The sequence below is a fragment of the Klebsiella pneumoniae subsp. pneumoniae HS11286 genome (assembly GCF_000240185.1).
Classification (GTDB): domain Bacteria; phylum Pseudomonadota; class Gammaproteobacteria; order Enterobacterales; family Enterobacteriaceae; genus Klebsiella; species Klebsiella pneumoniae.
The window spans coordinates 1,710,431-2,166,880 of the sequence record NC_016845.1 but is presented as its reverse complement, the minus strand read 5'-3'; the positions used below and the strand labels follow the sequence as shown (position 1 = coordinate 2,166,880).

469 protein-coding genes, 3 tRNA genes and 19 other annotated features (2 of these 491 only partly in view) are annotated in these 456,450 nt (G+C 57.4%); of the genes, 207 read left to right on the top strand and 265 right to left on the bottom strand.

The window, feature by feature from the left end; all coding sequences use genetic code 11:
• The 9 genes from KPHS_21170 to KPHS_21090 form a co-directional block, all read left to right on the top strand.
• Positions 1-56: the final stretch of an exodeoxyribonuclease III gene (locus tag KPHS_21170; protein ID YP_005226417.1), read on the top strand. 850 nt of this gene lie to the left of the window's left edge; only the last 56 of its 906 coding nucleotides appear in the window; its start codon lies beyond the left edge, outside the window; it ends in the stop codon at positions 54-56.
• Positions 57-269: 213 nt separating this feature from the next.
• Positions 270-524, top strand: coding sequence for a hypothetical protein (locus KPHS_21160; protein YP_005226416.1), 255 nt, complete (start codon positions 270-272; stop codon positions 522-524).
• Positions 270-925, top strand: a sequence feature (potential frameshift: common BLAST hit: gi|238900964|ref|YP_002926760.1| putative inner membrane protein). (Overlaps the previous gene by 255 nt.)
• Positions 563-925, top strand: a complete 363-nt coding sequence (locus KPHS_21150) for a TVP38/TMEM64 family protein (RefSeq protein YP_005226415.1) — start codon at positions 563-565, stop codon at positions 923-925. Its footprint overlaps the feature before it by 363 nt.
• Positions 912-1,622, top strand: coding sequence for a TVP38/TMEM64 family protein (locus KPHS_21140; protein ID YP_005226414.1), 711 nt, complete (start codon positions 912-914; stop codon positions 1,620-1,622). The genes KPHS_21150 and KPHS_21140 overlap by 14 nt, the downstream gene beginning before the upstream one ends.
• The gene (locus KPHS_21130) at positions 1,619-2,179 is read left to right on the top strand and encodes a carboxymuconolactone decarboxylase family protein (RefSeq protein ID YP_005226413.1); all 561 of its coding nucleotides are present in this window, start codon (positions 1,619-1,621) and stop codon (positions 2,177-2,179) included. The genes KPHS_21140 and KPHS_21130 overlap by 4 nt, the downstream gene beginning before the upstream one ends.
• Positions 2,180-2,181: 2 nt before the next feature.
• Positions 2,182-3,360 (top strand): ABC transporter substrate-binding protein, encoded by a 1,179-nt coding sequence (locus KPHS_21120; RefSeq protein ID YP_005226412.1) that lies wholly within the window; start codon positions 2,182-2,184, stop codon positions 3,358-3,360.
• Entirely contained in the window at positions 3,333-4,859 is a 1,527-nt protein-coding gene (locus KPHS_21110) for a putative ABC transporter permease (protein YP_005226411.1), read from the top strand. The genes KPHS_21120 and KPHS_21110 overlap by 28 nt, the downstream gene beginning before the upstream one ends.
• Positions 4,859-5,491 (top strand): ATPase, encoded by a 633-nt coding sequence (locus KPHS_21100; RefSeq protein YP_005226410.1) that lies wholly within the window; start codon positions 4,859-4,861, stop codon positions 5,489-5,491. Before KPHS_21110 ends, KPHS_21100 begins: the two co-directional genes overlap by 1 nt.
• A 93-nt stretch (positions 5,492-5,584) precedes the next feature.
• Positions 5,585-6,892, top strand: a complete 1,308-nt coding sequence (locus tag KPHS_21090) for a putative thiosulfate sulfur transferase (RefSeq protein YP_005226409.1) — start codon at positions 5,585-5,587, stop codon at positions 6,890-6,892.
• Between the two features lie 51 nt (positions 6,893-6,943).
• On the opposite strand, the gene KPHS_21080 is transcribed toward KPHS_21090, so the two are convergent.
• The gene (locus KPHS_21080) at positions 6,944-7,567 is read right to left on the bottom strand and encodes a putative cytochrome oxidase (RefSeq protein ID YP_005226408.1); all 624 of its coding nucleotides are present in this window, start codon (positions 7,565-7,567) and stop codon (positions 6,944-6,946) included.
• A gap of 86 nt (positions 7,568-7,653) precedes the next feature.
• On the opposite strand from KPHS_21080, the gene KPHS_21070 reads away from it, so the two are divergent.
• Positions 7,654-8,064: a pyrimidine (deoxy)nucleoside triphosphate pyrophosphohydrolase gene (locus KPHS_21070; RefSeq protein YP_005226407.1), complete on the top strand. Its 411-nt coding sequence runs from the start codon at positions 7,654-7,656 to the stop codon at positions 8,062-8,064.
• Between the two features lie 101 nt (positions 8,065-8,165).
• Here KPHS_21070 and KPHS_21060 read toward each other — a convergent pair whose 3' ends face one another.
• Complete coding sequence (locus KPHS_21060; protein YP_005226406.1) at positions 8,166-8,291, bottom strand: hypothetical protein; 126 nt, start codon at positions 8,289-8,291, stop codon at positions 8,166-8,168.
• Here KPHS_21060 and KPHS_21050 point away from each other — a divergent pair.
• On the top strand, positions 8,247-9,590 hold the full coding sequence (locus KPHS_21050; RefSeq protein YP_005226405.1) for a glutamate dehydrogenase: 1,344 nt from the start codon (positions 8,247-8,249) through the stop codon (positions 9,588-9,590). The genes KPHS_21060 and KPHS_21050 overlap by 45 nt on opposite strands.
• 43 nt (positions 9,591-9,633) lie before the next feature.
• On the opposite strand, the gene KPHS_21040 is transcribed toward KPHS_21050, so the two are convergent.
• The 4 genes from KPHS_21040 to KPHS_21010 form a co-directional block, all read right to left on the bottom strand.
• The gene (locus KPHS_21040) at positions 9,634-10,614 is read right to left on the bottom strand and encodes a zinc-containing alcohol dehydrogenase superfamily protein (RefSeq protein YP_005226404.1); all 981 of its coding nucleotides are present in this window, start codon (positions 10,612-10,614) and stop codon (positions 9,634-9,636) included.
• Positions 10,615-10,793: 179 nt separating this feature from the next.
• Entirely contained in the window at positions 10,794-11,651 is an 858-nt protein-coding gene (locus KPHS_21030) for a DNA topoisomerase III (protein ID YP_005226403.1), read from the bottom strand.
• Positions 10,794-12,741 (bottom strand) — a sequence feature (potential frameshift: common BLAST hit: gi|238894263|ref|YP_002918997.1| DNA topoisomerase III). (Overlaps the previous gene by 858 nt.)
• Complete coding sequence (locus tag KPHS_21020) at positions 11,617-12,741, bottom strand: DNA topoisomerase III (RefSeq protein ID YP_005226402.1); 1,125 nt, start codon at positions 12,739-12,741, stop codon at positions 11,617-11,619. (Overlaps the previous feature by 1,125 nt.) Before KPHS_21020 ends, KPHS_21030 begins: the two co-directional genes overlap by 35 nt.
• A gap of 4 nt (positions 12,742-12,745) precedes the next feature.
• Positions 12,746-13,789, bottom strand: a complete 1,044-nt coding sequence (locus KPHS_21010) for a selenophosphate synthetase (RefSeq protein YP_005226401.1) — start codon at positions 13,787-13,789, stop codon at positions 12,746-12,748.
• 225 nt (positions 13,790-14,014) lie between these two features.
• Between KPHS_21010 and KPHS_21000 the strand changes: the two genes are divergently transcribed.
• A complete protein-coding gene (locus KPHS_21000) occupies positions 14,015-14,761 on the top strand; it encodes a putative phosphoesterase, PA-phosphatase related protein (protein YP_005226400.1) in 747 nt (248 codons plus the stop codon).
• A 683-nt stretch (positions 14,762-15,444) separates the two neighbouring features.
• Here KPHS_21000 and KPHS_20990 read toward each other — a convergent pair.
• The 3 genes from KPHS_20990 to KPHS_20970 all read right to left on the bottom strand — a co-directional run bounded on the left by KPHS_20990 (position 15,445) and on the right by KPHS_20970 (position 17,496).
• Entirely contained in the window at positions 15,445-16,230 is a 786-nt protein-coding gene (locus tag KPHS_20990) for an IS3 family transposase (RefSeq protein YP_005226399.1), read from the bottom strand.
• 56 nt (positions 16,231-16,286) lie between these two features.
• The gene (locus tag KPHS_20980; protein YP_005226398.1) at positions 16,287-16,808 is read right to left on the bottom strand and encodes an IS3 family transposase; all 522 of its coding nucleotides are present in this window, start codon (positions 16,806-16,808) and stop codon (positions 16,287-16,289) included.
• Positions 16,809-16,944: 136 nt separating this feature from the next.
• Positions 16,945-17,496: an NAD(P)H nitroreductase gene (locus KPHS_20970; protein YP_005226397.1), complete on the bottom strand. Its 552-nt coding sequence runs from the start codon at positions 17,494-17,496 to the stop codon at positions 16,945-16,947.
• Positions 17,497-17,661: 165 nt separating this feature from the next.
• Here KPHS_20970 and KPHS_20960 point away from each other — a divergent pair, with 165 nt between their 5' ends.
• The 3 genes from KPHS_20960 to KPHS_20940 all read left to right on the top strand — a co-directional run bounded on the left by KPHS_20960 (position 17,662) and on the right by KPHS_20940 (position 21,324).
• Complete coding sequence (locus KPHS_20960; protein YP_005226396.1) at positions 17,662-19,515, top strand: signal peptide peptidase SppA; 1,854 nt, start codon at positions 17,662-17,664, stop codon at positions 19,513-19,515.
• Positions 19,516-19,653: 138 nt separating this feature from the next.
• Positions 19,654-20,673 (top strand): L-asparaginase I, encoded by a 1,020-nt coding sequence (locus tag KPHS_20950; RefSeq protein ID YP_005226395.1) that lies wholly within the window; start codon positions 19,654-19,656, stop codon positions 20,671-20,673.
• A 9-nt stretch (positions 20,674-20,682) separates the two neighbouring features.
• On the top strand, positions 20,683-21,324 hold the full coding sequence (locus tag KPHS_20940) for a nicotinamidase/pyrazinamidase (RefSeq protein YP_005226394.1): 642 nt from the start codon (positions 20,683-20,685) through the stop codon (positions 21,322-21,324).
• A gap of 37 nt (positions 21,325-21,361) precedes the next feature.
• On the opposite strand, the gene KPHS_20930 is transcribed toward KPHS_20940, so the two are convergent.
• From KPHS_20930 to KPHS_20850, 9 genes are all read right to left on the bottom strand, one after another.
• Positions 21,362-22,720 carry a metabolite transport protein gene (locus KPHS_20930; protein ID YP_005226393.1) on the bottom strand — a complete coding sequence of 453 codons (1,359 nt, stop codon included), beginning with the start codon at positions 22,718-22,720 and terminating at the stop codon, positions 21,362-21,364.
• A 141-nt stretch (positions 22,721-22,861) separates the two neighbouring features.
• Entirely contained in the window at positions 22,862-23,620 is a 759-nt protein-coding gene (locus KPHS_20920; protein ID YP_005226392.1) for a DeoR/GlpR transcriptional regulator, read from the bottom strand.
• Between the two features lie 137 nt (positions 23,621-23,757).
• The gene (locus KPHS_20910; RefSeq protein YP_005226391.1) at positions 23,758-24,741 is read right to left on the bottom strand and encodes a putative oxidoreductase; all 984 of its coding nucleotides are present in this window, start codon (positions 24,739-24,741) and stop codon (positions 23,758-23,760) included.
• Positions 24,742-24,750: 9 nt separating this feature from the next.
• On the bottom strand, positions 24,751-25,698 hold the full coding sequence (locus KPHS_20900) for a putative sugar kinase (RefSeq protein ID YP_005226390.1): 948 nt from the start codon (positions 25,696-25,698) through the stop codon (positions 24,751-24,753).
• A gap of 4 nt (positions 25,699-25,702) precedes the next feature.
• On the bottom strand, positions 25,703-26,539 hold the full coding sequence (locus KPHS_20890; RefSeq protein ID YP_005226389.1) for a putative aldolase: 837 nt from the start codon (positions 26,537-26,539) through the stop codon (positions 25,703-25,705).
• A gap of 24 nt (positions 26,540-26,563) precedes the next feature.
• Positions 26,564-27,607, bottom strand: a complete 1,044-nt coding sequence (locus tag KPHS_20880; RefSeq protein YP_005226388.1) for a putative oxidoreductase, Zn-dependent and NAD(P)-binding protein — start codon at positions 27,605-27,607, stop codon at positions 26,564-26,566.
• A 17-nt stretch (positions 27,608-27,624) separates the two neighbouring features.
• On the bottom strand, positions 27,625-28,932 hold the full coding sequence (locus KPHS_20870) for a metabolite transporter YdjK (RefSeq protein ID YP_005226387.1): 1,308 nt from the start codon (positions 28,930-28,932) through the stop codon (positions 27,625-27,627).
• A gap of 99 nt (positions 28,933-29,031) precedes the next feature.
• Positions 29,032-29,796 carry a putative oxidoreductase, Zn-dependent and NAD(P)-binding protein gene (locus KPHS_20860; RefSeq protein YP_005226386.1) on the bottom strand — a complete coding sequence of 255 codons (765 nt, stop codon included), beginning with the start codon at positions 29,794-29,796 and terminating at the stop codon, positions 29,032-29,034.
• The gene (locus KPHS_20850; RefSeq protein ID YP_005226385.1) at positions 29,772-30,107 is read right to left on the bottom strand and encodes a zinc-binding dehydrogenase family oxidoreductase; all 336 of its coding nucleotides are present in this window, start codon (positions 30,105-30,107) and stop codon (positions 29,772-29,774) included. The genes KPHS_20860 and KPHS_20850 overlap by 25 nt, the downstream gene beginning before the upstream one ends.
• Before the next feature lie 325 nt (positions 30,108-30,432).
• On the opposite strand from KPHS_20850, the gene KPHS_20840 reads away from it, so the two are divergent.
• Positions 30,433-31,686 carry a putative chitinase II gene (locus KPHS_20840; protein ID YP_005226384.1) on the top strand — a complete coding sequence of 418 codons (1,254 nt, stop codon included), beginning with the start codon at positions 30,433-30,435 and terminating at the stop codon, positions 31,684-31,686.
• A gap of 160 nt (positions 31,687-31,846) precedes the next feature.
• The gene (locus KPHS_20830; RefSeq protein YP_005226383.1) at positions 31,847-32,191 is read left to right on the top strand and encodes an HNH nuclease family protein; all 345 of its coding nucleotides are present in this window, start codon (positions 31,847-31,849) and stop codon (positions 32,189-32,191) included.
• Positions 32,192-32,285: 94 nt separating this feature from the next.
• On the opposite strand, the gene KPHS_20820 is transcribed toward KPHS_20830, so the two are convergent.
• Positions 32,286-32,564 (bottom strand): YeaC family protein, encoded by a 279-nt coding sequence (locus KPHS_20820; protein YP_005226382.1) that lies wholly within the window; start codon positions 32,562-32,564, stop codon positions 32,286-32,288.
• Between the two features lie 43 nt (positions 32,565-32,607).
• Complete coding sequence (locus KPHS_20810) at positions 32,608-33,021, bottom strand: methionine sulfoxide reductase B (protein YP_005226381.1); 414 nt, start codon at positions 33,019-33,021, stop codon at positions 32,608-32,610.
• A gap of 338 nt (positions 33,022-33,359) precedes the next feature.
• On the opposite strand from KPHS_20810, the gene KPHS_20800 reads away from it, so the two are divergent.
• Positions 33,360-34,355, top strand: a complete 996-nt coding sequence (locus KPHS_20800; RefSeq protein ID YP_005226380.1) for a glyceraldehyde-3-phosphate dehydrogenase — start codon at positions 33,360-33,362, stop codon at positions 34,353-34,355.
• A gap of 74 nt (positions 34,356-34,429) precedes the next feature.
• On the top strand, positions 34,430-35,314 hold the full coding sequence (locus tag KPHS_20790) for a D-hexose-6-phosphate mutarotase (protein ID YP_005226379.1): 885 nt from the start codon (positions 34,430-34,432) through the stop codon (positions 35,312-35,314).
• Positions 35,315-35,370: 56 nt separating this feature from the next.
• Here the strand turns inward: KPHS_20790 and KPHS_20780 are convergent, their stop codons facing one another.
• Both KPHS_20780 and KPHS_20770 read right to left on the bottom strand, forming a co-directional pair.
• Positions 35,371-36,186, bottom strand: coding sequence for a putative an aldehyde reductase (locus KPHS_20780; RefSeq protein YP_005226378.1), 816 nt, complete (start codon positions 36,184-36,186; stop codon positions 35,371-35,373).
• 129 nt (positions 36,187-36,315) lie between these two features.
• A complete protein-coding gene (locus KPHS_20770; RefSeq protein YP_005226377.1) occupies positions 36,316-37,062 on the bottom strand; it encodes a scaffolding protein for murein-synthesising holoenzyme in 747 nt (248 codons plus the stop codon).
• Positions 37,063-37,478: 416 nt separating this feature from the next.
• Between KPHS_20770 and KPHS_20760 the strand changes: the two genes are divergently transcribed.
• Together KPHS_20760 and KPHS_20750 are read left to right on the top strand one after the other, a co-directional pair.
• On the top strand, positions 37,479-39,413 hold the full coding sequence (locus KPHS_20760) for a protein kinase YeaG (RefSeq protein YP_005226376.1): 1,935 nt from the start codon (positions 37,479-37,481) through the stop codon (positions 39,411-39,413).
• 85 nt (positions 39,414-39,498) lie between these two features.
• Positions 39,499-40,782, top strand: coding sequence for a YeaH/YhbH family protein (locus KPHS_20750; protein YP_005226375.1), 1,284 nt, complete (start codon positions 39,499-39,501; stop codon positions 40,780-40,782).
• Between the two features lie 45 nt (positions 40,783-40,827).
• Here KPHS_20750 and KPHS_20740 read toward each other — a convergent pair whose 3' ends face one another.
• Positions 40,828-41,391, bottom strand: a complete 564-nt coding sequence (locus KPHS_20740) for a hypothetical protein (protein YP_005226374.1) — start codon at positions 41,389-41,391, stop codon at positions 40,828-40,830.
• Between the two features lie 158 nt (positions 41,392-41,549).
• Here KPHS_20740 and KPHS_20730 point away from each other — a divergent pair, with 158 nt between their 5' ends.
• Positions 41,550-42,032: a putative glutathione peroxidase gene (locus tag KPHS_20730; RefSeq protein ID YP_005226373.1), complete on the top strand. Its 483-nt coding sequence runs from the start codon at positions 41,550-41,552 to the stop codon at positions 42,030-42,032.
• Between the two features lie 121 nt (positions 42,033-42,153).
• Here the strand turns inward: KPHS_20730 and KPHS_20720 are convergent, their stop codons facing one another.
• Positions 42,154-42,465, bottom strand: a complete 312-nt coding sequence (locus tag KPHS_20720; protein YP_005226372.1) for a hypothetical protein — start codon at positions 42,463-42,465, stop codon at positions 42,154-42,156.
• A 67-nt stretch (positions 42,466-42,532) separates the two neighbouring features.
• Between KPHS_20720 and KPHS_20710 the strand changes: the two genes are divergently transcribed.
• Positions 42,533-42,652: a hypothetical protein gene (locus tag KPHS_20710; protein YP_005226371.1), complete on the top strand. Its 120-nt coding sequence runs from the start codon at positions 42,533-42,535 to the stop codon at positions 42,650-42,652.
• Positions 42,653-42,722: 70 nt separating this feature from the next.
• Here the strand turns inward: KPHS_20710 and KPHS_20700 are convergent, their stop codons facing one another.
• Entirely contained in the window at positions 42,723-43,604 is an 882-nt protein-coding gene (locus KPHS_20700) for a putative LysR-family transcriptional regulator (RefSeq protein ID YP_005226370.1), read from the bottom strand.
• Between the two features lie 175 nt (positions 43,605-43,779).
• On the opposite strand from KPHS_20700, the gene KPHS_20690 reads away from it, so the two are divergent.
• Positions 43,780-44,997 (top strand): sugar efflux transporter, encoded by a 1,218-nt coding sequence (locus KPHS_20690; RefSeq protein ID YP_005226369.1) that lies wholly within the window; start codon positions 43,780-43,782, stop codon positions 44,995-44,997.
• Here the strand turns inward: KPHS_20690 and KPHS_20680 are convergent.
• Positions 44,994-45,743: an oxidoreductase gene (locus KPHS_20680; RefSeq protein ID YP_005226368.1), complete on the bottom strand. Its 750-nt coding sequence runs from the start codon at positions 45,741-45,743 to the stop codon at positions 44,994-44,996. The two genes, KPHS_20690 and KPHS_20680, sit on opposite strands and share 4 nt — an antisense overlap.
• A gap of 166 nt (positions 45,744-45,909) precedes the next feature.
• Here KPHS_20680 and KPHS_20670 point away from each other — a divergent pair, with 166 nt between their 5' ends.
• Positions 45,910-46,815, top strand: coding sequence for a putative LysR-family transcriptional regulator (locus tag KPHS_20670; RefSeq protein ID YP_005226367.1), 906 nt, complete (start codon positions 45,910-45,912; stop codon positions 46,813-46,815).
• A 6-nt stretch (positions 46,816-46,821) separates the two neighbouring features.
• On the opposite strand, the gene KPHS_20660 is transcribed toward KPHS_20670, so the two are convergent.
• From KPHS_20660 to KPHS_20640, 3 genes are all read right to left on the bottom strand, one after another.
• Complete coding sequence (locus tag KPHS_20660; RefSeq protein YP_005226366.1) at positions 46,822-48,087, bottom strand: DNA polymerase V subunit UmuC; 1,266 nt, start codon at positions 48,085-48,087, stop codon at positions 46,822-46,824.
• Positions 48,088-48,089: 2 nt separating this feature from the next.
• Positions 48,090-48,509, bottom strand: a complete 420-nt coding sequence (locus KPHS_20650; RefSeq protein YP_005226365.1) for a DNA polymerase V subunit UmuD — start codon at positions 48,507-48,509, stop codon at positions 48,090-48,092.
• Between the two features lie 78 nt (positions 48,510-48,587).
• Positions 48,588-50,075 (bottom strand): putative reverse transcriptase/maturase, encoded by a 1,488-nt coding sequence (locus KPHS_20640; protein YP_005226364.1) that lies wholly within the window; start codon positions 50,073-50,075, stop codon positions 48,588-48,590.
• A gap of 614 nt (positions 50,076-50,689) precedes the next feature.
• Here KPHS_20640 and KPHS_20630 point away from each other — a divergent pair.
• Positions 50,690-50,932 carry a putative DinI-like protein gene (locus KPHS_20630; RefSeq protein YP_005226363.1) on the top strand — a complete coding sequence of 81 codons (243 nt, stop codon included), beginning with the start codon at positions 50,690-50,692 and terminating at the stop codon, positions 50,930-50,932.
• Positions 50,933-51,102: 170 nt separating this feature from the next.
• Here KPHS_20630 and KPHS_20620 read toward each other — a convergent pair whose 3' ends face one another.
• The gene (locus KPHS_20620) at positions 51,103-52,239 is read right to left on the bottom strand and encodes a putative glycosyl transferase (RefSeq protein YP_005226362.1); all 1,137 of its coding nucleotides are present in this window, start codon (positions 52,237-52,239) and stop codon (positions 51,103-51,105) included.
• On the opposite strand from KPHS_20620, the gene KPHS_20610 reads away from it, so the two are divergent.
• The 3 genes from KPHS_20610 to KPHS_20590 all read left to right on the top strand — a co-directional run bounded on the left by KPHS_20610 (position 52,234) and on the right by KPHS_20590 (position 53,548).
• Positions 52,234-52,389, top strand: a complete 156-nt coding sequence (locus tag KPHS_20610; RefSeq protein ID YP_005226361.1) for a hypothetical protein — start codon at positions 52,234-52,236, stop codon at positions 52,387-52,389. The two genes, KPHS_20620 and KPHS_20610, sit on opposite strands and share 6 nt — an antisense overlap.
• 95 nt (positions 52,390-52,484) lie before the next feature.
• On the top strand, positions 52,485-52,985 hold the full coding sequence (locus KPHS_20600) for a YbaK/prolyl-tRNA synthetase associated domain-containing protein (protein YP_005226360.1): 501 nt from the start codon (positions 52,485-52,487) through the stop codon (positions 52,983-52,985).
• A 116-nt stretch (positions 52,986-53,101) separates the two neighbouring features.
• On the top strand, positions 53,102-53,548 hold the full coding sequence (locus KPHS_20590; RefSeq protein YP_005226359.1) for a DUF441 domain-containing protein: 447 nt from the start codon (positions 53,102-53,104) through the stop codon (positions 53,546-53,548).
• Here KPHS_20590 and KPHS_20580 read toward each other — a convergent pair.
• Positions 53,532-54,326: a putative ARAC-type regulatory protein gene (locus KPHS_20580; RefSeq protein ID YP_005226358.1), complete on the bottom strand. Its 795-nt coding sequence runs from the start codon at positions 54,324-54,326 to the stop codon at positions 53,532-53,534. The genes KPHS_20590 and KPHS_20580 overlap by 17 nt on opposite strands.
• Before the next feature lie 107 nt (positions 54,327-54,433).
• Here KPHS_20580 and KPHS_20570 point away from each other — a divergent pair, with 107 nt between their 5' ends.
• Positions 54,434-55,609 (top strand): putative amino acid/amine transport protein, encoded by a 1,176-nt coding sequence (locus KPHS_20570; RefSeq protein YP_005226357.1) that lies wholly within the window; start codon positions 54,434-54,436, stop codon positions 55,607-55,609.
• A 31-nt stretch (positions 55,610-55,640) separates the two neighbouring features.
• On the opposite strand, the gene KPHS_20560 is transcribed toward KPHS_20570, so the two are convergent.
• Positions 55,641-56,333 carry a CTP synthase domain protein gene (locus KPHS_20560; protein ID YP_005226356.1) on the bottom strand — a complete coding sequence of 231 codons (693 nt, stop codon included), beginning with the start codon at positions 56,331-56,333 and terminating at the stop codon, positions 55,641-55,643.
• A gap of 145 nt (positions 56,334-56,478) precedes the next feature.
• Here KPHS_20560 and KPHS_20550 point away from each other — a divergent pair, with 145 nt between their 5' ends.
• Both KPHS_20550 and KPHS_20540 read left to right on the top strand, forming a co-directional pair.
• Complete coding sequence (locus KPHS_20550) at positions 56,479-56,988, top strand: DUF523 domain-containing protein (RefSeq protein ID YP_005226355.1); 510 nt, start codon at positions 56,479-56,481, stop codon at positions 56,986-56,988.
• Between the two features lie 3 nt (positions 56,989-56,991).
• On the top strand, positions 56,992-57,330 hold the full coding sequence (locus KPHS_20540; protein YP_005226354.1) for a DUF488 family protein: 339 nt from the start codon (positions 56,992-56,994) through the stop codon (positions 57,328-57,330).
• Here KPHS_20540 and KPHS_20530 read toward each other — a convergent pair.
• Positions 57,320-57,559 (bottom strand): DUF333 domain-containing protein, encoded by a 240-nt coding sequence (locus tag KPHS_20530; protein ID YP_005226353.1) that lies wholly within the window; start codon positions 57,557-57,559, stop codon positions 57,320-57,322. The two genes, KPHS_20540 and KPHS_20530, sit on opposite strands and share 11 nt — an antisense overlap.
• A gap of 300 nt (positions 57,560-57,859) precedes the next feature.
• Between KPHS_20530 and KPHS_20520 the strand changes: the two genes are divergently transcribed.
• The 3 genes from KPHS_20520 (at position 57,860) to KPHS_20500 (ending at position 59,349) form a co-directional block, all read left to right on the top strand.
• A complete protein-coding gene (locus tag KPHS_20520; RefSeq protein ID YP_005226352.1) occupies positions 57,860-58,873 on the top strand; it encodes a sensor domain-containing diguanylate cyclase in 1,014 nt (337 codons plus the stop codon).
• A 21-nt stretch (positions 58,874-58,894) separates the two neighbouring features.
• The gene (locus KPHS_20510; protein ID YP_005226351.1) at positions 58,895-59,032 is read left to right on the top strand and encodes a YoaK family small membrane protein; all 138 of its coding nucleotides are present in this window, start codon (positions 58,895-58,897) and stop codon (positions 59,030-59,032) included.
• Positions 59,033-59,223: 191 nt separating this feature from the next.
• On the top strand, positions 59,224-59,349 hold the full coding sequence (locus tag KPHS_20500) for a hypothetical protein (RefSeq protein ID YP_005226350.1): 126 nt from the start codon (positions 59,224-59,226) through the stop codon (positions 59,347-59,349).
• Between the two features lie 59 nt (positions 59,350-59,408).
• On the opposite strand, the gene KPHS_20490 is transcribed toward KPHS_20500, so the two are convergent.
• The 3 genes from KPHS_20490 to KPHS_20470 form a co-directional block, all read right to left on the bottom strand.
• Positions 59,409-59,672, bottom strand: coding sequence for a DUF2534 family protein (locus tag KPHS_20490; RefSeq protein ID YP_005226349.1), 264 nt, complete (start codon positions 59,670-59,672; stop codon positions 59,409-59,411).
• A gap of 130 nt (positions 59,673-59,802) precedes the next feature.
• Positions 59,803-60,441 carry a leucine export protein LeuE gene (locus KPHS_20480; protein YP_005226348.1) on the bottom strand — a complete coding sequence of 213 codons (639 nt, stop codon included), beginning with the start codon at positions 60,439-60,441 and terminating at the stop codon, positions 59,803-59,805.
• 89 nt (positions 60,442-60,530) lie between these two features.
• Positions 60,531-61,445, bottom strand: coding sequence for a lipid A biosynthesis acyltransferase (locus KPHS_20470; RefSeq protein YP_005226347.1), 915 nt, complete (start codon positions 61,443-61,445; stop codon positions 60,531-60,533).
• On the opposite strand from KPHS_20470, the gene KPHS_20460 reads away from it, so the two are divergent.
• On the top strand, positions 61,444-61,599 hold the full coding sequence (locus KPHS_20460) for a hypothetical protein (RefSeq protein ID YP_005226346.1): 156 nt from the start codon (positions 61,444-61,446) through the stop codon (positions 61,597-61,599). The two genes, KPHS_20470 and KPHS_20460, sit on opposite strands and share 2 nt — an antisense overlap.
• A 307-nt stretch (positions 61,600-61,906) precedes the next feature.
• Here the strand turns inward: KPHS_20460 and KPHS_20450 are convergent, their stop codons facing one another.
• Together KPHS_20450 and KPHS_20440 are read right to left on the bottom strand one after the other, a co-directional pair.
• The gene (locus tag KPHS_20450) at positions 61,907-62,026 is read right to left on the bottom strand and encodes a hypothetical protein (protein ID YP_005226345.1); all 120 of its coding nucleotides are present in this window, start codon (positions 62,024-62,026) and stop codon (positions 61,907-61,909) included.
• Positions 62,027-62,106: 80 nt separating this feature from the next.
• A complete protein-coding gene (locus tag KPHS_20440; protein YP_005226344.1) occupies positions 62,107-63,150 on the bottom strand; it encodes an L-asparaginase in 1,044 nt (347 codons plus the stop codon).
• Between the two features lie 302 nt (positions 63,151-63,452).
• Between KPHS_20440 and KPHS_20430 the strand changes: the two genes are divergently transcribed.
• Both KPHS_20430 and KPHS_20420 read left to right on the top strand, forming a co-directional pair.
• Complete coding sequence (locus KPHS_20430; protein YP_005226343.1) at positions 63,453-64,661, top strand: putativ metal-dependent phosphohydrolase, HD subdomai; 1,209 nt, start codon at positions 63,453-63,455, stop codon at positions 64,659-64,661.
• A 73-nt stretch (positions 64,662-64,734) separates the two neighbouring features.
• Complete coding sequence (locus tag KPHS_20420; protein YP_005226342.1) at positions 64,735-66,519, top strand: putative sensor kinase; 1,785 nt, start codon at positions 64,735-64,737, stop codon at positions 66,517-66,519.
• A 6-nt stretch (positions 66,520-66,525) separates the two neighbouring features.
• On the opposite strand, the gene KPHS_20410 is transcribed toward KPHS_20420, so the two are convergent.
• The gene (locus KPHS_20410; protein ID YP_005226341.1) at positions 66,526-67,416 is read right to left on the bottom strand and encodes a LysR family transcriptional regulator; all 891 of its coding nucleotides are present in this window, start codon (positions 67,414-67,416) and stop codon (positions 66,526-66,528) included.
• Positions 67,417-67,536: 120 nt separating this feature from the next.
• Here KPHS_20410 and KPHS_20400 point away from each other — a divergent pair, with 120 nt between their 5' ends.
• On the top strand, positions 67,537-69,045 hold the full coding sequence (locus KPHS_20400) for a putative carboxylyase-related protein (protein YP_005226340.1): 1,509 nt from the start codon (positions 67,537-67,539) through the stop codon (positions 69,043-69,045).
• Between the two features lie 33 nt (positions 69,046-69,078).
• On the top strand, positions 69,079-69,243 hold the full coding sequence (locus KPHS_20390; RefSeq protein ID YP_005226339.1) for a hypothetical protein: 165 nt from the start codon (positions 69,079-69,081) through the stop codon (positions 69,241-69,243).
• A 112-nt stretch (positions 69,244-69,355) separates the two neighbouring features.
• Here the strand turns inward: KPHS_20390 and KPHS_20380 are convergent, their stop codons facing one another.
• The 3 genes from KPHS_20380 to KPHS_20360 form a co-directional block, all read right to left on the bottom strand.
• Positions 69,356-70,042: an EAL domain-containing protein gene (locus KPHS_20380; protein YP_005226338.1), complete on the bottom strand. Its 687-nt coding sequence runs from the start codon at positions 70,040-70,042 to the stop codon at positions 69,356-69,358.
• A gap of 397 nt (positions 70,043-70,439) precedes the next feature.
• The gene (locus KPHS_20370) at positions 70,440-70,619 is read right to left on the bottom strand and encodes a hypothetical protein (protein ID YP_005226337.1); all 180 of its coding nucleotides are present in this window, start codon (positions 70,617-70,619) and stop codon (positions 70,440-70,442) included.
• Positions 70,620-70,658: 39 nt separating this feature from the next.
• Entirely contained in the window at positions 70,659-71,291 is a 633-nt protein-coding gene (locus KPHS_20360) for a DNA-binding protein (RefSeq protein ID YP_005226336.1), read from the bottom strand.
• A gap of 566 nt (positions 71,292-71,857) precedes the next feature.
• Between KPHS_20360 and KPHS_20350 the strand changes: the two genes are divergently transcribed.
• Complete coding sequence (locus KPHS_20350; protein YP_005226335.1) at positions 71,858-72,055, top strand: hypothetical protein; 198 nt, start codon at positions 71,858-71,860, stop codon at positions 72,053-72,055.
• Between the two features lie 115 nt (positions 72,056-72,170).
• On the opposite strand, the gene KPHS_20340 is transcribed toward KPHS_20350, so the two are convergent.
• From KPHS_20340 to KPHS_20290, 6 genes are all read right to left on the bottom strand, one after another.
• The gene (locus KPHS_20340) at positions 72,171-73,181 is read right to left on the bottom strand and encodes a cyanide-insensitive oxidase CioB (RefSeq protein YP_005226334.1); all 1,011 of its coding nucleotides are present in this window, start codon (positions 73,179-73,181) and stop codon (positions 72,171-72,173) included.
• An 82-nt stretch (positions 73,182-73,263) separates the two neighbouring features.
• Positions 73,264-74,583: a cytochrome oxidase bd-II subunit I gene (locus KPHS_20330; RefSeq protein ID YP_005226333.1), complete on the bottom strand. Its 1,320-nt coding sequence runs from the start codon at positions 74,581-74,583 to the stop codon at positions 73,264-73,266.
• A 55-nt stretch (positions 74,584-74,638) separates the two neighbouring features.
• Complete coding sequence (locus KPHS_20320; protein YP_005226332.1) at positions 74,639-75,526, bottom strand: manganese catalase family protein; 888 nt, start codon at positions 75,524-75,526, stop codon at positions 74,639-74,641.
• 16 nt (positions 75,527-75,542) lie between these two features.
• Entirely contained in the window at positions 75,543-76,049 is a 507-nt protein-coding gene (locus tag KPHS_20310) for a ferritin-like domain-containing protein (RefSeq protein ID YP_005226331.1), read from the bottom strand.
• A 26-nt stretch (positions 76,050-76,075) separates the two neighbouring features.
• Positions 76,076-76,570 carry a putative structural protein gene (locus KPHS_20300; RefSeq protein YP_005226330.1) on the bottom strand — a complete coding sequence of 165 codons (495 nt, stop codon included), beginning with the start codon at positions 76,568-76,570 and terminating at the stop codon, positions 76,076-76,078.
• A gap of 62 nt (positions 76,571-76,632) precedes the next feature.
• Entirely contained in the window at positions 76,633-76,833 is a 201-nt protein-coding gene (locus KPHS_20290) for a hypothetical protein (protein ID YP_005226329.1), read from the bottom strand.
• A gap of 232 nt (positions 76,834-77,065) precedes the next feature.
• Here KPHS_20290 and KPHS_20280 point away from each other — a divergent pair, with 232 nt between their 5' ends.
• The 7 genes from KPHS_20280 (at position 77,066) to KPHS_20220 (ending at position 80,856) form a co-directional block, all read left to right on the top strand.
• A complete protein-coding gene (locus KPHS_20280) occupies positions 77,066-77,218 on the top strand; it encodes a hypothetical protein (RefSeq protein ID YP_005226328.1) in 153 nt (50 codons plus the stop codon).
• Between the two features lie 249 nt (positions 77,219-77,467).
• Positions 77,468-78,661, top strand: coding sequence for a putative oxidoreductase (locus tag KPHS_20270; protein ID YP_005226327.1), 1,194 nt, complete (start codon positions 77,468-77,470; stop codon positions 78,659-78,661).
• A gap of 217 nt (positions 78,662-78,878) precedes the next feature.
• Complete coding sequence (locus KPHS_20260) at positions 78,879-79,001, top strand: DUF1272 domain-containing protein (RefSeq protein YP_005226326.1); 123 nt, start codon at positions 78,879-78,881, stop codon at positions 78,999-79,001.
• A gap of 141 nt (positions 79,002-79,142) precedes the next feature.
• Complete coding sequence (locus KPHS_20250; RefSeq protein YP_005226325.1) at positions 79,143-79,319, top strand: hypothetical protein; 177 nt, start codon at positions 79,143-79,145, stop codon at positions 79,317-79,319.
• Between the two features lie 118 nt (positions 79,320-79,437).
• Complete coding sequence (locus KPHS_20240) at positions 79,438-79,761, top strand: antibiotic biosynthesis monooxygenase (RefSeq protein YP_005226324.1); 324 nt, start codon at positions 79,438-79,440, stop codon at positions 79,759-79,761.
• Positions 79,754-80,146 carry an amino acid-binding protein gene (locus tag KPHS_20230; protein YP_005226323.1) on the top strand — a complete coding sequence of 131 codons (393 nt, stop codon included), beginning with the start codon at positions 79,754-79,756 and terminating at the stop codon, positions 80,144-80,146. The genes KPHS_20240 and KPHS_20230 overlap by 8 nt, the downstream gene beginning before the upstream one ends.
• The gene (locus KPHS_20220; protein ID YP_005226322.1) at positions 80,143-80,856 is read left to right on the top strand and encodes an ArsR family transcriptional regulator; all 714 of its coding nucleotides are present in this window, start codon (positions 80,143-80,145) and stop codon (positions 80,854-80,856) included. The genes KPHS_20230 and KPHS_20220 overlap by 4 nt, the downstream gene beginning before the upstream one ends.
• 272 nt (positions 80,857-81,128) lie before the next feature.
• On the opposite strand, the gene KPHS_20210 is transcribed toward KPHS_20220, so the two are convergent.
• Positions 81,129-82,379 carry an isocitrate dehydrogenase gene (locus KPHS_20210; protein ID YP_005226321.1) on the bottom strand — a complete coding sequence of 417 codons (1,251 nt, stop codon included), beginning with the start codon at positions 82,377-82,379 and terminating at the stop codon, positions 81,129-81,131.
• 240 nt (positions 82,380-82,619) lie between these two features.
• Here KPHS_20210 and KPHS_20200 point away from each other — a divergent pair, with 240 nt between their 5' ends.
• From KPHS_20200 to KPHS_20160, 5 genes are read left to right on the top strand one after another with little or no spacing between them, the layout of a single operon-like run.
• Complete coding sequence (locus KPHS_20200; protein ID YP_005226320.1) at positions 82,620-83,270, top strand: pseudouridine synthase; 651 nt, start codon at positions 82,620-82,622, stop codon at positions 83,268-83,270.
• Positions 83,271-83,286: 16 nt separating this feature from the next.
• Positions 83,287-83,745 (top strand): putative Nudix hydrolase, encoded by a 459-nt coding sequence (locus KPHS_20190; RefSeq protein YP_005226319.1) that lies wholly within the window; start codon positions 83,287-83,289, stop codon positions 83,743-83,745.
• 56 nt (positions 83,746-83,801) lie between these two features.
• Positions 83,802-84,908: a tRNA (5-methyl aminomethyl-2-thiouridylate)-methyltransferase gene (locus KPHS_20180; RefSeq protein ID YP_005226318.1), complete on the top strand. Its 1,107-nt coding sequence runs from the start codon at positions 83,802-83,804 to the stop codon at positions 84,906-84,908.
• A 54-nt stretch (positions 84,909-84,962) separates the two neighbouring features.
• Positions 84,963-85,604, top strand: a complete 642-nt coding sequence (locus tag KPHS_20170) for a high frequency lysogenization protein HflD (protein ID YP_005226317.1) — start codon at positions 84,963-84,965, stop codon at positions 85,602-85,604.
• Between the two features lie 3 nt (positions 85,605-85,607).
• The gene (locus KPHS_20160; RefSeq protein ID YP_005226316.1) at positions 85,608-86,978 is read left to right on the top strand and encodes an adenylosuccinate lyase; all 1,371 of its coding nucleotides are present in this window, start codon (positions 85,608-85,610) and stop codon (positions 86,976-86,978) included.
• Positions 86,979-87,032: 54 nt separating this feature from the next.
• Here the strand turns inward: KPHS_20160 and KPHS_20150 are convergent, their stop codons facing one another.
• Both KPHS_20150 and KPHS_20140 read right to left on the bottom strand, forming a co-directional pair.
• The gene (locus tag KPHS_20150) at positions 87,033-87,395 is read right to left on the bottom strand and encodes a cupin domain-containing protein (protein YP_005226315.1); all 363 of its coding nucleotides are present in this window, start codon (positions 87,393-87,395) and stop codon (positions 87,033-87,035) included.
• An 83-nt stretch (positions 87,396-87,478) separates the two neighbouring features.
• Positions 87,479-88,285, bottom strand: a complete 807-nt coding sequence (locus KPHS_20140; protein YP_005226314.1) for an AraC protein arabinose-binding/dimerization — start codon at positions 88,283-88,285, stop codon at positions 87,479-87,481.
• Positions 88,286-88,568: 283 nt separating this feature from the next.
• Here KPHS_20140 and KPHS_20130 point away from each other — a divergent pair, with 283 nt between their 5' ends.
• From KPHS_20130 to KPHS_20110, 3 genes are all read left to right on the top strand, one after another.
• Complete coding sequence (locus KPHS_20130; RefSeq protein YP_005226313.1) at positions 88,569-89,240, top strand: response regulator in two-component regulatory system with PhoQ; 672 nt, start codon at positions 88,569-88,571, stop codon at positions 89,238-89,240.
• The gene (locus tag KPHS_20120; protein ID YP_005226312.1) at positions 89,240-90,706 is read left to right on the top strand and encodes a sensor protein PhoQ; all 1,467 of its coding nucleotides are present in this window, start codon (positions 89,240-89,242) and stop codon (positions 90,704-90,706) included. The genes KPHS_20130 and KPHS_20120 overlap by 1 nt, the downstream gene beginning before the upstream one ends.
• A gap of 85 nt (positions 90,707-90,791) precedes the next feature.
• Complete coding sequence (locus KPHS_20110; RefSeq protein ID YP_005226311.1) at positions 90,792-91,913, top strand: cupin domain-containing protein; 1,122 nt, start codon at positions 90,792-90,794, stop codon at positions 91,911-91,913.
• A 139-nt stretch (positions 91,914-92,052) separates the two neighbouring features.
• Here KPHS_20110 and KPHS_20100 read toward each other — a convergent pair whose 3' ends face one another.
• Positions 92,053-93,285 (bottom strand): peptidase T, encoded by a 1,233-nt coding sequence (locus KPHS_20100; protein ID YP_005226310.1) that lies wholly within the window; start codon positions 93,283-93,285, stop codon positions 92,053-92,055.
• Between the two features lie 258 nt (positions 93,286-93,543).
• Here KPHS_20100 and KPHS_20090 point away from each other — a divergent pair, with 258 nt between their 5' ends.
• From KPHS_20090 to KPHS_20060, 4 genes are read left to right on the top strand one after another with little or no spacing between them, the layout of a single operon-like run.
• On the top strand, positions 93,544-94,680 hold the full coding sequence (locus KPHS_20090; RefSeq protein YP_005226309.1) for a putrescine/spermidine ABC transporter ATPase: 1,137 nt from the start codon (positions 93,544-93,546) through the stop codon (positions 94,678-94,680).
• Positions 94,664-95,521 carry a spermidine/putrescine ABC transporter membrane protein gene (locus KPHS_20080; protein ID YP_005226308.1) on the top strand — a complete coding sequence of 286 codons (858 nt, stop codon included), beginning with the start codon at positions 94,664-94,666 and terminating at the stop codon, positions 95,519-95,521. The genes KPHS_20090 and KPHS_20080 overlap by 17 nt, the downstream gene beginning before the upstream one ends.
• Complete coding sequence (locus KPHS_20070; protein ID YP_005226307.1) at positions 95,518-96,303, top strand: spermidine/putrescine ABC transporter membrane protein; 786 nt, start codon at positions 95,518-95,520, stop codon at positions 96,301-96,303. Before KPHS_20080 ends, KPHS_20070 begins: the two co-directional genes overlap by 4 nt.
• A complete protein-coding gene (locus KPHS_20060; protein ID YP_005226306.1) occupies positions 96,300-97,346 on the top strand; it encodes a spermidine/putrescine ABC transporter substrate-binding protein in 1,047 nt (348 codons plus the stop codon). Before KPHS_20070 ends, KPHS_20060 begins: the two co-directional genes overlap by 4 nt.
• Positions 97,347-97,391: 45 nt before the next feature.
• Here the strand turns inward: KPHS_20060 and KPHS_20050 are convergent, their stop codons facing one another.
• The 10 genes from KPHS_20050 to KPHS_19960 form a co-directional block, all read right to left on the bottom strand.
• Positions 97,392-99,116 (bottom strand): aldehyde dehydrogenase, encoded by a 1,725-nt coding sequence (locus tag KPHS_20050; protein ID YP_005226305.1) that lies wholly within the window; start codon positions 99,114-99,116, stop codon positions 97,392-97,394.
• Positions 99,113-100,408, bottom strand: a complete 1,296-nt coding sequence (locus KPHS_20040; RefSeq protein ID YP_005226304.1) for a crotonobetaine/carnitine-CoA ligase — start codon at positions 100,406-100,408, stop codon at positions 99,113-99,115. The genes KPHS_20050 and KPHS_20040 overlap by 4 nt, the downstream gene beginning before the upstream one ends.
• Positions 99,113-100,742 (bottom strand) — a sequence feature (potential frameshift: common BLAST hit: gi|238894165|ref|YP_002918899.1| crotonobetaine/carnitine-CoA ligase). Its footprint overlaps the gene before it by 1,296 nt.
• On the bottom strand, positions 100,389-100,742 hold the full coding sequence (locus KPHS_20030) for a crotonobetaine/carnitine-CoA ligase (protein ID YP_005226303.1): 354 nt from the start codon (positions 100,740-100,742) through the stop codon (positions 100,389-100,391). Its footprint overlaps the feature before it by 354 nt. Before KPHS_20030 ends, KPHS_20040 begins: the two co-directional genes overlap by 20 nt.
• Positions 100,743-100,993: 251 nt before the next feature.
• Entirely contained in the window at positions 100,994-101,338 is a 345-nt protein-coding gene (locus KPHS_20020; protein YP_005226302.1) for a hypothetical protein, read from the bottom strand.
• A gap of 90 nt (positions 101,339-101,428) precedes the next feature.
• The gene (locus KPHS_20010; RefSeq protein YP_005226301.1) at positions 101,429-102,160 is read right to left on the bottom strand and encodes an NAD-dependent deacetylase; all 732 of its coding nucleotides are present in this window, start codon (positions 102,158-102,160) and stop codon (positions 101,429-101,431) included.
• Positions 102,161-102,273: 113 nt separating this feature from the next.
• Entirely contained in the window at positions 102,274-103,185 is a 912-nt protein-coding gene (locus KPHS_20000) for an N-acetyl-D-glucosamine kinase (RefSeq protein YP_005226300.1), read from the bottom strand.
• Between the two features lie 48 nt (positions 103,186-103,233).
• Entirely contained in the window at positions 103,234-104,448 is a 1,215-nt protein-coding gene (locus KPHS_19990) for an outer membrane-specific lipoprotein transporter subunit LolE (RefSeq protein ID YP_005226299.1), read from the bottom strand.
• Between the two features lie 29 nt (positions 104,449-104,477).
• Positions 104,478-105,179 (bottom strand): ATPase, encoded by a 702-nt coding sequence (locus KPHS_19980; protein ID YP_005226298.1) that lies wholly within the window; start codon positions 105,177-105,179, stop codon positions 104,478-104,480.
• Positions 105,172-106,371 carry an outer membrane-specific lipoprotein transporter subunit LolC gene (locus KPHS_19970; RefSeq protein ID YP_005226297.1) on the bottom strand — a complete coding sequence of 400 codons (1,200 nt, stop codon included), beginning with the start codon at positions 106,369-106,371 and terminating at the stop codon, positions 105,172-105,174. The genes KPHS_19980 and KPHS_19970 overlap by 8 nt, the downstream gene beginning before the upstream one ends.
• A gap of 133 nt (positions 106,372-106,504) precedes the next feature.
• Positions 106,505-106,636: a hypothetical protein gene (locus KPHS_19960; RefSeq protein ID YP_005226296.1), complete on the bottom strand. Its 132-nt coding sequence runs from the start codon at positions 106,634-106,636 to the stop codon at positions 106,505-106,507.
• A 39-nt stretch (positions 106,637-106,675) separates the two neighbouring features.
• Here KPHS_19960 and KPHS_19950 point away from each other — a divergent pair, with 39 nt between their 5' ends.
• Together KPHS_19950 and KPHS_19940 are read left to right on the top strand one after the other, a co-directional pair.
• Positions 106,676-110,122: a transcription-repair coupling factor gene (locus KPHS_19950; protein ID YP_005226295.1), complete on the top strand. Its 3,447-nt coding sequence runs from the start codon at positions 106,676-106,678 to the stop codon at positions 110,120-110,122.
• A gap of 181 nt (positions 110,123-110,303) precedes the next feature.
• Positions 110,304-111,245 carry a L,D-transpeptidase family protein gene (locus tag KPHS_19940; protein ID YP_005226294.1) on the top strand — a complete coding sequence of 314 codons (942 nt, stop codon included), beginning with the start codon at positions 110,304-110,306 and terminating at the stop codon, positions 111,243-111,245.
• A gap of 128 nt (positions 111,246-111,373) precedes the next feature.
• Here KPHS_19940 and KPHS_19930 read toward each other — a convergent pair whose 3' ends face one another.
• Positions 111,374-111,631 (bottom strand): DUF1471 domain-containing protein, encoded by a 258-nt coding sequence (locus KPHS_19930; protein ID YP_005226293.1) that lies wholly within the window; start codon positions 111,629-111,631, stop codon positions 111,374-111,376.
• Between the two features lie 97 nt (positions 111,632-111,728).
• Between KPHS_19930 and KPHS_19920 the strand changes: the two genes are divergently transcribed.
• Together KPHS_19920 and KPHS_19910 are read left to right on the top strand one after the other, a co-directional pair.
• Positions 111,729-111,884, top strand: a complete 156-nt coding sequence (locus KPHS_19920) for a hypothetical protein (protein ID YP_005226292.1) — start codon at positions 111,729-111,731, stop codon at positions 111,882-111,884.
• A gap of 47 nt (positions 111,885-111,931) precedes the next feature.
• Complete coding sequence (locus KPHS_19910; RefSeq protein ID YP_005226291.1) at positions 111,932-112,516, top strand: putative TetR/AcrR family transcriptional regulator; 585 nt, start codon at positions 111,932-111,934, stop codon at positions 112,514-112,516.
• 52 nt (positions 112,517-112,568) lie between these two features.
• Here KPHS_19910 and KPHS_19900 read toward each other — a convergent pair whose 3' ends face one another.
• The 3 genes from KPHS_19900 to KPHS_19880 form a co-directional block, all read right to left on the bottom strand.
• Positions 112,569-112,691 (bottom strand): hypothetical protein, encoded by a 123-nt coding sequence (locus KPHS_19900; RefSeq protein YP_005226290.1) that lies wholly within the window; start codon positions 112,689-112,691, stop codon positions 112,569-112,571.
• Between the two features lie 174 nt (positions 112,692-112,865).
• A complete protein-coding gene (locus tag KPHS_19890; protein ID YP_005226289.1) occupies positions 112,866-112,988 on the bottom strand; it encodes a hypothetical protein in 123 nt (40 codons plus the stop codon).
• On the bottom strand, positions 112,969-114,231 hold the full coding sequence (locus tag KPHS_19880; protein ID YP_005226288.1) for a transposase: 1,263 nt from the start codon (positions 114,229-114,231) through the stop codon (positions 112,969-112,971). Before KPHS_19880 ends, KPHS_19890 begins: the two co-directional genes overlap by 20 nt.
• A 189-nt stretch (positions 114,232-114,420) precedes the next feature.
• On the opposite strand from KPHS_19880, the gene KPHS_19870 reads away from it, so the two are divergent.
• On the top strand, positions 114,421-116,610 hold the full coding sequence (locus tag KPHS_19870) for a putative TonB-dependent receptor (protein ID YP_005226287.1): 2,190 nt from the start codon (positions 114,421-114,423) through the stop codon (positions 116,608-116,610).
• Between the two features lie 57 nt (positions 116,611-116,667).
• Here KPHS_19870 and KPHS_19860 read toward each other — a convergent pair whose 3' ends face one another.
• The 22 genes from KPHS_19860 to KPHS_19650 form a co-directional block, all read right to left on the bottom strand.
• A complete protein-coding gene (locus KPHS_19860) occupies positions 116,668-117,207 on the bottom strand; it encodes a glycine zipper 2TM domain-containing protein (RefSeq protein YP_005226286.1) in 540 nt (179 codons plus the stop codon).
• 194 nt (positions 117,208-117,401) lie between these two features.
• Positions 117,402-118,706 carry a respiratory NADH dehydrogenase gene (locus tag KPHS_19850; RefSeq protein ID YP_005226285.1) on the bottom strand — a complete coding sequence of 435 codons (1,305 nt, stop codon included), beginning with the start codon at positions 118,704-118,706 and terminating at the stop codon, positions 117,402-117,404.
• Positions 118,707-118,951: 245 nt separating this feature from the next.
• Entirely contained in the window at positions 118,952-119,494 is a 543-nt protein-coding gene (locus KPHS_19840; RefSeq protein ID YP_005226284.1) for an alpha/beta hydrolase, read from the bottom strand.
• Between the two features lie 35 nt (positions 119,495-119,529).
• Positions 119,530-120,540, bottom strand: coding sequence for a beta-hexosaminidase (locus KPHS_19830; RefSeq protein YP_005226283.1), 1,011 nt, complete (start codon positions 120,538-120,540; stop codon positions 119,530-119,532).
• 23 nt (positions 120,541-120,563) lie between these two features.
• Positions 120,564-121,391, bottom strand: a complete 828-nt coding sequence (locus tag KPHS_19820) for a putative beta-glucosidase (protein ID YP_005226282.1) — start codon at positions 121,389-121,391, stop codon at positions 120,564-120,566.
• Positions 121,372-122,010 carry a putative fibronectin-binding protein gene (locus KPHS_19810; protein ID YP_005226281.1) on the bottom strand — a complete coding sequence of 213 codons (639 nt, stop codon included), beginning with the start codon at positions 122,008-122,010 and terminating at the stop codon, positions 121,372-121,374. Before KPHS_19810 ends, KPHS_19820 begins: the two co-directional genes overlap by 20 nt.
• A 20-nt stretch (positions 122,011-122,030) precedes the next feature.
• The gene (locus KPHS_19800; RefSeq protein YP_005226280.1) at positions 122,031-122,390 is read right to left on the bottom strand and encodes a YcfL family protein; all 360 of its coding nucleotides are present in this window, start codon (positions 122,388-122,390) and stop codon (positions 122,031-122,033) included.
• 19 nt (positions 122,391-122,409) lie between these two features.
• Positions 122,410-122,766: a purine nucleoside phosphoramidase gene (locus tag KPHS_19790; RefSeq protein YP_005226279.1), complete on the bottom strand. Its 357-nt coding sequence runs from the start codon at positions 122,764-122,766 to the stop codon at positions 122,410-122,412.
• Between the two features lie 261 nt (positions 122,767-123,027).
• A complete protein-coding gene (locus KPHS_19780; protein ID YP_005226278.1) occupies positions 123,028-124,461 on the bottom strand; it encodes a glucose-specific PTS system IIBC components in 1,434 nt (477 codons plus the stop codon).
• Positions 124,462-124,757: 296 nt separating this feature from the next.
• Positions 124,758-125,552: a putative hydrolase gene (locus KPHS_19770; RefSeq protein YP_005226277.1), complete on the bottom strand. Its 795-nt coding sequence runs from the start codon at positions 125,550-125,552 to the stop codon at positions 124,758-124,760.
• Between the two features lie 10 nt (positions 125,553-125,562).
• Positions 125,563-126,567 carry a DNA polymerase III subunit delta' gene (locus KPHS_19760; protein YP_005226276.1) on the bottom strand — a complete coding sequence of 335 codons (1,005 nt, stop codon included), beginning with the start codon at positions 126,565-126,567 and terminating at the stop codon, positions 125,563-125,565.
• A complete protein-coding gene (locus KPHS_19750) occupies positions 126,564-127,205 on the bottom strand; it encodes a thymidylate kinase (protein YP_005226275.1) in 642 nt (213 codons plus the stop codon). Before KPHS_19750 ends, KPHS_19760 begins: the two co-directional genes overlap by 4 nt.
• Positions 127,195-128,217 carry a putative thymidylate kinase gene (locus KPHS_19740; protein YP_005226274.1) on the bottom strand — a complete coding sequence of 341 codons (1,023 nt, stop codon included), beginning with the start codon at positions 128,215-128,217 and terminating at the stop codon, positions 127,195-127,197. Before KPHS_19740 ends, KPHS_19750 begins: the two co-directional genes overlap by 11 nt.
• 1 nt (position 128,218) lies before the next feature.
• A complete protein-coding gene (locus tag KPHS_19730) occupies positions 128,219-129,028 on the bottom strand; it encodes a 4-amino-4-deoxychorismate lyase (protein YP_005226273.1) in 810 nt (269 codons plus the stop codon).
• A 125-nt stretch (positions 129,029-129,153) separates the two neighbouring features.
• Positions 129,154-130,359 (bottom strand): 3-oxoacyl-(acyl carrier protein) synthase II, encoded by a 1,206-nt coding sequence (locus KPHS_19720; protein YP_005226272.1) that lies wholly within the window; start codon positions 130,357-130,359, stop codon positions 129,154-129,156.
• 125 nt (positions 130,360-130,484) lie between these two features.
• A complete protein-coding gene (locus tag KPHS_19710) occupies positions 130,485-130,721 on the bottom strand; it encodes an acyl carrier protein (RefSeq protein YP_005226271.1) in 237 nt (78 codons plus the stop codon).
• Between the two features lie 210 nt (positions 130,722-130,931).
• Positions 130,932-131,666, bottom strand: a complete 735-nt coding sequence (locus tag KPHS_19700; RefSeq protein YP_005226270.1) for a 3-ketoacyl-ACP reductase — start codon at positions 131,664-131,666, stop codon at positions 130,932-130,934.
• Between the two features lie 12 nt (positions 131,667-131,678).
• Positions 131,679-132,608, bottom strand: coding sequence for an acyl carrier protein S-malonyltransferase (locus KPHS_19690; protein ID YP_005226269.1), 930 nt, complete (start codon positions 132,606-132,608; stop codon positions 131,679-131,681).
• 15 nt (positions 132,609-132,623) lie between these two features.
• The gene (locus KPHS_19680; protein YP_005226268.1) at positions 132,624-133,577 is read right to left on the bottom strand and encodes a 3-oxoacyl-ACP synthase; all 954 of its coding nucleotides are present in this window, start codon (positions 133,575-133,577) and stop codon (positions 132,624-132,626) included.
• A gap of 53 nt (positions 133,578-133,630) precedes the next feature.
• Positions 133,631-134,470, bottom strand: a complete 840-nt coding sequence (locus KPHS_19670; RefSeq protein YP_005226267.1) for a fatty acid/phospholipid synthesis protein — start codon at positions 134,468-134,470, stop codon at positions 133,631-133,633.
• Between the two features lie 461 nt (positions 134,471-134,931).
• On the bottom strand, positions 134,932-135,105 hold the full coding sequence (locus KPHS_19660; RefSeq protein ID YP_005226266.1) for a 50S ribosomal protein L32: 174 nt from the start codon (positions 135,103-135,105) through the stop codon (positions 134,932-134,934).
• 16 nt (positions 135,106-135,121) lie between these two features.
• Entirely contained in the window at positions 135,122-135,643 is a 522-nt protein-coding gene (locus KPHS_19650) for a 23S rRNA accumulation protein YceD (RefSeq protein YP_005226265.1), read from the bottom strand.
• Positions 135,644-135,784: 141 nt separating this feature from the next.
• On the opposite strand from KPHS_19650, the gene KPHS_19640 reads away from it, so the two are divergent.
• Positions 135,785-136,369 (top strand): putative inhibitor of septum formation, encoded by a 585-nt coding sequence (locus tag KPHS_19640; protein YP_005226264.1) that lies wholly within the window; start codon positions 135,785-135,787, stop codon positions 136,367-136,369.
• A gap of 37 nt (positions 136,370-136,406) precedes the next feature.
• Here KPHS_19640 and KPHS_19630 read toward each other — a convergent pair whose 3' ends face one another.
• The gene (locus KPHS_19630; RefSeq protein ID YP_005226263.1) at positions 136,407-137,402 is read right to left on the bottom strand and encodes a 23S rRNA pseudouridylate synthase C; all 996 of its coding nucleotides are present in this window, start codon (positions 137,400-137,402) and stop codon (positions 136,407-136,409) included.
• A 657-nt stretch (positions 137,403-138,059) separates the two neighbouring features.
• Between KPHS_19630 and KPHS_19620 the strand changes: the two genes are divergently transcribed.
• Positions 138,060-141,044, top strand: coding sequence for an RNase E (locus tag KPHS_19620; RefSeq protein ID YP_005226262.1), 2,985 nt, complete (start codon positions 138,060-138,062; stop codon positions 141,042-141,044).
• Entirely contained in the window at positions 141,041-141,292 is a 252-nt protein-coding gene (locus tag KPHS_19610; protein ID YP_005226261.1) for a ribonuclease E, read from the top strand. The genes KPHS_19620 and KPHS_19610 overlap by 4 nt, the downstream gene beginning before the upstream one ends.
• Positions 141,293-141,330: 38 nt before the next feature.
• Here the strand turns inward: KPHS_19610 and KPHS_19600 are convergent, their stop codons facing one another.
• The gene (locus KPHS_19600) at positions 141,331-142,359 is read right to left on the bottom strand and encodes a putative LysR-family transcriptional regulator (protein YP_005226260.1); all 1,029 of its coding nucleotides are present in this window, start codon (positions 142,357-142,359) and stop codon (positions 141,331-141,333) included.
• A gap of 16 nt (positions 142,360-142,375) precedes the next feature.
• On the opposite strand from KPHS_19600, the gene KPHS_19590 reads away from it, so the two are divergent.
• The gene (locus KPHS_19590) at positions 142,376-143,590 is read left to right on the top strand and encodes a major facilitator superfamily permease (RefSeq protein ID YP_005226259.1); all 1,215 of its coding nucleotides are present in this window, start codon (positions 142,376-142,378) and stop codon (positions 143,588-143,590) included.
• Positions 143,591-143,642: 52 nt separating this feature from the next.
• Here the strand turns inward: KPHS_19590 and KPHS_19580 are convergent, their stop codons facing one another.
• The 4 genes from KPHS_19580 to KPHS_19550 all read right to left on the bottom strand — a co-directional run bounded on the left by KPHS_19580 (position 143,643) and on the right by KPHS_19550 (position 147,503).
• Positions 143,643-145,178 carry an integral membrane protein MviN gene (locus KPHS_19580; RefSeq protein YP_005226258.1) on the bottom strand — a complete coding sequence of 512 codons (1,536 nt, stop codon included), beginning with the start codon at positions 145,176-145,178 and terminating at the stop codon, positions 143,643-143,645.
• A 111-nt stretch (positions 145,179-145,289) separates the two neighbouring features.
• A complete protein-coding gene (locus KPHS_19570) occupies positions 145,290-146,201 on the bottom strand; it encodes a putative NAD(P)-binding virulence factor (protein ID YP_005226257.1) in 912 nt (303 codons plus the stop codon).
• 15 nt (positions 146,202-146,216) lie between these two features.
• Positions 146,217-146,870: a YceH family protein gene (locus tag KPHS_19560; RefSeq protein ID YP_005226256.1), complete on the bottom strand. Its 654-nt coding sequence runs from the start codon at positions 146,868-146,870 to the stop codon at positions 146,217-146,219.
• Between the two features lie 9 nt (positions 146,871-146,879).
• Positions 146,880-147,503 carry a ribosomal-protein-alanine acetyltransferase gene (locus KPHS_19550; protein YP_005226255.1) on the bottom strand — a complete coding sequence of 208 codons (624 nt, stop codon included), beginning with the start codon at positions 147,501-147,503 and terminating at the stop codon, positions 146,880-146,882.
• 190 nt (positions 147,504-147,693) lie between these two features.
• Here KPHS_19550 and KPHS_19540 point away from each other — a divergent pair, with 190 nt between their 5' ends.
• The 8 genes from KPHS_19540 (at position 147,694) to KPHS_19470 (ending at position 153,059) form a co-directional block, all read left to right on the top strand.
• Complete coding sequence (locus KPHS_19540) at positions 147,694-148,902, top strand: multidrug resistance protein MdtH (protein ID YP_005226254.1); 1,209 nt, start codon at positions 147,694-147,696, stop codon at positions 148,900-148,902.
• Positions 148,903-149,015: 113 nt separating this feature from the next.
• On the top strand, positions 149,016-149,576 hold the full coding sequence (locus tag KPHS_19530) for a YceB protein (protein YP_005226253.1): 561 nt from the start codon (positions 149,016-149,018) through the stop codon (positions 149,574-149,576).
• Positions 149,577-149,701: 125 nt separating this feature from the next.
• The gene (locus KPHS_19520; RefSeq protein YP_005226252.1) at positions 149,702-150,232 is read left to right on the top strand and encodes a dihydroorotase; all 531 of its coding nucleotides are present in this window, start codon (positions 149,702-149,704) and stop codon (positions 150,230-150,232) included.
• Positions 149,702-150,749 (top strand) — a sequence feature (potential frameshift: common BLAST hit: gi|152969628|ref|YP_001334737.1| dihydroorotase). (Overlaps the previous gene by 531 nt.)
• A complete protein-coding gene (locus tag KPHS_19510; protein ID YP_005226251.1) occupies positions 150,264-150,749 on the top strand; it encodes a dihydroorotase in 486 nt (161 codons plus the stop codon). It overlaps the preceding feature by 486 nt.
• A 72-nt stretch (positions 150,750-150,821) precedes the next feature.
• Positions 150,822-151,073, top strand: coding sequence for a DNA-damage-inducible protein I (locus tag KPHS_19500; RefSeq protein ID YP_005226250.1), 252 nt, complete (start codon positions 150,822-150,824; stop codon positions 151,071-151,073).
• 302 nt (positions 151,074-151,375) lie between these two features.
• Complete coding sequence (locus tag KPHS_19490; RefSeq protein YP_005226249.1) at positions 151,376-151,630, top strand: biofilm formation regulatory protein BssS; 255 nt, start codon at positions 151,376-151,378, stop codon at positions 151,628-151,630.
• Positions 151,631-151,755: 125 nt separating this feature from the next.
• A complete protein-coding gene (locus KPHS_19480; RefSeq protein ID YP_005226248.1) occupies positions 151,756-152,874 on the top strand; it encodes a putative sarcosine oxidase in 1,119 nt (372 codons plus the stop codon).
• Between the two features lie 71 nt (positions 152,875-152,945).
• Complete coding sequence (locus KPHS_19470; protein YP_005226247.1) at positions 152,946-153,059, top strand: DUF2770 family protein; 114 nt, start codon at positions 152,946-152,948, stop codon at positions 153,057-153,059.
• Here the strand turns inward: KPHS_19470 and KPHS_19460 are convergent.
• The gene (locus KPHS_19460) at positions 153,045-154,109 is read right to left on the bottom strand and encodes a rhodanese-related sulfurtransferase (RefSeq protein ID YP_005226246.1); all 1,065 of its coding nucleotides are present in this window, start codon (positions 154,107-154,109) and stop codon (positions 153,045-153,047) included. The genes KPHS_19470 and KPHS_19460 overlap by 15 nt on opposite strands.
• Positions 154,110-154,206: 97 nt before the next feature.
• A complete protein-coding gene (locus KPHS_19450; protein ID YP_005226245.1) occupies positions 154,207-154,323 on the bottom strand; it encodes a hypothetical protein in 117 nt (38 codons plus the stop codon).
• Between KPHS_19450 and KPHS_19440 the strand changes: the two genes are divergently transcribed.
• The 3 genes from KPHS_19440 (at position 154,315) to KPHS_19420 (ending at position 157,111) form a co-directional block, all read left to right on the top strand.
• The gene (locus KPHS_19440; protein YP_005226244.1) at positions 154,315-155,235 is read left to right on the top strand and encodes a lipid A biosynthesis lauroyl acyltransferase; all 921 of its coding nucleotides are present in this window, start codon (positions 154,315-154,317) and stop codon (positions 155,233-155,235) included. The genes KPHS_19450 and KPHS_19440 overlap by 9 nt on opposite strands.
• Positions 155,236-155,406: 171 nt before the next feature.
• On the top strand, positions 155,407-156,633 hold the full coding sequence (locus KPHS_19430) for a drug efflux system protein MdtG (RefSeq protein ID YP_005226243.1): 1,227 nt from the start codon (positions 155,407-155,409) through the stop codon (positions 156,631-156,633).
• 91 nt (positions 156,634-156,724) lie between these two features.
• On the top strand, positions 156,725-157,111 hold the full coding sequence (locus tag KPHS_19420; RefSeq protein YP_005226242.1) for a SecY/SecA suppressor protein: 387 nt from the start codon (positions 156,725-156,727) through the stop codon (positions 157,109-157,111).
• On the opposite strand, the gene KPHS_19410 is transcribed toward KPHS_19420, so the two are convergent.
• The 3 genes from KPHS_19410 to KPHS_19390 form a co-directional block, all read right to left on the bottom strand.
• Positions 157,112-157,339 (bottom strand): YceK/YidQ family lipoprotein, encoded by a 228-nt coding sequence (locus tag KPHS_19410; RefSeq protein ID YP_005226241.1) that lies wholly within the window; start codon positions 157,337-157,339, stop codon positions 157,112-157,114.
• Positions 157,340-157,405: 66 nt separating this feature from the next.
• Positions 157,406-159,934 carry a glucosyltransferase gene (locus tag KPHS_19400; RefSeq protein ID YP_005226240.1) on the bottom strand — a complete coding sequence of 843 codons (2,529 nt, stop codon included), beginning with the start codon at positions 159,932-159,934 and terminating at the stop codon, positions 157,406-157,408.
• Positions 159,927-161,480 carry a periplasmic glucan biosynthesis protein gene (locus KPHS_19390; protein ID YP_005226239.1) on the bottom strand — a complete coding sequence of 518 codons (1,554 nt, stop codon included), beginning with the start codon at positions 161,478-161,480 and terminating at the stop codon, positions 159,927-159,929. Before KPHS_19390 ends, KPHS_19400 begins: the two co-directional genes overlap by 8 nt.
• Before the next feature lie 251 nt (positions 161,481-161,731).
• Between KPHS_19390 and KPHS_19380 the strand changes: the two genes are divergently transcribed.
• On the top strand, positions 161,732-162,892 hold the full coding sequence (locus KPHS_19380; protein YP_005226238.1) for a glucans biosynthesis protein: 1,161 nt from the start codon (positions 161,732-161,734) through the stop codon (positions 162,890-162,892).
• A gap of 34 nt (positions 162,893-162,926) precedes the next feature.
• Here the strand turns inward: KPHS_19380 and KPHS_19370 are convergent, their stop codons facing one another.
• The 6 genes from KPHS_19370 to KPHS_19320 all read right to left on the bottom strand — a co-directional run bounded on the left by KPHS_19370 (position 162,927) and on the right by KPHS_19320 (position 167,189).
• Positions 162,927-163,520 carry a TetR/AcrR family transcriptional regulator gene (locus KPHS_19370; protein YP_005226237.1) on the bottom strand — a complete coding sequence of 198 codons (594 nt, stop codon included), beginning with the start codon at positions 163,518-163,520 and terminating at the stop codon, positions 162,927-162,929.
• A 66-nt stretch (positions 163,521-163,586) separates the two neighbouring features.
• Positions 163,587-164,114: an O-acetyl-ADP-ribose deacetylase gene (locus KPHS_19360; RefSeq protein ID YP_005226236.1), complete on the bottom strand. Its 528-nt coding sequence runs from the start codon at positions 164,112-164,114 to the stop codon at positions 163,587-163,589.
• A 147-nt stretch (positions 164,115-164,261) separates the two neighbouring features.
• A complete protein-coding gene (locus KPHS_19350) occupies positions 164,262-164,684 on the bottom strand; it encodes a putative transport protein (RefSeq protein ID YP_005226235.1) in 423 nt (140 codons plus the stop codon).
• A 166-nt stretch (positions 164,685-164,850) separates the two neighbouring features.
• Positions 164,851-165,402, bottom strand: coding sequence for a putative oxidoreductase (locus KPHS_19340; RefSeq protein YP_005226234.1), 552 nt, complete (start codon positions 165,400-165,402; stop codon positions 164,851-164,853).
• 22 nt (positions 165,403-165,424) lie between these two features.
• A complete protein-coding gene (locus KPHS_19330; protein YP_005226233.1) occupies positions 165,425-166,162 on the bottom strand; it encodes a phosphatase in 738 nt (245 codons plus the stop codon).
• An 88-nt stretch (positions 166,163-166,250) separates the two neighbouring features.
• A complete protein-coding gene (locus KPHS_19320; RefSeq protein ID YP_005226232.1) occupies positions 166,251-167,189 on the bottom strand; it encodes a 2-ketoacid reductase in 939 nt (312 codons plus the stop codon).
• A gap of 267 nt (positions 167,190-167,456) precedes the next feature.
• On the opposite strand from KPHS_19320, the gene KPHS_t00740 reads away from it, so the two are divergent.
• Positions 167,457-167,544 (top strand) — tRNA-Ser (locus KPHS_t00740).
• 639 nt (positions 167,545-168,183) lie between these two features.
• Here KPHS_t00740 and KPHS_19310 read toward each other — a convergent pair.
• Positions 168,184-169,089, bottom strand: a complete 906-nt coding sequence (locus KPHS_19310; protein YP_005226231.1) for a LysR family transcriptional regulator — start codon at positions 169,087-169,089, stop codon at positions 168,184-168,186.
• A gap of 114 nt (positions 169,090-169,203) precedes the next feature.
• Here KPHS_19310 and KPHS_19300 point away from each other — a divergent pair, with 114 nt between their 5' ends.
• From KPHS_19300 to KPHS_t00750, 3 genes are all read left to right on the top strand, one after another.
• A complete protein-coding gene (locus KPHS_19300) occupies positions 169,204-170,064 on the top strand; it encodes a putative cytoplasmic protein (protein ID YP_005226230.1) in 861 nt (286 codons plus the stop codon).
• 18 nt (positions 170,065-170,082) lie between these two features.
• Positions 170,083-170,760, top strand: coding sequence for a putative cysteine hydrolase (locus KPHS_19290; protein ID YP_005226229.1), 678 nt, complete (start codon positions 170,083-170,085; stop codon positions 170,758-170,760).
• A gap of 145 nt (positions 170,761-170,905) precedes the next feature.
• A tRNA-Ser gene (locus KPHS_t00750) sits at positions 170,906-170,993 on the top strand.
• A gap of 156 nt (positions 170,994-171,149) precedes the next feature.
• Here the strand turns inward: KPHS_t00750 and KPHS_19280 are convergent.
• From KPHS_19280 to KPHS_19230, 6 genes are all read right to left on the bottom strand, one after another.
• A complete protein-coding gene (locus KPHS_19280) occupies positions 171,150-171,794 on the bottom strand; it encodes a putative DsbA oxidoreductase (protein ID YP_005226228.1) in 645 nt (214 codons plus the stop codon).
• Positions 171,795-172,031: 237 nt separating this feature from the next.
• Positions 172,032-172,211, bottom strand: a complete 180-nt coding sequence (locus tag KPHS_19270; protein ID YP_005226227.1) for a PhoH family protein — start codon at positions 172,209-172,211, stop codon at positions 172,032-172,034.
• Positions 172,032-172,819, bottom strand: a sequence feature (potential frameshift: common BLAST hit: gi|288936184|ref|YP_003440243.1| PhoH family protein). Its footprint overlaps the gene before it by 180 nt.
• Positions 172,229-172,819 carry a PhoH family protein gene (locus KPHS_19260; RefSeq protein YP_005226226.1) on the bottom strand — a complete coding sequence of 197 codons (591 nt, stop codon included), beginning with the start codon at positions 172,817-172,819 and terminating at the stop codon, positions 172,229-172,231. (Overlaps the previous feature by 591 nt.)
• Positions 172,820-173,323: 504 nt before the next feature.
• The gene (locus tag KPHS_19250) at positions 173,324-174,607 is read right to left on the bottom strand and encodes a deferrochelatase/peroxidase EfeB (RefSeq protein YP_005226225.1); all 1,284 of its coding nucleotides are present in this window, start codon (positions 174,605-174,607) and stop codon (positions 173,324-173,326) included.
• A 4-nt stretch (positions 174,608-174,611) separates the two neighbouring features.
• The gene (locus KPHS_19240; protein YP_005226224.1) at positions 174,612-175,739 is read right to left on the bottom strand and encodes an iron uptake system protein EfeO; all 1,128 of its coding nucleotides are present in this window, start codon (positions 175,737-175,739) and stop codon (positions 174,612-174,614) included.
• A 51-nt stretch (positions 175,740-175,790) separates the two neighbouring features.
• Positions 175,791-176,621, bottom strand: coding sequence for an FTR1 family protein (locus KPHS_19230; RefSeq protein YP_005226223.1), 831 nt, complete (start codon positions 176,619-176,621; stop codon positions 175,791-175,793).
• 237 nt (positions 176,622-176,858) lie between these two features.
• Here KPHS_19230 and KPHS_19220 point away from each other — a divergent pair, with 237 nt between their 5' ends.
• Positions 176,859-178,076 carry a nucleoside permease NupC gene (locus tag KPHS_19220; RefSeq protein YP_005226222.1) on the top strand — a complete coding sequence of 406 codons (1,218 nt, stop codon included), beginning with the start codon at positions 176,859-176,861 and terminating at the stop codon, positions 178,074-178,076.
• 31 nt (positions 178,077-178,107) lie between these two features.
• Here KPHS_19220 and KPHS_19210 read toward each other — a convergent pair whose 3' ends face one another.
• A complete protein-coding gene (locus KPHS_19210; RefSeq protein ID YP_005226221.1) occupies positions 178,108-178,422 on the bottom strand; it encodes a choline dehydrogenase in 315 nt (104 codons plus the stop codon).
• Between KPHS_19210 and KPHS_19200 the strand changes: the two genes are divergently transcribed.
• A complete protein-coding gene (locus KPHS_19200; RefSeq protein ID YP_005226220.1) occupies positions 178,421-178,663 on the top strand; it encodes a hypothetical protein in 243 nt (80 codons plus the stop codon). The genes KPHS_19210 and KPHS_19200 overlap by 2 nt on opposite strands.
• A gap of 13 nt (positions 178,664-178,676) precedes the next feature.
• Here KPHS_19200 and KPHS_19190 read toward each other — a convergent pair whose 3' ends face one another.
• Positions 178,677-180,185, bottom strand: a complete 1,509-nt coding sequence (locus KPHS_19190; RefSeq protein YP_005226219.1) for a major sodium/proline symporter — start codon at positions 180,183-180,185, stop codon at positions 178,677-178,679.
• A 421-nt stretch (positions 180,186-180,606) separates the two neighbouring features.
• Between KPHS_19190 and KPHS_19180 the strand changes: the two genes are divergently transcribed.
• From KPHS_19180 to KPHS_19160, 3 genes are all read left to right on the top strand, one after another.
• Complete coding sequence (locus tag KPHS_19180; protein YP_005226218.1) at positions 180,607-183,567, top strand: proline dehydrogenase/delta-1-pyrroline-5-carboxylate dehydrogenase; 2,961 nt, start codon at positions 180,607-180,609, stop codon at positions 183,565-183,567.
• Positions 180,607-184,567, top strand: a sequence feature (potential frameshift: common BLAST hit: gi|152969597|ref|YP_001334706.1| trifunctional transcriptional regulator/proline). (Overlaps the previous gene by 2,961 nt.)
• The gene (locus KPHS_19170; protein ID YP_005226217.1) at positions 183,527-184,567 is read left to right on the top strand and encodes a trifunctional transcriptional regulator/proline dehydrogenase/pyrroline-5-carboxylate dehydrogenase; all 1,041 of its coding nucleotides are present in this window, start codon (positions 183,527-183,529) and stop codon (positions 184,565-184,567) included. It overlaps the preceding feature by 1,041 nt. The genes KPHS_19180 and KPHS_19170 overlap by 41 nt, the downstream gene beginning before the upstream one ends.
• A gap of 185 nt (positions 184,568-184,752) precedes the next feature.
• Positions 184,753-185,148 (top strand): DUF1311 domain-containing protein, encoded by a 396-nt coding sequence (locus KPHS_19160; protein ID YP_005226216.1) that lies wholly within the window; start codon positions 184,753-184,755, stop codon positions 185,146-185,148.
• Here the strand turns inward: KPHS_19160 and KPHS_19150 are convergent.
• Positions 185,145-185,783, bottom strand: a complete 639-nt coding sequence (locus KPHS_19150) for a transcriptional regulator (protein ID YP_005226215.1) — start codon at positions 185,781-185,783, stop codon at positions 185,145-185,147. The genes KPHS_19160 and KPHS_19150 overlap by 4 nt on opposite strands.
• A gap of 284 nt (positions 185,784-186,067) precedes the next feature.
• Between KPHS_19150 and KPHS_19140 the strand changes: the two genes are divergently transcribed.
• The 8 genes from KPHS_19140 (at position 186,068) to KPHS_19070 (ending at position 191,477) form a co-directional block, all read left to right on the top strand.
• The gene (locus tag KPHS_19140; RefSeq protein YP_005226214.1) at positions 186,068-187,159 is read left to right on the top strand and encodes a pyrimidine utilization protein A; all 1,092 of its coding nucleotides are present in this window, start codon (positions 186,068-186,070) and stop codon (positions 187,157-187,159) included.
• On the top strand, positions 187,159-187,869 hold the full coding sequence (locus tag KPHS_19130; RefSeq protein ID YP_005226213.1) for a pyrimidine utilization protein B: 711 nt from the start codon (positions 187,159-187,161) through the stop codon (positions 187,867-187,869). The genes KPHS_19140 and KPHS_19130 overlap by 1 nt, the downstream gene beginning before the upstream one ends.
• Positions 187,862-188,254 (top strand): pyrimidine utilization protein C, encoded by a 393-nt coding sequence (locus KPHS_19120; protein YP_005226212.1) that lies wholly within the window; start codon positions 187,862-187,864, stop codon positions 188,252-188,254. Before KPHS_19130 ends, KPHS_19120 begins: the two co-directional genes overlap by 8 nt.
• Complete coding sequence (locus tag KPHS_19110) at positions 188,251-188,517, top strand: putative hydrolase (RefSeq protein ID YP_005226211.1); 267 nt, start codon at positions 188,251-188,253, stop codon at positions 188,515-188,517. The genes KPHS_19120 and KPHS_19110 overlap by 4 nt, the downstream gene beginning before the upstream one ends.
• Positions 188,251-189,041, top strand: a sequence feature (potential frameshift: common BLAST hit: gi|238894074|ref|YP_002918808.1| putative hydrolase). Its footprint overlaps the gene before it by 267 nt.
• Positions 188,493-189,041, top strand: coding sequence for a putative hydrolase (locus tag KPHS_19100; protein ID YP_005226210.1), 549 nt, complete (start codon positions 188,493-188,495; stop codon positions 189,039-189,041). (Overlaps the previous feature by 549 nt.) Before KPHS_19110 ends, KPHS_19100 begins: the two co-directional genes overlap by 25 nt.
• Entirely contained in the window at positions 189,038-189,628 is a 591-nt protein-coding gene (locus tag KPHS_19090; RefSeq protein YP_005226209.1) for a malonic semialdehyde reductase, read from the top strand. The genes KPHS_19100 and KPHS_19090 overlap by 4 nt, the downstream gene beginning before the upstream one ends.
• Before the next feature lie 10 nt (positions 189,629-189,638).
• A complete protein-coding gene (locus KPHS_19080) occupies positions 189,639-190,133 on the top strand; it encodes a putative flavin:NADH reductase (protein YP_005226208.1) in 495 nt (164 codons plus the stop codon).
• A 21-nt stretch (positions 190,134-190,154) separates the two neighbouring features.
• Positions 190,155-191,477, top strand: a complete 1,323-nt coding sequence (locus KPHS_19070) for a putative transport protein (protein ID YP_005226207.1) — start codon at positions 190,155-190,157, stop codon at positions 191,475-191,477.
• Between the two features lie 406 nt (positions 191,478-191,883).
• Here KPHS_19070 and KPHS_19060 read toward each other — a convergent pair whose 3' ends face one another.
• Entirely contained in the window at positions 191,884-192,774 is an 891-nt protein-coding gene (locus tag KPHS_19060) for a DMT family transporter (protein ID YP_005226206.1), read from the bottom strand.
• A 470-nt stretch (positions 192,775-193,244) separates the two neighbouring features.
• Here KPHS_19060 and KPHS_19050 point away from each other — a divergent pair, with 470 nt between their 5' ends.
• The 3 genes from KPHS_19050 (at position 193,245) to KPHS_19030 (ending at position 194,438) form a co-directional block, all read left to right on the top strand.
• Positions 193,245-193,376 (top strand): hypothetical protein, encoded by a 132-nt coding sequence (locus tag KPHS_19050; RefSeq protein YP_005226205.1) that lies wholly within the window; start codon positions 193,245-193,247, stop codon positions 193,374-193,376.
• Positions 193,377-193,593: 217 nt separating this feature from the next.
• Positions 193,594-194,190 (top strand): TrpR binding protein, encoded by a 597-nt coding sequence (locus KPHS_19040; RefSeq protein YP_005226204.1) that lies wholly within the window; start codon positions 193,594-193,596, stop codon positions 194,188-194,190.
• Between the two features lie 20 nt (positions 194,191-194,210).
• Positions 194,211-194,438 (top strand): hypothetical protein, encoded by a 228-nt coding sequence (locus KPHS_19030; protein YP_005226203.1) that lies wholly within the window; start codon positions 194,211-194,213, stop codon positions 194,436-194,438.
• 68 nt (positions 194,439-194,506) lie between these two features.
• Here the strand turns inward: KPHS_19030 and KPHS_19020 are convergent, their stop codons facing one another.
• The gene (locus KPHS_19020; RefSeq protein YP_005226202.1) at positions 194,507-195,772 is read right to left on the bottom strand and encodes a glucose-1-phosphatase/inositol phosphatase; all 1,266 of its coding nucleotides are present in this window, start codon (positions 195,770-195,772) and stop codon (positions 194,507-194,509) included.
• Positions 195,773-195,906: 134 nt separating this feature from the next.
• On the opposite strand from KPHS_19020, the gene KPHS_19010 reads away from it, so the two are divergent.
• Together KPHS_19010 and KPHS_19000 are read left to right on the top strand one after the other, a co-directional pair.
• The gene (locus tag KPHS_19010; protein YP_005226201.1) at positions 195,907-196,356 is read left to right on the top strand and encodes a transcriptional regulator; all 450 of its coding nucleotides are present in this window, start codon (positions 195,907-195,909) and stop codon (positions 196,354-196,356) included.
• A 115-nt stretch (positions 196,357-196,471) separates the two neighbouring features.
• Positions 196,472-197,260: a putative short-chain dehydrogenase/reductase gene (locus KPHS_19000; protein ID YP_005226200.1), complete on the top strand. Its 789-nt coding sequence runs from the start codon at positions 196,472-196,474 to the stop codon at positions 197,258-197,260.
• A gap of 20 nt (positions 197,261-197,280) precedes the next feature.
• Here KPHS_19000 and KPHS_18990 read toward each other — a convergent pair whose 3' ends face one another.
• Positions 197,281-197,502, bottom strand: coding sequence for a hypothetical protein (locus KPHS_18990; protein ID YP_005226199.1), 222 nt, complete (start codon positions 197,500-197,502; stop codon positions 197,281-197,283).
• A 256-nt stretch (positions 197,503-197,758) separates the two neighbouring features.
• On the opposite strand from KPHS_18990, the gene KPHS_18980 reads away from it, so the two are divergent.
• Entirely contained in the window at positions 197,759-197,881 is a 123-nt protein-coding gene (locus KPHS_18980; RefSeq protein YP_005226198.1) for a small membrane protein, read from the top strand.
• A gap of 118 nt (positions 197,882-197,999) precedes the next feature.
• Here the strand turns inward: KPHS_18980 and KPHS_18970 are convergent, their stop codons facing one another.
• Together KPHS_18970 and KPHS_18960 are read right to left on the bottom strand one after the other, a co-directional pair.
• Entirely contained in the window at positions 198,000-199,391 is a 1,392-nt protein-coding gene (locus KPHS_18970; protein YP_005226197.1) for a putative amino acid/amine transport protein, read from the bottom strand.
• Positions 199,392-199,744: 353 nt separating this feature from the next.
• Complete coding sequence (locus tag KPHS_18960) at positions 199,745-201,166, bottom strand: putative glutamine synthetase (RefSeq protein ID YP_005226196.1); 1,422 nt, start codon at positions 201,164-201,166, stop codon at positions 199,745-199,747.
• A gap of 225 nt (positions 201,167-201,391) precedes the next feature.
• On the opposite strand from KPHS_18960, the gene KPHS_18950 reads away from it, so the two are divergent.
• From KPHS_18950 to KPHS_18910, 5 genes are all read left to right on the top strand, one after another.
• Positions 201,392-202,144 (top strand): gamma-glutamyl-gamma-aminobutyrate hydrolase, encoded by a 753-nt coding sequence (locus KPHS_18950; RefSeq protein ID YP_005226195.1) that lies wholly within the window; start codon positions 201,392-201,394, stop codon positions 202,142-202,144.
• 25 nt (positions 202,145-202,169) lie between these two features.
• A complete protein-coding gene (locus tag KPHS_18940; protein ID YP_005226194.1) occupies positions 202,170-202,562 on the top strand; it encodes an HTH-type transcriptional regulator PuuR in 393 nt (130 codons plus the stop codon).
• Positions 202,170-202,726 (top strand) — a sequence feature (potential frameshift: common BLAST hit: gi|336249665|ref|YP_004593375.1| DNA-binding transcriptional repressor PuuR). It overlaps the preceding gene by 393 nt.
• The gene (locus tag KPHS_18930; RefSeq protein ID YP_005226193.1) at positions 202,586-202,726 is read left to right on the top strand and encodes a DNA-binding transcriptional repressor PuuR; all 141 of its coding nucleotides are present in this window, start codon (positions 202,586-202,588) and stop codon (positions 202,724-202,726) included. It overlaps the preceding feature by 141 nt.
• 320 nt (positions 202,727-203,046) lie before the next feature.
• A complete protein-coding gene (locus KPHS_18920; RefSeq protein YP_005226192.1) occupies positions 203,047-204,534 on the top strand; it encodes a gamma-glutamyl-gamma-aminobutyraldehyde dehydrogenase in 1,488 nt (495 codons plus the stop codon).
• A 2-nt stretch (positions 204,535-204,536) separates the two neighbouring features.
• Complete coding sequence (locus KPHS_18910) at positions 204,537-205,817, top strand: oxidoreductase (RefSeq protein ID YP_005226191.1); 1,281 nt, start codon at positions 204,537-204,539, stop codon at positions 205,815-205,817.
• Here KPHS_18910 and KPHS_18900 read toward each other — a convergent pair.
• Positions 205,814-206,776, bottom strand: coding sequence for a putative LysR-family transcriptional regulator (locus KPHS_18900; RefSeq protein ID YP_005226190.1), 963 nt, complete (start codon positions 206,774-206,776; stop codon positions 205,814-205,816). The two genes, KPHS_18910 and KPHS_18900, sit on opposite strands and share 4 nt — an antisense overlap.
• A gap of 82 nt (positions 206,777-206,858) precedes the next feature.
• On the opposite strand from KPHS_18900, the gene KPHS_18890 reads away from it, so the two are divergent.
• The 6 genes from KPHS_18890 to KPHS_18840 all read left to right on the top strand — a co-directional run bounded on the left by KPHS_18890 (position 206,859) and on the right by KPHS_18840 (position 213,706).
• Positions 206,859-207,326: a putative tartrate dehydrogenase gene (locus KPHS_18890; protein YP_005226189.1), complete on the top strand. Its 468-nt coding sequence runs from the start codon at positions 206,859-206,861 to the stop codon at positions 207,324-207,326.
• Positions 206,859-207,943, top strand: a sequence feature (potential frameshift: common BLAST hit: gi|152969571|ref|YP_001334680.1| putative tartrate dehydrogenase). It overlaps the preceding gene by 468 nt.
• The gene (locus tag KPHS_18880; protein YP_005226188.1) at positions 207,320-207,943 is read left to right on the top strand and encodes a putative tartrate dehydrogenase; all 624 of its coding nucleotides are present in this window, start codon (positions 207,320-207,322) and stop codon (positions 207,941-207,943) included. It overlaps the preceding feature by 624 nt. The genes KPHS_18890 and KPHS_18880 overlap by 7 nt, the downstream gene beginning before the upstream one ends.
• Positions 207,944-208,447: 504 nt before the next feature.
• A complete protein-coding gene (locus KPHS_18870; protein ID YP_005226187.1) occupies positions 208,448-210,055 on the top strand; it encodes a BCCT family transporter in 1,608 nt (535 codons plus the stop codon).
• A 36-nt stretch (positions 210,056-210,091) separates the two neighbouring features.
• The gene (locus KPHS_18860; RefSeq protein ID YP_005226186.1) at positions 210,092-211,216 is read left to right on the top strand and encodes a putative di(mono)oxygenase subunit alpha; all 1,125 of its coding nucleotides are present in this window, start codon (positions 210,092-210,094) and stop codon (positions 211,214-211,216) included.
• Between the two features lie 18 nt (positions 211,217-211,234).
• Complete coding sequence (locus KPHS_18850) at positions 211,235-212,683, top strand: putative aldehyde dehydrogenase (protein ID YP_005226185.1); 1,449 nt, start codon at positions 211,235-211,237, stop codon at positions 212,681-212,683.
• A gap of 57 nt (positions 212,684-212,740) precedes the next feature.
• Entirely contained in the window at positions 212,741-213,706 is a 966-nt protein-coding gene (locus KPHS_18840) for a putative diogenase subunit beta (protein YP_005226184.1), read from the top strand.
• Between the two features lie 169 nt (positions 213,707-213,875).
• Here the strand turns inward: KPHS_18840 and KPHS_18830 are convergent, their stop codons facing one another.
• A complete protein-coding gene (locus KPHS_18830; RefSeq protein YP_005226183.1) occupies positions 213,876-214,064 on the bottom strand; it encodes an iron(III)-transport ATP-binding protein in 189 nt (62 codons plus the stop codon).
• 64 nt (positions 214,065-214,128) lie between these two features.
• On the opposite strand from KPHS_18830, the gene KPHS_18820 reads away from it, so the two are divergent.
• Together KPHS_18820 and KPHS_18810 are read left to right on the top strand one after the other, a co-directional pair.
• Positions 214,129-214,416, top strand: coding sequence for a hypothetical protein (locus KPHS_18820; protein ID YP_005226182.1), 288 nt, complete (start codon positions 214,129-214,131; stop codon positions 214,414-214,416).
• Positions 214,129-215,015: a sequence feature (potential frameshift: common BLAST hit: gi|288936234|ref|YP_003440293.1| diguanylate phosphodiesterase), on the top strand. It overlaps the preceding gene by 288 nt.
• Positions 214,395-215,015 (top strand): diguanylate phosphodiesterase, encoded by a 621-nt coding sequence (locus KPHS_18810; RefSeq protein YP_005226181.1) that lies wholly within the window; start codon positions 214,395-214,397, stop codon positions 215,013-215,015. Its footprint overlaps the feature before it by 621 nt. The genes KPHS_18820 and KPHS_18810 overlap by 22 nt, the downstream gene beginning before the upstream one ends.
• A gap of 149 nt (positions 215,016-215,164) precedes the next feature.
• On the opposite strand, the gene KPHS_t00360 is transcribed toward KPHS_18810, so the two are convergent.
• Positions 215,165-215,252: transfer RNA gene (locus tag KPHS_t00360), tRNA-Ser, on the bottom strand.
• Between the two features lie 119 nt (positions 215,253-215,371).
• On the bottom strand, positions 215,372-216,973 hold the full coding sequence (locus KPHS_18800; RefSeq protein ID YP_005226180.1) for a putative extracellular solute-binding protein: 1,602 nt from the start codon (positions 216,971-216,973) through the stop codon (positions 215,372-215,374).
• A 322-nt stretch (positions 216,974-217,295) separates the two neighbouring features.
• Here KPHS_18800 and KPHS_18790 point away from each other — a divergent pair, with 322 nt between their 5' ends.
• On the top strand, positions 217,296-217,955 hold the full coding sequence (locus KPHS_18790; RefSeq protein ID YP_005226179.1) for an FtsH protease modulator YccA: 660 nt from the start codon (positions 217,296-217,298) through the stop codon (positions 217,953-217,955).
• 88 nt (positions 217,956-218,043) lie between these two features.
• On the top strand, positions 218,044-218,373 hold the full coding sequence (locus tag KPHS_18780) for a sulfurtransferase TusE (RefSeq protein ID YP_005226178.1): 330 nt from the start codon (positions 218,044-218,046) through the stop codon (positions 218,371-218,373).
• Here KPHS_18780 and KPHS_18770 read toward each other — a convergent pair.
• The 3 genes from KPHS_18770 to KPHS_18750 are packed head-to-tail and all read right to left on the bottom strand — an operon-like array spanning position 218,370 to position 220,060.
• A complete protein-coding gene (locus KPHS_18770) occupies positions 218,370-218,651 on the bottom strand; it encodes an acylphosphatase (protein YP_005226177.1) in 282 nt (93 codons plus the stop codon). The genes KPHS_18780 and KPHS_18770 overlap by 4 nt on opposite strands.
• Before the next feature lie 48 nt (positions 218,652-218,699).
• Positions 218,700-219,488: an AraC family transcription regulator gene (locus KPHS_18760; RefSeq protein YP_005226176.1), complete on the bottom strand. Its 789-nt coding sequence runs from the start codon at positions 219,486-219,488 to the stop codon at positions 218,700-218,702.
• Between the two features lie 17 nt (positions 219,489-219,505).
• Positions 219,506-220,060 carry a putative outer membrane protein gene (locus KPHS_18750; protein ID YP_005226175.1) on the bottom strand — a complete coding sequence of 185 codons (555 nt, stop codon included), beginning with the start codon at positions 220,058-220,060 and terminating at the stop codon, positions 219,506-219,508.
• Between the two features lie 216 nt (positions 220,061-220,276).
• Here KPHS_18750 and KPHS_18740 point away from each other — a divergent pair, with 216 nt between their 5' ends.
• Both KPHS_18740 and KPHS_18730 read left to right on the top strand, forming a co-directional pair.
• On the top strand, positions 220,277-221,452 hold the full coding sequence (locus KPHS_18740; RefSeq protein ID YP_005226174.1) for a methyltransferase: 1,176 nt from the start codon (positions 220,277-220,279) through the stop codon (positions 221,450-221,452).
• Positions 221,453-221,511: 59 nt separating this feature from the next.
• Positions 221,512-221,829, top strand: coding sequence for a putative inner membrane protein (locus tag KPHS_18730; RefSeq protein ID YP_005226173.1), 318 nt, complete (start codon positions 221,512-221,514; stop codon positions 221,827-221,829).
• Between the two features lie 29 nt (positions 221,830-221,858).
• Here KPHS_18730 and KPHS_18720 read toward each other — a convergent pair whose 3' ends face one another.
• Positions 221,859-222,272 (bottom strand): putative CoA-binding protein, encoded by a 414-nt coding sequence (locus KPHS_18720; protein YP_005226172.1) that lies wholly within the window; start codon positions 222,270-222,272, stop codon positions 221,859-221,861.
• A gap of 139 nt (positions 222,273-222,411) precedes the next feature.
• On the opposite strand from KPHS_18720, the gene KPHS_18710 reads away from it, so the two are divergent.
• Complete coding sequence (locus tag KPHS_18710; RefSeq protein YP_005226171.1) at positions 222,412-222,885, top strand: methylglyoxal synthase; 474 nt, start codon at positions 222,412-222,414, stop codon at positions 222,883-222,885.
• Positions 222,886-222,896: 11 nt separating this feature from the next.
• Here KPHS_18710 and KPHS_18700 read toward each other — a convergent pair whose 3' ends face one another.
• On the bottom strand, positions 222,897-224,951 hold the full coding sequence (locus KPHS_18700; protein ID YP_005226170.1) for a DNA helicase IV: 2,055 nt from the start codon (positions 224,949-224,951) through the stop codon (positions 222,897-222,899).
• 401 nt (positions 224,952-225,352) lie between these two features.
• Between KPHS_18700 and KPHS_18690 the strand changes: the two genes are divergently transcribed.
• Together KPHS_18690 and KPHS_18680 are read left to right on the top strand one after the other, a co-directional pair.
• Positions 225,353-225,523: a hypothetical protein gene (locus tag KPHS_18690; protein ID YP_005226169.1), complete on the top strand. Its 171-nt coding sequence runs from the start codon at positions 225,353-225,355 to the stop codon at positions 225,521-225,523.
• A gap of 17 nt (positions 225,524-225,540) precedes the next feature.
• A complete protein-coding gene (locus KPHS_18680) occupies positions 225,541-227,676 on the top strand; it encodes a putative PET-family efflux transport protein (protein YP_005226168.1) in 2,136 nt (711 codons plus the stop codon).
• Positions 227,677-227,689: 13 nt separating this feature from the next.
• Here the strand turns inward: KPHS_18680 and KPHS_18670 are convergent, their stop codons facing one another.
• Complete coding sequence (locus KPHS_18670; protein YP_005226167.1) at positions 227,690-228,286, bottom strand: competence activator protein Sxy; 597 nt, start codon at positions 228,284-228,286, stop codon at positions 227,690-227,692.
• Positions 228,287-228,634: 348 nt separating this feature from the next.
• Between KPHS_18670 and KPHS_18660 the strand changes: the two genes are divergently transcribed.
• On the top strand, positions 228,635-229,144 hold the full coding sequence (locus KPHS_18660) for an SOS cell division inhibitor (protein ID YP_005226166.1): 510 nt from the start codon (positions 228,635-228,637) through the stop codon (positions 229,142-229,144).
• Between the two features lie 328 nt (positions 229,145-229,472).
• Positions 229,473-230,567: an outer membrane protein A gene (locus KPHS_18650; RefSeq protein ID YP_005226165.1), complete on the top strand. Its 1,095-nt coding sequence runs from the start codon at positions 229,473-229,475 to the stop codon at positions 230,565-230,567.
• Between the two features lie 131 nt (positions 230,568-230,698).
• On the opposite strand, the gene KPHS_18640 is transcribed toward KPHS_18650, so the two are convergent.
• Positions 230,699-231,151, bottom strand: a complete 453-nt coding sequence (locus KPHS_18640) for a macrodomain Ter protein MatP (RefSeq protein YP_005226164.1) — start codon at positions 231,149-231,151, stop codon at positions 230,699-230,701.
• A gap of 185 nt (positions 231,152-231,336) precedes the next feature.
• Here KPHS_18640 and KPHS_18630 point away from each other — a divergent pair, with 185 nt between their 5' ends.
• Together KPHS_18630 and KPHS_18620 are read left to right on the top strand one after the other, a co-directional pair.
• Entirely contained in the window at positions 231,337-233,094 is a 1,758-nt protein-coding gene (locus KPHS_18630) for a putative ATP-dependent protease (protein ID YP_005226163.1), read from the top strand.
• A 69-nt stretch (positions 233,095-233,163) separates the two neighbouring features.
• A complete protein-coding gene (locus KPHS_18620) occupies positions 233,164-233,682 on the top strand; it encodes a 3-hydroxydecanoyl-ACP dehydratase (RefSeq protein YP_005226162.1) in 519 nt (172 codons plus the stop codon).
• Between the two features lie 489 nt (positions 233,683-234,171).
• On the opposite strand, the gene KPHS_18610 is transcribed toward KPHS_18620, so the two are convergent.
• The 5 genes from KPHS_18610 to KPHS_18570 form a co-directional block, all read right to left on the bottom strand.
• Positions 234,172-234,735 carry a membrane integrity-associated transporter subunit PqiC gene (locus tag KPHS_18610; RefSeq protein ID YP_005226161.1) on the bottom strand — a complete coding sequence of 188 codons (564 nt, stop codon included), beginning with the start codon at positions 234,733-234,735 and terminating at the stop codon, positions 234,172-234,174.
• Positions 234,735-236,372 (bottom strand): paraquat-inducible protein B, encoded by a 1,638-nt coding sequence (locus KPHS_18600; protein ID YP_005226160.1) that lies wholly within the window; start codon positions 236,370-236,372, stop codon positions 234,735-234,737. The genes KPHS_18610 and KPHS_18600 overlap by 1 nt, the downstream gene beginning before the upstream one ends.
• Complete coding sequence (locus KPHS_18590) at positions 236,362-237,573, bottom strand: paraquat-inducible protein A (RefSeq protein ID YP_005226159.1); 1,212 nt, start codon at positions 237,571-237,573, stop codon at positions 236,362-236,364. The genes KPHS_18600 and KPHS_18590 overlap by 11 nt, the downstream gene beginning before the upstream one ends.
• A gap of 71 nt (positions 237,574-237,644) precedes the next feature.
• A complete protein-coding gene (locus KPHS_18580) occupies positions 237,645-239,552 on the bottom strand; it encodes an ABC transport system ATP-binding component (RefSeq protein ID YP_005226158.1) in 1,908 nt (635 codons plus the stop codon).
• A gap of 12 nt (positions 239,553-239,564) precedes the next feature.
• Entirely contained in the window at positions 239,565-241,670 is a 2,106-nt protein-coding gene (locus tag KPHS_18570) for a 23S rRNA m(2)G2445 methyltransferase (RefSeq protein ID YP_005226157.1), read from the bottom strand.
• A gap of 99 nt (positions 241,671-241,769) precedes the next feature.
• Here KPHS_18570 and KPHS_18560 point away from each other — a divergent pair, with 99 nt between their 5' ends.
• Entirely contained in the window at positions 241,770-242,879 is a 1,110-nt protein-coding gene (locus KPHS_18560; protein ID YP_005226156.1) for a putative Fe-S protein, read from the top strand.
• On the opposite strand, the gene KPHS_18550 is transcribed toward KPHS_18560, so the two are convergent.
• Complete coding sequence (locus KPHS_18550; protein YP_005226155.1) at positions 242,876-243,418, bottom strand: cell division protein ZapC; 543 nt, start codon at positions 243,416-243,418, stop codon at positions 242,876-242,878. The two genes, KPHS_18560 and KPHS_18550, sit on opposite strands and share 4 nt — an antisense overlap.
• 169 nt (positions 243,419-243,587) lie before the next feature.
• On the bottom strand, positions 243,588-244,598 hold the full coding sequence (locus KPHS_18540; protein ID YP_005226154.1) for a dihydroorotate oxidase: 1,011 nt from the start codon (positions 244,596-244,598) through the stop codon (positions 243,588-243,590).
• Positions 244,599-244,847: 249 nt separating this feature from the next.
• Between KPHS_18540 and KPHS_18530 the strand changes: the two genes are divergently transcribed.
• From KPHS_18530 to KPHS_18490, 5 genes are read left to right on the top strand one after another with little or no spacing between them, the layout of a single operon-like run.
• Positions 244,848-245,423 (top strand): NAD(P)H-dependent FMN reductase, encoded by a 576-nt coding sequence (locus KPHS_18530; RefSeq protein ID YP_005226153.1) that lies wholly within the window; start codon positions 244,848-244,850, stop codon positions 245,421-245,423.
• On the top strand, positions 245,416-246,414 hold the full coding sequence (locus tag KPHS_18520) for an aliphatic sulfonate ABC transporter substrate-binding protein (RefSeq protein ID YP_005226152.1): 999 nt from the start codon (positions 245,416-245,418) through the stop codon (positions 246,412-246,414). The genes KPHS_18530 and KPHS_18520 overlap by 8 nt, the downstream gene beginning before the upstream one ends.
• Entirely contained in the window at positions 246,386-247,519 is a 1,134-nt protein-coding gene (locus KPHS_18510) for an alkanesulfonate monooxygenase (protein ID YP_005226151.1), read from the top strand. The genes KPHS_18520 and KPHS_18510 overlap by 29 nt, the downstream gene beginning before the upstream one ends.
• Before the next feature lie 10 nt (positions 247,520-247,529).
• Positions 247,530-248,321, top strand: a complete 792-nt coding sequence (locus tag KPHS_18500) for an alkanesulfonate transporter permease (protein YP_005226150.1) — start codon at positions 247,530-247,532, stop codon at positions 248,319-248,321.
• A complete protein-coding gene (locus KPHS_18490) occupies positions 248,318-249,091 on the top strand; it encodes an aliphatic sulfonates transport ATP-binding subunit (RefSeq protein ID YP_005226149.1) in 774 nt (257 codons plus the stop codon). Before KPHS_18500 ends, KPHS_18490 begins: the two co-directional genes overlap by 4 nt.
• Before the next feature lie 204 nt (positions 249,092-249,295).
• Here the strand turns inward: KPHS_18490 and KPHS_18480 are convergent, their stop codons facing one another.
• Together KPHS_18480 and KPHS_18470 are read right to left on the bottom strand one after the other, a co-directional pair.
• Positions 249,296-251,911, bottom strand: a complete 2,616-nt coding sequence (locus tag KPHS_18480) for an aminopeptidase N (RefSeq protein ID YP_005226148.1) — start codon at positions 251,909-251,911, stop codon at positions 249,296-249,298.
• A 214-nt stretch (positions 251,912-252,125) separates the two neighbouring features.
• The gene (locus KPHS_18470) at positions 252,126-252,239 is read right to left on the bottom strand and encodes a hypothetical protein (protein ID YP_005226147.1); all 114 of its coding nucleotides are present in this window, start codon (positions 252,237-252,239) and stop codon (positions 252,126-252,128) included.
• Here KPHS_18470 and KPHS_18460 point away from each other — a divergent pair.
• Positions 252,238-253,440 (top strand): nicotinate phosphoribosyltransferase, encoded by a 1,203-nt coding sequence (locus KPHS_18460; protein ID YP_005226146.1) that lies wholly within the window; start codon positions 252,238-252,240, stop codon positions 253,438-253,440. The two genes, KPHS_18470 and KPHS_18460, sit on opposite strands and share 2 nt — an antisense overlap.
• A 42-nt stretch (positions 253,441-253,482) precedes the next feature.
• Here the strand turns inward: KPHS_18460 and KPHS_18450 are convergent, their stop codons facing one another.
• The 4 genes from KPHS_18450 to KPHS_18420 form a co-directional block, all read right to left on the bottom strand.
• Entirely contained in the window at positions 253,483-254,649 is a 1,167-nt protein-coding gene (locus KPHS_18450) for a putative peptidase (RefSeq protein YP_005226145.1), read from the bottom strand.
• Between the two features lie 18 nt (positions 254,650-254,667).
• Positions 254,668-255,906, bottom strand: a complete 1,239-nt coding sequence (locus KPHS_18440) for an allantoate amidohydrolase (protein ID YP_005226144.1) — start codon at positions 255,904-255,906, stop codon at positions 254,668-254,670.
• A gap of 24 nt (positions 255,907-255,930) precedes the next feature.
• The gene (locus tag KPHS_18430) at positions 255,931-257,220 is read right to left on the bottom strand and encodes a putative transmembrane amino acid transporter protein (protein ID YP_005226143.1); all 1,290 of its coding nucleotides are present in this window, start codon (positions 257,218-257,220) and stop codon (positions 255,931-255,933) included.
• A gap of 122 nt (positions 257,221-257,342) precedes the next feature.
• Complete coding sequence (locus KPHS_18420; protein ID YP_005226142.1) at positions 257,343-258,494, bottom strand: diaminopropionate ammonia-lyase; 1,152 nt, start codon at positions 258,492-258,494, stop codon at positions 257,343-257,345.
• A 368-nt stretch (positions 258,495-258,862) separates the two neighbouring features.
• Between KPHS_18420 and KPHS_18410 the strand changes: the two genes are divergently transcribed.
• From KPHS_18410 to KPHS_18360, 6 genes are all read left to right on the top strand, one after another.
• The gene (locus KPHS_18410; RefSeq protein YP_005226141.1) at positions 258,863-259,423 is read left to right on the top strand and encodes a regulator for leucine (or lrp) regulon and high-affinity branched-chain amino acid transport system; all 561 of its coding nucleotides are present in this window, start codon (positions 258,863-258,865) and stop codon (positions 259,421-259,423) included.
• A gap of 155 nt (positions 259,424-259,578) precedes the next feature.
• Positions 259,579-259,995 carry an asparaginyl-tRNA synthetase gene (locus tag KPHS_18400; protein ID YP_005226140.1) on the top strand — a complete coding sequence of 139 codons (417 nt, stop codon included), beginning with the start codon at positions 259,579-259,581 and terminating at the stop codon, positions 259,993-259,995.
• Positions 259,579-260,903 (top strand) — a sequence feature (potential frameshift: common BLAST hit: gi|238893987|ref|YP_002918721.1| asparaginyl-tRNA synthetase). Its footprint overlaps the gene before it by 417 nt.
• A complete protein-coding gene (locus KPHS_18390) occupies positions 260,028-260,903 on the top strand; it encodes an asparaginyl-tRNA synthetase (RefSeq protein ID YP_005226139.1) in 876 nt (291 codons plus the stop codon). It overlaps the preceding feature by 876 nt.
• 591 nt (positions 260,904-261,494) lie before the next feature.
• Positions 261,495-261,929, top strand: coding sequence for an OmpK35 protein (locus tag KPHS_18380; RefSeq protein ID YP_005226138.1), 435 nt, complete (start codon positions 261,495-261,497; stop codon positions 261,927-261,929).
• Positions 261,495-262,573, top strand: a sequence feature (potential frameshift: common BLAST hit: gi|238893985|ref|YP_002918719.1| outer membrane protein 1A/OmpK35 porin). It overlaps the preceding gene by 435 nt.
• Complete coding sequence (locus KPHS_18370) at positions 261,890-262,573, top strand: outer membrane protein 1A/OmpK35 porin (RefSeq protein ID YP_005226137.1); 684 nt, start codon at positions 261,890-261,892, stop codon at positions 262,571-262,573. (Overlaps the previous feature by 684 nt.) The genes KPHS_18380 and KPHS_18370 overlap by 40 nt, the downstream gene beginning before the upstream one ends.
• 187 nt (positions 262,574-262,760) lie before the next feature.
• A complete protein-coding gene (locus KPHS_18360; RefSeq protein YP_005226136.1) occupies positions 262,761-263,951 on the top strand; it encodes an aromatic amino acid aminotransferase in 1,191 nt (396 codons plus the stop codon).
• Between the two features lie 68 nt (positions 263,952-264,019).
• On the opposite strand, the gene KPHS_18350 is transcribed toward KPHS_18360, so the two are convergent.
• The 8 genes from KPHS_18350 to KPHS_18280 all read right to left on the bottom strand — a co-directional run bounded on the left by KPHS_18350 (position 264,020) and on the right by KPHS_18280 (position 274,774).
• A complete protein-coding gene (locus KPHS_18350; RefSeq protein YP_005226135.1) occupies positions 264,020-264,667 on the bottom strand; it encodes an MBL fold metallo-hydrolase in 648 nt (215 codons plus the stop codon).
• A gap of 13 nt (positions 264,668-264,680) precedes the next feature.
• Positions 264,681-265,316: a YcbK family protein gene (locus KPHS_18340; RefSeq protein YP_005226134.1), complete on the bottom strand. Its 636-nt coding sequence runs from the start codon at positions 265,314-265,316 to the stop codon at positions 264,681-264,683.
• A 218-nt stretch (positions 265,317-265,534) separates the two neighbouring features.
• Positions 265,535-267,325 (bottom strand): putative amidase, encoded by a 1,791-nt coding sequence (locus KPHS_18330; RefSeq protein ID YP_005226133.1) that lies wholly within the window; start codon positions 267,323-267,325, stop codon positions 265,535-265,537.
• A 200-nt stretch (positions 267,326-267,525) separates the two neighbouring features.
• The gene (locus KPHS_18320) at positions 267,526-271,974 is read right to left on the bottom strand and encodes a condesin subunit B (protein ID YP_005226132.1); all 4,449 of its coding nucleotides are present in this window, start codon (positions 271,972-271,974) and stop codon (positions 267,526-267,528) included.
• Positions 271,974-272,678, bottom strand: a complete 705-nt coding sequence (locus KPHS_18310; protein YP_005226131.1) for a condesin subunit E — start codon at positions 272,676-272,678, stop codon at positions 271,974-271,976. Before KPHS_18310 ends, KPHS_18320 begins: the two co-directional genes overlap by 1 nt.
• Positions 272,659-273,741 carry a chromosome segregation and condensation protein MukF gene (locus KPHS_18300; RefSeq protein ID YP_005226130.1) on the bottom strand — a complete coding sequence of 361 codons (1,083 nt, stop codon included), beginning with the start codon at positions 273,739-273,741 and terminating at the stop codon, positions 272,659-272,661. Before KPHS_18300 ends, KPHS_18310 begins: the two co-directional genes overlap by 20 nt.
• Positions 272,659-273,980 (bottom strand) — a sequence feature (potential frameshift: common BLAST hit: gi|238893978|ref|YP_002918712.1| condesin subunit F). (Overlaps the previous gene by 1,083 nt.)
• Positions 273,720-273,980: a condesin subunit F gene (locus KPHS_18290; protein YP_005226129.1), complete on the bottom strand. Its 261-nt coding sequence runs from the start codon at positions 273,978-273,980 to the stop codon at positions 273,720-273,722. (Overlaps the previous feature by 261 nt.) Before KPHS_18290 ends, KPHS_18300 begins: the two co-directional genes overlap by 22 nt.
• Positions 273,977-274,774: a putative metallothionein SmtA gene (locus KPHS_18280; protein YP_005226128.1), complete on the bottom strand. Its 798-nt coding sequence runs from the start codon at positions 274,772-274,774 to the stop codon at positions 273,977-273,979. The genes KPHS_18290 and KPHS_18280 overlap by 4 nt, the downstream gene beginning before the upstream one ends.
• 121 nt (positions 274,775-274,895) lie before the next feature.
• Between KPHS_18280 and KPHS_18270 the strand changes: the two genes are divergently transcribed.
• A complete protein-coding gene (locus KPHS_18270; protein ID YP_005226127.1) occupies positions 274,896-275,675 on the top strand; it encodes an envelope biogenesis factor ElyC in 780 nt (259 codons plus the stop codon).
• On the opposite strand, the gene KPHS_18260 is transcribed toward KPHS_18270, so the two are convergent.
• The 13 genes from KPHS_18260 to KPHS_18140 all read right to left on the bottom strand — a co-directional run bounded on the left by KPHS_18260 (position 275,652) and on the right by KPHS_18140 (position 290,618).
• A complete protein-coding gene (locus tag KPHS_18260) occupies positions 275,652-276,545 on the bottom strand; it encodes a chromosome partition protein MukF (RefSeq protein ID YP_005226126.1) in 894 nt (297 codons plus the stop codon). The genes KPHS_18270 and KPHS_18260 overlap by 24 nt on opposite strands.
• 137 nt (positions 276,546-276,682) lie before the next feature.
• Complete coding sequence (locus KPHS_18250; RefSeq protein ID YP_005226125.1) at positions 276,683-277,420, bottom strand: 3-deoxy-manno-octulosonate cytidylyltransferase; 738 nt, start codon at positions 277,418-277,420, stop codon at positions 276,683-276,685.
• Positions 277,421-277,425: 5 nt separating this feature from the next.
• A complete protein-coding gene (locus KPHS_18240; RefSeq protein ID YP_005226124.1) occupies positions 277,426-277,608 on the bottom strand; it encodes a protein YcaR in 183 nt (60 codons plus the stop codon).
• A gap of 63 nt (positions 277,609-277,671) precedes the next feature.
• Positions 277,672-278,901, bottom strand: a complete 1,230-nt coding sequence (locus KPHS_18230) for a winged helix-turn-helix domain-containing protein (RefSeq protein YP_005226123.1) — start codon at positions 278,899-278,901, stop codon at positions 277,672-277,674.
• A gap of 54 nt (positions 278,902-278,955) precedes the next feature.
• Positions 278,956-279,936 (bottom strand): tetraacyldisaccharide 4'-kinase, encoded by a 981-nt coding sequence (locus KPHS_18220; protein YP_005226122.1) that lies wholly within the window; start codon positions 279,934-279,936, stop codon positions 278,956-278,958.
• Positions 279,933-281,681, bottom strand: coding sequence for a lipid transporter ATP-binding protein/permease (locus KPHS_18210; protein ID YP_005226121.1), 1,749 nt, complete (start codon positions 281,679-281,681; stop codon positions 279,933-279,935). The genes KPHS_18220 and KPHS_18210 overlap by 4 nt, the downstream gene beginning before the upstream one ends.
• 36 nt (positions 281,682-281,717) lie before the next feature.
• Entirely contained in the window at positions 281,718-283,982 is a 2,265-nt protein-coding gene (locus tag KPHS_18200; RefSeq protein YP_005226120.1) for a putative recombination protein with metallo-hydrolase domain, read from the bottom strand.
• 205 nt (positions 283,983-284,187) lie between these two features.
• Positions 284,188-284,475 carry an integration host factor subunit beta gene (locus KPHS_18190; protein ID YP_005226119.1) on the bottom strand — a complete coding sequence of 96 codons (288 nt, stop codon included), beginning with the start codon at positions 284,473-284,475 and terminating at the stop codon, positions 284,188-284,190.
• A 151-nt stretch (positions 284,476-284,626) separates the two neighbouring features.
• Positions 284,627-286,300: a 30S ribosomal protein S1 gene (locus KPHS_18180; protein ID YP_005226118.1), complete on the bottom strand. Its 1,674-nt coding sequence runs from the start codon at positions 286,298-286,300 to the stop codon at positions 284,627-284,629.
• A 133-nt stretch (positions 286,301-286,433) separates the two neighbouring features.
• A complete protein-coding gene (locus KPHS_18170; RefSeq protein ID YP_005226117.1) occupies positions 286,434-287,162 on the bottom strand; it encodes a cytidylate kinase in 729 nt (242 codons plus the stop codon).
• Between the two features lie 129 nt (positions 287,163-287,291).
• Positions 287,292-288,575: a 3-phosphoshikimate 1-carboxyvinyltransferase gene (locus tag KPHS_18160; protein ID YP_005226116.1), complete on the bottom strand. Its 1,284-nt coding sequence runs from the start codon at positions 288,573-288,575 to the stop codon at positions 287,292-287,294.
• Between the two features lie 73 nt (positions 288,576-288,648).
• Positions 288,649-289,737 (bottom strand): phosphoserine transaminase, encoded by a 1,089-nt coding sequence (locus KPHS_18150; RefSeq protein ID YP_005226115.1) that lies wholly within the window; start codon positions 289,735-289,737, stop codon positions 288,649-288,651.
• A gap of 188 nt (positions 289,738-289,925) precedes the next feature.
• A complete protein-coding gene (locus tag KPHS_18140; RefSeq protein YP_005226114.1) occupies positions 289,926-290,618 on the bottom strand; it encodes a DUF421 domain-containing protein in 693 nt (230 codons plus the stop codon).
• A gap of 115 nt (positions 290,619-290,733) precedes the next feature.
• Between KPHS_18140 and KPHS_18130 the strand changes: the two genes are divergently transcribed.
• The 4 genes from KPHS_18130 to KPHS_18100 all read left to right on the top strand — a co-directional run bounded on the left by KPHS_18130 (position 290,734) and on the right by KPHS_18100 (position 297,002).
• Complete coding sequence (locus tag KPHS_18130) at positions 290,734-292,494, top strand: 30S ribosomal protein S12 methylthiotransferase accessory protein YcaO (RefSeq protein ID YP_005226113.1); 1,761 nt, start codon at positions 290,734-290,736, stop codon at positions 292,492-292,494.
• A gap of 384 nt (positions 292,495-292,878) precedes the next feature.
• Complete coding sequence (locus KPHS_18120; protein ID YP_005226112.1) at positions 292,879-293,736, top strand: putative formate transporter; 858 nt, start codon at positions 292,879-292,881, stop codon at positions 293,734-293,736.
• A gap of 51 nt (positions 293,737-293,787) precedes the next feature.
• A complete protein-coding gene (locus tag KPHS_18110) occupies positions 293,788-296,070 on the top strand; it encodes a formate acetyltransferase 1 (RefSeq protein ID YP_005226111.1) in 2,283 nt (760 codons plus the stop codon).
• A gap of 191 nt (positions 296,071-296,261) precedes the next feature.
• On the top strand, positions 296,262-297,002 hold the full coding sequence (locus KPHS_18100; protein YP_005226110.1) for a pyruvate formate lyase-activating enzyme 1: 741 nt from the start codon (positions 296,262-296,264) through the stop codon (positions 297,000-297,002).
• A 162-nt stretch (positions 297,003-297,164) separates the two neighbouring features.
• On the opposite strand, the gene KPHS_18090 is transcribed toward KPHS_18100, so the two are convergent.
• The 11 genes from KPHS_18090 to KPHS_17990 form a co-directional block, all read right to left on the bottom strand.
• Positions 297,165-298,313, bottom strand: a complete 1,149-nt coding sequence (locus KPHS_18090; protein YP_005226109.1) for an MFS family transporter — start codon at positions 298,311-298,313, stop codon at positions 297,165-297,167.
• Between the two features lie 116 nt (positions 298,314-298,429).
• The gene (locus tag KPHS_18080; RefSeq protein YP_005226108.1) at positions 298,430-298,576 is read right to left on the bottom strand and encodes a hypothetical protein; all 147 of its coding nucleotides are present in this window, start codon (positions 298,574-298,576) and stop codon (positions 298,430-298,432) included.
• Between the two features lie 11 nt (positions 298,577-298,587).
• Positions 298,588-299,451, bottom strand: coding sequence for an anaerobic dimethyl sulfoxide reductase subunit C (locus KPHS_18070; protein ID YP_005226107.1), 864 nt, complete (start codon positions 299,449-299,451; stop codon positions 298,588-298,590).
• A 1-nt stretch (position 299,452) separates the two neighbouring features.
• A complete protein-coding gene (locus tag KPHS_18060; RefSeq protein ID YP_005226106.1) occupies positions 299,453-300,070 on the bottom strand; it encodes an anaerobic dimethyl sulfoxide reductase subunit B in 618 nt (205 codons plus the stop codon).
• Positions 300,071-300,080: 10 nt separating this feature from the next.
• The gene (locus KPHS_18050; RefSeq protein YP_005226105.1) at positions 300,081-302,519 is read right to left on the bottom strand and encodes an anaerobic dimethyl sulfoxide reductase subunit A; all 2,439 of its coding nucleotides are present in this window, start codon (positions 302,517-302,519) and stop codon (positions 300,081-300,083) included.
• A gap of 200 nt (positions 302,520-302,719) precedes the next feature.
• Positions 302,720-304,012 (bottom strand): seryl-tRNA synthetase, encoded by a 1,293-nt coding sequence (locus KPHS_18040; protein YP_005226104.1) that lies wholly within the window; start codon positions 304,010-304,012, stop codon positions 302,720-302,722.
• A gap of 90 nt (positions 304,013-304,102) precedes the next feature.
• The gene (locus KPHS_18030; protein ID YP_005226103.1) at positions 304,103-305,446 is read right to left on the bottom strand and encodes a recombination factor protein RarA; all 1,344 of its coding nucleotides are present in this window, start codon (positions 305,444-305,446) and stop codon (positions 304,103-304,105) included.
• An 8-nt stretch (positions 305,447-305,454) separates the two neighbouring features.
• The gene (locus KPHS_18020; RefSeq protein ID YP_005226102.1) at positions 305,455-306,066 is read right to left on the bottom strand and encodes an outer-membrane lipoprotein carrier protein; all 612 of its coding nucleotides are present in this window, start codon (positions 306,064-306,066) and stop codon (positions 305,455-305,457) included.
• Between the two features lie 122 nt (positions 306,067-306,188).
• Positions 306,189-310,463 (bottom strand): cell division protein, encoded by a 4,275-nt coding sequence (locus tag KPHS_18010; RefSeq protein YP_005226101.1) that lies wholly within the window; start codon positions 310,461-310,463, stop codon positions 306,189-306,191.
• A gap of 135 nt (positions 310,464-310,598) precedes the next feature.
• On the bottom strand, positions 310,599-311,093 hold the full coding sequence (locus KPHS_18000) for a leucine-responsive transcriptional regulator (RefSeq protein ID YP_005226100.1): 495 nt from the start codon (positions 311,091-311,093) through the stop codon (positions 310,599-310,601).
• A 283-nt stretch (positions 311,094-311,376) separates the two neighbouring features.
• Positions 311,377-311,508, bottom strand: coding sequence for a hypothetical protein (locus KPHS_17990; RefSeq protein ID YP_005226099.1), 132 nt, complete (start codon positions 311,506-311,508; stop codon positions 311,377-311,379).
• A 117-nt stretch (positions 311,509-311,625) separates the two neighbouring features.
• On the opposite strand from KPHS_17990, the gene KPHS_17980 reads away from it, so the two are divergent.
• From KPHS_17980 to KPHS_17940, 5 genes are all read left to right on the top strand, one after another.
• Positions 311,626-312,594: a thioredoxin reductase gene (locus KPHS_17980; RefSeq protein ID YP_005226098.1), complete on the top strand. Its 969-nt coding sequence runs from the start codon at positions 311,626-311,628 to the stop codon at positions 312,592-312,594.
• 114 nt (positions 312,595-312,708) lie between these two features.
• Complete coding sequence (locus tag KPHS_17970) at positions 312,709-314,475, top strand: cysteine/glutathione ABC transporter membrane/ATP-binding protein (protein YP_005226097.1); 1,767 nt, start codon at positions 312,709-312,711, stop codon at positions 314,473-314,475.
• Positions 314,476-316,197 (top strand): cytochrome-related transport system ATP-binding component, encoded by a 1,722-nt coding sequence (locus KPHS_17960; protein ID YP_005226096.1) that lies wholly within the window; start codon positions 314,476-314,478, stop codon positions 316,195-316,197. It abuts the gene before it with no gap.
• Between the two features lie 26 nt (positions 316,198-316,223).
• Positions 316,224-316,943, top strand: a complete 720-nt coding sequence (locus KPHS_17950) for a leucyltransferase (RefSeq protein YP_005226095.1) — start codon at positions 316,224-316,226, stop codon at positions 316,941-316,943.
• A gap of 353 nt (positions 316,944-317,296) precedes the next feature.
• Positions 317,297-317,515, top strand: coding sequence for a translation initiation factor IF-1 (locus tag KPHS_17940; RefSeq protein YP_005226094.1), 219 nt, complete (start codon positions 317,297-317,299; stop codon positions 317,513-317,515).
• A 120-nt stretch (positions 317,516-317,635) separates the two neighbouring features.
• Here KPHS_17940 and KPHS_17930 read toward each other — a convergent pair whose 3' ends face one another.
• Both KPHS_17930 and KPHS_17920 read right to left on the bottom strand, forming a co-directional pair.
• On the bottom strand, positions 317,636-319,915 hold the full coding sequence (locus tag KPHS_17930; protein ID YP_005226093.1) for an ATP-dependent Clp protease ATP-binding subunit: 2,280 nt from the start codon (positions 319,913-319,915) through the stop codon (positions 317,636-317,638).
• Between the two features lie 30 nt (positions 319,916-319,945).
• A complete protein-coding gene (locus KPHS_17920; protein ID YP_005226092.1) occupies positions 319,946-320,263 on the bottom strand; it encodes an ATP-dependent Clp protease adaptor protein ClpS in 318 nt (105 codons plus the stop codon).
• A gap of 325 nt (positions 320,264-320,588) precedes the next feature.
• Between KPHS_17920 and KPHS_17910 the strand changes: the two genes are divergently transcribed.
• Positions 320,589-320,810 (top strand): DNA replication inhibitor, encoded by a 222-nt coding sequence (locus tag KPHS_17910; protein ID YP_005226091.1) that lies wholly within the window; start codon positions 320,589-320,591, stop codon positions 320,808-320,810.
• Positions 320,811-320,886: 76 nt separating this feature from the next.
• On the opposite strand, the gene KPHS_17900 is transcribed toward KPHS_17910, so the two are convergent.
• From KPHS_17900 to KPHS_17870, 4 genes are all read right to left on the bottom strand, one after another.
• On the bottom strand, positions 320,887-322,827 hold the full coding sequence (locus tag KPHS_17900; RefSeq protein ID YP_005226090.1) for an ABC-type macrolide transport system efflux carrier: 1,941 nt from the start codon (positions 322,825-322,827) through the stop codon (positions 320,887-320,889).
• Positions 322,824-323,939 (bottom strand): macrolide transporter subunit MacA, encoded by a 1,116-nt coding sequence (locus KPHS_17890; protein ID YP_005226089.1) that lies wholly within the window; start codon positions 323,937-323,939, stop codon positions 322,824-322,826. Before KPHS_17890 ends, KPHS_17900 begins: the two co-directional genes overlap by 4 nt.
• Before the next feature lie 146 nt (positions 323,940-324,085).
• Positions 324,086-325,417 (bottom strand): ATP-dependent endonuclease, encoded by a 1,332-nt coding sequence (locus tag KPHS_17880; RefSeq protein YP_005226088.1) that lies wholly within the window; start codon positions 325,415-325,417, stop codon positions 324,086-324,088.
• Positions 324,086-325,745: a sequence feature (potential frameshift: common BLAST hit: gi|238893939|ref|YP_002918673.1| putative ATP-dependent endonuclease), on the bottom strand. It overlaps the preceding gene by 1,332 nt.
• Positions 325,431-325,745 carry a DUF2813 domain-containing protein gene (locus KPHS_17870; protein YP_005226087.1) on the bottom strand — a complete coding sequence of 105 codons (315 nt, stop codon included), beginning with the start codon at positions 325,743-325,745 and terminating at the stop codon, positions 325,431-325,433. Its footprint overlaps the feature before it by 315 nt.
• A 419-nt stretch (positions 325,746-326,164) precedes the next feature.
• Between KPHS_17870 and KPHS_17860 the strand changes: the two genes are divergently transcribed.
• The 4 genes from KPHS_17860 (at position 326,165) to KPHS_17830 (ending at position 330,650) form a co-directional block, all read left to right on the top strand.
• On the top strand, positions 326,165-326,860 hold the full coding sequence (locus KPHS_17860) for an aquaporin Z (RefSeq protein YP_005226086.1): 696 nt from the start codon (positions 326,165-326,167) through the stop codon (positions 326,858-326,860).
• 115 nt (positions 326,861-326,975) lie between these two features.
• The gene (locus KPHS_17850) at positions 326,976-327,875 is read left to right on the top strand and encodes a putative surface protein (RefSeq protein YP_005226085.1); all 900 of its coding nucleotides are present in this window, start codon (positions 326,976-326,978) and stop codon (positions 327,873-327,875) included.
• 110 nt (positions 327,876-327,985) lie between these two features.
• Positions 327,986-329,671, top strand: coding sequence for a prismane protein (locus tag KPHS_17840; RefSeq protein ID YP_005226084.1), 1,686 nt, complete (start codon positions 327,986-327,988; stop codon positions 329,669-329,671).
• 10 nt (positions 329,672-329,681) lie between these two features.
• Positions 329,682-330,650: an NADH oxidoreductase for HCP gene (locus tag KPHS_17830; protein YP_005226083.1), complete on the top strand. Its 969-nt coding sequence runs from the start codon at positions 329,682-329,684 to the stop codon at positions 330,648-330,650.
• A gap of 211 nt (positions 330,651-330,861) precedes the next feature.
• On the opposite strand, the gene KPHS_17820 is transcribed toward KPHS_17830, so the two are convergent.
• On the bottom strand, positions 330,862-331,296 hold the full coding sequence (locus KPHS_17820) for a DoxX family protein (RefSeq protein ID YP_005226082.1): 435 nt from the start codon (positions 331,294-331,296) through the stop codon (positions 330,862-330,864).
• Between the two features lie 151 nt (positions 331,297-331,447).
• Here KPHS_17820 and KPHS_17810 point away from each other — a divergent pair, with 151 nt between their 5' ends.
• The 4 genes from KPHS_17810 (at position 331,448) to KPHS_17780 (ending at position 336,760) form a co-directional block, all read left to right on the top strand.
• Entirely contained in the window at positions 331,448-333,166 is a 1,719-nt protein-coding gene (locus tag KPHS_17810) for a pyruvate dehydrogenase (protein YP_005226081.1), read from the top strand.
• A 38-nt stretch (positions 333,167-333,204) separates the two neighbouring features.
• Positions 333,205-334,206: an L-allo-threonine aldolase gene (locus KPHS_17800; protein ID YP_005226080.1), complete on the top strand. Its 1,002-nt coding sequence runs from the start codon at positions 333,205-333,207 to the stop codon at positions 334,204-334,206.
• A 10-nt stretch (positions 334,207-334,216) separates the two neighbouring features.
• Complete coding sequence (locus tag KPHS_17790) at positions 334,217-335,659, top strand: putative nucleoside-diphosphate-sugar epimerase (RefSeq protein ID YP_005226079.1); 1,443 nt, start codon at positions 334,217-334,219, stop codon at positions 335,657-335,659.
• Between the two features lie 87 nt (positions 335,660-335,746).
• Positions 335,747-336,760, top strand: a complete 1,014-nt coding sequence (locus KPHS_17780) for a putative dehydrogenase, NAD(P)-binding protein (RefSeq protein YP_005226078.1) — start codon at positions 335,747-335,749, stop codon at positions 336,758-336,760.
• Here KPHS_17780 and KPHS_17770 read toward each other — a convergent pair.
• The gene (locus tag KPHS_17770; protein YP_005226077.1) at positions 336,757-337,587 is read right to left on the bottom strand and encodes an N-acetylmuramoyl-L-alanine amidase; all 831 of its coding nucleotides are present in this window, start codon (positions 337,585-337,587) and stop codon (positions 336,757-336,759) included. The two genes, KPHS_17780 and KPHS_17770, sit on opposite strands and share 4 nt — an antisense overlap.
• A 31-nt stretch (positions 337,588-337,618) precedes the next feature.
• The gene (locus KPHS_17760) at positions 337,619-338,758 is read right to left on the bottom strand and encodes a GGDEF domain-containing protein (RefSeq protein ID YP_005226076.1); all 1,140 of its coding nucleotides are present in this window, start codon (positions 338,756-338,758) and stop codon (positions 337,619-337,621) included.
• 877 nt (positions 338,759-339,635) lie between these two features.
• Between KPHS_17760 and KPHS_17750 the strand changes: the two genes are divergently transcribed.
• From KPHS_17750 to KPHS_17700, 6 genes are all read left to right on the top strand, one after another.
• Positions 339,636-340,151 carry a putative lipoprotein gene (locus KPHS_17750; RefSeq protein YP_005226075.1) on the top strand — a complete coding sequence of 172 codons (516 nt, stop codon included), beginning with the start codon at positions 339,636-339,638 and terminating at the stop codon, positions 340,149-340,151.
• 160 nt (positions 340,152-340,311) lie between these two features.
• Positions 340,312-341,106: an arginine transport system ATP-binding protein gene (locus KPHS_17740; RefSeq protein ID YP_005226074.1), complete on the top strand. Its 795-nt coding sequence runs from the start codon at positions 340,312-340,314 to the stop codon at positions 341,104-341,106.
• Between the two features lie 20 nt (positions 341,107-341,126).
• Entirely contained in the window at positions 341,127-341,858 is a 732-nt protein-coding gene (locus KPHS_17730) for an arginine ABC transporter periplasmic substrate-binding protein ArtI (protein ID YP_005226073.1), read from the top strand.
• Between the two features lie 6 nt (positions 341,859-341,864).
• Positions 341,865-342,581 (top strand): arginine transporter permease subunit ArtQ, encoded by a 717-nt coding sequence (locus tag KPHS_17720; protein ID YP_005226072.1) that lies wholly within the window; start codon positions 341,865-341,867, stop codon positions 342,579-342,581.
• Positions 342,581-343,249 carry an arginine ABC transporter, permease protein ArtM gene (locus KPHS_17710; protein ID YP_005226071.1) on the top strand — a complete coding sequence of 223 codons (669 nt, stop codon included), beginning with the start codon at positions 342,581-342,583 and terminating at the stop codon, positions 343,247-343,249. Before KPHS_17720 ends, KPHS_17710 begins: the two co-directional genes overlap by 1 nt.
• Positions 343,250-343,432: 183 nt before the next feature.
• Positions 343,433-344,164, top strand: a complete 732-nt coding sequence (locus KPHS_17700) for an arginine 3rd transport system periplasmic binding protein (RefSeq protein YP_005226070.1) — start codon at positions 343,433-343,435, stop codon at positions 344,162-344,164.
• A gap of 42 nt (positions 344,165-344,206) precedes the next feature.
• Here the strand turns inward: KPHS_17700 and KPHS_17690 are convergent, their stop codons facing one another.
• The 13 genes from KPHS_17690 to KPHS_17570 all read right to left on the bottom strand — a co-directional run bounded on the left by KPHS_17690 (position 344,207) and on the right by KPHS_17570 (position 355,329).
• Positions 344,207-345,679: a putative signal transduction histidine kinase gene (locus tag KPHS_17690; protein ID YP_005226069.1), complete on the bottom strand. Its 1,473-nt coding sequence runs from the start codon at positions 345,677-345,679 to the stop codon at positions 344,207-344,209.
• Complete coding sequence (locus KPHS_17680; RefSeq protein YP_005226068.1) at positions 345,676-346,392, bottom strand: putative positive response regulator; 717 nt, start codon at positions 346,390-346,392, stop codon at positions 345,676-345,678. The genes KPHS_17690 and KPHS_17680 overlap by 4 nt, the downstream gene beginning before the upstream one ends.
• Positions 346,393-346,470: 78 nt before the next feature.
• Positions 346,471-347,598 carry a 23S rRNA (uracil-5-)-methyltransferase gene (locus KPHS_17670; RefSeq protein ID YP_005226067.1) on the bottom strand — a complete coding sequence of 376 codons (1,128 nt, stop codon included), beginning with the start codon at positions 347,596-347,598 and terminating at the stop codon, positions 346,471-346,473.
• A gap of 41 nt (positions 347,599-347,639) precedes the next feature.
• Positions 347,640-348,128 carry a DUF2593 family protein gene (locus tag KPHS_17660; protein YP_005226066.1) on the bottom strand — a complete coding sequence of 163 codons (489 nt, stop codon included), beginning with the start codon at positions 348,126-348,128 and terminating at the stop codon, positions 347,640-347,642.
• Positions 348,129-348,185: 57 nt separating this feature from the next.
• A complete protein-coding gene (locus tag KPHS_17650) occupies positions 348,186-349,031 on the bottom strand; it encodes a spermidine/putrescine transport system permease component (RefSeq protein ID YP_005226065.1) in 846 nt (281 codons plus the stop codon).
• Complete coding sequence (locus tag KPHS_17640; RefSeq protein ID YP_005226064.1) at positions 349,028-349,981, bottom strand: putrescine ABC transporter membrane protein; 954 nt, start codon at positions 349,979-349,981, stop codon at positions 349,028-349,030. Before KPHS_17640 ends, KPHS_17650 begins: the two co-directional genes overlap by 4 nt.
• A gap of 10 nt (positions 349,982-349,991) precedes the next feature.
• Positions 349,992-351,158: a putrescine ABC transporter ATP-binding protein gene (locus KPHS_17630; protein YP_005226063.1), complete on the bottom strand. Its 1,167-nt coding sequence runs from the start codon at positions 351,156-351,158 to the stop codon at positions 349,992-349,994.
• Between the two features lie 130 nt (positions 351,159-351,288).
• Positions 351,289-352,401, bottom strand: coding sequence for a spermidine/putrescine transport system periplasmic substrate-binding component (locus KPHS_17620; protein ID YP_005226062.1), 1,113 nt, complete (start codon positions 352,399-352,401; stop codon positions 351,289-351,291).
• A 348-nt stretch (positions 352,402-352,749) separates the two neighbouring features.
• Positions 352,750-353,229: a putative sensory transduction regulator gene (locus KPHS_17610; protein ID YP_005226061.1), complete on the bottom strand. Its 480-nt coding sequence runs from the start codon at positions 353,227-353,229 to the stop codon at positions 352,750-352,752.
• Between the two features lie 88 nt (positions 353,230-353,317).
• Entirely contained in the window at positions 353,318-354,220 is a 903-nt protein-coding gene (locus KPHS_17600) for a ribosomal protein S6 modification protein (protein ID YP_005226060.1), read from the bottom strand.
• Between the two features lie 114 nt (positions 354,221-354,334).
• Entirely contained in the window at positions 354,335-354,664 is a 330-nt protein-coding gene (locus tag KPHS_17590; protein ID YP_005226059.1) for an oxygen-insensitive NADPH nitroreductase, read from the bottom strand.
• Positions 354,335-355,058 (bottom strand) — a sequence feature (potential frameshift: common BLAST hit: gi|288936348|ref|YP_003440407.1| nitroreductase). Its footprint overlaps the gene before it by 330 nt.
• Complete coding sequence (locus KPHS_17580) at positions 354,900-355,058, bottom strand: oxygen-insensitive NADPH nitroreductase (RefSeq protein ID YP_005226058.1); 159 nt, start codon at positions 355,056-355,058, stop codon at positions 354,900-354,902. Its footprint overlaps the feature before it by 159 nt.
• Entirely contained in the window at positions 355,042-355,329 is a 288-nt protein-coding gene (locus tag KPHS_17570; protein YP_005226057.1) for a YbjC family protein, read from the bottom strand. The genes KPHS_17580 and KPHS_17570 overlap by 17 nt, the downstream gene beginning before the upstream one ends.
• 202 nt (positions 355,330-355,531) lie before the next feature.
• On the opposite strand from KPHS_17570, the gene KPHS_17560 reads away from it, so the two are divergent.
• Positions 355,532-355,795, top strand: a complete 264-nt coding sequence (locus KPHS_17560; RefSeq protein YP_005226056.1) for a glutaredoxin — start codon at positions 355,532-355,534, stop codon at positions 355,793-355,795.
• Between the two features lie 6 nt (positions 355,796-355,801).
• Here the strand turns inward: KPHS_17560 and KPHS_17550 are convergent, their stop codons facing one another.
• On the bottom strand, positions 355,802-356,185 hold the full coding sequence (locus KPHS_17550) for a membrane protein (RefSeq protein ID YP_005226055.1): 384 nt from the start codon (positions 356,183-356,185) through the stop codon (positions 355,802-355,804).
• Positions 356,186-356,451: 266 nt separating this feature from the next.
• On the opposite strand from KPHS_17550, the gene KPHS_17540 reads away from it, so the two are divergent.
• Both KPHS_17540 and KPHS_17530 read left to right on the top strand, forming a co-directional pair.
• A complete protein-coding gene (locus KPHS_17540) occupies positions 356,452-356,676 on the top strand; it encodes a permease (protein YP_005226054.1) in 225 nt (74 codons plus the stop codon).
• Positions 356,452-358,136, top strand: a sequence feature (potential frameshift: common BLAST hit: gi|288936352|ref|YP_003440411.1| YidE/YbjL protein). (Overlaps the previous gene by 225 nt.)
• Complete coding sequence (locus tag KPHS_17530) at positions 356,730-358,136, top strand: putative transport protein (RefSeq protein YP_005226053.1); 1,407 nt, start codon at positions 356,730-356,732, stop codon at positions 358,134-358,136. (Overlaps the previous feature by 1,407 nt.)
• Here KPHS_17530 and KPHS_17520 read toward each other — a convergent pair.
• The 19 genes from KPHS_17520 to KPHS_17330 form a co-directional block, all read right to left on the bottom strand.
• Positions 358,128-358,250 carry a hypothetical protein gene (locus KPHS_17520; protein ID YP_005226052.1) on the bottom strand — a complete coding sequence of 41 codons (123 nt, stop codon included), beginning with the start codon at positions 358,248-358,250 and terminating at the stop codon, positions 358,128-358,130. The two genes, KPHS_17530 and KPHS_17520, sit on opposite strands and share 9 nt — an antisense overlap.
• A 105-nt stretch (positions 358,251-358,355) precedes the next feature.
• The gene (locus KPHS_17510) at positions 358,356-358,511 is read right to left on the bottom strand and encodes a prophage P2 Ogr protein (RefSeq protein YP_005226051.1); all 156 of its coding nucleotides are present in this window, start codon (positions 358,509-358,511) and stop codon (positions 358,356-358,358) included.
• Positions 358,512-358,665: 154 nt separating this feature from the next.
• Complete coding sequence (locus KPHS_17500; RefSeq protein ID YP_005226050.1) at positions 358,666-359,766, bottom strand: Late control gene D protein (GpD); 1,101 nt, start codon at positions 359,764-359,766, stop codon at positions 358,666-358,668.
• The gene (locus KPHS_17490; RefSeq protein ID YP_005226049.1) at positions 359,763-360,248 is read right to left on the bottom strand and encodes a putative bacteriophage tail protein; all 486 of its coding nucleotides are present in this window, start codon (positions 360,246-360,248) and stop codon (positions 359,763-359,765) included. The genes KPHS_17500 and KPHS_17490 overlap by 4 nt, the downstream gene beginning before the upstream one ends.
• The gene (locus KPHS_17480) at positions 360,245-362,638 is read right to left on the bottom strand and encodes a phage tail tape measure protein, family (protein YP_005226048.1); all 2,394 of its coding nucleotides are present in this window, start codon (positions 362,636-362,638) and stop codon (positions 360,245-360,247) included. The genes KPHS_17490 and KPHS_17480 overlap by 4 nt, the downstream gene beginning before the upstream one ends.
• 112 nt (positions 362,639-362,750) lie before the next feature.
• Positions 362,751-362,873 carry a hypothetical protein gene (locus KPHS_17470; protein ID YP_005226047.1) on the bottom strand — a complete coding sequence of 41 codons (123 nt, stop codon included), beginning with the start codon at positions 362,871-362,873 and terminating at the stop codon, positions 362,751-362,753.
• Complete coding sequence (locus tag KPHS_17460; protein ID YP_005226046.1) at positions 362,866-362,985, bottom strand: GpE family phage tail protein; 120 nt, start codon at positions 362,983-362,985, stop codon at positions 362,866-362,868. The genes KPHS_17470 and KPHS_17460 overlap by 8 nt, the downstream gene beginning before the upstream one ends.
• Before the next feature lie 14 nt (positions 362,986-362,999).
• Positions 363,000-363,299: a phage tail protein E gene (locus tag KPHS_17450; RefSeq protein ID YP_005226045.1), complete on the bottom strand. Its 300-nt coding sequence runs from the start codon at positions 363,297-363,299 to the stop codon at positions 363,000-363,002.
• A 52-nt stretch (positions 363,300-363,351) separates the two neighbouring features.
• Positions 363,352-363,867 (bottom strand): phage major tail tube protein, encoded by a 516-nt coding sequence (locus KPHS_17440; RefSeq protein ID YP_005226044.1) that lies wholly within the window; start codon positions 363,865-363,867, stop codon positions 363,352-363,354.
• Positions 363,868-363,876: 9 nt separating this feature from the next.
• On the bottom strand, positions 363,877-365,049 hold the full coding sequence (locus KPHS_17430; protein ID YP_005226043.1) for a phage tail sheath protein: 1,173 nt from the start codon (positions 365,047-365,049) through the stop codon (positions 363,877-363,879).
• A gap of 138 nt (positions 365,050-365,187) precedes the next feature.
• Complete coding sequence (locus KPHS_17420) at positions 365,188-366,264, bottom strand: phage tail protein (protein YP_005226042.1); 1,077 nt, start codon at positions 366,262-366,264, stop codon at positions 365,188-365,190.
• Positions 366,265-366,293: 29 nt separating this feature from the next.
• Positions 366,294-366,455 (bottom strand): hypothetical protein, encoded by a 162-nt coding sequence (locus KPHS_17410; RefSeq protein ID YP_005226041.1) that lies wholly within the window; start codon positions 366,453-366,455, stop codon positions 366,294-366,296.
• Between the two features lie 38 nt (positions 366,456-366,493).
• Positions 366,494-367,225 carry a hypothetical protein gene (locus KPHS_17400; RefSeq protein ID YP_005226040.1) on the bottom strand — a complete coding sequence of 244 codons (732 nt, stop codon included), beginning with the start codon at positions 367,223-367,225 and terminating at the stop codon, positions 366,494-366,496.
• Positions 367,226-367,228: 3 nt separating this feature from the next.
• A complete protein-coding gene (locus KPHS_17390) occupies positions 367,229-370,180 on the bottom strand; it encodes a hypothetical protein (protein YP_005226039.1) in 2,952 nt (983 codons plus the stop codon).
• A 1-nt stretch (position 370,181) separates the two neighbouring features.
• The gene (locus KPHS_17380; RefSeq protein ID YP_005226038.1) at positions 370,182-370,781 is read right to left on the bottom strand and encodes a tail protein I; all 600 of its coding nucleotides are present in this window, start codon (positions 370,779-370,781) and stop codon (positions 370,182-370,184) included.
• Entirely contained in the window at positions 370,774-371,682 is a 909-nt protein-coding gene (locus KPHS_17370) for a baseplate assembly protein J (RefSeq protein YP_005226037.1), read from the bottom strand. The genes KPHS_17380 and KPHS_17370 overlap by 8 nt, the downstream gene beginning before the upstream one ends.
• On the bottom strand, positions 371,669-372,031 hold the full coding sequence (locus KPHS_17360) for a baseplate assembly protein W (protein ID YP_005226036.1): 363 nt from the start codon (positions 372,029-372,031) through the stop codon (positions 371,669-371,671). Before KPHS_17360 ends, KPHS_17370 begins: the two co-directional genes overlap by 14 nt.
• Positions 372,028-372,600, bottom strand: coding sequence for a baseplate assembly protein V (locus tag KPHS_17350; protein YP_005226035.1), 573 nt, complete (start codon positions 372,598-372,600; stop codon positions 372,028-372,030). The genes KPHS_17360 and KPHS_17350 overlap by 4 nt, the downstream gene beginning before the upstream one ends.
• 114 nt (positions 372,601-372,714) lie before the next feature.
• Positions 372,715-372,879, bottom strand: a complete 165-nt coding sequence (locus tag KPHS_17330; RefSeq protein ID YP_005226034.1) for a hypothetical protein — start codon at positions 372,877-372,879, stop codon at positions 372,715-372,717.
• Here KPHS_17330 and KPHS_17340 point away from each other — a divergent pair.
• A complete protein-coding gene (locus tag KPHS_17340) occupies positions 372,878-373,387 on the top strand; it encodes a hypothetical protein (protein YP_005226033.1) in 510 nt (169 codons plus the stop codon). The two genes, KPHS_17330 and KPHS_17340, sit on opposite strands and share 2 nt — an antisense overlap.
• Here KPHS_17340 and KPHS_17320 read toward each other — a convergent pair.
• The 12 genes from KPHS_17320 to KPHS_17210 form a co-directional block, all read right to left on the bottom strand.
• The gene (locus tag KPHS_17320; protein ID YP_005226032.1) at positions 373,384-373,788 is read right to left on the bottom strand and encodes a phage virion morphogenesis protein; all 405 of its coding nucleotides are present in this window, start codon (positions 373,786-373,788) and stop codon (positions 373,384-373,386) included. The genes KPHS_17340 and KPHS_17320 overlap by 4 nt on opposite strands.
• Before the next feature lie 34 nt (positions 373,789-373,822).
• Positions 373,823-374,254: a P2 phage tail completion protein R gene (locus KPHS_17310; protein ID YP_005226031.1), complete on the bottom strand. Its 432-nt coding sequence runs from the start codon at positions 374,252-374,254 to the stop codon at positions 373,823-373,825.
• Positions 374,217-374,363 carry a hypothetical protein gene (locus tag KPHS_17300; RefSeq protein YP_005226030.1) on the bottom strand — a complete coding sequence of 49 codons (147 nt, stop codon included), beginning with the start codon at positions 374,361-374,363 and terminating at the stop codon, positions 374,217-374,219. The genes KPHS_17310 and KPHS_17300 overlap by 38 nt, the downstream gene beginning before the upstream one ends.
• Positions 374,350-374,778 carry a LysB family phage lysis regulatory protein gene (locus KPHS_17290; protein YP_005226029.1) on the bottom strand — a complete coding sequence of 143 codons (429 nt, stop codon included), beginning with the start codon at positions 374,776-374,778 and terminating at the stop codon, positions 374,350-374,352. The genes KPHS_17300 and KPHS_17290 overlap by 14 nt, the downstream gene beginning before the upstream one ends.
• Positions 374,775-375,158, bottom strand: a complete 384-nt coding sequence (locus KPHS_17280) for a hypothetical protein (RefSeq protein ID YP_005226028.1) — start codon at positions 375,156-375,158, stop codon at positions 374,775-374,777. Before KPHS_17280 ends, KPHS_17290 begins: the two co-directional genes overlap by 4 nt.
• A 4-nt stretch (positions 375,159-375,162) precedes the next feature.
• A complete protein-coding gene (locus tag KPHS_17270) occupies positions 375,163-375,672 on the bottom strand; it encodes a lysozyme (RefSeq protein YP_005226027.1) in 510 nt (169 codons plus the stop codon).
• Entirely contained in the window at positions 375,653-375,868 is a 216-nt protein-coding gene (locus KPHS_17260) for a hypothetical protein (RefSeq protein ID YP_005226026.1), read from the bottom strand. The genes KPHS_17270 and KPHS_17260 overlap by 20 nt, the downstream gene beginning before the upstream one ends.
• A gap of 3 nt (positions 375,869-375,871) precedes the next feature.
• Positions 375,872-376,075 carry a tail protein X gene (locus KPHS_17250; protein ID YP_005226025.1) on the bottom strand — a complete coding sequence of 68 codons (204 nt, stop codon included), beginning with the start codon at positions 376,073-376,075 and terminating at the stop codon, positions 375,872-375,874.
• Positions 376,075-376,539: a Head completion/stabilization protein (GpL) gene (locus KPHS_17240; protein YP_005226024.1), complete on the bottom strand. Its 465-nt coding sequence runs from the start codon at positions 376,537-376,539 to the stop codon at positions 376,075-376,077. The genes KPHS_17250 and KPHS_17240 overlap by 1 nt, the downstream gene beginning before the upstream one ends.
• A 95-nt stretch (positions 376,540-376,634) precedes the next feature.
• The gene (locus KPHS_17230) at positions 376,635-377,285 is read right to left on the bottom strand and encodes a terminase, endonuclease subunit (RefSeq protein YP_005226023.1); all 651 of its coding nucleotides are present in this window, start codon (positions 377,283-377,285) and stop codon (positions 376,635-376,637) included.
• A 3-nt stretch (positions 377,286-377,288) separates the two neighbouring features.
• A complete protein-coding gene (locus tag KPHS_17220) occupies positions 377,289-378,347 on the bottom strand; it encodes a minor capsid protein H1 and H2, major capsid protein N* (protein YP_005226022.1) in 1,059 nt (352 codons plus the stop codon).
• Positions 378,348-378,363: 16 nt separating this feature from the next.
• Positions 378,364-379,197, bottom strand: coding sequence for a Presumed capsid scaffolding protein (GpO) (locus KPHS_17210; protein YP_005226021.1), 834 nt, complete (start codon positions 379,195-379,197; stop codon positions 378,364-378,366).
• Between the two features lie 142 nt (positions 379,198-379,339).
• On the opposite strand from KPHS_17210, the gene KPHS_17200 reads away from it, so the two are divergent.
• Together KPHS_17200 and KPHS_17190 are read left to right on the top strand one after the other, a co-directional pair.
• On the top strand, positions 379,340-381,106 hold the full coding sequence (locus KPHS_17200) for a terminase, ATPase subunit (RefSeq protein YP_005226020.1): 1,767 nt from the start codon (positions 379,340-379,342) through the stop codon (positions 381,104-381,106).
• Entirely contained in the window at positions 381,106-382,131 is a 1,026-nt protein-coding gene (locus tag KPHS_17190; protein YP_005226019.1) for a putative phage portal protein, read from the top strand. Before KPHS_17200 ends, KPHS_17190 begins: the two co-directional genes overlap by 1 nt.
• A 61-nt stretch (positions 382,132-382,192) precedes the next feature.
• On the opposite strand, the gene KPHS_17180 is transcribed toward KPHS_17190, so the two are convergent.
• From KPHS_17180 to KPHS_17140, 5 genes are all read right to left on the bottom strand, one after another.
• Positions 382,193-383,935 (bottom strand): AIPR family protein, encoded by a 1,743-nt coding sequence (locus tag KPHS_17180; protein YP_005226018.1) that lies wholly within the window; start codon positions 383,933-383,935, stop codon positions 382,193-382,195.
• A 275-nt stretch (positions 383,936-384,210) separates the two neighbouring features.
• Positions 384,211-384,441, bottom strand: a complete 231-nt coding sequence (locus KPHS_17170; protein ID YP_005226017.1) for a hypothetical protein — start codon at positions 384,439-384,441, stop codon at positions 384,211-384,213.
• A gap of 561 nt (positions 384,442-385,002) precedes the next feature.
• Positions 385,003-385,236: a putative DinI-like damage-inducible protein gene (locus KPHS_17160; RefSeq protein ID YP_005226016.1), complete on the bottom strand. Its 234-nt coding sequence runs from the start codon at positions 385,234-385,236 to the stop codon at positions 385,003-385,005.
• Between the two features lie 10 nt (positions 385,237-385,246).
• Positions 385,247-385,435, bottom strand: a complete 189-nt coding sequence (locus tag KPHS_17150) for a hypothetical protein (protein YP_005226015.1) — start codon at positions 385,433-385,435, stop codon at positions 385,247-385,249.
• A gap of 100 nt (positions 385,436-385,535) precedes the next feature.
• The gene (locus KPHS_17140; RefSeq protein YP_005226014.1) at positions 385,536-387,023 is read right to left on the bottom strand and encodes a putative reverse transcriptase/maturase; all 1,488 of its coding nucleotides are present in this window, start codon (positions 387,021-387,023) and stop codon (positions 385,536-385,538) included.
• Between the two features lie 487 nt (positions 387,024-387,510).
• Here KPHS_17140 and KPHS_17130 point away from each other — a divergent pair, with 487 nt between their 5' ends.
• Complete coding sequence (locus tag KPHS_17130) at positions 387,511-388,491, top strand: integrase family protein (RefSeq protein YP_005226013.1); 981 nt, start codon at positions 387,511-387,513, stop codon at positions 388,489-388,491.
• 122 nt (positions 388,492-388,613) lie between these two features.
• On the opposite strand, the gene KPHS_17120 is transcribed toward KPHS_17130, so the two are convergent.
• A complete protein-coding gene (locus KPHS_17120; RefSeq protein YP_005226012.1) occupies positions 388,614-389,177 on the bottom strand; it encodes a putative DEOR-type transcriptional regulator in 564 nt (187 codons plus the stop codon).
• Between the two features lie 82 nt (positions 389,178-389,259).
• Between KPHS_17120 and KPHS_17110 the strand changes: the two genes are divergently transcribed.
• A complete protein-coding gene (locus tag KPHS_17110; RefSeq protein ID YP_005226011.1) occupies positions 389,260-390,462 on the top strand; it encodes a putative DEOR-type transcriptional regulator in 1,203 nt (400 codons plus the stop codon).
• A complete protein-coding gene (locus KPHS_17100; RefSeq protein ID YP_005226010.1) occupies positions 390,462-391,274 on the top strand; it encodes a putative hydrolase in 813 nt (270 codons plus the stop codon). The genes KPHS_17110 and KPHS_17100 overlap by 1 nt, the downstream gene beginning before the upstream one ends.
• A gap of 37 nt (positions 391,275-391,311) precedes the next feature.
• Here the strand turns inward: KPHS_17100 and KPHS_17090 are convergent, their stop codons facing one another.
• Entirely contained in the window at positions 391,312-392,544 is a 1,233-nt protein-coding gene (locus KPHS_17090) for a major facilitator superfamily protein (protein ID YP_005226009.1), read from the bottom strand.
• 327 nt (positions 392,545-392,871) lie between these two features.
• On the opposite strand from KPHS_17090, the gene KPHS_17080 reads away from it, so the two are divergent.
• Both KPHS_17080 and KPHS_17070 read left to right on the top strand, forming a co-directional pair.
• Positions 392,872-393,465: an undecaprenyl pyrophosphate phosphatase gene (locus tag KPHS_17080; RefSeq protein YP_005226008.1), complete on the top strand. Its 594-nt coding sequence runs from the start codon at positions 392,872-392,874 to the stop codon at positions 393,463-393,465.
• A gap of 101 nt (positions 393,466-393,566) precedes the next feature.
• Entirely contained in the window at positions 393,567-394,325 is a 759-nt protein-coding gene (locus KPHS_17070; protein ID YP_005226007.1) for a DNA-binding transcriptional repressor DeoR, read from the top strand.
• Positions 394,326-394,363: 38 nt separating this feature from the next.
• On the opposite strand, the gene KPHS_17060 is transcribed toward KPHS_17070, so the two are convergent.
• Together KPHS_17060 and KPHS_17050 are read right to left on the bottom strand one after the other, a co-directional pair.
• A complete protein-coding gene (locus KPHS_17060) occupies positions 394,364-395,566 on the bottom strand; it encodes a D-alanyl-D-alanine carboxypeptidase (protein YP_005226006.1) in 1,203 nt (400 codons plus the stop codon).
• A 652-nt stretch (positions 395,567-396,218) separates the two neighbouring features.
• Positions 396,219-396,347: a hypothetical protein gene (locus KPHS_17050; RefSeq protein ID YP_005226005.1), complete on the bottom strand. Its 129-nt coding sequence runs from the start codon at positions 396,345-396,347 to the stop codon at positions 396,219-396,221.
• 1,533 nt (positions 396,348-397,880) lie between these two features.
• Here KPHS_17050 and KPHS_17040 point away from each other — a divergent pair.
• A complete protein-coding gene (locus tag KPHS_17040) occupies positions 397,881-398,507 on the top strand; it encodes a putative glutathione S-transferase (protein ID YP_005226004.1) in 627 nt (208 codons plus the stop codon).
• 2 nt (positions 398,508-398,509) lie between these two features.
• On the opposite strand, the gene KPHS_17030 is transcribed toward KPHS_17040, so the two are convergent.
• Both KPHS_17030 and KPHS_17020 read right to left on the bottom strand, forming a co-directional pair.
• On the bottom strand, positions 398,510-399,619 hold the full coding sequence (locus KPHS_17030; protein YP_005226003.1) for a putative dehydrogenase: 1,110 nt from the start codon (positions 399,617-399,619) through the stop codon (positions 398,510-398,512).
• Between the two features lie 115 nt (positions 399,620-399,734).
• A complete protein-coding gene (locus KPHS_17020; RefSeq protein ID YP_005226002.1) occupies positions 399,735-400,118 on the bottom strand; it encodes a biofilm formation regulatory protein BssR in 384 nt (127 codons plus the stop codon).
• Between the two features lie 378 nt (positions 400,119-400,496).
• On the opposite strand from KPHS_17020, the gene KPHS_17010 reads away from it, so the two are divergent.
• Both KPHS_17010 and KPHS_17000 read left to right on the top strand, forming a co-directional pair.
• A complete protein-coding gene (locus tag KPHS_17010; protein YP_005226001.1) occupies positions 400,497-401,738 on the top strand; it encodes a putative proton/sugar symporter, LacY in 1,242 nt (413 codons plus the stop codon).
• 232 nt (positions 401,739-401,970) lie between these two features.
• Positions 401,971-403,296 carry a 30S ribosomal protein S12 methylthiotransferase RimO gene (locus KPHS_17000; protein ID YP_005226000.1) on the top strand — a complete coding sequence of 442 codons (1,326 nt, stop codon included), beginning with the start codon at positions 401,971-401,973 and terminating at the stop codon, positions 403,294-403,296.
• 521 nt (positions 403,297-403,817) lie between these two features.
• On the opposite strand, the gene KPHS_16990 is transcribed toward KPHS_17000, so the two are convergent.
• Genes KPHS_16990 through KPHS_16950 form a run of 5 tightly spaced genes read right to left on the bottom strand, consistent with a single transcriptional unit; the run spans position 403,818 to position 410,090 of the window.
• A complete protein-coding gene (locus KPHS_16990) occupies positions 403,818-404,729 on the bottom strand; it encodes a putative ABC transporter permease (protein YP_005225999.1) in 912 nt (303 codons plus the stop codon).
• Between the two features lies 1 nt (position 404,730).
• Complete coding sequence (locus KPHS_16980; RefSeq protein ID YP_005225998.1) at positions 404,731-405,651, bottom strand: peptide ABC transporter membrane protein; 921 nt, start codon at positions 405,649-405,651, stop codon at positions 404,731-404,733.
• A 46-nt stretch (positions 405,652-405,697) separates the two neighbouring features.
• Entirely contained in the window at positions 405,698-407,239 is a 1,542-nt protein-coding gene (locus KPHS_16970) for a peptide ABC transporter substrate-binding protein (RefSeq protein YP_005225997.1), read from the bottom strand.
• Positions 407,240-407,271: 32 nt separating this feature from the next.
• Positions 407,272-409,131 (bottom strand): glutathione transporter ATP-binding protein, encoded by a 1,860-nt coding sequence (locus KPHS_16960; RefSeq protein YP_005225996.1) that lies wholly within the window; start codon positions 409,129-409,131, stop codon positions 407,272-407,274.
• Between the two features lie 17 nt (positions 409,132-409,148).
• Complete coding sequence (locus KPHS_16950) at positions 409,149-410,090, bottom strand: L-asparaginase (RefSeq protein ID YP_005225995.1); 942 nt, start codon at positions 410,088-410,090, stop codon at positions 409,149-409,151.
• Positions 410,091-410,325: 235 nt separating this feature from the next.
• Here KPHS_16950 and KPHS_16940 point away from each other — a divergent pair, with 235 nt between their 5' ends.
• The 6 genes from KPHS_16940 (at position 410,326) to KPHS_16890 (ending at position 418,204) form a co-directional block, all read left to right on the top strand.
• Positions 410,326-411,561, top strand: a complete 1,236-nt coding sequence (locus KPHS_16940) for a molybdopterin biosynthesis protein (protein YP_005225994.1) — start codon at positions 410,326-410,328, stop codon at positions 411,559-411,561.
• A complete protein-coding gene (locus tag KPHS_16930; RefSeq protein ID YP_005225993.1) occupies positions 411,561-412,316 on the top strand; it encodes a molybdopterin biosynthesis protein MoeB in 756 nt (251 codons plus the stop codon). Before KPHS_16940 ends, KPHS_16930 begins: the two co-directional genes overlap by 1 nt.
• A 154-nt stretch (positions 412,317-412,470) precedes the next feature.
• The gene (locus KPHS_16920; RefSeq protein YP_005225992.1) at positions 412,471-413,370 is read left to right on the top strand and encodes a putative pyruvate formate lyase activating enzyme; all 900 of its coding nucleotides are present in this window, start codon (positions 412,471-412,473) and stop codon (positions 413,368-413,370) included.
• Between the two features lie 4 nt (positions 413,371-413,374).
• A complete protein-coding gene (locus KPHS_16910; RefSeq protein YP_005225991.1) occupies positions 413,375-415,807 on the top strand; it encodes a putative formate acetyltransferase 3 in 2,433 nt (810 codons plus the stop codon).
• A 176-nt stretch (positions 415,808-415,983) separates the two neighbouring features.
• Positions 415,984-416,799, top strand: a complete 816-nt coding sequence (locus KPHS_16900; RefSeq protein ID YP_005225990.1) for an HAD family hydrolase — start codon at positions 415,984-415,986, stop codon at positions 416,797-416,799.
• Positions 416,800-416,938: 139 nt separating this feature from the next.
• A complete protein-coding gene (locus tag KPHS_16890; protein YP_005225989.1) occupies positions 416,939-418,204 on the top strand; it encodes a DUF1479 domain-containing protein in 1,266 nt (421 codons plus the stop codon).
• Here KPHS_16890 and KPHS_16880 read toward each other — a convergent pair.
• Complete coding sequence (locus tag KPHS_16880) at positions 418,201-419,331, bottom strand: putative periplasmic binding protein/LacI transcriptional regulator (protein YP_005225988.1); 1,131 nt, start codon at positions 419,329-419,331, stop codon at positions 418,201-418,203. The two genes, KPHS_16890 and KPHS_16880, sit on opposite strands and share 4 nt — an antisense overlap.
• Before the next feature lie 242 nt (positions 419,332-419,573).
• Between KPHS_16880 and KPHS_16870 the strand changes: the two genes are divergently transcribed.
• Positions 419,574-420,875, top strand: coding sequence for a putative general substrate transporter (locus KPHS_16870; protein ID YP_005225987.1), 1,302 nt, complete (start codon positions 419,574-419,576; stop codon positions 420,873-420,875).
• 15 nt (positions 420,876-420,890) lie between these two features.
• Complete coding sequence (locus KPHS_16860) at positions 420,891-423,254, top strand: putative alpha-xylosidase (protein ID YP_005225986.1); 2,364 nt, start codon at positions 420,891-420,893, stop codon at positions 423,252-423,254.
• A gap of 532 nt (positions 423,255-423,786) precedes the next feature.
• On the opposite strand, the gene KPHS_16850 is transcribed toward KPHS_16860, so the two are convergent.
• Complete coding sequence (locus tag KPHS_16850; protein ID YP_005225985.1) at positions 423,787-425,355, bottom strand: putative transport system ATP-binding component; 1,569 nt, start codon at positions 425,353-425,355, stop codon at positions 423,787-423,789.
• 72 nt (positions 425,356-425,427) lie between these two features.
• Between KPHS_16850 and KPHS_16840 the strand changes: the two genes are divergently transcribed.
• Together KPHS_16840 and KPHS_16830 are read left to right on the top strand one after the other, a co-directional pair.
• The gene (locus KPHS_16840; protein ID YP_005225984.1) at positions 425,428-426,342 is read left to right on the top strand and encodes an anaerobic C4-dicarboxylate transporter; all 915 of its coding nucleotides are present in this window, start codon (positions 425,428-425,430) and stop codon (positions 426,340-426,342) included.
• A 298-nt stretch (positions 426,343-426,640) separates the two neighbouring features.
• Entirely contained in the window at positions 426,641-427,456 is an 816-nt protein-coding gene (locus KPHS_16830; RefSeq protein ID YP_005225983.1) for a L,D-transpeptidase, read from the top strand.
• Between the two features lie 145 nt (positions 427,457-427,601).
• On the opposite strand, the gene KPHS_16820 is transcribed toward KPHS_16830, so the two are convergent.
• From KPHS_16820 to KPHS_16790, 4 genes are all read right to left on the bottom strand, one after another.
• Complete coding sequence (locus KPHS_16820; RefSeq protein ID YP_005225982.1) at positions 427,602-428,318, bottom strand: putative transcriptional regulator; 717 nt, start codon at positions 428,316-428,318, stop codon at positions 427,602-427,604.
• A gap of 68 nt (positions 428,319-428,386) precedes the next feature.
• Positions 428,387-429,763, bottom strand: coding sequence for a putative family 1 glycoside hydrolase (locus KPHS_16810; protein YP_005225981.1), 1,377 nt, complete (start codon positions 429,761-429,763; stop codon positions 428,387-428,389).
• A gap of 169 nt (positions 429,764-429,932) precedes the next feature.
• Positions 429,933-431,045 carry a putative transport protein gene (locus KPHS_16800; RefSeq protein ID YP_005225980.1) on the bottom strand — a complete coding sequence of 371 codons (1,113 nt, stop codon included), beginning with the start codon at positions 431,043-431,045 and terminating at the stop codon, positions 429,933-429,935.
• A complete protein-coding gene (locus KPHS_16790) occupies positions 431,042-431,515 on the bottom strand; it encodes a transcriptional regulator MntR (RefSeq protein YP_005225979.1) in 474 nt (157 codons plus the stop codon). Before KPHS_16790 ends, KPHS_16800 begins: the two co-directional genes overlap by 4 nt.
• 185 nt (positions 431,516-431,700) lie before the next feature.
• Between KPHS_16790 and KPHS_16780 the strand changes: the two genes are divergently transcribed.
• Entirely contained in the window at positions 431,701-431,826 is a 126-nt protein-coding gene (locus KPHS_16780; RefSeq protein ID YP_005225978.1) for a manganase accumulation protein MntS, read from the top strand.
• A gap of 267 nt (positions 431,827-432,093) precedes the next feature.
• Positions 432,094-433,674 (top strand): phosphoethanolamine transferase, encoded by a 1,581-nt coding sequence (locus KPHS_16770; RefSeq protein YP_005225977.1) that lies wholly within the window; start codon positions 432,094-432,096, stop codon positions 433,672-433,674.
• Positions 433,675-433,764: 90 nt separating this feature from the next.
• On the opposite strand, the gene KPHS_16760 is transcribed toward KPHS_16770, so the two are convergent.
• Complete coding sequence (locus KPHS_16760; RefSeq protein YP_005225976.1) at positions 433,765-434,277, bottom strand: outer membrane protein X; 513 nt, start codon at positions 434,275-434,277, stop codon at positions 433,765-433,767.
• A gap of 207 nt (positions 434,278-434,484) precedes the next feature.
• Complete coding sequence (locus KPHS_16750) at positions 434,485-434,610, bottom strand: hypothetical protein (RefSeq protein ID YP_005225975.1); 126 nt, start codon at positions 434,608-434,610, stop codon at positions 434,485-434,487.
• A gap of 18 nt (positions 434,611-434,628) precedes the next feature.
• On the opposite strand from KPHS_16750, the gene KPHS_16740 reads away from it, so the two are divergent.
• The 6 genes from KPHS_16740 to KPHS_16690 all read left to right on the top strand — a co-directional run bounded on the left by KPHS_16740 (position 434,629) and on the right by KPHS_16690 (position 441,223).
• Positions 434,629-435,516 (top strand): threonine and homoserine efflux system, encoded by an 888-nt coding sequence (locus KPHS_16740; RefSeq protein ID YP_005225974.1) that lies wholly within the window; start codon positions 434,629-434,631, stop codon positions 435,514-435,516.
• Between the two features lie 237 nt (positions 435,517-435,753).
• Positions 435,754-436,257 (top strand): DNA starvation/stationary phase protection protein Dps, encoded by a 504-nt coding sequence (locus tag KPHS_16730; RefSeq protein ID YP_005225973.1) that lies wholly within the window; start codon positions 435,754-435,756, stop codon positions 436,255-436,257.
• Positions 436,258-436,665: 408 nt separating this feature from the next.
• Positions 436,666-437,412, top strand: a complete 747-nt coding sequence (locus KPHS_16720; RefSeq protein YP_005225972.1) for a glutamine ABC transporter periplasmic protein — start codon at positions 436,666-436,668, stop codon at positions 437,410-437,412.
• 125 nt (positions 437,413-437,537) lie between these two features.
• Positions 437,538-438,197: a glutamine ABC transporter permease gene (locus KPHS_16710; protein ID YP_005225971.1), complete on the top strand. Its 660-nt coding sequence runs from the start codon at positions 437,538-437,540 to the stop codon at positions 438,195-438,197.
• Positions 438,194-438,916, top strand: coding sequence for a glutamine ABC transporter ATP-binding protein (locus tag KPHS_16700; RefSeq protein ID YP_005225970.1), 723 nt, complete (start codon positions 438,194-438,196; stop codon positions 438,914-438,916). Before KPHS_16710 ends, KPHS_16700 begins: the two co-directional genes overlap by 4 nt.
• Positions 438,917-439,027: 111 nt before the next feature.
• Positions 439,028-441,223 (top strand): mechanosensitive channel protein, encoded by a 2,196-nt coding sequence (locus KPHS_16690; protein ID YP_005225969.1) that lies wholly within the window; start codon positions 439,028-439,030, stop codon positions 441,221-441,223.
• Between the two features lie 2 nt (positions 441,224-441,225).
• Here the strand turns inward: KPHS_16690 and KPHS_16680 are convergent, their stop codons facing one another.
• Both KPHS_16680 and KPHS_16670 read right to left on the bottom strand, forming a co-directional pair.
• Positions 441,226-441,435, bottom strand: coding sequence for an RlmF-related methyltransferase (locus tag KPHS_16680; RefSeq protein ID YP_005225968.1), 210 nt, complete (start codon positions 441,433-441,435; stop codon positions 441,226-441,228).
• Positions 441,226-442,139, bottom strand: a sequence feature (potential frameshift: common BLAST hit: gi|152969393|ref|YP_001334502.1| putative SAM-dependent methyltransferase). (Overlaps the previous gene by 210 nt.)
• Positions 441,450-442,139: a putative SAM-dependent methyltransferase gene (locus tag KPHS_16670; RefSeq protein YP_005225967.1), complete on the bottom strand. Its 690-nt coding sequence runs from the start codon at positions 442,137-442,139 to the stop codon at positions 441,450-441,452. It overlaps the preceding feature by 690 nt.
• 96 nt (positions 442,140-442,235) lie before the next feature.
• Here KPHS_16670 and KPHS_16660 point away from each other — a divergent pair, with 96 nt between their 5' ends.
• The 4 genes from KPHS_16660 (at position 442,236) to KPHS_16630 (ending at position 444,083) form a co-directional block, all read left to right on the top strand.
• Positions 442,236-442,850, top strand: a complete 615-nt coding sequence (locus tag KPHS_16660; protein ID YP_005225966.1) for a flavin reductase family protein — start codon at positions 442,236-442,238, stop codon at positions 442,848-442,850.
• Between the two features lie 139 nt (positions 442,851-442,989).
• Positions 442,990-443,250 carry a DUF1471 domain-containing protein gene (locus tag KPHS_16650; protein YP_005225965.1) on the top strand — a complete coding sequence of 87 codons (261 nt, stop codon included), beginning with the start codon at positions 442,990-442,992 and terminating at the stop codon, positions 443,248-443,250.
• 20 nt (positions 443,251-443,270) lie between these two features.
• Entirely contained in the window at positions 443,271-443,537 is a 267-nt protein-coding gene (locus KPHS_16640) for a DksA/TraR family C4-type zinc finger protein (protein ID YP_005225964.1), read from the top strand.
• Positions 443,538-443,822: 285 nt separating this feature from the next.
• The gene (locus KPHS_16630) at positions 443,823-444,083 is read left to right on the top strand and encodes a DUF1471 domain-containing protein (RefSeq protein ID YP_005225963.1); all 261 of its coding nucleotides are present in this window, start codon (positions 443,823-443,825) and stop codon (positions 444,081-444,083) included.
• A gap of 109 nt (positions 444,084-444,192) precedes the next feature.
• Here the strand turns inward: KPHS_16630 and KPHS_16620 are convergent, their stop codons facing one another.
• From KPHS_16620 to KPHS_16540, 9 genes are all read right to left on the bottom strand, one after another.
• Entirely contained in the window at positions 444,193-445,161 is a 969-nt protein-coding gene (locus KPHS_16620; protein ID YP_005225962.1) for a DNA-binding protein YbiB, read from the bottom strand.
• A gap of 29 nt (positions 445,162-445,190) precedes the next feature.
• Positions 445,191-447,359, bottom strand: coding sequence for an ATP-dependent DNA helicase DinG (locus tag KPHS_16610; RefSeq protein ID YP_005225961.1), 2,169 nt, complete (start codon positions 447,357-447,359; stop codon positions 445,191-445,193).
• Positions 447,360-447,546: 187 nt separating this feature from the next.
• On the bottom strand, positions 447,547-448,902 hold the full coding sequence (locus KPHS_16600; protein YP_005225960.1) for an ATP-dependent RNA helicase RhlE: 1,356 nt from the start codon (positions 448,900-448,902) through the stop codon (positions 447,547-447,549).
• Between the two features lie 214 nt (positions 448,903-449,116).
• The gene (locus KPHS_16590) at positions 449,117-449,902 is read right to left on the bottom strand and encodes a putative transketolase (protein YP_005225959.1); all 786 of its coding nucleotides are present in this window, start codon (positions 449,900-449,902) and stop codon (positions 449,117-449,119) included.
• Positions 449,117-450,108, bottom strand: a sequence feature (potential frameshift: common BLAST hit: gi|238893852|ref|YP_002918586.1| putative transketolase). It overlaps the preceding gene by 786 nt.
• Entirely contained in the window at positions 449,878-450,108 is a 231-nt protein-coding gene (locus KPHS_16580; RefSeq protein ID YP_005225958.1) for a putative transketolase, read from the bottom strand. (Overlaps the previous feature by 231 nt.) Before KPHS_16580 ends, KPHS_16590 begins: the two co-directional genes overlap by 25 nt.
• Positions 450,108-450,953 (bottom strand): putative transketolase, encoded by an 846-nt coding sequence (locus KPHS_16570; RefSeq protein ID YP_005225957.1) that lies wholly within the window; start codon positions 450,951-450,953, stop codon positions 450,108-450,110. Before KPHS_16570 ends, KPHS_16580 begins: the two co-directional genes overlap by 1 nt.
• Before the next feature lie 13 nt (positions 450,954-450,966).
• Positions 450,967-451,716 (bottom strand): putative short-chain dehydrogenase/reductase SDR, encoded by a 750-nt coding sequence (locus tag KPHS_16560; RefSeq protein YP_005225956.1) that lies wholly within the window; start codon positions 451,714-451,716, stop codon positions 450,967-450,969.
• A 50-nt stretch (positions 451,717-451,766) separates the two neighbouring features.
• Complete coding sequence (locus KPHS_16550) at positions 451,767-453,098, bottom strand: putative general substrate transporter (protein YP_005225955.1); 1,332 nt, start codon at positions 453,096-453,098, stop codon at positions 451,767-451,769.
• Positions 453,099-453,385: 287 nt separating this feature from the next.
• Positions 453,386-453,523 carry a hypothetical protein gene (locus KPHS_16540; RefSeq protein YP_005225954.1) on the bottom strand — a complete coding sequence of 46 codons (138 nt, stop codon included), beginning with the start codon at positions 453,521-453,523 and terminating at the stop codon, positions 453,386-453,388.
• Here KPHS_16540 and KPHS_16530 point away from each other — a divergent pair.
• The 5 genes from KPHS_16530 to KPHS_16490 form a co-directional block, all read left to right on the top strand.
• Positions 453,515-454,438 (top strand): transcriptional regulator LysR, encoded by a 924-nt coding sequence (locus tag KPHS_16530; RefSeq protein ID YP_005225953.1) that lies wholly within the window; start codon positions 453,515-453,517, stop codon positions 454,436-454,438. The genes KPHS_16540 and KPHS_16530 overlap by 9 nt on opposite strands.
• A gap of 73 nt (positions 454,439-454,511) precedes the next feature.
• Positions 454,512-454,814 carry a putative DNA-binding transcriptional regulator gene (locus KPHS_16520; RefSeq protein YP_005225952.1) on the top strand — a complete coding sequence of 101 codons (303 nt, stop codon included), beginning with the start codon at positions 454,512-454,514 and terminating at the stop codon, positions 454,812-454,814.
• Positions 454,512-455,170 (top strand) — a sequence feature (potential frameshift: common BLAST hit: gi|238893846|ref|YP_002918580.1| putative DNA-binding transcriptional regulator). Its footprint overlaps the gene before it by 303 nt.
• Positions 454,811-455,170: a putative DNA-binding transcriptional regulator gene (locus KPHS_16510; protein YP_005225951.1), complete on the top strand. Its 360-nt coding sequence runs from the start codon at positions 454,811-454,813 to the stop codon at positions 455,168-455,170. It overlaps the preceding feature by 360 nt. The genes KPHS_16520 and KPHS_16510 overlap by 4 nt, the downstream gene beginning before the upstream one ends.
• A complete protein-coding gene (locus KPHS_16500) occupies positions 455,170-456,165 on the top strand; it encodes a secretion protein HlyD (protein YP_005225950.1) in 996 nt (331 codons plus the stop codon). The genes KPHS_16510 and KPHS_16500 overlap by 1 nt, the downstream gene beginning before the upstream one ends.
• Positions 456,158-456,450, top strand: partial view of a putative ABC-type transport system ATP-binding component gene (locus tag KPHS_16490; RefSeq protein YP_005225949.1) — the start only. 1,447 nt of this gene lie beyond the right edge of the window; only the first 293 of its 1,740 coding nucleotides appear in the window; it begins with the start codon at positions 456,158-456,160; the stop codon falls past the right edge of the window. Before KPHS_16500 ends, KPHS_16490 begins: the two co-directional genes overlap by 8 nt.

The window sequence follows — 456,450 nt, the reverse complement described above, 5'->3', positions numbered from 1 at the left end:
GCGGGATGGAAAAACCGTCCGACCACGCGCCGGTGTGGGCCACCTTCCGGCCATAATTCACGCCCTTCTCTCGCCTCCCGCTGTGCGGGGGGCAGAATTTCCTGAGCAAAATCAACAAAGCGACGGTAAACCATTGTGACGGTCGTCGGAACAGGATACTGTCGCGCGCACTTTTTGATGTCCACTGCGTCCAGACTGTACAGGAGCACCTCTCATGCAAAAGAAGCCGTCATCCGGCCATTGGTAAAGGGCTGGGACTTCTCGCGCTGGTGGCCACGCTGGCCGTTATCAGCCACCGCGTCGGTCTCCACGATCTGCTGACTCATCTGCATCTGCTTCAGGACACCCTCCGCCATCAGGGCGCCTGGGGATATCTGGTCTATGCTGCGCTGTTTATCATTGCCACCCTGTGTCTGATCCCCGGCAGCCTGCTGGTGATCGCCGGCGGGATGCTCTTCGGCCCGCTAACAGGCTCCCTGCTCTCGTTTGCCGCCGCCACCCTCGCCTCTTCGCTGTCGTTTTAATCGCCCGCTGGCTTGGGCGCGATCTGCTGCAGCGCTATGTGGGCCATACCACCGTCTTTCAGGCGATTGAGCGCGGTATCGCCCGCAGTGGCTGCGATTTCCTGATCCTCACCCGCCTGGTGCCGCTCTTTCCCTACAATATTCAGAATTACGCCTACGGCCTGACGGCGATCCGCTTCTGGCCCTTTACCCTGATCTCGGCCGTGACCACCCTGCCGGGTCTGGTCATCTATTCGGTGATGGCCAGCGAACTGGCCCGCGAGGGGGTGACCCTCGCCTTCGCGCTAAAACTGAGCCTCGCCGGCGGGCTGCTGTTTGCCCTGGTGCAGATAGGCAAACGGTTTGCCCGCGCCCGTCGCGTGGCGGCGTGCAGTGAGGAGGTGCGCCATGACCCAACCTGATCGCCGTCACCTGCGCCGCGCCCGGCTGGCCCTTGCCGTCGTGGTCGCCGCCGCTCTGGCCGCCTGGCTGTGGTTCCCTGGCGGGCGTACCTTTCTGCAGCAGAGTCTGACGGCGTTAGCCTCCCTGGATCCGCAGCAGGTCAGAGGGTTTATCGCCGCCTGGGGGCCGCAGGCCGCGCTGGTCTCATTTGCGCTGATGATCCTCCAGGCGATCGTCGCTCCGCTGCCGGCTTTCCTGATTACCCTGGCGAACGCCGCCCTGTTCGGCGCCTTCTGGGGCGGGGCGCTGTCGTGGTTCAGCGCTATGGTCGGGGCCGGGCTCTGCTTCTGCATCGCCAGAGCGCTGGGGCGCGAAGTGGTGGAGAAACTCACCGGCCGCGCGGTGCTGCGCAGTGCCGACGGCTATTTCACCCGCTTTGGCCCGCAGACGATCCTGGTCTGCCGCCTGCTGCCGTTTGTCCCGTTTGACCCGGTCAGCTATGCCGCCGGACTAACCTCGCTGCGCTTCTGGCCCTTTATGCTGGCCACCGGCGTGGGCCAGCTCCCGGCGACTATCGTTTATTCCTGGGCCGGGAGTCTGCTCACCGGGGGCACCTTCTGGCTGGCCACCGGGCTTTCGCTGCTTTTTGCCCTGGCGGTGGTCATCTCTATCGCCAAAAATATTTACCGTGAACGTCATAAGAGATCGTCGCCATGAGCTTACCCCCGCTGGATTCTGTCCCCCTGATCCTTCGTCCGCAGGTGTGGCTGCACCGCCGGCATTACGGCCAGGTGCTGAGCCCCATTCGCTGGTGGGGTCGGATCCCGTGGCTGTTTTACCTGGTTTCGCTGTTCGTGGGCTATATTGAACGCCGCCGCTCGCCGCTGGATCCTGTGCTGCGCTCGCTGGTCAGCGCCCGCATCGCCCAGCTGTGCCACTGCGAATTCTGTATCGATATCACCAGCATGATCCTCGCGGCGCGGAGCGGTAGCCAGGACAAGCTGCTGGCGGTCGCCGACTGGCGCAGCAGTACGCTGTTCAGCGAAAAAGAGCGCCTGGCGCTGGCCTATGCCGAAGCCGCCACCCAGACGCCGCCGGCGTTGGATGATGCCCTGCGTAGCGCGATGGCCGCGCATTTTGACGCCCGGGCGCTCACCGAGCTGACCGCCCTGATCGGCCTGCAAAATTTATCAGCGCGGTTCAATGCCGCGATGGCGATCCCGGCTCAGGGGTTGTGCCAGATACCCACCTCTTCCTCGCAGAATAAGGAGTAACGATGCGCCGTTTGCGTGATTACAGCCTCTGTCTGTGCCTGCTGCTGCTCTGGCCGCTGGCGGTTAATGCCGACGACAGCTGGCGGCAGATTCAGACGGAAGCCCACGGACAGACCGTCTGGTTTAACGCCTGGGGCGGCGACCCGGCCGTCAATCGCTATCTGGCGTGGGTCAGCGAAGAGGTCAAACGCTATTACGCAATCGACCTGCGTATTGTGCCTGTCGCCGACGCCGCCGACGCAGTGAAACGCATCCAGACCGAGGCGCAGGCCGGTCGTCGCCAGGGCGGGTCAGTGGATCTGCTGTGGATCAACGGCGAAAACTTTCGCACGCTTAAACAGGCCAACCTGCTGCTCACCGGCTGGGCCGAATCGCTGCCCAACTGGCGCTATGTCGATCTGCAAAAGCCGGTACGGGAAGATTTTTCAGTCGCCACCGAGGGCGCGGAGTCGCCGTGGGGCAGCGCCCAGCTGACGTTTATCGCCCGCCGCGGGCAAACGCCGCAGCCGCCCACCAGCCCGCAGGCGCTGCTGGCCTTCGCCAGAGCCCATCCGGGCAGCGTAACCTACCCGCGGCCGCCGGACTTCACCGGTACCGCCCTGCTGGAGCAACTGCTGATCGCGCTCACCGACCAGCCAGCCGCCCTGCGCCAGCCGCCGCAGCCAACGACCTTCGCGGCGGTCACCGCCCCGCTGTGGCGCTATCTCGATGCGCTGCACCCGGCCCTGTGGCGGGCGGGCAAGGATTTCCCGGCGTCGCCGGCGCGGATGGACGCCATGCTCAACCAGGGCACCCTCCGCCTGTCGCTGACGTTTAACCCCCTGCACGCCCGGCAGAAAGCCGCCAGCGGCGAATTACCGACGGACAGCTACAGCTTCGGCTTTACCGCGGGGACCCTCGGCAACGTCCATTTCGTTACCATCCCGGCTAACGCCCGCGCTGTCGCTGGCGCCAAAGTAGTGGCCAATTTCCTGCTCTCCCCTGAGGCGCAATTGCGCAAGGCCGATGCCGCCGTCTGGGGCGATCCGAGCGTACTGGATCCGCAGCGTCTGCCTGACGGCCAGCGCCAGGCGCTGGCGGCAGCCCTGCCGCAGGATCTGCCGCCGGTGCTTGCCGAGCCTCACGCGGCATGGGTTGACGCGCTGGAGCAGGAATGGCTGCGCCGCTACGGTACCCACTGATCCTGCTGGCCTGGGGGGCGATGGCGGCGATCTATCTGCCGCTGCTCCCCGCCGCCGGGGAACTGGTGGGCGCTGCGCGCTCCCCGGCCAACTGGCGGGCGCTGTTCGCCGACCCGCAGCTGAGCCAGGCGCTGGCCGCCACCCTCGTCTCCACGCTGTTATCCGTCGGCGGCGCGCTGCTGATCGCCCTGACCATCGTCGCCGCCCTCTGGCCTTCGGCCCGCTGGCGGCGGCTGGCTTCCCGTCTGCCGCTGCTGCTGGCGGTGCCCCATCTCGCCCTGGCGACGGCGGCGCTGCTGCTGTTCGCCGAAGGGGGTTGGCTCTGGCAGCGGCTGCCGTTTCTGACGCCGCCGGTTGACCGGTACGGCATCGGGCTTGGCCTGACGATGGCCCTGAAAGAGAGCGCCTTTGTGCTGTGGGTGATCTATGGCCTGCTGGGAGAGAAACGCCTCGCCGACCAGGCGACCGCCCTGAAGAGCCTCGGCTACGGCCGCTGGCAGTGCCTGCGTTGGCTGGTGCTGCCCGCCCTGCTGCCCGCCCTCGGCATGGTGCTGCTGGCCACCACCGCCTGGAGCCTGTCGGCGGTAGACGTCGCCCTGGTGCTGGGGCCCGGCAATCCGCCCACCCTCGCCGTGCTGGCGTGGCAATGGTTAAGCCAGGGCGATGAGCTGCAGCAGGCCAAAGGGGCGCTGGCCAGCCTGCTGCTGATGGCGATCCTCGGCGGGCTGGCGCTGGTCGCCTGGGGCGGATGGCGGCTACAGCGCCAGTACCAGCCCGATCTGCGCGGTGTTCGTCACCCGCATCCTCATGCCCTGCCCGGCCGCCTGCTGGCGGCGCTGCTGCCGCTGAGCGGTCTGCTGGGCGCGCTATTGCTGGCGGGGCTGGCGCCGCCGCAGATGGATGCTCTGGGCAACAGCCTTGGGCTGGCGCTGGCGGCCTGCGCCCTCGGCGCGGCTGTCTGCCTGCTGTGGCTGGCCTGCGGCCCGGCGCGAGGCGATGGCTGGGTCTGGCTACCGCTGGTCCTGCCGGCCCTGCCGCTGGCCGACGGCCAGTACCGGTTGGCGCTGTATGCCTGGCTTGACGGTGACTGGTGGACCGTCCTGTGGGGCCATCTGCTGTGGGTGGTGCCCTGGATGCTGTTTATTTTGCGCCCGGCCTGGCGCCAGCGCGATCCGCGGCTGACGGTTGTCGCCCGCACGCTCGGCTGGGGATCCACGCGTATTTTCTGGTTGCTGACCCTGCCTTCGCTAACTCGCCCACTGCTGACCGCCCTGGCGGTGGGCTTCTCAGTGAGCATCGCGCAGTATCTGCCAACGCTATGGCTGGGGGCTGGCCGAATTCCGACGCTCACCAGCCAGGCGGTGGCGCTCAGCAGCGGCGGCGAGGCGCAGACGCTCGCCGCTCAGGCGCTGTGGCAATTACTGCTGCCGGCGGTATGCTTTACCCTGACCGCTCTGCTGGCCTGGCTGGCAGGCCGCTATCGACGAGGACTTCGCTAGTGCTAACCGTAAACCATCTGACCCTGAGCGTGAGACGCCAGCCGCTGCTGCAGGAGGTCGCCTTTTCGGTAGCCCCGGGGGAGGTGCTGACGCTGATGGGCCCCTCCGGTAGCGGGAAATCAACGCTGTTTGCCTGGATGATTGGCGCCCTGTCCGGCGATTTTCGCGCCCGAGGCGAGCTGTGGCTCAACGAACGGCGTTGCGATACGCTGCCGACAGAGCATCGGCGCATCGGCATTCTGTTTCAGGACCCGTTACTGTTCGACCATTTCAGCGTCGGGCAAAATTTACAGCTGGCGCTGCCGGAGAACGTGCGCGGCGAGGCGCGAAAAACCGCGGTGGAGGAAGCGCTTAGCCGCGCCGGGCTGGCGGGCTTCGCCCCGCGCGATCCGGCCACGCTCTCCGGCGGGCAGCGGGCGCGGGTGAGCCTGCTGCGCGCCCTGCTGGCGCGCCCCGAGGCATTGCTGCTTGATGAGCCCTTCAGCCGCCTGGATGCCAGCCTGCGCGCCGGGTTCCGCCGCTGGGTCTTTGAAGAACTGGCCCGCCAGGCCATTCCGGCGATCCTGGTGACCCACGATCGCGAGGACTGCCCGCCGACGGGGCGCTGCCTGGCGATGGAGCGCTGGCAATGAAGGACAATAGCGTGCAAACCTGCGTTACCGCAAAGAAATCGGCGCCTGGCGAGTGGAGAATACGCCCTCCACTTTTTACCGTCGGGCATTTCGATGAAACGTGTTTCTCAATTGACCGCACTCGCCCTGCTCATGGGGCTTGCTGCTTCCACTACCTGCGCCGCTGAAACCATGCCAGCGCTCACTCTCTCCCACCTGCAACAGCAGCACGGCGTGGCCATCGACACCCGGCTGAGCGCTTATTACAACGGCTGGCCGCAGCGCGCCAACGGCCCGGAAGGCCATGAGCCGCAGGCCCTCAATCTTTCCGCCCGCTGGCTCGGCGCCATGAGCGACGATCAGCTGCGCGCCTGGGCTAAGCAGCACCAGCTCCAGTCCGATACCCCCATCGCGCTGTACGGCAGCCCGGAGGATAACGTCAGCGTCGCGGCGCGGCTGAAACAAACGGGTTTCACCCGGCTCAGCACCCTGAGCGATGCGCTGAGCCAGACCGACCGTCTGCAAAAGCTGCCGCACTTTGAACAGCTGGTCTACCCCCAGTGGCTGCACGACCTACAGCAAGGGAAAGCGGTCGCCGCCGCCCCGGCAGGCGACTGGAAAGTGTTTGAAGCCGCCTGGGGAGCGCCGAAGCTCTATCTGCTGAGCCATATCCCTGGCGCGGGCTATATCGATACCAATGAGGTGGAGAGCGAACCGCTGTGGAATAAAGTGTCCGACGCGCAGCTGAAGGCGATGCTGGCGAAGCACGGCATCCGGCATGACACCACGGTGATCCTCTATGGTCGCGACGTCTACGCCGCAGCGCGGGTGGCGCAGATCATGCTGTACGCCGGGGTCAAAGACGTGCGCCTGCTTGACGGCGGCTGGCAGACCTGGTCCGACGCCGGGCTGCCGGTAGAGCGCGGTATGCCACCGGCGCAGCAGCCGGCGCCTGATTTCGGCGCGCCGATCCCCGGCCAGCCGCAGCTGATGCTGGATACCGAACAAGCCCGCGGGCTGCTGCATCGTCAGGACGCCTCGCTGGTCAGCGTCCGCTCGTGGCCGGAGTTTATCGGCACCACCAGCGGCTACAGCTATATCAATCCGAAGGGCGACATCGCTGGCGCCCGCTGGGGCCACGCCGGGAGCGACTCCACGCACATGGAGGATTTCCATAACCCGGACGGCACCATGCGCAGCGCCGACGATATCGCTGCCCTGTGGCGCCAGTGGAACATTCTGCCGAGCCAGCAAGTGGCATTCTATTGCGGGACCGGCTGGCGGGCCTCGGAAACCTTTATGTATGCCCGCGCCATGGGCTGGCCGCACGTCGCGGTGTACGACGGCGGCTGGTACGAATGGAGCAGCAACCCGCACAATCCGGTGGCCCGCGGAGAGCGCGGCCCGGAAAGCAGTCAGTAACTCGCCCCGCCTCAGCGCGTCGCCCTTTGTCGGCGACGCGCGATACCCCGTTTACGCTGTGGTCGTTACCCGCTTTAAGGTCTGGTAGCCACTGCAGATGCGCGTCGCCGTCGTCAGCCAGCACAGCGCGCCAAACAGCCACGCCAGCCAGGCGAAATGCGCCGGAAACAGGCAGCCGAGGACAAACAACAGGATGGTCTCCGTCCCCTCCGTCAGTCCCCCGAGATAGTACAGCGATTTATGGGCGTAGCCGGGATTGGCGATCTGGTGCCTGGCCGCCAGGGCGGCAAAAGCGAGAAAGCTGCTGCCGGTGCCGATAAAGGCAAACAGCAGCCAGCCGCCCGCCAGGGCATTGTTCAGCGGATCCGCCAGAATAAAGCCGAACGGCACCAGGGCGTAAAAGAGAAAATCCAGCGCAATATCGAGAAAGCCGCCCGCATCCGTGAGCCCGCGCCGCCGCGCCAGAGCGCCGTCCAGGCCATCCAGCAGGCGGTTAAGGAGAATGGCCGCCAGCGCCGCGCCATACCACCCCAGCGCCAGAAAGGGCAGAGCCAGCACGCCGATGGCAAAACCGACCAGCGTCAGCCCGTCCGGTGAGATGCCGGGGCGGTCAAGGGCGCCGGCGACAGCGTTTAGCAGGGGTTTAAGGCGCGGATGCAGGTGGCTATCAAGCACGAAGGTCTCCAGCAGGGTTGGCGGTTGTCAGTTACGGTCTATGGCGGTGATAATAGGCCATATTCGTCTTATTAACCTTGATGCTTATGCTAAAAATGATTGATGTTGTCGCCGCCATTATTGAACAGGATGGCCAGATTCTGCTGGCGCAGCGTCCGCCCCACGCCGACCAGCCGGGGATGTGGGAGTTCGCCGGCGGCAAAGTGGAGCCGGGTGAAAGCCAGCCGCAGGCGCTGGTCCGCGAACTGCAGGAGGAGATGGGCATCATCGCCCGCCCGGCTTGCTATATCGCTAGCCATCAGCGGGAGGTCTCCGGCCGCCGGATCCATCTTCACGCCTGGTGGGTGCCGCACTTTCAGGGCACGCCGCTGGCCCACTATCACACTCAGCTGCGCTGGTGCCTTCCCACAGAAGCGCTGGCCCTCGATCTCGCCCCGGCCGATATTCCTCTGCTGCACGCCTTTATCGCCCAGCGCCCCACCCTTTCCGTCCGCTGATCCGCCCGCCGCCTCGTCATCGCTTTTAGTTATGACGAGCGGGCAATTATAAATTTTGTTGTCGGCTCAATTTTTCCTTGCTTGCCTAAGGATTAGCGGTGTTATAGTCGGAAAATCGGTTTTTTCAAGGACCGAATCATAATAAATACATGCAACCACAACCATAAGGGGAACTGATATCTATGGATCAGACGTGCACTCTGGAAGGCTTTCTCACCCGCGTTCAACAGCGCGATCCTCATCAAACCGAATTTGCTCAAGCCGTCCGGGAGGTGATGACCACCCTGTGGCCTTTCCTTGAGGAAAATCCGCGCTATCGTCAGCTTGCTTTGCTGGAACGTCTGGTGGAACCGGAGCGCGTGATCCAGTTCCGCGTGGTGTGGGTGGACGACCGCAATCAGGTCCAGGTCAACCGCGCGTGGCGCGTGCAGTTCAACTCGGCCATCGGCCCGTATAAAGGCGGGATGCGTTTTCACCCGTCGGTTAACCTGTCGATTCTCAAATTCCTTGGCTTCGAGCAGACCTTCAAAAACGCCCTGACCACTCTGCCGATGGGCGGCGGGAAAGGCGGCAGCGATTTCGATCCTAAAGGCAAGAGCGATGGCGAAGTGATGCGTTTCTGCCAGGCGCTGATGACCGAACTCTATCGCCACCTTGGCCCGGATACCGACGTACCGGCGGGCGATATCGGCGTCGGCGGTCGCGAAGTCGGCTTTATGGCAGGAATGATGCGCAAGCTCTCCAACAACAGCGCCTGCGTCTTCACCGGTAAAGGACTCTCCTTTGGCGGCAGCTTGATCCGTCCGGAAGCCACTGGTTACGGCCTGATCTACTTCACCGAAGCGATGCTCAAACGTCACGGCCTCGGCTTCGAAGGCGCTCGCGTGGCGGTCTCCGGCTCCGGCAACGTCGCGCAATACGCCATTGAGAAAGCGATGGAGCTTGGCGCGCGGGTGGTGACGGCCTCCGACTCCAACGGCACCGTCGTTGACGAAGCGGGCTTCACCAAAGAAAAACTGACCCGCCTGATCGACATTAAAGAGCGTGCCCACGGCCGCGTGGCCGATTACGCCCGCGAATTTGGCCTCACCTATCTTGAAGGCCAGCAGCCGTGGTCAGTGCCGGTGGATATTGCCCTGCCTTGCGCGACCCAGAACGAACTGGACGTCGATGCCGCCCGCCAGCTGATTGCCAATGGCGTCAAGGCCGTGGCGGAAGGCGCCAACATGCCGACCACCATCGCCGCAACCGACCTGTTCCTGGAAGCTGGCGTGCTGTTTGCCCCGGGCAAAGCGGCCAACGCCGGCGGCGTGGCGACTTCCGGTCTGGAGATGGCGCAGAACGCCGCGCGCATGGGCTGGAAAGCGGAAAAAGTGGATGCCCGCCTGCATCACATCATGCTGGATATCCACCACGCTTGCGTGCAGTACGGCGGCGAAGCGAAGCAGACCAACTACGTGCGCGGCGCGAATATCGCCGGTTTCGTGAAGGTTGCGGATGCTATGCTGGCCCAGGGCGTGATTTAACCTCCCCTAACTCCATCCCGGCGGCAGCCCGCCGGGATGCGTCTCACGACGTCATCGTGATCACAACTTTCCCCAGATGCTGACCACTGTCCAGACAGGCATGGGCCTCGGCAATCTCCGCCATCGGGTAGCTGGCGTAGATCAGCGGCTTGCATTTCCCTGCCTCTAGCAGCGGCCAGACGTGGCGGCGCAGCGCCTCGGCAATCTGTTGTTTCTCCGCCGCCGTCCGGCCGCGCATGGTCGAGCCGGTGACGGTGGCTCGCTTGAGCATCAGAGTCTGAATATCAACCTCATGAGCGATTCGCCCGCCCATAAAGCCGATGATGACCAGTCGTCCATCCTTTTTCAGTAGCCCAAGGTTGCGGTTAAAGTAAGGGCCGCCAACAATATCCAGAATGACGTCCACCCCTTCATCGTTGGTCAGCTGGCCGATTTTCTCGGCAAAATCATCGGTTTTGTAGTTAATCGCCGTAGCATAGGGACGTAGCGCAGCAATTTTTTCGTCCTGGCCGACGGTGGCATAGACGGTCATCCCCAGCGCGTGGCACAGCAGGACCGCGGTGGTGCCAATCCCGCTGGCGCCGCCGTGGACCAGAATGCTTTCGCCAGGCTGCAGCTTACCCAGCTGGAAGACGTTCGCCCAGACGGTGAAGAAGGTTTCCGGAATGGCGGCCGCTTCGCTAAAGCTGAGGCCCGCCGGGATCGGCAACGTCTGGCCTGCCGGCACGGCGCAGTATTCGGCATAGCCGCCGCCGTTGGTCAGCGCGCAAACGCGATCGCCGGGCGTAAACGCTGTGACCTGCGCGCCGACCTTAACAACCACGCCCGCCACCTCGAGGCCGGGCACGGGGGTGACGCCCTCAGGCATCGGATACAGACCCTGGCGCTGCAGAATATCCGGCCGGTTGACGCCCGCCGCCTTCACCTCAATGAGCACCTCATGCTCCCCGATGGTGGGGATCTCCCCTTCGCGGATCTGCAATACCTCCGGGCCGCCCGGTTGGCTGATAGCAATATATTTCACGGGTCCTCCTTATCGCCTGTGAGAGAAATGGGGCATCGGCATCAGGAAAAGCGCAGCGGGCATCCCCTGCTCAGGGGCCCCGCGTCCAGGCTCTTCCCGGCTGTTTAGTGTAGACCATTGGCCTGACTGGCGGAGAAGCGGTGGCCGTGGGGTAACGCATCCTCGCGACCACCGGCGGGTTACTGCGGCGGCGGCGCGGTATCGTCTGCCGCTTTTTTGCCTTTCGGCTTCCCTTTACCTTTGCTGAACGACTTCTTCGCCCCGCCCGGCGCCACCAGGCCGCGGAACTGACGCACCGGCGTGCTGCGCGCCTGATCGATCAGTTGATACAGCGTCCCCACCAGCGGCTGCATAAAGTCCTGATAGCGGCACTGTTTCTCGCTGATCTGCGTCAACACCGACTCCCAGTGGGCGGTCATGTCCGGTCGCCCGGCCATCTCCGGCAGGGAATGAATGAGCGCCCTGCCGGCCTCCGAGGAGTGGATATAGCGCCCCTTTTTGCTCAGGAAACCACGCTTGAACAGCAGCTCGATAATCCCTGCGCGGGTCGCTTCCGTGCCGAGGCCGTCGGTGGCGCGGAGGATCTTCTTCAGATCTTTATCCTGCACGAAGCGGGCAATCCCGGTCATCGCCGACAGCAGCGTGGCGTCGGTAAAGTGGCGCGGCGGCTGGGTCTGACGCTCCACCACCTCGCCCCTCTCGCACAGCAGTTCATCGCCTTTGGCCACCACCGGCAGCGGCGTGCCGTCGTTCTCTTCATCGCGCTCTTTGCTGCCAAGCAGCGTCCGCCAGCCCGCCTCGGCCAGAAAACGCGCCTTGGCGACAAACTTGCCGTTGGCGATCTCAAGATCAATCTGGCATTTGCGGAACACTGCGTCAGGGCAGAACTGCATCAGATACTGGCGGGCGATCAGGGTGTACACCTTCGCTTCGTTATCGGTGAGCTTCACCTGGCTGCTGCGGACGGTTGGGATAATCGCATGGTGCGCGTCGACCTTTTTATCATCCCAGCAGCGGTTGCGGATCTCCGGATCCACTACCGGCTGCGGCAGCAGGTCCGCCGCATGGACGGCAATCGCATTCAACACCGCATGGCGGCCAGCGAAGTGCTCTTCCGGCAGATAGCGGCTGTCCGAACGCGGATAGGTGATGAGTTTTGTGGGTTTCGTACAGCTTCTGGCAGATATCCAGCACGTTCTGCGCGCTGAAGCCGAAACGTTTGGCCGCCTCAATCTGCAGCGCCGACAGCGAGAACGGCAGCGGCGCGGGTTCGGAATCGCGCTTATCGTTATAGCCGGTCACGATTGCCGGCTGGCCTTCGATGCGCTTAACCACATGCTCGGCCAGCGGACGATGCAGCAGGCGCCCTTCTTCATCCTGGTAAGGTTCGCAGGCTTCGCTCGGCACCCAGGTGGCGACAAAACGCTCCTCCTGCGGCGTGACGATATGCGCCTTCACGTCGAAGAAATCTTTGGCGACGAAATTTTCAATCTCTTCATCGCGACGGACCACCAGGCCAAGTACCGGGGTCTGCACCCGCCCCACCGAGAGCACCCCCTGATAGCCGGCGTTGCGCCCCAGCAGGGTGTAGGCGCGGGTCATATTGATGCCGTACAGCCAGTCGGCGCGGGCCCGCGCCAGCGCCGACACGCAGAGCGGCACGAACTCGCTGTTGGCGCGCAGACGGTTGATCGCCCGCTCCACCGCCTGCGGGTTGAGATCGTTAATCAGACAGCGCTGCACCTGCTGACGCTTCTCCGGCGCCAGCTGCAGGTAGTCGAGTACTTCGTCCACCAGCAGCTGCCCTTCTCTGTCCGGGTCGCCGGCGTGGATAACCTCCTCGGCGTCGCCGAGCAGGCGCTTGATGACATTCAGCTGTTTGGTGACCGAGGGCTTTGGCTGCAGCTGCCATTTCTCCGGCACAATCGGCAGATCGTTGAGATTCCACCGGGCATAGCGGCTGTCGTAGATGTCCGGCTGCGCCTGCTCCAGCAGGTGGCCGATACACCAGGTGACCACCTGCCCGTTGCCGCACTCAATATAGCCATCGCCTTTGCGGTGCGGTTTAGGCAACACATCGGCGATAGCCCGACCGAGACTCGGTTTTTCTGCAATAAACAACCGCATCGAATCAACGGATCTCGATCATGGGTCGCCCGCCGCGGGCGGTCACCAGCTCGCCGATGGCGGCCAGCTTAATGCCGAACTCCGCCGCGGCGGCCTGAACTTCCGCCTCCGCCTCCGGGGTCACCGCCAGCAGCAGACCGCCGGAGGTCTGCGGATCGCACAGCAGATCCCGCCACTCCGTCGGCATCTCGCCCATGAGATGGCCGTAGCTGGCAAAGTTGCGCCCGGTGCCGCCCGGCACCGCGCCGGCGGCGATATAGTCCTCCACCCCCGGCAGTTTTGGGATATCGGCATAGCGCAGCTGCGCCTGCACGCCGGCCCCGCGGCACACCTCGCTGAGGTGGCCGAGCAGGCCAAAGCCGGTGACGTCGGTCATCGCCTTCACCCCGTCGATGGTGGCAAACGCGGCGCCGGCGAGGTTCATCTGGCACATGGTCTCCGTCGCTAACCCTTGATGCTCTGGCTTGAGCAGCGATTTTTTCTCTGCAGTGGTCAGTACGCCGATCCCCAGCGGTTTAGTAAGATACAGTTTGCAACCCGCCTGGGCGGTGCTGTTTTTCTTGATGCGCTCGGTGGGCACCACGCCGGTGACCGCCAGACCGAAGATCGGCTCCGGGGCGTCAATGGAGTGGCCGCCCGCCAGCGCGATCCCCGCCTGCTGGCAGGCAAAGCGCCCGCCCTCCACCACTTCGCGAGCGATTTCCGGCGCCAGGGTGTTGATCGGCCAGCCGAGGATGGCAATCGCCATAATCGGTTTCCCGCCCATAGCGAAAATATCGCTGATGGCGTTGGTAGCGGCGATGCGGCCAAAGTCGAACGGGTTATCGACAATCGGCATAAAGAAATCGGTGGTGCTGACGATCGAGGTGCCATTACCGAGATCGTAAACGGCGGCATCATCGCTGGTTTCGTTGCCGACAAGCAGGTTTGGGTCGACAAACTTCGCCTGCTCGCTATGCAGGATAGTTTCCAGCACTTTCGGGGAAATTTTACAACCACAACCGGCTCCGTGGCTGTATTGCGTTAAACGAATGGCTTGCTCGCTCATGGACATCTCCTGTCATTGCAATCCCGCTATGTTAGCGCCCAAACGCCAGGGTGGTAAGTACGACAGTCTGAAATCGCGTATGGTTGCTCATTAAGCAGACAAAAAGCCGTTTTTGCGAGACACGGCAATTTTTTCCCGACCATTTTCACTTTTACTTAAAGATGACAGAAATGTGACAGCACAGGACTGTCTTCTCTGGAATGATTATGACGTAAGGAAATTCTAATGAAAAAGCGTGTTCTTGCCCTTTGCCTGGCCAGTTTCTTCTCCGTTAACGCCTTTGCTCTGGTTCCCCCCGGGAACGATGTCACCACCAAGCCCGATCTCTACTATCTGACCAATGCCCAGGCCATCGACAGCCTGGCGCTGTTGCCACCACCGCCGGCGGTGGGCAGTATCGCATTTTTAAACGATCAGGCGATGTATGAGCAAGGACGTCTGCTGCGCAATACCGAGCGCGGGAAGCTGGCGGCAGAGGATGCCAACCTCAGCGCGGGCGGCGTGGCCAACGCCTTCTCCAGCGCCTTTGGTTCGCCGATCACCGAGAAAGACGCGCCGCAGCTTCACAAACTGCTGACCAATATGATTGAAGACGCCGGCGACCTGGCGACCCGCAGCGCGAAAGAGAAATACATGCGCATTCGCCCGTTTGCGTTCTATGGCGTCTCCACCTGCAATACCACCGAACAGGACAAGCTGGCGAAAAACGGCTCTTACCCGTCCGGGCATACCTCTATCGGCTGGGCCACCGCCCTGGTGCTGGCGGAGATCAACCCGCAGCGGCAAAACGAAATTTTGAAGCGCGGCTATGAGCTCGGCGAGAGCCGGGTGATCTGCGGCTATCACTGGCAGAGCGATGTCGATGCGGCGCGCATCGTCGGCTCCGCGGTGGTCGCTACGCTGCACACCAACCCGGCCTTCCAGCAGCAGTTGCAGAAAGCCAAAGATGAATTCGCGAAAAGGCAGAAGTAACGTCATCGCCGTTGCATTCCCGGATGCGGCGCCTGGCGCGCCTTGTCCGGGCTACAAAAACCGCGATTGATTCGAATGGTAGGGGTTGTAGGCCGGGTCAGGCGCGAGCCGCCACCCGGCATAGATGCGGCTCCGAGCCTGCTGCCATCGCCCGGCGGCGCTGCGCTTGCGCGGCCAGCCGGACGGTTCCCTCTCCCTCCGGGAGAGGGCCAGGGTGAGGGGAAGCACTGCAGTGTGGTTGTTTATGTTATCTGTGGCTTCAGCGTAGTTTGCGCTCCCGGTTAATCGTCTGCGTTATGTCACTCATGGCGCCGGGAGCGCACAGGGGGCGGCCAGTCACCGTCGCCCCCTGTACCCCCGGGCTCTGGCCAGCAAAATCGCCGCTGCGCGGTCCCTTCGACTTATCCCTGCAGGCTTCGGGTCGGGCCGAGGCAGCGTCCCTGCAAAACACGGCCCTCAGCCCGCATCCATGCGGGCTGCCCCGGCCTGCCGGGAACGTCTCAGCGATTTTGAGGCCGTCAGCACCGGCAGTTTCAGCAAGAAAAGTGAATAAATTAACGACAGGTCGTACGAACGTAGGCCGGGTAAGGCGCAGCCGCCACCCGGCACAAAATCGGCTCCGTGCCCGCTGTCCTTGCCCGGCGGCGCTGCTGGACTGACCCCATAAAGTTGGATGGTTCATATTAAGCGGCTCTCAGAGCCTGGGTTCGGTACTCTACCGGACTCAGGCCTTTTAATTTCAGGCTTATCCGCTCGTTGTTGTAGTAATGGATATAGTCCTCTACGGCTTTTCTTAGCGCACTGACACTCCTGAACTCCCTCAGATAAAAACACTCCGATTTCAGGGTCCCGAAGAAGTTTTCCATCACTGCATTATCCAGGCAGTTTCCTTTACGCGACATACTCTGCGTCATCCCATGCGCCTTTAAACGTTCCTGATAGCTCCTCATCCTGTAATGCCAGCCCTGATCCGAGTGCAGCAGCGGAGCATCTCCCGGTCTGAGCTTCGGGAACGCACCGTCCAGCATCGTATTCACCATCTCCATCACCGGCCTTTCCGACAGGCTGTAGGCGATAACCTCCCGGTTAAACAGATCGAGAACTGACGACAGGTAAAGCTTTTTTCCCTGTACCGGGAACTCTGTCACATCTGTTACCCATTTTTCGTTGGCTTTTGACGCACCGAAGTTCCGGCTCAGGATATTGGGCGCGGCCTCGCCCGTTCTCCCTTTCCAGGCACGATATTTTTTCGCCCTTATCACAGACCGGAGTGACAGTTCTGCCATCAGCCGCTGCACTGTTTTATGGTTTATCCGCAGCCCCTGTTTTCTCAGTGCGAGCGTGATCCTGCGGTAGCCATAACGACCTTTGTGATAGTGGTATATCTTCCTGATGTTCTCTTTAAGACCCGCATACCTGTCCCCTTGCTTCAGTGCATTCATATTGTAATACCACGTGCTACGGGACATACCGGCCGCCCGCAGAAGGTCCCGCAGAGCGTGTTCATGCCTTAGTTCACTGATTATCAGGGCTTTTTGCCATTTTTTTCGCTCTGAACCAAGGCTTTCAACTTTTTTAGATAGGCATTCTCTGCCCGCAGATAACGCAGTTCGGCCCTGAGTTCTTCGGGGGAGAGTTTTTCCAGCTCTTTATCTGTTAGTGGTGGGATATTTTTTGGCTTTGTCATTTTTCCGGGCCGTCCGCATTGTATGTTTAAAAGACCTTCCGCTCCGGCATCGTTGTACACGTCGAGCCAGCGCCGGACAAGTATTTCTGCGGAGAGATTAAACCGGGCAGCCGCTTCACGCATCGTCAGGCGGTCACTGATAACCGCCCGGACGACCACGAGTTTAAATTCATCGGAATAATGATTATTTTTTGCAGTCAGGCCTTCTGCACCGTGGAACTGCCATGCCCTGACCCAGCGACGGACAGATGTTCTTTCAATACCAAAAAGGTCGGCTGTACTCTGTTCTCCGTCTTTACCGGACAAATAATGATTAACCACAGCCAGTTTTGTTTCAGGGGAATACTTTGGTTTAGCCATAAAATTGCACCTTACTCAGTTGGGTGTCCAACTTTTGGGGTGCAGTCCATGCGCTTGCGCGGGCCTACAGACAGTCAGAGCCGGATGCGTTGGCCGGGTAAGGCGCCAGCCGCCACCCGGCATAATAAGCACCGACTCAGAATCGCGTCACAAACGGCGCGGTATCCGGCAGGGCAATGGTGGTTGAGGCTTTTAGCTGCGGCGTCCCCAGATAGAGGAAGCCGACAATTTTATCCTGTTCGCGGCACTCGAAGCCGGCCCGCACCACCGGACTCTCGGTCAATGCTCCGCTGCGCCAGATACCGTTGAATCCCTGAGCCAGGGCCGCCATCTGCATCACCATCACCGCGCAGCCAGCGGACATCTCCTGCTCCCAGCGCGGCACCTTAGGGTGGTCTTCACAGCGCGCGACCACGGTAATAATCAGCGGCGCGCGGAACGGCGCATTGCGGGCTTTCTCAATTCCCTTCTCATCCTGGCCGGCCTCTCTGGCCCCTTTTTCCAGCAACTGGCTGAAGCGCTCGCGGCCGTCATCGGCGATAATAAAGAAGCGCCACGGCTGCAGGGTGCCATGATCCGGGGCGCGCAGCCCGGCGCGCAGAATGTTTTCCAGCTGTTCGCCCGCCGGGGCAGGTTCCGCCAGGCGGGAAGCGCTCCGGCGATTAAGCAGTAGATCGAGAGCATCCATCTGTATAACTCCTGTGATGTCATTTTTCATAAAATTAACATGCACAAGGATTTTGTTACAGCGCGGTCGGTGATTCCTGCTGACAACCGACGGCTCACTCTTTAGGATAGCCAGACGCGGCGGCCCCTGCGGCCTGCCCTTTTTAGATAACGTTAGGGAGAAGACATGCGAACCCTTTGGCGACTGATTGCCAGCTTTTTTAAATGGACGTGGCGGATACTCAACTTTATTCGCAAACTGGCCCTCAATGCGATCTTCCTGGTGCTGGTGCTGGTGTGTATCGGCATCTGGAGCCAGTTCAGCAGCACCACCAGCGAACATGCCGCGCGCGGCGCGCTGTTGCTGGATATTACCGGCGTGGTGGTGGATAAACCATCCGCCAGCAGCAAGCTCGGCGTGATTGGCCGCCAGCTGTTTGGCGCCAGCTCGGACCGTCTGCAGGAGAATTCCCTGTTCGATATCGTGCAGACCATTCGCCAGGCGAAGGATGACCGCAATATCACCGGTATTGTACTGGATTTGAAAAACTTCGTCGGCGGCGACCAGCCATCCATGCAGTACATCGGCAAAGCGCTGCGCGAATTCCGCGATAGCGGCAAACCGGTGTATGCCGTCGGCAGCAGCTACAGCCAGGGCCAGTACTACCTGGCGAGCTTCGCCAACAAAATCTGGCTCTCGCCGCAGGGCGAGGTAGACCTGCACGGCTTCGCTACCAACGGGCTATATTACAAATCGCTGCTGGATAAGCTGAAGGTCTCCACCCATGTCTTCCGCGTCGGCACCTATAAATCCGCCGTCGAGCCATTCATCCGCGATGATATGTCCCCTGCCGCCCGCGAAGCGGATAGCCGCTGGATTGGCGAACTGTGGCAGAACTACCTCAACACCATTGCCGCCAACCGCCAGATCACCGCCCAGCAGCTCTTCCCGGGCGCCCAGGGCATCATCGATGGCCTGCGTAAGGTGGGCGGCGATACGGCGAAATATGCGCTGGACAATAAGCTGGTGGATGAGCTGGCGACCTCCACGGAAGTGGAAAAGGCGCTGACCAAACAGTTTGGCTGGAGCAAAGCGGATAACAATTACCGGGCGATCAGCTATTACGACTACAACGTGAAGACGCCGTCTGACCAGGGTTCCGCCATCGCGGTAATCTTCGCCAACGGCGCCATCATGGACGGTGAAGAGACCCCGGGCAACGTCGGCGGCGATACCACCGCAGCGCAAATTCGCGATGCGCGCCTCGATCCGAAAATTAAGGCCATCGTTCTGCGCGTAAACAGCCCGGGCGGCAGCGTAACCGCTTCGGAAATCATTCGTGAAGAGCTGGCGGCAGCCAAAGCCGCCGGTAAACCGGTAGTGGTCTCGATGGGCGGCATGGCGGCGTCCGGCGGCTACTGGATCTCCACCCCAGCGGATTACATCGTGGCGAACCCAAGCACCCTCACCGGCTCCATTGGCATCTTTGGGGTGATCAACACCGTGGAAAATACCCTCGGGTCGATTGGCGTCCACACCGACGGCGTCGCCACGTCGCCGCTGGCGGATGTCTCCAGCACCAAAGCGCTGCCGCCGGAAGTGCAGCAGCTGATGCAGTTGAGCATTGAGAATGGCTATCAGCGCTTTATCACCCTGGTGGCTAACGCCCGTAAGAGCACGCCGGAGAAAATCGACCAGATCGCCCAGGGCCACGTCTGGACCGGGGAAGATGCCAAAGCCAACGGCCTGGTCGACAGCCTCGGCGACTTCGACGACGCGGTGGCCAAAGCCGCCGAGCTGGCGAAGCTGAAAACCTGGCACCTCAACTACTATCAGGAAGAGCCGACCTTCTTCTCGATGGTGCTGGATAGCCTGACCGGCTCGGTACGCGCCTCGCTGCCGGCGGCCATTCAGGCCTGGCTGCCTGCGCCGGTCGCCGCGGCGGCCGAGACGGTGAAAGCGGAGAGCGACAAGCTGGCGGCGTTTAACGACCCGCAGAATCGCTATGCCTTCTGCCTGACCTGCGCTAACATCCGTTAATACGCAGCGGCTGCCCCGTCTCCCGGGGCAGCCTTTTTCCCTCTCCTGCCAACACTGCCACAAAGCCCGCGACCGACGCTGTATTTTTTCCTGCGTCTCTTTATACTGCGCCTGTCTACGACCAACCTAAGCGATGCTATGCAAAAAAAATCGATTTACGTTGCCTACACCGGTGGGACCATCGGTATGCAGCGCTCTGAACACGGCTATGTACCCGTTTCCGGCCATCTGCAGCGTCAGCTGGCGCTGATGCCGGAGTTCCATCGTCCGGAGATGCCGGACTTCACGATCCATGAATACCATCCGCTGATGGATTCATCCGATATGACCCCCGAGGACTGGCAGCACATCGCCGACGATATCCGCAGCCATTATGAGGAGTATGATGGCTTTGTGATCCTCCACGGAACCGACACCATGGCGTTTACCGCCTCGGCGCTGTCGTTCATGCTGGAAAACCTTGGCAAGCCGGTCATTGTGACAGGGTCACAAATTCCGCTGGCCGAGCTGCGTTCCGATGGTCAGATTAACCTGCTCAACGCCCTGTACGTCGCCGCCAACTATCCGATTAACGAAGTGGCGCTGTTCTTCAACAATCGACTGTTCCGCGGCAACCGCACCACCAAAGCCCATGCCGACGGCTTCGACGCTTTCGCCTCGCCAAACCTTGCCCCGCTGCTGGAGGCCGGGATCCATATTCGCCGTCTCGGTACTCCGCCGGCGCCGCAGGGCAGCGGAGATCTTATCGTGCACCCCATCACTCCGCAGCCGATTGGCGTGGTGACGATTTACCCCGGCATCTCCGCCGACGTGGTGCGTAATTTTCTGCGCCAACCGGTGAAAGCGCTGATCCTCCGCTCCTATGGCGTCGGCAATGCCCCACAGAATGGCGAGTTTATTCAGGTGCTGGCGGAAGCCAGCCAGCGCGGTATTGTGGTGGTCAATCTGACGCAGTGCATGTCCGGAAAGGTGAACATGGGCGGCTATGCCACCGGCAACGCCCTCGCCCAGGCGGGGGTCATCAGTGGTTTCGATATGACGGTGGAAGCGACGCTGACCAAGCTACACTATCTGCTTAGCCAGCAGCTGGACGTTGACGCCATTCGCGCGGCGATGCAGCAAAATCTGCGTGGCGAACTCACCCCCGACGAGGCTTAAGGAGGACGTATGGCACATCGAGCGCTGTTACTGGTTGATTTGCAGAACGACTTTTGCGCCGGCGGCGCGCTGGCGGTTCCTGAAGGCGACAGTACCGTCGACGTAGCCAATGCGCTTATCGACTGGAGCCTGGCGCGCGGCGAGCCCATCGTCGCCAGCCAGGACTGGCATCCGGCGGATCACGGCAGTTTCGCCAGCCAGCACCAGGTGGAACCCTACACCGAGGGCGAGCTGGACGGCCTGGCGCAAACTTTCTGGCCGGATCACTGCGTGCAGCACAGCGAAGGCGCGGCGCTGCATCCTCTGCTCAAGCAGCAGGCGATCGCCGCTGTGTTCCACAAAGGGCAAAACCGGAGCATCGACAGCTATAGCGCTTTCTTTGACAACGGTCACCGGCAGAAAACCGAACTGGACGGCTGGCTGCGTGGTCAGGGGATCGTGGAGCTGACCGTTCTCGGCCTCGCCACCGATTACTGCGTTAAGTTCACCGTGCTGGATGCCCTGGCGCTGGGCTACGCGGTCAACGTCATCACCGACGGCTGTCGCGGCGTAAATCTGCAGCCGCAGGACAGCAGCCAGGCGTTTATGGAGATGGCCGCCGCGGGCGCCACGCTCTATACCCTCGACGACTGGCGGGAAACCCACGCGTAACCTGTGCCGACAGGCATTCTTCCTGTCGGCGCTTTTCTCAGGCCAGCGTTGAAATCTCCTCCAACGAGATCTTGCGCGTTTCGATGCCAAAGCAGAACAGGATTAGCGCGCAGAGCACCAGCATTACCCCGAGCACCATAAAAACCGTAATCGCCCCGGAGCGGGTCAACAGGACCGCGACACCGTAGGGGGTAAAGACGGCAACAATCCGCCCTACCGCGTTGACAAAGCCTGAACCGCGCAACCGGAGATGCGTTGGCCACAACTCAGGCACGTACACCGCCGAGGCAAAGCAGACGTACATGTACAGGAAAAAAATCATCACCAGGCCATAGCTTAAGATGGCCCACTCTGCGGTTTGAATCGAATAGAAGTAGCCGAGAAGCGCAATAATAATCAGCAACGATGAGCCAAACAATCGCCGCGGAAAACGGTCGATAATCAGCGCGGCTATAAATATACCCACCGGCGCGCCAATCATAATAATCGCGGTCATCAAGATTGACTTTGTCACGTCGATCCCCGAATTAACAAAAATTGTCGGGATCCACACCGTAATAGTATAGAGCGAAATGTTCATCGCGATGAGCACCGTAATTGCCACCAGCGTTCGCCGCAGCATGTGGCCTTTAAACAACAACCAGAAAGAGCCGCTTTCCACACCCACCTCCGCCCTATGTTCCGCGCTTTGCCAGGCCGGTAAGATAATGTTTTTCTCTTTCTCGATTTGCGACTCTACCTGCTGGAGGTGCTTTTCAGCCGCGCTTCGCTGCCCTTTACCCGCCAGCCAGCGCGGAGACTCAATAAAATATCTTCCCGACAGATACCAGGCAAGCAGCATAGCCGCGCCGCCGAGCAGAAACATTATCCGCCAGCTTAAAAAAGCAATCACCACTATGCCAATAGCCGCCGATAGCATGGGCGACCAGTTACCGACAAAAGAGAGCCGGGCGGACCATTTTCCGCGCACTGCGGGTGGAATAAACTCGGTAAATGAAGCATAACCTATCATTATTAACGCCCCCATTCCGCAGCCCATCAGACAGCGGCAAAAGATAAGCCAGTACATGTTAGGCACAAAGGTTGCCACACAAGCCGAAATCCCGACGATCAGCAAATTCAGGCGAAATGCCTTACGTCGCCCGAGATAATCGCCTATAAAACCGCCGGTTAGCGAACCTATAAAATAGCCAAACATCAGCGCTGAGGTAAATGCCGCATTGAGGTAATTATTTGACCAGCCGTTGCTGACTAACTTTGCCAGCACCACGTTGCCAGAATAGCTGAGAAAACCGGTGATTAATAAACTAAAACTGATGATACCAAAAATACGAAAATGAAATCGCGATAAAGGTAAGCGGTCTAATCTTGCGCCGATAGGGTCACATTGTTCCATCAGGATGCCTCAATTTCAGCTAAAATATAAAATATGGCGACAGCGGCAGAGTCACTTTTGCCGCGCCATCCATCATCATTAAATTTTTATGGCATTACCCAAGCGCAAACTAAAATAATATTAATCGGAATAGCAATAAAGCTAATAAACGAGTTGAATATTATTCTCTTTACAAAATGCTATCCATTCCGCACCTGGTGCCTTATTGGTTATAAGGTAATTAATATGGCTAAAATCTACCAACTGGACAAAAGCTTTACGATCGAACTTAGAGTGATCGACCAACAGCGCCACTTCCGTCGCCTGGCGAATCATCGTTTTCTTGATTTCCGCTTCTGCTTCGTTGGAGTCAAGCGCTCCGTTCTTCATATCCAGCCCTTTACAGCTCATTACCATAATATCAACGTGATAACGACTGATAATTTCCTTAGTGATTCTTCCCTGCAGCGACAGCGTATTTTTATTCAGTTCACCGCCGGTAGAAACAACGTTAATTTCCGACTGCGCCAGTTCGTGAAAAGCTTCCGCCGAGTTGGTTAACAGCGTGAGATCGTTTCTTTCCTTCAGCAGTTTTAATAACTCCATCGCCGTACTGCTGGAATCAGCAGCCATAGTGGTTTTATTCTTAATAAATGGTAATGCATTACGGGCAATGGTCTGTTTCTCTTCAAAGAAAGACTTTGCGCGTTTATAAAAATGAATGTTATCGGATAATGCGGTGGTGTTTAATACCGCACCGCCATACGTACGGGTCAGAAAACCCTCATCTTCGAGCTTTTCAAGATCGCGGCGAATAGTTTCCTCCGTGACCTGAAAAATTGAGCTTAAATGAGAAACCACCACTTTCTTATCATTAGCCACCATTTGCTTGATGGCCTGAATCCTGTCTTTTGCCGCCACGATAACACCTCTGTTTCCTGCAACGTAATAATAAGACCGTAGTATCTCACAGGCTATGTTTATTTTCAAAAGAACCTGTCTGAATCACAGATTTTAATACTCTATTACACAGAAACAGAGGCCAGGCCGTTCTCCCGTTACTTCGTATCCAGCGCTACTGCCATTTCACGCATTAATAGTGAATCCTCATCAGTCAAGGCGATAGTTAATGCATCAGTATTCTCGCGAACTTGCTCTGGTGACGTTGCGCCACTCAGCAAGGTGATTAAGTCGCTCTGTTTTAAAATCCACGCCAGCGCCAGCGCGGGGATCGTGCAGTGGTATTTTGCACACAGCGGCCGCCACTCCTCGAGCATATCCATTACCCGCAGCATATTTTCCCGCTGGAACCAGACTTTGTTAGCCCGCGCGCCGCCGGGAACATAATCCCGGCCGATAGTCCCGGTCAACAGCCCCTGCTCAAGCGGTGAATAGACCTGCACAATGATGCCATTCTGCCGGCATAACGGCAGCAGTTCACCTTCCAGCGCCCGGTCAAGGATGCTGTACTTGGCCTGGATGATATCCAGCTCACCGTGTTTGAGATACTCCCTGATATGCCCGGCATCGACGTTCGCCGCACCGATAGAACGAATTTTCCCCTCTTTTTTCAGTGCGTTCAGCGTATCTACAGTTTCCGCAATCGGCGTAAAACAGGGCTCTACGGACTGCCAGTGGGTCATATAGATATCAATGGTGTCGATACCCAGCCTTTGCAGGCTGGCTTCCACCTCTTCGCGAATCGACTCAGGCGTGAGATTTTTGTACAGCTGACGATCGCCAACTTTGTTAAACAGGCTGCCCGTCCGCTCCCAGACGATGCCACATTTGGTTTCGACAACGATATCGTTACGCGGCAGCTTTTTCAGCGCCTGCCCGACAATCACTTCACTGTTGCCAAAATTGTATCCCGGCGCGGTATCAATCAGATTAATGCCGCAGCGATGCGCCTCGACAATGGTATCGATGCAAACCTGCAAATCGAGATCGCCGTTCCATGCCGGACCGCCGCCAATAGCCCATGTCCCTAATCCCATGCGGGAAAGTTTAATATCCGTACTGCCTAAAGGAATCATTTTCATCTGCCGCTATTACCCTTCGTATTCGTCGAGAAGTTGTTCAACCAGCTTTCTGTTTTTCACGCCCGTTGTGGCACCCACGCTCAGTACCGATATTGCGGCCGTTGCGTTAGCAAACAACGCGCACTCGCGCAGCGGCTTGCCTTCAAGCAGCGCGGAGATAAATCCCGAGGCAAAATTATCCCCCGCGCCGATGGTGTCGATGGCGGTAATTCCCGACACCGCAGGGACCTCCATTTTCATATCGGCACGCTTGATAAAGCAGCCTCTCTTGCCGGTCTTGATCACTACCGTTTTCACGCCGCAGTCGAGGAAGCTGTCGGCAATTTCATCCAGCGTCTCTTTCCCGGTGAGAAGTCTCGCCTCTTCAAAGTTGGGAAACAGATAATCCACGTAGCTCAGCGCATGGCGAATATCTTCCAGCGTTTCGTTAAGGCGGGGCTTAATCATATCGGCGCAAATAATTAACCGATACGCTTTCGCCTGCGTAAAAATCTCCGTTAACGCTTTACCATCGAGCAGCGGGCTATTAAAAATACTCGCCAGCGACAGCACCTTTGCCTGCGAGAAGCGGTCTAAATCAACATCGTTAATATTTAGTTTCCACAGGCTGCCGTTGCGATTGGTGACAAAAGTACGTTCACCATCGGCGGTGACTAAACCCACATTAATGGAAGTATCAATATCGGCATCCTGCTTCAGGCTCTGAATATCAATATTCTCCCGCCGACAGTGATCGACAATAAAATGTCCTGGCGCGTCATCGCCCACGCGGCTAATTAACGCCGTGCGATGACCGAGACGAGAAATAATTGTCGCTTCATTAATCGCATCCCCTCCCGTGGTCATGGCAATGCGTTCTAATGGGTAAGAGTCAACATCAAAGATATTTTTACTCACCGGTTGAAGGGGAATATCAACAATAGCTGCCCCGATACAAATAACCTCGATATTCTCCATATTGTCATTCCGCTTTACCGTCAGAGCCAAACAGTTTGATTTTCTCCATAGCGCGCACTTTAACCGCTTTGCGGACCTCGCGCTCAACGTGCAGGAAAGGCTGATTCTGATTCTCCTGCACCGCCGCCATTGCCGCCTGACACAGTTCGGTATGGATATTGATTTTCGAAATGCCTAATGAAATAGCTTTTTTGATATCCGCATCGCTAATACCGGACGCGCCGTGCAGCACCAGCGGAACGGATACCGCCTCGCGTACGCGTTTAACCACCTCAAAATTCAGTTTGGGTTCTGAGGTATAAACCCCATGCTGGTTACCAATTGCCACCGCCAAAGAGTCGCAGCCGGTACGTTCGACGAACTCCGCCGCCTGGCTCGGGTCAGTATAGTGGTAGCCCGCCAACGCTTCTTCATAAACCGTTTCATTCCCCACGTGGCCTAACTCCGCTTCAACCGGAATGCCCAGAGGGTGGAAGAAGTCCACCGCCTCTTTAGTCAGGCGAATATTTTCTTCGAAATCAAAGGCGGAGGCATCGCGCATCAGCGAATTCATACCATGGACCCAGGCGTTGTGGATAATCTCCATGCTACGCCCGTGATCCCAATGGGTAATAACCGGCACCGAGGCTTTTTTAGCCATCGATACCATCATATGCGAAAAATCTTCAAACGAGGTATTACCCACAAAACCGGTACCGAAAGAGATAATTACCGGCGATTTAGACTCTTCTGCCGCATCAATGACCCCCATTAACATTTCCGCATTCCAAACATTAAAGTGGGCAATCGCGTAATGTTTATTCTGGGCATCGCTTTCCCAATATTTAATATCGGCCAGCATGGTTGCTTCTCCCTTTTCAATAAATTAATGGTTAACTTTAATAACGCCTTTGATAATTTCGCGTTTGTTGTTAACGGACTCGTCAAACGCGCGCTGAACATCTTCATAATCATAAATATGCGTCACCATCGACTTGACATCGAAACGCCCGGAGGAAATGGCTTCAATGGTGACCGGATAGCGGTTGGCATAGCGGAAAACGGTCTGAATTGAGACTTCACGGTTAATTTTGAGAAAATTAATCGCCGAATCTCCGGGAACCGTACCAACGATCATGATTTTCCCGCCGCGCATCACCAGATACGGAGCCTGCTTCACGGTGATCGCCGAGCCGGCCGTTTCAAAAACAATGTCTGCCCCGATATCGCCGGAGAATTGCTGACAGCGGGCGACGGTGTCCTCTTTCGCACCGTTGATGACGGTCGTCGCCCCAAGCTTCCCGGCCATGGCCAGACGCTTTTCCAGAACATCGACAACGGCGATGTCGGTTGCCCCTAAACACTTACAGGCTTGCAGGGTCATTAAGCCAATACAGCCGGCCCCCAGGATGACGATTTTCTTGCCAGGCTTCACGTCAGCCAGCATTGCGGCATGCATCCCTACCGCCGCAGGCTCTACCAGCGCGCCTTCCATGGTGCCCATGTTATCGGGTAGCTTGTAAGTGAAGCTTTCCGGATGGCATAGATAGTGGGTTAGCGCGCCGCGATAGTTAGGCTGCGTGGCCATAAAGTCGACATCAGGGCAGATGTTGTATTTCCCCTCCAGACAGTAGCGGCAGTGGCCGCACGGCACGCCGGGTTCAATGTTCACCCGGTCGCCCGGTTTAAATTTACTGACGCGACTTCCCACCGCCACCACCGTACCGGCACATTCATGCCCGAGACCAATTTCCTGGTTTGGGTCTTTCGGCGGAATAAAAGGGCCCGATTCAAACCCGTGAACATCTGAACCGCAAATACCAACGTATTCAACTTTGATCAGCACTTCATGCTCTTTGGGTACCGGGATATCGGCGGCAATAATTTTCATCGTACCCGGGGTTTTTAATATCGCTTTTGAATTTTTCATTTTATTTCCCGTCAATATTATTTGCTGGTAACTGCATCAATACCGAGACTTTCGACAGAGACGCCTTTGGTTTCAATTCCGATGGTCGCAATGGCAATGGCGACAATAATGGAGACGGTTCCCAGCAGAACAAATACCCCCGTCACGCCATAACCGTTAAGCAATACCGCGACCGCATAAGGAGCGGCGATACCGCTGATACGCCCAACCGCATTCGCCAGACCGGAACCGCGAAGCTTCGCTTCTGTCGGCCATATTTCCGGAACATAGACTGCCGAGGCGTAGCAAACGTACATATACACAAACGTAATCAGAAAGAAGCCAATTAACGTAATTAATAGCATGCTGGTTTGCAGAGAATAGATATATCCCAGCCCGGCAATTAATACCAACAGCCCCACCCCCATAGTTTTTCTGGGTATTTTATCCATGACCAGCATGGCGATAAAAATCCCAAACGGCGCGCCAAACATACTCATCGTGTTTAAGACAATCGAGTCTTTAAGATTAATGCCCTGGGTCATAAATATCGTCGGCAGCCAGTTAATTAAGGTATACTGGACAACGTTCATGGCGATCAGGACAAAGGAACCTAAAATAACGCGTTTCAGCAACACACCTGTTAATAAGGCCGAATAAGGAACTGCGCGCGGGGCTTTGCCGTCATCTTCAATTACCACAGGCGGTAGCGGCTTGCCGGTCTGCAGAACAACCCCTTCTTCAATGGCACGCATTACCTTTTCAGCTTCGGCGTAGCGCCCGCGGGACTCAAGCCAACGAGGCGACTCCGGGAAACGACGCCAGGCAATAATAGTCGCCATTAGCGACAGTACGGCCGGGATCAATAACTGTACTCGCCAGTTCCATTCTGCGCTAATTAACGGCGTCAATCCCATGGCGATGAGCGAACAGAGCGGATAAGACCAGTTGCCGATAAACGAGACCCGGCTTGACCAGGTGCCGCGATTTCTGCCAGGCATATATTCGGTGAACCCGGCAAACAGGGTCACCAGGAGCGCCCCTAATCCAACCCCCATGACAAAACGGCAGGCGATCAGGAAGGTCATATTCGGTGAAAACGCCCCAACGACCATGGCAATAATATGAATCGCTTCATACAGAATAAATGCGTTTTTACGCCCGATTTTATCGCCAATGATCCCACCACCGAGCGCGCCGAGAAACATTCCCGCAGTCGTAATGGCGGAAAACGTAGCGGTGGTGGAATTATCGGTCCAGCCAAGTTCTTTTAACTGCGCGAGAATTAATCCGCCTACGGCATTACTCCAGCAGACCAGTAATCCGAAGGCGACTATGGCAAACATTGACGAATGCCAGCGACAATCTGGCAGTCGATCCAGCCTCGCGCCACAATGCGGTTTTGCTATATGTTCCATCCGGGAACCTTCCTTTAATAAATGGGCTTATTCATCAAAGTCGTAGGTCATGATGACCTTAATCGCGGTTTTATCGACCATAGCGTCAAACCCTTCGCGCCATTGCGACAGGCCGATACGGTGAGTGATCATCGGTTTGACTTTGATCGCACCGCTGGCCAGCAAGCGGATAGCATTACGCCAGGAGGTGGAGTCGTAGGCCATATGACCAATGATGCTTTTGTTCCACGCGGTAATGTCGTTGATGGAGAAATCGAGAGGTTTGAAACCCATGCCCACGCGAACCACTTCCCCGTTGGGGCGCAGCATTTCGATAGATTGTTTGAGGGCAATATTAGCGCCGGAGCATTCGATAACCAGGCCCAGGTTGTCTTTACCGCAGATTTCCTGGCAACGCGTGACCACATCTTCGGTCGAACCGTTGACGACCGCTGTCGCCCCCAGCTCTTTGGCAATAGGGAAGCGTACCGCGACATCCTCTTCCAGTCCGACCATGACAATGTTCACTGCCCCCATGATGCGCGCCATTTGCACGGAAAAGAGCCCTAATGGACCGGTACCAAAAACCACGACGTCCTGGCCAGGTAGAAATTTGGATTGTTGAGCAATAGATTTGTAAGCGTTACAGATAGGATCCAGCACCGCGGCTTCTTCATAATCAACGCCCTGCGGGATCTCCCACAGTGCATGGCGGTGAATTTTGAGAATCTCACCTGGCACCAGGCAATATTTCGAAAATCCGCCCCCCCAGGTGTTGTTATCAAGTCCTAAATTAACTTTTCTGTACAACACAGAAAATCACCTTGTTCGCAGGCCGGACATACACCGCACACGTGCCCACTGTTGTCAGAAACCACCCGCTGACCGACTTTCCAGTCCTTGACTTTGTCGCCGATGCGGACAATTTGTCCGGCAAATTCATGGCCGCGGATGGAGTTAAATTGATCCGATCCGCTATCAACATTGTAATGCTTCATGTCAGCGCCGCAGATAGCCGCCGCTTTGATTTCAATCACGATGTCATCCGGGCCGCAAATCGGCTCCGGTACATCAATCATCTTATAGCCGCCAAAGGCCTTACCAAATCTTGCCAGTGCTTTCATTGCGTCTTCCTTTGTTGATTTGTGGTTTTGCTTCAATGGTCGTCATACTTAACCACACAATCTTCAAGGTCAACATTAAATCTTTAAAACGCAGATATAGATCTGCATTTCACAACTCAGATCACAAATACAGCAAATTTCATTATGAGAAAATGAAGGAATGACAATGACTGACCACTAAAGGATGCCTTCTGCCGCCTCGCTATCGTCCATAAATTGAACTCTCTCGCAGTTTCAACAGGTTATTGCTGCTAGTCTGGCAAGGCTGTTTTTTCGCCACGCCCTTTCCGTGGCGTGGTTATTTTTATGTCAAAGAGGAACCACTATGAAACGTTTGCCCTTGCTGGCAGCTTTGCCCTTGCTTTGCGCTTCCGCGCTCTCTGCCCAACCGCTGATGTCCGTCGGCTATTTTAACGGCGGCGGCGATGTCACCGCCGGGCCGGGCGGTGATATCGATAAGCTGGACGTCCGGCAGATCACCCATCTCAACTACTCGTTTGGCCTTATCTATAACGATGAAAAAGACGAGACCAATGCGGCCCTGAAGGATCCTGCTCATCTGCACGAGATCTGGCTGTCGCCGAAGGTGCAGGCGGATCTGCAAAAGCTCCCCGCCCTGCGTAAACAGAATCCGGACCTCAAAGTCCTGCTGTCGGTCGGCGGCTGGGGCGCGCGTGGTTTCTCCGGCGCGGCGGCGACCGCAGAAAGTCGCGCCGTCTTTATTCGTTCCGCGCAGAAAATCATCCAGCAATATGGTCTGGACGGCATTGACCTCGACTGGGAGTTTCCGGTCAACGGCGCCTGGGGACTGGTGGCCAGCCAGCCGGCTGACCGCGACAACTTCACTGCCCTGCTGAAATCGCTGCGTGAGGCAGTCGGTGAGCAAAAGCTGGTGACTATCGCCGTAGGCGCCAATGCCGAGAGCCCGAAAAGCTGGGTGGACGTCAAAGCGGTGGCCCCGGTGCTGAACTACATCAACCTGATGACCTACGACATGGCCTACGGCACGCAGTACTTCAACTCGAATCTGTATGACTCCAGCCACTGGCCGACGGTCGCCGCAGCGGATAAATACAGCGCCGATTTTGTGGTCAACAATTACCTGGCCGCCGGGCTTAAACCCAGCCAGATGAACCTCGGGATTGGTTTTTATGGCCGGGTACCGAAACGGGCGGTCGAGCCGGGGATTGACTGGACGAAAGCGGATGCGCAAAACAATCCGGTCACCCAGCCCTATTTTGGGCCGCAACAGATCGCGCTGTTTGCCTCGCTGGGCTATGACCTGAGCAAAGACACCTACGTGAAATACAATGATATCGTGGGCAAACTGCTCAACGATCCGCAAAAGCGTTTTACCGAGCACTGGGACGATGAGGCGAAGGTTCCGTGGCTGTCGGTGCAGTCCGCGGAGGGCAAGCCGCTGTTCGCCCTCTCCTATGAGAACCCGCGCTCGGTAGCCATTAAGGCGGACTATATCAAGGCGAAGGGCCTCGCCGGGGCCATGTTCTGGGAATATGGCGCCGATGACCAGAATCAGCTGGCCCGTCAGCTGGCGGAATCGCTGGGGATCAAACACTAATCATGGCTGTTCCGCCGCATCGTCGGCACCGAGAGGCGTGACGCAGGCAGCATCGCCTGCAATGCAGGTATATCGCGCCGCCCGGGATAGGTTATGATGCCTGTTATCCGCTGCGCCAGGGGTTGGCGCAGCTTAACCGTTTGACAGGAGGCAGGGGGCCATGGCCTATATCCCCAAAAATTACGCACGTCTGGAAGTGGGTTACCGCGAAAAGGCGCTCAAGCTTTTTCCCTGGGTGTGCGGACGCTGCTCACGGGAGTTTGTCTACTCCAATCTGCGCGAGCTGACGGTGCACCACATCGATCACGACCACTCCAATAACCCGGAAGATGGCAGCAACTGGGAGATGTTGTGCCTGTACTGTCACGATCACGAACATTCCAAGTACACCGAAGCCGATCAGTATGGCTCCACGGTGGTGGCAGGGGAAGATGCGCAAAAGAGCGTCGGCGAGGCCACCTACAACCCGTTTGCCGATCTGAAAGCGATGATGAACAAAAAGTAAGCGAAGCGGCTGACCGCCGGACGCGGTCATTCGACATGACGCCATCCGGCGCGCGGTTACCCGACGCCGGAACGTCTCACCGCCGGCCGGCGGTTTATTGCAGTTTAACGGTGGCGATCGGCTTCGGCACGATGCCAAAATCCTCTTTCAGCTGCTGTTTGCTCTTCATTACCATCTGCCCGCTGGTGTCGATGGTCATGTGCTGGGCGTCGGTGTTATACCGGGCCTGCCAGAGCATCACCAGCTGCAGGCTATTTTCCTTCTGCTCCGGCGTCAGCGCGACGCCATCCGGCCATTTTCCCAGCTCTACCGCCGTCGCCAGACGCTGATACACTTCCGGCGTCATACTGTCGATAATTTGCTCAATATCCATCTTCCGCTCACCTCCGCCTGGAATAATTTGCTGAATCGTTTCTTCAACCCTTGATTTGCTCGCCATTTTGCTCATCGGTGAAGCTCAGCGATGCCGAGTTGACACAATAGCGCTCGCCGGTCGGCTGCGGACCATCCGGAAACACGTGGCCGAGATGGGCATCACAGTTTCCGCAACGGATCTCAATGCGCTGCATGCCGTGCGAATTGTCGGTCAGATAGCGAATGGCCTCCGCGCTTACCGGCTCGTAGAAGCTCGGCCAGCCGCAGCCGGAGTCGTATTTAGTCTGGGAGTTAAACAGCGGCGCATCGCACACCAGGCAGTGGTACACGCCATTTTTCTTGTTGTGCAACAGCCGTCCGGTGAAAGGCGGTTCGGTGCCATGATGCTGCGTCACGTAAAACTGCATTTCGCTCAAGCCATTTTTCAGCTCTTCCGGGGTGGGTTTATTCGCCATGGGCTTACATCTCGCTTTGCAATGGACTACTTTCGCTCCAATTCTAACAAAACATTAACAATGAAGCGTACACTTTTGTTCTAAACTTATCCGGTGCCCACAGGCAGCCAGATAATTGTGACTTAAATCACGTTTTTATCTTAAATGCCCTTTAAAATTCCGCGCGCAGCCCCCATATGGAATTGGGCTCAAAGGGAAAGTGAGGCAAATCAATCGCGCAAAGGTCTGCTCAGGATTGATTTGTCGCAATGATTGACACGATTCCGCTTGACGCTGCGTAAGGTTTTTGTAATTTTACAGGCAACCTTTTATTCACTAACAAATAGCTGGTGGAATATATGACTATCAAAGTAGGTATCAACGGTTTTGGCCGTATCGGTCGCATTGTTTTCCGTGCTGCTCAGAAACGTTCTGACATCGAGATCGTTGCAATCAACGACCTGTTAGACGCAGAGTACATGGCTTACATGCTGAAGTATGACTCCACTCACGGTCGTTTCGACGGTACCGTTGAAGTGAAAGACGGTCATCTGGTCGTTAACGGTAAAAAAATCCGTGTTACCGCTGAACGTGACCCGGCTAACCTGAAGTGGGACGAAGTTGGTGTTGACGTTGTTGCTGAAGCAACCGGTATCTTCCTGACCGACGAAACCGCTCGTAAACACATCACCGCTGGCGCGAAAAAAGTCGTTCTGACTGGCCCGTCCAAAGACAACACTCCGATGTTCGTTCGCGGCGCTAACTTCGACGCTTACGCTGGCCAGGACATCGTTTCCAACGCTTCCTGCACCACTAACTGCCTGGCGCCGCTGGCTAAAGTTATCAACGACAACTTCGGTATCGTTGAAGGCCTGATGACCACCGTCCACGCTACCACCGCTACTCAGAAAACCGTTGATGGCCCGTCTCACAAAGACTGGCGCGGCGGCCGCGGCGCAGCTCAGAACATCATCCCGTCCTCTACCGGCGCTGCTAAAGCAGTAGGTAAAGTACTGCCAGAACTGAACGGCAAACTGACCGGTATGGCGTTCCGCGTTCCAACTCCGAACGTATCTGTTGTTGACCTGACCGTTCGTCTGGAAAAAGCAGCGTCCTACGAAGAAATCAAGAAAGCCATCAAAGCCGCTTCTGAAGGCGCTATGAAAGGCGTTCTGGGTTACACCGAAGACGACGTTGTTTCTACCGACTTCAACGGCGAAGTTTGCACTTCCGTGTTCGATGCTAAAGCGGGTATCGCACTGAACGACAACTTCGTGAAACTGGTTTCCTGGTACGACAACGAAACCGGCTACTCCAACAAAGTTCTGGATCTGATTGCCCACATCTCCAAATAAGTTGAGATGAAAAAGTAATCTGTAAGAGCGACTTCGGTCGCTCTTTTTTTTGTCTGCAGAGATAGGATTGCACAATGATAAATAAAATTTTTGCTCTCCCGGTGAATGAAACCATTTCTCCCGTGATCTCCCGTCGCCAGCTGGATGACCTGGAGCTGATTGTCATCGACCATCCGCAGGTGAAAGCCTCTGTGGCGCTGCAGGGGGCGCACCTGCTCTCCTGGAAACCCGCCGGTGAAGAAGAAGTTCTGTGGCTGAGCAACAACACCCCGTTTAAACAGGGCGTCGCCCTGCGCGGCGGCGTGCCGATTTGCTGGCCCTGGTTTGGTCCTTCTGCGCAGCAAGGTCTGCCGTCGCACGGCTTTGCCCGCAATCTGCCATGGACCCTGGAAGGTCATGACGAAGACGACAGCGGCGTAATGTTGACCTTTGCGCTCCAGCACAGCGCTGAAACCATGAAGCTCTGGCCGCACGAGTTCACCCTCTATGCCCGCTTTAAGCTGGGCAAGACCTGTGAAATCGAGCTGGAAGCCCACGGTGAATTCGAGACCACCTCTGCCCTGCACAGCTATTTCAACGTCGGCGATATCGCGGCGGTGAAGGTGAGCGGTCTTGGCGAGCGCTATATCGATAAAGTGAACAATGCCGAAGAAGGCGTTCTGAGCAACGGCGTGCAGACCTTCCCTGACCGCACCGATCGCGTCTATCTCAACGCCGACAGCTGCAGCGTGATCCATGACGACGCGCTAAACCGCACTATCGACGTGGTGCATCATCATCAGCACAATGTGGTGGCCTGGAACCCGGGCCCGGCGCTGTCCGTCAGCATGGGCGATATGCCGGACGATGGCTACAAAACCTTCGTTTGCGTCGAAACCTGCTGCGTAACCCAGCCGCAGAAAGCCAGCGAAGAGACGCCCTCTCGCCTGGCGCAAACCATCAGCGTGAAAAAACGCTAATAGCAAAAGCCCCGTTGGTAACGGGGCTTTTGTTTTTCTTTGCCGTGAACGATGGGTTAAACCATATCCAGCCGGGTTTTTCGCTGCGGCGGCGGATAGAGGCGGTCCAGCTGCGCGAGTTCTTCCCCACTGAGGACGACGTCGAGCGCTGCGGCATTCTGCACCACATGCTCAATACTGGCCGCTTTCGGGATCGCCAGCACTCCCGGATGACGAATCACCCAGGCGAGCAGCAGTTGCGCTACCGTAATCCCCCGCGCGTTAGCCATATTAATGATATCGCTATGCTGAAAAAGTCCATCGCGTAAGCGCCCCGCCTGCGCCAGCGGGCAGTAGGCCATCACCGGCAGACTGTGCTGCTGGCACCAGGGCAGGAGATCGTATTCAATGCCCCGCGATGCGAGATGGTAGAGCACCTGGTTGGTTGCACAGTGCTCGCCATCCGCCGTCCGCCACAGCGCCTGCATATCCTCGGTGTCCAGATTAGAGACGCCCCAGCGGCGGATCTTGCCCTCAGCCACCAGCTTCTCCATCGCCTCAACCGTCTCCTGCAGCGGGATATCCCCGCGCCAGTGCAGGAGATACATATCGAGATAGTCGGTCTGCAGCCGGCGCAGGCTGTTTTCACAGGCGCGGTGCATCGCCGCTTTGCCGGCATGCCAGGGATAGACTTTGGAGACCAGCACTACCCGGTCGCGCAGACCGCGGATCGCCTGGCCCACCACTTCCTCCGCCCCGCCGTCGGCGTACATTTCCGCCGTATCGATCACCGTCAGTCCATGGTCGATGCCCGCACGCAGTGCAGCCACTTCCTGCTGACGCTGCGCCGCATGTTCGCCCATATACCAGGTGCCCAGCCCGATGGCCGGCACTGCCGCCTGCTCGCCGAAGCGTACTGTTTTTTCACCATGTTCTCCTCCTTAACCGTATGCACCACCATAAAGCAAAACAGGGCGCAAGGCCCTGTTTTGATGCATGAAGCGCACTGTAAGAATGCACAATCAGAAGGTGTAGGTGATCCCGGTGGAGATCAGACCGCTCCAGGATTTATCCACCATCGGACTGTCGGTAATTTCATCCGACAGACGCGTGTAGCGCGCCACGCCGTAAACGCTCCAGTCACCGAGGAAGCGATAGTTAGCCGACAGTTCCAGATACGGGTTCCAGCTACTGTCCGGGTCATAGCTGCGCATGCCGCTGCGGCGCGACTCGTGCCGGGAGACACCATAGTAATATTCGTTCTGATTGTCGCTGTTCCACTCCACGCCAATACCCGGCGTCAGCGTCAGGTTACCGTTGGTGTAACGGTACAGCCAGGCGAGATCCCAGTTAATACCGTTGCTGTTATCCAGCGTATCGCCGGCAATCGTCGTGCGCAGGAAGCCATAGGGCGTGTTGTGGACATAAGAAAGACCGGCCATCACGGTCGATTTACGTTTATCCAGTCGACGCATCTGCTCGCTGTCGCTGTCGCCCGGCTTGAAGTACATTGGCGACCAGTAGGCCGTAATCGACAGTTTATCGTTGGTGTCATTCCACAGGTAGTAACCCCCGCCCAGACCGTGGAACCAGAAGTTTTCGCTCTCATAACTAATGACCGGCACCGGATAGACATCCGCATCATATTGCTTATACGGATGCTCAACGACCCCTACGCCAGCCCCAAGAGTGAACTTCCCGTCGGCATGCGCCGCGCTGGCGGACGTCGCTATCAGCACGCCGAGTGCCAGAAGTTTGATTTTAGTCACAATCCATATTCCCGTTGTCAAATAATCAGCCCGTGCAGTGTACCGTCGTAGGTCTCATGCCTCAAATTCTTTACCCGATATGACACAAATCGTTCACTTTGCCACCCTTCTCTTACCATCCGGTGACAGCCCGATGACAACTTTACGTCCCAACGAATCAAAAAGCGTCATGTTCAGGATGAGTTATTGATATGTCATTGAAATTGATTTTCTGCGCCATGCAAGATTTCTAAATGCATCTACGCTTAAATTTAGAAGGTGTAATTGCCGGGCACATTCACGCTACCCCACCCGCAACCTGGCATAAGGGTTGCTGGATACCAGGAGAGCGATGTTCAGCTTATGTCTTCCGGGGGCCCCCACTATTCATATGAACGGCTCTCAACCTGTGCTAAAAAACGAAAGGACGGCATGCCATGAATATATTCGATCACTATCGCCAGCGCTACGAAGCTGCCAAGGACGAAGAGTTCACACTGCAGGAGTTTCTTACCATCTGCCGGCAAGATCGCAGTGCCTATGCCAATGCGGCAGAACGTCTGTTGATGGCCATTGGTGAACCCGTCATGGTTGATACGGCTCTCGAGCCGCGGCTATCCCGTCTCTTTTCAAACCGGGTTATCGCACGCTATCCGGCATTTGAAGAGTTTTACGGTATGGAAGACGCCATTGAGCAGATCGTTTCCTACCTCAAGCATGCCGCCCAGGGGCTGGAAGAGAAGAAACAGATCCTCTATCTGCTGGGGCCGGTGGGCGGTGGTAAATCGTCGCTGGCTGAACGGCTGAAAGCGCTGATGCAGCGCGTGCCCATCTATGTGCTGAGCGCCAACGGCGAACGCAGTCCGGTCAACGATCACCCGCTGTGCCTGTTCAATCCACAGGAAGATGCGCAGATCCTCCAGAAAGAGTACGGCATCCCGACCCGCTATCTCGGCACCATTATGTCGCCGTGGGCGGCCAAGCGCCTGCACGAGTTTGGCGGCGATATCACGAAATTCCGCGTGGTTAAAGTCTGGCCATCGATTCTCGAGCAGGTTGCCATCGCCAAAACCGAACCGGGTGATGAAAACAACCAGGATATTTCAGCGCTGGTCGGTAAGGTGGATATCCGTAAGCTGGAACACTATGCGCAGAACGACCCGGACGCCTACGGCTACTCCGGTGCGCTGTGCCGCGCCAACCAGGGGATTATGGAGTTCGTCGAGATGTTTAAAGCGCCGATTAAGGTGCTGCATCCGCTGCTGACCGCCACCCAGGAAGGTAACTATAACGGCACCGAAGGGATCTCCGCCCTGCCGTTTAACGGGATCATCCTTGCTCACTCCAACGAATCGGAATGGGTGACCTTCCGTAATAACAAGAACAATGAGGCCTTCCTCGACCGCGTCTATATCGTCAAGGTGCCTTATTGCCTGCGTATCTCCGAAGAGATCCGCATCTATGAAAAACTGCTCAACAACAGTGAGCTGACCCATGCGCCCTGCGCCCCGGGCACCCTGGAAACCCTGGCGCGCTTTTCGATTCTGTCGCGCCTGAAAGAGCCGGAGAACTCGAGCATCTACTCGAAGATGCGGGTCTATGACGGCGAAAGTCTGAAAGATACCGACCCGAAAGCGAAGTCCTATCAGGAGTATCGCGATTACGCCGGGGTTGATGAAGGGATGAACGGGCTCTCCACCCGCTTTGCCTTTAAGATCCTGTCTCGGGTATTTAACTTCGACCACGTCGAGGTGGCCGCTAACCCGGTGCATCTGTTCTATGTGCTGGAGCAGCAGATTGAGCGCGAACAGTTCCCACAGGAGCAGGCCGAGCGCTATCTGGAATTCCTCAAAGGCTATCTGATCCCGAAATACGCCGAGTTTATCGGCAAAGAGATCCAGACCGCTTATCTGGAATCCTACTCCGAGTATGGACAGAACATTTTCGATCGCTATGTCACCTACGCTGACTTCTGGATCCAGGATCAGGAATACCGCGATCCGGACACCGGGCAGCTGTTTGACCGTGAATCGTTGAATGCCGAGCTGGAGAAAATTGAGAAGCCAGCCGGGATTAGCAACCCGAAAGACTTCCGTAACGAAATCGTCAACTTTGTGCTGCGTGCCAGAGCCAACAACAGCGGACGTAATCCGAACTGGACCAGCTATGAGAAACTGCGCACGGTTATTGAGAAGAAAATGTTCTCCAATACCGAAGAGCTGTTGCCGGTCATTTCGTTTAATGCCAAAACCTCAACCGATGAGCAGAAAAAACATGACGACTTTGTCGACCGCATGATGGAGAAAGGCTACACCCGCAAACAGGTTCGCCTGCTGTGCGAGTGGTACCTGCGGGTTCGTAAATCGTCCTGATGCGTCCAACCCGGCGGCACGCCGCCGGGTCAACTGCAGCTGAATGATGATAAGTAAAGTTGGCTAATGCAGTACAGGAGGGCATATGACCTGGTTCATAGACCGACGCCTGAACGGGAAAAACAAAAGCGCCGTCAACCGCCAGCGCTTTTTGCGCCGTTATAAGGCGCAGATTAAACAGTCGATCTCCGAGGCCATCAACAAGCGCTCGGTGACCGATATTGAGAGCGGAGAATCCGTCTCGATCCCGACGGACGATATCAACGAGCCGATGTTTCATCAGGGTCGCGGCGGCCTGCGCAACCGCGTCCACCCGGGCAACGACCATTTTGTGCAAAACGACCGCATTGAGCGCCCGCAAGGCGGTGGTGGCGGCGGCGGTAGCGGTCAGGGGCAAGCCAGCGCCGATGGTGAAGGAAAGGATGAGTTTGTCTTCCAGATCTCGAAAGATGAATACCTGGATCTGTTATTTGAAGATCTGGCCCTGCCGAACCTGAAGAAAAACCAGCACCGGCAGCTGAATGAGTTTAAAACCCATCGCGCGGGTTTTACCTCCAATGGGGTGCCAGCCAACATCAGCGTGGTACGTTCACTGCAGAACTCGCTGGCCCGCCGTACGGCGATGACCGCCGGCAAGCGTCGTGAACTGCGCGCCCTGGAGGAGGATCTGGAAGCCATCAGCCGCAGCGAACCGGTGCAACTGCTGGAGGAGGAGCGCCTGCGCAAAGAGATTGCCGAACTGCGGGCTAAAATAGAGCGGGTGCCGTTTATCGACACCTTTGATTTACGCTACAAAAATTACGAAAAACGGCCGGAGCCTTCCAGCCAGGCGGTGATGTTCTGTCTGATGGACGTCTCAGGCTCGATGGACCAGGCCACCAAAGACATGGCCAAGCGCTTTTATATCCTGCTGTATCTGTTCCTCAGCCGGACTTATAAAAATGTCGACGTGGTCTATATCCGCCACCATACCCAGGCAAAAGAGGTGGATGAGCACGAATTCTTCTATTCTCAGGAAACCGGCGGCACCATTGTCTCCAGCGCCCTGAAGCTGATGGATGAAGTAGTGCAGGCCCGCTATGACCCGGCGCAGTGGAACATCTACGCCGCCCAGGCGTCGGATGGCGACAACTGGGCCGATGACTCCCCGCTGTGCCACGAACTGCTGGCGAAGAAAATTCTGCCGGTGGTGCGTTATTACAGCTATATCGAAATTACCCGCCGGGCGCATCAGACCCTGTGGCGCGAGTATGAACACCTGCAGGCGACCTTTGATAATTTCGCCATGCAGCATATTCGCGACCAGGAGGATATCTACCCGGTATTCCGCGAACTGTTTCATAAGCAGTCATCTAAAAGTGAAGCTTAATTAAATACTCAGCCAGTGAGTCGAGTGACTTGCTGGCTGTTTTCCTCAGACACAAGGCCCGGTGGCACATCCATACATCATGTAAAACGGAAACAACGGGGCCAGGGCAACGGCGCCAAGCGAGCTAATCGTTTTGGTCTTATCATTGATTGATACCACAACGGGGTGCGCTAACTGGTAGGCGGCGGCCAGATCTGACGCGTCCGATGCAGTCCAAAATCCTGTCGCTTTAAACAACACCCCGAGGCGATCGTTATCAATTTGCACCGCATGATACTGATTCACCAGCTCGCTATGCTGCCCGGCATCCAGTTTGCGCTGATCCATCACCACCAGATATTCCGCCGTCACCTCATGTTGTTCCACGACAAAGTTAACCCGCACGCCGGAAGCCTGTTGGTGAAAGCGTTCATAAAAGGTCTTATAACGCTGATATTCCTGAGGCACACCGTCACGGACAAAGCGGTAACTGTATTTCGCTGAGCTGGCGACAATACCGGACTCTGTGGGTTTCATCGCCACAATGGTATCCCGAGGCGGCAAGTTTGGCGTGCTGGTACATCCTGCGAGTATCGCCACCACCACCAGCGATAAGACATATTTCATCATTTTCAGCCGTTCCTGTTCGCGATTTTCTCTATGACATCTGGCGTTTTTTTAACACTCCAGGTACAAATCCCTAACCCTGTGTATCATAACTGCCTAATCTGCTTCAAACATTCGCGCGATCGTCAGCGTTGAACTGTTTCTACTCTCAGGAGCCTGCTATGACCCCTTTTTATCAATTGACGGCTACCCGCCTGCGCGGCCAGCCCCTCTCCATGGCTGACTATGCTGGCAAGGTGGTTCTGGTGGTGAATACGGCCAGCCATTGTGGCTTCACACCGCAATACGCTGGCCTGGAAGCGCTCTACAAAAAGTACGCGGCTCAGGGGCTGGTAGTGCTTGGTTTCCCGTGCAACCAGTTTGGTAAGCAGGAACCCGGCGGTGCGGATGAAATCGAGCAGACTTGTCACGTTAACTACGGCGTGAGCTTCCCGATGTTTGAGAAAGTGGACGTCAACGGCCCCGCCGCACACCCGCTGTTTCGTTATCTGAAACAAGCGTTGCCCGGCGTGCTCGGCGGACGGATCAAGTGGAATTTCACCAAGTTCCTCATCGGTCGCGACGGCACACCCCTCACGCGTTTTGCGCCGTTCACGACGCCGGAGAAAATGGAAGCCTCCATTGTCGCGGCCCTCACGCGCTGAGTGTTCCCGTCATGCCACGTTCACCCAGCGGCGGCTGGCTGTCCATACAAGGTAGACGTCGCTCTCGCGCAGCCAGCAACCGCCTGCTGCTGGCCAATCTTCCACCTGCCCGGTCATCAGCCTACAGCGGCGACACGGCCTCGACTTCATGCTGAAACACATAGGGGTCGGAGAGGAGTTCGAATGCGTCGTCGTCCGGATAGGTGACCGCGACGTGATAGTCTTCGCCAGCGAAGGCTTTGACCGCCGCGAGATCCTGCCAGTAAGTGGCAAGAAAGAAATGCGCCCATTCGCCCTGGTTTTCCTGACGCACCAGCGCCCCCCGGTTGCCGGCGATGCTCTGAGCGTGTTCCACGCCGGTCCGCTCGAGGTGGCGGGCAAACCCCTCAGCATGTTGCAATGGCACACAGCCGTGCCAGGTCCTGACAATCATTTGCATTCTCCTGTGGTGATAAACGTCTCACCCTAACATCGACAGGCATTTCTGGGGGAGCGCAACAATGCCGCGCTGGCAACAACACAAAATTATTTTGCCGGACGGGGATATCCTCTCACTCTGCAGTATTTCCGACTGCGGGGCAGCATTGGGCCGAATATTGCGCGGCGAGTATCACTGTTAGCTGGCGCGGAAAAAATCGTGGCTCGTCAGCCTCGGGCAGTCTTATCGATACACGCCCAAGCCGCGCCCCTTCAGGGCATCGCCAGCCGATCTTGATGGTCCGCAAAGAGAGCGATGAGATGGTCGGCGAGAACCCGCACGCGTCTGGATCCGGCCAGGTCAGAATGCATCACCAGCCAGAGGGTCTGATCCGCGCCGATCTCCGGCTGCAGGCACTGCAGGCCGCTGGCCCGCGCCATAAAGTGCGGCAGGACGCCCAATCCGAGGCCCGCGGATATTGCGGAAACCTGGGCCACGAGCGTATTGGCTTCGACTTTACACGGCCGGCCGCGCAGGGTGCGCGTGATCCATTGGGCGGCCGGCAGGTGCTGGTGAGTTTCCGGCCAACCCACAAAGTCCGCCTCGCTCAGCGACAGGCCGTCCGCGCCGACCAGACAGTCGGCGGCGCCATAGACGCCAAACCCCACCGTCCCCAGCCGCTTTAACGTCAGATGCCCGGCCTCAGGCTTGACCATGCGGATCGCCAGATCGGCATCCCGACGGTGCAGGTTCACCGGCTGCACACCGCTCAGCACCTCCACCCGCAGCTCGGGATAATGGTCCAGGAGCCCTTTCAGGGAGGGCAGAATAAAATGCGTGGCCAGGTTATCCGAGGTGGCCAGACGGACAACCCCGGCGACATGCCCCTGCAGTTGCGCCGCTTCGCCGAACGCCAGGCCAGCGTATTCCAGCGCCTCCGCCCGCGCGAGCAGGGCTTCGCCATCGTCGGTCAGGCGGTAGCCGCTCTGATGGCGGCTGAAGAGCGGAACGTTCAACGCCTGCTCCAGCCGATCCAGCCGGCGGGACACGGTGGCAATTCCCATGTTCATCTTGTCGGCGGCGCCGCTCAGCGTTCCCGCCCGGGCGATGGCGAGGAAGATGCGCGCATCATCCCAATGAAATTCTGCTGTCATCTCTTTTCCATTTATGGAAAACGGCTCTCCGTTTTCTGCTCTTTTTTATCAATTTTGCAGGGATGATACTGCACGCCACTCGCGGAGACAACCAGGCCATCCGATCGCCTGCTCTCTCCTCACCTGAACGTCCGTGCACCGCGCGGAACGCTCCTTTCCTAAGGATACGCCTGATATGAAAGAGATTGCTTTACCCCTCCACCCGGCGCCGGCGCGCGTCTGGATTGCCGTCGTTGCGCTCGGGATCTGCGCCTTTTCGATCGTCACCAGCGAACTGGCGCCGGTGGGCATGCTCAGCGCCCTGGCGGCGGATTTTCACCAGACGGAATCCGGCGTGGGCCTCGCCGTCACCGCCTATGGCTGGGTAGGCGCCCTGGCGGCTCTGCTTTCCGGCGCAATGCCGGCGCGTATTTCCCGCAAGGCGCTGCTGGTCGGGCTGATGCTGATCCTCGCGTTTTCCTGCCTCGCCGCAACCCGGTCTTATTCGATGTTCGCCCTGATGAGCGCCCGCATGATTGGCGCCCTGGCGCATGGCGCCTTCTGGGCCTTAATTGGCATTGTCGCCGCGCAGCTGGTGCCGCCGCACCGGCTGGGGCTGGCCACGGCGATCATTTTTGGCGGCGTGTCAGCGGCAAGCGTAGTGGGGGTGCCGCTGGCGAGCTTTATCGCCACCCTGGCGGGCTGGCGACTCGCGTTTATGTCGATGGCCTTGCTGTCACTAGCCGCCGCTGCGGTGCTGTGCTCGACGCTGCCCCCGCTGGCCGCCCCAGCCCCCGTCAGGCTGCGTGTTTATCGCGATATCTTCCGCAATCCGCTGCTCGGTGGCCTGTATGGCGCCACGGCCTGCATCATTACCGCTCACTTTGCCGCCTTCACCTACATTGAATCGCTGCTGATAAATCTGCAGGGAGTCCCGGCGACCGCCCTCTCCGGCCTGCTGCTGCTGTCAGGGGTTTCCGGGCTGCTGGGTAACGTTATCGCGGGTAAGCTTATCGATCGTCATCTGAAGGGGCTGATTTTCGCTGCGCTGCTGCTGAGCGGGGGCGCGCTGGCGCTCCTTGGCGCCGCCCGTCTTGCGCCACTGCCGTTCTGTTTTAGCGGGCTACTGTTAGCCCTGTGGGGCGCCGGCATCGCGATTGTGTTCGTAGGCTTACAGACCTGGCTGCTGCGCAGCGCGGGCGCGGTCGCCCAGCCGGCGTCAGCCATTTATGTGGCCATTTTTAATGCCGCCATCGGCACCGGGGCGTTTGTCGGCGGCCAGTTGATCGCCTCAGCTGGCCTGTCGGGAATGGTGTGGCTGGCGGCGGGGATCATGGTGGGCAGTACGCTGCTGATCGCCCTGCTGAAAGCGCCTCTGCCCGGTCAGATCGGTGCGGCGACGGCAGGCGCTTAGATTTGCGCCAGCCCGCCGTCGACATAGATCTCCGCGGCGTTAATAAAGCTCGACTCATCCGACGCTAAAAATACCACCGTCCGGCCAATCTCCTCCGGCTCGCCCAGCCGCCCGAGCGGTACGCCGGCCGCCAGAGCATCGAACAAGCCCTGGCGGTCCGCCTCCGCCACCAGCCCTCCCAGACCCGGGGTACGTACCGGCCCCGGGCTGACCACATTGATGCGGATCCCGCGGTCGCTAACCTCCAGCGCCCAGGAGCGCGCCAGGCTGCGTACCGCGGCCTTACTGGCGCTATAGATGCTGAAGTTAGCCGTCCCTTTTACCGCCGCCGTAGAGCCGGTCAAAATCACCGAGGCGCCATCGGCGAGCAGCGGCAGCGCTTTTTGCACGGTGAACACCACCCCGCGCACGTTGGTGGCGAAAATCCGGTCGACGTGCGCTTCGGTGATGGCGCTCAGCGGCAGCATGTCTCCGCCGCCGGCATTGGCGAACAGCACATCCAGCCGGCCGGACTCTTCGGCAATGGTCGCAAATACCGCGTCAAGGTCGCTTAATACGGCGGCGTCGGCGCGGATCCCGCGGGCGGCGGGCCCGATGAATCTTACCGCCGCATCCAGCTCCTCCTGACGGCGGCCGGTGATGTACACCTTCGCGCCCTGCTCCGCCAGTGCTTTCGCCGACGCCAGGCCAATCCCGGCGCTGCCGCCGGTGACTAACGCCACTTTATCCGCAAGTTTTTTGCTCATGGTGCATTTCCTTGGTTAGAGTATAAACAGGCCAGGCTCGCGAACGCGCCCCGCCGGGTATGGAAAGCACTGTAATCGTCCCGGCGAGGCGGAAAAATGGCCTAATCTGAAAAACACTCTTCCCCTCGGTGGATAATGACCTCCAGTAACCAGGATAAAGCGAATAATGGACCGGTTTTCAGCTCTCAAAGCCTTCACTCGCGTTGTCGAAGCCGGCAGCTTTACCCGCGCCGCGGACTCGCTGAATATGCCCAACGCCACCCTCAGCAAAACCATTCAGCAACTGGAAGCGCATCTTGGGGTTTCCCTCCTGCAGCGCACCACGCGGCGTATTACCGTGACGCCGGAAGGACGGGAGTACTATGAAAAAGCCCGCTGTCTGCTGGAAGACCTGGAAGAGATCGACGCGTCTTTCAATACCGCCCGCAATAAGCCGAAGGGCCATCTACGGATCGCCATCGGCGGGTCGACCGCGTGCGATGTGCTGATCCCGCTGCTGGCGGACTTTATGACCTCCTGGCCGGATATCCGTATCGATTTGCAGGTGGCCGATAAGCCCGCGGACCTCATCAGCGGCAATATTGACTGCGCCATCCGCGGCGGTCCGATGGAAGACTCGACGCTGATCGCCCGTAAAATCGGCGAGGCGACGCTGGTCACCTGCGCCACCCCGGGCTATCTTCAGCGCTACGGCACCCCCGCCTCGCCGGATGAACTACATCATGGCCACCGGCTCATCAGCTATCTGTCGCCGGCCAGCGGCAGAGCGTTTCCGTTTCGCTTTACGCGTCACGGCGTCAGCACCGAGCTGAAGACAGAGCCCCATCTCGGCATCAATGAGAGCAACGCGCATATTGCCGCCGGCGAGGCGGGCTTAGGCATTGTGCAGACCTTTACCTATTCGCTGAAACCGGCGCTGGCGAGCGGCGAACTGGTGGAGATCCTCAGCGCCTGGCGCCCGGCCCCCTATCCTTTTCACGTTGTCTATGCCCGGCACCGGCACGTCCCGCCCCGGCTCCGCGTCTTTATTGACTGGCTGGCGGCGGTTTTTCCGGCCGCGGTGCAGGGATAGCGCGCGTTATCTGACGCGGAGCAGGTCGCCGTATCGCGTGGTGTAGCGCGGCGAGAGCATCTCTCGCTTCATCTGCCACTGCTGCTGGATCCCCTGGCCGGCAAAATAGAGCGCCCCCCTGCCGTTTTTCGCATTCAGCTGATCGAGAACCTGCATCAGTCTGGCGCTGTTGTGCCGCGGAGCAAGCTCGTCGAACAGATTCAGCTGGGCGACGCCCTGGCTGTAGAAATCGCCGAGCATCACGCCGGCCTTCTGATAGCGATGCCCCGCTTTCCAGATGGCATCCAGACAGCTCGTCGCCGCGGCGATAATATCCCGGGAGTCCTGGGTCGGCGTCAGCAGCTTTAGCGAGGCGCTGTTGCCGTAATAGGGTTCATTCAGCGCGAAGGGGCTGGTTTTGACAAAGGCGGAGACGAACCGGCAGTACTGATGCTCACCGCGCAGCTTTTCTGCTGCCCGCGCGGCATAGCTGCAGATCGCCTGGCGCATATCCTCATAGGCCGTAATCCGATCCCCGAACGAGCGGCTGCAGATAATTTCCTGCTTAGCGGGGGCAAACTCCTCCAGCGCCAGGCAAGGCTCGCCGCGCAGCTCCCGTACCGTTCGTTCGAGCACCACCGTGAAGTGCTTGCGGATAAAGCGGATATCGCTCTCCGCCAGCTGGAGTACCGTGCCGATCCCCATCGCTTCAAGCTTTTTGCCGATCCGCCGCCCGATGCCCCAGACCTCGCTCACCGGCAGCAGCGCCATCAGCTTTCGCTGCCGCTGCGGGCAGGACAAGTCCACTACCCCGCCCGTCTGCCGCGGCCACTGCTTCGCCGCGTGGTTGGCCAGCTTCGCCAGGGTTTTGGTCTGGGCGATGCCAACGCCCAGCGTCAGATGGGTACGCTGCAGTACCGTGGCGCGGATTTCGCGGCCAAAATCGGTCAGATCTCTGCAATGACGCACACCGCTGACATCGCAAAAGGCCTCATCGATACTGTAAATTTCGCAGCGCGGGGTGAGCTCTTCCAGGGTGGCCATCACCCGGCTGGACATGTCGGCATACAGCTCATAATTACTGCTAAACGCCACGACGCCGTGGCGAAGAAACGCAGCCTTCTGCTTAAAGTAGGGTTCGCCCATTTTCACAAACGGCTTCGCCTCCGCCGAGCGGGCGATCACGCAGCCGTCGTTATTCGACAGCACCACCACCGGCCGCCCCTTCAGGTCTGGCCGGAAGGCGGTCTGACAGCTGGCATAGAAGGCGTTCACATCACAATGCGCGAACATGATCAGCCCGCCGCCTTGATGATGTAGGTTACGACGCCGAAAATATCGAGCGTCTCCTCGCGGCCGACCACGATGGGCGAATAGGCCGGGTTCATCGGGTTAAGCTGCACCCGCGGCAGAAGCTGCAGCTTCTTTACCGTAAACTCGCCGCCGACGGCGGCAATCACGATATCGCCATGCTCCGCTTTACGCGCGCTGTCCACCACCAGCAAATCGCCTTCGTCAATGCCGGCATCGATCATGCTGTCGCCAGCGGCTTTGACAAAATAGGTCGCGCTGGGATGCTGCACCAGCAGCTCGTTGAGGTCGATTCGCTTCTCAACATAGTCCTGAGCCGGGCTGGGAAAGCCGCACTGCACCAGGTCGGCAAAAAAGGGAAAGGAGACAATCTGACGTAGCTCAACCGGCGTGTAAACGTTCATTTTTCAACCCACCACACAATGTCGCGGTAGGGATACCCGTTACCGGATACCCCCCGCACAGATCCCGGCGTGCGCGATTTACGCACCGGGCTCCTGCCTCGGGTGTCTGGCGGTGAACCGCTCCACAGGCCATGGATGAAGAACCCGAACCCTTGGTAGCCATGCGGCTGCCAGTTTGTTTGCTTTCGTCCAGGTCGTATCATCCTTCTGGCTCCTGCGCCTGAGCGCCCGGCGCCAGAGGTTTGTTACGTGTGTCCTGAACTTCTGCATGGTGGGGAAGTTGCCCGGTACCGAGTGATAGTTCAGGTATCCCTGAACCACTCTCCTGAGCCATTTTCCCTGTTCGGGGATTGAGTAATGCCAGCGCCTTCGCAGACCGTCTTTGATGGCTTTCAGAGTTGCCGTCATCCGATCCCGGCGGGTCTTTCGTATCAGCATGAACCTGCCGTTGCGATCTTTCCCGCTGATGTGCGTGAACCCGAGGAAGTTGAACGTTTCTGGTTTGCCTTTTCCCCTGATGGCACGGTTTTCGGCAGCGAAGCGGCCGAACTCCATCAGACGGGTTTTCTCCGGGTGAACCGTGAGTCCGAACTCCCTCAGTCTGCGCTGCATGGCTATACGGAAGCGCCGGGCATCGTATCGTTTGTCGAACCCGATGACGATGTCATCGGCGTATCTGACCATTACCACATTGCCTGTGGCATAGCGACGTCGCCACTGATGCGCCCACAGATCGAAGACGTAGTGGAGGTATATGTTTGCCAGCAGCGGTGAGATGACCGCACCCTGTGGGGTGCCTTCCTCCGTTGCTCGCCATTGACCCTCCTCCGACGTCCCGGCTGTGAGCCACTTACGTATGAGCCTGATTACCCTCCGGTCGCCGATCCGATGCTCTGTGAACCTGATCAGCCATTCGTGGCTCACCCTGTCGAAGAACTGACTGATGTCGGCATCCAGTACCCAGTTTACGTTAGTGCGTACCAGCCCTGTGGCCAGTGCGTCCAGTGCATCGTGCTGGCTTCGCCCGGGTCTGAACCCGTATGAGAACCCCATAAAGTCGTTTTCATAGACTGCGTTCAGGATTTTCACCAGCGCATACTGGACGATCTTGTCCTCCAGCGAGGCGATGCCGAGCGGGCGTTGTTTTCCATCCGCTTTTGGGATGTAGTGACGCCTGCCGGGCTGCGCCCTGTAGCTGCCCTGATGTAGCCTCCGGTGCAGATCTGTTATGTTGTTCTTCATGTTTCCGGCGTAGTCCATCCACCTGATGCCATCCACTCCGGCGGCCGCTTTCCTGCTCAGGGAGAGGAATGCGGCTTCCAGTGCTTCGACTGTCAGCAGGTGGAACAATGCTGTAAACCGTTCTTTCTTCCGCTGCTTCGCAGCTTCCCGCACGCGTGACAGCCTCTGTGACATGCTTTCCCGGCTCTGTGTCCGGCGCATGTGTGGCTGTTCCGCGTTCCCCTTGGCCCCGCTCCTTCGCTCCACTGACTCCGCTCCTTTCGGGTTGTTCGCCTGCTTCGCCGCTACTATGAGCGAGTCCGACTTCTCCTCTCCGTACATCACCGGCTATGACTCCTCGTCTTCCCGGTGCGGGCCATCTCCGACACTGGCAGATGGTCAGAGGGGAGATCTCCCGGTTCCCGCGTAGAGATCGTATTGACATGCCAGGGTCTCAGACCCCGCCGGGTCCATGTGGCACTCGCAGTATCGCACCCTATGATGTTGCCTTCCGTTAACAGTACAACGTCGGCACCCGGTAATTTAATATACATTTCGTGGCTCAATGGCTGGCCTGTCAACACCCCTGTCAACGCTTCGCCCCATACCTCGCGGTATGCAACGCATGACTCGGGGACCTTGTGGATTGCTGGTCCTTCAATGGTCGGGGACTTTCACCCCTTGATCTCTAACCGGTCTCCCGGCGCACACTGAATATATATACAGTAGTTTTGCCAATTTTACCGGTCAATATCGGCTCCAGCTATCAATCGCCAGCACTGAAATAACTCCTTGATGTCAATAGGGGTCTTCTTCAGCGCCAGCGAACCGTTTGCTGCTTTTGCGCGCAGTCCGCCCGCCGCGCGAGGTGGTAGATGCGCAGCGCCGCGGCATTCGCTTGACACTGTACATTAATACAGTAAAACTATCGCCCGCGATCAGCATACAGAGGACAGAAGATGTTTGTGGAACTGATTTATGACAAGCGCAATTTTGCCGGGCTGCCGGGCGCCAGAGAGGCCATTCTTAACGAGCTGACCAAACGCATGCAGCGCATTTTCCCGGAGGCGGAAGTGCGGGTGAAGCCGATGATGACGCTGCCGGCGATCAACACCGACGCCAGCAAGCATGAAAAAGAGCTGATCAGCCGCACGGTGCAGGAGATGTTTGAAGAGGCGGATATGTGGCTCACTGAAGAGTGATCCCGCCCGTCAGTCGCGGCGACCACCTCTTTAAGAGCTTTCCCGGATGTGGCAGAGCCGCGGGCAACAGTACAATAGCGGCGGTTGCAGACTGGCAATGCAACCTTCGCTCACCTGCTGGCTCTTGCATACGGCCAGCAGGTGAGCCCTACCTGTCTCCCCTCATCGCCTCACAGCGTCTCCGGTAGCGCCGCTATAATTCTATCCACTAGCCCGCGATGCTGATGGACCTTCCCGCATTTAACAATGATCTGCCTGGCGTTGTCATAGCCCGGGGCCCACAGCCGGTTATTAAGCAGAACGTCCTTATAGACCGCGATCAGCGGTTTGTTCCACGCCGCCGCCATGTGCACCACCGAGGTGTCCGGGGAGATAATCAGCTCCGCCTGGGCGATCAGCGCCATCGCATGGTGTAACGTGTTAAATGGGTTAATCACCACCTCCGGCGGCAGCGGGATGCGGATCTCGCGCCGGTGATCGAGCAGAATAGCCGCGCTCCCCGGATGGCGGGCCAGCAGTTTGTCGAGCAGTTCCGCCAGCTGCGTCTGCGAGAGACTGCGGTCGGCATGGCCGGCAAAAATATTAATCACCACCGCTTTTCCGCTTAGCGACGCCAGATACTGCGCCACCTCCTGCATAATCGGCCCGGGCACCGCCAGGTCGTAAGCGTCCAGCCCGCGGGTGTCCAGTTGGAGATAATCGGCGATCAGCTCGAACGTTTTCGTCACGTGCCAGCGCTGGCAGTCAAAATCAAAAGAGTGGGAGTAGTGCTTAATCGATGGCCATTTATTAAACCCGAGCACTGATTTGGCTTTTATTTGTCGGAAAAGCCGCAGGCGATGCACGGGAATATCGAACAGCGAAGGGTCAATAATAATATCGTACTTATTATTAGCCAGTTCATTAATAACGTCGCGAGGAACGTTATGATTAAATTTACGCAAAAAATCGGCGGACGTGACCGGGTCAGCTTCATAAATATGGCGGATCCGCGGGTTATAACGCATCACCTGGCTGTTAGAGGTCGTCAGCAAAAAATCAACGATATAGCCTGACTGATGCAGGCATTTCACCAGCGCGGAATCCACCACTACATCGCCGACCGCCCCCTCATTGCGCATCAACAGGACGGTTTTCGCAGACGACAAATCTACCGGCTGACGGCGTCGGCGATCCCAGAGCGCTTTCGCCACCCCCACCCGCAGGGCATTACGTACTTTCTTAGTAAAGTAATTCCGCCGTCTGTTGAGCTCCCTTATTTTATTAAATTTCTTGCGTGGGGAACCCTGCATGGTTGCATCGTGCATCATCCTAACCTCATTACGGCAATTATTAATATTCTGTGTCGTCCGATAGAGACTGAGCGAAATAAAAAAAGTTCGATTGAAAATGAAAATCATTCTTTTTTTATTTACAAAACTCATCTGCGCCTGCGGGATTGCACCACAGCACTGTGAAGTAATAATGAGCGAATGGTGAATTTCCCGGCCCACCGTTGGCAGGCCGGCGCAACAGCGCTAAGCTGGCTGCTTTATGATGTCAGGAGGACGCTATGCTTGAAGCAGTAGAAGGTAATATCCACCAACGGCTGTGCGCGCTGCTCGACGAGCACCGGGCCCGCTACCGGGTGATGGCGCACGAGGCGGTCGGTCAGTGCGAAGCCGTCTCGGCAATCCGCGGCACCGCGCTTGGCCAGGGCGCGAAAGCGTTAGTCTGTAAAGTGAAAGGAAACGGCGTCAACCAGCATGTGCTGGCGATCCTCGCCGCCGATCGGCAGGCCGACCTCGCCAGCCTGGCCCGGCATATCGGCGGCAGCAAAGCCTCGCTGGCCAGCCCGGCGGAGGTGGAGGCCCTCACCGCCTGCGTGTTCGGCGCCATTCCCCCCTTCAGTTTCCATCCGGCGCTGCGGCTGGTGGCGGACCCGCTGCTGTTTGAACGCTTTCCACAAATCGCCTTTAACGCCGGGCGCCTGGACCGGTCGATCATTCTCGACACCGAAGACTATTTACATATCGCCCGACCAGAGATCGCGACCTTTCGCCGTCTTAGCTAACCGGGCATCCGCCCAGATTTCCGCCGCATGGCGTAAAAATCCTGTTTATTCACGCCACGATGCGTAGAGTAAGCGGGATATTTTTGGCATTCTTATTTTGGCAAGGACCTCTGTACATGTTTGATACCACCCTGTTGATCCTGCTGGGTCTGGCGGCGCTCGGCTTTATCAGTCATAACACCACCGTGGCGATCTCCATCCTCGTGCTGATTATCGTGCGCGTCACGCCGCTGAACGCCTTCTTTCCCTGGGTTGAGAAACAGGGACTGACCGTCGGGATCATTATTCTGACCATCGGCGTGATGGCGCCTATCGCCAGCGGCACGCTGCCGCCCTCGACGCTGATCCACTCCTTTATGAACTGGAAATCGCTGCTGGCGATTGCGGTCGGGGTGTTTGTTTCGTGGCTCGGCGGGCGCGGCGTCTCCCTGATGGGCTCCCAGCCGCATCTGGTGGCCGGGCTGCTGGTCGGTACAGTACTCGGCGTCGCCCTGTTTCGCGGCGTCCCGGTCGGGCCGCTGATTGCCGCCGGGATCATCTCATTGTTTATTGGGAAGTCGTAGCCAGGCTACCGTGATAGCGGCCCGGTGTCTGCCCGAGCCCTTTTTTAAACATGGTGATGAAGGCGGTGGTGGAATCGTAGCCCAGCGCCTGAGCCGTCTGCTGCACCGTCTGCCCGCGGATCAGCAGCTGCAGCGCGAGGATCAGCTGCAGCTGATGGCGCCAGCGGCGAAAGCTCAGCCCCGTTTCGCGCACGACCAGGCGGGCCAGATTCCGCTCGCTCATCGCAAACACCGCCGCCCACTGGCTCAGGGTCTGCCAGCGCGCCGGATCCTCAGCCATCATCGTCACCATTTGACGAATTTTCGGGTGGTTTGATACCGGCAGCTGCAGGTGCTCCTGCGGCTGGCGGGGCAGCTCATCAAACAGAACCTGCACCAGCCGGGCCGTGGCGGGGGCGGCCAGGGACTCTCCGCCGCGCTCCGCCAGAGTAAGGATCAGCTCTCGCACCAGCGGGGAAATCTTTAGCGTACAGCAGCGATCCGGCATCGGCGCGGCGCCCGGCTCGATGAACAGGAAGCATACCTGGGCGCCGGGGGTAGCGCGGTTACTGTGGGACAGCTGCCCCGGAACCCACACCGCATACTGCGGCGGCACCATCCACATTGCGTTCTCCACCTCGCAGGTCAAGGCGCCGTGCAGGGCAAGGATCAGCTGCCCCTTACGGTGGGAATGCGCCGGAATATACTGCTCCGCCTCCACCACCCGGATACGAAAGGCAATGGCCGATTCGTGGCCACTGTCCGGTTCATAGCCATCCAGCCCCAGTCCAATCATCATATTGTCCGATATTAGCGATAATCTGTCATTTTAGCTTGATTTAAACGAGGGACAAAGCCGCTATCGTAACCCCCCTCGTTAGTTACCTTGAGAATGATATGTCTTCTGTGATCTCCTCTACCGGCCGCCGCCCCGCGCTGCTGATTGCCGGTATCCTGCTCATCGCCACCACCCTGCGCGTGGTCTTTACCGGCGCGGCGCCGCTGCTGGACGCGATTCGTAGCGACTATGGCCTGACCACCGCGCAGACCGGGCTGCTCACTACCCTGCCGCTGCTGGCCTTTGGCCTTGTCTCGCCGCTGGCGGCAGGGGTTGCCCGCCGGTTCGGCATGGAACGCAGCCTGCTGCTGGCGATGCTGCTGATCTGCGCCGGCATTGCCCTGCGCTCCCTGCCCTCCGCTGCGCTGCTGTTTATCGGCACGGCGGTGATCGGCTGCGGCATTGCGCTGGGTAACGTGCTGCTGCCCGGGCTGATTAAACGGGATTTCTCGCAGCATGTCGCGCGGATGACCGGCGCCTATTCCCTGACGATGGGCGGCGCGGCGGCGCTTGGTTCGGCGCTGGTGGTCCCCGTGGCGATGGCCGGATTCGGCTGGCGCGGGGCGCTGCTGCTGCTGATGGTCTTCCCGCTACTGGCGCTCCTCAGCTGGCTGCCGCAGTCCCGGTGCCGGGCGGAGACGCCATTGACCGGCTCAGGCGCTATGCATAACCGGGGGATCTGGCGGTCGGCGCTGGCCTGGCAGGTGACGCTGTTCCTCGGCATCAACTCGCTGGTCTATTACGTGATTATCGGCTGGCTGCCGTCGATTCTGCAGAGTATGGGCTATAGCGAAGCGCAGGCCGGCTCGCTGCATGGCCTGCTGCAGCTGGCGACCGCCGCGCCCGGCCTGGCGATACCGCTGATCCTGCATCGGCTGCGCGACCAGCGCGGGATCGCGGTGCTGGTCGCCCTGATGTGCGCCATCAGCGCCGCCGGGCTGTGGCTGTTGCCTGAGCTGGCGATCGGCTGGACGCTGCTGTTCGGCTTTGGCTCCGGAGCCACTATGATCCTCGGCCTGACGTTTATCGGCCTGCGCGCCAGCTCGGCGCATCAGGCCGCGGCGCTGTCAGGGATGGCGCAGAGCGTCGGCTATCTGCTGGCCGCCTGCGGGCCGCCGCTGATGGGCAGGATCCATGATGCCAATGGCGACTGGCATATTCCGCTGCTGGCGGTGGCGCTGATTTCGCTGGTGATGGCGGTCTGCGGCGCGCTCGCCGGACGTGACCGGGAAATTCACCCCTGAAGATGACCGGCAGCGCCCGCTGCCGGTGGAATTATTGTGCCGCGGCGCGGAGAAACGCCTGCACCAGCGGCGCGGGACGCCCGTCCAGCGCGTGACGCTCATGCTGGAACAAGGTGGCGACAAAAAACGGGTGCGTCACCAGCTCGACGGCGCGGATCTCACCCTCTTCATCCCAGCCGGTGACGCGCAGATCGCCCTGCTCCAGCTCCGCCGCAAACGCGCTGCTCACGCCGTACCGGCAGTGGTAGCCCTCTTCAATGCTCTCCCGGCCATAGGCGCGGGCAATCAGCGTATTCGCCCGCAGCTCGACGACGGCAGAGGTCTCCACCAGCGAGCAGCTGAGGGGAGCAATCACCATCCGCCCTTCGCTGTCGGTTTCCGCATGTCCGGCGTCCTGCCAGCCGAGCACGTTGCGGGCGTATTCAATCACCGCGTGCTGAAAGCCGCCGCAGGTGCCGAGGAAAGGAATGCTGTTTTCCCGGGCATAGCGGATCGCGGTAAACGCGCCTTCCGGGTGACGATACGGGCTGCCGGGAACGACCCAGATGGCATCGTACTCCGCCAGCGCCTCGCCGGAGGCGATCGACGGGGTGGCGAGCCAGTCATATTTCACCGGCTGCTCCAGCACGGCGGCGGCATCGTCTATCGCCAGGGGAATGGCCTGATGGGCAACAATATCGGGGTGATAATCGCCGACAAGGGCGAGGCGTAAAGGAGTTTTCATAGCAGGTTCCTTATGTCTGGACGAGACGGACAGCACAAGGCACGTCAGAATAGCGATCCCGCCTGTGGAACACAATCCTTATTTTCACCCCACCGCCGTGGCCGACGGGTGAGGTATACTGGAAAAAGCGCGTAAGGGAGAGAGAATGAAAAATAAGCTTTTGGTCAGCGCCTGCCTGATGGGATTCCAGGTGCGGTATAACGGTAGCGAGAAGGCACAGCTGGCGGCGACGCTGTCCCGCTGGCAGCAGGCGGGGCGGCTGGTGATCCACTGCCCGGAGCTGGCGGCCGGTCTGCCTACGCCCCGACTGCCGGCGGAGATCCTCGGCGGTACCGGCGGCGATGTGCTTGCCGGACGGGCGCGGATCGTGGAAAGCGACGGCCGCGACGTCACCGAACATTATCAGCTGGCCGCCTGGCTGGCGCTCAGCGCCGCCCGGGAAGCGGGCTGTCAGGCAGCGTTACTCACCGACGGCAGCCCTACCTGCGGCAGCCAGTTTGTCTATGACGGTTCCTTTCGCGGACGGCGCAAAGCGGGCGCCGGCGTGGCCGCCGACCTACTCCGCGCCCACGGCATCACGGTATTTTCCGACGGGCAAATCCCGCAGTTGCTCGCCTGGATGGCACAGAAGGAGCAGGATGATGATTCAGTGTAACGGGTGTATGACCCGCAGGAAAGCAGCGACGGCTATCGGGTGCTGGTCGACCGTCTCTGGCCGCGGGGGATTAAAAAAGAGGCGCTGGCCTGTGATGAGTGGTGTAAGGAGTTAACGCCTTCCGCTGAGCTGCGCAAAGCCTTTCACGGCGAGGCGATCGATTTCGCCCACTTCAGCCAGCGCTATCGTCAGGAGCTCGACGCCCATCGCGAAACGGGCCTGCGGCTGGCGGCGCTGGCGCAACGCCAGCCGCTGACGCTGCTGTACGCTGCGAAGAACACCGAGCAGAATCATGCCCGGGTGTTGGCCGCCTGGCTGGCGGCCCTGCCGGTTACGATTTAGCCGGATGATCCCGGCGCCACAGCGCCCACTCGTCGAGGGTTTCGCCGCTGGGTAGTTTGCACTGAGTGCTGACGCCCTGCGGCGTTTGCACCGGCACCCGGGTGCCGCCGGATTGCTGACAGTATACCGCCGCGGGGTTGGGCATGCCGATGGTTTTCGTCGGCGCAGTGGGCTGCGGCTGGGTACAGCCGGCCAGCGCCAGGGGCAAAATAGCCAGTAGCTTTTTCATTGTTCCTCCCTTTCCTGAATGCCCGGGGATTTTAGCCTGAATCTCCACGTTTTCTCCATCTTGCCTGCACTTTTCCCCCGTAGAGTAGCCCTGTTCTCGAACTGACCAGAGAACAGATCATTCCATAATCAATGAGTTTTTCCCCGTCGCCCCCGACGGGGCTTTTTTTCCCACCGCGTGGACAAGTATTCCCCAGACAGATGTGATAAATTTAAAAATATCACTGTTTATTTGACGCTGATGTCCGTTTGCAGCCCAATATGCTGGGGTGACGTTTGGCGTGCTGGAGCTGTATTATTCATGTCAGATTTTATTCTTGCCCGGGTGTCGCAAACCCTCGCTGCGGAACAATCCCTGGAAACCCTGGTGCGCCAGCTGCTGGAGATGCTGGAGGCGGTGACGCGAATGGAGTCCACCTACCTCACCCGCATTGATACCAACGCCCAGCGGCAGCAGATCATGTTCGCCCACAACAGCAGCGAAATGCAGATCCCGGAAGGATTTTCCGTCCCCTGGGATGAATCCCTGTGCAAACGCGCCCTTGAGGATCAGTGTACGTTTAGCAATGACGTTGCCAACCGCTGGCACTCCTGCATCGCCGCCCAGGAGCTGGGAATCGCTACTTTTTTAAGCATTCCCGTCCGCCTGGCCGACGGCTCTCTGTTCGGCACCCTCTGCGCCACCAGCCGGCAACAACAGCCTTATAACCTCGAAGGCGAACAGGTCATGGGCCTGTTTGCGAAGCTCATTTCCCACTACGTGGAAAAAGACACCCTGGTGCAACAGCTGCAGGCGGCAAACGTCGCGCTGGAGCTGCACTCGTCTACCGATGAGCTCACCCAGCTTCCCAATCGCCGCGCGCTGTTTAAGCAGCTGGCGTTACGCTTTGCCTCCGCCCGCGCCCAGCAGCAGCAGGTCTCGCTTATTTTTATCGATCTCGATGGTTTCAAAGCCATTAACGATCGGTTCGGCCATCCGTGCGGCGACAGCTTTCTGGTGCAGGTCGGCAAACGACTCACCGCTGTCGCGCGCCGGGAAGATATCGTTGGCCGCCTTGGCGGCGATGAGTTTTTGATCGTCGGTAGCGCCCAGCAGCCTGCCGCACAGCAGGCGTATGTCACGTCTCTGCGTCAGGCTCTGTGCGGCGTCTACTTCCTCGGCGAACAGCGTATCGACTATGAGGGCGCTAGCTTCGGGGTGGTCACCTGCGATCCGCAGAGTATCGATGTTGAAGCGGCCTTACGCACTGCCGATGAGGCGATGTACCAGGATAAGAAGTCCCGCCGCCAGGAGAATTTCATTCATATTGACTAAAGTACCGCGATATCCAGTATCATGCAGGGCATCATTCGTGGGCACAGGGACACAATCATGAAATTGGGTATTCTTTTCCCGGTGGCGATCTTTATCATCGCCGTCGTCTTTCTCGGCTGGTTTTTTGTCGGCGGCTATGCGGCGCCGGGTGGGGCATAATGAAAAAAAGCACCATTATCATGCTGGTTGTCGCCATCGTGGCGGTGGCCGGCACCCAGTTAGGCTGGTGGTGATCGCCGCGGCGATATTGCGGATTTATCCTATCCCATCAATAAGTTAACCCTTTACACTCACGTTATCCGCCGCGGCATTCTCGGCCCCGGGGAATAAGAATAGCGGGAGAAGTAAGGATGAAAAAACCGATCGTGTTACCGTTGATTATTGCGCTGTGCACGCTGTTATCGGGATGCATTATTGACGATGGATATCACCCCCATCGCCACCACCACCATCATCACTATCATGACGACGACTAATGCTTCACGCTGTTGATAAGCCGATAAGACCGGGCGAACCGCGGTTCGCCCGTTGACGCTTAATCCTGACGATCGGCGCCGAGGAAAATAAAGCCGAGGGGGATAGCGAAGAGCGCGGTAAAGACAATGCTGTAAACCGTCACCATCGCCCCCTGCAGGAAGAACATGGACGTCGTCCACTCTGAGTACGGCATATTGTACTCGCTCACCACGCCCCCGAAGGTCGCCCGCCCCACTACCGCCAGCGCGATAGCAAACACCACCGCGAGCGACAGACAGTATTTTTTGCAGTTTTTATTGCTGAGGAGTTTTTGCAGAATCATCGGGGCTTCCTTTTTGCTGAGCGATAAACGGCTGTATATGTAACACCAATGCAATAAAAAATGAAGGGTTTTTGTTACAGGGCAGAATAAGAGACGGCGGGCCGGTCAGCGGGTAACCGGCCCGTGGGGATCAGGACTGCAGGGTAGCCAGGCGCGCGGCGAACCCGACGAAAACCAGACCAATCAGGCTGTTGCCAAGTTTAGCCAGCTTCTTGCGGGTTTTGACGTAGCGGGTGACAAACGAGCCGGAGAGGATCAAAAAGCTCATATAGCAGAAGCTAATCACCTCGAGGGTCAGCGCCAGGATAAAGAACGCCACGCCGGGGGTTTTGGCGTTGACATCGATAAACTGCACGAAAAACGACACATAGAACAGAATCGCTTTCGGATTGGTCAGGCTCAGGGTCAGAGAGCGCTTGAGGATCGCGCTCGCCGGCTCCGCGCTGGCGTCGGACTGGCCGTCGCGCTGGGTCAGCACCGCATAGAGCATTTTGCCCCCGAGCCACAGCAGGTAAATTGCCCCGAGGTAGCGCACGACGTTAAACAACACCGGCGTGGTTTTAATCAGCGTCGCCACCCCGGCGAATGCCAGAAACATCAGCACTGCGTCGCCAATAAAGACGCCCGCCGCCGCCAGATAGCCTTTCTTCACCCCGTGGGCAATGCCCGTTTTCAGCACGAAAAACGTATTAGGGCCAGGAACGAGGATGATAAACACCGCCCCGACCAGATAGGTTAAATAATTCAGAACACCAAACTCAGCGAACACTCTGCACTCCTTCGCGCACGACTAAAACATGATCCGGCTCACGTTACCCCAACTGTCGGGATTTTGAAAGCGCAGCCTGTGCGGGAAGGTTAATAGACGGAAGGTTCGCCCAGCGGGCGGGTTTTAAAACGACGGTGTACCCACAGATACTGCTCGGGAGCGCGCAGGATCTCGCGCTCAATAACCTTGTTGATATAGCCGGCGGCGATCTGCTTATCCTCACCCGGATAGTCATTCATCACCTCGCTGATATGCAGGCTATAGCCCCGGCGATCCAGCTTACGTACCATGCTGATGCTCAACATTTTCGCGCCCGATAAGCGGGACAGGACATAGGTGCCGTTGGTGGTCGCCGCCTGCGGGACGGAGAAAAAAGGTGCAAAGACGCTGCCCTTGGGACCGTAATCCTGATCGGGCGCGAACCACACCGCTTCACCGGATTTTAAGGCATGCACCAGACCGGTCAGGTTGTTGCGATCGATCATCGCTTTGTTCGAACGCAGGCGACCGCGGGTTTGCACCCACTCCATCAGCGGGCTGTTGTGCGGCCGGTAGGTGGCCATCATTGGCCGACACAGCCCCATCGCGCGGCCGCCCAGCTCCAGCGACATAAAGTGCACGCCGACGACCATTACCCCTTTCCCACCGCTAAGCGCGTGATTAAGGTTGGCGAACCCCTCGACATCAAACCATTTTTTGACCCGCTCGTCGCTCCAGAACCAGGCCATGCCGGTTTCGATAAGCCCCATTCCCAGCGACATAAAGTTTTGATCGATCAGCGTCTCGCGCGCCGCTGGCGACATGTCCGGGAAGCAGAGTTCGATATTACGCCGGGCGATATGTTCGCGGCGTTTAAGAAAGCGACGGGAAAGGCGACCAGCGCTGGTGCCGATAAAATGCAGCAGCGGATAAGGCAGTTGCACGATTAACCAGAGGATGCCGAGCCCGAACCAGGTCAGCCAGTTACGCGGGTGTAAAAGTTGTTTATTAAATACGCAGGCCATGATTTTTCCTGTAAACATTAATTATGTGGTAACGCTTAAGGAAAACAGAATCCATTTATCATCATTAGGCGGTACGTACAGCAAGTTCGACAATACTAATCCGCTGAAATTCCCTCCGGCAAGTAAAAAACAGCAAGCTGACAAAAAAACATAATTGCGGCACATATGTTACTAAATGTAAACTTAAATCTTGAACCACGCTTAATATATTCATCATGCATATCATTTTCACGCTAATCATCAGCTTTACTAACGAAAACAACCGAAAGCTGCCGCAGTGCGGCCCTGGCCGCCGGTGGCAGGCGTCCGCTGAGCCGCGCGATCGGCGGCCTGACCGCGTTGGGATGCATCGTAGTCTGTCAAAGCGAGTATTAAACGCGTCCCACTGCGAAATGCATCTTTTTTAATCCGTCAGCATAAGAAAGATTAAAACGACTTTAAGACAACAATTAAGAATAGACTTATTTAAACCTGCTTTTAAAATAAGCGCGGTGCATTGAAATACTGTGCCCGCCGGACAATAAAAAATATTTCTTTACGCCTCGTGGGAAACACAGGTGGAGTGAATGATGGGTAATCATTCGCCATCGATTTGCATGGAAGCCAGGTCATTGAGAAGAAAGCACGGCGAGGGTGTGAACAACGCCCTCGCCGCAGAGGATCAGTAGGTATGGAAATATTGCTGAATCAGCTGCGGATCTTTAGTCTGCGTCAGCGCGGTCATCAGCAGTATACGCGCTTTTGCCGGGTTGAGGGAGTCGGCCACCAGCCCGGGCTGGCTGTCATCCGGCGGTACGACGCCGCTGCCGGTACGGGAGGCTCGCACCACCACGATGCCCGCCTGCTGCGCTTTTTTGATACCGGCGGCGCTACGTACCGACACCGACCCCGCCCCGGTTCCGGCGTAGATAATACCGTCGGCATGATGGGCGATCGCCGCATCGTACATATACTCCGGATCGTCCTGGTAACCATAAATAATCACCACCTTCGGCAGAACCTTCAGCTGACGCACATCGAACACCGAGCGCAGCGTGTGAATTTTATCCACCCGCGTCTCGAACTGGGGTTTTCCGCCCACCACGACACCAAGATAGCCCTCCTCGGGCGCCCGGAAGGTATCCAGCGAAGTGGCATTAGTTTTGGTGACAAAGCGCGCCGCGCCGATGCGGTCGTTAAGCACCACCATTACCCCGCGTCCCCGGGCATCAGGATCGGCAGCGACCGTGACCGCTTCCAGCAGGTTCATCGGCCCGTCGGCGCTGATCGCCGTCGCCGGGCGCATCGCCGCGGTAAAGACCACCGGCTTGTTGCTTTTCACCGTCAGATTGAGGAAATACGGGGTTTCATCCAGCGTGTCCGTACCATGGGTGATCACCACGCCATCGACATCGTCCCGGGCCAATAGCGCATTTACCCGCTTCGAGAGCTGGAGAATAATATCGCTGGTCATATTCTCACTGCCAATATTGGCCACCTGCTCGCCCTCGACGTGAGCGATTTTACTCATTTCCGGCACGGCGTTAATCAGCGTCTGCACCCCAATCGCCCCGGCTTTATAGCCGGTTGTTTGGGTATTGCTGGCCGCCGAACCAGCAATCGTTCCGCCGGTGGCTAAAATAACAATATGCGGAAGACGCGTCTCGCTAAACGCCAGGCTGCTCATCGTCAATAACGCAATGGCAAGTAATGCTCTAAAATTCATACAGGTCACTCCCTTCATAGACATTAATCAAACTTACGCTTGCTTAATGCAAAGGGCTTGCCAGAATTCATTTCTTTTCTGGGGGGGAAATGGTTAACTATCAGACAATAATAAGGTTCTTAGGACGATATCGCCCAACTCTGGTGCACCACTGGATCTGAAACGGGCAGAGCTATGAACCAAAACATTCTGAGGATTTACCTGTTCAGCAACACACAACACGCATTGCGATCAGATTATCGACACTTCCGTCACCGGCGAGAGCATTTTTGCCCGCCAGGTCACGCGAACGGAGAACAGAGATGCGTATTGCCCTGAAGTCGGCCCTGATGCTGACCACCAGAGTCATCCAGATCATTAACCCTGAAGTGCACCGGCATATGCAACGAACGGCCTTAATCGCCCTGACGCTGGCGCAAAGGCTGGAACTGCCTGACGAACGGCAGCAGACCATTTTTTGCGCCGCGCTGCTGCACGATATCGGCGTGCTGGGGGATAAACGCACCATTCATTCGCTGGATGCTATCGATAATATCCACGACCCGCATCAGCGCCAGGGTGTGGCGATGCTGGAGGGATTAGCGACCTTCCAGCCCATCGTTCCCTTTATTCGCGATCACCATTTTAGCCCGAACCACCGGGGCTCCCGCGAACAGCACATTGTCTATTTCGCTGATGCCTTTGAACGGCTGCTGCCGGCCGATAGCCACGTTGCCGCCTGGCCCACGCGGGCGGTGGTGGAACAGTTCGTCGCTTTGCATCGGGAGATCGATCCGCCGCTCTGCGATATCCTGTGCGAGGTCGCTGAAAATGCGAACTTCTGGCAGCACCTTCACCCCGGCCATATTCAGCGGCTGCTGGAGATTATTGGCCCCATCAACACGCGCTATCTGGATATTCACGGTCTGAAGGATGTCTGCCTGCTGATTGCCAAAATCGTCGACACCTACAGCAGCTTTACCGCCACCCATAGCATCATGGTGGGGGAAATCGCCCGCCAGCTTGCCCGCTGGATGCAGCTGCCGGAGCCCACCTGCCAGCAAATACAGATAGCCGGCTATCTACACGATATTGGCAAGGTCTATATCCCACTCTCCATTCTCGAAAAAGAGGGCGAGCTGGATGATGAGGAGCTGAGTCAGGTGCGGGAGCACAGCTACATGACCGGCGAACTTCTCAGCGACTATAGCGAGCTCGGCGACATCATTAACTGGGCCTCGAATCATCATGAAAAAATGGACGGCAGCGGCTACCCTCTGCATCTCGAAAAGGAGCACCTGACCCTCGCCGACCGGATTATCTCCATCGCCGATATTTTCACCGCGCTGACCGAAGATCGCCCTTATCGTAAAGGGATGGCCTGGCAGGAAGCCTTACAGATTATGGAAGCGGATGTTATAAATGGCGCTCTGGATAGCGATGTCTTCCTCGTTTTGCGCCACCATGCGGAAACGCTACACGCCATCATTCTTCAGACCCTTGCCCCTCTGCATAGCGAGCGCCGCCTCTGAAGCGGGCCGCCGTCGTGGCGGGGGCGGAGTTCTATAATCAAAACAGCTTCATCTGCATGCAAGGAAATTCACGGTGAGAATCGCCACCATCACTAACTGGGCTTACGGGATCACCGTTGGCCTGACGCTGGCTTCCGGGAGCGCTATGCTCATGGCCTCCAGCGCCGACCGCGTCGAACGCCAGGCGGTACAGCAGCGCCAGGTCTTTGATACCCTCTCCGACGAGGTGGAAAACGACGCCTGGGCGCTGTCTGACCTCGCCCGGCTGTACGTGATAAAGCCTTCACCGGAGACGCTTACGCAATATCAGCAGCTGCAGCAGACCGACAAGAGCATAGAGCAGCGGCTGGGCGGCCTGAAAGATAACGGCGCCAGCCGCGAGGAGCTGGCGCTGCTCCAGGATGGCCTGCGGATCGCCGATGAGCTACAGGATGAACAGCAGGCGGCCCTGGCGCATGTCGCTCGCGGCGATGCGCCAGCGGCCATCGCGGTGCTGTACGGCACCGCGTACGAGACTGAACTGGAGCGCATGCAGACGCAGATCGATCGCTTCCGCCAGATGCTTGAGCATCGCGCCGCCGTCGCTATCGACCAGGCCACCGAGCGCTCGCGGATCTGGCGTACGCTGTCGGAAATCATGGTCGGCCTGACCGCCCTGATGTTTTTGTTCGTCCTCGGCTTCATTCTCAAACGCCGGGTGCTCTACCCGGTGGTTCGCCTGAGCGACGTGGTCCAGCGTCTCGCCTCCCAGGATTATGCGGTGGAGACGCCGCACTTTACCCAGGTGGATGAGATTGGTGACATGGCTCAGGCGATCCGCATTTTTCGCGAGAACGGCCTGGCCCGTCAGCGGCTGGAGCAGCAGCGCGACGCCGACTGGGCGATCCGCGAGCTGCTGGCGCGTATGACTCAGCGGCTGCAGGGCTGTGAAACCATTGAGGATGTGATTAAGGTGGCGGAGCGGTTTGCGCCGAATATCGCCCCGACGATCCCCGGTAAACTGTATGTTCTGGATACCGACCCCTGGCAGATGCGCTGCGTAGCGCAGTGGCTGTCGCCCGCCGGTGAGACGACGCCCTTTTCTCCCGACGACTGCTGGGCGATACGGCGGGGACTCAGCCATCCGCCGGTGCAGGGCGAGCCCGATATCACCTGCTATCATTTGCCGGAGACGCACGCCGGCCAGTCGCTCTGCGTACCGCTCATCGCCCAGGGCGAAGCCATTGGCCTGCTGACTTTCCAGAACGTCACCGCCAGTGACGCTCCTTCCCGGGCCTATCTCGAGCTGATGGCGGAAGCGTTGGGCCTGGCGCTGGCCAATCAGCGTTTGCGCAGCGCCCTGCTGGAAAAAGCGCTGTTCGATTCCCTGACCGGCCTGCGTAACCGCCATCATCTTGACGAAGCGCTGCATTCGCAGATGGCGCTGGCGGTCCATACCCATACTCCGCTGAGCTGTCTGATGATCGACATCGATCATTTTAAAACCATCAATGATCGCTATGGCCATGAGGCTGGGGATCTGGTGATTAAGAGCGTTGCGACCATTGTGCAGCGCGCGGTGCGCGATATCGGCATGGCTTTCCGCTACGGGGGCGAGGAGTTTTTAGTGCTGCTCCCCGGGATTGACGAAGCCGGGGCGCACCAGTGCGCCAGCGAGATCTACACCCAGGTGCGCAATATGACGCTGCGCGATGGTCTGACCGAGATAGGCCAGGTGGATGTGTCGATTGGCATCGCCAGCTACCCGCAGCACACCCAAAGCGATAGTCTGCTGCGCGCGGCGGATGCCGCGCTGTACCGGGCGAAAGAGCTGGGCCGCTCAAGGATTGTCAGCTTTGGCCGCCTGAAGACCAGCTAACCGGGACTATCGCTCAGCGGTATTAAGCAGCGAGATAACTTTCCTTACCACCGCCGAACGAATATGGCGGTGGTAAACCATGCTCAGCTCACTCTCCGCCAGCCGATCCTGGAGATCGATATACACCACGTTATCAAGGCGTAAGGCCCGCGCCGAGAGCGGAACCAACGCCACTCCCACCCCGGCGGAGACCAGGCTAATCATCGAGGTAACGTCGTTAATCCGCTGCGCCACCTGCGGCGTAAAGCCCGCGACGCGACAGGCATCCATAAAAACCTGCTCCAGTCCGGTGCCCTGCGGATCGTCAAGCGAGATCCAGTTGTCAGTGCGCAATGAGGCCAGATTAAGCGCGCCCACGCCGGCCAGCGGATGCTGTTGATAGAGCGCCAGGCAGAGCTTTTCACGTACAAACGGCCTGACCACCAGCGCGTCCGGCGGCGAGGCCAGCGGCGCGCGGATGATGGCGATATCCAGACGCAGATCCAACAGCGCTTCGTAGAGCATTTGCACATCCCCCTGCACCAGCGACAGCTCAATCCCCGGCCAGTCGGCGCGCAGCCGGCGCAGGAGCCCCGGCAGTTTACTGTCGTACATCGCGCTGGAGACATACCCCAAATGCAGCCTCCCCTGCTCGCCCCGCGCGGTGCGCTGGGCGTCCAGCACCGCCTGATCGGCCATTTCCAGCGCCAGCCGCGTCTTGTGTAAAAAGGCCTCGCCCGCGGCGGTCAGAGTCAGACGGCGGTTAGCGCGGGAAAAGAGCACCACGCCCAGGCGCTGCTCAAGCTGCTTAATCTGCTGACTGAGGGCGGGCTGGGCGATATGTAACCGCTCCGCCGCCCGGTGCATATGCAACTCTTCGGCAACGACCACAAAATGGCGTAACGCTCGCAAGGACATGGTCGGACTCCTCCCTACAAATTGATAAGAAAAAGCTTATCAATAAAGCATAAATGATGCAATTGATAACCATTAGCCTGCGAAGCATACTGTGCGCATCGATACGCTAAGGAGAACATCATGACCGCACCGATTCAGGATCTGCGCGACGCCATCGCGCTGCTGCAACAGCATGACAATCAGTATCTCGAAACCGATCATCCGGTTGACCCTAACGCCGAGCTGGCCGGTGTTTATCGCCATATCGGCGCGGGCGGCACCGTGAAGCGCCCCACTCGCATCGGGCCGGCGATGATGTTTAACAATATTAAGGGTTATCCACACTCGCGCATTCTGGTGGGTATGCACGCCAGCCGCCAGCGGGCCGCGCTGCTGCTGGGCTGCGAAGCCTCGCAGCTGGCCCTTGAAGTGGGTAAGGCGGTGAAAAAACCGGTCGCGCCGGTGGTCGTCCCGGCCAGCAGCGCCCCCTGCCAGGAACAGATCTTTCTGGCCGACGATCCGGATTTTGATTTGCGCACCCTGCTTCCGGCGCCCACCAACACCCCTATCGACGCCGGCCCCTTCTTCTGCCTGGGCCTGGCGCTGGCCAGCGATCCCGACGACGCCTCGCTGACCGACGTCACCATCCACCGCTTGTGCGTTCAGGGCCGGGATGAGCTGTCGATGTTTCTTGCCGCCGGCCGCCATATCGAAGTGTTTCGCCAGAAGGCCGAGGCCGCCGGCAAACCACTGCCGATAACCATCAATATGGGTCTCGATCCGGCCATCTATATTGGCGCCTGCTTCGAAGCCCCTACCACGCCGTTCGGCTATAACGAGCTGGGCGTCGCCGGCGCGCTGCGTCAACGTCCGGTGGAGCTGGTTCAGGGCGTCAGCGTCCCGGAGAAAGCCATCGCCCGCGCCGAGATCGTTATCGAAGGTGAGCTGTTGCCTGGCGTGCGCGTCAGAGAGGATCAGCACACCAATAGCGGCCACGCGATGCCGGAATTTCCTGGCTACTGCGGCGGCGCTAATCCGTCGCTGCCGGTAATCAAAGTCAAAGCAGTGACCATGCGAAACAATGCGATTCTGCAGACCCTGGTGGGACCGGGGGAAGAGCATACCACCCTCGCCGGCCTGCCAACGGAAGCCAGTATCTGGAATGCCGTCGAGGCCGCCATTCCGGGCTTTTTACAAAATGTCTACGCCCACACCGCGGGTGGCGGTAAGTTCCTCGGGATCCTGCAGGTGAAAAAACGTCAACCCGCCGATGAAGGCCGGCAGGGGCAGGCCGCGCTGCTGGCGCTGGCGACCTATTCCGAGCTAAAAAATATTATTCTGGTTGATGAAGATGTCGACATCTTTGACAGCGACGATATCCTGTGGGCGATGACCACCCGCATGCAGGGGGACGTCAGCATTACGACAATCCCCGGCATTCGCGGTCACCAGCTGGATCCGTCCCAGACGCCGGAATACAGCCCGTCGATCCGTGGAAATGGCATCAGCTGCAAGACCATTTTTGACTGCACGGTCCCCTGGGCGCTGAAATCGCACTTTGAGCGCGCGCCGTTTGCCGACGTCGATCCGCGCCCGTTTGCACCGGAGTATTTCGCCCGGCTGGAAAAAAACCAGGGTAGCGCAAAATAAGCAATAGCCGCCGGTAAACGGCGGCATTTTTCCATGCCGCGCGATCCTGAGCGGATGGCGCAGGCAGGATTAATTGATCGCAGCGGCGAGATCTTTTTTCACCAGCTCGCGCAGCTCAGAGGTCAGCTCCTGGCTTACGTCGAAATGGCGATCGGGGCGTTACGCATGGGGGTATTTACAGGGAATGATCCTTCATAAAAAAGAGAGGCGCTTATCACTGCGCTAATAAAGACTATCTGTAGCAAAGGGGGTATTTAAAACTGGATAATAAAAGAATAGCAGGTAACCGAAACCAGCCCCCGGTCGACCCTCAACCGCAAAGAAAAATATATTCTTCCTTCCAGTAGCGGCCCTGACCTATGATGTCCCCGGCAGAAGTGATTAACCGTTTTTGCTTTTCGGTTTCGATACCCTCAACGATCACATGGCCGGTCAGGGTATGAATAGACTGCAACAGACCGGGCAAAGCGGGGTCGTTTTCTTTATCCCAGAAGTAATCCTTATCCACTTTGACGCAATCGAAGCGGAATCTCTCCAGCAGCGGGAAGGAGGTTCGCCCGCGACCAAAATCATCCAGCCAGACCGGACAAAGCGCCGCCAGCGTGCTTAGCGCCGTCAGCTCGCGGCCGGCGATAAACTCATGAAAATTCTCATTTATCTCCAAAGCAATATGCTTACACGAGCGCAGAAAATCGCAGAGATAGCGGTCCGTCAGAATAAAATGGCTTAATAAATCATCGATATTGAGCGAGATCGGCTTATTATCGACCAGGGAAAAATCAAATACGGAAAGCAACTCGATTTGTCGGGTAAATAGTGCAAGCTTATCGCTTTCGGTAAGCGTGGAGAAAGAAAACGCGGGCGCTGAGGCGTTATTTCGTGCGGGTGCTATAATATCTTTAGTGAGCAATTCCCACGAGTGGCAGCTGCCATCATCGCTAATAGCGGGCTCCAGTACGAAGCGATAGGAGGTATTTTTCGCGTTTTCTTCAACCATTTAAAAAATACCAAAAATAAGAAAGGGTTAAAGCATGTCATATATTTCCCGCCAACAAAAATAGTTTAAAATGATCGATAAGAAACATTCGATAGCTAAAAACTATCAACATATAATTTATTGATCGGTAAAGTGAATTAATATAAATTAGCCACCGCTGTCGCATGCGTTTAGACAACAATTAAAATATTGTTTCAAACCAGCCAGTTACATGACGAGCCGCATCCAGTCGTAGCCACATTACGCTTTTCCCCGGCGGCAAAAAAAAGCGTGGTGTAATAAAAATCAAAAATACAAGCCGCCAGTTTTCGTCCTCTCGTATGCCAAAAGATGAATAATCTCTGGCCCAACGCAACCGCTTGCCGATAATAAAAACGCTGCCCCGGTCAACGAAACGTCATACTTTACCGCTACCTTGCTGGCAGAACAGGCGCAGCGGATAAAGGGCAGTGAAAAGAAAATACATGGTTCCACTGGCGCTAATGCTCCTCATGCTCATCGCCAGCGCATGGCTGGAACCGGCCCCGCGGCCTGTCGCCAGAGGGCTGTGCGTCTGGTTCGACGGGGCAATGGTCAACTGTCTGCAGAGGCAACGGCTGGGCGAAAGGTTGCCGACTCACTCGCTGGCCAGGCGGTAAACGGGCACTCGTCGGGTGGTATTGAACAAATTGTCGCTGACCTCCACCTCCGTCGTGACAATCGCCATACCGGACCGGCGCAACTGCGCGATGTCCGCCGCCACTCGCTGACTGCCGAACCAGAACAGGGCGTCGAGAGCGGTGACCGGCAGGCCGGCGTTCAGCGCCTGGCGGAGCCGCTCCCGGGCCGGCTTTATCTCCCGGGCAATCTGCTGGTACGGGGCCGCCGTCAGCCCCGTTGCATCGACGCGACGAATGCGGTTTGCCAGGCGGTAATGAAAGGCTTCCGGGACAGCCTGTAAATCCTGTTTCAAACTATAGACGCAGCCGTAACGTTTGCCGTTGAAAACGGCGGCTTTACGGCTAAGCTGCAACGTCTCGCGAACATCGGCGATTAGCTGCGGCGCGCGCACCAGCAGCAGGCGAAAAGGCAGCTCGAAGCTGGTGACATAGTCGACGTTCAGTAACGCAATGCGCAGGCGCTCCTCTGCCCCGGCCCGCAGCTGACGACACTCCAGGTATACTTCGCGCCACTGCTCCCGGAGCCGTGGCGTCTCACCGGCTTCGGTAAACTGGTATTTTTCAATATCGTAATCAATTCTCCCGGCCACCGCGCATTCCTTTCTGAATCAGTCCGCGGGTTATATTATCATCCTCCGACGCCGTCCCCTATGCCCAACGCCGCTGTCGTTGTCGATTATTTACGATAAAGATAACGGGTGATGATCACATCAAGAACAAACAGCAGGAAGATAACGCTGCTTAACCATAATAAGCCTGCGAATAAATCAAGTAATTGCATCGTTGTTCCCTCGCCGTTGGCCCTAAAAAAGACGCTCCATCACCATAAAGTAGTTAACAACCACCTTAACAGCCACAGAATAAAATTATTTAGCACGATGCCATCCCGAGCCCGGACAGATTCATTTTATTGTCATTAATTTGTCATCAAAAAATGTCTATCATCAACCGGCGCCGCAGGGTCGTCTCTGCCGTCATGGTATGGCGGACAACGCGTCGCCACGCGGTTTAACAACACGGAATAACCTCGCCCTACCTCATTCTTACTGTCATTGCATAATTTTATATCAGGCACGTTTGTCATCCTGCTGAATAATCCGTAAAAGCGCCGTAAGCAATAAAACCCCTGCAGATTGGTTTACCATGGAGAAATAAGATGCCTAGCGAAAAAGCCCGCAGCCTTGACCATTTCTATGAATTACTGGCGACAGGACAACACCCGAAGATTGAGCTCGATTTTGATGTCGCCGCGGACGATTTTTTTAAAATCGCCACCGAGTTTGGCGATATTGGCGCGAGGATCACCCGGGTTAACGAACGATTTATTATTAAGATCAAGCCACCGAAGGCATAAACACCCGGCCCGAGTCGTTGCAGCAGATCACCGGTTTGTGCGCATCCCTCTCGGTCATCCCTGACCGGACGGCGCGACGCGCCGGCAAATCCTCACCTGCCGGCGCGAATCAGGCTCAGTGATAGCCCTCGCTGCCGGAGACTTTGCCGCGAAAGACGTAGTAGCTCCAGGCGGTATACATCAGGATCACCGGGATAATGAGCAGCGCGCCCGGCAGCATAAATACCTGGCTGGACGGCGGCGCAGCGGCATCCCACAGAGAGATATGCGGTGGGATAATGTTCGGCCAGACGCTGATCCCCAGCCCGCTGAAGCCGAGGAAAATCAGGCCCAGCGTCAGGATAAATGGGCGGGCATGGCTGGCGGGGCGCGCGCTCAGGCGCCAGATCCACAGGCTCAGAGCCAACACCAGAATCGGCACCGGCACGAACCAGAAGAAATTGGGCAGCGTAAACCAGCGTTCCGCCACGTAGCGCCAGCCCAACGGCGTCCAGACGCTGACCACCGCGATCACCGCCATCAGCGCCAGCAGTACCTTGCGGGTCAGCTCGCGCATCCGCTGCTGCAGCGCGCCTTCGCTTTTCATAATCAACCACGTGGTGCCCAGCAGCAGATAGGCCACCACCAGCCCCAGACCGCAGAACAGATTGAAAGGGGTAAGCCAGTCCAGCGTCGAACCGGCGAAGCGGCGGTCAGCCACCGCAAAGCCGTTGATAAACGCGCCGACGACAATCCCCTGGCTGAAGGTCGCCAACAGCGAGCCGCCGGCAAAGGCATAGTCCCAGAAGATGCGATGCGAGGGAACCGCTTTAAAACGAAATTCAAAGGCCACGCCGCGAAAAATCAGGCCGATGAGCATCGCCGTCAGCGGGATAACCAGCGCATCGGTGATCACCGCATAGGCCAGCGGAAAGGCGCCGAACAGCCCTGCCCCGCCGAGCACCAGCCAGGTTTCGTTACCATCCCAGACGGGGGCGACGCTGTTGACCATCACATCGCGCTCTTCGCCATCATGCACCACGCTGAACAGCATCCCAATACCTAAATCGAAACCATCCATCACGATATACATCAGCGTGGCGAAGACAATGATGACAAACCAAATCACCGAGATATCGATGCTCATGATGCGTTCTCCTCATCACGCACCGGCTCAGCCGCTGAGAGCGGACGCGCCGGGGTGCCTGCGGTTTGCGAGGTCAGCTCCGTCACCGGCTGCGGCCCTTTTTGATAAGCCGGAAAATGTAGTAATACCCCACGCCAAACACGGCGCAGTAAACCACGATAAATACCAGCAGGCTGATGGCCATCTGCAGGGTGCTGTGCAACGACACCGCATCCCGCGTGCGCAACAACCCGTATATCACCCACGGCTGGCGGCCCATCTCGGTGGTCACCCACCCGGCGACCAGGGCAATAAGACCGGCGGGCCCCATACAGAGCGCAAACCACTGGAAGGGACGCGAGTGGTACAGCCGCCGCCGATAGCGCAGCCAGGCGCTGCAGATCCCTAAGGCGATCATCAACACGCCCATCCCGACCATGATGCGAAACGACCAGAAGACGGCGGGCGAATAGGGTCGGTCCTCTTTCGGGAAGTCTTTCAGGGCCGGCACCTGCTTATGCAGGCTGTGGGTAAGGATCAGGCTACCGAGAGCGGGGATCTCCAGACCATAGCGGGTCCGCTCCTGCTCCATGTCCGGCAGGCCAAACAGCAGCAGCGGCGTGGCCTCGCCGGGGCGATTTTCCCAGTGCCCTTCGATGGCCGCGATCTTCGCCGGCTGATGCTCAAGGGTGTTAAGACCATGCATATCCCCCACCACCGCCTGGATCGGCGCCACCAGCAGCGCCATCCACATCGCCATCGACAGCATTTTGCGGATGGCCGGCGAGTCGTTGCCGCGCAGAAGATGCCACGCGGCAGAGGCCCCGACGAACATGGCGCTGCTGAGAAACGCGGCTATCGCCATATGGAACAAGCGATACGGAAAAGAGGGGTTAAAGATAATCGCCAGCCAGTCCTGCGGGATGAGATGGCCATTTTCGATGATAAAACCCTGCGGCGTCTGCATCCAGCTATTGGAGGCAAGGATCCAGAAGGTAGAAACCAACGTGCCAAGCGCCACCATGCAGGTGGTAATAAAATGCAGCGCTGGCGGCACTTTATTCCAGCCAAACAGCATCACCCCGAGGAATCCCGCTTCAAGGAAGAAGGCGGTCAGCACTTCGTACAGCAGCAGCGGGCCGGTAATACTGCCAGCGAACTGGGAAAATCCGCTCCAGTTGGTGCCGAACTGATAGGACATGACTAATCCGGAGACTACGCCCATGCCAAAATTGACGGCAAAGATTTTCAGCCAGAAATTGTAGAGTGAACGCCAGACATTATCCCGGGTTCGCAGCCACATCCCCTCAAGCACCACAAGGTAGCTGGCAAGGCCGATGGTGATGGCCGGAAAGAGGATATGGAAGGATACGGTAAAGGCGAATTGCAATCGGGCCAGATGAAACGCGTCGAATTCAAACATATTCCACACCCATCATTGTGAATCGCCCCGGCCGCAGCCGGGGCTCATGCGAACATCACTTAGCTGATGATGAAGTGTTTTGCTTCCCGGCGCCGAGTTCGGCGCCGGTCAAAGGATCGCCCTGCGGGTCAGACTGCGTTCGCTTCAGCATCGCTTTGCACAGCGCTTCCTGCTCTGGCGTCAGGCCGACAGAAGCACTGCCATCTCCGCCATCTACGGCCGGCTGTGGATCCTTGACATAATCGAAGTGTTTGTCACTGTTCCAGCTGCCGCGTACTTCTCCACCTTCAGACATATTGTAGTAGGTGTTAGCGTACTCGCTAATGGGCGGCAGTTTGCCCGGTGGATAGTTGTTGCGAATCGACTGCAGGGCCTTCTCAAAAGAGAGCTGATGCGCCGCTTCGCGGGTCATCAGGAAGGCCAGCGCGTCTTTCACGCCAGGATCGTCGGTCACGTTGATCAGGCGTTCATAGACGATCTTCGCCCTCGCCTCCGCCGCGACATTCGACCGCAGGTCGGCGGTGGGTTCGCCGATAGTATCAATGTAGGCCGCCGTCCACGGCACGCCCGCCGAGTTGGTCAGCGGGGTACCGCCGCCGTACAGCAGGGATGTAATATGGCTGTCATTGCCGTTGGCGGTGAGCGAACGATAGAGTTCCGCCTCGCTCTCGGTGCCCTCCGCCAGGGCTCCTTTGGCGCCTTTATTCAGCATGCCGACCAAAGTGCCAATGATCTCCAGATGGCTCAACTCCTCTGTCGCGATATCCATCAGCATATCTTTGCGGCCGGGATCGTCATCGCTTAATCCCTGGGTGAAATAACGACACGCGGCGGCCAGCTCGCCCTGAGGGCCGCCAAACTGTTCGAGCAGTAAATTCGCGAGCCCCGGATTCGGTTCAGCAACGCGTACGGTATACTGCAGTTGTTTCACATGACGAAACATAGGCCTGCCTCCTGGGTTATTTTTTCGCTTCTACGCCGTCAGCATCTGAACGCAGGAGAAACTGCTCCGTGGTCTGAGGAATATGTTTAATCAGCCAGTCGGCCATTTCCCGCTCTTCCGCCAGGATGGCTTCAATGGCTGGGATGGAGGCGGTATCGCCCGCTTTTTCAGCGGCCGCCAGCAGAGAGGTATAGCAGGCGATTTCAAACTGCTCGAAAACGTACCCGCTGATCGAGCCTTTGACGATTTCATCGGAAGGAAACATCCCGCCGATGGACTGGCCGAGAGCCGCCATTTTACTCATCGAATCTTTAATCACCGAGCGCGAAATCTCATTGCGGTCGAGGATCTCTTCCAGCACGGTAATTTGCCGTTTGGTCTCGTTAACATGCTGTTCGATTCTGGCACGGAGATCCGGATAATTATCGATACGGCCAGCCATTGATTCCAGCATGGACTCTGCCTGTTTTTCCATGGCATGCGCATCTCGTAGCCAGTCATGGTAATGTTCAACGTGATTCATCGTGATTTCCTCGTGTCAGGGAGAGTTTATTTTTCCGCTTTCATATTAATATTACCTACCGCCAGATCGGTTAATTTCACATCGGTTTGTTTTTCTTCTTCCAGGGTTTCGGCAAGCAGTTTGGCTGCTTTTTTATAGCCCAACTGCTCTGCCAGGGTGACCAGAGTACCGTAACTGGCAATTTCGTAATGCTCGACCTTTTGCGCAGCGGCAATTAATGCAGCATCACGTACCTCATTTTTTTCCGTGCTCTCAACGACTTCATTAGCTTCTTCGATTAATCCTTCCATGGCCACGCATTTCATGCGTTTGATTTTCAGGTTGGATTCCTGTTCAATAATCTGGTCGATACGTTCGATCTGGCCCTGGGTTTCTTCAAGATGAGCATTGAACGCCGCGCTGAGTTTTTCACTGGACGCCGCTCTGGCTAGTTTAGCCAGCCCGCGGGTTAATTGTTTCTCTGCGCTGTAGGTATCTGAGAGCAGGTGAATAAATACATCTTCAATGCTTTTCATATTCATAGAAATACCTTCTGGAGTCAGAAAATAACTGCGAGTCTGTGACAGACTCGCAGGAGATACTTTCACTTCAGGGTGCAAGGAAAAGGATAATCAGGAATTATCGGACTTGCGGCCACCGCCGTGGCTATTCTGTCCGCCTTTTTTACCCGCTTCGGACGCACGCTGCGGATCATTTTTAAAGTTCCCGCCGCTGTGCTGACCACCTTTACGACCTGCTTCAGAAGCTTTTTCACGGTCTTCAGCAAAATTACCGGAACCACCACGATGCTCTGCCATATTTCACCTCATGTATATCGGTTATGTCAGTACGATACGAAAATATTCCGTATCACTCGTCGTTCGATATTTAAATCTAGCGGATAATGCTGGTTAGTCAAATTATTATTCCGTTTTTTCGACACCTTTTAGCAGTAATTCGGAATAATTCTACAAGACACCTCAAAAATAACCAGACGGCACCTTGCCGCTAACTCACTGTGTTCAGGGAAATAATGTATGCAGATCACCTCTGCGGCAAATAATTATCTATACCGGAGGATTACTACCGTTGGGTTATATAACGAAGCGGCAGCATTGCCCTTTGCCAGACGGAAATTCAGAATTTTTCCTGGTTTTACGGATAAAAAAAGCCGCTGGGGAAGCGGCTAGCAAACAAAATGGAGCGAATATCATGCCCGATTAATACTGGCACACATAAGGGCAATAGGCAAATAACTCGAACAGACCAGCCGGGAAATAAGCGAAGCGTGGAATATATTCAGCTCCTGGAATATCACGCAGTTCCATTATTAGTACTCTACGCTTTATTTTTTACGATGATTTATCGGTGACGATAGCAGCCGTTCACCAGGCCGAAGAACCGCATGCTGTCAACCTTTCTCTCGAGGAGAATATTCTATGAAAGCACTCACTTATCACGGCCCGCATCATGTCAGCGTCGACACCATGCCTGACCCGGCTCTTGAGGCAGCGGACGATATTATTCTGCGCGTCACCGCGACAGCGATTTGCGGTTCCGATCTGCATCTGTACCGCGGAAAGATCCCCGGCACGCACCATGGTGATATTTTCGGCCATGAATTTATGGGGGAAGTGGTGGAAGCCGGTTCCGAGGTCACCGCGGTCCGCAAAGGCGACCGGGTGGTTATCCCGTTTGTCATCGCCTGCGGAGACTGCTTCTTTTGTCGCTTGCAGCAGTATGCCGCCTGCGAAAGCACCAATAGCGGCCAGGGCGCGACGCTCAATCGAAAAGGCATTTCGCCACCGGCGGCGCTGTTTGGCTATAGCGATTTGTACGGCGGGATCCCGGGCGGCCAGGCGGAATATGTACGGGTCCCCAAAGCCAATACCGGACCGTTTAAAGTGCCAGACACCTTACCCGATGAAAAGGTGCTGTTTCTGTCAGATATTCTGCCCACCGCCTGGCAGGCGGTTAAAAACGCCGAGGTCAAACCCGGCAGTAGCGTGGCTATTTTTGGCGCCGGCCCGGTAGGCCTGCTCTGCGCCTCCTGCGCCAGGCTCAATGGCGCAGAACAGATATTTATCATCGATCATAACGATTACCGACTCGATTTCGCGCAACAACGCTATGGCGCGATCCCGATAAACTTTGACCACCATGACGATCCTGCGCAGTGGATTATCGATAACACGCCGGGCCATCGCGGCGTCGACGCGGTGATCGACGCCGTGGGCTTCGAGGCGAAAGGTAGCCTTACGGAAACCGTCCTCAGCACCCTGAAAATCGAGGGGAGCAGCGGAAAAGCCCTGCGCCAGTGCATCGCCGCCGTGCGCCGCGGCGGCATCGTCAGCGTACCCGGGGTTTACGCCGGTTTCATCCACGGCTTTATGTTTGGCGATGCCTTTGATAAAGGACTGACCTTCAGGATGGGACAAACCCACGTCCACGCCTGGTTGCCGGATCTGCTGGCGCTTATTGAGCAAGGGCTGCTTACCCCGGAGGAGATTGTCACTCACCATATGCCGCTGGAGGAGGCCGCGCGCGGCTATCAGATCTTTGAGAAACGTGAAGAGGCGTGCCGCAAAGTGATCCTCGTACCGGGAATGCAGCCCGGGAAAGCGACCCTCTGAGAAGGCGATTACCGCGCAAGGAAATTCTCGGCGGACCGATCGCGGCATGATATAAACATAGCGTGCTTTGGCCCGCCGTCGCTGATATAGCCGTTCACCAGAGGAGAAGTTGATGCTCGAGTTACGTCCGAATTGCGAATGCTGTGATAAAGATCTGCCGCCAGACTCACCCGAGGCGTTTATCTGTTCGTTCGAGTGCACCTTTTGCCGGGACTGCATGACGACGCGACTGAACGGACATTGCCCGAACTGCGGCGGCGAACTGGTGCGGCGCCCTGTGCGTCCCGAAGAGGCGCTGCGGCGCCACCCCGCCTCCACCCTGCGCCGCCATGCACAGTAGGCGAGACGCAGGTCTCCCGGCTAAGGCCCGAGGAGAGCACGGAGCCTGAAGGCGTGACCGGTGGCAGACAACGTGCTCTTTCGATTATCGCCCGGCGGCGCTTCGCTAGTCCGGGCGAGCGTTTCCGGGTTCATATTCTGCATGTCAGTAAAACGACTTTCCCGCCCGTACTGCCCGTCGGCGATCGCTTTCATCGATAGCCGCAGCCCTCAGGGTTTATCCCCCCACATCGCGATTTCACTAAAACTCAGCCAGCCCTGTGCGCTCAGGCTGCCGTATCGCATGGCTGGCGTTCTTTTTTATTCACCATCGCAATAACGCTGGAAGCATTTCCGTTGCAATCGTTGATCTCCTGCCAGGCATATTTCGCTGCACACCGAAGCTTCCTGCTCTGGCCGTCAGTAGACTGCCGGGAAATTCACCATGGAGCAGACTTATGATTGCGGTACTTTTTGAGGCCGACGCCTTACCACAAGCACAGGAAAGATATCTTCAGCTGGCGGCCGGGCTGACGCCTTTGCTTTCAGACACGCCGGGGTTTATTGCCATTGAGCGCTTTCAGAGCCTGAGTACGCCCGGCAAAATCCTCTCGCTATCCTGGTGGGAAGATGAAGCCTCGGTGGCCAACTGGCAGCAAAATGAGCGGCATCTGGCTGCCCAGCGCGAAGGCAAAGCATCGATTTTTTCATATTACAGAATACGCGTAGCCCGCGTGTTCCGGGATTACGCATCGGATCGGGGAGCACAGTCAGATGTATGACATTCACGTGATTCTCAGCAACTCGCCGGGCTCGCTTGGCGCAATGGGTATGGCGCTGGGTAACAACGGCGTGGGGCTCGAAGGCGGCGGCGTATTCACCACGCCTGATGCCGGACATGCGCATTTTCTGGTGGAAGACGGTGAGACAGCCCGCAGGGTGCTGACCGAGGCCGGCTTTACGGTCAGCAATGTATGCCGTCCTCTGATACGAAAGTTACCTCAGGAACGTCCTGGGGAACTGGGAGACATCGCAGACACCCTGGCCCATAATGGTATTAATATTCTGGTACAGTACAGCGACCACCGTAACCGGCTCATTCTCCTTACCGATGATGACGCCCGGGCAGCGGAAGTGACCAAAAAATGGGCCATACTTTCTGAATGAATCTCCTGAAACCGCAGCAAGACAGTGAGCCAGAGGAGGCGCTGGAAACCGCTATGGCGATGGTGGCCTCAGCCCTCTCTGACTCGTCAAGGGTCAGTATTCTCTGCGCGCTGATGGACGGGCGCGCATGGACGGCAACCGAACTCAGTACGGTCGCCGAGGTGTCCGCCTCCACCACCAGCGGCCATCTTGCCCGGCTGCTCAGCAACGGACTGGTGGTGTGTCTCGCGCAGGGGCGCCACCGCTATTACCGCCTGGCGGGCTCGCATATTGCCGGGCTGCTGGAAAACCTGATGGGCGTCTCTATGCAAGCGCATAAGACGCTTCTCCCCAGCACGCCGGTTAATCTTCGCTACGCCCGGACCTGCTACGATCATCTGGCGGGCGAGCTGGCGGTCAATATTTATGAATTTATGCTGAGGGAAAAATGGCTGGCGGCAGATGGCCTGGCCCTGACGTCAGCCGGTAAAACCCAGCTTGAACGCCTTGGCGCAGTGTTTAACGCCCGCCCACGGCGTAAGCCTTGCTGCCCCTGTCTCGACTGGAGCGAAAGACGTTTTCATCTGGGCGGCGACGCCGGCTCGGCGCTAATGACGCTGTTCCTGCAAAAAGGATGGATAACGCGCGCGCCGGGATATCGGGAAGTACAAGTGACGGATAGCGGCAGAGCGGCGCTGTCCCGGCTGTTTAATCTGAAAGTGCGCGGATAGCCTGAGTTTAGGCTACAGCACATTTTCGCCGAACGGCCCCGGTTTAAGCCGGTCGGGCCATCAGTATGACGCCTGGCGTGCAATCCGTTTTCATGCGAGCTCTTACGGCAAATGGATCTCTCCCTGTCATGAGGTATATAGCTTTGTTGAACGTTGCGCTGCGGGACATTCGCCATCGCCTAATGCTTCAAGCGTCCGGCAGAATAATTGCCTGAAGGCGAAAAAAAACGAGAGCCCATCGGCTCCCGCTTTTACTTAATCCACTAACGGGATTACATATTCGCGATAATCGCGTCGCCAAACTCGCTACATTTCAGCAGTTTAGCGCCTTCCATCAGACGTTCGAAGTCATAGGTCACGGTCTTGGCGGCGATAGCGCCTTCCATGCCTTTGACGATCAGGTCTGCGGCTTCGAACCACTGCATGTGGCGCAGCATCATCTCTGCGGACAGGATGATGGAGCCCGGGTTCACTTTGTCCTGGCCGGCATACTTCGGCGCAGTACCGTGAGTCGCTTCGAACAGCGCGCACTCGTCACCGATGTTGGCGCCCGGGGCGATACCGATACCGCCAACCTGCGCCGCCAGGGCGTCAGAGATATAGTCGCCGTTCAGGTTCATACAGGCGATAACGTCGTATTCCGCCGGACGCAGCAGGATCTGCTGCAGGAACGCATCGGCGATCACGTCTTTCACCACGATCTCTTTGCCGGTGTTCGGGTTCTTGATTTTCACCCACGGACCGCCGTCGATCAGCTCGCCGCCGAACTCTTCGCGAGCCAGCTGGTAGCCCCAGTCTTTGAACGCGCCTTCGGTGAACTTCATGATGTTGCCTTTGTGCACCAGAGTGACGGAATCACGATCGTTGGTGATCGCGTATTCAATCGCGGCGCGCACCAGGCGTTTGGTGCCTTCTTCAGAGCACGGCTTGATGCCGATGCCGCAATGTTCCGGGAAGCGAATTTTCTTCACGCCCATCTCATCGCGCAGGAATTTGATCACTTTGTCTGCTTCCGCAGAGTCGGCTTTCCACTCGATACCCGCATAGATATCTTCTGAGTTTTCACGGAAGATAACCATGTCGGTCAGTTCCGGGTGTTTAACCGGGCTCGGGGTGCCCTGGTAGTAACGTACCGGACGCAGGCAGACGTAAAGATCCAGCTCCTGGCGCAGCGCCACGTTCAGAGAACGAATGCCGCCGCCGACTGGGGTGGTCAGAGGACCTTTGATAGCAACGCGGTAGTCACGAATCAGATCGAGGGTTTCAGCTGGCAGCCAGACGTCCTGGCCATAGACGTGGGTTGATTTCTCACCGGTGTAAACTTCCATCCAGGAAATTTTACGCTCGCCCTTATAGGCTTTCTCAACGGCGGCATCAACCACTTTCAGCATCGCTGGGGTAACGTCAACGCCGATACCGTCACCTTCAATGAACGGGATAATCGGATTGTGAGGGACGTTCAGTTTGCCGTTTTGCAGGGTGATTTTTTGACCTTCCGCCGGAACTACTACTTTGCTTTCCATTAACCTCTCCTTCGAGCGCTTCTGGTTCTGCTCTTCCCTCTTCACGCGAGCCTGGTGTTGGCTGAGTCGGCCAGCTTCGGCGTACCGGGTCTTCCCGCTAACCGGAGCTATCGCGTCCGTGTCGCCTTCCTGCCTGTAGTGCGAATCGGTTTGAGCAATTTTTTGTTAATAATTTGTAATGAGCATGTCAATACTACCTGAATGTTTGCGTCCATGAAAGGCATTCGTAATTAGGCTATAATGCGGCAATTGATAAAGCCTGAAAATACCATGCAGAAAACTTCATTTAGAAAACATCGCGTTGAGCGATTCAGCACACAACAAGTCACCAGACAACGTAAAGAACGCCAGCCAAAAACTGTGATCTTGTTCAATAAACCCTATGATGTGTTGCCGCAATTTACCGATGAAGCCGGGCGCAGCACGCTAAAAGATTTTATTCCGGTGGCGGGCGTCTACGCCGCAGGTCGGCTCGATCGCGACAGCGAAGGCCTGCTGGTGCTGACCAACGACGGCGCGCTGCAGGCGAAGCTGACCCAGCCGGGTAAGCGCACCGGCAAGATCTACTATGTTCAGGTGGAAGGCGAACCCACGCCCGAGGCGCTGACCGCCTTGCGCGACGGCGTCACCCTTAACGACGGCCCCACCCTGCCTGCCGGCGTAGAACTTGTCGAGGAACCCGTCTGGCTGTGGCCGCGCAACCCGCCGATTCGTGAGCGCAAATCGATTCCCACCCGCTGGTTGAAAATCACGCTCTACGAGGGACGCAACCGCCAGGTGCGCCGGATGACCGCCCACGTCGGCTTCCCCACCCTGCGGCTGATCCGCTACGCCATGGGCGGCTATACCCTCGACGGACTGGCCAACGGCGACTGGCGCAAAGCCGAATAACTGAAAAGGAAAAGCGATGTTTAAACCTCATGTCACCGTTGCCTGCGTGGTTCACGCCCAGGATAAATTTCTCATCGTCGAAGAAACCATTAACGGCAAAGCGCTGTGGAACCAGCCGGCGGGCCATCTCGAGGCCAATGAAACGCTGCTGCAGGCCGCCGAACGTGAACTGTGGGAAGAGACCGGCATTCGCGCCACGCCGCAGCACTTCATCCGCATGCATCAGTGGCTGGCTCCCGATAACACGCCGTTTCTGCGCTTCCTGTTCGCCATCGAACTTAGCGATCTGTGCGCCACTGAACCACACGACAGCGATATCGATCGCTGCCTGTGGCTCAGTGCTGAGGAAATTCTTAACGCGCCGAACCTGCGCTCGCCGCTGGTTGCCGAAAGCATTCGCTGCTACCTGCAGGACCCGCGGCAGCCGCTGTCGCTGATTGGCGCATTTAACTGGCCGTTCACAGGGGGTGAATGAACGGTGAGCGCGTGCTAGAATACGCCGCCTCGAAGTTCAATGTAGCGAGTATTTCCATGTCAGAAAGCCAGAAAAAAGTGATCGTCGGCATGTCCGGCGGCGTCGACTCCTCGGTCTCCGCGTACCTGCTGCTGCAGCAAGGGTATAAGGTGGAAGGCCTGTTCATGAAGAACTGGGAGGAAGACGACGGCGAGGAATACTGCACCGCCGCCGCCGACCTTGCCGATGCGCAAGCGGTCTGCGATAAGCTGGGCATTGAACTGCACACCGTTAACTTTGCCGCCGAATATTGGGATAACGTCTTTGAGCTCTTCCTGGAAGAGTACAAAGCCGGCCGCACGCCGAACCCGGATATTCTGTGCAATAAAGAGATCAAATTTAAAGCCTTCCTCGAGTTTGCTGCCGAAGACCTCGGCGCCGACTACATCGCCACCGGGCACTATGTGCGCCGCGCCGATGTCGACGGTAAAAGCCAGCTGCTGCGCGGCCTCGACGGCAACAAAGATCAGAGCTACTTCCTCTACACCCTTAGCCACGAGCAGATTGCCCAGAGCCTGTTCCCGGTGGGTGAGCTGGAAAAACCGCAGGTGCGTAAGATCGCCGAAGAGCTGGATCTGATCACCGCGAAGAAAAAAGATTCCACCGGCATCTGCTTTATCGGCGAGCGTAAATTCCGCGATTTCCTTGGCCGCTATCTGCCGGCGCAGCCGGGCAAAATCCTCACCGTCGACGGCGAGGAGATCGGTACTCATCAGGGGCTGATGTACCACACCCTGGGCCAGCGTAAAGGGCTGGGTATCGGCGGCACCAAAGAGGGTAGCGAAGATCCATGGTACGTGGTCGATAAAGACGTTGAGAATAATATTCTTATCGTCGCCCAGGGCCATGACCACCCGCGCCTGATGTCCGTCGGTCTGATTGCCCAACAGCTGCACTGGGTAAACCGTGAACCGCTGCAGGGCACCCTGCGCTGCACGGTGAAAACCCGCTATCGCCAGACCGATATCCCCTGCACCGTTACCGCGCTGGATGAAGACCGTATCGAAGTCCGCTTCGATGAGCCGGTCGCGGCGGTGACCCCGGGCCAGTCCGCAGTGTTCTATTTAGGGGAAGTGTGCCTCGGCGGCGGAATTATTGAACAACGACTGCCTCTGCAGTCCTGAACGCGCGTTATTTCCGCCGGGACGAACCGCCCTGGCGGCTGACAAGGAGTATGTGTGGCGAAGAATTACTATGACATCACCCTGGCGCTGGCTGGCGTTTGCCAGGCGGCGCGACTGGTTCAGCAACTGGCGCATCAGGGACATTGCGACAGCGATGCCCTGCATGTGTCGCTGAACAGCATCATCGACCTCGATCCTGAGTCGACGCTGGCGGTGTTCGGTGGCAGTGAAGCCAATCTTCGCCTCGGTCTTGAAACGCTGCTAGGGGTGCTCAATACCAGCAGCCGTCAGGGCCTCAATGCTGAACTGACGCGCTATACCCTGAGCCTGATGGTGCTGGAGCGCAAGCTCGCCGCCAGTAAAGGGGCGATGGACACGCTCGGCAACCGCATCGCCGGCCTGCACCGTCAGCTGGAACACTTTGACCTGCAGTCCGAAACGCTGCTCAGCGCCATGGCGGGCATCTATGTCGATGTGATAAGCCCGCTGGGGCCGCGTATTCAGGTGACCGGCTCCCCTGCCGTGCTGCAAAGCCCGCAGGTGCAGGCGAAAGTTCGCTCAGCGCTGCTGGCGGGTATTCGCGCCGCGGTGCTCTGGCATCAGGTGGGCGGCGGACGTCTGCAGCTTATGTTTTCCCGTAATCGTCTGGTTAACCAGGCAAAGCAAATTCTTGCTCATTTAACCCCGGAGTTGTGATCTATGGAATTATCCTCACTGACCGCCGTTTCCCCTGTAGACGGCCGCTACGGCGATAAAGTCAGCGCGCTGCGCGGTATCTTCAGCGAATTCGGTTTGCTGAAATTCCGCGTTCAGGTGGAAGTACGTTGGCTGCAAAAACTGGCCGCCCACGCAGCGATCAAGGAAGTTCCTGCTTTTGCTGCCGACGCAAACGGTTTCCTTGATAAAATCGTCGCCGATTTCAGCGTTGAAGACGCGGAGCGCATCAAAACCATCGAGCGCACCACTAACCACGACGTGAAAGCGGTAGAGTATTTCCTGAAAGAAAAAGTCGCTGACATCGCCGAGCTGCACGCGGTATCAGAGTTTATTCACTTCGCCTGTACGTCTGAAGACATTAATAACCTCTCCCACGCGCTGATGCTGAAAACCGCCCGCGACGAAGTGGTTCTGCCTTACTGGCGCAAGCTGATTGACGCGGTAAAAGATCTGGCGACCCAGTACCGCGATGTGCCGCTGCTCTCCCGTACCCACGGCCAGCCGGCAACGCCGTCCACCATGGGTAAAGAGATGGCGAACGTCGCCTACCGTATGGAGCGGCAGTATCGTCAGCTGAACCAGGTGGAAATCCTCGGTAAAATCAACGGCGCGGTGGGTAACTACAACGCCCACATCGCCGCCTACCCGGAAGTCGACTGGCATCAGTTCAGCGAAGAGTTCGTTACCTCGCTGGGTATTCAGTGGAACCCGTACACCACGCAGATCGAGCCGCATGACTATATCGCTGAGCTGTTTGACTGCATCGCGCGCTTCAACACCATTCTGATCGACTTCGATCGCGACGTGTGGGGCTACATCGCGCTCAACCACTTCAAACAGAAGACCATCGCCGGGGAAATCGGCTCCTCCACCATGCCGCACAAGGTGAACCCGATTGACTTCGAAAACTCCGAAGGCAATCTCGGCCTGGCCAATGCGGTCATGCAGCACCTGGCCAGCAAACTGCCGGTTTCCCGCTGGCAGCGCGACCTGACCGACTCCACCGTTCTGCGTAACCTCGGCGTGGGCATCGGCTATGCGCTGATCGCCTATCAGTCCACCCTCAAAGGGATCAGCAAGCTGGAGCTGAACCAGGATCGCCTGCTGGACGAACTGGATCACAACTGGGAAGTACTGGCTGAGCCGATCCAGACCGTGATGCGTCGTTACGGTATCGAAAAACCGTACGAGAAGCTGAAAGAGCTGACCCGCGGCAAACGCGTGGACGCGGAAGGGATGAAGCAGTTTATTGACAGCCTCGCCCTGCCGGAAGAGGAAAAAGTGCGTCTCAAAGCGATGACCCCGGCCAACTATATCGGTCGGGCAACCACCATGGTTGACGAGCTGAAGTAATCGCCCTGCCCCTCTTTCCGCCGGAAAGAGGGGCGTTTTATCGCCGGAAAGGGATCAGATCCAAACGTCGTTCACCGCCGTCCGCTCGCCGCCCTCGTGGCCGGTATTCAACACCCCGCGCGGCTCAATCAGCATCAGCTTCGCTTCCGTCTCCGCCGAGGTCTTATGTTCCACCCCGCGCGGCACGACGATCATCTCCCCGGCCTTCACCAGCACATGCCCGTCGCGGAAGTCCACGCGCAATACCCCCTCCACCACCATCAATGTCTCATCGGTTTCCAGGTGGCTGTGCCAGATAAAGTCGCCGGCGATGCGCACGACCTTGAACTGATAGTCGTTCATTTCAGCCACCACTTTGGGCTGCCATTGTTCGCTGAACAGGGAAAATTTCTGAGCAAGATTAACGAGTTGATACATGGGCTGTCTCCTTGTGATAAAGGCAGTCAGCATAGTTCGCCTCGCCGCGGTCACGCTTGAACGATTGTGCAACCTGAACCGCGCTAGCCGCGGATCGCCCGCAGCCAGCGGCCCGGAGAGAGACCAAAGCGGCTGATAAACTGGCGCGTCATGTGGCTCTGATCGGCAAAGCCCGCGTCGGCGGCAATATCCACCAGACGTTCCCCGGCGCGCATCCGCTGGCGGCAAAAATCGAGCCGGCGCATCATGACGTAGCGCCACGGGCTGGTGCCGTACAGCGTTCTGAAATCCCGGCTCAGGCTCCAGCGGTCCCGGCCGCTGACCTGCGACAGGGTGTCGAGGGTCATATCCTGCATAAAACAGGCATGGATATACTCCCGGGCCCTCTCCGCCGCCTGATAATCAAACGCCTGGCGACGGGAACGTTGGCCGCCGACAACGGCCAGGGTCTGCGCCAGGTCGTACAGGGCGTCCTCTTCCTCCAGCGGCTCAAAGGTGTCCGTGACCGCTTTTAATAACGGCAGCGCGGCGCACCGCAGGCGCGGATCCGCCGACAGGCCGCCGGGAATAAACGGTAGTGGCCTGCCGCCGAGTATCTTCTGGATCAGCGCCGGTTCGATATAAACCATACGGTAGTGAAACCCCGCCTCGGTGCCCGCCTCGCCATCGTGTATTTCGTCCGGATGAAGCACCATCGTTCCGCCGGGCAGGCTGTGCTGGAGTCCGCCGCGATAGTGAAAGCTCTGCACGCCGGCGATCGTCTGGCCGATGGCGTAGGTATCATGCCGGTGCGGTTCGTAGCCGTGGCCGCCGAAGAAGGCTTCGATGCGTTCCGTCCGGCTGGGCGATTGCGCCAGCCTGACCCAGTCCGCGCTCTGCTGCTGAGACATAATGGATAACCTGCGACGTTCTTGAGGGGTTATTCCAGTACTATTACACAAAAAATTAACATCACCAACCCGCTCGCCGTTCGCATCCTGCCGCTGGGCGTTTACTGAAATTACGCATAGAATGAAGGAGTTCCATGCAGTATGCGCAAAGGGCGCCGCCGAATGCTGGCCAGCCCGGGGGCACCAGGGGCCCTTTTTATAAAAAGCTTTATTTAACAGCCGTTTATATTTTGCGTATATAATGAGCGTCAGACTACTATCGAAAATGCTAGGGAGAACAGCCATGCGCGTACTCGTGGTTGAGGATAATGCCCTGCTGCGTCACCACCTCAAAGTTCAGCTGCAGGAGCTGGGCCATCAGGTCGATGCGGCGGAAGATGCCAGGGAAGCGGACTACTATCTGGGCGAACATCTCCCGGATATCGCCATCGTCGATCTCGGCCTGCCGGATGAAGACGGTTTATCACTGATCCGCCGCTGGCGCAGCCACGACGTGTCGCTGCCGGTGCTGGTGCTGACCGCCCGCGAAGGATGGCAGGATAAAGTGGAAGTGCTGAGCGCCGGGGCGGATGATTACGTCACCAAGCCTTTCCATATTGAAGAGGTTGCCGCCCGCATGCAGGCGCTGCTGCGCCGTAACAGCGGTCTGGCCTCGCAGGTGATCTCCCTGCCGCCGTTCCAGGTCGACCTCTCCCGGCGCGAGCTGTCGGTGAATGACCAGCCGATCAAGCTGACCGCCTTTGAATACACCATTATGGAAACCCTGATCCGTAACCGCGGCAAAGTGGTCAGCAAAGATTCGCTGATGCTCCAGCTTTACCCGGATGCCGAACTGCGAGAAAGCCACACCATCGACGTGCTGATGGGTCGGCTGCGCAAGAAAATTCAGGCTGAATACCCACAGGACGTCATCACCACGGTGCGCGGCCAGGGCTATCTGTTCGAATTGCGCTGATGAAGGGACTGTTGCGGCATATCTTCCCGCTGTCATTACGGGTTCGCTTCCTGCTGGCGACCGCCGGGGTGGTGCTGGTGCTCTCCCTGGCCTACGGCATGGTGGCCCTGGTGGGCTATAGCGTTAGCTTCGATAAAACCACCTTTCGCCTGCTGCGCGGCGAGAGCAATCTCTTTTATATGCTGGCGAGATGGGAAAACGGCGCTATTGACGTCGACATCCCGGAAAACCTGAATATGGAAAGCCCGACGGTGACCCTTATCTACGATGAGCAGGGCAAACTGCTGTGGGCGCAGCGTGATGTTCCATGGCTGGCGAAACGCATTCAACCGGAATGGCTGAAACGCAATGGCTTCCATGAGATTGAAGCCGATGTCGACAGCAGCAGTATGCTGTTGCGCAATAACCATGAGATTCAGGAACAGCTGGACGCTATCCGCGAACAGGGCGACGACTCTGAGATGACCCACTCGGTGGCGATCAACCTCTACCCGGCCACCAGCAAAATGCCTCAGCTCAGCATTGTGGTGGTCGACACCATTCCGGTGGAGCTCAAGCGCAGCTATATGGTGTGGAGCTGGTTTGTCTATGTGCTGGCCGCCAACCTGCTGCTGGTGATCCCCCTGCTGTGGGTCGCCGCCTGGTGGAGCCTGCGGCCCATTGAGTCGCTGGCCAAAGAGGTGCGCGAACTGGAGGAACATCACCGCGAAAAGCTCAATCCCAACACCACTCGCGAGCTGACCCGGCTGGTCAGCAACCTCAACCGCCTGGTTCGCAGCGAGCGCGAACGCTATGACAAATACCGCACTACCCTCACCGATCTCACTCACAGTCTGAAAACGCCGCTGGCGGTGATGCAGAGTACACTGCGCTCGCTGCGCGGCGAGAAGATCAGCGTCGACGAGGCGGAGCCGGTGATGCTGGAGCAGATAAGCCGCATCTCGCAGCAGATTGGTTATTACCTGCATCGCGCCAGCATGCGCAGCGGCGGCACCCTCTTGAGCCGGGAATTACACCCGATCGCCCCCCTGCTTGACAGCCTGACTTCCGCTCTCAACAAGGTCTATCAGCGCAAAGGGGTCAATATCTCGCTCGACATCTCGCCGGAGATCACTTTTGTCGGCGAGCAGAACGATTTTATGGAAGTGATGGGTAACGTTCTTGATAACGCCTGTAAGTATTGCCTGGAGTTCGTGGAAGTTTCCGTGCGCCAGACCACCGACAGCCATCTGCACATCCTGGTGGAAGACGATGGGCCGGGGATCCCGCAGAGCCAGCGCCGGGCCGTTTTCGACCGCGGCCAGCGGGCTGATACCCTGCGTCCCGGCCAGGGGGTAGGGCTCTCCGTTGCGCGTGAAATTGTCGAACAATATGATGGAGAGATCATCGCCGGGGAAAGCCTGCTCGGCGGCGCCTGCATGGAGGTGGTGTTTGGCCGCCAGCAGATGGAAGATAAACAGAGTTAATCGTTGAGATTTTTCACGGCGCCTGCATCGCCAGGGCGCCGCATCCGTTATAATCCCTGTCAGACACCTGCAGTGGAATATCAATATGGATTATCAATTAACGCTTAACTGGCCCGACTTTATCGAACGCTACTGGCAAAAACGGCCGGTGGTATTGAAGCGCGGCTTCGCCAATTTTATCGACCCCCTAAGCCCGGACGAACTGGCAGGACTGGCCATGGAGAGCGAGGTCGATAGCCGCCTTGTCAGCCATCAGGATGGAAAATGGCAGGTCAGTCACGGTCCTTTCGAAAGCTACGATCACCTGAGCGAAAACAACTGGTCCCTGCTGGTGCAGGCGGTTAACCACTGGCATGAACCGTCCGCAGCGCTGATGCATCCGTTCCGTGCCCTGCCGGACTGGCGTATCGACGACCTGATGATCTCCTTCTCGGTGCCGGGAGGCGGCGTCGGCCCGCATCTGGATCAGTATGATGTGTTTATCATTCAGGGCACCGGCCGTCGGCGCTGGCGCGTTGGGGAAAAGGTGCCGATGAAACAGCACTGCCCGCATCCGGACCTGCTGCAGGTTGACCCCTTCGAGGCGATCATCGATGAAGAGATGGAGCCGGGCGATATTCTCTATATTCCGCCGGGATTCCCGCATGAGGGTTATTCGCTGGAAAACTCGCTTAACTATTCGGTCGGCTATCGCGCGCCGAATGCCCGCGAGCTGTTTAGCGGCTTTGCCGACTATGTCCTCCAGCGCGAACTGGGCAGCCAGCGCTACGCCGATCCGGACGTGCCGTCCCGCGACCATCCGGCGGATATTTTACCGACCGAACTCGACCGCCTGCGCGAGATGATGCTGGGTCTGATTAACCAACCGGAGCACTTTAAGCAGTGGTTCGGCGAGTTTATCACCCAGTCGCGTCATGAGCTCGACGTCGCGCCGCCGGAGCCGCCGTATCAGCCAGATGAGATTTACGATGCCCTGCAGCAGGGCGATACCCTGGAACGCCTGGGCGGCCTGCGGGTGCTGCGCATTGACGGCGAGGTATTCGTTAACGGCGAGAAGATCGACTCCCCGCACCGTCCGGCGCTGGACGCCTTAGCCACCCATCTGACGCTGCGCGCCGACCATTTTGGCGATGCGCTGGAAGATCCTTCTTTCCTCGCCATGCTGGCAGCGCTGGTCAACAGCGGCTATTGGTTCTTTGGCGACTGAGCCATCATCCTGCCCGGCGGCGCCGCGCTTGCCGGGCCTACGGGTTCCGCGCTCACCGGCTGGACCGTAGGCCGGATAAGGCGAAGCCGCCATCCGGCATCTTGTCCGACACGCGGCCTTACCGGGCCGCCTGAGAAGATTAATGCCCTTTGCGTGCCGCCGTCAGCTCGGCGATACGCACGATCACCTGCACCGCTTTCTCCATTCCTTCCAGGGTGACAAACTCATGTTTGCCGTGATAGTTGTAGCCACCGGTAAACAGGTTTGGGCACGGCAGTCCCATAAATGAGAGCTGCGCGCCGTCGGTGCCGCCGCGGATCGGCTTCATCTGCGGTTCAATATCGCAGTCCACCATCGCCTGGCGGGCAATATCGACCACGTGCGGATGGGCGATCACCTGCTCATGCATGTTGTAATAACTGTCCTCGATCACCAGCTCAATATAACAGTCCGGGTGCAGTCCCTTGCCGACCTTTTTGGCGATCTCCATCATCTTGCGCTTGCGCGCCTCGAAGTGCTTACGGTCAAAATCGCGGATGATGTAATGCATCTCGGCCCGATCGACGCTGCCTTTCATGCTGGTGAGGTGATAAAAACCTTCATAGCCTTCAGTGGTCTCCGGCGCTTCATCGGCCGGTACTTCGGCATGAATGCGCGCGGCCAGCGACAGCGCGTTGACCATCACCCCTTTCGCGGTGCCGGGGTGCACGTTATTACCGACAATTTTTATCGTCACCGAGGCGGCGTTGAAGTTTTCAAACTCCAGTTCGCCGACCCCGCCGCCGTCGACGGTATAGGCCCAGCGGGCGTCAAAGGCCTCGACGTCGAAATGCTTCGCCCCTTTACCCACCTCTTCATCAGGGGTGAAGGCCACGCGGATATCGCCATGAGGAATATTTTTCGCCTGCAGGGTCGCCAGCGCGGTCATAATTTCGGCAATGCCGGCTTTGTCGTCCGCCCCGAGCAGCGTTTTCCCGTCGGTGGTGATCAGCGTCTGTCCCAAAAGCTGATGCAGAACCGGGAACATCACCGGGGAGAGCACCTCATCGCCGATACCCAGCGCGATATCGCCGCCGCGATAGTTTTCAACAATCTGCGGATTAACGTTTTTACCACTGAAATCCGGGGAGGTGTCGACGTGGGAGATAAAACCGATGGCCGGGATATCGCCCTCAACGTTAGCGGGCAAAGTTCCCATTACCGTCCCTTTTTCACTCAGCGTTACCTTGACCAGTCCCATTTCTTCCAGCTGCGCCTGCAACAGGCGTAACAGCTTCCACTGCCCTTCCGTGCTGGGGACCTGACGAACGCCAGGCTTTGACTGCGTGTCCAAAGAAACGTACTGCAAAAAACGCTCAAGCAATTTATCCATGTAGCCACCCTCTTCTTTTGTGACAACATTATTCATAAGCCAGAAAAGACAAATATTGCGTCAGGTCATTTTTAGCCCGTAAAGCGAAATTTAATAACGGAACCGACGTTATGGTGTAAAGGTAGACTATGCGGGTGTATCAAGGATTGGCGATTACCCTCGTTTGCCGTAGAATGCTGGCCCTTATTAAAAACGTGCAACCCCAAAGGTGGTTAATCACAAACCCCGCAGCGGCCGGAAATTTGCCGTTGCGTCTACATGGGACAGAGTCAAAAATTGAATATACAACCGCGTTCGCGTTCGCCGCTGGTGCATCTGGCGGGAATTCGCAAGAGCTTTGATGGTAAAACGGTCATCGACAACCTTAACCTGACCATCAACAATGGTGAGTTTCTCACTCTGCTTGGCCCCTCTGGCTGCGGTAAAACCACCGTTCTGCGCCTTATTGCCGGCCTGGAAAACGTCGACAGCGGACGGATCCATCTCGAAGATCACGATATCACTCATGTTCCGGCGGAAAACCGCCACGTCAATACCGTATTCCAAAGCTACGCCCTGTTTCCGCATATGACGGTGTTCGAGAACGTCGCCTTTGGCCTGCGGATGCAGAAAACCCCGGCGGCGGAAATCACCCCACGGGTGATGGATGCCTTAAAGATGGTGCAGCTGGAGGCGTTTGCCCAGCGCAAACCACACCAGCTCTCCGGCGGCCAGCAGCAGCGCGTGGCCATCGCCCGCGCGGTGGTCAACAAACCGCGTCTGCTGCTGCTCGATGAGTCTCTTTCGGCACTGGATTACAAGCTGCGCAAGCAGATGCAGAACGAATTGAAAGCGCTGCAGCGTAAGCTCGGGATCACCTTCGTCTTCGTCACCCACGATCAGGAAGAGGCTCTGACCATGTCCGATCGCATCGTGGTGATGCGTGATGGCAAAATCGAACAGGACGGCACCCCGCGAGAGATCTACGAAGAGCCGAAGAACCTGTTTGTCGCCAGCTTTATCGGCGAGATCAATATCTTTGACGCCACGGTAATTGAACGTCTCGACGAACAGCGCGTGCGCGCCAGCGTTGAAGGACGGGAATGCAACATCACCGTCAATTTTGCCGTGGAGGCCGGCCAGCGTCTGCATGTCCTGCTGCGCCCGGAAGATCTGCGCGTCGACGAGATCCACCATAACAGCGACGCCGATGGCCTGATCGGCTATGTCCGCGAGCGCAACTATAAAGGCATGACTCTGGAGTCGGTGGTGGAACTGGAGAACGGCAAAATGGTGATGGTCAGCGAGTTCTTTAACGAAGACGACCCGGATTTCGACCACTCTCTTGACCAGAAAATGTCTATCAATTGGGTGGAAAGCTGGGAGGTGGTGCTGGCCGATGAAGAACACCAGTAAATTCCAGAATGTGGTGATCGCCACTATCGTCGGTTGGCTGGTGCTGTTTGTCTTCCTGCCCAACCTGATGATCATCGCCACCAGCTTTTTGACCCGCGACGATGCCAACTTCGTCAAACTGGTCTTCACGCTGGATAACTATTCGCGGCTACTGGATCCGCTCTATTATGACGTTCTGCTGCATTCGCTAAACATGGCGCTACTGGCGACCCTCGCCTGCCTGGCGCTGGGCTATCCGTTTGCGTGGTTCCTCGCCCGGCTGCCGCAGAAGGTACGGCCCCTGCTGCTGTTCCTGCTGATCGTCCCTTTTTGGACCAACTCGTTGATCCGCATCTACGGGCTGAAGATTTTCCTCAGCACTAAAGGTTACCTGAACGAGTTTCTGCTGTGGCTGGGGGTGATCGACACCCCGATACGCATTATGTTCACCCCCTCGGCGGTGATCATCGGCCTGGTGTACATCCTGCTGCCGTTTATGGTGATGCCGCTCTACTCCAGCATTGAGAAACTGGATCGCCCGCTGCTGGAAGCGGCGAAAGATCTCGGCGCCAGCAAGCTGCAGACCTTTATTCGCATTATCATCCCGCTGACTATGCCGGGGATCATCGCCGGCTGTCTGCTGGTGATGCTGCCGGCGATGGGGTTGTTCTACGTTTCCGACCTGATGGGCGGCGCCAAGAACCTGCTGATCGGCAACGTGATCAAAAGCCAGTTCCTCAATATCCGCGACTGGCCGTTCGGCGCGGCAACCAGCATTACCTTAACCCTGGTGATGGGCCTGATGCTGTTGATTTACTGGCGCGCGGCGCGCCTGCTGAATAAAAAGGTGGAGCTGGAATGATCGGTCGACTGCTGCGCGGCGGCTTTATGACCGCCATCTACGCGTATCTCTACATCCCTATTATTATTCTGATCGTTAACTCGTTTAACCGGTCGCGCTTCGGCATCAACTGGCAGGGGTTCACCACCGACTGGTATAGCCTGCTGATGAACAACGATAGCCTGCTGCAGGCCGCCCAGCACTCGCTGACCATGGCGGTGCTGTCGGCGACCTTCGCCACCCTTATCGGCTCGCTGACCGCCGTGGCGCTGTACCGTTACCGCTTTCGCGGCAAACCGTTTGTCAGCGGCATGCTGTTTGTGGTGATGATGTCGCCAGATATTGTGATGGCCATCTCTCTGCTGGTGCTGTTTATGCTGATCGGCGTCCAGCTTGGTTTCTGGTCGCTGCTGTTTTCGCATATCACCTTCTGCCTGCCGTTTGTGGTGGTCACCGTTTACTCCCGCCTGAAAGGCTTTGACGTGCGGATGCTGGAGGCGGCGAAAGATCTGGGCGCCAGCGAGATGACCATCCTGCGCAAAATTATCCTGCCGCTGGCCCTGCCGGCGGTAGCCGCTGGGTGGTTGCTGAGCTTCACCCTGTCGATGGATGACGTGGTAGTCTCCTCGTTCGTGACCGGTCCGGGGTATGAAATCCTGCCACTGAAGATCTATTCGATGGTCAAGGTTGGCGTTTCGCCAGAGGTGAACGCCCTGGCCACGATTTTGTTGGTTCTGTCGCTGGTGATGGTCATCGCCAGTCAGTTAATTGCACGTGATAAAACTCAGGGGACGTTAAAATGAAAAAATGGTCACGCCACCTGCTCGCGGCGAGCGCTCTGGCAATCGGCATGGGCGCTGCGCACGCGGACGATAGCAAAACGCTCTATTTCTATAACTGGACCGAGTATGTGCCGCCGGGCCTGCTGGAGCAGTTCACCAAAGAGACCGGCATCAAGGTTATCTATTCGACCTACGAGTCGAACGAAACCATGTACGCCAAGCTCAAAACCTATAAAGACGGCGCGTACGACCTGGTCGTCCCGTCGACCTACTTTGTCGACAAGATGCGCAAAGAAGGCATGCTGCAGAAGATCGATAAGAGCAAGCTGACTAACTTCAGCAACCTCGATCCGCAGATGCTGAATAAACCGTTCGATCCGAATAACGACTACTCCATCCCCTATATCTGGGGGGCGACGGCCATCGGCGTCAACAGCGAGGCGATTGACCCGAAAACTATCACCAGCTGGGCCGACCTGTGGAAGCCGGAATACAAAAGCAGCCTGCTGCTGACCGACGACGCGCGCGAAGTGTTCCAGATGGCGCTGCGTAAGCTGGGCTATTCCGGCAACACCACCGACCCGAAAGAGATTGAAGCCGCCTATAACGAGCTGAAAAAGCTGATGCCCAACGTCGCAGCGTTTAACTCTGATAACCCGGCGAACCCGTATATGGAAGGCGAAGTGAACCTCGGGATGGTATGGAACGGCTCGGCTTACGTCGCCCGCCAGGCAGGTACTCCGCTGGAAGTGATCTGGCCGAAAGAGGGCGGCATCTTCTGGATGGACAGCCTGTCGATCCCGGCGAACGCCAAAAACGTCGACGGCGCGCTGAAGCTGATTAACTTCCTGCTGCGCCCGGATGTCGCCAAACAGGTCGCTGAAACCATCGGTTATCCGACGCCGAACCTTGCGGCGCGCAAGATGCTCAGCCCGGCAGTGGCCAACGATAAATCGCTCTATCCGGACGCCGCAACCATTGAGAAAGGCGAATGGCAGAATGACGTCGGCAGCGCCAGCGCCATTTATGAAGAGTATTACCAGAAGCTGAAAGCGGGCCGTTAATCCCGCAGGGCGGAACCGCGGTTCCGCCTTTTTTTTGCTCTCACCTTAGCCCCGCAGCGCGCGCCAGAGGAGCGCCGGCAATTTGCGCCAGCGCGGCCGATGGTAAAAATCCACCAGCCGCTGCGCCACCGCTTCCTGCCCCCGGTGGGTGATGAACCAGGGCGGCAGGGGCATCAGCGTCAGTTCGCCATGCCAAAGACTACGCGGAAACGGCCGAAACGGCGCCTCAATCACCGTGCGCTCGGTTTTCTCCAGCATAAAGCTGTTATGCACCTTGCCCCGCCCGCTCTGAATATCGTCGAGCGTGTGGCCGGGAAACGCCCCCCACGGGCAAGGGGCTAACAGGAAGGCCACCCCGCTCCAGCAGTTGATCGCCACCGTGCCGTAGCGCAGCTCGGCAATCAGCGCATTAAAACGCTTACGTCCAATCGCTTTGCGGGTGCGCGGGTGGATCACAATATTGGCCCCCAGCGTGCCCTGCAGCCGCTGATTCGCATAGCCGATCGCCTGGCGCAGAAAGCTTTCCGCACTATCGGCCTCAAGACGGGTGACCGACAGCCCCGGGCCAAAGACCTCCTGCTGGCAGAACCCGGGATGATCGTCGGTATTCGCCACAATCAACGGTAGCGCGTCACCGCGGGCTATCTCCAGCGGCTGACGGGCGCGCAGGCGAAAGTCGGTCAGCCGGTTTTCAGCGCCGGGGTAGTAGTCCGGGCGGGTATTCGCGGCGATCAGTCGGTACAGCTGATTCAGCAAGGCCGTCGCAGGCTCCCAGCCTTGCTGCAGGATCAGCACCTGGCTGGCCACGCAGTTAAACCCGCCGTTGTTCATCTTCTGCGTCGCCAGCTGCTGCGCCTGAAAAGCGATGTCCGCCTCGCTCCACGGCCCGGGTACGATAATGGTGGGGCTGACGCCGCCCAGCTCCGAGGTCACCCGACGCGGGTTCAGCGGCGTCCCGGCGGCCCGACGCTGGCGAGCCGTCTCACCCTCGCCCCAGACGATGACGTCATGGGTCTCGCGGGAGCCAGTGATATGGATCTCATCGACAGCGGGATGGGTAGTCAGCCACGCTCCCGCCCGGGCGTCGCCGGTGACGATGCGGAGCGCATCCATGGCAATCACCGGCGCCAGGGCCTGGGCCAGCAGATCGTGCAGATAATCATTCACCGGATTGAGCTTCAGCAGGCAGACCTGATTCTCAATAAACAGCTTGTGTAGCACATCCAGTGGCGCAATCGAGGCCACATTGCCGGCGCCAAGCACCAGCGCCAGCTTGCCCTGCCGCGCGGCAGGCGGGATGTCGTATGCCCGCGCCGCATAGCGGTCGAGATGGGCCCGGGTGACGCCTGGCTGCATCCATATCTCAGCGCGAACACCAGACAGAAGCAGCCGATCCCAGAGCGTGCCGGGCACCACCCGCAGCGCCAGGCGGCCGTCCGCCAGCGTCCGCAGTGGGATCCGCCGCAGAAAGGTCTTCTCCTCCAGTTGCTCCAGGGTGGCGATAAGCCCGTTGCAGCCGACCATTTGCGCGCAGGGGCCCGCCAGCCACTCCTCCCCCGCCAGCGGATCGCCCGCCGGCAACCCTTTGGCCGCCGCTGCCGCGGCCACCCACGCCGGGGCAATGCCGGCCAGGGCATCCTTGATCTGGCGCAGGAGCGCCAGACGACGGTTCACTGAGGTTTCCGCCCAGCGCTGGCGCGCCGCCGACAAGGCGTGCAGGGCCGCATCATACTGAGAACAGGTCGTCAGACCGGGTCGCGCATGGCTCATTTTCCCTCACTCATTAAAATCTCTCCGTAGGCCTGGCGCAGCTGATTTTTGAGCACCTTACCCGTGGCGCTGACCGGCAGCGCATCGACAAATATCACCCGGTCCGGGATCTGCCATTTAGGCACCCGCTTCTCAAACCAGCTCAGCAGATCGGTCTCCTCCACTTCGCCCCCTTCCGCACGGACGCACAGCAGCACCGGCCGCTCGTCCCAGCGCGGATGGCGGGCGGCGATGGCCGCTGCGCTGCGCACCCCCGGATGCGCGATGGCGATATTCTCCAGCTCAACGGTGGAGATCCACTCGCCACCGGACTTGATAATATCCTTTGCCCGATCGCTGATCACCAGATAACCATTGGCGTCGAGCGTACCGATATCACCGGTATCAAACCAGCCTGCCGCGGTCAGGGCGCTCGCGTCCTGACCATAGTATTGCTCTACCACCCAGTGCCCTCTGACCTGCAGATACCCCTGGCTTTGACCATCCCGGGGCAACGGTTCGCCATCCACGTCCACCACCTGCAGTTCGATGCCGAAAATGGGCCGCCCCTGACCGGCGCACTGCTTTTGCTGCTCCTGTGCCGGGAGCGCGTCATGTTTGCTCAACGGTGTGTTGATGGTGCCGATGGGCGATGTTTCGGTCATTCCCCAGGCGTGGGTCAGTGCAATGCCGTAATCACGCTGAAAGGCCTCGGCCATCGACGGCGGCAGCGCGGAGCCGCCGACCAGCGCACGTTTAAATTCAGGCAGCCGGACCTCTGTCCGGCGCATCGCCGCCAGCAAGCCGGCCCAGATCACCGGCACGCCAAACCCCACCGTCACCTTCTCGGCGGCCAGCAGCTGCAGCAGGCTGTCGCCATCGAGGTGCGGCCCCGGCAGCACCAGCCGCGCGCCGACCATGGCGGCGATAAACGGCGTCCCCCACGCGTTGACATGGAACATCGGCACCACCGGCAACAGGCTGTCCTTCGCCGATATGCCGGCGGCGTCCGGCTGGTTGCCGCTCAGGGCGTGCAGGACCAGCGAACGATGGGTGTTCAATACCCCTTTCGGCCGGCCGGTGGTTCCCGAGGTGTAACAGAGCGAAGCCGGAGTCAGTTCATTGAGCTGCGGCCAGCGATAGTCTGCCATCCCCTGCTGCAACAGATCGTCATAAAACAGCAATGAGGGCAGCTGGCTGAGCGCCGCTTCGCTGCGGGACTCCATCAGCACGACGTGTTTCACCGTCGGCAGCTGCGGCAGCAGCTGCGCTACCAGCGGCAAAAAGGTCTGGTCAAAAAAACAGCACTTCATCGGCAGCGTCGTTGAGGATATACCGCAGATGGTCAACCGACAGCCGCGGATTGACGGTGTGCGTCACCCAGCCGCCGGAGGAGACGGCAAAATAGATCTCCAGATGGCGGCGGTTGTTCCATGCCAGCGTGGCGCAGCGGGCGCCCGGCGGCAGCCCCAGCGACGCCAGCGCCGATGCCAGCCGCTGAGCACGGCTGGCCACCTCCCCCCAGCAGCTGCGCTCCTTCTCACCGCCAGTACTCACCGAGACAATCTCGGTCTCGCTGTGATACTGCGCCGCATGGCCGAGCAGCGCGGCAGTGGTGAGATCCTGATAAATCATCGGTGACGGCATGGCGGGGTCTCCTTTACAGACGTCCGGCGGAATCGAGGGGCGCGGCGCGATCGTGCGGGCGCCTATTGAATCTGGTCTACATTTGCCGGTCTGCACAAAAAAACGTACAGAAATCAGCGGTCACGCACAAAATAGAGTGGGAAATGGTTCAGAAAGGAAAAGACAAACTCATGACCGGAAGATCATTACTCAGAGAGCGTATCGCCCGACTCCGGGCCGGGCGATAGCGTGCGTGGCGCAGCGGAAAACGATCAGCGTTGACCGCCGTCGTGCTGGCCTTTGCCCTTCCCTTTTTCGGCTCGCCGCTGCACAAAATCTTCAATGATGCCGACAACCCAGTTGAGAGGTTTCCACAGCACCACCAGCAGCAGCAACGGACCGTATATTCGCACACCGCCCGTCGCGACCTGACCGGTCAACAGCAGAGCTAAGATATCCAGCAGCAGGCACAACGCGCTGCCAGTGCCGAGGAACAGACATAGCAGGAAGAGGATCGGTCGGCTATCGGCGTGTAGCGGTAAAGCGCGCTGGCTCCAGACGCCAACGATAATGGCCGCGATCAACATGATCGCTTCGATAACCAGCGGATTATGCATGGTCTGACTCCTGTCATGACGTGACATCCTTGTCAGCAGCGCTGCCGGCGGCCGTGGGCTGCGCCCTGGCTACCGGCAGGCGGCTTCAGTTTACAGCGCGTTTTCCTGTAGCAGCTTATCGATAAAGGCGGGTACCACTTCGCTTGCCAGCCCGTAGTGCTTCTCGGCAAACTCGCTGCCCACCTGGCTGGGCTCCAGGTTCAGTTCAACGGTATGGGCGCCGTGCAGTCGCGCCTCGTGCACAAAGCCAGCCGCCGGATAGACATGGCCGGAGGTGCCGATGGCGATAAAAATATCTGCGTCGGCCAGCGCGCTGTAGATCTCATCCATCCCCAGCGGCATTTCGCCAAACCAGACCACGTGCGGGCGCAGCGCCGCCGGGAACTGGCAGCAGTGGCACTTGTCCTCGGCGGTGACGTCGCCGGTCCACTCCAGCACCTGGCCGCTCCACGAACAGCGCACCTTTAGCAGCTCGCCGTGCATATGGATCACCCGGCGGTTGCCGGCGCGCTCGTGCAGATTATCAATATTCTGGGTGACCAGCAGAAAATGGTCGCCCAGCAGATCCTCCAGACGCGCCAGCGCCAGATGCGCCGCGTTCGGCGCGATTTCCGGACTCTGCAGCTGACGACGACGGGCGTTGTAGAACGCCTGCACCAGCGCCGGATCGCGGGCGAAGCCTTCCGGCGTCGCCACATCTTCCACCCGATGCTCTTCCCACAGGCCATCGGCCGCGCGGAAGGTTTTGATCCCCGACTCTGCCGAGATGCCCGCGCCGGTTAACACCACCACTCTCGGTTTTGCCATCGCTTCAGGCTTCATCCTGTCCTCCCTAAAGAAAATCCGCTGACGCAGACGGTCACGCAACCGACGTTTATTGCGACGAAAACGGCTCAATCGATGTAAACGGCGCGACTGCATAGCTACCTCTGTGATTAATGGGTCAGGTGAAGGAAGGCCGCACCGCGCATTCCCCCGGCATCGCCGTGGCGCGCGCGCTCAATGCGCGGAACCCTGGCGACCGGCAGAAGATGGCGCGGCAATCGTTGCGCCAGCCCTTCGCTAAGGGCCGTAAAGTTAGATAATCCACCGCCGAGCACCAGCAAATCCGGGTCGACAATGGTCAGTATATTCCCCAGACACACCGCCAGCAGATCGAGATAGCGCTCAACGTGCGCCTGCGCGCGCGGATCGTGCTGCTGCCACTGCGCCACAATCTCCGGCGAGGAGAGCGGTTGCTGATAAAAATGTTCGTACAGCCAGGCGAAACCGCGACCGGAGAGATAATTTTCAATACAGCCCAGCTGGCCGCAGCCGCAGCGCAGCAGCGGAAAATCGCGCCCAACCACCTCCAGGGCATCCACCGGCAGGCGAATATGACCGAACTCGCCGGTGATATAGCTATGTCCGGTAATCGATTTACCGTTCAACACCAGGCCGCCGCCCACGCCGGTGCCGAGGATCAATCCCATCACCAGCGGGTATTGCGTAAACTCATCGTCCCACGCTTCCGACAGCGCGAAACAGTTGGCGTCATTATCGAGACGCACCTCGCGCCCCAGCCGCGCGCTGAGGTCAGCGCGCAGCGGCCGGCCGCTGGCGGCTGGCACGTTAGCGGCATACAGCGTGCCGTCCGCCGTTTCCGGCATTCCCGGAATACCGATCCCGACCGAACCCTGCTGGTCGAAGCGATCATCGGCCTCGCGGACCAGCGCCTCTACCGCCTGGAGAAAATCCTCATAACTACTTTTCGGCGTGGCGACGCGTTTTTCCCACTGCAGTCGCCGCTCCTGATTAAATACGCCCAGCGCTATCTTGCTGCCGCCAATGTCAAATCCATAATACATTTCAGCAATTCCTCTTTTGTCGTCAGCCAGGCCGACGATGACGATAAATTACTGGCCACTCAGCACCCTCGCCGGGTCGATGCGGCTGGCGCGGCGGGCGGGATACCAGCTGGCCAGCAAACTCAGCAACAGTGCTGTCACCAGCACATAAAAGACGTCCAGCCAGTGCAATTCTGACGGCAGGAAGTCAATAAAATAGATGTCGCCGGAGAGGAATTTATGCCCAATCAGGTATTCGATGCCGTTGATGATCGACGTCAGGTTCAACGCGCAGATCACGCCGATCACCACCCCAAACAGGCTGCCTACCGATCCGGCTAATAAACCATACCACACGAAAATCGCGCGAATTAAGCCGTCTTTTGCGCCAAGCGTGCGCAGCACCGCAATATCGCCGCTTTTGTCTTTGACCGCCATCACCAGCGTCGAGACGATGTTAAAGCAGGCCACGCCGATCACCAGCACCATCGCCAGGTACATAATGGCGCGGATCATCTGGATGTCGCGATACATATAGCCATAGGTGCCGATCCAGCTCTTGATGTAGACGTAGCTATTGGTCACCTCGCCGGCGTCGCGTACCAGCTTGTTAGCATGGAAAACGTCGGTGACCTTGATGGCGATGCCGGTCACGCTGCTGCCCATCTCCAGATACTGCTGCGCATCCTGCATCGGGATCATGGCAAAACTATGATCGAGCTGGCCGCTCAGCTGTAAAATTCCGGTCACATGCAGCCTGACGCGTTTTGGCTGCAGCAGCTGATGGTCGGCGTCGGCATTAGGGATCATGATCGACACCCAGTCCCCCTGCTTCACGTGCAGGGCATCGGCGACTCCTTTACCCAGAATCACCTGCTGTTCGCCAGCCTTGAATCCGGCCCACGCGTTATTCTGCACAAAGGTAGGCAGCGCGCTGAGCTGGCTCTCCTGCTGCGGGTCGACGCCTTTCACCTGGATGGCGCGCATATTGCTGCCGCTCTCCACCAGACCGGTGAAGTTAATATAGGGCGCTGCCGCGACAATCCCCTTCACCTTCTGCACCTTCGCCAGCGCTTCCTGCCAGTTATTCCACGGCTGATTCACGGGTTCGATCTCGCCATGCGGTACCACCGCCAGCACGCGGTTATTCAGCTCGCGCTCAAAGCCGTTCATCGCGCTGAGGCCGACGATCAGCACCGCCACCCCCAGCGCAATGCCGATGGTGGAGATCACCGAGATCAGCGACACCATGCCGCCGCGCCGCCGGCCGCGGCTGAAACGCAATGCAATCAGTAACGATAACGGAGACGCCATTACTCGGCCCCCATCAGGGTCAGGTCGGCGGTCAGACGGCCATCGCGCATCTCCAGCTGGCGGCTCATGCGCTTCGCCAGCTGCAGGTCGTGGGTCACCACCAGAAACGCGGTGCGCTGCGCGACGTTCAGTTCGCCCAGCAGCTGGAAGATGCTGTCGGCGTTGCGAGCGTCGAGGTTACCGGTTGGCTCGTCCGCCAGCACCAGCCGCGGTTTATTCACCAGCGCGCGGGCAATCGCCACCCGCTGGCGCTCGCCGCCGGAGAGCTCCGACGGACGGTGATGGCTGCGGTGTTCAAGCCCGACCGCCTGCAGCATCGCTTTCGCCTGGCGTTCAATATCCGCCGGCTTCTTTTTGCCAATCAGCAGCGGCATCGCCACGTTTTCCAGTGCGCTAAAGTCCGGCAGCAGATGGTGGAACTGATAGATAAAGCCCAGCTCGCGGTTACGCAGGTCGGCGCGCGCGGCGGTGGATAGCTTGCTCATCGGCTGACCGGAGAAAATCACGTCGCCAGAGGTGGGCGTATCCAGGCCGCCGAGCAGATGCAGCAGCGTACTTTTGCCAGAGCCGGAGGTGCCGACGATAGCCATCATCTCGCCTTCACCAATGCTGAAGCTGACATTGTGCAGGACATCGGTTTGCACATTGCCTTCCTGATAGCGTTTGCACAGGTTGTCGCATTGCAGCAGGATCTTATTCATAACGTAAAGCCTCAGCGGGTTGGGTGGCGGCAGCGCGCCAGGAAGGGTACAACGTAGACAACAGGGCCAGCACCATCGCCACCAGGGCGATAACAATGACCTGCAGCGGCTCAATCGCCACCGGCAGCGCCGCGCCGTCAAGGAAGGCGCCGATGATCGGCATTAAATTATTCAGCTGGCTGGCCAACAGGGCGCCAAGCACCGCTCCCAGCAGCGCGCCGACGATCCCGGCGCTGGCCCCCTGCACCATAAAGACGGCCATAATCTGCCGCGGCGTCAGCCCCTGGGTCTGGAGGATCGCCACTTCGCCCTGCTTCTCCATCACCATCATCCCCAGCGAGGTAATAATGTTGAAGGCCGCGACGGCGACGATCAGGCTCAGCAGCAGGCCCATCATATTTTTCTCCATGCGCACCGCCTGGAACAGTTCGCCCTTGCGCTCGCGCCAGTCCTGCCACTGAGTTCCCGGCGGCAGCGTCTGCTGACTCAGGGTGTCGACCTGCAGCGGTTGATCCAGCCACAGGCGCCAGCCGGTGATATTCCCCAGCGGATAGCGCATCAGACGGGAGGCGTCGTCGATGTTGGTCAGCATCTGATAGCCATCGACTTCGCTGTTGGCGGCGAAGGTGCCGATGACCGTGAACAGACGCTGGCTCGGCACGCGGCCCATCGGCGTAAACTGACTCGCGGAAGGAACCATCACGCGAATTTTATCGCCGCGATTAACCCCCAGCTGGCCCGCCAGCTGCTCGCCGAGAATAACGTTATATTTGCCCGCCTGCAGATCGCTCTGTTTGACGTTCACCAGGTATGGAGTCAGAGGATCGTTCTGCGCCGGATCAATGCCCAGCATAACCCCGACCGCCACGCTGCGCGCGCTCTGCAGCACCACGTCGCCGGTGGTGATCGGCGCTACGCGGGTTACCCCATTAAGTTTCGCTTCGCGCTCCGGCAGTTGCTGAGGGTTCACCGAACCCTGTTTGGCGCTAAGAATGGCCTGTGGCATCAGCCCCAGGATGTTGTTTTGCAGCTCGCGTTCAAAGCCGTTCATCACCGACAGGACCGTCACCAGCGCCATTACGCCAAGCGTAATACCGATAGTTGAGAGCCAGGAGACGAAACGACCGAAGCGGTCGGCTGCGCGCCCGCGCATATAGCGTAGGCCGATAAAGAGTGCGGCAGGTTGGTACATGTCATCCATCTGGTTGCTGATAGCCGATGCCCGAGTATATAAGCGATTAGGGGCAGCGTAAACGACTGATACATGACGACTTTATTAGCAATAAACCTAAAAACCAAGTAAATACAAACGGATAGATAAGTACTTACTTATTTATCTTTACGCTTATCGACAGCGCTGACCTTTCTTCACCCAACACGCGATGGCAATTCGGGTTGGCGAATCCAGACCAATCGCGGATAATCTCACTATTGAATATCAGCGAGTTGCCCTCCATATCGGCAGAGCGAATCCCTAAGAGATCATGAAACCGTCTATGCCTGAACAATATCGATACTCATTGCCGGTCAAAGCCGGCGATCAGCGCCAGCTTGGCGAGTTGACCGGCGCAGCCTGCGCCACTTTGGTGGCGGAGATGGCCGAACGCCACAACGGCCCGGTGGTGCTGGTGGCGCCTGACATGCAAAACGCGCTGCGTCTGAACGACGAGATCAGGCAGTTTACCGACAGCATGGTGATGGGGCTGGCGGACTGGGAAACGCTCCCTTACGACAGCTTCTCGCCGCATCAGGACATCATCTCCTCCCGTCTTGCCACCCTTTACCAGTTACCCACCATGCAGCGCGGCGTACTGATCGTCCCGGTCAGCACCCTGATGCAGCGCGTCTGTCCGCACAGCTTCCTTCACGGCCACGCGCTGGTGATGAAAAAGGGCCAGCGCCTGTCGCGCGATGCGCTGCGCGATCAGCTGGAGGGGGCCGGCTACCGCCATGTCGATCAGGTGATGGAGCACGGCGAATATACTACCCGCGGCGCGTTGCTCGACCTGTTCCCGATGGGTAGCGATCAGCCCTACCGCCTTGATTTCTTTGACGATGAAATCGACAGCCTGCGCCTGTTCGACGTTGACAGCCAGCGCACGCTGGAGGAAGTGGCGGCCATTAACCTGCTGCCGGCGCACGAGTTCCCCACCGACCAGACCGCTATTGAGCTGTTCCGCAGCCAGTGGCGCGACCGCTTTGAGGTGAAGCGCGATGCCGAGCACATCTATCAGCAGGTCAGTAAAGGGACGCTACCTGCCGGTATCGAATACTGGCAACCGCTGTTCTTCAGCGAGCCGCTGCCGCCGTTATTCAGCTATTTCCCGGCCAGCACGCTGATCGTCAACACCGGCGATCTCGAGGCCAGCGCGGAACGATTCCAGAATGAAGCCCGCGCCCGCTTTGAAAACCGCGGCGTCGACCCGATGCGCCCGCTCCTGCCGCCTGAGCTGCTGTGGCTGCGCAGCGATGAGCTATTCAGCGAACTGAAAAAATGGCCGCGCGTGCAGCTGAAAACCGAACGTCTGGCGGACAAAGCGGCGAATACTAATCTGGGCTACCAGACGCTGCCGGACCTCGCCGTCCAGGCGCAGAACAAAGCGCCGCTGGATAATCTGCGCCGCTTCCTCGAGTCCTTTACCGGTCCGGTGATCTTCTCGGTGGAAAGCGAAGGCCGCCGTGAAGCGCTGAGCGAAATGCTGGCGCGGATTAAAGTTGCGCCAAAACATGTGCTGCGTCTGGAGGAAGCCACCGGCAACGGCCGCTATCTGATGATTGGCGCCGCCGAGCACGGGTTTATCGACAGCCAGCGCGGCCTGGCGCTGATTTGCGAGAGCGACCTGCTCGGCGAGCGGGTGGCGCGCCGTCGTCAGGATTCGCGACGCACCATTAACCCTGACACTCTGATTCGCAACCTCGCCGAACTGCATATCGGCCAGCCGGTCGTTCACCTGGAACACGGCGTGGGCCGCTACGCGGGCATGACTACCCTGGAAGCCGGCGGCATCACCGGCGAATATCTGATGCTGACCTACGCCAACGATGCCAAGCTATACGTTCCGGTATCGTCCCTGCATCTTATCAGCCGCTACGCCGGCGGGGCGGAAGAAAACGCCCCCCTGCACAAGCTGGGCGGCGATGCCTGGACCCGGGCGCGACAAAAAGCGGCTGAGAAAGTACGCGACGTGGCGGCCGAGCTGCTGGATATCTATGCCCAGCGCGCGGCGAAGGCGGGTTTTGCCTTTAAACACGACCGCGAACAGTATCAGCTGTTCTGCGACGGCTTCCCATTTGAAACCACGCCGGATCAGGCGCAGGCGATCAACGCCGTCCTCAGCGATATGTGCCAGCCGCTGGCCATGGACCGCCTGGTATGCGGCGATGTGGGCTTCGGCAAGACCGAAGTGGCCATGCGCGCCGCCTTCCTCGCCGTGGAGAACCACAAGCAGGTGGCGGTGCTGGTGCCGACCACCCTGCTGGCTCAGCAGCACTATGACAATTTCCGCGATCGTTTCGCCAACTGGCCGGTACGCATCGAAATGCTCTCCCGCTTCCGCAGCGCTAAAGAGCAGGCGCAGATCCTCGAGCAGGCCGCGGAAGGCAAAATCGATATCTTGATCGGCACCCACAAGCTGCTGCAGAGCGAGGTGAAGCTGCGCGATCTCGGGCTGCTGATCGTCGACGAAGAGCACCGGTTTGGCGTGCGGCATAAAGAGCGCATCAAAGCGATGCGCGCCGATGTCGATATTCTGACCCTCACCGCCACGCCGATCCCGCGGACGCTGAACATGGCGATGAGCGGGATGCGCGATCTGTCGATCATCGCCACGCCGCCGGCGCGCCGCCTGGCGGTGAAGACCTTCGTTCGCGAATATGACGCCCTGGTGGTGCGCGAGGCGATCCTGCGCGAAACGCTGCGCGGCGGCCAGGTCTACTATCTGTTTAATGACGTTGAGAACATCCAGAAAGCCGCCGACAAGCTGGCGGAGCTGGTGCCGGAGGCGCGGATCGCCATCGGTCACGGTCAGATGAGGGAGCGCGAACTGGAGCGGGTGATGAATGACTTCCATCACCAACGCTTCAATGTGCTGGTGTGCACCACCATCATCGAAACCGGGATCGACATTCCCACCGCCAACACCATCATCATCGAACGCGCCGACCATTTTGGCCTCGCCCAGCTGCACCAACTGCGCGGCCGCGTTGGCCGTTCGCATCACCAGGCCTATGCCTGGCTGCTGACGCCGCATCCGAAAGCGATGACCACCGATGCGCAAAAGCGCCTCGAGGCCATTGCGTCGCTGGAGGATCTCGGCGCCGGCTTTGCGCTGGCAACCCACGATCTGGAGATTCGCGGGGCCGGGGAACTGCTTGGGGAAGATCAGAGCGGTCAGATGGAAACCATCGGTTTCTCCCTGTATATGGAGCTGCTGGAGAACGCAGTCGATGCGCTGAAAGCCGGGCGTGAACCCTCGCTGGAAGATCTCACCAGTCAGCAGACGGAGGTTGAACTGCGCATGCCTTCCCTGCTGCCTGATGATTTCATCCCTGACGTCAATACGCGCCTGTCATTCTATAAGCGCATTGCCAGCGCCAAAAACGAACAGGATCTGGAGGAGATCAAAGTCGAGCTGATCGATCGTTTTGGCCGCCTGCCCGATGCCGTCCGCAACCTGCTGGATATCGCCCGTCTGCGTCAGCAGGCGCAAAAGTTAGGGATCCGCAAGCTGGAAAGCAACGAAAAAGGCGGCGTGATCGAATTTAACGAGAAAAACAACGTCAATCCGGTGTGGCTGATCGGCCTGCTGCAGAAGCAGCCCCAGCACTTCCGCCTGGACGGTCCCACGCGCCTGAAGTTCATGCAGGACCTGGAGGAGCGTAAAACGCGGATGGACTGGGTTCGCCAGTTTATGCGCCAGCTGGAAGAGAACGCCGTCGCCTGACTGGCAGGAGATACGGCCCCACTGCCGTATCTCCCTTCCCACATACCTCGCAATCTTTACAAACATTTTGCAATCCGCCTGGATTTCCCCACACAGACTCACGCCATAATCTCATCTGCTTTTCGTATAAAAATAACCACTTACATATTTTGGAGTTATGGTAATGAGAAACCGTTTCCCCGTGACGCTTTGGCTGACGCTAGTCGCGTTAGTCGCCGCGCTGGCCCTCCCCGCGCGCGCTAACACCTGGCCCCTTCCCCCGCCGGGCAGCCGGCTGGTGGGTCAGAATCAGTTTCATGTGGTACAGGATGACGGCGGTTCGCTGGAAGCGATTGCCAAGAAGTACAATGTCGGCTTCCTGGCCCTGCTGCAGGCCAATCCCGGGGTTGACCCCTATGTTCCGCGCGCCGGCAGCGTGCTGACCATCCCCCTGCAGACGCTGCTGCCCGATGCGCCGCGCGAAGGGCTGGTGATAAACCTCGCCGAACTGCGCCTCTACTATTACCCGCCGGGCAAAAATGAAGTGACCGTCTACCCAATCGGCATCGGCCAGCTGGGCGGAACCACCATCACACCGACGATGGTCACAACCGTGTCCGACAAACGGGCCAATCCGACCTGGACACCTACCGCCAACATTCGCGCGCGCTACAAGGCTATGGGGATTGAGCTGCCGGCGGTAGTGCCTGCTGGTCCTGACAATCCGATGGGCCATCACGCCATCCGCCTCGCCGCCTATGGCGGAGTCTATCTCCTGCACGGCACCAATGCCGATTTCGGCATCGGTATGCGCGTCAGTTCCGGCTGCATTCGTCTGCGCGATAACGATATCAAGGCGCTGTACAACACTATCTCGCCGGGCACGAAGGTGAACATTATCAACACGCCGATCAAGGCGTCGGTTGAGCCGGATGGCCGCCGTCTGGTTGAGGTCCATCAGCCGCTGTCTGAGCATATCGATGACGACCCGCAGACCCTGCCCATTACGCTTAATGCGGCCATGACTGCGTTCAAACAGGCGCCGCAGACCGACGGGACGGTGATGGAGCGCGCGATGAATTATCGCTCGGGCATGCCGATTGACGTCACCCGTCATGCTGAGCCTGGACCGCAGTCGCTGTAGTCTTACGCTGCATAAAACAAAAAACCCGCCTGATGGCGGGTTTTTTGTTGGCAAGGGTCAAACAGGGGTACAACAGGGTCTTACTCATCGCCGTCCGGTGAAGGGGGCCGGGCAGCGACGCATCGGGCTTACTTGTAGATAACGGCGGTACCGTGAAGGGTATTCGGACCGGTTACCGAAGTAATACGGTATGAAGTGGCGCCCATCTCATCCGCTTTCTGCGCCAGCTGGTCTTCCAGCGAGCCCAGGTTAGTCCCGGCAGAAGCAGAGATGGTGCCTACTTTATGCTGTCCTGCAGGGGTGGACTGCACCTCTACAGCGGCAAAGCTGGCGAAAGAAAGGGAACTTAAAACGGCGGCAATAGCCAGAGTATTAACGGTTTTCATGATTATTATACCTGTGCAGATGAATTTTATAGTAGGGTCGCAAGCATTAACTTAACGATCGATAGGTAAATAATAATGTGATCTATATCACACGTCAATGCATTTTTATAACGATCGTTTAACTATTTATAAAATGCTTAAATTTCATACATATATGAATTATTTATTTTTAAACCGACAGCGCTGGCCCCGGCGATCGTTTATTTTTATAATGGCCTTTCACCAAACCAACATAGGTACAACGGCACCATGACAACTGACGTTCAAAGTTGCGCCAAAAAAAGCCGTGGCCGACCGAAGGTGTTCGACAGGGATGCGGCGCTGGACAAAGCCATGACACTCTTCTGGCAGCACGGCTATGAGGCGACCTCGCTCGCCGATCTGGTCGAGGCGACAGGAGCAAAAGCCCCCACCCTGTATGCGGAATTTGTGAATAAAGAAGGCCTATTCCGCGCAGTGTTGGATCGTTACATTTCGCGCTTTGCCGCGAAGCACGAAGCCGTGCTGTTTGCCGAGGGAAAATCCGTCGATCGCGCGTTGCGTGACTACTTCACGGCGGTCGCCACCTGCTTTACCAGCAAAGAGACGCCGGCCGGCTGCTTTATCATCAATACCTCCCCCGCGTTGGCCGCCTCCTCGACGGATATCGCCAATACCATCAAATCCCGCCATGCGATGCAGGAGCAGGCGCTAACCCAGTTTCTGCAGCAGCGGCAGGCGCAGGGCGAACTGCCCGCGGGCCGCGATGTCGCGCAGCTGGCGCAATTTCTTAACTGCGTTCTGCAGGGGATGTCGATTAGCGCCCGGGAAGGCGCGGATTTCGACAAGCTGATGCAAATCACCGATACCACTCTCCGTCTCTGGCCGCAGGTCCTCGAGTCCTGATGCGCCCTGCTTCCGGCGGTATTCTGCCGCCGGATCCGCTCTCCTGTTGGCTTTATCCCCACAAAATAGATTGATTTTTATTATCTTTTCTCGCGCAAGATAAACGCAAATGATATTGATTGCGATATTCATTATGTGCAAAATCCTTTTTTGAGTTTTTCCAGATGTTTCGCATTGTAACGAATACCGGCCGACGCCGGCCCATAACAACGACAAAGCAACTTGCTCATAAAAGGAATGGATATCCTAAATTCCACGTGTGTTTTTTATTAGCTTCAAAAATCACTATTTCACGAAGAATTTAGACTGCTTCTCACACATTGTAACATTATTTACAACCACCTTTCAATCATTTTTGATAAATCATTGATTTCATCTTTGCTGCAATGATACTTAATAAACTCTGCAAGTTATCCACAGAGCAACACTCAATTTTATTGATGATATTCTTATTATACCAGACATTTTTCATACACTCCCTTGTACGGATAGTTTTCCGACAACTTCATGATTACATATCTTGCGGTTTTGATTATTTTTGCTGCAAGAAATACATACTTCAAACGAAAGGTCTTTATTTGCTGTCTGTATTCTGAAGAGTCCAAGGAATCAAACTTGAACAACAAAAATAGGTTATATGAAAGCATCATCATTTGAAACACGGCTTCATTCGCCCAAAATGACTTTAGCAAGAGATGACCCACCGCCATGTCGTATTTGGCTTCTTTGATATAGTTTTCAGCATTACCACGCTTTTCATAGTATATAACTACTTTTTCAGAAAGCAAGGTAGTATTTGTTACAAAGAAAAAGTAGTCGTATTCGGAACCTTCTAAAAGTGATAATTGTGCTCTTTCTTTTTCTGGTTTCAGTACGCGAGATACGACAAATCTTCTGTCTTTTTCCCATTTAACTAATTTTGTATACAGTTCTGTAGTTTCTCTACCTTCTTCTCCTTTAACGAATACAATTGATGAATTCGTTGCTTGTGAGGTGAGTGTAGAATAACTTTTGGCTTTAATTAAATATTTGCATCCAAGAGATTCTATCGTTTCGATAATTTTTTCATCAAAGTAGCCACTATCCATTCGAAATAAAATTTCTAAATCGTCTGATTTGATGTTAGCAACAATTTCTTTGATCATTTCCGCAGCACCGTTTGCAGTGTAAGTATTGCCACTTCTTACAAATCCGGTAACATATGCTTTTAATTCGTCGCAAAATGCAAATTGGATATTGTAGCATCGGTTTCCCAGTTTCTTAGGATTATATCCTTTTGACGCACCTTCTTGATGACCTTCTACGTTAATTACACTACTATCAATATCAATCGTAATGGATGTCAATTTACTTTTAGTGAGCAGTTTTTTAAAGACTTTAAAATTAATGTCTCTAAACATTTGGGTTGTCTTGAAGTTGAAGTTTCCTAGAAACCGTGACACTGTTTCAGGTTCTTTTACGGAAATATCAAACTCGTTGACGAGGGGATCATTTTGAAGTAGCTTTAGACGTTCTAACTTATCAATGCCAATGAAGTGACCGCAGAGCATGGTCTTTATATGATTCATCTTGATTTTATTTGTTGAGTCATTATCAAATACGAGGTCATTTTCAATAAAATCAAAAATCCCATTGCTTTTTGCATTCTCAAGGAGCAGAAAAAGACCTGCATTTGATGTTAGATTCTTAGCTTTGAAATCAATTTTATTAATCATAATTAGAACCCCTTTTTACTACTTTTCTTACTATTATTTTACCATATATCGAGTCATAAAAGCTGATAATTTAACATATTTTTGAGCACTTTTCTTTCACCCAATGGGTGAAAGCTGAATTTCGAAGGAATGCATATTTATCAAGGCTTTGATTATGCTTTTTGAAGTACTGACGTAGAATCTAGGGATATGAAAAAGCGCCTCTGGGTGCTCCACCCTCTGCTGCTGGCCAGCACGCTGCCTGCGCTGGCGGCTCAGTCTGATGAAGACAGCATCATCGTTAGCGCAAACCGCACCCATCGCACCGTGGCCGAAATGGCCCAAACCACCTGGGTCATTGAGGGCCAGGAGATTGAGCAGCAGGTCCAGGGCGGGAAAGAGTTCAAAGACGTGCTGGCGCAGCTGATCCCCGGCATCGACGTCAGCAGCCAGGGGCGGACCAACTATGGGATGAACATGCGCGGGCGCGCGATCGTCGTGCTGATTGACGGCGTCCGACTCAACTCCTCACGCACCGACAGCCGCCAGCTCGACGCCATCGATCCATTCAACATCGAACATATCGAAGTGATCTCCGGAGCGACCTCGCTGTACGGCGGGGGCAGTACCGGCGGGCTTATCAACATCGTTACCAAAAAGGGGCAGCAGGATCGTCAGGTCGATCTTGAGGTGGGCAGCAAGAGCGGTTTTGCGAACAGCAACGATCATGATGAGCGCGTCGCGGCGGCCGTCAGCGGCGGAACAGACCACGCATCCGGCCGCTTGTCGGTAGCCTATCAGCGTTTCGGCGGCTGGTACGACGGCAATAACGATGCGCTGATCCTCGATAATACCCAAACGGGGCTCCAGCACTCTGACCGCCTCGACGTGATGGGGACGGGGACGATTGAGATCGATGATAACCGCCAGCTGCAGCTGGTCACCCAGTATTATAAAAGCCAGGGCGATGATGACTACGGTCTGTGGCTCGGGAAGAACATGTCCGCGGTCACCAGCGGCGGCAAAGCGTATACCACCGACGGGCTCAATTCCGACCGTATCCCCGGCACCGAACGCCATCTGATCAGCCTCCAGTACTCCGATGCCGACTTTTTCGGCCAGAATCTGGTGAGCCAGGTGTACTATCGCGATGAGTCCCTCACCTTCTATCCGTTCCCGACGCTCACGAAAGGTCAGGTCAGTAGCTTCTCCTCGTCGCAGCAGGATACCGATCAGTATGGGGCCAAGCTGACCCTCAACAGCCAACCGCTGGCGGGGTGGGATCTCACCTGGGGTCTCGACGCCGATCATGAGACCTTTAATGCCAACCAAATGTTCTTCGATCTGCCACAATCGATGGCCTCCGGCGGGTTGCACAACGAATCGATCTACACAACCGGCCGCTACCCGGGATACAGTATTTCCAATGTCGCGCCATTCCTGCAGTCCAGCTACGATCTGAACGATATCTTTACCGTCAGCGGCGGGGTACGCTACCAGTGGACCGAAAACCGGGTCGACGACTTTGTCGGCTACGCCCAGCAGCAGGATATCGCCAACGGCAAAGCGCGCTCCGCCGACGCCATCAAAGGCGGCAAAACCGATTATGACAATTTCCTGTTTAACGCCGGGATCGTGGCCCACCTGACCGAGCGTCAACAAACCTGGTTTAACTTCTCGCAGGGTGTCGAGCTACCGGACCCTGGTAAATACTATGGCATCGGTAAATATGGCGCTGCGGTGAATGGTCATCTGCCGCTGATCTCCAGCGTCAACGTCGATGACTCGCCGCTGCAGGGGATCAAAGTTAACTCGTACGAGCTGGGCTGGCGCTACACTGGCGATAACCTGCGCACCCAGCTGGCGGCGTACTACTCGACCTCGGATAAGACCATTGTCGTCAACCGCACCGACATGACCATCGACGTTCAGTCCGACAAACGGCGTATTTACGGCGTTGAGGGGGCGGTCGACTACTTTATTCCGGATAGCGACTGGAGCGTCGGCGGTAACTTCAACGTGCTGAAATCCCAGGTGCAGACCGACGGCCGCTGGCAAAAATGGGACGTCACCCTCGCCTCGCCGTCTAAAGCCACCGCCTGGGTGGGCTGGGCGCCGGATCCGTGGAGCCTGCGCGTGCAGAGTCAGCAGGTATTTGACCTCAGCGATGCCGCCGGTAACAAGCTGGAAGGCTATAACACCGTCGATTTTATCGGTAGTTACGCGCTGCCGGTGGGGAAACTGACCTTCAGTATCGAAAACCTGCTTAACGAAGACTATGTCACTATCTGGGGCCAGCGCGCGCCGCTGCTCTACAGCCCAACCTACGGCAGTTCATCGCTGTATGAGTACAAAGGTCGTGGCCGCACCTTTGGTCTGAACTATGCCTTAACCTTCTGATAAAAAAAGCCCCTCAGCCTGAGCGATTGAGGGGCTAATCACTACACAAATCTGTTTTTAGATTTTATTGTTCAGGACCAGCTGGCCGTTGTTGTCCAGCGGGATCTGGCTGCCGGGATCGTGATCCATGCGGATTTTCCCCTGCTGATCGCCTATCTTATAGGTCACATCGTAGCCGAGCATTTTATCGGATTTATCATACACCGTTTTGCAGCGCTGCTGGGTGGTGGTGTAGGTATCGTTGTCCTGCATCGCGCCCTGGATCTGGTTGCCTGCATAGCCGCCGCCCAGCGCACCTACAACCGTCGCCACGCTGCGTCCGTGACCGCCGCCAAACTGGTGGCCAATCACCCCGCCCGCCACCGCGCCCAGCACCGAACCGGCGATGCGGTTTTCATCCTGTACCGGACGACGATGAGTCACCGTGACATTGCGGCATTCCTGACGCGGCGTTTTCACGGTTTCTTTAATCGGTGTACTGGAGACCACTTGCGCATACTGCGGGCCGCGATCCAACACGTTGAGACCAGCGACAGCTGCAACGCCCAGCGCGGCAGCCACGCCTATCCCTATACCCGCCAACATAGATTTATTCACGGGAGTTCCTCCTTTGTTGCTGTTGATACAATTTTGCAACCGGAGCCGGGAGGGCGCAAATCAGATAGCGGATGAAAAGTGCGAGAATTCGCTGCAAATCAAAGGGATTCAGAGGATTCCGAGCGGGATCTCTGCGGTTCCAGCAGAAGAGCCCGGAGGCGCCCTCAGAGCGCGCCTCCGGGTCGCGACAGCGATTAGTGCAGCTTCAGGCGCGGGCGAATGATGCGGTTGATGCGCCCGACCAGCATCATCAGGCCGGTCTTGAAGTAACCATGCAGAGCAATCTGGTGCATACGGTACAGGGAGATGTACACGAAGCGCGCAATGCGCCCTTCCACCATCATCGAACCGCGCATCAGGTTACCCATCAGGCTGCCGACGGTGGAGTAATTTGACAGCGACACCAGCGAGCCATGGTCTTTATAGGTGTATGCCTTCAGCGGTTTGCCTTTCATCTGCGCCAGGATGTTGTTCAGCGCGCAGGTAGCCATCTGGTGCGCCGCCTGGGCCCGCGGAGGCACAAAGCCGCCTTCCGGACGGGCGCAGGAGGCGCAGTCGCCGATGGCGAAAATATCCGCATCGCGGGTAGTCTGCAGCGTCGGCTCGACCACCAGCTGATTGATACGGTTGGTTTCGAGGCCGCCGATCTCTTTCATGAAATCTGGCGCTTTGATCCCCGCCGCCCAGACCATTAGATCCGCCTCAATATATTCGCCATCTTTAGTGTGCAGGCCGCCCGCATCCGCGCTGGTGACCATGGTCTGCGTCAGAACCCGTACGCCCAGCTTAGTCAGCTCATTATGCGCTGCCCCGGAAATGCGCGGCGGCAGCGCAGGCAGAATGCGCTCGCCCGCCTCGACCAGCGTGACGTTCAGCGCTTCGTTGGTCAACCCTTTGTAGCCGTAGCTGTGCAGCTGTTTCACCGCATTGTGCAACTCAGCGGAGAGCTCCACGCCGGTGGCGCCGCCGCCGACGATGGCGATATTTACTTTACCGTTAGCGCCGAGGTTAGCAGAGTATTTAAGGAACAGGTTGAGCATTTCCTGATGGAAGCGACGCGCCTGGTGCGGGTTGTCGAGGAAAATGCAGTTCTCTTTTACGCCAGGGGTATTAAAGTCATTCGAGGTACTGCCCAACGCCATGACCAGCGTGTCGTACGGCAGTTTACGCTCAGCCACCAGCAGCTCGCCTTTTTCATTGCGCAGCTCGCCGAGGGTGATGGTTTTCCCTTCGCGGTTGATATCAACCACCGAGCCCAGCTGGAACTGGAAACCGTGGTTGCGGGCATGGGCCAGATAGCTCAGCGCATCAACGCCTTCATCCAGAGAACCGGTGGCCACTTCGTGCAGCAGCGGCTTCCACAGATGGCTGTGGTTACGGTCCACCAGGGTGATTTTCGCTTTCTTATGGCGCCCTAACTTTCTCCCCAGCTGAGTTGCCAGTTCCAGTCCGCCAGCGCCGCCACCCACAATTACGATTTTTTTCAATGGCGTAGTCATGTGTACCCCTAAAATTATTAACCAATTGTTAAATAAAAGTTATTGAAATAGCCTTTATTTAACAACAAGTTACGTTAATGAAACCATTCAGCACTGTCGAGAATACCATGAACGGTGCATTGGTCATACCAAAATTGATGTGCATCAAGTTTTGTCGCGTATTTTTTCAGCGAAACCAATAAGTGTAGACATGAAAAAACCCGCGTGGTGAACCCGACGCGGGTTTGGGAACAAGGGAAAAGCAGTTAGCCGAGGGTTTTAAACGCTTTCAGCCGCTGCAGATGCGGCGAGATATTTTTAAACTTATGGGTCTGCTCTTCATCCCAGATAATTTCATAATAGTGGTGCAGGAGATCGGCGGAACGCTGGCTGTCCAACGCCTCGTCCTGGCGGGAAAGCACCACCAGGCAGCGATCGCGGTTCTTCTCGCGGAAGTTGGTCACGCACTTGGTGGCGATGTCGGCATACTCTTCCGGTCGGTCGATTTTGCCTTCCATGTTCTCATGCGGAAACAGGTTTGGATTGAACACCGCCTGGCGGATATCGCACAGAAAACCAATCCGCTCCGCCCAGTAGCCGCCAAGGCCGACGCCGCAGATCAGCGGCCGGTCATCGGCAGTGAGCTGCAGCATTTTATCGACCTCTTTCAGCAAATGCTGCATATCGTGCTTGGGATGCCGCGTGCTGTAGCTAATCAACCGCACGTCCGGGTCGATAAACTGCAGCTGCATCACCTTCTCATGGTTACCGGGGCTGTTCGAGTCAAAACCGTGTAAATAGATAATCATCGCATCCTCACCAGACAACAACGCCCCGTAGAGCGTTACGCGGACTTCGCCTCTTGCCAGTGCGCATGAAGCTGCTCCAGCTGGGCACTCACCGTTTTCCAACGGGCTGAATCCCTTAACTCCTGACGGGAAAAGGAACCTTTATGATACAATTTCGTAACACGCTCTGCTTTGATCGGCGACAGGTTATCCAGCACACTGACCGCGCCTTTACGATTATTGCAGACGAGGATCATATCGCAACCGGCGTCGAGCGATGCCTGACCGCGTTCGGCATAGCTGCCCATGATCGCCGCCCCTTCCATCGACAGATCGTCGGAGAAAATCACCCCGTCAAAGCCCAGTTCGCCGCGCAGCACCGTTTTCAGCCAGTACGCCGAGCCGCTGGCCGGACGCGGATCGAGCTCCGGGTAAATCACATGCGCCGGCATAATGGCGTCCAGACGCTGCTCGGCGATAAGGCTTTTGAACACCGCCATATCATGGTCGCGGATAACCGATGCCGCCCGCGGATCGAACGGCGTCTCTTTGTGCGAATCGGCAGTCACCGCCCCGTGTCCCGGGAAGTGTTTGCCGGTGGTTTTCATGCCCGCGGCGTGCATCCCGTCAATGAAGTGACGCGCCATCGTCAGCGCTTTCTGCGGATCTTCATGATAAGAACGTTCGCCGATTGCGGCGCTGATATGGCCGACGTCCAGCACTGGCGCAAAACTAATATCGATATCCATGGCGATCATTTCGCTGGCCATCAGCCAGCCGGCTTCGGCGGCCAGTTTGCCCCCCTCTTCCATCCCCAACAGCGCGGCGAAAGACTGGGCCGCCGGTAAACGGGTAAACCCTTCGCGGAAACGCTGAACCCGCCCCCCTTCCTGATCGACCGCCACCACCAGATGGTTCCGGGAGGCGTCGCGGATCTGGCGCACCAGCTCGCGCAGCTGCGCCGGATCGTGATAATTTCGGGTAAAGAGGATCAACCCTCCCACCAGCGGATGCGCCAGAATCTCTCGCTCTTCCGCATCCAGCTCATACCCTTCGACATCCAACATCACTGGGCCCACACTGACCTCTCTTATCCTTTACGTTCGTTGTCTAACTGACACCATATTTCATCTGCCAGCGTGATAAATTGCCGGTCCCCGCTCTGCCGCCAGCGCATTTCATACCAGCCCGCCATCAGCAGCAGTACCCACGGGCGCCAGAGTGCAACCTGCCGCCAAAGCAGCTGCGCGTCGATGGCCGCCCGCCGGGCATACGCTTCTACCAGCCGACGGCGCTCGCCAGGCGTGATCCACACCGCGGCCAGCTCCAGCGCGATATCGCCATCGCCGGCATATTCCCAGTCGATCAGCCTCAGGCCGGACTCATTATGAATAATATTGCCGGCATGGACGTCCATGTGCAGCGGCGCCAGCCGCAGGGGACGGGGCTCGCCCTGGCGGCGCAGCCGCTGATGCCAGCGCAGCCACCGCGGCTTGCGCCGCGCCGGATCGCACCTCTGCCAGTACTGGGCCAGCAGTGGTGTGAGGCTAACCCGCCAGCCAAACCGCGGTTGCTGATGCAAATCATACAATAAGCCTGACAGCTGCGGGGAGGCCGGTAACTCGCTTTTCACCTCCCCTGTGCAATACTCCACCACCATCCAGCAGGGTGAGTAAAACAGCGGGGTTGGCGCCAGCCTGGCAGGCAGTCGGCGGAGTGCGTGATACTGACGGCGAAAATGGTAAGTGGCGGCAGACGGATCGTGCGGCTGACGCAGCACGTGCCGCCGGTCGCCGTCGCTGATAATCACACTGCCGCCGCTGAGGCCACTCTGGCTCAGCGAGGCGACAGGATGATAATGGGGAAAGAAGCGCGACAAGAGCTCGTCGCGCGTTAGCTTATTGTTGCTGAACAGCACCTTTACCTGACCAGATTATCTCACCGGTTTGCACCAGCATGAGCTGCATTTTCAGCTCAGGCGCGTTGACGTTGCCGGTGGCATTGGAGTAAAGCACATACTGCGCGCCCACGTTGCGGGCGATGCCCATGGCTTTGCTGCGGCTGCCGAGGCTGTCCTGCGGCGACAGGCCCAGCTGCTGCTTGGCGACCGCCAGCTGCTGCGCCGATACCAGGGTAAATTTGCCGTTACCGGCCAGCGCACTACGTAGCGCAGTGGTGGCTTCTCCAGCATTCAGCGAACCGTTGGTGCGGTTGTTCACGCTGTCAACCAGCAGAATACTGCCGGCATTGACCCCACTCGCCTGCAGCATCTGCCCCACCAGCGGCTGAACCGCGCCGTTCCAGTCATAATGACGCACGCGCGGCGCCGGCTGACCCGACTGCTGATCCTGATGCTCAATCGGCCCAGGCTGCGCCGGGACAGAGGGCACCGCCGGTACGGTCGGCACCGTGGGCTGCGGCTGCGCAGGCTGCTGCGGCTGCGGTTTGGCCTCTTCTACCGGCGCGGGCTGCTCCCGCAACCCCGCACAGCCTGCGAGGAATATCGCCAGTGCTGTGATTAACGCATAGCGACACATTTCATCATTATAATTACCCCTTACAGATAAAGATAAAGGCGGGCCTTATGCGCCCCCAGGATATTGGCGCTGCCATATAACGTGACCGAGGAGCGGGCCGGTACCACGATGGTGCGCGGCGCGTCCAGCGGATGCATCTCCAGCCCTCGGGCGTCATACCAGAAAAAACGATAGTGCACGGTAACCGGCTGCTGGCGCTCGTTATATAGCGTTGAGGAGGCGGTAGCCTGAATCTCTGTCGCCACGACGGCAGGCTCGCTGGCGCTGATCCCCGCCGCCAGCACGCTCGACTCCATCACCAGCGCCTGCTGGTCAGAAACCGGGATCTCCGGGTGTGAACTACACCCGGCGAGTAGCCCCGCCGCCAGACACGCGCCCAAAAGGGTCCTGAGCATGACGTTAGCCTTTGTGCGCCAGCATCGGGCCAAGCGGACGACCGCCCAGCAGATGCATATGGATATGGTACACTTCCTGGCCGCCGTGGCGGTTGCAGTTGACGATCAACCGATAGCCATCGTCGGCAAGACCTTCATCGCGGGCGATCTTCGCCGCGACGGTCATCATCCGGCCCAGCGCCAGCTCATGTTCAGCGGTGACGTCATTTACGGTAGGAATCAGAACATTCGGGACAATCAGAATATGGGTGGGCGCCTGCGGGGAGATGTCGCGAAAAGCGGTCACAAGCTCATCCTGATAGACAATATCCGACGGGATCTCCCGGCGAATGATTTTGCTGAAAATCGTTTCTTCTGCCATGACTGATTCCTTATAAGTTTTATCCCGTGCGCTGGCCTGCTTCTGCAGATAAACGCGGACGCACAGGTTCCGCTAAGAGTATGAGCGACATTCTCCCTCTCTTTCAACCTGAAAGCTCCTTTTCTTATTCAACTATAGACTTAGCTGCTGAGGGAATAAGCATATGGCGGACTGTTTTCAGGGTTATCGCTTGTGGGGCACCGACTTTAGCGCATAAAAAAGGCAGCCAGTTGGCTGCCTTAGTCTCCCCGATACTACGTCTTAACTGTTACGGATGTACTCATCCATTTCAGTTTTCAGGTTATCGGACTTGGTACCGAAGATGGCCTGTACGCCAGAACCTGCCACTACCACGCCAGCGGCGCCCAGTTTTTTCAGGCCAGCCTGGTCAACTTTCGCTACATCCGCCACGCTAACACGCAGACGAGTAATACATGCGTCGAGGTTGGTGATGTTCTCTTTACCGCCGAAAGCGGCGACCAGAGCCGGAGCCATCTCGCTGGTGGCGCCAGCTTTGCTCTCTTCGGTGGTGTCTTCACGACCCGGTGTTTTCAGATCCAGGGCTTTAATCAGCACACGGAAAATGACGTAGTACACGATCGCATAGCAGATACCAACAATCGGGAACAGCCACAGTTTGCTGCTGTTACCGGACAGCACGATAAAGTCGATCAGGCCGTGAGAGAACGAGGTACCGTCACGCATACCCAGCAGGATACAGATCGGGAACGCCAGGCCCGCCAGAATGGCATGGATAACGTACAGGATCGGCGCCACGAACATGAACGAGAACTCGATCGGCTCGGTGATACCGGTCAGGAACGAGGTCAGCGCGGCGGAGATCATGATACCGCCCACTTTGGCGCGGTTTTCCGGTTTAGCAGAGTGCCAAATCGCGATAGCCGCTGCCGGCAGACCATACATTTTGAACAGGAAGCCGCCAGACAGTTTGCCCGCCGTCGGGTCGCCTGCCATGTAGCGCGGGATATCGCCGTGGAACACCTGACCAGCCGCGTTGGTGTATTCGCCGATCTGCATCTGGAAAGGAACGTTCCAGATGTGATGCAGACCAAACGGCACCAGGCAACGTTCGATGAAACCGTAGATACCAAACGCCACCACTGGGTTCTGATAAGCAGCCCACTGGGAGAAGGTTTGGATCGCGGAGCCGATCGGCGGCCAAATGAAGGAGAGGATCACGCCGGTGAAGATAGCGGCCAGACCAGAGATAATCGGCACAAAACGCTTGCCCGCAAAGAAGCCGAGATATTCTGGCAGCTTGATGCGATAGAAGCGGTTGAACATGTAGGCGGCGATAGCACCGGAGATAATACCGCCAAGCACGCCGGTATCAGCAAGGTGTTTTGCCGCAATCTCGTCAGCAGGTAAATGCAGCACCAGCGGCGCAACAACCGCCATGGTTTTCACCATGATGCCGTAAGCCACGACTGCAGCCAGTGCGGATACACCGTCGTTATTGGTGAAGCCGAGGGCCACACCGATAGCGAAGATCAGCGGCATATTGGCGAAAACTGAACCGCCTGCTTCTGCCATAACGTGGGAGACCACGGCTGGCAGCCAGCTGAAGTTAGCGGAACCGACGCCCAGCAGGATACCTGCGATAGGCAGTACGGATACCGGCAGCATCAGCGATTTACCGACCTTCTGCAGGTTAGCAAATGCATTCTTAAACATAATTGAGAGTGCTCCTGAGTATTTGGTACTTTTTTACGCTTTCACGCATTGGCCCGGGGGGAGAACCGTGCCGTGGACAGGACATCTAAGCGCCCTTTATTTATTACACAGAGTAAAATAATTAACGGGATGATTGTTTGACGGCTATCACGTTTCAATCAGCCTTCCGGTAAAAATTTACATCAACTTACATAAATTGTATCCAGATGTTGCTAAAAAACCTTCACCGCCACTTTTGTGGCGGTGAACTTTACTCGCTTTGGCTATTAATTACGAGCCTTAAAATAATAAGCAGATCAAGCAGGTTGCAAACGGGCGGGGTCGATGTGGAACAGGGTGGCAAAATTGTCGGTGGTCTGCTGAGCCAGATGCTCAAGCGACACCCCCTTCAGTACCGCCATATACTCGGCAACGTCACGGACCAGCGCCGGCTGGTTCTCTTTGCCGCGGTGGGGGACCGGCGCCAGGTACGGCGAATCGGTTTCAACCAGCAGGCGATCCAGCGGCACGTAGCGCGCCGCATCACGCAGCTGCTCGGCGTTACGAAAAGTGACGATACCGGAAAACGAGATATAGAACCCCATATCGAGCAGCTTGCCCGCTGTCTCCCTGTCCTCAGTGAAACAGTGTAGTACGCCACCGCAATCCGTCACCTTTTCTTCGCGCAAAATAGCCAGAGTATCGGCACGCGCGTCACGGGTATGGACGATCACCGGCTTATTGAGCTCACGGCCGATACGAATGTGGTCGCGGAACGAGCTTTGCTGTTGGGCTTTAGTTTCCGGGGTATAAAAATAATCCAGACCGGTCTCCCCCATCGCCACGACGCCCTCTTCCGCTGCCAGCGCGCGCAGGGTCTCTACCTCCCAGGGCTCGTCCTGGTTTAATGGGTGTACGCCACAGGAGAAGACGACGTTGTCACGCGTCCCCACCAGTTCGCGCATACTGCGGTAGCCAGGCAGCGTCGTGGCGACGGCGAGGCAATATTTCACATCGCGTGCGGCCGCTTTTGCCAGCACGTCGTCGACGTTTTTGTGTAGAGTTTGATAATCCAGACCATCAAGATGGCAGTGGGAGTCGACTAAAAACATAATGTCTCACTCAGAGGTGGGAGACGGGTAAACCCGTCCCGGGTTGCAGGTAATGTTCCCAGCGCAGCAGGCGCTCGGTAAGCAGCAGTTCGCGGTTGACACCGACAACGTTGAGCAATTGCTCGCGGCAGGTACAGACGTCATGGGCAATCGCCTGCAGCCGGGCGGCGGGCAGGCTGTGCGCCAGCTGCTCCAGCAGCGGCCAGACGTCAGGGTTACTCACCAGGGTAATCCCCTGCTGTCGTTTTTGCGCATCGACCAGCAGCGACGCCAGCCAGTGCAGGCGAACTGCCGCCTGTTCATGATTGAGTATCGGCAGCAGCGCCAGCCAGTCACCGCTCGCCAGGGTAGCCGCCAGCGCCTGACACAACTGCTGCCGCGCCGTCCACAGCGGTTCCTGTAACAGTTCGAGCGCCGCAGCCGGCGCGCTGGCGCACAGGCGTAACGCGGTCAACAATGACTCCTGCGGCAGGCTCACCTCACGCTCCAGCCAGGCCAGAGCATAAGGCTCAGACGGCGGCGCCAGATGATGCAGGCGACAGCGGCTGCGCAGAGTGGTCAGCAGACGCGCCGGCTCCTCGCAGGCGAGGAAGAACCAGGTATTCTCCGGGGGCTCCTCCAGCGTTTTCAGCAACGCGTTGGCGGCGGCATCGGTCAGCAAGGCAGCATCGCTAATCCAGACCACTTTTGCCCCACCAAGGCGCGCATGTTCATAGAGCTTTTCATTGACATCGCGCACCGCGTCAATACCCAGCGCGCTCTTGCCCTTCTCGGGGCTGAGCGCATAGTAATCGGGGTGCGTGCCGGCCTGCATCAGCTGACAGCTATGGCAGTGGCCGCAGCTTTTATGTCCTTCGGGCTGGCGGCACATCAGGAAGCGGCACAGCGCGTAAATCAACGCCTCGCCGCCCATCCCGTTCAGGGACTGTAACAGTAAGGCGTGGTGGCCTCGTCCGGCCTGATAGCTACCGACCAGTTGCTCGAACGAGGGGCGCAGCCACGGATACCATTTCATGCCGCTTGCTCCGCCATCCACTGGGCGATCGTGGCGCGAATGTCGCGCGCCACGGCATCCAGCGGCTGAGTTGCGTCAACCGTGCGGATAGAAGGATCGGCGGCGGCCAGCTCAAGATAGCGCGCGCGGGTACGGTTGAAAAAGTTCATGGACTCCTGCTCAATGCGATCCAGCTCGCCGCGGGCCCGGGCGCGCTGCAGCCCCACTTCCGGCGTGACGTCGAGATACAGCGTCAGATTGGGGCGAAAATCACCGAGTACCGCGTCGCGCAGCGTCGCCAGCATCGTGCGGTCAATTCCCCGGCCGCCGCCCTGATAGGCCTGCGTCGACAGATCGTGACGATCGCCGATCACCCACTGGCCGCGGGCCAGCGCGGGCTTAATCACGGTCTCCACCAACTGGACGCGCGCCGCGTAAAACATCAGCACTTCCGCTTTATCGTTAATGACTTCATCGCCCGTGGACTGGATATCCAGCACCAGGCTACGCAGTTTTTCGGCAAGGATTGTGCCCCCCGGCTCGCGGGTAAACACCATATCGTGAATACCCGCCGACTGCAGCGTCTCCACCACCAGTTGACGTGCGGTGGTCTTCCCGGCGCCCTCCAGCCCCTCGATGACGATATAGTTACTGCGCATTTTTTTCCTTAAGTACTTTCAGATAATCCTGCACCGCACGGTTATGACTGACCAGGTTTGTGGTAAACGTATGGCCCCCCTTCCCGTCGGCGACGAAATAAAGATATGGCGTTTTCGCCGGATGGGCGGCCGCCTTCAGCGAGGCCTCGCCCGGCACCGCGATAGGGCCCGGCGGCAAACCGCTGATGGTATAAGTATTGTATGCGGTCGGCGTCTCGAGATCCTTACGCGTTAACTTACCAGTATATCCTGCGCCCATCCCGTAGATTACGGTCGGATCGGTCTGCAAGCGCATACCGATGCGCAGGCGGTTGATAAATACCGACGCGACGCGGTCGCGCTCTTCCGCCACCGCGGTCTCTTTTTCAATAATCGAGGCCATGGTCAACAGCTGGTTCTGATCGGCATAGGGCAGATTCTCCATCCGTCCTTCCCAGACCTTCGCCACTTCGGCGACCATTTTCTGATGCGCGCGCTTGAGGATGGCGATATCGCTGGTGTTGGCGGTGTACATCCAGGTATCCGGCCAGAACCAGCCCTCTACCCAGTCGGCATGCTCAAGACCTAATGCCTTAGCCACCGTCGCGTAGCTATCGTCTTCAAGCGTGTGCTTCACGTACGGGGCATCGCGCAGCTGGCGCAGGTAGTCGCTGACGCGCATGCCTTCGACAAAGCGCAGCGGAAACTGCGCCTCTTTGCCGCTGGCCAGCAGCTGCAACATCTCGCGCACCGTCATTTGCGGCGTGAAGCGATAGGTCCCGGCCTTGAAGTGAGACAGCTCAGGTTCCACCCGCAGCAGCCACTGGAAAACGCGCGGGCGATTGATCACCTTCTCGCGATAGAGATCCTGGCCCAGCGCCAGCCGGCCGGTGCCGGCTTCGAGGGTAAAGATGGTCTCTTCCTTAATCAGCAGCTTGCTGTCCGCCAGCTGGCGTACCTTCCACATGCCTGCCGCCGCGGCGATGCCCAACAGCACGACCAGCAACAGGATAAAACGTAACATTTTCTTCATACTAACCAGACAGCTCACACAAAGGGGCTAAAAAATGGTAAAGCTCACGCGAGGACCAGGTGGTCTCCTCCCAGCGGCGAACCGGCACCAGCGGCATCAGCGCATTGCAGATCAGCACTTCATCGGCCTCCCGCAACGTCTCGGGACGCGCTGTCACTTCGACAACGCGAAACGTCGATGGTGCCAGCTGCGCGATACAGCGCTGCCGCATAATGCCGTTAACCCCGGCATAATCGAGTCGCGGAGTAAATACATCACGTCCCTGACGCCAGAATAAATTCGCGGCACAGCATTCCGTAAGCCACCCGTCACTGTCAAGGACCAGCGCCTCATCGGCGTCCGTCTGCTCAAGATGAGAGCGGATCAGCACCTGCTCAAGGCGATTAAGGTGCTTCAGGCCGGCAAGCCAGGAGTTGCGCCCCAGGGGCACCGGACTCTGGGTCAGAGTAATGCCCTCCTCCCGCCAGCGCGCATAATGCGCCGGGAATGGAGAGAAGCTGAGAATGCGAGTGGGCGACACGCAGCCTGCCGTACTGTATCCCCTTCCCCCAACGCCGCGGGTGAGAGTCACCTTGAGCACGCCCTGCGCGTGCGGCCGAGCCAGACGCTGCATCTCTTCGCTCAGCGTCAGCCAGTCGTTAAATGGGATATGTAATTTTTCACAGGTTGTCTGTAAACGCTGCAGATGGGCGTCCAGTAGCGCAACCTGCCCTTGCTGGATGCGGGCGGTGGTAAAACAGCCGTCGCCAAACTGGGTGGCGCGATCGTTCGCTGCCAACGTGTCCTGTACAACGCCGTTTATCAAGAACATAAAGGACTCCTTTTCACTGGTCGGTCAGTGTGTCAGGACCCAGAGCAGAGAACAAGCGGAGAAAGCTGAATAAAAAAGGCCCGACGAACGGGCCTTTTGTTAAAGCAGTACCGGGGCAAGCCCTGTCACACTTTTTTGAAGATCAGCGAACCGTTAGTGCCGCCAAAGCCGAAGGAGTTGCACAGGGTGTACTCCATACCGGAAACCTGACGCGCTTCGTGTGGAACGAAGTCGAGGTCGCAGCCTTCATCCGGGTTGTCGAGGTTGATCGTCGGCGGAACCGCCTGATCGCGCAGCGCCAGGATAGAATAAATCGACTCTACCGCCCCTGCCGCACCCAGCAGATGCCCGGTCATGGATTTGGTAGAGCTCACCAGTACGCGGCTCGCCGCATCACCGAAGACAGACTTAACCGCCTGCGCTTCCGCTTTATCGCCGGCCGGCGTCGAGGTGCCGTGGGCGTTGACGTAGCCGATCTGGCCCGGTTCGATGCCCGCATCGCGAATAGCATTCACCATTGCCAGCGCGGCGCCCGCGCCATCTTCCGGCGGTGACGTCATGTGGTAAGCATCGCTGCTCATGCCGAAGCCAACGATCTCGGCGTAGATTTTGGCGCCGCGTTTTTTGGCATGCTCGTACTCTTCCAGCACCACCATACCCGCGCCGTCGCCCAGCACGAAGCCGTCACGATCTTTATCCCACGGACGGCTCGCCGCCTGCGGGTTGTCATTGCGCGTGGAGAGCGCACGCGCCGCGCCGAAGCCGCCCACGCCAAGCGGGGTACTGGCTTTTTCCGCGCCGCCTGCCACCATCGCATCGGCATCGCCATAGGCGATGATGCGCGCGGCCTGGCCGATGTTGTGCACGCCTGAAGTACACGCGGTCGCGATAGAGATACTTGGCCCACGCAGACCAAACATGATGGTCAGATGTCCGGCCACCATGTTAACAATTGTGGAAGGAACGAAGAATGGGCTGATCTTGCGCGGTCCGCCGTTAACCAGCGAACTGTGGTTTTCTTCGATCAAGCCGAGACCGCCGATACCGGAGCCGATAGCGGCGCCAATACGGGTTGCATTCTCTTCCGTCACTTCAAGGCCAGAATCCTGCATGGCCTGAACGCCAGCGACAATTCCATATTGAATGAAGGCATCCATCTTGCGCTGTTCTTTGCGCGAGATAATGTCATCACAGTTAAAATCCTTTACTAAGCCAGCAAATTTCGTTGCATAGGCGCTAGTATCGAAATGGTCGATCAGGCTGATGCCACTCTGACCGGCAAGGAGAGCTTTCCAGGTAGACTCTACGGTATTGCCGACAGGAGACAACATGCCCAGTCCGGTCACAACTACACGACGCTTAGACACGTTTGTCCTCCAGGGAGGGAAAATAGATTCTTGTGGGACAAAAAAAAGATAAAACTCAGGCGGTCGAATGACCGCCTGGAGATGTTCACTTACGCCTGGTGGCCGTTGATGTAATCAATGGCAGCCTGAACGGTGGTGATTTTCTCAGCTTCTTCGTCCGGAATCTCAGTATCAAACTCTTCTTCCAGAGCCATTACCAGCTCAACGGTGTCAAGAGAATCAGCGCCCAGGTCTTCAACGAAGGAAGCATTGTTGGTAACTTCTTCCTGCTTAACGCCCAGCTGCTCGCCGATAATTTTCTTAACGCGTTCTTCGATAGTGCTCATACTCTTAAATTTCCTATCAAAACTCGCTTTCGCGATGGTTTTCGTAGTGTATAAAATGTTGAAAAATTTGCAACTAAATCCCGGCAGGTCTTACCACGATTTTGCGCTATTTTGAGGCCGTTTGCCCTAAGAACGCAAATCTTTTCGCACAAAACCGCACAGAGAACCGTGCGAAGTGCGCGGTTCCTGAACGTTTTGCACAAATCTCGGTCAGACCATGTACATTCCGCCGTTGACGTGCAGCGTTTCACCAGTGATGTAACTTGCTTCGTCAGAGGCTAAAAATGCAACCGCGCTGGCGATTTCATTTGGGGTGCCAAGGCGCCCCGCAGGAACTGCCGCCAGCGTACCCGCACGCTGCTCATCGGTCAGCGCACGCGTCATGTCCGTTTCAATAAAGCCCGGAGCAACAACGTTTACAGTAATACCGCGGGACGCAACTTCACGCGCCAGTGATTTACTGAAGCCGATCAGACCCGCTTTCGCCGCGGCGTAGTTGGCCTGACCCGCATTTCCCATGGTACCAACCACAGAACCGATAGTGATAATACGTCCATGACGCTTTTTCATCATAGCGCGCATTACCGCTTTTGACAGACGGAAAACCGATGACAGGTTGGTTTCGATAATATCGTTCCACTCGTCATCTTTCATGCGCATTAACAGATTGTCGCGAGTGATCCCGGCATTATTCACCAGGATATCCACTTCGCCAAACTCTGCGCGCACATTTTCCAGAACAGATTCAATAGATGCCGGGTCGGTCACATTCAACATCAGACCTTTACCATTGGCGCCTAAATAGTCGCTGATCGCCTGCGCGCCGCTTTCGCTGGTCGCAGTACCGATAACTTTCGCGCCACGGGCGACGAGCGTTTCAGCGATAGCACGGCCAATACCGCGGCTTGCACCGGTAACCAGCGCGATTTTTCCTTCAAAACTCATGGTTTTCCTCTTTTATTGCTCAAGCGCCGCAGACATCGCCGCCGGCTCGTTAAGCGCGGAAGCGGTCAGGGTGTCAACAATACGTTTGGTCAGGCCGGTGAGGACTTTACCCGGGCCAACCTCATACAGATGCGATACGCCCTCGGCAGCCATAAACTCAACGGTTTTGGTCCACTGCACCGGGCTGTACAGCTGGCGCACCAGCGCGTCGCGAATGGCGTCCGGCGCGGTTTCGCACTTCACGTCGACGTTATTCACCACCGGAATCGTCGGCGCGTTGAAGGTGATTTTCTGCAGCTCTACCGCCAGTTTTTCTGCGGCTGGCTTCATCAGCGCGCAGTGGGACGGCACGCTCACCGGCAGCGGCAGCGCGCGTTTGGCGCCGGCGGCTTTACAGGCGGCGCCAGCGCGTTCAACGGCCTCTTTGTGCCCGGCGATAACCACCTGGCCCGGAGAATTGTAGTTCACCGGAGAGACCACCTGCCCTTCGGCAGACTCTTCACAGGCTTTGGCGATAGCGGCGTCGTCCAGACCGATAATCGCGGACATGGCGCCGGTACCTTCCGGTACGGCTTCCTGCATGAATTTACCACGCAGCTCAACCAGGCGAACGGCATCAGCGAAACCGATAACGCCCGCGCATACCAGCGCGGAGTATTCGCCGAGGCTGTGACCCGCCAGCAGCGCTGGCGCTTTGCCGCCCTGCTGTTGCCAGACGCGGTACAGCGCCACGGAGGCGGCGAGCAGCGCCGGTTGAGTCTGCCAGGTCTTATTCAGTTCTTCTGCCGGGCCCTGTTGCGTCAGCGCCCACAGATCGTAACCCAACGCTGCGGAAGCTTCACCGAAGGTCTCTTCAATGACCGGCCAGGCGGCAGCCATTTCGGCCAGCATGCCTACGGCCTGAGAGCCCTGCCCCGGGAACACAAATGCGAATTGCGTCATGTTTAAATCCTTATACTAAAAACGAACCAGCGCGGAACCCCAGGTGAAACCGCCACCAAAGGCTTCCAGCAAAATCAGCTGACCGCGCTGAATACGGCCATCGCGGACGGCCTCATCCAGCGCGCAAGGGACTGACGCCGCGGAGGTGTTGCCATGGCGGTCGAGGGTCACAACGACGTTATCCATCGACATACCCAGTTTCTTCGCCGTCGCGCTGATAATACGCAGGTTAGCCTGATGCGGCACCAGCCAGTCCAGCGCTGAACGTTCAAGATTATTCGCTGCCAGCGTCTCATCAACGATGTGCGCCAGCTCGGTGACCGCCACTTTGAAGACTTCGTTGCCGGCCATCGTCAGATAGATCGGGTTTTCCGGATCGACGCGATCGGCGTTCGGCAGGGTCAGCAGTTCGCCATAGCTGCCGTCGGCATGCAGATGCGTCGAGATAATGCCCGGCTCTTCGGAGGCGCCCAGTACAACCGCGCCGGCGCCGTCGCCGAAAATAATAATCGTTCCGCGATCCGCCGGATCGCAGGTGCGCGCCAGCACATCGGCGCCAACAACCAGCGCATAATCTACCGCGCCGTTCTTCACATACTGATCGGCGACGCTTAGCGCATAGGTGAAACCGGCGCAGGCGGCGGCGACATCAAACGCCGGGCAACCCTTAACGCCCAGCATTGACTGGATCTGGCATGCAGAACTCGGAAACGCGTGCGTGCCGGAGGTGGTCGCAACGATAATCAGACCAATTTGCTCCGCGGACACGCCCGCCATCGCCAGCGCCTGCTTTGCGGCTTCAAAGCCCATCGTAGCAACTGTTTCATGCGCTGCGGCAATACGACGCTCACGGATACCTGTGCGGGTGACAATCCACTCGTCAGAGGTTTCTACCATTTTTTCCAGGTCGGCGTTTGTACGCACTTGCTCGGGCAGATAGCTGCCGGTACCAATAATCTTCGTATACATGTACGCTCAGTCACTCTTGGGTGATATACCCGCCTCGTTCAACCGCCGCGGCGTCAATCGTGGCCATTCGTCCCGCTTTGCTGTCGGGCGTTCACGTCACTGTCGCTTTCCGGCAGCTCGAAACCAGCTGGGTATAAAGATTCCAGGCGCGCGGCGATCCGCTGAGGGATCTGCCGCTGCACCGCCTGCACTGCCTGCTCTATCGCGACGCTAAAGGCGCGTTGATTGGCAGCACCATGACTCTTGATCACGGAACCGCGCAATCCTAACAGACAGGCGCCATTATACTGGTCGGGGTTGAGGTGACTGAATCGCCTCGCCAGGCTTTTTTGTAACCAACGTTTTAGTAACAGCAGCCACCACGACCGTTTTTTGCCCTCTCCCTGAGATTTCAGCAGTGAAAGGAACATTCTGACAACACCTTCCATGGTTTTTAATGTGACGTTGCCCGTGAATCCATCACAAACCAGCACATCGGTTTTTCCGGTCAACAGTTCATTGGCTTCAAGATAGCCGATGTAGTTGAGGGAAGGCAGCGTTTTGAGCACTGCGGCAGCATCGCGGATGCTGCCGAGGCCTTTCATCTCTTCTTCGCCGATGTTCAACAAAGCGACGCGGGGGTTGGCAATGCCGACCACTTCTTCCGCCAGCACCGCGCCCATTACCGCGAACTGCACCAGCATCGTGCTGTCGCAATCGACGTTGGCGCCGAGATCCAGCACCACGGTTTTGCCCTTCTGCTGGTGCGGTAAAACCGTCACCAGCGCCGGCCGCTCAATACCTTCGATCGGTTTGAGCAGCAGTTTCGCCAGACCCATCAGCGCGCCGGTGTTGCCAGCGCTGACGCAGGCTTGCGCCCGCCCTTCTTTCACAAGCTCCAGCGCCACGCGCATTGAGCTTCCGCGACTGCTGCGGATAGCCTGTGCGGGTCGCGCATCACTGGCAATAACTGACTGCGCAGGAATGATCTGCAGACGCGAACGTTGTTCGAAATCAGCTTTGGCGAGTAATGGCGTGATGGCGTCGGGATCGCCGACTAAAAGAAGTGTGAGTTGCGAATTAGAGTTCAGTGCCTGCAGTGCTGCAGGCACCGTCACGGATGGGCCGAAATCGCCCCCCATGACATCTAACGCCAGGGTTAGACGTGTCAAGGTATCGTCGCTGCCCGGTTCGGTGATTCCCCAGTTGCCCGGGGAGTCCTCACTAAGCTTCATCACGCTGGCACCCGCGAATATTCACGCTGCAGACGCAACAATCCGGGCATAAATGCCCCCAGCGACCGGGTTAACCGAGTTTCCAGGGACGCAAACGCCCGCCTTGGCCTGCAACGGGAAATCCTGCGAGTATCGCGTGATTACTTAGCGATAACCTTGCGACCGCGGTAGAAACCGTCGGCAGTGATGTGGTGACGCAGGTGTTTCTCACCAGAAGTTTTGTCTACAGACAGGCTGGTGACTGCGGTCAGCGCGTCATGGGAACGACGCATGCCACGTTTGGAACGGGTTGGTTTATTCTGTTGTACGGCCATGGACCTTACTCCTCAATTACTTACGCTTTAAGCTGGCTAATACGGCAAATGGGTTTGGTTTTTGTGCCTCTTCAGGCAGTTCGCCAAAGACCATGTCCGCGTCGGACACTTCACAGTGTTCAGAATCATGCACCGGAACTACGGGCAGGGAGAGGATAATTTCATCCTCGACCATTGCCTGCAGGTCGATTTCACCGAATTCGTTAACCTCAATCGGCTCATACGCTTCCGGTAGTGCTTCGGCCTGTTCGTCATTTCTGACGGGGCTAAAACAATACGTGGTGTGGACGTGATGGGAGAACGGTTTCCCGCAACGCTGGCATTCGAGAGTTACCGTTACCTTTGCATCGCCAGTAATAACGGCGAGACGCTGGTTATCGATAGCGAACGACATGCTGCATTCCACATCGCTGTCCACGCTGACTACAGAATCGGTTACACGTTCAACCTGATCGCGGGCATAGATGCCTTCGTAATCAAGGCGTTTTTGAGCCGTGCGTACCGGATCAAGAGTCAGGGGTAATTTTACCTTTTGCATAGGGCGCGCATATTAACTTTGTAATGTCATAGAGTCAAAGAAAAAGGCAGCCTCAGGTTGCCTTTTGCCATTTATTCGCACACATTGCGGCGCATAGTTTAAGATGATGCTCTGCGAAGCGCTATATGTGGATGAAAAAATATGTCTGATCTTATCCTCGCGTCAACCTCTCCCTGGCGGCGCATGCTGCTGGAAAAACTGGGTTTACCGTTTGAATGTGCCGCGCCTGACGTCGACGAAACGCCCCGGCCTGATGAATCCGCACGTCAGCTTGTCACCCGACTGGCGCAGGCCAAAGCGCAAAGTCTGGCCACACGCTTCCCTAATCACCTTATTATAGGCTCCGATCAGGTTTGCGTACTGGACGGTGAAATCACCGGCAAACCGCACACCGAGGAAAATGCCCGCAGGCAGTTAAGAAAGGCCAGCGGGTCAATCATTACCTTTTATACCGGACTGGCGCTGTACAACTCTGCCAGCGGCCATCTGCAAACCGAATGCGAACCCTTTGACGTTCACTTTCGCCATCTCAGTGATAAAGAGATAGAAGGCTATGTGCGCAAAGAGAACCCGCTGCAGTGCGCCGGGAGTTTCAAGAGCGAAGGATTAGGCATTACGCTGTTCGAACGGCTGGAAGGCCGCGACCCGAACACCCTGGTCGGTTTACCCTTAATCGCGCTCTGTCAGATGTTGCGCCGTGAAAACTACAACCCGCTGTTAGGCTGAGGCAAAAAAAACGGCGGAACTGATTCCGCCGTTGCGCTTATTTGCTCTTCCGTAGCACCTGTAAACAGTGCTTCAGCTGGTTGTCCAGCGGCGCCTCAACGCGCATCACCTCCCCGCTCCCCGGGTGGGTAAACTTCAGCGCCGCCGCGTGCAGGAACAGGCGGTTTAAGCCGGTAGCGGACAGCTGCTTGTCGAACTCGCGGTCGCCATAGCGGTCGTCAAAAGCGATAGGATGGCCGGCATACTGGGTATGAACGCGGATCTGATGCGTGCGGCCGGTGACCGGGCTGCAGCGCACCAGCGTGGCGAATTCGTAACGCTCTTCCACTTTAAAACGCGTCTCCGACGGCTTGCCTTCCTGACTCACGCGAACGATGCGCTCCCCGCTCTGCAGAATATTCTTCAACAGCGGGGCCTGGACCACTTTGGTATGCGACTGCCACTGGCCGCGCACCAGCGCCAGATAATCTTTCTGCATGCCTTTATCGCGCAGTTGCTCGTGCAGCGAACGCAGCGCTGAGCGCTTTTTCGCCACCAGCAGCACGCCGGAGGTATCCCGGTCGAGACGATGCACCAGCTCAAGGAAGCGCGCCTCCGGGCGCAGGGCGCGCAGCCCTTCAATCACGCCGAAGCTTAGGCCGCTGCCGCCGTGTACCGCGGTACCAGAAGGCTTATTGAGCACCAGAATATGATCGTCTTCATAGAGGATCACCTCAGAGAGCGCGGCCACTTTCTGCAGGTGCGGCGATACCGCCTCTTCTTCACGCTCCGCCACGCGCACCGGCGGGATACGGACTTCATCGCCCGCTTCCAGCTTATACTCCGGCTTCACGCGCTTTTTGTTTACCCGCACCTCGCCTTTACGCAGGATGCGATAAATCATGCTTTTCGGTACGCCTTTCAATTGCGTACGCAAAAAGTTGTCGATACGTTGCCCCGCTTCATCAGCAGCAATGGCAACCATTTTTACGGTTGGGGTCTCAGTTTTCATGGTGCGCGATTCTAAATAGCCGGACGCATTAGCGCCACTCATTTTTATATGCTTATATTTATCATTATCCTGTTTTCACGGTTTACCTGACCGCCATTTTGTTTGTTATTAGAACAATCTGTATGGGCAGGTGATAAAACTGTGAGTAACCGGGTGATAAAAGGTGAAAGTCAACTTGCTATAACAAGGTTAGCAATGGAATAATGAGACCGTTTTCCGTATTGCATCTTGTTAGAACAAGACATTAGCGGAATGACCAATTTTGTCTGACCGATCGCCCACGCAGCAATGGCGTAAGACGTTGTGATCTTTCAGACAGTTAGCGGGCTGCGGGTTGCAGTCCTTACCGGTACAGGCTCTATGGATTTCAAGTCGCAGGAAGGCGTCAACTCCGGGACTCCCGGGAGCTCATCTGGATCGCCAGATCGAGGTGAGCAGGTTAAGCCACCATGCCTGCAACGCGAAAGACGACGAGTATAAATGGAATATTCTCTGGTGATACATCCCAGGCTGTTCCCCTGAATAATTGCGCTGTGTTTCCGTTTGAAACATAGGCGACCGACACTCTGCGCCTCTTAAGCGCGCGACAACCGTGAGGTTGGCGACGTGAACCAGACACGAGGCCATCGGTTTTCCCCCGGAAAGGCATTACTCTGCCCGCAGCTTAGTCGTCAATGTAAGAATAATGAGTAAGTTACGATGAAAAGAATGTTAATCAACGCAACTCAGCAGGAAGAGTTGCGCGTCGCCCTTGTTGATGGGCAGCGCCTGTACGACCTGGATATCGAAAGCCCCGGGCACGAACAGAAAAAAGCGAACATCTACAAAGGCAAAATCACCCGCATTGAACCCAGCCTTGAAGCCGCGTTTGTTGATTACGGCGCCGAGCGTCATGGTTTCCTCCCCCTCAAAGAAATCGCCCGCGAATACTTCCCCGCCAACTACAATGCGCATGGTCGTCCTAATATCAAAGACGTACTGCGGGAAGGTCAGGAAGTTATCGTGCAGATTGATAAAGAAGAACGCGGCAACAAAGGCGCTGCGCTCACCACCTTTATCAGCCTGGCGGGCAGCTATCTGGTACTGATGCCGAACAACCCGCGCGCCGGGGGAATTTCCCGCCGTATCGAGGGCGACGACCGTACCGAACTGAAAGAAGCGCTGGCGAGCCTGGAGCTTCCGGACGGCATGGGCCTGATCGTTCGCACCGCTGGCGTCGGCAAATCCGCCGAAGCCCTGCAGTGGGACCTGAGCTTCCGCCTGAAGCACTGGGAAGCGATTCAGAAAGCCGCGGAAAGCCGTCCGGCGCCGTTCCTGATCCACCAGGAAAGCAACGTCATTGTCCGCGCCTTCCGTGACTACCTGCGCCAGGACATCGGCGAAATCCTGATCGATAACCCGAAAGTGCTTGAGCTGGCGCGCCAGCATATCGCCGCGCTGGGTCGTCCGGATTTCAGCAGCAAAATCAAACTGTACACCGGTGAAATCCCGCTGTTCAGCCATTATCAGATCGAATCGCAAATTGAGTCCGCCTTCCAGCGCGAAGTGCGCCTGCCTTCCGGCGGGTCTATCGTTATCGATAGCACCGAAGCGCTGACCGCGATCGATATCAACTCCGCCCGCGCCACCCGCGGCGGCGATATCGAAGAGACAGCCTTCAATACCAACCTCGAAGCGGCTGACGAAATTGCCCGCCAGCTGCGTCTGCGCGACCTCGGCGGCCTGATCGTTATCGACTTCATCGATATGACCCCGGTTCGCCACCAGCGCGCCGTGGAGAATCGTCTGCGCGAAGCCGTCCGTCAGGACCGGGCGCGCATTCAGATCAGCCATATTTCGCGCTTCGGCCTGCTGGAGATGTCCCGTCAGCGCCTGAGCCCGTCGCTGGGCGAGTCCAGTCACCACGTCTGCCCGCGCTGCTCCGGCACCGGCACCGTGCGTGATAACGAATCGCTGTCGCTCTCTATTCTGCGTCTGATCGAAGAAGAAGCGCTGAAAGAGAATACCAAAGAAGTCCACGCCATTGTTCCGGTACCGATCGCCTCCTATCTGCTGAACGAAAAACGTGCCGCAGTGAGCGCTATCGAATCCCGTCAGGGCGATGTGCGCGTTATTATCGTGCCAAACGACGAAATGCAAACGCCGCACTACTCCGTCCTGCGCGTGCGCAAAGGTGAAGAAACCTCAACGCTGAGCTATCTGCTGCCGAAGCTGCATGAAGAAGAGATGGCGCTGCCAGGCGACGATGAGCCGGCGGAGCGGAAACGTCCGGAACAGCCGGCCCTGGCCGCTTTTGTCATGCCAGATGCGCCGCCAGCCCCGATGCTCGAAGAGCCTGCCGCCGCGCCTGTCGCCGCAGCGGCACCGGTCGCGGCCGCCGCACCGGCGCAGCCTGGCCTGCTCTCACGCTTCTTCAGCGCGCTGAAGAATATCTTCTCTGGCGCCGAAGAGGCCAAACCGGCTGAAGTTCAGATCGAGAAGAAAGCGGAAGAAAAACCGGAGCGTCAGCAGGAGCGTCGTAAACCGCGCGCCAACAACCGCCGCGACCGCAACGACCGCCGTGATAACCGCGACAATCGTGACAACCGCGATAACCGTGACAATCGCGACACCCGTGCGGACAATGCCGAGGGCCGTGAACCGCGCGAATCGCGTGAAGAGAATCGTCGCAACCGTCGCGAGAAGCCGTCGCAGAACGTGGAAGCCCGTGATGTTCGCCAAACCTCAGGCGACGACGCGGAGAAAGCGAAATCCCGTGACGAGCAGCAGCCGCGCCGCGAACGCACCCGCCGCCGCAATGACGACAAACGTCAGGCGCAGCAGGAAGCCAAAGCGCAGACTCGCGAAGAGCCGGTTGTGCAGGAGACGGAGCAGGAAGAGCGTGTACAAACTCTGCCGCGTCGTAAACCGCGCCAGCTGGCACAGAAAGTGCGCGTTGAGTCCGCTGTCGTCGAGCCAGTTGCCGAGATCGTGCCAGAAGCCGTAGTGGCTGAAGTTATCGCTCCGCACAGCGAGCCGGTGAAAGCCGAGCTGCCGGCAGGGGTGGAGAGCGTTGCGGACCAGGACGAAAATGGCGAATCCCGTGAAGCGAACGGTATGCCGCGTCGCTCACGTCGCTCCCCGCGTCACCTGCGCGTCAGCGGTCAGCGTCGTCGTCGCTATCGTGACGAACGCTATCCGACCCAGTCGCCTATGCCGCTGACCGTAGCCTGCGCATCGCCGGAGATGGCTTCCGGTAAAGTCTGGATCCGCTACCCGGTGGTTCGTCCGCAGGATCAGCAGCCGGAAGAGGTTCAGGTTCAGGACGCCAGCGTCGCGAAAACTGTCGAGGCCGTAGCGGCCCCGGTTGCCGTCGTTGAAACCGTTACCGCTGCGCCGGTCACCGTCGAGCCGGCTACCATGGAACCAGTAACCGCTGAGCCGGTAGTCGTCGAGCCGGTAGCGGCCGCCGAGCCGCTGGTCGTTGATGCTGCGGAAGTTGTCGCGCCAGCAGCCGTCGAGCCAGCGCCTCAGGAGCCGGTCACCGAAGCACCGGCTGTCGAAGCGCCTCAGGCTATCGCGCCAGTGACGCTCGACCCCGAGCCGGTGGTGGTAGAGCCTGAAGCGCTGGAACGACGCCTGTCGTTGCAGCGCCAGTTGAAACCATCGCCCCGGTCGCAGAAACCGTGGAGCAAGCGCCAGTGATCGAAGCGGCCCCTGCCGAACCGGTCAAAGCCGAGCCCCCGGTGAGCAAGCCGGTCGTAGTGGCGGGTCATCGCCATGCCACCGCGCCAATGACCCGTGCGCCAGCTCCGGACTATGTCCCGGAAGCACCGCGTCACAGCACCTGGGTGCGCCCGCCGTTCGCCTTTGAAGGTAAAGGCGCCGCCGGTGGTCATAGCGCGACCCATAAAGCCACCGCTGAACCGACTCGCCCACAGCCCGTCGAGTAAGCGTGCTTAATAAAAAAACCGGCCTTTGGCCGGTTTTTTTATGCGCTTTGCGGACGCTGCATCCCGGCGAGATCCGGCATGATCTCCCGCATCAGGTCGAGGAACTTACGCAGGCGTGTCGGGTAATAGCGCGCCCAGGGATAAACCAGATGAACCGGCAGCGAGGCGGGTCGCCACTGCGGGAACAGCTCAATCAGCCGTCCGGCGGCAATATCCTCCACGACCGTCCAGCTGGACACCATCGCCACCCCCAGCCCCGCCAGCGCGGTGTTGCGCGCGACGTAAAGACTGTCAGTGCTCAGACAGGGAGTAATCGCTGTAGAGACAATCTGCCCGCTTGCCTGATGCCTGAGCCGTACCTCATGCTGATAAAAGGTATTAATGGCGATCCATGGCAGGCCCGATAACGCCTCCAGCGAGGTTAACGGCGGATACTTCGCCAGCAGCTCAGGAGAAGCCACTACGCAGCGCGGCACTTCCGCCAGCAGTACGGATACCGTTGCTGGATCCACCTCCGCCCCCACGCGAATAGCGCAGTCGATATTATCGCTGAGGAAGTCGACGGTATTATCGTTTAGCATCCACTCCACCGACAGCTGCGGATGGCGCTGTAGAAATGCCACCAGCGGCGCCAGCAGCTGCTGCTGGCCAAACGCGTGGGGCGCCCGCACTCGCAGAACGCCCACCGGCCGATCGTCGGCAATACGCAGGTCATCCTCCAGCGCCAGCCAGGCGTCCACCACCTGACGGGCGTGACGATAACAGCGTTCGCCATCGTCAGTGAGCTTCATCGCATGGGTGGTGCGCAGGATCAGCTTAACCCCCAGCAGCCCTTCAAGGGACTGCAGGCGGCGGCTGACGGTCGCCTGGGTAGTGTCCATCTGCCCTGCGGCGGCGGAGAGCGATCCGGCCTCTACGATGCGGATATAGGTGCGCATCAGCTCAATGCGGTCTATACGCTCTTGTCTTTTCATTTTCCTTTTGCCTATACGTGCTACGTATAACCGTTTTACCACCAGCCCGGCTACCGCGCCAGTCGCGTTCAGGGAAAAATAGCCCCATCGCATCTATGAGGCATTGAACATGACACCGACTTCCCTTTCCACCCGCGACGCAGGCTGGATTATCTTCATTCTCGCACTCGGCGCCGGCTTTAGCGTCGCCTCTATTTACTACGCGCAGCCGCTGCTGCCGTTGATGGGCGCCAATCTCCACCTGACTGTAGAAGGTATGGGTCTGGTCCCTACCCTGACGCAGGCGGGTTATGCGCTCGGCATTCTGTTCCTGCTCCCGCTCGGCGACCGCCACGATCGCCGCCGGCTGATCCTGGTGAAAAGCGCGCTGCTGGCGCTCCTGCTGCTCCTGTGCAGCCTCACCGGCCAGCTCAGCTCACTGCTGGTGGTCAGTCTGCTGATCGGTATGGCGGCGACCATGGCGCAGGATATCGTCCCGGCGGCGGCGATCCTCGCCCCGGCGGGCAAGCAGGGAAAAATGGTGGGCACCGTGATGACCGGGCTGCTGCTGGGGATCCTGCTCTCCCGGACGGTCAGCGGCGTGGTGGGCGCCGTATTCGGCTGGCGGGTGATGTATCAGGCGGCGGCGGTCAGCGTCGCGCTGATTGGCCTGGTAATGTGGCGCGTCCTGCCGCGCTTCGCTGTGCACTCGACGCTGAGCTATCCGCAGCTGATGGCCTCGATGGCGCATCTGTGGCAGCGTTACCCGGCATTACGCCGCGCCGCGCTAGCTCAGGGCGCGCTCTCCATCGCCTTTAGCGCCTTCTGGTCGACGCTGGCGGTGATGCTCTCCGAACACTATCACATGGGCAGCGCAGTAGCGGGCGGTTTCGGTATCGCCGGGGCCGCCGGGGCGCTGGCCGCGCCGCTTGCCGGCGGTCTGGCCGATAAATTTGGCGCCGGTAAGGTGACACAGATGGGTGCGGCGCTGGTCACCCTCTCCTTTGCCCTGATGTTTGTGCTGCCGCTGCTGCCAGTGCACGCTCAGTTGGCGCTGATTGCCCTGTCGGCGATTGGCTTTGACCTTGGCCTGCAGTCAAGCCTGGTGGCGCATCAGAACCTGGTATATGGCCTTGAGCCACAGGCCCGCGGCCGCCTCAACGCCCTGCTATTCACCGTGGTGTTTATCGGGATGTCGCTGGGATCGGTGCTGGGCAGTAAGCTGTACGTGCTGGCCGGCTGGAACGGAGTGGTCACGCTGGCAGTGATCACTGGCGCGCTAGCCCTGGCGATCCGCCTGCTGGAGAATGCCCGCATCCTCGCTGCCGAACGCAGCGCATCATAAAAAACCCCGCTTCGCCTGAGGCGAAGCGGGGTTTTTCTACCCTCACAACCGCTTACGCCGTGCGACGGACAAACTCTTTCACGCGGAAGCCCAGCACCAGCAGCGTGGCGAAATAGGCTACCACCCCGGCGATAACCACCGCCAGCAAACGCATCAGACGGAACGGCATCGTCCCCAGCGACCACTCAGGCATGAGATGCATGACGCCCAGCAGCGCCGCGGCCATAACCAGCACTGCAATAATCAGACGCAGCAGGAAGGCCAACCAGCCCGGCTGCGGGGTGAAAATTTTCTGTTTACGCAGCTGCCAGTAGAGCAGCGCGGCGTTCAGGCAGGCCGCCAGGCCGATGGACAGCGACAGACCCGCATGCTTCAGCGGGCCGATAAACGCCAGGTTCATTACCTGAGTCATAATCAGGGTGATAATAGCAATCTTGACCGGGGTCTTGATGTCCTGACGGGAATAAAAGCCCGGCGCCAGCACTTTCACCACGATAAGGCCCATCAGCCCCACGGAATAGGCCACCAGCGCGCGCTGGGTCATCGCCGCGTCAAAGGCGCTGAATTTGCCGTACTGGAACAGAGCCACGGTCAGCGGTTTGGCGAGGATCCCCAGCGCCACCGCGCTCGGCAGCGCCAGCAGAAAACAGAGACGCAGTCCCCAGTCCATCAGCCGGCAATACTCGTCATGGTTACCGCTGGCGAAGCTTTTTGACAGCGATGGCAGCAGGATAGTGCCGAGCGCCACGCCCAGCACGCCGGAGGGAAACTCCATCAGGCGGTCGGCATAATACATCCACGACACCGAGCCCGACACGAGGAATGAGGCGAAAATGGTATTGATAATAAGGGAGATCTGGCTTACCGACACGCCAAGGATCGCCGGCCCCATCTGCTTCACCACCCGCATCGCGCCGGCATCTTTCAGATTAATTCGCGGCAGGACCAGCATGCCAATCTTCTTCAGATGCGGCAGCTGGTAAGCCAGCTGCAGCACGCCGCCGACCGTCACCGCCCAGGCCAGCGCCAGCACCGGCGGATGGAAATACGGCGCGGCAAACAGCGCAAAACCAATCATACTGACGTTGAGGAACGTCGGCGCAAAGGCCGGCACCGAGAAGCGGTTCCAGGTATTGAGGATCGCCCCCACCAGCGAAGCCAGGGAGATCAGCAAAATATAGGGAAAGGTAATACGCAGCAGCTGGGTGGTTAGCGCAAACTTATCGGCGGTATCGGCAAAGCCGGGCGCAGTAATGGTGATTACCCACGGCGCCGCCAGCATCCCGATAACGGTAACGATAGCCAGGGCCAGGGTCAGCAGCCCGGAGACGTATGAGACAAACACGCGGGTGGCATCTTCGCCCTGCTTGCTTTTATATTCGGCAAGGATCGGCACAAACGCCTGTGAGAAGGCGCCTTCGGCAAAAATACGCCGCAGCAGGTTAGGCAGTTTGAAGGCGACAAAAAAGGCATCGGTCGCCATCCCGGCGCCAAAAATACGCGCCACAATCGCATCGCGGGCAAAGCCCAGCACGCGCGAAAACATGGTCATCGAACTGACTGCCGCCAGTGATTTTAAAAGGTTCATTACGCTGTTATTCCAAACCCTGGAGTAAAACGCCCGCAAATGCGGGCGCTGGAAAGTGGCGATAGTCTACCGGGTTCAACATGAATTACTACTGTCAGTTGTTACAATGGATTATTCGCTAATGGCGTCGCGCCACAGTTTCTCAACGATCCGCTGAGCCAGCAGCGCCTGTTCGCCTGCAGTTTCAGGAACTGTCTGATTTTGCACGCATTCGATAAAATGGCGCGCGCAGCCGACAAAGCCGCGCTGCTCAAGGGTGGTTTGCCAGCCGGCAACCGGGCGCTGGACCACGCCATGACCGCACTCCTCCTGCCATTCGCGCATCTCGCTGACGGCATATAACCCGCCATCCGTGACCGCCTGCACCCACTCGCGCTGGCTGCCTGCGCGACGATGCATGCTGGTGGTGACCTGCAGCCGGGGCGAACTGAACTGATGTTCGGCATAGAGCATTTCGCCCTGCGGGGTGATCTTCAGCGCGCCGCCGCGCAGACGTGCCTGACCGTCGGCCAGCCATAGCGCGGTATCCACCACATGCAGATAGTCATCAAGCAGCGTAAAGCGCAGATCGTTGCCGACGCTATCGCTACGATGCTTATCCATCCGCAGCGAGGCCGCCTCGCCCAGCCGCCCCTTCAGCTCCCGATAGAGCGGCGCGAAGCGGCGATTAAAACCGACCATCAACGTCAGTCGACGTCGCGCCGCCAGCTCGACCAGCGTCTCCGCCTCACTCAGCTTGTCCGCCAATGGTTTATCCACACAAACATGAACCCCGGCATTCAGTAAGTGATTCACTACTTCATAATGTGAAGCCGTCGAGGTATGGACAAAGACCGCATCGCACTGTGCCGCCAGGGCATCGAGGGAATCAGCGTATGGCATCCGCCAGGTTTCGCAGATCCGCAGCGCCTTCTCTTTACCCGGCGACCAGGCCGCCTGCAGCGTCCAGCTTTCCGCCGCCCCCAGCACCGGCAGCCACGCTTTCTGCGCAATGCTGCCTAAGCCGACCACCCCAATGCGCAATCTTGTCCCCACGTTTTAGTCTCCCAGATGGTGTAACAGCGAATCGAGGCGCGCTTTCAGCTCCGCCACCTCGCCCTCCAGCGCTTCAACCCTGGCGCGCAGATCGCCGTCATCGTCCAGCGGCGCGAGAGCTTCCACTGTGGTGATCAGCGTGTCCATATCGTCGCAAAACAGATGCATATAGCGGCTTTCCCGTTTTCCCGGCTCCCGGGGCAGCCGGGCGACGAAGGGGCCATCTTCGCGCGTCGCCAGCCCTTCCAGCACGCTTTCCACTTCCGCCATATCGCTGAACTCATACATCCGCTGCGCCCGGCTGCGTAGTTCGCCCGGCGCCTGAGCACCGCGCAGCAGCAGCGTCGTGACCACCGCGACCTCGCCGGCGCTAAGCTTCAGATCGCCAAATTCAGAGTTGCAAAAGCGCTGTTCATACTTGGTGACGCGATTACCGAATCCGCTGACCGTGCGCAGATAGTGCCGTTTCACAAGCGTATCCAGCAGGGCCTGGACCTCGCTTTCGCTCAGCGACATCACTGGCTCGCGGTTGGTTTTCTGATTGCAGGCGGTCACCACAGCATTTACCGACAGCGGATACTGCTCGGGGGTGGTGACCTGCTTTTCCAGCAGGCAGCCAATGACGCGCGCTTCATGCGCAGTTAACTGATATTTCATCCTCTCTCCTTAACGTCCCGCAGACCAGTCCGGCGTCGTTAGCGCCGTCAGTACATGGTCACGCCACTGCCCGTCAATCAGCAGATAATCTTTGGCGTAACCCTCTTTTTCAAACCCCAACCGCGCCAGCAGCGCGCCGCTGCGCTGATTATGCGGCATGTAGTTGGCCATAATGCGATGAATATGCTGCGTGCGCTGCATATAGCGAATCGCCGACGTCAGCGCTTCAAACATCAGCCCCTGCCCCTGCCACTTCTCGCCAATGGAATAGCCAAGATAACAGGCATGGAAAGATCCGCGCACCACGTTGGAGAAATTCGCCACACCGATGATCTCTTTTTCCTCAGGGTCGAGCAGCGCGAAATAAAAAGCTGACCCCTGCTTATGAAACTCAGCGATCATCGACAGACGCGCCTGCCATCCGGAGGGATAGCAGTGGCTGTCGTCACGAACCGGCTCCCAGGGTTTTAAGAACGCTTTATTTTCGGCGTAATAATCGGCCAGACGCCAGGCGTCACGATCGTGAACCAGGCGCACCACCAGCCGGTCCGTCGTCAAACGCACCTTCGGCACGTTACTGCGATAGCCAAACATTTCCTTTTTCAGTCCCCCTGACTTCACTCTTGCTTTCATCACTATACCTTTCCTGCACGATAGTGTGAAAACAGCAACATACCATTTTCTGCGCCATCTCCTCTTTTCGATGAATAGGCTCAATCGATCTTGCTTTTTGATAAAAAAATATTGTCGCAAGGGTGCTGGGAAAAGCAGCAGATTGCCCGCAGAATATCCTCGCTTATCTCTATTTTTCCCTGGAGGGGAAATGTCCCGCGTCTCGCAGGCAAGGAGCCTGGGTAAATATTTCCTGTTAGTCGATAACATGCTGGTCGTGCTGGGCTTTTTTGTCGTTTTTCCGCTGATTTCCATCCGCTTTGTCGATCAGATGGGCTGGGCAGCGCTGATGGTCGGCATTGCGCTCGGCCTGCGCCAGCTGGTACAGCAGGGATTAGGCATCTTTGGCGGCGCCATCGCCGACCGCTTCGGCGCGAAACCGATGATCGTCACCGGTATGCTGATGCGTGCCGGCGGTTTCGCGGCGATGGCCGTCGCCCATGAGCCGTGGGTGCTGTGGTTCTCGTGCATACTCTCCGGACTCGGCGGTACACTGTTCGATCCGCCGCGGGCGGCGCTGGTGGTTAAGCTGGTGCGTCCGCATCAGCGCGGCCGCTTTTTCTCCATCCTGATGATGCAGGATAGCGCCGGCGCGGTGATTGGCGCGCTGCTGGGCAGCTGGCTGCTGCAGTATGATTTTCGCCTGGTGTGCAGCGCCGGCGCCGCGCTGTTTATCGCCTGCGCCGCGTTTAACGCCTGGTATCTGCCGGCATGGAAGCTCTCGACGGTGAAAACGCCGATTCGCGAGGGTCTGGGCCGGGTGCTGCGGGACAAACGCTTCGTCACCTATGTCCTGACGCTGACCGGCTATTATATGCTGGCGGTGCAGGTGATGCTGATGCTGCCGATCATGGTGAATGACATCGCCGGCTCGCCGGCCGCCGTGAAATGGATGTACGCCATCGAAGCCACCATTTCGCTCACCCTGCTCTATCCTATTGCCCGTTGGAGCGAAAAACGCTTCCGCCTTGAGCACCGGCTGATGGCCGGTCTGCTGGTGATGACCCTGGCCATGCTCCCCATCGGGATGACCAGCAGTTTACAGCAGCTGTTTACCCTGATTTGCCTGTTTTACATCGGCTCTATCATTGCCGAACCCGCCCGCGAGACGCTGGGCGCTTCGCTGGCGGACGCCCGGGCGCGTGGCAGCTATATGGGTTTCAGCCGTCTGGGGCTCGCCTTCGGCGGCGCGCTGGGTTACGCGGGCGGCGGCTGGCTGTTTGATGCCGGGAAAGCCGTCGGCCAGCCCGAACTGCCGTGGCTGATGCTCGGCGCCATCGGGGTTATCACCTTCCTGGCGCTATGGTGGCAATTCAGTCCGAAACGCTCTGCCTCCGGTATGCTGGAGCCGCGCACCTGATGCGCGCGGCGGCGGTTTCTCCTGCTTTCAGCCTATTCTGCTGGCGCGATGGGTGCTGACAGGTCATGATGCTTTGTGTCAGGATGAAGGAAGGTATGAGCTTGAGGAACCCCATGAAAAAGATATTGATCGCCGCCGCGCTAATTGTCAGCGGCCTGCTGAGTGGCTGTAATCAGCTGACCCAATACACGGTAAGCGAGCAGGAGATTAACCAGGCCCTGCAGAAGCGAAACCATTTCGCCAAAGATATTGGTCTGAAAGGCGTTGCCGACGCCCATATCGAACTGCAGAACCTGACCAGCGCTATCGGGCGCGAGGAGCCGGGCAAAGTCACCCTGAGTGGGATCGCCAACGTCGATCTTAACTCCCTGTTCGGCACGCAGAAAGCGACGATCGATCTGAAGCTCAAAGCGCTGCCAACCTTTGACCGAGAGAAAGGCGCCATCTTCCTGCAGGAAATGGAAGTGGTCGATGCCAAAGTGGCGCCGGAGAAGCTGCAGTCGGTTATTCAGGCCCTGCTCCCCTACCTGAATCAGTCTCTGCGCAGCTACTTCAGCCAGCAGCCGGCTTATGTCCTGCGTGAGGACGCCAGCACCGGCGAAGCGCTGGCGAAGAAATACGCCAAAGGTATAGAGGTGAAGCCAGGCGAGATTGTCATCCCCTTTACCAATTAATCTCCAGGGCGCTACGGCGCCCTGAATTTTTTACGGAAATGAGTGCAAAGGAAAACGTTTACGCTTATCCTTAGTGCCCGGCAAAAAACAGCCCTGATGACTGAACCTATTAGCCGGAGCCTTCCATGACAGCACAATCCCAGGTATTGAAAATCCGCCGCCCAGACGACTGGCATATCCATCTGCGCGATGACGATATGCTGAAAACCGTCGTGCCTTATACCAGTGAGTTTTATGGCCGGGCGATCGTGATGCCGAATCTGGTGCCGCCTGTCACCACCGTCGCGGCGGCTATCGCTTACCGCCAGCGCATTATGGACGCCGTGCCGGCCGGGCATGATTTTACCCCGCTGATGACCTGCTATCTGACAGACTCTCTCGACCCAGCGGAGCTGGAACGCGGCTTTAACGAAGGGGTGTTCACCGCCGCCAAGCTCTACCCGGCCAATGCCACTACTAACTCCAGCCACGGCGTCACCAGCACCGACGCCATTATGCCAGTGCTGGAGCGGATGGAAAAGCTGGGGATGCCGTTGCTCGTTCACGGCGAAGTCACTCACGCCGAGATTGATATTTTCGATCGCGAAGCGCGCTTTATTGAGACGGTGATGGAGCCCCTGCGCCAGCGCCTGCCCGGCCTGAAAGTGGTTTTTTGAACATATCACCACCAAAGACGCCGCCGAGTACGTGCGTGACGGTAACGAACTGCTGGCTGCTACCATCACCCCGCAGCATCTGATGTTCAACCGCAACCATATGCTGGTGGGCGGCATTCGCCCTCACCTGTACTGTCTGCCGGTACTTAAACGCAATATTCATCAGCAGGCTCTGCGGGAGCTGGTCGCCAGCGGCTTCAGCCGCGCCTTCCTCGGCACCGACTCCGCACCGCACGCCCGCCACCGTAAGGAAGCCAGCTGTGGCTGCGCCGGCTGCTTTAACGCCCCGACCGCCCTCGGCAGCTACGCCACGGTGTTTGAAGAAATGAACGCTCTGCAGCACTTTGAGGCTTTCTGCTCGCTGAACGGCCCGCGCTTCTACGGTCTGCCGGTCAATGAGAGCTACGTTGAACTGGTGCGTGAAGAGACGACCGTTGTGGACAGCATTGCCCTGCCTAATGACGCCCTGGTGCCCTTCCTGGCGGGTGAAACCGTTCGCTGGACCGTGAAGAAATAAAAACGCAGCCCCCTGTTGTCAACGCCAACCGGATACTGTATAAATAACCAGTATCAAACGCAGGGGGCAATTATGCGCATTGAAGTGTCTATCGCCAAAACGACCGCCTTACCTAACGGCGCGCTGGAAGCGCTGAATAACGAACTCTCTCGCCGTATCGCCGAGCAATTCCCGGCCATCGATAGCCAGGTGAGCGTCCGCTACGCCACCGGTAATCAGCTCTCGGTGTTTGGCGCCCTGAAAGAAGACAAAGACCGGATAAGCGAAATCCTGCAGGAAACATGGGAAAGCGCGGACGACTGGTTTGTCCACGATCTCTCCTGAAGCATGGCGGGATCCAGTTACTCTGGTTTGCTCCCTCATTGTGCTTTTTTTGCCGGGTCGCCCCGGCTTTTTTTATCCCCTCTTCTGTTCAGAATAGTCCTGATTATTCTGCTCAATATCGACTAAAGTGGCCATTTTACGCGCTTATCTTGAGTAAAAAAGCGGCAAAAGAAGAAAATCATGCTGCCTTTCATTTAATTTCTCGAGTTTATTCTTGATCCCTGATATAATTAACTTGCTTCAAAAAATATGCATTAAACCTCGAGAATTGTTGTCTTTTAACATATGAATAAGGGGTTATGATGGAAAAAAATAATGAAGTCATTCAGACCCATCCCCTCGTTGGATGGGACATCAGCACCGTTGATAGCTACGATGCGCTGATGTTGCGCCTGCACTACCAGAACCCCACTCAAGAAAACAGTAATGATGCTGAGATCGGCCAGACGCTATGGCTAACGACGGACGTCGCACGTCAGTTTATTTCAATCCTGGAAGCAGGCATTGCGAAGATTGAATCTGGCGAATACCAGGAAAACGAGTATCGCCGACATTAACGCGGCTTGCGAATGACTTAACATTAAACTTAACAGGCACCTGCGGGTGCCTGAATTATTTTCGGGCTTGTATAAGCACAGGGAGTTAATTACCCTGCTAACAAGGCAATTACCCGGAACTCACCATGCAATACGATCTTATCATTATTGGCAGCGGCTCCGTCGGCGCCGCCGCTGGCTATTATGCGCGCCGTGCCGGACTCAATGTTCTGATGACCGATGCCCATCAACCTCCCCACCAGGAAGGCAGCCATCACGGCAGCAGCCGTCTTATCCGTCACGCCTATGGCGAAGGTGAGAAATATGTTCCGCTGGTGCTGCGTGCCCAGCAGCTATGGGATGAACTGGCAGAGATCAGTGGCGAAGCCGTGTTTGAACGCACCGGCGTCATTAACCTCGGCCCCGCCAGCTCCGCTTTTCTCGCCAACGTCGCCGCCAGCGCCCGTGCGTTCCAGCTTGAGGTGGAAGAGCTGGATGCCCAGGCCGTGATGCAGCGCTGGCCGGAGATACGCCTCCCCGATGACTATCGGGCGATTTTCGAACCCGCTTCCGGCGTACTGCGCAGCGAACTGGCCGTCGAAACCTGGATCCGTCTGGCGCGGGAAGCAGGCTGCGCGCAGCTATTCAACTGTCCGGTCTCGGCTATTCATCACCATGCTGACGGGATCACCATCGATACCCTCGACGGTGAATATCATGGTAAAAAACTGCTGGTCAGCGCCGGCACCTGGGTCACCCGCCTGCTTCCGGACCTCCCTATCCAGCCGGTACGCAAGGTGTTCGCCTGGTACCAGGCCGATGGCCGTTACAGCAGCAAGAATCACTTCCCGGCCTTCACCGGCGAGTTGCCCAACGGCGATCAATATTACGGTTTCCCGGCGGAAGATAATGAACTGAAAATTGGCAAGCATAACGGCGGCCAGCCGATCTCCACCCCGCAGGAGCGGGTAGCGTTTGGCGCTGTCGCCAGCGATGGTTCCGAATCCTTCCCGTTTTTGCGTAACGTCCTGCCTGGCATCGGCGGCTGCCTGCACGGCGCCTCCTGTACCTACGACAATACCGTCGATGAGGACTTTATTATCGATACGTTGCCAGGCAGGCCAGACACGCTGCTGATCACCGGGCTGAGCGGCCACGGCTTTAAGTTTGCGCCGGTGCTGGGCGAAATTGCCAGTCAGTTTGCTCAGGGCGAAGCATCGAGCTTCAATCTGGCCCCCTTTTCTCTGGCGCGCTTTAACGCGTAATGGAATGCGGCACTTTTGCCGTTGGGTAAAGAAACGGCCTCTGCTGAGGCCGTTAGTGATTGAGAGCGGTTATGCGTCGCCTGTTTAATATGCTGGTCAACAACGTGCGCGAGCATTTTATGATCTACCTGGCGCTCTGGCTGCTGCTGGCGATCATCGATCTCGTCTGGTTATGGTTTTTCTGACGGCTCCGGGTCGAGGATCCCGAGTTTGGTATTCAGCCGGCCACGGGATTTATTAAAGATTTTGTTGCCGTTTTCACGCCCGGCGCGCAGCTTACGCTGCTCCTCTTCCGGTAGCTTATGCTCTTCCATGCAGGCTTCGCTACAGCAGCCGGCAAACTTCTCGGCGCAGCTCGGGCACTGGATAAACAGCAGATGGCAGCCATCGTTCAGGCAGTTAGTATGGGTATCGCACGGCGCGCCGCACTGATGACAGTGCGCGATAACGTCATTGGAGATCCGCTCGCCCATCCGCTCATCAAAGACAAAGTTTTTACCAATGAAACGCACCGGCAGCCCCTGCTCGCGGGCGCGACGGGCGTACTCGATGATGCCACCCTCGATGTGCCAGACCTTATTGAAGCCGTTATGCTTCATCCAGGCGCTGGCTTTTTCACAGCGAATGCCGCCGGTGCAATACATGACAATTTTCTTGTCTTTATGGTCCTGCATCATTTCCACTGCTTTCGGCAGCTGGTCGCGGAAGGTATCCGCCGGGATCTCCAGCGCGTTTTCGAAATGGCCCACCTCATATTCATAGTGGTTGCGCATATCGATAAACACGGCATCCGGATCGTCAAGCATCGCGTTGACTTCCGCCGCCTTGAGATACTCCCCCACGTTGGAGGCGTCAAACGAGGGATCGTCGATGCCGTCGGCGACGATACGATCGCGAACTTTCAGGCGCAGCACCCAGAAAGACTTACCATCGTCCTCCACGGCGATATTGAAACGCAGCCCCGCCAGCGCCGGATCGAAGCCATAGAGAAACTCACGCAGAGCCTCAACGTTGCTTTGCGGCACGCTGATTTGCGCGTTGATCCCTTCCCGGGCCAGATAGATGCGGCCAAAAACCTTCAGCTGGGTTAAGGCAACCCACAGCGCATCGCGGGTCGCCTGCGGGTCGACAATAGTGAAATATTTATAGAACGAGATCGTCGTGCGCGGCTCGGTTTCAGCCAGCATTTGCGCCTTTAACGTCTCATTTGAAATGCGGTTGTGTAACACTGGCATGGTGTACCTGCTCGACATAGAAATGAGGAAATAAACGGCGGGCATGATATAGCAAAGCTGTTTAATTTACATCCCTACATTTTACGCTACATTTCTCTCACCCGGTCGCGCCCCGCTTAACAAAACGAGCTGACTGCCGCCGCCTTTGGCTGGCCGGTAAAAAAATGCGATAATATAAGACGTTGCTCACTGATACGGGTATGAAATGACTCATTTGCCTAAATTTTCTCCGGCGCTGTTGCATCCGCGCTATTGGCTGCTGTGGCTGGGTATCGGCCTGCTGTGGCTGGTTGTCCAACTGCCCTACCCGCTGATCTACCGCCTCGGGAACGCCATCGGCCGGCTGGCCATGCGCTTTATGAAGCGCCGGGCGAAAATCGCCTATCGCAACCTTGAGCTCTGCTTCCCCGAGAAAAGCGAGCAGGAACGCCACCGAATGGTGGTGATGAACTTTGAATCGGTGGGCATGGGGCTGATGGAGACGGGGATGGCCTGGTTCTGGCCGGTTCGTCGTATCGCCCGCTGGACCGATACCATCGGCTTTGAGCATATCCGCGATGTGCAGGCGCAGCAGCGCGGCATTCTGCTGATCGGTATTCATTTCCTCACTCTCGAGATGGGTGCGCGGATGTTCGGTATGAACGAGCCGGGGATTGGCGTCTATCGCCCCAACGACAACCCGGTGATCGACTGGCTGCAGACCTGGGGCCGCTTGCGCTCCAATAAGGATATGATTGACCGTAAGGATCTGAAAGGCATGATCCGGGCACTGAAAAAAGGCGAAGTGGTGTGGTACGCACCGGATCACGATTACGGCCCGACCGCCAGCGTCTTTGCCCCACTGTTTGCGGTCGACCAAGCGGCGACCACCTCCGGCACCTGGATGCTGGCGAAAATGTCCAAAGCCTGCGTCGTGCCCTTCGTCCCGCGCCGCAAACCGGACGGTAAAGGTTATGAACTGATTATCCTGCCGCCAGAGTGTTCCCCGCCGCTGGACGACGCGGAAACCACCGCCGCGTGGATGAACAAGATCGTTGAGCAGTGCATCATGATGGCCCCGGAACAGTATATGTGGCTCCATCGTCGCTTCAAAACCCGCCCCGAAGGCATGCCCTCCCGCTACTGATCCCTTTTCCCGGCCGCGCTCATCCCGGCCGGGAAGCTTCGCCGCTCAGGCTTTAGGCTCTCCTTTAGCTTTAAAAGCTCTCCTCCATTGCGGCATCTATTTCTCAGGCGCATAATTAGCAGGCTCATATTTTCTCTTAATTTGACCTGCCGCGCAGGCCAGTGGAACCCTATGTCGTCTGCTGAAACCCCCATTAACTGGAAACGAAACCTGACCGTGACCTGGCTTGGCTGCTTTTTAACCGGCGCCGCCTTCAGCCTGGTCATGCCCTTTCTGCCACTCTACGTCGAACAGCTCGGCGTCACCGGGCATAGCGCCCTGAACATGTGGTCCGGGCTGGTCTTTAGTATTACCTTTCTTTTCTCCGCCATCGCCTCGCCGTTCTGGGGGGGGCTTGCTGATCGCAAGGGGAGAAAAATCATGCTGCTGCGTTCCGCCCTCGGGATGGCCATCGTGATGATGCTGATGGGAATGGCGCAGAATATCTGGCAGTTTCTGCTGCTGCGCGCACTGCTCGGCCTGCTGGGCGGTTTTATTCCTAACGCCAACGCCCTGATCGCCACCCAGATCCCGCGCCATAAAAGCGGCTGGGCGCTGGGGACACTGTCTACCGGCGCGGTAAGCGGCGCCCTGCTCGGCCCGCTGGCAGGTGGCTTCCTGGCCGACCACTGGGGATTGCGCACCGTCTTCTTTATGACCGCGGCGGTACTATTTATCTGTTTCTTGTTTACCCTGTTTTTAATCCGCGAAAATTTTGTGCCGATCGCCAGGAAAGAGATGCTCAGTGCCAGAGAGGTGTTCTCCTCGCTGCAGAATCCCAAACTGGTGCTCAGCCTGTTTGTGACCTCGCTGATAATCCAGGTGGCCACCGGTTCCATTGCGCCGATCCTGACGCTTTATGTACGCGATCTCGCGGGCAACGTCAGTAACATCGCCTTTATCAGCGGAATGATCGCCTCGGTGCCGGGTATTGCCGCGCTGATGAGCGCCCCGCGGCTGGGCAAACTGGGGGATCGCATCGGGCCGGAAAAAATCCTCATCGTGGCGCTGATTATCTCGGTGCTACTCCTGATCCCGATGTCGTTCGTTCAGACCCCGCTGCAGTTAGGTATCCTGCGATTCCTGCTCGGCGCCGCGGACGGCGCGCTGCTGCCGGCGGTGCAAACCCTGCTAGTGTACAACTCCACCAGCCAGATCTCCGGGCGAATCTTCAGCTATAACCAGTCGTTCCGCGATATTGGCAACGTTACCGGCCCCCTGATTGGCGCGTCGGTTTCCGCTAACTATGGCTTCCGCGCCGTATTTCTGGTCACCGCAGGGGTGGTATTGTTTAATGCGATCTACTCCACCCTCAGCCTGCGTCGGCCAGCCGCGGATACTTCGCATTCAGTAAATTAACGTCGAGGGGGGCTCTGTCCCTTGACGCCGTGCGTACCGCCTTCTATAGATTGAATCGTGTTCAATTCATATTCTTCTCAGGAGATTCGCTATGCCAAAGGATTCGATGTTCTACGCCACGCTTGAAGAAGCTATTGATGCAGCACGTGAAGAATTTCTCGCCAACAACCCTGACAGCGATGAAGAGAGCGCCAACGTTGAGCAGCTCAACATTCAAAAGTATGTGCTGCAGGATGGCGATATCGCCTGGCAGGCCGAATTTTTTGCTGACGAAGAGGAACAAGGCGAATGCCTCCCGATGCTCAGCGGCGAAGCCGCGCAGAGCGTCTTCGACGGGGATTATGATGAGATAGAGCTGCGTCAGGAGTGGCTGGAGGAAAATACGCTCCACGAATGGGATGAAGGCGAATTTCAGCTCGAGCCCTCGCTGGACACCGAAGAGGGGCAGACGGCAGCCGACGAGTGGGACGAGCGTTAATCAGTTATAGGGGCCGTGGCTGGCGTCCAGAGGCAGCAGAAGCGTATCAAATACCAGCGAGAACGGCAGGTCGAGAATGGTGAGATAGCGCCATGCCGAATCGCGAACATCCCACTGTACGCCCGGGTAATATTGATTGCCATGCCCCTGCCCGGGCACCGTACGGCTGATAATGCTGCCGCAGCCGCTGAGCAGCAGCGCCATGGCAATGATCGGTAGTATTCGCATCCACATCCTCGTATTTCAGATAAAAAAATACCGGCATCGCTGCCGGTATTTTCCTTAACGTACGGCTTATTTCGTTTTCAGCGCCAGCGGGTTAAGCGCCAACTGCTGATAGGCGTTCACCCATGAAGAGTATTTCTCCGGCGCGGCCCATACGCGATAGTGCAGACGTGACATGGTTACCGGGTCGCTCAACAGCACCAGTCGACGATCGCGGTTCAGCTTATCCGGCGTTTCATTCAGCGCCTGCTCGACATGGCGCTCGCGGGCGATCTCCAGGATATGCCCCTGACGGTGGCGCGCAGTGGCCATTGCGGTGGCGAGGGCGTTAAACGACGGATTAAACACCGCGTGCATAAAGCCATCGTCCAGCGAACGCTGACGGTTCATCGTCAGGTACGCATCGGTATCCTTGAGCACCTGCGGCGGCGAATACTCTTCCGGGATCAGGAACAGCTTCCAGCGCTTGGTGCGCAGGCCCACTGTCGCCCGGCTGGAAATCGCCGATACGAACGGGGAGAGGATCAGCGAGACGACGATCGGCGCTAGCCAGAACAGGAAGCGCAGATCCAGCCATGCCATCCCGACCGCCCACACCAGCCCCAGCAGCAGCTGCGAGCCGTGGCGCATAAAGGCTTCCCCCCACGGCGTGGAGTCATCATCACGCTGCGGCGAATTCCATACCACCTCCCAGCCGAGGAAGGCGCTGACCACGAAGACGGTGTGGAACAGCATACGGACCGGCGCCAGCAGGACCGAGAACAGGACCTCCAGCAGCAGTGAAAGCGTGACGCGGATAAATCCGCCGTACTCTTTCGGCCCTTTACACCACACCAGAATAATACTCAGCAGCTTCGGCAGGAACAGCAGCACCATGGTCGAGGCGAACAGCGCGATGGCCAGCTCAGGCCGCCACTGCGGCCACACCGGGAACAGCTGACGCGGCTGCAGGAAGTACTGCGGTTCGGTCAGGGCATGCACCACCTGCAACGCCGTCGACAGGGCAAGGAACATAAACCACAGCGGCGCCGACAGGTAGGACATCACGCCGGTAAGGAACACCGCCCGGTGAACCGGGTGCATCCCTCTGACAAGGAACAGGCGGAAGTTCATCAGGTTGCCCTGACACCAGCGACGGTCGCGTTTCAGCTCGTCCAGCAGGTTCGGCGGCAGCTCCTCATAGGAGCCCGGCAGATCGTAGGCAATCCACACCCCCCAGCCGGCACGGCGCATCAGCGCGGCTTCGACGAAGTCGTGCGACAGGATCGACCCGGCAAAGTTGCCCTCGCCCGGCAGCGGCGCCAGCGCGCAGTGCTCAATGAACGGCTTCACGCGGATTATGGCGTTGTGGCCCCAGTAGTGGGACTCCCCCAACTGCCAGAAGTGCAGACCCGCCGTAAACAGCGGACCGTACACCCGGGTGGCAAACTGCTGGCAACGCGCATACAGCGTATCCATGCCCGAGGCGCGCGGGGAAGACTGGATGATCCCGGCATTCGGGTTCGCTTCCATCAGGCGCACCAGGCTGCTCAGACACTCACCGGTCATCACCGAGTCAGCGTCCAGCACAACCATATAGCTATACTGGCTGCCCCAGCGGCGGCAGAAGTCATCGATGTTGCCGCTCTTACGCTTCACTCGACGACGACGGCGGCGGTAGAAGATCTGCCCTTCGCCCTGCACTTCGGCAATCAGCTCCATCCACGCCTTTTGCTCAGCAACACAGATATCGGGGTTATAGCTATCGCTGAGGATATAGACGTCGAAATGAGCGGCGTTACCGGTCGCTTTCACCGACTCCCAGGTCGCCCGCAGGCCGGCGAAAACGCGGTCAACGTCTTCGTTACAGATCGGCATTATCAGCGCCGTACGGTGCGCCGGGTTCAACGGTTCGTCACCGACCGTCGAGGCGGAAATACTGTACTTATCGCGGCCGATCAATAGCTGCAGGAAGCCCATTAACGCGGTCCAGAAGCCGGCGGAAACCCAGCAGAACAGCACCGCGAAGAGGATCAGAATACCGCTCTGCAACACGTACGGCAGCAGCTGCATGAACGAGATCCACAGGTTCTGCCCCACCATGTCGGCCGGGTTGATCAGCGCCCAGCCCTGATAAGGCAGAATGGTTTTCATATACCAGGTGGCTACCACGGTCTGCGACAGCGTCAGCAGCAGCAGGATATAGCGACGAATGGTGCCGACGGTACGCCATTTTTGCTCACTCTCGCGCTCTTCTTGCGTCAGACGGGAGAGATAGCGCGGCGTGACATCGCGTCCGCGCAGACGGTCCCAGAAGCGGCCGACCGGGTTGGTACGCCACGGGTCCGGGATCATTGAGGAGCGCTTGGCTTTAGGCATCGCATGCAGCTGAGTACGGCCTTCATCGTCCTTCACCAGCTGATCGCCAGACAGCGAATCCGGCCAGCTATGCGCCAGCCGTGCCTTGACCGACCCCAGCGGGGAGTCGTCTTCGCGGGCGAAGGTCTGATGGTCGTCATCCAGGGCCTGATGAACGGCCTGCAGGCTGGTGTCCGGCAGCGCCGATTTCTCGGCGTCCGACAGCGGCAATGCGTCAATGTACTTTGTTATCTTATTCATTGGCAGGCAGCTGATAGCTCCAGGTTTCGCTCAACGTGTCATCACCGTTAACCAGCGCGGCGCGCATTTCCGTCGTTTTCTTCGGATCTTTCACCTTCAAACGCAGGATCATTCGCCAGCCTTTGGTCACCGGATTGTAACGCACGGTATTTTCAACGATTTCAGCGTTATCGCCGGTACTCGCCTGGGCGGCGACCGGGGTATCCGCCGGCAGTTTTTTCATATCGGCGCCGGTGAAGTCGACAATGAAAGCAATGGTGCCGTCCGGCTGGCGGATCAGGTTCGACTGCTTCACGTCGCCGGTAGAGCGGCGGGTCTGCATAACGTAAGCGTTATCCGGCGCATGCAGCTTGTCTTCATCGCGGCTGAAGGTGATGGTGTACTTGAAGTTCATCTCCTTGCCCGGCTCCGGCAGCTGATCCGGCGTCCAGTAAGTCACGATGTTATCGTTGGTTTCATCGTTGGTCGGGATTTCAACCAGTTCGATTTTCCCTTTGCCCCACTCCCCTTTCGGGGTGATCCAGGCGCTCGGACGCAGGTCATAACGATCGTCGAGATCCTCGAAGCGCGAGAACTGACGGCCGCGCTGCAGCAGGCCGAACCCTTGCGGGTTTTCCATCGCATAGCTGCTAACGGCAAGGTGTTTCGGGTTGTTCAGCGGACGCCAGATCCACTCGCCGTTACCGGCCAGGATCGACAGACCATTGGAGTCGTGTAGCGCCGGACGATAGTTAAGCGCCGGAGAAGGCTGGTTGGAACCGAACAGGAACATGCTGGTCAGCGGCGCCACGCCCAGTTTGCCCACTTTGTCACGCAGGTAAACTTTGGACTGGACATCTACCACGGTGTCGCGTCCCGGCATGATGACAAAGCGATAAGCGCCGGTTGCCCGCGGGGAGTCCAGCAGCGCATAGATAGTCAGACGTTTGTCGGTGGCTTTAGGACGCTCGATCCAGAACTCGCGAAAACGCGGGAACTCTTCGCCGGACGGCAGCGCGGTATCGATAGCCAGGCCGCGCGCGGACAGGCCGTAAACCTGACCCTGACCCAGCACGCGGAAGTAGCTGGCACCGAGCATGCTGACGATCTCATCGTTCTTATCTTTGCTATTGATCGGATACAGTACTTTGAAGCCGGCGAAACCGAGGTCTTTCACCGTGTCTTTATCGTGCTGAACGTTACCAAAGTTAAAATAGTCCGGGCTATATTTAATTTTGCGCACGCTGGTGGCCGTCACTTCATTGATGGTGACCGGCGTGTCGAAGTACATACCCTGATGGTAAAATTCAAGCTTGAATGGGGTTTTCTGGTTATTCCAGTAAGCTTTATCGTGATTAAACTGAATTTGCTGGTAATCCGCGTATTTCATGTCGCGGAAAGCGGAGGGCAGGTTACTCTTCGGCGCTTCATAGCCTTTCCCGGCTAACGTTTTGGCCTCTTTTGCAACGTCATCAATGCTAAATGCCCATGCAGATGAAGTACACAGGGACAACATTACGGCTGCGCTTAACCAACGCATTTTCATCATCTGTGGTTTATGTTTCATATAAGTAAGCACTTCCCCCTTTGTGTGCTTAAATCGATCCGATCTATTTTAATGGAAACTCAGGCAATCCGACAACATAATCCCTGCTTTGTTCAGCGTAGCGGCGCAGGGAATAAACAGTTCGCTATCCCGTTTGCACTTTGCGTGCTTATCCTGGAGACAGGTACCCCGAGTTCATGTAGGGTTGCTGATAATGTAAGCGTTATCATCTTGAGTGATAAGACGAATTATCTGAGATTGTCGTGAATCGTATGAATAATACTCCGGTACAGCGTGAATATTTCTTCGACAGCATCCGCGCCTGGCTGATGCTGCTGGGGATCCCTTTCCACATTTCGCTGATCTATTCCAGCCACAGCTGGCATGTCAACAGCGCTGAGCCCTCGTGGTGGTTGACGCTGTTTAATGACTTCATCCATGCCTTCCGGATGCAGGTCTTTTTCGTCATCTCCGGCTATTTCTCCTACATGCTGTTCCTGCGCTACCCGTTGAAAAAGTGGTGGAAAGTGCGCGTCGAACGGGTCGGTATTCCGATGCTGACCGCTATCCCACTGCTGACGCTGCCGCAGTTTATTATGCTGCAGTACGTCAACGGCAAGGCGGAAAACTGGCACACCCTTTCCGGGTACGACAAATTTAACACCCTGGCGTGGGAGCTTATTTCCCACCTGTGGTTTTTACTGGTGCTGGTGGTGCTGACCTCGCTGGGCGTGGTGCTGTTTAAATGGCTGACGCGCCGCCCGGCAGGGGGCGCCTCAGCCTTTGGTGACACTGTCACTATGGGCCAGCTAACGATGATTTTCCTTGCGCTGGGGGTGCTTTACGCGCTGATCCGCCGATCGCTGTTCCTGATTTACCCGCCGCTGCTTAGCAATGGTCTGTTTAACTTTGTGGTGATGCAGACGCTGTTCTATCTTCCCTTCTTTGTGCTGGGGGCGCAGACCTTTATTAATCCGCGTCTGAAGGCGATGTTTACCACCCCGTCACCATGGTGCTGCGCAGCGGCGCTGCTGGGATTTATCGCCTACCGGCTGAACCAGCAGTACGGCTCCGGCGACGGCTGGATGTATGAAACGGAATCGGTGATCACCATGGTGCTTGGGCTGTGGATGGTCAATGTGGTCTTTTCGCTCGGCCATCGCCTGCTGAACTTCCAGTCGGCGCGCGTAACCTATTTCGTCAATGCTTCGCTGTTTATTTACCTGGTGCACCATCCGCTGACGCTGCTGTACGGGGCGTGGATCACCCCGGTCATTAAGTCCAATACCTTAGGCTTTATTGGCGGGTTAGTTTTTGTGGTGGGTATTGCCCTGATCCTGTATGAAATTCACCTGCGCATTCCGCTGCTGCGTTTCCTGTTCTCCGGTAAACCGATGAACAAACCGGCCAAAACCCCAGCCTCGGCCAGCTAACCACTAGCCTGTGCGGCACGCCAGGCGTGCCGTATTATGCCTGCTCGTCAAAAAGCCGGTCGAAAATCATATTGTACAGGGCTTCTAAATCTGCCTTATCGACCGGGGTGGAGGCGCTCAGCTCACAGCGGTAAGCTGCCCCCTCTGTCAGAACGGCGATGAGCTCTGATGCGGCATTGCGTCGCGCATCGCTGAGCCCGGGATGGTTGCGCTGCGACAGGCGACCGCCCTCCTCTTTCAACCGCCGATCGGCCTGCATCAGGATCTCACGCAAGCGTGGGTTACGCGAGGCCTCGGCATTGATCTCCATCAGCAGATAATTATCGCTTTTGGTGGCTGCCGACGTCGGGATCCTGCCGGCCAAAACCGCCGCTTTACGCGCCAGATTGTGGTTCTCATCGATCATCTCCCCGACTCTGGCGTTGACGATTTCGCTAACAATCGCTTCGATGATCGCTTCCTTGCTGGCAAAAATGCGATATAGCTGACCCACGCTCAGGCCCGCTTCCCGGGCGATATCGGCGACGGAAGCGCCGTGCAGCCCCTTTTCAGCGAAACATTTTTGCGCGGCGACAACGATCTCCGCGCGGCGCGCCTGCTGTTTCTGCTGGACTTTTCCTTCTGACACCCTGCTCCCTCCTGCTACCCATCATTCCCGTCAAGACTGGCGGTTATCATAGCCTATTCTGTTGAATCAGGGGTATGACGCCAGCAGGCGGCGATAGATAGCCGCCGTTTCCTCGTCAAAACAGACGAACAGGACGCGCTCAAGAGGATTATAGCGAGTGAGAAACGCGGTGACGGTGCGCACGGCGATCGCCGCCGCTTCCTCTCTCGGATAGCCATACACGCCGGTGCTTATCGCCGGAAACGCAATGGAGCGATAGTTGTTTGCCGAGGCCAACTGCAGACTGTTTTTGTAAGCATCGGCCAGGGTTTGCGCCTCCATGCGGTCGCCGCCGTGCCAGACCGGGCCCACGGTGTGGATCACCGCGCTGGCCGGCAGATTGCCGGCAATAGTAATTACCGCATGCCCGGGAGGGCATTCGCCCTGCTGCTGCAGCACCTGCTTGCAAGCCGCCAGCAGCGCGGGACCGGCCGCCCGGTGGATGGCCCCGTCTACTCCGCCACCACCCAGCAGCGAGGGATTTGCCGCATTAACAATCACATCGACATCAAGTGTCGTAATATCGCCGAGAATTACCTCAGGTTTAACAGCCATTTCTCCTCCTGTCGGCATAGCGTGTGGATACGGCTTTCTGCCGATACTAGGGCATTCTCGCCTGCGGGAGCAAGATTATCGCTTTGTCCGGTGACGAGAAGATAAAAAACAGGACCCGTAAGGTCCTGTTTTTAGTCGTCCCGCCGATCAGGCGTTGTCGTTGGCGAACGATTTATGCTTATCCGCACGGGCCGCCAGCCACAGGCCACTATTTTTCATGGCATAGCCAAAGACCAGACCCAGCGCCAGGGAAGGGATCACCAGACGCCAGTCGCCGTCTGCCGCGAAGGTCGCGCAGGCGCCGATAAAGGTGCCCGGGACAAACGACAGTAGCGTCCGTCGCGCCTGAATGCACATCAGGAAGGCGACCACACCGGTCATCATATAGCTGAGGATCTGCACCTGTGGCGCCAGCGCGCTACCGTGGATAATCACTAACGCCCAGGCCACGCCGCTCATCACCGTGCAGGACGAGATGGCCAGCCCTTTCAAGCCGCCCTGCGGGCAGGCGAAATAGGCCGTACAGCCGAGGAATCCGGCCCAGCTCAGCAGGCCGAGAGCGACCGCCACCCACCCCCAAATCCCGGAGAGGATGCCTGTCGTTAATGCGATTGCGAAGAGTATGTTCATGGCGCGTATCCTAGCAGATACGCGCCGGAAGAATGCGATCTAAAACACAGTATATGAATGAAATTTCTTTCAGTTTCATTCAAACAGTGATTTACATCACATATTATTACTCATCTTCTTCCTGAAGCTCGTCCCACATCGCGGCGATGGCGTCGCGGGTCAACGGCGCCATGGTGCGCCAGAACGGCGTGTGCGCATGGGCTTCGACTTTCCCCAGCATCGTCCCGCACCACGGCAGGATATAGTCGGCAAACAGGAGCTCCAGCGTCTCGCTCTGGTCTTCTGCGGCATGATCCTCCAGCCAGGAGGCGGCCAGCAGCAGCGAGCCGAGATGATCCGCCGGACCTTCCCCTGTCGGGATGCCGTGTTCGCTCAGAAAAGCCCAAACTTCCGCTTCCGAGGAACCCTCCACCCACGCGCTACGGTACGGCGGGACGCTGCAGGCTTCACCGACGAACAGCGCATTATAGTCCGTCGCCAGGGATTGCATTTCACAGCTTTTCTGCAGACGCGCCAGCAGCTCGTCCTGCTCAAGCGGCCAGCTGGCGGCCAGTTTGCCCTCGCGGATCAGGGTAAACAGCGGCACCAGCAGCGGGTCCTGCGGTTGACGGTAATACAGTGAACCCAGCACGCGGCAGAGGATTGAAAACTCGTTCATTCAGTTATTCCAGTTATACAAATTAAAGGTCAGCAAATTCCGGGATCGCCGGCATGCCCCGCGACTCGAGGAAGTTAAGCAGGCGACACGGAGAAACGTTGAGGATCCTCTCCTCCGGGAAATCGACCGCATCAAGGATCTTGCGGCATTCGGTAAATTCCCCAAGGGTAAAGGCGGTGTGAGAGTCCGAGCCCAGCGCCACCCATCCCCCGGCATCACGCACTGCGGCGGCGATGGCCCGGCAGTTGTCTTCACTGCCCACGCGCGATGATACGAACGAGGAGTTATTAATCTCCAGCGCCACCTGGTAGCGAGCCGCCGCTTCGGCAATCGCCGGGATATCCACCGGGAATTTCGGATTACCCGGATGGCTAATCATATGCACTTTACCGCTGGCCATCGCGGCTATCATCGCCTGTGTATGGGTGTCACGATCCTGCGGCGGAAACACCGGCTCATGAAATCCGGCGATGATCAGATCGAGAGAAGTCAACATCGGTCCGGAACAGTCGATCTCGCCTTCAATATTTTTAATATTCGACTCAATACCGCGCAGGATCCCCACCCCGTCTACCAGGCGGGGCCAGATGCGCATATTAACGAAGTGCCAGTAGTGCGGAGCATCCGCCATGTCCGGGCCGTGGTCGGTGATGGCGAAGAGTTTGATCCCTTTACGCTTTGCTTCCGCAATATAATCGTGCAGGGTGCTGTAGGCATGGGTGCTGGCGACGGTATGCATGTGCAGGTCAACGGGATACATCACATTCTCCTCTTCTGTTTGCCGCAAGAATAGCAGGAAACCGGGCTATTGATTAGCAAAAACCCCGCCGTGGCGGGGTTCTCTCGTCTTAATAACCGCGCTGGCGGTCGACCTGACCGCTTACCGGCTCCCCTCGCTCAAGCCGGCTAATGGTCTCCGCAATGTAGGTGATAGCTTCCATTGGACGGGTCACTGCCGCCACATGGGGGGTCATGGCCACCCGCGGATGCGCCCATAGCGGGCTCTCCTGCGGCAGCGGTTCGCGACTGAAGACATCGAGCATCGCCCCTTTGAGCTTACCGCTGTTCAGCGCCGCCAGCAGATCCTCTTCAACGACATGCACGCCGCGAGCAAGGTTGAGGACATAGCTCTCATCAGGCAACTGCGCCAGCAGCGTCTGGTTAATAATGCCGGCGGTTTCGGCGGTATTCGGCAGCAGGTTGATCAGCACGCGAGTGCCCTGCAGGAATTCGCCCAGCTCGGCCTGGCCGGCGAAGCTCTGCACCTGCGGCCAGGATTTGCGGCTACGGCTCCAGACGCGAAGCGGGAACCCCCAGGGTTGCAGACTTTCCGCAACCTTCGCCCCCAGCACGCCGGCGCCCATAATCCCGACGGTGAATTCGTCGGCGCGGTACTCGGGCAGCGGCTGCCAGCGGGAAGCCAGCTTCAGCGCCTGATAGTCATCAAAGCGGCGGAACCAGTGGAGCACCTGGCTCACGGCATACTCCTGCATCTGCCGTCCCATACCGGTATCTTCGAGACGAAACAGCGGAATCGACAGCGGCAGCATATCCGGATGGTCGCGCAGCTTGCTGAGAATAGAGTCCACCCCTGCCCCGAGGGCGAACACGGCCTTCAGCGCCCGGCCCTGCAGCATCTCTACCGGCGGATGCCAGACCAGGGCATAGTCCGCCGGCCGGTTATCGCCCGCTTTCCACTCGCGCACCCGCGCGCCGGGTAACTGCTTTTCCAGCTCACAGATCCAGTATTGGGTATCAAAGGTCGGATGGTAAAAAATAATCTCCATAGGGGCTCCTGATAGCAGACGCCTTTGGCCGATTAACGCTGGCGTCTTATTTTACTCATTGTTTTCTATTGGTTTGCCAGCATAACAAATTTCCCCCGAGCGAAAAGGGAAAAGCTACTGGCGACAAAAAAACGGATTTCGCACGTTTAAGGAGCAAGTTGCTCGAAGTTTGTCTAAACGCGCTTTTTTTGCAAAAAGTTGATTGACGGGCGATACGTATTTCCCTACATTAGCGCCCGTTCCCGACAACAACGGGAAAGACAATATGGTGAGGTGTCCGAGTGGCTGAAGGAGCACGCCTGGAAAGTGTGTATACGGCAACGTATCGGGGGTTCGAATCCCCCCCTCACCGCCATATTCGAGATGAGAGCCTGTACGAAAGTACGGGCTCTTTTCTTTTATATTCTCCACAGGGGGGGATGAGAACCCCCGACCGGGGTTCGACAACTGGCGCAGCCAGTTGGACAGACCGCGCACGCAGTAAGCGGGCTGCCCCGCAGGGGCGAGCGAAGCGAGTCAATCCCCCCCTCACCGCCATATTCGAGATGAGAGCCTGTACGAAAGTACGGGCTCTTTTCTTTTATATTCTCCACAGGGGGGGATGAGAACCCCCGACCGGGGTTCGACAACTGGCGCAGCCAGTTGGACAGACCGCGCACGCAGTAAGCGGGCTGCCCCGCAGGGGCGAGCGAAGCGAGTCAATCCCCCCCTCACCGCCATATTCGAGATGAGAGCCTGTACGAAAGTACGGGCTCTTTTCTTTTATATTCTCCACAGGGGGGGATGAGAACCCCCGACCGGGGTTCGACAACTGGCGCAGCCAGTTGGACAGACCGCGAGCCTGCGAGCGGGCTGCCCCGCAGGGGCGAGCGAAGCGAGTCAATCCCCCCCTCACCGCCATATTCAAGATGAGAGCCTGTACGCAAGCACGGGCTCTTTTCTTTTATATTCTCTGCCGGGGGGGGGAGCCCCTCGAGAAAAGCCAATCCCGAAGCTAATCCTCCTCCATCCGCTGATACTCTTCGCTGAGGTAGTCCACCAGCGCCCTGACGGAGGGCAGCAGCCCGCGCCGTGAGGCAAATACCGCATGGATCGCTTCCCGCCGCGGCTGCCACTCGTCCAGAACCACCTCTAATTCACCTGACGCCAGCTGATCGCGCACCATTAATAAAGGAAGCTGCACCACGCCTACGCCGGCCATCGCCGCCTCGCGCAGCGCCAGCATATCGGTGGTCACCATTCGCGGCGTGAAATACACTTCCGCTCTCGCTCCCCCGGGCCCGGTGAGCTGCCATTTATGCTGATGCTTGTTCGCACCCAGGCTGAGGCCCGGCCAGGCGCTCAGCTCGGACGGCGCCTGCGGACGTCCGAGCCGGGAAATGAGATCCGGGCTGGCTACCAGCCGGTGCCCGCGGTCCGCCAGCACGCGCATCACCAGGTCGCTATCCTCGATGGGCCGGGGACGGACGCGGATCGCCACATCAACGCCCTCCCCGACCACATCCACCCGGCGGTTGGTCGCCTCAAGATGCAGCGTTACCCCAGGATAGCGCGCCATAAATCGCGCCAGCATCGGTCCGATATGGACATGCAGCAAGGTGACCGGACAGGTGATCCTGACGCTACCGCGCGGCTCGGCGCGCAGCGTCTCGACCGCCTGCTGCGCCGCCTCGGCCTCAATCAGCATCGCTTTGCAATGCTGATAAAAGGTCTGCCCGACCTCGGTGACCGCGAACTGACGGGTGGTTCGCTGAATCAAACGCACGCCCAACCGCTCCTCGAGTTGCGCAATGCGACGGCTGAGTTTGGATTTCGGCTGGTCAAGCGCTCGCCCAGCCGCGGCGAAACCGCCATGGTCTACCACCTGGACAAACCAGGCGAAGTCATTGAGATCCTGCATCCTTCCTCCATTGTTCCATTTTTGGAACAGTATAGGTCATTTTTGCACACTACCGCATACGTCGTCCCGGATATAAGCTTATTCACATCAGATACCGATACACAGGAGAAAGCCATGAAACAGATCACAGGAGTCTACACCGCGCCTGCGCAGCATTGGGTAGGCGACGGCTTCCCGGTTCGCTCGATGTTTTCCTATCAGACGCACGGCCAGCAGCTGAGCCCCTTCTTACTGCTCGACTATGCCGGGCCGTACACCTTCCCGGCGGGCAGCGAAAAACGCGGCGTCGGTGAGCATCCGCATCGCGGATTTGAAACCGTCACCATCGTCTACGCCGGTGAAGTAGAGCATCGCGACTCCACCGGACGCGGCGGGGTGATTGGTCCAGGCGACGTGCAGTGGATGACGGCGGGCGCCGGGATCCTGCACGAAGAGTTCCACTCGGAGGCCTTCACCCGCAGCGGCGGCGAGCTGAAGATGATCCAGCTGTGGGTCAACCTGCCCGCGAAAGACAAAATGGCGACCCCCGGCTACCAGAGCATTACCGCCGGGACGATCCCCACCGTGGCGCTGGCGAACGGCGCCGGACAGGTTCGGGTTATTGCCGGCCAGTATGACGACGTCAGCGGCCCGGCCCATACCTTCTCACCGCTTAACGTGTGGGATCTGCAGCTGAATCAGGGGCACGACCTCACGCTGCGCCAACCGGAGGGCTGGAGTACCGCGCTGGTGGTGCTGGAAGGGGAAGTGATCATTAACGGTTCCGAATCTGCTCGCGAAGGCCAGCTGGCCGTCCTGAGCCAGGCAGGTGACGCAGTGCATCTGGAGGCGACCGCCCCGGCAAAAGTTCTGCTGATGGCCGGAGAACCGCTACAGGAGCCGATTGTGGGCTATGGCCCGTTTGTCATGAATAACAAAACGCAGATCGCAGAAGCTGTACGCGATTTTAACAGCGGCCGCTTTGGCCAAATCTAACTGATTGAGGTGAATACTATGTCTACTCCCGCTAACTTTAACGGTGCTCGTCCGGTGATTGATGTTAACGATACCGCAATGCTGTTGATTGACCATCAGAGCGGTCTGTTCCAGACCGTCGGCGATATGCCGATGCCAGAGCTGCGCGCTCGCGCCGCCGCGCTGGCCAAGATGGCGTCGCTTGCCGGGATCCCGGTGATCACGACCGCCTCCGTGCCGCAGGGGCCGAACGGTCCGCTGATCCCGGAGATTCATGAAAACGCGCCGCATGCGAAATACATCGCCCGTAAAGGTGAGATTAACGCCTGGGATAACCCGGAATTCGTCGCCGCGGTGAAAGCGACCGGCCGTAAAACGCTGATTATCGCCGGGACCATCACCAGCGTCTGCATGGCCTTCCCGGCTATCGCCGCTGTCGCCGACGGTTATAAAGTGTTTGCCGTGATTGACGCTTCCGGCACCTACAGCAAAATGGCGCAGGAGATCACCCTGGCTCGCGTGGTACAGGCCGGCGTAGTGCCAATGGATACCGCCGCCGTCGCCTCTGAGCTGCAGCGCACCTGGAATCGCCCGGACGCCGCAGAATGGGCGGAGGTGTACACCAAAGTCTTCCCGGCCTACCAGCTGCTGATCGAAAGCTACAGCAAAGCGCAGGACGTCGTGAAGAATAACGAACAGCTGGATTCCCAGCGCTAAAACGCCCGCCCCGCTGAGCCGCAGCGGGGCATTGTTCATTGCGTGAGCGAACGGCAAAGAAAGAAGAAAATATGCTTGACCGTTTTAACGCAACTCCCTATAGTAGCGCCCCGTTGCCCACCCAAGGTGAGCAGCAAGACAATATGGTGAGGTGTCCGAGTGGCTGAAGGAGCACGCCTGGAAAGTGTGTATACGGCAACGTATCGGGGGTTCGAATCCCCCCCTCACCGCCATATTTTAAGAAGAGCTCGTACGCAAGTACGGGCTTTTTTTTTCGCTATGTGGCACCCGCCGGGGGGGATGAGAACCCCCGACCGGGGTTCGACGAGTGGCAACGCCACCCGGACAGAACGAAAAAGACAAACCTAATGATACTTTCTCACTTCGTGTTACAGGGGCTTGTTAAGCAAAAATAAAACCAGATTAGCCATATCCTCTGCATAGGTATCATAGTCATCTTGCGCGAGTGATGTATTGTTAATATGATATTTTCCTGAAACATAAAAAGAAGGCGTACCATGCACTTTCATTTTTTCGACCAGATTATCCTGTCTGGCAATTAAAGCTTTTACCATAAAGTTACTTTGCATTTCGGCATATTTCTCTGACGTAATGCCAAGTTGATTAAACACCATAACAATATCAGCTGCCGTTTTAATATCACGCTTAACCTGTAAACCCTCAAACAATAACTTTTCCACCTTGCCATCTACCCCAGCATATTGTGCTACGGCCCATGCTTCTGTTAATGCTGGTCCTAAAGGCCCCATCTGGCTGACATGGTATTTTTCCAGTTTCATATCGTCGGGCAGGCGCTTTCTGATAGCTGTATCAACATTGATGCGCTCTGCAAACGCATAACAAGGTCCGCAGTAGAAGGAAAAAAACTCAACCAGTGGCGGCGGTTGCTTAACAGTAGAATGAATAACAGTGAAGTTTTTCCCTGCCTGATAATCTTTACTATAAGCAGCGGATGACAACCCCACCATCAAAATAGTAATTAATAACTTGATAACTTTCCCATGTAAGACCATTGTGCTTCCCTTACAAGTATCCATACAATTAAATGAGTAAAACGGCGTAAGACGAAAGAAATTATTAGAAAGGCGCTTATGTATAGCAAAGCAGATATTCTTGTATTACAGAGAAGAAATTCTATCACATACAGCGATGGATCCCTCAAAACAGAAATTTTATCCGCACTTCAGACTGTCGCAAGGATCAAAACAACAAAGCCCGGGCTAGCCCGGGCCTTGCTCACAGTATGACGATTAATAATAGGCTTTCAGCGTCCGCTGGCAGAGAGCCGAGCGCACGCAGTCATCGGTGGTGAAACGCACGATGCCGATCATCTCGTCTTCCTCAAAACGCGCCAGCGCATCGCTCAGGCCAGATCTCACGCCAGAGGGCAAGTCGCACTGGGTGATATCGCCATTGACGATGACCGTCACGTTCTCCCCGAGGCGGGTTAAAACATCTTCATTTGCGCTGCGGTCACGTTCTGGGCCTCGTCCAGAATCACCACCGCATTTTCAAAGGTACGTCCGCGCATATAGGCGAACGGCGCGATTTCCACCTTGCCGATTTCCGGACGCAGGCAGTACTGCATAAAGGAAGCCCCCAGCCTTTTCACCAGCACATCGTAAACCGGTCGGAAATAGGGAGCGAACTTCTCGGCGATATCTCCCGGTAAGAAGCCGAGATCTTCGTCGGCCTGCAGAACGGGACGGGTAACAATAATTCTGTCCACATCCTTATGGATCAGGGCTTCAGCTGCCTTCGCCGCACTGATCCAGGTCTTGCCGCATCCAGCTTCGCCGGTAGCGAAAATCAGCTGCTTATTGTCGATGGCATTCAAATAATGCGCCTGAGCCTCATTGCGCGCCTCAATTGGGGAAGTATCACGGCTGTCCCGCGCCATGCCAATTGCTTCTACGCCACTCATTTGCACAAGCGATGTGACCGATTCTTCTTCACGCTGCTTATGGCTGCGTGAATCCCGTCTCAGCACACGTTTTGCTTCACGACGAGCTTTGATCACTGCTTTTTGTCTTCCCATGGATAGCACCTTGCGTTGTTGGTTTACATCACACGCGTCAACATCGACGCGACTATGCGCACGAACGATTGAGGTTTGGCTTCCTTGTAAGCCATTGCTTGCCGGTAGAACTGACAACGAGTCGCGGCTACGCGCACCGCGTACCCTGCCAAGGTTGTAATAATGCGAAGCGGAGAGAGAAAGAGTAAGAAAATCGCTGCCGGAAGCGGGGCTTCCGTGCTGAAGAGTACGGTCTGAGGTTTTACGTTGTCCGGTACGGGACCTTACCATTCGCGATCTCCATAGTGAAACGTCACACTGCCGGGAACTACCGCGTATGTAATAAGTACATCAAAAAAGATTCTTAATGCAACTTATTTTTCACAATGACGCAACAAATAGTTCTTAAGCAAGTGTAGGAGACTATCGGTCATTTGTATTACAGAAATATAACACATGGCAGGAAATATAAGAAAAATGAGAAAAACAGCAGAAAACGCCCTGCCCTTACGGGCAGGGTCGGTATCAGGCCTGCAGCAGCGACTCTCCCAGATAGTGTTTATCATCCACTACGCCGGGTAAAACAAAGAAGTAGCCCCCGCCGATCGGTTTGACATACTCCTCCAGCGCCTCGCCGTTAAGTCGTTTCTGCACCGTCAGAAAACCCTTTTCCAGATCGTGCTGATAGCAAACGAATAACAGCCCCATATCCAGTTGTCCGGCGTTAGTAACCCCCAGCGAATAGCTGTAGCCGCGGCGCATCATCAGGCTGGACTGGGTTTCCGGCGTGCGGGGATTGGCCAGACGAATATGGCTATCCAGCGCAATGACTTCGCCGTTAGGATCTTTACTGTAATCCGGGGTATCGTGTTCGTTTTTCATCCCCAGCGGCGCACCGGTGTGCTTGTCGCGACCAAAGATCGTCTGCTGCTCCTTGAGCGGCGTCCGATCCCAGAACTCCACGTGAAACTGGATAATTCGCGCCGCCTGATAGCTGCCGCCCACGGTCCAGGCCGGCTCGTCCTGATCGGCTGTCACCCACACTACCTTATCCATCAACGCGCTGTCGTGGCTCGCCGGGTTAGCGGTGCCGTCCTTAAACCCCAACAGGTTGATGGGGGTCTCTTTGCCTTTGCTGCGCGCCGCGCTGTCGGAGATAAACCCTTCCCGCTTCCAGCGCACGCTCAGCAGATCCGGCGTATGTTTGATGACATCACGCAGGGCGTGGATCACCGTATCCTGAGTATTGGCGCAGATCTGCAGCAGCAGGTCGCCATGGCACAGCGCGGCATCCAGCGAATCGTTGGGGAAGCGGGTCATCGGCTGCAGCTTTTTCGGTGCTTTATCCGCCAGGCCAAAGCGCTCATCAAATAGCGAATGGCCGACCGAGACGGTGATGGTCAGGTTATCTGGCGCAATCCACGGCCCCAGGATGCCGGAATCCATCGGCGGCAGCCGCGGATTCGGCGTGTCCGGCGCCGGGCCGCCCTGGGTTAAAAAGGCGATACGCTGGGTCAGCAGTCGAAACAGCCGCTCGAGGTCGGCTTTATCAGCCGCCAGCACATCGAAGGCCACCAGCATCATCGAAGCCTGCTGCGGCGTCAGAATGCCCGCCTGATGCCGGCCATAGAATGGCTGCTTTTCCTGGCGCGCGTCGGGTGTGAGCGTCCCCGGGGAACTTTCCGCTTTTGCCGCATGCGCTACCGGGCAGCCGCCGGTGATGGCCAGCGCGCCGCCAAGCGCGCCGATCCCTTTCAGTAAGCGACGACGTGACGGCTCGTTCACGTCGTGGGGTTTCTGCTGTGCCATCGACTTAGTCCAGCCCCAGGATCCCGCGCAGCTGAGCCAGATCTTCCGCCAGGGTGGTGATCGGCCCTTTCAGCGCATTACGGTCGGCGGTGGTCAGCTTATCGTAGGTTTCGAAACCGTCTTTGGTGCGATATTTGCTGAGGATGCTGTCCACTTTCTTAAAGTTGGCGTCCACTTTCGCCAGCAGCGCGCTGTTCTCTTTTTGCAGCTGCGGGCGCAGCAGGTCGACAATTTTCTGCGCGCCGTCAATGTTGGCCTGGAAGTCCCACAGATCGGTATGGCTGTAGCGATCTTCTTCACCGCTGATCTTGCTGGCCGCGACTTCCTCAATTAATCCTGCCGCGCCGCCCACGACTTTTGACGGCGGGAACGCCAGCTCGCTGATACGCTTTTGCAGCTCCAGCACATCGCTGTTCAGCTGATCGGCATATTTTTCCATCCCTTTGACGCTGTTATCGCCAAACAGCGCTTTTTCCAGACGGTGGAAACCGGTAAATTTCGGATCTTCCGCTTTTTTCTCGAAGTCGTCTTCGCGGGCGTCGATGCTGCCGTCAAGGTCAGAGAACAGCTCGGCAATGGGCTCGATGCGCTCGTAATGCTGACGCGTCGGGGCGTACAGCGCTTTCGCTTTTTCGATATCGCCGGCTTTCACCGCGTCGGTAAAGGCTTTGGTGCCGCTAACCAGCTGCGCGGTTTCCGCCGTCACATAGGCTTTATAGGCGGTGATCGCGTCGCCGAGGCTCAGCACCGCATCCGCTTTCGCCGCGTCTTTGGTGGCGGCGCCGGTGACGATCAGTTTGCCTTTCGGGTTGGTGAGCAGGCCACAGGTCATGTCATATTCGCCCGGCTGCAGGTTCGCGGTGAGCTTCTGAGTAAAGCCCGGCGCGATGTTTTCGCGCTCTTCCACCACCATCACCCCTTTCAGAATCTCCCACTCCAGCGCTTTCTGGCTGTGGTTCTGAATAATAAACTGGGTTTTACCCGCGTTAACGGTCACCTGCATCGGCTCGCACTGCTTGTCGTTGACGGTGACTTTGACCTGCGGGATATCCGCAGCCTGTGCACCGAATGCAGAGCTGAGCAGCGCGGCCACGGTCACCCGCAGCGCATTACGGCGAAAATGAATCATCATGATCATCCCTTTCGGTAAGTAGAGTGTCGCTTATAAGCTCGCAGCGCCCGGTCAGGCAGCCCGCGAGGCAGTGGTATTATTCCGCGGCGGCAGGGCAAACAGCACCAGCGCCGGGATCAGATAAAGCAGATAGACAGCCACTTCGCTGACGCTCGGCGTCTCCTGATAACCGAAGATCCCTTCCAGCAGCGTGCCGAACAGCGTATGCGTCGACAGCACGTTGCTCAGATCGAAGGCGGTATCCTGGAACAGGTTCCACAGGCCCGCCTCGTGGAAGGCGCGGATCGCCCCCGCGGCCAGGCCAGCAGCCACCAGCAGAATAAACAGGCTGGTCCATTTGAAGAACACGCCAAGGTTAAGGCGGATACCGCCCCAGTAGATCAGGAAGCCCAGCACGATAGCGGTGGCCAGACCCAGCAGCGCCCCCAGCGGCGGCCAGATACCGACATCCTGCTGGAATGCCGCCAGCAGAAAGAAGACCGACTCCAGCCCCTCACGGGCGACCGCGAAAAAGACCATCATCACCAGCGCCCAGCCGTGGTGATTACCGCGCTGCAGCGCCTTGTCCACGGCCTGCTCCAGCTGCTGCTTGACGTTGCGTGAGACATTGCGCATCCAGAAGACCATCCACGTCAGGATCACCACCGCAATGACCGCGACGATCCCTTCGAACAGCTCCTGTTCACGCTGAGGAAATTCACCGGTGGTTTCGTTGATAAAGATGCCTAAGCCAAGACATAGCGCCGCCGCGAGGATCACGCCAATCCACATCACGCCAATCCAGTTGCCGCGCTGGGTGCGTTTCAGATAGCTGGCGATCAGGCTGACAATCAGCGCCGCCTCCAGGCCTTCGCGTAACATAATGAGAAATGGGACAAACATGCCAATACCCTTAAATGTAAAACACCGTCAACGAATGCAAAAACAGGTAATATTTATGATAGTGATTATCATTACAATGCTCAGAAACACAAGCGAAATGTGCAGAGAATGATGATCAGTTGTAAATAAATCGCTGACAAATAATGACTTATGAAAATATTCGCCTGTTATGAAGGGAAAGAATAAGCAAAGGATTTTTTACGCCAGATATTTACCCGCCGTAGCGGCTATGGCTAAATGGCGGCCTTATTGACTTGCGAAAAGAACAACATGACTGCATTTTTTCATTTCCTGCTGGCGCTGGCGGTGATCCTCGCCCTGGCCTGGCTTGTCAGCTACGACAGACAAAAAATTCGTATTCGTTATATTCTCCAGTTGATTATTATCGAAATAGCGCTCGCTTTCTTTTTCCTGCACGCCGAAAGCGGCCTGTGGCTGGTAAAAAATATTTCCGGCTTTTTTGCTTCGCTGTTAGGCTTTGCCGCCGAAGGGACCAATTTCGTCTTTGGCGGCATGAGCGAAAAAGGCTTAGCCTTTATTTTCCTGGGCGTCCTGTGTCCGATTGTGTTTATTTCCGCGCTGATTGGTATTCTCCAGCACTGGCGGATCCTGCCGATTTTTATTCGCGTGATTGGCACCCTGCTGTCGAAAGTAAACGGCATGGGTAAGCTGGAATCTTTCAACGCCGTCAGCTCGCTGATCCTCGGCCAGTCGGAGAACTTCATTGCCTACAAGGGCGTACTGGGCGACCTCTCCTCACGGCGACTGTTCACTATGGCGGCGACGGCCATGTCGACCGTATCGCTGTCGATTGTCGGCGCCTATATGACCATGCTGGACGCCAAATATGTCGTCGCAGCGCTGATCCTCAATATGTTCAGCACCTTTATCGTGCTGTCGGTAATTAACCCGACGCGGCCGGGCAGCGAGCAGGAAATAAAACTCGAGAAGCTGCATGAATCGCAGAGTTTCTTTGAAATGCTCGGGGAATATATTCTGGCCGGCTTTAAAGTGGCGATGATTATTCTGGCGATGCTGATCGGTTTTATCGCCCTGATCAGCGCCATTAACGCGCTATTCGCCACCCTGTTTGGTCTCAGCTTCCAGCAGATCCTCGGCTACGTCTTTTATCCGCTGGCGTGGCTTATCGGCATCCCGCTGAGCGATGCGCTAAACGCCGGCAGCATCATGGCCACCAAACTGGTCGCTAACGAATTTGTGGCGATGATTGAGCTGCAAAAGATTGCCGCCAGCATGACCCCTCGCGGGCTCGGCATTCTCTCGGTATTCCTGGTTTCGTTTGCCAACTTTGCCTCGATCGGCATTATCGCCGGGGCGATCAAAGGCCTGAATGAACCGCAGGGCAATATCGTCTCCCGCTTCGGCCTGCGGCTGGTGTATAGCGCCACGCTGGTGAGCCTGCTTTCCGCCAGCTTCGCCGGGCTGGTGCTGTAAAACAAACGGCGGGGCTGCCCCCGCCGTTTACTCAGAACTGCACGCAGACCGGCTGGTCGACACGCATCACCGACTCCTGTGCGAAGCGTGATTTATAGCCCTGGCGCAGAGCCTCAATACCCGCCTCGCTCTGCGCGTCATGCCCATGGATCACCATCAGCGCCTTGCTCTGCTCCCGCACCACCTGACCATTCTGGCCAAGCCACTGGCCGTGGGCATCAAACACCGTCAGCCCGTCGCGAAAGCGCGGCGTGACGTCACGGTCGACAAACTGTTGCCACTCTTCAGCGGTGATGTCTTTCCCCGCCGGGCGGCTCAGACCGAAGTAAAGCGTGGTTTGCACCATGGACTTATCCGCCGGGCAGACGCCGGGCTTCGGCGCGCTGGTCGATGAACTTCCACCCGCCACGCAGCCGCTGAGTAACCCTGCCAGCACCAGCGCCATTGCACCCTGTCTGAACGTCATCTTTGCTATCCTCATTGTTATTAGTCAGGAAATATCAGCGGATTTTCAGATAATTAGCAAGGGTTATAATATTCCGGCACGGCACCAGGCAATAAAAAGCCCGCCAGCGGCGGGCTCGTGAGCATTAGATGATCTTACTCAGCCGTGGCGCGTACCGGCGGCGGCGTATGGTAGTGGGCATCCGCTTCGGCAAAGCGCTGCTGCATGCTGGCCGACGGCGCTTTATCCAGCAGGCTAAAGACCACAATCCCGATGCTGCCGAAGACAAAGCCCGGAATGATTTCATACAGGCCCAGCCAGCCAAACTGCTTCCAGACGATCACGGTCAGGGCGCCAATCACCATCCCGGCCAGCGCGCCGTTACGGGTCATGCGCGACCACATTACCGAGAACAGGACCACCGGGCCAAAGGCGGCGCCGAAGCCAGCCCAGGCGTAGCTCACCAGACCCAGCACGCGGTTTTCCGGATTGGCCGCCAGGGCAATGGCCACCAGGGCAACCACCAGCACCATCATACGGCCCACCCACACCAGCTCTTTCTGACCGGCGTTTTTACGCAGGAAGGCTTTATACAGGTCTTCGGTAATTGCGCTCGAGCAGACCAGCAGCTGACAGCTCAGGGTGGACATCACCGCCGCCAGAATCGCCGACAGCAGGATCCCGGCAATCCACGGGTTAAACAGGATTTGCGCCAGTTCGATAAACACGCGCTCGGCGTTCTGGTTAACCGCGCCCGCCAGGCTCGGGTTGTTATTGAAGTAGGCGATGCCAAAGAAGCCGACGGCCACCGCCCCGCCGAGGCAGAGGATCATCCAGGTCATACTAATGCGACGTGCGTGAACGATGCTGTGGTGCGAATCCGCCGCCATAAAGCGCGCCAGAATATGCGGCTGACCGAAATAACCCAGCCCCCAGCCCATCAGCGAGATAATCGCCACGAAGTTCAGCCCTTTCAGCATGTCGATATTTTCGATGCTCTTCTGCTTAATCACTTCCAGCGAATCGCCAAAGCCGCCGACGGAAATAATCACGATCACCGGGGTGAGGATCAGCGCGAAAATCATCAGGCTGGCCTGCACGGTATCGGTCCAGCTAACCGCGAGGAAGCCGCCGACGAAGGTATAGATAATCGTCGCCGCCGCCCCGGCCCACAGTGCGGTTTCATAACTCATGCCGAAGGTGCTTTCAAACAGACGCGCCCCCGCGACAATTCCTGAAGCGCAATAGATGGTAAAGAACAGCAGAATAACCAGCGCCGAAATAATTCTCAGCACCCGGCTTTTATCTTCAAAACGGCCGGTAAAATAATCGGGCAGCGTCAGGGCGTTATTATTCACCTCGGTATGCACGCGCAGGCGACCGGCCACCAGCTTCCAGTTAATCCACGCCCCCAGCGTTAAGCCAATGGCGATCCAGCTTTCGGAAATCCCGGAGAGGAAAATCGCCCCTGGCAGGCCCATCAGCAGCCAGCCGCTCATATCCGACGCCCCTGCGGAAAGCGCGGTCACAAATGGCCCCAGACTCCTTCCCCCGAGAATATAATCATCGAAGTTTTTGGTCGAACGCCAGGCAATAAACCCTATCAATACCATACCAAAAATATAAACAATAAATGTCACCAGCATCGGTGTGCTAATAGCCATGCAAAGTCTCCAGAATTTTTATCGACAGCGTCCAACTTCGTCGTTTTTTTCCACTACCGGAACGGGGTAATGGCGCATTGTTTAATTGGGCGACCGTATCCTGACGGAAGCTTCGGTTTTTCACAAACGATTTAACACAGCATTTACACGAAAAACCGACGGCGCAAAACGTCAATTTGTTAGAGGTTGCACTCTCTCACGTTTTTAAAGGTTGCACCAAACAAAAGTGTTAACTCACGCATACAAATACCCTATGAGCCCGGGGTTAAATTTCTGCTATTTTAGGGGTTATTTTTAACAAATTAGCCATTTCACGGCTTCCGTCACAAGCCACAATTAACAAGGTTGCACAAAGTTGCAACATAGTGGATATTTCCATGCAACCGCATAAGCCTAACGATAAATGACAGGAGTTTTGAGCATGGGCACCACCACCATGGGTGTTAAGCTTGACGACGCAACCCGCGAGCGCATTAAATCCGCCGCGAGCCGTATTGACCGCACGCCGCACTGGCTGATTAAGCAGGCCATCTTTAATTATCTGGAAAAACTGGAGAACGACGAGACGCTGCCTGAGCTGCCGGCCCTGCTCTCCGGGGCCGCCAACGAAAGCGATGACGCCAGCGAACCAACGGAAGAGCCCTATCAGCCGTTCCTCGAATTCGCCGAGCAGATCCTGCCGCAGTCGGTGAGCCGCGCGGCGATCACCGCCGCCTGGCGACGTCCGGAAACCGACGCGGTACCGATGCTGCTGGAGCAGGCCCGTCTGCCGCAGCCGCTGGGCGAACAGGCGCACAAGCTGGCGTATCAGCTGGCGGAAAAACTGCGCAACCAGAAAACCGCCAGCGGCCGCGCCGGCATGGTGCAGAGCCTGCTGCAGGAGTTCTCCCTCTCTTCACAGGAAGGGGTGGCGCTGATGTGCCTGGCGGAAGCCCTGCTGCGTATTCCGGATAAAGCCACCCGCGATGCGCTGATCCGCGACAAAATCAGCAACGGCAACTGGCAGTCGCACATCGGCCGCAGCCCGTCGCTGTTCGTCAACGCCGCCACCTGGGGGCTGCTGTTCACCGGAAAACTGGTGTCGACCCATAACGAGACCAGCCTCTCCCGCTCCCTGAACCGCATCATCGGCAAGAGCGGCGAACCGCTGATCCGCAAAGGCGTGGATATGGCGATGCGCCTGATGGGCGAGCAGTTCGTCACCGGGGAAACCATCGCCGAAGCGCTGGCCAACGCCCGCAAGCTGGAAGAAAAAGGGTTCCGCTACTCCTACGATATGCTCGGCGAAGCCGCCCTGACCGCCGCTGACGCCCAGGCCTATATGGTTTCTTATCAGCAGGCGATCCATGCCATCGGCAAAGCCTCCAACGGCCGCGGCATTTATGAAGGTCCGGGTATCTCCATTAAGCTCTCCGCGCTGCACCCGCGCTACAGCCGCGCGCAGTATGACCGGGTGATGGAAGAGCTTTACCCGCGGCTGAAATCGCTGACCCTGCTGGCGCGCCAGTATGACATCGGCATCAATATTGACGCCGAAGAGGCAGACCGTCTGGAGATCTCCCTCGACCTGCTGGAAAAACTGTGCTTCGAGCCGGAACTGGCCGGCTGGAACGGGATTGGCTTCGTGATTCAGGCCTACCAGAAGCGCTGTCCGTTTGTCATTGATTACCTGATTGACCTCGCCACCCGCAGCCGCCGTCGCCTGATGATCCGTCTGGTGAAAGGCGCCTACTGGGATAGCGAAATTAAACGCGCGCAGATGGAAGGTCTCGAAGGCTATCCGGTATACACCCGCAAGGTTTACACCGACGTCTCCTACCTCGCCTGCGCGAAGAAGCTGCTGGCGGTGCCGAACCTGATTTACCCGCAGTTCGCCACCCATAACGCTCATACTCTGGCGGCTATCTACCAGCTGGCGGGCCAGAACTACTACCCGGGCCAGTATGAGTTCCAGTGCCTGCACGGCATGGGCGAACCGCTGTACGAGCAGGTGGTGGGCAAGGTCGCCGACGGCAAACTGAACCGGCCGTGCCGCATCTACGCCCCGGTGGGCACCCACGAGACGCTGCTGGCGTATCTGGTGCGTCGTCTGCTGGAGAACGGCGCCAATACCTCTTTCGTCAACCGTATCGCGGACAATACCCTGCCGCTGGACGAGCTGGTGGCCGACCCGGTCAGCGCGGTAGAAAAACTGGCGCAGCAGGAAGGCCAGGCCGGCCTGCCGCATCCGAAAATCCCGCTGCCGCGCGATCTCTACGGCAGCGGCCGGAGCAACTCCGCCGGTCTCGATCTGGCGAACGAGCACCGTCTGGCCTCCCTCTCCTCTTCCCTGCTCAACAGCGCGCTGCATAAATGGCAGGCATTGCCGATGCTGGAGCAGCCGGTGGCCGAAGGCGAGATGCAGCCGGTGGTTAACCCGGCAGAGCCGAAAGATATCGTCGGCTACGTCCGCGAAGCCAGCGACGCTGAAGTGCAGCAGGCGCTGACCAGCGCTATCAACAATGCGCCGATCTGGTTCGCCACTCCGCCGCAGGAGCGCGCCGCCATTCTTGAGCGCGCCGCGGTGCTGATGGAAAGCCAAATGCCGACCCTGATGGGGATCCTGGTGCGCGAGGCGGGTAAAACCTTCAGCAACGCCATCGCTGAAGTGCGCGAAGCCGTTGACTTCCTGCACTATTACGCCGGCCAGGTGCGCGACGATTTCGATAATGAAACTCACCGCCCGCTGGGTCCGGTGGTCTGTATCAGCCCGTGGAACTTCCCGCTGGCGATCTTCACCGGCCAGATTGCCGCCGCGCTGGCGGCCGGCAACAGCGTGCTGGCGAAACCTGCCGAGCAGACGCCGCTTATCGCCGCCCAGGGCGTGGCGATTCTGCTGGAAGCCGGCGTGCCGCCGGGCGTTATTCAACTGCTGCCGGGCCGCGGGGAGACCGTGGGCGCCGCGCTAACCTCCGATGAGCGCGTGCGCGGCGTGATGTTCACCGGCTCCACCGAAGTGGCCACCCTGCTGCAGCGCAATATCGCCAGCCGCCTCGATCCCCAGGGCCGCCCGACGCCGCTGATCGCCGAAACCGGCGGGATGAACGCGATGATCGTCGATTCGTCGGCGCTCACCGAGCAGGTAGTGATCGACGTGCTGGCTCCGCGTCGACAGCGCCGGCCAGCGCTGCTCCGCCCTGCGCGTGCTTTGCCTGCAGGAAGAGGTCGCCGATCACACCTTAACCATGCTGCGCGGCGCCATGAGCGAGTGCCGGATGGGCAATCCGGGGCGCCTGACCACCGATATCGGTCCGGTTATCGATGCGGAAGCGAAAGAGAATATCGAACGCCATATTCAGGCGATGCGCGCCAAAGGCCGCACCGTCTACCAGGCGGTGCGTGAGAATAGCGAAGACGCCCGCGAATGGCGTCACGGGACCTTCGTGCCGCCGACGCTTATCGAGCTCGACAGCTTCGACGAGCTGAAAAAAGAGGTCTTCGGCCCGGTACTGCACGTGGTGCGCTATAACCGTAACGAGCTGGACAAACTGGTCGAGCAGATTAACGCCTCTGGCTACGGCCTGACCCTCGGCGTGCATACCCGTATCGACGAAACCATCGCCCAGGTCACCGGCAGCGCCAAGGTGGGCAACCTGTACGTCAACCGCAATATGGTTGGCGCGGTGGTCGGCGTTCAGCCGTTCGGCGGCGAAGGGTTGTCCGGTACCGGTCCGAAAGCCGGCGGTCCGCTGTATCTGTACCGTCTGCTCTCCAGCCGTCCGCAGGACGCGGTTGGCGTGACCTTCGCCCGCCAGGATGCAGAGCGTCCGCTGGACGCCCAGCTGAAAACGCTGCTGGAAAAACCGCTGCAGGCGCTGCAGCAGTGGGCCGCGGGCCGTCCTGAGCTGCAGGCGCTGTGCCAGCAGTACAGCGAGCAGGCGCAAAGCGGCACTCAACGCCTGCTGCCGGGGCCAACCGGCGAGCGCAACACCCTGACGCTGATGCCGCGCGAGCGCGTGCTGTGCGTAGCGGATAACGAACAGGATGCGCTGATCCAGCTGGCGGCTGTGCTGGCGGTGGGTTGTGAAGTACTGTGGCCGGACAGCGCCCTGCAGCGCGATCTGGCGAAGAAACTGCCGCGGGAGGTCAGCGAGCGCATTCGCTTTGCCAAAGCGGAGCAGTTGCCTGGCCAGGCCTTCGACGCGGTTATCTACCACGGCGATTCCGACCAGCTGCGCGAGCTGTGCGAGCAGGTGGCGGCGCGCGATGGGGCGATTGTCTCCGTGCAGGGCTTCGCCCGCGGCGAAACCAATCTGCTGCTGGAGCGGCTGTATATCGAGCGTTCGCTGAGCGTTAACACCGCGGCGGCAGGCGGTAACGCCAGCCTGATGACCATCGGCTAAAACGGGCTCCCCGGTGGCGCTGCGCTTACCGGGGCTACCTACCACCGCCAAAGGGTAGCCCGGATAAGGCGCGGTGCGCCGCCATCCGGGCAATCAGTCTGCGCTGCGATCAGCTAATGACAGCTGACGTCAGCTGTGTTTAATTAAGGCTCCCGGACGGGAGCCTTTTTTATGGGAGCAGAACAATGAAACGCACGTTATTTGCCGTGATGGCCCTGCTGGCCAGCGGCGCGGCGCTGGCGGACGAGTGCAGCAGCGCCAACACCCAAACCGAAATGAATCAGTGCGCGGCTGCGCAGTATCAGGCGGCCGATAAAAAACTGAACGACACATGGCAGCAGGCCCTGCAGCGGGCGGTGGGTAAACAACAAACATTACTGAAGCAGGCGCAGCAGGCATGGATCGCCTTACGCGACGCCGACTGCGCCTTTCTCGCGTCCGGCGCCGAAGGCGGCAGCATGCAGCCAATGCTGGTCAGCCAGTGCATGACCGATAAGAGCGTGGAGCGGGAGTCTTTCCTCGCCTCGCTGCTACAGTGCGAGGATGGCGATCAAAGCTGCCCGCTGCCGCCCGCCAATTAACGGACGCGAATGCCTTCGATAATCATCCGCTGGACATTATCGACCGTTTGTTCAAAAAAGGCCGCATCCTGCAGCGTGGCGCCGGTGACCGCCTCCACCTGGGTGGCGAAGTCGGCGTAATGCTGGGTGGTAGCCCAGATCATAAAGATTAAATGCTGTGGATCGACCGGCGCCAGCTTGCCGCGGTCGATCCAGCCGGAGACTATCGCCGATTTCTCATCGACCAGCGCTTTCAGATCCCCGGTCAGTTCGCCCATCAGCAGCGGCGCCCCCTGCAGCATCTCGAGGCAGAAGAGCTTCGAGGCCTGGGGGTGATCGCGGGACACTTCCAGCTTCAGGCGAATATATTCGCGGATCGCCACCAGCGGGCTGATATCCTCACGAAAGGCCTTCAGCGGCGCCAGCCAGATGGCGAGGATCTGCTGCAGGACTGCCACATACAGCGCCTCTTTCGAAGGGTAGTAATAGAGCAGATTGGTTTTCGATACCCCGGCGCGTTCAGCCACCTGCTCCAGCCGCGTACCGTGAATACCAAATTGCGAAAATGCCTCCAGCGCGGCGGCCAGGATGGCCTCCTTTTTGGCGCTGACCGCTTGTGAACGTTTGCCGCTTTTCTTCACCGCGCCCTGTGCCATACATCCTCTCCTTCAGTTGACGCCACCAGCATAGCAAAAGCCCTGCGCCGACACGACCCCATGCACCCTGATTGCGCATGACTGCCGTTTTTTCGTGCACTGATTTTGACCATCCAGTCCACTTTTTTACCGTCCTTTTCAGCAACTCAAAAGTAACACATTAATAACATTAGCATTTATAAAACTGGCATCGCCTTTGCTTTACCTTTTCTGCGAGGTGGTCCAGGGAGAGGCAGGATGCCGCACCATCGCAACCCATCTTCCATGACTGCAGAGAGGTAGGTATGAAAATTGGTGTTTTCGTTCCCATTGGCAACAACGGCTGGCTGATCTCCACCCATGCCCCGCAGTATATGCCGACCTTTGAACTGAATAAGGCCATCGTGCAGAAGGCCGAGCACTACCATTTCGACTTCGCGCTCTCCATGATCAAACTGCGCGGCTTCGGCGGGAAAACTGAATTCTGGGATCACAACCTGGAGTCCTTCACCCTGATGGCCGGCCTGGCCGCGGTGACCTCGAAGATCCAGATCTACGCCACCGCCGCCACCCTGACGCTGCCGCCGGCGATTGTCGCCCGGATGGCCTCCACTATCGACTCCATCTCCGGCGGCCGGTTTGGCGTCAATCTGGTGACCGGCTGGCAAAAACCGGAATATGACCAGATGGGCATGTGGCCGGGAGATGACTATTTCGCCAGCCGCTATGACTATCTCACCGAATACGTCCAGGTGCTCCGTGACCTGTGGGGCACCGGGCGCAGCGATTTCAAAGGTGACTACTTCACCATGAACGACTGCCGGGTCAGCCCGCGCCCGTCGCAGCCGATGAAGGTGATCTGCGCCGGGCAGAGCGATGCCGGGATGGCCTTCTCCGCCCAGCATGCGGACTACAACTTTTGCTTTGGCAAAGGAGTCAACACGCCAACGGCCTTTGCCCCGACCGCCGCACGCATGATGCAGGCGGCGGAAAAAACCGGCCGCGACGTGGGATCCTATGTGCTGTTCATGGTGATCGCCGACGAAACCGACGAGGCGGCGCGCGCCAAATGGGAACATTACAAAGGGGGCGCCGATGAAGAAGCGCTGGCGTGGCTCACCGAGCAGAGTCAGAAAGATACCCGCTCCGGCAGCGATACCAACGTGCGCCAGATGGCCGACCCCACCTCGGCGGTCAACATTAACATGGGCACCCTGGTCGGATCGTATGCCAGCGTCGCCCGTATGCTTGATGAAGTAGCGAGCGTGCCCGGCACCGACGGCGTGCTGCTGACTTTTGATGATTTTCTTGCCGGCATTGACGCCTTTGGCGAACGCATTCAGCCGCTGATGCGCTGCCGGAACCACATTGCTTCTGTTACCCGTGAGGTGGCCTGATGATTACCCTTCCCGCTCGCCCGGAATCCCTGACCTTCGCGCCGCAGCAGAGCGCGCTGATTGTGGTCGATATGCAGAACGCCTACGCCAGCCAGGGCGGTTATCTGGATCTCGCCGGCTTTGACGTCTCCGCTACCCGGCCGGTTATCGACAATATTAATACCGCCGTCGCCGCCGCTCGCGCCGCGGGTATGTTGATTATCTGGTTCCAGAATGGCTGGGATGATCAGTATGTTGAAGCTGGCGGCCCGGGCTCGCCGAACTATCACAAATCCAACGCGCTGAAAACGATGCGTCAGCGTCCGGAGCTGCAGGGCAAGCTGCTGGCGAAAGGCGGCTGGGATTATCAGCTGGTGGACGAGCTGACGCCGCAGGAAGGCGATATCGTGTTGCCGAAACCGCGCTACAGCGGCTTCTTTAACACCCCGCTCGACAGCATTTTGCGCAGCCGCGGCATACGCCACCTGGTGTTCACCGGGATCGCCACCAACGTCTGCGTCGAATCGACGCTGCGCGATGGCTTCTTTCTCGAATACTTCGGCATCGTGCTGGAGGATGCCACCCATCAGGCCGGCCCGGCCTTCGCCCAGCAGGCGGCGCTGTTCAATATTGAAACCTTTTTCGGCTGGATCAGCGACGTCGAGAGCTTCTGCCACGCGCTGTCCCCCGCCGCCCCGCTGCCTTTAGCCAAGGAGAAACGTTATGCCTAAACAGGTGATTATTCCGCCAGGCACCACCGCGCCGATTGCCCCCTTTGTTCCGGGGACGCTCGCCGACGGGGTGGTCTACGTCTCGGGCACCCTGCCGTTTGATAAGCAAAACAATGTGGTGCACATCGGCGACCCAAAGGCGCAAACCCGCCACGTGCTGGAGACCATCAGGAGCGTTATCGAAACGGCGGGCGGGAGTATGGCGGATGTGACTTTCAACAGCATCTTTATCACCGACTGGACAAATTACGCCGCGATTAACGAGGTCTATGCCGAGTTCTTCCCCGGCGATAAACCGGCGCGCTTCTGCATTCAGTGCGGACTGGTGAAGCCCGATGCGCTGGTGGAAATCGCCAGCGTCGCCCATATCGGTACCCCGACATGATGAGGCTCAATATTGCTCCTGCTCCGTGGCCCGGCGCGCCGGTGGTGGTCCTCAGCGCCGGTCTGGGCGGGGGCGGCGGCTACTGGCTGGCGCAGCGCGCGGCGCTGGAGGAACAGTATCAGCTGGTGAGTTATGACCATAACGGGACCGGGGAGAACGCCGGTCCGCTGCCCGCCGGCTACAGGCCGGGGAGCTGTTCAGCGCTCTGCAGGCGGCGGGGATCGCCCGCTTCGCGCTGGTGGGCCACGCCCTGGGGGCGCTGATTGGCCTGCAGCTGGCGCTCGATCGCCCCGAGGCGGTGAGCGCCCTGGCGCTGGTCAACGGCTGGCTGTCGCTGTCGCCGCATACCCGCCGCTGCTTCCAGGTGCGCGAGCGTCTGCTGCATGCCGGCGGCGCGCAGGCGTGGGTCGAAGCGCAGCCGCTATTTCTCTACCCGGCGGAATGGATGGCCGCGCGCCTGCCGCGCCTCGAAGCGGAAGATGCGCTTGCCATCAGCCATTTTCAGGGCAAAGAGAATCTGCTGAAGCGGCTGCAGGCCCTGAAGCAGGCTGATTTTTCACGCCGTGCGTCGGCCATCGCCTGCCCGACGCTGATTATCAGCGCCGCTGACGACCTGCTGGTCCCCGCCTCCTGCTCCCGCGTGCTGCAGACGGCGATCCCCGGCAGCCAGCTCGTGGAAATGCCGTGGGGCGGCCATGCCTGTAACGTCACCGACGCCGATACCTTTAATACCATTTTACGCGACGGGCTGTCCGCTATGCTGCCGGTCACCAGGGAGACCCGATGAACGACGCAATAAACCACACGGCCTGCGAGACGCTGTTTACCCAGGCCCGGACCCACAACGGCTGGCTGGATAAGCCAGTGAGCGATGCGCAGCTGCAGGCCGTCTGGGACCTGATGAAAATGGGGCCGACTTCCGCCAACTGTTCGCCAGCGCGCATCGTGTTCGTGCGCAGCGCGGAAGGCAAAGAGAAACTTCGCCCGACGCTCTCCAGCGGCAATCTGCAGAAAACCATGCAGGCGCCGGTGACCGCCATCGTGGCGTGGGATAGCGCCTTCTACGACCGGCTGCCGACCCTGTTTCCCCACGGTGACGCCCGCAGCTGGTTTACCTCCAGCCCGCAGCTGGCGGAAGAGACCGCGTTTCGCAACAGCTCCCTGCAGGCGGCGTATCTGATTTTTGCCTGCCGGGCGCTGGGCCTCGACACCGGGCCAATGTCCGGTTTTGACCGGGAAAAAGTCGACGCGGCATTTTTTGCCGACAACGGCTGGAAAAGCAACCTGCTGGTGAACATCGGCTATGGCGACCCCGGCAAGCTGTACGGCCGCCTGCCGCGCCTGTCCTTTGATGAAGCCTGCCTGCTGGCATAAGGAGTTTACGATGGAGTTAACGGACAAAGCGAGTTTCCGTGACGCCATGGCCCACGTCGGCGCCGCGGTTAACATTATTACCACCGATGGCCCGGCGGGCCGGGCGGGATTCACCGCCAGCGCGGTCTGCAGCGTTACCGACACGCCGCCGACCCTGCTGGTCTGCCTGAACCGCTCGGCTTCGGTGTGGCCGGTGTTCAGCGAACACCACACGCTATGCGTCAATACCCTGGCGGCCGGACAGGAGACCCTGTCGACGCTGTTTGGCGGTAAAACGGCAATGGACGAGCGTTTTGCCGCCGCCGACTGGCAGACCGGCGCCACAGGCTGTCCGCGGCTGGAGGCGGCTCTGGTCAGCTTTGACTGCCGCATCGACCAGCGCGTCAGCGTCGGGACGCACGACATTCTGTTTTGTCACGTCGTGGCCATTACCCGTCACCCGGAGCCCCGGGGACTGATGTGGTTTGACCGCGGCTATCACACGCTTATGCGACCAGCTTGTTAACCTTTAACCCGGGATATCATCATGGCACTCTTCGATTTTCCTCGCTGGAAGCTGACCTCTCCTGCCGCCGAATCCGGCGTTGTCGCCCCCGATGAACGCTTGTCGGCCGGGCAAACGCTGGTGATGGGCGTGCAGCACGCCGTTGCGATGTTCGGCGCGACGGTGCTGATGCCGTTGTTGATGGGGCTCGACCCGAACCTGTCTATTCTGATGTCGGGCGTCGGCACCCTGCTGTTCTTTGTCGTCACCGGCGGACGGGTGCCGAGCTATCTCGGCTCCAGCGCCGCTTTTGTCGGGGTGGTGATCGCCATTACCGGCTTTAACGGCCAGGGGCTGAACCCTCATCTGAGCGTCGCCCTTGGCGGGATCATCGCCTGCGGGCTGGTCTACACCCTGATTGGTCTGGTGGTGATGAAGATCGGCACCCGCTGGATCGAGCGCCTGATGCCGCCGGTGGTGACCGGCGCGGTGGTGATGGCTATCGGCCTGAACCTGGCGCCGATTGCCGTGCGCAGCGTCTCCGCCAGCGCCTTCGACAGCTGGATGGCGGTGTTGACCGTGCTCTGCATCGGCATAGTGGCGGTATTTACCCGCGGGATGCTGCAGCGACTGCTGATCCTGGTCGGCCTGATCGTCGCCTGCGCGCTGTACGCCCTGCTGGCTAACGGCCTGGGCCTTGGCAAACCGCTGGACTTCTCCCCCCTCGCCCAGGCGACGTGGTTCGGGCTGCCGCACTTTACCACCCCATCCTTTAACGGCCAGGCGATGATGTTGATTGCGCCGGTCGCGGTGATCCTGGTGGCCGAGAACCTCGGGCACCTGAAGGCCGTCGCCGGGATGACCGGGCGCAATATGGACCCGTACATGGGGCGCGCCTTCGTCGGCGACGGGCTGGCGACCATGCTCTCCGGTTCGGTGGGCGGCAGCGGGGTCACCACCTATGCGGAGAACATCGGCGTCATGGCGGTGACCAAGGTCTACTCAACGCTGGTGTTTGTCGCCGCGGCGCTGATTGCCATGCTGTTGGGTTTCTCGCCGAAGTTCGGCGCATTAATCCACACCATTCCCGGGCCGGTAATCGGCGGCGCCTCGATCGTGGTCTTTGGCTTAATTGCCGTCGCCGGGGCGCGGATCTGGGTGCAAAACCGGGTGGATCTGAGTCAAAACAGCAATTTGATCATGGTGTCGGTGACCCTGGTGCTGGGCGCCGGCGATTTCGCGCTGTCGCTGGGCGGCTTTACGCTGGGCGGGATTGGCACGGCCACCTTCGGGGCGATCCTGCTGCACGCGCTGCTTCATCGCGGGACGCGCGAGGCGAAGGAGGCCAGGGTAACGCCGGTGTAAGCCACATTAGCGCGGCGTTGGCGCAGGGAGCGGTGTGGGCCTGGGTGGTGTGTTCCTGTAGGCCGGATAAGGCATTTATGCCGCCATCCGGCACCACCACGGGCACGGAACCTGACCGCCCGGCGGCGCTGCGCTTGCGCGGGCCTGGAGACTGCCACGGCCTTCCGGGAATGTCTCAGCGATTTTGAGGCCGTCAGCACCGGCAGTTTCAGCAACAATGGTGAATAAATTAACGGCAGGTCGTACGAACGTAGGCCGGGTAAGGCGCAGCCGCCACCCGGCATAAAAGCGACGCCGTGCCTGATGCCATCGCCCGGCGGCGCTGCGCTGGCACGGGCCTGGAGACAATCAGAGCCGGACGAGTACCAGCCAGGATAAGCGCCGCTGTCGGGTCAGAAGGAAAATATTATGGCTCGCGGCGATCGGCCAGGTCAGCGAGCGGCTGCGCATCGTCGTTTGTGGAAACCTGCGGCGGCGACTTGCGCTTCCACTTCAGCTCGCTCACCAGCACTCCCGCGAGGATCAAAACGCAGCCGAGCAGGGCCAGCAGCGGCAGACGCTCACCGGCCAGCCGGCCAAAAATACCGGCCCATACCGGTTCACCGGTATAAATAAGGGTGGCCCGCGTCGGCGAGACGCTGCGCTGCGCCCAGTTCATGGTCACCTGAATGATCGCGCTGAAAATCCCCAGCCCCAGCGCGACGCCGAGCAGGGCCGGCGTCAACGACGGCACCGATTCACCCGCCGGCTTCATGGCGGCGAAAGCCACCAGCGACGCGGTCGCCAGCTGCACCACCGTCACCCGGCGGACATCGACTTTTCCGGCCCAGGCGCTGATAAGGATAATCTCCGCCGCGATCGCCACCGCGCTTGCCAGAGTGATCATCTCCCCCACGCCAAGCGCCAGCAGATTATTTTCCGGCCCGGCCAGCAGAATTAAACCAATAAAGGCCAGCACAATCCCCACGCAGGACATCACCCCCGGCATACGTCCCAGACACAGCCACTGCAGCAGCGGCACCAGCGGTACATACATCGCGGTGATAAAGGCAGATTTACTGCTGGAGATGGTCTGTAGTCCCCAGGTCTGCAGGCCATACCCCAGCGCAATCGCCACGCCAATCGCTACCCCGGCCTTCACTTCCAGCCACGTCAGACCGCGCAGAGTGCGCAGCGAAAGCAGGCCCACCGCCAGCGCGGCGGTCGCAAAACGCAAACCGACAAAAAACAGCGGCCCGCTAAGGCTCACCGCGTACTGTACGGCAAGGAACGTCCCTCCCCAGAACATGGTGATCATGATAAGGAGCGCTTCCTGGCGGCTAACGGAGAATTTTAACGAAGACATAAGACAGCCATGACGATTAACGGGCGACCAGTGTGCAATCCGCCCGGCGGGAGCGCAACCACCGACAGATAAAAAACCGCCGGCAGATGCCGGCGGCGAGGGCGATGCGGTTGGGTCGGGGAGATTAACACCGCATCAAAGAGAACAGTGCGAGTCGCGCGTTAACTTTCACGACTACCATGACTGTTTTTACCCCCTTTTTTGCCAGCCTCTGAGGCGCGCTGAGGGTCATTTTTAAAATTCCCCCCGCTATGCTGGCCACCTTTACGTCCTGCTTCTGATGCTCTTTCACGGTCTTCAGCAAAGTTGCCGGAACCGCCACGATGGTTTGCCATTACTGACCTCCATTAGGTTAGACATCATAGTGCATTACGCGGGAGCGGCAACGCCGCTGTCCTGCCGCGTATCTATAAGGTTAGTGAATGACTGCGGCTGACGGCGGCGAATGTAACATCCAGAAACAAAGCCGGGCGAAAAAAGCTTCCTCGCGCCGCCAACAGCTCCTAACCGACTCTGCTGGCGAAGAAAAAATAGTCAGCAAAAATGTATCCTGATGCTACATCCTCGCCGCAGCGGCCAAAATAGCAGACGCAACGCTTCCTCCTTCAATTCCCTTTCAGGCCGCGCGGTGCAAGGAAAAGTAAATAACGCTTTGTCATTTTGTTATAAATCAAACAAATGCCCGTTGGATTTGCACTCTCCGGCGGAGGCTTTATCTTTAAAGGTACCAGCTATTTTGCTGGCTTATAATGCAACCGAGGAGTGATGGAAATGGCTAAAATTCTGGTGCTTTATTATTCCATGTATGGACACATTGAAACCATGGCTCACGCCGTCGCCGATGGGGCGAACCGGGTGGACGGCGTTGAGGTGGTTGTGAAGCGCGTGCCGGAAACCATGCAGGCTGAAGCATTCGCCAAAGCAGGCGGGAAAACGCAAAACGCGCCCGTCGCCACGCCGCAGGAGCTGGCAGAGTATGACGCCATCATCTTTGGTACCCCGACGCGCTTCGGCAACATGTCCGGTCAGATGCGTACTTTCCTCGATCAAACCGGCGGTCTGTGGGCGTCCGGCGCTCTGTATGGCAAAATCGCCAGCGTATTTAGCTCAACCGGTACCGGCGGCGGCCAGGAACAAACCATTACCTCGACCTGGACGACGCTGGCCCACCACGGCATGATCATCGTCCCGATCGGCTATGGCGCCCAGGAGCTATTCGATATTTCCCAGGTACGCGGCGGTACCCCTTATGGCGCAACCACCATCGCCGGCGGCGACGGCTCGCGGCAGCCGAGCGAGGAAGAGTTAGCCATCGCCCGCTATCAGGGTGAACATGTCGCCAAACTGGCCGTTAAACTGCACGGCTAATCTTCTGCAGGAGGAGCACTATGCCAACTCAAGAAGCAAAAGCACATCGCGTCGGCGAATGGGCAAGTTTACGTAACACCTCGCCGGAAATTGCCGAGGCGATTTTCGAAGTCGCCCACTACGATGAAAAACTGGCGGAGCAAATCTGGGAGGAAGGCAGCGACGAAGTGCTGGCGCTGGCCTTTGCCAAAACCGATAAAGACAGCCTGTTCTGGGGCGAACAGACGATTGAGCGTAAAAACGTCTAGGAGGTTTATCCCCACCTGGGCTCACCCTAACCTGCTAAAAAAAACCCGGAGTGCTCCGGGTTTTTTCGTTATTTCGCCGCCTCGTTGATCACCTTTTTAAAGGTCTCCAGCGGGCAGAATCCCTGGTCATCAACCGGACAGCCGTTAAGCGCCAGAGTGATCCGCTGCGGCGGGGCCTGCAGGGTTAACGCGTCGGCGTTACGCAGTTGCTCGGTACTTTGATAGACATACTCAATCTTCATCAGATCGCGATTGCCGGCGCTGTCATGCCAGCGCTGAAACAGCAGTTTGCCGCCGATAGGAGTGCGCTCATACTGGCCGGGCAGTTGATAGGGCTTAAAGTCCAGGGCGGTGAGCAGCGAAGCGATATTCGAGTCGTGTCCCACCAGCAGCGTGACTTTCGCCTTGCTGGCTCCCTCGCCCACCAGCGCGTTATCGATATATTTAACCAGCGGTTTGGCGACGTTTTGCGCCACCGCCACCGAGGTAAACAGACTATCCTGATAGCCATTTTTCAGCTTCGACAGCACTTGCCACTGCTTATCGCTGGCGATCTCCCCCCACGCCACCTGATCTTTCGGGAAGCCTTCATAATATTGCAGGGTGAAGGCGTCTACCAGCGAGTTGCCCACCTTCAACGGTCCGGACACTCCCGGCTCCTGCTGATAACCGGCGCTAAAGGTATCTTTACCCTCGCTCAGGGAACAGACCTTCTTCTCTTTGCAGGAGGGTGAGTTGCGGTAATCGATCATCGTCTCCAGCAGCTTGTAGCTCTCGGTCAACTGCATTCCCTGGCGCTCTTTTTCCATCGCCTGCAGCGCTTTCTCGCGAAACGCCGGGGAGTCGTCGGTAATAACCGGGTTGAAGGTCGGGTCCATGGTGCCCATCTGAGGCTGGTGATGCACCGGGATGCCGCAGCCCGGGAACGCGCCGGTGATAAAGAACTGCGCGGTGGCGACGGTGCGCTGCAGGCTGTTAGCGTAGGCATAAACCGCGTTTTCCGGCGGGCACTCGCCGCTGGTCACCAGCTTCTGCTGCGCCAGCCATTCGCGCATATAGTGGCCCATATACACCTCCAGCACACCGCCTTTGGTGGTCAGCTGGCCGCCCGGCACATCCCACTGCGGCCAGGCCTTGGCGGTGGACTGCTCCAGCACGCTGCCGTTATTGGCCAACGGCGCACGCAGGTTGTGACGACTCATGATCAGCACCTGCTGCAGCTGATACCCCTCCGGGGCGGCCGTGTCCTGCGCCTGAGCGCCAGCGGATAACATCACCGCGCCGGCAACGGCGGCGGCAAGTAGACGTTTTTTCATCCCTTCATCCTTAGTCATTTATTATCATCGCGTTAATTGTGCCGGATTTATGACATTTTTCCTGGTAATCGCTCGCAAACTTAGACCGTAGCCGAAAATTTCCCCTGCCAGGCAAAGAGTTTTATAATGAAACAATTAACCTGGAGGCTTTCGTGAAACGTACCCGTCTGGAAAACAGCTGTTGCCCTATCGCCCGCTCCCTCGACGTTATCGGCGACTGGTGGTCGCTGCTGATCGTCCGCGATGCTCTGCGCGGGGTGCGCCGTTTTAGCGAATTCCAGAAAAACCTCGGTATCGCCAAAAACATGCTCGCCGGGCGGCTGAAAATGCTGGTGGATGAAGGCATCCTGCGCCTGCAGCCGGCCTCCGACGGCAGCGCCTGGCAGGAGTATGTCCTGACCGATAAGGGCCGTGCCCTGCAGACGGTGCTGGTCGCCCTCTCCCAGTGGGCAGACGACTATCTGTTCGATCCTGACGAACCGGCGACCCGGCTCATTGACCGCCAGCAGCGCCAGCCCCTGCGTAAGCTGGTCCTGCAGGCGGCAGATGGCCGTGAGCTGGCCCCGGCGGACATCACCATCGCTATCCCGCTGAACAACTAAACGCTGCCCGCGACAAGCAAAAATGAAAAAGTCCTGGCAAAATGGTTGCATTATTAAACCTAATATCTCATGCTGAATTTGGTTTAATAATGCAACCTTTTACGAGGCATTTCTCATGACCCAACCATCGCACACAGCTTTTATCACCGGCGCGTCCTCAGGTATCGGCGCGATCTATGCCGAACGACTCGCCGCCCGCGGCTACAACCTGATCCTCGCCGCCCGTCGTGAAGACCGTCTGCAGGCGCTCGCCGACCAGCTGCAGGCGCGCTACGCCATCCAGGCAAGCATCCTCAAAGCCGATCTTAGCGAAGAGCACGGGATTGCCGCCGTAGAGCAGCGTCTGCAGCAGGATCCCGCCATCGACCTGTTCATTAACAACGCCGGCACCGCGAAATTGGCGGGTTTTCTCGCCAGTACGCCACGCGAGCACCAGGCGATTCATACGCTCAACACCACCGCGCTGCTGCGTCTGAGCTATGCCGCGCTGGCCGCTTTCACCCCACGACGCCGGGGGACGCTGATCAATATTGCCTCTATCCTCGCGCTGCATACGCTGCCGGGCAGCGCAGTCTACAGCGCCAGCAAAGCCTGGGTGTTGAGCTTCACCCGCGGCCTGCAGGAGGAGTTTGCCGACAGCGGCGTGCGTATTCAGGCGGTATTGCCGGCGGCGACCGCTACCGATCTGTGGCCGACCTCCGGCGTGGCGCTGGACGCTCTGCCCAGCGGCACGGTAATGACCACCGAGGATCTGGTTGACGCCGCTCTCAGGGGGCTGGAGATGGGGGAACAGGTCACCTTACCACCGGTTCATGACCTGGGACTGTGGGAGACTTTTGAGCAGTCCAGACTGGCGCTGTTTACCAGTGCGCGAACCGGACAGCCTGCGCCGCGGTATCGATAAGCGGCACCGTGCGGCGGGCGCTACTCCGGTAGCGGAACCGCCGTCAGGGTACAGATCGCCTCGTGCTCGCCGCCGCGGCGATCGGTAATCACCACCTTATCGCCCGCCTTTTTGCCTTCACACGGCTTGAGGACCTGCTCCACGATCCGCTCGCGGCTCGCCTGACGTTCACTTTCAGCCTGACTGGCGAAGGCAGACAGCGCCAACGCTACGCCCAGCAGGCTGAGGGTTTTCTTATACATGACTGACTCTCAGATCGTTCTTATTCGCGGTCAGCGTAACTCGCTATAGGCCGCACTTCTGTAAAATCACTTAACGGAGTGTTACGCCATTTCAGGTGAAACCCAGGCGGTCACATCCCTGCGGGAAATATTTTATCACAACCCCGCCGCCGGATATTCTCGCGATGAGGCGTCATCTTTCAGACATATCCCGATGTTATCTTCACACAGAGCCCTGTATCTTTTTCCCTTTCCAAACAGAATATTAGGTTGGTCTATGTCGGGTCTTATTCTCTTTATCGTCGCGGTGGCGCTGCTGGGCGTCGCCATCTACAGCCTGGTGTCGTACCTCAAAGAGCGGCGCGCCAGTCAGTTACCTGTCCATAAAAAGAAGAAATAATACCTTCCGTTCCCCACCGTTTTCTGCTGATTTCTTTACCGTCCTGTACTGTCCCTTACCGAAGCCAACACGAAGGCAGGCCTGCGGGCCTGCCTTCGTTCAGTTTATGCCTCAGAACCTATGACTCCCAGGCCTGCTCCGCTTTAGCGGCATCAAACTGCGGCGGCGGTTTGCGGAAGCGTCGGGTCAGATAAGTCAGGTACAGCAGACCAAGCGCCGCCCACACCAGGCCGAGCGTCAGGGAGGTGGCCTCGAGATTGATCCACAATACCCCGACCGTCAACGCCCCGACCATCGGCAGCAGCAGATAATGCAGTCGATCCTTCCAGGTTTTGTTGTACCCCTTGCGCCGCCAGAAGTGGTTGAACACCGACAGGTTAACGAAGGTGAAGGCCACCAGCGCGCCGAAATTAATCAACGCGGTGGCGGTCACCAGGTCGAAGAACAGCGCCGACAGTGCAACGATGCCCACCATAATCACGTTCAGCGCCGGGGTACGCCATTTCGGATGCACATAGCCAAAAATGCGCTCCGGGAAGACGTTGTCGCGGCCCATCACGTACAGCAGACGGGAGACGCTGGCATGGGAGGCCAGGCCGGACGCCAGGGTGTTAACAAAGGTGGTGCACAGGAAAATCGACTGGAACAGCTTGCCGCCCACGTACAGCGCAATCTCCGGCAGCGCGGCATCGGGGTCTTTAAAGCGATGAATATCCGGGAAGAACAGCTGCATAAAGAACGACGCGACGATAAAGATAATGCCGCCGTACATCGCGGTGAGAAAAATTGCCTTCGGGATCACTCGCGCGGCGTCAGGGGTCTCTTCCGACAGGGTGGTCACCGCGTCGAAGCCGAGAAACGAGAAGCAGACAATGGTCGCGCCGGTAATAATCGGGATCAGATGCGCATTCTGGCTGATAAACGGCTGCAGCGACCAGACGGTACCCACCCCCTCGCCTTTATGCAGCCCCTGCACCACCAGAATGACAAACACCACCATGATCGAAATCTGCACCAGCACGAACAGGGTATTGAAGTTGGCCACCAGGTTAACGCTTTTCAGGTTCGCGGCGGTCAGAATAGAGACAAAGGTCACTACCCACACCCACGGCGGCACTTCGGGGAACAAGGCCGAGAGATAGATCTTCGCCAGCAGGACGTTGATCATCGGCAGAAACAGATAATCCAGCAGCGACGACCAACCGACCATAAAGCCGACGTGCGGACTGATGGATTTTTGCGCGTAGGTATAGGCGGAACCGGCCTCCGGAAACTGACGCACCAGTTTGCCGTAGCTGATGGCGGTGAACAGCACGCCAGCCAGCGCCAGCAGATAAGACGCCGGAACGTGGCCATTGCTGATGCCCGAGACGATGCCGAAGGTATCAAACACCGTCATTGGCGTCAGATAGGCCAGCCCCATCATCACCACTTGCCAGAGTTTGAGGGATTTACGCAGACGCGGTCTGCCCGCCTGAGCGGCGTTATGTGCCGGAGGATTAATAGCCATCGCCCATACCCCTCTTGCTGTTAACAGTTTGCGGGCCCAACGTCCGCGTGACAAACCTGCTTAGCAAAGGGGTAAGGCATAGATAAAAGGGTAAGACGGACCGGTAAGCGGTAGCTGGCTGGCATCCAATGCGGCCTGAGCGGCCTCCCTCTCCCTGCGGATATTTGAACATCTGCATCATCTCATTTCCTCGTCACACACTGTGTCGTTAACTGAAGCCCCGTTGCCGCCTGCGCTCCTTAACGCGACATCCGGGAAATGGCTGGGCTCCCAGCAAAAACGTCGGCCAGGCTCCGCTCAGGCCGTATGATGCTACTGATTACCAAACTTATGGGCCCCTCGCGGGGCGACCATCAGGCGTTTTTCAACATCCACTCAATTTCGGTTTCTGTGATAAGACGCTCAAACTGCAGTAATTCATCATGCTTACAGGCATGGAAAACATGGCAGAAACGCTCGCCGAGGCGCTCACGCAAGTGATCGTTCTGCATAAACTCCCACAGCGCATCGCTCTGGCGGATCGGGAACGGCAGGCCCTCTTGTTCCAGACCGTTACCTTCCACCTCTTCCTGTAAAGGCAGCTGGGGGTTATCCAGCCCGTGCAGAATGCCGGCAAAAATCGCCGCCATCACCAGATACGGGTTGGCGTCCGCCCCCGCGACGCGATACTCCACGCGGTGGTTCTGCCGCTCGCCGCACGGAATACGCAGCGCGACGGTGCGGTTGTTATGCCCCCACGAAGCCTGCGTCGGGACGTACATCCCCGGCTGGAAGCGGCGATACGAGTTCACGTTCGGCGCCAGCAGCGCCATCGAGGCCGGCATCAGATCGATCATCCCGGCCAGCGCGCGTTTGAGCAGCGCAGAGTCTTCCCCATCGCCGTCCACCAGCACGTTTTCCCCTTTATTGTTCAGCATGCTGATGTGGATATGCATCCCACTGCCGGCATGCTCTTCATAAGGCTTCGCCATAAAAGTGGCGTGCATCTTATGCTTCTCCGCCATCAAACGCACGAGACGTTTTAACGCCAGCGCATCATCGCAGGCGTCCAGCACGTTATCGGTATGGTGAAGGTTGATTTCAAACTGGCCCGGCGAGGCTTCCGCCACCGCGCCATCGGCGGGGATCAGCTGCAGTTTGGCCAGCTCGTCGATGTCGTTGAGCACGTCAGCGAAGTGGTTAAGGTTATCGACCGAATAGACCTGGCTTTGGGTGTTGCGATCGTCGGTGCCCGGCGCACACGGCGGCTGCAGGTAGCCTTCGGCATCGCGTTTGCGGTCCAGTAAATAGAACTCCAGCTCTACCGCTACCACGGGGAACAGCCCGCGCTGGCGCAACTGCTGCCAGAGGCGGTTGAGTACGTTCCGCGGCTCAACGTCAAAGGGAGCGCCATCTTCATCAACCATGGTTAGCTGTACCTGGGCTATCGATTGTGGGTCAGCCGCCGAAGGGGTTAAGGTGCCGGGTACCGGGATGCAGCTGCGATCCGGCTCGCCCATCTCCTGGCCCAGACCGGCCTCTTCCACCACATTGCCGAGAATATCCATCGCAAACACCGAGGCCGGGAAATAACAGCCTTTCTCCAGTTTGCTCAGGCCGGCAACCGGGATGCGCTTGCCGCGGAAGCAGCCGTTCAGGTCAGTGAGGAGGACATCGACATACTGGGTATCAGGGTAGGTTTCGAGGTAGCGCTTCACTTCTTTCGCGAACGCGCTAACCCGTCTCTCTTCCGTTTGCTGAACAAAATTCTCAACTTCTACGATATTGGTTTCCATGATTCACCGCCGTTGGTTGGGTTTCGGTCCTGCACTCAGACCGTTAAATATAATGTCCACCCCATCGACTGTGTATGCAAATAAATTGTTTGTCAAATGTTAAATTAAGTTTGCAAAGGGCTATTTCCACTGCTAGATTGAGAAAATATTGAACGATATGGCCGTTAAACCCGCTATAGCGGTCATAATTTAGTCCACTTTGTGAGGGCGATCATGGAAAATATAATGTACAAGCCAGTTATTGGCGTCGTGATGTGTAGAAACAGGCTTAAGGGTCACCAGACCCAGACCTTGCAAGAAAAGTACCTGAATGCAATTGTTAACGCCGGCGGACTGCCGATTGCCCTGCCGCATGCGCTGGCGGAGCCGGAGCTACTGAACGTGGTCGTTGATAAACTGGACGGGATCTACCTGCCAGGCAGCCCCAGCAACGTGCAGCCGCACCTTTATGGTGAAAACGGCGATGAGCCTGACGCCGACCCCGGGCGTGATCTTCTGAGCATGGCGCTGATTAACGCCGCGCTCGAAAGGCGCATCCCCATTTTCGCCATCTGTCGTGGACTGCAGGAACTGGTTGTCGCCACCGGCGGGACTCTGTATCGTCGTCTGTTCGAGCAGCCTGAGCTCCTTGAACATCGCGAAGATCCTGAACTGCCCGTCGAGCAGCAGTATGCGCCGTCCCATCAGGTTGAGGTTCAGGAAGGAGGATTGCTGTCGCAATTGATACCGGGCTGCAACACGTTTTGGGTAAACTCGCTACATGGGCAAGGGGCAAAAACCCTCAGTCCGCAGCTGCGAGTGGAGGCGCGAGCGCCGGATGGACTGGTGGAAGCGGTCAGCGTGAACGATCATCCTTTCGCGCTGGGCGTACAGTGGCATCCAGAATGGAACAGTAGCGAATACGCCCTGTCGCGTATGTTGTTTGATGGTTTTATCACCGCCTGTCAGGGCCATCATGCTGAAAAGCGGCGGCGCTGACCACTACCGTTAAGGAAATGCAAATATGAGCGATGACGGACTGGCGCCAGGGAAACGTCTGTCAGAGATCCGCCAACAGCTGGGTCTCTCACAGCGTCGTGCCGCCGAACTGTCTGGGTTAACACATAGTGCCATCAGCACCATAGAGCAGGATAAAGTCAGTCCTGCCATCAGTACGCTGCAAAAGCTGCTGAAAGTCTATGGGCTGTCGCTCTCGGAATTCTTTTCTGAACCCGAAAAGCCGGACGAACCCCAGGTGGTCATTAATCAGGATGACCTGATTGAGATGGGAAGTCAGGGCGTTTCCATGAAGCTGGTTCATAACGGAAATCCGAACCGTACGCTGGCGATGATTTTGAAACTTACCAGCCTGGAACCACGACCGGGGAGAGGATTAAGCATCAGGGTGAGGAGATAGGCACCATACTGGAAGGTGAGATCGTGCTGACCATTAACGGTCAGTCGTACCACCTGGTGGCTGGACAGAGCTATGCCATTAATACCGGCATTCCGCACAGCTTCAGCAACACCTCGGCAGGCATCTGCCGCATCATCAGTGCCCACACCCCCACCACATTCTGATTATTTCGCCTGAACGAAGTTCAGGCTTACTTCAGGCCTGTCGCGACGGAAAATCTATTTTCGTCGCGGCGAAGAACTCGTAGTAATAACGTCTGCGCCGTACGGAATATTATTTCCTGTTGGCCCTGAAATAATTAACGCCAGTGAATGGCGACTCGCTCCTGAATAATTCGGGTTGCAAACAACCCGTCAAAAATCAGGAGAATAAAACGGTATTCAACTCCGGGGATACGCTATGCCCTGCGCCCGGCGCAGTGCCCCCGTGCAGCCTGAAAACGCCGCACTGATTAATTTGCCGATAATGTTTTTAAGGAGTCATGATGAATTTTCAGCACCTGGCTTACTGGCAGGAAAAAGCGAAAAACCTGGCCATTGAAACGCGCTTATTTATTAACGGCGAATATTGCGCCGCGGCCGATAATACCACCTTTGAGACTATCGACCCCGCCGCGCAGCAGACATTAGCCCAGGTCGCCCGCGGTAAAAAAGCCGACGTCGAACGGGCGGTGAAAGCCGCGCGCCAGGCTTTTGATAACGGCGACTGGTCGCAGGCCTCCCCCGCACAGCGTAAAGCGATCCTCACTCGCTTTGCTAATCTGATGGAGGCCCATCGTGAAGAGCTGGCGCTGCTGGAAACGCTGGATACCGGCAAGCCGATTCGCCACAGCCTGCGCGACGATATTCCCGGCGCCGCCCGCGCCATTCGCTGGTATGCCGAAGCGCTGGATAAAGTCTATGGCGAAGTGGCCCCCACCGGCAGCAACGAGCTGGCGATGATCGTTCGCGAACCAATTGGCGTGATCGCCGCGGTGGTGCCGTGGAACTTCCCGCTGCTGCTGGCCTACTGGAAACTCGGCCCGGCGCTGGCGGCAGGCAATAGCGTAATCCTCAAACCCTCGGAAAAATCGCCGCTTACCGCCCTGCGTCTGGCCGGGCTGGCGAAAGAGGCCGGCCTGCCGGACGGCGTGTTGAACGTGGTCAGCGGCTTTGGCCACGAGGCCGGGCAGGCGCTGGCCCTGCATCCTGATGTTGAAGTCATCACCTTCACCGGCTCCACCCGCACCGGCAAGCAGCTGCTGAAAGACGCCGGCGACAGCAATATGAAGCGCGTGTGGCTGGAAGCGGGCGGCAAGAGCGCCAACATTGTCTTCGCCGATTGCCCGGATCTGCAACAAGCGGTTCGCGCCACCGCCGGCGGCATCTTCTACAACCAGGGACAGGTGTGCATCGCCGGGACCCGTCTGCTGCTCGAGGAGAGCATCGCTGACGAGTTCCTGGCGCGGCTGAAAGCTGAGGCGCAACACTGGCAGCCGGGCAACCCGCTCGATCCGGACACCACCATGGGCATGCTGATTGACAATACCCATGCCGACAACGTGCATAGCTTTATTCGCGGCGGCGAAAGCCAAAGCACCCTGTTCCTCGACGGACGGAAAAACCCGTGGCCTGCCGCCGTTGGCCCGACCATTTTCGTTGACGTCGACCCGGCATCAACCCTCAGCCGGGAAGAGATCTTCGGCCCGGTGCTGGTGGTGACCCGCTTCAAAAGCGAAGAAGAGGCGCTAAAGCTCGCCAATGACAGCGACTACGGCTTGGGCGCCGCGGTGTGGACCCGCGATCTCTCCCGCGCCCACCGCATGAGCCGCCGCCTGAAGGCCGGCTCGGTCTTCGTCAACAACTATAACGATGGTGATATGACCGTTCCGTTCGGCGGCTACAAGCAGAGCGGCAACGGGCGCGATAAATCGCTGCACGCGCTGGAAAAATTCACCGAACTGAAAACCATCTGGATTGCCCTGGAGTCTTGATCATGACTGAACATACCACTAGCTACTATGCCGCCAGCGCCAACAAGTATGAACCGTTCCCGACGCTGGAGGGATCCATCAACTGTGACGTCTGCGTCGTCGGCGGCGGCTACACCGGCCTCTCGTCTGCCCTGCATCTGGCCGAAATGGGCTACGACGTGGTGGTGCTGGAAGGGGCGCGCATCGGCTTCGGCGCCAGCGGCCGCAACGGCGGTCAGCTGGTCAACTCCTATAGCCGCGATATCGACGTCATTGAAAAGAACTACGGCCCGGATGCGGCAAAAATGCTCGGCAGCATGATGTTCGAAGGCGGCGATATCATCCGCGAACGCATCCAGCGGTATCAGATCCAGTGCGATTACCGCCCGGGCGGCCTGTTCGTGGCGATGAACCATAAACAGCTGGAAACCCTGGAAGAGCAGAAAGCCAACTGGGAGCGCTACGGCAACACCCAGCTGGAGCTGCTGGACAGAGAGGCCATTCGTCGCGAAGTGGACAGCGACCGCTACGTCGGCGCCCTGCTCGACCACAGCGGCGGCCATATTCACCCGCTGAACCTTGCCATCGGCGAAGCGGATGCCATTCGCCTGAACGGCGGCCGGGTGTATGAGCAGTCGCCGGTCACCCGCATCCAGCACACCAGCCCGGCGGTGGTCAGCACCGCGCGCGGCCAGGTCACCGCGCGCTACGTGATCGTCGCCGGCAACGCCTATCTCGGCGATAAACTGGAGCCGGAGCTGGCGAAACGCAGCATGCCGTGCGGCACCCAGGTGGTCACTACCGCTCCGCTGTCGGAAGAGGTCGCCCGCTCGCTGATCCCGAAAAACTACTGTGTGGAAGACTGTAACTACCTGCTGGACTACTACCGTCTGACCGGCGACAACCGTCTGCTGTACGGCGGCGGCGTGGTCTACGGCGCGCGCGATCCGGACGACGTGGAGCGGCTGATTATGCCGAAACTGCTGAAAACCTTCCCGCAGCTGCAGGGGGTGAAGATTGACTACCGCTGGACGGGCAACTTCCTGCTAACCCTGTCGCGGATGCCGCAGTTCGGGCGTCTCGATAACAATATTTACTACATGCAGGGCTACAGCGGCCACGGCGTGACCTGTACCCACCTTGCCGGACGCTTGATTTCAGAGCTGCTGCGCGGCGACGCCGAGCGTTTCGACGCCTTCGCCAAACTGCCGCACTACCCGTTCCCGGGCGGCCGCAGCCTGCGCATTCCTTTTACCGCCATGGGCGCCGCCTACTACAGCCTGCGCGACCGCCTTGGGGTTTAATCGCCTCTGCCGACGGCGCTGGCCGTCGGCTCATGCTGCGGATAGTGCAGCTGAAAGTAGTGGCGCAGAAACTCCACGGTGGTGCGGATTTTGGCCGACGTCGCCAGCCGGGAGACGTAAACCGCCCAGACGTTGGCCGGCTGCCAGTAGTCCGGCAGCACCTGCACCAGATGTCCGCTGGCGATATTCTCCCGGACGTCCCACCACGAACGGAGCGCAATCCCCTGCCCGTCCAGACACCACTGATGCACAATTTCACCATGGTTGGAGGAGAGCGGCCCGGTTACCTTGATGGCGTGCTGGCCCTCTTTGCTATGCAATTGCCAGACGCCGAACGGATGATCGCGCTCTTTAATCACCAGGCAGGGTAACGCGGCCAGATCGCTCAGCTGTTTCGGCGGCGCATGGCGGGCAAGGAACTGCGGCGAGGCGCAGAGTACGCGGTGATTGGCCGCCAGCTGGCGGGCAATCAGATTCGGTGCGATATCGTCGCCGACGCGAATATCGAGATCCACCCCTTCATTGACTAAATCCACCAGCCGGTCCTGGACATCGAAACGCAGCTCCAGCTGCGGGTACTGGAGAGCCAGCGCCGACAGCGCCGGGGCGACAACCCGACGGCCAAAGCCGAAGCTACTGATAATACGCAGCGTTCCCTGCGGCACCTGGCGCACGTCGGAAAGCTCATCCATCATCTCATCGACATCCTGCAAAATGCGCTGCGCCCATTCATAGATCCGCTCCCCCTCTTCGGTAATGGTGACCCGACGGGTGGTCCGGTGCAGCAACATCACATTCAGGGTTTGCTCCAGCAGCGAAACCCGCTTGCTGACGAACGCCGGCGATACGCCAAGCTCCTCGGCGGCGGCGGCGAACCCGGCCCGGCGAGCGACCAGCATAAAGACGCGTAAATCATTTAGCAGCGGCAGATTATTCATGATCTGTGTTTTATGTTTCACCAGTTAGCGTGATTAATTATGAACCAGTCAATTATAGGATAGGCAGGTGGTCAAACATCATCGTTAAAAAGTGAGAACCGGAATGAAAAAAACCTGTCGTATTGCCGCCATCCCGGGTGACGGAATTGGCAAAGAAGTTCTGCCTGAAGGGATTCGCGTGCTGCAAGCCGCCGCACAGCGTTGGGATCTGTCGCTGAGCTTCGAGCAGATGGAGTGGGCAAGCTGCGAATATTACGCCCATTATGGCAAGATGATGCCGGACGACTGGCGCGAGCAGCTGCAGGGCTTCGATGCTATCTACTTCGGCGCCGTCGGCTGGCCGGATACCGTTCCCGACCACATTTCGCTGTGGGGGTCGCTGCTGAAGTTCCGCCGCGAGTTCGATCAATACGTCAACCTGCGCCCGGTGCGCCTGTTCCCCGGCGTCCCCTGCCCGCTGGCGGGTAAAAGGCCGGCGATATTGATTTTTACGTGGTGCGCGAAAATACCGAAGGCGAATATTCCGCCCTTGGCGGCCGCGCCAATGAAGGCACCGAGCATGAAGTGGTGATTCAGGAGTCGGTCTTTACCCGCCGCGGCGTGGACCGGATCCTGCGCTACGCCTTCGAACTGGCGAAAAGCCGCCCACGCAAAACGCTGACCTCCGCAACCAAATCCAACGGTCTGGCGATCAGCATGCCCTACTGGGATGAGCGGGTGGAAGAGATGGCCAAAAACTATCCCGAAATTCGCTGGGACAAGCAGCATATCGATATCCTGTGTGCCCGCTTCGTGCTGCAGCCGGAGCGTTTTGACGTGGTGGTCGGCTCCAACCTGTTCGGCGATATTCTCTCCGATCTCGGCCCGGCCTGTACCGGCACTATCGGCATTGCGCCGTCGGCCAATCTCAATCCGGAGCGCAATTTCCCGTCGCTGTTCGAACCGGTTCACGGGTCGGCGCCGGATATTTACGGTAAAAATATCGCCAACCCGATCGCCACCGTTTGGGCCGGGGCGATGATGCTCGATTTCCTCGGCAACGGCGATGAGCGCTACCACACCGCTCACGATGGCATTCTGGCGGCGATTGAGCAGACGATCGCCTGCGGACCGAAAACTCCGGACATGAAAGGCAGTGCCTCAACGCAGCAGGTTAGCGAGGCTATCTGCAAGGCCATTTTGGCGTAATTACCCCGCCGCTCCCCGGTGGCGCTGCGCTTACCGGGGCTACAATCGCACGATAATGTAGTGTGTAGGCCGGGTAAGGCACAGCCGCCACCCGGCAAAAAAAACGGCACAGCAAGTAGCCCGGGTAAGGCGCAGCCGCTACCCGGCAAAAAACGGCACAGCAAGTAGCCCGGGTAAGGCGCAGCCGCTACCCGGGAAAACCCGCGCGCCTGGTCCGCCAACGCCCCTCTCTTTTCGCTATGCAGAATCCCCCACGATTGACAAGTGAACCGCATCACAGCGGTGAACTTTATTAATTCCTGAAAGGACAGAACCTGCGCCAATTCACCTTTTATTATTTCCGTTTCGTGTTTTATTGCTTCACGAAACGGCCAATTGTTTAATTCATGTAACGAAGAAATAATCCAATTGTTAATAGCATCTTGCTACGAACCCTGACCCTACAGCGTGATAACAACGACAGGCTAAAGCCACCGACGGGCAATCATGCCCAGGAGATCACTCATGTTGAGCAACGTAAAGAAAAAAGATGTGCCGCTGATTGCCATCAGCCTGGCGGCCATTGTTTTCATCGCCGCTACATTAAGTCTCTTCCCCCAGCAAACCGCGCAGGCGGCTGATTCGATTTTTAACGGCGTGACCCGCCTGCTGGGTTCCACGGTACAGGTACTGGTGCTGCTGGCGCTGGGACTGGTGTTGTATCTGGCCACCAGCAAATACGGCAATATCCGTCTCGGCGAAGGTAAAGTCGAATACAGTACCCTCTCATGGCTGTTTATGTTTATCTGCGCCGGTCTCGGCTCCTCCACGCTGTACTGGGGCGTTGCCGAATGGGCTTATTACTACCAGACCCCGGGCCTTAACATTGCCCCGCAATCGCCGAAAGCGCTGGAATACAGCATCCCTTACTCTTTCTTCCACTGGGGCGTAAGCGCCTGGGCAACCTATACCCTCGCCTCGCTGATCATGGCCTATCACTTCCACGTGCGGAAAAATAAAGGCCTCAGCCTCTCCGGGATCGTTTCGGCGATCACCGGCGTTAATCCGCAAGGTTTCTGGGGCCGTCTGGTCGATCTGATGTTCCTGATCGCTACCGTCGGCGCGTTAACCATTTCGCTGGTAGTCACCGCCGCCACCTTCACCCGCGGCCTGTCAGCGCTGACCGGACTGCCGGATAACTTCACCATGCAGGCATTTGTGATCCTGCTCTCCGGCGGTATTTTCTGCATGAGTTCGTGGATTGGCATCAACAACGGCCTGCAGCGCCTGAGCAAAATGGTCGGCTGGGGGGCGTTTCTGCTGCCGTTGGTGGTATTACTGGTTGGCCCGACCGAATTCATCACCAATAACATCATTAACGCCGTCGGCCTGACGACCCAAAACTTCCTGCAGATGAGCCTGTTTACCGACCCGCTCGGCGACGGCGCCTTTACCCGCAACTGGACCGTCTTCTACTGGCTGTGGTGGATCTCCTACACCCCAGGCGTGGCGATGTTCGTCACCCGCGTCTCCCGCGGGCGCAAAATCAAAGAGGTGATCTGGGGACTGCTCCTCGGTAGCACCGCCGGCTGCTGGTTTTTCTTCGGGGTGATGGAAAGCTACGCCATGCACCAGTTCGTTAACGGCGTGATTAACGTACCACAGGTGATGCAGACTCTCGGCGGCGAAACCGCCGTCCAGCAGGTCCTGATGTCGCTGCCGGCAGGTAAGCTGTTCCTCGCCGCCTATCTGTTCGTGATGATTGTTTTCCTCGCCTCGCACATGGATGCGGTGGCCTACACCATGGCGGCGACCAGTACCCGCAACCTGCGCGAAGGCGACGATCCGGATCGCGGCATGCGCCTGTTCTGGTGCGTGGTGATCACCCTCATCCCGCTGTCGATTCTGTTTACCGGCGCTTCGCTTGAGACCATGAAAACTACCGTGGTGCTGACCGCCCTACCGTTCCTGGCCATTTTACTGATTAAAACCGGCGGCTTCGTGCGCTGGTTAAAACAGGACTACGCCCACGTTCCGGTCCATCAGATAGAAACCCATACCCCCGAGCCCATTATTAAAGCCGAGACGCTGCCGGTTGGCGCGGTACTCAAAGGCGACGGCCAGTCGCTGTAAAACCTCTTACTGACAATAATCACAAGGAGACCCTACATGAGCAATTTGAGCCCTGACTTCACCCTGCCGATTAACTTTTGCGCTAATCCGCAGGATGCCTGGACCATTCCGGCCCGTTTTTATACCGACAGCCAGGCGTTTGAGCACGAGAAAGAGCGCATCTTCGCCAATAGCTGGATTTGCGTCGCCCACGGCAGCGAGGTCGCCCGGCCGAACGATTACATTACCCGGGAGATCATCGGCGAAAATATCGTTATAGTCCGCGGCCGCGACAACATTCTGCGCGCCTTCTATAACGTCTGCCCACACCGCGGCCACCAGCTACTGAGCGGCGAGGGCAAAGCCAAAAACGTGATTACCTGCCCCTATCACGCCTGGGCCTTCAAGCTGGACGGCAATCTCGCCCACGCCCGCAACTGCGAAAACGTGGCGAATTTCGATAGCGAAAAGGCAACGCTAGTGCCGGTTCGCCTGGAAGAGTATGCCGGCTTTGTGTTTATCAATATGAATCCGGAAGCGGAGAGTGTGGAAACGCAGCTACCGGGGCTGCAGGACAAAGTGCTGGAAGCCTGTCCGGACGTGCATGATCTGAAACTGGCGGCGCGCTTTACCACCCTCACCCCGGCGAACTGGAAAAATATCGTCGATAACTATCTGGAATGTTACCACTGCGGTCCGGCGCACCCGGGCTTCTCGGATTCCGTCCAGGTTGACCGCTACTGGCACACCATGCACGGCAAATGGACGCTGCAGTATGGCTTCGCCAAACCGTCCGAGCAGTCGTTTAAATTCGAAGAGGGTACCGACGCCGCGTTTCACGGTTTCTGGCTGTGGCCGTGCACCATGTTCAACGTCACGCCGATCAAGGGCATGATGACCGTTATCTATGAATTCCCGGTGGATGAAGAGACCACTCTGCAGAATTACGACATCTATTTCACCAACGAAGAGCTGACTGACGATCAGAAAGCGCTGATTGAGTGGTATCGCGACGTGTTCCGCCCGGAAGATTTACGCCTGGTGGAAAGCGTGCAGAAGGGGCTGAAGTCCCGCGGCTATCGCGGCCAGGGGCGCATTATGGCGGATAACAGCGGCAGCGGTATCTCCGAGCACGGGATCGCGCATTTCCACAATCTGGTCGCCCAGGTGTTCCAGCCGTAATCGTTGAAGGAGCTTGCTATGTCTGTGTTTCACTCAGATCTGTTTCGCCAGCAGGCGCTGATTGCCGGAAGCTGGCGCGACGCCGCCGACGGCACGACGCTTGCCGTCAGCAATCCTTCCACCGGCGCGACGCTCGGCCAGATCCCCAATATGGGGCGTGCGGAAGCGCAACAGGCAGTGGATGCCGCCGCGGCCGCGCTGCCGAACTGGCGCGCGTTCACCGCCGCCCAGCGCGCCGCGCTATTGAAAAACTGGCACCGCCTGATCCTCGAAAACAAGACCGCGCTGGCGCAGATCATGACCGCCGAGCAGGGCAAGCCGCTGGCGGAAGCGGAAGGCGAAATCGCCTATGCCGCCTCGTTTATCGAGTGGTTTGCCGAACAAGGGAAACGCGCCAACGGCGAGATAATCCCCTCCCCCGGCGCCGATAAACGCCTGATGGTGATCCGCCAGGGGGTAGGCGTCTGCGCGGCGATCACCCCGTGGAACTTCCCGGCGGCGATGATCACCCGGAAGGCCGGCCCGGCGCTGGCCGCGGGTTGTACGATGGTGATTAAGCCGGCTAACGAAACGCCGTTTACCGCGCTGGCGATGGCGGAGCTGGCGAATCAGGCCGGGATCCCGCAGGGCGTCATTAACGTCGTTACCGGCCAGTCGCGAGAAATTGGCGCGGTGTTCACCGGCGATGAGCGGGTGCGTAAGCTCTCCTTTACCGGTTCGACCGAAGTTGGCCGCGTGCTGATGCGCCAGTGCGCGGAATCCATCAAAAAGCTCTCCTTAGAGCTCGGCGGTAACGCGCCGTTTATCGTCTTTGACGACGCCGATATCGATAAAGCGGTCGAGGGCGCGCTGATCGCCAAGTTCCGCAACGCCGGACAAACCTGCGTCTGCGTCAACCGCTTCTATATTCATCGCGCCATCTACGACCAATTCTGCGATAAATTCGTCGCTCGCGTCGCCGCCCTGAAAGTGGGCGATGGCAGCGAGTCCGATGTACAGATTGGCCCGCTGATCAACGCCGACGCCGGGCGCAAAGTGCAGTCCCTGCTCGACGACGCCCTGAGCCGCGGCGCCACGCTGTTAACTGGCGGTAAAGCGCATCCGCTGGGCGGTAATTTCTTCACCCCTACGGTGATCGGCGACGTACAGCCGGGGTCATTGCTGCTGCAGGAAGAGATTTTCGGCCCGGTGGCCGCTTTGGTGAAATTTGACGATGAGCAGCAGGTCATCGAGCAGGCGAATAACACCATCTACGGCCTCGCCTCCTATTTTTACAGCAACGATGCCGCCCGTATCTGGCGCGTCTCCGAGCAGCTGGAATACGGCATGGTCGGTATCAATACCGGGCTGATTTCCAACGAAGTCGCACCGTTTGGCGGGGTAAAGCAGTCCGGTCTTGGCCGCGAAGGGTCGGAACACGGAATCGAAGATTACCTGGAGATGAAGTATCTCTGCCAGGGGTTGTAAATGTGCTCTCCCGGCGATGGCGCTAGCCACGCCGGGATTTTTTGATGGAGTTCAGCGATGTCTGATTATCAAATGTTTGAGGCGGTCGTTCGCGATGTTGAACAGATCACCCCTCTTGTGAAGCGTTTTACGCTGGTGTCGCCGACCGGCGCCCCGCTGCCGGCATTCAGCGGCGGCAGCCATATTATCGTCCAGATGCAGGATGGCGAGCAGCGCTACAGTAACGCCTATTCGCTAATGAGCTCGCCGCTGGATACCACCAGCTGGCAGATTGCGGTGCGTCTTGAGTCGCCTTCCAAAGGCGGCTCGCGTTTTATGCACCAGCGGGTGCGCCCGGGCGATACCCTGACGGTGTCCACGCCCAACAATCTGTTCGCCATCGAACCACAGGCGCGAAAACATCTGCTGATCGCCGGCGGCATCGGCATTACGCCATTCTTATCGCATATTCCGGAACTGGAACAGCGGCAGGCCGACTGGCAGCTGCATTACTGTTTTCACGACGCCGACAGTAATGCTTTCGCCGATGCGCTCAGCGCAGCGCCGTGGCGCGATCGGGTCAATGTTCATGTATCAGCGCTCGGCAGCCGTCTCGACCTACCGCGCCTGTTCGCCGACCTCGAGCCAGGAACCCACGTGTATACCTGCGGCCCAGCGGCGCTTAACGAGGCGGTGAAAGCCGCCGCCGAACGCCATCAGGTGCCCGCCAGCCAGCTGCACTTTGAGCAGTTTATCCTTGAGGATAAAAGCGGAGAGGCATTTACCCTGGTGCTGGCGCGTTCCGGACGCGAATTTACCGTGCCGCAGGATATGACCATTTTGCAGGTGATCGAGAATAACAAAGCGGCGAAGGTCGAATGCCTGTGCCGAGAAGGGGTGTGCGGCACCTGCGAAACGATGATTCTGGAGGGGGAAGCCGACCACCGCGATCAGTATTACAGCGAGGAAGAGAAAGCCAGCCAGCAGAGTATGCTGATCTGCTGCTCGCGCGCCAAAGGCGGCCGGTTAGTGCTGGATTTGTAAAGCGCACACCGGCAAAACGGCGGTGAGATGGACTGACCCCGCGGAATTGTTCCAACGTACTACCACTCCATGGCGACGAGGTCAGTGGCGCGGATACTATCGGCTTCATCCTCCGCCTGATTAGCTTTCTGTGCGGCACCGGCGATAGCCGGCGCCGCCTGCTCAGGGATTAGCCGCTAAATACCCGCGCCTTGCCGCTGACCGTCAGTCGCACCATCGCGCCGGGCTGCCACGCGGCCTGGCTGACGGTGCGATCGCCAAGAAACAACGCCGTCTCTTCATCCACCGGCTGCGAGTGATTGCCTTTTCCCTGGCGCTGATGGTATTTCTTGCTGGCGTGTTCGTCATTAACTGGCAACCGGGTCCTGACACTTAGCCCTGAGTCTTTGCCTGATGACCCTCTGTTACTGCTCCCGGCCAGAATGATGGTCAATAAGCGGCCGGTGCTGATCTATCAGACGCGCTTAGCGCCGATCAGGGTGATTGTCACGATCAGCGACATCCATCTGCGCGATGCGCTATATAGCGATACCGATGACAACGGGCTGGCACTCTGGGTGCAGAACCAAATGATTGCCAGATATGGCGATGTTAAGCCGCTGGCTGCGGACCCACACCAGGAGGTATTTACCTCGCCCGCTGGCAAAACAGCACGACGCCAGCGCGCTCGCCCGCGGAATTTATTCCGTTGGCCGAACGTACCGGCTTAATTATTCCCCTAACCCGCAGCCTGATGGCGCAGGTCAACGCGCAGATGAGACCACTCTTTAGTAAACTACCGGATGGGTTTCATATTGGCCTGAATATCAGCGTGTCACATATTAACGCGCCGACGTTTATCGATGACTGCCTGCACTATCAGCGCGGCTTTGAGGGTAAAGCGGTGAAGCTGATGCTGGAGATCACGGAGCAGGAGCCGCTGTTGCTCAACGGGGCGGTTGTGGACAAGCTCAATACGTTACACTCCCGCGGGTTTTCCATCGCGCTGGACGACTTTGGCACCGGCTATTCCGGGCTTTCCTGTCTCCACGAGCTGATTTTCGACTATATCAAAATCGATCAGAGTTTTGTCGGCCGGGTAACCGGGGAGGCGCCGGCAAGCAAGCTGCTGGACTGCGTGATAGAGATGGCGCGGACGCTGTCACTGCGCATCATTGCCGAGGGCGTCGAAACCGAGGCCCAACGGGATTATCTTAATCGCCAGAATATTCATCTGCTGCAGGGCTACTATTTCTGGAAGCCAATGCCCTACGTCGCGCTGGTCATGCTCCTGCTGAGCAAACCGAAGGCGCGGATTGTCGAAGAATAAGCGGGCGTTGTGAAAATTCCTGCCATGCGACGGGCTATGTATCCGTCAGCGCTGTGGGAATGAAAACGTCGTCGGTCGCTGTCCGGGTCATGCACGACCGACCGGACAAAGCAAGAAGGGGTTACCTTTCGGTAACCCCTTCTTTTATATGGCGGAAGCGCAGAGATTCGAACTCTGGAACCCTTTCGGGTCGCCGGTTTTCAAGACCGGTGCCTTCAACCGCTCGGCCACACTTCCGGTGTGAGGCGCACTATAAACACCTCGGCGGATGCTGTAAAGCATCATTTTGATCAACCGCCTTAAAAACAAACAATTTTGTGTTATTCGTCTGAATTTCAGGCAGTTTGCACAGAAAATCAACGCCCATCGCCGCTGGCGGATGGGTGTTTTTTAATGTACATGTCTTTGGTGTAGTAATACCCCAGCTTATCCGGCGTGAAGCCCCCTACCCAAGGTTTCACCAGATGGGTACGTACATAGTGATAGACCGGAATGGCGGGAACATCCTGCGCCAGCAGATCTTCCGCCTGCTGATAGTATTTGCCCCGGGTCGCCACGTCGGAGGCTTTCGCCGCATTGCGCAGGGCCTCATCGTAAGCAGGGTTGCTGTACTGACTGGTGTTCTCGCTATCCCCGGTACGGAAAGTATTGAGGAAGGTGGCGGCATCGTCGTAGTCGGCAATCCACGCGTAGCGGACGGCGTCGAAGTTATGCGTATGCATGGTATCCAGCATCGTCTTCCACTCCTGGTTCTGTAGCTTCGCCTCGACGCCGAGGTTTTTCTTCCACATAGAGCTGGCGGCAATGGCGATACGCTGGTGCGACTCAGAGGTGTTATAGAGCAGGGTAAAGACCAGCGGATGGCTTTCATCATACCCCGCCTGCGCCAGCAGTTTTTTCGCCTCGGCAATCCGTTTCTCACGCGGCCAGCTGGCGTAGTCCGGGTTATGCAGCGTCACGCCGCCGATATCCGGCTGACCGATCAGCCAGGCCGGGCGCTGGCCCTGGCCAAGCACTTTTCCGGCAATGATATCTTTATCAAGCGCCATATTCAGCGCGCGACGCACACGGGCGTCGTTAAACGGCGGCCGGGTAGTATTGAATTCGTAGTAATAGGTCGCCAGCTGCGGCGAAACGTCCAGCTGGTCGCCCATGGTTTTCTGCAACTGCGCAAACTGATTGATCGGCACCGTATAGACAATATCAATCTCCCCTGCTTTGTAGCGGTTGACATCGGCGGCCTCCGAAGAGATTGGCAGGTAAGTCACTTTATTAATAACGGTATGCGCATTATCCCAGTACTTTGCATTACGTTCAGCCACCAGCCGCTCATTCACCACCCATTGGGACAGCTTATACGGGCCGCTGGTGACGATATGCTCTGGTCGGGTCCATTTATCGGCATACCGCTCCACCAGCACTTTGTCGATCGGTACCAGCGAAGGGTGCGCCAGCATCGCCAGGAAGGCGGCATTCGGCTGGGTCAGAGTGACCTGTAGCGTGGTGTCGTTCAGCGCTTTCACCCCCAACGTCTCGGGTCCCTTTTGCCCGAGGGCAATCTCGCGGGCGTTGGCGATATGCATATTGCCAGGGTAGCTCGCGTAGGGGGAGGCTGTTGCCGGCGAGACCAGTCGTTGCCAGCTCCAGACGATATCCTGCGCTGTAATGGCCGTGCTGTCGGACCAGGTCAGACCGGGGCGTAAATGAAAGGTCCATAACAGGTTGTCTTTGTTTTCCCAGCGTTCCGCCAGTCGCGGCTGGATCGCTCCCGCTGGCGACACGTTAACCAGCCCTTCAAAGAGATCGCTAATGATATTGAATTCAACATCGCTCTCGACTTTATGCGGATCGAGTGACGCCGGTTCACTGCCGTTATTTCTGACCAGCTCCTGCTTTTCCGCCAGCTGGGTGCCCGGCGGCACCTGCGCCGCCAGCGCCCCGCCGCTCATAGCCAGCATACTGACAGCCAGGAGTGTTCGGGTGATGTGATTTTTTTTGTGTAATGTCATTTCCCTTTGCCTTTGACGTACGGGGTAATCCCCCTCTTCCACACTTAGTCGCAGAACTGCAATAAGGCAATATTTTTCAGTGACCTATAAGATTTCGATCGGCTCAGCGACGCGAAAAGCGAAAATATATCGCTTTTCCCTATCTATATAGAATTTTATGCCAGGCAAAAAGCGGTAAAAAACTAAGTAAAGATGGGTAAAAGCATTAGGGCTTCACGCTTGTTTTTCTTATTCTTTATCCCTAATTACATCTGTCATAAGAGAGTGACTCATGGATCGCATAATTACATCATCGCGTGACCGTTCCTCGCTGCTCAGCACGCACAAGGTTCTGCGTAACACCTACTTCCTGCTCAGCCTGACGCTGGCGTTTTCCGCTATCACCGCCACCGCCAGCACAGTGCTGATGCTACCTTCGCCGGGTCTCATTTTGACCCTCGTGGGGATGTACGGTCTGATGTTCCTGACCTACAAAACGGCGAATAAACCCACCGGGATTATTTCCGCCTTCGCCTTCACCGGGTTCCTCGGCTATATCCTTGGGCCGATGCTGAACGCGTATCTTTCTGCCGGCATGGGCGATTTAATCGGCCTGGCGCTGGGCGGCACGGCGCTGGTCTTCTTCTGCTGCTCGGCCTATGTGCTGACGACGCGTAAAGACATGTCATTCCTTGGCGGGATGCTGATGGCCGGCGTGGTGGTCGTCCTGATTGGTATGGTCGCTAACCTGTTCCTGCAGCTGCCGGCGCTGCACCTGGCGATTAGCGCGGTGTTCATCCTGATCTCTTCGGGCGCCATCCTGTTCGAGACCAGCAACATTATCCGCGGCGGTGAAACCAACTATATCCGCGCGACGGTCAGTCTGTATGTCTCGCTGTACAACATCTTTGTCAGCCTGCTGAGCATCCTGGGCTTCGCCAGCCGGGACTAACCGCTTCCCTGCTTAACAGAGGCCTCGCTTATGCGGGGCCTTTTTTTTTGCTACACTGCGGCCAGTTTCAGGCGGTATGTGAAAAATCATGTTTATTTTTGAAGGCAACGAAATTGAAACGGATAGCGAAGGCTATCTGAAAGATACCACCCAGTGGAGCGAGGCGATGGCGGAAGTCATTGCCGCGCAGGAAGGGATAACGCTCGCCGTTGAACACTGGGAAGTAGTGCGCTTTGTGCGCGAGTTTTACCTTGAATTTAACACCTCTCCGGCGATCCGTATGCTGGTCAAGGCGATGGCCAACAAGTTTGGCGAAGAGAAAGGCAACAGCCGCTATCTCTATCGCCTGTTCCCGAAAGGACCCGCCAAACAGGCGACCAAAATCGCCGGCTTGCCGAAGCCGGTGAAGTGCATCTAATAGAGGATCGCGAATTTGTCCCAGCTGCGGGTGGGTTGATGGGGCTCGGTTAACACTCGGTCAACCCGCGCGCTGCGCGGCCCCCCGGCTTTCAGCCAGGCGATGAGTTTTTCCACCTGCTCCGCCTCGCCGCAGGCAAGCACTTCCACCCCGCCGTCATCCAGATTACGGGCATAACCGGTCACCCCCAGCTGCAGCGCTTCCCGCTGCGTGGAATAGCGAAATCCCACGCCCTGAACCGAACCGTAAACCCATGCCATTGTGCAGATACTGGCCATAATCATCTCCTTTTCGCTCACGCTATACGCTGAGGATAGCAAATTCGCTCAGCGTACATGCTTCGGCAGTAAACCATAATGCTGACGGAAGCGCGCGGTAAAGCGCGATCCCGACTGATATCCGCTGTTCTGCGCAATTTCGCCTATTGGCCGCGAGGTGGTCTGCAGCTGCCCCAGGGCGTGGGCCATCCGCACCTCCTCGACGATCTGGCGAAAACTCTGCGATTCCTGCTGCAGCCGACGGCGCAGCGTGGACTCGCCGAGAAAGAGCATTTTCGCCACCCGCGACACGCTCCATGCCTGCGCCGGCGACAGCATAATCAGCTGCCGCACCTGCGCCGACAGATCCTGCTGCCGCTCGACGAGCAGCGGGCCCGCATAGCCAGCCTCATACAGGGCCAGCAGCAGTCCCATGGTCTGGTGCTGCTGCAGCGCGACGGACAATCCCTCCCGCACCGCCTGCAGAACGCTTTGCCACATAAACGCCAGCTCTGTCGTCACCGGTGCGCAGAGCGAGGTCAGGCGCCCTGGCGGTGGTTCGCTGAGATAACGAGTCTTAAACCTCGTCAGCAACTCGGGCGTCAGCGATAGCAGATCGGAGCAAAAGAGGCCATTCTCCGGCTGGTTAATCACCTCCAGTTCCACGTCAGCTGGCAAAACAATCAGCTGTTGCGGAGTCGCCAGCACCCGGCTCTCCCCTTGCACAATCACTTTGCTGCCGCGTTTCACCCGACAGAGCGCCGGGGAGAACAGCCGCACGCGATGCAGTCTGCATAGCCGTCGGGTGGTGATCTCCGCCGCGGTTAAGGCGTTATGCTGAAAGTGGATACTCTCCATCAGACCAACCTTTTATTTTAACGCCCGGCCATCGCCGTCAACTGTGCGCTGGCGAGAGCATGGCTATGTAACAGATAGCCGACCAGCGCCCCGCTGGCCCCGGCATCCACCGGCAGCGTGGGGACATCCAGCGCCCATACCGTAAAGCGATAGCGGTGCGGTTTATCTCCCGCCGGCGGACAGGCGCCGCCGAAGCCGGCATAGCCAAAATCGTTGCGGCCCTGGACCGCTCCGCCCGGCAGTGTAGCGCTGTTTTTATCTCCCGCGCCAGCGGGCAGCGAAAAGACGCTGCTGGCGATATTGACCACCGTCCAGTGCCACCAGCCGCTGCCGGTAGGCGCATCGGGATCCTGGACGGTGACCGCGAAGCTGCGCGTGCCCGCCGGGGCGTTTTTCCATGCCAGCTGCGGAGAGACATTGCCTCCGGTACAGCCGAAACCGGCAAACCAGTGCTGCTGGGCCAGCGGCTGCCCGTCACGCATATCATTGCTGCTTACGCTAAACGGCGCGGCCATCGCGCCGCTGCTCACAGCCGCTACCATCGCCACAGCCATGCGGATACCTGTTTTCATCGTCTGCTCCTCGTTGGGGTGAGAAAACAGGGTATGAGAGTCCGCACCAGCTGAATGTGCCGAAGCGCCTGCATTTTGTGCCGAAACGCTCACCTGTGCCTGCCGGGCGAAAGATGCTTGCGTGCGCCAGGTGTGCTAATCTACGCGCCATTTTCGGTGCCGACATTCCCGTTGCTTAAAGGTAGCCCCATGACAGATTCCCTATTCCCCCGCTTAGTGTTAGCCAAAGGACGCGAGAAATCCCTGCTGCGTCGCCATCCGTGGATATTCTCCGGCGGCGTCGCCCGCATGGAAGGTAAAGCCCGCAGCGGTGAAACCATCGATATCGTTGACCATCAGGGAAAATGGCTGGCCCGCGGCGCTTACTCGCCGTCGTCGCAGATCCGCGCCCGCGTGTGGACCTTCGACCGCAATGAAGCCATCGATAGCGCCTTCTTTGAACGCCGTCTGCAGCAGGCGCAAACCTGGCGTGCCTGGCTGGCCGAGCGCGATGGCCTCGACAGCTACCGCCTGATCGCCGGCGAGTCCGATGGCCTGCCGGGCGTCACTATCGACCGCTTTGGCAACTTTTTCGTGCTGCAGCTGCTCAGCGCAGGCGCCGAATACCAGCGCGCCGCCATCATCAGCGCCCTGCAGAACCTGTTCCCGGACTGCGCCATTTACGATCGCAGCGATGTCGCCGTGCGTAAAAAAGAGGGACTGGAGCTGGCCCAGGGGCCGGTGGTGGGCGAACTGCCCCCGGCGCTGCTGCCGATCACCGAGCACGGCATGAAGCTGTTGGTCGATATCCAGGGCGGGCACAAGACCGGCTACTACCTCGACCAGCGCGACAGCCGCCTGGCCACCCGCCGCTATGTCGCGGATAAACGGGTGCTGAACTGCTTCTCCTACACCGGCGGCTTTGCGGTGTCGGCGCTGATGGGCGGCTGCCGCCAGGTCACCAGCGTGGATACCTCTCAGGAGGCGCTCGACGTTGCCCGCCAGAACGTGGAGATCAACGGACTGGATCTGTCCAAAGCGGAGTTTGTGCGCGACGACGTGTTCAAACTGCTGCGTAAATACCGCGATCAGGGAGAGAAATTCGACGTGATCGTGATGGATCCGCCGAAGTTCGTGGAAAATAAAAGCCAGCTGATGGGCGCCTGCCGCGGCTATAAAGATATCAATATGCTGGCGATCCAGCTGCTGAACCCCGGCGGCGTGCTGCTGACATTCTCCTGCTCCGGGCTGATGACCACCGATTTATTTCAGAAAATCATCGCCGATGCCGCAATTGATGCCGGGCGTGATGTACAATTTATAGAACAGTTCCGTCAGGCTGCCGACCACCCGGTGATCGCAACCTACCCGGAAGGGCTGTATCTGAAGGGGTTTGCCTGTCGCGTCATGTAACTTGAAAAACGAAACATGAGCCTCATATAGGGAGTATTCATGTTTCCCAGGAGGTGCCTATGATAGCCAGCAAATTCGGTATCGGCCAACAGGTCCGCCATACGCTCTTGGGCTACCTGGGCGTCATCGTCGATGTCGATCCCGAGTATTCGCTCGCGGAGCCGGAAGAGGATGAAATTGCCGCCAATGACGAACTGCGCGCGGCGCCCTGGTACCATGTGGTGATGGAAGATGATGATGGCCAGCCGATTCACACCTATCTGGCAGAAGCGCAGCTGAGCAGCGAAACCCGCGACGAACACCCGGAACAGCCGTCCCTTGACGAACTGGCCAAAACGATTCGTCAGCAGCTGCAGGCTCCGCGCCTTCGCAACTAAAACAAAACCCCGCCAGGCGGGGTTTTTTGTTATTTTGCTAATCCCAGTCGCGGTAGCTCAATGGCCGGGCAACGATCCATCACCACGTTCAATCCGGCTTCCCTGGCCAGCACCGCAGCCTGCTCATTGATCACCCCCAGCTGCAGCCATAGCGTTTTCGCGCCGATGGCTATCGCCTCCTGCGCTACACCCCACGCCGCTTCTGAATTACGGAAGACATCAACCATGTCGACCTTTTCCGGAACGTCGGCGAGCGTCGCATACCCCTGTTGTCCCAGCAGCGTCTTGCCCGCCACCTTCGGCGAAACCGGGATAACGTGATACCCCTGATCCAGCAGATACTTCATGACCCGGTAGCTCGGACGGTCAGGCTTGTCGCTGGCTCCGACCAGCGCAATCGTCCGTGTCGAGGTCAGGATGCCAGCAATATCATTCTCTTTCATGGTTTCCTCCTGCTATTTCACTTAAGTGTATGCTAATCCGCAGCAGGGGGCCATCCAGCCTAACCCACAGATTCAGCAAAATTTTCATCCCCGATGCTTGCAGCGACAGCCACATTCAGTAATCTGTTTGCAGGTCAAAATGTGGAATGAAAATATGGAACTGACAACACGTACCCTGCCTGCGCAAAAACATATCGCGCTGGTGGCTCACGATCACTGCAAAGATATGCTGATGAAATGGGTTGCTCGCCATCAGGCGCTGCTGGCGCAACATATTTTGTATGCTACCGGCACTACCGGTAATCTCGTCTCCCGGGCTACCGGCCTGGAGGTTAATGCCATGCTGAGCGGTCCGATGGGCGGCGACCAGCAGGTGGGTGCCCTCATTTCAGAAGGCAAAATCGACGTGCTGATCTTCTTCTGGGATCCGCTGAACGCCGTTCCCCACGACCCGGATGTCAAAGCGTTGCTGCGCCTGGCCACCGTCTGGAACATTCCGGTCGCCACTAACGTCTCCACCGCTGACTTTATTATCCAGTCGCCGCACTTCGGTCAACCGCTCGATATTCTGATCCCGGATTATCCACGCTATCTTGCCGAGCGCCTGAAATAATCGAGCCGCGATTACGGCTTCCTGGCCACGGGCACATCCAGCGCCTGCAGGATCTCGACAAACGGCGAAGGTTGCGCCTTGTTAAATAACAGCCATACCCGGTGACGAGCGCGGGTGAGCGCCACGTACAACAGTCTACGCTCCTCCGCATCCGGAAAATCTTCCGGCTGCGGCAGGAGCGCCTGCTCCATAATCGACTCGCGCGCCGGGGCCGGAAACGCATCCTCCCCATCCTGTAGTCCCAACACAATGACAAAGTCAGCCTGCTGACCTTTGCTGGCATGAATCGTCATAAAATCAAGCTGCAGGTGCGGCCAGCGCGTCGCCGCTTTGTTGAGCGCCTCAGGCTTCAGATGGTGATAACGGGCAAGCAGCAGGATGCGCTGCTCGGGCTTAACGTAACCGCTCAGCTTATCCAGAAGATCGTCCAGCTTGTCGTCGGCTAACAGCGTGACGGCCTTTTTATCACCTGCCATAAGGCTGTTCAGCGGTTTGCTTAACTGATGCGGATTTTGCTGGATAAAGCCATTGGCTATTTCGCCGATACGCCCGTTAAAGCGATAGGTGGTATCCAGCGCACAGCAATCCCCTTCGCCAAAGTAGTGGTTGAATGCGGTGGTCAGAGAAAGCTGCGCCCCGCTGAACCGATAGATCGCCTGCCAGTCATCCCCGACGGCAAAGAGCGTGGTTTGGCTATTCTGCCGGCGTAACGCGGCCAACAGCGAGGCTCGCTGCGGCGAAATATCTTGAAATTCATCCACCAGAATGTGTTTCCATGGGCTGACGAAGCGGCCTTTATCGAGAATATTGACCGCCTGATGGATCAGGCCGGAAAAATCGACCGCATTCTCGGCCTTGAGCGCCGCTTTCCAGTCTTTCATCAGAGGCGACATCAGCTTCACCCGTTTACTGAACAGGTCGCGTACCGCTTCCGGCGCCCCGGCAATCATCTCCGCCTGGGAGCCGCCGTGCATGCGCATCAGGCTCACCCAGCGGTCAAGCCGGCTGGCCATCCGCCGCTGCACCTTTTTGTCCTGCCAGAAGTCCCCCTCCGGCAGTTGCCAGCCCATCTCTTCTTCCAGCCACAGGCGCCAACCTTTCGCCTGCGCTTTTTTCTCCTGGCACTGCTTTTGCCAGCTTTTCAGCAGCAATGCGTGGCGGGCCGCAGTATCGCTTTCCAGCTTACTGATAGTGGGCACTTTTTTGCTGCCCTGCTGAATAATATGCAACGCCAGCGAATGGAAAGTACGCGCGGTAATATCATCTGATGCCAGACGCTCGCGGATCCGCTCATCCATTTCCTGCGCCGCCTGGCGGCCGAATGCCAGCAGCAAAATTTGATCTGCCGCGGCTTCTCCCCGCGCCAGCAGCCAGCCCGCTCGCGCCACCAGTACCGAGGTTTTACCGCTGCCCGCTCCCGCCAGCACCAGCAGGGAGCGCTCGCCGTTCACTACCGCACGCGCTTGTGACGCATTGAGCGGGGACGACTCAACGCTATCAAAAAATTCGCGATATTGCTCCAGCATCGCCTCGGTAAAGGCCTGGTTATGGGCCAGACGCGTCGCTTCAATATCGCCTAACCAGCGCTGACACTCCCGCCACAGCTCCCGGCAGTTATCAAAGGCATCAAGCCGACTGGTGGGCATCGGCAAACCAGTCAACGCATGGCGTATATTATCCTGAACATCCGCCACCTGCTGACGGGTTAGCCACTTGCCTTCTGCGCGAGTGTGCTCGATCGTCGCCAGCTGCTGCTTCAGCACGCCGGCGGCGATATCGCTCATCTCCGTGCTCCACTGCTGCCAGAGCGTATGTAAATGATGATAAAAGCGCTGCGTTTCGCTCCACTCGGTACCGTGCAAACGCACGACTTTCGCGTCCGGTAGCACAAACTCCAGTTCGCCCCAGACCAGACCGCGCTTACAATGCACTGACAATAACTGATTGAAAGGTATAAGATACTCATGACGATCGCCGGAAACTTTTACCCCGGCGTTCAGTAGCTGCACCCGATCATAAGGGTGCTGAGCCATGCGTTTGCCCAATGTTGTCGCTTTAAGTTCCATATAATGTCGATTTTCAATCAGGGTGGATTGTTTTTCAGTTTAACCGCCCCGGACCAGGTGCTCCAGCGCAAAAAAACGTTACAATCATCAGGTCTTATTATCCACCGGGCAAAACCGAGGCTTTATGCGTACCATTCTGAATATTTTGAACTTTATCCTTGGCGGTTTCGCCACCACTCTAGGCTGGCTACTCGCCACCCTGGTCAGCATCATTCTGATCGTCACGCTGCCGCTGACTCGTTCCTGCTGGGAAATCACTCGCCTTTCGTTATTTCCCTACGGTAACGAGGCGATTCATGTTGACGAGCTCGAGCCGGGGCGCAAAAACGGTCTACTGAACGCCGGCGGTACCGTTCTGAACATTCTGTGGTTCATTTTTTTTCGGCTGGTGGCTCTGCCTGATGCACATTTTCAGCGGTATAGCTCAGTGCCTGACTATCATAGGCATCCCGGTGGGGATCGCGAATTTCAAAATCGCCGCCATCGCCCTCTGGCCGGTGGGTCGCCGGGTCGTTTCTGTGGAAACCGCGCGTGCTGCGCGTGAAGCCAATGCGCGTCGTCGCTTTCAGTAACAGAACGGAACACGGACATGATTAGCCCCCTGCTACGCCGCTACACCTGGAACAGCGCCTGGCTTTATAACGTACGAATTTTTATCGCGCTCTGCGGCACAACGCTGTTTCCCTGGTGGATCGGCGAAGTCAAACTGACCATCCCCCTCACCCTCGGCGTCGTGGCTGCGGCTCTGACCGACCTTGACGACCGTCTGGCTGGCCGTCTGCGTAATCTTGCCATTACTCTGGTTTGCTTTTTTATCGCCTCCGCCTCCGTGGAGCTGCTGTTTCCGTGGCCGCCGCTGTTTGCCCTTGGTTTAACCGTGTCTACCATCGGCTTTATTTTGCTTGGCGGCCTCGGTCAGCGCTATGCGACCATTGCCTTCGGCGCCCTGCTTATCGCCATCTACACCATGCTCGGCGTCACGCTGTACGATCATTGGTATCTGCAGCCGTTGTTCCTGCTGGCGGGGGCAGTGTGGTACAACCTGCTGACGCTGTCCGGGCACCTGATCTTTCCGATTCGTCCATTGCAGGACAACCTGGCGCGTAGCTATGAGCAGCTGGCCCGCTATCTTGAGCTCAAATCCCGGCTGTTTGATCCTGACCTTGAGGATGAGAGCCAGGCGCCGCTGTACGATCTGGCGCTCGCTAATGGCCAGCTGGTAGCTACGCTTAACCAAACCAAGGTCTCGCTGCTAACCCGACTGCGAGGCGATCGGGGCCAGCGCGGCACCCGCCGCACCCTGCAGTACTACTTTGTGGCCCAGGATATTCATGAACGCGCCAGCTCATCGCATATTCAGTATCAAACCCTACGCGATCAATTTCGCTATAGCGATGTGATGTTCCGTTTCCAGCGAATGCTTTCGATGCAGGCGCAGGCCTGCCAGAAACTGTCGCGGGCGATTCTGTTACGCGAACCCTATCAGCATGATGCCCATTTTGAACGGGCGTTCATGCATCTCGATGCGGCACTTGAGCGCGTGCGCGCCGGCGGCGCATCCGACGAGCAGCTCAACGCCCTAGGGTATTTACTGAATAACCTGCGCGCTATCGATGCTCAGCTGGCCACCATTGAATCGGTGCAAACCACCGCGCCTGCCGGGAGTAATACCGAGACGCTGCTGGCCGACGACAGACTTGGCGGTCTGAGCGATATCTGGCTGCGCCTGCAGCGCAATATGTCGCCAGAGTCGGCCCTTTTCCGCCACGCAGTACGTATGTCGTTGGTGCTCTGCGCCGGCTATGCCTTTATCCAGTTTACCGGGCTCCAGCATGGCTACTGGATCCTGCTAACCAGCCTGTTCGTCTGTCAGCCGAACTATAACGCCACCCGCCATCGCCTGGCGCTAAGGATTATCGGCACGCTGGTTGGGGTGGCGATCGGCCTGCCGGTCCTGCTGCTGGTTCCCTCTGTTGAAGGGCAACTGCTGTTGATCGTCCTGACCGGCGTGCTGTTTTTTGCCTTCCGTAACGTGCAGTACGCCCATGCCACGATGTTTATTACGCTGCTGGTGCTGCTGTGCTTTAACCTGCTTGGCGAGGGCTTTGAAGTCGCGCTGCCGCGTATCATTGATACGCTGATCGGCTGCGCCATCGCCTGGGCAGCGGTCAGCTTCATCTGGCCGGACTGGAAATTCCGCAACCTGCCGCGGGTGCTGGACCGGGCAATGAACGCGAACTGCCGCTATCTGGACGCGATTCTGGAGCAGTATCATCAGGGCCGCGACAACCGGCTGGCCTACCGTGTCGCGCGTCGTGACGCCTACAACCGTGATGCTGAGCTGGCCTCCGTCGTCTCGAACTTATCGACTGAACCACGCGCGGATGCCACCCAGCGAGAAACCGCCTTTCGTCTGCTATGCCTCAACCACACGTTCACCAGCTATATCTCCGCTCTTGGCGCGCATCGGGAAAAACTGTCCACGCCGGAAATCCTCGCCCTGCTGGATGATGCAGTCTGTTATGTGGATGATGCCTTGCATCATACCCCCGCGGATGAACAGCGGGTGCAACAGGCTTTGAACAGCCTGCAAAGCCGGATCCATCATCTGGAACCGCGCGCGGACAGTAAGGAACCCTTGGTCTTACAGCAGATTGGCCTGCTGCTGGCGCTGCTGCCTGAAATCTGCCGCCTGCAGCAACGGGTCCACGCCCAAACCGAATAACAAGGCTTTTCCGCTACCGGGTAGCCGCCCATTCGAGAAGCTCCTGACGCCGTGGCGTCGGGAGCGCGGCGGCATGTACCCCGGCAATCGCCCCCTCCAGCGCCAGCAATACGCTCAGCGATAAAGAAGCATTATTTACGCGTAGCCTCAGCCATGCCTCCTGCGCACCAACTTCCCGCAACGTCCTAACGTCCGGTATGCCCGCGTGAATCAGCTGCAATTCCATATGAAAGCTGATATTGGGTAAATCCTTCAGGCGGCCCGACGCCCGTCGGTAGTTCTTTTCGCGCTGCGCACTCTGCCACGACAGTAGCGATAGCCGAAAAAGCTGCTGCTCATCGCGCCATAAAGTGTCGTCAATTTGATAATACTTCAGCGGCACTATGCGGCCGTGTCGGCGCAGCGTTAACAGAGGATTACGATGTTCCACCCGATAAGCAGCGCTCTGCTCGCAGGCCTTCAGATAAATGTTCCCCTCGGCCACCATCGCAAACACCGTATCATCAATAGCCAGGCTGTAGCCGCCAAAGAGCGGACGAGTATGCAGTTGACCCAGCGGTGAGACGCAGGCCTGAAATTGCGGGAGCCGCGGACAAACTAGTTTTCTCATGATCATTCCTTTGTTAATCATGTAATTAAACTTAAGTTGTTAACGGATCCGCTAAGAGAAAACATAAGGGACTTCCCGGGCAGCAGCAAGATGATTTTCGCCGACTTTTTCACCAGAATGCGGTTTTGCGAGACGCTTTCAGAAAATCGCAAGCGTTGCAGCAATCGACAGGGAGAAATGAAACCATTAGCGCGCGTTAAGGATTGGATAATGCAGGGGCTTCTCTTGACAGATACGGAACCACGAGAAGCGATTAAATTCCCGGCAGCAAAATGGCAAATTGCGGTTGATCTTTTCCCCTGGCGAAGATACTGTATATGCATACAGTAACTAAAGGCGGGATAGACTATGTTTACTTCAGCTCACGCAAACCGTTCAGCACAGGCTTCTGCTCCGGCAGGCCACTACGCTCATCGTTCTGGCGAACAGAACACCAATGGGCTGATCAGTGAAATTGTCTATCGTGAAGATCAACCCATGATGACGCAGTTATTGCTGCTACCTTTATTACAGCAGCTGGGTCAACAGTCGCGCTGGCAGCTGTGGCTCACGCCGCAACAAAAGCTCAGCCGCGAATGGGTTCAGTCCGCCGGTCTGCCGCTGTCCAAGGTCATGCAAATTAGCCAGCTCTCTCCCAGCCATACCATAGACTCAATGATCCGTGCCCTGCGCACGGGTAATTATAGTGTGGTTATCTGCTGGCTGGCGGAGGAGTTAACCGCTGACGAACACGAACGTCTCGTTAACGCTGCCCAGGTAGGGTCCGCGATGGGATTCATCATGCGCCCGGTGCGAAATCAGGGCACGCTCGGCAGACAACTCAGCGGGCTAAAAATTCACTCAAATTTGTATCATTGAGTGAAATTAGGATTATTCCTGGAATTTTTTTTACCGCTGGGAAAGGTACAGCGTTTTTTATGGTCTTTTTCGCGGAATGCCTGCCACACGGGGATTTCTGTCTTTTTTTCGTGTACGAAAATCAACCATATTTGTTAAATATTGTGTACACAACCCTTTTTTTTCATATGCCTGACAGAGTTCACACTTGTAAGTTTCGAACTAAGTTGTAGACTTTACATCGCCAGGGGTGATCGGCTTACGCTGCATGTATCAGCATAGTTAACAACAAGTCACGCCCCCGGTGAAGGATTTAACCGTGAGGTCTTTTGTAACTTCATGGCGAATTTTGGATGATAATGAGGCGCAAAAAATGAAAAAGACAGCTATCGCGATTGCAGTGGCACTGGCTGGCTTCGCTACCGTAGCGCAGGCCGCTCCGAAAGATAACACCTGGTATGCAGGTGGTAAACTGGGTTGGTCCCAGTATCACGACACCGGTTTCTACGGTAACGGTTTCCAGAACAACAACGGTCCGACCCGTAACGATCAGCTTGGTGCTGGTGCGTTTGGTGGTTACCAGGTTAACCCGTACCTCGGTTTCGAAATGGGTTATGACTGGCTGGGCCGTATGGCATATAAAGGCAGCGTTGACAACGGTGCTTTCAAAGCTCAGGGCGTTCAGCTGACCGCTAAACTGGGTTACCCGATCACTGACGATCTGGACATCTACACCCGTCTGGGCGGCATGGTTTGGCGCGCTGACTCCAAAGGCAACTACGCTTCTACCGGCGTTTCCCGTAGCGAACACGACACTGGCGTTTCCCCAGTATTTGCTGGCGGCGTAGAGTGGGCTGTTACTCGTGACATCGCTACCCGTCTGGAATACCAGTGGGTTAACAACATCGGCGACGCGGGCACTGTGGGTACCCGTCCTGATAACGGCATGCTGAGCCTGGGCGTTTCCTACCGCTTCGGTCAGGAAGATGCTGCACCGGTTGTTGCTCCGGCTCCGGCTCCGGCTCCGGAAGTGGCTACCAAGCACTTCACCCTGAAGTCTGACGTTCTGTTCAACTTCAACAAAGCTACCCTGAAACCGGAAGGTCAGCAGGCTCTGGATCAGCTGTACACTCAGCTGAGCAACATGGATCCGAAAGACGGTTCCGCTGTTGTTCTGGGCTACACCGACCGCATCGGTTCCGAAGCTTACAACCAGCAGCTGTCTGAGAAACGTGCTCAGTCCGTTGTTGACTACCTGGTTGCTAAAGGCATCCCGGCTGGCAAAATCTCCGCTCGCGGCATGGGTGAATCCAACCCGGTTACTGGCAACACCTGTGACAACGTGAAAGCTCGCGCTGCCCTGATCGATTGCCTGGCTCCGGATCGTCGTGTAGAGATCGAAGTTAAAGGCTACAAAGAAGTTGTAACTCAGCCGGCGGCTTAAGTTATAACCGATAAAAAAACCCGCTTCGGCGGGTTTTTTTATTGCCCTCTCGCCCACTTCAGCGGCTGAGAGCTGTGAAGCAGCCCCCGGCCAGGGCAACCACCGGCAGGCGGGTCGACGATCCTACCTGGCTATTCTTTCCCTAACAGTACCTGCAGATCGTGCTTCAGGCTCGACATTTTGCTGGCATATTTCTCTTTGTGCTCGGCATCTTCAATCAGCTGGACGATGGTTTCAGACAAGGTTTTGCCCCGCCGCTGCGCCAGGCCAGCAAGACGCTGCCAAACGACAAACTCAAGGTCGATAGACTTCTTACGCGTATGCTGATGCTCAGCGTTAAAATGGCGTTTCCGTCGCGCGCGGATAGTCTGCTTCATGCGGTTCATCAGCGCCGGATTCATATGCTGCTCAATCCAGGCATGCACCAGCACAGGTTCATTCTCGAGCGTCAGCAAGTCATCTACCGCAGCTTGCGCAGCGCTGGCCTCAATGTAGCGGGTAATCAGCTCACCTTCCCGGTGCTTCTTTACCAGATATTTCCATTTCCAGCCGCTTTCAAGATTTTCCAGTTGTTGATATTTCATTGCGATCTCAATGTGACCGTGTAACTCATTTCAGGATATCAGTTTTTTTCTGATGTGCTGAATATAAATCATTATTCGTGAAGTCTGCGACCGGGTAATCATCAGGGTAACCATAATCCTCCGTGTGCTCGGTCGCGGCATCAGGTATAATTGCGCGCTTTACATCTAACTAAAAAACAGCGACTTTGACCATTACGAAACTGACCCGAACCGACCTTGCGCCTGATCTGGAAGCTTACCAGGCGCTGTTTGCTCAAGCTGAACTTTCCCATCCGGCCCCCTCCCTCTCGGGCGATCTGCAGCCGCGTTTGTTCTATGGGCTTGAGCAGCTGCTGTACACGCCGGCAGTCTCCTCCTTCATGCTGGTGAAAGCCCCTGAAGAGCCGGAATATCTGCAATGGCTGGCGGCTGAAACCCGGACTCTGCACGAGCCTGCCGCACCGCTTTACGGCGTCCGCTATGAGGTAACCGACGCTCAGGTGACGCTCGCACCGGCGCAGGGCGCTGAGGATAATTTCGCCAGCACTGCCCCGGTCGTGATGGCCGATTGGGTAGAAGCGGAACAGCTGTTTGGCTGCGTACGCCAGTTTAACGGTGCAATCACCCTCGAGCCTGGGCTGGTCCATCAGGCCAACGGCGGCGTGCTTGTGCTTTCGCTACGTACACTGCTGGCGCAACCGCTGCTGTGGGTGCGTCTGAAAAATATGGTGACTCGTCAGCGCTTTGACTGGCTTTCTATGGATGAATCGCGTCCGCTGCCGGTCAGCATTCCCTCTATGCCGCTGAGTCTGAAAATCATCCTGGTGGGCGAACGCGAATCGCTGGCCGATTTCCAGGAAATGGAGCCGGAGCTGGCTGCGCAGGCGATCTATAGCGAGTATGAAGACACTTTGCAGTTTGCTGACGCCGACACGCTAAAGGCCTGGTGCCAGTGGGTATGGCAGAATGCGCAGCAGCTGGAGCTGCCGGGCCCGGCAGCCGATGCCTGGCCTCTGCTGATCGATGAGGGAACGCGCTATACCGGCGATCAGGAGACCCTGCCGCTCAGTCCGCTATGGATAACCCGCCAGCTGCGGGAGGCTGCCGCCTTCTGCGAAGGCGAAGAGATTACCGGCGAAGCGATGCAGACCATGCTGGCGCGCCGGGTATGGCGTGAAGGCTACCTGGCGGAGCGTATGCAGGATGAAATCCTGCAGGAACAGATCCTGATTGAAACCGAAGGCGAATGCGTCGGGCAGATCAACGCCCTCTCGGTGATCGAATTCCCCGGTCATCCACGCGCGTTCGGTGAACCTTCACGCATCAGCTGCGTCGTGCACATTGGCGATGGCGAATTTATCGACGTCGAACGTAAAGCCGAGCTGGGCGGTAACATTCATGCGAAAGGCATGATGATCATGCAGGCTTTTCTGATGTCCGAGCTGGAGCTGGAGCAGCAGCTTCCCTTCACTGCTTCGCTGACCTTTGAGCAGTCCTACAGTGAAGTGGATGGCGACAGCGCCTCCATGGCGGAACTCTGCGCCTTAATCAGCGCCCTGGCCAACGTACCGATAAATCAGAGCATCGCGATCACCGGCTCCGTCGACCAGTTTGGTCGCGTGCAGCCGGTCGGCGGCCTGAACGAGAAAATTGAAGGCTTCTTCACTATCTGTCAGCAGCGCGGTTTAACCGGCAAACAGGGAGTGATTATCCCTGCCGCCAACGTTCGTCATCTCAGCCTGAGCCACGAGCTACGTCAGGCCGTTGCCGACAACCAGTTTGCTATCTGGGCCATTGACGATATTACCGAAGCGCTGCCGATGTTGACCCAGCTGATGTGGGACGGTGAAGGACAGACGCTGCGACAAACCATTCAGGAGCGGATAGCGCAGGCGACCCAGCAAGAGACTCGCCATCGTTTTCCGTGGCCGCTACGCTGGTTAGGTGGGACAAGTTCTAACTGATCGGACTTGTTCAGCTTACACGTGTTAGCTATCCTGCGTCCCGAACTTAAAATAAGGCTTACTGAAAACATGGTAGATAAACGCGAATCCTATACAAAAGAAGATCTTCTTGCCTCTGGTCGTGGTGAACTGTTCGGCGCGAAAGGCCCGCAGTTACCGGCACCAAACATGCTGATGATGGACCGCGTCATCAAAATGACCGAAACCGGTGGTAACTACGATAAAGGTTATGTTGAGGCAGAACTCGACATCAATCCTGACCTGTGGTTCTTCGGTTGCCACTTTATCGGCGATCCGGTGATGCCGGGCTGCCTGGGCCTGGATGCTATGTGGCAGCTGGTCGGGTTCTATCTTGGCTGGCTGGGCGGCGAAGGCAAAGGCCGCGCGCTGGGCGTTGGCGAAGTGAAATTCACCGGTCAGGTTCTGCCGACCGCGAAAAAAGTCACCTACCGCATCCACTTCAAGCGCATTGTTAACCGTCGTCTGATTATGGGACTTGCGGATGGTGAAGTGCTGGTTGACGATCGTCTGATCTACACCGCGAACGATCTGAAAGTGGGTCTGTTCCAGGATACTTCCGCTTTCTGATAACATTCAGTAGCGATTAAAAGGCGAAGCCCCCGCTATGCGGAGGCTTCTTTTTTAAAGAGACAGTGTCAGGCCGTTAGTACCCTGTCCTCCATGGCTTCTCGCCAGCCTCCCAGCCACCATGAGCGTTGATTCAGGCTCTGGTATGGACACATTTCTTTCGATCTTCCCGCGATACCCGCCTGATATCCGCGTTGGTGTGCCCGTTCCAGGCGATCTCGTTTTTGTCTCTTCATGCCTCGTTTCCCTCATTCTTTGATCTGGTGGAAAAGAAAACAGTGGTCGCAAATTGTGCAGCCACGGGTTACGAATACCGCGAAAAGAAGGCAACGTCAATGCGCAAAATTCACGCCAGTGTCATATTTGTGACCTATATAAGAGTTCATTTTTTGTTCGCTCGGCGCAGCCGCCGGTAACGAACTGACCTGGCAAAAAAAATGCCGCGCGGCCCAGGTGAACCGCGCGGCAGGTCATTATGATGAATTTTACTTATGGCAGACGATTAAGCTCGCTGGCAATGGCAGCCGCCTCCTGGCTCCACGCCTGCGCCAGGGTCTTGACCATCGCGTCATAACCATCCTGTTCCTGCCTGAGGACGATGTTAAACGGGCGCTTAATCAGCTGTCCCTGATGCTTCAGCAGCCACTCACCGCTAACGATAACCCGCCCGTCATAGCGACCATGAAAGCCATTGACCGCAACGTTGAGGGTATCCTGCTCGCTCCCCAGCGGCTGGGACGACACTACCCAGCCGGGCAACTGCTGGCTGAGATTTGCCACCAGCGTAGTGCGCAGCTGCTGATCCAGCGGACTGGCCCACAGATTATTATTGGCGATCACATACTGCACGTCGGTGGTCTGATAGACCACCCCGTTACCCGCCAGATAATCCGGGATGCTGACCTGCTCTACCCACAGCAGACGTGCCCCCTGACTGGCGGCGCTCTGCGCGCCGCCCTGCACAACCGGTAGCTGATAGTATGTCTTGCTTTCCCCGCCGCTACTGCACGCCGTCAGTACGCATACGGCTGCCGCCAGTAACCATTTTTTCATTATTTCGCTCCCTTCGGCTGTGGATCTTTTTTATCCTTCGCCTCAAATACCAGCGCATTGCTCTTATCATTTAGCGTTTTCAGAACCGGCTGCAGCTCACGCAGCACCTGATCCAGACGCTGCATATCGGCCACCATCTTATTGTAGGCCGCAGAGCCAGGCTGGAAGCCCTGCATGCTACGGTTCAGCTCACGCAGCGTCGTCTGCATATCGGCGGGCAGCTGCTGCATTGACTGGCTGGAGGTGATCTTATTCAGATTATCCAGCGTGGTCTGCACGTGCTGCATCGTCTTCTCGCTCTGCGCCAGGGTACTGGTCGCCTGCTCCAGCAGCGGATTAATCGGCAGGTTATTAATCTTATCCAGCGCATCCATCAGACGCTGCTGGATCTGTGCCAGTCCACCGCTGATGGTCGGGATAATCGGATAGCCGTTAAACTCCTGTATTTTCCCGCGCGGGGGCGCCTTCGGATAGAAGTCGAGATCGATATACAGCGCGCCGGTCACCAGGTTACCGGTTTTCAGCGAGCCGCGCAGTCCGCGGTTGATCAGATCGTCAATGTGGGCGCGAATATTCGGATCGCCGCCAAGCTGATTAATCAGCCGTTGCGGTTCAACCCGCACTTCCACTGGAATACGATAGTCATCGTTCAAACGCTGCTTCAGCCCCGGAATAAAGAACGGCACTTTGCCGACGGTGCCCAGACGGATACCGCGGAACTCCACCGGCGCGCCCGGCTGCAGGCCGCGAACCGAGTCTTTGAAGAACATGACGTAATCGATATGCTCGGTAAAGACTGAATCCTGGATGCTCTTCTGATCGTCAAACAGATGGTATTCCGTTTTATTCGCCACCGGCTCGCCGAGGTCCAGTCCTTCAGGAATATCGAAGCTCACCCCGCCGCCAAACAGCGTCGACAGCGAGCCCATCTCGACGCGCATCCCCGCCGAGGTCAAATCTACAGCGATCCCGCTGTCTTTCCAGAAACGAACGTTGGTGGTCACCAGGCGATCGTTCGGCGCATTGATGAACAGCTGGTAAGTTATACGACGTTTCTGCGTATCGAAGGTGCTGGTTTCCACTGACCCCACGCGATAGCCGCGGAACAACACCGGATCGCCCGGCGACAGCTGGCCCGCCTTGCTGCTTTCCAGCAGAATACGGATCCCCTTGGCATCCGGCGAGGCCAGCGGCGGAGAATCCAGTAGCGGATACTGCGCTGGCACCGAACCTTTCGTTCCCGGCTGAAGCTCAATATAGGCCCCGGACAACAATGTCCCAAGACCGCTGATCCCCTCGCGGCCAACCTGCGGCTTTACCACCCAGAAGACGGAATCGTTGTGCAGCAGCTTCTGCATCCCGGAATTGAGGCGGGCTTTGATTTCCACGTGGGTGAGATCGTCGGTCAACGTCGCGCTCTCCACCACCCCAACGTCTACGCTGCGGCTCTTGATCCGGGTTTTTCCCCCTTCAATCCCTTCCGCATTGGTGGTGATCAGCGTGACCTCAGGCCCCTGATGGCTGTAATGATAAAACAGGATCCATGCCCCGATCAGCGCAGTGACGATAGGGAAGATCCACACCGGTGACCAGTTCTTCACCTTCTGCACTTTCGCTTCTCCGCTCTTATTTTCCATGTTGTTGTATTTCCTCATGGCTTGAATCTGGCTCACGATCCCACAGTAAACGGGGATCAAATGTCATGGCTGAAAACATGGTCATCACCACCACCAGCGCAAACATGACCGCGCCGATGGCTGGATAGATATTCATTAACCCTCCCATGCGGACCAGCGCAGAGAGCACGGCGATGACAAAAACGTCAATCATTGACCAGCGGCCAACAAATTCCACCACCTCATAGATCAGATGCATGCGCTCCGAATCTCGCGCGCCGTTGCCGTTGGCGTTCCAGCACAACCAGGCGATAGCGATCATCTTCAGCGTCGGCACCATAATACTGGCGATAAAGATCACCAGCGCCACCGGATAAGAACCTTCGCTCCACAGTAAAATCACCCCGGCCATAATGGTCGATGGCATTTTATCGCCCAGCAGATCGGTGATCATGATCGGCATAATGTTGGCAGGGAGATAAAGGATAAATGACGTCACCAGCAGCGCCAGCGTCCACTGCAGGCTATTTTTGCGCCGCGCCGTTCCTTTACTGTTACAGCGCGGGCAGGCGGTCTGATCGACCGGCAACACCGCCGTACAGCAGGCACAGGAGCGCAGCCCCTGACGGATACCGGTCACCCCGACCTTCAGCGGCTGGGTAATGGCCGGCATGGGGGCAATATCATCCCATAGCCAGCGGCGGTCGACGCACTGAAAAGTACGTAACTGCAGCAGGCAAAACATACACCAGGGAACAAAGCTCAGACCGATGCCGATATCACCGTAGGCCATCAGCTTGACGAAGCTCACCAGCACGCCGGCAAGAAAGATCTCCGCCATGCCCCAGGTTTTCAGTTGAAAGAGAATTCGCGCAAGGAACGTCTTCAGGCCGGCAGGCATTCTGACCCGATTAACCAGCAGCAAAATGGTGACCAGGCAAAACGCCGGCACTAATTGAACAAAGAGTAAAAAGAAAGTCCCGAGACTGGCGTAATCCTCGGTAAACAGTACGTTGGGAATTTCCAGCAGCTCTATTTCGCTACTGATGCCGCCCACTTTCATATAGATAAAAGGGAACAGGTTGGCCAGCAGCAGCATAAACAGCGCGACCAGCGCATACGCCGTGGGACGCTGGCGAGGCGCGTCCCACGTGGTGGTTAACGTTGTACCGCAGCGCGGGCAGGCGGCTTTCTGGCGATGCTCAAGCTGCGGCAAAGCCACCAGCAAATCACATTGGGGACATAGAATATGTCGCGCAGCATGATGATGATCGCACATGACAACTCCTCGGCTCAGGCGCCGTTCTTTAATCCTTCGAGATATTCCCAGCGTTCAAAGGCCGCTTCCAGCGCCTGCTCCGCTTCGGCCAGCTGCGCCAGCACCTGCTGCGTGCGATCGTGCGGTTGCCCGAAGAAATCGGGATCGGCAACCTGATCCTGCAGCGTCTGCAGTTCGGCCTCGAGAGCCTCCAGCTTCTGCGGCAGTTGTTCCAGCTCGCGCTGCAGGTTATAGCTTAGTTTGTTCCCGCCGCGTTTGACAGTTTCTGCTTTTGGCTGAGCGACTTCCGTCGTTTTTTTAACGACCGTCTGCTTTTGCGCCAAAGACTGGGCCTGCTGACCGCGGGCGTCGTGATAGCCGCCGACGTACTGGCCAATACGACCGCCGCCTTCGAAGATCCAGCACTCGGTCACGGTATTGTCGACAAACTGACGATCGTGGCTCACCAGCATCACGGTCCCCTGATAGCCATCGATCAGCTCTTCCAGCAGCTCCAGCGTTTCAACATCGAGGTCGTTAGTCGGTTCATCAAGGATCAGCAGATTGCTGGGTTTCAGGAACAGCCGGGCCAGCAGCAGGCGGTTACGTTCCCCTCCGGAAAGCGCACGTACCGGGGTCATCGCTCGTTTTGGATGGAACAGGAAGTCCTGTAGATAACCCAGCACATGGCGTGGTTTACCGTTAACCATTACCTCCTGTTTGCCTTCCGCCAGGTTGTCCATCACCGTTTTATCCGGATCCAACTCCGCGCGGTGCTGGTCGAAGTAGGCGACCTCCAGCTTGGTGCCAACATGGATCCGCCCGCTGTCGGCCTGCAGCTGGCCGAGCATCAGCTTCAGCAACGTGGTTTTCCCGCAGCCGTTGGGGCCGATCAGGGCGATCTTGTCGCCGCGCTGGATCTGTGCGGAGAAATCCTTCACCAGCACTTTGCCGTCAACCTGATAGTTGACGTTTTCCATCTCAAAGACGATTTTGCCGGAACGGGAAGCCTCCTCAACCTGCATCTTCGCGCTGCCCATCACTTCCCGGCGCTCACCGCGCTCGCGGCGCATCGCCTTCAGCGCGCGGACTCGGCCTTCGTTACGGGTCCGGCGCGCTTTGATACCCTGACGGATCCACACCTCTTCCTGGGCCAGCTTGCGGTCAAATTCCGCATTCTGCAGTTCTTCGACCCGCAGGGCTTCTTCTTTATCGAGGAGATACTGATCGTAATTTCCCGGATAGGTCACCAGCTTGCCACGATCGAGGTCGACAATGCGCGTCGCCATATTGCGGATAAAGGAACGGTCATGCGAAATAAAGATAATCGTGCCTTTAAAGGTTTTCAGGAAACCTTCCAGCCAGTCGATGGTTTCGATATCGAGGTGGTTAGTGGGCTCATCCAACAGCAGCACGCGCGGCCCACTGACCAGGGCGCGGCCCAGCGCCGCTTTACGTAGCCAGCCACCGGACAGCGACGCCAGCTGCGCATTGGCGTCAAGGCCCAGCTGCTCAATCACTTCGTTAATGCGGCTGTCCAGCTGCCATAGTCCCAGGTTATCGAGCTGCTCCTGCAGGCGCGCCAGTTCATTTAAATTTTTGTCGCTCGGCTCGGTCATCACCTGATGCGACACGTCATGGTAGGCTTTCAGATAAGCCGCCTGCTCGGCGATCCCTTCGGCGACAAAATCGTACACCGTACCAGCAACGTTCCGCGGCGGATCCTGCTGCAGACGCGCCACGATCAGGTCCTGTTCATAAATGATGCGTCCGTCATCCAGCCCCTGTTCGCGGTTGAGGATCTTCATCAGGGTAGATTTACCGGCGCCGTTGCGTCCGACGAGGCAGACGCGTTCGTTATCTTCAATATGCAGCTCGGCATTATCCAGCAGCGGCGCATCGCTGAAGGAAAGCCAGGCGCCGTGCATACTAATCAGTGACATTATTTATTCCTTTCAGGCTGCGGTAATCAGCCAGCAGTTGTGGATCTGACGGTTGCGGGCAAAATCCTGCGACAGCGTTTTTTGCGAAATCTCTTGCGCCTTCAGGCCAAGCGCCGCCAGCCCGTCATGATCCATACGGAAACCGCGTTTGTTATTCGAGAACATAATGGTGCCGCCTTTACGCAGCAGACGTTTTAGATCGGTCATCAGGCGAATGTGATCGCGCTGGACGTCAAACGCATCTTCCATTCGTTTGGAGTTGGAAAAGGTCGGCGGATCGATAAAGATCAGATCGAACTGCTCGGTGCTCTCCCGCAGCCAACCCAGCACGTCCGCCTGCATCAGGCGATGCGCGCGGCCGGTCAGGCCATTGAGACGCAGGTTGCGTTCCGCCCACTCCAGGTAGGTGCGTGACATATCCACCGTGGTGGTGGATCGCGCACCGCCGAGGCCTGCGTGGACGCTGGCGCTGCCGGTATAGGAGAACAGGTTCAGGAAGTCCTTACCTTTACTCATCTGGCCGAGCATGCGACGGGCGATACGGTGGTCGAGGAACAGACCGGTATCCAGGTAGTCGGTGAGGTTGACCCACAGGCGCGCGTTATACTCCTGCACCTCAATAAAGTCGCCCTTCTCCGCCATCTTCTGATACTGGTTTTTCCCCTTCTGCCGTTCACGGGTTTTCAGCACCAACTTGTTAGGCGCCATGTCCAGTACGGCGATAGTCGCAGCGATGATGTCGAACAGACGCTGGCGCGCCTTATGCGCGTCGACGGTTTTCGGCGGGGCATACTCCTGGACCACCACCCAGTCGGCATAGCGGTCAATGGCCACGTTGTATTCCGGTAGATCAGCATCGTACAGGCGATAGCATTCAATTCCTTCCTGGCGGGCCCATTTTTCAAACTTCTTCAGGTTTTTACGCAGACGGTTAGCAAAATCCTCCGCCAGCATCGCCGGCTTGCCGCCTTCGCTCTCCGCCAGGTGATAATTCTTCTGCACGCAGTCCAGCGGGCCGTTCTTGGCTTTAAACTGCTTGTCGGCACGCAGCTGCAGGCAACTCAGCAGCTCCGGCGAAGCGCTGAATACCGACAGGTTCCAGCCGCCGAACTGACTTTTCATTATCCGGCCAAGCAGGCTGTGCAGAGCGATCAGCGCTGGCTCGCTTTCCAGACGTTCGCCGTACGGCGGGTTACTGATCACCGTCCCGTACGGGCCTTTCGGTAGCGGGTTGTTCAGTTGGGCGACGTCTTTCACGTCAAAATCGATCAGCTCGCCAATGCCGGCGCGGCGGGCGTTGCGGCGCGCGCGCTCGATTACGCGCGCGTCGACGTCTGAGCCGTAGAAGCGTGACTCATACGCTGCCAATCCCTGACGAGCGCGGGTTTGCGCTTCCGCCTTCACCTCTTTCCAGATGGCGTCATCGTGCTGCGCCCAGCCGCCAAAGCCCCAGTGGCCGCGGTGCAGGCCCGGCGCGCGGTCGGTCGCCAGCATCGCCGCTTCAATCAGCAGGGTACCGGAGCCGCACATCGGATCGAGCAGCGGCGTACCTGGTACCCAGCCAGAGCGCATGACGATCGCCGCCGCGAGGTTTTCTTTGATCGGCGCCATTCCGGTACCATCGCGATAGCCGCGCAGGTGCAGGCCTTCGCCGCTCAGATCCAGCGAGATGTGCGCCGTCTCTTTGTTCAGCCAGACGTTGATCCGCAGATCGGGCGACTCACGATCGACGTTCGGGCGCGGCAGATTCTTACGGGTGAAGCTGTCGACAATGGCGTCTTTAACCTTCAGCGCGCCGTACTGGCTGTTACGGATCTCGTCATTGAGGCCGCTAAAATGCACCGCGAAGGTGGCGCCAGGGTTGAACATCTCCGTCCACGGAATGGCCTGTACGCCGAGGTACAGATCCAGATCGCTGTATACGCGACATTCGCCCAGCGGCAGCATGATGCGCGAAGCCAGCCGGCTCCACATCAGGCTTTGATACAGCAGGCGCGTATCCCCCTGAAAATGGACCCCGCCCTGGACTACCTGGCAGTCCGTCGCGCCAAGCCCTTCCAGTTCAGTTTTTAACAGCTCTTCCAGCCCACGAGCCGTACTGGCAAACAGAGAATTCATATCGTCACTTTTACTTAAAGAAAATTGGTGCGCATTATAGCCAATATGTGCCCTATGTCATAAAGTTATAGGCTTATTTTTGGAACCCGGAGGCAGCGTATGGTAACGCTATCGCGACTTTTTATTCATCCTGTTAAATCCATGCGCGGCATAGGCCTGACCCACGCCTTTGCTGATATCAGCGGCCTGGCCTTCGATCGCCTGTTTATGGTCACCGAAACCGACGGGACCTTTATTACCGCTCGCCAGTTTCCGCAAATGGTGAAATTTATTCCGGCGCCGCTGCATGATGGCCTTCACCTGACCGCACCGGACGGCAGCAGCGCCGTGGTGCGTTTTAGTGATTTCGCCACGCAGGCCGAGCCGACCGAAGTCTGGGGCAACCATTTTACCGCCCTCATCGCGCCCGCCGCCGTTAACCAGTGGCTCAGCGGCTTTTTCAAGCGCGATGTCCAGCTGCGCTGGCTGGGGCCGCAGCTAACCCGCCGGGTAAAGCGCCATGATGCGGTGCCGCTCTCCTTCGCCGACGGCTACCCTTACCTGCTGGCTAACGAGGCCTCCCTGCGCGATCTGCAACAGCGCTGCCCGGCCAGCGTAAGCATAGAACAGTTTCGCCCTAACCTTGTGGTCACCGGCGCGGCGGCCTGGGATGAAGATAGCTGGAAAGTGATCCGCATCGGCGAGGTGGTGTTTGATGTCGCTAAGCCGTGCAGCCGCTGCATTTTTACCACCGTCAGCCCGGAGCGCGGTCAGAAGCATCCCGCCGGGGAGCCGCTGGAAACCTTAAAGCGTTTTCGTACCGCGCTGGACAATGGCGATGTCGATTTTGGCCAGAACCTGATTGCCCGCAACAGCGGGGTGATCCGGGTGGGAGATGAAGTGGAAATCCTTACCCGCGGCCCGGCGAAAGCCTACGGGGCAGGTGAAAGCGACGATACCCCGGCTCCCGAGGCGCAGCAGCAGGCTACGGTTGCCATCGAATGGCAGGGTCAACAGTTTACCGGCAATAACCAGCAGGTGCTGCTGGAGCAACTGGAACAACAGGGCATTCGCGTACCCTATTCGTGTCGGGCGGGGATCTGCGGCAGCTGCCGCATCCGGCTGGAAGAGGGAGAAGTGAGTCCGTTAAAGAAAAACGCGGTTGCCGGAGATGGCACTATTCTCGCCTGCAGCTGTGTACCGAAAACAGCGCTACGCCTGGCGCCTTAAACCGCCTGCCCCAGACTGTAGCTGACCGCGCTCTGCGCCGGCTGCAGTCTGTCATTCATGATTTTTATGACATCGCCCAGCTGCATGACGCGGCCGGCAAGGGTGAGACCCGGCTGAGCCAACAGACAGAGCGCGGCGTTATCGCCCGGCTCCACCACCAGTAAATTCACCTGCTCGCCGGTATCGCTCAGCCAAACGCAGGCGGCGTCGCCGCCGCTCGGCTGCCAGTGATGGGTATGGGCGATAAAGTGCCAGCTTTTCGGCATCTGCGGTTTGAGAAAACGGATGGCGGTGAGCGCGTTAAGGACTAATTCCGCCCGCTGCTCTTTCGATAGCTCGAGATCGCGACATTTTTCTTCAAAAGAGAAATAGAGCGCGGCGTCATCAACGCAAAATCCAGAAGGGGCAAAGGCATCCGGAGTCAGCATGCGCCGGGCGAAGCGCGAGCGAAATAACATGCCATTGGCCAGATCGAGCATCATGCGGTCGTGCTCTTCATCGTAATACCAACGCCAGTTATCGTCAGGTTTAATCCGCATTTTTCCCCCTGTCCCCTTTCATACGCCTCTGCAAAGTTGTTGCGACTTACCGCAGAATATTTTCTAAAATTAAGAAAAGTCTAAAATGTTTAAATAAGCAACAGTGAGGGAATATAAAACAACCAGGGCCGGAAATAAAGCCCTGGGTGGGATTCAGAGGAGGAAAAGATTAGATGTGGGTAACAATTTCTTTAATCAGCGGCGGACCTTTAAAAATAAATCCAGAATAGATCTGCACCAGCGATGCCCCGGCGGCAATCTTTTCCCGCGCGGCAATCACCGAATCAATGCCGCCCACGCCGATGATAGGCAAACGGCCATTCAGCTCAGCGGAGAGCATACGGATAATTTCAGTGCTTTTTAATTGTAATGGACGACCGCTAAGCCCGCCGGTCTCATCGCAATGTTTCATTCCCTGAACCAGGGAACGATCGAGGGTGGTATTGGTTGCAATCACGCCATCAATATTATGACGCACGAGGCTATCGGCAACCTGGATCAATTCCTCAGGCAAAAGATCCGGCGCGATCTTTACGGCGACCGGGACATATTTTTGATGCTTCTGCTGCAGCTCGAGCTGCTTATTTTTAATACCGGAGAGTAAATCATCCAGCGCTTCGCCGTATTGCAGCGTGCGCAGCCCTGGGGTATTCGGCGAGGAGATATTAATGGCGATATACCCGGCGTACGGATAGACTTTTTCCATACAAATCAGGTAATCATCTTTCCCGTGCTCAACCGGCGTATCTTTATTTTTGCCGATATTGATACCCAGCACGCCGTCAAAATGCGCCTTTTTCACATTCTCAACCAGGTTATCGACGCCATGGTTATTAAAGCCCATGCGGTTGATCAATCCCTCGGCATCAACCAGACGGAAGATCCTTGGCTTATCGTTGCCCGGCTGCGGACGCGGCGTCACGGTGCCGATCTCAATCGAACCAAACCCCATCGCGCCCAGCGCGTCAATGCATTCCCCATTTTTATCCAGCCCGGCCGCCAGACCCAGCGGGTTTTTAAAGGTTAGCCCCATGCAGGTGACAGGCCTGGCCGGTACCTTCTGGCGAACCAGCATTTCCAGCGGCGTCCCGGTGACACGGCGTAATTGTTGAAAGGTAACTTCATGAGCGCGCTCAGGATCGAGCTGAAAAAGGGCTTTACGAACGAAGGGGTAGTACATGAACTCTCCTGGATTCCCGGTGTGCAAACCGGGGGCGTATTATGTGCGATCTGTTGCGGAAAGGGAATTGACCTGCGACAAAAAATCCCCCATCAGCGCAAACGATTACCTACCCCGCGCGCCATTATGCGCTTTTCGGCTATCTAACCGCGGATAAATCATTTAGGGAAATAATGGCCCTCTGTCACACTCACTATAAATGTTATCAATTATAGATAAATGCAAACATTTAGTTATAAGGAGAGAGAGATGCGCGTCATTACGCTTGCGGGCAGCCCGCGTTACCCTTCCCGTTCCAGCGCCTTGCTGGAATACGCCAGAGAGACGCTCACCGCCGCCGATATCGAAGTCTGCCACTGGCATCTGCAGAACTTTGCCCCGGAAGACCTCCTGTACGCTCGTTTTGACAACCCGGCGCTGCAGACGCTCAATGAACAGCTGGCCGGGGCTGATGGCCTGATCATCGCCACGCCGGTGTATAAAGCCTCGTTCTCCGGCGCGCTGAAAACGCTGCTCGACCTGCTGCCTGAGCGAGCGCTGGAGGGCAAAATTGTGCTGCCGCTGGCCACCGGCGGCACCATCGCTCACATGCTGGCGGTGGACTACGCGCTGAAGCCAGTGCTGAATGCCCTCAAGGCCCAGGAGATCCTCCATGGCGTCTTCGCTGATGACAGCCAGGTGACCGATTACCAGCATAAGCCGCAGTTTACCGCGAATCTGCAGCGGCGCCTTGATGACGCCCTGGAGACCTTCTGGCAGGCGCTGCATCGCCCCAGCAGCCGTGCGCCGTCGTTAACATCTCTGCGTGGGGTGGAGCATGCTTAATCCTCTCCGCGCCCTGACTCTGGGCGGACTGCTGCTATTCTCTTCGCTGGGTCACGCCGCCCCGGCGGCACCTGACGCTCTGCGCATCGGCTACCAAAAAGGCAGTGTCAGCATGGTGCTGGCGAAGAGCCATCAGCTGCTGGAGCAGCGCTATCCGCAAACCCATATCTCGTGGATTGAGTTCCCGGCCGGTCCGCAGATGCTGGAGGCGCTGAACGTCGGCAGCATTGATATCGGCAGTACCGGCGATATTCCGCCTATCTTTGCCCAGGCGGCAGGCGCCGATTTGGTCTATATCGGCGCGGAGCCGCCCAAGCCCAAGGCGGAGGTGATCCTGGTGGCGCAGGGCAGCCCGATTCATAACGTTGCTGAGTTAAAAGGGAAAAAGGTCGCTTTCCAGAAAGGCTCCAGCTCCCACAATCTGCTGCTGCGCGCCCTGCAGCTCGCAGGTCTGAAATTTAGCGATATTCAGCCGGTTTACCTTGCTCCCGCCGATGCGCGCGCCGCCTTCCAGCAGGGCAATGTCGACGCATGGGCCATCTGGGATCCGTACTACTCCGCCGCGCTGCTGCAGGGCGGCGTCCGGGTACTCACTGACGGAACAGATCTGAAACAGACGGGATCCTTCTATCTTGCTTCCCGGCCCTACGCTGAACGCAATGGCGCTTTCATTGAAGGCGTACTCGACACCTTTACTCAGGCCGATGCCCTGACCCACAGCCAACGCGCGCAAAGTATTACGCTGCTGGCGAAAACGATGGGCTTACCGGAGGCGGTGATCGACAGCTATCTGGACCATCGTCCCCCCACCGCGGTTACCCCGGTGAGCGCCGAAACCGCCGCTCGCCAGCAGCAGACGGCAGACCTGTTCTACGAGAACAAGCTGGTGCCAAAAAAGTTGATATCCGGGCCCGCATCTGGCAGCCCACCGCCACACAAGGAGCGAAATCATGAGTCTGAATATGTTCTGGTTTTTACCGACCCATGGTGATGGTCGTTATCTGGGTACCGAAGAGGGTGCCCGTCCGGTCGATTATGGCTATCTGCAGCAAATCGCGCAGACGGCGGATCGGCTGGGCTTCACCGGCGTGCTGATCCCGACCGGACGCTCTTGTGAGGATGCGTGGCTGGTCGCGGCCTCAATGATCCCGGTGACGCAGCGGCTGAAGTTCCTTGTCGCCCTCAGGCCAAGCGTGGTATCGCCGACGGTGGCCGCGCGTCAGGCGGCGACCCTGGACCGGCTGTCAAACGGCCGGGCGCTGTTCAATCTGGTCACCGGCAGCGATCCTGCCGAACTGGCAGGCGACGGCGTCTTCCTCGACCACACCGAGCGCTATGAGGCCTCGGCTGAATTTACCCACATCTGGCGTAAGCTGATGGAGGGAGAAACCGTCACCTTTAACGGCAAGCATCAGCGCGTTCGCGACGCCAAACTGCTGTTTCCGCCACTGCAGCAGCCACGTCCACCGCTCTATTTCGGCGGCTCGTCTGAGGTGGCGCAGGAGCTGGCCGCTGAGCAGGTCGATCTTTATCTTACCTGGGGAGAACCGCCGGCCCAGGTGGCAGAGAAAATAGCTCAGGTGCGAGAGAAAGCCGCCCGGCATGGTCGCCAGGTGCGTTTTGGCATCCGTCTGCACGTGATCGTCAGGGAAACCAACGAGGAAGCGTGGCAGGCGGCGGACAGCCTTATCTCCCATCTTGACGACGAGACGATCGCCCGCGCCCAGGCGGCTTTCGCCAGAACCGACTCCGTTGGACAGCAAAGGATGGCGGCCCTGCACAACGGGCGACGCGATAAGCTGGAAATCAGCCCCAACCTGTGGGCTGGCGTGGGTTTAGCGCGCGGCGGCGCCGGGACCGCGCTGGTGGGCGATGCCGCCACCGTTGCCGAAAGGATCAATGAATACGCCGCGCTGGGTATCGATAGCTTTATCTTTTCCGGCTATCCGCATCTGGAAGAGGCGTACCGGGTCGGAGAGCTGCTGTTCCCCCTGCTTGACGTCGCGGTGCCGTCCATCCCGCAGCCGCAAAACCTGCGTCTGCAGGGGGAAGCGGTCGCCAACGAGTTTATTCCGCGTAAAGTAGCGCAAAGCTGAGGAGACCGTGATGGCAAAATCAACCCATCCCCTGTTGTTACGCCTCGCCCCCTGGCTGCTGCCGGTAGGGACGGTCATTGTCTGGCAGCTGGCCTCGTCCGTCGGCTGGCTGTCGACGCGGGTGCTGCCCTCGCCGGAGGGGGTATTGAAAGCGTTCTGGACCCTCTCGGCCAGCGGTGAGCTGTGGCAGCATCTGGCCATCAGCTCGTGGCGGGCGCTGGTCGGCTTCGCCATCGGCGGCTCGATCGGGCTAATACTCGGCCTGATCAGCGGCCTGTCTCGCTGGGGCGAGCGTCTGCTGGATACCTCGATCCAGATGCTGCGCAATGTCCCGCATCTGGCGCTGATCCCGCTGGTGATCTTGTGGTTCGGCATCGATGAGACCGCCAAGATCTTCCTTGTCTCGCTGGGCACCCTGTTCCCGATCTATATCAACACCTGGCACGGGATCCGCAATATTGACCGTGGGCTGGTTGAGATGGCGCGCAGCTATGGCTTATCCGGCTTCGCCCTGTTCCGTCACGTGATATTACCCGGCGCCCTGCCCTCAGTTATAGTCGGCGTGCGTTTTGCCCTTGGTCTGATGTGGCTGACGCTTATTGTCGCCGAAACTATCTCGGCGAATGCCGGCATCGGTTATCTGGCGATGAACGCGCGTGAATTTCTGCAAACCGACGTGGTGGTAGTGGCGATCATCCTTTACGCCATCCTTGGCAAACTGGCCGACGTCTGCGCCCAGCTGCTGGAACGGCTCTGGCTGCGCTGGAATCCGGCGTATCATCTTCAGGAGGCTAACGCATGAACACTGCCCGTCTCAACCCAGGTATCCCGCTGCTGCTGAACGGGGTGACGAAACGCTATGGCGACAACACCATTCTTAACGAGCTGGATCTGCATATTCCCAGCGGCCAGTTTGTGGCGGTGGTGGGCCGCAGCGGCGGCGGCAAAAGTACCCTGCTGCGCCTGCTGGCAGGTCTGGAAAAACCAAACGCCGGCGAACTGCTGGCTGGCGCGACGCCCCTGGCGGCGATCCAGGACGACACCCGGATGATGTTTCAGGATGCGCGCCTGCTGCCGTGGAAAACAGTGATTGATAACGTGGGGCTGGGGCTAAAAGGCGCCTGGCGCGACGCCGCCCTGCAGGCGTTGGCCAGCGTCGGACTTGAAAGCCGCGCACAGGAGTGGCCGGCCGCGCTGTCGGGTGGGCAGAAGCAGCGCGTTGCGCTGGCCCGCGCGCTGATCCATCGCCCGCGCCTGCTGCTGCTGGACGAACCGCTGGGGGCGCTGGATGCCCTCACCCGTCTGGAGATGCAGGAGCTGATCGTCTCCCTGTGGCAGGAGCATGGCTTTACGGTCCTGCTGGTCACGCACGACGTCAGTGAAGCGGTGGCCATGGCCGATCGGGTGCTGTTAATTGAAGAGAAGAAGATTGGCCTCGATTTAAGCGTGGATATCCCGCGACCGCGGCGCACCGGTTCGGCGAAGCTGGCCGAGCTGGAGGCTGAAGTACTGGATCGGGTGATGAAACGCGGCGACAGCGAGCGTGCGCCGCGTTTGTTTAGTCATGGCTGACCGGCGTAACTGTCCGCTATCTGAACGGGGGCATATCGTCATCCGACATGTCCCCGGCTCGCGGGTTGCACAGCCGGGCTACCAACGCCAAATCAGCCGTGTATTCCAGGTCGGGTAAGCATCGCGCCGCCCGACAACATCACCACGCTAACGGGTAACCCGGACAGGGCGCAAGGCGCGCCGCAGCCCGGGGTTATGCCACCGTTACGCCAGCGCCTTACTGATTTTCTCGAACAGGTCGCCAGAGAGATTCTCCAGCCCCTTCAGCTGCTCCAGCGCGGCGCGCATCAGCGCCTGTCGCTTCTCATCATAACGCTTCAGACGAATCAACGGCTCAATCAGGCGCGACGCCACCTGCGGGTTACGCTGGTTAAGCTCGGTCAGCATCTCCACCAGGAACTGATAGCCGCTGCCATCTTCAGCATGGAACGCCGCCGGGTTGCTGCTGGCGAAAGCGCCGATTAACGAGCGCACACGGTTCGGGTTGCTCATGCTGAACGAACGGTGGTTCAGCAGACCGCGCACGGTTTCCACCACGTTGGCTGCCGGGCTGGTGGACTGCAGGATAAACCACTTATCCATCACCAGACCGTCCTGATGCCATTTGTCATCGTACTCCTGCATCAGCGCATCGCGGCACGGCAACTCAGCGGCAACCGCCGCTGACAGGGCGGCCAGCGCGTCGGTCATGTTATCTGCCTGGTGATACTGCGTCGCCACCAGCTTATCGCCCAGCGTCGGTTCCGCAAACGCCAGATAGCGCAGGCAGGTATTGCGCAGAGCGCGCTTACCAATATCGGCGTGCTCCACCCGATAGCTGTCGAGCTTATTGGCGTTATAAACCGCGAGGAATTCGTCCGCCAGTTCGTTCGCCAGGGTGCGGGTGAGCGCTTCGCGCACGGCGGCGATGGCGATCGGATCGATAATCGCGAACATCTCGGCGATTTCGTTGGCTGACGGCAGGGTTAAGATCTCAGCGGCCAGCGCCGGATCAATCTTCTCATCCAGCAGGATGGCGCGGAAGGCATCCGCTACGTGCACCGGCAGCGACAGCGGCTGCCCCTGCTGATGGCGGTTGACGTTCAGCTTGATGTAAGTCGCCAGCAGGCTCTGCGCCGCATCCCAGCGCGAGAAATCATTCCGCGCGTGACGCATCAGGAAGGTCAGCTGCTGATCGCTCCACTTGTATTCCAGTTTCACAGGCGCTGAAAATTCGCACAGCAGCGCCGGCACCGGCTGGAAATAAACGTTATCGAAGACGAAAGTCTGCTCGGCCTGGGTCACATTAAGCACCGGGTGTACCGGGTGACCGCCCTTCTGCAGGGGGATCACCTTGCCCTCGTTATCGTACAGCTCAATGGCAAACGGGATATGCAGCGGCTGCTTCTCGGCCTGCTCGGCGGTCGGCGGCGTACGCTGGCTGATGGTCAACGTATACTGCTCGGTCTCCGGATTATAGTCGTCATGCACGGTGACGATTGGCGTACCGGACTGGCTGTACCAGAGGCGGAAGTGCGACAGGTCGACGTTAGAGGCATCTTCCATCGCCTGCACGAAATCGTCGCAGGTGGCGGCGCTGCCGTCATGGCGTTCAAAGTACAGCTGCATCCCTTTCTGGAAGTTTTCTTCACCCAGCAGGGTGTGCAACATGCGGATCACTTCGGCACCCTTTTCATAGACCGTCAGGGTGTAGAAGTTGTTCATCTCGATAACCATATCCGGACGGATCGGGTGCGCCATCGGGCTGGCGTCTTCGGCAAACTGCAGCCCGCGCATGGTGCGCACGTTGTTGATGCGGTTCACCGCCCGTGAGCCGAGGTCGGAACTGAACTCCTGATCGCGGAACACGGTCAGCCCCTCTTTCAGGCTGAGCTGGAACCAGTCACGACAGGTGACGCGGTTGCCGGTCCAGTTATGGAAATATTCATGACCAATCACGCGCTCAATATCGAGGTAGTCTTTATCGGTGGCGGTATCGGTACGAGCCAGAACATATTTGGAGTTAAAGACGTTGAGTCCTTTGTTCTCCATGGCACCCATATTAAAGAAGTCGACGGCGACAATCATATAGATATCGAGGTCGTACTCGAGGCCAAAGCGCTCCTCATCCCACTTCATAGAGTTTTTCAGCGAGGTCATCGCCCAGGGCGCGCGATCGAGGTTGCCGCGATCGACGTACAGCTCCAGCGCCACTTCGCGGCCAGAGCGGGTGCGGAATGAATCGCGCAGGACGTCAAAATCACCGGCCACCAGCGCAAACAGATAGCACGGCTTCGGGAACGGATCCTGCCACTGTACCCAGTGACGACCGTTCTCCAGCTCCCCTTCCGCCATACGGTTGCCGTTGGAAAGCAGGAACGGGTATTTCGCTTTATCGGCGATAATTTTGGTGGTAAAGCGCGCCAGCACATCCGGACGGTCCAGATACCAGGTGATATGGCGGAAACCTTCCGCTTCGCACTGGGTGCACAGCGCTTCGCCTGACTGATACAGGCCTTCCAGCGCGGTGTTCGCCGCCGGGCTGATCTCATTGACGATGGTCAGGGTGAAATGCTCCGGCAGGCCGCCGATCACCAGCTGATTGTTTTCTTCTTTATAGTCACTCCACGGCTGGCCGTTCACCTGCAGAGCGATCAGGGTCAGATCTTCGCCGTCCAGGCGCAATGGCACATCAGACGCAGCCGCGTGGCGGGAGACCTTGCTCTCGGCCGTAACAACGGTTTTTGCGGCATCCAGGTCAAAGGTCAAATCGATATCGCTAATCAGATACTCCGGCGCACGATAGTCGTGGCGGTATTTGGCTTGGGGCTGTTGTGTCATAAAAAACCTTTAGCATCTTCGGTAAAGTGTCGTCCCAGTCTATTCCTGTTGTGTCAATCGCGCTATGCAGAATCTTCATCTTTTCAACGTGAAACACGGAAATCGCTACATTTTGTTAACACTCGCGGCACGAAATGCCCTCGACCCGACGCAAAGCTTGTGGTGTGATCCATGTTCAATATATTAAACTAGGCCTCGCAAATGACCGTCAGCGTCACCATTGCTCGCCATCGCGGGACAGAGTCGGGTAATAAAGGTATACTCCGCCTCCATTTTCCGCGTTGGTTTCGATGGAACGCTCCAGTGAGAGGATGCTACTGCGCACCATGACACAATTCACTTCTCCTGTACTGCACTCGCTGCTTGATACGGATGCCTATAAGCTGCACATGCAGCAGGCTGTCTTCCACCGCTACGGCGATGTGCATGTGGCGGCGGAGTTTCGCTGCCGCGGAGACGACCTGCTCGGCATCTATGCCGACGCGATCCGCGAGCAGGTGGAGTCCATGCGCGACCTGAGGCTGCGGGATGATGAATATCGCTGGCTGTCCACCCTTCCCTTTTTTCGCCAGGATTACCTCAACTGGCTGCGCGATTTTCGCTATGACCCGAGCCAGGTCACGGTCAGCAATGACAATGGTAAGCTGAACATTCGCCTTACCGGCCCATGGCGGGAAGCCATCATGTGGGAAGTCCCGCTGCTGGCGGTGATAAGCGAGTTGGTCCATCGCTATCGTTCACCAGAGATGGGCGTCGATCAGGCGCTCAACACGCTGGAACATAAGCTAGGCGACTTCGCCACCATGACCGCTGACCTCGACATGAGCGCCTTCCGTCTGATGGACTTCGGCACCCGCCGTCGTTTCTCACGCGAGGTGCAGGAAGGTATTGTGCGGCGTCTGCAGCAGGAACCATGGTTTGTCGGCACCAGCAATTACGATCTGGCGCGCCGTCTGAATTTAACCCCGATGGGTACCCAGGCCCATGAGTGGTTCCAGGCCCACCAGCAGATCAGCCCCAGCCTTGCCAGCAGCCAGCGGGCGGCCCTTGCCGCCTGGCTGGAAGAGTATCCCGACCAGCTGGGCATCGCGCTGACCGACTGCATCACTATGGATGCGTTCCTGCGCGATTTCGGTCCGGAATTCGCCACCCGCTATCAGGGGTTGCGCCACGATTCCGGCGACCCGGTGGAATGGGGAGAAAAAGCTATCGCCCATTATCAGAAGCTGGGTATCGATCCGCTGAGCAAAGTGCTGGTCTTCTCCGACAATCTCGACCTGGCGAAAGCCGTCGATCTGTATCGCCACTTCGCCTCGCGGGTGAAGCTCAGCTTTGGGATCGGCACCCGTTTAACCTGCGATCTGCCGCAGGTTAAACCGCTCAATATCGTGATTAAGCTGGTGGAATGTAACGGCAAGCCGGTGGCGAAACTCTCCGACAGCCCGGGGAAAACTATCTGCCACGATAAGGCCTTCGTCCGCGCCCTGCGCGAAGCGTTCGACCTGCCGCCGATTAAAAAGGCAAGCTAAAAAACTTGGCCCGACGGCATTCTGCTATCGGGCCAATCAATATCACTCCTGCGGCAAACGGGCTCTGACGACCTCGGCAAAATACTCCGCGCCAGTTAGCAATATCTCATCATTAAAGTCGTAGCAGGCATTATGCAACGGTGTATTGCCCTGAGCATCTGAACTATCGCCGTTGCCTAAAAAGATGAAACAGCCGGGGATTTTTTGCAGAAAAGCGCCAAAATCTTCCGAAATCATCATCTGTGCGACGTTGCCGTTCACCTTCTCAGCCCCTACCACGTTAATCGCAGCGGTGACCGCTACATCAACGCATTGCTGCCAGTTCACCGTTGGCGCAAATTCATGGGTATAGCTGAACTGGCACGTCGCACCGTGCATCGCGCAAATCGCTTCGCTAATGGTACGCATTCGTTCTTCGAGCAGCATCTGTACCTCCGGTGCAAAGCTGCGCGTATCCCCTTTGATTTCGACGTGCGTCGGAATCGCATTGCGGATGCCATCGGTGTGCAGTTCAGTACAGGAAATGACCGCTGGCACGTTCGGATCAACATTTCGCGAAACAATTGTCTGCAAAGCCAGGATGATTTCCGCCGCAATGACCAGCGGATCTTTCGCCATATGCGGCCGCGCCGCATGCGCTCCCTGCCCTTTAATACGAATAATAAAGTTATCTTCACTGGCCATAATGCCACCGACTCGCGTGGCGATAGTCCCGGCTTTCATACCCGGCATATTATGCAGACCGTAGATTTCCTCTATGCCAAAGCGTTCAATAACGCCATCGTCCATCATCGCTCTGGCGCCATAGCCAGGTTCCTCAGCAGGCTGAAAAACAAAGCAGACCGTGCCGTTAAAATTCTGCCGCTGCAATAGCAACTGCGCCGCGCCCAGCGCAATGCAGGTATGACCATCATGTCCGCAGCCGTGCATCCGCTCGGCGGTCATGGAGCGGTAAGACCAGTCTCCCTGTTCGGTCAATTGAATGGCATCGATATCGGCACGAATAGCGATAACGCCCTTCCCGTCGCCGCATTTCAATCTCCCCACCACCCCGGTTTTGCCAATATCGCGGTGCACCTCAATGCCCATAGCTTCGAGCTTTTCGGCAATAAACCGTGAAGTATTCTGCTCCTCGAAGGCGCTTTCCGGATGGGCATGCAAATAGTGACGCCAGGCGATAAGCTGCTGCTTTAGCTGTTGCTGATTCATTCTCTGCTCCTGTAAACATTAGTCCATACGCTGGGCGCGCTGTAAAACCACCTGCAGCAGCATATTGGCGCCAGCAATCAGATCTTTGGCTGCGCTATGTTCTTTGACGTTATGGCTAATGCCATCGACGCAGGGGACAAAAATCATCCCGGCGGGACATACCGACGCCATAAATTGTGCATCGTGTCCGGCGCCGCTTGGCAAACGTCGGTAACTGAGCCCCTGACGCTCCGCCTCGGCTTCCACCGCATTGACGATCTCATCGGCAAAGATGACCGGATTAAAGCGCACCAGTGAGCGGCTGGTTATCTCCACGCCCTCTTCCTGCGACGTTTTCGCGACAAATTCGGCTAATTGCTGCTCCGCCAGACATAAGATCGCATTATCGGTATTGCGGAGATCCACTGACATGACGACATGGTTGGGAATGACGTTGATTAGATTAGGCTTCACGCTGAAATGTCCAACGGTAGCTACTTGATCGCCACCAAGGCTTAGCGCCAGCTCACGGGCAAAAACAGCGATTTTCGCAGCCGCCAGCCCGGCATCACGTCTCATGGACATTGGGGTTGTACCCGCATGATTCGATACGCCTCTCAGGGTAAATTCCTGCCACGAAATACCCTGTACGCCGGTAACCACGCCAATATCAATCTGCTCTTTATCAAGAATTGGTCCCTGTTCGATATGCAGCTCAACGTAGCTATCTACCGCCATATCTCCCGGCTGACGTTCGCCTTTATAACCAATGTTACGCAGCGCTTCATCGAGCGTGATACCGTCGAGATCTTTTGCCGCGAGCGCCTGCGCCAACGGATACTCGCCGGCAAACACCACGCTGCCCATCATATCGGGCTGAAATCGCACCCCCTCCTCGTTAGTAAAGAAGGTTACCGCCAACGGTCGTCGGGTGCGGATCCCGGCATCCTGGAGGGTGGCAATCACCTCAAGGCCGGCCATAACGCCGTAGTTGCCATCGTATAACCCACCTGTGGCGACGGTATCGATATGTGACCCCATCATCACCATCGGCAACGTCTCCTCGCCGTGATAAACGCCGGTGACATTGCCGATAGCATCAATTGACACGCTCAGGCCCAGCGCCTTCATGCGGGCTACAACAAAGTCCCTGCCGGCTTTATCTTCGGCAGTCGCTGCCAGGCGGCATACGCCGCCGCCTGGCAGCGCACCATGTTCGCCAAGTGCATACAGGGAATCGATAAGCCGTTGGCCGTTAATCTGCAGATAATGACTCATATAACATCTCGCTAATAATGGTGGTTATTGGAACATGCCGTAAAAAATGGCAGATACGGTGATAAGACCGATCAGGGTGACGAAAACGTTGCTCGCTTTACCGCGCCAGGGGGCAAGCACCGGTAATTTATGAATGGCGTACATAGGCAACAGCAGCAGAATTGCCGCCCCGGTGGGACCGCTGATGCATTCGATAATACCGAGGATACTGGGGTTCTTGTACGCGGCGAACCAGCAGGTAAGCACCATAAACACCAGGATGACCGCGTCGACGAGGCGAATACCAGGTTTTTTCCCGCGTGCGGCGGCGGCCTCCAGAATCAGGTCGCGCAGCGATTCATAGGCGCCGATGTAGTGGCCAAGAAATGATTTAGTAATAGCGACAAAGGCGATAATCGGCGATAGCCAGGCAATAATCGGTGTATCGTACTGATTGGCCAGATAGGACAAAATCGACAGATTCTGGGCTTTGGCTTCCGCCAGTTGCTGCGGCGACAGGCTTAACACGCAGCTGAGAACAAAAAACAGCACCACCACCGTCATGAGCAGGATACCGTAGCGCTGGATCTGCGCACATTTACCCTCAGCGAGCGCCAGACCGTAACGCTGCTTCTGGCGCACCACCATCGGCGAAATGATGGGATAGTGGTTAAACGACATCACCAGTACCGGGAAGGTCATCCACAGGGATAACATGATCCCCTGCCCATCGCCCGTGGCGCTGAAGCTTACGGTTTGCAAAATTGCGCCGTTCCAGTGCGGAATCAGAAAAAGTGCCATAAAAATAAGCGAGATGATGAAGGGATAAACCAGGGTGCTCATCACCCGCATTATCAAACGCTGTCCGAAACGGACGATAAACATCAGCCCGAGGATCAGAACGATGGCCACCAGCGACCGGGGAGGCTCGGCCATCGCCAACTGGTGGGTGATAAAGCTCTGCGCGGTGTTGGTGATAGCCACCGCATACATAATCAGAATGGTATAGACGGCGAAGAAATAGATGACGGTAAATACTTTTCCCGCCAGCGCGCCAAAATGCTCGCCAATAACATCGGTAATACTGCTTTCCGGCGTATTGGAAGAGTAAATGAATCTCGCCAGACCGCGGTGAGCCAGATAAGTAATAGGAAAAGCGAGGACAAAAACAATCAGCAGCGGCCAGAAGCCGCCAATTCCGGCATTAATCGGCAGAAACAGCACCCCGGCGCCAATGGCGGTACCGAACAGGCCAAGGACCCAAACGGTATCTTCGCTATGCCACTTTGCGGGATCGGAATATCCTTTATTGATAATTATATTTTCAGTATTCATCGGTCAGGTTCTCTCTATGCATGACGCGAAAGCGCGTATGTTTTCGTTATGAGTCAGAACGCTTGTCATACCGAGGGCTTGTAGGGTAGGTAAGATGGCCCCCTTGTTATTGTCGATAGCGCTCAACCATTACGGCCAAACCAGACGATGTCTTCATAGACATCGGGTGATGTATCTCCTTCCGTGCTGATTAACAGAACCTGTGCATCGGCATTCAGGCGCAGCGATTCGGCAAGCTCGCGATACGCCGGTTGAGTCATCAGCGCATAAAGCACTCCTGTGCCAATAGCGCCGGATTCCCCGGAGACAAAAGGTTCGTCAGTACCTGGACGCGGAGCGGCCAACAGGCGCATGCCGTTGGCCGCCAGACAATCGTCGGCGGAAATAAAACAGGTGGCATGGTCGCGGAGCATTGGCCAGCTGGTGATGTTAGGTTCACCACAGGCAAGCCCGGCCATCAGAGTTGACATATCCCCGCCGACGCTGTGCGGCAGTCCGTCATTAATGGTTGCCGAGCGATACAGGCAGTTCGCCTTGTGCGGCTCAACGATGATGATGGTGGGAGCCTGCTGCTGCATCTTTTCGATGAAATATCCCATGATGCTACCGGCAAACGACCCGACCCCGGCTTGTAAAAACAGATGCGTCGGCATCGGCGCTCCGCTTTCTGCCAGCTGCTGCCAGATTTCAACAGCGAGGGTCATATAGCCTTGCATGATCCATGTGGGGATCTGCTCGTAGCCCTGCCAGGCGGTATCCTGGAGTAGAACCCATCCCTGCTCGCGCGCGGTTTTGGCCGCCAGCCGAACTGTGTCGTCGTAGTTCAGTTCAGTAATCGTGCATTCGGCGCCATGCCGGCGAATATTCTGCGCGCGTACCGGCGACGAGCCTTTTGGCATATACACCACCGCACGCAGCCCAAGCTGCTCAGCCGCCCACGCCACGCCACGTCCGTGGTTACCGTCGGTAGCAGTCACAAATACGATGTCCTTGATACGCGCCTTAATCACTGGTGAATTAAGCTCGGCAAAGCTCAACGTATTAATATCTCGCTCAAGCAGAGCGGCGAGATATTTCCCCATCGCATAAGATCCGCCTAATCCTTTAAACGCATTCAAACCGAATCGCTGCGCTTCATCTTTTATATGGATCGATCCCAGCCCCAGCCGCTGGCTTAAAAATTCCAGCTTACGCAGCGGCGTGACCCGGTAATCAGGAAATTTTTGATGGAATGCCAGCACTTCGTTCCCCACGCTTTCATTCAGCAGACTCAAGTCTGCTCCCTGGCCATAGGGCTGCCGCCGGGCGTTAAGTTGAAATTTAATTGTGTCCACTATTCAGGCACCTCTATTTTCATATCGTCCTGCGACGATAACGTTATTTGCGACCATTCCGCCTAAACGACGGGTGCACGGATCCGTGCGGCCTGAGACAGGACGGTCGCTTTAAATTGGTTAAGTCAGAATGTGAGAGGCTTTTTGTCGCGATATACCGCTTTCCCACTGCCTGTGATGGTACACTGCGCCCGGCGGTTAATTGGCGCAAAGTTGCCCATCGCGCCGCAATTTTCACTCTGTTTTATCATTCACACGCAACAACGTTGCATTAGTGAGGTTGATCACAGGCTTGCAGGACGAGATATATGATGAAACTTGACGCATGGGATAAAAAAATTCTTACGCTCTTGCAGCGTAATAATCGCTTGTCGCAACGGGAGATCGCCGATCGGATCAGCCTGTCTCCTTCGGCAGTCAATCGGCGTATCGCTGCACTGGAGGATGCAGGGGTGATTAAAGGCAGTGTTAGCTTAGTGGACGCCAGTAAAGTGGGAAGACCAATCACCATTATGGTGCAGGTGACCATTGAGAATGAACGTCTCGATCTGCTTGAGGAGGATAAACAGCGTTTCGTAACCTGTCCGCAAGTGCAGCAGGTCTACTATGTCACTGGCGACTTCGATTTTCTGCTCGTGATCAACGTCCGTGATATGGCGGAATACGAAGCGCTAACCCGTGAACTCTTTTTTTGCCTCGGGAAATATCAAGTCTTTCCGGACCATCGTGTCGATGCAAAATGCGAAGCAGGAAATGACGGTCATTATCGAGTAAGTCGTGTAAAAGTCGAAATGGGGAGCCAAAGAACGCCCCGGAGGTGTATTTATTTCCGAAATCCACCCTTCCCTGTGCGAAATCTACTTGTCTGATGGAAGATGACAGGTAACATAGATATCCCCCCGCTGTTGGGGGAAGAGACTTTTTTATTGGACTACATAGAGAGATTATTATGAGCGTTGTGCCTGTAGCCGACGTACTCCAGGGCCGCGTTGCCGTTGACAGCGAAGTCACGGTCCGCGGATGGGTGCGTACCCGCCGAGATTCTAAAGCTGGCTTTTCTTTCCTCGCCGTCTATGACGGTTCCTGCTTTGATCCTGTACAGGCCGTTATTAATAATTCTCTGCCCAATTACAATCAGGAAGTGCTGCGTCTGACCACCGGCTGCTCGGTGATTGTCACCGGTAAAGTCGTGGCTTCTCAGGGTCAGGGTCAAAGCTTTGAGATCCAGGCGACCAGCGTGGAAGTGACCGGCTGGGTGGAAGACCCGGACACCTACCCGATGGCGGCCAAGCGCCACAGCATCGAGTATCTGCGTGAAGTAGCGCACCTGCGTCCGCGCACCAACCTGATTGGCGCGGTAGCCCGCGTGCGTCACACCCTGGCGCAGGCGCTGCACCGCTTCTTCAACGAACAGGGCTTCTTCTGGGTTTCCACCCGCTGATCACCGCCTCCGATACCGAAGGCGCCGGCGAAATGTTCCGCGTGTCGACGCTGGATCTGGAAAACCTGCCGCGTAACGATCAGGGCAAAGTCGATTTCGACAAAGACTTCTTCGGTAAAGAGTCGTTCCTGACCGTTTCCGGCCAGCTGAACGGCGAGACCTACGCCTGTGCGCTGTCGAAGATTTATACCTTCGGCCCGACCTTCCGCGCCGAGAACTCCAACACCAGCCGCCACCTGGCGGAATTCTGGATGCTGGAGCCGGAAGTGGCCTTCGCCAACCTGAACGACGTTGCCGGCCTGGCGGAAGCGATGCTCAAGTACGTCTTCAAAGCGGTACTGGAAGAGCGTGCGGACGACATGCAGTTCTTCGCCGAGCGCGTGGATAAAGACGCTATCGACCGTCTGCAGCGCTTTATCACCGCTGATTTTGCCCAGGTGGATTACACCGACGCCGTCACCATTCTGGAAAACTGCGGCAAACAGTTCGAGAACCCGGTGTACTGGGGCGTGGATCTCTCCTCTGAGCACGAACGTTACCTGGCCGAAGAGCACTTCAAAGCGCCGGTGGTGGTGAAAAACTACCCGAAAGACATTAAAGCGTTCTATATGCGCCTTAACGAAGACGGTAAAACCGTCGCGGCAATGGACGTTCTGGCGCCGGGCATCGGCGAGATTATCGGCGGTTCCCAGCGTGAAGAGCGTCTCGACGTGCTTGACGCGCGTATGGCAGAGATGGGGCTTAACAAAGAAGACTACTGGTGGTATCGCGACCTGCGTCGCTACGGCACCGTGCCGCATTCCGGCTTCGGTCTGGGCTTCGAACGCCTCATCGCTTACGTCACCGGCGTGCAGAACGTCCGCGATGTTATTCCGTTCCCGCGGACGCCGCGCAACGCGACATTCTAAATTTTTCTGACATCAATCTGAAAGGCCAGCGCAAGCTGGCCTTTTTTTATGTCAATTACTGTTAGTAAAATTCAACAACCTTAAACATCAAGACCTGGAAATCACAATTATGTTACGCACTGTTTCGGTGCATCCTGGTGATGTAGATCGCACTTTATGTTCATAACTGAGCAAAACCGCTGATAAATTTGCTCATTTTTTGACCTTTACCCGCACATCTTGCAAAGACAGAGACTGAATAAAAAGAATACGAATTCAATACACAAAATGAACGAATTGCCGCTTAGCCAAATTAATCATAAATAATTCATATAGATAGATAAGTAATGGCGTTTGCCCTTATCCGGTGGAACGGAATTTTGATTAAGTTCACAAAGTTCCGTTAAATACACATTTAGTTACATGATTTTTCGTTTTGTTACTCATATGAGATATTCGTAGCATTTTCCGGCTAGCGAAACGTTGTCGCGGATGGAAAGATGCCTTCAGACACCAAACTCTCATCAATGGTTCTGTAAGTTTTTATTGACAGAACTTTTTGACGGCAGTGGCACGTGTTCATATAAAAAATATTAATGAGGGTAATAAATAATGATGAAGCGCAATATTCTGGCAGTGGTGATCCCTGCCCTGCTGGTAGCCGGTGCAGCCAACGCTGCAGAAATCTATAACAAAAACGGCAACAAACTGGACTTCTATGGAAAAATGGTCGGCGAGCACGTCTGGACCACCAATGGCGACACCAGCAGCGACGATACCACCTATGCCCGTATCGGCCTGAAAGGCGAAACTCAGATCAACGATCAGCTGATCGGCTACGGCCAGTGGGAATACAACATGGACGCGTCCAATGTTGAAGGTTCCCAGACCACAAAAACCCGTCTAGCGTTCGCAGGCCTGAAAGCGGGCGAATACGGTTCATTCGACTATGGCCGTAACTACGGCGCGATCTACGACGTCGAAGCGGCAACCGATATGCTGGTTGAATGGGCGGTGACGGCTGGAACTATACCGACAACTACATGACCGGTCGTACCAACGGCGTCGCAACCTACCGTAACTCCGACTTCTTCGGTCTGGTTGACGGTCTGAGCTTCGCGCTGCAGTACCAGGGTAAAAACGACCATGACCGTGCGATTCGCAAGCAGAATGGCGACGGCTTCAGCACCGCAGCCACCTACGCGTTCGACAACGGTATCGCACTGTCTGCAGGCTACTCCAGCTCTAACCGTAGCGTCGATCAGAAAGCTGACGGCAATGGCGACAAAGCCGAAGCCTGGGCGACCTCTGCAAAATATGACGCTAACAACATCTATGCGGCCGTCATGTACTCCCAGACTTACAACATGACTCCGGAAGAAGATAACCACTTCGCTGGTAAAACTCAGAACTTTGAAGCAGTTGTACAGTATCAGTTTGACTTCGGCCTGCGTCCGTCCATCGGCTACGTACAGACCAAAGGCAAGGACCTGCAGTCGCGTGCTGGCTTCTCCGGCGGCGATGCGGATCTGGTTAAATACATCGAAGTGGGTACCTGGTACTACTTTAACAAGAACATGAACGTCTACGCTGCGTATAAATTCAACCAGCTGGACGACAACGATTACACCAAAGCGGCTGGTGTCGCCACTGACGACCAGGCGGCCGTGGGTATCGTTTACCAGTTCTAATCTGCAGTACACCCCTTCGTGATATGCCTTCAAAGCAGGACTTCGGTCCTGCTTTTCTGTATTCGTGAGACAAAGATCGTCTCTTTCGAAAACCTTCGCGCTTTTTGTCGCAAACGGTTGGCAATTCGTTATTCTCCCGTTAACCTGATAGCGGATTTCCCTTCAGTAATCACAATGGAACCTCGTCATGTTTGAGAACATTACCGCCGCCCCAGCCGACCCGATTTTAGGTCTGGCCGATCTGTTTCGTGCCGATGACCGCCCTGAAAAAATTAACCTCGGAATTGGTGTTTACAAGGATGAAACCGGTAAAACGCCCGTTCTGACCAGCGTCAAAAAAGCAGAGCAGTATCTGCTGGAAAATGAAACGACTAAAAACTATCTGGGCATCGATGGTATTCCTGAATTTGGTCGCTGCACCCAGGAGCTGCTGTTCGGTAAAGGCAATGCGATTATCGCTGATAAACGCGCCCGCACCGCGCAGACACCGGGCGGTACCGGTGCGCTGCGTGTCGCCGCAGACTTCCTCGCCAAAAACACCGACGTGAAACGTGTGTGGGTAAGTAATCCGAGCTGGCCGAACCATAAAAGCGTATTCACCTCTGCCGGGCTGGAAGTGCGCGAATACGCATACTACGACGCGGCTAACCACGCGCTGGACTTTGATGGTCTGCTGGCCAGCCTGAACGAAGCCCAGGCGGGCGACGTGGTACTGTTCCACGGCTGCTGCCACAACCCGACCGGTATCGATCCGACACTCGATCAGTGGCAGCAGCTGGCGCAGCTGTCGGTGGAAAAAGGCTGGCTACCGCTGTTCGATTTCGCCTACCAGGGCTTCGCCCGCGGTCTGGAAGAAGATGCTGAAGGGCTACGCGCTTTTGCTGCTCTACATAAAGAGCTGCTGGTCGCCAGCTCCTACTCGAAAAACTTTGGCCTGTACAACGAGCGCGTCGGCGCCTGCACTCTGGTCGCCGCGGATCAAGAGACTGTAGACCGCGCCTTCAGTCAGATGAAGTCGGTGATCCGCGCCAACTACTCGAACCCGCCTGCGCATGGCGCCTCCGTGGTCGCCACCATTCTGAGCAACGATGCGCTACGGGCAATCTGGGAGCAGGAACTGACCGATATGCGCCAGCGCATCCAGCGTATGCGTCTGCTGTTCGTCAATACCCTGCAGGAGAAAGGCGCGAGCCGCGACTTCAGCTTTATCAGCCAGCAGAACGGCATGTTCTCATTCAGCGGCCTGACTAAAGAGCAGGTGCTGCGCCTGCGTGAAGAGTTCGCCATCTATGCGGTAGCTTCCGGACGTATCAACGTGGCCGGGATGACGCCTGACAATATGGCGCCGCTGTGCGAAGCCATCGTCGCCGTACTGTAAGCGATAGTATTCGGTATAAAGAAAAAGGCCGCGAATGCGGCCTTTTTTATGTGTTCGCGTCATGTCTGTTACCAGACCGGCATCTCATCCTGCAGAAACGGGTTATTACGGCGTTCCTCACCCAGCGTCGACAGCGGACCATGGCCGGGAATAAAGGTCACATCATCGCCCAGCGGCAACAGCTTTTCCTTGATAGCCGCAATCAGCTGCCCATGGTCGCCGCGCGGAAAATCGCTGCGTCCCACCCCGCCTTTGAAAATCACGTCTCCGGAGATCAGCAGTCGGGAGGCGTCATCAAAAAAGACCACATGGCCCGGCGTATGGCCCGGGCAGTGCAGCACCTGCAGCGCCACATTCCCCACATTGACCACATCGCCTTCATTGAGCCAGCGATCCGGACGCAGCGGTTGGCAATCCTCCAGGCCGAACATCCGGCTTTGCGCCGGTAATCCTTCCAGCCAGAACTCATCCTCTTTTTCCGGACCAATAACCGGTACGCCATAATGCTGCGCCAGTTCAGCCGCGGCGCCAACGTGATCGAGGTGGCCATGCGTCAGCAGGATCTGCATCAGCGTGACGCCAGCCTCCGCCACCACCGCTTTGATACGTTCAGCATCGCCGCCAGGATCGACCAGCGCCGCCAGCCGGGTTTGCCCGCACCAGATAAGAGAACAGTTCTGCGCGAACGCGGTAACCGGAATAATACGATAGTTCATGACGCTCCTTTCGTTACCAGTGCCTTACGGGACCGGTATCAATATGCACAAAGTTACTACGTGGGTAATATCCTACACCACCTGCGCGCATAGATAACGCCGCTTTGCGAATATTGCTTAACGAAATACCTTCAATATGGAAATCCATCGCCTGCCCCTTGGTGTGATAGCTGTGTTTCGCTACACCACGGCTGCGTGCGCGAAGCTCATCGTTGGTATCGAGGGAACGATAGCCAGAGATAAGCTGGACAGGTTTGTTGGTGCCAAGTAGTCCCTGCAACCGATAAAGATGATCGAACAGATTTGGATCGATGGACTTAATTTTATTCGCGCGATAGTCACGGAAAAAATGGTTAAGTCTTGCTAATTCATCCTGAATATAGCCTCTGCCATCGAAAAACTCCGCCCTGAGCGATTCACCGGTATGCAGGTTATTCAGCGTCAAAATACGCGGACGGGGGGTCGAGAGGGTGGCAAATGCCGGCGCAGGGAGAATGGCGGCAGCACCCAGCGCAGCGCCACCCAACGCCAGCAATCTGCGGCGATTAGCGTCAAATTTGTCCATGATAATCAGGTCTACAGTCAATGAATCGTTATATACTTTTTCCGCTTTGCGCGATGCCAGGATCAGCTCGCTATCGCTCGCCACGACCGAGATGTTGCCCGGCAAAGGAGAACGTTCGCGCTAACCGCGCTACGCATTGAGCGGAATGATATGTATATGCACTTCTGGCGCACGAAAGGCACCTTACCGGGCATTATTGCCAACGTCAAGGCAGCCTCACCCCAGGAAAATCGGGCGCTGCAGAGGTGCAGCGCCCTTTTTTACCCAGTGCTAGGACAACAAAATCCATTGAACTACTTCATTTACCTGATTAATTGTTCCGCTTTCGTCAGAATTTGTGCGCTGGATCGCGCGGTGATATCGTAATTGTAAATATCTGTTCGATATTGTGTACGTCCATCAGCGTCCACAAACGCCGTTAAGTAATATAAATTCACCGGTATATTTTGCCGAATATTGACATAGCGCGTATCCCCCTGCTTCAGGGCGTCGGAAATGCGCGTGTCATTCCAGCCCGCGTCCTGCAGCAGCATATTGGCCAGCTCCGAGGCTTTATTGACCCTGACGCAGCCGGAACTGAGCGCACGGACATCCTTCTGAAACAGATTATGATTCGGCGTATCGTGCAGATAGATAGCATCCGAACTCGGCATATTAAACTTGTAACGCCCCAGTGAATTACGTGCCCCAGGCGCCTGCTGAAAACGGAACGGTAAATTGTTCTCGGTGATGGTTGACCAGTCAACCCGGTAAGGATCGATGGTCTCTTTACTGTTCCAGCCGCGCATCACGGTGTAGCCATGCTGCTCCAGATAGCCAGGATTATTACGCACCTTCGGCAGAATATCTTTGCGCGCCAGGGTGGGCGGTACGTTCCACGGCGGATTGACCACTACGTTGTTCAGCGCGCTGCTCATCATCGGCGTCTTGCGGTCCGGACGTCCGACGATCACCCGCGAGGCCAGCACCTGACTGCCGTCCTGGTAATAGACCAGCGAAAACGCGGGAATATTCACCATGATACCAGTCGATAGTTTGCCTGGCAGCAGACGTAGACGCTGAATGTTCAGCGCCAGCACGCCAGCGCGCTGCGCCGATGAGACATTGAGCCAGTCACGGGTGGATTGGCCGATGACCCCATCCGCCCCCAGCCCCTGCATGGCCTGAAAGCGCTTAACGCCCTCCACCAGCTGGCGATCGTACACACCGCGCGCCGCGGGCTTGCTCTTTTTCTTCGCCGAAGGACTCACCACGTCGCCGGGCAGAACGATATTGGCGGAATTTTCCAGCATCCCAGTACGCTGGAGGATCTCGCGCAGCGCGCCGATATCATTGCTCCATTCTCCCGGGCGCAGCGAGCCGCTGCCGGTCATCTGCGGCCATGGACGTGAATCAGCCACCAGCGCCAGCAGCGACTGGTGCATGGCCTCATACTGCGGATGACGCGGCGCCAGGCCGGCGATAAACGCCGGCAGGGAGCCATTATCCAGCGCCAGCTGCCACTGGTTAATCACCGACAGCGGCGGGGTCGCCATCTTGTACGGTGTCGAGCTATATAACCAGCGGGTCCCCTGGGTGGGGATGCCGCTGATAAAGTGCAGATAGCCCATCATGGCATCAGACAACACCACATCGCGCGCCATGCCGGTGACGGCAGGATCGGTCAGCAGACTGACCCAGGTGGTAAACTGCGGCTGAAAACCGGCGATGGCGATCTCCGCCAGCTGCTGCTGGAACGCCTGCACCGCCTCGCGGTTTTCCCACATCGGTTTCATATCCCTGGCGGCGTATAGCGAGACCAGCGGATTCATAAAGACGGGTTTGTAGCCAGCCGGCAATAGCGCTTCGATCTGGGCGCGACTGTTCGCCGCGGCTTCCATCGACAGCGGCTGCTCACCGGCCAGCTTCGCGACCGCCGGCGATTGCCCGTCGCTTTGCGACAGCGCGACGGAAAGCTCTCCAGGCGTAGCGGAGCTATCACCTGGTACGACTTCAGGCTCTGCGGCCTGGACATTGAACAGCGGAGCAAATGCCATTGCCAGGCTCAGACTGAGCGCTGACAATGGACGACCATACCGTTTCTTAAGCAACATCCCTTGCCCCCTGTTGTCACACATTGCCGCCCACAAATTCGTGGGCTTTAACACAGTATATAAAGACGAAAAGGCTTTTGCCTTACCTAATGTAAAGAAGCTTAAAGATTATACCACCCTGGCATAGCAAGCTGGATAGCAAAAAGGGCAACTTAACGTTGCCCTTTTCAGCGCTTACCCGCCAGTAGTGAGCTGCATCGTCAGGAGGCGTCGGCCGTTCCCGGCAGCGCTTCCGGCAGCGGCGCGGCAAACCCGCGCAGCCCCACGACGTGCACATGTTCGTGATTATTGAACACCTTACGCACCAGTTTATAGGTAGTGCCTTTTTCCGGACTGATGTTCTCCGGCGCTGCGATAATCAGCTGCATCTCCAGACGTTCGCACAGCTCGAACAGGGTGGCGATGGAGCGGGCGTCGAGACGCGCCGCTTCATCGAGGAACAGCAGACGGCAAGGCGAGATATCCTTGCCGCGCAGGCGACGGGATTCATCTTCCCAACTCTGCACCACCATCACCAGAATCGACATCCCGGTACCGATAGCTTCCCCGGTAGACAGCGCGCCGGACTCCGCGCGCAGCCAGCCGTCGGAGCCGCGGTTAACTTCCACTTCCATCTCCAGATAGTTGCGGTAGTCGAGCAGCTCTTCACCGATGGTTTGCGGCGTGCGCTGCCCCATGTCGATCTGTGGGTTGAGACGCTGATAGAGCTTGGCCAGCGCCTCAGAGAAGGTCAGACGATTGCTGTTAAACAGATCCTGGTGCTGCTCATGCTGCTCGGAGAGCACGTCGAGCAGCATCGAGTGGGTCTCACGCACATTGACGTTCAGACGCACGCTGTTGACCTGGCCGAAGGAGACGCTCTGCAGACCCTGGTTGAGCATCCGGATACGGTTCTGCTCGCGCTGAATGGTTTTGCGAATAATGTTGGCCACGCTGCGGGAACTGATCGCCAGCTTCTGTTCACGGTTGGTCAGCTCTTCGGTCAGGCGGCTGAGCTCGATCTCCATCTGCTCGATCGCTTCCACCGGATCATCGGTGCGAATAATATCCTGACGAATACGCTCGCGCAGATGCTGGTATACGGCAACGAAGAACTGAATTTTGCGCTCCGGACGCTTCGGATCTTCCGAGATACGCAGCACGTCACGCAGATGTTCGTTATCGGCGACCGCCAGACGCAGCGCCCCCAGCGCCTTATCCGACATTGAGCGCAGCTCATCGGCGGAGAGATAGGCCAGCTCGCGGCGATGCAGACGACGTTCGACGCCGTTGTCTTTCACCAGACGCATCACCGCGCACCAGCCCGCCTTGGCGGTCACCACCTGCTCGCGCATTTCGCAGTAATCGCGCTCCAGCTTGCGCAGTTTACGGGTCAGGTTGTCCATTTCCGCTTCGCAGAAGGTCAACGCTTTCTCCAGCTGATTGCGTCGGGAGCGGTTATTGCTCAGCTGCATGTGCAGCTCATCGCGACGCGCGCGAGCACGCTCTTCCGCGCCGGCGTCGGCGCGCACGCCAATGTCCTGCAATTCTTTATACAGATCGTTGAGCAGCTCTTTCTTGGTGTCATACGAGCTCTTCAGCGAGGCCAGCACCTGATTGTACTGACTAAGCTGCGCCGCATGGGCACGCAACGCGTCGCGCGCGCGGCTGCGTTCGGACTCCGCCTGCTCCAGACGCTGGCGCAGCTTCTCGTTGAGATCGCTGTTGCCGCTGAGCATTTCCGCCGAATCGGAGTAGCTGAAGTGGGCCCTGCGCTGCACAACTTCCGCCAGGGCAAAAGCCTGCTGACGCGCATCGCGCTGGGTTTGCTGCGCATAGGCGTAATCTTCTTTCAGCTGCTCAAACTGCTCCGGATCGCTCTGCAGCACCGAAACAATAGGCTCCAGCTTCGCCAGCTGGTTACCGTGCTGCTGAATAAAGCGCGCGGCCTCCTGCGCTTCGTCCAGACGTTCCTGGATCTCGTCCACGCGGTCGGCCAGCGTATCATCCGCCAGCAGGTTCAGGCGCGGCAGCAGGCGGTTGAGCGCCGACACGCCCTCTTTCGCCTGCTCGTACTGCACACGGTTCTGTTGGTTATCGCTTTCATGGGCGCTCAGCGCACGCTCCAGCTCGCCGCGGCGGCTGTTGAGTTTGCGGATCTCTTCTTCCGGATCGTCCTCGAAAGCCACCGCCAGATGGCTGCCGATAAAGCGGCTGAAGGCCTGGTGCAGGCGCTGGGTTTTCTGCACATCGAACGACAGGGTCGCAAAACGCTCTGACAGCGATTCACGCTCGGCATGCAGGGTTTCAATGCGGTTTTCACGTGCCGCGCGGCCAAACAGCGGCAGCGACGGGAAGCGCGAATAACGCCACTGGCGATCGGCAATCTTCACCACCACCGCTTTTTCCAGCTCGTCGACGCTGAATACGCTGTCATCGAAGGACTGCGGATCGCCTTCGATCAGATAGAGATCTTCCGGGCAATCTTCCAGTCCCTCAAGCTGCTCGGCTACCCGCGACAGATCCGGTACCACGATCGCATGGCGCGACGGACCGTACAGCGCGGAGAAGTACGGCGCATCGTCCAGGCTAACATCATCGTAGATCTCGGACAGCAGAACGCCGCCGAACCGTTCCGCCAGGGCGTTGAGGCGCGGATCTTCCGAACCGCCCGGCTGGCTAAGACGCTCGATTTCTTCGTCGATGGCGCGCTTGCGGGCGCCGACCTCGTCACGTTCAACGATAGCCTCTCGTTCACGCTCCAGCAGCTGCTGCAGGTATTCGGTGACCTCCTGGCCGGACGCAAACTGCTCGCCGCTTTGCTCGCACAGCTGGTTAAGGCTGTTCTGCGCCGCCAGCCAGACCGGCGCCCGACGCATCAGCGTCTGGGTACGCGACTGCAGTTGCTCCAGCTCCTGACGCAGCGCCATGCGCTGCTCCTGAGCATTGGAGACGCTGTCGGCCAGCGACGCGATGCGCGCTTCCAGCTCCTGATGCAGCGTTTCCAGATCGTCGATATCGTAGCGTTTACCCTGGCGTTTGCAGAACTCGGCCAGCTGACGCTCAGCGTCCTGCTGCTCGCGCAGGCGCTGTTCAAGCTCGTTGAGGCGGCTGCGCAGCCCCTGCGCCTGCTCGGCCTGGTGGCGCTGGTTCACGCCGTCGCGCAGCAATTCGCGCGCTACGTCCCAGGCTTCATTGCGCGCCAGCGGGCCGTTAATCGCCGCCACCAACTGGTAAGCCTGTTCAAACTGGCTGTGCGCGGTTTGCGCCACGCTCATTTTCTGTTCCAGCGACAGCATTTTCTCCGTCGCTTCCTGCTCTTTCGCCTGGAAGGTTTCCAGCCACTCGTCGGCGCTCTCCGGGGTCAGATCCGGCAGATGGCACAGCGCCTTCGCGCGCTCCAGCGCCTGCAGCGCCTGGTTATACTGAATGGCGCGGGTCTGCTGCACATCGAGCGCCTGCTGATAGTCGGCGAGTTGGCTTTTCAGCTCATCCACTTCCAGCTCGGCGGCCTCAGCGCGGGCTTCGTTCTCTTCCTGACGATCGACGGCTTCCGCCACCACTTCATTCTGCTCTTCCAGACGGATCTGCAGCTCGTCGAGATCCGCTTCGTAGCGCTCGATTTTTTCCTGCTGACGCAGCGCAGTCTGCACCAGGTTCAGGTGATCGCTGGCGGCCTGGTAATCGGCTTCCAGATCGCCCTCCGCGCCGTTATGCTCCTGCAGTTCGCGCGCCATGTCGACGTGCTTATACTGCTCAGCCGCCAGCTGCGAACGCGAGGTGAAGAGATCGCGGCGATACTCCAGCGCCTTATCCAGGTGAATGCGCCTCTCGTTGGCGTGACGCATATAGTCCGCCGCCACGTAGTTGGTGGCTTCGCTGATCAGGTGTTTAAACAGATCGCGGTCGGACTGGGTAACGCGAATGGCTTCCAGCGTCATGCGGTTTTCCCGCAGCGCCGCTTCCATATCCTGGAACGCTTTACGCACGCCGCTGTTTTCCGGCAGCAGGTAGTCGCGCAGCGAGCGGGTAATGGTGCTGGAGATCCCGCCGTACAGCGAGGCCTCAATCAGGCGGTAGTACTTGCTACGATCGGAGGCGGAACGCAGGCGACGCGCCACCACGCCCAGATCGAACATTAGCGAGTGATATTCGGTGATCGAGTTGAACTGTTTAAACTGGACCCCTTCCATCGCCTCGAGTTTATCTTTCAGCTCGTTGAGGCTCACGACGCGCGCCTGGCGATCGTTCAGCGTTTCGGTCAACAGCTGGGTCGGCAGGATAGAGGTCGGCAGTCCCTGAATGGCGAAAGGTTTAATATCGACTTTACGATCGCGCCCGGCGACCTGCTGCAGGCGCACGCCGACCACCACGCGCTGGTGGCGGGAGTTGATCACATCGAGTACCGAGTAACACACCCCGGCGCGCAGCTTACCGTGCAGGCCTTTATCGCGTGAGCCGCTGGTGGCCCCCGCTTCGGTGGTGTTACGGAAGTGCAGCAGGGTTAAATCCGGGATCAGCGCCGTGACGAAGGCCGCCATGGTCGTGGACTTACCCGCGCCGTTCCCCCCGGAGAGGGTGGTCACCAGTTCATCAAGATCAAAGGTCCGGGCAAAGAAGCCGTTCCAGTTAACCAGCGTTAGCGAGCGAAACTTACCGCGTTCAATCATTACTCTTCCTCCCCGCTATCCGGCTGGTTTTCTTCATTCTCATCATTGAGCTGCAGGTGATTTTCCAGGGCCATCGCTTCCCCGTCGCGGATCAGACGGCGCTGCGCTTCGCGCGGGTCGTCGCCGGCGCGCACATCGGCGCCAAAGCGGAATACCGATTCGGTAATGCGAAACTTGCTGCTATCGTGGCCCATAAACCACACCATCCCCAGACGGCGTAAGCGGTTAAGCGAGGCCCGCATTTTTTCCTGCAGCTTCTGGCGGTCCAGATCCGAACCGGTGGAACGGTTGTTCACCAGCTTCAGCAGCCTGGATTCATCGGCCAGGGTCAGCAGCTCGTCATAGAGCTCCTGCTGGGTAAAAATCCCTTCGTTCGCCAGGCGCTCCGGGCTGAGATAGAGATAGCAAAGAATTTTGCCCACCATCATATCCAGCTCGGACAGTACCGAGCGCGAAATCAGCGTGGTGGACCGCGGGCGCAGGTAGAAGAATCCCTCCGGCGCGCGGATCAGCTCGACGTTATAGCGAGCGTAAAACTCTTCCAGGTAATCCTGAAAATCCATCAAAAATGCGTGATTATCCAGCTCGTCGAGACCGATATGACGGCCCGCGCGCAGGGCGCTGTCCAGCGCCGGAAATAACGGATTGGCCAACGCCTGCGCCAGCTTAACCGGCATCACTTGTTCAATATTTGTCAATGACATGCGCCTGTACCTTGGCTCCGTAATCATTAATCGGCTGCCATTTTGCCGGCAGTCCGGTGAAATCTGCCTGGGCGACGCCCAGCTGTACCGCCTGATCCACGACGATCCGCGCCACGTCGAAGTGACGCCCGCGCGGATACTGCGCCAGGAACTCCCGCGCCACCAGGCCGAGATCCAGCGGTATTCCTTTCTCTTTATAGACCGCCAGCTGCGCTTCGATCAGCGCCGCCAGCTGCTCGCGAATTTCGTTAAACTCTTCAAATTCGAGGTCCGCCGGCAGCTCGCCGGTGACCTCTTCATCGCGCAGGGCCATCTCTTCATCGCGCATATCCAACAGGCGGTCGGCGTTGGCGTAAGTTAGCGCCCACGGTTCATCAAAATAGGTCTGCACCGACTGGCGCAGACGCTGGGCGAAGACGCGGTTCTTATCCATATCGATAGCGGTACGGATAAACTTGTGCACATGGCGGTCGTAGCCGATCCACAGGTCAATCGCCTGCTGACCCCAGCTGACGATGCGGTCGAGCTTGCTTTGCAGATCGAACACCAGCCGATCGACAAAATGGAGATCGTCGCGCGCCATGGTCGAGTCCTGAATGCGCAGCAGGTTCGCCTGCAGCTTATCCCCTGCCGCATCCAGCGTATCCTGCAGTTCGCGCAGGGTGCCGGAGGTTTCCGACAGCAGCAGTTCACAGCTGGAAATCGCCGCGCGCCAGTCTTTATTCAACAACTGCGCGATATCGTCTTTCACCAGCTGCTGCTGCTCATCCATAATGCGCTGCGTCAGGTCGATGCTGTCGAAAATTTCCGCTACGGAATACTTCAGCGGCGCAAAAACGTTGCGATGCCAGTGGAATTCATCACCGCCCTCTTCCGCGGCGTCCGCCGCGCGCTTCAGCTCGCCGGCGACGATCGACAGCTGCATCGAGAGACGCAGCGTCGAGAATTCGCGCTGACGGATATAATAATCGGTGATCCCAATCCCCAACGGCGTCAGGCGATAGATCGCATTGCCTTCGGTAATTTCGCTGGTAAAGCGGTTCAGCAGACGCTGGCGCACCAATCGTTGATCGCGTTATTGGCGCGCTGGCTGATGGTTTCGCTGGTCTGCTCAAACGCATCACTGACGTGGCGGAACGCATCCACCAGTTCACCCTCGCTCATTTCCCCTTCCAGTCGTTCACCATTCAGAGTGGCGATCGCCAGCAGGAAAGAGAGTCTGTCGACCGGTAGCGAGATTGAAAAATCATTTTTTCTGGCCCAGGCAACCAGTTCGGGGACTGTCTGGGAAAATTCACTCATACTTTATCCTTGCATCTGCGGCTATGAGCCTGGCTCTTAAGCGCGGTGACATGAATATAACGGCCCAGGCTGAGATACGGCTCCTGACGACAGTAGCGCGTCTCCAGCGCCAGCAGCGCCGCATAGCTGTCATGCTGTTGGCGTTTTTCACGCAGATAATCATGAAACACCCGCACGCCGGTTTTGCTGACGATCTGCCAGCCAATCTCTTCCAGCCAGTGATAAACCTGCTGTGGTTCACGCGGATAATCCGGCGACAGCGTGCGTTTTTTCTTTTTTGGCATGCCCAGTTGAACGTAATCAAAATTACCGGCAACCATATTGTGCATCAACAGGCCGTTAGCATTGTAGAACATCAATGACAGTCCACCGCCAGCACGCAGCGTCGACCACAGGGTATGCAGTATTTCCTGGGGCTCCGCCACCCACTCCAGCACCGCATGAAACAGTACCAGATCGACCGGGCTTTCCAAATGCTGCGCAATATCCTGAGCCGCGCATTGTACAAAATGCATGTTGTCGATCACACCTTTATCGGCGGCCGCCTGGCGGGCGCGAGCCACCATCTCAGCGGAGAGATCGCAGAGCGTCACGTGATGGCCCAGTTGCGCGACTTTGATGGCCGTTTGTCCTTCGCCGCCGGCATCCAGCACCCTCAGCGGTCCCGGCCCCAGCTGCGCCAACAGCGGTTCCAGATCCTGCCAAAGGATCGCCTGACGCAACTGGCCTTTTGTGGTGCCGTAAATATTGCGCGAAAACTTTTCAGCAATGTCATCGAAATTGCGATCCTGCACGAGTGACTCCACAAGCCAACACAAAACCGCTATTTTGTCATACCCACGCCGAGAATGAAGCGATCTGTTATAAGATCCGAACATAACTTTGGTTATATGGTTAAAAAAGGAACCATCTGGCATGCTTTTCACGCTAAAAAAGATCGTCGGCGGCCTGCTGTTGCCGCTACCCGCCTTACTGTTGCTGATCGGTATCGGGATCGCGCTGTTATGGTTCAGCCGCTTTCAGCGTACCGGGAAGCTATGCGTGAGCCTCGGCTGGCTGCTGCTGACGCTGCTGAGCCTGCAACCCGTGGCCGACAGCCTGCTGAAACCGATTGAAGATACCTACCCCACCTGGCGCGGCGAGCAGCCGGTGAACTACGTGGTGGTGCTGGGCGGCGGCTATACCTGGAATCCGGAGTGGGCGCCAAGCTCTAATCTTATCAATAACAGCCTGCCGCGCCTGACGGAGGGCATCCGCCTGTGGCAGGCGAATCCCGGTTCGAAAATGATCTTTACCGGCGCGGCGGCGAAAACGAACCCCGTCAGCACGGCGGAAGCCGGGGCGAGAGTGGCGGAGAGCCTTGGCGTACCTCGCAGCGATATCATTGTGCTCGATCGGCCGAAAGATACAGAAGAGGAAGCGCTGGCGGTGAAGCACGCCATCGGCGACGCGCCCTTCCTGCTGGTCACCTCGGCGTCACACCTTCCGCGGGCGATGATATTCTTTCGCCATGCCGGCCTGGATCCGCTTCCCGCGCCGGCCAATCAGCTGGCGGTGACCTCGCCGCTCAATCCGTGGGAGCGGGCCATTCCTTCTCCAGTGTGGCTGATGCACAGCGACCGGGTCGGCTATGAAACCCTTGGTCGCGTCTGGCAATGGCTGAAAGGCAGCTCAGGCGAGCCAGGGCAGGAGTGATTTTGCAGCGAGGTCAAAACGGGCGCGATCAAAGCGCCCGGTGTTGACCAGACTATCCACCTCATCCCACAGCAGATAAAGCCAGCGCCGCCAGACAAAGGCCTCGGAAACTGGCGCCTGCTGCAGGTAGCGCCACAGCAGCTGTTCCGCCTGGCCGCCTTCAGCAAGACGGAACAGTTCATACTCGCGTGGCGCCCACAGCATCATCCCCGGCCCCACCATCGCCAGCAGCTGATCGCTGCGCGGATCTTTTAGCATGCTGCGCAGAGTGAAGTTGCCATGCACCAGCACAGCATTATCATTGAAATCGCGGAACAGCTCCGGAAGGCACTCGCGGGAGCGGAACAAAAGGCGCTTATCCTGCATGGTGAGACCGGTGTCCTGATACAGGTTCAGGGTGCTCCACAATATCTCTACCCGCTGGCGGTACCAGTTCGGCCACAGGTTTTCCTGGGTATTGTCGACCATTCCCACGCAGCCGCCACTGTCCTGCCGATGCCACGCCAGCAGCGCCTCGACGATTTGCTCCTGCAGTTGCTCCCAGCGCGCCGGGGTGCGCGTCGGCGCCTCCACCGGTACGCCGCGCAGGCGCTCAAGCAGCAGCACATCTGGTCCGGGATGTTCTTCGTGCGTCATGACGCCATAAACCACCGGCATACGCACCGTACCATTACGCGCCAGGGTCGAGATCTTCCATGCCAGCTGCCGCGCCACGCCGGGCGTGGTGAAACTTCGCGCCAGCAGCGGCATCGGGTTTCCCTGCGCATCGTACAGGAACCACAGCGCCGTAGCGGCTTGTTCACTGACACACTCCACCCGGCTTAGCTTTTCGCCAAGAAGATGACTGAGTTCGGTTCGCAACTGTTCCATTGTCGATTACCCCTATGAACACTACTGGTTTCATAATGAGCGCCCGCACCTGGGTTGTCATCGGATAAGATCAAAAAGGGGTAAAAAAAGCGAAAAACCGACGGGGATGTCCCCTCCAGCAAGGAGGGGACAGAGGACTAACGCAGCTCAGCGCGGACGCGCTCCAGATCTTCCGGGGTATCCACGCCGGTGCCGGGCACTTCGGCCGCCACGGCGACATGGATTTTCTCGCCATACCACAGCACTCGCAGCTGCTCGAGCATTTCAATCTGCTCCAGCGGGCTCGGCGCCCAGCTGACATAGCGGCGGATAAAGCCGGCGCGATAGCCATAGATGCCGATGTGACGCAGCAGGGAGTCACCGATGGTCTCGCGGGATTGGGCAAAGCGATCGCGATCCCAGGGAATAGTCGCGCGGGAGAAATAGAGCGCGTAACCCTTGGCATCCATCACCACTTTGACCGCATTCGGGTTAAACGCCTCTTCCGCATCATGGATCGGTACCGCCAGGGTCGCCATTCCGCTGCTGCTGGCAGCCAGATTCTCCGCCACCTGGCGGACAATCGCCGGGGGGATCATCGGCTCATCGCCCTGAATATTGACGATAATGGTGTCATCGCTGAACGCGCACTTTTCCACCACTTCCGCCAGCCGTTCGGTGCCGGACTGATGGTCGGCGCGGGTCATACAGACCTCGCCGCCGGCGGCTTCAACCGCCCGGGCGACATCTTCGTGATCGGTGGCGACAATAATGCGATCCGCGCCGGATTCGCGAGCGCGCTCCAGCACATGGACAATCATCGGCTTACCATTAATGTCCTGCAGTGGTTTTCCCGGCAGGCGCGTGGAGGCGAAACGCGCAGGAATAATGACCACGAAACTCATGAGTGACTCTCTTCTAGCGCCAGCGGACGCGCCTCTGTCTCCAGCAGCACCGGGATACCGTCGCGCAGCGGAAACGCCAGGCTATCAAGTTTGCAAATAAGTTCTTGCTTATCCTGACTGTAATACAGCTTGCCGTTACAGACCGGGCAGGCGATGATTTCAAGTAAACGGTGATCCATGTTTCCTCCTGATGGACCGGATAGATTTCTCAGCAGCATATCACAGGAAGGCAGGCGCCGGGATCAATCGGCGTCGATTTCCCACCCCTGCTCCTGGCCGACAAACAGCCCTTCCGGCAGGCGTCGGCACAGGATCCGCTCTGCCGATTGCCAGTGTGCGAAGTCGTTAATCGCCCGGCGCAGCCCCTGCTCCAGACCACGGGTGATCTTCACCCCCTCCTCCAGCCATAGAGCGAAGATCTCCAGCTCCCGGCTTTTGCGATGTATTTTACTGTCCATCCGCCCGACCAGTTTTCCCTGGTGCAGCAGAGGCAGTACGAAGTAGCCATACTGACGCTTCGGCGCCGGGGTATAACACTCCAGGCGATAGCTGAAGTTGAACAGCTGCTCAGCGCGTTTCCGATCCCAGACCACCGGGTCGAAGGGCGAGAGCACGGCGCTATGGCTGGCGGTCAGCTTACCGCCGGGCGCGGTCTCCAGCTGCGCCAGCGCCTCGTGATGCAGCCACATCTCGCCGAGTGCTTCCACGTTAACCGGCACCACCAGCCCCTCTTCCTGCCAGGCCGCCAGCAGACCCGGTAGCGCCGGCTGGCGCAAGCGATAGTAATCGGCCAGCCACTGGGCGCGGAAGATGCCGAGGCTACGGGCGCTATTGCGCAACATAATGGCCTCTGCGTCTTCGCGGGAGAGCGCGTCGCGCTCGTCGTCCCAGTCCGGCATCACCCGCCGGGTTAGATCATACACGCGGTGAAAATTGCGCCGCTCCACCACCATCACTTCGCCGGCGGTAAACAGCCCTTCAAGGTGGCGCTTATGCGGTTTCCACTCCCACCAGCCGCTGGCGCCTTTGCGCGGGTGGGTAAAATCCGCCGAGCGAACCGGGCCGTTTTGCCCGATATGCGCCACCAGCTCGGCAATACTCCCGGCATGCTCCTCCATCCACGCGCGATGGTATTTCCAGCCCATATTGTCGGGATTCAACATGCGATGGCGCACCAGGGCGAAATCGCTGCGCGGCAGAAAGCAGGCTTCATGCGCCCAGTATTCCATTAGCTCGCCGTTGCGCAGCGACTCATCCAGCCAGTGCTGCGGATAGCTGCCAAGACGGCTGAACAGCACCAGGTAGGGGCTGCGGGCCACCACGTTGATGGTATCGATTTGCAGCAGCGACATCTGCTGGATGGTGGAAAGAATGTCTTTCGGGCGAGCGCGACGTCGGGGCTTCTTTAACAACCCCTGCGCCGCGAGATGGAGGTGGCGCGCCTCGTTAAGCGATAGTTGCAATACCGACATGCAGGTTCTCCGTCAGGAATTCCAGCACAGCGGCGAGCAAAGCCGGCGCGTCAGTTAACGTTGCGCCAACGTCGCTAAGTCCGCAAGCAACCGCTGTGCGCGTTCATCGGCCATTATGGCGTCGACCGGTAAATACCACCAGTTTGCAGCGGCGAAATCGCGACATTTCACGGCATCTTTCTCGGTCATCAGCAGCGTCTGATCGGCGGTCACCAGGGCGGCGACATCAGCCTGGCTCAGCGCCTGATGGTCCGCCAGCGCCACGGTTTTGACCGGCTGGACGCCGCAGCTTTCGAGGGTGGCGAAGAAGCGCGGCGGATGGCCGATGCCGGCCATCGCCACCACGTTCGTGAAGGTGGAGACATCGCGACGTTCGCCGGTAAGCAGGTTAACCGCCATCCCTGGGCGCAGCCGCATCGGGATCTCACCCGGACGCGCCACGCCGCCGTTAACGATAACCGCATCAACGCTTTGCAAGCGCGACGCCCGCTCGCGCATCGGCCCGGCAGGCAGCCACCAGCCGTTGCCAAAGCGGCGCACGCCGTCAATAACGACAATTTCTCTGTCCCGCGCGAGCTTATAGTGCTGTAAACCATCGTCGGTCACAATCATCTGCAGATCGTGCGCGCTGAGCAATGCTTTTACCGCGTCGCTGCGCAGCGGGGCGACAGCGACCGGGGCACCGGTACGCTGATGGATCAACACCGGTTCATCACCCGCCTGCGCCGTACTGGTCCTGTCGTCCAACACCAGCGGATAGCGGTCGGCTTTACCGCCGTAGCCGCGAGACACGACGCCAACGCGAATACCGCGCTGCTGCAGCTGCTCCACCAGCCAGATCACCACCGGCGTTTTGCCATTGCCGCCAGCGGTCAGGTTACCAACCACCACCACCGGCACCGGCGCGCGCCAGGCTTTTGGCCACCCCAGCTGATAGCTGAGGCGAATCACCCCGCTCACCAGGCCATACAGCCAGGAGAGCGGCAGCAGCAGGCGCCACAGCGGCGATTCCCCGGACCAGATGCGCGCGATCATTCGCCGAATTGCATCTTATGCAGCTGGGCGTACACGCCCTTATGCTCCAGCAGGTCATGGTGCGTTCCGCGCTCCACGATCCGCCCGTCTTCAACCACCACGATTTCATCAGCCTGCTCAATGGTCGACAGACGGTGAGCGATAACCAGCGAGGTACGGTTTTTCTGCAGCTCATCCAGCGCCGCCTGAATAGCACGCTCGGACTCGGTATCCAGCGCCGAGGTGGCTTCATCGAGGATCAGGATCGGGCTGTTACGCAGCAGCGCGCGGGCAATAGCAATACGCTGGCGCTGGCCGCCGGACAGCATCACGCCATTCTCGCCGATGATGGTATCCAGACCATTATCCATCTTGTTAATGAAATCCATGGCGTAGGCCATGCGCGCGGCCTCTTCAATCTGCTCGCGGCTGTACTCTTCGGTACGGGCATAGGCGATATTGTTGGCGACGGTATCGTTGAACAGATGCACGTTTTGTGAAACCAGCGCCACCTGGTCGCGCAGCGAGCTCAGCTTGTACTCGCGCAGGTCGTGGCCATCCAGCAGGATCTGCCCCTCGTCGACATCGTAGAAGCGGGTGATCAGGCTGGCAATGGTCGATTTACCCGACCCTGAGCGCCCCACCAGCGCCACTGTTTTCCCTTCCGGGATATCGAGATTGATATTGCGCAGCGCGGCCACTTCGCGACCCGGGTAGGTAAAGGTGACGTTCTCGAACTTGAGATTGCCTTTCGCCCGCTCAATGACCCGCGTACCTTCGTCTTTTTCCTGCTCGGAATCGAGGATCGCAAACAGCGTCTGGCACGCCGCCATCCCGCGCTGGAACTGGGCATTGACGTTGGTCAGCGACTTCAGCGGACGCATCAGCGCAATCATCGAGGAGAAGACCACGGTAATGGTCCCGGCGGTCAGGGTGTCCATCACGCTCGGGAAGCTGGCGGCATACAGGACAAAGGCCAGCGCCAGGGAGGCGATAAGCTGAATGATCGGGTCGGAGATAGACGAGGCGGAAACCATCTTCATCCCCTGCAGACGCATTTTATTGCTGACTTTATCAAAACGTTTGGTTTCCACTTCCTGGCCGCCAAACATCAGCACCTCTTTGTGCCCTTTCAGCATCTGCTCGGCGCTGGTGGTGACCTGCCCCATCGTGTTCTGCATATTCTTACTGATATTGCGAAAACGCTTGGAGACCACGCGGATCGCCACCGACACAATCGGCGCCAGTACGATCAGGATCAGCGACAGCTGCCAGCTGTAATAGAACATCATCACGAACAGACCGATAATCGATGCTCCTTCGCGGACCACGGTGATCAGCGCGCTGGAAGAAGAGGAGGCGACCTGCTCAGAATCATAGGTGATGCGTGACAGCAGCGTTCCGGTAGACTGCTTGTCAAAGAAGGCCACCGGCATACCCATCATGTGGCCGAACAGGCGACGACGCATGGTCATCACCACTTTGCCGGAAACCCAGGAAATACAATAGCTCGAGATGTAGCTGGTGATCCCACGCAGCACCATCAGGCCGATAACCACCAGCGGCATCCATAGCAGCACTGAGCGATCCGTTTTACCAAAACCATCATCCAATAACGGTTTAAGAAGCGATAACATGAAGGTGTCACTGCCCGCGTTAAGCACCAACGCCACCGCCGCTACGATTAGCCCGGCTTTAAACGGCGCGATAATCGGCCAAAGTCGGCGGAAGGTCTGCCACGTGGAGAGATCTTTATCGTTCTGCATTCAATAAACCAGCTTGTGTTGAAATAGCCGCATATTCTACCCGTTATCGGCGGGCGCGCCAAACCACTGATGATACCAACGCGGTAAAACTTGATCCCGTAAGCTATGGATTTGCCACCCTTCTGCGGAAAAAACCACCGTTATCTGCCCCTGCTGCGGCGTGGCGAACCAGCGATAACCCCGCTGGCGGTAGCGCTGAACCACCTTGTACGAGGGCATCCGCCACGCATTGTAGCGCGAAGCGGAGGCCAGCGCGGCCGCGCCATCCACCCGGCGGACCAGCAGCGCGCTGGAGGAGGTATTGCTGCCGTGGTGGGGAACCTGAATAAGTGTAGACGTCAGATGCCGCCAGTAACGGCTGATCATCGCCTGCTCCGCCTGACGTTCTATATCGCCGGTGAGCAGGATGCTGGAGCGACCATCATCGATCCGCACCACACACGAATGATTGTTACCCTTTGCCGTGCTGCCCGGCAGCGGCCACAGGGCCTGGAAGTTGAGTCCCTGCCATTGCCAGCGCTCACCGCGATGACACGGCAGATGATGCGCCCAGCCTAACGGGCTGCGCACCCAGGCCTGCGGCCATGCCTGCAGCACTGAATCAAGGCCGCCGCGATGATCCAGATGTTCATGGCTCAGCATAATCCCTTGCAGCTGCAGATGGTGCCAGCGCAACCACGGGATAATCACCTGTTGACCGCTATCACCCTGCGGCCAAGCCGGCCCGGTATCGTAAAGCAATGCCTTACCGTGACGCTCGATCACCATCGCCAGCCCCTGCCCGACATCCAGCATCGTCACCCGCCATTCGTCCGCAGGCGGTTGTCGGCTGAATGGCCGCGTCAGTAAAAACAGCACGCTGAGACACAGCGCCGGTGAATGCCGCCAGCTCTGAAAACGCCAGCCCATCACCAACAGCCACGGCAGGATACTGATCCACAGCCAGCGAGTATCCAGCGTCAACCAGCCGTCCGGTAAACGTCGTAATCCCCAAAACAGTAGCGCCAGCACGCGATCGGCCGCCAGCCAGAGCAGCGACTCCACTATCTCCGGCCCCGAGAGATGCACCAGCATCGCGGTCAGAATAAGCGGCACCGCCAACAGGGTGACTAACGGTACCGCCAGCAAATTAGCCGCCATCGACGTCAGGCTGACTCCATGGAATAGCAACAACTGCAGCGGCAGCAGCAGCAGCGTCACGCCAGCCTGCAAATGAACAAGAGCAATTATGGTCTTCCACGGCCAGCGCCAGCGGCCGGCAGGCAACGGGAGCCACTGGAACCAGAAGATCAGCCCCGCCACGGCGAAGGCAGATAGCCACAGGCTTTGCGACAGCACCGCCAGCGGGTCGGCAACCAGTATCGCTCCCAGACAGCAGAGCCACACCTGCCACGCCGTCCAGCGTTGACCCGACAAACGTAAAGCACAACAGACCGCAAGCCCTAAGCAAGTGCGCAGGGCCGGCGGCTGCATACCCGTCAGCCAGGCATAGCCGACGGCGCCGGCCAGCCCGGCCAGCAGCGGCAACCGCCAGCCGATCCAGCGGCCCGGGAGAATATACTGCACGCCGCGCAGCAACAGCATGATAAGAGAAGCCGCGAGAGCGATATGCAGACCCGAGATAGCCATCAGATGGGAAGTGCCCGTGTTCTGCATCAGGACCTTTATCTCCGTCGGCAAAGACAGCCGCTCCCCCATTCCTAATCCCAACATCACCGCGCGCCAGGGATAAGTCTGCAGTCGCCGGGTCAGCGACGTCAGATAGCGGGCGCGCAGACTGCAGCGGGCATCCAGCGCGGAAGCGGCGACGATCCCTCCGCTCAGCGGTCGGTGCTGCGCCAGCGCATAGCGCTGGCTGTCGAAGCCCCCGTCATTGAGCTGCCCGTGCACCGGGCGCAGGCGCAGCGTCATCAGCCAGTGTTGACCCGCACAGGCTGGCGCAGGTGCAAGTTCCCCGTACAGCGTTACGCCTACCGGGGGAAACAGATAGCGGCCCCGCAGGCTCACCATCTGTCCACGGTGCAAGGTCTGGCCATCCGTCTCGCTAAGGATCACTTCCGCTTGCCGGATGGCGCCGGTAAGGTGCCGGGTCGGCCACAGCGCCTGATGCGCGCTCAATACTCCCCAGACCACCAGCAGAAGCGTCATCGCCACTCCGGCGACGGCCCTTCCATGCAGACGAATCAGCGCCAGCGCCAGTGCGCCCGCGCCCGCCAGACTGCACGGGCCCGGCAAAACGGGTAGCCAGAGAAGCGGCAGCATTGCAATGATGGCGCATCCGGCAAGCCATGGTAGACGCATAAACACCTCCCTGTGAGTGGGCAGTGTTACGCAAAGCGGTGCTGGCGTCCTGGAGGCGAATTCAGGCTTGCGCGGCGCATTCCAGACAATCGCCTCGCTTGCAGCCGGGCACGCTTTTTTTGTGAGGATGGCCGTAAATGGCGGGCACAAAAAAAGCACCCGAAGGTGCTTTCTTTATCGTCAGGCAGGCTGCACGTCGTGCAACTCACCCTTCATAAATATTGGCGCGGTCACGTAATTCTTTCCCGGGCTTAAAGTGCGGAACGTACTTACCTTCCAGTTCGACTTTATCACCAGTTTTCGGGTTACGTCCGGTGCGAGGTGCTCGATAGTGCAGAGAAAAGCTGCCGAAACCGCGGATTTCAATGCGCTCACCTTGAGCAAGCGTTGAGGCCATATGTTCCAGCATTTCTTTAACAGCATCTTCCACCGCTTTCGCCGGAATGTGAGATTGCTGGCTGGCAAGTCTTTCAATCAATTCTGACTTGGTCATTATTCCTCCGGTTTCCTTCAAGGCAAAAATTAGCTAACAGCTTAAACAAGGGCGGCCGTAGCCGCCCTTTGTGCTTGATTACAGGACGAATCCTGCAATCTGTCAAGTAAACTCGTCGCTATTCAGGTTGTTATTACCTGAATGACAAAGATTACTCGCCTTTCGCTGCTTTGAACGCTTCAGCCATAGCGTTGTTGGAGAAGTTCGCGTCTTCCTGCTTGTTCACGGTAGCGATAGCGTCTTTTTCTTCCGCTTCGTCTTTCGCACGTACAGACAGGCTCACTACGCGGTTCTTACGATCCACGCCGGTGAATTTCGCTTCAACTTCGTCGCCAACGCTCAGAACCAGAGTTGCGTCTTCAACGCGGTCACGGGATGCTTCAGAAGCACGCAGGTAACCTTCTACGCCGTCAGCCAGTTCTACGGTTGCGCCTTTAGCGTCAACTGCAGTCACTTTACCAACAACGATAGCGCCTTTCTTGTTCAGAGCAACGTAGTTGTTGAACGGATCTTCCGCGAGCTGTTTAACGCCCAGGGAGATACGCTCACGCTCTGCGTCAACCTGCAGAACAACTGCTGCGATTTCGTCGCCTTTTTTGTATTCACGAACTGCTTCTTCGCCTGCAACGTTCCAGGAGATGTCAGACAGGTGAACCAGGCCGTCGATGCCGCCGTCCAGGCCGATGAAGATACCGAAGTCAGTGATAGACTTGATTTTACCTTCAACACGGTCGCCCTTGTTGTGGGTTTCCGCGAACTGCTGCCATGGGTTAGATTTGCACTGCTTCAGACCCAGGGAGATACGACGACGCTCTTCGTCGATATCCAGAACCATTACTTCCACAACGTCGCCAACGTTAACAACTTTGGACGGGTGGATGTTTTTGTTGGTCCAATCCATTTCGGAAACGTGAACCAGGCCTTCAACGCCCTCTTCGATTTCAACGAAGCAGCCGTAGTCGGTCAGGTTGGTCACGCGACCAGTCAGTTTGGTACCTTCCGGATAACGTTTAGCGATAGCTACCCACGGATCTTCGCCCAGCTGTTTCAGGCCCAGGGATACACGGGTACGCTCGCGGTCGAACTTCAGCACTTTAACAGTGATTTCGTCGCCAACGTTTACGATTTCGCTCGGATGCTTAACGCGTTTCCAGGCCATATCGGTGATGTGCAGCAGGCCGTCAACGCCGCCCAGATCAACGAATGCACCGTAGTCAGTGAGGTTCTTAACGATACCTTTGACTTCCATGCCTTCCTGCAGGTTTTCCAGCAGCTGATCGCGCTCTGCGCTGTTTTCGGATTCGATAACGGCACGACGAGAAACAACAACGTTGTTACGCTTCTGGTCCAGCTTGATGACTTTGAACTCAAGCTCTTTGCCTTCCAGGTGCAGCGTGTCGCGCACCGGACGAACGTCTACCAGGGAACCCGGCAGGAACGCACGAATACCGTTCAGCTCAACAGTGAAGCCACCTTTAACTTTGCCGTTGATAACACCGGTAACAGTTTCAGCGTCTTCGTAAGCTTTTTCCAGCGTGATCCAAGCTTCGTGACGTTTAGCTTTCTCACGGGACAGCAGAGTTTCACCGAAGCCGTCTTCTACTGCATCCAGAGCAACGTCAACTTCGTCACCAACCTGGATTTCCAGCTCGCCCTGGGCGTTTTTGAACTGCTCAGCCGGGATGGCGGACTCAGATTTCAGACCGGCGTCAACCAGTACTACGTCTTTGTCGATAGCAACAACAACACCACGAACGATGGAACCCGGGCGGGTTTCGATTTCTTTTAAGGATTCTTCAAACAGTTGAGCAAAAGATTCAGTCATGTTTAATCTTCAGGTTAATATTAACGTCCACCTGGCTCCGTGCCGGATGGGGTTGTTTCACATACCCGCTGACCATCCATTGCAGCGGGGTACTGCTATAATTCGGAGGCTTCGGCGCGTTACCGGTTAAGGCCTACGCAACGGCCAATTTTTCGCGCGCATATTGTAGCGCTTTTTCAATCACTTGCTCAATGTTTAGTTCGGTTGAATCGAGAACTAATGCATCGGCAGCCGGGACAAGCGGCGCCACGGCGCGATTTCGGTCGCGATCGTCACGCTCTTTTATCTCGGACAAAAGACGTTCAAAGTTAACATCAAAGCCCTTTTCCTGCAACTGCCGCATGCGGCGATGCGCCCGCTCGTCGGCCGAGGCATCGAGGAAAATTTTCACCGGCGCGTCCGGGAAAACTACCGTTCCCATATCGCGACCGTCGGCGATAAGCCCCGGCAGTTCGCGGAAGGCGCGCTGGCGGCGCAGCAGCGCTTCGCGAACGCGCGGAAAAGCCGCCACTTTCGAGGCCGCGTTCGCGACCTCCTGAGTGCGAATTTCGCTACTGACATCTTCCCCTTCCAGCACCACTTCCAGGTTGCCGTCAGTAGAAATAAAACGCACGTCAAGATGGGCAGCCAGGGGCACCAGCGCCTCTTCGGACTCCACGTCGACATGATGATGCAGCGCCGCCAGCGCCAGAACGCGGTAGATCGCGCCTGAATCTAACAGATGCCAGCCCAGCGCTTCCGCCATTGCCTTGCACAACGTACCTTTACCCGCACCGCCAGGCCCATCAATGGTGATTACCGGAATATTCGCCGTCATCTTTTTCTCCTTCAGCAAGGCGCATGGAATATAAACGCCGCGCATTATACGCATCAATACGCCGGAAAGTGAGCATTGCTTGTAAATTACGGACTACAGGAAATGAAAAGCAGAAGTTTTGCGCAATTATAGCGGGCTGACAGGATATCAGCCCGCGGGATGACAAAGTTTTACTCAGGCGAGGGTACTGATCCGCGCCAGCTGCTCAAAGTAGTCAGGGAACGTTTTGGCCGTACATTTGGGATCAAGGATGGTCACCGGCGTATCAGACAGCGCTACCAGCGAGAAGCACATCGCCATCCGGTGGTCGTTATAGGTGCCGATTTCTGCGTACTTCAACTTTGCCGGCGGGGTGATGCGGATATAATCTTCCCCCTCTTCCACCTCGGCGCCCACTTTACGCAGCTCGGTCGCCATGGCGAACAGACGGTCCGTCTCCTTGACCCGCCAGTTGTAGATATTGCGCAGGGTAGTGGTCCCTTGCGCGAACAGCGCGGCGGTGGCGATGGTCATCGCGGCGTCCGGGATATGGTTCATATCCATATCGACCGCCTTGAGCTCGCCGTGGGTGCAGGCGATGAAATCGTCGCCCCAGGTGACGGTGGCGCCCATTTTCTCCAGTACGTCGGCGAAACGAATGTCGCCCTGTACGCTGTTGCGGCCGATACCGGTGACTTTTACCGTGCCGCCCTTAATGGCGCCAGCGGCGAGGAAATACGAGGCCGAGGAAGCATCGCCTTCCACCAGGTAATCTCCCGGCGACTGATACTGCTGCTTGCCGCGCACCACAAATCGCTGATAAGACTGATTGTCCACCTCAACGCCGAAGGTTTTCATTAGGTGCAGCGTAATGTCGATATAGGGTTTCGACACCAGATCGCCCTTAATGACGATGACGGTATCCTGCGGCGCCAGCGGCGCGGTCATCAGCAGCGCGGTCAGGAACTGGCTGGAGACGCTGCCGTCAACCTCGACGTTGCCGCCCTGAAAACCGCCGCGCAGGCGCAGCGGTGGATAATTTTCCTGCTCCAGATAGTCGATCTGAGCGCCGCCCTGACGCAGGGCATCCACCAGATGGCCGATCGGACGCTCTTTCATCCGCGGTTCGCCGGTCAGCACGATATCGTTGCTGCCAAGGCACAGAGCCGCCGCCAGCGGACGCATCGCGGTACCGGCGTTGCCAAGGAACAGCTCCAGCGCCGCGGCAGAGCGCAACGGGCCGCCGTTGCCGGTCACTTCGCAGCGGGTGCGGTCGGCAGACAGGGTATATTGAACCCCCAGCGCACTCAGGGCATTCAGCATATGGCGCACATCGTCGCTGTCCAGCAGGTTGGTCAGCACCGTCGTGCCGCGGGCCAGGGCAGCCAGCAGCAGCGCGCGGTTGGAGACGCTTTTCGAACCTGGCAGGTTCACGGTGCCCTCTACGCGTGCGATGGGTTGTAACGTCAGGGATTCCATCAAACTTCACTCTCAAACAAACAGAATAAAAACCCCGCAGACAGGCCGCGGGGAGGAAGAAAGAAACAGGCGATTAACCGTGGCGGCGTTCGAAGTCCAGCATAAAGTCGGTTAACGCCTTCACGCCGTCCAGCGGCATGGCGTTGTAGATGGAAGCACGCATGCCGCCCACCACCCGGTGGCCCTTCAGCGCGTGCAGCCCGGCAGCAAACGACTCTTCGAGGAACAGTTTGTCCAGGGCGCTGTCCGCCAGCTGGAACGGTACGTTCATACGCGAACGGTTGGCCTGCGCCACATCGTTACGATAGAAGCCGCTGTTATCGATCACGCCGTAGAGCAGTTCGGCTTTCTGCTGGTTGATTTTATCCATCGCGGCAACCCCGCCCTGCTGTTTCAGCCACTTAAACACCAGTCCAGCCAGATACCATGCGAACGTCGGCGGTGTGTTAAACATCGAGTCATTCTCGCTTAACACGGTGTAGTCAAGAATTGATGGGCAGGCCACGCTGGCTTTGCCCAGCAGATCTTCACGCACGATGACCAGCGTCAGCCCAGCCGGACCGATATTCTTCTGCGCGCCGGCGTAGATTACGCCGAAGCGGTTGACGTCAATTTCGCGGGAAAGAATGGTGGAGGAGAAATCGGCGGTCACGATGACGTCGTCGCCGAAGTTCGGCGTCTCATCAATCGCGATACCATCAATGGTTTCGTTCGGGCAGTAGTGCAGATAGGCCGCTCCCGGGGTCAGCTGCCACTCGCTCATCGGCTTCACAGCGCGCTTGCCGTCGACGGTGATTTTCGCGTCGATAACGTTCGGCGTGCAGTATTTCTTCGCCTCTTTGACCGCGCTGGCCGCCCAGTAACCGGCGTCCACATAGTCAGCGACCTTTTTATCGCCGAGGATGTTCAGCGGGATCCCGGCGAACTGGCCGCGGCCGCCGCCGTGGCAGAATAAAACTTTATAGTTGGAAGGGATGTTCAGCAGAGCGCGGAAGTCCTGTTCTGCCTCTTCTGCCACCTGGATAAACTCCTTACCACGGTGACTGATCTCCATGACCGACGTCCCCAGACCGTGCCAGTCGCACAGTTCCTGCTGCGCCAGTTTGAGTACTTCCGCCGGCAGCATTGCCGGGCCCGAACTGAAGTTATAGACCTGAGCCATTTCCCCTCACCACGTTGCTATGTTGTTTTGCCCGCGAACCGCCGCGGGCATAAGTTATTCCTGTGGCTATCGGTTTTATCATTCAGTGACACGGTCCGCAATGGCTAAAACTCGCCGACGGTAAAACGCGGCCGCCGTCACACAACAGAATCTATCGGCTTGATGTAATAAAACCGACATATTTGCTGTCAGGTAAGCCGTTTCGCCCGGCTGGCCTTCGACCATTCTGCATTTGCGCAGCGCGGACATATTCGTTTTTCTCCCGCCTGCATCGCCATTACGATGCTGCAGCGCACGCAGGCATAGATCCCCTCTTGCGGAATGGTGGTATAGCGTGTGGTACAATGCGCTGGAAGGATCGATAATCCGGCCCTCACCTCTTCATCGGGATAATAAAACACGCTGATCTGCCCGTTGGTTTCGAGGATTGCCAGCCGGACCTGGCCAAGCTGCTCGACGCTGTTGACCCGCAGCTCCATAAAAAATTCGAATTCGGTCATGTTTTCCGCATGCAGCTTCTCCCAGGCCAACTGCCCCTCTTCCACCACTACGATAGGTTTCCCCTCCAGTAGATCCTCCAGCTTTTCGCTATGCCCCATCAGCCACATAATGCCGCGATACAGTAGCGCCAGCGTAACGAAGACCACCAGCACCGGCAGCAGCGGCACATCGTCATAAAACGCCACGTCACCCGCCGCCGAGCCGAGGGTCAAAATAATCAGCACCTCGAACAGCGACATCTGCCGCACGCCGCGCCGTCCGGTAATCTTGAGGAAAATAAAGACCAGAACGAAGGTATAGAGGCTGCGCAACGCCACCTCCGCCAGGAATTCCACCGGTACTTTATCGAGCGCCATCCGCTGCCAGTCAAAGGCTTTCATTTTCCATCTCCCTGTGTATTAAAGATGCCTCTAAGCATAGCCAGATGATGGAGATAGCACCTGTCAGATAAAAGCCGTATCATTGCGCGCTTTCCGTACGACAAAAGTGATCGCCATGACCCAAACGTTTATTCCCGGCAAAGATGCCGCCCTGGAAGATTCCATCGCTCGCTTCCAGCAGAAATTGCTCGACCTCGGATTTGATATCGAAGAGGCCTCGTGGCTGAACCCGGTGCCGCACGTGTGGTCCGTTCACATTCGCGATAAAGCGTGCGCGCTGTGCTTTACCAATGGTAAAGGCGCCACCAAAAAGGCAGCCCTGGCCTCCGCGCTGGGCGAATATTTCGAACGTCTGTCCACTAACTATTTCTTCGCCGACTTCTGGTTAGGCGACACAATCGCTAACGGCCCGTTTGTTCACTACCCGAACGAAAAGTGGTTCCCGCTGACTGAGGATGATGAAGTCCCGGAAGGTCTGCTGGATGCCCGCCTGCGCGCGTTCTACGATCCTGACGATCAGTTAACGGCCAGTATGCTGGTGGATCTGCAGTCGGGTAACGATGAGCGCGGCGTGTGCGGTCTGCCTTTTACCCGCCAGTCCGACGGCGAAACCGTCTATATTCCGATGAATATTGTCGGCAACCTGTACGTCTCCAACGGCATGTCCGCCGGTAACACCCGCAACGAAGCGCGGGTACAGGGTCTGTCAGAGGTCTTTGAACGTCACATTAAAAACCGCATCATCGCTGAAAGCATCAGCCTGCCGGAGATCCCGGCGGAAGTCATGGCGCGCTATCCGGGCGTCGTGGAGTCGATCGCCAAACTGGAAGCTGAAGGTTTCCCGATCTTTGCCTATGATGGCTCGCTCGGCGGCAAATATCCGGTTATCTGCGTCGTGCTGTTTAACCCGGCTAACGGCACCTGCTTCGCCTCCTTCGGCGCCCACCCGGACTTTGGCGTGGCGCTGGAGCGAACCGTCACCGAACTGCTGCAGGGCCGCAGCCTGAAAGACCTCGACGTCTTCACGCCGCCAACCTTCGATGACGAAGAGGTCGCCGAGCACGCGAACCTCGAAACCCACTTTATCGACTCCAGCGGCCTGATCTCCTGGGATATGTTCAAGCAGGACGCCGACTATCCATTCGTTGACTGGAGCTTCTCTGGTACTACCGAAGAAGAGTTCGCCACCCTGATGGCCATCTTCAAGGCCGAAGATAAAGAAGTGTACATCGCCGACTACGAGCACCTGGGCGTTTACGCCTGCCGTATCATCGTCCCGGGGATGTCGGACATATACCCGGCGGAAGACCTGTGGCTGGCGAACAACAGCATGGGCGCTCATCTGCGGGACACCATTCTGTCCCTGCCGGGCAGCGAGTGGGATAAAGAAGATTACCTGGCGCTGATCGAGCAGATGGACGATGAGGGTCTGGATGATTTCACCCGCGTTCGCGAACTGCTGGGGCTCGCCACCGGAAAAGACAACGGCTGGTATACCCTGCGCGTCGGCGAGCTGAAAGCGATGCTGGCCCTGGCCGGCGGCGATCTGGAACAGGCGCTGATCTGGACCGAGTGGACCATGGAATTTAATGCTTCGGTCTTCAGCGCGGAGCGCGCGAACTACTATCGCTGTCTGCAAACCCTGCTGCTGCTGAGCCAGGAAGAAGAGCGTCAGCCACTGCAGTACCTGAACGCCTTCATCCGTATGTACGGCGCAGACGCGGTCGAAGCCGCCAGCGCGGCGCTGAGCGGGGAAGCGCCGTTCTATGGTCTCCAGGCGGTCGATAGCGATCTGCAGGCCTTCCCGGCCCATCAGTCGCTGCTGAAAGCCTATGAAAAACTGCAGCGGGCGAAAGCGGCGTTTTGGGCAAAATAAGCCCAGCTTGCGCCATCGTTCATGCTTACAACGGAGCCCTCAGCGGCTCCGTTATTTAACCCTAAGAAAGCGCCTCCTATAATTTGTAGTTGTAAAGTTAATTAATGTTAAATAACGCCATTTCATCATTTATCAATTGTTAAATTTAATAAAAATACTCCATTTTAATTAACTCAAAAATGGGGTAAAAAAGAAAAAATTCAACATTATTTATAAAATTTAAAAATTATTTTCTCTATACATTTCATGAGCTTACTGATAATTTCAATAAAAACCACACACTAAAAAGGCATATAGTTCCGGTGAGATATGATCTATATCAATTTCCCTTCTATAATGCTTTGTTAGTATCTCACCGCCAACTTATATAAAGAGAGAGTTAGTGTGAAAGCTGACAACCCTTTTGATCTTTTGCTCCCTGCCGCGATGGCGAAAGTCGCCGAAGAAGCAGGTGTCTATAAAGCAACGAAGCATCCGATGAAGACGTTTTATCTGGCGATCACCGCTGGCGTTTTCATCTCCATCGCTTTCGTATTCTATATCACCGCGACCACCGGCACTGCCGCGATGCCTTATGGGATTGCCAAACTTATCGGTGGGATCTGTTTTTCTCTGGGTCTGATTCTGTGCGTTATCTGCGGCGCTGACCTCTTTACCTCTACGGTACTGATCGTGGTGGCCAAAGCCAGCGGTCGAATTACCTGGGGGCAACTGGCAAAAAACTGGCTCAACGTCTATTTTGGTAACCTGGTGGGCGCGCTGCTGTTTGTGCTGCTGATGTGGTTATCAGGCGAATATATGACTGCCAACGGCGGCTGGGGGCTAAACGTTCTGCAGACCGCCGACCACAAAATGCATCATACTTTTGTGGAGGCCGTGAGCCTGGGTATCCTCGCTAACCTGATGGTTTGTCTCGCCGTATGGATGAGCTATTCCGGTCGTAGCCTGATGGATAAAGCGATGATCATGGTCCTGCCGGTAGCGATGTTCGTTGCCAGCGGCTTTGAGCACAGCATCGCCAACATGTTTATGATCCCGATGGGTATCGTAATCCGCAACTTTGCAAGCCCGGAATTCTGGACCGCCATCGGTTCGACTCCGGAAAGTTTCTCTCACTTGACCGTTATGAACTTCATCACTGATAACCTGATTCCGGTAACTATCGGGAACATTATCGGCGGGGGTCTGCTGGTCGGGTTGACATACTGGGTCATTTACCTGCGTGGCAACGACCATCACTAAGGGTTGTTTCAGGCAGTAAATAAAAAATCCACTTAAGAAGGTAGGTGTTACATGTCCGAGCTTAATGAAAAGTTAGCCACAGCCTGGGAAGGTTTTGCGAAAGGTGACTGGCAGAATGAAGTCAACGTCCGTGACTTTATTCAGAAAAACTACACCCCATATGAAGGCGACGAATCCTTCCTGGCTGGCGCGACTGAAGCGACCACCAAGCTGTGGGACACCGTAATGGAAGGTGTAAAACAGGAAAACCGCACTCACGCGCCTGTTGATTTTGACACTGCCCTGGCTTCCACCATCACCTCTCACGACGCGGGCTATATCGAGAAAGGTCTGGAAAAAATCGTTGGTCTGCAGACCGAAGCGCCGCTGAAACGTGCGATCATCCCGTTCGGTGGTATCAAAATGGTTGAAGGTTCCTGCAAAGCGTATAATCGCGAGCTGGACCCGATGCTGAAAAAAATCTTCACAGAGTACCGTAAAACTCACAACCAGGGCGTTTTCGACGTCTATACCCCGGACATCCTGCGCTGCCGTAAATCCGGCGTGCTGACGGGTCTGCCGGATGCTTACGGTCGTGGTCGTATCATCGGTGACTACCGTCGCGTTGCGCTGTACGGTATCGACTTCCTGATGAAAGACAAATTCGCCCAGTTCAACTCTCTGCAAGCGAAACTGGAAAGCGGCGAAGACCTGGAAGCGACCATCCGTCTGCGTGAAGAAATCGCTGAACAACACCGCGCACTGGGCCAGATCAAAGAGATGGCGGCTAAATATGGCTATGACATCTCCGGTCCGGCGACCACCGCTCAGGAAGCGATTCAGTGGACCTACTTCGGTTACCTGGCTGCCGTGAAATCTCAGAACGGCGCGGCAATGTCCTTCGGTCGTACCTCCAGCTTCCTGGATATCTACATCGAGCGTGACCTGCAGGCGGGTAAAATCACCGAGCAAGACGCGCAGGAAATGGTTGACCACCTGGTCATGAAACTGCGTATGGTTCGCTTCCTGCGTACCCCGGAATATGATGAACTGTTCTCCGGCGACCCGATTTGGGCAACGGAATCCATCGGCGGTATGGGCGTTGACGGCCGTACTCTGGTGACCAAAAACAGCTTCCGCTTCCTGAACACCCTGTATACCATGGGGCCGTCTCCGGAGCCGAACATTACTATCCTGTGGTCTGAAAAACTGCCGCTGAGCTTCAAGAAATTCGCCGCTAAAGTGTCCATCGATACCTCTTCTCTGCAGTATGAGAACGATGACCTGATGCGTCCGGACTTCAACAACGACGACTACGCTATCGCATGCTGCGTAAGCCCGATGGTTGTTGGTAAGCAAATGCAGTTCTTCGGCGCTCGCGCTAACCTCGCGAAAACCATGCTGTACGCTATCAACGGCGGCGTGGATGAAAAACTGAAAATGCAGGTTGGTCCGAAATCTGAACCGATCAAAGGCGACGTCCTGAACTTCGACGAAGTAATGGATCGCATGGATCACTTCATGGACTGGCTGGCTAAACAGTACGTCACCGCGCTGAACATCATCCACTACATGCACGACAAGTACAGCTACGAAGCCTCTCTGATGGCGCTGCACGACCGTGACGTTATCCGCACCATGGCGTGTGGTATCGCTGGTCTGTCCGTTGCTGCTGACTCCCTGTCTGCTATCAAATATGCGAAAGTTAAACCGATTCGTGACGAAGACGGTCTGGCTATCGACTTCGAAATCGAAGGCGAATACCCGCAGTTTGGTAACAACGACCCTCGCGTCGATGACATGGCCGTTGACCTGGTTGAACGTTTCATGAAGAAAATTCAGAAACTGCACACCTACCGCAACGCTATCCCGACTCAGTCTGTTCTGACCATCACCTCTAACGTGGTGTACGGTAAGAAAACCGGTAATACCCCAGACGGTCGTCGCGCTGGCGCGCCGTTCGGTCCAGGTGCTAACCCGATGCACGGCCGTGACCAGAAAGGTGCAGTAGCCTCTCTGACCTCCGTCGCTAAACTGCCGTTTGCTTACGCGAAAGATGGTATCTCTTATACCTTCTCTATCGTGCCGAACGCGCTGGGTAAAGACGACGAAGTTCGTAAGACCAACCTGGCAGGTCTGATGGATGGTTACTTCCATCACGAAGCGTCCATCGAAGGTGGTCAGCACCTGAACGTGAACGTCATGAACCGCGAAATGCTGCTCGACGCGATGGAAAACCCGGAAAAATATCCGCAGCTGACCATCCGCGTATCTGGCTACGCCGTACGTTTTAACTCCCTGACCAAAGAACAGCAGCAGGATGTTATTACCCGTACCTTCACTCAGACCATGTAATTCCCTGTCTGACTGAAAAGGCGTACAATAAAGGCCCCACATCAGTGGGGCCTTTTTAACAAGCATTCCCCACCCCAGCCTGCTTTGCCAGTTATCTATACTTTGGGTACCTGTCAAAACAGACTCGACGCAGCCGCTGAGCTGCGCACCAACACGGCCCCGGATGGGCCACATCTGGAGAAAACACCGCAATGTCAGTTATTGGTCGCATTCACTCCTTTGAATCCTGTGGTACCGTTGATGGCCCGGGCATCCGCTTTATTACCTTTTTCCAGGGCTGCCTGATGCGCTGCCTGTACTGCCATAACCGTGACACCTGGGATACCCACGGCGGCAAAGAAATCACCGTTGAAGAATTAATGAAAGAGGTGGTGACCTATCGTCACTTTATGAATGCTTCCGGCGGCGGCGTCACCGCCTCGGGCGGTGAGGCGATCCTGCAGGCGGAGTTTGTTCGCGACTGGTTCCGCGCGTGTAAGAAAGAAGGCATCCACACCTGCCTGGATACCAACGGCTTCGTACGTCGCTACGATCCGGTTATCGACGAGCTGCTGGAGGTAACAGACCTGGTGATGCTGGATCTCAAGCAGATGAACGATGAGATTCACCAGAACCTGGTCGGCGTCTCTAACCATCGTACGCTGGAATTCGCCCAGTATCTGGCGAAGAAGAATATCAATGTCTGGATCCGCTACGTGGTGGTTCCCGGCTGGTCAGACGATGATGATTCCGCGCACCGCCTGGGCGAATTTACCCGCGATATGGGCAATGTCGAAAAAATCGAGCTGCTGCCCTACCATGAGCTGGGTAAACACAAATGGGTAGCGATGGGCGAAGAGTACAAGCTGGACGGCGTCCATCCGCCGAAGAAAGAGACCATGGAGCGGGTAAAAGGCATCCTTGAGCAGTATGGTCACAAAGTAATGTACTAATCCCGCCCGGGCCGGTGATGCGCTTATGCCGGCCTGCAACGGCGTGGGAAGCTGTGTCCGCCCCGCCGTTTCATTCTCATGAAAAACGACTTGTCCTCTCTGCAGCAGTAAGCCTATGCGATTGCAGCAGATGACGCGCAGCATGCGCTGCGCGTTGCAGGGTCAGGCGTGCGCCACCGGCGTCGGATGATGCCCGGCTTTGCGCAGCAGGGTCAGCAGATAGATAAACGACACGCTGGCGATCATGATAAACAGCAGGTTGTCTGAGAAGTTCTGCATCAGCATCGCCGTCAGGGTCGGGCCCAGCAGGCTGCCGATGGTATAGCTCATCAGCAGCGCCTGATTCATCGCCACCAGCTGATGGTGCTCCACTTTTTCACAGGCCCAGGCCATCGCCACCGGATACAGCGTGAAACCAGATGCCCCAAGCACAAACAGCGCCGGGGCCATTGCCGCCTGACTAAGCATCGCCAGACATCCCAGAATGACCACAAAGACCTGTACCCGCAGCACCAGCAGGCGACCGTAGCGGTCTGCCAGGCGCCCTACCGGCCACTGGCCGAGGATCCCCGCACTCACCATCACCGCCATCCAGAAGCCGATGCCGGAGTCGCTGACGCCCTGATGGTTCAGCCACAGCGGCATCAGGCCATACAGCGAGCCGAGGACAATCCCCGAAATAATACAGCCATTGACCCCGTGGCGCGCCTGGCGTAGCTTCAGCATCGGCCAGATACGTACCGTTTCATGCGGCTCTTCTGCCTGCCCCATAATGCGGGTAAACAGCAACGGCAGGATCGCCGCCAGCGCCAGGCCGGTCACCCACGGCAGGACGCTCATTAAATCGGTGGGTAATTTACTGACCATCAGCTGGCCCAGTACGGTACCGACGTAATAGACCATCATGTACGCCGCCAGCAGACGACCGCGACTGCGGGAAGTGCCGCTGCAAACCAGCGCGCTTTCCACCACCACCCAGATCATCGCGCAACCTACGCCGGCGATAAAACGCCAGCTCAGCCATGTCCAGAAGCCAACGGTGATCCCCAGCCCTACGCAGCCGACGGCGAAAATTAACGATGCGAGATAATAGCTACGGTTAAACCCCAGGCGCTTGATCACCCAGCCGGCCAGCAACGTACCTGCCAGGTTGCCGGTAAAATAGGATGACCCCACCATGCCGACCTGCCAGGTTGGCATGTTTTCATGGGCGAGCCAGAGCGGGACGAGCGTATTCAGCACCGCTATCGCCAGGGTCAATAAAAGCAGGCCACAGAGCAGCATTTGCACTGGCCGGGTGTAGATGGTCATGGGTAAAAACCGTGAGGAATGTTCAGATCGCGAGCGCATCATGCCACTGCTAAAAACATTGTCAATCCACCTGAAATCAGGCGTGACGCGGTTTTGTCGGCTACGATAGAAGTTTTTTATCCAGAGGATGGAAAAAGGTGAGACAACAGATAATACGCTATTGTTTTTGCTGGTTTATTAATAAATGCCGAAGTTAATTTCAGTTGAAAAATTTCATCTATCGACAGCACGTTTTCATCATGCCGGTGGTTAGGCACCGGCATGATGGAGGTAGTTAACTGGCGACAGCCATCCCAACGGTCATATGCAGGCCATAGAATACGCCGCGGCCGATCATCTCTCCCGCCAGTATCAGAACAAAGGCCAGGCCGAGCAGCGAGACCGCCGGTTTGCGGCCGCGAATCTGCGGCACGCACCAGCAGGCCAGGGCCAGGGCCAGCAGCACCACGCGCCAGGCCATAAGCAACCCGTAATCCGGCACCAGGGCGGAGGCCTGCTGAACTGAGCTGCGGATGGTGGCAAGTTCACTTCCCTGCATCACGACCACCATAATACTGACCAGCAGCGCCAGCAAACTAACCACCGGCAGCAGGCGCAGCGCCCAACCATCGACGCCTGCGACGCGCAGCAGCAGGTAGCCCAGCAGTGGACCGCCGATAAACAGCGTCAGGAAGAAGCTCAGCGGCGTCCAAACGGTGTACCAGGTCGGCACCGTGTCGATGGTGTTGTATACCCGCACCATCATCCACACGAAAATCACGCCCAGCACCATGGTCACCACCAGCCACAGGCTCCGCAGGCCGGCAGGCAGCTTTTTGCACACGGCCAGCAGCCAGCCAATTCCGCCGACGGCGAAGAAGATCGCCCCGCTGGCGATTTCATTACTCAGCGACGAGGCTCCCACGCGATTCAGCGAATTAAAGGCCCGCAGCGGCGAGCCAAGGTGCATCGTCGAGGCAATAAACCCGATCCCCATCAATACCCACAGGCCGAACATGCTGCCCACCACGCGCTGCTCCTGCTCACGGGAAAGCTTGCCTGTCATCAGCGCCAGCGCCAGAACAATAAAGCCGCCTACGACGCACTGGCCGAAGACCGTAAAGACCATCAGCGGCCATTCATGCCATCCGTTTCCCATCTCACACCTCCTTCGGGTTCGCCAGGTAACCGGTGGTATCGCCACACGGCCGGGCATTGGCGTTAGGTTTGATAACGATACTCGGCCGGGTAAAGTGCGCCGACGGCAGCGGCGCTACCGCGGCCAGCTGGCCGTGCTTAGCGCGCAGTTCGGCAATCGGCCCGAAATCCAACGCCCGCAGCGGGCAGGACTCGACGCAGATCGGCTTTTTCCCCTCGGCGACGCGCTCGTGACAGCCATCGCACTTGGTCATATGGCCTTTGTCGGCGTTGTACTGTGGGGCGCCGTACGGGCAGGCCATATGGCAGTAGCGGCAGCCAATGCATACCTCTTCGTTGACCACCACAAAACCGTCTTCGCGCTTATGCATCGCGCCGCTCGGACAGACCTTGGTGCAGGCCGGATCTTCACAGTGGTTACAGGCGATTGAGAGGTAATAGGCAAACACGTTCTGCTGCCAGACGCCGTTGTCCTCCTGCCAGTCGCCGCCGGCATATTCATAGATGCGGCGGAAGCTGACCTCCGGGGTCAGGTTCTTGTAGTCCTTACAGGCCAGTTCGCAGGTTTTGCAACCGGTGCAACGGGCGGAATCAATAAAAAATCCATACTGAGTTGTCATCGGTTACTCCTTACAGCTTCTCAACCTGAACAAGGTTGGTATGCGACGGGTTTCCCTTCGCCAGCGGCGACGGACGCTGGGTGGTCAGCACGTTGATGCTGCCCGCCTGATCCACACGCGAGGCGTCCGGGTTGTACCAGGCCCCTTCCCCCAGCGCGACGACGCCCGGCATCATGCGCGGCGTCACCTTCGCTTCGATATGCACTTCACCCCGATCGTTGAAGATGCGAATACGATCGCCGTTGGCAATGCCGCGCTTGCGGGCGTCGATCGGGTTAATCCACATCTCCTGCCGACAGGCGGCCTTCAGCACATCGACGTTGCCGTAGGTCGAGTGGACGCGAGATTTATAGTGGAAGCCGGTGAGCTGTAGCGGGTATTTCGCTGTCAGCGGATCGTTGTAGTTTTCGAAACCCGGGGTGTAGATCGGCAGCGGATCGATAACATCCCCTTCCGGCAACTCCCAGGTGGCCGCGATTTTCGCCAGATCCTGCGAGTAAATTTCGATCTTGCCCGAAGGCGTTGTCAGCGGATTAGCCTGCGGATCCTCACGGAAGGCTTTGTAGGCCACATGATGACCTTGCGGATCGCGCTGCTTATAGATGCCCTGCTGACGGAAGGTGTCGAAATCCGGCAGGTCGGGAATCGCTTTGCGCGACTGCTCATACAGATAGCGCATCCAGCCTTCCTGGGTACGGCCCTCGGTAAACTGCTCTTCGACGCCCAGACGCTTTGCCAGTTCGCTGGTCATCTCATAGATGGTTTTGCATTCAAAGCGCGGCTTGATGGCCTGATCGGCAAAGATAACGTAGGACATGTTGCCGCAGGAGGCATCCAGCGCGAAATCCATCTGCTCGGAGGCGGTACAGTCCGGCAGCAGAATATCAGCGTATTTCGCCGAGGAGGTCATATGGCAGTCAATGACCACAATCATCTCGCATTTCTTGTCGTCCTGCAGGATTTCGTGGGTCCGGTTGATCTCAGAATGCTGGTTAATCAGACAGTTGCCCGCATAGTTCCAGATCATTTTGATCGGCACGTCGAGCTTATCTTTACCGCGTACGCCGTCGCGCAGAGCGGTCATTTCCGGGCCGCGCTCAATCGCATCGGTCCACATAAACATCGAGATACTGGTCTCAACCGGATTCTCCAGCGTCGGCATACGCTCAAAAGGCAGACTATACGAGCCCTCGCGCGCCCCGCTATTGCCGCCGTTGATCCCGACGTTACCCGTCAGAATGGCGAGCATTGAGATGGCGCGGGTGGCGATCTCTCCGTTGGCGTGACGCTGCGGACCCCAGCCCTGGCTAATATAGGCCGGTTTGGCGGTGGCAATTTCGCGCGCCAGTTTAACAATGCGTTCGCGCGGAATACCGGTAATTGTCGAGGCCCACTCCGGCGTTTTGGCGATACCGTCAATGCCCTGGCCAAGAATGTAAGCTTTGTAATGACCATTGGCTGGCGCACCGGCGGGCAGCGTTTTCTCGTCGTATCCCACGCAGTATTTATCGAGGAAAGGCTGGTCGACCAGATTCTCGGTGATCATCACCCACGCGAGGCCCGAAACCAGTGCCGCATCGGTCCCAGGACGAATCGGGATCCATTCATCTTCACGCCCGGCGCCGGTGTCGGTATAGCGCGGATCGATGATTATCATCCGGGCATTGGATTTCTGCCGCGCCTGTTCAAGGTAGTACGTCACCCCGCCGCCGCTCATCCGCGTTTCGCCGGGGTTATTGCCGAACAGCACCACCAGCTGACTGTTTTCAATATCCGATGGGCTGTTGCCGTCCGCCCAGCCGCCGTAGGTGTAATTCAGACCGGCAGCAATCTGCGCTGATGAATAGTCGCCATAATGGTTGAGATAGCCACCGCAGCAGTTCATCAGACGGGCAATCAGCGTTTTCCCCGGCGGCCAGGAGCGGGTCAGCGTCCCGCCGAGCGTGCCGGTGCCGTAGTTCAGATAGATGGATTCGTTGCCGTACTCTTTAATCAGCCGCTGCATATTGCTGGCGATGGTATCCAACGCCTCTTCCCAGCTGATTTGCTCGAACTTGCCCTCACCGCGTTTACCAACGCGCTTCATCGGGTACTTCAGACGGTCCGGATTATAGACCCGGCGGCGCATTGAACGCCCACGCAGGCAGGCGCGGACCTGGTGCAAACCGTCATAGTTATCATCACCGGTATTATCGGTTTCGACGTATTTAATCGCGCCATCCACCACGTGCATGCGCAGCGGGCAACGGCTACCGCAGTTGACGGTGCAGGCGCTCCAGACCACCTTCTCACTGGCGGGCGCCGGCGTATCGGCAGCATGCGACAGTCGGGTAAAAGGTAACGTTAGTGCGTTGCTGGCCAGCGCCAGGCCGCCTATTGCCGTGGTTTTCATCAGACCACGGCGGCTTACCTCAGCAGCCAGTAAAGCATCAGGGGCTTTAATTTTCATGGATACTCGCTTTGGTTGCTCACAATAAACTGACAAGCGTTATATAGACATATATATAATGCTTTGCGATATTATTGGTTTTTTATGCTGGTTTAATCCAAAGGGAGTATCACTGCATTCGCGAAAAGGATTATTGCCCGGTATCAATAAGGGCGTAAAAAAAGCGCCCGCAGGCGCTTTTAAAAGAAGGAGTGAGAAGTTTAGCCGATATATTCGAGGCCGCGCATATACGGGCGCAGCACTTCCGGGATCTCGATACGGCCATCAGCCTGCTGATAGTTTTCCATCAGCGCCACCAGCGTACGACCTACTGCCAGGCCAGAACCATTCAGGGTATGAACGAGACGGGTCTTCTTATCGGACTTGCTGCGGCAGCGAGCCTGCATACGACGCGCCTGGAAATCCCAGACGTTGGAGCAGGAGGAGATCTCACGATAAGTGTTTTGCGCCGGAACCCATACTTCGAGGTCATAGGTTTTGCAGGCGCTGAAGCCCATATCGCCGGTGCACAGCGCGACCTTACGGTACGGCAGGCCCAGCAGCTGCAGCACTTTCTCGGCGTGACCGGTCATCTCTTCCAGCGCGGCCATAGAGTCTTCCGGGCGGACGATCTGCACCATTTCAACTTTATCGAACTGGTGCATACGGATCAGACCGCGGGTGTCGCGGCCATAGGAACCGGCTTCAGAGCGGAAGCACGGCGTATGGGCGGTCATTTTGATCGGCAGATCGTCTTCGTCGATGATTTCATCGCGCACCAGGTTGGTCAGCGGCACTTCCGCCGTCGGGATCAGCGCGTAGTTGCTGCTGTCAGCCTCTTCTTCCAGCGGACGGGTATGGAACAGGTCGCCGGCGAATTTCGGCAGCTGGCCAGTGCCATACAGGGTGTCCTGGTTTACCAGGTACGGGACATAGTTTTCGCTGTAGCCATGCTGTTCGGTGTGCAGATCCAGCATGAACTGCGCCAGGGCGCGGTGCAGACGGGCCAGCTGCCCTTTCATCACCACGAAGCGCGAGCCGGTGAGCTTAACGGCGGCGGCAAAATCCAGCCCCCCGTGCATTTCACCCAGCGTCACATGATCGCGCACCTCAAAATCGAACTGACGCGGCGTACCCCAGCGGCTAACTTCAACGTTGTCGTTTTCATCGCGACCAACCGGCACATCATCATGAGGAATATTCGGGATCGCCAGCGCGATATCGCGAATTTCCGCCAGCAGCGTTTCCAGCTCGGATTTTGCAGCATCCAGTTGTTCGCCAAGCTTGTTAACTTCCAGGCGTAATGGCTCGATGTCTTCCCCGCGCGCTTTCGCCTGGCCAATGGATTTCGATCGGGAGTTACGCTCCGCCTGCAGGTTTTCCGTTTGCACCTGCAGAACTTTACGACGCTCTTCAAGCGCGCGAAGTTTATCTACATCCAGCTTAAAGCCCCGGCGTGCCAGTTTTTCTGCGACTGCGTCTGGCTCGGTACGCAGCAGATTGGGATCGAGCATGCTTATCCTGTGCTTATCGAATTAAAAAAGAAAAGTGGCCGCAGACTACGACCACGGAAATAGTGTAATAACCTTACCGCAACGCCTCAATTAGCGGTAGCGTTTTATCGGGCTATTTTGATCCTGTTCAGCGAGCCAGGCGAGCTTTTCGCCAATTTTGCCCTCAAGCCCCCGGTTTGTCGGGTGATAATAGCGCGTTTGCGCCATTTCCTGCGGGAAGTACTGCTCGCCGGCGGCGTAGGCGTTGGGTTCGTCATGAGCGTAACGATACTCCTGGCCGTAGCCCATCTCTTTCATCAGCTTCGTCGGCGCATTGCGCAGATGAACCGGAACGTCGTAGTCAGGACGATCCCGCGCGTCGGCCAGCGCCGCTTTGAAGGCGGTGTACACCGCGTTGCTCTTCGGCGCGCAGGCCAGATAGACGATGGCCTGGGCAATCGCCCGTTCGCCTTCCGCCGGCCCGACGCGGGTAAAGCAATCCCACGCCGAAATAGCGACCTGCATCGCCCGCGGGTCGGCGTTGCCGACATCTTCCGAGGCAATCGCCAGACAGCGGCGGGCAACGTACAGCGGATCGCCGCCGGCGGTGATGATCCGCGCGTACCAGTAAAGTGCCGCATCCGGCGCGCTTCCGCGCACCGACTTATGCAGAGCAGAAATCAAATCGTAGAACCGGTCGCCTTTATTATCAAAGCGCGCGCTACGCTCGCCGGCGATCTCGGTCAGCAGTTCCGCCTTCAGCACCCGCTTGCCCGAGTCATCGCTTTCGGCCATATCGGCCATCATTTCCAGGGTATTCAGCGCTCGCCGCGCGTCGCCGTTCACTAGCTCGGCAATGGCCCTGCGGGTCTCATCCGGCAAAATGATATCCTGGCCGCCGTAGCCGCGGGTTTTATCGTTCATCGCCTGGTCAAGCACCCGCTCGATATCGTCGGTGGTGAGCGATTTCAGTAAGTAGACGCGAGCGCGGGAGAGCAGCGCCGAGTTAAGCTCAAAGGAGGGGTTTTCGGTGGTCGCGCCAATAAAAGTAATGGTGCCGTCTTCAATATGCGGCAGAAAGGCATCCTGCTGGCTTTTATTAAAGCGATGCACTTCGTCAACAAACAGGATGGTCCGCCGGCCGGCGTTGCGATTTTGCCGCGCGCGCTCAATAGCCTCGCGAATCTCTTTCACCCCGGAGGTTACCGCTGAGATCCGTTCGACATCGGCGCTGGCGTAGCGGGCAATCACTTCCGCCAGAGTGGTCTTGCCGGTACCCGGCGGCCCCCAGAGGATCATCGAATGCAGGTGCCCGGCCTCAATGGCCCGCGGCAGGGGTTTACCCGGCGCCAGCAGGTGCTGCTGGCCAATATACTGCGCTAAATTTTCTGGCCGCATGCGAGCGGCCAGAGGTTGAAACGCGTTGTCGGAAAAATCGAGCGACAGATTGCTCACTTTCGCCTCTACTTACGTTGATCGTCCACCGTCACCCCTTTCGGCGGCGTAAAGGTGAACTTAGCTGCGTCGACGGCGCCGTTCTGCTGCGATTTCAGCTGATAGCTGCTGCGCTGATCATCCTGCTCGACGGCGCTGAACTGATGGATAGTGCCGTCCCGACCGACGTTGATCGTGAACTGCTTGAGGTTGCCGCTGCCGCTTTTTGGCGTCAGCACAAAATCATCGCCATTTTGCTTGATATTATATTGCTGCCAGTCGCTGGACTGGTTGCGGGCAATCAGCATAAACGGCGTGTTGCTGGTAGCGTCTTTCAGCCAGGTCGCCGTGGCCTGCTCGACGAACGGGTTATAGAACCACAGCGTTTTACCATCCGAAACGAGGACGCTCTCATCCGGCTGGGTCATATGCCAGTTAAACAGGTTCGGGCGTTTCACCCACAGGTCTCCCTGCCCGTCCTGCACGGCGTTACCGCTGCCGTCGGTGACTTTTTGCGTGAAGCTGGCATGGAAGCTGCTCACTTTATCAAGACGGCTTTTTAAGTCGCTGGCCGCATCTGCCCAGACCTGGCTGACGACCATACCAGACAGTAATGCACAGGTGATTGCGAGTTTTTTCATTGTTCTTCCTTAATGTGCGTCACTCCCGACGCGGGAGCCTCTTCTGCCCCTACTGTAGGACCGCCGGCGGCGGCGGGACAGAAGAATTGGCTGATTTTGCGCTTATTTACCCAACTTTGCACTCATTCAAAGGGCGGCGGCGCCAGCACTTCGCGGTTACCGTTATGGCCCTGCTCGCTGACGATACCCTGCGCTTCCATCTGTTCGATAATACGCGCGGCACGGTTATAGCCGATGCGGAACTGACGCTGAACCCCGGAAATCGACGCTTTGCGCTTCTCGGTCACAAAGTTGACTGCCTGATCGAACAACGGATCCAGCTCTTCCCCGCCGTCGAAGCCGCCACCGCCGCCTTCGCTTTCGCTGTCGGAGGTAATGCCATCCACATATTGCGGGCGACCGCGGGCTTTCCAGTCCTGAACCACGGCGTGGACTTCCTGGTCGCGCACAAACGCCCCGTGGACACGCACCGGCGTGGTAGAGTTCGGCCCGGAGTAAAGCATATCCCCCATACCCAGCAGCGATTCCGCGCCGCCCTGATCGAGAATGGTACGTGAGTCAATTTTACTCGACACGGTAAAGGCGATGCGCGTCGGGATGTTGGCCTTAATCAGGCCGGTAATAACATCTACCGACGGACGCTGTGTCGCCAGCACCAGGTGGATCCCCGCCGCGCGCGCTTTCTGCGCCAGGCGAGCGATCAGCTCTTCCACCTTTTTGCCGACGGTCATCATCAGATCGGCGAATTCATCCACCAGCACCACGATGTACGGCAGTTTTTCCAGCACCGGATGTACGGCGTCCATGCTGTCGCCAGGCTTCCAGTACGGATCCGGGATCGGACGTCCCATGCGCGCGGCTTCGGCGATCTTCTCGTTGTAGCCCGCGAGGTTACGCACGCCCAGCGCCGACATCAGCTTGTAGCGGCGCTCCATCTCATTGACGCTCCAGCGCAGCGCATTGGCGGCGTCTTTCATGTCGGTGACTACTTCCGTCAGCAGGTGCGGAATTCCTTCGTAGACCGACAGCTCGAGCATTTTCGGGTCGATCATAATGAAACGCACATCTTCCGGCTGCGCCTTGTAGAGCATGCTGAGGATCATGGCGTTGACGCCAACAGACTTACCGGAACCGGTGGTACCGGCCACCAGCAGATGCGGCATTTTCGCCAGATCGGCTACTACCGGATCGCCAGCGATGTCTTTACCCAACACCACGGTGAGCGGAGATGGGTTATCACGGAACTTGGCGTTGTCGAGCACTTCACGCAGGTAGACGGTCTGGCGTTTTTTATTCGGCAGCTCAAGCCCGACATACGGTTTGCCCGGGATCACCTCCACCACGCGCACGGCGACCGTTGACAGCGATCGCGCCAGGTCCCGTGACAGGTTAGAGATCCGTGCGGCCTTAACGCCAGGCGCCAGATTCAGTTCGAAGCGGGTGATCACCGGCCCCGGTGAGTAGTTCACCACATCCGCTTTAATGCGGAAATCGGCGAGTCGCGCTTCCACCAGGCGTGCCATCTGCTCGAGAGCAAAGGTATCCACCGGCTCGACTTCACTCGGCGGCGGGGTAAGCAGATCCAGCGACGGCAGTGGCGTGGTCGGCTTTTGCAGCGGTCGACTATCGCCATTGCGCATCAGCAGCGGGTGGATCAGGCTCTCCTGCGGCGCAGGGGCGGCAGGCTGATGCCCCTGAGGGGCAACCGGTTGTTGCGGCTGCACGGGCTGCGACGCAGTCGGATAGGACTGCGGCTGCGGCGGCACAGGCTGATGGTGTATCGGCTGATGCTGCGCAGGTTGATAACCCTGCTGCGGAGCGGCCGCCGGTTGTTGATAGCGCTGGGCCGGCTGCTGCGGCTGGACTTCCGGCGTCGGCGTAAACAGCGGTTCGCTCGGGCCGTCATTGACCAACGTTTTCATCGGCGAGAATTCATAATCTGCCGGCGAGAACGGGTTGGCGCCCGGCGGCTGCTCGGTAGCGTACCGCTGCTGCTGGGTAGCGGCAAACTGACGCGCCAGCTCCGCTTCCGCGGCGGCGTCGGCCTCATCGTCATCAGTCGCGTTATCGTCTTCCCAGCGATGACCGTAGCGCTGCTGCTGGGTGGCGGCGAACTGGCGAGCCAGTTCATCCTGCTCCATAGCATCCGCTTCCTCATCCGAGAGCAGCTCATCATCATAATGCGGATCGCGCTCCGCCTGCCGCGCGCGCTGTTCCGCCTCCCGCTGCGACGGTAGCTTGATGCCGTAGGAGGCCAGTTCCCGACGCGTAGGAACACGCACGCGATTGGGCCGCGGTAGTTTTGGACCGATGCCCTCTTTCACCTGAACCCGTGGGCCGCTGGACGCCGGGCTGAACAATGGCGTAGCCGCAGCGGATGCGGCAGTGGACGAGGTTGCTGCCGCCGCGCCGCCGCTGGCGGCGGTAGCCTGATGCACCCCAGCCGCTACCGCAGAGACTACGGTTGTCTCCACTGGCGGTTTGGACGCAGTGGTCGGCGGCGTCAGCGGTTTAGTGGCAATCGGACTTTCCGGCTCAGGAATTGGCTGATACCAGGAGGCCAACAGCTCGCGTTCGCGCGCCCGCTTCTCTTCCACTTCCTCGAAATAATAGAGCGGCGGACGTTTCACTTCCTCCTGCACGACCTCGGGCTCTGGCTCCGGTGGGGGAACTGGCGCGCTTTGCGGCTGATACGCCGCTGGCTCCGGCTGATACGGCTGCGGCGCGGGCTGGCCGGCATTCGGATCGTAAGCCGGCTGCTGATAGGTCTGAGGCGCAGGCTGACCGGCATAGGGATCGTAAGCCGGCTGCTGATACGGCGCTGGCTCAGGCTGATAGGCCTGCGGCGCAGGTTGACCGGCATACGGATCGTAAGCCGGCTGCTGATACGGCGCTGGCTCAGGCTGATAGGCCTGCGGCGCAGGTTGACCGGCATGCGGATCGTAAGCCGGCTGCTGATACGGCGCTGGCTCAGGCTGATAGGCCTGCGGCGCAGGTTGACCGGCATACGGATCGTAAGCCGGCTGCTGATACGGCGCTGGCTCAGGCTGATAGGCCTGCGGCGCAGGTTGACCGGCACGCGGATCGTAAACCGGCTGTTGATACGGCGCTGGCTCAGGCTGATAGGCCTGCGGCGCAGGTTGACCGGCACGCGGATCGTAAACCGGCTGTTGATACGGCGCTGGCTCAGGCTGATACGCCTGCGGTGCGGTTTGCCCCGCTGGCGGCTGATAAGCAGCCTGCTGGAACGGAGCGGGTTCAGGCTGATAGGCCTGCTGCGGCGGATAGCTGGCTTCCGGCTGATAAGCTGGCGCAGCGCCGTGATGGCCCACCGGTGATTCTGCCCACGCCTGCGGCGCGGCAGTAGCCGCCGCCGCTGCGCTTACCGGCTCAGCGATACTGTGGCCATTCAACAACGGATCGTAAGGGTCGAAATCGCCCGGGCGCACGGCGCTGGCGCCGGAGAACAGCACATCATCCTCTGCGGGACGCGCGGCGCTGGCGCCGGAAAACAGTACATCGTCGGCGGCAACAGGCGCCCCGCTGGCGCTGTATTGCACCACCTCTTCGCCGTCATCCATCCGTTTGCCGGAGAAAAGCGCAGCGTCGGTTTTACGCCCCATAGGGTTGGTAAACTTCTCGGCCAGACGCTTACGCCGCGCCAGCGCGCTGCGTAAGATACGGGCGCGACGCGATTCCTGCGGCCTGGCCGCCTCTTCGTCGTCGTACTCTTCCTCGTCGTCTTCGTATTCGCCTTCATCGACCCAGGTATCATCCCGACGGGTACGGTTGCTGGCAAAGGTGAGAACGGACAGGATGCCGCCGCCCAGCTTTTCCGCAATGCTGACCCACGACCAGCCGGTGAACAGCGTCAGCCCGGCCGCCCAGATACACAACAGGGCGATGGTGCCGCCGCTGCTGTGCAGCAGGGGTTGCAGCGTGGTGCTCAGCAGGCTGCCGATCACCCCGCCGGAGGCGAAGTACCAGATATCATCGGCGTTAATCGCCGCCAGACCACAGGAGGTCAGGATCAGGGCTAACGCACCGATGAGGCGAAGGGAAACGGCAAAATAATCAATGTATTCGTCGTTTTCCTGATGCCGCCAGGCAAACCAGCATCCGCCGATGATGATCACCGGGATGGTGTAGGCCATGACGCCAAAAATGAAAAAGAGGGTATCGGCAAGCCACGCACCGGGGGCGCCGCCTAAATTATGAATAGGCTCATGCCATGCCGTTTGCGACCAGCTGGGGTCCGAGGGGTTAAAGCTCAGTAGTGCCGCCATCAGCCAGATGGCGAAGAGGGAGCAAAGGATGAGCATCGCCTCAAGGAGTCGGCGCCCGCTGCTGAGTTTGGTTAGTTTGACTTCTTTGTCTTCGGTGTATTCCTGGCTCAAGAAAGGCTCTCCAGGTATCAGGCTGTTTCCTGCCTGCTGCTAAAACGGACAACAGCGCCGGGTCTCCCCGGCACTGTTGCTGTATGGATTAACAGGAGTGTAATCAAACTACGTCGAGTTTGCACCTGTTCCGTGTTAGCGCGTCTTAATAACCAGACGATTACTTTGCTTGACTTCTTCCATTACCACGTAGGTACGGGTGTCGTTAACGCCCGGCAGGCGCAGCAAGGTCTCGCCCAGTAATTTACGATACGCTGACATATCCGGTACACGGGTTTTCAACAGATAGTCGAAATCACCGGAAACCAGATGACACTCTTGAATTTCTTCAAGTTTTTGTACTGCGGCGTTAAATTGCTCAAACACATCCGGTGCGCCACGATTCAGAGTAATCTCAACAAATACCAGAAGTGATGCATCCAGATAATGCGGGTTGAGCAGCGCCGTATAGCCCTGAATAAAACCCTGTCTTTCAAGACGACGCACACGCTCAAGGCAAGGCGTCGGAGAAAGTCCCACCCGTTTAGAAAGCTCGACGTTAGAAATTCGCCCATCTTTTTGCAATTCATTCAGGATGTTACGATCAATGCGGTCGAGATCTTTGCCAGGGCGCTTCTTGCTATCTACCATTATTATTGTCTCTCTGTATTCCTTCCCTACTCCTGTTCCGGCTCTGAGCCTTCACTGCCAGAGCCCATCCTGTTATCACCCGTACGACATTGGGTAACCCAGGGGTACGTGAGAAGCCCGTTGCCTGACGGCAGTCACCGACATCACGCATGGCGTCTGTCCACACCATGCGTAGATTTCGTTAACCCGGATAAAAATGGCATTTGCGTGCATGAAAATTCGCCGCACGCTAAATACTGCTTTTCTTCTTCCTTGAATGTTTTCGCAAAAGCACAGGTGATTGTCAAAGCAAAACATCGATTTTTAGTACAAGATGCCAGATATTCATCATCCGCCCTGGTTGATTCTCATTTTTTCGTCTTATAATTGTCCCGCCGACAGTAGAAATAGTTATATTCCTTGCCGGGAAAATCACCAATTCATTGGCAGCTTCTATTGCACACATCGTTAACAAAATCGCTGTGCTCTTTTTTTACGACAACAAATTCCCTACAATCCCAGCCCAATGTATGCCAATTATTATGGGGATCTCATGGGCACAGCCAAACACAGTAAACTGCTTATCCTTGGTTCTGGACCTGCGGGATACACCGCGGCGGTCTATGCCGCACGCGCCAACCTGCAGCCGGTGCTGATCACCGGGATGGAAAAAGGCGGTCAGCTGACCACCACGACGGAAGTGGAAAACTGGCCAGGCGATCCGAACGATCTCACCGGTCCGCTGCTGATGGAGCGCATGCACGAGCATGCCGCAAAATTTGAAACCGAGATCATTTTCGACCATATCAGCCGCGTCGATTTGCAAAACCGCCCGTTCCGTCTGACAGGCGACAGCGGCGAGTACACCTGTGACGCGCTGATCATCGCCACCGGCGCTTCCGCCCGTTACCTGGGCCTGCCTTCCGAAGAAGCCTTCAAAGGCCGCGGCGTTTCCGCGTGCGCTACCTGCGACGGATTCTTCTATCGCAACCAGAAAGTGGCGGTGATCGGCGGCGGCAACACCGCAGTGGAAGAGGCTCTGTATCTGTCGAATATCGCCTCTGAGGTACACCTGATCCACCGTCGCGATTCCTTCCGTGCGGAAAAAATCCTCATCAAACGCCTGATGGATAAAGTGGCAAGCGGCAACATCGTGCTGCATACCGATCGTACCCTCGAAGAGGTGACCGGCGACCAGATGGGCGTCAGCGGCCTGCGCCTGCGCGATACCAAAAACAGCGACAATGTCGAGTCCCTGGAAGTGGCTGGTTTATTTGTCGCCATCGGCCACAGCCCGAACACCGCCATCTTTGAGGGCCAGCTGGAGCTGGAGAACGGCTACATCAAAGTGCAGTCCGGTATCCACGGCAATGCGACCCAGACCAGCATCCCGGGCGTGTTCGCCGCCGGCGATGTCATGGACCATATCTATCGTCAGGCCATCACTTCTGCGGGCACCGGCTGCATGGCGGCGCTGGACGCGGAGCGTTACCTCGACGGTTTGGCTGACGCTTGCAAATAATCTTTACAAGTCAGTAACAAAGGTAAAGAAGGCGACGAAAAGTCGCCTTTATTTTTGCTGCGATGTAACATTGCCGTGCCCAATACTCCGATAACGACACCTGCAAAGCGCGCAATGAATAAAACCCGTCAACAAGAGTTAACCCGCTGGTTAAAACAGCAAAGCATTATCTCCCGTCGCTGGTTGATGATTTCCCGCCTGCTTGGCGTGGCGAGCGGTCTGCTGATCGTGGCGCAGGCCTGGTTCCTGGCGCGGATCCTGCACCGGATGGTGATGGAGAATATTCCAGCGACCGCCCTGCTGCTGCCGCTCACGCTGCTGGTGCTGATCTTTGTACTACGCGCCTGGGTGGTCTGGCTGCGTGAGCGGGTCGGCTTTCAGGCCGGGCAGCATATTCGCTATGAAATTCGCCGCCAGGTTCTTGACCGCCTCCAGCAGGCAGGCCCGGCGTGGATCCAGGGCAAACCGGCCGGCAGCTGGGCAACGCTTATTCTTGAGCAAATCGACGACATGCACGACTATTATGCCCGCTACCTGCCCCAGATGACGCTGGCGGCCTGCGTACCGCTGCTGATCGTTATTACTATTTTTCCGATTAACTGGGCCGCCGCGCTAATCCTTCTCGGCACCGCCCCGCTGATCCCGCTTTTCATGGCGCTGGTCGGGATGGGCGCCGCCGACGCCAACCGGCGTAACTTCCAGGCGCTGGCCCGCCTCAGCGGCCACTTCCTCGACCGCCTGCGCGGCATGGAAACCCTGCGTATTTTTCATCGCGGTCAGGCAGAAACCGATAATATTCGCGACGCCTCGCAGGATTTTCGCCAACGCACCATGGAAGTCCTGCGTCTGGCCTTCCTCTCCTCCGGGGTTCTGGAGTTTTTCACCTCCCTCTCCATTGCGCTGGTAGCGGTGTATTTTGGCTTTTCTTACCTTGGCGAGCTGAACTTCGGCCACTATGGCGCGGGCGTCACGCTGATGGCGGGATTCCTGACGCTGATCCTCGCCCCGGAATTTTTCCAGCCGTTACGTGACCTGGGTACCTTCTACCATGCCAAAGCTCAGGCCGTGGGCGCCGCAGACAGCCTGAAAACGTTTATGGAAACGCCGCTGACCCAGGTAGAGCGTGGCGAGAAAACGTTAAATGACAACGATCTGATTAGCGTGGAAGCGCGCGACCTGGTGATCAAATCTCCGGAAGGTAAAGTTCTGGCGGGGCCGCTTAATTTTGCGCTGCCCGCCGGCGCTCGCGTGGTGCTGGTCGGCCAGAGCGGATCCGGGAAAAGCTCTTTGCTGAATACACTGCTCGGCTTTCTGCCCTATGAGGGGTCGCTGATGGTCAACGGCGTAGAGCTGCGCGAGCTGGACGCTGAGCGCTGGCGCCGCCTGCTGAGCTGGGTAGGACAGAATCCGCAGTTGCCTGCCGCCACGCTGCGGGAAAACGTGCTGCTGGCGTGGCCCGAAGCTAGCGAAGCACAGCTTAGGCTGGCGCTGGACAAGGCCTGGGTCAGCGAGTTTATCGCCCTGCTGCCGCAGGGGATCCATACCGCCGTAGGCGATCAGGCGGGGCGTCTGTCGGTAGGCCAGGCGCAGCGTATCGCGGTCGCCCGCGCGCTGTTGGTGCCGTGCCGCCTGCTGCTGCTGGATGAACCTGCCGCCAGCCTTGACGCCCATAGCGAACAGCGAGTCATGCAGGCCCTGACCCACGCCTCCAGTGAGCAAACCACGCTGCTGGTCACCCATCAGCTTGAGGGGCTGGCCGACTGGGACGACGTCTGGGTGATGCAGGACGGACAGATTATCGAACAAGGCGACTACGCCACGCTGGCCCGTGCTGGTGGGGTCTTCTCGGCGCTGCTGGCCCATCGTCAGGAGGAGATTTAAATGCGCGCACTTTTACCCTATCTGGCGCTCTATAAACGCCATAAATGGATGCTGCTGCTTGGCGTCGTGCTGGCCATTGTGACCCTGCTGGCCAGCATCGGCCTGCTGACACTCTCCGGCTGGTTCCTCTCCGCCTCAGCGGTGGTGGGCGTCGCCGGGATCTACAGTTTTAACTATATGCTGCCTGCCGCGGGCGTTCGCGGCGCGGCAATTATCCGTACCGCCGGGCGCTACTTTGAGCGCCTGGTCAGCCACGACGCTACCTTTCGCGTGCTGCAGCACCTGCGCGTTTTCACCTTCAGCAAACTGCTCCCCCTCTCTCCGGCGGGGCTGGCGCGCTTTCGCCAGGGTGAGCTGCTCAACCGGGTGGTAGCCGACGTTGACACCCTGGATCATCTCTACCTGCGGGTCATTTCGCCGCTGGTCGGCGCGCTGGTGGTGATTGTGGTCGTCACCTGCGGATTAAGTCTGCTCGACGTCACCCTCGCGCTGACGCTCGGCGGTATCATGCTGGCGACCCTGCTGGTTATGCCGCCGCTGTTCTATCGCGCAGGTAAGCCAGCCGGCGAAAGTATGACGCAGCTGCGCGGCCAGTATCGCCAACAGCTCACCGCCTGGCTGCAGGGTCAGGCGGAGCTGATGGTATTTAACGCCAGCGACCGCTACCGCGCACAAATGGAAAAGACCGAGCTCAGCTGGCAGGATGCACAGCGGCGCCAGGCCGAGCTGACCGCGCTTTCGCAGGCGGTAATGCTGTTAATCGGTGGCATCGCCGTGGTGGCCATGCTCTGGCTGGCCTCAGACGGCGTCGGCGGCAATAGTCAGCCCGGGGCGCTGATCGCGCTATTCGTATTCTGCGCGCTGGCGGCTTTTGAAGCCCTGGCGCCAGTCACTGGCGCTTTCCAGCATTTAGGCCAGGTGATGGCCTCCGCGCGGCGGATCTCGCAGATTACCGACCAGCAGCCGGAGGTCACCTTTGTCGAAGATGAAGCCAGTCCGCCAGCGCAGGTGGCCCTAACGCTTCGGGAGGTCACCTTCCGCTATCCTCAGCAGCCCTCCCCTGCCCTGGAGAATATTTCCCTGCAGATTGCCGCCGGAGAGCACATCGCCATTCTTGGCCGGACCGGCTGCGGAAAATCGACGCTGTTGCAGTTGCTTACCCGCGCCTGGGACCCGTCACAGGGAGAGATTCTGCTCAACAATCAGCCGCTCTCCGGCCTCAGCGAAGCCACTCTGCGGCAGGCAATGAGCGTAGTGCCGCAGCGCGTGCACCTGTTCAGCGCCACCCTGCGCGACAACCTGCTGCTGGCGGCGCCTGAAGCGGATGACGCTCATCTCAGCGCTACCCTTGAGAAGGTGGGCCTCGAAAAACTGCTGCAAGATGGTGGTCTTAACGGCTGGCTGGGCGAAGGCGGGCGTCAGCTCTCCGGCGGCGAACTGCGCCGACTGGCCATTGCCCGCGCGCTGCTCCACGATGCGCCGCTGATGCTGCTCGATGAACCGACAGAAGGTCTGGATGCGGCCACCGAAAGCCAGATCCTGCATCTGTTGGCAGATGTCATGCGCGACAAAACCGTGCTGATGGTGACCCATCGCCTGCGGGGCCTGGCGGGTTTTAATCAGATAATAGTCATGGACAACGGCCAGATAATTGAGCAAGGTAGTCACGCGGAGCTGCTCGCTAAACAGGGCCGGTACTTCCAGTTTAAACAGCGTCTGTAGGCTATTCTATTATCTAATTTTTGCTGATGCGTATTGAGGTTAAAATGCGTCTGGTTCAGCTCTCCCGGCACTCTATCGCCTTCCCCTCTCCGGAAGGCGCCTTGCGAGAACCTAATGGCCTGCTGGCGCTCGGCGGCGATCTGAGCCCCGCGCGGCTGCTGATGGCCTATCAGCGTGGTATTTTTCCCTGGTTTTCCCCTGGCGACCCGATCCTCTGGTGGTCGCCCGACCCCCGGGCGGTACTTTGGCCAGAGCAATTCCATCTCAGCCGCAGCATGAAGCGCTTTCATCAGCGTTCGCCCTACCGGGTCACGCTCAACCACGCCTTTGGCGAAGTGATTGAGGGCTGCGCCAGCGATCGTGACGAAGGCACCTGGATAACCAGCAGTATCGTTCGCGCCTATCACCAGCTGCATGAGCTGGGTCATGCCCACTCCATTGAAGTCTGGCAGGAGAATACCCTGGTGGGAGGAATGTACGGCGTAGCGCAGGGAGCGCTGTTTTGCGGCGAATCGATGTTTAGCCGGGCGGAAAATGCCTCCAAAACCGCGCTGCTGGTATTTTGCCAGGACTTTGCGCACAGCGGCGGTAAATTAATTGACTGTCAGGTACTGAACAACCATACCGCGTCATTAGGCGCAGTGGATATTCCCCGCCGCGATTATCTGGACTATCTGTCGGTATTACGCGGCTACCGACTGCCCGAGCGATTTTGGGTGCCGCGGGTGCTATTTCCTGGCGGATAATAAAATGTTTTCAGCACATTTTGCGTCAGGATGGTATAATTGCGCGGTAGAGTAGCTTCTGCCTGTTGCCCCGCCGCCGTTTGGGAATAATAAGAGTCAGATAACGCCCATCGTTCTGTCACTCCCCTTTACGTTTGCGCCTGTCACGCGGCATGGCCGTGTGTGTCCCGGGCAATGCGCCAAAACTACTTCGGCGATTCATACCCGTCATATTTCCGTAGCCGCTGCGCTGACTATGCGCCTTGCGGCAAGGTGAATGATTCAGGGTAGATACGTAAAACTTTACTTACATGATGAACTTCGGCATTATCTTGCCGGTTCAAAACTACGGTAGTGATACCCCAGAGGACTAGATGGCCAAAGAAGACAATATTGAAATGCAGGGCACCGTACTTGAAACGTTGCCTAACACTATGTTCCGCGTAGAACTGGAAAACGGTCACGTGGTAACCGCGCATATCTCCGGTAAAATGCGTAAAAACTACATCCGCATTCTGACGGGCGACAAAGTGACTGTTGAGCTGACCCCGTACGACCTGAGCAAAGGCCGCATTGTCTTCCGTAGTCGCTGATTGTTTTCGCCCCTAAGGCGTCAGATGCTGAAGGCCGGGATAATTCCCGGTCTTTTCATTTCTGCCGTCAGCAAAAAAAAACCGGCCCCTGGCCGGTTTTTTTACATTGAAGATATCGCCTTAGTGGGCCGCTTCCGGTTTGTGCTTCGGCGCGCTCTGGAAGTCGTAAGTCAGCGTATTTTTGTCGCTGTCCAGAGAGACAGTGACCTGACCACCGTCGACCAGCGAGCCAAACAGCAGCTCGTTCGCCAGCGGTTTTTTCAGGTTGTCCTGAATGACGCGTCCCATTGGACGTGCCCCCATCGCCCGATCGTAGCCTTTCGTCGCCAGCCAGTCGCGCGCTTCCTGACTCACTTCCAGGGAGACGCCTTTCTGGTCCAGCTGGACCTGCAGCTCGACGATAAACTTGTCGACAACCTGATGGATCACCGTGGTAGACAAATGATCGAACCAGATGATGTTGTCGAGGCGGTTACGGAACTCCGGCGTAAAGATCTTTTTGATCTCATCCATCGCATCCGGACTGTTGTCCTGCTGAATAAGGCCAATCGATTTACGCTCGGTTTCCCGCACCCCGGCGTTGGTGGTCATCACCAGCACCACGTTGCGGAAGTCCGCTTTACGGCCGTTATTATCGGTCAGCGTCCCGTTATCCATCACCTGCAGCAGCAGGTTGAACACGTCCGGATGCGCTTTTTCGATCTCATCAAGCAGCAATACCGCGTGCGGATGTTTAATCACCGCATCGGTCAGCAGCCCGCCCTGATCGAAGCCGACGTAGCCTGGAGGCGCCCCGATCAAACGGCTGACGGTATGACGTTCCATATATTCGGACATGTCAAAGCGCAGCAGCTCAATACCCAACGCCTTCGCCAGCTGGACGGTCACTTCGGTTTTCCCGACCCCGGTCGGCCCGGCGAACAGGAACGATCCCACCGGCTTGTGCTCATGGCCCAGCCCGGCGCGCGCCATTTTAATAGCCTCGGTCAGCGCCTCGATGGCTTTATCCTGTCCAAAGACCAGCATTTTCAGACGGTCGCCCAGGTTTTTCAGCGTGTCGCGATCGCTGCGGGAGACGCTCTTCTCAGGGATCCGCGCAATGCGCGCCACCACTGATTCGATATCCGCCACGTTAACCGTTTTCTTACGCTTGCTGACCGGCATTAAGCGCGCCCGCGCGCCCGCTTCGTCAATGACGTCAATCGCCTTATCCGGCAGATGACGATCGTTAATGTATTTCACCGCCAGTTCTACCGCCGCACGCACCGCTTTGGCGGTATAACGCACATCATGGTGCGCTTCGTACTTCGGCTTCAGGCCGTTGATAATCTGGACCGTCTCTTCCACCGACGGTTCGGTAATATCGATCTTCTGGAAACGGCGGGCCAGCGCACGATCTTTTTCAAAGATGTTGCTGAACTCCTGGTAAGTGGTGGAGCCGATCACCCGGATCTTGCCGCTGGAAAGCAGCGGTTTGATCAGGTTAGCAGCATCGACCTGGCCGCCAGACGCCGCCCCCGCACCGATAATGGTGTGGATTTCATCAATAAACAGGATGCTGTTGGTATCCTGCTCCAGCTGTTTGAGCAACGCTTTGAAGCGTTTTTCAAAATCGCCACGATATTTGGTCCCTGCCAGCAAAGAGCCAATGTCGAGCGAGTAGATAGTGCAGTCGGCCATCACTTCCGGCACATCGCCCTGCACAATACGCCAGGCAAGGCCTTCGGCGATCGCGGTTTTACCGACGCCGGATTCCCCCACCAGCAGCGGGTTATTTTTCCGCCGACGGCACAGGACCTGAATCGCGCGCTCCAGCTCTTTTTCACGGCCGATCAGGGGATCAATGCCGCCGACGCGAGCAAGCTGATTGAGGTTGGTGGTGAAGTTTTCCATACGTTCCTCCCCGCCGGCTTGCTCTTCATTGCCAGGCTGGCTTCCGCTGTTATCGGAAGACTGGCTCGGCTCGTCTTTGCGTGTACCATGAGAAATGAAGTTCACCACATCAAGACGGCTCACTTCATGTTTACGCAGCAGGTAGGCGGCCTGCGACTCCTGCTCGCTGAAAATCGCCACCAGCACGTTGGCGCCGGTCACTTCGCTGCGGCCAGAAGATTGTACGTGGAAGACGGCGCGCTGCAGCACACGCTGGAAGCTTAGCGTCGGCTGGGTGTCGCGCTCTTCTTCCGTGGCTGGCAGAACGGGTGTGGTTTGTTCGATGAAGGCTTCAAGTTCCTGACGCAATGCCACCAGGTCCACTGAACACGCTTCCAGGGCCTCACGGGCCGAGGGGTTGCTTAGCAGAGCCAGCAGCAAGTGCTCGACGGTCATAAACTCATGACGGTGCTCGCGCGCTCTGGCGAAAGCCATATTTAAACTGAGTTCCAGTTCTTGATTGAGCATAGGCACCTCCCCCAATTTTCATGCCTGTATTCAGGCTTTTTCCAGCGTACACAGCAATGGATGCTCGTTCTCCCTCGCGTACTGATTCACCATAGCGACTTTGGTCTCCGCCACTTCCGCGGTAAACACGCCACAAATCGCCTTACCTTCATAGTGAACCGTGAGCATCAGTTGCGTTGCACGTTCAACATCATAAGAAAAGAATTTTTGTAACACGTCAATAACAAACTCCATCGGAGTGTAGTCATCATTGACCAATATCACTTTATACATAGATGGCGGTTTAATCGCATCACGAACTTCGTCGTCAACCAGGTGCTCGAAGTCCAGCCAATCTCTCTTACTCATCGTCAGTGTTCATCATCGGTTGCTGTTGCCAACAGGCGGAGGCCTGTCGATGACCAGAGGTTATGCTCATCACAAATCTACAATAGATCATAGATAACTATCATCTATCGCTTCTATCCGCGACGGCTGTCACATTCCCCGGCAATAGCGTTAACTGCTTCAAATTTTGACGCATTTTTCGCCGTTCCCCCTCCTCAATCGCTTGACGCGTTTTCGTATTTCTCTAAATTGTAGTGGCGAGAGTTGGCGAGCAATTGAACAACTCGTCACTCCACCACCGGTTCATTCCATCTTACTAATAAAGATTTACGAAGGATGTCGAAGTATGGAAATGGGTACTGTTAAGTGGTTCAACAATGCCAAAGGGTTCGGTTTTATCTGCCCTGAGGGCGGCGGCGAAGACATTTTCGCCCATTACTCCACCATCCAGATGGATGGTTACAGAACGCTAAAAGCCGGACAAGCCGTTCGGTTTGATGTTCACCAGGGGCCAAAAGGCAATCACGCCAGCGTGATCGTCCCTGTGGAAGCGGAAACGGCTGCATAACTCTTTTGCTTCATTGTGTACATCCTGCTAATAAAATGCCAGTCCTTCTGACTGGCATTTTTATTTCTCGCCCCGCCTATTCTCGCGCCAGGGCATCCACCGGATCGAGCCGCGCCGCGTTGCGCGCAGGCAGCCAACCAAACAGCACCCCGGTCAGCGTCGAACAGAGAAACGCCGTCAGCAGCGCCAGCGGAGAAAAACCAATCTCCCAGCCGGGGAGAAACAGCTGTAAAATAAAGGCGATCATCAGCGACAATGCTACGCCCAGCGCGCCACCGACCAGGCAAACCAGCACCGCTTCAATGAGAAACTGCTGCAGCACATCGCTGGCCCGGGCGCCAACCGCCATGCGGATGCCGATCTCCCGGGTTCGTTCGGTCACCGACACCAGCATAATATTCATTACGCCAATCCCGCCGACCACCAGGGCAATCACCGCCACCAATGTCAGGAACAGCTGTAAGGTATGTGTGGTCCTTTCGGCGGTTTTCAAGACGCTGTCCATATTCCAGGTGAATACATCTTTTTTACCATGCCGCAGCTCCAGCAGACGCAGCAGCTGTTTCTCTGCGGTTTCACTGTCGTAGCCTTCATGAACGCGCACAGTGATGGAGTTCAGCCACGACTGGCCCATTACTCTTCCCGCCATGGTGGTGTAGGGCAACCAGACGCGGAGAATTTTGCTGCTGCCGAACATCGACTGTTTTTCATCCGCAACGCCAATCACCGTGGCCGGCATATTGCCCACCAGAATCACCTCTCCCACCACTTTCGCTTTATTGGGAAACAGCTGCCGACGGGTATTGCTGTCGAGCACTACCACCTGTGCCCGACTGTTGAGCTGCAGTTCATTGAAGGTATTGCCTTCGCTAAAGGTCATGCCGTAGACATTAAAATACTGTGGACCGACCCCCTCCGCACTGGCGGCAACGTCAATATTGTTGGCGCGCAGGCGCAGGCTTTTTGAAACCGCCGGCGTGGCGGAGCGCACCCACGGCTGCTTCTGGATCGCCAGCAAATCGTCATACTTCAGCGCCTGCTGATAGCGCGGGTCGTCGTCGCCAAAATCCTTACCAGGATACACATCAATGGTATTGGTGCCGATGGCGCGAATATCCGCCAGCACCATCTGCTTGGCGGCATCCCCCACCACCACGATCGACACCACCGAGGCAATACCGATAATAATGCCGAGCATGGTCAGCAGGGTACGCATTTTATTCGCCGCCATCGCTCGCCAGGCCATCACCAGCGCTTCGCGAAAGCCGCTGGTAAACTGACGCCACGCCGAAGGCTCCGCCTGCGGACGGGCGCGCAGTCCGCCGCCCTGGCGGCTGGCGGGCGGGTTGCGGACGATCTCGCCATCGCGGATCTCGACGATCCGCTCCGCCTGAGCGGCGACCTGCGGATCGTGGGTCACAATGATGACCGTGTGCCCCTGCGCTTTTAGCTGGTGCAGGATCGCCATTACCTCTTCGCCGGAATGGCTGTCCAGCGCGCCGGTCGGTTCATCAGCGAGGATCACCTCCCCGCCATTCATCAGGGCGCGGGCGATACTGACCCGCTGCTGCTGACCGCCAGACAACTGTGACGGTTGATAGTCGGCGCGCTCGCCCAGCCCCAGCCGCACCAGCAGCTCATGAGCGCGCGCCAGGCGCGCGCGCCGTTCACTGCCGGCATACACCGCCGGCACTTCGACATTCTGCGCGGCGGTCAGATGGGACAGCAGATGGTAGCGTTGAAAGATAAAGCCAAAGTGTTCCCGCCGCAGACGGGCCAGCGCATCGCCATCCAGCTGCGCGATATCGGTTCCCGCCACCCGATAGGTGCCGCTGGTGGGTTTGTCGAGGCAGCCAAGGATATTCATCAGCGTCGATTTTCCCGAGCCGGAGGCCCCGACGATCGCCACCATCTCACCCGCATGGATGCTGAGGGTGATCCCCTTCAGGACCTCAACGCTGCCGTCGCCGGAAGGATAGCTGCGACGTATATCTCGCAGCTCAAGCAGCGCCGTCATTTTGCCGCCCCGCTCGCGCTCTCGCCGACGATCACTTCGTCGCCCTCTTCCAGACCTTGCACCACTGCGACGTCGGTATCATTGCGGGCGCCAATGATAACCTCACGCTCTTTGACCTCACCGGTGCGCAACAGTCGAACGTGGTAGCGGTTATCGCCTACCGCGTCGCCCAGGGCGCTCAGCGGGATAGTAATCACGTTCTTCACCTCAGCCAGCTGAATGTGCACCTGCGCGGTCATGTCGAGGCGCAGGATCCCCTGCGGGTTCGGTACCTCGAAGCGGGCATAATAGAAGATGGCGTCATTCACTTTTTCCGGCGTCGGCAGAATGTCTTTCAGTTTACCTTCATAACGGGTAAGCGGGTCGCCCAGCACGGTAAACCACGCTTTTTGCCCCGGTCTGAGGTGGATGACATCCGCTTCAGAGACCTGCGCTTTAACCAGCATGGTGCTGAGATCCGCCAGCGTCAGAATGTTAGGCGCCTGCTGGGCGGCGATCACTGTCTGTCCCTGCAGGGTGGTAATTTGCGTCACTTCGCCGGCCATCGGCGCCAGGATCCGCGTGTAATCGAGGTTGGTCTTCGCCGTATCGAGCGTCGCCTGGTTACGCTTTATTTGCGCTTCAATAGTGCCGATCTGCGCCTGTTTCACCGCCAAATCGGTGGCCGCGGTATCAAGGTCCTGCCGCGAGACCAGCTGGCGCTGCGCCAGCTGCTGCTGACGGGCCAGAGTCACTTGCGCCAGTTTGCTCTCCGCGCGCGCCTGATTGAGCTGGGCGCGCAGCTCCATGAGCGTCGCTTCCACCTCTTTAATCTGGTTTTGCGCCTGCTCCGGATCGATAACCCCCAGCAACTGATCCTTTTTAACCTTATCGCCAATATTGACGTGCAGCGTTTTCAGCTGTCCGCTGACCTGGGCGCCGACGTCAACTTTTCGCAGGGCATCCAGTTTGCCGGTGGCCAGCACGCTCTGCTGGAGATCCCCTTTGCGAACTACCAGCGTCTGGTAGTTCGGCAGCGGCGCATTGAGGATCCGCCATCCCCAGATAGCCAGCCCCAGCACAACGATCGCCAACAGCCACCAGACGGTCCTGCGTTTTCCCTTCACTTTCATATTCCGATTCCTGCTGTTTCCCTGCCGCTCCAGGCGGTGATTCTATCGAAACCCGTTGGCAACAGGACACCCATTTTTCTCGTCAATGAGGTTTTGTTTAGCTGCCGGAGAGCTTTGTGCCGCCGTAAATGACGACGGCGGTGAGATTAATCGGCACGACCGCGGGCTAGCCACAGCACCCGTGAGAACATTTTCTTCAGCAGCGTCGGCACAGCGTCCACGCCACGGCGGCCGGCCTCCATCGCCACCTCAATCGCCAGGTCCGGCTTGGATGAGCGATGGATGGCTTTGGTGATCACCCGCCGCATATTCATCGGGACATTATCCGGGATCTGCGCCACCCGATGATAAACGTCATCAAATCCCTGACGATACATAAAGTGTTCCATATCCAGCGCCGGCAGACTGGTCAGATGGTCGCGCTCCAGCTCGCGATCGTTATTAAGCAGACCTCGTACCGTCGCGGCATATTTTTTCCCCGCCTCATCGCCGTCCACCAGCACGTGCCACTGGATCCCCATCCGGCGGGCAAACTTGATCAATGGCTTCAGGCCGGACTGGGCGAATTCGATCACCTTAACCCCTTCAGCATCAAAATGATGACCGCACTGCCGGGCCAGTTCGTTGATAACCCAGGTTTCCGTCTCTCCCTCCACCAGCAGCCAGCAGCGGGCGAAGAGCGATGAGGCGCGATTGAAGCGGATGTGAAAAGCAATGCGCCGGCTCTCTTCGGCATTCATTCCGCCCGGCCCCAACCGCCACGCCGATACCCGCGTCGACTCACGCACCAGCCGGCAGACCTGCTCTACCGGCGTCAGGGACAGCAGCTCTCCGGAGTTGGTGGTGGTCACACGCTGCAGCGGCAACAAATTCAGCAGGTGCCAGGCGACGGAAAGCATGATCGGATGCAGACGGGTCTCGGGATCTTCAATCAACAGCAGCGGTCGCGCGTCGCGATCGAGGCGCACCGTCCCTTTCGCCTGCAGGAGGGTGGCAAACAGCCCCAGCAGGATCACCCGATGGCTGCGCCCGCCGGGCTTGTCGATCATCCGGTTGATAATATCCAGATAACGCCAACTGCGCTGTTCATCATGGGAGCGCCGCCGCATCAGGCGATGCCGCGTCTGAGCGCTGCTTTGCTCGGCAAAGTAATGCTCAAGCAGTTGCACCATGGCCGATAGCCCCTGACGGATCTGACCGTCCGATAAATTTTGCGGATGGCTGACCAGTTCGCGGGAGAGAAAATCCAGCTGACGGGCGGTGATCTCTATCTGCGGCGAGTGCGGTACCGTCCCGTTATGGATGCGGCGCATAAAGCGCGCATCGCGCAGGCGCAGCACCGGCATCAAACGCACCAGGTGTCGGGCCAGCTCATCAATCTCCTCCAGCACCAACGCTTCGCCTTCACCATCGATAAAGCTCCGCAGGGTCATCACGCTGTCATCTTCGGCGAGCTCGCCCTCCAGGCGATAGAACACCCGGTGATACCCGTCATCGCAAGGCACCCAGCAGCGCTGAAGCGGACGGAAACGCCGGACCCGATGGCGGCCTGGCTCCGTTTCGCGTAAGGTCAGGATAATATGCAAATGGTGTTCGCGCCCCTGGATGTCGCCCGGGGGAAACCAGAAAATCATCGCGAATAAAGTGATAAAGATCGAACTCCGGCGACAAAAGCAGGGTCAGCGCATCAAGCAGACTGGACTTCCCCCACGCGTTCTCCCCGATCAGGACGTTATTTTGCTCCAGCATCAACGACAAACGATTGATACCGCGAAAACCGACGATTTCTACGCGCTCAAGAAGCATATCCCCTCCGCTACACCACCACTCTCCTTCAGTAATCAACAGTATAGCGAGGGCGGAGGCAAGATGACACTCTGCTTAATCGCATCCGTGGCTCATATTCAGCGGATTAAATATATTCATAAAATTACTCACTTATCGCCTATTACCGGCCGTTGATTATTCATCAAACAAAATAGTTTTATTTCAGGCGTTATGATCTACACTATTGATAATCTTCCATGGATAAAGGAAAGGCTAAACTGGCAAAAGGAATCCACTCACCTTGCCCTAAATCAAATAATATCAATATATTTAACTGGCTCCGGGATGGCGATTATCTCTAGAATAACGCCGCTTTATTTTTATCGTCATCCCTTATCACGATAAATAAAGACCGGCACGGTCCGCTCGTGCGCGTAAACAATTTAATTGAGGTGGTTATGTTCAGAAAATTAGCAGCCGAATGCTTCGGCACCTTCTGGCTTGTATTTGGCGGCTGCGGTAGCGCCGTGCTCGCCGCGGCTTTCCCCGAGCTGGGTATTGGTTTTGCCGGCGTCGCGCTGGCATTTGGCTTAACGGTATTAACCATGGCGTTTGCGGTCGGCCATATTTCCGGGGGGCATTTCAACCCGGCGGTCACCTTAGGCCTGTGGGCCGGCGGCCGTTTTCCGGCAAAAGAGGTCATTGGCTATATTATCGCTCAGGTGGTCGGCGGAATTATTGCCGCGGCGGTGCTGTACGTGGTTGCCAGCGGTAAAGCCGGCTTTGATGCCGCCGCCAGCGGCTTTGCCTCCAACGGCTATGGCGAACACTCCCCGGGCGGCTTCTCCATGCTGTCGGCTATCGTCATTGAAATTGTCCTGACCTGCGGCTTCCTGCTGGTTATTCATGGCGCGACCGATAAACATGCGCCGGCGGGCTTTGCCCCCATCGCCATCGGCCTGGCGCTGACCCTCATCCATTTGATCAGCATTCCAGTCACCAATACCTCGGTCAACCCGGCGCGCAGCACCGCGGTGGCAATTTTCCAGGGCGGCTGGGCGCTGCAGCAGCTGTGGCTGTTCTGGGTCATGCCAATCGTCGGTGGGATCCTCGGCGGCGTGCTGTATCGCACCCTGCTGGAAAAACGCGATTAACGCTTTTCAAAGCCCGGGTCTCCGGGCTTTTTCTTTCTGGCGACAGCTTTACTCGGCCCGGTGATTTGGGTAGTGTCATGGGCGCTATTCTCATCATGCAAGGGCTGCATCGTTCATGTTTTCGGGACTCTTTATTATTCTGTTGCCGCTGGTCGTCGGCTATTTACTGCCTCTTCGTCACTCCTCCGCGCTAAAGCTGATAAACCGCATGCTCAGCTGGATTGTCTATGTAATCCTTTTTTTTATGGGTATCAGCCTGGCGTTCCTCGACAATCTGGCCAGCAACCTGCTGGCAATATTGCATTACGCCGCGGTGAGCGTGGTTATCATTTTACTGTGTAATATCGCCGCACTGCTGTGGCTGGAAAGTAAAATGCCATGGCGCAGTCAGCATCGTCAGGAGAAATTACCCTCGCGCCTGGCCATGGCCCTGGAATCGCTGCAGCTGTGCGGTGTGGTCGTGCTCGGTTTTCTGCTCGGTCTGACCAGACTGCCTTTTTTACAGCACGCGACAGAAGCCAGCGAATATACGTTGATTTTTCTCCTGTTCCTCGTTGGTATCCAATTACGCAATAATGGAATGAGTCTGCGACAAATAGTCCTTAACCGCCGGGGAATGATCGTCGCCGTGGTGGTTACGGCCAGTTCATTACTCGGCGGGATACTTAACGCCTTTATTCTCGGTCTGCCGTTAAAGACCGGTCTGGCAATGGCCAGCGGTTTCGGCTGGTATTCGCTCTCCGGTATTTTACTCACCGAATCCTTTGGCCCGGTCATCGGTAGCGCGGCGTTCTTTAACGATCTCTGTCGCGAGCTGCTGGCCATCATGTTAATTCCGGGCCTTATTCGCCGCAGCCGCTCCACGGCGCTGGGGCTGTGCGGCGCCACCTCGATGGACTTCACCTTACCGGTACTGCAGCGTTCCGGCGGCGTCGAAATCGTCCCTGCCGCCATCGTGCACGGTTTTCTGCTTAGTTTGCTGGTCCCGATCCTGATCGCCTTTTTTACCGCCTGAGCACCCGCTGGCGGCAGCCCTCCTGCCGCCAAATTTGCGCTAAATCAATCTCCCTTTAAGTTGTCTGAGAAATACCTTTTCACCCGTTGCCGCGCGGCATAACCTTAAACATGTATATCAAATATAACTTTAAAGGTGTGACCATGTTTTGTGTGCAATGTGAACAAACCATTCGTACCCCAGCCGGCAACGGCTGCTCTTACGCGCAGGGGATGTGCGGTAAAACAGCGGAAACCTCGGACCTGCAGGATCTGCTGATTGCGTCACTGCAAGGCCTGTCCGCCTGGGCGCTTAAAGCGCGCGAATATGGCATTATCGATCATCAGGTCGACAGCTTTGCCCCCCGCGCCTTCTTCTCCACCCTGACTAACGTTAACTTCGATTCCCCGCGCATCGTCGGCTACGCCCGCCAGGCAATTGCCCTGCGTGAGGCGCTGAAAGCGCAATGCCTGGCGATCGATGCCAGCGCCGCGGTCGACAGCCCGGTCGCCGACCTGCAGCTGGTCAGCGACGATCTGGGCGACCTGCAGCGTCAGGCGGCGGACTATACCCCGAATAAAGATAAAGCCGCCATCGGCGAAAATATTCTCGGTCTGCGCCTGCTGTGCCTGTACGGTCTGAAGGGTGCGGCGGCCTATATGGAGCACGCCCACGTGCTCGGCCAGTACGACAACGCTATCTATGCCCAGTACCATAAAATCATGGCATGGCTGGGCACCTGGCCTGCGGATATGAATGCGCTGCTCGAATGTTCGATGGAAATCGGCCAGATGAACTTCAAAGTGATGAGCATCCTCGACGCCGGTGAAACGACCAAATACGGCCATCCGACGCCGACTCAGGTCAACGTTAAAGCAACCGAAGGGAAGTGCATCCTGATCTCCGGCCACGATCTGAAGGATCTGTGTAACCTGCTGGAGCAGACGGAAGGCACCGGCGTCAACGTCTATACTCATGGCGAAATGCTGCCGGCTCACGGCTATCCGGAGCTGCGTAAATTCAAACATCTGATTGGCAACTACGGCAGCGGCTGGCAAAACCAGCAGGTGGAGTTCGCCCGCTTCCCGGGCCCCATCGTGATGACCTCTAACTGCATCATCGACCCGACCGTCGGCGCCTACGACGATCGCATCTGGACTCGCAGCATCGTCGGCTGGCCGGGTGTGAACCATCTGGAAGGTGAAGACTTCTCCCCGGTCATTGCCCAGGCGCAGCAGATGGCGGGCTTCCCGTACAGCGAAATCCCGCATCTGATCACCGTCGGCTTTGGCCGTCAGACCCTGCTTGGCGCGGCGGATACGCTGATCGATCTGGTCAGTCGTGAAAAACTGCGCCATATCTTCCTCGTCGGCGGCTGCGACGGCGCCCGCGGGGAGCGTAACTACTTCACCGATTTCGCCACCAGCGTGCCGGATGACTGCCTGATCCTGACCCTGGCCTGTGGTAAATACCGCTTCAACAAACTGGACTTTGGCGATATCGAAGGGCTGCCGCGCCTGGTCGACGCCGGGCAGTGTAATGACGCTTACTCGGCGATTATTCTGGCGGTCACGCTGGCGGAGAAACTGGGCTGTGGCGTCAACGATCTGCCGCTGTCGCTGGTGCTCTCCTGGTTCGAACAGAAAGCGATCGTCATCCTGCTGACGCTGCTGTCGCTGGGTGTGAAAAACATCGTCACCGGTCCGACGGCACCTGGTTTCTTCACACCGGATCTGCTGGCGGTCCTCAATGAGAAGTTTGGTCTGCGTTCCGTGACCACCGTGGAACAAGATATGCAGCAGCTGCTGAGCGCTTAAGGAGTCCCTGATGACTATGCCAACCTCCCAGTGCCCGTGGCGGATGCAGGTTCACCACATTCACCAGGAAACCCCGGACGTGTGGACCCTTTCGCTGCTGTGCCACGATTACTATCCGTACCGCGCTGGCCAGTACGCTCTGGTTAGCGTGCGTAACTCGGCGGAAACGCTGCGCGCCTATACCCTCTCCTCGACGCCGGGGGTCAGCGAATACATTACGCTGACCGTTCGCCGTATTGACGAGGGTACGGGTTCGCAGTGGTTGACCCGCGAGGTCAAACGCGGCGATTACCTTTGGCTGTCCGATGCGATGGGCGAGTTTACCTGCGACGATAAAGCGGAAGATAAATTCCTGCTGCTGGCCGCCGGTTGCGGCGTGACACCGATCATGGCGATGCGCCGCTGGCTGGCTAAGTATCGACCGCAGGCCGACGTACAGGTGATTTATAACGTGCGTTCGCCGGAAGATGTAATCTTTGCCGAAGAGTGGCGCAACTACCCGGTCACCCTGGTAGCGGAGCACAATGCGACGCATGGTTTTGTCGCCGGCCGTCTGACCCGGGAGCTGCTGCAGAGCGTGCCGGATTTAGCCAGCCGCACCGTGATGACCTGCGGCCCGGCGCCTTATATGGAGAAGGTCGAGCAGGATGTTGCCGCCCTGGGCGTCACCCGCTTCTTTAAGGAAAAATTCTTCACCCCGGTGGCTGAGGCCGCCACCAGCGGGCTGAAATTTACTAAACTGCAGCCGGCGCGCGAGTTTTACGCGCCGGTGGGCACCACGCTGCTCGACGCGCTGGAGAGCAATAAAGTGCCGGTGACCGTCGCCTGCCGCGCCGGCGTCTGCGGCTGCTGCAAAACCAAAGTGGTTTCCGGGAAGTACAGCGTCACCAGCACCATGACGCTGACCGACGCCGAAATCGCCGACGGCTATGTGCTGGCCTGCTCCTGTCATCCGCAGAGCGATCTGGTTCTCGCCTGAGGTCAAAATCCCCGGTGGCGCTACCGCTTACCGGGGCTACATCGCTGTGCGATTTGGTAGCCCGGAGAAGGCGCAATGCGCCGCCTCCGGGAAAATCCCTGGCGACAATAAACAAACGCTCAGGCGACATGAGATAAACGCTTTCCCGGACTGAAAAAATTGCAAATCGCCAACAGTATCGACTTTACGCCCCAGGACGAATGAGGCATTTTTACCGCCAGGCCGACTGACCGGCCAGCGAATAACGCCCCGCGCCGAGTAGCGCAATCGCCAGTGCGCCAACAAAGAAATAGACCAGATTCTCAATGGCCCACGCTCCCACCGCATCAAGCGCAAACGTCTTATCTAAGCCGACCATCAGCCACGCCACCACCATGGTGAACGCCAGCACCAACGCCGCCGGGCGGGTCAGGACGCCGAGAATTAACAAGCAGGGAGCGACCACTTCCCCCACCAGCACACCGTAGGCGATAAACCCGGGCAATCCCTGCGCCGCCAGCATCCCGCTAATGCCATCCACACCATCTATCAGCTTATGGATTCCATGGAAAAGCATTAAGCCGCCGACGGCAAGTCGTAACAAGAGTTTACCGGCGTCATCATGTGACAGCCTGCGATTTACTGTGTTTAACAATCCTTTAACCATTTGATGTGCATCCTGTTTTGCATCCTGTGTACTTCCTGAGTATGCGCAGCCGGAGAGGAATAAAACCAGCAAAAAATCAGGGGTAATCGGTTACATTGCGGTCAGTTTCATCTAAGCTTGAAGGCGTTATCAAAAAAAGGAGATGGAGATCATGAAACAGACCGTGGCGGCATACATTGCCAAAACGCTGGAACAGGCCGGCGTGAAACGTATCTGGGGCGTCACCGGAGATTCCCTCAATGGATTGAGCGATAGCCTTAACCGCATGGGCACCATCGACTGGATGCCCACCCGGCACGAAGAGGTCGCCGCTTTCGCCGCTGGCGCGGAAGCGCAGCTGACCGGCGAGCTGGCGGTCTGCGCCGGCTCCTGCGGACCGGGCAACCTGCATCTGATTAACGGTTTGTTTGACTGTCATCGCAACCATGTCCCGGTGCTGGCCATCGCCGCCCACATCCCATCCAGCGAAATCGGCAGCGGCTATTTTCAGGAAACCCATCCTCAGGAGCTGTTCCGCGAGTGCAGCCATTACTGCGAACTGGTCTCCACGCCGGAACAGATCCCGCAGGTGCTGGCAGTGGCGATGCGTAAGGCAGTGATTAACCGCGGCGTCTCGGTGGTGGTGCTACCCGGCGATGTGGCACTGAAGGCCGCCCCGGAAAGCGCCAGCAGCCACTGGTATCATGCGCCGCTGCCGACGGTCACCCCGGCGGAAGAAGAGTTGCGCAAGCTGGTGCAGCTTATTCGCTACTCCAGCAATATCGCGCTCATGTGCGGCAGCGGTTGCGCCGGCGCCCACCAGGAACTGGTGGAGTTCGCAGCCAAAATTAAAGCCCCCATCGTCCACGCCCTGCGCGGCAAAGAGCACGTGGAGTACGACAACCCGTACGATGTGGGCATGACCGGGCTGATTGGCTTCGCTTCTGGCTTCCACACCATGATGAACGCCGATACCCTGATCCTGCTGGGTACCCAGTTCCCCTATCGCGCCTTCTACCCAACCGACGCGAAAATTATCCAGATCGACATCAACCCCGGCAGCATCGGCGCACACAGTAAGGTCGACATGGCGCTGGTGGGCGATATTAAATCGACGCTGAAGGCGCTGCTGCCGCTGCTGGAAGAGAAAACCGATCGCCACTTCCTCGATAAGGCGCTGGAGCACTATCGCGACGCGCGAAAAGGGCTCGACGATCTGGCTAAACCCAGCGATAAAGCCATTCACCCGCAATATCTGGCGCAGCAGATCAGTCATTTTGCCGATGAAGATGCCATTTTCACCTGTGATGTCGGCACCCCGACCGTCTGGGCGGCACGCTATCTCAAAATGAATGGTAAACGCCGCCTGCTGGGCTCGTTCAACCACGGCTCAATGGCCAACGCCATGCCGCAGGCCATCGGCGCCAAGGCCACTGCGCCGGAGCGGCAGGTAGTGGCCATGTGCGGCGACGGCGGGTTCAGCATGCTGATGGGCGATTTTCTGTCGCTGGCGCAGATGAAGCTGCCGGTGAAGATTGTCATCTTTAACAACAGCGTGCTGGGCTTCGTGGCGATGGAAATGAAGGCCGGGGGCTATCTCACCGACGGTACGGAGCTCCACGATACCAACTTCGCCCGCATCGCCGAGGCCTGTGGTATCAAAGGTATACGCGTTGAAAAAGCCTCCGAGGTGGATGAAGCGCTGCAGACCGCCTTCCGCACCGACGGTCCGGTGCTGGTCGACGTCGTCGTCGCCAAAGAGGAACTGGCGATCCCGCCGCAGATCAAGCTGGAGCAGGCCAAAGGCTTTAGCCTGTATATGCTGCGGGCGATCATCAGCGGGCGCGGCGATGAGGTCATCGAACTGGCGAAAACCAACTGGCTCAGGTAAAACAGAAGCAATACGTTGAACCAGACCAAGGAAAAGCCGTGATCGATTTACGCAGTGATACCGTTACCCGTCCCGGGCGCGCCATGCTGGAGGCCATGATGGCCGCCCCGGTCGGGGACGATGTGTATGGCGACGACCCTACCGTCAATGAACTGCAGCGCTATGCCGCCGACCTGGCCGGCAAAGAAGCGGCGCTATTTCTACCCACCGGCACCCAGGCCAATCTCGTTGGCCTGCTCAGCCATTGCCAGCGCGGCGAAGAGTATATCGTCGGCCAGGGGGCGCATAACTATCTGTACGAAGCCGGCGGCGCGGCGGTCCTCGGCAGTATTCAGCCGCAGCCGATCGACGCCGCGGCGGATGGTTCGCTGCCGCTGGATAAAGTGGCGGCGAAAATCAAACCCGACGATATCCATTTTGCCCCCACCCGCCTGCTGAGCCTGGAAAACACCCATAACGGTAAGGTGCTGCCGCGCGACTATCTGCAGGAAGCCTGGGCGTTTACCCGCCAGCGCAATCTGGCGCTGCACGTCGACGGCGCGCGCATCTTTAACGCCGTGGTGGCCTACGGCTGCGAGTTACGCGATATCGCCCAATACTGCGACTCCTTCACCATCTGCCTGTCAAAGGGGCTTGGCGCTCCGGTAGGCTCGCTGCTGCTCGGCAGCGAGGCGTACATTCGCCGCGCCGTCCGCTGGCGGAAAATGGTCGGTGGCGGGATGCGCCAGGCGGGCATCCTGGCCGCCGCCGGGCTGTACGCGCTGAAAAATAACGTGCAGCGCCTGCAGGAGGATCATGACAACGCCGCGTGGATGGCGGAGCAGCTGCGCGCTATCGGCGCCGACGTCACCCGTAACGATACCAACATGCTGTTCGTTCGCGTCGGCGAAGAGCAGGCCCCGGCGCTCGGCAAGTTTATGCAGGCGCAGGGGGTATTGATTAACGCCTCGCCTGTTGTCCGTCTGGTCACTCACCTGGATGTCAACCGTCAGCAGCTGAGCGAGGTGGTCGCCCACTGGCAGGCTTTTTTACAACGCTAAGGAGTCAGGCGTGTCGCAATCAGTTCTGGTGCTCGGCGCCAGCGGCTATATTGGCCAGCATTTGGTGCGCGCATTAAGCGCGCGGGGCTATCCGGTGCTGGCGGCGGCACGCCATATCGACCGATTGCAAAAACTCGCTTTGCCCGGCGTTACCTGCCGGTCAGTCGATCTCAATCAGCCGCAGGACCTGCCTGCGCTACTCACCGGTATCGATACCCTTTATTATCTGGTCCACGGCATGGGCGAAGGCGGTGATTTTATCGCCCATGAGCGGCGGGTGGCGACGTATGTGCGCGATGCCCTGCGTCAGTCATCAGTGCGCCAGGTGATATTTCTCAGTTCGCTGCAGGCCCCGGCGCAGGAGCAGTCCGACCATCTGCGCGCTCGTCAGATTACCGGCGATCTCCTGCGTGAGTCGGGCGTGCCGGTGACCGAGCTGCGGGCCGGGATTATCGTCGGCGCCGGCTCCGCCGCCTTCGAGGTGATGCGCGACATGGTTTATAACCTGCCGGTGCTAACCCCTCCGCGCTGGGTACGTTCGCGTACCACCCCTGTCGCGCTGGAAAACCTGCTCGTTGACCTGGTTGAGCTGCTGAATCATCCCTCCGATGCGCACCGCGTCTTCGAAGCCGCCGGTCCGGAGGTGTTAAGCTATCAGCAGCAGTTCATTCGCTTTATGGCCGTCAGCGGTAAACATCGCCCGCTCATTCCCATTCCCCTGCCGACGCGCTGGATCTCGGTGTGGTTCCTCAATGTCATCACCTCGGTGCCGCCGACCATCGCCAAGGCGCTGATTCAGGGGCTGAAGCACGATCTAATCGCTGACGATCGGGCGCTGCGGGCGCTGATCCCGCAAACGCTGATCCCCTTCGATCAGGCGGTTCGCCGCACGCTGAAAGAAGAAGAGCAGTTAGTAAACTCCAGCGACTGGGGCTACGACGCTCAGGCTTTCGCCCGCTGGCGACCAGAGTACGGCTACTATCCGAAGCAGGCAGGTTGCACCGTCGCCACTCAGGCAAGCCGCCAGGCCCTGTGGCAGGTCGTTAACCAAATCGGCGGGGAAGAGGGGTATTTTTTCGGCAATCTGCTGTGGAAAACCCGCGGCGCGATGGATCTGCTGGTCGGCCACCGGCTGGCCAAAGGGCGGCCGCAGCGCGCTTATCTGCAAACCGGCGATACGGTCGACAGCTGGAAGGTAATTATCGTGGAGGAAGAAAAACAGCTCACCCTGCTATTCGGTATGAAAGCGCCCGGGCTGGGCCGATTAAGCTTTACCATTAACGATAAAGGCGATCGTCGTGAACTGGACGTGCGCGCCTGGTGGCACCCGCACGGTATGCCAGGCCTGATCTACTGGCTGCTGATGATCCCGGCGCACCTGTTTATTTTCCGCGGTATGGCGCAACGCATCGCCCGGCTGGCCGAACAAATCTCAGGCAGAGTCGAAGGATAAGCGTTATTCTTTCATGATTCTCATTGCATAGTCGGGAGAATCACGGAAAAATGCGCACGAAATTCTTTTCTGGGACAGTAGAGTGATATGAAGGTACTGGTTACCGGTGCGACCAGCGGATTAGGCCGCAACGCAGTGGAATATCTGCGCAACAAGGGCATCAGCGTGCGAGCGACCGGGCGCAACGAAGCGATGGGCAAGCTTCTGAGCAAAATGGGGGCGGAATTCATCCCGGCAGATTTAACCGAGCTGGTCTCTTCGCAGGCTAAAGTGATGCTCGCCGGTATCGATACCCTATGGCACTGCTCCAGCTTTACCTCGCCATGGGGCACTCAGCAGGCTTTCGATCTCGCTAACGTCCGCGCCACCCGTCGTCTGGGCGAATGGTCAGTGGCATGGGGAGTGCGCAATTTCGTCCATATCTCTTCGCCATCGCTCTATTTTGATTATCACCATCATCGTGATATCCAGGAAGATTTCCGTCCACACCGCTTCGCCAACGAGTTTGCCCGCAGCAAGGCGGCCAGCGAGGAGGTGATCAACCTGCTGGCGCAGGCCAACCCGCATACCCGTTTTACCATTCTGCGGCCGCAGAGCCTGTTTGGGCCGCACGACAAAGTCTTTATCCCCCGGCTGGCGCAAATGATGCAGCATTATGGCAGCGTCCTGCTCCCGCGCGGCGGCAGCGCGCTGGTCGACATGACCTATTATGAAAACGCCGTACATGCGATGTGGCTGGCGAGCCAGCCGGCCTGCGATCATCTTCCCTCCGCCCGCGCGTGGAATATCAGCAACGGCGAACCGCGCACCTTGCGGAGCATCGTGCAGAAATTGATCGACGAGCTCGGTATCAAATGCCGGATCCGCTCAGTTCCCTATCCGATGCTGGATATTATCGCCCGCAGCATGGAGCGCTTTGGCGATAAAACCGCCAAAGAACCCGCGTTTACCCACTACGGCGTCTCCAAGCTTAACTTTGATTTTACGCTCGATATCACCCGCGCGCAGGACGAGCTGGGCTATCAGCCGGTGGTGACGCTTGACGACGGCATCGTGCGCACCGCCGCCTGGCTTCGCGACCACGGTAAACTACACCGCTAACCCTGGCCATATTTTTCTAACAGCGCCTCGGCTATCGCTTCGGTTTGCGCATCCGCTACCCCATCCCAGCGCTGCGGACGGAAGTGCATCTGGAAGGCGATAATCACCCGCTTCTTCTGCGCGGGGGTCATCTCCGACGTCACCTGATAGCCATAGCGCGAGAGCAAATCCAGTACGATTTCGGGGTCCACTGGCTCGCTGGCCGGCCGCCCGTTGAGATAAAAGGCCACCCGCTGCTCGTCAGGCCAGGCGCCGATCCCCTGCTGCGCCAGCTGTTGCCAGGGGAATAACGGCCCCGGATCGTCTTTGCGCTGCGGGGCGATATCCGCATGGGCGACCACATTCTGCGGCGCGATGTGGTAGCGGGCGATGATATCGCGCGCCAGCGGGATCAGAGCCGCAATCTGTTCCGGATGAAAGGGGGTAAAACTTTTGACGCCCGCCGTCTTCTGCCAGCCGCGGTTCTCCAGCTCAATGCCAATGGAGGTATCGTTAATGCGCGTACTGCCGCGCCAATAGCTTACCCCGGCGTGCCAGGCTAAATCCTCTTCCGGCACCAGCTGCCAGATCCGCGGTTTATGCTGATAACGCGGGGGCTGTTCAGGAATTAAATAGTGGGAGCTGACCTCTTTATCGGTCAACGTGGCCAGCGAGACATCAAAATTGTCAGCCGTATAGTGGATCACTAACACCTTTATTCGCGGATAGGCAGCCTGCGCCGGATGACGGGTGTCCAGCTGGTATCCGTCGCGATCGATAATGCCCTTTTCCCCAGCGCAGCCGGTTAGCAGCAGCGCCAGCAGCACGATCCGCATCATCCGTTTCATCCCTTCTCCCTTGCCCGGCAGCGTCTCCGGGTTAATAAGACCATTGATTACGTCCTTTATTTTTCGCCTGATACAGCGCCCTGTCCGCCCGGGCGATCAGCGTCTCTATCGGGACCGTGCCATCGGAGGCGACGATCCCGATACTCACGGTGACCTCCGACGCCACCGCCGAAGCGGCGTGCGGTAGGCCTGCCTCGCGGATCTTCTGCTGAATGCGCTCGGCAATAGCGGTGGCATGCGCTAAGGACACCCCGGGCAACACGACGACAAACTCTTCGCCGCCGTAGCGAGCCACCAGATCGCCCTCCGCCCGGACCGCCATTTTAAGCACCTGCGCGACAGAAGATAAGCACTCATCACCAGCCTGATGGCCATAGCGATCGTTATAGCGCTTAAAATAATCGACATCGATCATCATCAGCGCCAGCGGCGTTTTTTGCTGCCAGATCGCCGCCAGGTAAGCATTGAGCGCCCGACGGTTAGCGGTTCCGGTTAAGGCATCCTGGTTGGCGATACTTTCCAGCCGCTGAATAAGCTGCATATTCTCCTGGTGGGTATCCCAGGCTTCGTCATACCAGCGCTGCAAAATACGTCGGCCATACAGCAAAATCGCGGTAAAAATGGCCCAGAGGATCAAAAAGCGGATCTCGGTGTGATAGTGGAGCTGTATTCCCGCCAGCAAGGCGGTCACCCACAGCGGCAGCATAAAAGCGGTTATGCCGGGCCAATGGTGATACAGCGCGGTGAGGCCGGTAGTCATTAATATCACCAGCAGCGGCCAGGCAAAGGGCAAGGTCCAGAAAAAAATAAAACAATAATTACTCAGGGACCAGCACAGACTGAGCGCCAGCAGCAGCCCGGTGATGATATTCAACGTATATCGTCCCTGCGCCAGTCGCGGCGTGAGGGCAATAATCACTAAAATGGCCGAAATGATAATAACCGCAATCAACGCCGCTTCGATATAAGGAATAACCGCCCGGTGCGTCAGTAGCCTCTTATCAAAATAGGTAAAGATAAAATTGCGGAAGAAAATCATTAACGCAAAAGCGATATTGACAAAGGCCAGCCAGGGCATACTCATGGACAGCGCATGGCGCTGGACATTATCTCTGGTGGCCCACAACGCGGCTCGCTGCTGCCGGGCGCGCTCTCGCTTATTTGTTAACATCTTAACTCCCTGGTGACCTGCATGACCATGGGCGCAGCCCCTGCTTTTCTATATGATAAACCATGTTACCGGGAATGTCTGTCAGCGCCCTATCCCCTCAGCTCCGGCCTCTCAGGGTGATTTTCAGCTAACGACCGAAGAAAATAGCCTGGTCCGCTCCCGATGGGTAACCGGCTCAAAAAACAAGCATCAGCACTGCGAAATACGTCATCTTTTCGCTAAAAAGCGTTAACTAACCGTCATTAAATTGCAGCATTTTGCTTACAAAAAGCAGTGTGAGTTCAATCTGAATCATTCATTGGTGAATGCAAACAAGAGCATGATGATAGCGAGATAAACAATAGGGGCTAAGAATATTAAATATGCAGCTTTAGTGGCAGGTACAGCATTGTTTTAAGCGGCCAATGCCGTCTCCGCAGAAATTTTAACAAAACAGCTTTTGATAAAGTCCATACGCAATATACCAAAATCGGCGCCATTTCCTCTACTGGTCAAACCGCATCCAACGATGCCCGTGAAGAGCTGATTAAAAAAACAAATGAACAAGGGGGGCGTCATTGTCCCGTCCTTCGGTAATACGGATAAAAAAATGCACGTCGCCACTCGCATCTATAAGAAGAAATAATTACCCTTATCTTTCAAGAGCCATTTCCCTATTTTACGGGGTAATATTTCTTGTTCACGGGAAAATTAAGTTTATTTTTATACTGCCCTGCCTTTTAGCGCCTGACGGAATTCTGTCATCCCCGTGCCGATTTCCCGCCCTAAGGCTGTAGCCACATCAAGGTCTTAGCTCTTTGCGTCAAGTACAATCCGCACGCTATACGCTATGCTTTAACGGAAACTGAAAACGTAGTTCGCTTATAAGGAAATCATCATGCGCTACAAACTTTTTGCTGTACTTCTCCCTTGCGCGCTGGCGCTCAGCGCCTGTACGACCGTCACCCCGGCCTATAAAGATAATGGCACCCGCAGCGGCCCCTGCGTCGAAGGCGGCCCTGACGACGTAGCGCAAAAATTCTACGACACCCAGATCCAGAATCGTACTCAGGATCCGGCGGCGCTGCGCCCCTATCTGAGCGACGGCCTGGCGCAGTTACTCAATGACGCCCGCCAGGATCCCGCCAACAGCAAATTACTGCAGGCTAATCCGTTCTCCAGCAGCAGCACCCCGGCAGACAGCGCCGTGGTCGCCAGCGCCTCCACCATCCCGAACCGCGATGCGCGCAATATTCCGCTGCGCGTCGATCTGAAACAGGGCACCCAGAGCTGGAAAGATGAAGTGCTGATGATCCAGGAAGGCCAGTGCTGGGCCGTCGATGACGTTCGCTATCTCGGCAACAACAGCCATGCGCCAGCCGGGACGCTGCGACAGAGTCTGGAGAAACGCTGATTCCGGAGTTGAAGCGACGCCGCTGAAACGATAACCCCGGTAAAATGTCGGTATTCGCCCCAGGAATGCCGACATTTGCGCCCCCCTCACCCACCAGGCCATATTTTGTGCTAACTTTAAAGCTAAACGTGGTTTAGATTTAACTTTTAACGCATAAATATTGCATAACTATTCTGCCAAAGGTAGTATTTGCGGCCTCAATAGCTATTCGTATCAGACTGCCCAGATGAGTATTAAACTAAACGGCATTAATTGCTTCTACGGCGCACACCAGGCGCTGTTCGACATCACGCTGGATTGCCCGCAGGGGGAAACGCTGGTGCTGCTCGGCCCCAGCGGTGCCGGGAAGAGCTCGCTGCTGCGCGTACTCAACCTGCTGGAGATGCCGCGGTCCGGTTCGTTATCCATCGCCGGTAACCAATTCGACTTCACCAGAGCGCCGTCCGATAAAGCGATTCGCGAGCTGCGTCAGAACGTCGGCATGGTCTTTCAGCAATACAACCTGTGGCCGCACCTGACGGTACAGCAGAACCTGATCGAGGCCCCCTGCCGCGTACTGGGGTTAAGCAAGGATCAGGCGCTGGCTCGCGCAGAGAAGCTGCTGGAGCGCCTGCGTCTGAAGCCGTACAGCGATCGTTACCCGCTGCATTTATCCGGCGGCCAGCAGCAGCGGGTGGCTATCGCCCGCGCGCTGATGATGGAGCCGCAGGTTCTGCTGTTCGATGAGCCTACCGCGGCGCTCGACCCGGAAATCACTGCCCAGATCGTCAGCATCATTCGCGAGCTGGCTGAAACCGGCATCACCCAGGTTATCGTCACCCACGAAGTTGAAGTGGCGCGCAAGACGGCCAGCCGGGTGGTGTATATGGAAAATGGCCATATCGTCGAGCAAGGGGATGCCTCCTGCTTCACGCATCCGCAAACTGACGCGTTTAAAAACTATCTTTCACATTGATGTTTTTCGGGGAAATGACGATGAAAAAAGTACTGATTGCCGCCCTGCTCGCAGGCATGAGCCTCTCCGCTTCCGCCGCGCAGACCATTCGTTTCGCCACCGAGGCCTCTTATCCTCCGTTTGAGCTGGTGGACGCCAACAACCAGATCGTCGGTTTCGATGTCGATCTGGCGAACGCGTTGTGTAAAGAGATCGACGCCACCTGTACCTTCACCAATCAGGCCTTTGACAGCCTGATCCCGGGACTGAAATTCCGCCGTTTCGACGCGGTCATGGCCGGGATGGACATCACGCCGGAGCGTGAAAAGCAGGTGCTGTTCTCTACCCCGTATTATGACAACTCGGCGCTGTTCGTCGGCCAGCAGGGTAAGTTCACCAGCATTGACCAGCTGAAGGGCAAAAAAGTGGGCGTGCAGAACGGCACCACCCACCAGAAATTCATCACCGATAAACATCCAGAAATCACTACCGTGCCTTACGACAGCTACCAGAATGCGAAGCTGGACCTGCAGAACGGTCGTATCGACGCGGTCTTTGGTGACACCGCCGTGGTGACCGAATGGCTGAAGAGCAATCCGAAGCTGGCGGCCGTGGGCGATAAAGTGACCGACAAAGCCTATTTCGGCACCGGGCTGGGCATTGCCGTACGTCAGGGCAACACCGACCTGCAGCAGAAATTTAACGCTGCGCTGGAAAAAGTGAAGAAAGACGGCACTTACCAGACCATCTATAACAAATGGTTCCAGAAGTAAGACTGAATGAACGAAATTTTTCCATTAGCAAGCGCCGCCGGGATGACCGTCGGCCTTGCCGTTTGCGCGCTCGTCATCGGCCTGGTCCTGGCGATGCTCTTTGCGGTACTGGAGTCAGTGAAATGGCGCCCGGTAGCCTGGCTTGCAACCGGCATAGTGACCATCCTGCGCGGGCTACCGGAAATTCTGGTGGTGCTGTTTATCTATTTCGGCTCTTCCCAGCTGCTGCTGACGCTCTCTGACGGTTTCACCATCCCGCTCGGGTTCACGCAGATCCCGGTGCAGATGCAGATTGAGAACTTTGACGTCAGCCCGTTCCTCTGCGGGGCGATCGCCCTGTCGCTGCTGTATGCCGCTTACGCCTCGCAAACGCTGCGCGGCGCGCTGAAAGCGGTTCCGCAGGGCCAGTGGGAGTCCGGCCAGGCGCTGGGGCTGTCGAAAGCGGCCATATTCTTCCGTCTGGTGATGCCGCAGATGTGGCGCCATGCCCTGCCCGGCCTCGGTAACCAGTGGCTGGTGCTGCTGAAGGACACCGCGCTGGTGAGCCTGATCAGCGTCAACGATCTGATGCTGCAGACCAAAAGCATCGCCACCCGCACTCAGGAACCCTTTAACTGGTATATCATTGCGGCGGCAATCTATCTCGTCATCACCCTGTTGAGTCAATACATCCTTAAGCGGATTGACCAGCGTGCGACGCGCTTCGAACGGAGACCAGGCTGATGCTCGACTATTTACCCGAACTGCTGAAAGGACTGCATACCAGCCTGACGCTGACCGTGGCGTCGATTATCGTGGCGCTGATCCTGTCGCTGATCTTCACCATTATCCTGACCCTGAAGACGCCGGGGCTGGTATGGATGGTGCGCGGCTATATCACCTTGTTTACCGGTACGCCGCTGCTGGTGCAGATCTTCCTGATCTACTACGGCCCGGGACAGTTTCCTTCGCTGCAGGATTATCCGTGGCTGTGGCATCTTATCTCCGAGCCGTGGCTGTGCGCCCTGATCGCTCTGTCGCTCAACAGCGCCGCCTACACCACTCAGCTATTTTATGGCGCCATCCGGGCGATCCCCGACGGGCAATGGCAGTCCTGCAGCGCGCTGGGGATGAGTAAAAAGGATACCCTGGCGATCCTGCTGCCGTACGCCTTTAAGCGTGCGCTATCGTCCTATTCCAACGAAGTGGTGCTGGTTTTCAAGAGTACCTCTCTGGCCTACACCATCACGCTGATGGAAGTGATGGGCCACGGCCAGCTGCTGTATGGACGCACCTACGACGTGATGGTGTTCGGCGCCGCCGGGATTATCTATCTCATCGTTAATGGACTGCTGACGCTGCTGATGCGCCTGGTGGAACGCAAAGCGCTGGCCTTCGAGCGACGTAGCTAGCACCTGAGCATATTGCATAAAAAGCAAACAGCAAGGCGGACAAGTCTAACACCTGTCCGTCTTTTTTTATGACGATAAAAATACTTAATCATTTTTATTGCATATAAATTCATTTAATGGCATTGTCACTCTATGCCGCAGACACGGTGAATAATCATAAGATTGACAGACGGGAGTTCCACGATGAAAAAGTTAGTTCTGGCTGCATTGCTCACCTCTTTCGCGTTCGGCGCCGCTGCCGCGGAAAAAATCAGCTTTGGCGTCTCCGCAACCTATCCGCCGTTTGAATCGATGGACGCTAATAACCAGATTGTCGGCTTTGATATCGATCTGGCCCACGCGCTGTGCAAACAAATGCAGGCAGAATGTACCTTTACCAACCACGCGTTTGACAGCCTGATCCCGGCGCTGAAGTTCAAGAAATATGATGCGGTGATTTCCGGAATGGATATTACGCCGGAGCGGAGCAAGCAGGTGGCCTTCACCGACCCGTACTACGCCAACTCGGCGCTGGTGATCGCCAAAAAAGATGCGTTCCATTCTTTCGATGACCTGAAAGGCAAACGGATCGGCATGGAAAACGGCACCACCCACCAGAAATATCTGCAGGATAAGCATCCTGAGGTGAAGACCGTCGCCTATGACAGCTACCAGAATGCGATTATCGATTTGAAAAATGGCCGTATCGACGGCGTGTTCGGCGACACCGCGGTGGTCAACGAATGGCTGAAAACTAACCCGCAGCTGGGGGCAGCCACGCCGAAAGTGACCGACCCGCAATACTTCGGCACCGGACTCGGCATTGCCGTGCGCCCGGATAACAAGGCGCTGCTGGAGAAACTGAACGCCGCGCTGAAAGCGATTAAGGCCGACGGTACCTACCAGAAAATTAGCAACCAGTGGTTCCCGGAGTAACTTTTTTCGCCGGGTGGCGGCTACGCCTTACCCGGCGATTTCTCAAAGTGGCACGAAGAACCTGAACCGCGCCCCGCTTACCGACTCCACCAGTCTGATATCGCCCCCGTGCAGCTCCAGCATTCGTTTCACAATCAGCAACCCTAACCCACCGCGATCCTCCCGCGATGCCTGGGTAGACAACGCCGACGGCCGCTGGAACAGATCGTCGCGCAGCGCGGCATCGACGCCCGCTCCGTTGTCTGCCACTTCGACCTGAAGCTGTTGATTCTCCTGCCAGACCGCCAGACGGATCTCCCCGCCGACGGGAGTATGCCGCATCGCGTTATCGAGCAGATTGGTCACCACCCTCTCAATCATCGACACATCGGCGTTAATCAGCGGCAGCGGTCCCGGTACATCAATATGCAGGTTCACCTCGCGCGTGCGGGCAGTTAATTCAAACTTCTGCGCCACGTCGGAAATCAGCTCCCCCATCGCGAAACGCTCGCGCTGCGGCTTAATGCCTCCATGCTCCAGTCGCGCCAGCTCAAACAGCTGCTGCGAAAGATGGCGCACTTTGTTGCCCTGGCGCAGGGCGATGGTGAGATACTGCCTGCGCTCCTCGGCGGTCAGCCATTCATCCTTCAGGGTCAGCGTTTCCAGATACCCCAGCAGCGAAGTCAGCGGCGTGCGCAAATCGTGAGAGATATTGGCCACAAATTCACGGCGCTGGCGATCGCTGTCGGCCAGCCGATCCCACTGATCGGCAATCTGCCGGGCAAGGTCAATAAAGCGGTTCTCGAGCACCGCCACCTCGTTACCAGGCCGGGGCTCCGGCCTGCGGGCCGCCAGGGTTTTGATGGCGCTGATGCTGTCCTGGCCGCTCGCCGCCACCTGGGCGGTGAGCAGGCGGACCGGCCGGGTGACCCAGAACCATGCCAGCCCCCCTGCCAGCAGGCCAAACAGGGCCACCAGCAGCAGCGTCCACAGAACAATGCTCCACAGCGTTTTTTGCCAGGCGTCGGCCGCCAGCTGATTAAACGTCTCCCCCTGCAAAATGATATACAGGTAGCCGCGCAGTTGGCCGTCGACGCGCAGCGGGGCGGCGCTGAAGACTTTTCGTCCGTCGGGACTGCGCGGATCGTCGCCATACACCGGCGACGCACTGCCGGTGAGAAAAGCCTGCACCGGCGCCATGTCGATACGCTGGCGCTGGATATGGCCCGGCGGCGCCGCATCGGCCAGCAGGTCGCCATCCGGCGACAGCAGATAGAGCTCCACGCTGGGATTAAAGGTCATCAGTCGGTCAAACAGCGACTTCAGGGTTTGCCGGTTGACCTCGCCGTGGGCGTCCAGCAACGGCTCGCGGGCGACAATCTGTTGAGCCAGCCCGGACGACAGACGCTGCACCATGGCGTTGCCATACTGCGCGCTGCTGTGTAACTGGACGGCGCATACCGCCACCGCGCATAGCATCAGCAGGGAAACCACCACCAGCGCCAGCCGCTGGCTGAGGCTCAGGCGGCGGATCACGGGGCGGCCTCTTGCGTCACCGGGGCGAACTTATAGCCTTTTCCCCAGACGGTAAGAATGATGTCCGGCTCGGCCGGGTCACGTTCGATTTTACTGCGCAGGCGGTTGATATGGGTATTGACGGTATGCTCATAGCCCTCGTGCTGATATCCCCAGACCTGCTCCAGCAGCGCCAGGCGGGAAAACACTTCCCCGGGGTGGCGGGCGAAGTAATACAGCAGGTCGAATTCACGCGGCGTGAGGTCCACCGTCTCGCCGCGCAGCTTCACTTCGCGCGACAGCGGGTCGATGCTCAGGCCATGGCAGGACAGGCGCCCGGCGTCCATCAGCAGATTCTGCCCCATCGCCTCCTGGCGACGAAACAGCGCTTTGACGCGGGCGATAAGCTCCAGCAGTGAAAAGGGCTTCGCCAGATAGTCGTCGGCGCCCATCTCCAGGCCCAGCACGCGGTGCATTTCACTGGTGCGAGCGCTGATGATAATCACCGGCAGGTAGCGGGTCATCTGGCGGATACGCCGGCAGATCTCCAGACCATCGACGCCGGGCAGCATCAAATCGAGGATCACCGCATCCCAGACCTGCGTCTCCAGCCGGGCGAGGGCCTGGCCGCCGTCGGCTTCATGGACGATCTGATAGCCCTCATCCTGAAGATTGAGCCGCAGCAGCGTGGCTATATCCTCGTCATCTTCCACCAGCAGAATGGTTTTGGCCATTAGATTCCCCCCACCAATAACAAAACATGCTGCCTCAAGCTTACCCGATTTCAGCGGCGCAAAGCCTTCACATTTTGTTTAAACTTCGCGGACCAGCAGGGTCAGCACTTCGTAGTGGGCGGTGTGAGGGAACATATCAAACAGCTGGACCCGCTCAACGCGATAGCCGCTAAGACGAGCGATATCGGTCGCCATGGTGCGGGCGTTACAGCTGGAATAGATAATATAGGGCGGCGCCATGCGGCTTAAATAGTCGCATAGTTCAGCGCCAATACCGCGGCGCGGCGGGTTAACCAGCACCAGCTGCGGGGCATCCGCTTCGTGAGTGGCGAACTGCGTGGAGTCCAGCGCCTGAAAATGCAGATTGCTGAGCCCCAGCTGCGCGGCTGACTGTCTGGCGCAGGCGATGGCTTCCGGGGCGATCTCGATACCGGTCAGGCGCATCGTCGGCGTCGCGCAGTGCAGGCCAAATCCCCCAACGCCGCAAAACAGATCCCACATATGCTGGACCGGCAGCGCGCGCACCCAGTCGCGGGCCGTGGCGTACAGCCGGCTGGCTACCGCCGGATTGGTCTGAAAGAAGCTTTGCGGGCGGATCCACAGCGGCACCCCATTAAAGACCTCCCCCAGCGCCTGCTGTTCGGTGAAGAAGATCTCCTGCTCACCTTCCATGATTGCCATATGCACCGGCTGGATATTCGCCGTGATCACGCTGAGCTGCGGCAGCTGTGCCTGTAGCCACGGCAGCGCGGCGCGCAGCTGAGCCACCTTGGCCTCTGAGCGCAGCACGAAGCGCAGCATCATCTCCCCCTGCTGGCTGGCGGTCAGCAGCAGATATTTCAGCTCCCCGCGTTTGCGCGCGACGTTGTAAGGTGTTAACCCGGCGCGGGCGATAAAGGGCTTCAGGGCAGCAAAAACCGGGGCAAACTCGGCGGGATAGAGCGGGCAGTCGGTGAGGTCCACCGGAGTGCCATCGCGGTGCAGCATCCCCAGCAGCGGACGCTCAACGCTGCCGCTGACCACCATTTTAGCCTTGTTACGGAAAGCCGCCTCCGGCCCGCTGACCGGCTCGCCCCAGGCTGCGACCGGGATCGCCGCCAGCAGCGTGCGCAGATCGGCCATTTTATCGGCGAGCTGTTGCGGGACCGGCCGCTCCAGCCATTGACAGGAGCGGCAGCGGCCGGCGTCGTAGAGTGCGCAATGCATAATTGACCTTCAAAAATCCAGGGGCGGGGATTGTATCACCGTTATTGCAGGCGGAAAAAGCGACGGCAGTTCGCCGGCACGAACAGCAGCGTCAGAACCAGCAGATCCGGCAGTTTTTGCATCACCAGCGAGTGGAAAATCTCTCGTTTTGATTCCCCGGGAATGCTGAACAGCTCCGGATACCCGTAGCCCAGCGACGCCGCCCACAGGTAGCCGGCAGCGATAATCTGCGTCAGCAGATAGATCCAGCGCGCCCAGTTGCGCCCTTTCACCAGCGAGAAGGCGCACCAGATCTCGATAAACACCAGCGCCAGGCTGCCGAGGAAGACCAGCGTCAGGTTCCAGGTCTGAACGCTGCGGTGTATGAATTCGTTCAGCCCCTGCAGGCCCAACAGATTAAGGATCATCAGCAGATCCAGGCCACGAATCAAAATAATAGCAAAGGCCGCCACCTGCACCAGCGCAGGGACGTTAAGGCGGGCATGCGATGAGCGAGTTTTCGTAAACAATCCCAACGTAATGTCTTCCATGAAAACGGCGCCACAGGGTGGCGCCGACCGGAGGCTGCTGTACCGATTTTAGGTGGTTCAGCCTTGTCTTGCACGCTGGATATCGCGCACTCGCTGCTTTTCTGCGCGGGCCATCAAATACCAGGCGATAAAACCAACAATACCGACCACGCCGAGGATGAGCGTCGCCAGGGCGTTGATCTCCGGGTTGACCCCCATGCGCACGCTGGAGAAGACCAGCATCGGCAAGGTCGTGGCCCCGGGACCGGAGACAAAGCTGGCGATCACCAGGTCATCCAGCGACAGCGTGAAGGCCAGCAGCCAGCCGGAGATCACCGCCGGCATAATCATCGGCAGCGTGATGACGAAGAAGACCTTCAGCGGCGCGGCGCCAAGATCCATCGCCGCCTCTTCAATGGAGTGGTCCAGCTCGCGCAGGCGCGAGGAGATCACCACCGCCACGTAGGCGGTACAGAAGGTGACATGCGCCAGCCAGATGGTCAACATGCCGCGGTCCGACGGCCAGCCGATGGCATGTCCCAGCGCCACGAACAGCAGCAGCAGCGAGAGACCGGTGATCACGTCCGGCATGACCAGCGGCGCGGTGATCATAAACGCGAAGCCGTTGGAGCCGCGAAAACGCCCAAAGCGCACCATCACCACCGCGGCGATGGTACCGAGGATCGCCGCCGCCGTCGCCGCGCAGGCGGCGATGGTCAGGCTCAATCCTACCGCGCTCATCATCGCATCATCGTGGAACAGTTCGCTATACCAGCGCGTCGACCATCCGGCCCAGACCGTTACCAGCTTCGAGCTGTTGAACGAGTAGATCACCAGCATCAGCATCGGGGCGTAGAGGAAGGTGAACCCGAGCACGAGGATCAGAATGCGCCACGGCGAGCGTACTACCGGCAAGTCGTTCATCCCTGCTCTCCCATCTGTTTTTGCTGGTGCTTGTGGAACCACATGATCGGCACGATCAGCAACAGCAGCATGACAATCGCCACCGCCGAGGCGACCGGCCAGTCGCGGTTGTTAAAGAACTCCTGCCACAGCACGCGGCCAATCATGATGCTGTCCGGCCCGCCCAGCAGTTCCGGGATCACGAACTCGCCGACCGCCGGGATAAACACCAGCATGGAGCCGGCGATAATGCCGCCTTTGGTGAGCGGGACGATCACCTGGAAGAAGGTCTTCAGCGGCCGGGCGCCGAGATCCAGCGAGGCCTCCACCAGCGAATAGTCGATGCGGGTCAGCGCGGTGTAGATAGGCAGCACCATAAACGGCAGATAGGCATACACGATACCGATGTACACCGCCAGGTTGGTGTGCAGGATCTCCAGCGGCTGATCGATAACCCCTAACCACAGCAGGAAGTTATTCAACACCCCGTTGCTCTTCAGCAGCCCCATCCAGGCATAGACGCGGATCAAAAACGAGGTCCACGACGGGAGGATCACCAACAGCAGCAGAATATTACGCGTCGACGGCTTGCTGTGCGCCACCGCCCAGGCCAGCGGATAGCCCAGCAGCAGGCAGCAGATCGTCGAGATACCCGCCACCTGCAGCGACTGGAGATAAGCTTCAAAATAGAGCGGATCGTCAGTCAACTGTAGGAAGTTGGCAAAGTTAAGCGTCAGCGTCAGCTGGCCGTCCGCCCACTCCATCAGCTCGGTGTAGGGAGGGATCGCCCGCGCCATCTCGGCAAGACTTATCTTGAACACGATCAGGAACGGTAGCATAAACAACAGGATCAGCCACAGATAGGGCAGCGCAATCACCAGCTTGCGGCCATGCGCCATCTGCAGGCGCGCCGCCCACAGCGCGAAGCCGCCCGGTTTTTTCGCCCCTGACGGGGATTCAACGGTATTCATCGCCCTCTCCTCACACCGTCAGCACAACGCAGCTGTCAGCATCCCAGCATAAACGCACCTCATCGCCCCAGGTGGGCGTCCCTTTCCGATGGCGGTGTTCATTCTGCAGCTGGGCGCTGATCATCTGCCCGCTTTGCAGGCGCACATGATAGATAGAGAGATCCCCCAGATAGGCGATATGAATCACCTCGCCGACGGCAAAATTGTAGCCGTCCGCCGGCGGTTCATCGCACAGCATGATCTTCTCCGGACGCAGCGCCACCCAGACCGGCACGTTGTCCACCACAGAGGCGTCGGGGTCGACCTTCAGCGGATGCATCAGCCCCGGCGAGCTTAGCACCAGACCGTCTTCCAGACGCTCCTTCACCAGCCCTTCAAAGACGTTCACCGAGCCGATAAACTCGGCGCTGTAGCGGGTGGTCGGGTGCTCGTAAATCTCTTCCGGTTCGCCAATCTGCACAAACTTGCCGCGATTCATGATGGCGATACGGCCCGCCATGGTCATCGCCTCTTCCTGATCGTGGGTTACCATCACGCAGGTCACGCCAACGCGCTCAAGAATATCCACCACCTCGAGCTGCATGCGATCGCGCAGCTTTTTATCCAGCGCCCCCATCGGTTCATCAAGCAGCAGCAGCTTGGGCCGTTTCGCCAGGCTGCGCGCCAACGCGACGCGCTGCCGCTGGCCGCCTGAGAGTTGGTGCGGCTTACGTTTGGCAAACTCCTGCATATGTACCAGGGCCAGCATCTCCTGCACCCGGGCGGTGATTTCCGCCTTAGGCAGGCGGTCCTGCTTCAGGCCGAAGGCAATATTCTGCTCAACGGTCATATGGGGAAACAGGGCATAGGACTGGAACATCATATTAATAGGCCGCTGATAGGGCGGCACGCGCGCCAGATCCACGCCGTCGAGCATAATTTGCCCGGCGGTCGGTTGTTCAAAGCCCGCCAGCATGCGTAGCAGCGTCGATTTCCCGCAGCCTGACGCGCCCAGCAGAGCAAAAATTTCGCCTTTGTAGATAGTGAGACTGACGTCGTCGACCGCATGCTGGCCATCAAACGACTTGGTTAAGTTACGGATTTCCAGTAGCGGGGTCAGCGCTTTGGGGGCTTTCGCCTGTGGGCGGGGCATTACGTCGTTCAATCGGGTGCTCTCCGGCAAAAAAACGATCACCATATGGTCCGGTGCCATACTTCGTGCTTAACAGTGCATTTGCACCATCCTGGTGCTTCTGCTCGCCGGGCGCGCTGCTATTTCCCGGCGAGTGCAGATCTGATTTGGCCCGTGTTCGACGGGCCGTCAGGAATTATTTGCCGCTCTTCACTTTGGTCCACGCGCGGGTGCGCACGCGGTCAATCTTCGGATCCTGCACCTTCAGCGTGAACAGTTTGGCGAACACATCCGCTGGCGGATAAATCGCCGGGTTGTTACGGATAGTCTCGCTGACCAGCGGTGTGGAAGCCTTGTTGCCGTTGGCGTAGAACACCTGGTCGCTGATTTTGGCGATGACGTCCGGACGCATCAGATAGTTAAGGAACTGATAGGCTTCATCTTTATTCTTCGCGTCGGCCGGCATGGCAAAGACGTCAAAGAACGCCAGCGCGCCTTCCTTCGGAATAAAGTAGGAGACATTGACGCCGTTCTTCGCCTCTTTCGCGCGGTTGGCCGCCTGCCAGACGTCCCCTGCCCAGCCGATCGCCACGCAGATGTCGCCATTGGCAAGGTCGTTAATATATTGCGAAGAGTGGAAGTAGCGAATGTTCGGCCGCAGCTTCAGCAGCAGATCGGTCGCCGGGCCGGTGTAATCATCCGCTTTGCTGCTGTTCGGATCTTTGCCGAGGTAGTTCAGCACGGTGGCAAAAATCTCTTCCGGCGCGTCGAGGAAGGAGACGCCGCAGCTTTTCAGTTTTTCGAGGTTCTCCGGCTTCAGCACCAGATCCCAGCTGTCCACCGGCGCATCTTTGCCGAGAACGGCTTTCACCTTATCCACGTTGTAGCCAATGCCCGTCGTCGCCCACAGGTAAGGCATGGCGTATTTATTCTCCGGGTCATGCTTGGCGACCAGCTTCAGCACTTCGGGGTCAAGGTTCTTCCAGTTGGGCAGCTTACTTTTATCCAGCGGCTGGAACACGCCCGCCGCCAGCTGGCGTTCGAGGAAGCTTGCCGACGGCACCACCAGGTCGAAACCGGTGCTACCCGCCATTAATTTGCCTTCCAGCACTTCGTTGGAATCAAAAACGTCATACACCACTTTAATCCCGGTCTCTTTTTCGAAATTCGCTACCGTGTCCGGCGCGATATAATCAGACCAGTTATAAACATGCAGGGTTTTTTGTTCGGCGGCGAGCGAACCGGCAGAGACGGCCATCAGCGCACCCGTAACCAGACCTGTTAACCATTTTTTACCAAAGGCGGTCATATCTCTTTTCCTTCTCAACGCCCGTTAACTTACGGGCTCAAATATACGCATTTCTACGCATGCAAAAATCATGCATATTTTTTCATTGCCTGAGAAAAGGAGAGCGGATCTCTCCCGGAGTGGTTGCTCGCAACTGGAAGCATCGCCAGAATAACTGTAGCCAGAATAAGAGGCTATAGCCCAGGTAAAAAAACGCCTTTTATCAAATTTTTATGCAATAACGGTCTACGTGATAAGCCAAAACGGCCTGAATGGCGGTGAATAATGCTTTAAAGAAAGGTTAAATGCAGAATAAAAGCGGGTAATACGCAGCCGCTGCGGTAGTGGCTGCGCTAATTTTAGGCAGGTTTAGTGAAGAAAATGGTATTGCACGTTTTCCGCCGCAGGCTCTTCTTCTTCGCCTTTGTACAGCAGCTGATTTGCGCCGGCTTCGAGGATTACCATCGAGATCTGCTCTTCGCTTTGGCGGAAGAACCAGGCGAACTGCTCCATGGTCACCCCTGGGCCGATAGACAGCGACTGGCAAACCACCAGCTTGGGCAAATTATCGTCCTGAATGTCGATAAACGCCTTCACGGTTAACGAGCTGGCGTTGATGGCCGAGAGATCCGCCGACAGCGCCAGCAGGGCAGACGGCTTCACCTCCGCCAGGGCGGAAAAGAGCACCACGTTGTCCACCAGGTCAATTTTGGCATCAAAAATACCGTCGAAATTCTGCATATGCGGCAGGTGCAATGCCTGACAGGAATCGCACTCAAAAAAGCTGATGCCGATCTCGTCCAGCCAGCGACGTAGCGTATCCAGACCTGGAACGACCAGTGAATCCATAGTGCCTGTGACCTCTTACAGTGGAAAAACGACGCCATAGCTTACGCAAAAAAAGCGCCGCATACCATGGCCGTCTTGCATCCGGCGGTTAGCCGCCTATTTTCAAACAGAATTCCGGCGTCGCCTGGCGCTCGATCCAGGCGATCATCTTGCCGGCGACATCCACGCCGGTGGTGGTTTCCACCCCTTCCAGCCCCGGCGAGGCATTCACCTCCATCACCAGCGGCCCGCGGGCGGCGCGTAAAATATCGACACCGGCGGCGTCCAGCCCGAGAGTTTGCGTTGCCTTGATGGCAATGGCCCGCTCCTCGTCGCTAATCTGCGCCACCGTGGCCATGCCGCCGCGGTGCAGGTTAGAGCGGAAATCCCCCTCTTTCGCCCGCCGCTCGATCGCCGCCACCACCTCATTGCCGACCACCAGGCAGCGGATATCGCACCCTTTCGCTTCGGCAATGTATTCCTGCACCAGAATATGAGCGTTCAGTCCGCGAAAGGCGTCGATCACGCTCTCCGCCGCCTGGCGGGTCTCCGCCAGCACCACGCCGATCCCCTGGGTGCCCTCCACCAGCTTCACCACCAGCGGCGCGCCGCCCACCATGGCGATCAGATCGCTGGTGTCATCCGGGGAGTGAGCGATGCCGGTCAATGGCAGATCGATGCCCTGGCGCGCCAGCAGCTGCAGCGAGCGCAGCTTATCGCGAGCGCGGGTGATGGCGACCGACTCATTCAGCGGATAGCTTCCCAGGAGCTCAAACTGGCGCAGGGCCGCGGTGCCATAGTAGGTGATCGCCGAGCCAATGCGCGGGATCACCGCATCAAAGTGCGGCAGCTGACGCCCTTTGTAGTGGATCGACGAGGCCACCGGGCTGACGTTCATATAACAGGAAAGCGGATCGAGGATCTCGATCTGATGACCGCGCTGTTGCGCTGCTTCGCGCAGGCGCCGACATGAATAAAGCGTTCCATCCCGGGATAATATGGCAATTTTCATCCTGCACCTCTGCGAAAAGACCCGCTCTGGCGGGCCTCAGCTATCGAACACACTTTCACCTTTCCTGCGGCCGGCGGCGGATATCACCTGGCCGGAGCAGCAGTGTACACGTAATCAGCGCGTTGCCCACCCCTGCTTATGCAGATAGTCAAGAATAAACGGACGACTCTCTTTCACGATAGTGCGCCGGATATGGTCGCTCCAGGTATCGCGGCGGGCGTTGCTGCCGCGCGACAGATAATAGTGCGCCAGCTGTTCGTCATACTCCGCCAGCAGCGCGTTATCCAGCGGCTGATAGCGGTTCTCATGCACCAGCATGGCCGCCGGCATCCGCGGCTTGATGTCCGGGTTATCCGCCGGCCAGCCAAGGCAAAGACCGAACAGCGGCAGGACGTGCTGCGGCAGCTCCAGCAGCTCTGTGACGGCCTCAATGCTGTTGCGCAACCCGCCGATATAGACGCCCCCTAGTCCAAGGGACTCGGCGGCGGTCAGCGCGTTTTGCGCCAGCAGCGCCGTATCGACAACGCCGATCAGCAGCTGTTCCGCCAGCCCCAGCTGCGCCTGTGGGCAGATCTGCAGGTGGCGATTAAAGTCGGCGCAGAAGACCCAAAACTCCGCCGCCTGGGCGACGTGCTGCTGGCCGCCGGTCAGCGGGACCAGACGTTCACGCAGGGCCGGGTCAGTAATACGGATGATGGAGGTGCACTGTAAAAAACTCGAGGTAGATGCCGCTTGCGCGCTGGCGATAATCGCCGCGCGCTGTTCGTCCGCTCACGGGGGCATCGGTGAAGTGGCGGATAGAACGGTGGCTGCGCAGCAGCTCAATGGTCGGCGTCATTTCGTTTTTCTCTGTCAGACAAGGATTCAGGCTTAGGAGAGTGCGTTAACTGCGGGGCCACGATCTGCGCCACCCGCCACATAACGACGAGGGCGGCGGGGATCATCAGCACGATCCCGGCAAAGAGCATCACCAGCGCCGCGGTCGGGCTGGCAATGGGCGCAGGCAGCTGGACATACTGGTTAAGGGAGAGCCAGGCGAGGGTTAACAGCCCCATCCCGAGGATCTCAACCAGCAGAATGCTTTTCGGCAATGGGGCAAATTTTCGCATCACGCCTCTCCGGTTGATAAACGCGGCGCGCCAGCCAATTCCACCGCGCCGTCGGGCCAGTATACGTGTTTTGACAGTCCGACATTTATCAAACATAGCCGTAAACCATCGAAGTAAAAGGCAGAACCTTCTTTCCCTCCCCGCCCGTTGCAGGCATCATAAGCGCCATTCGCCATCCGGCTGAGGTTTAAGGAGAGAAGCAATGTTTACCGTTATTTTTGGTCGTCCAGGCTGCCCTTACTGCGTTCGCGCTAAAGAACTGGCAGAAAAACTGACCAACGAGCGTGATGATTTCAACTACCGCTACGTGGATATTCATGCCGAAGGCATCAGCAAAGCTGACCTGGAAAAAACCGTTGGCAAACCGGTTGAAACCGTGCCGCAGATTTTCGTCGACCAGAAACACATCGGCGGCTGCACCGATTTTGAAGCCTGGGCAAAAGAGAATCTCGGCCTGTTTGCCTGAGTCAATTTATTTGCTCGATGAATGACTGCGCCAGGTATCAAGCCAGGCGCAGATAAACAAAAAGCACAATGCCCCAAGCGCGCACCAGAACACGGCGCTCAACACCCACGCCATCTCCTGCCAGAACGTCCGGTGGGTCACGAAGAACAGCCGCATCGTCACCATGCAGACCGGCGCCGCCAGTATCGCGCCGAGCAAAGGACGCAGCACCCGCCGTCCAGGAGAGAGACAGCTCGCCGCCGCCCCTGGCAGCAAAAAGAAGAGCAGGCCCAGCTCCGGGTTGCCGCTGGCGCGAAATGCCCCTTTCATATGTAACAACAACGATAAGCACACCACAATGAACAGAACGAAGCCACAGATAATGCCGGCCCAACTACGCTCAGATTTCACCGTATCCTCCTGATGTTGCCTCTAACTCACGTCCACGTCGCCCAGTCAGATAAAGCATTTCGGCAATCCATGCCAATAACTCCCCTACCAGCCTAAAAACGATTGTCACTAGCCGCCGCATCCAGGAAGGATTAAACTAGCGGTATATTTTTGCTGGTTATAACAGGGTGCCAGAATAGGTTCGCGACAACGCGAACGCCTGAGCAACCTTAGACCAAATAACCATTTCCTTCAACAACTTACTAGTAAATGAGAAGTTGGCTTTCGTGAATATAAACGTCGCAGATTTGTTAAACGGGAATTACATCCTGTTATTATTCGTTGTACTTGCATTAGGACTATGCCTGGGAAAACTGCGTCTCGGCTCAGTACAACTTGGTAATTCCATTGGCGTTTTAGTCGTTTCTCTATTATTAGGCCAGCAGCATTTCGCGATTAACACCGATGCCCTTAATCTCGGCTTTATGCTGTTTATTTTTGCGTTGGCGTAGAAGCCGGGCCCAACTTTTTTTCTATTTTTTTCCGCGACGGGAAAAACTACCTGATGCTGGCGCTGGTGATGGTCGGCAGCGCGATGCTGATCGCCATGGTGCTGGGTAAAGTGTTCGGCTGGGATATCGGGCTCACCGCCGGTATGCTGGCAGGCGCCATGACCTCCACCCCGGTGCTGGTGGGCGCGGGCGACACCCTGCGCCATTTCGGCCTGCCCAGCGATCAGCTGGCGCAGTCGCTTGACCATCTGAGCCTCGGCTATGCCCTGACCTATCTGGTTGGTCTGGTGAGCCTGATCGTCGGCGCCCGCTATATGCCCAAGCTGCAGCATCAGGATCTGCAGACCAGCGCCCAGCAAATCGCCCGCGAGCGCGGCCTCGATACCGATTCCAAACGTAAAGTCTACCTGCCGGTGATCCGCGCCTACCGCGTCGGCCCGGAGCTGGTGGCCTGGGCGGATGGCAAAAATCTGCGCGAACTGGGTATTTACCGCCAGACCGGCTGCTATATTGAACGCATTCGTCGCAACGGCATTCTGGCCAACCCGGACGGCGACGCGGTGCTGCAGATGGGTGACGATATTGCGCTGGTGGGCTACCCGGACGCCCACGCCCGCCTCGACCCGAGCTTCCGCAACGGTAAAGAGGTGTTCGACCGCGATCTGCTCGACATGCGCATCGTCACTGAAGAGATAGTGGTCAAAAACCACAACGCCGTCGGCCGCCGCCTGGCGCAGCTCAAGCTTACCGACCACGGCTGCTTCTTAAACCGGGTTATTCGCAGCCAGATCGAGATGCCTATCGACGATAACGTCGTACTGAACAAAGGCGACGTGCTGCAGGTCAGCGGCGACGCCCGCCGCGTAAAAACCGTGGCCGACCGCATCGGCTTTATCTCCATTCACAGCCAGGTGACCGATCTGCTGGCCTTCTGCGCCTTCTTTATCGTTGGCCTGATGATCGGCATGATCACCTTCCAGTTCAGCTCCTTCAGCTTCGGCATCGGCAACGCCGCCGGCCTGCTGTTCGCCGGCATCATGCTTGGCTTCCTGCGCGCCAACCACCCAACCTTCGGCTATATCCCGCAGGGGGCGCTGAACATGGTGAAAGAGTTTGGTCTGATGGTGTTTATGGCCGGAGTCGGTCTCAGCGCCGGGGCCGGGATCAATAACGGGCTGGGCGCCGTCGGCGGCCAGATGCTGGCGGCAGGGCTTATCGTCAGCCTGGTGCCGGTGGTGATCTGCTTCCTGTTCGGCGCCTACGTGCTGCGCATGAACCGGGCGATGCTGTTCGGCGCCATGATGGGAGCCCGCACCTGCGCCCCGGCGATGGAGATCATCAGCGATACCGCGCGCAGCAACATTCCCGCGCTCGGCTACGCAGGCACCTACGCCATCGCCAACGTGCTGCTTACCCTTGCCGGGACGCTCATCGTGATCATCTGGCCAGGGCTACAATAATTTTTTGAGAAAAAAGCCGTCACAGGCAGAACTTTTTCTCAGGGCATCAGTCATAAGTAATGCCACTGCTTTTCTTTGATGTCCCCATTTTGTGGAGCCCATCAACCCCGCCACTTCGGTTCAAGGTTGATGGGTTTTTTGTTGCCTGAAATTTATACCGTTTAAAATCATGATGTTAGAAGCACTTTTTTTAACGATGGCGACAAAATGGCGGCAGCGTCAAAGAGAGAGCGCCACCTGTCCTGATTTCATTGGATGCGGCTGAACCGGATTTGACTCTTTTGGCATTGCAATCGAACGAACAAAAGTTTCATGGGTAACAAAAGTATGGCTGCAGTTAATGTTCTGGCACTGGTTGTAACGCTCTTTGGTCAATGAAGATACCTGAAAACTGCTGCGAGTATGGGCGGCACTTCCACACAGTGGGCAAATCATCATTTTTTCGAGTTCTCCCCATTTTTGCTAAATTCACAATAATGATACCGCATTATTCCATTTTGAAAACTTAAAAGTTCTCCATTGCGAAGAATCATTCCATTTCGAAATCATCAATCTTCACTTCAAGCTCCAGACTGGTCGTAAAACCGTTATCCGGGCTGACAGTATGCGTCAGGGTGGTAATAGTCCATTCCGCATCATCTATCGGCTGTTTAAAGCCACTGACTTTCACTGGCATTTCCGTGTAGAGATCTGCCCGCCCTTCCGCCAGTTGTAGCGAGAATGACGCAACGCCGCGTTGCAGGCGTTCCCACTGCATTTTCGCCGCTCGTTCGGCGTTGCTCCGGTTGGCATAAGTGCGATTAAGTACCAGCACATTTTCATCCGTACCCACCAGGTAATCGCCCTGCTTCGCTTCCGGCTCTTTCTTCTGCTTCTTAGTTCTGCGCTTACGCTTCACCGTGGTGCTTTCTTTCTTCGCAGGTTCACGGGTATGCAACCAGCTGGCAATTACGCCCGTGTAGGCTCCGCGATCTGCCAGGGTAAAGCGGTGACTGTCGCCGTCCTTGCGTGTGATAGTGATCACTGGCAGTGGTTTACCAGTGGCGCTTTTGCCCTGCCCCTGCCGGATGAATAACAGATTGCCATTTTTCACCGACGCGATGGCACCGTACTGTCGCGCCAGTCGCATCAGAAAACTGCCGTCACTCTCATTAGTCTGGTCTATATGCTCCACGGGCTTATCCGACAGCTCTTTACCCAGTGCCATCTTCAGCTTGTGCCGCGCGGCTATTTCCTTCACCACTTCCCCGATGGTGGTGTTATGCCACGATTTTTCACGGCGGGTATTCAGGGTTTCCCGAAAATCAGCACTTCGCGCCCGGATAGTCAGGCGGTCCGGTGCGCCAGTGTGTTCAATCTCGTCCACCGTGAATGCCCCTTTCGGGAAAAGCGGCTGCCCCTTCCAGCCCAGCGCCAGCGTAATGACCGCACCACGGCGCGGCAGCACGATTTTTCCATCGGCGTCGTCCAGCTCCAGATCAAGCTGGTCCGCTTCAAATCCCCGGTTATCCGTCAGCGTCAGCCCCATCAGGCGGTTGTCCAGCACAGTGGTGATATCCCTGCCTTCAATACTGATGCTGAATGCCGGAGTTTTGTTGCCTTTGTTAAGCAGTTCAGAGCTGAAATTCACGACAGCAGCCCTCCCACCGTTTTACTGATATCGCTTAAGGCAGATGTTTCCGTTCCCTGCAGATTATTCAGTTGCGCACTGAGATCACCGAACATATCGGACAGGGATTCATCCACGCGTTTTAGCGACAGGGTGAACTCAATCCTGCGCGGCATACCGTCGCGGAAAAACTCCGTTTTAGTCTGATTCAGTCCCTCAATCACATACATGCCGTAAATCGTGCCGCTGCCTTCAATCAGGGGCCACGCCTTCCCCTGCTCTGCCATCAGCTCCAGCGCCAGCAACGACAACCGGCCGCCGGTCACTTCCGGCATGAGGACGCCGGAGAGCGTCAGCTGATCGTTATCTGGCCCCAAAAATTGCGTTGTCGGACGGCGATTAACGCGGTTGTTGGTCACATGGCGCCAGTTCCGCTGATACTGCAGTTGCTGATAGGGAACCGTGCGCAGCTGAAACACAAATAAGCCCAGGACCATCATCATGAATCGTACCCCCCTTGATCACTGAAATTGCTGCGGGCCTTCGCCTTCATGCGTCGCTCGCGCGCATCAAGCTGCCGTGCAACTTCCTGCGCAATATCCTGCGCACTCTGACCGGGCAGAGCCTGGATAATAATTTGCGCATGGGTTTCAAACTGGAATACAGGCTGGCTGCCTGCTAGCTTATCAGTTACAGGACGGTATGAAGCTGCCGGCAGACTCATGGGATGAAGCGGGGCGGCCTCTGCTGGCATTGCTCCCCCCATCATTCCGGCGACTACGGACGCCAGCGCGGCCGTTCTCCTGCGGCTGGTCACATAGGCCGGGCCGTTAATCAGCTCCGGGCCATTCTCGCCAGCAATGCCCACCTTCCCGTGTGGAATATAGCCGCCGCCGTCATACATCCCCGCGAAAAATCCGCTCGGCCCTTTCTGCTGAGGTGCGCCTGGCGATTTGTCCCCGCCGGTCATCCAGTCCGGCAGATAGCTTTTGACCGATGCCAGCTTGCTCTTAAGCGTTTCCCACTTCTCATTGATACCGCTCAGGATGCCGTCAATGATCGCCCCGCCCACTGCTTTAAACTTTGCGGCCAGCGCGGCAACATCACTCAGAATTTCATCCCATTTGCTGCTTATGGTCTGCTTAATCACAGTCCAGGCTACTGACACCCCTGACGTGATGGCATCCCAGAGTGCTTTAAACTTCGGCCCCAGCGTTTCCCAGTTCTGCCAGATATAGATGGCTCCCATCGCAATCAGGCCAACTATCGCCAGAATGGGGTTAGCCATCATCAACCGGCCTAACCAGATGACCGCCTGGCCTGCACCGCCAATTACTCTTGTGACCAGACCAAACGCAGAAGCAAATATCAGCTGGAGAATGCCAGCACTTACCCGCAGTACCGCCATAGGACCCAAAATGGATGCCAGGGCCAGTGACACCACACCCGCTGCGGTAGCTACCACGGCAAATACGGCCGCAATTTTAAATAGCGCCGCCGTCAGTTGCGGATGACGCTTCACAAAACCATCCAGCGCGGACGCCAGATTACCCAGCCAGTCCGCTATATTTTTCAGCACTGGAGCGACGGTTTCTCCGATGCTTGCCATGGCGTTAGTAAAAGAGCCGCCAGCGGCTTCCCATTTGTTGCCTAAGGTATTCAGGGACGCCTCGACGCGCTCGCGCAGAGTTGCCTGGCTCTCCAGTTTAGCGACGGTTTCACGATAGCCCGCCATGCCTTTTGACATCATGGTATTCAGCGCTTTTAGCACCTCATTATCATTACCAAACAGGGCTTTCATCGTTGCAAATTTCGTTTCAGGATTTAGTTTTTCAAGCTTTTCTAACTGCGCGTACATCTTTTCCAGACCACCAAATCCGCCTTTCCCGTCGGAGAAATCGAACTTGATGCCCTTTCCTTTCAGCCCGTCGTTTATGCCCTTAATATTTTTCGCATCCAGCGTGGCCTGAAAAATTTTACGGTAGGCATTACCCGCTGACTCTCCAGCCATCCCCGCCTGATCGGCCATGACGAGAAGCGGACTGAAGGTTTTTGCAGCATCCAGGCCCTTCTGCTTGATAATGTCCATAGCGCTGCTGATATTTGCGAAACCCTGCAGCATATTCCCGGGGTCTACGCCCGCATAAAAACCACGCTGGATAAGATCCATCAGGCTCATCATGTCTTTTTCGGTGGTCTGCGTGGCGTCCTGCAATTTTGCGGCAAACTCTGCAGCCTCCGTCGGCGCCATCTGCAGCTGCACGCCAAGGTAAGCCGCCGACTCACCCAGCCCGCCCAGGATAACCTGCGCTGACATCCCCTGACGACGTAACATGGTCATCATGTTCTGAAAGTCTGCCGTGGTGCCGGGCAGCCGGTCACCCAGGGCTATTGCCAGTTTGTTTAGTTTCATGAACTCAGGCGCCACCTTTCCGCCCGGCCCCATCATTGAGCCTGCCAGCTGGTTTGCGGCGTTCTCTGATTCCGAGTAGGCGCGAATAGGCGCCAGCAGCGTCGCGCCCGTTGTCACCCCGGCGGCCATCATCCCGGCACCGTTCCCCGCCAGGTTGTTACGCACGTCGCGCATCTTGTCAGCTTTGGCCCTGATCGCATTCAGCTTGCGCTGGCGCTCGCCCACGTCCCGCAAGCGCCGCTCCTGCTCTGCCAGCTGCTGGTTATAGCGATCAGTTTCGCGGGTAATGCGGGCTGTTTCACGGGCACCGCCGCCCGCAGAGATGCCAAGGCGGTACAGCTCCGCCCTGGTTGCCGCCATCTGCCGCGTTTCCTGCTGCTGCTTTTGTTCCAGGCGTGATACGGCGCGCCATTGCGCCTCAAGCGCCTGCGTCTGTTTTTTCGTGGGGGATTCGAGCGCTGCCAGTTCGCGCGTCATCATCTGCGCACGCAGCCGCGCCTGGTCCAGCTCGTTGCTGGTCCGGTTCAGACTCTGTGAGAGTTGATCAAAAGATTTTAACTGGCTCCCCGCGTCGTTAAGCCGTTTAAGCTGATCACGGGTCTGCCGGATGCCGGAGGCCAGCTCCTTCGAGCCAGCCAGCGCATTTTTTTAAAGGGCGGGTGAGTTTATCAACCGCATTCAGAACCACCTGCAGGCGCAGGTTTTTATCACTCATCGCTGGCCCCGCTACGCATTATCGCTCTGTGCCGCCACTCCAGCACTTCCGTCAGCGGCATAACGTCAGTGACGGACGGCGGCCAGTGAAAGATCGTGGCGATATCCGCCACCAGGTCATCTACCGTCAGGCTGTCGGCAAATCGGCAAGTGCCGACTTCGGCAACAAAAAAAGGACCACCTCGACAGACATCGCGGCCAGGTCTGCCGGGTCGAGGTCCGCCATTTCCTGCGGGGTCAGCGTTGGCGTGGAGATGCGGGGGATCACGGTCATCATTGAGGCCACGTCCATCTCCATCACCGCCTGCAGTCGCGTACCGCGCAGCGCGCCGGATTGCGGCTTACGCAGCATAATTTCCGTAATCGTGGTATCACCACGCTTAATCGGGCTATCCAGTTTCACCGTTGCTTCTGTTTTCTCACTCATGCTCTTTTCCTGTTATGGGTTGGCTGGCGCGACCTCGCGCGCCAGGAAAAAATTACAGACCGATGGCGTTACGGTGTTCTTCCATCAGGTCAACACCATCAACAACTTCAATCATGTTGATCGCATCGACCTCATAGAGCACTTCACCGTTAATGGTCAGCTTCGCGTAACAGTTAACGCTGCTGACCTTGGTGGAATTGCTCTCGCCGGTTTTCCACTCGCCGGAATCCACCTCTTTGTGGCGCCCACGGACGACCAGCTCAACGGCCTGAACTTCGCCGGTGTCGTCACGCTGAATAGACCCGGTAAAGCGCAGCTGCACGCCGTCCACCGTGGCTTTGCCCATCTGTTTAAACAGAAGCGCCTCAGTGCCGCCGATGGTCATTTCCGTATCCAGCGCGCCATCATCCAGCCCCAGATCAATACCGACTGAACCGGGCATACCGCCGCCGCGGTAGTTTTCCAGCTTGCGGGTGAATTTCGGCAGGGTGACGGATTCAGCAATGCCCATCCAGTTGTTACCGGCATTAAAAATATTCAGGTGTTTTAACTTGCGTGGTAAGGCCATGGGTCCCCCTTATGCGCTTACGCGGGTGGTGAAATCCACCAGGTAACGGTCAGTGATGCGCTGGCGCAGCATCAGGTTTTCCAGTGGAGGCACTGGCGTATAGTCGTAGTCGATCCAGAGTTTCCCGGCTTTCAGCGTGTCTTTGTCATTCACACTGTCATCAATCCAGCAATCACCGCCAATGAGGTAGCCCTGATTTACCAGGCTGCGCATTTTGGCGCGGATACCTTCGATAATGTCGCGAGCCAGCGAAGGGTTAAGCGGCATGTCCACCGCCCACATATGCGCCTCCGCCATGGTGTCTGCCAGCACCTGCGCGGTACGGGTGTAGTTTTCAAACTGGAATAACGGGTCATCGCTCAGGCAGCGGGAACCCCAGAAGCGGAAACCATCCTTGCGGATCAAGGTGGTGACGTCGTTCTGGTTCAGCAGTCCGGCATCGGTTGCCGGGTCCTGCAGATCCCAGAACACATCCGCAGACAAGCCGGTTACGCCGTTGACGCCCACGTTAGAAAGGGTTTTGTGCCAGCCGGTCTGCTCGTCGATTTTTGCACGCAGACCCAGCGCGCGGGCAGTGGCGTAAGCAGTCGCATCCGCCTGCAGCACCGTGTCAAAGTTGATGAAATCAGGCCAGATCAGCATCCCTTCTCGCTGACTGAAATTTTCGCGGTAGGCAATCGCTTCTTCCACGGTTTTACAACCGTAGGCAGACAGGTACGCAAAGCCGCGCAGGCTCTGCGCCACGCTTAACAGTTCAGTGGAAACAGCCTGCGTGTCATGGCCCGGCACACCAAGAATGCGCGGCTTTAAACCCAGCTGCGACTGCGCCGAAAGCAGCGCTTTGATGCCCGTTTTCTTACCGTCAGCGGTTACGCCGCCGATAATATTGGAGGTGGTTTCCGCTTCGGTTTCGCCCTGGGCAACACGCACCACAACGGTGACGGGTTTTGCCTGGTCTGCGATGGCATCCAGTGAGCGGGCCAGCGTGCCGGACTCGCCCGCTTTACCGCTGGCGGTCAGTACATCGGTAAGCAGAACCGGCTTATTGAGCGGGAACACTGAGGCATCGGCATCATCGCCGGTGCATACCATGCCCACAATCGCCGTGCTCACCGTCGTGATAGAGCGGGTGCCGTCGTTAACTTCAACAACACGCACGCCATGGTGATAGTCTTGCGCCATGAATGAATCTCCTGTTTAGGGGTTCACCCATGGTAGGGAAATCATGCACCGCAAGCCGTTGATGGCCGTTGTACCGTCAATGGCACAACCGCAGACAGAAAAAAGCCCCTTATCGGGGCAGACTGATACCGGGATTTATCAGGCAACGCGGCTCCAGCACATCAGCAGTGTGTGGGCTTCAACCACGCTGAATGATTTCCCTTCACCGAGGTTATCGGTTTTGCCGGTGGTCGTGTGTTTGTGGGCTGGCAAGTCCACAATATGGCTATGATCGGCCACCTCATCCGTATAATTTCTGGTGCGGCGGCTGTCGTTATCCGAACCGACTATGTAATTATCATCCCAGGCCTCGCCAGGGGCGAGCATTCCGCCTTTGTGTTTATGCCGTCCCGCCTCCCTGGTGGTCAGCTCCTGCCCGGGGAGTTCACTGGTTTCGCCACTGACGTTAACCTGCACAGCGGGCAGGTTAGCCTGCTGGAGTGTGACAGTATCGCTGCCGCCTGTCTGCCCGACGTCCGAACCGTCAGCCCTGCCGACGCGGATCGTTTTGTTTTCGCCGGTGTACACCCATTGCGACCACGGCCAGCGCTCATTGGGATTGAGGTTCTGGTTAAAAAAGCGGGTGGTGCCAACCGGATTATCATCTTCCCAGAAATCTCGCTTTGCCGCCGTTATAGCATCAGCAATCACCTGCTGAATATTCTTGTCTAAGTTACCTACAATTTCGTCGGCGTAATCCTTTGCCTCACCCTTAGCCTTATCAACCTCAGTTATCGTTGCCAGAATGATCGCCGGGTCAGTAATTAGTTGCACATCGGCAATATTGTTGACGGTGATGTAAATATTCACCGTGCTCATACGCCCTGCCCCTTGTTCCAGCAATGGCTTATAGGATGGAGGTAAACTTGCTACGGCCAGACAGATCCCTCTGTCATCAAATAACGCCGCTTCACGCAGCCACCATCCGCCAACCTGGGGCATCATCAGCATTTCTGCCCGGATGACATTTCTGTCCAGATCAGCAATAACCAGCCTGTTTAACGGAGCGCGGTAAACTTCATTAACTAGTCCCTGCATTCCGTCAGGATTAATATTATTACCGCCACCATCTCCAACAGCCATTTCAGTAATAGAGATTGGTTCATTATTCATGACTGCGCGAGTCATGGCATTAACTCCCGCCGCGGTCAGTTTTGTATAAAAGGCTGTGCTCATCTCTTATCCTTTTCTGTCTGGCGCCTCGGCTATTCTTGAGCTAAAACGTGATAGCTCAGGGTATATCCATCACTAGCCGATAATGCGGCCTGGCTGTTTTTATCCTCATTTATCCATCCGCTGATAATGTCATCCCGTTCGTACTGGTTCAGATTTACCCAGTTTTCAGATACACGCGAAAAAGTGACCATGCTGCCATTAACTGTTTCAATGCGTACTTCTACGGTTGTCATACTGCCTGCCCTCTTAAAGCCATGATGTTTTTACCCAGCGCGACAGCCGTCAGAGTGTCGCCTGCGGTAAATTCTTTTTCCCATGCACCAAAGAAAGCCAGATCACCTTTCATCATTGATGAACCGGCAGCACTGGCACCCAGCATTAGCTTGTTTCCCGCCACGTTTAACAGATAACCCGCAGGGCTTGCAGCAATTGCAGTCCCATCTGACAACGTTAATTTGTGATTGCGGTTAGGAGAAATGACACCGCATGCCACATACCATTGCCCCGCAACAATCGTCTTACCTTCCTGAAAATAGATACCCTGACTACCGTCAGGCCAGCCGACACGAAGCTCAAGCCGCTGACCGGCAGGGTTAAACGTAATGGCGTAACCATGGCCTGTACCTGGTGTCAGATCCCTGCAGTCAAGCACGTACTGAAATACATCAACTGCGCTTAACCGAAATGCAGTAAGAAAAGACAGTCCGGACAGTCCGGACTTTGCAAACGTAGTCTGGCTACCGGCGGAACCAGGAAATTCAAGTCCATACCCTTTCAGGATCTGCACACCTTGCTGCACGCTGAAACCATGTCGTGAGTTATCTACAGGAGTCAGTAAATCAAAAGCCACGATCGGGTTTGCAATTGCTGCCAGTGGTGACTTTACTGGTTCAAAATATTGCTTTTCCCAGTTAGTAATAACACCGTCCGAGTTAAGTAAAATACGCGTTCCGTTTCCCATTTATTATTCCTCAATAAAAGCTTTTGCAGGAAGGTTTGGTGCTTTAGCACTTTCTCCGATCATTTCGTTTCCTGAACCACGTAACGTACCTGGATAGGTTGCACCACTGGCCGGGTTCAGCCATGAACAGCCCGTCACCAGCGTTTTATCTGCTGCGAAATAGGTCACACCCGCCGCATCAGGTATCAGCTCAATATCAGCACCAGTGACCCGGCAGCGGTTGCTATTGCCGTTGGTGTAGACCCGCGCCAGCTTGCCGCCATGAATATCGACAACAGCTTTTGCGCCAGGAGCATGGATAATTGCCGGGATACAATTTTCCAGGATAATCCGCGGTATCCAGCTGTAATCACTGTTCAGGTAATCAGCGGTCCAGGTTGCCGCGTTTCCCGGAATATCGACGGTCTGGGCTGCAGCCAGCTCGATAGACGGATTGTTGATAACGCTGTGCAGGTTGCGCAGCGTTATGCGGGCGTTCGTCCCGTCGCTGCCCTTTTTGTTGCGTGAGCCCACAGTGTTCTGATAGAGGTCGGCAGGCAATTTGATGCCGCACATCACCGCGTTCTGCGTGGGCTGAACGTTAATAGCTGTCATTCCGTCAACGGTGATATTGTCGGGTAGCAGCGTTTTACGTCCGGTTACCGAGTAGTCGGTAAACTGAGAACGTAAGGCCGTAACAGCGCAGAACTCAAAATTGTCATTCGGTCTTCCGGTCTGGATGCCGGCAAGGTCAAACACGACATTGCGAATTCTGATAACGGGGGGTAATTTGCTGTCAATCCCCTGATCAAGAGAGTTGGCTGTATCGATAATTCTGACAAGGTCAAATGACCGGGTCGTGTTGTACCATGCGGGTAGCCCTCTGTCCCACATCACCGTGACACCATCAATATTGAGAATGCCATCACAGTCACTGGCATAGTCCTGCCTCATGCCGATGGCGTAGTTAAGGAAATACTCCACTGCATCGCCACTGGTACGGGTGATATACAGCCGAAGTTTCTCTATCGACCACTCATTACCTCCCTGCAGGTTGATTTGCCTGCCTTTCACAGTCAGATCTTTGAAGAAAACATCGTACCCGAAGCTGTGGAAATCAACGCGGTTAAACGTATTTCTGTTGCCGTATAAACCCTTTATTCCGTGATGCCCCTGTAACCCCCAGCCATGCAGTCCGTAATAGTTATCGATATGCACGTTACAGGTATCACGAATGCAAATGACATATGAACCGTTCTCGGCCGGGTGACAAGTGGTTTCTCCGTATTCGCAAAATACGTCAAAAACCTCTCGCGCAGAAATAACCACGCGGCTTTCGAGGCTTGTTGCGTTAGTCTGCCATGACGTATGCACCAGATTTTTAATGCGCACCATCGGCCTGGAGACTTCGATATTCAGGAATCGACGACTGTCGCCCAGTTCAATAAAATGCGGGCATTTAAATTCCAGAAAATCATCTTCTTTCTGTATAATGGCGGCATATCCAATCGTCCCGTCTGGAATGTCTTTCACAATCCTCTCGGTCAATGCGCCATTTTTTCCAATACGTGAAAACTCTCGGTATAACACGCGGTCACGCGGCTTATTCCTTTCTCCATTGCGGTAAATTTCCACTTCATGCGACAGCGCATAGAACATCCCACCGTAATACGCGTACAGTTTCGGATAAGGCAGGTACTGAGAGCCTTTTTTCAGATACTTTGAATACGTTGCGTTAAATGTCGCTAACTCTTCAGCTGTCAGTTCAATACGCGGTTTACCTTTTATGTTGAACATGCGCATCGGTTCAGGTGCTGAAGGGTCAAGCAGTCGTAAAGGTCCCCAGCGTATCTCGTTCACACCGGAATTTGCAGAGGTAAGAATTATCGCCCCTGACAGGTCGGTATTTGTTCGTACTTCTGCTTCATGATCAACCAACATCAGGAATGCACCGTCATTCTGACGTACGGGGATTTTCATGATGTTCGCAAAGCGGTGAGCCGCCTGGATAGCTTTATCTGCTGCCTCCACTCCTGCGAGGTATGCTATTGCTGATGACCTGTTCCCCATTGCCAGTGCAACCTGTACGGACAACAGAGTCGCTGCGGGTATTCGCGGCGCAAGAAACATATCATAGGAAACAAAATCAGCCTGTCGATACCATCGACGCCCCAGCACATCGACCAGTATCCCTCCGGGGATCTCCTCCGATGTGGTGTCATCCGGATTAACAACAAAACGACCGCCAGCGCGTTTCCCAACTACGTCACGCACTGTCGCTGTACCTGAATACATTCGAATTGAATCATAGTCAGGAGCTGTATCACCTGGTTCAATAGAACCGCCACCGCTCCCCCCCTCACCAAAACCGATCATTGTGCCGTCATCTTTTTGACCACACATCACTAACCCGTTGCGGTAGTAAATAACAAATCTCCAACCTTCTGGAGGATTATTATCAATTATGCTGCCACCAAACTCTAACCCGGAATCTGAGGAGTATAGCTTTTCAAATTCATCAGCGTATAAGCGTCCATTTTTATAGCCCAACGGAGAAAGCCCATTATCGAAAACGACAGAAAATGGGTTATCTCCCTGATCACTAATCAGGTTGCTCAATATTTTGACTAACTCTGTGCCAGGCTGCCATGCAACCGGAACAGCATCACCATCATCATTCCGATAATAGATAAAAGAGTTTTCGCTATCGATCCCCTGAGCAACACGAAATAGCTGGCCGTCATGGGTTTCAGCGATTCCAGCTAACTTTCCTTCCGGATCATTTTCAGTTTTATAAAATGTGAATTCGCGGTAATCCGGAATAGATTCAACAACGTTTTTTAGATACCGGGTACGTTCTGCCAGCGTCTTCGCCTGCATATTCGCTATACCACCGACACCACCTTCTACTTTATCACCACGCGCGATCTGATAGACCTCATCTTCCCAGCGCGGCAATTCTTTTATGCTCGCCATATCATTCCTCATACTGATAATTGCCGTCATGGAAAATCAGGCCATCGTAAAAAATATCGTTGCCCGGCTTATATTGCTGCGGATAAACACTTACTTCGTCGCCAATAATTGCGGCAGCACCAAGATGCGCAATACCGCGAGAGGTAGTAGACAATGTCATCTGAGAGATGTGTCTGCTCGCCGGTTTGGCATCACCTATAATCCTCTCAAGCTCATAAATCATCGGCTCAGTGATGCCGATTTCATTCAGATCGATCTCAAGCCGAAACGTCCCGGCGGGGTCGGCCACCTCCCACCATTCCTCAATGGTCATCGAATACCCCAGCCCCTCGATCACCCGCTTAACTGCCGCCACCGTTCCTTTTCGCTGATGGATCCAGAACGCATCACTTACTGCCTGCCGCTTAGCGGTTTCTGTCCAGGTTTCCTCCCATCGATCAACGGAGAAAGCCCAGGCCAGGTACGGCAGAAACTTTGCCGGGCATTTCCACGGGTTCCACAGGTCACGCAGCGGCACGTTTAAATCACTGATACCTGAACAGGCTTGCGCCAGCCTGCGCTCCAGCGCAGACGACCCCGGCGGCAACAGGCTGCTAGTCATCAGAGCCACCAATTTCTGCTTTAAAATCGGTGCAATATGACGCCTGCGTTTTATCTAGCACCATGTCCGTCAGTGGCTTTATCAGTTCGACGCGCTGGACACCCTGAACATGCAGCGCGGCATAGATCGCGGACAACCGCACATCACGCCCCAGGCGACGCTGCTCGTTGATGTATGCCGTGCCCTGCGCTTTCGCTGCCGCCAGGATGGGTTCCTTAGCCGGGCCGGGGTAGACATAAAGAACCGCATCAATTTCATAGGGGACAATCTCAGCAGATCGGACGCTCACCCGATCCGCCACTGGCCGCACAGCCTCATCATTCAGGGCCTCACCGACGACCTGCAGTAAGTCTTCAGGCGCAGTACCATCGCCGTCGCGGGCCAGAATAGTCACCACGACTTCTGCCGGTGACGGGCTGAACGCTGACGCATCCGCCACCCGACCATCCGAGCTAAGCGCGTGATATTCATAGGCTCCGACTGGTCCGGCAACGCTCATCCCCTCAAATGCAGCAGGAATGCGCTGGCGATAATCCGCGTCAGATTCCATTACCGCCTCCGTGGGTGGTGTTGTGGTGTCATCTGCAGCTGTAATCACCCGGCGCTGTACGTTGTTATTTGCGCCTAAATTGTCCAGGTCATCCCCGCCGGAATAGGCCACCATCACGGCTCTCGCTGCCTCGTTAATCCTCTGGCGCAGCAGCAACTCCCGGTACACATTTTCCTGCAGCATTTTCACCACCGGCTCAGACTCAAGCGTTAAGGTGCGGGCCACGGCCTCCTGTTCTTCTGCCGGAAATAACGCGACAAATTCAGCCTTGCGCTCAGTCAGCAGGGTTTCAAAATCCGGCACATCCACAATTTGCGGCGGCGGCAGCTGGGAAAGGTCAATAACGGCCATTGTCTGCTCCTGTCGATACGGAAAGGGACACGGGCACGCCGTCATTACGCTGGCCTGCCAGCTCAATAACCATTGCGCCATCCATGTTGCTGCTGTTAACCGTGATGGTGTCCAGTTGCAGCCGCGGCTCCCAGCGCCGCAGCGCCACATACACCGCAGCCATGATTTGCAGGCGCAGCGCCGGGTTTTGCGGCTGGTCAATGAGCGCTGAAAGCAGGGAACCATACTCCCGGCGCGCAAGCCGGCTCCCTTGCGGGGTCAGCAAAATGTCACGCACCGACTGACGCAGGTGGTCAGATTCCGTAATAGCTCTGCCGGTATCGCGGCTCATCCCGATATAGAGCGTCAAAATGGGTCTCCTGTCGTTCCGCCACTGTCGCCAGGGTGTTTATGCTTATCAGCAACGACGCCGTTTGACGTCATCGCGCCGCCGCCGTGGGTCACATCGCCATTCAGGATCACATTGCTGTTAATACGGGTGGTGTCAGCCTCGATCACAAACTCACCGGTTTTGCAGGAGACAACCTGCGAAGACTCAATCAGCACGCTTTTCACGCCGCGAATAATCCAGCGCCCGGTGGCGGGGTCGTATTCGAACCAGCCGCCATCCTCGTATGCGGTCACGTCCGCACTTTCAGAGTCTGACGGCGGCGGGCAGGCGTTGGAGTAGATGGCCGGAAGCGCAAAGGCTGTCTCCAGATTGCCGCCCAGGCTGAACAGCACCACCTGCTCCCCTGGAGACGGGCACCACCAGGTGCGGGATTTACCTGCACGGTAGGTCAGCCAGTTAATCCAGTTGGTTTCGAGGTCGCCCGTTTTCACCCGGCACAGCCAGCTGTCCCGGTCCACTTCGGTCACAATGCCGGTGCGGATCAGATTAGTGATAAGGCGCATGATTTCGGTTAGTTGAGTATTCATCCAATCAGGATGACTGTTTGTCGACTTTTTAGATAGTTCAGGTAGATTGTATGAACAACAGTACAATACTTCTGGTACAGCAAGAGAGAAAGATATGGACGAAGAACAAAAAATTTATTTAGAAACTTTAAAAGAGTTAAACACAAGAAGTATTAGCACAAGAAGAATAACAATCACTTTTATATACATTCTTTTGTTGGCCACTGCCCTAGTATTAACCGGAATCTTCGCAATCAAATCAAAAAACAACAACCCAATAACAAATTTCATATCAAGCATGATTGATGGAAATAATGAACTATATCAAGCAACCACTATTCTAAATAACTACACAAAAGCCTTAGAGGCCTTTTTCAATACAAAAACACAAAACCTACATGACAAAAATAATAGCGTTAGCGATGCCAACACCGCTAGAAATGATAGATTCAAGTTACAACCTGATGATTTAATTTACCTCAAAAAAGACAAGTCAGAAAAAATAGCCGATTCAATAGCCTCTATATTAATTAGCTTTTCCGTTCTTTTATTTATAGGATATGTAACACGCATATTTGTTATTTTTACCAAATATTACATGCAACTTAGCAATGATTATGAGAACCAAAAGATAGCATATATGCTATCTCGGGGAGATATATCAAAATTCTCGTCTACTCTAGATGCCTTAAGGAATCACAATATCAGCTTTGATAAAACCCCGCATCCTCCACAAGAAAAATTAATTGCAGGGCTAACAGAGGCTATAGCAGCACAAACAAAAAGTAAATTTAAAAATGAAAATTAATTAAACAACCATCTATATAAACTATTGTGAATTAACTCAATGACATGATGATTAGCTCCTAGTAATCGTCGATGCGGATAAGTAATCACAGGGCCTTTACGGCTGACCCGATCACGCAAGCCATAGTGATGCACACGGGCTATGCGCTGCACACGGCTCTCAAACTCGACGCTTGCCGAGTCCTGGCTGGCGACGGCTTTCAGGTATTTTGTTGTGCGGAGTTTTGCAAACATCTGCCGACGGATGCGGCCCTGTTTCGTTCTGGCCGTCACGCGACGCGGCTCGTAAGCCGTCCCGTCCGGGTTGCGCTGCATCCTGATATTTTTCTGCTGGTTGAGGCGCAGCTGCTGCGCCAGCTCCCGCATCATGCGCTTACGTGCGGCAGGCTCCAGACCCGCCAAGAGCGCATCTAACCAGGCGTCAACTTCCTGCAGATCAGCCACGGCTCACCGCCCACATTTCGTCCGGTTCGTCCGGTTCCGGCACTGCTTCGACGCTGGACACGTCACCGTCAGCGCTGACTATCACACGCTCTGTCAGTTGCAGGTTCAGGCTGATATCACAGATATCATTGCGCAAAATATCGACTTCAAAGGAAAGCAACTTTTCCCGCAGCTCCGGGTTATGAATGGCATCCGGCTGATTCTCCATGAGCCAGGCCACCACCGGCGCCATCAATAACCCCTGATCGCCGCTGAAATCCACAATCACCACATTCAGGGTGTAACGATATTCCCATGAAAGTGACGCTGCCCCGGTTGCCACCACCGATCCGTTATCAACGAACAAATGCAGCTTATCCGGGTTATCACGGACATATGGCACCGCGTTATTCAGGGCGCGGCGTAAGGATTGAGGCTTGTTCACTGTTTCGCTCCTGACAGGAAATTATCGTGTCCACTTTATCGGCGCAGACCGCCCAGGCCGCCTCCGCTTCATCCAGCGCGGTCAGCAGATCGCCGTTAGTGCGTGCCACCGACTTTTCCAGGCGGCACTGCGTCACTCTGGGACAACCATTCACGGTAAGCAGCACCTCCGGCGAGGGCTGGACGTTCGCGCATCCTGATAACGTCAGCAGGCAGAAGAGTGTCAGCCCAGCGGCGTAAATCCTCATTTTCACGTTTTAACTCCTCAATTCTGCGCTGACGGCTTCGCAGCAGCGCGTTTGTACTTTCTGCCACCGCGTAAAGCCTTGCCTGTTCCCGGTTATTGGTTTCGGACAAGATGGACAGGGCGATCAGCTGGCTGTTCGTCTTTGCCAGTTTTTCGCCTGTCGTTTTCAGATCCCGCCCTTGCCGCTCGATGGTCTGGCTGGCCTCCTTCATCCGCCATGACTGCCAGCCAAGCGCCAGCACTACCAGCGCCAGAATTACCGCCAGCGCCTTCGTCATACCGTCACCGGCTCCGCATCAATAATCTGCGCACGCAGAACCTTAAGCGCGGCCAGCGTCAGCAGATAAAATACCAGGGTGACAACGTGGCCCGTAAAGGGGAGAAAAATCACAAGTAGTGAACACCTGGCCCATCGGATCACCTGGTTTCCTGGCGTGCTGAAAAAGCGCGTCAGCGCCTGCTTTGCCTCCCGCCGATGAGTGCCGCCCGCATACCATCCAGCCAGGCATAGTAGCACCGCTCCCCAGCTCAGCAGGCAGGCTATCCAGGTCAAGGCTGTAACCAGTGCCGGAACAATATTGTTTGGAACAAAGAGACTAAAAATCATCAGAGCCGTGTACAGCACCGAAAATAACCCACCGATCAGTTTCTTTTTCATTTCGTTACGCTCCTTTTAAGCACCAGGACAGCTCCCGCGCGCGGCGGTTGTCCAGTCCCGGATTAAATACGCCTTTGACGTATACCCAGCGTGGCAACTGATAGCAGGCCTCGCGCCAGCGCTTCTGATTGATAAACTTCACCATGGTTGAACCGCAGGCATTGCCGGTTCCCACGTTGAAGGCCAGCGATACCAGCGCGTCATAGACGTTCTGCGGTACGCTCACCAGGACACAGCGATCCAGCGCCTTCTCCACCCTTAAAACGTTGGTGATGAAACTCCCGGCGGCCTGCCGTTCCGTGATGGTCTTCCCCGGCACCACGCCGGACGTATTGCCAATGCCATCGGTCCACACCCCCGCATCACACTGATACGGCTGCAGGCGGCAGCCCTCGTAATCGGCTATCAGCTTCAACCCTTCCATTGAGGTATGAAGTTGCTGAAAGCCCGGCAGGGTGGCGGCAATCGCCAGCACCGCCCCTACCAGGCAGCGTTTAACGGTTGAAGGATTCATATTCCCCCCGTGTAATTTTTCCGCCGCGCAGCAGCTGGTAGGTTTTGTGTTTGTAGTACCAGTTGATGGCCAGCATCAGCACGCCAATCAACACACCGCCCACTGTCGACACATCCTTAAGCGATAAATCTCCCATCCATGCCAGCAGTACAGCGATGCAGTACGTGATGAAGGCGCTGATCCGTTCAAGCGTCATATTTCAGTCCCATAACTGGACGGTCTGCACCGTGGAGGTGGTGGCAATATCCGGCAGATCCACCTGCAGCCCGTGTGGTAAGAACGGGCCGTGCTCAGCCAGCCCCGGATTTGCCTGCAGTACCTGCTCCGTGACGCCCTGCGTGCGTCCGTAATGACGCCAGCAAAGCGCGTCCACCGTGTCACCCTGGTACGCACGCACTTTCATCAGATCAGCTCCACTGTGCAGTGCGGCGCATCCTGCACCCGGCTGACGGCCCAGCGGGCGTCACGCCACAAATCACCGCTGGCTTCTGCCAGTTCTTCGCCGCGCTTCACACCGGATGCCGTGGCGTCATAGTCCTGGTATCGTTCGTTGAGCATGGCGCGTGCCCAGCAGTAAACCGCGTTGAAATAGTGCTGAATGCGCTCACTTTTCCCGTCCAGCTGTTCTGCCGGAACCTCTGCCAGCGAGGCATACCCCAGCATCTGCTGGCGTCTGCGAAACTCATACAGCTCTGCGTTGACCTCCGAAATTGCCGACAGCGCAACCTGCTTTAAACGCGGCTGCGTCACCGTGCCGTCAGTGCGCATCACGCTGCGAAACTCCGACAGGTCCACATCAGGCCAGAACGGCGTATTTCTGATGATTTCCGCCTGTTCCGGTGCCTGTTCTGGCGCAACAAACTTCATGCTGCTTTCTCCTGAAATAGAGGGCGGTGGACGGGGTTTTGATGTGGCGGTGCCTTTCGCCACCCCGTGCCGCCCGTGCGCGGGGGCACGTTCTGTCAGCGGCTGTCATTGCGCAGTCTGCGCTCCAGCTGCTGTTTGTCTTTTTTCACGCCACAGCGGGGATCGAGCTGTAACGCATGGTTAAGATGATTAAGGGCGGAAGCCGGATTGCTTTCACTCAGGACAGCGCCAATCGCTTTATGCAGACGCGCCCGTGACTGGTCCGGCATATCCAGACCGTCTGTCAGCTCCAGCGTCTGCAGCAACAGATCGGCATCAAAGCCGGTGGCGGCAAGCATTGCGCTCTGGGCTGCATCTGCCATTTCCTCTGCCAGCACGGTCTGCACGTTGCGGTTACCCAGCGGCATCACCCAGCCATGACGCAGGGCATGACGCCCGATCTCCAGCGCCCCGGCATAATCTCCGGCATCAATGCGCCACAGCATCACGTACATCAGCACGTCATCCTGTTGAGCGCCTCCGGCAGCCAGGACGCCCTCCGCCCAGGCGGCATATTTCGGCAGCAGCTCCACCTTTATTTCCGCTTTTTTCACCGTGGACTGAACGCCCTTGAGACGGCGGCGGTCTTCCGCCAGTTGCAGCAGCATCAGGTCATAGCCCGACGCGTGGCGAACACTGCCGCCTTCACGGGCGGCCTGTTCAGCCTGAACGCGCAGGCGATGCTGCCGTGCGGGACTCAGGCTCATAGGTTACGCTCCGGCTTCTGCTGCGGCGGCGCTGAAATCGCCAATCTGGATGTTTTCCACCAGTGCGGCGCAGCGGTAGTCCTCAACCACATAGGCTTCGTTAACAGATTCAAAGTTTTCAATCCGGTCACGTTTCGGGTTGTCGATAACTGAACGGCGGCGGGTGTCTTCCTGCCAGTAGATGGACAGGTTATCCAGACGGGTGATCAGCAGCGCATTCGGCGGGAAGAACGGCGCACGCACGGCCTGCAGACCGCCCATGCGTTTCTGACTGATAATCATATCGGCTGCCAGTTTTTCACTGTTTTCCTGCTCTTTGTTGACCAGCGGGAAATACTTGTCAGACAGCAGTTCACGACCGCAAATCACCACCAGATCGTCATCGTCCTGGTAGACCACGTCGATAAGCTCATTAACGGCATCCATCACCACGGCGTCCAGGTTGGCATATTCGCCACCTTTACCGACTTTCACCGCACCCGGTGTGGTTTCACCGCCCGTGGTGGTGCTGCCCATGACGTGCTCCGGTGCATCCTCACGGATTTTCTGCAGCCAGCCTTTGTTCACATCCTGCAGCAGCGGGTTTTCGCTACGGTTGGAGGTTTTCGCACGCTTCACGCCGTTAAAGCCGATCATGATGCGGTCCAGTGCCTGACGTTTCACGATGGCGTTACGGATACGCACCTGGAAATCCTGAAACTTCGCCCACAGGTCCAGCTTCGCGTAGGTCAGCACCGTGTCAAAGTTGGTCTGTTCGCATTTGTATTCCACATCGACCATCAGCGTCGGATCGACAGGTTCACGCTCTTTCGCGGTGGTGTCAGTGGTTCCGGCAATGGTGCTGCCAACCCCCAGCCCCAGCAGCTGACCGGACTGCTCAGTCACTGGCGTGACGTTAATCAGCGTCAGGAAAGCGGCGGACTGCTGGATCTGGTCTTCCAGCGTCTGCTGTACAGACGGCTCCACGGTGAACTTGCTGGACAGTTCTTCAGCTGCCACACCGTTCAGACGCGCCAGCTGCTGCAGGTAAGCGTTAAAAGCAAAGCGGGTATTCTTCTTCATCGGGTTTTATGCTCCATCAGCAATTGGTCAGAGTGTCAGCGGGGGCGTTACCGCCTGTTGCACGCTGGCGGTAGTCCTGGCGGCAGTCCTCATGGCTCAGCTTGTCCACCAGTTCGTTAAAGGCGGCCTGTTGTGCCTGCAGGGCTGTCTCCAGCTCAGACAGGCGTTCTTCCTGCTCAGACAGGGATTTTTCGGTGCGTGCGCTCAGGTTTTGCTGCTCAGTGGCGACCAGCTCCACGGCCTTATGCACATCAGAGAACCGGGCATCGTCGGACTGCTCTTTTTTGGTGAACAGCGCCGTGACGCGGGCAAACAGGGACGGCTTGTCCTCCTGGATTTCTTCCAGTTCGATCACCGTTTCCTCTGCGGCGGTAAAGAGATTGGCGGGATTCTGCTTGCGGTTTGCCAGCGGGTTATGGGCTGCACTGGCGCTGAATGTCAGCATTTCCGTACCCAGACTGGCTGGATCATCAGTGGCAGCCAGGCCAACCAGGTAGGCTTTGCCCGTATCAGCGAACTTCGGGCTGACTTCCATAGAAGTGAATAATTTCTGGCCTTTTTTCACCAGCTCCACCAGGGACTCCGTTGGCTCAACGTCGGCATACAGCGCCATCTTGCCTGCCAGCGGACCTTCCGTGATTTCTTCAGCAAACAGCGCCGTTACCTTGCCGTAGCGGTTAAAGGTGCTGTCCGGCAGATAAGACTTGATGTGCTCAAGGTTAATCAGCGCGGTATACACTGCCGGGTTGTAGCTGGCTGCCATCTGTTCCAGCCATTCACGCTGGATTTCGCGTCCGTCGGTGGTGGCACCTTCCACCCCGATGCGAAAACGCTTTGCTTTCACTGTCATGAGCCGTGCTCCGTTAGAAAAAACTTACTGGAGCCTTATGGTTGCGGTGATGAGGGCAGTGAAACAATGCACGGTATTTGTACCGACAACCACACAAACCGCAGGCGGGGAAAGCCTTCATTCAAGGCTGTAGGTTTGTGCCATGAACACCACACTGACATCCGCAGATCTCGATCCCCGTCGGCAGGCCATGCTGCTGTACTTTCAGGGATATCGCGTAGCCCGCATTGCTGAAATGCTGGGCGAGAAAGTTGCAACCGTTCACAGCTGGAAGAAACGCGACAAGTGGGGTGACTATGGGCCGCTGGATCAGATGCAGCTCACCACCGCCGCACGCTACTGCCAGCTCATCATGAAGGAGCACAAAGAAGGGAAAGATTTCAAAGAGATTGACCTGCTGGCGCGCCAGTCGGAGCGCCACGCGCGGATCGGCAAGTTTAACAATGGCGGCAACGAAGCCGACTTAAACCCTAACGTCGCCAACCGCAACAAAGGCCCGCGTCGTCAGCCGGAAAAGAACGTTTTCACCGATGAACAGATTGAGAAGCTGGAAGAAATCTTCCATTCCTCCATGTTCAACTACCAGCGCCACTGGTGGGAAGCCGGAAAAACCAACCGCATCCGCAACCTGCTGAAGTCACGCCAGGTCGGCGCGACCTTTTACTTTGCCCGTGAAGCCCTGATTGACGCCCTGCTTACCGGACGTAACCAGATTTTCCTTTCCGCCAGTAAGGCACAGGCCCACGTCTTTAAACAGTACATCATCGACTTCGCCAAAGAAGTGGAAGTGGAGCTGAAAGGCGATCCGATGGTGCTTCCCAGCGGGGCTACGCTTTACTTCCTCGGCACCAATGCCCGCACGGCCCAGAGTTACCACGGCAACCTGTATCTGGATGAATATTTCTGGATACCGAAATTCCAGGAGCTGCGCAAAGTGGCTTCCGGTATGGCTATTCACAAAAAATGGCGACAAACCTATTTTTCCACACCATCCAGCCTGACACACAGTGCTTATCCGTTCTGGTCCGGTGCGCTGTTCAACCGTGGGCGCAACAAAGCCGATAAGGTGGACATCGACCTGTCCCACAGCAATCTGGCCCCCGGCCTGCTGTGCGCAGACGGGCAATACCGCCAGATAGTCACCGTGGAAGATGCTGTGCGCGGCGGATGTAACCTGTTCGATCTCGACCAGTTGCGCATGGAGTACAGCCCGGACGAATACCAGAACCTGCTGATGTGCGAGTTTGTGGACGATCTCGCGTCCGTGTTTCCGCTCAGCGAGCTGCAGGCGTGCATGGTGGACAGCTGGGAAGTCTGGACCGACTTTCATGCACTGGCCCTGCGCCCGTTTGGCTGGCGCGAAGTGTGGATCGGTTATGACCCGGCAAAAGGTACGCAAAACGGCGACAGCGCCGGGTGCGTGGTGGTGGCACCGCCAGCCGTGCCGGGCGGTAAGTTCCGCATTCTTGAGCGTCACCAGTGGCGCGGGATGGACTTCCGCGCCCAGGCTGACGCCATCAAAAAACTGACTGAACAGTACAACGTGACATACATCGGTATCGACTCAACCGGCGTCGGTCACGGGGTTTACGAGAACGTGAAAGCGTTTTTTCCTGCCGTCCGGGAGTTTGTCTACAACCCCAACGTTAAAAACGCTCTGGTACTCAAGGCCTACGACATTATCAGCCACCGCCGTCTGGAGTTTGACGCCGGGCACACCGACATTGCGCAGTCATTCATGGCAATCCGTCGCGCCACCACCGCCAGTGGCAACCGCCCGACGTATGAAGCCAGCCGCAGCGAAGAAACCAGCCACGCCGATCTGGCGTGGGCAACAATGCACGCACTGTTTAACGAACCACTGCAGGGCGAGTCCGCCAATACCAGTAATATTGTGGAGATTTTTTGATGGGAAAGAGTAAGAAGAACCGCGCTGCGTCGCAGAACCAGACCCAGCATAAAAGCCAGACTTCAGCCGAAGCATTCAGCTTCGGCGATCCCATTCCAGTTCTGGATCGCCGCGAACTACTGGACTATGTGGAATGCGTACAGACAGATCGCTGGTATGAGCCGCCAGTGAGTTTTGACGGACTGGCGCGAACCTTCCGCGCCGCCGTGCATCACAGCTCACCGATTGCAGTAAAGTGCAATATTCTGACCAGCACCTATATCCCTCACCCGCTGCTCAGCCAGCAGGCTTTTTCACGTTTTGTGCAGGACTATCTGGTTTTTGGTAACGCCTACCTGGAGAAACGCACTAACCGCTTCGGTGAAGTTATCGCCCTTGAGCCTGCTCTGGCAAAATACACCCGACGCGGATTAGACATGGATACTTACTGGTTTGTGCAATATGGTATGACAACCCAGCCGTATCAGTTCACGAAAGGCAGCATTTTTCATCTGATGGAACCGGACATCAACCAGGAGATCTACGGCCTGCCCGGTTATCTTTCTGCCATCCCATCCGCTTTGCTCAACGAGTCCGCCACGCTGTTCCGCCGCAAGTATTACATCAACGGCAGCCATGCAGGCTTCATCATGTATATGACCGATGCCGCGCAGAATCAGGAGGATGTGAACAATCTCCGCAACGCGATGAAAAGTGCCAAAGGTCCTGGTAACTTCCGTAACCTGTTTATGTACTCGCCTAACGGTAAAAAAGACGGGCTTCAAATCATCCCGTTATCAGAAGTCGCGGCGAAGGATGAATTTCTGAATATCAAAAATGTCAGCCGCGACGACATGATGGCTGCGCACCGCGTGCCGCCGCAAATGATGGGGATTATGCCTAATAATGTTGGAGGGTTTGGGGATGTAGAGAAAGCCAGTTGCGTTTTTGTTCGTAACGAATTAATGCCGCTACAGAAACGGCTACAGGAACTAAATAGATGGTTGAAAGATGAAATTATTCGTTTTGCGACATACTCATTATGACGACAATATGTTCGCTGATCAGTAAAATATCAAGAAGGCCTCTTACAAGGCCTTCTTTTAGTTAGAATGCGGATTTGATTTTTTTCTCAAATGCCTCATATACAGGCTGGTTCATTTGGGCCGTTGCAGTAATAAGCTGTGAAAAATTTGATATACAATCTTTAACTTTTGTAGGACTTTTCAACCCTCCTTCAACCAGTGCAGGCAGCAACTGATTACTTAAAGCCAGACACACATCTACAATTGGCTCCCAAATACTTTCAGCCTGAGAAGGAGAGACCGTACTTCCAAACGAAACTCTAAATAAATTAGGAACGGGACGGCCCAAAAAGTTTTCCAAACATTCGGCAATAGCCGAGCACAATAAAGGTATTGAACCACGATGCCTGAGATATCCCAATTGAGCGCTATCATTTTTTGAAAGAGTATCTTTCTTTGCCAAAGCTATTTTCTTGTTCTCAATACACCGCATGAGAGAATACGCACAAACAATATGTGAAGCTTTTGTACTGTCATTAAAAATCTTAGAATAATGAGAGTCATTAGTCCAAATTGCAGATCGCTGATTATAAGCTATCGTCGGCTCTCCATGGAAACTCATCAAAGCTTGACCAACAGTATAAGAAGGCAGTAGATTAGTTTTTCGACGAATGACACTTTCAGCACCTCCTCGTCTTCCTCCATCATATTCAGCATCAGGAATAGAAGCAAATTCATTTTTAAGTCGTTTTTGAATTTTGTCTGTGCTTCTGAAATCAGATGCTTCAACTTTATTCTGACTGTTATTATACTGAATTATATTCTGAATTAGATCAGCATCCGCATCTTTGACTTTTATAAATCTAGCTTGGACTTTAACTGATTCTGGAGGTAATCGTGGCAGCGTTCCTAAAGCACCTGTTGTCTGTGCTCCATTAACTATTGACATCCCTCTGATTTCAAGATTCTTTGATGCTTCATTGAATTTATATTCATGAACCAAAACAGTTACGCCATTATTGTATGCCCAAAATTCTGATGCTGAATTTTCCGCACTGTTACGGATACCATTATTGATATTTGAATCAGATGACCTTGATCCAAGGTAGTCTCTAACATTTGCTGAAAATATTTTTAATTTATGCTTTTTGTACGCTCTAGCTAAATCTCTTCCCTGAATGGTAGTACAGAATGCATTCCAATTATCTCCTTTTATTTCATAGCCACCATCACTGACTTTAATATTGAAAATCTCATCAACCAGTATTGGTGATAGTGATTCACTATACCATTCCGTCAACTTTTCAGTGCCTACTTCCATTGCATGCACTTGTATTTTAGCATCTTCAAAATCATGTTTTAAAATAGTTGCTGCTGTCTGCTGAACCGTAATTAGCTCTTGAGCCACATTTGTTGAAGATGGTAAGTTATGAACATACCAAACGTACAGAGTTTTAATTTTCCCTTGTTTGATTGATGTCCGTATCTGTTGAGCAGAAGATTTTATTCTATCGGGTACATCATGCAAATCTCTTTGCAGAAGCCATGCTAAAGCAATATTAAGATCACTCGCTTTATTTGCTGGAGCTTCCTGTCTATCTTTGCTTGAGAAATAGCATTGAGCAAGTACAGCAAATTCTTCTTCTTCATTAATATACACAAGGTCACATTTCTTATCGTCATGTCCATCGGTAATGGACTCTGCTGCGACACTATCAATATCATCAATTCTGAAATGTAATGCTAACGCAAACAAAGCCAGTCCATTATCACCATACGATTTCAAATCTTCTCTTGCAGAATAGGCTTGGTTCCAGGTACTCATTATCACTCCTTAGTAATAAAGTTTTAGCGAAGGTTATCTCTAAGAAGGTACATTTTCAATTCCATTTATCCCTCCAGCGCGCGCTCGTATCCCCGCCACGCCTGCCCACTTTATGTAGTGGTTTTCATGCACCTGCATGATCTACGCAAAAGCCCGCTAGAACTGGCGGGCCTTAACACAAAAGATCCTCAAACGATCATGCGATCTCATGCAGCATAGACATGCGCGTTTATGCAGAATGTGCAAAATCGTAACATACTCAGTAAGCGTGAAACCTAGAACGTGACAGCCTTGTCAAAGCCAGAAATAATGGTATAAGAAATAGACGAGTTATCAGCCTTGTTCACTTTGAACTTGGCACCTTTGTAAGCGATAACATCACTTCCTTTAGAATCTACAGAAAAATCTGTTGTAAATGCTGCACGAGCCATATCGTTTGCAAATTCACGATAGGTGAACTTCATTACACCGCCTGCATTTCCATTGTATTCGATAGTCTTAACCAATGAGTTACTCACTCGACACAGCCCATCAGGAACACGTTTGATAGAAATTTCTGATGCAGTATAAGAAGTGCCATTTGGCGGTGATATCTCATTTTTTGCAGCATCGTAACTAACATAATCAACATAGTTACCGATTTGCCCATAGAGATTTTTTAACGCAACAGCTTGAGGGTTATGATAATTGCGATAAATTCCATTCCCCTCACTGCAATATGTACCAGCAGCGATAGAAGACAATGCACCATTAGCCGCACCAAGTTCTAATACGTCCGTTTTAAATCCAGTAGCAGATGTGATAATGGGATCGCCCATGTAGGCGGTAGCACTTTGCCCAATAGCAGGCTTCACCACTTCAATAGCAGTGATATTTCGGTTAGAAGCATGTGGTACGCAACCAGTTAGGATTACAGCAAGAGATATTGGTAACGCTACATTATTAATTTTCATTTTTAGCCTATTATTCTTTTCTTGACAAAAAACAAGGCGATATCTGATTGATCATCGCCTCTCACTCATATGTAACCCTTTTTGATTAGAAAAAACAAGCGTCTATTGACAAAATCAATGCAGCCAGCTGTCGTCTTCCCACACCTTCTGCATAATTTTCATCACTTGTTTTCTTTCTTCGTCCAGTTGCAGTCCGGTCAGTTCCACACCGTTAGAGCTACCTTTACGGATACGGATTACCGTTTTGGGATACAGGGGGCGCAGATTGCGGTAAAGCTCGGATTCAAGGGCGTCCAGGGTAGACTGGCTAATCTTCTGCTCTTTATCGATCATTATTTCAATGCGCATAAAAGTCACCTCAGCTGATGACATCCATTGAGCGGTTGTATTCGTGGGTTCTGATTTTTGCCATGAGTTCATCTGTCAGTTCAGAAACCCACTGCAAAGCCAGCCCCTTCTCTTCATCACTACACTCACTAGCCGCTACAAGCTTAAGAAAAAAATCAATGCGCTGGAGCTTCAAAGACTCCAAAAAATAGTCCTGCATCTTTCCTCCTATGACACCACAAGCAACACTGTATGTATAGCCGTCGCGGTAGGGATACCCGTTACCGGATACCCCCCGCACAGATCCCGGCGTGCGCGATTTACGCACCGGGCTCCTGCCTCGGGTGTCTGGCGGTGAACCGCTCCACAGGCCATGGATGAAGAACCCGAACCCTTGGTAGCCATGCGGCTGCCAGTTTGTTTGCTTTCGTCCAGGTCGTATCATCCTTCTGGCTCCTGCGCCTGAGCGCCCGGCGCCAGAGGTTTGTTACGTGTGTCCTGAACTTCTGCATGGTGGGGAAGTTGCCCGGTACCGAGTGATAGTTCAGGTATCCCTGAACCACTCTCCTGAGCCATTTTCCCTGTTCGGGGATTGAGTAATGCCAGCGCCTTCGCAGACCGTCTTTGATGGCTTTCAGAGTTGCCGTCATCCGATCCCGGCGGGTCTTTCGTATCAGCATGAACCTGCCGTTGCGATCTTTCCCGCTGATGTGCGTGAACCCGAGGAAGTTGAACGTTTCTGGTTTGCCTTTTCCCCTGATGGCACGGTTTTCGGCAGCGAAGCGGCCGAACTCCATCAGACGGGTTTTCTCCGGGTGAACCGTGAGTCCGAACTCCCTCAGTCTGCGCTGCATGGCTATACGGAAGCGCCGGGCATCGTATCGTTTGTCGAACCCGATGACGATGTCATCGGCGTATCTGACCATTACCACATTGCCTGTGGCATAGCGACGTCGCCACTGATGCGCCCACAGATCGAAGACGTAGTGGAGGTATATGTTTGCCAGCAGCGGTGAGATGACCGCACCCTGTGGGGTGCCTTCCTCCGTTGCTCGCCATTGACCCTCCTCCGACGTCCCGGCTGTGAGCCACTTACGTATGAGCCTGATTACCCTCCGGTCGCCGATCCGATGCTCTGTGAACCTGATCAGCCATTCGTGGCTCACCCTGTCGAAGAACTGACTGATGTCGGCATCCAGTACCCAGTTTACGTTAGTGCGTACCAGCCCTGTGGCCAGTGCGTCCAGTGCATCGTGCTGGCTTCGCCCGGGTCTGAACCCGTATGAGAACCCCATAAAGTCGTTTTCATAGACTGCGTTCAGGATTTTCACCAGCGCATACTGGACGATCTTGTCCTCCAGCGAGGCGATGCCGAGCGGGCGTTGTTTTCCATCCGCTTTTGGGATGTAGTGACGCCTGCCGGGCTGCGCCCTGTAGCTGCCCTGATGTAGCCTCCGGTGCAGATCTGTTATGTTGTTCTTCATGTTTCCGGCGTAGTCCATCCACCTGATGCCATCCACTCCGGCGGCCGCTTTCCTGCTCAGGGAGAGGAATGCGGCTTCCAGTGCTTCGACTGTCAGCAGGTGGAACAATGCTGTAAACCGTTCTTTCTTCCGCTGCTTCGCAGCTTCCCGCACGCGTGACAGCCTCTGTGACATGCTTTCCCGGCTCTGTGTCCGGCGCATGTGTGGCTGTTCCGCGTTCCCCTTGGCCCCGCTCCTTCGCTCCACTGACTCCGCTCCTTTCGGGTTGTTCGCCTGCTTCGCCGCTACTATGAGCGAGTCCGACTTCTCCTCTCCGTACATCACCGGCTATGACTCCTCGTCTTCCCGGTGCGGGCCATCTCCGACACTGGCAGATGGTCAGAGGGGAGATCTCCCGGTTCCCGCGTAGAGATCGTATTGACATGCCAGGGTCTCAGACCCCGCCGGGTCCATGTGGCACTCGCAGTATCGCACCCTATGATGTTGCCTTCCGTTAACAGTACAACGTCGGCACCCGGTAATTTAATATACATTTCGTGGCTCAATGGCTGGCCTGTCAACACCCCTGTCAACGCTTCGCCCCATACCTCGCGGTATGCAACGCATGACTCGGGGACCTTGTGGATTGCTGGTCCTTCAATGGTCGGGGACTTTCACCCCTTGATCTCTAACCGGTCTCCCGGCGCACACTGTTTTTATATACAGTTAAATTTAGCCCTCTGATATGAGGGCTTTTTTTATGGCAGTACGAAAACTCACCACAGGAAAATGGCTTTGCGAATGTTACCCCGCCGGACGTAGTGGACGTCGTGTGCGTAAACAATTCGCCACCAAAGGCGAAGCTCTGGCTTTTGAGCGTCACACGATGGAAGAAACCGAAGCAAAGCCCTGGCTGGGTGAATCAGTGGATCGTCGAACACTGAAAGACGTGGTTGAACTATGGTTCAAACTACATGGTAAATCTCTGACTGCTGGGCAGCATGTCTATGACAAATTGCTGCTGATGGTTGACGCTCTGGGCAATCCCCTTGCAACCGATCTCACATCTAAAATGTTTGCCCATTATCGAGATAAACGACTGACAGGTGAGATCTACTTCAGCGAGAAATGGAAGAAAGGAGCCAGCCCGGTCACCATTAACCTGGAGCAAAGCTATCTAAGTAGTGTTTTTAGCGAACTATCCCGTCTGGGCGAATGGTCGTATCCGAACCCACTGGAGAACATGCGAAAATTCACCATCGCAGAAAAAGAGATGGCATGGCTTACCCATGAGCAGATTGTTGAATTGCTGGCTGATTGCAAACGTCAGGACCCAATTCTGGCACTGGTAGTTAAGATATGCTTAAGCACAGGCGCACGCTGGCGTGAAGCCGTAAATCTTACCCGCTCACAGGTGACCAAATACCGAATTACCTTTGTCAGAACAAAAGGGAAGAAAAACAGAAGCATCCCTATCAGTAAAGAGCTTTACGAAGAGATCATGGCGCTTGATGGGTTCAATTTCTTCACAGACTGTTATTTTCAATTTTTATCCGTGATGGAAAAAACGTCTATCGTGCTCCCTCGCGGTCAACTCACACACGTTCTGCGCCATACGTTTGCGGCGCACTTCATGATGTCGGGTGGAAACATTCTGGCCTTACAAAAAATTCTCGGACACCACGATATAAAAATGACTATGCGTTACGCACATCTGGCACCGGATCATCTGGAAACGGCGCTCCGTTTCAATCCTCTGGCAACGCTGCCAAGAGGCGACAAAGTGGCGGCAGCGGTTGGCATTACCCCGTAATAACCACCACTGACCACCAATCTAACTTATTGTTTTTAATCTAACTTATTGTTTTCATTAACCCGTTTACATAAATGGGTTTTTTGTTGCCTGCGTTTAGCCATTCCGGGTGAAACGCCGCTTCAGCGCCCCTCTTCCTGCGCCCTCTCCCCCGCCAGCTGCCCGACCATCATGCGGATTGCCGCCTTCGACAGCGGCGCGCGGTCGGTGACAAAGTGCAAGGTCATCCCTTCAATAAAGGCGTCGAGACCGCGGGCGGTATCGGGGGCGAACCACTGCTCCAACGTCTGCTGGCTGCGCCGCATCCAGTTCTGCATCACCGCCTTCAGCGCCGGCTGACTGCTGCAGAACGCGTACAGCTGGTACATCAGCTCCATATTGCGCGCCGTGGTCACCTGGGCGCTGAAGATCAGATCCGCGATGGCATCGCAGGCTTGTTCCCGGTTCGTTACCCCGACGAAGCCTTGCTGATACTGCGCCGACATCTCGGCGGTAAACAGGCTGAACGCCTCCTCAATTAACGCCTCAATGCCGCTGAAATAGTAGGTCAGCGATCCCAGCGGCACATTCGCGCAGGTGGCGATTTTACGGTGCGTCACCGCATGGATGCCGTGCGCCGCGATGGTATCCAGCGTCGCCTGCAGGATGCGCTCGCGGCGCTGCGGATCGTTTGGTCTACGGGCCATGATTTTCCTCTTCCGGTTTATGTACAAATGTACACATACTTGCTACTGTTGTCTTCACTCTTCTCCTTTAAGGCGTTTACGGATGACGACGCAATCCTCGCGCAGAGCGCTGCAGCTTCGGCTATGGGCGCTGTTTATGTTCTTTTTCATCCCCGGCTTGTTAATGGCCTCCTGGGCCACCCGCACGCCGGCGATCCGCGATCTGTTGGCGCTATCCACCGCAGAGATGGGCGTGGTGCTGTTTGGTCTGTCGGTGGGGTCGATGAGCGGTATTCTCTGCTCGGCGTGGCTGGTGAAGCGCTTTGGCACCCGCAAGGTCATCCGCACCACCATGTCCTTCGCCGTGCTTGGCATGCTGGTGCTCAGCCTGGCGCTGTGGGTCACTTCCGCCCCGCTGTTCGCCTTCGGCCTGGCCATCTTCGGCGCCAGCTTTGGCTCTGCAGAAGTCGCTATTAACGTCGAAGGCGCGGCGATCGAGCGGGAGATGAATAAAACGGTGCTGCCGATGATGCATGGCTTCTACAGCTTTGGCACCCTGTTCGGCGCCGGGGTGGGCATGGCAGTGACCGGATTCGGTCTGCCGGCCGCCCCGCACATCCTGGCGGCTGCGCTGGTGGCTATCCTGCCCATCGCCATTGCTATCCGCGCCATTCCCGACGGCACCGGTAAAAATGCCGCCGAAGTCGCCCACGGTGAGGCGAAAGGTCTGCCGGTGTGGCGCGACGCGCAGCTGCTGCTGATCGGCGTCATTGTCCTGGCGATGGCCTTTGCCGAAGGCTCGGCCAACGACTGGCTGCCGCTGCTGATGGTGGATGGCCACGGCTTTAGCCCCACCTCCGGCTCCCTGATTTATGCCGGTTTCACCCTCGGCATGACGCTGGGCCGCTTTACCGGCGGCTGGTTTATCGATCGCTACAGCCGGGTGGCGGTGGTCCGCGGCAGCGCAGTGATGGGCGCCCTCGGCATAGGCCTGATCATCTTCGTCGATAACCCCTGGGTGGCGGGCATCTCGGTGCTGCTGTGGGGCATTGGCGCCTCGCTCGGCTTCCCGCTGACCATCTCCGCCGCCAGCGATACCGGGCCGGACGCGCCCAAGCGCGTCAGCGTGGTGGCGATCACCGGCTATCTCGCTTTCCTCGTCGGGCCGCCGCTGCTGGGTTTCCTCGGCGAACACTTCGGCCTGCGCAGCGCCATGATGGTGGTGCTGGGTCTGGTGATGGTGGCGGCGCTGGTCGCCCGCGCGGTGGCTAAGCCACAATCTGAACCCGTTATGGAGAACAGCTAATGAGCATCAAACTGATTGCGGTGGATATGGACGGCACCTTTTTAAGCGATGCCAAAACTTACAACCGGCCGCGCTTCCTCGCCCAGTACCAGCGAATGCGCGAACAGAATATTCGCTTCGTGGTCGCCAGCGGCAACCAATATTATCAGCTGATCTCCTTTTTCCCGGAGATCGCCCATCAGATCGCCTTCGTGGCGGAAAACGGCGGCTGGGTGGTGAGCGGCAATGAAGACGTCTTCAACTGCCAACTGCCGGTTCACCACTTCAACGCCGTGGTCGACCATCTGCAGACGTTGCCGAATATCGAAATCATCGCCTGCGGGAAGCGCAGCGCCTACACCCTCAATCGCTACAACGACGCGCTGAAGACGGTGGCGGCGAAGTATTATCACCGCCTTGAACTGGTGGATGATTTTAACCATCTCGATGACACCATCCTCAAATTTGGTCTCAACGTGCCAGACAGCCTGATCCCGGAAATTCAGCCGAAGCTGCACGCGGCGCTGGGGGACATGGTCACCGCGGTGGCCACCGGCTACGGCAGCATCGACTTAATTATCCCGGGTGTGCACAAAGCCAACGGGCTGCGCATTTTGCAGCAGCGCTGGGGCATTGAGGATCACGAGGTAGTGGCGTTCGGCGACAGCGGCAACGATATCGAAATGCTGCAGCACGCCGGGTTTGGCTTTGCCATGGCCAACGCCCGGGAAGACGTCAAAGCCGTCGCCCGCTATCAGGCGCCGCATAACAACGAAGAAGGTGTCCTGCAGATTATTGATAAGGTGTTGGATCGCGAAGCGCCGTTCGCCTGATAAGACCCGGATGTGAGCGCATCCGGGTTGAAAACAACTACCCCTGCTGCGAATTGCCGACGCTTTTATCTTTCAGAAAGTAAATCATCAGCCCCAGCCATAGTACCCCACCCAGCAGGTTAAACAGGCTGAACAGCCCGTTGCCGCCCAGCTCGTAAGCATGTTTGCTGAGCTCGATGCCGACGGTGAAGATCAGCATCTGCAGCATTCCCATCGCCGCCGAGACCGTGCCTTTACTCATCTCGCTGGCGAACAGGGTTAAACGCACCAGGCCGGCGTTCGCGAGGCCAATCCCGAAGGCGTAGAAGCTCAGACCGGCCGTCATCCACAGATAAGCGTGGGAAGAGACCACGGTCGCCGCCGCAGAGAGGATCAGGCCAAACATGATCGGCCAACCGCCCATGATAATCAGCGAGCGCACGGTCCGACGCGCAGTCAGGCGCGCCAGCACCAGGTTGCCGGCAATCAGCGCCCCGAAAATCGGCACCTGCAGCATGCCGTACTCATAGCTGGTGGCCTGTTCGCCGCTGATAATAATCACCGGCGACTGGGCAATCCACGCCAGCAGCGGCAGGCTGACAAAGCCAGTGGCCAGCGCGCCGGCGACGAAGCGCAGGTTCTTCAGCACCAGCCGATAGTCGCGGCCCAGCTCTTTCACCGACAGCTTTTCGCCCAGCCGCGTCGCGGTCTCCGGCATCGCCCGCTGCAGGCCGAAGAACGAGATGGCCGCCAGCACGGCGAACAGGACAAACATCATCTCCCACGGCAGGACATGCACCCAGGCGGCGCCCACCAGCGGCCCCAGCAGCGGGGCAATCAGCGCCACGTTAGCCATCAGGGCGGTGATTTTGATACACACCGCCTCCTCAAAGGACTCCTGTATCGCCGCATAGCCCACCGCGCCGATAAAGCACAGGCTGATCCCCTGCAGGAAGCGCAGCAGGGTAAACTGCTCAATGGTCTGCGCCAGCAGCGTCGCCAGGCAGGTGACGATAAACCATACTACGCCGGTCAACATCACCGGACGGCGGCCAATACGATCCGACAGCGGCCCCAGCAGCCACTGTAAAAACATGCCGCCTGCCAGATAGGCAGTCATTGAAGTAGGTACCCATTCGTTGCCCACCTGAAATTCCTGCACCACGGCTAACATGCCCGGCTGAATCATATCGTTGCCGATATAAGTGGAAAACTCGTACAGCACCAGACATAACGGGAACAACAGCGCCTGCCTTCCGAGGCGGCGGCCTGAAAGCGAATAATTTTGCATGAAATCTCTTATCTATCAAAAATCGCGCAAAGTGTAATGAAACTCCCGGCGCGGAGATAGTGAATTGTGGGTGACACCGCACAATATTACGAGCCGTGCGCCATCGTCCCGCCTCTCCCCTGTTATTCAGCCTGTGTATATATTCCGTTTATGTTTCAGCAATGTGACAAACGATATACTGACGTTTTTCAGGCTGTTAGCCGTAGACTTTATGGTAGTGGATTTCATAACAACCTGATCTTTAAGACAATGCCGCCTTTATCTCCGCACCGCTTTTATTTAGGGTAGGCGGCTTAATTGCTATCGGACCAACGAGCCTGGAAGTCTATGCTGGAAAATATTAACTATGCGCTGTTCGCCCTGCTCAACGCGACGCCTGCCTCGCCGCAGTGGGCCATTGAGATGGCGATCTTCATCGCTAAAGATCTGATTCTGATCGTGCCTCTGCTGGTGGTGACATTGTGGCTGTGGGGGCCTGCCCAGCGGCAGATGGTGTTTAAGCTGATGCTGGCGCTGACGATCAGCCTGACCGTGTCGTGGGCGATCGGCCACCTCTATCCGCACGATCGGCCGTTTGTCGCCGGCGTAGGCTATAACTTCCTGCACCACGCGGCGGACGACTCCTTCCCCAGCGACCATGGCACCGTCAGCTTTACCTTTGCCCTGGCCTTCCTGTTCTGGCATCGCCTGTGGTCCGGCGCCCTGCTGATGGCCATTGCCGCCGCCATCGCCTGGTCCCGTGTCTATCTCGGCGTGCACTGGCCGCTGGATATGGTCGGCGGGCTGCTGGCCGGGATGTGCGGCTGCCTTGGCGCGGCGCTGATCTGGCACACGTTCGGCCCGGCGCTATACCATCAGCTGCAGCGGCTGTATCGTCTCTGCTTCTCCTTGCCAATCCGCAAAGGCTGGGTGCGCGGCTAAACGCCGCCGTCGCTGCGGCCACCGCGTGACTAACCCGCAAGCGACAGGTAAAATCCCGCTAACGCCCTGCCCCCGCAGGGCGATTTTAGCGCAGAGGGAATATGGAAACTCGCCGTGACGAACGTATCAGTCAGCTCATTCAGGCACTTAAACGCAGCGATAAGCTGCATCTGAAAGAAGCCGCTTCCCTGCTTGGGGTGTCGGAAATGACCATTCGTCGCGACCTCAATGGCCACAGCGGCCCGGTTGTGCTGCTCGGCGGATACATTGTGCTGGAGCCGCGCAGCGCCACCCATTATCTGCTCAGCGATCAAAAAACCCGGCTGGTCGAGGAAAAACGCCGTGCCGCTCGCCATGCGGCCGCGCTGCTGGAGGCCCATCAGATGGCCTTCTTCGACTGCGGGACCACCACGCCGTGGATTATTGACGCCATTGACGATGCCCTGCCCTTCACCGGCGTCTGCTACTCCCTGAACACCTTTCTGGCCCTGCAGGAAAAACCCCAGTGCCGCGCGGTCCTGTGCGGTGGGGAGTTTCATGCCAGCAACGCGATTTTTATGCCGCTGAGCCTTGAGGATACCCTCAGCCATCTGAGCCCTGATATCGCCTTTTACTCGGCGGCGGGGATCGACTGCGAGCAGGGGGCGACCTGCTATAACCTGGAAGAGCTGCCGGTTAAGCACTGGGCGATGCGTCACGCGCGCTATCACGTGCTGGTGGTCGACCACAGCAAGTTTGGCAAAGTGCGTCCGGCGCGCATGGGGGCGTTAGCGAAATTTGACGTGATTGCCAGCGATATCTGCCCGGATGATGAGCTGGTCGCGCTGGCGAAGGCGCAGCAGATTTCCCTACTGTATTGAAGCGTCGCTGCCCGCGCCCCGCAGGGCGCGGGCAGGCATCAGGAGAACCAGCTGCCGAACCAGCCGTGCAGTTTCATCAGCACGAAGTCGATCATCCGGCTGAAGAAGCCGCCCTCTTTTACCGACTCCATGACAATCAGCGGACGCTGTTCAATGGTTTTATCATTTAGCTTAAAGTCGATAGTCCCGACCACCTGCCCCTTCTCCAGCGGCGCGGTAAGCTGCGGCTGATTTAAGGTATAGCTGGCTTTCAGGTTTTTCAGCTGGCCCTTCGGCAAAGTGATAGAGCCCGCCTCGCCAGCCCCCAGTTTCGCTTCATTGCTATCGCCAAACCACACGCGCTGGGTAACGAAGGTGGCATCTGGTTTAATCGGCGTCACGGTTTCAAAGAAGCGGAAGCCCCAGGTCAGCAGTTTTTCTGACTCGTTAAAGCGAATGCGGTCGGTTTTGGTCCCCAGCACCACGGCGATCAAACGCATATCACCCTGAGTGGCCGAGGAGACGAGGTTATAGCCGGCCCCGGCGGTGGTCCCGGTTTTCACGCCATCGGCGTTGAGGTTGCTGCTCCACAGCAGGCGGTTGCGGTTCGGCTGGCGAATTTTATTGAAAGTGAACTCTTTCTCTTTATGTACCGCGTACTCTTCCGGTACGTCGTGGATCAGCGCTTTGGTCAGCAGCGCCATATCGCGGGCGGTGCTGAACTGCCCCGGCGCGTCAAGGCCGTGGACGGTCATAAAGGTGGTGTTGGTCAGCCCCATCTTTTTGGCGTAGCCGTTCATCAGGCTAACGAAAGCGTCCTGGCTGCCCGCTACGTAGTCAGCAATCGCAATGCTGGCGTCGTTACCGGACTGAATGATGACCCCTTTGTTCAGATCTTCTACGGAAACCTGCATGCCAGGCTTGAGGAACATCACCGATGAGCCGCGCAGCGCCGGGTTGCCGGTCGCCCAGGCATCGCGCCCAACGGTCACCATATCGGTCAGTTTGATTTTTCCCGCTTTTATTGCCTGCCCTACCACGTAGCTGGTCATGATCTTCGTCAGACTGGCCGGGTCGAGTTTTTCATCGGCATTGCCTTCGCTGAGCACCTTCCCGCTGGCATAGTCCATCAGGATCCAGGCGCGAGCGTCAATTGAAGGGGCGTCGGGGAGTTGTTCCGCAGCCTGCACCGCAGGTGCGACAAGAAATAACAGCGCGCAACCTGCCGCGAGGCCGCGAAGGGAAAAAGCGTCATGCATCATAAGAGCCACCCAAGTATCCTTTCCAAACAAAATATGCCGCGCCACTCTGACCGCGCCGCAGCAACCGGTGAGTAAAGCGTACAAATGACCTTAAAGAAACAGCGAGTTGGTAAAGTTTTTAAAGTTTACGCAATAACATGCCGCTGTGCTTTAATCAGAACAATTTTTTTGATCGTAATCGCCTTAATGTTAACTTTATTATGGCAAGAAAAAAATCGCCTTTCAAAACCAATTAGTCACCGAAATTTCAATGACATAGCTAACTTGTCTTCGGGAAAAATGCTACTAAAGAGACGTCGCGAGCGTGTCTTTCATCGTGGTTTGCCTGGTCATAGATTCACATTATGGCGGGGCCGTGTGGGGTAAGCGAAAGCCTGGCCAGTGATATCCAGTCGCCTCGCCCCTACCCCCTTCACCTGAGAACCGGGGATGGTTGTTACTGCTGATACCCTTCACAAAACTCAAAATGTCGGCCCGGTTGCATTCCATGAGGCCCAGTTCAACTTCCGAACTCACAATAACCACATCTGGCTTGCTGCTGTAGAAGTCTCAGACGCTTAAATATAAACCTGAAGGTTCTGTAGGCCGTATTTACGCCTGAAATGCAGTTGAGAACTCCCGGGCTATGCTTGAGACGGTCATTACGCCCGTCTCAGGAAATTAGCAACAACGCCCGCACTTTTCTCTCCATCGGGCCTGCCTGATCGCCATGTTCAGCAAGGCTTCGATTGCCATAGCATTCCGCCGATGGAGGCGCAATATCCTTGATAAAGGATATCAATCAGCTATCCCCTCTATACGCCACCATCAGGGATTGAGGTCAGGAAGGGAGAGCCTCCCGCTAATGATATGAATTATTCGCCCACTGGATAAGCAGGCAGACGGCTTCCCTGTTTTAGTCGGCATATCGGTAAAAAATAGTTTATCGGGCTATTTTCACTTTCCGTATTACACAAGTAAGAAAAATAGCACATCGATACGGATGGATTCCTGGTCATTAAATACAGTATAGTTTCCCCTGCAATCTTTATGGAAGCGGGTAGCTCACCCGCAGTTATTCCATAAATTAAGATTCGCATATTGTGTTGAAAATGGCATATCCCTTTATGCGTGTAATTACACCCCAGCCTGTCGCTGGGCTTTTTTTTTCAAGGCGACTCTGGATCGTGATAAATTTTACAAATACATTCATAACAGCGCATCCACAGCCGTGGCCTTTACAGAAGTATTGCTCTCAAAACCCCGGGCCGCTCTGATTCTGTTGCCCGTTATTAATCACGCCGGTTTGATGAAAAGATTAACATCTCTTCCCGGGTAATCTCCTACCCTTCTCGTCCGATGCCATATCGAGCTCTACGACTCGCTCTTCCAGACTGCAGTTCGCCAGTGCTTCTTTTATCCCTATTTCGTTTTGCAGGGATGTTTTGATAGCACCGCGATAGTATGCTGGCCATCCTTATCAGTCATTCATTTTAACCGCCTTTTTCAAATCCTTCCGGGGAAAGTAAAGTCCTCTACCAGGCTCTGCTCGTTTAACGCTATAGATTCAAATACTGATTATTGCATTATATACCACTTACCCCCGCAGTGATTACCCAGGTAAGATAAATAGCACAAAAGTAAGGGTGGATTCCTGGTTATTTAATACAGTATATTTCCCATGTAGTCTGTATGGAAGTTGATGGTTACCTTTGGTTAACCCATACTTCGAGACTCGAATATTATCTTGAGAACAGCATGCAACCCTGAGTAAATTTACTCCCCAGTGCCAGTCACTGGGTTTTTTTTGCTATTTTTCAGAATATCTTCCAGCCAGTCGGCGCCTCTCATGGTCTATTTTTTCTGGGTGGGATGAGAAAGATGTATATCCGATCGATAAAAACAACAGTTCATCCCTGTAAAAAAAATAATTCTTTCACTGACTTTCTATTTATTAATATTAACCTGTGTTCCTCAGATGATTGCGATGCAATAATCAGCATCAAATTATACCCTCAGGCGACATTGAGATTTTAACCGAGACGGAGAGGGAGCGTTTTTATAGATGCACGCCTAATTTAAAGCTTTAATTATCAATAAGATACACCATATTCACGCCCTTTCCTTCGTAGCGTAACACCCGATAGATATTACTCCTGTAAAATAGTAAAAGCACTTTCCGGGCCCTGTGACCCAGGAGTGCCCCTGGCTGAAGGGAGTAAGCATAAAAACCTTTAATAACAGCCAAATAAAAAAGCTTGCCGGATTTTTAACTTTATCCCAACATGATCGCCGATCGCGCTGCAACGGCAGTGAAACAAACTCAGGAGCGAAAATGATTACACTGTGGGGACGTAATAACTCGACCAACGTGAAGAAAGTACGCTGGGTGCTGGAGGAGCTGGATCTGCCTTATCAGCAGATCCTCGCCGGGCTGGAGTTTGGTCTCAACCATGACCCGGAATATCTGGCGATGAACCCGAACGGGCTGGTGCCGCTGTTAAAGGACGATGCCACCGGGGTGGTAGTGTGGGAATCAAATACGATTATTCGCTACCTGGCGGCCCAGTATGGCGTTGACCGTCTGTGGCTTGCCGCGCCGGCGCAGCGCGCGCAAGGGGAAAAGTGGATGGATTGGTCCAACGGCACCCTCTCACCCGCCCATCGCCCGGTATTAATGGGCCTGGTGAGAACGCCGCCGGAGCAGCGCGACCCGGCGGCCATCGCCGCGGGGATCAGCGCCTGCGAAGCGCTGTTCGCCATGCTGGATGACGAACTGGCCAAAATGCCGTGGCTCTCCGGCGAGCAGTTCGGCCTTGGCGATATTGCCGTCGCTCCCTTCGTCTACAATCTGTTGTCGATCCTCGACAGCTGGCAACCGCGGCCCCATCTGCAGCGCTGGTATCAGCAGATTAGCCAACGTCCTGCCTGGCGCGAAGTAGTGCAGATCCCGGTGACCTGAGGCTAAGCCTCGGGACTCAACCGCAATAGCTCGCCGTTAGACTCGTCGGTTAAAACGTACAGATAGCCGTCGGGTCCCACGCGAACATCGCGGATGCGTTTTCCGCGCGCCTCCAGTAATCTCCCCTCCTCGCGGACCTGATTACCGTCCACCGCCAGGACAATCAGCGATGTCTCCTTCAGCGCGCCGATAAACAGCTTATGCTGCCACTGGGGAAAGGTCGGCGCCGAATAAAAGGCCATCCCGCTCACCCCGGGAGAGACCGGCCAGACATACAGGGGAGGTTCGGTCCCCGGAACCGTTTTGCCTTTTGCTTCCGGAATGGGCAGGCCGCTGTAGTTAATACCGTGCGTCGCCAGCGGCCAGCCGTAATTTTTCCCCGCCTGCGGAATATTAATTTCATCTCCGCCGCGCGGGCCATGCTCGTTCAGCCACAGCGCCTCGCTCCAGGGATTCATCGCCATGCCCTGCGGATTACGGATGCCGTAAGCCCAGATCTCCGGCCTGGCGTCAGCCCGGCCGACAAAAGGGTTATCCGGCGGTACACCTCCGGTCTCCGTCAGGCGGACCACTTTCCCCTGCAGCTTGCTGAGATCCTGGGCGGTGGCACGCTGATTATTTTCGCCCAGCCCGATAAACACATATCCTTTGCCGTCGAACACCAGCCTGCCGCCAAAATGATTGCCGACGGAGAGCTTCGGCTGCTGGCGAAAGACCACGGTAAAGTTCGTCAGCTGCGTGGCATCCTCGCTCAACCGCCCATAGCCCACCGCGGTGCCCGCCTTACCGCTGGCGTCGCTTTCCGCATAGCTCAGCCACACCCGCCGCGACTGGGCGAAATCCGGGGCCAGCGCCACGTCCAGTAGGCCACCCTGGCCGTTGGCCCATACCTGCGGCACGCCGGCTATCGGCGCCGACAGACCTTTACCCGGCTGCCAGCGCTTGAGCTCGCCGCCGCGCAGGGTGATCAGTATGCCCTGATCGTCAGGCAGAAAGGCCATGCCCCACGGCTGGGCCAGCCGGTTTTGCAATACCTCCACCCGCACCGCGGCCCGGCTCAGGGCTGGTAGCGCTAAGGCGCTCAATATCAACAGCAGTGGGATCGGACGCATGGCATTCTCCTTTCGTCAGCTCTGGGCTAAAGGGTAGCCAGCGGGGAAATTTGCGCGGGGATTTTTACATAACCTTTAACAGGGGAAGCGTTCACTTCCCCTGGGTTTCAGCCGATCAGGCATGAGTGATTGGCGCCAATTTATTCAATTTATGAATATTTGAGGTCAATCCTGTCAGACAGCGTTCTAGCTTCTCTACGTTAACAGCGATGTATAGCGGACAATCATGATGCCCGCTCATCAGGCATAGTGCAGCGGCGGCGACCGATTCGCCGGCCAGGCGAAGGACATCCCTCTCCTCCGGTGAAATGGCATTCTGCAGGCGCGGCGCCTGCGCACGCATTTCACGGCAAAGCTCAAACAAGTTATCACGCAGATGGTCATTTTCGCTGACTGACATGTAGCCTTTGGCCTTTCGCAGTTGCAGATAGGCGTCAATATCGATATTGGCGTTAATAAGCTTCTGCAGAAGGTGGCGGTATAGTCTGTCAACGGTCATCACGGTTCCTCCTCTGTCGTCCTTTACCCTTTCCATAATACGGTTATTTTTTGTGCAAAATGATGCGCCAGGTCAATAATCCCCAGTTCTTTAACATCATTTACAATGTGGCAACTTTAACGCATTGTAGGGTGTATAACAAAAACAATGTTATACGATCACAATTAATTTCAATCTGAAATTAACAAACAGAAAATGGCAATAAGAGACAAAATTAGTGCAGCAATGATCACAATACCTCATATGACCTGTTGCACCATCGTCAATTAGGATGTCATAACAAATAATTAATGTAATACGTATAACATGTCAAGAAAACAGCGAACGCGGCCCGCGGATCGCTGAAATTCTCTCTGCCCATTTGCAAGGAACTGAAACATGACGTCCGGTAAAAGAAACTACCTTCTGTTGAGTCTTTTCGATTTCCTCTACCTGTTCGCCTGGTCGTCGACCATGGCTTTCTTCGTTATCTGGACCACCCAGCATCTTGGCATCAGCGCCACGAAGACCGGGCTGCTTTACTCGGTCAACGCCTTTATCGCCCTGCTGATGCAGCCTTTCTTCGGCTTTATCTCTGACAAGTTCGGCCTGAAAAAACGGCTTATCTGGCTGCTGGTCGCCCTGCTCCTGCCGGTGGGCCCCTTCTTTATCTACGTTTACGCGCCGCTGCTGGTGCACAACTTTTGGTTTGGCGCCTTGCTGGGAGGGATCTATCTGGGGATCATCTTTAACTCCGGCTGCGGAGTAATCGACTCTTATATCGATAAGATTTCCCGGCGCTATCAGTTCGAATATGGTCGTGTGCGGATGTGGGGCTCGTTAGGCTGGGCAGCGGCGGCCTGGATTGTGGGTAAATATATCGACAGCAATCCTAATCTGGCCTTCTGGCTCGCCAGCCTCGCCATTGTCATCGCCGCCATCTGCTTTATGCTAACCAAAATTGAATTAACCGACGCCGATGTGGCGCGAAGCGAATCGCTGAAGGTCTCTCATGCCCTTGAGCTGGCGAAGAATGGTCAGTTCTGGATGCTGCTGCTCTTTACCCTGTTCGTCACGCAGATTTACGACACCTACGATCAGCAGTTTGCCCAGTACTTCTCGCTACAGTTCCCGACGCCGGAGGAAGGCAACCGCTGGTACGGGATCCTCGCGTCTATTCAGGTCTGCGGTGAAACCCTGTTCCTCTGCCTGATGCCATGGTTTGTTAACCGGACCGGCGCCAAATGGGCGCTGATCATCGCCGGGCTGATCATGTCGGTACGTATTGTCGGCTCAGCCGTGCCCCTCGGCCCGGTGTGGATTGGTGCGGTGAAAATGATGCATGCTCTGGAGAAGCCGTTGATTCTGGTATCGGTCTTTAAATTCATCGCCGCCAACTTCGACCACAAGCTCTCTTCGACGGTCTATTTGCTGGTGCTGTTCGTCGCCTCGATCGCCACCGCCATTTACTCTCCGCTGGCAGGCTATCTGTACGATACCATTGGCTTCGCCAACACCTATCTGATTCTCGGCAGCGTCGCCGGGCTCTTTACCCTGATCTCTATTTTCACGCTGCAGGATAAGCGCGAGCCGAAAAAAACCGGCGCCACGCCCTCCGCAGCCATTAACCCGGCGCAATAAGTCTCTGCCCGGCAGCCACGCCGGGCTTGAGCCGCCTGTGCGCACGGCTTGTCAGAAGCGTGTCCCGCCCCTCTGCTCCGGGGCGTGTGGGATCCGCTCTGGCGGTGGGGGGCGTAAAAGACAGGTCGGGGGCGCTTTTTCACCATTAACCGCGACGGAGCTATACTCTTTTTCGCAAAGATCTGTAGAATTCCTGCCCTGACCATTCCAATAATTGAACACTTTTTAAGCTATGAGCAATGTCACGCATCAGCCGAAAATCGGCTTCGTCTCCCTGGGCTGCCCGAAAAACCTCGTGGACTCAGAGCGTATCCTGACCGAACTGCGCACCGAAGGTTATGACGTCGTACCGACCTACGACAACGCCGATATGGTGATCGTTAACACCTGCGGCTTTATTGATAGCGCTGTGCAGGAATCGCTGGAAGCGATCGGCGAAGCGTTGAAAGAGAACGGCAAGGTAATCGTCACCGGCTGTCTCGGCGCGAAAGAGGATCAGATCCGCGAAGTGCATCCGAAGGTGCTGGAGATCACCGGTCCGCACAGCTATGAGCAGGTGCTGGAGCATGTCCACCATTATACGCCGAAGCCGAAGCACAACCCGTTCCTGAGCCTGGTGCCGGAACAGGGGGTTAAGCTGACGCCGCGCCACTACGCCTACTTAAAAATCTCTGAAGGCTGCAACCATCGCTGCACCTTCTGCATCATCCCGTCCATGCGTGGCGATCTGGTGAGCCGTCCGATTGGCGAAGTGCTGGCCGAAGCCAAACGCCTCGCTGACGCCGGCGTGAAAGAGCTGCTGGTGATTTCGCAGGACACCTCCGCCTACGGCGTCGACGTCAAGCACCGCACCGGCTTCCACAACGGTATGCCGGTGAAGACCAGCATGGTCAGTCTGTGCGAAGAGCTGGCGAAGCTCGGCATCTGGGTGCGCCTGCACTATGTCTATCCGTACCCGCACGTTGACGATGTGATCCCGCTGATGGCGGAAGGCAAGATTCTGCCGTACCTCGATATTCCGCTGCAGCACGCCAGCCCGCGTATTCTGAAGCTGATGAAGCGTCCAGGTTCTGCGGACCGTCAGCTGGCGCGCATTAAGCAGTGGCGTGAAATTTGCCCGGATCTGACCCTGCGCTCCACTTTTATTGTGGGCTTCCCGGGCGAAACGGAAGAAGATTTCCAGATGCTGCTCGACTTCCTGAAAGAGGCGCGTCTCGACCGCGTCGGCTGCTTCAAGTACAGCCCGGTTGAAGGCGCTACCGCCAACGAGCTGGCGGACCAGGTGCCGGAAGAGGTGAAAGAAGAGCGCTGGAACCGCTTTATGCAGCTGCAGCAGCAGATCTCTGCCGAGCGTCTGCAGGAGAAAGTGGGGCGCGAAATCCTGGTGCTGGTAGATGAAGTTGATGAAGAAGGCGCCATTGGCCGCAGCATGGCCGACGCTCCGGAAATCGACGGCGCGGTGTACCTGAACGGCGAAACCCGCGTTAAGCCGGGCGACGTGGTGCGGGTGAAAGTCGAGCACGCCGACGAATACGACCTGTGGGGTACCCGGGTCTAGTCCAGCTTCCCGGATAGCGGCTTAGCGCATTCCACGGCCTACGGGGTCCTCCCGTAGGCTCATCCCCCCAGGCCCGCGCAAGCGCAGCGCCGCCGGGTAATTTATCAGTCATCATGCCTTCATATTGCCGGGTGGCGGCTAACGTCTTACCCGGCCTACAGTTCGTGCGGCCTGCCGTTAATTTATTCACCATTGTTGCTGAAACTGCCGGTGCTGGCGGCCTCAACATCGCTGAGACGTTCCCGAAAGGCAGGGGCAGGCCGCATGGATGCGGGCTGAGGGCCGTGTTTTGCAGGGACGCTGCTTCGGCCCAACCCGAAGCCTGCAGGGATAAGTCGAAGGCACCACGCAGTGGCGATGTTGCTGGCCGGAGCCCGGGGGTACAGGGGGCGGCGGCGACTGGCCGCCCCCTGTGCGCTCCCTGCGCCATAAGAGACATAACGCAGACGATTAACCGGGAGCGCAAACTACGCTGAAGCCGCAGATAACATAAAGGACTCCCGGCGGAGCTTTCCCTCATCCTACCCCTTTAACTTCGGATCCAGCGCATCGCGCAGGCCATCTCCCAGCAGATTAAACGCCAGCACGGTCACGAAAATCGCCACCGCCGGAAAGAGCGCCACGTGCGGAGACATCACCATATCCGCCCGCGCTTCGTTGAGCATCGCGCCCCACTCCGGGGTGGGCGGCTGCGCGCCGAGGCCGAGAAACGACAGACTGGCCGCCGAAATAATCGATACCCCAATGCGCATGGTGAAATAAACCACGATCGATGACACCGTCCCCGGCAGAATATGGTTGAACAGAATGGTGGCGTCGCTGGCGCCGATGCTGCGCGCCGATTCAATAAAGGTCTGCTGCTTCAGAACCAGCGTATTGCCGCGCACCAGACGAGCAAACGCCGGGATCGAGAAGATCGCCACGGCGATGATCACGTTGGCCATCCCGCTGCCCATGACGGCGACCACCGCGATCGCCAGCAGGATCCCCGGAAAGGCGAACAACACGTCGCAAAGTCGCATAATGAGCCGGTCCCACCAGCCCTCATAGTAGCCAGCCAGCAGCCCAAGCACCGTGCCGATGGCCGCGCCAATCAGCACCGCCAGTACCCCGGCGGCCAGCGAGATCTGCGCCCCGACCAGCACCCGGCTGAAAATATCCCGTCCCAGGGAGTCGACTCCGAACCAGTGCACCAGCGAAGGTCCCTCGTTCAGACGGTCGTAGTCGAAATAATTTTCCGCATCGTACGGCGCTATCCATGGGGCAACGATGGCTACCGCAATCAGCAACAGCACGAAAATACCAGCGCCCATCGCCACCGGCTGGCGACGAAAGCGCCGCCAGAACTCATGCCAGGGGGTATGGATCTCGCCGGGTCTGATGCCCGGCATGGCGTTCAGCGCCGCCTGCCTTCTCCAGTTAAGCAATCGCACCTTACTTATACCTGATAGCCGGGTTTATGGCCGCGTACAGCACATCCACCACTAAATTGATAAGAATAAACTCCAGCGAAAAGAGCAGCACTTCCGCCTGAATCACCGGATAATCGCGCATCTCCACCGAATCGACCAGCAAGCGCCCAAGCCCCGGCCAGTTAAACACCTTCTCCACAACGATCGACCCGCCGAGCAGAAAGCCGAACTGCAGCCCCATCATGGTCACCACCGGGATCATCGCATTGCGCAGACCATGCTTGAGCACCACCCTCGTTTCGCTCACCCCCTTCGCCCGGGCGGTACGCATATAGTCTTCATGCAGCACATCGACGAATGACGCGCGGGTAAAGCGCGCCATGACCGCCGCCACCGCCGCGCCAAGGGTCAACGACGGCAAAATATAGTGCCGCCAGCTGTCGGCCCCCACCGTCGGCAGCCAGCCCAGCTCAACCGAAAACACCTGCATCAGCAGCATACCAAGGGCAAAAGCCGGAAACGAAATGCCGCTCACCGCCAGCGCCATTCCCAGACGGTCGGGCCAGCGATTGCGCCACACCGCGGCCGCAATCCCCGCCGCCATCCCGAACAGTACCGCCCAGCTCATGCTGGCCAGCGTCAGCCACAGCGTGGGCATAAAGCGACTGGCTATCTCACTGGCAACGGGACGCCGCGAGGCCATGGAAATGCCAAAATCGCCGCGCAGCACGTTGGTGATGTAGTGCCAGAACTGGACATGCAGCGGCTGGTCAAGCCCCAGCTGCTGGCGCACCATCGCCACCACCTGGGCATCGGCCTCAGGTCCGGCAATCAGCCGCGCCGGGTCACCGGGCAGCATATGGACGAACAGAAACACCAGCACCGCGACGATAAGCAGAGTAGGGATCAGGCCCAGCAGGCGCTTAATCACATAATTCAGCATCGCTCCCTCCCATTCCGGGAGAGAGGACGCATGAAGATGAACATGATCACGGCGTCAGGTCCGCCTGTTCGAAGCTAAAGCCGGTATCCGGCTGGATATAGAAACCGGTGAGGTTCTTGCTGTGGGCGGAGACCAGTTTCTCGACCACCAGCGGCACCCACGGCGACTCTTTCCAGATAATATCCTGCGCCTCTTTATAGAGTTTGGTTTTCTGTTGCGGATCGGTGGTTTTCAGCGCCTCGCTCAGCGCGTTATCCACCTGCGGGTTGCTGTAAAACGCGGTATTAAACAGCGTCGGCGGCCAGTTTTGCGAGGCGAACAGCGGCGACAGCGCCCAGTCGGCTTCACCGGTGGAGGCGGACCAGCCGGTATAGAACATCCGTACCCCGCTCTCTTTCTGCCCTTTACCTTCCACTTCCGCCGCCCGCTGACCAGCGTCCATCGCCGTCACCTGCGCCTTAATCCCCACCTGCGCCAGCTGCTGCTGGGTGAACTGCAGTACTTTCTGCGCGGTGCTGTGATTATGTGATGACCACAGCGTGGTGCTGAAACCGTTAGGGTAGCCCGCCTCTTTCAGCAGCTGGCGCGCTTTCGCCGGATCGTATGGCCAGGCGGTGTAGGTCTGGGCATAGGCGATCGACGGCGGCACCACTCCGGTCGCCGGGGTGGCGTAGCCGGCGAACGCTACCTTCACCAGCGCCTGGCGGTTAATCGCATAGTTGATGGCTTCCCGTACCTTCGGATTATCGAACGGCTTCTGCGTCACGTTCATGCTGATGTAGCGCTGCATGATCGACGGGCTGGCCACCAGCTCCAGTTTGCTGTTTTTCGCCAGCAGCGGCGCCTGTTCGTAAGGGATCGGGAAGGCGAACTGCGCCTCGCCGGTCTGCAGCATCGCCGCCCGGGTATTGTTATCCACCACCGGACGCCAGGTGATAGAATCCAGCTTTGGCAGCCCCGGCTGCCAGTACCCATCGAACTTGCTGACCTTCACAAAATCCGTCTGGTTCCAGGTGTCGAGCTTATAAGGCCCGGTGCCCACCGGGTGGAAGCCGATATCCTTACCATATTTTTTCAGCGCCGCCGGCGAAATCATCGCTGTCGCCGGATGGGCGAGAATGTTAATAAACGCCGAGAAGGGCTGCTTCAGGGTAATTTTGACCGTAGTCGGATCGACCGCCTCGGTGCTGGCGATATTTTTATATAGGTTATAGCGCTTGAGATGGTTATCCGGGTTACTCGCGCGATCGAGGTTAGCCTTTACCGCCTCGGCGTTAAAGTCAGTGCCATCCTGGAATTTCACCCCGCTGTGGAGCTTAATGGTGTACACCAGGCCGTCCGGTGACACGGTATAGCTCTCAGCAAGAACGTTTTGCAGCTTCATCTCTTTATCAAGGCCGAACAGGCCTTGATAAAAGGACTTCGCCACCGCCTGCGACAGGGTATCGTTGGCATCATAGGGGTCGAGGGTCGTGAAGTTAGACCCGACCGCCACCACCACATCTTTGGCGGCAAAGGCGGGAGCGCTCGCCAGGGCCGCCGCGATACTCAGCGCCAGCCACCATTTGCGTGAAACAGGTTGTGTCATCGTGTTCTCCTGAAAAGATGCGTTATGTGTTGTTATGTTCTGCCCAGCACATCGGCGGATTCGCGGGCGACGAAGTGGCCCGGCCCGACCTGCTGCAACGGCACGCTGGCGATCTCCTCGCCCCGCTTATAAATATTGCCCGGGACGTCATCAGACAGCAGGACCCGCTGCGGATGACGGTGGCCCGGGTCGGCCACCGGTACGGCGGCCATGAGCTTACGGGTATAGGGGTGCTGCGGGTTTTCAAACACCGCGCGGCGCGGGCCTATTTCGACAATGCGACCGCGATACATCACCGCCACGCGGTGGCTGATGCGCTCCACCACCGCCATATCATGGGAAATAAACAGAAACGCGATGCCCATCTCGCGCTGCAGGTCGAGCATCAGATTGATAATCTGCGCCCGAATGGAGACATCCAGGGCCGACACCGACTCGTCGGCTATCACCACCTTCGGATTCAGCGCCAGCGCGCGGGCAATGCAGATCCGCTGCCGCTGGCCGCCGGAAAAGGCATGGGGATAGCGCCAGGCATGCTCCGGCTGCAACCCCACGCGCTTCAGCAGCCAGGCGACCCGCTCACGCGCTGCTTCCCCACGCAGCAGGCCATGCACCCGCAGCGGCTCCATAATCGAATCGCCGACCGTCTGACGCGGATCAAGCGAGGCGTAAGGATCCTGAAAAATAAACTGAATATTGCGCCGCAGAGCCTGCAGCTTGCCGCCGGCGAGGGTATCGATCCGCTGACCGTCGAAGGTAATGGTGCCTCCCTGGGTCTCTACCAGCCTCAGCAGCGCCCGGCCGGTGGTCGACTTGCCGCAGCCGGACTCGCCCACCAGCGACAGGGTCTCTCCCGGCCAGAGATCAAAACTGACCTTCTCCACCGCATGCACTTCGCGCGTCACGCGATTGAGCAGCCCGCCGCGCACCGGAAAACGGGCCACCAGGTCACGCACCTGCAGGATCGGCTCGCCGGCGACTACCGTATCGGGCGTTTCGCTCTCCGCCAGCGGCTGGCCCGGCAGCGGAAAACGGCGCGGCAGATCCTGGCCACGCATCTCCCCCAGCCGCGGGACCGCCGCCAGCAGCGACTGCGTATACGGGTGCTGCGGCGAACGAAAGATCTCCTCAACGCTGCCGGTCTCTACCGCCTCACCGCGATACATCACCAGCACCCGATCGGCGATATCGGCCACGACGCCCATATCGTGGGTGATAAAGATCACCCCCATCGCCATCTCCTTTTGCAGAACGGCAATGAGTTGCAGAATTTGCGCCTGGATGGTGACATCCAGCGCCGTGGTTGGCTCATCGGCTATCAACACCGCCGGCCGACAGGAGAGCGCCATGGCGATCATCACCCTCTGGCGCATGCCGCCGGAGAGCTGGTGCGGATAGCGCGAGAGCATCTCTTCCGCCTGAGGAATACGCACCTGATCGAGCATCTTTTTCGCCGCGCGCAGCGCCTCTTCGCGCCCCAGCCCCTGGTGCAGGCGCAGGGATTCGGCAATCTGCTCGCCGATGGTAAAAACCGGATTCAGCGAGGTCATCGGCTCCTGAAAAATCATGGCCAGATCCGCGCCGCGCACCCGGCGCATCTCAGCGTCCGTTTGCTCATTGAGCGCGATCACCTGCCGGTTACGCCGCCGCAACCACAGCCCCTCGCTGTTCACCTCGCTGCTGGCCGCGTCTAGCAGACGCATCAGCGCCAGCGCGGTCACCGATTTTCCCGAACCGGACTCACCCACTATCGCCAGCGTCTCGCCGCGGCGCAGGCTGAAGGAAAGCTGACGCACGGCCTGCACCTCCGGCGCATCCTGCTGGCGGAACGCCACGTTCAGGTTGCGCACCACCAGCACTTCGCAGGTATCGGTTTCGTGAGTTTGCGACACTCGCCCTCTCCCTTGTTCTATTCGCGATAAATGCCAATGGTCGGCGTATCGCCGGCATAGCACCAGGCGCGGTACATGCCTTCACTGTTAAACGGTAAAACGACGTTGCCTTCGCGATCGACGGCTATCAGCCCGCCGCTGCCGCCGAGAGCCGGCAGTTTCTCCATCACCACCCGCTCGCAGGCGGAATAGAGACTAAGCTGCCCATACTCCATCAGGGCGGCGATATCGTAGGCCGCCAGGGTGCGCATAAAGACTTCGCCGGTGCCGGTACAGGAGACCGCCACGCTGGCATTATTGGCATAACACCCCGCGCCCGGCAGCGGGCTGTCGCCGACGCGTCCGGGCAGTTTGTTGGTCATGCCGCCGGTGGAGGTCGCCGCCGCCAGATTGCCGGCCAGATCGAGCGCCACCGCGCCGACGGTGCCCATTTTCTGGCGTTCGTCGAGGGGAGCGGCGTGGTGGTCGAGGATAATCTCCCCGCCCGCTTTCGCCTCCTGCAGCTGCAGCAGCCTTTCAGGAGTGGAAAAGAGATCGTTATACACGCGCGCCATCCCGTGGGAGATGGCAAAATTTTCCGCCCCCTCGCCGATCAGTAATACGTGCGGACTCTTCTCCAGCACCAGACGCGCCGCCAGCACCGGATTACGCAAATGTTTGACCCCGGCTACCGCGCCCGCCTGCAGGCTGTAGCCGTCCATTACGCAGGCGTCCAGCTCGTGGGTTTGATCGCGGGTAAATACCGCGCCCATTCCGGCGTTGAACAACGGACACTCCTCCAGCAGCCGAACGGCCTCGGTCACGGCATCCAGCGCGCTGGCGCCCGCGGCCAACATTTTCTGCCCGCTTTCGACGATAGTCGACAGCGCCGCCACATACTCTCGCTCCCGCTCCGGCGTCATTTGCGCGCGAGAAATCGCCCCTGCGCCGCCGTGAATTGCTATAACCGCCTTGCCCATTTCGCCAGTCCTTAACGATGAAGTGGATCGCCCCTGCCCTGTCGTACCGCGGCGCGGCGCCGGTCACGTCATGAATAAGGGTATTGATATCATTATATTGCTGAATGTCTTATACAATTTTTGAATATAGAAAGAGCGGCGGGCGATGTAAAGCCTCGTACCCAGGTGGCATACAGCCCGCGCCGCTTTTCTGCCATAATAGGCGTTTTCGCTGTTTTGCCCGCAGGAGTGACCCATGGATTTTACCGCCGGACTGATGCCGCTCGACACAGCCCTCGCCCAGATGCTCGATCGTATTACGCCGCTGAACGCGACGGAAACTGTACCGCTGTTGCAGGCCTTCTCGCGTGTGACCGCCCATGACATCGTCTCCCCGCTGGACGTGCCCGGCTTTGATAACGCGGCGATGGATGGCTATGCCGTCCGGCTGAACGACCTTCGCGACGGCGCCGCGCTGCCGGTCGCCGGTAAGGCCTTCGCCGGCCAGCCGTTCAACGACGCCTGGCCGTCGGGCACCTGTATCCGCATCATGACCGGCGCGCCGGTGCCGGAAGGCTGCGATGCGCTGGTGATGCAGGAAGAGACCGAACAGACCGAGGCCGGTGTGCGCTTTATCGCGCCGGTAAAAGCCGGGCAGCATATTCGCCGCCGCGGAGAAGATATTGCCCAAGGCGCGGTGGTCTTCCCGGCGGGGACACCCCTGACGGTGGCCGAGCTGCCGGTGCTGGCCTCGCTGGGCATTGCCGAGGTCGAGGTGGTGCGCAAGGTACGCGTCGCGGTCTTCTCAACCGGCGATGAGCTGCAGCTGCCGGGTCAACCGCTCGGCGACGGCCAGATTTACGATACCAACCGCCTGGCAGTGCACCTGATGCTGCAGCAGTTGGGCTACGAGGTCATTAACCTGGGCATTATTCCTGACGACCCGGCGAAGCTGCGCGACGCCTTTATCGCCGCCGACCAGCAGGCCGATGTGGTCATTAGCTCAGGCGGCGTCTCGGTGGGTGAAGCCGATTACACCAAAACTATCCTCGAAGAGCTGGGGGAGATCGGCTTCTGGAAGCTGGCGATTAAGCCGGGGAAACCCTTCGCCTTCGGCAAGCTCAGCAGCAGCTGGTTCTGCGGCCTGCCGGGTAACCCGGTGTCCGCCACCGTCACCTTCTGTCAGCTGGTGCAACCCCTGCTGGCGAAACTCTCGGGCAAGCACGGCCCGCTTCAGGCGCCCCGCCTGCGGGTCCGCGCCGCCACGCGCCTGAAAAAGTCGCCTGGCCGCCTCGATTTTCAGCGCGGTATTCTGCAGCGTAACCCGGACGGCGAACTGGTGGTGAACACCACCGGCCATCAGGGCTCGCACATTTTCAGCTCCTTCAGCCTCGGCAACTGCTTTATCGTGCTGGAGCGTGAGCGCGGCCATGTTGAAGCAGGCGAATGGGTCGAGGTCGAACCCTTCAGTCACCTGTTTGGGGGGCTGTAATGACCGTTGAGCTGAGCGATGAAGAGATGCTGCGCTATAACCGGCAGATCGTCTTGCGCGGTTTTGATTTTGACGGCCAGGAGCGGTTAAAAGCCGCTCGCGTGCTGGTGGTCGGCCTCGGCGGGCTCGGCTGCGCCGCCGCGCAGTATCTGGCCGCCGCCGGGGTCGGGCAGCTCACCCTGCTCGATTTCGACACTGTCTCGCTCTCCAACCTGCAGCGCCAGACGCTGCACAGCGACGCCACCCTCGGCCAGCCGAAGGTGGATTCCGCCCGCGAGGCGCTGGCGCGCATTAACCCGCACGTCCGTCTGGTCCCGCTCAATGCCTTGCTGGATGAGACCGCGCTGGCGGCGCAGATTGCCGATCACGATCTGGTGCTCGACTGCACCGACAACGTCGACATTCGCAACCAGCTTAACGTCGGCTGCTTTCAGCACAAAACCCCACTGGTCTCCGGAGCGGCGATCCGTATGGAGGGGCAAATCAGCGTCTTTACCTATCAGGATGGCGAACCCTGCTACCGCTGCCTGAGCCGTCTGTTCGGCGAAAATGCCCTCACCTGCGTCGAAGCCGGGGTAATGGCCCCGCTGGTGGGCACCATCGGTTCGCTGCAGGCGATGGAGGCGATTAAGCTGCTGAGCGGCTACGGCACCCCTGCCAGCGGAAAAATCGTCATCTACGATGCCATGACCTGCCAGTTTCGCGAAATGAGGCTGATGCGTCACCCGCAGTGCGAGGTATGCGGCTCGCACTGACCCTCACACCGGCGACGAGAGTCGCCGGTGGTTTTGTGACCGCTCTCGTTATTTTCTCCTCTCTGACTTATCCCCATCCCGCTTGTTGATTTGCGTCAACATAACTTTCATTCGAAAGTGTTTTTATGTTCATACGCAAACAAGAGGATAAGCCATGATCTTCAACATCCAGCGCTATTCCACCCATGACGGCCCAGGGATCCGCACCGTCGTCTTCCTGAAAGGCTGCTCGCTGGGCTGCCGCTGGTGCCAGAACCCGGAGAGCCGCGCCCGTAGCGAAGATCTGCTGTATGACTCGCGGCTGTGCCTGGCCGGCTGCGAGCTGTGCCAGCAGGCGGCGCCGGCGGTTATCACCCGCACCCTCGATGGCCTGATCATTCACCGGCAAAACGTTAACGACAGCCATATCGCCGCGCTGCGCGACTGCTGCCCCACCACCGCGCTCACGGTGTGCGGCGAGGAGAAGAGCGTCGAGGAGATCATGGCGACGGTGCTGCGTGATAAACCATTCTACGATCGCAGCGGCGGCGGCGTCACTCTTTCCGGCGGCGAACCCTTTATGAACCCAACGCTGGCGCAAGCGCTGTTCGAAGCCAGTCATCAGGCAGGCATTCACACCGCCGTGGAAACCTGCCTGCACGTGCCGTGGAAATACATTGAACCGTCTTTACCCTTTGTCGACCTGTTTCTCGCCGATCTGAAGCACGTTGACGAGGCCGTTTTTCAGCAGTGGACCGACGGCAGCGCCCGCCGGGTGCTGGATAACCTGCAGCGTCTGGCGCTGGCGGGGAAAAAAATGATTATTCGCGTGCCGTTGATCCAGGGATTCAACGCCAGCGAAGCCGACATTGCCGCGATCACCGATTTTGCCGCCGACCGCCTGCAGGTCAGCGAGATCCATTACCTGCCGTACCACACGCTGGGAATGAACAAATACCAGTTACTCAGTCAGCCCTACACCGCACCGGACAAACCGCTGGATGCTCCTGAGCTGCTCGCCTTCGCGCAGGATTATGCGCAAAGCAAGGGGCTAACGGCGATATTACGAGGATAACCCTATGACTACCCTGAAGCTCAACACCCTCAGCGCCCGTATCCAGGCCCATAAAATGGCGCTGGTGCATATCGTCAAGCCGCCGGTCTGTACCGAGCGCGCCCGCCACTATACGGAGATGTATCAGCGGCATCTCGATAAACCGATCCCGGTGCGCCGCGCGCTGGCGCTGGCTCACCACCTGGCGGAGCGCACCATCTGGATCAAGCACGATGAGCTGATCGTCGGTAACCAGGCCAGCGAAGTGCGCGCCGCGCCTATTTTCCCGGAATACACCGTCAGCTGGATTGAGAAAGAGATCGACGATCTCGCCGACCGCCCCGGCGCCGGCTTCTCGGTCAGCGAGGAGAATAAACGCGTATTGCATGAAGTGTGCCCATGGTGGCGCGGCCAGACCGTACAAGACCGCTGCTACGGTATGTTCACCGATGAGCAAAAGGCGCTGCTCGCCACCGGCATTATTAAGGCGGAAGGCAATATGACCTCCGGGGATGCTCACCTCGCGGTCAACTACCCCCTGCTGCTGGAGAAAGGGCTCGACGGGATGCGTGCGAAAGTCGCCGAACGCCGCTCGCGTATCAATTTGACGGTACTAGAAGACCTGCATGGCGAGCAGTTCCTGAAAGCGATTGATATCGTGCTGGAAGCGGTCAGCGATCACAGCAAACGCTTCGCCGCGCTGGCGCGCGAGATGGCGACAGCAGAATCCCGCGAATCACGCCGCCACGAACTGCTGACGATTGCCGAAAACTGCGACGTCATCGCCCATGAGCCGCCGAAAACCTTCTGGCAGGCGCTGCAGCTGTGCTACTTCATTCAGCTTATCCTGCAGATTGAATCCAATGGCCATTCGGTATCCTTCGGCCGTATGGACCAGTACCTCTACCCGTACTACCGCCGCGACGTTGAGTTGCAACAGTCGCTGGATCGCGAACAGGCCATTGAGCTGCTGCACAGCTGCTGGCTGAAGCTGCTGGAGGTCAATAAGATCCGTTCCGGCTCACACTCCAAAGCCTCTGCCGGCAGCCCGCTATACCAGAACGTCACCATCGGCGGCCAGAATCTGGTGGATGGTAAGCCGCAGGACGCGGTCAACCCGCTGTCGTATGCGATCCTGGAATCCTGTGGTCGCCTGCGTTCTACCCAGCCGAACCTCAGCGTGCGCTACCACGCCGGGATGAGCAACGACTTCCTCGACGCCTGCGTCCAGGTGATCCGCTGCGGTTTCGGCATGCCGGCGTTTAACAACGATGAAATCGTCATCCCGGAATTCATTAAGCTGGGCATTGAGCCGCAGGACGCCTACGATTACGCGGCTATCGGCTGTATCGAAACCGCGGTCGGCGGTAAGTGGGGCTACCGCTGCACCGGCATGAGCTTTATTAACTTCGCGCGGGTGATGCTGGCGACGCTGGAAGGCGGCCGCGATGCCACCAGCGGTCAGGTGTTCCTGCCGCAGGAGCACGCCCTGTCGAAAGGCAACTTCGCTAACTTCGATCAGGTGCTGGCCGACTGGGACCGCCAGATTCGTTACTACACCCGTAAATCCATCGAGATTGAGTACGTGGTCGATACCATGCTGGAAGATAACGTCCACGATATTCTCTGCTCGGCGCTGGTCGATGACTGCATCGAACGGGCGAAAAGCATTAAGCAGGGCGGCGCGAAGTATGACTGGGTTTCCGGCCTGCAGGTGGGTATCGCCAACCTCGGCAACAGCCTCGCGGCGGTGAAAAAACTGGTCTTCGATCAGGGCGCCATCGGCCAGCAGGAGCTGGCGAAGGCGCTGGCGGAAGATTTCGACGGTCTGACCCACGAGCAGCTGCGCCAGCGGTTGATCAACGGCGCGCCGAAGTATGGTAACGATGATGACAGCGTCGACGAGTTGCTGGCGCGGGCCTACCAGACCTATATCGACGAGCTGAAGCAGTATCACAATCCGCGCTATGGCCGCGGCCCGATTGGCGGCAATTATTACGCTGGCACCTCCTCTATTTCCGCTAACGTCCCGTTCGGCGCGCAGACCATGGCGACGCCGGATGGCCGTAAAGCGCATACCCCGCTGGCGGAGGGGGCCAGCCCGGCCTCCGGTACCGACCATCTGGGGCCGACGGCGGTTATCAGTTCGGTGGGCAAGCTGCCGACCGGGGCGATCCTCGGCGGCGTGCTGCTTAATCAGAAGCTGAATCCGTCAACGCTGGAGAACGAGTCCGATAAGCAGAAGCTGATGGTGCTGCTGCGCACTTTCTTCGAGGTGCACAAAGGCTGGCATATCCAGTACAACATCGTGTCGCGCGACACGCTGCTGGAAGCCAAGAAACATCCTGACCAGTACCGCGATTTAGTGGTCCGCGTCGCTGGATACTCGGCGTTCTTCACCGCCCTGTCGCCGGATACCCAGGACGATATTATCGCCCGTACCGAACATACGCTGTAATCCTTCGTGCCCGCTGGCGCTATGCTTAGCGGGCCAATCCTGTTCTGCAGGCCGGAAAAGACATGCCCTTCCGGCATTTTCTGAATGCCTGAACTTTCATTCGAAATAAATTTGTGCTCCCCATCACATTGTAATTAGAATGTTACTGGTCGAAGTTAAGCCAGGAGCACTCTCTTATGACCGTTAAAGTTATCGTCACCGATATGGACGGAACTTTTCTCAATGACGCCAAGCAGTACGACCGCCCGCGTTTCCTCGCCCAGTTTGCGCAGCTCAGGCAGCAAGGTATGGAATTTGTTGTCGCCAGCGGCAACCAGTACTATCAGCTGATCTCATTTTTCCCGGAAATTCGCGAGCAGATTTCATTCGTCGCAGAAAACGGCGCTCTGGTTTATGAACATGGCAAGCAGCTGTTCCACGGCGAACTGACCCGCCACGAATCACAAGTGGTGATTGGCGAATTGCTCAAAGATCCGCAGCTCAACTTTGTCGCCTGCGGCCTGCAGAGCGCCTACGTCAGCGATAAAGCTCCGGACGCCTTTGTTGAGCTGATGTCGAAGCACTACCATCGCCTACAGCGGGTGAGCGACTATCACGCCATCGACGATACGCTGTTTAAATTCTCTCTCAACCTGCCGGACAGCGAGATCCCACAGCTGATTGATAAACTGCACGTGTCGCTCGACGGCATCATGAAGCCGGTCACCAGCGGCTTTGGCTTTGTCGATTTGATTATCCCTGGCCTGCATAAAGCCAACGGCATCAGCCGTTTGCTCAAGCGCTGGGATCTTTCGCCGCAGCAATGCGTCGCCATCGGCGACAGCGGCAACGACGCCGAAATGCTGAAGCTGGTGAAATACGCTTTCGCCATGGGTAACGCTGCCGACAGCATCAAGGCCATCGCCGGCTACGCTACCGACGATAATAACCATGACGGCGCGCTGAACGTTATCCAGGCCGTCCTCGATAACACCCCGCCCTTCAACGCCTGACCCTTCGCCGGGGCATCGCGCCCCGGTTTTCCATTTTGTGCGCCGCAGCAAGATTTTAAACTTGCATTAACTCCATTTTAACTTAAATTAACGTTTGTAATATTTCATACTTTCGAATGAAAGATACAGCGAGGTTATTATGGCTGCTCTCCCGACCCACGAAACACTTCCCGCCGATCACAAAGCGGCGATTCGCCAGATGAAACAGGCCCTGCGGGCGCAAATTGGCGACGTCCAGGCGGTGTTCGATAAGCTCTCAGCGCGCATCAGCGAGCGGTTGCAGGAGATTGAGACACTGAAAGCCGCAGGCCAGGAGGTCTGGCCAACCATTCCGTTCCGCGATATCGCCGAAGGAACAGTGAGCGATGAGCAGCGCGCGGCCATTAAGCGCCGTGGCTGCGCGGTGATTAAAGGCCACTTCCCACGCGAACAGGCGCTGGCGTGGGATACCGCGATGCTGGAATATCTGGATCGCAACCATTTCGACGATGTTTACAAAGGGCCTGGCGACAGCTTCTTCGGTTCGCTGGAGGCTTCGCGCCCGGAGATCTACCCGATCTACTGGTCGCCCTCGCAAATGCAGGCGCGGCAGAGCGATGAAATGGCGGCAGTGCAATCTTTCCTCAACCGCCTGTGGCGTTTTGAACAGAATGGCAAACGCTGGTTCGATCCGGACGTCAGCGTGATCTATCCCGACCGCATCCGCCGCCGCCCGCCGGGAACCACTTCGAAGGGGCTGGGGGCGCATACCGATTCCGGCGCGCTGGAGCGCTGGCTGCTTCCCGCCTATCAGCAGGTTTTCGCCAACGTTTTTAATGGCAATATCGACGCCTACGACCCGTGGGACGCCGCGCACCGTACCGAAGTGGAAGAGTATACCGTCGACAACACCACCAAATGCTCGGTGTTCCGCACCTTCCAGGGCTGGACCGCGCTGTCGGACATGATCCCGGGTCAGGGGCTGCTGCACGTGGTGCCGATCCCGGAGGCGATGGCTTATGTGCTGCTGCGCCCCCTGCTCGACGATGTGCCGGAAGATGAGCTGTGCGGCGTTGCGCCGGGCAGAGTGCTGCCGATCTCTGAGCAGTGGCACCCGCTCTTAATTAAAGCGTTAAGCTCGATTCCAGCGCTGAATGCCGGGGACTCCGTCTGGTGGCACTGCGACATCATTCACTCGGTGGCGCCGGTGGAAAATCAGCAGGGCTGGGGAAATGTGATGTACATTCCGGCCGCGCCGATGTGCGAGAAGAACCTCGCCTACGCGCAGAAAGTAAAAATCGCCCTGGAAAAAGGCGCCTCGCCGGGGGATTTCCCGCGCGAGGACTATGAAGCCAGCTGGCAGGGGCGCTTCACCCTGGAGGATCTGAATATCCACGGCAAACGGGCGCTGGGTATGCCGGTCTAATCGTCATACAGCCCCTGCGGCTCGACGGCGGTATGGCCTTTGCCCGGCCGGATCCGCCGTACCGAATCGCGTACCACCAGCGTGCCATGCAGCAGTAGCGAGCCGTGCGGCGCCTCCGGGCGCAGCAGGCGCTGCTGCAGGAGATGCACCGCCTCGCTGCCCAGTTCATCCCGCGGCACATGCACCGCGGTCAGCGGCACCTCCTGAATCGCCGCCAGATTAAATCCGTCAATGCTCATCACCGAGACATCCTGCGGCACCCGCAGGCCACGCTTTTGCAATGCGCTGACGGTGCCGGCGGCCATAAAATCGCCGCCCACCAGGAAGGCGGTGGGCAACGGCCTGCCCTGTAAGCCGTCAAGCCAGGCGCCCACCTGCTCTTCCGTCTCTCTGGCGCTAAAGTTGGCGACGCTGATAAGATCCCGGCTGGCGGTAAAGCGCAGATTACGCGCGCGCCACGCCTCCTGAATCCCCCCCAGCCGCAGCTCCATGGTATAGCGGCGCAGGCACATCACGTTCATCACCGCCCGATGCCCCATATCAAACAGATAGCGGGCTGCGCACTGGCCGATCAGCCGATGATCGGGAGCGATGGACGGCAGCCGCATCCCTTCATCCCGACAGTTGATCAATACGCAGGGTTTGCCCAGATCCGCCGCCAGGCCATGAATATGCGGATCGTCGATCCCCAGCAGCACCGCGGCCTGGGTCTCAGGTTCATTCATGCGGGCAAGAAACAGGTTGGCGTCGCTGTCGTTCTCATCCAGCGCGCAGTAGCGCAGGCGCACTTCATGCGCCGCCAGCGCGTTATTGATGCTCTGGATCACCCGGTAGTAGAAGATATCCGATCGCTCATCGAATGCGCGCTGCGGGGCAAACACCAGCAGATGATTGAGCAGCAGACGCCCGGCGGCCAACCCCTGCATGACACCCAGCTCGCGGGCGCAGTCCAGCACCGCCCGGCGCGCCTTGTCGCTGGTATTCGCTTTCCCGGCCAGGACGCGTGAAACGGTGCTGGGCGATAGCCCGGTGCGGGCGGCAATTTCGGCGACGCGCAGCTTTTTATCCATTTTGTGATCCAGCTCCGATTGAAAAATGAAAGAATTTTCATAATCGCCAAAGCACACGTTACAAGCAAATTCCGCTGTCAAATATGCGATCTCGCTCATTTCATGAAAAAACTTGCATAAATAGCGCTTTGCCAGACGATTTTTCTGCCCTAGCCTGAATTGGTCCAACATCTCCCATACTAGTTATACCAATGATGTTGAGATTAAAAATAGACTATTCAAATAGTTAATAAATCTACGTGACCACTCAGGGAAAGAGACCGTCACTTTCCCCCTACAAACGTCTTGTGGAGTGTGCTATGAGTCAAGGCCTCAACAATGATATCGCTGTCAGCAAAACGCGCCGGGTAGTGAAAAACCTGCGCTGGTGGGTGCTGGTCCTGTTTTTACTTGGCGTTACCGTCAACTACATCACACGCAACTCGCTGGGAATTATCGCGCCGGAACTGAAAGCGACCCTCGGCATTACTACCGAACAATACTCGTGGATCGTCGGCGCGTTTCAGCTGGCTTACACGATTTTCCAGCCGCTGTGCGGCTGGCTTATCGACGTCATCGGCCTGAAGCTTGGCTTTATGATCTGCGCCACCCTTTGGGCGCTGGCCTGTATCGCCCACGCCGGGGCCGGTAGCTGGCTGCACCTGGCTATGTTGCGCTTCTTTATGGGTGGGGCCGAGGCGGCCGCTACTCCGGCCAACGCCAAAACCATCGGCGAATGGTTTCCGAAATCTGAACGGCCAATCGCCGCCGGCTGGGCTGGCGTTGGGTTCTCCATCGGCGCGATGCTGGCCCCGCCGATCATCTACTTCGCCCACGCCTCCTTCGGCTGGCAAGGGGCGTTTATGTTTACCGGCGCGCTGGCGCTACTGTGGGTAGTACTATGGTGGGCCTTCTATCAGACCCCGGAAAAGCACCCCAATCTCAGCAAAAGCGAGCTGGAGTACATCAAACAGGATAACGAAGCCCCGCCGGTAAAACAGCCCTTCTTTACCGCGCTCAAAACCGTCTCGAAAAATAAACGTTTCTACGGGATCGCCATTCCCGCCTTTATGGCCGAGCCCGCCTGGGCGGTGCTGAGTTTCTGGGTGCCGCTGTACCTGGCGAAAGAGCACGGCATGGATTTGAAGCAGATCGCCATGTTCGCCTGGCTGCCGTTTCTCGCCGCCGATCTCGGCAGCGTGGTCAGCGGCTACCTCACCCGCCTGTATGTTCGCTGGTTCGGCTGTACGCGAGTGAACTCGGTGATCGCCAGCTCGGTAACCGGCGCGTTCCTGATGCTCTCCCTGGCCCTCGTCGCCATCACCCGCGATCCCTATATCACCATCATCCTGATCTCCATTGGCGGCTTCGGCCATCAGATCATCTCCTGCATGCTCAGCGCGCTGGTGGTGGAGTCTTTCGACAAGGGACAAATGGCGACGGTCAACGGTATGCGCGGCTCCGCAGCGTGGATCGCCAGCTTCTTGTTCTCGTTATTAATCGGGGTGACCGCCGACAAAATCGGCTTCAACCCGCTATTCATCGCCATGGGTTTCTTTGACCTGATTGGCGCCGTTTTCCTGGTGGCATTTATTGCTGAACGTCGCGCCAAGCGCGCCTGAGAGTGGATGTAAGATATGAAGACGCTGAAACACTGGAGTTTGCATCAACAGCTGGAGCATCACGTTGAACTGACGGTCGATGGCCAGCACACCCTGTGCCTGTACGTACTGGAAGAGAATTTGTTCCGCGTCCTGCTAAAACGCCAGGGCCAGCTGGCGCTGGATCGCACCTGGAGCATCGCTCCGCAGCAGGATGTGCCGTGGGAAGGCCGCGCCCGGGATGACCTCAGCGGTTTTAGTCTCCCGGCCTGGCAGCTGGCCCAGGAGGGCGATACGCTGACTATCGCCACCCGCCAGCTGCGCGTCACCGTTCACCAGCCGCTGTGGCTGGAGTGGAGCTATCGCGACGAGGCCGGCGAATGGCAGCCGCTTGCCAATGACCGTCCGACCAGCGCCTACCTGGCGAATGCCCACGGCGACGGCGTCGCCCATTATCTGAGCCGCCGCAAAGACGAGCGTTTCTACGGCCTGGGCGAAAAGGCCGGCGACCTGCAGCGCACCGGTAAACGCTACGAGATGCGTAACCTCGATGCCATGGGCTACAACGCCGTCAGCACTGACCCGCTGTATAAACATATTCCGTTCACCATCACCCAGCGCAGCGATATCAGCTACGGCCTGTTCTATGACAACCTGAGCAGCTGCTGGCTGGATCTGGGGAACGAGATCGACAACTACCACACCGCCTATCGCCGCTGGCAGGCGGAAGCCGGCGACATCGATTATTACCTGTTTACCGGTAAGCAGGTGCTGGATGTGACCAAAGCCTTCGTTCGCCTGACCGGTAAAACGCTGTTTGGACCCAAATGGAGCCTCGGCTACAGCGGCTCCACCATGCACTATACCGACGCGCCGGATGCGCAAAATCAGCTGATGAACTTTATCCGCCTGTGCGAGCAGCACGCGATCCCCTGCGATTCGTTCCAGCTCTCTTCCGGCTATACCTCAATCAACGGCAAGCGCTACGTCTTTAACTGGAACTACGACAAGGTGCCGCAGCCCAAAGTGATGAGCCAGTCGTTTCACGATGCCGGGCTGAAGCTGGCCGCCAATATCAAACCGTGCCTGCTGCAGGATCACCCGCGCTACGGCGAGGTGGCGGAGCGCGGTCTCTTCATTCGCGATTCGCAAACTGACGCTCCGGAGCGTTCCAGCTTCTGGGATGATGAAGGGTCGCATCTCGATTTCACCAATCCGCAAACCGTGGCCTGGTGGCAGGAAGGCGTGACCACCCAGCTACTGGAGATGGGCATCGATTCGACCTGGAACGATAATAACGAATACGAAGTATGGGACGGCGAAGCCCGCTGCTACGGCTTTGGCCGTGAAATCGCCATCAAACATATTCGCCCGGTGATGCCGCTGTTGATGATGCGCGCCTCGCTGGAAGCCCAGCAGCGCTTTGCGCCGCAAAAGCGCCCATATCTGATCTCCCGCTCCGGCTGCGCCGGGATGCAGCGCTACGTACAGACCTGGAGCGGCGACAACCGCACCAACTGGGATACGCTGCGCTATAACATCCGCATGGGCCTGGGGATGAGCCTTTCCGGGCTGTTTAACGTCGGCCACGACGTCGGCGGTTTCTCCGGCGATAAACCCGAGCCGGAACTGTTTGTGCGCTGGGTACAAAATGGCGTCATGCATCCGCGCTTTACCATTCACTCGTGGAATGACGACCAGACGGTAAACGAAGCATGGATGTACCCGGAAATCACCCCGGCGATCCGCTCAGCCATTGAGCTGCGCTACCGCCTGTTGCCCTATCTGTACACTCTGCTATGGCAGGCGCATGCTGATGATGAGCCGATGCTGCGCCCGACCTTCCTCGATCACCAGCACGATGCGCAGACCTTCGCCGAATGCGATGACTTCCTGCTGGGCCGCGACCTGCTGGTGGCCAGCGTGGTCGAGCCGGGCGCCCGCCAGCGTGAAGTATGGCTGCCGGATAATCAGGCCGGTTGGTACGATTTCTACAGCCATCAGTGGTTCGCCGGCGGCCAGTGGGTGACGCTGGACGCGCCGCTGGAAAAACTGCCGCTGTTGGTCCGCGCCGGCGCCGGTCTGCCGCTTAGTGAACGTATCAGCCATGTCGATGCGCAAAAAGACGATCGTCGCGAACTGCAGCTGTTCCCGCTGAAAGGTACCGGCTCAACCCGCGGTCTGCTGTTTGAAGACGACGGCGAAAGCTGGGGCTATAAACAGGGGGATGCGCTCTGGCTGGAGTGGGAAATGACCTGCAGCGCCAGCAGCATAAACCTGGATATCAACGCCCGCGGCAACTATCGCCCGGCGTGGAAAGCGCTGAAGCTGTCATTACCGGTAGGAGAAAAGCGTAAGCTGCTGGTGAATGGCGTTGAAGGAACGGAGTGGAGGTTCTGACCATAGGCCGGTAGTTTCAGCCAGCATGGTAAATAAATTAAAAGCAGGCCGTACGGACCTTGGTTACTGTTCTCGGTTTGCAACGGTTTTGGTCCGGGAAAAACAGTTCTTTTTTATTATTTCAGAGCAGATTGCGCTCCCGATATTTCTTCTGCGTTATGTCTCTCATGGCGCAGGGAGCGTACAGGGGGCGGCCAGTCGCCGCCGCCCCTGTACCCCGGGCTCTGGCCGCCAAAATCGCCACTTCGTGGTACCTTCGACTTATCCCTGCAGGCTTCGGGTCGGGCCGAGGCAGCGTCCGTGCAAAACACGGCCCTCAGGCCGCATCCATGCGGGCTGCCCCGGCCTTCCGGGAACGTCTCAGCGATTTTGAGGCCACCAACACCGGCAGTTTCAGCCAGCGCGGTGAAGACATTAAAGGCAGGTCGCAAGAACCGTAGGTCGGGTAAGGCGTTAGCCGCCACCAGACAAAAAAACGGCACCGCGTGTCGCCCGGGTAAGGCGTAGCCGCTACCCGGGTAACGGACAGGGATTACTCGATACCTTTGCTGCGCAGGTAGTCTTCGTAGTTGCCGCTGAAGTCGATCACGCGGTCCGGAGTGATCTCCAGGACGCGGGTCGCCAGCGAGCTGACAAACTCACGGTCGTGGGAGACAAAGATCAGGGTGCCCTGATACATCTCCAGCGCCATGTTCAGCGATTCAATCGACTCCATATCCAGGTGGTTGGTCGGTTCGTCCATCACCAGGATGTTTGGCTTCTGCATCATCAGCTTACCGAACAGCATGCGCCCTTTCTCGCCACCGGAAAGCACCTTCGCCGGCTTTTTGATATCGTCCTGGCTAAACAGCAGACGGCCGAGGATGCTGCGTACTGCCTGCTCGTCGTCGCCTTCCTGCTTCCACTGGCTCATCCATTCGAAGACCGTCAGGTCGTTTTCGAACTCGTACTCATGGTCCTGCGCGTAGTAGCCGATTTGCGCGTTTTCAGACCATTTCACGCTGCCGTTGTCCGGCTGCAGTTCGCCTACCAGGGTTTTCAGCATGGTGGATTTACCCACGCCGTTGGCGCCCAGAATGGCGATCTTTTCGCCCACTTCCAGCAGCAGGTTGACGTTTTTGAACAGCGGACCTTCATCAAAGCCTTTGGTAAGGGCTTCCACTTCCAGCGCGTTACGGAACAGTTTCTTATCCTGCTCGAAGCGGATAAATGGGTTCTGACGGCTGGAGGCTTTAACCTCTTCCAGCTTGATTTTGTCAATCTGGCGCGCGCGCGAGGTGGCCTGACGCGATTTAGAGGCGTTGGCGCTGAAGCGGCTAACGAAGGACTGCAGGTCCGCAATCTGCGCTTTTTTCTTGGCGTTGTCCGCCAGCAGACGCTCACGCGCCTGGGTGGCCGCGGTCATGTATTCGTCGTAGTTGCCCGGATACACGCGCAGCTCGCCGTAGTCCAGATCCGCCATGTGGGTGCAGACCATGTTCAGGAAGTGACGGTCGTGCGAAATGATAATCATGGTGCTGTCGCGATCGTTCAGCGTCTGCTCCAGCCAGCGAATGGTGTCGATGTCCAGGTTGTTGGTCGGTTCATCGAGCAGCAGGATATCCGGATTGGAAAACAGCGCCTGCGCCAGCAGGACGCGCAGCTTCCAGCCCGGCGCGACTTCGCTCATCGGGCCATAATGCTGTTCAACCGGAATGCCGACGCCGAGCAGCAGTTCGCCGGCGCGCGCTTCCGCCGAGTAGCCGTCCATTTCGCCATATTTGACTTCCAGGTCGGCCACTTTGTAGCCATCTTCTTCGCTCATCTCAGCGAGGGCGTAGATACGATCGCGCTCCTGCTTCACTTCCCACAGCTCGCCGTGGCCCATGATGACCGTATCCAGCACGGTGAACGCTTCAAAGGCGAACTGATCCTGACGCAGCTTACCGATGCGCTCGTTCGGGTCGAGAGAAACGTTGCCCAGCGTCGGTTCGAGATCGCCGCCGAGGATCTTCATAAAGGTCGATTTACCGCTGCCGTTGGCGCCGATCAGACCATAACGGTTGCCGCCGCCAAATTTAACGGAGATATTTTCGAACAGCGGCTTGCTGCCAAACTGCATGGTAACGTTGCTGGATACTAGCACGGGGATATCCTGAAAAAAGAGTATGAGGGGTGTGATACAGCAGACATTATGCCAGCAAATGACACACTTTTCACGGCCTGCGGTAAATTCCACCGCGGCGCTTGTGCTAAGGTCTTTGTCAGACGAGCCGGAAACCCGCGCTCAAACGGTTATTCTGTACGTATTTATAAGGAGTCCCATGACCAGCAGCCTATCGCGACACCCGGCTTTTTATCCCTGCAGGGCGGCATCAATTTTCGCGACCTGGGCGGCCAGCTTGCCGCCGATGGACGCCGCGTCCGCAGCGGCAAGCTATTGCGATCCGGCGCGCTAAACCGGTTAACGGCGGAGGATCTCAACCACCTCGATACTTTGCCGCTCAGCCGGGTGCTCGACTATCGCGACCCCGGAGAGGTAGCCCGTACTCCGGACAAGCTTAGCCCGCTTACCCATTATCTTAACGCGCCGGCCAATCCGCCGGTGAGCGAGGTAAATGCGAAGGTCACCGAGCTGAATGCCGCCACCCTTAACGCGCTGAACGGCGAGCAGTTTATGCTGCAACTCTACCGCCAGCTGCCGTTTAACAACCCGGCCTATCGCCAGCTCGCCGCCTGGCTGACCACGCCTTTTGAAGGCGCTTTACTGCAACACTGCGCGGTCGGCAAAGATCGCACCGGCGTCGGCTGCGCGTTAACGCTGTTCGCCGTCGGCTGCGACAGCGAAACGGTGATGGAGGAGTATCTCCTTACCCACGGCATGCTGACGCAGGTGGAGGCCTGGATGTTGGAGCTGCTCGGCAACGACCTCACTGCCCAAGGGCGCCAAAGCCTGGCGGATATTCTGACGGTAAAAGAGTCCTATCTCGCCGCCGCGCTGTCGGCTATTCACCAGCGCTATGGCACCGTCGACGCCTGGCTGGCGGCAGAGTACCAGCTTACCGCGCCGGTTCGCGCCGCGCTGCAGGCCCGGCTGCTGGAAGAGTAACCGCCCGTTACCCGCGCGGCGAGCGATGCTTCGGCCGCCTGCCGGACCGCGGCAGCCGAGGCGACAGGGAAAAAAATGTGATTTCGTACACATCTGATTTACCTGTTCAGCGGAATGCACATATAATGCGCTCCCATCTACTGTCTCAATCATTAACAAGGCCTGTGTGGCGTTGATTTCGCACACGACATTAAAGACTATGAAATTATCTACACTCTTAGCGGCAGCCTTCGCCATCGTAGGCTTTTGCAATACAGCGTCTGCTGTCACCTATCCTTTGCCAACCGATGGCAGCCGTTTGGTTGGTCAGAATCAGGTCATTACCATTCCGGATGATAACAAACAGCCGCTGGAATACTTCGCGGCGAAATATCAGATGGGGCTTTCCAACATGCTGGAAGCCAACCCGGGGGTGGATACTTACCTGCCGAAGGGCGGTAGCGTCCTGAACATCCCTCAGCAGCTGATTCTGCCGGATACCGTGCATGAAGGGATCATTATCAACAGCGCGGAAATGCGTCTGTACTACTACCCGAAAGGCACCAATACCGTGATCGTTCTGCCGATCGGCATCGGCCAGTTAGGTAAAGATACGCCGATCAACTGGACCACCAAAGTCGAACGCAAGAAGGCCGGCCCGACCTGGACACCGACCGCCAAAATGCATGCTGAATACGCCGCCGCCGGCAACCCGCTGCCAGCCGTCGTACCGGCCGGTCCGGATAACCCGATGGGGCTGTACGCGCTGTATATCGGCCGTCTGTACGCCATCCACGGCACCAACGCTAACTTCGGTATCGGCCTGCGCGTGAGCCACGGCTGCGTGCGTCTGCGTAACGATGACATCAAATTCCTGTTTGAGAACGTGCCGGTCGGCACCCGCGTACAGTTTATCGATGAGCCGGTAAAAGCGACCACCGAGCCGGACGGCAGCCGTTACATCGAGGTGCACAACCCGCTGTCGACCACCGAAGCGCAGTTCCAGGGCGGCGAGATCGTGCCGATCACCCTGACTCAGCCGGTACAGGCAGTTACCAGCCAGTCTGATGTCGATCAGAACGTGGTTGAGCAGGCTATCCAGAACCGCTCCGGTATGCCGGTGCGTCTGAACTAAGTTGTGCTGACAAGAAAAACGGCGGGCCTGATGCCCGCCGTTTTTTTATCGGCATTTTCCCTCGAGGCGGCTAACGCTCGCCCGGGCTACCAAACCCTACCACGCCGTAACCCCGCTATGCGCAGCCGCCAGCAGGAGCCCCGGCCTAGCCGTTATTCACCAGAATAATCCCGCCGTGATCGTAGCGATAATGGCAGTGGGCGTACTCCAGCGGCGTGCCATCCTCCAGATAGATAACCTGCTCCACCTCCAGCACCGGATCGGTCGGTTCGCAGTGAAGATGCTGTTTATCCAGTTCCCCGGGCTTCATCGCCCGCACCACGCGGTAAGATCCCATCAGCTTCAGCCCCAGCGTCTCCTGCACATAGCGAAACACGGAACCTTCCAGATGGCTTTTGGTTAACCCCGGCACCAGCCCCACCGGCATGACCGTCAGATCCAGCGATACCGGCTCGCCGTTGAGCAGCCGCAGGCGAACAAAGTCATACACCGGGGCATCGGCGTCGATAAGCAGCGAACTTTGCTCCTTGTCGCTGGGAAAGCGCACCGCAAAACGCACCACTTCGCTTTGCACCTCGCCAAGATGCTCCCAGGTTTTGGTGGCGCCGAAATAGTCGCTGCCGGGCAGCTCCCACTGCGACAGCTGAAGGAAATTTTTCCGCACAAAGGTGCCCTGCCCTTTTCGGGTATAGATCAGCCCTTCGACGATTAACTGGCGCATCGCCTGCTGGATGGTCATCCGGCTGGTGCTGAACTCCGCCGCCAGCGCAAACTGGTCGGGTAGCGGCGCGCTAGCCGGATACTGCTGGCTGATGATGCGTTTTTTTATTTCCCGCGCGATTTGCAGATACTTCGCCGTCATTTCCCGGTCCTTATCCATTCAGTGAGTGGCTGGCGGGCTGGATACACCATCTGACCGCCAGGGCAGCGTTACATCGCTTCGCCGTTGCTGCGGAACACCTGCTTCAGCCATGCATAGCTCTTCTTCGGCACCCGCCGCAGGTCCTTGAGGTCATGGTTTTCGCGATTGACGTACACCACGCCGTAGCGCTTACGCATATCGCCCTGTGAGCTCAGGATATCGATTAATCCCCAGCCGAGATAGCCGATCACCTGCGCCCCATCCTCAAAGATGGCCGCTTTCATGGCGTTGATATGGTCGCGATGGTAAGCGATGCGGTAATCGTCGGCAATGGGATGTTCGCCGTCCCAGGACTCAATCACCCCGATGCCGTTTTCAATCGGGAACACCGGCAGGCGCCAGTCGTTATAGTAACGAGTGATGATCGTCCGGAAGCCCAGCGGATCAATCTGCCAGTTCCATTCCGTCGCTTTCAGGAACGGGTTATCCTGGTTGCCAAACAGCATATAGTTGTTGACCGCCGTTCCCGGCGGGATCGCGTCGCTGTTCAATGTGCGGCTGGCGTAATAGCTGAACGCCAGATAATCGACCCTCACCGTCGCCATCAGGGCAAGATCCTCCGGACGATAGATATCATCGAATCCTTCCGCGGCGACAAAATGCATCACCTCCGGGCTATAACCCTCACCCGCGTAGGCGCGCAGCAGGTTCTGGTTTAAGAACTCATCCAGCTGCTGGGCGCAGAGGATATCGCGTGGTTTGCAGGTAGCCGTATAGACCAGAGCGTGAGCCAGCATTCCGCCCATCTGACACTGCGGCTTCGTCTGGTGCAGATAGTGAGTCAGATGGACGTGCGCCATCATGACATGATGCTGGATCAGATACAGTTCGCGCAGGGTCTTCTCCCCCTGCAGATAGCCGGAAATCAGAAACGCTTCCGGCGAATGGTACAGATTCTGCTCATTAAAGGTGAGCCAGTATTTCACCTTGTCGCCATAGCAGGCGATCATCTTCTGGCCGTAGCGGATAAAAGCGTCCATCACCCGGCGGTCGGTAAAACCGTTGTAGCGCTCCGCCAACGACAGCGGCATATCGAAGTGGTACAGGCAGATCATCGGCTCAATGCCGCGGGCGAGCAGTTCATCTATAAATTGATGGTAGAAGGCGATCCCCTGTTCATTGAATTCGCCATCTCCGTCAGGGCACACCCGGCTCCAGGCGATCTGAAAACGGTAGCAGTTCATGCCCAGATCCTGCATCAAATCGAAATCTTCCCGATAACGATGATAAGAGTCGGTCGCCACCTTCCAGTCGGAGGCGAACTCCGCCGGTTGACGGATATCATACACCGACATCCCCTTGCCACCCTCGTTCCACGCCCCCTCCGTCTGCATGCTGGAGACGGAATTTCCCCATAAAAAATCTGCCGGTAGTCTGTTCTTCATGCTGCGCCTCGGTATATGACTAGCCATTTAAACATAATGACTAGTCATATACCGGAAAGTGAAAAGGTAAGCAAAGGCCGGGATCGGTTTCTGTGAGCCGGACAAAAAAAGATCGCCCCGAAAGGCGATCCTGGCGATCGATGTGAATGATGGCGCGATTATGTTGAGATCAGGCGCTGAGTTTGAAGAGCCAGTAGCCGCTGAGTGCCGCCCATAGCAGCATTGGAATGGAGTAGAGATGGAAGCGCCACCAGATGCGCCGATCGCTGGCCATACGCAGGGCGATAATATTGGCCAGCGAGCCCGGCAGCAGGCCAAAGCCGCCCACGTTAACCGCCCATGCGAGCAGTATCGACGGCGGGACATAGTTGAGCAACAGAATAGTCGAGGGCACATTACTGATCACCTGCGACAGGCCAATAGCAGTAAGCCACAGTCCACCGCCGGAGAGGGTCCCCACCCCGCTCAGCACCTGGTGCAGCGCCGGAAGCTGGGTCAGCAGATGGACGTCAATAAACATCACCATAAACACCAGCAACAGCGACCAGTCGACATGGACGATCACCGCCCGGGCCAGCACCAGGAAGCCCAGCAGCACGAGCGCCAGCCCCCACAGGGCCTGATTCATCTCCAGCGCCGTCAGAAACACCACATACAGTCCCAGACAGCTCCAGACGAGCTTGGGTTGCCATGACGGCGCCCTGTCGCTGCTCTGGTAACTGAGCCGCTTCGCCGGAAAACAGAACCAGCACAGCGCCAGCAGGGTCAGCATCATCGCCGCTGCCAGAGGCAGCATCTGACCGATAAACCCGAAGAAAGAGAGGCCGGATCGTCCCCACAGCAAAATATTCTGCGGGTTGCCGATCGGCGTCAGCAGCGAACCGGCGTTCACCGCCAACGCTTCGAAAATAATCAGCCGGTTCACCGGGATGGCGCACCATTTTTTTAGCGTCAGCGTCAACGGCACCACAATAAACAGCGCAACGTCGTTGGTAAGAAAGGTAGACAACAGCGCCGCCGCCAGCACCATAAAGATGGCCAGCTGGCGCTCAGTCACAAAGCGGCGGGCCATTTTTCGGCCCAGCACGTCAAAATAGCCGCTCAGTTCGATCCCCTTAGTCAACAACATCAGGCCGCTAAGCGTGACGATGGTATGCCAGTCAATGGCCGCCGGCCAGCTTGCCGGGACAAACGGCACGATGGCGCTGAGCACGCAGGCGATAATCAGCAGCAAATGGAGAAAACGATCGCGCAGCAGCGACTGGACGAAGGGAAGAGTCATGCTTCCTGAGATCCCTGTGTTTGGGTAAATTTCAGGAACATCGCCAGCGTCTCTTCGCTCACGTGATGCTCCATCCCTTCCGCATCACGTCGGGCAATCTCCGGGCTGACGCCGATCGCCAGCAGGAAGTTCTCCACGATTTGATGGCGCTCGCGGCTCTCCTGGGCTAGCTTCTCACCTTCCGAGGTTAAGAAGATCCCGCGCCAGGGGATCTGTTCAATAAGACCGACGCTGGCCAGGCGTTTGAGCATTTTAGCGACCGTAGGTTGCGAAACGCCAAGACGCGCGGCCATATCCACCTGGCGCGCCTCGCCCACTTCGTTGATCAGATCGGAGATCAGCTCCACATAGTCATCGATCAGCTCGCGGCGATGCGCTTCCCGCACCTGGCGAAACCCTTCCACGTGCTCTTCAACATTCACTAACTGCGTCACTTTTTTTGTTATTGGCTTACCTGCGCGACGGTTCATTGTGCTTCCTCATTCGTGTGACGCGTCAAGCATCGTATAAAAAGATCCACATTGTAATGGATTGCGCCAAGAGCACAAAAAATTAACGTTTTAGCCATAGCTATAAAATATAGCCTGTGCTATATCTGTATATAATGCAAACATCCATCAGGGAATGACGGAGCGAACTGGCAGGAGGAGAGCAGATGAATGAATTCAAGAGGTGCATAAACGTGTTTAGCCATTCACCCTTTAAAGTACGATTAATGCTGATCGGTATGCTGTGCGAGATGATCAACGGTAAACCGCAGCAGGGCAAACCCAATTCCTAAGGCGGCGTCGCGGTACGCCGCTTCATTTTTCTGTCATTTTCCGCCGGTAAAATGACCGGTTCCCCCGTTTCCCTGACCTTTTTTCAAGTTTTGTAAGCGCTCTCGCAAAACAATCTGTTATGCCTGGTTGACCTTACCATTTACAAGCCCTATCTTTGCACAGCCCTGCCACATTCGCGGCTCGCAGAGACCCTCTTCACGCACTGTCCAGCAGGTTTTACCCCTTGACGCCAGGGGATGCGCATGGCCTCTTTTTGATTGTTTACTATGAATGTCACCACCCTGAAAGATACGCTGGTCGCCCGCCGACTGGCACTGAACCCATGGACGGGATTCTACTTTTTACAGTCGCTGTTAATTAACCTGGCGCTGGGCTATGAATTTAGCCTGCTTTATACCGTGGCATTTACCTGTGTGTTACATCTGCTGTGGCGCGCCTTTCCGCGCGTCCAGAAAGCGGTGGTCGGCGCCTATTCCCTGCTGGCGGCTCTGTACTATCCCTTTGGCCAGGCCTACGGTGCCCCCAACTTCAACACTCTGCTGGCGCTGCACGCCACCAACGTGGAAGAGTCTACGGAAATCCTGACCATCTTCCCGTGGTACAACTATCTGCTGGCGGTCTTCATCTTCGCTCTCGGGGTCATTGCGGTTCGCCGTAGGATCGTTGAGCCATCACGCTGGGGAAAAATGGATACGCTGGGCCTGTTGTTCAGCATCGGGATCTTCTTTCTCCAGCCGGTGCAAAACCTTGCCTGGGGCGGTGTATTCAAGGTGATTGACACCGGTTATCCGGCCTTTCGTTTTGTCAAAGACGTGGTGGTGAATAACAACGAGGTGCTGGACGAACAGGCCCGGATGGCGCAGCTGGCTGGCATGAAAGACAGCTGGCACGTGTTGGCGGTAAAGCCAAAATACCATCTCTATGTGGTGGTGATCGGTGAAAGCGCGCGCCGCGATGCCCTCGGCGCTTTCGGTGGCCATTGGGACAACACGCCGTTTGCCAGCTCGGTAAACGGTTATCTGTTTAACAACTACATCGCCGCCAGCGGCTCAACGCAGAAATCGCTCGGCCTGACGCTTAACCGGGTGGTCGATGGCAAACCACAGTATCAGGATAACTTTGTCACCCTCGCCAACCGCGCCGGTTTCCAGACCTGGTGGTTCTCCAACCAGGGGCAAATTGGCGAGTACGACACCGCTATCGCCAGCATCGCCAAACGGGCGGATGAAGTACAGTTCCTGAAAAACGGCGATTTCGAAGCCAATAAAAACACCCAGGACGAGCAGTTGCTGAAGCTGACCGAGCAGGTGCTCTCAACCCAGCGTACCCAGCCGCAGCTGATTGTCCTGCACCTGATGGGCTCTCACCCACAGGCCTGCGATCGGACCAAGGGCAAATACACGGTTTTCGTTCAGTCGAAAGAGACCTCATGCTACCTCTACAGCATGACGCAGACCGATTCGCTGCTGGCTAAGCTTTATCATCAGTTGCAAAATTCCGGTGACACTTTTTCCCTGACCTATTTTTCCGATCATGGTCTGGCGTTCAAGGAGCGGGGCAAAGAGGTGCAGTATCTGGCGCATGACGATAAGTTCCAGCAGAACTTCCAGGTGCCGTTTATGGTGCTATCCAGCGATGACAAAGCGCATAAAGTGATTAAGGCGCAGCGTTCGGCGAATGATTTCCTCAGTTTCTTCTCCCAGTGGACCGGGATCCAGGCGGCGGAAATCACCCCACGCTATCGGTTTATCTCTGAGCAAAAGGCCGGTCCGGTGTACATCACCAACTTCCAGCTGCAGAAGGTGGACTACGCTCACCTCGGTACCGATGAGTTCACAGTCAATTAATCGCGCCGGCCCGGCCAGTCGCCCGGGCCGGCCGTCAGCAGGCAAAAAAAATCCGCCCCGAGAGGCGGATTTTTCATATCACCGGAGTGATTAGAAGCGGTAACCCACGCCAGCAATCCAGGTGCCGACGTCAACGTTACGAATACGAGACTGCTCGTAGGAGAAGTCCAGAGCAACGTTTTCGATCGGGTTGAACTGCAGACCAGCACCGTAGGAGAAACCGTAGTCGCTCATATCGGATTTATGAGGGTAGTTGTTGTTCTGGAATTTACCGTAACCAACACCCACTACGCCGTAGATGCTTGCCCAGTCGTTCAGACGGTAAGCCGGACCAGCGGTGATGCCGTAGTACTGACCTTTGTTGTAAGTACCGTTGCTGTTGTTATCCTTCTCGGTGTAGGTGAAGGAACCGATAACGCCCAGCGGGTTGTTATCTTGCTCGTAACGGTATTTCAGGTTGAAACCGCCAGCTTTGTTCGCTTTACCCTGCATGTCGCTCTGCGCGTAACCGCCGGTTACGGTAGAAGTTGCAGCAAATGCAGTGGTACCTACGGATGCAGCCAGAACAACGGCCAGTGCTGAAAGACGTGCAATTTTATTCATAACCACCTCAAATGTGTTTCTAATAAGTCCTAAGCCTTAAATATATCAAAAACTTTTGGGAAACTCTTTGGAGTTTACATTGTCTAACATACTTTTTCATGTAACCAAAAGTTTCCATATTTCTGTAACAATATGGAAAACAACAATTTTTGGCGTTAACTTACATCTTAACGCTCATTAAGAAATTCGCAAGCATCCAGATTAATCCTAACCGCCTGGTGAATTTCTCAGCAGTTTTCGCCATTGTACTGTTTTTGCCCCTGTTTTTTTCAACATTAGCTCAACCGCCGGCAGGTAATTCCAGTACACTGGAACTTTTACCCCTTTTGACAAAACCTGACAGGAGAAAGGATGCCCGGTCCATCCAGAAAAGCGGCGGCATGGTTGCCGATACTGGTGATTTTAGTCGCCATGACCTCGATTCAAAGCGGCGCATCGCTTGCTAAATCGCTGTTCCCGGTGGTCGGCGCCCCGGGCGTCACCGCCCTGCGTCTGGCGTTGGGAACGCTGATTCTGGTGGTGGTGTTCAAGCCATGGCGGCTACGTTTCTCCCCGGCGCAGCGCGTGCCGCTGCTACTGTACGGCCTGGCGCTCGGGGCGATGAACTATCTCTTTTATTTATCCCTGCAGCGCATTCCGCTCGGCGTGGCGGTGGCCCTGGAGTTTACCGGCCCGCTGGCGGTGGCGCTGTTTGGTTCGCGCCGCCCGCTGGATTTTGTCTGGGTGGCGCTGGCGATCCTCGGACTATGGTATCTTCTGCCGCTGGGGCAGAACGTGGCGCAGGTCGATTTAACCGGCGCGCTGTTCGCCCTCGGCGCCGGGGCGTGCTGGGCGGTCTATATTCTGACCGGACAGCGTGCCGGTGAAGAGCATGGTCCAGCCACGGTAGCGATGGGGTCGCTCATCGCCTCGCTGGTGTTTGTGCCGTTAGGCATGGCGCAGGCCACCGATACGCTGTGGCAGTGGTCGCTGCTGCCGCTGGGTTTGGGGATCGCGATTCTCTCCACCGCGCTGCCCTACTCCCTCGAGATGATGGCCCTGACGCGCTTGCCGACGCGCACCTTCGGCACGCTGATGAGCCTTGAGCCAGCGTTAGCTGCCCTCTCCGGTATGATCTTCCTCGGTGAAACGCTGAAGCTCTCCCAGACCCTGGCGCTCGGCGCGATCATTATCGCCTCGATGGGCGCCACGCTGACTATGCAACGGCAGAGTAAAGTCGAGCAGGTCGATATCAATTAACATTCTGTTACGGCGCCGGCCCGAGAGAAATCCGGGCCGTTCAGCCAAATATAAATACCTGATATTTAAATATTTTTAAAATAACCAACCACTTTGCGCTATCGGAGTGATATAGCCTGCCGATGCCTCACTCTTGAAAACCCTTGCTATACTTATTTCCGAAGTCATTTGGGACAACGCTCCACATCATTCAGATCTGAAGTGTGATGAGCATCAATATCAAGAGGATATGAAACGATGAGTACCGCAAAACTGGTTAAATCAAAAGCGTCTAATCTGGTCTATACCCGCAACGATGTCGCTGACAGCGAAAAGAAAGCGACCATTGAGCTGTTGAATCGCCAGGTGATCCAGTTCATTGACCTGTCACTTATCACCAAGCAGGCACACTGGAATATGCGCGGTGCGAACTTTATCGCCGTGCACGAAATGCTGGATGGCTTCCGTACCGCGCTGACCGAACATCTGGACACCATGGCCGAGCGCGCGGTGCAGCTGGGCGGCGTCGCCCTGGGTACCACTCAGGTCATTAACAGCAAAACCCCGCTGCAGAGCTACCCACTGGACATCCATCACGTTCAGGATCACCTGAAAGCCCTGGCTGACCGCTACGCGGTAGTGGCGAACGATGTGCGTAAGGCGATCGACGAAGCAAAAGACGAAGACACTGCAGATATCTTCACCGCGGCTTCCCGCGATCTGGATAAATTCCTGTGGTTCATTGAAGCCAACATCGAGTAAGGCTTTGCCGCCGGCCCAGCGCGGTCGGCGGCGCCTCAGCGTTTCTCCCTGCCCTATATTCCATCCTTTGCTTTTCATCCCCCACTGGCCTTGCACCGTTTCAGGGCACCAGATTGATGAAAATGCGCGCAAAAGTAAAAAGATTGTAATAATCACCTCACACAATCGTTACGTCGAGATTGTTTTCCCATCAGGGTTTGCGCTAAAAATGGGCTGGTAATTCAGCACCCTTATGACGCACCAAAATGACGCCCCATCATGGTGCAGTCACTGCCTGAAATGATCGTTCTTGTGCAACGACTTACGCTTCGTTTGTTGAAAAACAACAGCTTGTAAAAGTGGCACGATTTTTTCATTAGGCTAGTCGTTCTCGCAGGGGATCGTCCCGTGGATATAAAAGGAAATGCTATGAAGTCTGTATTTAAAGTTTCACTGGCTGCACTGACCCTGGCTTTTGCGGTTTCTTCCCATGCCGCTAATAAGACCCTGGTTGTCGCCACCGATACGGCGTTCGTCCCGTTCGAATTTAAGCAAGGCGATAAGTATGTGGGTTTTGACGTTGACCTGTGGGCGGCTATCGCCAAAGAGCTGAAGCTCGACTACACCCTGAAGCCAATGGACTTCAGCGGCATTATCCCGGCGCTGCAAACCAAAAATATCGATCTGGCGCTGGCGGGGATCACCATTACCGACGAGCGTAAAAAAGCGATCGACTTCTCCGACGGCTACTATAAAAGCGGCCTGCTGGTGATGGTCAACGCTAATAATAACGACATCAAAGATGTCAAAGATCTGAACGGTAAAGTGGTCGCGGTGAAGAGCGGCACCGGCTCCGTTGACTACGCGAAAGCCAATATCAAAACCAAAGATCTGCGTCAGTTCCCGAACATCGATAACGCCTATATGGAGCTGGGAACCGGTCGCGCGGATGCCGTGCTGCACGATACGCCGAATATTCTGTACTTCATCAAAACCGCGGGCAACGGTAAGTTCAAAGCGGTAGGCGAATCACTGGAAGCGCAAAACTACGGTATCGCCTTCCCGAAAGGCAGCGACGAGCTGCGTGAGAAAGTGAACGGTGCGCTGAAAACGCTGCGCGACAATGGTACCTATAACGAAATTTATAAAAAATGGTTCGGCACTGAACCCAAATAATAAAAACGTACTTCGCCGGACCGAGGTCCGGCGACACCACAACGGTCTTCCGGCACAGGCTCGGCGGGAGACGGTATTTTGGCGGAGGCTTTCCTCTGCTCTCGACACGGTAACAGGAACGTATTATGCAGTTTGACTGGAGTGCCATCTGGCCTGCCATTCCGATTTTGCTGGAAGGCGCCAAAATGACGCTGTGGATTTCCGTCCTCGGCCTGGCCGGCGGTCTGATAATTGGTCTGGTGGCCGGTTTCGCCCGCTGCTTCGGCGGCTGGATCGCCAACCACATCGCGCTGGTCTTTATTGAAATCATTCGCGGCACCCCGATTGTGGTGCAGGTTATGTTCATCTACTTTGCGCTGCCGATGGCCTTTAGCGATCTGCGCATCGACCCCTTCTCCGCGGCGGTAGTGACCATCATGATAAACTCGGGCGCCTATATCGCGGAAATCACTCGCGGCGCGGTGCTCTCCATACATAAAGGCTTCCGCGAAGCGGGCCTGGCGCTTGGCCTGTCGCGTCGCGAAACCATTCGCCACGTGATCCTGCCGCTGGCGCTGCGCCGCATGCTGCCGCCGCTGGGCAACCAGTGGATCATCAGCATCAAGGATACCTCGCTGTTCATCGTCATCGGCGTCGCCGAACTGACCCGTCAGGGACAGGAGATCATCGCGGGCAACTTCCGCGCGCTGGAAATCTGGAGCGCCGTAGCCGTGATCTACCTGATTATCACCCTGGTCCTGAGCTTTATTCTGCGTCGTCTTGAAAGAAGGATGAAAATCCTGTGATTGAGTTTAAAAACGTCTCCAAGCACTTTGGTCCGACCCAGGTGCTACACGATATCTCTCTGAAAATTAATCAGGGTGAAGTGGTGGTCATTATCGGCCCTTCCGGTTCCGGTAAATCAACGATGCTGCGCTGCATCAATAAGCTGGAAGAGATCACCAGCGGCGATCTGATTGTCGATGGTCTGAAGGTCAACGACCCGAAGGTGGACGAACGTCTGATTCGTCAGGAAGCCGGGATGGTTTTCCAGCAGTTTTATCTGTTCCCGCACCTCACGGCGCTGGAAAACGTGATGTTTGGCCCGCTGCGGGTACGCGGCGCCAGCAAGCAGGCGGCAGAGAAGCAGGCGAAAGAGCTGCTGGCGAAAGTCGGTCTGGCTGAGCGCGCGCATCACTATCCGTCCGAACTCTCCGGCGGCCAGCAACAGCGTGTGGCCATCGCCCGCGCGCTGGCGGTGAAGCCGAAGATGATGCTGTTTGATGAACCGACCTCCGCGCTCGACCCGGAGCTGCGCCATGAAGTGCTCAAGGTGATGCAGGACCTGGCGGAAGAGGGCATGACGATGGTGATTGTGACCCACGAAATCGGCTTTGCCGAAAAAGTGGCCTCGCGACTAATCTTTATCGACAAAGGACGAATTGCTGAAGACGGCAATCCCCAGGAGCTGGTGAAGAACCCGCCCAGCCCGCGCCTGCGTGAATTCCTGCAACACGTCGCCTGACCCACAACGGCTCTCTCCCCCACGATGAGAGCCGCTTTTCCAGAATCCTCTTCCCTCCCCTTCCGCCAGCGGCTTCTATACTTACCCGTTTACGTTGCAACGGAGGTGCCCATGCCGTGGATCCTGCTTTTGCTCGCTGCACTGTTTACTGCCCCGCTTTCCGCCGCCACCCTCCCCGGCGTGCCGACGCCTAACACTGATAAAAACAGCGCCAGCGAACCCGATGTGGAACAGAAAAGAGCGGCTTATGCCGCACTGGCCGATGTGCTGGCCAACGACTCCGCCCGTCAGGAGCTCATTGACCAGCTGCGTAAAGCAGCCGCCACGCCGCCGCCCGACAGCACCCCGACGCTGACGCCACCGGCGGTGAAAGAAGAGACCACGGTACTGGAGAACGTCACCCAGATAAGCCGGGAATATGGCGAACAGCTCTCATCACGCTTTTCCCAGCTGTGGCGCAATATCACCGGCTCACCGCATAAGCCCTTTAATCCGCAAACCTTTACCAGCGCGGCCTGGCATTTTTTACTGCTGGCCGGGCTGGTGTTTGCCTTCTGGTGGCTGGTACGCCTCGCGGCGCTGCCGCTGTATCGCAAAATGGGCGAATGGGGACGGCATAAAAACCGCGATCGCGGTAACTGGCTCCAGCTGCCCCTGACCATCGCCGGGGCGTTTATCATCGACCTGCTGCTGCTGGCGCTAACCCTGTTTGTCGGTCAGCTGCTAAGCGATCGCCTGAATGGGAATAACCCTACCATCGCCTTCCAGCAGAGCCTTTTCCTCAACGCCTTCGCGCTGATCGAGTTTTTTAAAGCTATTCTGCGGCTCATTTTCTGCCCGCGCATTCCTGCCCTGCGGCCCTTTAACCTCAGCGACGAGGCCGCGTCATACTGGAGCCTGCGCCTGAGCGCGCTCAGCAGCCTGATTGGTTACGGTCTGATCGTCGCGGTGCCGATTATTTCCAATCAGGTGAATGTTCAGGTTGGCGCGCTGGCTAACGTCGTCATCATGTTGTGCATTACGCTGTGGGCGCTGTACCTGATTTTTCATAACAAAGCGGTGATTACTCAAGGGTTGATCCACCTGGCCGACCACTCACTCGCTTTCTTTAGCCTGTTTATCCGCGCCTTCGCGCTGGTCTGGCACTGGCTGGCCTGCGCCTACTTTGTGGTGCTTTTTTTCTTTTCGCTGTTCGACCCGGGCAACAGCCTGAAATTCATGATGGGCGCCACCCTGCAAAGCCTGGCGATTATCGGCGGCGCGGCGCTGGTGTCTGGCATCCTGTCGCGCTGGATAGCCAAAACCATCACCCTGTCGCCCGCCACTCAGCGCAACTACCCTGAACTGCAAAAGCGTCTAAATGGCTGGATCTCCGCCTCGCTGAAGGCGGCGCGCATTCTCACCGTCTGTGTCGCCATTATGCTGCTGTTGAGCGCCTGGGGCCTGTTTGACTTCCGGGAATGGCTGCATAACGATGCCGGGCAAAAAACGGTGGATGTGCTGATCCGCATCGCCCTGATCCTCTTCTTCTCCGCCATTGGCTGGACGGTTCTGGCCAGCCTGATTGAAAACCGGCTGGCATCGGATATTCATGGCCGTCCGCTGCCCAGCGCGCGGGCCCGGACGCTGCTGACGCTGTTTCGCAACGCGCTGGCGGTGGTGATCAGCACCATCACGGTGATGATCCTGCTCTCGGAAATTGGGGTAAACATTGCGCCGCTGCTGGCGGGCGCCGGGGCGTTAGGGCTGGCCATTTCGTTTGGTGCGCAAACCCTGGTCAAAGACATTATCACTGGCATATTTATCCAGTTTGAGAACGGGATGAACACCGGCGACCTGGTCACCATCGGTCCTTTGACCGGCACCGTGGAACGAATGTCGATTCGCTCAGTGGGGGTACGTCAGGATACCGGCGCCTATCACATTATTCCCTGGTCCTCGATCACCACCTTTGCCAACTTCGTGCGCGGCATTGGCTCGGTTGTGGCTAACTATGACGTTGACCGCCATGAGGATCTGGATAAAGCCAGCCAGGCGCTGAAGGCAGCGGTGGACGATCTGCTGGCCCAGGAGGAGATCCGCGGTCTGATCATTGGCGAACCGTCGTTCGCCGGGCTGGTGGGGCTGAGCAATACCGCCTTTACGCTACGCGTCAGCTTCACCACCCTGCCGCTGAAGCAGTGGACGGTGCGTTTTGCCCTCGACACCCAGGTGAAAAAGCACTTCGACCGCGCCGGGGTTCGCGCGCCGGTACAGACCTGGCAGCAGCTGCCGATGCCGGGCGCCGACAGCCCGGCCGCCGAGTAGCGTTAGAATGGACGACGGCGTTTGGCGTCGTCCATAAAGCTCCAGGCGATAAAGCGACTTTGCTTTTGCCCCTGGGCCATCTCCTTTTTCACCACTTTCACTGCGCCGACCTCGGTCAGCAGGCGGTAGAGCGGCGGCAGATTATCGCCACGCGACACCAGCGAGGTAAACCATTTCACCTGGCGGGCGAAGGCCTGGCTTTCGCGGATCATCTGCGAGATAAAGGCTACTTCGCCCCCTTCGCACCACAGCTCCTGCTGCTGACCGCCAAAATTGAGGCCACTTTCGGCGCCGAGTCCGAGGTTGCGGCGCTTGCGCTCGCCCCCCGCCCGGGCGCTCTCTGCGGAGTCATGGAACGGCGGATTACACAGCGTGGCGTCGTAGGTCTCGTTTTATGGATCACGCCGTGAAAGATAGCCTGGCTCTCTTTTTGCCGGCGCAGGCGGATCTGCCGGGTCAAGCCCGGGTTGCCATTGATAATCGCCTGCGCGCTGGCGAACGCCTGCGGGTTGATTTCACTGCCGGTAAAGCGCCAGCCATACTCGTGAGCGCCGATCAGGGGATAGATGAGGTTAGCGCCGGTGCCAATATCAAGGATCGTGGCATCCTTCGGCACCTCGCCGCTATCCCCGGCCAGCAGATCCGCCAGATGATGAATATAGTCGGCCCGCCCAGGCACCGGCGGACAGAGAAAGCCGTCAGGAATGTCCCAGTGTTTGACCGCGTAGAAATGCGCCAGCAGCGCTTTATTCAACGCCTTCACCGCCTGCGGATTGGCAAAATCAATGGTCTGCTCACCCAGCGGATTGAGCGTAATGTAGCCCTGCAGGTCAGGATGGGCCTGGCAGAGCGCGGGCAGGTCGTAGCGTTGATGGTGGCGGTTACGCGGGTGTAACCCCGGTTTCTGGGCTTTCATGACAATCTCCTTTGAACAGCCGCGTAAGATACCCGTTGACGGCGGCGCGGTAAATAAGGGAGTCTGGATATCTCCATTATCCGTGACAGGTGCAGCATGTACTTTTATCAACCTTCGCAGGGCCACGGCCTGCCGCATGACCCGCTGAACGCGATAATCGGGCCTCGCCCGATAGGCTGGATCGCCTCCCAGGACGCCGAGGGCCAGCGTAATCTGGCGCCATACAGCTTTTTTAACTGCTTTAACTATCGGCCGCCAATCATTGGTTTCGCCAGTAGCGGCTGGAAAGACAGCGTGCGAAATATCGTCGAAACAAAGGAGTTCGTCTGGAACCTGGCGACGCGACCGCTGGCCATGGCGATGAATGAAACGTCAGCCTCGATTCCGCACCATGAGGACGAATTCGTGCGCGCCGGCCTCACCGCCGCCGCCAGCCGCCTGGTCAGCGCTCCCCGGGTCGCGGAGAGTCCGGTAAACTTTGAGTGCCGTCTGTCGCAGTGTATTCAACTCACCACCGCCGACGGCAACCCTGTCGATACGTGGCTGGTGCTCGGTGAAGTGGTCGCCGTGCATATCGATGAATCACTGCTGGACAACGGTATCTATCAAACCGCCCGGGCCCAGCCGATCCTGCGCGCCGGTGGCCCGAGCGCCTATTACGGTATTGATGACAGCCTGCGCTTTGACATGATCCGCCCTGACGCCCGCTAAATAATCTACCGGCCAGAGTAGCGCTCCCCTGCGCCGGTAGCATGCAAAACGCACTGTTTTGCATTAAACATTCCCTGTCGCGCGGTCTGGAAAGACCTACACTTAAGCTATGTCCCATGCGGTTTATGAGGATATGCTGATGAAATTCGTCTCGCTGCTGTTCGCCGCGGCGCTCACCGCTCATGCCACCGCGGCCTCTCCCCTGCCACCGCCACCCGTACTGCCCTATAACGGGCCGCTCCGCCCTGTCGGCACCGTCTCCGCCTTCGGCGCCAGCACCCTGGACGACCTGGCGGCCGCCCTCGCGGATAAGGCCCACCGCCAGGGGGCGATAGCCTGGCGGATCAATGCCGCCAGCAGCGGTAACCGGCTGTACGGTTCAGCTATAATTTATCAATAACCTTTTACAGGAGGCAGACGATGGCATCAGGTTGGGCAGGCGACGGCGCCGTACAGGATCAGATCGACAGCACTATTGACGATGCGGTGGCTCGCGCCCGCCGCGAGCTTCCGCGCGGCGAAAGCAACAAATTTTGTGATGAATGCGGAGAGCCGATTCCGGAGGCCCGTCGACAGGCCATCCCAGGGGTCAGATACTGCGTGAAGTGCCAGCAGGAGAAAGATTTACATAACAATACATTTTCAGGATATAATCGTCGCGGTTCCAAGGATAGCCAGCTACGCTGACTTTCCTTTACCGTTTATGACAGCCTTTCGCATTATCTTTTCGCGCACATTTTTTGGCGGAAAAAGTCGCAATATGTGCCCTTAAACGCGTCGGTCTTCCACGCTACGCTTCGTGACGAAAAGAATGAGAAATAATTTATTAATAATCAGTAAATTATTAATCATTCAAAAAATTCGATGAAGACTGTGAATTTCCTTCGATTTTATCTCCCGCAAAAAAGCGTGATACTTATCACATCGACGGAACATCGTCCCCTGAACAGAACAACCTGCGAGAGATTAACTATGAAAAACATCACATATGCTGCCGCTGCCATCGCTCTGACCGCTCTTTCCTTCGGCGCCTTTGCCGCCGAACCGGTTACCCCCGCTCAGGCTGAAAGCATGAATAAGATCGGCGTGGTGTCTGCGCAAGGCGCAACCACTTTAGATGGTCTGGAAGCAAAACTGGCTGCTAAAGCCGAAGCCGCTGGCGCGACCGGCTACAGCATTACTTCCGCTAACACCAACAACAAACTGAGCGGTACTGCGGTTATCTATAAATAATCGCTGCACCCATCTGTAAGCCACTGAATTAACCCTGAAAAGACCTTTAATACCCTTGCCTTGCCCGTCCGAGCCACCGGACGGGCTTTTTTTTATCCTGCAGATCCGATCACCAACAGTCGTTGACGCGGCTGAGGCCCTGCTCCAGCGAGGTGACTTCCCCGCAGGCCAGCAGGCAGCAGGCAAGCTGGATCTTCAACGAGTTGGGCACCGGTTCGACGCCAGCGACGCAGCGTTCAATCCAGCGCGCGGTGACCTCAGGGTCTTTCGAGGTCGGCAGGACCACCGCCTCCGCTGCCATCTCAGTCTGGCGTTCGTACAGCACCCGCACGCCCTGCTCATCAATCAGGCTGATCTGCGGACAGCGCTGCGGGTTGGCGTACACTTCGCCCTCGGTACCATGCATCAGCAGCGCGCGGCCACCGGTCTCGCGAAAGAAGTTCGCCACCCGGGGAACATATTCCGGATGCGACACGCTGGAGAGACGCAATGCCTCCCCTTCGCCAAACGGCGTGGCCAGCTTGGCCAGGGTATGGGCGCTGTTGCGTACGCCCATCCGCCAGCGCATCGCCAGCTGTTTCTCCAGCGGCGGACAGAAGGTCCCCACCGGGATATACACCGGTTCATGGCCCTCCAGCTGCGCCTGAGCCTGTCCGGCGTGCAGGGTGGCCGGAATGTCCAGCAGGGTAAAAATGGTTTCGGTCAGCACCCGGGTGGGATCGTGACTGACGCCGTGAACCACCACCGGAAATCCCAGCTTGTGCAGGAGCATCGCCAGCAGCGGCGTGAGGTTCGCCTGCTTGCGCGCGCCGTTGTAGCTGGGGATAACGATCGGCATCGGCTTGCCGGCCGGCGGGGTCAGGCGCAGCGTATGCTGCTGCATCGCGGCGTAAAAACCTTTCATCTCCGCTTCGCCTTCGCCTTTAATGCGCAGGGCGATTAATATTCCCCCCAGCTCCAGCTCCGGCACCTCGCTGTTCAGCATCCGCGCGTAGAGCGCACGGGCGGTCTCTTCATCGAGATCGCGGGCATGATTCTTACCGCGACCCACCTCTTTTATAATTTTGCTGTACTCCATGGCTCCCCCTGGTGCATCACGCGCCGGCGTCAGCGACGTTTGCGGCCCGTCTGTTTTGCTGTCTGTTTTGCTGTCTGTTTTGCTTTCCGTTTTACTATAACCTCCGGAACGCCCGGCTGCTCTATGGGAAAAACAGGTAACGCGTTCAGTAGACGCGCGCCGTAGTTTTTGGTCAACAGACGCTTATCGTAAATCACCACCTCTCCCCAGCAGTTATGGCTACGGATCAAACGCCCCACCTGCTGAATAAGATTAAAGGAGGCGCTGGGCAAACTCTGTACCTCGAAGGGATAACGATTGAGGCTTTTCAGCCATTCGCCTTCGGTGATCACTACCGGGCTGTCGATGGGCGGAAAAGCGATTTTATGGATATGCACCTGGCTCAGCAGATCGCCTTTTAAATCGAGACCTTCGGCAAAGGACTGCAGACCCACCAGCACGCTGCGCTCGCCGCTTTCCACCCGTTTGCGATGCAGCTCCACCAGCCGGTAGCGCGGCTGGTCGCCCTGCACCAACAGCATCAGGCGCAGATCGGTCACATGCTCGAGGAAGCGGTTCATCGCCCGCCCGCTGGCAAACAGCACCAGCATCCCGAGATGTTTTTTGCTCTCCACCTGCTGGCGAAAATAGGCCGCCATCTCGGCAATGTGCTGCTCTTCGTTATCCATCAGCGGTTCATAACGCATTTGAGGAATAATAATTTTCCCCTGCTCCACGTGGTTGAACGGCGAATCCAGCGCCACGAAGCGGTCCCCCGCTTTCTCCTTCAGACCGCTCATCTCCTGCAGGCGCGAGAAGCTGTTTAGCGAGCGCAGCGTCGCTGACGTCACCACGATATGCGGCACGCTGCGCCACAGCAGCCGTTCAAGCTGATCGCTGACGCGGATCCCGACGCAGTGGAACCAGACGTGGATCTGGCCATCGCGCACCACCCGCGTCGCCCATTTGGTTACCGGCGCGCCTGAGGACTGCGCCAGCGACGCCAGGCGCCACAGCTTGCTTTGGCTTTCAAACATGCCAAGGGCGCGGTTCATCTGCAGCAGCACCCGATGCAGGCGCACCACGTCATGGCTGCCGGTCTTTTCGCTGAGATCGTTCAGGAACAGCTCCGCCAGGCCGCGCAGCAACTCGGTGAGCTTCGCCAGCCGCTGGCAGATCTCCATCACCTCCTGCGGCAGTTCGCCCATCGGGAAGCGATGCTCCGCTTCCTGACCGGCGGGCATATAGAGATTGAGAATATTATTCAACGAGGCAATCAGCTCGAAAAGCTCTTCGCAATGAGCGGTGAGCCGCTCCGGATTGGCCAGCGGCGGCGTGGTTTTCGGACGAAACTGCTCCATGCAGGTGGCCACCAGCTTGCAGAACAGATCCAGCTGCAGGCGAAACCAGGGGGCGGTGATCTCGGCGCTCATCTCCAGCGCGTCGCGGGCGACGTCCGGCAGATGATGGCCTTCATCGAGGACCAGCAGCAGGTTTTTCGGCTCCGGCAGCACCGCTTCGCTCTCCATCGCCGCCATCACCAGCGCATGGTTGGCCACCACCACTTCCGCCTCCTGAATTTCCCGCCGCGCCACAAAGAACGGGCACTCGCGATAGTAGTGGCAGTTGCGGTTCAGGCAGCTGGCCTTATCGGTGCTCAGCCGGCTCCATAGCCCATCGTCGATGGCTTTGTCGGTATGGTCGCGCAGGCCGTCCCAGCGGTAGCTGTCGAGATCCTGCTTCAGGGTCGCGCACAGCTTCTGCTCCGCCTGATTATTCGGGGTGAGATCGTCATCGAGAAAGGCCAGCAGATCCTGCTGCGACGGCTCGGTGCTGGCCAGCGCCGTCAGGTTGCGCGGACAGACGTAGCGTCCGCGGCCAAAGGCGGCGGTGAAGCGCAGGTAGGGAATGATTTTACGCAGCAGCGGCAGGTCCTTACTGTAGATTTGATCCTGCAGGGCGACGTTGGCGGTGCTGACCACCAGCGTTTTTTGTTCCTCGCGGGCGATGGCGATGCCCGGGATCAGATATGACAGCGTTTTGCCGACGCCGGTCGGCGCTTCGATAGCCAGATGCCTGCCCTCTTCCCCGGCAAGGGTTTTCGCCACATCGGCGATCATCTGCCGCTGCGGGGGACGCGGAATAAAGTCCGGGATCTGTTCCTGAAGCGCCTTATACCAGGCGGCGATTTGCGCTTTCAGCGCAGCGGTCAAAGCCATGAGAAAACCTGAATACTGTATAAACAGCCACTATTGTGCCATTTTTGCCCGCCCGGAGGTATTGCTTTCTGCGGAGTGTGGAAGCCTGCTCGACAAATAGTGTAATGGAAAGAAAAAGGCCCGCCGCCGCGTAGCGGACAGACGGGCCTGAGCCGGGGCGCGTTATCGCGGCCCGGACATCAGCGTGTTATTCGCCAGCCGGTTTACGCGGGCGACGGCGGCGCGGCGGTTTGCCGTCCTGAGTGCGCGCTTTCGGCGCCTCGCCGTCCTGACGGCGCGGGGCATTATTCTGGCTGCGCGGCTGTCCGCTGCGTCCCTGACCCTGGCCGCCGCGTCCCTGACCTTGCCCACGACCGCCGCCGCGCTGCTGGCGACCGTTCTGGATAGGTTCGGCTTTAATGGACGGATCCGGCTCATAGCCGGCAATCGCGATGCGCGGGATCTCTTTTTTCAGCAGGCGCTCGATATCGCGCAGCAGCTTATGCTCATCCACGCACACCAGCGATAAGGCTTCGCCGGTGGCCGCCGCGCGACCGGTACGGCCGATACGGTGGACGTAATCTTCCGGTACGTTCGGCAGCTCGTAGTTCACCACGTGCGGCAGCTCTTCGATATCCAGACCGCGGGCGGCGATATCGGTCGCCACCAGCACGCGAATGCCGCCGGATTTAAAGTCGGCCAGCGCGCGGGTACGCGCTCCCTGGCTCTTGTTGCCATGGATCGCCGCGCTGCGGATGCCGTCTTTGTTGAGCTGTTCCGCGAGGTGGTTGGCGCCATGCTTGGTACGGGTAAACACCAGCACCTGCTGCCAGTTGCCTTCGCCGATAAGCTGCGACAGCAGTTCACGCTTGCGGTTCTTGTCAACGAAATGGACGTGCTGGGTGATCTGCTCGGACGCGGTGTTACGACGCGCCACTTCCACTTCCAGCGGGTTGTGCAGCAGTTTCTCGGCCAGGCCCTTGATCTCGTCGGAGAAGGTCGCCGAGAACAGCAGGTTCTGTCGACGCGCCGGCAGTTTGGCCAGTACGCGACGGATGTCATGGATAAAGCCCATATCCAGCATACGGTCCGCTTCGTCCAGCACGAGGATTTCAACTTTATCAAGACTGACGGCGTTCTGATGTTCAAGATCCAGCAGACGGCCCGGGGTGGCGACGAGGATGTCGACGCCGCCGCGCAGCTTCATCATCTGCGGGTTGATGCTCACGCCGCCAAAGACCACCAGCGAGCGAATATTCAGGTATTTACTGTAATCGCGGACGTTCTCGCCCACCTGCGCCGCCAGCTCACGGGTCGGGGTCAGGATCAGCGCGCGCACCGGACGACGGCCCTTTGCGTGCGGCTCATTCTGGATCAGGCGCTGCAGCAGCGGCAGGGTAAAGCCCGCCGTTTTACCGGTGCCGGTCTGGGCGCTGGCCATCAGGTCACGGCCCTGCAGTACCGCCGGGATCGCCTGCTGCTGGATAGGGGTCGGCTCAACGTAGCCCTGCTCAGCGACAGCGCGCAGGATATCGGGATTCAGGCCTAGGGAATCAAAAGACATAACAACTCCGAACCGCCCCGGCCCGGTGAAGGGCGTAGTTTTCAGGGAGATTATTGCGATAAGAGATGGCAAAAACCACAATGCCATGAAGGGGCGCAGTCTAGCAGATTTTGTGACAGGCCGCATAAAATCTGCAAAAGAATGCCGCGCCTGGCTGGCGGGCATGAGAAGGCCGCTGAGCGCGCTCAGCGGCCAGTGGGCCATAGCAGCGCGGTTAACGCAGACGATACTTAATTTTTTCGACAATCTTCGCGGTGGAGATGCCGTAGCGATCGTGGAGGGTCGGCAGGGCGCCGGCTAACAGGAACGCGTCGGGCAGCCCCACGCTATCCAGCTCACAGCGTACGCCCTTACGCATCAGCAGCGCGGCCACCGCTTCCCCCAGGCCGCCGACCGCGGTGTGGTTCTCCGCAGTTACCACCAGGCGGCCCGGCTTCGACGCCTGTTCAATAATCGCTTTCTCATCCAGCGGTTTGATGGTCGGCACGTGCAGAACCGCCACGCCGATATTATCGGCCCGCAGCTTTTCAGCCGCCTCCAGCGCGCGCATGGTCATCAGCCCGGAGGAGATAATCAGCACATCGTTGCCGTCCTCCAGCAGCTTCGCCTTACCCAGTTCGAACTGATAGTCATATTTATCCAGCACCAGCGGCACCTTACCGCGCAGCAGACGCATATACACCGGCCCCTGGTGATCGGCAATGGCCGGTACCGCCTGCTCTATCTCCAGCGCATCGCAAGGATCGACGATAACCATCCCGGGGATACCGCGCATGATCGCCAGATCTTCGGTGGCCTGATGGCTGGGGCCATAGCCGGTCGTCAGGCCCGGCAGCGCCGCGCAGATCTTCACGTTCAGATGCTCTTCGGCGATGACCTGGTGAATAAAATCATAGGCGCGACGGGTTGCAAAGGCGGCATAGGTGGTGGCGAAAGGAATAAATCCCTCCTTCGCCATCCCCCCTGCCGCCGCCATCAGCAGCTGTTCGGCCATGCCCATCTGGAAAAGCGATCCGGGAAGGCCTGGGCGAAAATATGCAGATCGGTATATTTTGACAGGTCCGCGGTCATGCCGACGATTTCCGGGCGCTGCGCCGCCAGTTTTGACAGCGCGACGCCGAAGGGCGCAGGGACGGTCGCCTGGCCTTCATCAGCAATCGAGGCGATCATCGCCGACGTTTTTAAACGGGGTTGACTCTGGCTCATTACAGCACTCCTTCCGGTTTGTTAGCGTCCAGCACCGCGATCGCTTTTTGCCATTCGTCGGCATCGACGCGAATAAAATGGTTTTTATCGCGGGTTTCGAGGAACGGCACCCCTTTGCCCATCAGCGTGTCGCATAAAATGACCCGCGGCTGATTGCCGGAATAACTTTTCGCGTTGTCAAAGGCGGCCATCACCGCCGGCAGATCGTTACCGTCCACGCGCTGTACGTACCAGCCGAAGGCGGCCCATTTATCCTGCAGCGGCTCAAAGCCGAGGATTTTGCGTGAATCGCCGTCAGCCTGCTGTTTGTTGACATCGACAAGGTTAATCAGGTTGCTCAGGCCATAGTGAGCCGCCGACATCGCTGCCTCCCAGGTCGACCCTTCGTCCAGCTCCCCATCGGACATGGAGTTGTAGACCCAGGCCTTGCTCTGTTTCTGCCGCAGCCCAAGCGCCATGCCGACGGCAATGGACAGCCCCTGCCCCAGCGAGCCGCCGGACATCTCCATCCCCGGGGTGTAGGTCGCCATGCCGGACATCGGCAGGCGGCTGTCGTCGGAGCCGTAGGTTTCCAGTTCGGCTTCCGGGATAATGCCCGCCTCCAGCAGCGCGGCATAATAAGCGATAGCGTAATGGCCATGAGAGAGCAGGAAGCGATCGCGCCCCTCCCACTCGGGATCTTCCGGGCGATAGGTCATGGCATGGCTGAAGGCGGTGGCGAGCACATCGGCATAGCCCAGCGCCTGGCCGATATAGCCCTGCCCCTGCACTTCCCCCATTTGCAGGGCGTAACGGCGAATACGCCACGCCGCCGCGGCGACTTTTTGTGATTCGGTCATCTTCATCTGTTTGCCTCGCTTAGTGAATTAACATGCCGCCGTTGACGTCCAGGGTGATGCCGGTGGAGTAGGAGGAAAGATCGCTGCCGAGGAACAGCGCGGCGCGCGCGATGTCTATCGCGTCGCCAAGGCGGTTCATCGGAATGCCGGCAAGAATGTTGGCCGTCATGTCATCAGTCAGCTTGCCGGCGGTAATGTCGGTCTGAATCAGCCCCGGGGTGATGCAGTTAACGCGGACGTTATCCGGGCCAAGCTCGCGCGCCATCGCCCGCGCCAGACCCAGCACCCCGGCTTTTGCCGCGCTGTAGTGCGGTCCGCCAAAGATACCGCCGCCGCGCTGGGCGGAGACGGACGAGATGCAGACGATGCTGCCGGATTTTTGCGCCCGCATGGTGGGGATAACCGCCTGCGACATCAGCAGCGTACCGCGCAGGCTAACATCAAGAACCGCGTCATAGTTGGCGCGCTTGATATCCATCAGCTTCAGCGGCTGGGTAATCCCGGCGTTATTGACCAGTACATCAACCCGACCGTATTTCGCCAGGATCTGTTCGATGGCCGCCTGCACCTGCACTTCATCAGCGACGTTGGCTGCCAGGCCGAGATGGCCTTCGCCTAATGCCGCCGCGGCGGTTTTACTGGCTTCGCCATTGAGGTCGATAATGACCACTTTCGCGCCGTTTTCGGCGAATAATTTCGCAGTCGCGAAGCCCAAACCGCGTGCGGAGGCCGCGCCAGTAATAATGGCGACTTTATCTTTTAATAACATAGTTTCACTCCATGACATTACGTCATATTAATTAACAGGATATATTTCCGTTATTGTGGTTCATCGAGGAAAAGAATCACCACCAAACCAATGGCGGCGCAGATACCAAAATAGGTAAATACAGAATTAAAACTCCCGGTTTTATCAAGCAAGAAACCAGCCGCCATCGGCGCGACAAATCCACCGAGGTTGCCGCCGCTATTAATTATGGAAGAGGCGATTGGATAGGTTTTGCTATCCGAAACGGCCATACCGTACGCGGTAAAGGCTGGCCAGCCGATATTTAAACAAAAGCCGACAAAGAATAATCCAATACAAACTGCCAGGGTGCTGGCCGGGATATTCAGCATAATTAGCATCATGACCACCGTTGACACCGCAGTGAACATCATGGTGGGTTTACGCCGGCGGCCTAATAGCTTATCCGAAACCCATCCGCCGCCGATCGCGCCAATAAAGCCGCCGATGCACGGCATACTGGCCACGAAGCCCATACTCATTACATCGAAACCGCGCTCTTTCACTAAATACAGGGGGATCCAGGTTAATAATCCGTACAGCACGCTAACCATCATAAAATACGCCAGGCAGTCACCGAGAATATTTTTTGAGGTGAATAAGCCTTTCGCCGTATCAATTGGCGCCATCTTCTTTACCCGAATGATTTTATCCAGCCAGGTAAATCTTTCGGCAATTAAGATATTTTCGCGTACGCTATTATTATGACTTTCACGCCCGGCATTAATCTCTGCCAGTTCGCTTTGGGAAACAAATCCGCTCTCAGCAGGCTTGGATTTGACCAGCAGATACCACGCGATGGCCGCCACAATTCCGGGTATAGCAAAAGAGAAAAAGACCCACCGCCAGCCCCAGGTTACCGCAATCCACACCGCCAGCGGCGGCACAATAATCGGCGCAAACATGGTCGCCGCGATGTAAACGCCGGTTGCTGTGGCTTTCTCTTTTGGTGGAAACCAGTTATTTATGGTGGAAGCCAGCCCCACCGGGCAAGGCCCTTCGCTCAGCCCCAGTCCCAGCCGCACCAGCTTCAGGCCAAACACCGAGCTCACCGTGCCCATCAGCCAGGTAAAGGCGGAGAAGCCGAAAATGGAGAGCGATACCAGCCCCCGGGTACCGCGTTTGGCGATGAAAAAGCCGGCCGGGATCTGGCTTACCGCATAGCCGAGGAAAAACATACTGGCGATGGCCCCGGCTTCAAAATTATTGATATGAAACTCATCAATGATGAAAGGCAGTACCGCGCCAATATTCGTTCGGTCGGCGTAATTGATGGCATACACCAGAAAAATCATCGTCAAAACCACGAAACGATATTTCGTTTTCCTGGCGTCAGTACAGACCAGCGTATCTATACGTGACATAGGGTTTCCTCGTTTTATACCTCATCCACTTCGCTGTAAGCTGCCGCTTCGGATCACCGCGTTTTACTATCCATACAGGAGCAAGAGATAAATGCTTTTCGCCAGCGAAACAGGTGGTTAGGTGTTTTATAATTGCGATGCAAGAGCATCGCAGTTTGTTATCAGGCCTGTGAGAGGAATATAACAACCCCAAAATGAAACGGTATTCAAAAAACCTCAATTATGATTGAGAAAAATTGAGTTAGTGACTTCCCGCAAATTTTTAGCGTTTACTGACCTGCGCGCTTTTAACAAGATAAATTGTTAAGCCCATCACAAATTAACGTTGTTTTTTCGCTTTTCCCTATGCTGTACATCCCGGCTGCGCCACGCTGTTCGCTATTTTCTTTTATTCGCGCCCCGCGCAGGATGCCGCCATGAGCCAACCGCTACCCAATAAAAATCTGCCGATGCCCTCTTTACGCAATATCCAGGCTTTTATTGAAGTCGCCGCTACCGGCAGCCTTAACCTGGCCGCAGAGAATCTCAATATTACCGCCTCGGCGGTCAGCCATCAGATAGCTAGCCTGGAGCACTTTCTGGGGAAAAAACTGTTCTCCCGCAGCAGCAAAGGCGTCACGTTAACGGCGGTGGGAGAAAAATATCTCAAAGAGGTCTCCGGGGCGCTAAATATGATTGGCCAGGCCACCAGCCAGGTGATCAACGATATCCATCAGGATTATTTACGCATTCATTCGGCGCCGAGCTTCGGCCTGCTATGGCTGATGCCCCGTCTGGATAAATTCCGCCAGGCGTGGCCGGCGTTAAAAATCAGCCTGACCTGTTCATACGAAAGCATCCAGTTCTCCCGGGATAATATTGATATCGATATTCGTCACGGGCTGTCACAGTGGCCGACGCTGCTGGTCAGAACCATTAAAAATGAGCGCGTCCTGCCCTACAGCGCAGCGTCTTATTTAGCCTGCCATCCTGTGCAGGTTGTGGAAGATCTGCTGGCCTGCGATCTGATCCACTCCGACAGCACCTTGATTAACTGGAGCAACTGGCTGTCGTGGCACAAGGTCCGCGGCTGGCATAAAAACTTCATTTTTAATTTCGACCGGTCATATATGAGCATCGAGGCGGCCAGAATGGGGATGGGCGTGATCCTCGAGAGCAATCTGCTGGCCGGCGGACACGTGCGCCAGGGGCAGCTGACGCCGGTATTTGCCGACGAGCGGAGCATGCCGGTCGGCGCGCACCACTTCGTCCTCCCCCACGCTAATGAACAGAAGGAGAAGGTCCAGCGCTTCTTCGCCTGGGTCGCCGGAGAGCTGAAAGAGGAAGGGTTCCATATTTGATCCCGGCTGGTGGACAAACCGCCAGTCGGCGCCTAAAGTTAATCAATCGATTGATTAATTTTTACCGAGCGCGATGACCAGTAAAGGCGAACAGGCAAAAAATCAGCTTATCGCGGCCGCTATCGCCCAGTTTGGCGAGTACGGCCAGCACGCCACCACCCGCGATATCGCCGCCCAGGCCGGGCAGAATATCGCCGCTATCACCTATTATTTTGGCTCGAAAGACGATCTGTATCTTGCCTGCGCCCAGTGGATCGCCGATTTTATCGGCGACAATTTCGCCCGCAGGCCGAAGCGGCGGAGCACCTGCTTGCCGGGGAAGCGCCGGATCGCCAGGCGATCCGCGACCTCATCCTTAGCGCCTGCCACAACATGATCCTGCTGCTCACCCAGGACGATACGGTTAACCTAAGCAAATTCATTTCCCGTGAGCAGCTGGCGCCGACCGCCGCCTACCATCTGATCCACCAGCAGGTGATTGCCCCCCTGCACCATTATCTCACCCGGCTGATTGCCGCCTGGACCGGCTGCGAAGCCAGTGATACGCAAATGATCCTCCATACCCACGCCCTGCTGGGCGAGGTGCTCGCTTTCCGTCTCGGGCGTGAAACTATCCTGCTGCGCACCGGCTGGACGCAGTTTGACGCGCAAAAAACGGAACAGATTTTCGAAGTCATTACCTGTCATATCGATTTCATCCTGCATGGGTTATCGCAAAGGAGTTTGGGCTGATGAAAAAACCCGTCGTCGTCATTCTGCTGATCGTAATTCTTCTCGCCGCGCTGGGCGGCGGCTGGTGGTGGTACCAGAGCAGCCGGCAGCAGCCGCTGACCCTGTATGGCAATGTCGATATCCGCACCGTCAACATGAGCTTCCGCGTTGGCGGTAGGCTGGCCTCGCTGACCGTCGACGAAGGCGACAGCATCCGCGCCGGGCAAACTCTCGGCGAGCTTGACCGCGCGCCGTATGAAAATGCCCTGCTGCAGGCCCAGGCCAATGTCTCCACCGCCCAGGCGCAGTATGACCTGATGATGGCCGGCTACCGCGCGGAAGAGATTGCCCAGGCCGCGGCGGCGGTGAAACAGGCGCAGGCCGCTTACGACTATGCGCAAAACTTTTATCAGCGCCAGCTCGGGCTGCGCGCCAGCAGCGCCATTTCCGCCAACGATCTGGAGAATGCCCGCTCCTCGCGCGATCAGGCGCAGGCAACGCTCAAATCGGCGCAGGATAAGCTGCGTCAGTATCGCGCCGGTAACCGCCCGCAGGAGATTGCCCAGGCCAAAGCCAGTCTGGAACAGGCGCAGGCGGCGCTGGCCCAGGCCAAACTGGACCTGCACGATACCGTGCTCACCGCCCCTTCTGACGGTACGCTGATGACCCGCGCCGTCGAGCCCGGCACTATGCTCAACGCCGGCGGTACCGTACTGACCCTGTCGTTAACGCATCCGGTGTGGGTCCGCGCCTATGTTGACGAGAAAAACCTCGGCCAGGCGCAGCCGGGACAAGAAGTGCTGCTCTATACCGACAGCCGGCCGGATAAGCCCTATCACGGCAAAATCGGTTTTGTCTCGCCGAGCGCTGAATTCACGCCGAAGACCGTCGAGACCCCGGATCTGCGCACCGATCTGGTCTACCGTCTGCGCATTGTGGTGACTGATGCCGACGGCGCGCTGCGCCAGGGAATGCCGGTGACCATCTCCTTTAGCCACGGGAACGGACATGAGTGAGACCGTCATCGCCTTAAACGGCCTGAGCCGCCGTTTTCCCGGTATGGACAGGCCAGCGGTAGCGCCGCTCACCTGTACGATCCGCGCCGGCTACGTCACCGGGCTGGTGGGGCCCGACGGCGCGGGGAAAACCACCCTGATGCGAATGCTCGCCGGATTGCTCAAGCCTGATGAGGGTCGCGCCAGCGTGATAGGCTTCGACCCGCTAAAAGACGACAGCGCCCTGCACGCGGTGCTCGGCTATATGCCACAGAAGTTCGGCCTGTATGAAGATCTGACGGTGAT

Coding starts and splice junctions, on each gene's coding strand:
- KPHS_21140 (YP_005226414.1), top strand. CDS start 912: ATGACCCAACCTGATCGCCGTCACCTGCGCCGCGCCCGGCTGGCCCTT.
- KPHS_21130 (YP_005226413.1), top strand. CDS start 1,619: ATGAGCTTACCCCCGCTGGATTCTGTCCCCCTGATCCTTCGTCCGCAG.
- KPHS_21120 (YP_005226412.1), top strand. CDS start 2,182: ATGCGCCGTTTGCGTGATTACAGCCTCTGTCTGTGCCTGCTGCTGCTC.
- KPHS_21110 (YP_005226411.1), top strand. CDS start 3,333: ATGGCTGCGCCGCTACGGTACCCACTGATCCTGCTGGCCTGGGGGGCG.
- KPHS_21090 (YP_005226409.1), top strand. CDS start 5,585: ATGAAACGTGTTTCTCAATTGACCGCACTCGCCCTGCTCATGGGGCTT.
- KPHS_21070 (YP_005226407.1), top strand. CDS start 7,654: ATGCTAAAAATGATTGATGTTGTCGCCGCCATTATTGAACAGGATGGC.
- KPHS_21050 (YP_005226405.1), top strand. CDS start 8,247: ATGGATCAGACGTGCACTCTGGAAGGCTTTCTCACCCGCGTTCAACAG.
- KPHS_21020 (YP_005226402.1), bottom strand. CDS start 12,741: ATGCGGTTGTTTATTGCAGAAAAACCGAGTCTCGGTCGGGCTATCGCC.
- KPHS_21010 (YP_005226401.1), bottom strand. CDS start 13,789: ATGAGCGAGCAAGCCATTCGTTTAACGCAATACAGCCACGGAGCCGGT.
- KPHS_21000 (YP_005226400.1), top strand. CDS start 14,015: ATGAAAAAGCGTGTTCTTGCCCTTTGCCTGGCCAGTTTCTTCTCCGTT.
- KPHS_20990 (YP_005226399.1), bottom strand. CDS start 16,230: ATGTCCCGTAGCACGTGGTATTACAATATGAATGCACTGAAGCAAGGG.
- KPHS_20980 (YP_005226398.1), bottom strand. CDS start 16,808: ATGGCTAAACCAAAGTATTCCCCTGAAACAAAACTGGCTGTGGTTAAT.
- KPHS_20970 (YP_005226397.1), bottom strand. CDS start 17,496: ATGGATGCTCTCGATCTACTGCTTAATCGCCGGAGCGCTTCCCGCCTG.
- KPHS_20960 (YP_005226396.1), top strand. CDS start 17,662: ATGCGAACCCTTTGGCGACTGATTGCCAGCTTTTTTAAATGGACGTGG.
- KPHS_20950 (YP_005226395.1), top strand. CDS start 19,654: ATGCAAAAAAAATCGATTTACGTTGCCTACACCGGTGGGACCATCGGT.
- KPHS_20940 (YP_005226394.1), top strand. CDS start 20,683: ATGGCACATCGAGCGCTGTTACTGGTTGATTTGCAGAACGACTTTTGC.
- KPHS_20930 (YP_005226393.1), bottom strand. CDS start 22,720: ATGGAACAATGTGACCCTATCGGCGCAAGATTAGACCGCTTACCTTTA.
- KPHS_20910 (YP_005226391.1), bottom strand. CDS start 24,741: ATGAAAATGATTCCTTTAGGCAGTACGGATATTAAACTTTCCCGCATG.
- KPHS_20900 (YP_005226390.1), bottom strand. CDS start 25,698: ATGGAGAATATCGAGGTTATTTGTATCGGGGCAGCTATTGTTGATATT.
- KPHS_20890 (YP_005226389.1), bottom strand. CDS start 26,539: ATGCTGGCCGATATTAAATATTGGGAAAGCGATGCCCAGAATAAACAT.
- KPHS_20880 (YP_005226388.1), bottom strand. CDS start 27,607: ATGAAAAATTCAAAAGCGATATTAAAAACCCCGGGTACGATGAAAATT.
- KPHS_20870 (YP_005226387.1), bottom strand. CDS start 28,932: ATGTTTGCCATAGTCGCCTTCGGATTACTGGTCTGCTGGAGTAATGCC.
- KPHS_20850 (YP_005226385.1), bottom strand. CDS start 30,107: ATGAAAGCACTGGCAAGATTTGGTAAGGCCTTTGGCGGCTATAAGATG.
- KPHS_20840 (YP_005226384.1), top strand. CDS start 30,433: ATGAAACGTTTGCCCTTGCTGGCAGCTTTGCCCTTGCTTTGCGCTTCC.
- KPHS_20830 (YP_005226383.1), top strand. CDS start 31,847: ATGGCCTATATCCCCAAAAATTACGCACGTCTGGAAGTGGGTTACCGC.
- KPHS_20820 (YP_005226382.1), bottom strand. CDS start 32,564: ATGGATATTGAGCAAATTATCGACAGTATGACGCCGGAAGTGTATCAG.
- KPHS_20810 (YP_005226381.1), bottom strand. CDS start 33,021: ATGGCGAATAAACCCACCCCGGAAGAGCTGAAAAATGGCTTGAGCGAA.
- KPHS_20800 (YP_005226380.1), top strand. CDS start 33,360: ATGACTATCAAAGTAGGTATCAACGGTTTTGGCCGTATCGGTCGCATT.
- KPHS_20790 (YP_005226379.1), top strand. CDS start 34,430: ATGATAAATAAAATTTTTGCTCTCCCGGTGAATGAAACCATTTCTCCC.
- KPHS_20760 (YP_005226376.1), top strand. CDS start 37,479: ATGAATATATTCGATCACTATCGCCAGCGCTACGAAGCTGCCAAGGAC.
- KPHS_20750 (YP_005226375.1), top strand. CDS start 39,499: ATGACCTGGTTCATAGACCGACGCCTGAACGGGAAAAACAAAAGCGCC.
- KPHS_20740 (YP_005226374.1), bottom strand. CDS start 41,391: ATGATGAAATATGTCTTATCGCTGGTGGTGGTGGCGATACTCGCAGGA.
- KPHS_20730 (YP_005226373.1), top strand. CDS start 41,550: ATGACCCCTTTTTATCAATTGACGGCTACCCGCCTGCGCGGCCAGCCC.
- KPHS_20720 (YP_005226372.1), bottom strand. CDS start 42,465: ATGATTGTCAGGACCTGGCACGGCTGTGTGCCATTGCAACATGCTGAG.
- KPHS_20710 (YP_005226371.1), top strand. CDS start 42,533: ATGCCGCGCTGGCAACAACACAAAATTATTTTGCCGGACGGGGATATC.
- KPHS_20700 (YP_005226370.1), bottom strand. CDS start 43,604: ATGACAGCAGAATTTCATTGGGATGATGCGCGCATCTTCCTCGCCATC.
- KPHS_20690 (YP_005226369.1), top strand. CDS start 43,780: ATGAAAGAGATTGCTTTACCCCTCCACCCGGCGCCGGCGCGCGTCTGG.
- KPHS_20680 (YP_005226368.1), bottom strand. CDS start 45,743: ATGAGCAAAAAACTTGCGGATAAAGTGGCGTTAGTCACCGGCGGCAGC.
- KPHS_20670 (YP_005226367.1), top strand. CDS start 45,910: ATGGACCGGTTTTCAGCTCTCAAAGCCTTCACTCGCGTTGTCGAAGCC.
- KPHS_20660 (YP_005226366.1), bottom strand. CDS start 48,087: ATGTTCGCGCATTGTGATGTGAACGCCTTCTATGCCAGCTGTCAGACC.
- KPHS_20650 (YP_005226365.1), bottom strand. CDS start 48,509: ATGAACGTTTACACGCCGGTTGAGCTACGTCAGATTGTCTCCTTTCCC.
- KPHS_20630 (YP_005226363.1), top strand. CDS start 50,690: ATGTTTGTGGAACTGATTTATGACAAGCGCAATTTTGCCGGGCTGCCG.
- KPHS_20620 (YP_005226362.1), bottom strand. CDS start 52,239: ATGCACGATGCAACCATGCAGGGTTCCCCACGCAAGAAATTTAATAAA.
- KPHS_20600 (YP_005226360.1), top strand. CDS start 52,485: ATGCTTGAAGCAGTAGAAGGTAATATCCACCAACGGCTGTGCGCGCTG.
- KPHS_20590 (YP_005226359.1), top strand. CDS start 53,102: ATGTTTGATACCACCCTGTTGATCCTGCTGGGTCTGGCGGCGCTCGGC.
- KPHS_20580 (YP_005226358.1), bottom strand. CDS start 54,326: ATGATGATTGGACTGGGGCTGGATGGCTATGAACCGGACAGTGGCCAC.
- KPHS_20560 (YP_005226356.1), bottom strand. CDS start 56,333: ATGAAAACTCCTTTACGCCTCGCCCTTGTCGGCGATTATCACCCCGAT.
- KPHS_20550 (YP_005226355.1), top strand. CDS start 56,479: ATGAAAAATAAGCTTTTGGTCAGCGCCTGCCTGATGGGATTCCAGGTG.
- KPHS_20530 (YP_005226353.1), bottom strand. CDS start 57,559: ATGAAAAAGCTACTGGCTATTTTGCCCCTGGCGCTGGCCGGCTGTACC.
- KPHS_20520 (YP_005226352.1), top strand. CDS start 57,860: ATGTCAGATTTTATTCTTGCCCGGGTGTCGCAAACCCTCGCTGCGGAA.
- KPHS_20510 (YP_005226351.1), top strand. CDS start 58,895: ATGCAGGGCATCATTCGTGGGCACAGGGACACAATCATGAAATTGGGT.
- KPHS_20500 (YP_005226350.1), top strand. CDS start 59,224: ATGAAAAAACCGATCGTGTTACCGTTGATTATTGCGCTGTGCACGCTG.
- KPHS_20490 (YP_005226349.1), bottom strand. CDS start 59,672: ATGATTCTGCAAAAACTCCTCAGCAATAAAAACTGCAAAAAATACTGT.
- KPHS_20460 (YP_005226346.1), top strand. CDS start 61,444: ATGATTTTTCCTGTAAACATTAATTATGTGGTAACGCTTAAGGAAAAC.
- KPHS_20470 (YP_005226347.1), bottom strand. CDS start 61,445: ATGGCCTGCGTATTTAATAAACAACTTTTACACCCGCGTAACTGGCTG.
- KPHS_20450 (YP_005226345.1), bottom strand. CDS start 62,026: ATGATTACCCATCATTCACTCCACCTGTGTTTCCCACGAGGCGTAAAG.
- KPHS_20440 (YP_005226344.1), bottom strand. CDS start 63,150: ATGAATTTTAGAGCATTACTTGCCATTGCGTTATTGACGATGAGCAGC.
- KPHS_20430 (YP_005226343.1), top strand. CDS start 63,453: ATGCGTATTGCCCTGAAGTCGGCCCTGATGCTGACCACCAGAGTCATC.
- KPHS_20410 (YP_005226341.1), bottom strand. CDS start 67,416: ATGTCCTTGCGAGCGTTACGCCATTTTGTGGTCGTTGCCGAAGAGTTG.
- KPHS_20400 (YP_005226340.1), top strand. CDS start 67,537: ATGACCGCACCGATTCAGGATCTGCGCGACGCCATCGCGCTGCTGCAA.
- KPHS_20390 (YP_005226339.1), top strand. CDS start 69,079: ATGCCGCGCGATCCTGAGCGGATGGCGCAGGCAGGATTAATTGATCGC.
- KPHS_20380 (YP_005226338.1), bottom strand. CDS start 70,042: ATGGTTGAAGAAAACGCGAAAAATACCTCCTATCGCTTCGTACTGGAG.
- KPHS_20350 (YP_005226335.1), top strand. CDS start 71,858: ATGCCTAGCGAAAAAGCCCGCAGCCTTGACCATTTCTATGAATTACTG.
- KPHS_20340 (YP_005226334.1), bottom strand. CDS start 73,181: ATGAGCATCGATATCTCGGTGATTTGGTTTGTCATCATTGTCTTCGCC.
- KPHS_20330 (YP_005226333.1), bottom strand. CDS start 74,583: ATGTTTGAATTCGACGCGTTTCATCTGGCCCGATTGCAATTCGCCTTT.
- KPHS_20320 (YP_005226332.1), bottom strand. CDS start 75,526: ATGTTTCGTCATGTGAAACAACTGCAGTATACCGTACGCGTTGCTGAA.
- KPHS_20310 (YP_005226331.1), bottom strand. CDS start 76,049: ATGAATCACGTTGAACATTACCATGACTGGCTACGAGATGCGCATGCC.
- KPHS_20300 (YP_005226330.1), bottom strand. CDS start 76,570: ATGAATATGAAAAGCATTGAAGATGTATTTATTCACCTGCTCTCAGAT.
- KPHS_20280 (YP_005226328.1), top strand. CDS start 77,066: ATGCAGATCACCTCTGCGGCAAATAATTATCTATACCGGAGGATTACT.
- KPHS_20270 (YP_005226327.1), top strand. CDS start 77,468: ATGAAAGCACTCACTTATCACGGCCCGCATCATGTCAGCGTCGACACC.
- KPHS_20260 (YP_005226326.1), top strand. CDS start 78,879: ATGACGACGCGACTGAACGGACATTGCCCGAACTGCGGCGGCGAACTG.
- KPHS_20250 (YP_005226325.1), top strand. CDS start 79,143: ATGTCAGTAAAACGACTTTCCCGCCCGTACTGCCCGTCGGCGATCGCT.
- KPHS_20240 (YP_005226324.1), top strand. CDS start 79,438: ATGATTGCGGTACTTTTTGAGGCCGACGCCTTACCACAAGCACAGGAA.
- KPHS_20230 (YP_005226323.1), top strand. CDS start 79,754: ATGTATGACATTCACGTGATTCTCAGCAACTCGCCGGGCTCGCTTGGC.
- KPHS_20220 (YP_005226322.1), top strand. CDS start 80,143: ATGAATCTCCTGAAACCGCAGCAAGACAGTGAGCCAGAGGAGGCGCTG.
- KPHS_20210 (YP_005226321.1), bottom strand. CDS start 82,379: ATGGAAAGCAAAGTAGTAGTTCCGGCGGAAGGTCAAAAAATCACCCTG.
- KPHS_20200 (YP_005226320.1), top strand. CDS start 82,620: ATGCGGCAATTGATAAAGCCTGAAAATACCATGCAGAAAACTTCATTT.
- KPHS_20190 (YP_005226319.1), top strand. CDS start 83,287: ATGTTTAAACCTCATGTCACCGTTGCCTGCGTGGTTCACGCCCAGGAT.
- KPHS_20180 (YP_005226318.1), top strand. CDS start 83,802: ATGTCAGAAAGCCAGAAAAAAGTGATCGTCGGCATGTCCGGCGGCGTC.
- KPHS_20160 (YP_005226316.1), top strand. CDS start 85,608: ATGGAATTATCCTCACTGACCGCCGTTTCCCCTGTAGACGGCCGCTAC.
- KPHS_20150 (YP_005226315.1), bottom strand. CDS start 87,395: ATGTATCAACTCGTTAATCTTGCTCAGAAATTTTCCCTGTTCAGCGAA.
- KPHS_20140 (YP_005226314.1), bottom strand. CDS start 88,285: ATGTCTCAGCAGCAGAGCGCGGACTGGGTCAGGCTGGCGCAATCGCCC.
- KPHS_20130 (YP_005226313.1), top strand. CDS start 88,569: ATGCGCGTACTCGTGGTTGAGGATAATGCCCTGCTGCGTCACCACCTC.
- KPHS_20120 (YP_005226312.1), top strand. CDS start 89,240: ATGAAGGGACTGTTGCGGCATATCTTCCCGCTGTCATTACGGGTTCGC.
- KPHS_20110 (YP_005226311.1), top strand. CDS start 90,792: ATGGATTATCAATTAACGCTTAACTGGCCCGACTTTATCGAACGCTAC.
- KPHS_20100 (YP_005226310.1), bottom strand. CDS start 93,285: ATGGATAAATTGCTTGAGCGTTTTTTGCAGTACGTTTCTTTGGACACG.
- KPHS_20090 (YP_005226309.1), top strand. CDS start 93,544: ATGGGACAGAGTCAAAAATTGAATATACAACCGCGTTCGCGTTCGCCG.
- KPHS_20080 (YP_005226308.1), top strand. CDS start 94,664: ATGAAGAACACCAGTAAATTCCAGAATGTGGTGATCGCCACTATCGTC.
- KPHS_20070 (YP_005226307.1), top strand. CDS start 95,518: ATGATCGGTCGACTGCTGCGCGGCGGCTTTATGACCGCCATCTACGCG.
- KPHS_20060 (YP_005226306.1), top strand. CDS start 96,300: ATGAAAAAATGGTCACGCCACCTGCTCGCGGCGAGCGCTCTGGCAATC.
- KPHS_20050 (YP_005226305.1), bottom strand. CDS start 99,116: ATGAGCCATGCGCGACCCGGTCTGACGACCTGTTCTCAGTATGATGCG.
- KPHS_20040 (YP_005226304.1), bottom strand. CDS start 100,408: ATGAAGTGCTGTTTTTTTGACCAGACCTTTTTGCCGCTGGTAGCGCAG.
- KPHS_20030 (YP_005226303.1), bottom strand. CDS start 100,742: ATGCCGTCACCGATGATTTATCAGGATCTCACCACTGCCGCGCTGCTC.
- KPHS_20020 (YP_005226302.1), bottom strand. CDS start 101,338: ATGCATAATCCGCTGGTTATCGAAGCGATCATGTTGATCGCGGCCATT.
- KPHS_20010 (YP_005226301.1), bottom strand. CDS start 102,160: ATGAAGCCTGAAGCGATGGCAAAACCGAGAGTGGTGGTGTTAACCGGC.
- KPHS_20000 (YP_005226300.1), bottom strand. CDS start 103,185: ATGTATTATGGATTTGACATTGGCGGCAGCAAGATAGCGCTGGGCGTA.
- KPHS_19980 (YP_005226298.1), bottom strand. CDS start 105,179: ATGAATAAGATCCTGCTGCAATGCGACAACCTGTGCAAACGCTATCAG.
- KPHS_19970 (YP_005226297.1), bottom strand. CDS start 106,371: ATGTACCAACCTGCCGCACTCTTTATCGGCCTACGCTATATGCGCGGG.
- KPHS_19960 (YP_005226296.1), bottom strand. CDS start 106,636: ATGGAGGGCAACTCGCTGATATTCAATAGTGAGATTATCCGCGATTGG.
- KPHS_19950 (YP_005226295.1), top strand. CDS start 106,676: ATGCCTGAACAATATCGATACTCATTGCCGGTCAAAGCCGGCGATCAG.
- KPHS_19930 (YP_005226293.1), bottom strand. CDS start 111,631: ATGAAAACCGTTAATACTCTGGCTATTGCCGCCGTTTTAAGTTCCCTT.
- KPHS_19920 (YP_005226292.1), top strand. CDS start 111,729: ATGCATTTTTATAACGATCGTTTAACTATTTATAAAATGCTTAAATTT.
- KPHS_19900 (YP_005226290.1), bottom strand. CDS start 112,691: ATGCGAAACATCTGGAAAAACTCAAAAAAGGATTTTGCACATAATGAA.
- KPHS_19890 (YP_005226289.1), bottom strand. CDS start 112,988: ATGAAAAATGTCTGGTATAATAAGAATATCATCAATAAAATTGAGTGT.
- KPHS_19880 (YP_005226288.1), bottom strand. CDS start 114,231: ATGATTAATAAAATTGATTTCAAAGCTAAGAATCTAACATCAAATGCA.
- KPHS_19870 (YP_005226287.1), top strand. CDS start 114,421: ATGAAAAAGCGCCTCTGGGTGCTCCACCCTCTGCTGCTGGCCAGCACG.
- KPHS_19850 (YP_005226285.1), bottom strand. CDS start 118,706: ATGACTACGCCATTGAAAAAAATCGTAATTGTGGGTGGCGGCGCTGGC.
- KPHS_19840 (YP_005226284.1), bottom strand. CDS start 119,494: ATGATTATCTATTTACACGGTTTTGACTCGAACAGCCCCGGTAACCAT.
- KPHS_19830 (YP_005226283.1), bottom strand. CDS start 120,540: ATGTTGGATGTCGAAGGGTATGAGCTGGATGCGGAAGAGCGAGAGATT.
- KPHS_19810 (YP_005226281.1), bottom strand. CDS start 122,010: ATGTGTCGCTATGCGTTAATCACAGCACTGGCGATATTCCTCGCAGGC.
- KPHS_19790 (YP_005226279.1), bottom strand. CDS start 122,766: ATGGCAGAAGAAACGATTTTCAGCAAAATCATTCGCCGGGAGATCCCG.
- KPHS_19780 (YP_005226278.1), bottom strand. CDS start 124,461: ATGTTTAAGAATGCATTTGCTAACCTGCAGAAGGTCGGTAAATCGCTG.
- KPHS_19770 (YP_005226277.1), bottom strand. CDS start 125,552: ATGTTTTTAGTCGACTCCCACTGCCATCTTGATGGTCTGGATTATCAA.
- KPHS_19760 (YP_005226276.1), bottom strand. CDS start 126,567: ATGAAATGGTATCCGTGGCTGCGCCCCTCGTTCGAGCAACTGGTCGGT.
- KPHS_19750 (YP_005226275.1), bottom strand. CDS start 127,205: ATGCGCAGTAACTATATCGTCATCGAGGGGCTGGAGGGCGCCGGGAAG.
- KPHS_19740 (YP_005226274.1), bottom strand. CDS start 128,217: ATGAAGAAAATGTTACGTTTTATCCTGTTGCTGGTCGTGCTGTTGGGC.
- KPHS_19730 (YP_005226273.1), bottom strand. CDS start 129,028: ATGTTCTTGATAAACGGCGTTGTACAGGACACGTTGGCAGCGAACGAT.
- KPHS_19720 (YP_005226272.1), bottom strand. CDS start 130,359: ATGTTGTCTCCTGTCGGCAATACCGTAGAGTCTACCTGGAAAGCTCTC.
- KPHS_19710 (YP_005226271.1), bottom strand. CDS start 130,721: ATGAGCACTATCGAAGAACGCGTTAAGAAAATTATCGGCGAGCAGCTG.
- KPHS_19700 (YP_005226270.1), bottom strand. CDS start 131,666: ATGAGTTTTGAAGGAAAAATCGCGCTGGTTACCGGTGCAAGCCGCGGT.
- KPHS_19690 (YP_005226269.1), bottom strand. CDS start 132,608: ATGACGCAATTCGCATTTGTGTTCCCGGGGCAGGGCTCTCAGGCCGTA.
- KPHS_19680 (YP_005226268.1), bottom strand. CDS start 133,577: ATGTATACGAAGATTATTGGTACCGGCAGCTATCTGCCCGAGCAAGTG.
- KPHS_19670 (YP_005226267.1), bottom strand. CDS start 134,470: ATGCGCGTGGCGCTGGAGCTTGTGAAAGAAGGGCGGGCGCAAGCCTGC.
- KPHS_19660 (YP_005226266.1), bottom strand. CDS start 135,105: ATGGCCGTACAACAGAATAAACCAACCCGTTCCAAACGTGGCATGCGT.
- KPHS_19650 (YP_005226265.1), bottom strand. CDS start 135,643: ATGCAAAAGGTAAAATTACCCCTGACTCTTGATCCGGTACGCACGGCT.
- KPHS_19640 (YP_005226264.1), top strand. CDS start 135,785: ATGTCTGATCTTATCCTCGCGTCAACCTCTCCCTGGCGGCGCATGCTG.
- KPHS_19630 (YP_005226263.1), bottom strand. CDS start 137,402: ATGAGTGGCGCTAATGCGTCCGGCTATTTAGAATCGCGCACCATGAAA.
- KPHS_19620 (YP_005226262.1), top strand. CDS start 138,060: ATGAAAAGAATGTTAATCAACGCAACTCAGCAGGAAGAGTTGCGCGTC.
- KPHS_19600 (YP_005226260.1), bottom strand. CDS start 142,359: ATGCGATGGGGCTATTTTTCCCTGAACGCGACTGGCGCGGTAGCCGGG.
- KPHS_19590 (YP_005226259.1), top strand. CDS start 142,376: ATGACACCGACTTCCCTTTCCACCCGCGACGCAGGCTGGATTATCTTC.
- KPHS_19580 (YP_005226258.1), bottom strand. CDS start 145,178: ATGAACCTTTTAAAATCACTGGCGGCAGTCAGTTCGATGACCATGTTT.
- KPHS_19560 (YP_005226256.1), bottom strand. CDS start 146,870: ATGAAATATCAGTTAACTGCGCATGAAGCGCGCGTCATTGGCTGCCTG.
- KPHS_19550 (YP_005226255.1), bottom strand. CDS start 147,503: ATGAAAGCAAGAGTGAAGTCAGGGGGACTGAAAAAGGAAATGTTTGGC.
- KPHS_19540 (YP_005226254.1), top strand. CDS start 147,694: ATGTCCCGCGTCTCGCAGGCAAGGAGCCTGGGTAAATATTTCCTGTTA.
- KPHS_19530 (YP_005226253.1), top strand. CDS start 149,016: ATGAAAAAGATATTGATCGCCGCCGCGCTAATTGTCAGCGGCCTGCTG.
- KPHS_19520 (YP_005226252.1), top strand. CDS start 149,702: ATGACAGCACAATCCCAGGTATTGAAAATCCGCCGCCCAGACGACTGG.
- KPHS_19500 (YP_005226250.1), top strand. CDS start 150,822: ATGCGCATTGAAGTGTCTATCGCCAAAACGACCGCCTTACCTAACGGC.
- KPHS_19490 (YP_005226249.1), top strand. CDS start 151,376: ATGGAAAAAAATAATGAAGTCATTCAGACCCATCCCCTCGTTGGATGG.
- KPHS_19480 (YP_005226248.1), top strand. CDS start 151,756: ATGCAATACGATCTTATCATTATTGGCAGCGGCTCCGTCGGCGCCGCC.
- KPHS_19470 (YP_005226247.1), top strand. CDS start 152,946: ATGCGTCGCCTGTTTAATATGCTGGTCAACAACGTGCGCGAGCATTTT.
- KPHS_19460 (YP_005226246.1), bottom strand. CDS start 154,109: ATGCCAGTGTTACACAACCGCATTTCAAATGAGACGTTAAAGGCGCAA.
- KPHS_19440 (YP_005226244.1), top strand. CDS start 154,315: ATGACTCATTTGCCTAAATTTTCTCCGGCGCTGTTGCATCCGCGCTAT.
- KPHS_19450 (YP_005226245.1), bottom strand. CDS start 154,323: ATGAGTCATTTCATACCCGTATCAGTGAGCAACGTCTTATATTATCGC.
- KPHS_19430 (YP_005226243.1), top strand. CDS start 155,407: ATGTCGTCTGCTGAAACCCCCATTAACTGGAAACGAAACCTGACCGTG.
- KPHS_19420 (YP_005226242.1), top strand. CDS start 156,725: ATGCCAAAGGATTCGATGTTCTACGCCACGCTTGAAGAAGCTATTGAT.
- KPHS_19410 (YP_005226241.1), bottom strand. CDS start 157,339: ATGCGAATACTACCGATCATTGCCATGGCGCTGCTGCTCAGCGGCTGC.
- KPHS_19400 (YP_005226240.1), bottom strand. CDS start 159,934: ATGAATAAGATAACAAAGTACATTGACGCATTGCCGCTGTCGGACGCC.
- KPHS_19390 (YP_005226239.1), bottom strand. CDS start 161,480: ATGAAACATAAACCACAGATGATGAAAATGCGTTGGTTAAGCGCAGCC.
- KPHS_19380 (YP_005226238.1), top strand. CDS start 161,732: ATGAATAATACTCCGGTACAGCGTGAATATTTCTTCGACAGCATCCGC.
- KPHS_19360 (YP_005226236.1), bottom strand. CDS start 164,114: ATGGCTGTTAAACCTGAGGTAATTCTCGGCGATATTACGACACTTGAT.
- KPHS_19340 (YP_005226234.1), bottom strand. CDS start 165,402: ATGAACGAGTTTTCAATCCTCTGCCGCGTGCTGGGTTCACTGTATTAC.
- KPHS_19330 (YP_005226233.1), bottom strand. CDS start 166,162: ATGTATCCCGTTGACCTGCACATGCATACCGTCGCCAGCACCCATGCC.
- KPHS_19320 (YP_005226232.1), bottom strand. CDS start 167,189: ATGGAGATTATTTTTTACCATCCGACCTTTGATACCCAATACTGGATC.
- KPHS_19310 (YP_005226231.1), bottom strand. CDS start 169,089: ATGCAGGATCTCAATGACTTCGCCTGGTTTGTCCAGGTGGTAGACCAT.
- KPHS_19300 (YP_005226230.1), top strand. CDS start 169,204: ATGAAACAGATCACAGGAGTCTACACCGCGCCTGCGCAGCATTGGGTA.
- KPHS_19290 (YP_005226229.1), top strand. CDS start 170,083: ATGTCTACTCCCGCTAACTTTAACGGTGCTCGTCCGGTGATTGATGTT.
- KPHS_19280 (YP_005226228.1), bottom strand. CDS start 171,794: ATGGTCTTACATGGGAAAGTTATCAAGTTATTAATTACTATTTTGATG.
- KPHS_19260 (YP_005226226.1), bottom strand. CDS start 172,819: ATGGGAAGACAAAAAGCAGTGATCAAAGCTCGTCGTGAAGCAAAACGT.
- KPHS_19250 (YP_005226225.1), bottom strand. CDS start 174,607: ATGGCACAGCAGAAACCCCACGACGTGAACGAGCCGTCACGTCGTCGC.
- KPHS_19240 (YP_005226224.1), bottom strand. CDS start 175,739: ATGATGATTCATTTTCGCCGTAATGCGCTGCGGGTGACCGTGGCCGCG.
- KPHS_19230 (YP_005226223.1), bottom strand. CDS start 176,621: ATGTTTGTCCCATTTCTCATTATGTTACGCGAAGGCCTGGAGGCGGCG.
- KPHS_19220 (YP_005226222.1), top strand. CDS start 176,859: ATGGCGGCCTTATTGACTTGCGAAAAGAACAACATGACTGCATTTTTT.
- KPHS_19200 (YP_005226220.1), top strand. CDS start 178,421: ATGGACTTATCCGCCGGGCAGACGCCGGGCTTCGGCGCGCTGGTCGAT.
- KPHS_19210 (YP_005226221.1), bottom strand. CDS start 178,422: ATGGTGCAAACCACGCTTTACTTCGGTCTGAGCCGCCCGGCGGGGAAA.
- KPHS_19190 (YP_005226219.1), bottom strand. CDS start 180,185: ATGGCTATTAGCACACCGATGCTGGTGACATTTATTGTTTATATTTTT.
- KPHS_19180 (YP_005226218.1), top strand. CDS start 180,607: ATGGGCACCACCACCATGGGTGTTAAGCTTGACGACGCAACCCGCGAG.
- KPHS_19170 (YP_005226217.1), top strand. CDS start 183,527: ATGCGCGCCAAAGGCCGCACCGTCTACCAGGCGGTGCGTGAGAATAGC.
- KPHS_19160 (YP_005226216.1), top strand. CDS start 184,753: ATGAAACGCACGTTATTTGCCGTGATGGCCCTGCTGGCCAGCGGCGCG.
- KPHS_19150 (YP_005226215.1), bottom strand. CDS start 185,783: ATGGCACAGGGCGCGGTGAAGAAAAGCGGCAAACGTTCACAAGCGGTC.
- KPHS_19140 (YP_005226214.1), top strand. CDS start 186,068: ATGAAAATTGGTGTTTTCGTTCCCATTGGCAACAACGGCTGGCTGATC.
- KPHS_19130 (YP_005226213.1), top strand. CDS start 187,159: ATGATTACCCTTCCCGCTCGCCCGGAATCCCTGACCTTCGCGCCGCAG.
- KPHS_19120 (YP_005226212.1), top strand. CDS start 187,862: ATGCCTAAACAGGTGATTATTCCGCCAGGCACCACCGCGCCGATTGCC.
- KPHS_19110 (YP_005226211.1), top strand. CDS start 188,251: ATGATGAGGCTCAATATTGCTCCTGCTCCGTGGCCCGGCGCGCCGGTG.
- KPHS_19090 (YP_005226209.1), top strand. CDS start 189,038: ATGAACGACGCAATAAACCACACGGCCTGCGAGACGCTGTTTACCCAG.
- KPHS_19080 (YP_005226208.1), top strand. CDS start 189,639: ATGGAGTTAACGGACAAAGCGAGTTTCCGTGACGCCATGGCCCACGTC.
- KPHS_19070 (YP_005226207.1), top strand. CDS start 190,155: ATGGCACTCTTCGATTTTCCTCGCTGGAAGCTGACCTCTCCTGCCGCC.
- KPHS_19060 (YP_005226206.1), bottom strand. CDS start 192,774: ATGATCACCATGTTCTGGGGAGGGACGTTCCTTGCCGTACAGTACGCG.
- KPHS_19050 (YP_005226205.1), top strand. CDS start 193,245: ATGACTGCGGCTGACGGCGGCGAATGTAACATCCAGAAACAAAGCCGG.
- KPHS_19040 (YP_005226204.1), top strand. CDS start 193,594: ATGGCTAAAATTCTGGTGCTTTATTATTCCATGTATGGACACATTGAA.
- KPHS_19030 (YP_005226203.1), top strand. CDS start 194,211: ATGCCAACTCAAGAAGCAAAAGCACATCGCGTCGGCGAATGGGCAAGT.
- KPHS_19020 (YP_005226202.1), bottom strand. CDS start 195,772: ATGACTAAGGATGAAGGGATGAAAAAACGTCTACTTGCCGCCGCCGTT.
- KPHS_19000 (YP_005226200.1), top strand. CDS start 196,472: ATGACCCAACCATCGCACACAGCTTTTATCACCGGCGCGTCCTCAGGT.
- KPHS_18990 (YP_005226199.1), bottom strand. CDS start 197,502: ATGTATAAGAAAACCCTCAGCCTGCTGGGCGTAGCGTTGGCGCTGTCT.
- KPHS_18980 (YP_005226198.1), top strand. CDS start 197,759: ATGTCGGGTCTTATTCTCTTTATCGTCGCGGTGGCGCTGCTGGGCGTC.
- KPHS_18970 (YP_005226197.1), bottom strand. CDS start 199,391: ATGGCTATTAATCCTCCGGCACATAACGCCGCTCAGGCGGGCAGACCG.
- KPHS_18960 (YP_005226196.1), bottom strand. CDS start 201,166: ATGGAAACCAATATCGTAGAAGTTGAGAATTTTGTTCAGCAAACGGAA.
- KPHS_18950 (YP_005226195.1), top strand. CDS start 201,392: ATGTACAAGCCAGTTATTGGCGTCGTGATGTGTAGAAACAGGCTTAAG.
- KPHS_18940 (YP_005226194.1), top strand. CDS start 202,170: ATGAGCGATGACGGACTGGCGCCAGGGAAACGTCTGTCAGAGATCCGC.
- KPHS_18920 (YP_005226192.1), top strand. CDS start 203,047: ATGAATTTTCAGCACCTGGCTTACTGGCAGGAAAAAGCGAAAAACCTG.
- KPHS_18910 (YP_005226191.1), top strand. CDS start 204,537: ATGACTGAACATACCACTAGCTACTATGCCGCCAGCGCCAACAAGTAT.
- KPHS_18890 (YP_005226189.1), top strand. CDS start 206,859: ATGAAAAAAACCTGTCGTATTGCCGCCATCCCGGGTGACGGAATTGGC.
- KPHS_18870 (YP_005226187.1), top strand. CDS start 208,448: ATGTTGAGCAACGTAAAGAAAAAAGATGTGCCGCTGATTGCCATCAGC.
- KPHS_18860 (YP_005226186.1), top strand. CDS start 210,092: ATGAGCAATTTGAGCCCTGACTTCACCCTGCCGATTAACTTTTGCGCT.
- KPHS_18850 (YP_005226185.1), top strand. CDS start 211,235: ATGTCTGTGTTTCACTCAGATCTGTTTCGCCAGCAGGCGCTGATTGCC.
- KPHS_18840 (YP_005226184.1), top strand. CDS start 212,741: ATGTCTGATTATCAAATGTTTGAGGCGGTCGTTCGCGATGTTGAACAG.
- KPHS_18820 (YP_005226182.1), top strand. CDS start 214,129: ATGATGGTCAATAAGCGGCCGGTGCTGATCTATCAGACGCGCTTAGCG.
- KPHS_18800 (YP_005226180.1), bottom strand. CDS start 216,973: ATGCTGGCTATGAGCGGCGGGGCGCTGGCGGCGCAGGTGCCGCCGGGC.
- KPHS_18790 (YP_005226179.1), top strand. CDS start 217,296: ATGGATCGCATAATTACATCATCGCGTGACCGTTCCTCGCTGCTCAGC.
- KPHS_18780 (YP_005226178.1), top strand. CDS start 218,044: ATGTTTATTTTTGAAGGCAACGAAATTGAAACGGATAGCGAAGGCTAT.
- KPHS_18770 (YP_005226177.1), bottom strand. CDS start 218,651: ATGGCCAGTATCTGCACAATGGCATGGGTTTACGGTTCGGTTCAGGGC.
- KPHS_18760 (YP_005226176.1), bottom strand. CDS start 219,488: ATGGAGAGTATCCACTTTCAGCATAACGCCTTAACCGCGGCGGAGATC.
- KPHS_18750 (YP_005226175.1), bottom strand. CDS start 220,060: ATGAAAACAGGTATCCGCATGGCTGTGGCGATGGTAGCGGCTGTGAGC.
- KPHS_18730 (YP_005226173.1), top strand. CDS start 221,512: ATGATAGCCAGCAAATTCGGTATCGGCCAACAGGTCCGCCATACGCTC.
- KPHS_18720 (YP_005226172.1), bottom strand. CDS start 222,272: ATGAAAGAGAATGATATTGCTGGCATCCTGACCTCGACACGGACGATT.
- KPHS_18710 (YP_005226171.1), top strand. CDS start 222,412: ATGTGGAATGAAAATATGGAACTGACAACACGTACCCTGCCTGCGCAA.
- KPHS_18700 (YP_005226170.1), bottom strand. CDS start 224,951: ATGGAACTTAAAGCGACAACATTGGGCAAACGCATGGCTCAGCACCCT.
- KPHS_18690 (YP_005226169.1), top strand. CDS start 225,353: ATGCACATTTTCAGCGGTATAGCTCAGTGCCTGACTATCATAGGCATC.
- KPHS_18680 (YP_005226168.1), top strand. CDS start 225,541: ATGATTAGCCCCCTGCTACGCCGCTACACCTGGAACAGCGCCTGGCTT.
- KPHS_18670 (YP_005226167.1), bottom strand. CDS start 228,286: ATGAGAAAACTAGTTTGTCCGCGGCTCCCGCAATTTCAGGCCTGCGTC.
- KPHS_18660 (YP_005226166.1), top strand. CDS start 228,635: ATGTTTACTTCAGCTCACGCAAACCGTTCAGCACAGGCTTCTGCTCCG.
- KPHS_18640 (YP_005226164.1), bottom strand. CDS start 231,151: ATGAAATATCAACAACTGGAAAATCTTGAAAGCGGCTGGAAATGGAAA.
- KPHS_18620 (YP_005226162.1), top strand. CDS start 233,164: ATGGTAGATAAACGCGAATCCTATACAAAAGAAGATCTTCTTGCCTCT.
- KPHS_18610 (YP_005226161.1), bottom strand. CDS start 234,735: ATGAAAAAATGGTTACTGGCGGCAGCCGTATGCGTACTGACGGCGTGC.
- KPHS_18600 (YP_005226160.1), bottom strand. CDS start 236,372: ATGGAAAATAAGAGCGGAGAAGCGAAAGTGCAGAAGGTGAAGAACTGG.
- KPHS_18580 (YP_005226158.1), bottom strand. CDS start 239,552: ATGTCACTGATTAGTATGCACGGCGCCTGGCTTTCCTTCAGCGATGCG.
- KPHS_18570 (YP_005226157.1), bottom strand. CDS start 241,670: ATGAATTCTCTGTTTGCCAGTACGGCTCGTGGGCTGGAAGAGCTGTTA.
- KPHS_18560 (YP_005226156.1), top strand. CDS start 241,770: ATGGTAACGCTATCGCGACTTTTTATTCATCCTGTTAAATCCATGCGC.
- KPHS_18550 (YP_005226155.1), bottom strand. CDS start 243,418: ATGCGGATTAAACCTGACGATAACTGGCGTTGGTATTACGATGAAGAG.
- KPHS_18540 (YP_005226154.1), bottom strand. CDS start 244,598: ATGTACTACCCCTTCGTTCGTAAAGCCCTTTTTCAGCTCGATCCTGAG.
- KPHS_18530 (YP_005226153.1), top strand. CDS start 244,848: ATGCGCGTCATTACGCTTGCGGGCAGCCCGCGTTACCCTTCCCGTTCC.
- KPHS_18520 (YP_005226152.1), top strand. CDS start 245,416: ATGCTTAATCCTCTCCGCGCCCTGACTCTGGGCGGACTGCTGCTATTC.
- KPHS_18510 (YP_005226151.1), top strand. CDS start 246,386: ATGTTCTGGTTTTTACCGACCCATGGTGATGGTCGTTATCTGGGTACC.
- KPHS_18500 (YP_005226150.1), top strand. CDS start 247,530: ATGGCAAAATCAACCCATCCCCTGTTGTTACGCCTCGCCCCCTGGCTG.
- KPHS_18490 (YP_005226149.1), top strand. CDS start 248,318: ATGAACACTGCCCGTCTCAACCCAGGTATCCCGCTGCTGCTGAACGGG.
- KPHS_18480 (YP_005226148.1), bottom strand. CDS start 251,911: ATGACACAACAGCCCCAAGCCAAATACCGCCACGACTATCGTGCGCCG.
- KPHS_18460 (YP_005226146.1), top strand. CDS start 252,238: ATGACACAATTCACTTCTCCTGTACTGCACTCGCTGCTTGATACGGAT.
- KPHS_18470 (YP_005226147.1), bottom strand. CDS start 252,239: ATGGTGCGCAGTAGCATCCTCTCACTGGAGCGTTCCATCGAAACCAAC.
- KPHS_18450 (YP_005226145.1), bottom strand. CDS start 254,649: ATGAATCAGCAACAGCTAAAGCAGCAGCTTATCGCCTGGCGTCACTAT.
- KPHS_18440 (YP_005226144.1), bottom strand. CDS start 255,906: ATGAGTCATTATCTGCAGATTAACGGCCAACGGCTTATCGATTCCCTG.
- KPHS_18430 (YP_005226143.1), bottom strand. CDS start 257,220: ATGAATACTGAAAATATAATTATCAATAAAGGATATTCCGATCCCGCA.
- KPHS_18410 (YP_005226141.1), top strand. CDS start 258,863: ATGATGAAACTTGACGCATGGGATAAAAAAATTCTTACGCTCTTGCAG.
- KPHS_18390 (YP_005226139.1), top strand. CDS start 260,028: ATGTTCCGCGTGTCGACGCTGGATCTGGAAAACCTGCCGCGTAACGAT.
- KPHS_18380 (YP_005226138.1), top strand. CDS start 261,495: ATGATGAAGCGCAATATTCTGGCAGTGGTGATCCCTGCCCTGCTGGTA.
- KPHS_18370 (YP_005226137.1), top strand. CDS start 261,890: ATGGGCGGTGACGGCTGGAACTATACCGACAACTACATGACCGGTCGT.
- KPHS_18360 (YP_005226136.1), top strand. CDS start 262,761: ATGTTTGAGAACATTACCGCCGCCCCAGCCGACCCGATTTTAGGTCTG.
- KPHS_18350 (YP_005226135.1), bottom strand. CDS start 264,667: ATGAACTATCGTATTATTCCGGTTACCGCGTTCGCGCAGAACTGTTCT.
- KPHS_18330 (YP_005226133.1), bottom strand. CDS start 267,325: ATGTTGCTTAAGAAACGGTATGGTCGTCCATTGTCAGCGCTCAGTCTG.
- KPHS_18320 (YP_005226132.1), bottom strand. CDS start 271,974: ATGATTGAACGCGGTAAGTTTCGCTCGCTAACGCTGGTTAACTGGAAC.
- KPHS_18310 (YP_005226131.1), bottom strand. CDS start 272,678: ATGTCATTGACAAATATTGAACAAGTGATGCCGGTTAAGCTGGCGCAG.
- KPHS_18290 (YP_005226129.1), bottom strand. CDS start 273,980: ATGAGTGAATTTTCCCAGACAGTCCCCGAACTGGTTGCCTGGGCCAGA.
- KPHS_18270 (YP_005226127.1), top strand. CDS start 274,896: ATGCTTTTCACGCTAAAAAAGATCGTCGGCGGCCTGCTGTTGCCGCTA.
- KPHS_18260 (YP_005226126.1), bottom strand. CDS start 276,545: ATGGAACAGTTGCGAACCGAACTCAGTCATCTTCTTGGCGAAAAGCTA.
- KPHS_18240 (YP_005226124.1), bottom strand. CDS start 277,608: ATGGATCACCGTTTACTTGAAATCATCGCCTGCCCGGTCTGTAACGGC.
- KPHS_18230 (YP_005226123.1), bottom strand. CDS start 278,901: ATGTCGGTATTGCAACTATCGCTTAACGAGGCGCGCCACCTCCATCTC.
- KPHS_18220 (YP_005226122.1), bottom strand. CDS start 279,936: ATGATCGCGCGCATCTGGTCCGGGGAATCGCCGCTGTGGCGCCTGCTG.
- KPHS_18210 (YP_005226121.1), bottom strand. CDS start 281,681: ATGCAGAACGATAAAGATCTCTCCACGTGGCAGACCTTCCGCCGACTT.
- KPHS_18200 (YP_005226120.1), bottom strand. CDS start 283,982: ATGCGTCTACCATGGCTTGCCGGATGCGCCATCATTGCAATGCTGCCG.
- KPHS_18190 (YP_005226119.1), bottom strand. CDS start 284,475: ATGACCAAGTCAGAATTGATTGAAAGACTTGCCAGCCAGCAATCTCAC.
- KPHS_18180 (YP_005226118.1), bottom strand. CDS start 286,300: ATGACTGAATCTTTTGCTCAACTGTTTGAAGAATCCTTAAAAGAAATC.
- KPHS_18170 (YP_005226117.1), bottom strand. CDS start 287,162: ATGCGCGGCGTTTATATTCCATGCGCCTTGCTGAAGGAGAAAAAGATG.
- KPHS_18160 (YP_005226116.1), bottom strand. CDS start 288,575: ATGGAATCCCTGACGTTACAACCCATCGCACGCGTAGAGGGCACCGTG.
- KPHS_18150 (YP_005226115.1), bottom strand. CDS start 289,737: ATGGCTCAGGTCTATAACTTCAGTTCGGGCCCGGCAATGCTGCCGGCG.
- KPHS_18140 (YP_005226114.1), bottom strand. CDS start 290,618: ATGAAAGCCTTTGACTGGCAGCGGATGGCGCTCGATAAAGTACCGGTG.
- KPHS_18130 (YP_005226113.1), top strand. CDS start 290,734: ATGACCCAAACGTTTATTCCCGGCAAAGATGCCGCCCTGGAAGATTCC.
- KPHS_18110 (YP_005226111.1), top strand. CDS start 293,788: ATGTCCGAGCTTAATGAAAAGTTAGCCACAGCCTGGGAAGGTTTTGCG.
- KPHS_18100 (YP_005226110.1), top strand. CDS start 296,262: ATGTCAGTTATTGGTCGCATTCACTCCTTTGAATCCTGTGGTACCGTT.
- KPHS_18090 (YP_005226109.1), bottom strand. CDS start 298,313: ATGACCATCTACACCCGGCCAGTGCAAATGCTGCTCTGTGGCCTGCTT.
- KPHS_18080 (YP_005226108.1), bottom strand. CDS start 298,576: ATGCCGGTGCCTAACCACCGGCATGATGAAAACGTGCTGTCGATAGAT.
- KPHS_18070 (YP_005226107.1), bottom strand. CDS start 299,451: ATGGGAAACGGATGGCATGAATGGCCGCTGATGGTCTTTACGGTCTTC.
- KPHS_18060 (YP_005226106.1), bottom strand. CDS start 300,070: ATGACAACTCAGTATGGATTTTTTATTGATTCCGCCCGTTGCACCGGT.
- KPHS_18050 (YP_005226105.1), bottom strand. CDS start 302,519: ATGAAAATTAAAGCCCCTGATGCTTTACTGGCTGCTGAGGTAAGCCGC.
- KPHS_18040 (YP_005226104.1), bottom strand. CDS start 304,012: ATGCTCGATCCCAATCTGCTGCGTACCGAGCCAGACGCAGTCGCAGAA.
- KPHS_18020 (YP_005226102.1), bottom strand. CDS start 306,066: ATGAAAAAACTCGCAATCACCTGTGCATTACTGTCTGGTATGGTCGTC.
- KPHS_18000 (YP_005226100.1), bottom strand. CDS start 311,093: ATGGTAGATAGCAAGAAGCGCCCTGGCAAAGATCTCGACCGCATTGAT.
- KPHS_17980 (YP_005226098.1), top strand. CDS start 311,626: ATGGGCACAGCCAAACACAGTAAACTGCTTATCCTTGGTTCTGGACCT.
- KPHS_17970 (YP_005226097.1), top strand. CDS start 312,709: ATGAATAAAACCCGTCAACAAGAGTTAACCCGCTGGTTAAAACAGCAA.
- KPHS_17960 (YP_005226096.1), top strand. CDS start 314,476: ATGCGCGCACTTTTACCCTATCTGGCGCTCTATAAACGCCATAAATGG.
- KPHS_17950 (YP_005226095.1), top strand. CDS start 316,224: ATGCGTATTGAGGTTAAAATGCGTCTGGTTCAGCTCTCCCGGCACTCT.
- KPHS_17940 (YP_005226094.1), top strand. CDS start 317,297: ATGGCCAAAGAAGACAATATTGAAATGCAGGGCACCGTACTTGAAACG.
- KPHS_17930 (YP_005226093.1), bottom strand. CDS start 319,915: ATGCTCAATCAAGAACTGGAACTCAGTTTAAATATGGCTTTCGCCAGA.
- KPHS_17920 (YP_005226092.1), bottom strand. CDS start 320,263: ATGAGTAAGAGAGATTGGCTGGACTTCGAGCACCTGGTTGACGACGAA.
- KPHS_17910 (YP_005226091.1), top strand. CDS start 320,589: ATGGAAATGGGTACTGTTAAGTGGTTCAACAATGCCAAAGGGTTCGGT.
- KPHS_17900 (YP_005226090.1), bottom strand. CDS start 322,827: ATGACGGCGCTGCTTGAGCTGCGAGATATACGTCGCAGCTATCCTTCC.
- KPHS_17890 (YP_005226089.1), bottom strand. CDS start 323,939: ATGAAAGTGAAGGGAAAACGCAGGACCGTCTGGTGGCTGTTGGCGATC.
- KPHS_17870 (YP_005226087.1), bottom strand. CDS start 325,745: ATGCTTCTTGAGCGCGTAGAAATCGTCGGTTTTCGCGGTATCAATCGT.
- KPHS_17860 (YP_005226086.1), top strand. CDS start 326,165: ATGTTCAGAAAATTAGCAGCCGAATGCTTCGGCACCTTCTGGCTTGTA.
- KPHS_17850 (YP_005226085.1), top strand. CDS start 326,976: ATGTTTTCGGGACTCTTTATTATTCTGTTGCCGCTGGTCGTCGGCTAT.
- KPHS_17840 (YP_005226084.1), top strand. CDS start 327,986: ATGTATATCAAATATAACTTTAAAGGTGTGACCATGTTTTGTGTGCAA.
- KPHS_17830 (YP_005226083.1), top strand. CDS start 329,682: ATGACTATGCCAACCTCCCAGTGCCCGTGGCGGATGCAGGTTCACCAC.
- KPHS_17820 (YP_005226082.1), bottom strand. CDS start 331,296: ATGGTTAAAGGATTGTTAAACACAGTAAATCGCAGGCTGTCACATGAT.
- KPHS_17810 (YP_005226081.1), top strand. CDS start 331,448: ATGAAACAGACCGTGGCGGCATACATTGCCAAAACGCTGGAACAGGCC.
- KPHS_17780 (YP_005226078.1), top strand. CDS start 335,747: ATGAAGGTACTGGTTACCGGTGCGACCAGCGGATTAGGCCGCAACGCA.
- KPHS_17770 (YP_005226077.1), bottom strand. CDS start 337,587: ATGAAACGGATGATGCGGATCGTGCTGCTGGCGCTGCTGCTAACCGGC.
- KPHS_17760 (YP_005226076.1), bottom strand. CDS start 338,758: ATGTTAACAAATAAGCGAGAGCGCGCCCGGCAGCAGCGAGCCGCGTTG.
- KPHS_17750 (YP_005226075.1), top strand. CDS start 339,636: ATGCGCTACAAACTTTTTGCTGTACTTCTCCCTTGCGCGCTGGCGCTC.
- KPHS_17730 (YP_005226073.1), top strand. CDS start 341,127: ATGAAAAAAGTACTGATTGCCGCCCTGCTCGCAGGCATGAGCCTCTCC.
- KPHS_17720 (YP_005226072.1), top strand. CDS start 341,865: ATGAACGAAATTTTTCCATTAGCAAGCGCCGCCGGGATGACCGTCGGC.
- KPHS_17710 (YP_005226071.1), top strand. CDS start 342,581: ATGCTCGACTATTTACCCGAACTGCTGAAAGGACTGCATACCAGCCTG.
- KPHS_17700 (YP_005226070.1), top strand. CDS start 343,433: ATGAAAAAGTTAGTTCTGGCTGCATTGCTCACCTCTTTCGCGTTCGGC.
- KPHS_17680 (YP_005226068.1), bottom strand. CDS start 346,392: ATGGCCAAAACCATTCTGCTGGTGGAAGATGACGAGGATATAGCCACG.
- KPHS_17670 (YP_005226067.1), bottom strand. CDS start 347,598: ATGCATTGCGCACTCTACGACGCCGGCCGCTGCCGCTCCTGTCAATGG.
- KPHS_17660 (YP_005226066.1), bottom strand. CDS start 348,128: ATGGAAGACATTACGTTGGGATTGTTTACGAAAACTCGCTCATCGCAT.
- KPHS_17650 (YP_005226065.1), bottom strand. CDS start 349,031: ATGAACGACTTGCCGGTAGTACGCTCGCCGTGGCGCATTCTGATCCTC.
- KPHS_17640 (YP_005226064.1), bottom strand. CDS start 349,981: ATGAATACCGTTGAATCCCCGTCAGGGGCGAAAAAACCGGGCGGCTTC.
- KPHS_17630 (YP_005226063.1), bottom strand. CDS start 351,158: ATGGTGATCGTTTTTTTGCCGGAGAGCACCCGATTGAACGACGTAATG.
- KPHS_17620 (YP_005226062.1), bottom strand. CDS start 352,401: ATGACCGCCTTTGGTAAAAAATGGTTAACAGGTCTGGTTACGGGTGCG.
- KPHS_17610 (YP_005226061.1), bottom strand. CDS start 353,229: ATGGATTCACTGGTCGTTCCAGGTCTGGATACGCTACGTCGCTGGCTG.
- KPHS_17600 (YP_005226060.1), bottom strand. CDS start 354,220: ATGAAAATTGCCATATTATCCCGGGATGGAACGCTTTATTCATGTCGG.
- KPHS_17580 (YP_005226058.1), bottom strand. CDS start 355,058: ATGACGCCGACCATTGAGCTGCTGCGCAGCCACCGTTCTATCCGCCAC.
- KPHS_17570 (YP_005226057.1), bottom strand. CDS start 355,329: ATGCGAAAATTTGCCCCATTGCCGAAAAGCATTCTGCTGGTTGAGATC.
- KPHS_17560 (YP_005226056.1), top strand. CDS start 355,532: ATGTTTACCGTTATTTTTGGTCGTCCAGGCTGCCCTTACTGCGTTCGC.
- KPHS_17530 (YP_005226053.1), top strand. CDS start 356,730: ATGCTGGCGCTGGTGATGGTCGGCAGCGCGATGCTGATCGCCATGGTG.
- KPHS_17490 (YP_005226049.1), bottom strand. CDS start 360,248: ATGATGATGGTCCTGGGCTTATTTGTGTTTCAGCTGCGCACGGTTCCC.
- KPHS_17480 (YP_005226048.1), bottom strand. CDS start 362,638: ATGATGACGCGCGAACTGGCAGCGCTCGAATCCCCCACGAAAAAACAG.
- KPHS_17470 (YP_005226047.1), bottom strand. CDS start 362,873: ATGAGTGATAAAAACCTGCGCCTGCAGGTGGTTCTGAATGCGGTTGAT.
- KPHS_17450 (YP_005226045.1), bottom strand. CDS start 363,299: ATGAGTGAGAAAACAGAAGCAACGGTGAAACTGGATAGCCCGATTAAG.
- KPHS_17440 (YP_005226044.1), bottom strand. CDS start 363,867: ATGGCCTTACCACGCAAGTTAAAACACCTGAATATTTTTAATGCCGGT.
- KPHS_17430 (YP_005226043.1), bottom strand. CDS start 365,049: ATGGCGCAAGACTATCACCATGGCGTGCGTGTTGTTGAAGTTAACGAC.
- KPHS_17420 (YP_005226042.1), bottom strand. CDS start 366,264: ATGAGCACAGCCTTTTATACAAAACTGACCGCGGCGGGAGTTAATGCC.
- KPHS_17410 (YP_005226041.1), bottom strand. CDS start 366,455: ATGGTCACTTTTTCGCGTGTATCTGAAAACTGGGTAAATCTGAACCAG.
- KPHS_17400 (YP_005226040.1), bottom strand. CDS start 367,225: ATGGGAAACGGAACGCGTATTTTACTTAACTCGGACGGTGTTATTACT.
- KPHS_17390 (YP_005226039.1), bottom strand. CDS start 370,180: ATGGCGAGCATAAAAGAATTGCCGCGCTGGGAAGATGAGGTCTATCAG.
- KPHS_17380 (YP_005226038.1), bottom strand. CDS start 370,781: ATGACTAGCAGCCTGTTGCCGCCGGGGTCGTCTGCGCTGGAGCGCAGG.
- KPHS_17370 (YP_005226037.1), bottom strand. CDS start 371,682: ATGGCCGTTATTGACCTTTCCCAGCTGCCGCCGCCGCAAATTGTGGAT.
- KPHS_17350 (YP_005226035.1), bottom strand. CDS start 372,600: ATGAATACTCAACTAACCGAAATCATGCGCCTTATCACTAATCTGATC.
- KPHS_17340 (YP_005226033.1), top strand. CDS start 372,878: ATGATTGATGGAAATAATGAACTATATCAAGCAACCACTATTCTAAAT.
- KPHS_17330 (YP_005226034.1), bottom strand. CDS start 372,879: ATGCTTGATATGAAATTTGTTATTGGGTTGTTGTTTTTTGATTTGATT.
- KPHS_17290 (YP_005226029.1), bottom strand. CDS start 374,778: ATGACGAAGGCGCTGGCGGTAATTCTGGCGCTGGTAGTGCTGGCGCTT.
- KPHS_17280 (YP_005226028.1), bottom strand. CDS start 375,158: ATGAAAAAGAAACTGATCGGTGGGTTATTTTCGGTGCTGTACACGGCT.
- KPHS_17270 (YP_005226027.1), bottom strand. CDS start 375,672: ATGAATCCTTCAACCGTTAAACGCTGCCTGGTAGGGGCGGTGCTGGCG.
- KPHS_17260 (YP_005226026.1), bottom strand. CDS start 375,868: ATGACGCTTGAACGGATCAGCGCCTTCATCACGTACTGCATCGCTGTA.
- KPHS_17250 (YP_005226025.1), bottom strand. CDS start 376,075: ATGAAAGTGCGTGCGTACCAGGGTGACACGGTGGACGCGCTTTGCTGG.
- KPHS_17240 (YP_005226024.1), bottom strand. CDS start 376,539: ATGAAGTTTGTTGCGCCAGAACAGGCACCGGAACAGGCGGAAATCATC.
- KPHS_17230 (YP_005226023.1), bottom strand. CDS start 377,285: ATGAGCCTGAGTCCCGCACGGCAGCATCGCCTGCGCGTTCAGGCTGAA.
- KPHS_17220 (YP_005226022.1), bottom strand. CDS start 378,347: ATGAAGAAGAATACCCGCTTTGCTTTTAACGCTTACCTGCAGCAGCTG.
- KPHS_17210 (YP_005226021.1), bottom strand. CDS start 379,197: ATGACAGTGAAAGCAAAGCGTTTTCGCATCGGGGTGGAAGGTGCCACC.
- KPHS_17200 (YP_005226020.1), top strand. CDS start 379,340: ATGAACACCACACTGACATCCGCAGATCTCGATCCCCGTCGGCAGGCC.
- KPHS_17190 (YP_005226019.1), top strand. CDS start 381,106: ATGGGAAAGAGTAAGAAGAACCGCGCTGCGTCGCAGAACCAGACCCAG.
- KPHS_17180 (YP_005226018.1), bottom strand. CDS start 383,935: ATGAGTACCTGGAACCAAGCCTATTCTGCAAGAGAAGATTTGAAATCG.
- KPHS_17160 (YP_005226016.1), bottom strand. CDS start 385,236: ATGCGCATTGAAATAATGATCGATAAAGAGCAGAAGATTAGCCAGTCT.
- KPHS_17150 (YP_005226015.1), bottom strand. CDS start 385,435: ATGCAGGACTATTTTTTGGAGTCTTTGAAGCTCCAGCGCATTGATTTT.
- KPHS_17120 (YP_005226012.1), bottom strand. CDS start 389,177: ATGGCCCGTAGACCAAACGATCCGCAGCGCCGCGAGCGCATCCTGCAG.
- KPHS_17110 (YP_005226011.1), top strand. CDS start 389,260: ATGACGACGCAATCCTCGCGCAGAGCGCTGCAGCTTCGGCTATGGGCG.
- KPHS_17100 (YP_005226010.1), top strand. CDS start 390,462: ATGAGCATCAAACTGATTGCGGTGGATATGGACGGCACCTTTTTAAGC.
- KPHS_17090 (YP_005226009.1), bottom strand. CDS start 392,544: ATGCAAAATTATTCGCTTTCAGGCCGCCGCCTCGGAAGGCAGGCGCTG.
- KPHS_17080 (YP_005226008.1), top strand. CDS start 392,872: ATGCTGGAAAATATTAACTATGCGCTGTTCGCCCTGCTCAACGCGACG.
- KPHS_17070 (YP_005226007.1), top strand. CDS start 393,567: ATGGAAACTCGCCGTGACGAACGTATCAGTCAGCTCATTCAGGCACTT.
- KPHS_17060 (YP_005226006.1), bottom strand. CDS start 395,566: ATGATGCATGACGCTTTTTCCCTTCGCGGCCTCGCGGCAGGTTGCGCG.
- KPHS_17040 (YP_005226004.1), top strand. CDS start 397,881: ATGATTACACTGTGGGGACGTAATAACTCGACCAACGTGAAGAAAGTA.
- KPHS_17030 (YP_005226003.1), bottom strand. CDS start 399,619: ATGCGTCCGATCCCACTGCTGTTGATATTGAGCGCCTTAGCGCTACCA.
- KPHS_17020 (YP_005226002.1), bottom strand. CDS start 400,118: ATGACCGTTGACAGACTATACCGCCACCTTCTGCAGAAGCTTATTAAC.
- KPHS_17010 (YP_005226001.1), top strand. CDS start 400,497: ATGACGTCCGGTAAAAGAAACTACCTTCTGTTGAGTCTTTTCGATTTC.
- KPHS_17000 (YP_005226000.1), top strand. CDS start 401,971: ATGAGCAATGTCACGCATCAGCCGAAAATCGGCTTCGTCTCCCTGGGC.
- KPHS_16980 (YP_005225998.1), bottom strand. CDS start 405,651: ATGCTGAATTATGTGATTAAGCGCCTGCTGGGCCTGATCCCTACTCTG.
- KPHS_16970 (YP_005225997.1), bottom strand. CDS start 407,239: ATGACACAACCTGTTTCACGCAAATGGTGGCTGGCGCTGAGTATCGCG.
- KPHS_16950 (YP_005225995.1), bottom strand. CDS start 410,090: ATGGGCAAGGCGGTTATAGCAATTCACGGCGGCGCAGGGGCGATTTCT.
- KPHS_16940 (YP_005225994.1), top strand. CDS start 410,326: ATGGATTTTACCGCCGGACTGATGCCGCTCGACACAGCCCTCGCCCAG.
- KPHS_16930 (YP_005225993.1), top strand. CDS start 411,561: ATGACCGTTGAGCTGAGCGATGAAGAGATGCTGCGCTATAACCGGCAG.
- KPHS_16920 (YP_005225992.1), top strand. CDS start 412,471: ATGATCTTCAACATCCAGCGCTATTCCACCCATGACGGCCCAGGGATC.
- KPHS_16910 (YP_005225991.1), top strand. CDS start 413,375: ATGACTACCCTGAAGCTCAACACCCTCAGCGCCCGTATCCAGGCCCAT.
- KPHS_16900 (YP_005225990.1), top strand. CDS start 415,984: ATGACCGTTAAAGTTATCGTCACCGATATGGACGGAACTTTTCTCAAT.
- KPHS_16890 (YP_005225989.1), top strand. CDS start 416,939: ATGGCTGCTCTCCCGACCCACGAAACACTTCCCGCCGATCACAAAGCG.
- KPHS_16870 (YP_005225987.1), top strand. CDS start 419,574: ATGAGTCAAGGCCTCAACAATGATATCGCTGTCAGCAAAACGCGCCGG.
- KPHS_16860 (YP_005225986.1), top strand. CDS start 420,891: ATGAAGACGCTGAAACACTGGAGTTTGCATCAACAGCTGGAGCATCAC.
- KPHS_16850 (YP_005225985.1), bottom strand. CDS start 425,355: ATGCAGTTTGGCAGCAAGCCGCTGTTCGAAAATATCTCCGTTAAATTT.
- KPHS_16840 (YP_005225984.1), top strand. CDS start 425,428: ATGCCAGCAAATGACACACTTTTCACGGCCTGCGGTAAATTCCACCGC.
- KPHS_16820 (YP_005225982.1), bottom strand. CDS start 428,318: ATGACGGCGAAGTATCTGCAAATCGCGCGGGAAATAAAAAAACGCATC.
- KPHS_16810 (YP_005225981.1), bottom strand. CDS start 429,763: ATGAAGAACAGACTACCGGCAGATTTTTTATGGGGAAATTCCGTCTCC.
- KPHS_16800 (YP_005225980.1), bottom strand. CDS start 431,045: ATGACTCTTCCCTTCGTCCAGTCGCTGCTGCGCGATCGTTTTCTCCAT.
- KPHS_16790 (YP_005225979.1), bottom strand. CDS start 431,515: ATGAACCGTCGCGCAGGTAAGCCAATAACAAAAAAAGTGACGCAGTTA.
- KPHS_16780 (YP_005225978.1), top strand. CDS start 431,701: ATGAATGAATTCAAGAGGTGCATAAACGTGTTTAGCCATTCACCCTTT.
- KPHS_16770 (YP_005225977.1), top strand. CDS start 432,094: ATGAATGTCACCACCCTGAAAGATACGCTGGTCGCCCGCCGACTGGCA.
- KPHS_16760 (YP_005225976.1), bottom strand. CDS start 434,277: ATGAATAAAATTGCACGTCTTTCAGCACTGGCCGTTGTTCTGGCTGCA.
- KPHS_16740 (YP_005225974.1), top strand. CDS start 434,629: ATGCCCGGTCCATCCAGAAAAGCGGCGGCATGGTTGCCGATACTGGTG.
- KPHS_16730 (YP_005225973.1), top strand. CDS start 435,754: ATGAGTACCGCAAAACTGGTTAAATCAAAAGCGTCTAATCTGGTCTAT.
- KPHS_16720 (YP_005225972.1), top strand. CDS start 436,666: ATGAAGTCTGTATTTAAAGTTTCACTGGCTGCACTGACCCTGGCTTTT.
- KPHS_16710 (YP_005225971.1), top strand. CDS start 437,538: ATGCAGTTTGACTGGAGTGCCATCTGGCCTGCCATTCCGATTTTGCTG.
- KPHS_16690 (YP_005225969.1), top strand. CDS start 439,028: ATGCCGTGGATCCTGCTTTTGCTCGCTGCACTGTTTACTGCCCCGCTT.
- KPHS_16680 (YP_005225968.1), bottom strand. CDS start 441,435: ATGATCCGCGAAAGCCAGGCCTTCGCCCGCCAGGTGAAATGGTTTACC.
- KPHS_16670 (YP_005225967.1), bottom strand. CDS start 442,139: ATGAAAGCCCAGAAACCGGGGTTACACCCGCGTAACCGCCACCATCAA.
- KPHS_16660 (YP_005225966.1), top strand. CDS start 442,236: ATGTACTTTTATCAACCTTCGCAGGGCCACGGCCTGCCGCATGACCCG.
- KPHS_16650 (YP_005225965.1), top strand. CDS start 442,990: ATGAAATTCGTCTCGCTGCTGTTCGCCGCGGCGCTCACCGCTCATGCC.
- KPHS_16640 (YP_005225964.1), top strand. CDS start 443,271: ATGGCATCAGGTTGGGCAGGCGACGGCGCCGTACAGGATCAGATCGAC.
- KPHS_16630 (YP_005225963.1), top strand. CDS start 443,823: ATGAAAAACATCACATATGCTGCCGCTGCCATCGCTCTGACCGCTCTT.
- KPHS_16620 (YP_005225962.1), bottom strand. CDS start 445,161: ATGGAGTACAGCAAAATTATAAAAGAGGTGGGTCGCGGTAAGAATCAT.
- KPHS_16610 (YP_005225961.1), bottom strand. CDS start 447,359: ATGGCTTTGACCGCTGCGCTGAAAGCGCAAATCGCCGCCTGGTATAAG.
- KPHS_16600 (YP_005225960.1), bottom strand. CDS start 448,902: ATGTCTTTTGATTCCCTAGGCCTGAATCCCGATATCCTGCGCGCTGTC.
- KPHS_16590 (YP_005225959.1), bottom strand. CDS start 449,902: ATGGGCATGGCCGAACAGCTGCTGATGGCGGCGGCAGGGGGGATGGCG.
- KPHS_16580 (YP_005225958.1), bottom strand. CDS start 450,108: ATGAGCCAGAGTCAACCCCGTTTAAAAACGTCGGCGATGATCGCCTCG.
- KPHS_16570 (YP_005225957.1), bottom strand. CDS start 450,953: ATGAAGATGACCGAATCACAAAAAGTCGCCGCGGCGGCGTGGCGTATT.
- KPHS_16560 (YP_005225956.1), bottom strand. CDS start 451,716: ATGTTATTAAAAGATAAAGTCGCCATTATTACTGGCGCGGCCTCCGCA.
- KPHS_16550 (YP_005225955.1), bottom strand. CDS start 453,098: ATGTCACGTATAGATACGCTGGTCTGTACTGACGCCAGGAAAACGAAA.
- KPHS_16530 (YP_005225953.1), top strand. CDS start 453,515: ATGAGCCAACCGCTACCCAATAAAAATCTGCCGATGCCCTCTTTACGC.
- KPHS_16520 (YP_005225952.1), top strand. CDS start 454,512: ATGACCAGTAAAGGCGAACAGGCAAAAAATCAGCTTATCGCGGCCGCT.
- KPHS_16510 (YP_005225951.1), top strand. CDS start 454,811: ATGATCCTGCTGCTCACCCAGGACGATACGGTTAACCTAAGCAAATTC.
- KPHS_16500 (YP_005225950.1), top strand. CDS start 455,170: ATGAAAAAACCCGTCGTCGTCATTCTGCTGATCGTAATTCTTCTCGCC.